Source organism: Paraburkholderia sp. RAU2J (assembly GCF_003634845.1).
GTDB classification, from domain to species: domain Bacteria; phylum Pseudomonadota; class Gammaproteobacteria; order Burkholderiales; family Burkholderiaceae; genus Paraburkholderia; species Paraburkholderia fynbosensis.
This window is the reverse complement of sequence record NZ_RBXG01000002.1, coordinates 1,375,367-1,836,739: the sequence shown is the minus strand read 5'-3', so window position 1 is coordinate 1,836,739 and position 461,373 is coordinate 1,375,367. Positions and strand designations below refer to the sequence as shown.

Sequence of the window (461,373 nt, the reverse complement as noted above, 5' to 3'; positions counted from 1 at the left end):
CCGGGAGGAACACGAATGAACACGTCTTCGCGCAGGAACGGACGCGTCGTCATTCTCGGGATCTACGTCACCGACCTGACGTTTCGCGCCGCCCGCATGCCCGTGATCGGCGAAACGATCGTGGGCACGGCGTTCGCGATGGGACCGGGCGGCAAGGGCTCGAATCAGGCCGTGGCGGCTGCGCGCGCGGGCGCCGAGGTGGTGTTCTGCACCCGCATCGGCAACGACGCGTTCGGTGAGATTGCGCGCGCGACGTGGGCGAGGGAAGGCATCACGGCGCGCGCCTCGGTGATCGACGGCGTGTCCACGGGCGCGGCGCATATTTTCGTGGACGACACCACCGGCATGAACGCGATCATCGTCGCGTCCGGCGCGGCCGGCACCATGAATGCCGCCGATGTCGACGCGATCGAAGCGGACATCGCCGCCGCGAGCGTGTTCGTCACGCAGCTCGAACAGCCGCTCCCCGCCGCGCGCCGCGGGCTCGAAGTGGCGCGCCGCCATGGCGTGATCACCGTGTTCAATCCGGCGCCCGCGATGTCGCTCGACGACGACATCTTCCCGCTGTGCGACTACATTACCCCGAACGAAACCGAAGCCACCGCGCTCACCGGCGTGCCGATCGCGAACGCCGACGACGCGCGCCGGGCCGCCGACGTGCTGCTCGCCAAAGGTGTCGGCGCGGCGATCGTGACGCTCGGCGAGGCCGGCGCGCTGCTGCACTCGGCGACTCGATCGGTCCTCGTGCCGGCCTACCACTGTGGCCGCGTGGTGGAAACCGCGGGTGCCGGCGACGGCTTCACAGGCGGCTTCGCAGCGGCGCTCGCGCGCGGCGACGACGCGATCGCCGCAATGCGATTCGGTTGCGCGCTTGCGGGCATCTCGGTGACGCGTCCGGGCACGGCGCCTTCCATGCCGAAGCTCGATGAAGTCAAGCGCGTATTGAACCAGCCGGCGGACCTGTCCCAGTCATCCTGACCGTTTGCGAAGATTCAAGGAGATCGTCGTCACCATGAAGTCCTTGTTCACCGCTGGAAAACTGTTCGGCGACCGGCAGTTGAATTTTCTGCTGATCGTCAATGTGCTCGTCATGCTGGTCGCGACGTGGCTCTCGCGCGGGCAATTCATCGATATCGACAACCTGCAGTCGATGGGCGGCCAGTTGCCCGAACTCGGCCTGCTCGCACTCGGCATCATGCTGTCGATGGTGTCGGGCAACGGCGGCATCGACCTGTCCGGCGTCGGACTCGCGAACCTCTCAGGCATGGTCGCCGCGCTGGTCGTGCCGCGTTTTCTCAATGGCGACGACTCGCCCGCGCTCTACACGGCACTGTTCTGCGTGATCGTCGTGACGATGGGGCTGCTCGGCGGGCTGCTGAACGGCGTGGTCATCGCGTGGCTGCGGCTCACGCCGATTCTCTGCACACTCGGCACGCAGTTGCTGTTCACGGGCTTTGCGGTGGTGCTCAGCAACGGCGCCTCGGTGCATGTCGACTATGTCGATCCGTTGTCGAATATCGGCAACGGTACCGTGTTTCAGGTGCCGATCGCCTTCTGCATCTTCATCGCGGCGCTCATCGTATTGGGCTGGTTGCTCAAACGCAGCCCGTTCGGCCTGCGTCTCTATCTGATGGGCACGAATCCCAAAGCGGCGTTCTATGCGGGCATTCCGCGCGCGCGGATGCTGATCATCACTTACACGATGTGCGGCGTACTCGCGTCGCTGGCCGGGTTGATCAGCGTGACGCATACGTCCAGCGCGAAATGGGACTACGGCAATTCCTATCTGTTGATCGCGATCCTGATTGCAGTGATGGGCGGCGTGAATCCCGCGGGCGGTCATGGCCGCATCATCTGCGTGTTTTTCGCCGCGACGGTGCTGCAGTTTCTGTCGAGCCTGTTCAATCTGATGGGCGTGTCGCAGTTTTTCGGCGATTGCGCGTGGGGGTTTCTGTTGTTGCTGTCGCTCGCGTTTGCGGGTGGCGAGCGGGTGCGGGCGATCTTCGGCTTCGGCGGCGGCTCGGGCGCTGCCCCGAAACGTTAGTGCGCTATCCGGACGCGCAGCATCACCGAGGTTTCAGTACGCGACGGACAACGAGCCCTGATTGTCCGTGACGGTGGAGTGGGGCGACATCGAACGATAAAGGAGACATCGCATGAAATTGACTCGACTGGGCGCCGCGCTCGCGGCAGGCGCGCTGACGGTAGGCGTGATCGCCGCGGCGCAGGCTGCCACCAACGAGACGATCGTCACGGTCGTCAAGGTGACCGGCATCAACTGGTTCAACCGGATGGACGACGGCGTCAAGCAATTCGCGAAGGACAACCCCGGCGTGACCGCCTATCAGACCGGTCCCGGCCGTGCGGATGCGGCGCAGCAGCTGAAGATCATCGAAGACCTGATCGCCAAGAAGGTCACGGCGATCGCCGTCGTGCCCTACGACCCGCCGACGCTCGAACCCGCGCTGAAGAAAGCGATGGATCGCGGCATCAAGGTGGTGACGCACGAGGCGGACAACGCGAAGAACACTATGGTCGACATCGAGGCATTCGACAACACCGCCTATGGCGCCGGCCTGAACGAACGGCTCGCGTCGTGCATGCACGACGACGGCAAGTGGGCCGTGCTGGTCGGTTCGCTCGGCAGCCGCTCGCAGGTCCAATGGGCCGATGGCGGCATCGGCAACGCCAAGGCCAAGTATCCGAAGATGAACCTGGTCGAACCGAAACTCGAAACCAATAACGACGGCGAGCGCGCTTATGAAGTCGCGAAGGAAGTGCTGCGCAAGCATCCGGACCTGAAGGGCTTCCAGGGTTCGTCCTCGCTCGACGTGATCGGTATCGGCCGGGCGGTCGAAGAAGCCGGCATGCAGGGCAAGATCTGCGTATACGGGACGGGCCTGCCCACGGAAGCGGGCAAATTCCTCGAAAGCGGCGCCGTCGACGGCATCGCGTTCTGGGATCCGAAGCTCGCCGGCATTGCGATGAACAAGGTCGCGCAAATGTTGATCGACGGAAAAACGGTCGAGAACGGCGCCGATCTCGGCATTCCAGGCTACACGAAGGTGACGGTCGCAAAGGGGCCGGGCAAGGGCATCATCGTGCGCGGGCAAGGCTGGGTGAACGTCGACAAGTCGAATTACAAGCAGTATCCGTTCTGATGTGCCACGGCCACGGCGTCCCCTGATCGCTCGGGGGACTTCCTTCGAGGCGTGTCCACCCGGACACGCCTTAACTCACCACTCGCCATCATGAACCAGGACATATCGTCACCGCAGCCGCAAGCCCACGCGTCTCAGCCGTTTCTGCAAGTCGTGGGCGTGCATAAGCGCTTCACCGGCGTGCATGCGTTGCGCGGGGTGAGCCTGTCGTTCGAGCGCGGGCAGATTTACCATCTTCTCGGCGAAAACGGCTGCGGCAAAAGCACCCTCATCAAGATCATTTCCGGCGCGCAACCGCCTGACGAAGGCGAACTGATCATCGAAGGCGTGCGCCACGCGCGTCTTTCCGCACTCGAATCGCTCGCGGCGGGAATCGAGACCGTCTATCAGGACCTCTCGCTGCTGCCCAATATGAACGTGGCGGAGAACGTCGCGCTCACCGCGGAGCTGGCGACGCACGCGGGCCGGCTCGCCCGCACGTTCGACCGGCGCGAGCTGGCGCGCACGGCCGCGCGCGCGCTCGAAGCGGTCGGCCTGCCCGGCGATGCCGGGTTTCAGGCGACGCTCATCGAGCAACTGCCGCTCGCCACGCGGCAACTCGTGGCGATCGCCCGCGCGATCGCCAGCGAGGCGAAGTTCGTCATCATGGACGAGCCCACCACGTCGCTCACGCAAAAGGAAGTCGACAACCTGATCGCCGTCCTCGCCAATCTGCGCGCGCAGGGAGTCACCGTGCTGTTCGTGAGCCACAAGCTCGACGAGTGTTACGCGATCGGCGGTGAAGTGATCGTGCTGCGCGACGGCCAGAAAATGGCGCAAGGGCCCATTGCGCAATTCACCAAAGCGCAGATCAGCGAACTGATGACGGGACGCCATTTGTCGAACGAGCGCTATCGTGAAGGTGCGATTGGGCAGGACGTCGTGCTCGAAGTGCAGGGTTACACGCGCGCCGGCCAGTTCAGCGATGTGTCGTTCGCGCTGCACGGCGGCGAAATTCTCGGCGTCACCGGTCTGCTCGATTCGGGGCGCAACGAACTCGCGCGCGCCCTCGCGGGTGTGGCGCCCGCGCAGTCGGGGCAGGTGAGGCTGGATGGGAAAAGCATCCGCTTGCGCACACCGTCGGATGCGAAAAATCATCGCATCGGCTATGTGCCGGAAGACCGGCTGAACGAGGGGCTCTTTCTCGACAAGCCGATCCGCGACAACGTCATCACCGCGATGATCTCCAGTTTGCGCGACCGCTTCGGCCAGATCGACCGCACGCGCGCGCAAGCACTCGCGCAACAGACGGTGAAAGATCTCCAGATTGCGACGCCCGATATCGACAAGCCAGTGCAGTCGCTCTCGGGCGGCAACCAGCAACGCGTGCTGATCGGCCGCTGGCTTGCGATCGATCCGCATGTGTTGATCCTGCATGGGCCGACTGTCGGCGTCGACGTCGGGTCGAAGGACATCATTTACCGCATCATGCAGCGCCTCTCGCAACGCGGCATCGGCATCATCCTCATCAGCGACGACCTGCCTGAACTGCTGCAGAACTGCGATCGCATTCTGATGATGAAGAAGGGCCGCGTGGCGAGCGAATATCAGGCCGACACGCTGAGCGAAGCCGACCTGTATCACGCGTTGCTTTCAGAAGCCGCATAAAGGACGTTCCTACCCATGAACTCGCGCATCGATTCGCGCATGAAGCAGACCATGACCACGCCGATCATTGTCGAAGTCGCACCCGAGGTCAAGCCGCCCAGCTTGCGGGCGAAGCTCGCGCGCAATCCGGAATGGTTTACCGTCGCGTTGATCGCGGTGACGTGCCTGATTGTCGGTGCGATCAACCCGCGCTTTTTCCAGTTCGCGACGCTATTCGATCTGCTGCATTCGGCCACCACCATGTCGCTGTTCGCGCTCGGCACGCTCGTCGTGCTCGCGTCCGGCGGCATCGATGTCTCGTTCACCGCGATTGCCGCGCTGACGATGTACGGCATCACCAAGGCAGTCTTCGCGTGGTGGCCCGACGCGCCGTTTGCGCTGATCCTCATCGCCGGCGCGTTGGGAGGCGTGGTGCTCGGCATCGTCAACGGCTTGCTGGTGCACCGGCTAAAGGCGCCTTCGCTGATCGTCACGATCGGCACGCAGTATCTGTTTCGCGGGCTGCTGCTGACCTTTATCGGCACGTCGTTCTTCATGAACATTCCGCACAGCATGGATCGCTTCGGCCGTATTCCGCTGTTTTTCTATCACACGAGCGATGGTTTGCGCGCGGTGCTGCCCGTGTCGGTGCTAGCGCTGCTGGCGGCCGCGGTCGTCACATGGTGGCTGCTGAACCGGACGATGATGGGGCGGGGCGTCTATGCGATGGGCGGCAGTCTGGCTATCGCCGAGCGGCTCGGCTACAACCTGCGCGCGATCCATCTGTTCGTGTTCGGCTATACGGGGATGCTCGCGGGCATCGCGGGCATTCTGCATGTGTCGAACAACCGGCTCGCGAATCCGTTCGACCTCGTGGGCTCGGAGCTCGATGTGATCGCCGCGGTCATCCTCGGCGGAGCGCGTATTACGGGCGGGACGGGGACGGTGGCGGGCACGTTGCTCGGTGTGGTGCTCGTCACGCTGATCAACAGCGTGCTGATTCTGGTCGGCGTGCCGAGCACCTGGCAGAAGGTGATTATCGGCGCCTTCATTCTGATCGCGGGCACGCTCTTCGCGTTGCAACGCAAGGGTTGAACGCAGTTGCTGTTCGCAGAGTGACCGCGTGGCGTGCTTCCTTGCACGTCATCGCCCTCCATTGCGCTCCATTGTGCTCCGGAACGCGCGGCAAGCGGGCTTATTTGCGTTTGCGGAGCGTCTGGCCTTTTTCGGTGATGATGGAGTCGAAGTCGTCGACTTGCGAAAAGCGCACGGCTTTGACTACGCCGAACTTGCTCTGGTCCACTACCAGATGACTTTCCACCGCGCTGGCCATGGCCGCCTGCTTGAGCGCGACTTCATGAAAATTCCAGCACGTGACGCCGCGCGCGGTGTCCACACCGCCCGCGGAAATGAAGGCCTTGTTGATCCCCATGCGGCGTAGCATCTCGAGACTTTCTTCACCCGCGAACGAATCCGACGACGGCACGTAGACGCCGCCCAGCAGGATCATTCGCACGTTGGGCTTGCGCCGCAAAATTTCCGCGACGTTCAACGAATAGCACACCACCGTGACATGACGCTCGAGCGGAATCAGCCGGGCAAGCGTGGTCAGTGTGGTGCCGCAATCGATAAAGATCGTTTCATGATCGACGACGAGTCCCGCCGCAATCGCGGAGGCTTCGGCTTTGGCCTGCGCGAAGTGGTCTTTCTCTTCTTCGAGTGAATAGCCGGCGTTGTTCGGTACGTCCGTCGCGCTGAGGATATACCCGCCGAGATACGTGAATTGTTCCGGACTCGCTGCGATGTCGCGCCGGACAGTCATCTCCGACACGCCCAGCAGGCTCGCGGCATCGCGCAAGCGCATCACGTTTTGCCTGGCCAGCGCATCGGCGAGGGCGCGGAGACGATCGGGTTTCAGCATGGTGATCCTGTCGCGCGGTGTGAGGAGCGTTATGTTTTGTTCGATTTGGTGAAAGGATTATAACAAGAGGTGGGGTGTGGGGCGAGTGGCTTGAAGGTGTTCACGGATTTTTGCTGCGGCAGCGCCAAACCTCGGATCTTGCGTCCGGAGCAGGTCAGACCAACCGTCATGCCGCGGTCGATCTGTACCAGTTCGCCCGGACACGCACGGCCCGCCCGAGGCTGATAGACCGCCGCCGGCCTCATCGAGGGAGTCCTTGATGTTCACCGAAGCGCACGACGCGGAGGGTGCGGTGCGCCGCGACCTAGCAAACTTCTATTTCTTCATTATCATCAACTGGTCAAAATTGACGGCGCATTCAGCCTCTGGAGGCGCGCCGTTCCTGGTCATATGGAAATTGTCGTCTCGCAGATCGAACTGCCAGTTCATGATGGAAGGAGGCAAGGTAAGTGGGCGTTGCTCGCACATGTCATGAACCGAGGCCACGGCGTTTATATAGTGAGCCTGTTTCAACATGATGTAGCCTGCGACACTTGCCGCCGCCAGCAAAGAGTTCAGCAGCCCTAGAGCGATTATTGCGTAGAAGATCCGACGGCTATTGGAGAAACCAGCGGCAGCCAGAAGCGGAGCCGCGTAAAGCATGGGAACGTACCGTGCCCACCAGGATTGAGGATGCAGCAGAACGATCACCAGCGTCGTCAGCAAATAGATCTTCACGATGTTCGCGTCCTTCTTTCTTCCGAACATAGCGATCACGCCAAGTACCAGCATCGCCCCAAAGAACGGACCAAATCCGGAGAAGCGTGTATCTGCCGTATGGAGCGCGACGAACGCGGCGCGCAGATGTTCCTTCGACGGTACGAATGTCGGCTCCGCTCCCGCGCAATAAGTACAGTTACTGGGCAGGGAGAAATAGGACAGAACGAGTCTGTGCAACGGATTCATGCTTAGAAAATGCGGGGACGCCTGACGGCTCAAGATATCTAACTTCTCCTTGCCAAGAATCGGATAGAAGACGTGCTTGCCGGCGAGAACATTCTGCATGTAAGGCGAGTAGCCGACGATCAGAACAGCGACGACCGACCAGACTGCAAGTTGCCCGAATACCTTTCGATGACTTCGCAGAAAACCATGCCTGGTTTGCGCGACAAGCGCCGCAGCGAAAATCACCAGTATGGAAATGCCGGCGAACACTGGGCCAGTCATCTTCGAACCAATGAGAAGTACAAGTGACGCGCCTAACTGGACAGCGGAGTACGGTCTTTTCCAGACCGCGAAGAGAAGATTGACTGAGAAGATGGTCCAGCAGTAATAATGCGCCGCATCGACATATAGCGTTGTTATCTGCCCTAACGCGACCGGATTGTAGACGCACACGACCGCCGCGGCGAGCGCGGTTCTACCCGAGTGTCCAGCGCTTCGGAATACCTGCGCTAAGCAAACCAATGTGGGAACGCTAAGCAACAAGGTGAAGGACTTGCCGCTGTTAAAGCGTGTAGTCAGGACGTGGGCGGTGTATGCGAAGAATTCAAACGCCTTCGGGTAGTGCTCCGCCCAGAACATGCCGCTAATTTCGTGCGCTCCGATTACCCCGGTGGTTTGTTGATCCAGCGCAAGGGCCACAGCGCCATGGTAATTCAAACCATCGTAACTGAACTCACGCAGGAATCCATAGGAAACTAACACGACGGCTACAAACGCTATCGCCAGAATCGCCGTGCGCCATTCGGCACGGGATAGGTATCCATAGAACCCGATTGCCAGCAGAATGACCAACCCGAGCAGAGCCCGCAAGAATGGCGTATGGAAGCCCGCGTTGTACAGCACTGCGGCATAAAGCGACGAAGCAAACACGAATACAACGACGTGATCGGAAAATTGGGTCCAACGAATCCGTTCAAAGGCATTTCTCATCGATGTCAACATGAATGGCCTTTTTGCTGTTGAAGGGGACGCCGTACTCTCGCCAACTGAGAGTGTCCTGTGGACCTCCGGTGCAATGAGTGACACCCAGATTCGAGGCCGCTACTGCAAGACGCACTTCTACTGCTCTGTGATCGGCTCTGGAAGCCAGAACCCTGGACAATCAGCAGACTTTCATATTGACGCCGTGCGGCAGAGGAGACTTCCGAAAAACATAGCGTGCGAATCATTGGGAAATCGCACGCTCTGCCACAAGCGGGATTGGTTGAGCCGGGCCTGCAATCCGCAGCAGAAAGCGGCCAGTCAATATCGAATACGCGGCCCTGTCGAGCACAATTGTTCCCACACATTGTGCCGTTTGCGGTCAAAAAATCTGGAACCATGGTAGCGCGCTTTTGTGTCGGACGGGACGCGAATACACAAGAGGACTAAATCCTGTCTCCAGAGAAACGGATCTGCATCGTACGGGCATTAGTTAGCATTGACGCGCATTTTTTTAGGCGAAATCGGTCACGACCTCCGCTCCCTGCGCCACTGAACACCCAAGGGACTTCGCCGTGAAGAATTCGTGTGCTAGGTTGAAGATGACGCGTCGCACCGCATGACCTCGAGGTCGTGCGTCAGGGCTGCTTGCAGCTTGGCGACCGAGGGCGCGCCTGCGCATGGCGTGAAGTTACGTCGGCAACTCCTCGAGGCTACTGATGGCTGGTGCAACTGTCCCCCTTTGCGTCGATCTGGACGGCACACTGACGCACAGCGACGTTTTGATCGAATCGTTCCTTATATTGATCAAACAGAATCCCCTCTACGTTTTCCTTTGCATAATTTGGCTACTGCGCGGCAAGGGGCACTTGAAGGCCGAGATCGCCGCTCGCGTGGCGATCGATGTGTCATTGCTTCCATACAACGCGCGCCTGGTTGATTTCCTAAGGCAGGAACGGTCTCACGGCCGCGATCTCTATCTATGCACCGCCGGTGATCACCGGTACGCCGAGCAGGTCGCTTCGCACTTCGGCTTTTTTAAAGGCGTGATGGCGAGCGATGCGTCGCGCAATCTTTCCGGCTCGCACAAGGCGCAAACCTTGTCCGCCACGTTCGGCATACAAGGTTTCGACTACTGCGGCAATGCACGCGCCGATATACCCGTGTGGACGCTGGCCCGACAAGCGATTGTCGTCGGAAGCAAGAGCATTGAGGCGGCGGCGAGGAAGGTGAATCAGACGACTGTTTTCTTTGAAGAATCGCGCCCGTTCATACGGCTCGCGCTCAAGGAAATGCGGGTTTATCAATGGGTGAAGAATCTGTTGATCTTTTTGCCACTACTTGCTTCCCATCGTTTTACTCAAGTCGATACTCTGGTCGACATGGGAATCGCATTCCTTTCGTTCTGCTTTTGCGCGTCGTCGGTATACCTGTTGAACGATATGCTCGATCTCGATGCGGACAGGCGGCATGTCCGAAAGCGCGATCGTCCGTTTGCGTCAGGTAAGCTGCCTCTTCTAGCAGGCATTATATTGATGCTGGTGCTGCTCTCTGCGTCCGCCAGCCTTGCAATCATGTTAACGCCTGCGTTCCAGCTCGTGCTGACGGGCTACGTGGTGATAACACTCGCCTATTCCTTTCGTCTGAAGCGGATAGTGTTGATCGACGTATTCGTGCTCGCGGCGCTCTATACGGCGCGTATCGTTGCGGGCGGTGCGGCCGGCAATATTGTGCTGTCCGACTGGTTGATCATGTTCTCCCTGATGATTTTCCTTAGTCTGGCGATGGTCAAGCGCTATACGGAACTGGACAAGATCCAGCGAGACGGCAAGACATCGGCAGCAGGGCGAGGCTATCTGGCGGACGACATGAGCATCGTGCGCTCGTTCGGGACGGCGGCGGGCTACGTTGCGGTGCTCGTGCTTGCGCTCTATATGAATTCGAGCGATGTAACCGTGCTGTATCGTCATCCTCACAGGCTTTGGGTTCTATTTTGCCTGCTCCTGTATTGGATCAGCCGCGTCTGGATGATCGCGTTCCGGGGAAAGATGAATGACGACCCGATCGTCTTCGCAATCAAAAATCGGGGGAGCCTGTTGATCATCATGTTGTGCGTCTTGACTGTGATCGCCGCAACGTGAAGGCACATCCGGCGTGGAGGTGCATCATACCGTTACGTTTGAAAAACGACTTTCTAAAAAAGGAGGAATGTCCCTCGTCGCGTATTGAACTATGTCGCAATTGATCACGACGTCGACTTCCGACAGAGAAGCGTTGAATCGCGAGTTCGCAAGATCCCGCTCAGATCAACCGATCCGGCTTTGCCAATGGTGCTCATTTCGTAAGCGCCCGCTTCGAATTGCTTGACGCACTCGCCCCCCCAGAAAGCCCCCCCGAGGCGCCAGTCACCAGTACCCACCTAACACAACTCGGTTTCCGTCGAGGGGTATAGCGATGAGATAGCGCTGAGCCCATAACACGCAATGCGCCATGATGTGGGGCTCAGCCTACTCCGAACTCTTTACGCATTCACGATGAAGCTTGGCGGATGCGCAATAACCGCTCGCTGAATGCACGGTCGGGCTCGCGCGAGATTGCAGAAGTTATGGTCTCCGCGGGTATCGATACGGTGCCCCCCCCGAAAAGAGCATTTCGCGTGATCGACGAACGAAATAAACTAAAGGCCGTTCAAGACGAAGTGCTGAAGTTCTCGGCCGAAAGGGGCAGGCGATAGCTGTCGCCTCGTGCGCGACAAGACCTACGCATCTCGTCGCAGATAACTTACTCGAGATGATTATAAAAGGGTCGAGTCCCATCAAATTAAGCAGGGAAATCCCTTAATCAACCGAAGAAAGCAAGGATGTTCGCGACTCGCAAAAATGGCGGGGAGGATCATGCTTTATGTCTGACATTAGCTAAATTTCCTTTAAGTGTCCGCGTGAAATGGGTATTATTTACGCCGCTGGCGCCTGAAGCACGAATTTTTTGCCCACGGTCTCGACGTACGTTTCTTCGGTGAAACGTTTGCGGCGGTCTCCGCAAGCGGCGTTGAAACATGGCTTGGTTCATGGAGTAGCAAGCCTGACCGGGCAGATTCATAGACCTTGGCGTCGCATGACGCTGGATTTGCAGTGCACGTATCAACGCCGTGCGGGATGGGCCGAAACACGCTGCTGAGGAGTCCTAGTTGATTCGTCCCCGCGTCTGCGGCTTTAATTATTAACAGCGCCACAGAACTGACATTTGGGCTTTTATTGTGGGATTTCTCGACAGCACTATTCTCGGTGAAAAAAAGACATCCACCTATGGATCGTCTAAGGCCTCTGGGTGGAAGCCATCTTATTGGCGCATGCGGAGTGGGGCTGGAAGACAGCAGCAGCAACGAATCCTTGCAGAAGTTACCGAATCAAACGGGTTGCTCGGGCATGCGGTGAAACGTTTGCTGTGCCTGCGACGCGCGAAGTTCAGCGGTCCTCCGATCATCTTCTTTTTGTGGGTGATAAACAAAATAATGGCGCACAAACGAGTGCTCCATTAGTCCGGGATGTATGCCTGTCAAAAAGAATTCGCTTTACCACACGATTATTTCATGTGATTTACAGCACTGCGGTATGTAGACGAAGCAAAAATAATTGCTCGTTTATCAGCACTACTAATTAGCCCGCGGCCGGATTGGCGCGCGTATCTACTTACTCGAAGCGCCATAAATAGATTTTTGGGGTTTCTTTATCGAGAATTTTCTCGACAGTGGAATTATTTGCCATGCTAAAAAAACGACGTCAATTCATCAGCGGCCTTGCGGCTATCGGAGGAAGCTACCTGTTGAGCGCGTGCGGCGGCGGTGGCGGGGACGATAGCGGCAACAGCACTGGATCGGCCGTTGCCGACGCCAAAGCACATGCCGCCGCTTCCGCAAGCGGTACCACCATCCCTTCGGCAAGCTCGATCACCGACAGCTCCGGCGCTGTCTGGACGCTATCGGGTGGCGCGGTATACAGAAACGGCGCGAAAGCCGGGAATACCTCCAACGTAACACTCATCATTTATTACGGCACCACCGTTTATTGCAAGGGCAGCGGCGGCCAGTTCTATTCGTGGAACGGTTCGGGGTGGATAGCATGCCTCGACCCGCGTATGGGAGGCACATCGGCGGAAGGTACCACGCTGCCCGCTTCGCCCTACATTATCGACAGGCTGAACACGGTCTGGACGCTCGTGAATGGCGTGGTTTACCGCAACGGCGCGACTGTGGGCAACACGTATAACGTGTCCTTAGTCCTCTGGTACGGCGGCAAAGTCTGGCTTCGCGGCACGGGCGGCCAGTTCTATGTGAACGTGGACGTGCGCAGCGTGGCAGCCCAATGGCTGCCCGCATCCGACCCGCGCATCGCAGCGGCGCCTGCTGCTGGCATGTTCTACGGTGTCAACGGACACTATGACTACACCTACACACCAACTCAGCTCGTATCGCTCCTCAAGGGCATGGGCTGCACGTCGTATCGCGTGGGGTGCACGAGAGATCAGAACCAGATCAACGCTGTGGTCAAGATCGCGCAGGCTTTCCAGAGTGCTGGCCTCAAGCTGCTCGTTCTGATTAATCAGGGCGTTACAAATGCCAGCGGCCAGCTCTACCCGAACGAAGTCGCAGCCTATCAAGACAACATGGCGGGTGCGAAGAAGGTTGCCGCAGCATTGGCGCCGTATGGCGTGACGATGTACGAATGCGGCAACGAACTAACGCGCCAGAACGCCACTGTCATCGATTTCTCGTACGCAGGTGCGTTGGCCGTGGACTTCAACAACACCAACTGGCCGATCATGCGCGGTGCGATGCGCGGCATGATGGACGGCGTCAAGTCGGTTCAGCCATCGGCCAAATGCGGTATCAACTTCTGCGTGGCGGACATTGGCGCGGCGGACGCGCTGTGGGAAGGGATGCAACCCGACGGCACCAGCGGCCATCAGCCGTTGCGCTGGGACATTACCACGTGGCACAACTACGCGGCCTACGGCGACATCTTCGCCATTGGTAGCGACGGTAAGGGTCCGACGTTCGACCTGCCAACGTATTGCAAGGCCCGCTATGGCGTGCCGTTCATGATCACTGAATGGAACACGGGTCCTTCGGAGACCGAGACCTCCCGCGCGAGCTACATCACGTCGCAACTCAGCGAGTTCTATGCGGCGCGCAAATCGCATAACATCCAGTCGGTGATGTATTACGTGCTCGACAGTGGCGACAACACCTACGGCATCATGAACAACGGCTCGCCGATCAGCCAGCCTTACAGTGCGTTCACTGCTTTCGCGTCCGCCCACCCGGACAATTAAACGCAAGGCAATTGGCGTTTCAATGCTGCTAGCACCAGCTGCAAAACGAACCTGAGCTCTTCGCTCAGCGAAGAGGTCAGGTTCGCATCTCTACGTTCCCCAAGCCCCCAAAACCGCGTTCTTACGTAACGACGCGCGTCACACATTTCCTCTGCTTTCCCGGTGCGCCTGTTGCCACGGGCCGGCATCGTGGCACGGATGTTCATCCGCGGGTCAAGCGTTCAGGCTGCCCCTTCGATCGTACCCTTATTGACCCGGCTCGCGTAGGACCATCGGCGGGACACACGAACACCGCGCCTATCGCAGGCGAATACGGCACCACGTTCCTTGCGTCCTTCGACTGACTTCGCGCGGATGAGCATCTTTGTCGGTCGAGGGCTATCGCTTCTGATCGGATGACGTAAGACCGAGGCTCGCGGGGCAACGCTTCCGATGCTGAGTGGTCGCCTCGCCTTGTCTCGAGAGTAGGAGGCGTGTCCCGTCGCGATACGGGTATCGAGTCAAGAAGCGCTGGCCGGAATCGACTGTTATTCAACGTTTTGCGACTGTATCGCCCCACTTTGCGCCGCAGATGCCTCGTTCATCGAACCGGCGCCTAACATTCATTTTTCTAAATGAACCACTACGATTGGTGTGTGACGAGGCTTGCCCGAGTACCGTCGGCGCAACGCGCGGATATCGAGGCGAAGGCGTGTGACATGCAGAGTTTGCAGGGTAACGTGGACGCCCTGGCATCTCTATCTGGAGCTACAGATGGATATCGATTCCCAAACCATGCCTTCTAGCCAGCCGATCTTTTCGAAAAGAATTTTGGCGAAGCGTGTTAGCACCAGGAAGTTGAGCTACATAGTCGACCGGTTATCGTTTCATAGACTTAATGGGCTCGCGGAGAAGCATCTGCGCGCAAGAGGCCACAAGATGGCCGTATTCGCGAATGAGCATATCGGCGGATTTATCCATGTTTTCGGAGTCTACGAGCAGGAGGAACTTGACGTTCTGTTCAGTTTCCTCGAACCGTTGCATGACGTTTTCCGCGCGGGCATCGGGTTAGACATCGGTGCCAATATCGGAAATCATAGTCTGTACTTCTCGAGAATATTCGATGAGGTGCATTGCTTCGAGCCGGACCCTTCGACTTTTTATTTACTCCAGTTCAATGTCAGTTTCCGGAAGAAAATCGAAGCATTCAACATTGGTCTTGGGGACGAGAAAGGAACATTCAAGTTGTCAGAGGTGCCCGATAACATGGGCGAGTCGGTCATCGTCACGGACCAGATCGAGGCCGATGCCAACGTGAATTGCATCGATGTGCAGGTCGACAGGCTTGATAATCTCGACTACCAGGACAAGAAGCTCTGCTTCATCAAAATGGATGTCGAGGGTTTCGAGCCCAAGGTACTGCGGGGCAGCTTACGCACTATAACAACGCACTGGCCACTGATCGTATTGGAGCAGCATGAAAGTGATTTCGAAGAAGGTGATTCGGAATCGATTTCAATGTTGAGAGATCTGGGATACAAATTTTGTTGGCATCAAAGCGGCACTGTGTCACGAAACACATTTGTCCGCCGCATTTTCAACTTCATGGAAATGTTCGCCGGACGTACGCATAAAGTGGTGACCTCCGATTCCGTTCCACCGGGGAACTATTCGATGCTTATAGCGGTACCTCCGCGCTTCCAAAATCTTCTTCACGTGTGACGAACTGTTGACTTGTCGTTGAACCCCGTCAGGATGAGCCGCACACCGCTTTAATTTGGCGCGTGACGTACGCTACCGATTGAGCCACGCCTCGGCTTTCAATCGGTTCCTGCGCGCGGCGATCGACGAGTGGGATAGGGAAGGCCATGGGACGTCATGCGCCGGAACTCGTCGGGGCAGGGCAGTCGGCACGCTGCACCTCGGTGGCGTCACCGCCGCTTGCGGGCACCGTTGCAGTGAGCCATGGCGGGGCGGTAGCGGACCAAAAAATCAGCCGCTTCGTCATATAGCGAGCTACCTGCAGGAAGAGACAAGTGGATGGCGCGAACGCTGCCGATGGCACGCGCGAGCGTCATGAACTCGTTGCTTCGTCGGCTGGAAGATCACGTAGATTTTCCGCATTGTTCCGTTCACCTGCCACGGTCCTTCGGTATTCGCTTCGAGGAACAACGTATCGGCCGCCGGCAAAGTGGATCGTGTCATCGCCGTCCGGCATGAACGATCCGAAGCCCGCCAGAAAATGCATCACTTCGGCCTGCTTGGCCAAGCCGGCACGATTGAGATGATGATGCTACCTCCAGTGTGCCGGTTCTATCACTGCTCTGCCTCCCCTGCGAGTCCCGCAAACGTTGCACGCGACGAACCCATCACCCGATGCCGGCAGCGACGGCGATACAAGCGTGCCGCCGCGCCGCGCATCGGTTGAACCCGTCGTGGACGAGGAGGTACTGTCCGGCTTTCCATCGCGCCACGCCCCGTGATCAGTTGCAGGGCGAGGCCGCGTAGCGCGGCTACGCAATCACCGAAACGCAAATGCCTGTGGCGAGCGCGATCCTGGGGTCATGGCGATCTAGCGAACCAAGGAGAGCGCGAAACCATTTGAGCTAGTTGGTTCGTGAATTCTTGTTGCTTTTCGATAGAGCATGATTCTTCCACAATAGCCTTACGCGATGCGACGGCGGCAAACAGATTCACGCGATGTAGCCCCCGCCAGGCGCGCCGCGCGCTCATTTGTTTTCATCTGGAGAATTTGCCATGAAGATCGTCGTTATCGGTGGCTCCGGCCTGATCGGCTCGCGTGTGGTCGCCCTACTTGGCGCGGCGGGCCATGAGGCGCTCGCTGCTTCACCGCGTACCGGTGTGAATGCTGTAACGGGCGAGGGCCTGAGCAGCGCGCTCATGGACGCGGACGTCGTCGTAGATGTGGCGAACGCGCCGTCATGGGAGCCGCAGGCGGTGCTCGACTTCTTCCGCACCTCGGCGCGCAACCTCGGCAAGGCCGAAGTGGCAGCAGGGGTGCGCCATCACGTCGCGCTATCAATCGTCGGCTGCGACCGCACGCCGGAGAACGCGTATTTTGTTGCCAAGGTTGCGCAGGAAGAGGGCATTAAAGCGGCGGGCGTGCCGTACACGATCGTGCGCGCGACTCAGTTCATGGAGTTCATCGGCGATATCGCGGATTTCAACACGGACGGCGGCACGGTGCGCATCGGCAACGGCCTGTTTCAGCCAATCGCCGCGGACGATGTCGCGGCGATCCTCACGCAGACCGCGCTTGCTGCGCCGCTGAACGGCACGGTCGACATCGCCGGCCCAGACCGCGCGCCTTTCGCGGAGATCATCACGCGTTATCTGAAATCGATAGGCGACGCGCGCCCGGTGGTGACGGATCGCGAGGCGCGGTACTACGGTGGCCGTGTTGAGGAGCAGTCGCTCGTGCCGCTCGGCGACGCTCGGATCGGCCACCTCAGCCTCGAACAATGGTTCGAACAGGTTAAAAAGCGTTGAGTGACGAGGCAGGACAATGCCTGACCGTATCAAGCAGCCGGTCCAGAGACTGTGACGGCGCGTTCGGCAAACGCTCACGCGATCCGTGCTCGCAATGTTCATGTGCACCTGGCAAGCCGAACTCATCAAAACCGATCGGGCGCAGCCGATGAATCATTCCGCGGATCTGCTGATAGACGAGGCTTGCGCGCTCTTCGGAAGTGCCCGTCAGTGTATGTCCAGCGATGCATGTGCTCGCCGACGCCAAAGGCTGAGCACAGCACCTCGGCGACCATGCTCAGGGCCACCATGCACATGACGTCCCGCCACGCCTAAGGGGGGCGAACCTGGGACGACCGTGGCACGGTTGGACGAATCAATTTCACAGGTCCCTGACTGCAGCGCGATTGCACCGGCTGATATCGAAGCAGTTCTACCGATCGCATCATGCGCTGGTGTACGCACCAAAGGTTCAGGAAGGCTTCCTGAAAGTTTCGGGAGTATTTCCCGCGCTCACGCAAGTGCTTTCGTGCGACGCTTTCAGCCATGGAGTGGCCGCCAGCGCGCCCAATCAGTTTCCGTCGCAACCTTCTGCTCCACGCCGCGCGACAACTCGCCAATAAAAACCAGCAACGACAGACGGGAGACGGCAACGATGACAAGCAAGCTATACAAACCGTTGGGCCTGCAGGAGCTAAAACCCCGGGTCGCATTGCGACTCTCCGTGGCCGCCGTGCTGGCGGCATTGGCGGCAGGTGCATCGGCTCAAACCGAATCTGTTCCTGCCACGCAAACAGAGGGCTCGCCGGAAAGCACCGCTGAAAAGCCGTCGCAGCAAACGACGCAAAACGGGCCGCCGTCGCAGCAGGCAGTCCAGCTTCCCGATATCGTCGTGGTGGGTACGACACCGCTCGTTGGCGTCGGCACGCCGCTGCAACTCGTGCCGGCCAACGTGCAGACGATTCGGGGACGGGATCTCGTCGCGCAGAATTCGCATACGCTGGTTGATTACTTCGCGAACAATCTGCAGAGCTTCGATCTCAACGAGGCGCAGGGCAACCCGTGGCAAGTCGATGTCAACTATCGGGGCTTTACTGCTTCGCCAGTACTAGGCACACCACAAGGGCTATCCGTCTTTCTGGACGGCGTGCGGATCAACGAGCCGTTCGGCGACGTCGTGAACTGGGACCTGATTCCGCAGGCGGCGATCGACACGATCCAGGTGATTCCAGGCTCCAATCCGACCTTCGGCCTGAATACCCTCGGTGGCGCAGTGGCGGTAACGACCAAGAACGGCAAATCGAACCCCGGCGGCGAAGCGGAAGTCCAGCTCGGCTCGTGGGGCCGCAAGCTTGCGCAGATCCAGCAGGGCGGCGTCATCGGCAATACCAATCTCGACTACTACTTCACCGCCAACGCCACCAATGACGACGGCTGGGCCGACCACAACTCGAGCCGTTTGCGCCAGGCGTTCGGCAAGCTGCGCTACATGGATTCGTCAACGACGATCTCCGTGTCGGCTGGCGGCGCAGACAACACGTTGAACGGCAGCCAGACCATTCCGCGATCGTTTCTAAACAATTGGACGCAGGCGTACACGTTTCCGGACACGAATGAAAACCAGCTCGGCTACGTGACCATCAACGGCTCGCACTATTTCACGCCGGACATCCAGTTGAGCGGCAACGCGTACTATCGGCACTACAGGAACGTCAATACGAGCAGCAACGTCAACGACGATTTCGACGTCGATGATCCCGACGAACCGCCGGCTACCAATGCGCAGTCGGATATCGTCACCGATAGTTACGGCGCGAGTTTGCAGCTGACGTTACTGCAGAAACTGTTCGGCAAGAAGAACGAGTTCATCATCGGCGCTGCTGCGGATCTCTCTAACACGCACTTCGCGCAGTCGGCGCAGGACGCTTTTTTCACCGACACGCGCGCAACCGTCGGCGACGGGCCGTTCGTGCAGCAGACCGACGCGAAGACACGCAACGAAAACTACGGTATCTATTTCAGCGATACGTTCTCGTTCAACGACCAATGGTCCATGCTCGTGGCGGGACGCTATAACTGGGCCCGCGCGACGATCGCGGACGAAAGCGGTATTCAGCCGCTGCTCGACAGCCGGCACACGTTCTCACGCTTCAACCCGGCGGTCGGCATCAACTGGAACCCGACTCCATACTTCACCGCGTACGTCACCTATAACGAGGGCATGAGGACGCCGACATCGATCGAGCTTGCCTGCGCGGACCCGGCCGCGCCGTGTTCGCTGCCAAACGACTTCATTGCCGACCCGTCGCTGAAGCCGGTCATATCGAAGACGTTCGAGATCGGAGCGCGCGGCCGTATCGGCAGCAACTCGTCGTGGAGCGCCGCTGCGTTCAGCACGACACTGGATGACGACATCCAGTTCATCAGCAGCGAGGGCGCAGCAAGTACACTCGGCTACTTCCAGAACGTGGGCAAGACGCGCCGGCAGGGATTCGAAATAGCGGGACGTACAAAGTGGGGGCCGCTTGGTGTGAGCGCCAGCTACAGCTACGTGAACGCGACCTACCGTTCGACGTGGACCGAGAGCAGCGGCAGCAATTCGAGCGCCGACGGTGACGGCAACATCACCGTGCATTCCGGCGACCGCATCCCCGGCATTCCACAGAACATGGTCAAACTCCGGCTCGACTATGCCGCCATGGCGCGCTGGAACATCGGCGCCAATCTGACTTACCGCAGCAACATCTTCGCGCGCGGCGACGAGAACAACCAGGATGTGAACGGCACGGTAGCCGGCTACTTCCTGATCGATCTCGACACGACCTTCAACGTGACGAAGCGTTTCCAGGTGTTCGGTTCGATCCAGAACCTGCTGAACAAGCGCTATGCGTCTTTCGCGATTCTCGGGCAGAACTTCTTCAATGGGCCGAACCATACCTTCGATCCGGGCGGAATCAGCAACGAGCAGTTCCTTGGTCTGGGTGCACCGCGCGGCTTCTGGGTGGGACTGCGGTACGCTTGGGATTGACCGGACATTGGCAAGTGCCTGAACGAAGTCACGGCCATGTGAGGCTGCCCGAGGACTCCGACATAAGGTCGAGCTCGCCACAGTCCAAACATGGCGGACCCAGATCGATCTCACGAAGGCTCAGACGGTCGCCGAACCAGCCGCGAGTTCGCGTGATGAAAAGCTCCTGATCATCGGAATTGAAGCGGGCGATCAACGCACTCAACCAGGCGGACGTTTTCTTCGTGATGGATAAAGGCCTCGCGAAGGAGAAGCTGGCCGCGTTGCGAAGGCAGATCGTCGAGCGGTTTATCAGCGGCGACCGCTATCGGACTGTCGAGGAGGCCGGAATCGACCCGGGACTTAAAAAAGGAATCTGCGTGCGGCGGGTTCGGGTCGACCTCGCCGCACTGCGTGACCACACATAGAGCGGGCGATGCGTGAGCCTTAGGCTAAAGCGCGCAGCGTTTTAGCGGCCGCCACCATGTTGGTCAGCGCTGGAATGACTTCTTCCCACTGACGCGTCTTTAGCCCACAGTCTGGATTGACCCACAGGCGCTGTGCAGGAATCCGCTCGGCGGCCTTCTTCATCAGTTGCACGATGTGCTCCTGCGTCGGAATGTTCGGCGAGTGAATGTCGTACACGCCTGGACCAATTTCGTTCGGATAGTTGAAGTTGTCGAAAGCGTCCAGCAGTTCCATGTCTGAGCGCGAGGTCTCGATCGTGATCACGTCGGCGTCCATGTCGGCGATCGACGCGATAATGTCGTTGAACTCCGAGTAGCACATGTGCGTATGGATCTGCGTCTCGTCGTCCACACCGTTTGCGGTGATACGGAAGGATTCCACGGCCCAGTCGAGGTAATCCTTCCACTGCGATCTTCGCAGCGGCAGGCCTTCACGCAATGCAGCCTCGTCGATCTGGATGATACGCACGCCAGCCTTCTCGAGATCGAGCACTTCTTCGCGGATCGCCAGCGCGAGCTGGTAGCACGACACCGAACGCGGCTGGTCGTCGCGCACGAAGGACCAGTTCAGAATCGTGACCGGACCGGTGAGCATGCCCTTCATCGGCTTGTTCGTAAGCGATTGCGCGTACTTGGTCCATTCGACCGTCATCGCCTTCGGGCGGCTGATATCGCCGAACAGGATAGGCGGCTTCACGCAACGTGAGCCGTACGACTGCACCCAGCCGAACTGGCTGAACGCATAGCCGTCGAGCTGTTCGCCGAAGTATTCGACCATGTCGTTACGTTCGGCTTCGCCGTGCACCAGCACGTCGAGCCCCAGAGCTTCCTGCTCACGCACGCTGCGTTCGATTTCGGCCTGCATGGCCGCCTTGTAACCGGCAGCGTCCAGTGCGCCGGCCTTGAACTGGCTGCGTGCATGGCGGATTTCGCCGGTCTGCGGGAACGAACCGATCGTCGTGGTCGGGTAAGCCGGCAGGTTCAGCAGGGCAGCCTGCCTGTCAGCGCGCGCCGGGTAAGCGTTCTTGCGTTGACCGAGTGCCGGATTGATCTTTGCCAGCGCGGCTTTGACTGCCGGGTTATTGACGCGCGGCGAAGCGCGGCGTGCGGCGATGGCGGCACGGTTGGCGGCCAACTCTGCCTTCACCGCATCGCGACCGTGGTTCAGCGCGGCGGCGAGCACCTTCAGTTCATCGAGCTTCTGCAAAGCGAAGGCCAGCCACGAGCGGACTTCCGCATCCAGCTTCTGTTCGCTGTTCAGATCCACTGGTACATGCAGCAACGAGCACGACGGTGCAATCCAGAGGCGATCGCCCAACTTCTTCGCGACGGGTTCGAGCCAGTCGAGTACGCTCGCCAGATCGGTCATCCAGATATTGCGGCCGCTGATCACGCCCAGCGACAGCACGCGATCCTGCGGCAACTGCGCAATCACTGCGTTGACTTCGGCGCGGGCATTGACTGCATCAAGATGCAGCCCCTGCACCGGCAGCTTGCAGGCGAGCGGCAGGTTGTCGAGCAACTGGCCGAAGTAGGTGGCAAGCAACAACTTGACCCTGCCGTTCTCAAGCGCCTCGTAGGCGGCCACATACGCCTGCTGCCATTCAGCCGACAACTCGGTCACCAGAATCGGCTCGTCGATCTGAACCCATTCGACGCCCCGAGCCGCCAACGTGGCGAGCAGTTCCGCATAGACCGGCAGCAGGCGCGGCAGCAGAGCCAGCTTGTCGGAGTCGTCCTTGGCCTTGCCAAGCGCCAGATAGGTCAACGGGCCGACGATCACCGGCTTGGCTTTGACGCCTTGTGCATTGGCCTCGGCCAGTTGTTCCAGCAGGCGCGACGGATCGAGCTTGAACTCGGTGCTGGCGCTGAACTCAGGGACGATGTAGTGATAGTTGGTGTCGAACCACTTGGTCATCTCGCCTGCAGCGACGCCGCCACAGCATGCGCTGTGATCTTCGACGTCCTTGGCCGAGCGGCCGCGCGCGACGCGGAAGTAATTGTCGAGCGCATCGCCGTGAAAGCCATGCACGCGCTCCGGCAGGTTGCCCAAGGTGAAGCTCATGTCGAGCACGTGGTCGTAGAAGGCGAAGTCGCCGACGGCTGCCAGACCGAGGTCCGCCTGATGCGTCCAGTGACGCTGACGCAACTGGGCGCCGAGCGCCTTCAGTTCGTCGAGCGAAGACGCGCCCTTCCAGTACGACTCGAGCGCGAACTTCAGTTCGCGCTTCGCGCCGATACGGGGGAAGCCCAGATTGTGTGTCGTTGCCATCGTGTCGCCTTGATTCGGTCAGTTGCGGATGTGTAAAGCGGGATGCGTGAATCGTATAAAAGGCGTCCTATGAAGTAAAATGGTGTTAATTCAACGAATCATTAGTTTTGTTCATGATCGAGAGAATTCATCTGGCTATCGTCCAGGCGGTGGACAGTCACGGCTCGCTTACCGCCGCGGCGGAAATCCTGTGCGTGACGCAATCCGCGCTCAGCCACTCCATGAAAAAGCTGGAGCAGCAACTCGGCACCGATATCTGGTTGCGCGAGGGGCGCAGCCTGCGATTGACCCAGGCGGGTCAATACCTGCTGGCCGTTGCGAATCGCGTGTTGCCGCAACTGGCTCTGGCCGAAGAACGTCTTGGCCAGTACGCGCAAGGTGAGCGCGGCGCGCTGCGCATCGGTATGGAGTGCCATCCCTGTTACCAGTGGTTGCTCAAGGTGGTTGCGCCGTATCTCGCGCGCTGGCCGGACGTCGACGTCGACGTCAAACAGAAGTTCCAGTTTGGCGGGATCGGCGCGTTGTTCGGCTACGAGATCGATCTGCTCGTCACGCCAGATCCGCTCTATAAGCCGGGTCTGCACTTCGAACCCGTGTTCGACTATGAGCAGGTCCTGGTGGTGAACCGCGAGCATCCGCTCGCCAGCGTCGACTATGTGAAGCCGGCGCAATTGACCCGGGAGGTGTTGATCACTTATCCGGTAGAGACCGACAGACTCGACATCTATAACCAGTTTCTGATGCCGGCAGGTGTCACGCCACGGCGCCACAAGGTGATCGAGACCACCGATATCATGCTGCAGATGGTGGCGAGCGGCAGGGGCGTTTCGGCGCTGCCTCGCTGGCTGGTGGAAGAGTATGCCGGCAAGATGAACGTCGTTCCGGTACGTCTCGGGCAGAAGGGCATCGCCAAACAGATCTTCCTCGGTGCCCGCGAAACGGACTCGGAAATTGACTACCTCAAGGCCTTCATCGAACTGGCGCGCAAACCCAGTCATCGCCGATCAGCAGGGGAGTGAGCGTGGCCAACCCGGATGTTCCCGATAGCGACCAGAAGCCCGCGCACATCGTCGCTGCGCAAGCGAGCCCGTGCGATGAGCTCATCATCCGCACGCAGCCCACCGCGGCCGACCGCCCGTGCCGGCGCAAGCGTCTTGCGCTCACTGCGACTATCCTCGGATCGAGCATGGCGTTTATCGACGGCTCCGTCGTCAATGTCGCGCTGCCCGCCATTCAGAGCGAGCTGCGCGCGAACGTCGGGGCGATGCAGTGGATCGTCAACGCCTACCTGCTCTTTCTCGGGTCCCTCGTGCTGGTGGGCGGATCGATGGGCGACAAGCTCGGCCGCCGCACGGTGTTCATCGCGGGCATCGGGATCTTCACGCTGGCGTCGGCCGCTTGCGGGCTCGCGCCGAGCGCGGGCGCACTGATCGCGGCGCGCGCGATGCAGGGCATCGGCGCTGCGCTCTTCGTACCCAGCAGTCTCGCCATCATCGGCGCCGTCTTCGAAGGAGAAGAGCGCGGACGCGCAATCGGCACGTGGGCGGGCATCGGCGCGATCACGTCGGCGGTGGGTCCGGTGGCGGGCGGCTTGCTCGTCGACGCGTTGTCGTGGCGCGCGATCTTCTTTCTCAATGTCCCGCTTGCAGCGGTGACGATCGCGCTCGCGATTGCGTCGGTGCCGAACAGCCACAAGCCCGATGCGCCTCAACAGCTGGACTGGCCCGGCGCGCTGAGCGCGGCAGCGGGGCTCGCCGCACTCACTTATGGCCTGACCCAGGCGTCGGCGCGCGGGTTCGCGCATCCGCTGGTACTGTGCACGATCGGCGCTGGCGTGCTGGTGCTGGCCGCATTCGTGATGGTCGAAGCGAACAGCCGCGATCCCATGGTACCGCTCGACGTGTTCCGCTCACGCGATTTCACCGGCGCCAACCTCGTCACGCTGCTGCTCTACTTCGGTCTGGGCGGCGTACTGTTTTTCCTTCCGTTCACGCTGATCCGCGCACACGGCTACACCGCGACCGAGGCGGGCGCGGCGCTGCTGCCGATGCCGGTCATCATCGGCTTGTTGTCGCGCTTCACCGGCGGCCTGACGGGCCACTTCGGTTCGCGAGTCCTGTTGAGCGCCGGCCCGGCCGTCGCCGGAATCGGGTTCGTGATGCTGGCGCTGCCGCTGGTACGCGGCAGCTATTGGGCCGAATTCCTCCCTGCGCTGGCCGTACTCGGCCTCGGCATGACCATCACCGTTGCGCCGCTCACGACGACGGTGCTGGGCTCGGTGCCGGCCGACCGTGCAGGCGTCGCCTCCGGCATCAACAATGCGGTTGCACGCGTGGCGAGTCTGCTGGCGGTTGCGGTTCTCGGTATCGTGTTCGTGTGGTCGCACCACGCGGCGCTGTCGGCGCGGCTCGACGAACTGCACGTTCCTCAGGATGCACGCCCGACCGGGCAGTTGCTCGAGCCGGACACGCAAGCCGGGGCGCAGCCGGCGATGCACCAGACGGCCGTGGCGCTGGCGCAAGCCGACGCGATCGCAGACGCGCTGCGCGCTGTCGCGCTGGTGTCCGCCGCATGCGCGTTCGCAGGAGCGGGTCTCGCCCTCGCGACCATCCAGTCGCGTAAGTGATGTGCGCGGCGTCGCCGGCCGCGTCTGCTTGCCGTATCGCGACAGGTCGGGGAAGTGAGCCGATCGGCAGGCAGAAGGCGCGGGAATTCAAGGACCGAAAACCTGCGCCCAAGGTCGGGCTCAGCGTAACGTCACGGCGCGCAGGCGCCCATTGCCTGGCGGGATGAAGCGCCCGATTCAAACAAATGAAATTGAAAAAATCGGTGCGGTGATACCCGGCTTCGGCTGTTTGCGGAACCGGGCGATAAGTGGAAGAGGGGCCACCGACGCGGTCGACTGCTGCACCGCGGATGCGAGAAAGCCTCGGCGTTGGCCGTAGTGAGCCGGCGAAACGTTTCACCAAGCAGTCATTTTTTTCTGGGTGTCGGCAGGTGAATGCCTCCCTCGTCGGCACGACGCGTTCAGGCGTGATGGAGGATACTTGCGTGGCATCAAGTCAACGCATCCTGCCAGGATATTGCATATGAAGACACTTTTTCTACCGACTCTTTGCGCCGCGTTGTTCTCGTTCGGCGGTGCAGCGCACGCGCAGGTCGACCAATCGGAGCCTCAGCTTCTGATCAGGACCGCGACACAACAGATACTCGACGAGGTGCGCACACAAGCGATCGCGCCAGACGATATTCCCCGCATCATGGATATCGTCAACCGGGACATTATCCCGTACACCGATTTTCGCCGCACCACGTCGTTGACGATGGGCCGTTATTGGCGCACGGCTACGCCCGCGCAGCAGCAACAACTGATCGAACAGTTCAAGATGCTCCTGATCCATACCTATTCGGGTGCTATCGGTCAGCTCCGTCCAGACCAACGGATCGACTACCCGCCGATACACTTCGCTCCGACCGATACGGACGTGGTGGTGCGTACGATTGCCATCAGGAACGGCGAACCAGCCGAGATCGACTATCGGCTATACAGCACGCCGCAGGGATGGCGGCTGTATGACCTGAATGTGCTCGGCGTCTGGCTGATTCAGACATATCGGCAGCAGTTCAGCGACAAGATCCGGGAAAGCAGCGTTGACGGTCTGATCCAGTTTCTCGCTGAGCGCAACCAGCAGCTCGCTTCGGGCAAGCAGTAAAGCGACCGCCGGCATGATGGCGTCAATCGCGATGCGGCGGTCGCGTCGGGTTCTTCATCATCGGCTTGTTAATGGCACACGCGCACAGCCGACATGCGGAATCATCGAGCATTTGGGCGTAGCATAGAATAGGGCGCCCGAACCGGCGGGACATGGAGCCGATCCAGGTCCAATGGGAGATGTTCGCCACCCCCTTCTGGCGGCGGCGGTAAGCATGGAATCGCTGGCGTTGCTTCCTCTATCTGGCGGCGCTGAATGCCAGGGCTAACCCACGCACATTCCAGCGCTTCAGGCATAGTCCGAGCGTCCAGCACGCAAAAGGGAGGCGGTATGGAGCGAGAGTTGAAGCTACGAATTCCTGCCGAAGATCTTGAGAAGTTGCGTCACGCACCTCTGCTTGCGCAAGCGGAAGGCGCAGCAGGCGCTCCCACATTGCTGACAAGCACGTATTTCGACACCCCCGAACTTGCTTTCCACTGGTGCCGGGCTTCCCTTCGCGTGCGTTGCATCGGCGACGAGCGGCTCCAGACCTTGAAGCTCGAAGGATCGGCACGGGCGGGCCTGTTCGACAGGGACGAATTCGAGCTGCCGGTCGATAGCGACACGCCCGATCTGAAGCTGCTGCAAGATCAGATACCCGCTGATACCGACTGCGGCAGATTGATTTGTGACGAATCGACTGCCGCCCGCCTGAAGCCCGTATTCGTCACGCGCATCAATCGATCCGTTATTCCACTGCGTTTGCCGTCTGGAGACGAACTCGAAGTGGCGCTCGACGAGGGGATCGTCGAGGCGGACTCGGGCTCGGTTCGAATCGCGGCTGTGGAGTTGGAGTTGAAACAAGGGCAAGCAGAAAGCCTGTACGGCCTGGCGCTTGAACTCCTCGACACCGTGCCCCTGCGCATCGACCATCTCAGCAAGGCCGATCTCGGCTACGAACTGCTCGTAGCGGCCCATAGCGACGCGATAAAGGCGCAGCCGGTGCATCTGGGAAGGCGCGATTCGCTCGAGGATGCATTCTGCAGTATCGCCCACAACTGTCTGGATCAGATCCATGCGAACGAACGTGGCGTAGTGTCTGGCCACGATCCGTCCTGTGTACATCAGATGCGCGTGGGGCTTCGTCGCCTGCGCTCGGCCCTCGATCTGTTTGCGAAAGTGATTCCCGCCTATCCCGGTCTTGACGAAGAGCTGCGCTGGATTGCATCGGAACTCGGTGCTGCACGCGATTGGGAAGTGCTCGCGGGATCGACGCTCCAACAGGCGGCGACAGGCAGGAACGCGGACGAGATCATCCCTGTCCAGCAGGCGTGCGAGCAGATCGCTGTGAGCAACCGGCAGCGCGCGGCCGCCGCGGTCGAGTCGGTTCGCTATACGCGGCTCGTACTTCAGGTCGCGATCTGGTTGAATCGGAAGGGATGGCGAGAGGGGATGTCCGACAAACAACGCGAGGTCATGGCGACACCCGCCGTGCAGTTTGCAGCGGATGTCCTGCGTCGCCGGCACAGGAAACTGATCCAACGCGGCAAGCGGCTTGCCGATCTGGACGATCACCGTCGCCACCGTGCCCGCATTGCAGCGAAGAAAGTCCGTTATGCCACAGAGTTCTTCGCGTCGCTGTGCGCGAGGCGCGCAGTCAGGCATTATGTCGAGGCGTTGACCGCACTCCAGGATGATCTGGGCTGGCGCAACGATGTCGTTGTCGCCGACCAGCTTCTCACATCGATCGCGAGGACGTCGCCCGACGCTGCCACTGGCGCAGCTTTCGCGCGCGGTTATCTCGCTTCCCGCGCTGCCGCCGATCATGAGCCATTGAAGAAGCTGTGGAAACGTTTTAGACGTCTCTCGCCACCGCGTTAAGCAAGCCTTTGGTTCAGGAAAGTCTACTTTCTGAATTTGGCCCGCACCGGCCCATCGTCGGCGCGATCTGGCGGCCGTTGCTACTTTCCAGAGAGACCTCGGTAACCCTCTATGTGATTGACCGCGTGGAGGGCGGGTGGGGGCACGACGACGAAGACGCCGATGTGATCACCTCGCTTCGCATTCACCTGATGGAGACGGGCTATCCCGGAAACGCTCGCTCCGGGCTCGAAGGTCTCACCACTGTCGCGAGTTTCACCTCGACAGTGCGGCGCCGGCGCTGTTCCGGCTGGGTCAAAACCTCAACGGGTTCTACATTGGAGCTAGGCTTAAACATAGGCGGAAGACTACCTTAAAATTTAAGCGTTACCTCGTGGCTGGTTTTCGACGGGGCCGTTCCAGGACCAGCACAGGTCCCTTCGAACCCTCTTGTCAAAATGGGCAAGTGCTTATAAATGGTGAATGGTGCTGATCAGTTCTCCGTAAGCGCACAACGCACAATTTGGTCCACACGTCAGCTAATCTGCGGAATCAAGATACTTCACCATTTTTCGGTCACACTTCCTGCTCCGGCTTTCTAACGGCGGACGGTCCTGTCTGGCCGGCGGCAGGTGCGTCGACAGGGGTCGCGCTCTGCACGATGTGCAATTCGCGGGTGCGCAACGGCAACGAACATTGCGCGTCAGTCAGTGTTTGCCGCACCTGGCGCGCTAGATCCCAGCGCATGTCCCAGAACGCGCCGACGTTCGACCAGACGCGGATATTCAGCACCGCTGTGCTGTCGTCGAAGCGGCTGACCATCACTTGTGGCGCGGGCTCCCTGAGCGCACGTGGGTCGGCTGCCGCAAGGCTGCGCAGTGCCTGCAGTGCACGATCTACATCGTCGCGCATTGATATTTCCACTTCGAGATCGAGCCGGCGCGTCGGATTGCGGCTGTAGTTGCGGATGGAATTGCTCCACAACAGGCTGTTCGGCACATATTCGCAGATGCCATCGGGTTTGGTGAGACGCGTCGTGAACAGGCTGACTGCCTCGACCGTACCCGCGATACTGCCGGCCCCGCCATCGATAAAGTCGCCGACCTTGAACGGCCTTAACAGCAGCAGCATGATGCCGGCCGCGATGTTCTGCATTGTTCCCTGCAGCGCGAGACCGATCGCAAGGCCGGCGGCGCCGAGCACTGCAATGATGCTGGTCGTCTGGATGCCCAATTGTGACAGCGCGCCGATGATCGCGACGATACGAATGCCCCACAGGCAGATGTCGCAGAGGATCGGTCGCAGCGTGGCGTCCATGCGCGATTGACGCGCAAGAAGCCGGGCCAGCGACAGCGAAACGCGGCGGGCCACCCACCATCCGATTATCAGTATCGATGCGGCGGCGCACAGGCCCAGCGAGAAAGTGGCGAGCGCATTCCAGAGGAAGGTCCATCCGTCCGGATTGATTTCGACGAGGAAATTCTGCATAGCCTTGACGCTCCCTTTTTCGACTTTGCTAATCATATAGCCGGCCTGCCTCCGTTCCGGTAGAACGGCTGGCGTAGAGTCAGGGTGCAAACCCACCGGCTTGACGCGCAGGAGGCCGGCGTCAACAAGTTTAGTGGAATCGACCGGCGCTCGAACAACAGTTTGGCCGTGGTCGTCGTGCAAGCTGATCGGATCACCTGTGAGCCGCGGTTACCCAATGATTCCGTACAGCATGGGTCAAATTTGTGCAGTGCTTTTTTCGGGCCAGCGGTTCACAATTCGCAGGCAGTGCGCCTCGTCAATCCATCAATTCCCGACAACTTGAGGAGGAGAAATGGCTAAGGCCTACGCAATGACGCGCCCGGCGTACGATGCAGTCGCGCGCACGCTGCACTGGCTGACCGTCCTGTTGGTCGCTATGCAGTTTGCGATCGGCTGGACGATGCCGGATGTCCACAAAGACACGCAGCCCGTTAACCTGATCGCCTGGCATCTTGGCGTGGGCGCGACGCTCGTCGCCGTGATGGCAATCCGGGTGATCTGGCGATTGACGCATCGGCCCACGCCGGACGAGCTGCCGCCGTTACTCAGGGTCGTCTCCCGCATAACGCATGTTCTGCTCTACGTCGCCCTGGTGCTGGTGCCGCTGCTCGGCTGGATCAACGCGTCCTCGCGCGGCTGGACGGTCCGCTTGCTGGGCGTCGTGCCGTATCCGGCACTGAGCGAACCGGGCTCGGCCTTCGGTCACGAGATGGGGGATGTACACGGCATCCTCGCATGGGTGCTCTTCGCATTGATTGGCCTGCATGTCGTCGCAGCGTTGTTCCACCGTTTTTTTCTGAAAGACCACGTGCTGCAGCGGATGCTGCCCCACACAGGGCCGCGGCGCGATCAGGTTCGAGACCGTTAAGGTATGCCGATGCCCAAGGCTCACAAAGAACCACATCGCATCAAGGCGATTGGCTGGCTGCGCGCCGCAGTGCTTGGCGCAAACGACGGCATTATCTCGACGGCAAGTCTGATAATCGGCGTCGCGTCCGCGCACGCCGAGCACGGCCATCTGGTGCTGACGGGCCTGGCTGGATTGGTAGCCGGCGCGATGTCGATGGCGACGGGCGAATACGTATCGGTCTCGTCGCAGGCGGATACAGAAACAGCGGCGCTCGCCGAAGAGCAAGCGGAGCTCGATGCGGATGACGCGCGCGAGCATCGGGAGTTGGCGGCGATTTACGTGCGACGTGGTCTCGACATGGCGCTTGCCAAACAGGTTGCGCAGGCTCTAATGGCTCATGACGCACTTGGCGCACATGCCCGCGACGAATTGGGTATCTCGGAGACGACCGCGGCAAATCCATTGCAGGCCGCACTGGCTTCGGCCAGCAGTTTTTCGGTGGGAGCCGCTTTGCCGCTCATCGTCACGGCGCTCGCCCCGCAGCAAGGGGTGGCCGTGAGCATCGCGGTGACGGCGCTGGTTTCCCTCGGAATACTTGGGGGACTTGCCGCGCGCGTCGGGGGAGCGAAGGTGGGTCCCGGCATATTACGGGTTACCTTCTGGAGCGCGCTGTCGATGGGTGTGGCATCCGCGGTGGGCGCTATATTCGGCGCGACTTGAGCCGTGAAATTCTTCCGCGATACAGTCACTCGCTTCCGCGGAGGTTTTCATCCGTTCGCTCAGCTCAAATGTTTTCGGAATGTCCAGCGGCCAAAGCCGCCGTTATTACCACGCCCGCTGCCGTTTTGATGGCCTTCCTGAGCTCTGCCGAATTGGATGTCGGACTTTCCTTGAGTGTCAAATGGCTTTGGTCATGAGGGCCGTTGACGCCGGATACAGCGAAGTAAATTCGTCGGCGCGTCTCACCGTGGCAGGCGCGCAGGCAGCTCGGTCACGGCTCTGATTCGTCGCCCGCGATGTCTTCGATGAACTGCGCCAGTCGAGTGGTGTCGGCGTCCGTCCAGCCCTCGGGAGGCATGACGCTGGCCCACCCCTTGATGTACTCCGACGAGTAGTTGTGTCCGAAAACCGGCGGCACGCCGAGTTGGTTGAGCAGATCGCCCATCGCCTGCACGCCGGAGACGATGGGAAACCAATGCATGGCATCAGGCATGTCGAAGCCGCGGGGCCGAGCCATCCACTCCGGTGGCCACCAAAACGCCTTGGCACTCCAGAAGACGGCCGGATCGGCCGGATGCCGGTGTCCAATGCCACTTGATGCGGGTCCCGGTTCAGCCCGGCCGGTCCAGCGGACTCGTAGCGCCGCACCAGCCGGCTGACCTGACGCTCGCATAGCTGCAGCCGTTCAGCCGCCAGTACGATCGTCAGGCGATGCTGGACGACCGCCTCGATGATCTTCACGCGCTCGAGCTCGTGCATGCTGATCGTGATGAATCCACGTCCGTTCATGGTCTGGCTCCGGGCCGGCTGTGATGCAGCAGCATGCGCCACAGCAAACAGCCCGGAGCAGGAAACCGGCATTTCGTATGAGCCAGAACCGGACATTTCTAAAAAGCTCCGACACGCTTTGTCGAGGCCAGATTGAAATGTCGGGGTCTTAGCTAGATACAGATGTCGGGGTTGAGGTCGATTCTGGGTGTTGGGCTAGGGTTGTCTTGCGGTCCTTTTATATCTCTCTGGAGGGGTTTTTAGCACCGAGCCTCCCGGGTTCTGGTGTGTCCCCATGACTGCCGCATTCCAGTCATCGAGCGTCACTTCGCGCTGCTTCTTCGTGCCAGGTAGCCGCGCCTTCGCACGCACGGGTTCACCGCGGTTCGTGCGTGACGGTGAGCCGGAGATCCGGCGGTTGTCGCGCTGCGCCTGGAGCGCCTGAGCGACCTGCAGCGCATGACCAAGACGCTTGTGCTCGACCACCGCGCCCTGGTCGATCTCGGCAAGCTTGTCGTACTGGACACAGGGCAGGGCGACACCATCGGCACGGATCTCGATGCGTCCGTCCGGATACTCCCACACGTCGATATAGCGGTGAATCAGCCTGCGGTTGGCCGGCGTATCGTCAAGCAGCCAGATCACGCGGTCGTTCAGCAGCGTCAGTGAATCCGAGACCTTGCGCAGAACCCGCCAGGTCAGGACCGCGTCGAGATCCTCGTCAGCGCGCACGGGTCGATGCGCATCGAAAGCGCTGCGTGGCGGCTTCGCAAAGCGCGCGTTATAGGCTGCCATGAAGGCGGGCGCATAGGCGTTGGCAGCCTCGATGGTGCTGATGCCGCGCAGCCGGAGCTCCTTGACGAGCCGGTCCTGCAGCGTCAGGTGGGCGCGCTCGACGCGTCCCTTGGCGGGGCTTGAGTTCGCGCAGAACGTGTCGATGTTCAGCTCGTACATCGCCCGGCCGAACTGTGTAACACCTTTACCCGCTGTCTCCGAGCGTCGCTTCACGTAAAAGACGCTGGCCCTGTCACTGTAGAACGCCACCGGCTTGCCATGCTGCTCAAGATACGCGCGCGTCGCCTCAAAGTAGCTGAAGGTCGATTCGGTCGACGTAAAGTGCAGCATCATCAGGCGGCTCGTGGCGTCATCGACGTACACCAGCAGCGTGCAGGCCGGCGCCCGGTCCTCGAACCAGCGATGGTCGCTGCCGTCGATCTGCACCAGCTCACCCAGACAGGCACGCCGCGCACGCGGCTGGTAGATCTTCGGTGGCCGCTGCCGGCGCGGTACCCACAGGCCGGCGTCCATCATCAGGTGCCGCACGGTTTCCTTCGACAGCACCAGCCCATGACATTCGCGCAGCTTCTCGCACGCCAGCGTCGGCCCGAAATCGGCGTAGCGCTCGCGAATGGTGGTCAGGGCCCGCACGGCCAGTCCTTCATCGAGCTTCCGGTTGCCGGGCGACTTGCGCTTGCGTGAAGCCAGTCCCGCCGCGCCCGATTCCCGGTATCGCGTTACCAGCCGCTCGACCTGACGCACGGTCAGACCCAGTCGCCCGGCGGCACGCCCAGGCTTGAGCCCCATGTCCACCACGGCCTGGATCACCTTCAGACGGTCGAGTTCGCGCATGTTCAATGTCACCAGTGCGGCTGGGCTCATGACTGGCTCCTGCGACCACGCTGCAAAATGCCAGCTTGCCAGCCACGGTAAAACACGACATTTGTATCTTGCTAGAACACGACATTCTCATATTGCCGCTACACGTCTTTGGGTGATAATTTATCTTATGTCAAATTATAAAGCCAGATAGCACCCAACTGGAGAACTCAGCATTCCGGTCACGACAAGGTACGCAACCGCAAGCACGGCACAATCCCCTCGTTTATTGCAGCCTTCAACCGAGAAACACCACCGCGCTACTCACATTTCCTGACTGGTCGGCCTGAACAGAATCTCATTCATATCGACATCATCCGGCTGGCTCATGGCGAACACCACGACACGCGCGAACGATTGCGCAGGAATGGCGAACTGCGCGTAGAACTCGCGAATGCCCTTCGCGACGTCGGGTTCCGTCACGCTGCCGGGCAGTTCCGTGGCGACCGCGCCCGGCGAGACAACGGTGGTGCGGATGTTGTAGGGCTTCACTTCCTGTCGCAGTCCCTCGGAAAGCATGCGCACAGCGGCCTTGGTCGCTGCATAGACCGCGCTGCCCGGACGCACCTTGTGGCCCGCCACCGACGACACGTTGACAATGTGGCCGCTCTTCGGCGCTTTCATATGCGGCAGTGCCGCGGCGATGCCGTAAAGCACGCCCTTCAGGTTGACATCGATCATGCGGTCCCAGTCTTCGATCTTGCCGCGCTCGAGCAATGAATGCGGCATGAGACCGGCGTTATTGAGCATCACGTCGACACGGCCATAAGTCTGCACCGCCCTGTCGACCAGGTATTTGACCTGTGCCGCGTCCGTGACATCGGTCGCGACAGCCAGTGCCGCGCCACCGTCGGCGACGATCTCTTCGGCCAGCGCGTTGATCCGGTCGACACGCCGCGCGCCCAGCACGACAATCGCGCCCTGCGATGCGAGCAGGCGTGCTGTGGCTTCGCCCAGTCCGCTGCTTGCGCCTGTGATAACAACTACCTTGTCCTTGATGTTCTGCGTCATGGGTCAGTCACCTTGTCGTGTTGAATCACACTGAGTGCCAAGTCACCTGCTCCCGCCGCTCTCCGTCGGCCGGCTGCTGTGCCGTTCAGAACAGCCGAATCGACCGTGGCTCGCTTGCGAATCACTCATGTTAAAGGTGGCGCGCCGACGGAAAAAGGCCGATCACCTGCATGCCCTTGTGTACGCGATTCATCAATCGCCGTGCGCACGCGTGCAATAACGCCCCACACCCCGACCGCGTTATTCGTGAGACGCGTTGGCCCAATCCCTCACTGCCTGCGCGAACAGTCTGAGCACGGTGGGAGGATGACGATTGGCAGGGTAATAAAGGCACAAGCCCGGAAACGAAGGACTCCATTCGGCCAGCACCCGAACCAGCCGCCCCGCGGCGAGATGTTCTGCGACCAGATGATCGGGCACCCAGGCAATGCCAATGCCGACCAGCGCCGCCTCCACCATCACATTCATATTGCCCAGTGTCATGGGGCCGTCCACGTCGACACTGGCGCCTTTGCCGTGATGTTCGAGGTCCCAGCGATAGAGCGTGCCGCTTTCGAAGCGGAACCGGATGCACCGGTGTTTCGCCAGGTCGTGCGGCGCCTTGGGCGCCTCGTGACGCGCAAAGTACTCGGGGGACGCTACCGCTGCAAATCGCATCTCGGGGCCGAACCTCACGGCGATCATGTCGCGCGGCACATCTTCCTCGACGCGAATACCGGCATCGAAACCATCGGCCACGATATCCACGAGCCGCGTGTCCACGACGAATTCGACGTGAATGTCCGGGTACTTCGCGAGAAACCCCGGTAGTACATGGCGCACGATCGACTTCGCGGCCGACTCGGACGCACTGATGCGGATCGAGCCCGACGGACGGTCACGTGCGGAGGCGACTTCGTTCACCGCATCTTCGAGGTCCGCAATGGCAGGCCCCACGCGCCGCAGCAGTTGCTCGCCGGCTTCGGTCAACGCGACTGAGCGGGTCGTCCGGTTAAAGAGGCGCACGTCGAGTCTTGCTTCGAGACCCCGCATGGCGTGGCTGAGCGCCGAAGGCGACACGCCGAGAGTGCGGGCCGCCGCGCTGAAGCTGCGCTGTTGGGCAATCGCGACGAACGCAGTGAGTTCGGACAGACCGGCACGCAGCATAAGTGAATTTCCTTCATAACCTCATGCAATTCTAGACGTATTGTTGAATGTGGACCAACAGCCTAAGCTGCACCCTATTGATCATCGAGCGATGCTTAGCTGCGCGCCCATGGGTGTGCGCCCCGCTCGTCACCTGTCGAAAGGAGAATGGATATGCAAAAGCGCACATTGGGAAACAGTGGTCTCGAAGTCTCGGCGCTCGGTCTGGGCTGCATGGGTTTGAGCTTTGGCTATGGACCGGCCACCGAGAAATCCGCCGGTATTAAACTGATTCAGTCGGCTTTCGAACAAGGCGTGACGTTCTTCGATACGGCGGAATGCTATGGCCCGTTCGCCAACGAGGAACTGGTCGGCGAGGCCGTCGCGCCGTTTCGCGATCAGGTCGTCATTGCCACCAAGTTCGGCTTTCAGGACGGTGATTCGAAGAAGCCGCTCGACAGCCGGCCCGAACGCATTCGCGCCGTTGCCGAAACGTCGCTGAAGCGTCTGAAGACCGAGCGGATCGACCTGTTCTATCAGCATCGCGTCGATCCGAACGTGCCGCTCGAAGACGTCGCCGGCGCCGTCAAGGATCTGATCGCGCAAGGCAAGGTGAAGCACTTCGGCATGTCCGAAGCGGGCGCGCAATCGATCCGGCGCGCTCACGCCGTGCAACCGGTCGCTGCGCTGCAAAGCGAGTATTCGTTGTGGTGGCGCGAGCCGGAAGAAACGGTGCTGCCCACGTTGAAGGAACTGGGCATCGGCTTCGTTCCGTTCAGCCCGCTCGGCAAGGGCTTCCTGACCGGCGCGATCGATGCGCACACGTCATTCGACGCCACGGACTTCCGCAACGTCGTGCCGCGCTTCTCCGAAGAGAACCGCAAGGCCAATGCGAGCCTCGTCGACGTGCTCGGCCGACTCGCGGCTGACAAGGACGCCACACGCGCGCAGATCGCTCTCGCCTGGCTGCTCGCGCAGAACCCGTGGATCGTGCCGATTCCCGGCACGACCAAGCTGCATCGGCTGGAAGAAAACGTCGGCGCGGCCGCGCTCGAATTGTCGGCTGCCGACCTGTCCGCGATCGAAGCCGCACTGAAGCACATCAAGGTCGTCGGCGATCGTTATCCGGCCCATCTGCAACAGCGCGTCGATCGCTAAACGCGCAGGCTCTCCGCGTCGCCCCCCTGCTCCGCCGCTGCCGCAAGACCATGGCGGCGGAGGAGCGTCATTGGCGCTAAAGAAACGCCGAACCGGATCTCGAGCCATGTCGTCGAACAATCGATCCGCTGCGTCGTCGAGAACGTCTCCCGATTCGGGTCACGCCGCCGACCAGCACGGTCTGCGCATTCTCGCGATCCTGAGCCTGCTGATGGCGTTCGCGTCGATCTCGACGGACCTGTACCTGCCCGCGCTCCCCGCGATGGCGCTTTCGCTGCACGCGGACGCCGGCGCGCTCGAGCTGACCATCTCCGGCTATCTGATCGGCTTCAGTCTCGGGCAACTGTTGTGGGGACCCACTGGCGACCGCTACGGCCGCCGCCTGCCGGTCGCCATCGGCCTCGTCCTCTTCGTCATTGGCTCGGCCGGTTGTGCCTTGTCGACCAGCGCGCCAACGCTGATCGGCTGGCGTGTCGTGCAAGCCGCGGGTGCGTGCGCGAGCGTCGTGCTGGCGCGCGCGATGGTGCGCGATCTGTACACCGGCCACCGCGCGGCCCAGATGATGTCGACGCTAATGACGGTGATGGCGGTCGCACCGCTGCTGGGCCCGAGCGCGGGCGGCCTGATTCTGCACATCGCGTCATGGCGCGCGATTTTCTGGACGCTGGTGGGCATTGGACTGGCGACGCTCGCCGCGCTGCGCGCGCTGCCGGAAACGCTGCCTGCGGCGCGGCGCAATCATGAACGGCTCGGGCGAGCGTTCGCCGCTTACGGTGCATTGTTGAAGCATCGCCGGGTACTCGGCTACGCGGGGACGGGTGGATTTTTCTACGGCGGCCTGTATGCGTATATCGCCGGCACGCCGTTCGCGTACATCACCTATTACCACGTCTCGCCTCAGTTCTATGGTCTGCTGTTCGCCGTCGGTATCGTCGGCATTATGCTGACGAACCAGATCAACGCGAGGGTGGTGCGGCGTTTCGGCAGCGACCGGCTGATGCGGGCCGGCACGCTCGGCGCGGCGATTGCGGGCGTGCTGCTGGCGCTCTGTGCACGGACCGGTTGGGGCGGTCTGCTGGGCCTCGTGATTCCCCTCTTCCTGTTCGTCTCGGCGGCGGGCTTCATCGTCGCCAATGCGATTGCGGGTGCGCTCGCTAGATTCCCCGCACGCGCCGGTGCGATGTCGGCACTCATCGGCGCGAGCCAGTTCGGCACCGGCATCCTCGGATCGGCGCTGGTCGGCTTCCTCGCCGATGGCACGCCGTGGCCGATGGGCGGCGTAATCGCGCTGATGAGCATCGGCAGTCTGCTTTGCGCGCTCGTTCTCGTGCCGCCGCATGTCACTCTAGCCGGCGAAGCAACGGCGGCCAGGTGAGTCATCCGCAGGTTCGTCGATCGGGTTTGCCGCGGCCATTCACTAGCCATTAGCGAGCGAGCATTACCCTGCGGCAAGCACGCGGTGTTCCGTCATCGCCCGCAACTTGAGAATCATCTCCGCCGAGTGCCATAGGTGCCGTCTTATCACCTCGTAGGCGGCGTCAGGATCGCCCGGCAGAATTGCGGCGGCGATATCCTCGTGTTCGGCGAGCGAATTGCCGATCATCTGTTCGACGCCAATGGTCTGGCGCAATTGGATCATGAAGGCCGGCAACTGGTACTTATCGATCAGTTCGCCCAATTGCGGATTGCCGCACACACGCACGATTTCCTGACGGAACGCGCGATTGTCTTAGATGAAGCCCTGGAATGCAGGTTGAACCGCATGCACGCGCCCCTACTCCAGGACCGCGCTGAAACGCTCACGATTGCCATCCAGATTGATTCGCGTGGCGGCCAGTCGCGCCGAAAATCGTTGGTCCCCTTTCAGAGGAGGCGACGAGCGCGTAACGCGTGATACGTCCTTCCGCGCCATCGGCAAAGCCAGTACATACGACTGCCCGCTTCAGGCTTTCACCACCACCTCACATCGGGCTGAGCATCTAGCGCGAGACATCGCCGGCTGCGCCGTCAAAGCGCACGCGCGCGGCATGGATGTCGGAATAACGACGATCGGCCCAATCGATGAGGGCCGCCATCGGGTCCAACAACGATTGGCCCAGCGGCGAAAGGCCATATTCAACGCTCGGCGGCTTGGTCGGAAAGACATCCCGGGTGATCAGTCCGTCGCGCTCCAAGTCGCGCAGGGTCTGGGTGAGCATACGCTTGGAGATGTCGCGCACAGCTCGGTGAAGCTCGCTGAAGCGCTGTGGCCGCGTCGCGAGGGTCATGATCATGAGAATGCTCCATTTGTCCCCGATGCGGTCGAGCACGTCGCGCACCGGGCAGTGCATGGATCCTGCTGACTGGGCGTCGTCCGACTGGTATCGGTTGAAACGCTCGATCGCGCTTACGGCGGGGCTCATACGGGTTCCCTTGACCTTACCTGGTTACAAATAACTGCCTCCTTACGGCGCAGTCGCAAGGTCTATATATTAGACCTCGTCTATGACATAGACCATCAACCGCTAGGAGAGCATGCATGTTTCTGGTTATGGGAATCACAGGAAAAGTCGGCGGCGCAACGGCGAGACATCTGCTAGACCACGGCCAGCAGGTCCGCGCGCTGGTCCGCGACCGAGCTAAGGCCGAAAGTTGGGCGAAGCACGGTGTCGAACTGGTCGATGGCGACTGGAACGATGCGGCCGCCATCGAGCGGGCACTCGACGGCGTCGACGGCGCGTTCGTCATGCTGCCGACCGTTTGGGCCCCCGCACCGGATTTCAAGGGGGCCAAGGGCGTCATCGCGTGCTATGTCGAGGCGCTGACCAAGGCAGCGCCGCCGCGGGTGGTTGCGCTGTCGTCGATGGGTGCGAACAGAACCAGCGAACTGGGAATGATCACCGCCCTGTCGCTGCTGGAACAAGGACTGCGCCACCTGGCGTCGCCAGTCGCTTTCGTGCGCGCCGGCGGGTTCTTCGAGAATTTCCTTTACGGCCTGCACGTCGCCCAAGGCGGCACGCTACCCGTCTACTACAACCCGACGAGTCGGAAGTCGACCATGGTCGCGACCGACGATATCGGCGCCGAGGTGGCGACGCTGCTGACCGGGCCGGCGTGGTCCGGGCATCGCGTCGTGGAGCTTGGCTCGATGGTCTGCGCGGATGAAGTCGCGGCCCAGCTGGGCGAAGTTTTGCAGCGCGACGTCAAGGCCTTTGCCATCCCGCGGGCCGAGTGGTCAGCAGCGTTCGAACAGTTCGGCATTCCGCAGGGCCAGACCGCACCGGCAGAAGCGATGTTCGATGCCGTCAACGCGGGCTGGATGGACCTCGGCGTCGCGGGTACGGAGCACGTCGCCGGCACGACGTCCCCTCGCGACGTCTTTGCGGCGGCCCACAATGCCACAACGGCATGAACAGCGGAGATCGGCCGCCTCGTCGACCAGGCGGCCACACTGCTCCTTGGCAGCATCTCTTCAGAGAAGGAAGAACGAATGTCCAAGATTTCCTGGCGCCAAGTATTACCGTGGGTTCTTGCCGTTTTTTTCGTCGTGGGATCGCTCAGCAACATCGTCGCCCCGCGATCCATCTTTGAGGAATACCTGAAGTGGGGATATCCGCACTGGTTCCATTTCGTGACCGGTTCGCTGGAACTCATGGCCGCCATTCTAAGGGTTGGCCGGGATTCGCAAGAAATCCGCCACATCTCTACCTAAGCCACTCATTTGAATGCGAAATCGATGGCCACTATGTGCAGATCCGGCCCGCGTAGTGCACGTGCGCTAAGCTGTCTGGACTGGCTCCTCCAGTAACATCCTGATTCTATTAATTGTGCGCCGTGACTATTGTGCTTTATATTCTCAATTCTGAAGCTATCCTAGATAGACATAGTGCGTGAGGATAGCCAACAGGCCTAGTCCTATTCCTACGCTGACGAGCGCGTTACGCCAACGGATGTAGCTCAATGCGACCGCGACTAGCGCGACGACCTGGTCAACGATTGGCGCGGCAGAACTACCCGCGACGACGGAATGTGTGACAAGAATAACCATCACGCACATGGGAAGTTCAAGATTAAGCGTCGTCATCCATGGACTGCGAAGGACGGAGCGATGCATCAACAGGGGAAGCGCTCGCAGCAAGATTGTCAGCGCACTCATCACCCCTACGGCTAGCCAGTTGTCAATTGTTTCCATCACTCCCTCGCGCAACCGTTCCATCAAATGCCGACGGAAGTGCCACCGATCGCGTTAGCAGGATGGCTAAAGCAATCCCCAATGAGACGATCAAGGCGTAGTTCGGCAGCATTACCTTGGCGACGAAGTAAGCGCCGATGCCGACGACAGCCGGCACCCAGCGACGCCGGGCCATATACTGCTCCACCGCCAGAATCGTAAACAGTGCCGGTAACGCAAAATCCAAGTTGGGTATCCAGTGCGATACATGCGTGCCAAGCAACACTCCTAGTACCGTGCCACCGACCCAATAGCTGTGGTTAACCAAGCTTACCGCGGTCGCGAGATCACGGCGTGCCTCTTCCGGAATGGTCGTCAGGACAGAATAATTCTCATCAGTAAGCACGGCTACAACGTAGGCACGGCAAACGCGCGCCGTGGGAAAGTAGTCAAGCAGTGGAACCGCATAGAGGATGTGTCTTAGGTTGATCAGCAGTGTGCTCAATGCGACCGTGCCCAAGTCGCTCGCCGAGGTGAGCAACGGAACAGCGGCAAATTGCAGTGCGCCGGCAAAGATGAATATACTCATGGCTATCACGAGCATCGGTGAAAGCCCCGCCTGACAGGCAAGCACACCAAATGCAAAACCGGTGGGAATGTAGCCCATCCCTACCGGCGTCGTTAGCCCAAGGATCACTTCTCGCCTGCTGGTCATGATGTCTCAGGCCCGTTATATGAAAGTGCATCCGACGTCTTGTAAAGCGAAAATGACTTGATCGCCGTCCGAATCGCATCTTCTTGACCAAACAGGCCGACACACACAATGCGGTTCTCACCCGGCGAAGCAGAGAACGTCGCCGCCTGCTGATCGGCTGCACTTGCGCCAAGCATCGAGTCGATAAAGACGTTATGCACGATTCTCGCATCTGCAAGTTGCTGCACGAGCTTTTCCAGTTGGCTTGAGCGTTTCGAACGGAGCACGATCACGGGGTATTCGCTGATGTTGCTGGTTACACCAAACCCTGGACTTCGGTAAGGCAAAGGGTTCCATGTCGAAAAGCCATTGGTGGTAACCATGCCTAGCACTGTGTGCGCAACCGCGTTGAGAATGGTTGTGACTGAGAACTCGGCGTTGACGACAAGCACCGTCTTGCTGGAATTATTGAGGTACTTTATTTTTACTCTCCTGAACTAAGGACCGATTCCTCTGTGTGCGCGCATTCGTTCGCATTCGCGACAGAGTAAGTACATGTAATGCTTTGCAGCCACACAAACTGATGTTCAATCATGCTGTAAATGCCCCAAAGTTCCCGTTGTGCGAAGCCTGGCTTGTCCCCATCGCTTATCGCCAACTGTCGCAGATACAGACTACGCGTCCAGTCACGTGAATTCTGTCCCGCCATGTGAGCCAGATGATGCCAGTCGTGTGCGGGAAGATCTGCCACCATGCAAGCCGCGCGAACCGGGAGATGCAGGACAAACATTTTTGTTGCCCATAGACACACGCGAAAGACACGAGTAAAGATGCTGTCGGAACCCCTTTTTCCTTGACGGGAAGGGAATGGCTCGCCACAAAAGCGCCCCCAGCACCGGCTTCTGTACTCGTTCCAGTTGTCCACCGCTCCCCCGGCGACATTCCACGCGTGTTCAGTGAGAAACTGCAACAGAGCACTGATGTGGTAGAGAACGAACATTGGAAAAAAAACAGCGATGACGTAGACCTTCCAGCCTGCAATCACGATAAATGCAATATGGCCGATCGCTACACACGACGCGAGAAGCGTTTCACCGGGCTTGTTGCGTAAAAACACCGACTCCAGGCGTGCACGCGCAAACACAATGTGGAACACCGGACTCGCGACCGTCATCCAAAGGTGCATCCATAGTTCACCTCTTTCGCGACCGGGGATGAACCCGAGTTTCGCCAGAAAGGCGGCATCGGAATCACGCTCTGTCGTAAAAATGTCAGCGTTGTGATGTTCGAGATGTTCCTTGCGGTACTCGACGCCATTTTGCACGAATATTAATGATGGTAAAACGCATGCATATAGCTTGTTAAGGCGCGGGCTTGCAAAGAGTCGATTGTGGATCGCGTGATGCAGATGGGTGACCTGCATTTTTCTAAGAAGCCCAACCAAAACAAGCCATGACACGATAATAAGCGGTAGTGCGACGATGGTTTCCTTTCCGGCAAGCCAGACAAGGAAACAGACAATAGCAACCGTAGAAGCAAAGGTTATAAGAACATCCAGAACGTTCGGAAGAATAAGACGCGCCTCGTTTACCTCGAGCGGCTTACCCGTTACCCACGTCAGGACAGGTTGTAGGATCCGTGGAAGCACACGCATTGACTCTCTGACGCCACTTTCAAACATGCTATCCATTCCAGACCGGCTATAGGAGGTTATCACGCTTCAGCACCATCGCATGCGAAGAGGCTGAATTGGCTCAAGGTTTCTCTGCCCGAAAACGCAGACGCGTGTAATCGATTGTCCAGCGCCCATCTTTGCCGAGCAGACGCGGTGCCAACTGTCGAGTCACCTCAGCGAGTAGCGGTTCGCATTCGTTTTCGTCTAATACAGTGAGGTATGGACTCCCGAATGTTCTAATCCAGTCACTGACCAGATAGTCAATCACTACTGGCCGATCGAATAGCTCAATGTGCGAGACGATGAGTCCCTCGCCTTCCAGAACCTCCCGATACTCGCCTGCCTCCGGTAGATACCATGGGTCGATTTCTTTGGCGTCGAAGCCGCGACGCGTCAGTGCCTCATGAACGGCCTGCCTGATGTAATACGCGTTTCTCGCGCCGGCGAATTCACCAACAAATCGCCCGCCCGGCTTCAGAGCGCTTGCTACGCCTCGCACTACAGCATCGGCGCGGCGCATCCAATGCATCGCCGCATTGCTGAAGGCGCCATCGAATTCTTGAAAATAATCGAGTTCTTCCGCATTACCAACGCGAACATCGAGACCACGCGCCTGCGCCGCTGTTACCAGCTCGGGGCTGTAGTCAACACCGCTCATCATAGCGCCCGTCGCGGCAATCTTTTCAGTCAGGTAACCATCGCCACAGCCTATGTCGAGGATACGCTCACCGGGTCTAGGGTCTAGTAATTCAACTGCCCGCGCGGCAAGATCACCAACAAATCGGGCGTTGCTTTCATAGAGCGTAGTACTCCACTTTTGGCGTTGCGATGTACCGCGTTCAAAGACTTTCGTGCTCATTACTTTGCCTCGATACGGGTATGAATATCGGCCATCGCTTTTGCTGTCTTACCATCGACGAATGTCCGGTTGAGCATTGTATGGTCAGTGTGCGTCGGACCCGAGTCTGAATCCGGGTGGTATATGACAATACGCATGTTTTCTTCTCCACTTTGAAAGCTATGCGCAACGCCAGGCGGAATCACGAAAGCCGTGCCAGCGCGAAACTCCAGCAGTCCCTGATGTGTATCGCAATGACCGTCACCGGAAAGAATCAGCCCGACCCGTATGGTCGGATGGGTGTGCAACGTTTGCGAAGTCTGAAGTGGCAAATGCAGAAAATTCAGGCAAGGTTCGCCGCGAGTAGGTGGTGAAATCAGTAAGCTACTCGTACAGCCATCGATATAGCGCAGTCGACCAACGTCCTCGATCGGTCCGCCTATCAGCGTTACGCCCTTGTAACCGAGGCTCGTGGCAACTAAGACTTTGGCGTTGCCTCTCAACGACAATGCGCCAGGAAAGCAACCAAATTGCCCGCTCCGTAGCCGATAGACGCTTCCGTCGTGTGAGACATCCACTTCACCGGATTGCACAACGATGAAATGCGTGGAATCTGCGTCGAGTCCCTGCGTATCTCCCGGCGAAATAAGAACTTTAGTTGGGTAATCCGTCTGGCGGTAGTCGAGCGCGACAGCCTCATTCATCGAAAACAACGACATCTTTTCGTTACACGGCGTATGCATATCGACAGCCATAATTGTTTCTCCTCCGATTCATCGGTTTCAAAGGCCCGTTATTTCACCTTAATTTATTTTCAAGATACACCTATCAATCAGATAGGTTGGCGGTTTCAAGGGTGAAGCGCAACAGCGGGATTAATGTTTAGAGCGTTGAGGTTGACTTGCTGATGCGAGGGTCGCGGCGAAGACCTCGAATGGTGAATGGAAGTTGTGAGTTGCACGAGGCCGGCTATTCAGGCTGTCGGCGATGGCGTCGAGTTCGTCCTGACTGTAGACCGAAAGGTCTGTGCCTTTGGGCAGATACTGCCGCAGCAGCCCGTTGGTGTTTTCGCAAGTGCCGCGTTGCCAGGGACTGTGCGGGTCGCAAAAGTACACGTTCACGCCGGTTGCGGCAGAGAGCTCTTTATGGCGCGACATTTCTTTGCCCTGGTCGTAGGTGAAGCTCTGGCGCAGTGGCGCGACAATCGAATTGAGTTTGGCGGAGAAGCCCGCCAGCGCCGAAGCTGCGGTGGCGTCTTCCATCTTTGCGAGCAGCACCAGGCGGCTGGTCCGTTCAACCAGAACGCCTACCGAGGACTGGTTGCCAGCGCCCTTGATGAAGTCGCCTTCCCAGTGTCCGGGCAGCAGCCGGTCCTCGATTTCGGGCGGCCGCACATGAATACTGACCATGTCGGGAATCTGTCCGCGCCGGTCTGTGCCGCGTGTACGCGGTATGCGCGTGCTGTGGCCATGGCGCAGGCAGGCAATGAGCTGGCGGCGCAGTTCGCCGCGCGGCTGGGCGTAGATGGCCGTGTAGATGGTTTCGTGCGAAACCTGCTGGGTCGGGTCAGTCGGATACATACGCTTCAGTGTGCCCGATATCTGCTGGGGTGACCATTTCCACTCCAGCAGGGTGAGAACGATACGCCAGCAGACGCTTTGCAGGCAAAGCTTTGTGGGGCGGCGGCTCGCGGTGCGGCGTGAGGCGCTGAGCGCTTCAGCCGGCACCGATGCGTAGCCTGCGGGAGAGCTGTTTCGCGTCAGTTCACGGCTAACGGTGGCCGGCGAGCGCCCGAGTATGCGGGCCATGGCCCGCATACTCGAACCCTGCAGATGCAGGCTTGCAATGATGAGGCGCTCTTCAGGTTGAAGTTGCTGGTACTGAGTTCTTTCGTGCATCGCAACACCTTATACGGAACGGTGTTGCACTTCAGATTTGAGGCCGCCGTTGTAAAGAGACACCCGCGTGGTAAACATGCGCGGATTTCTTACGGTTCGACGTTGAATCTGGCCGAAATTTGACAAATTTTGAAGTTCACGGCATGTCCGGCGGACCTCTGGTCTGGCGCAAGCTGTATCTTTGTCATTGATCGGCGTAAGGCCCGATGCTTTCGAGAAGCAGCCCTATCGCTAGCCCCTATTATCGATAGGGATGCCTTTTCTGATGGAACTACCTTTTTGCGAAACGCGTAACACGTAACCTTCACGACGCTGTCATCCTGCCGTCTATAATTTTCGGATACCTGATCTTCCGACTTCCCCAACTTTTCCCGACTCCGCGTTCCTGTCTGCGCTGCGCGCGTGGTACGCGGGCGTGCACTCGCGCGAGGCGGTCGAACGCTATTGCCCGCAGGCAATCGGAGACGGCCAGTCTGCGCGTGGCGTGATCGGTCGCATTCGCCGGCAGATCGCTGCTTTTGCGCTCAGGCATTGGTGATTCTCAACGTCATGTTCGCGTGGCTCGTGCAGGCAGGCTATCTTGCCGGCAACCCGCTGTCGCTCTCCCGTCAGCGCGCGCGCCGCGCGAAGCCGCGCGTCACCCGCTATCTTTCGCCGGAGCGATGGCTCGAAGTCAAAAACTGGATTCAGGCCATGCCGAAAGAGACGGATCGCGAGCGTGAGCATGCCGTGCGCGTGCGCTGGCTCTTCACCCTGCTCTATCTGGGCGGTTTGCGCATTACCGAGGTGGCCACCAATACGATGGGCAGTTTTTTCTGCCGTCGAGATGCGAATGGCGTCGATCGCTGGTGGCTCGAGGTGCTGGGCAAAGGCGACAAGGAGCGACTGGTGCCTGCCACGGCGGAAATGATGGCGGAGCTCTCCGCCTATCGCCATCAACAGGGATTGCCGCCGTTGCCTTCACCGCACGAGGACACGCCGCTCGTGCTGCCGATCGGGCAGTCGCGCAAACCGCTGACACGGGCCGCCTTGCACCTCATCGTCAAGCAGGCTTTCAGTGGCGCGGCGCAGGCGCTCCGTGCGCGTGGCGACGAGTACACGCAGCAAGCCGATCAACTCGAACTGGCCTCAGCGCACTGGCTGCGGCATAGCGCGGGATCGAACATGGTGGATCAGCAGGTCGACCTTCGTCTGGTGCGCGACAACCTGGGGCATGCGTCACTCACCACGACCAGCCAGTATCTGCATGCCGACGATGATCGGCGTCACAAGGAGACCGATGAGAAGCATCGGATCGACTGGTAGTGCGCGTGGCAGGTTCTGAACGTATCGGGCTCGTATCCCGATCTCGAAGAACGGCATCAACCGGCGCTCACAAATCCAGCACGACGCCCGCCTCCGCACCACCTTCCGCAGGACGTCCCACACAAACAAGCGCATGCCCAGCTTCGATATCCGCGACGACCTCTCCCTCATACCGAACCCGCCCTGACAACAACCGCGTCGAACACGTCCCGCACGTACCCGACCTGCAATTCGACGGCGCGTCGACACCGTGCGCCTCGGCGAATTCCAACAAGCTGCCGTCGCGCGGCGACCATTGAATCGTGCGCGCCGATTTCGCAAAAGTCACCGGTAACACGCCGGCGCCGCGCGCGATTGACGCTGCCGCCGGCATCTCGCGTTCGATAACCGCGCGCTTGATACTCGCCGGTCCAAACGCCTCAAGTCGGATCCGCTCATCTGCGACATTGAGGCCGCGCAGGCCGTCGTACATGTCGCGCATGAACTGCTCAGGCCCGCACAGATAGAAATCATAGTCATCGAACGGAAGTACGCGCTTGAGTGTGTCGATACTCATACGCCCGGCCGGCACGCCCTGCGTCGATCCATCTCCGGCACTATCGAACAGATGCACTGAAACTGCCGGATAACGCTTCCCGACATCTTGCAAATGACCGCTGAATGGCCGTTCGCCATCGCTACGCGCGCCATGAAAAAAGAACATCCGTTTCGCGCGCGGCTTATCGCCCTCAGGCGAATGCAGTACGTGATGCAGGATCGCCATCATCGGGGTGATGCCGATGCCTGCGGAAACGAGCACGGCGGGCCGCTGACTATCCTCATCGTAGACGAACGTGCCGCCGGGCCGTTTCGCTTCGATCTGGCTACCGACGACGAGGCGATCGTGCAACCAGCTCGATGCAACCCCCTCGCGTTTCACGCTGATCCGATAACGCCGTGCGTCATACGAATCGGAAAGCGTATAGGTGCGCACCAGCGGTACGTTCGGTCCCGTCACCGGCACACGAATCGGCAGAAATTGTCCCGGCTTGAACGGCGGCAACGGCGCACCGTCAATTGATTCAAAGTAAAACGAGCGAATCGACGGCGTTTCTTCGATAACTTCCACAACCTTCAGATTCTGCCAGGCGGAAGTACTCGTGCCTCGCTGACGGATAGCGGCTGCAAACTGCGGAGCGAATTCAACTTCCGACCACCGGAACGGCAATGCACCACGGCTGCGACGTACTGCGTCGATATGAAAACGGACAAGCCGCTCCGCGCCTGCGAAGCCCGCCAGTTCCGCACCGTCCCAGATCACTTCCGCCCGCACCGCGAGATAGAGCAGATCGCCCGTCGCAAAGTCGATGAACAGCAAACCCGCGCGCGGATCATGGAGCAGATTGCCGATCGTGTTGAAGAAGCGATTGCCGCTGTAGTCCGGGGTAGTCAGCGTGGTTGCGTTGTCGACGCGAACAAAGCCAGGCGCACCGCCGCGATGCGACACGTCGACACCACGCGCGAGCCCCGCCCCTTCTTCGAGGTTGGCGCTCGCGATGAAAAACGTATCGGCGCGCATGATCAAGGCACGGTCGGCTTCGCCGAGTTGTGCAGCGACTTCCGGCTCGCAAGGCAACGGCGCACCCAGTTCCACAAAAGTCGGCGTTCTGCTCTGAATGTACTTCGCGCAATTGCCAAAGCTCTGCGTCACCTCGACGAACAGCGTTTCGCCTTCCACCGACCTCACCACACCGTTGACCCGGTTACGCCGCCGCGTCTGCGGCTGCAACCCGAGCCCTCCGATCATCACGCCTGGCTGCCAGTGCCCCGCGAGAGGATCGCCGGGCAGCACGCCTGCGTCGATGCGCAGCGTCTTCGCATCCGGCGACGACACGAAACCCGGCTTGCCCGCCCGCAGCGTCGCCCACGGCTGACCGTTCGCATCGACGCCGCCGAACACCATGAATGGCTGCTCCGCAAAAAATTGTCGATGCTGCTCCGGGATATAGCGCCGAATCCCGCGACGTCCAGCCGATTCGGCCTGGCTAGTCACCCGGGCGCGTTGCTGCGCGGCCACCTCGCCCGCGTGAAACGGCGATGCGTCGACACCCCAGCCATTCAGTGGAACAAAAGTGGACATGGTCGGACTCCAGCCAACAGTCAAGCACAGGTCACGCGGCGACCAGACCCGCTTTCGTCGCCGGCATCGCAATGAAACGCGGCAACGCCTCCACGCGACGCAGCCATGCACGAATGTTCGGATACGCTTGCAGCGACACACCGCCTTCCGGCGCGTGGGCAATGTACGTGTGCGCGGCGATGTCGGCGATCGTCACATGATTGCCCACCGCGAAAGGTTTATCGGCCAGTTCCTGTTCGATCACGTCGAACAGTTTGACGGCGATGTTCTTCGCGGTCTGATGATCATTCGGCGCACCGAATACCGTCACGAGTCGCGCGGCGCAAGGTCCGTACGCAATCTGCCCGGCGGCAAGCGAGAGCCAGCGTTGCACGGCCGCGGCGCCGGGCGGATCGTCCGGCAGCCACGACGCATCGCCGTAACGCTTGGCCAGATAGACGAGAATCGCATTTGAATCGAACAGCGTGAGCTCGCCGTCCTGAATCGTCGGCACCTGGCCGAACGGGTTCAGCGCCAGATATTCCGGCTTGCGGTTATCGCCGGCCTTCATGTTCAGTTCGACGACTTCAAACGGCAGATCGAGCAGTGACAGAAACAGCTTCACCCGATGCCCATGCCCGGACAGCAGCGTCGTATACAGTCGGATAGGTTGGGCAGGTTTGGCAGCAGGCATGTCAGACTCCGGAGTTCGATGAGGTAAGTAGCCAGCATAGGCGCGCGCGGTAGCTCGCGGAAGCCTGATAATCCCGGAAACACATTCAATCGAAGATGGACAATCGACTATGGCCGACGTACGTGACGTGAACCTGAATCGTCTGGCGATCTTCGTCGCGGTCGTCGACGCCGGTTCGCTGACCGCTGCCGCCGCCCGCCTGGGACTCGCCAAAACGATGGTCAGCACGCACATGCAGCGGCTCGAAGCGGAAGTGGGCGCGAGTCTGCTGGTGCGCACGACGCGGCGGCTCGGCGTCACGGAAGCAGGCCGCGCGTTCTACGAAGCGAGCGTGAAGATTCTGCGAGCGGCCGAAGAAGCGCTGAACGCAGTCAGCGGAGAGACGGCGCCAGTTCGCGGCACGTTACGCGTCAGTTCGCCGATCGATTACGGCGCACTGATGGCAGCGCCCGCACTGGTCGAACTACGCCGCGAACATCCGCAACTCGACGTCGAATTGCTGTGCAGCGACCAATACGTGGATTTGATCGCCGACGGTATCGACGTCGCGATTCGCCTAGGCCGGCTCGCGGATTCGAATTACCGGGCAGTGAAGCTTGGCAGTTTCGTCAAATGGATTGTCGCGAGTCCGGCGTTCATCGACACCTGGGGCACACCGCGAACACCGGCCGATCTGGCGGCGCTGCCCTTTTGCGCATTGACGGTGTTGCCGCACCCATTGGCGCTCGAGTTGCGGCGCGACGACGGCACAACGGACAGCGTGCGATGCGAAAATGCGTTTCTGGTCAACACCGCCGACGCGTGCCGCGCAGCGACACTCGCGGGCGGCGGCTTCGGTTTATTGACGGATTTTTCGATCGGCAATGACATCGAGACGGGGCGGCTGATTCGTCTGCTGCCGCACTGGGCAACCGATGCCGCGAATATCCAGGCCGTGTTCCCGCCCACCAGCCATCCCCCGGCGAAAGTGCGCGCATTGATTGAAACGCTGAAGCGACAGCTTGCTGATCCCGCGTAACGCAGTATCAGAACGAATGCCGCATGCCGATCCGCACATCGGCCTGCGTGCTCGAACTCGACGGCGTGAAGCTATAGCCGATCACCGCGTTCACGCCGTCAGATGCACGCAGATAATCGCCAGACAGATAAACGTCGGTGCGTTTGGACAGCAGGTAATGCAGGCCGAGCGAGCCCTGATTCCAGTGATTGCCTTCGAATCGCGTGTGCTGATAGCCACCGTACAACAATAGCGCGGGGGTGAACGTGTACGCGGCGCCGCCTTCGTAGACCTGCATATGCGAGGTCTGCCCGAAGCCCTTGATGGTCGTGTACGTGAAATTGCCGCTGAGCATCACCTTGCCGATCGTGTAGGCCGCGCCGATCGCAAACGCCCCTTGCCGGTCGACCGGAAACGACGACGTGCTATACAGGTCCGTTATCGCGCCGGTCGCCGGATCGACGGAGACGGTGGGCTGGCCGAGGAAGGTATGCACGCCGAGCATCGCGAACGGATCGAACGCATAGATGCCGTACGGGTCGTTCAACTGCGTATAGGCCGCGCCCATGTTGAACGCGTTGTGCTCATAGTGCGCGCCGACACTCCACGCGCTCTTCTCATGGAAATCGCCCGCGGTATTGCCGAACGAGTACATGCCGCCAAACGTCAAGCCGGAGAAATCATTCGAGAGAAACTTGATCGAATTCGGCAGCCGGTCGCCATTCATCCGGTCGAAGTCGCCCTGATGGATCGCATAGCCGCTCGCCCACGCCGAGATGTTGTACAGATAGACGAACTCCTCGGTCATGTCGAGCTGGTTGCCGAGCGACAGCGTGCCCCAGCCGTTCTTCAACCCCACATACGCCTGCCGTCCGAATTGAGCGCCGCCAAACGCCAGTTGACCATTGCCGAGGTGAAAACCCGATTCGAGCACGAACACCGCTTGCAAGCCGCCGCCGAGATCTTCAACGCCCTTGAAGCCGATGCGGTTGCCATATGAAATGCCGTCGTCGAATTTGAACTGGTGGGAGCCGCCCGCGTTGCTCACATAGGTAACGCCCGCGTCCAGAATGCCATACAGCGTGACGCTGCTTTGCGCGTGCACGACAGTTGGCGCGCAGGCGGCGCCGGCCACCATGGCAAGGGCCGACAGACCCAACGCATTTCTGTTCTTCATATGCTTCTCCCCGCTCTTTGTCTATATATTTCACCGGATACAACGACGCATGCCCCGCGCAATCGAGGCACGCGCGGCAATACACGCTTTATCTTTGAACGTTAAATCGGACGAACCAAGAATACGGGTCCAGATTCATGACGATTCGCGCGAAAGCGACATGAATCTGTCGCTCGGCGACTTTAAGATGCGCCGCGAATATCGCCGCTATTTCACGCCTAGCGCAGCTTGCACCGCTTGCAATCCATTCGCGCCATTGACCGTGCGCACACCGTCGAGCCATGACTTCAACAGTTCGGGGTGGCGCTTTAACGCGTCGGTTGCGGCAGCGTCGACACCGGTCTTCTTCTCGTGCACTTCGGTAATCACGCCGTTTTCCAGATCGACATTGAACGTGAGCTGTCTGAACAGACGGCCGAGATTCGGGCATTCACCGGCGTAGCCGCTGCGCGTCACCGTATTGACCGTGGCGCCGCCGTAGTTCGGTCCAAAGTACTTGTCGCCGCCATCGAGATAGCTCAGCTTGAACTTCGTGTTCATCAGGTGCGGCTCCCACGCGAGGAACACGATCCACTTTCTGTCGCGCACCGCGCGTTCAACCTGCGTGAGCATGCCTGTCTCACTCGATTCGACGAGTTGCCAGTTGCCGAGTCCGAATACCTTGTCGCTGACCATCTTCTTGATGTTCTGATTCGCGGGCGCCCCGGGCTCGATGCCATAAATCTTGCTGTCGAATTTGTCCGCATTCTTTGCCAGGTCCGCGAACGAATGGACGCCGGCGGCGGCCACGTAATCGGGCACGGCGAGCGTGAACTTCGCGTCGCTAAGATTCGGATGCACGATGTCGATCGATTTTTCATCTTCGAACGGTTTGACCACCGGCGCCTGCGCCGGCATCCAGTTGCCGAGGAAGACGTCGATCTGCCCTTTTTTCAGCCCCTGATAGGTGATCGGCACCGATAGATTCGCGACGCTCTGTTGGTAGCCGAGCGCCTTCAGCAACACGCTCGTCATCGCATTGGTCGCGTCGATGTCGCTCCATCCGGGCCCTGCCATGTTGACCCGCGTGCACGACTGAGGCTCTGCGGCCGCCGCGAAGCCAACGCTCGCGCACAGCGCCGCCGCACCAAATACCGCCTGTTTTAAGCGCTTTTTCATCATGCTGGCTTCCTGTCGAAAGAAAATGAAGTGATCCTCACCGTGCAACGGCGGGAAAGCGCGCCATCGCTTCGAGCGTGTCGAGATCGATGTGATTGCGCATATAGCGCTGGCTCGCATCGACGAGCGGCTGCCAGTCCCATGACGCGACCGAGCCTTGCGTGGTCGCCGCGAAATGAAAGCGCCGCCGCCGCTGGCTTTGCAGCACCCGCTCGTGCAGCGCCGCGAGATCCCAGCGCCGGGCGACTTCCTCGCGAAACGCCGCAACCAGTGACGCGCATTCGCTTCGCTGGGCGAGGTTCTCTCGCTCCAGCGGGTCGGCCTGCACGTCGTAAATCTGATCCGGATCGGCGGGCGTATGAATGAACTTGAAGCGCCCGCGCCGCACCATCACGATCGGTGCAATGGCGCCTTCCGCCAGATACTCGCCGATTGCCTCGTCGTGAGCGCCGCGCGTGCCGCGCAGATGCGGCACGAGGCTGCGGCCGTCGAGCGAATCGGGCCACACAGCCGGTGCTTCGCCGCGTGCCAACTCGACGAGCGTCGGCAGCAGATCGAGGTGCGACACCGACGCCTGCACGCGATGCGCGTCGAACTGCTGCGGCGCATGCACGATTAGCGGCACGCGGCAGCCGCCTTCGAAGAACGTCATCTTGTACCAGAGGCCGCGCTCGCCGAGCATCTCACCATGGTCGGACGTGACGACGATCACGGTCTCTTTCGCGAGCCCGGACTGTTCGAGTGCGTCGAGAATCGCCCCGAACTGGTCGTCGACGTAGGCAATCGCGCCGTAGTATGCGCGGCGCGCATTGCGGATCTGCTGCTCGGTGGGCGGCGTGAGATCGGTTTCGCACACGTGGCGCAAGCGCTTGGAGTGGGCGTCGGCTTCGTCGAGCGAATCGCGATGCATGGGCATGTCGATCTCATCGTCGCGATACATGTCCCAGTACTTTTGCGCAATCGCATACGGATCGTGCGGATGCGTCAACGAAGCCACCATGCAGAACGGCCGCGTGTCTTTCCCCGCGTGACGTTCACGTGCGATGTCGAACAGCTTCTGGCGAGTGGTGAAGGTGACTTCGTCGTCGAAGTCGAGCTGGTTGGTGCGCACGCAGGGCCCAGCATCGATCACCGAACTCATGTTGTGATACCAGGTGGGGCGCGCCTCGCGGTCGTCCCAGTTGGGCGTCCAGCCGAAATCGGCGGGATAGATGTCGGTGGTGAGCCGTTCTTCGAAACCGTGCAACTGGTCCGCGCCGCAAAAATGCATCTTGCCGGACAGCACGGTGCGATAGCCCTCGGCACGCAGATAATGCGCGAACGTCAGCGTTTGCGACGGAAACTCCGCGGCATTGTCATACGCACCGATCGCGGACGGCAGCTTGCCCGATAGAAACGAAAAGCGCGACGGCGCGCACAGCGGACTCGCGCAGTAGGCCGATTCGAATACGACGCCCTGCTTCGCGAGACGATCGAGATTGGGCGTTTTCGTCAGAGAATGTCCGTATGCGGCCAGCGCGAACGGGGTCATCTGGTCGGCCATTAGAATCAGAATATTCTTTCCGCTTTCAAGCATGGGACGCGCCTCGAATAGAATTGCAGAAGGTTGATGCAGGCGTGGAGTCCAACAGGTGAGCTCAGCACGAGCATCACTATTGCCGGTCAATTCGCCACTGTGAAGACGGCAAATCGTTATGTGCCTATAAGGGGGGCTTATGTCGAGGCAGGATCGCTTGCCGCCAATGCAGGCGTTGACCATGTTCGAATCCGCCGCCCGTCTGGCCAGTTTCAGTGCGGCCGCGCGCGAATTGGGTTCGACGCAGCCGGCAGTCAGCCAGCGCGTCGTGCAACTCGAAGAAGCGCTCGGTGCGCCGCTCTTCGAGCGCGGCCATCGCGGCGTTACCCTCACCGAAGACGGCGTGCGCCTCTTCGAAGCGGTGCGCAGCGCACTCGACACGATCCGCAGTGCGAGCGCCGACATCCGTGCGCGGCGCACGCCGCAAACGCTCACGCTGTCGACCGATTTCGGCTTCGCCACCTACTGGCTGATGCCGCGTCTCTCGCAGTTCAAGGCGCTAATGCCCGACGTCGACGTGAAGATCGTCACGTCGCAGAATGTGTTCGATCCTTCGCACGATCAGGCGGACATCGCGATTGCCTTCGGCGATCAGCACGCGGACTGGACCGCGCGAGGCGCGATCAAGCTCTTCGCCGAACGCGTCACGCCGGTGTGCAGCCCGGCCTTTCGCGCCGCGCATCCGGCATTGCGCGCGCCAGCCGACCTGCCGAGCCTGCCGCTGCTGCATCTGGAGGCGACCCAGCCGGCACGCTGGCTGTCGTGGGCCGACTGGTTCGCCGCACACGGCCTGGACGCACCTGCCGCGCACCGCGGCATCACGTTCAACAGTTTCGCGCTGGTGGCCCATGCGGCGATCATGGGCCAGGGCGTCGCATTGGGCTGGGCACCGCTCATCGACGAACTGCTCGCAACCGGCCAGCTCGTCGAACTGTTCGACACGCCGGTCGTGACCGAACGTGGCTATCTGCTCGTCACGCAACGCGCGGCGACGCCGGCGGTCAACGCGTTTCGCCGGTGGCTGCTCGACGAGTGCGGACTCGACGCGCAATGAGCCTGACGTTCCCGTTCCAGCGGGACGGCGGTTAGCTTCTATCCGCGAGCCCTGCCTGTTTGCTCTACTGCGACGATGGCTGCCGCGCCCCGCGGCGTCGCCCTATCGTTCAAGTGGAGAGCGCATGTCCGCCGATTTCCGTCCCGCTCAACTGGTTCTCACCGTAGCGTGTCCGAGCGCCGCGGGCCAGGTCGCCGCCGTCGTCGGCTTTCTCGACCGGCATCACTGTTATATCGACGAACTGACCGTATTCGACGACGACCTCAGCGAACGCTTCTTCGTACGCTGCGTCTTTCACGGCGTCGCGCACGATGAGGCGCTGCACGTCCCCGCGCTCGAACGCGAGTTCGCCCCGATCGCCGAGCGCTTTCGGATGACATGGGCAATGCACGACGTCGGCACGCGGCCGAAGGTGTTGATCATGGTCTCGAAGCTCGAACACTGTCTCGCCGATCTGCTGTTCCGCTGGCGCATGGGCGAGTTGAAGATGGACATCGTCGGCATCGGCTCGAATCACCGCGATCTCGAACCGCTTGCGCAGCAGCATGGTCTGCCGTTTCACCACCTGCCCATCACCGCCGATACCAAACCGCAGCAGGAAGCGCGTCTGCTCGACCTGTTCGAGACGTCGGGCGCGGAGTTGATGATTCTCGCGCGCTACATGCAGATTTTGTCCGGCGCAACGAGCCGCGCGCTCGCCGCGCGCGCGATCAACATCCATCATTCATTTCTGCCCGGCTTCAAAGGCGCGAAACCTTATCACCAGGCGCACGCGCGCGGCGTCAAACTGATCGGCGCCACGGCACACTTCGTGACCGACGATCTCGACGAAGGCCCGATCATCGAACAGGTGGTTGAGCGTGTCGATCATTCGTATAGCCCGGAGCGGCTGCTCGCCACCGGACGCGACGTCGAATGCATCACGCTTGCCCGGGCCGTCAAGGCGTTTGTCGAGCGGCGGGTGTTCATCAATGGCGATCGGACGGTGGTGTTGCAATAAGGAGAAGTAAACGGAAAACGCCGCTGAAAAGCGGCGTTTTTTTTGAATCACATCCGTGACGGCATCGCCGCTTCAACCAGGCGGCAATGCCTGCATACGGCCCACCGGTTCAATCACTTCACCCAGCTATCCACGCGATCGCCGTGTGCGCCGATCCACGCATCGGCGGCGGCGGTCGGCTTCTCGCCGTTCTGCGTCGCCAGCATCACACTGTCGATCTCGCCCGGCTTCCATTGGAATTTCTTCAGGAATGCCACGACCGTCGGCGCCTTTTTCTCGAGTTCCGGATTCACCACGCTGTCCACGTGCTCCGCTTCACCGAACACCTTCTTCGGATCGTCGAGGAATTTCAGCTTGTACTTCGCGAACATCCAGTGCGGCTTCCAGCCGGTCACGATGATCGGCTTGCTCGCCGCTTCCGAGCGCGCCAGTTCCGCGGTCATTGCGCTGCCCGAGCTCGGCATCAGCTGATAGTCGAGTCCATAGGCCTTGATCGCCTCGCTGGTTTTCTGCATCACGCCCGCACCGGCGTCGATGCCGACGATGCGCGAACCGAACTCCGCCTTCTTCGCTTCGAGATCGCCGACGGTTTTCACATCCGCGTTGTCCGGCACGATCAGGCCGATCTTCGCGTCGTTGAAGTTCGGCCCGAGGTCGACCACCTTCTCCTTGAAGTTGTTCCAGTAAGCACCATGCGTGACCGGCAGCCATGCGGACAGCGTCGCGTCCAGGTCGCCGCGCGCCACGCCCTGCCACATCACGCCGGCTGCGACCGGCACCAATTGCACCTGATAGCCGAGGCGCTTTTCGATCACGCGTGCAGCCACGTTGGAGGTCGCGACGCTATCGTCCCAGCCCTCCACGTAACCGATCTTGATGGTCGGCTTCGTATCGGCCGACACGCTCACGCTGCTGGCCGCCAGCGCCGCGCTCAATGCGCTCGCCACGAATATCTTTCTGATCAGTCTCATCGCCGTTCTCCCGTTTGCCAGTTGCCGTCATACGACCCATTGAGCATTTAGAATCGCCAGCCAGAATTGCCGGGTAGCGTTGTTTTGCGACATCCAGTTGTCCGCATGCGACTTCGAGCGCGTTTGCGCGTGCGTTTCTCGTCTTACTTATCGACGACGAGATCGGTGAGTGGTTTGCTGCAGCACAGCAGCACCATGCCCTGATCGATTTCGCGCTGACGAATCCCGCCGGCGTGTTTCATCGCAACTTCACCAGATACGAGCTTGACCTTGCAGGTGCCACATATGCCTTGCGTGCACGACGCAGGCAGCCGCACGCCCGCCTTCTTCGCCGCATCGAGTACATGCTGGCCACTACCGCATTCGATCTCACGATGGCTTTTGGCAAAGCTCACCTTGAAGCGCGTTTGCGTTTCGACCGGCGCGGGGGCCGGCTCGAAGCCGGCAGCGTCGGCACGCGCCTCGACAAAAGACTCCGCCATTTCAGACGCGCCTGCATGCTGCAACGCATCCGCGACATGCGCGGTAGTCAATTGCGCCGCGACTTCGCCCACCGTTTCGAACGAGAAACTTTCCTCGTGATAGTGGCTGCGATCGAAACCGCCCTCGTCCAGCAGCTTGCGCACCGCCTGCATATACGGCGCGGGCCCGCACGTGAAAACCTCGCGCTCCATAAAGTCCGGTGCAATCAGCTTGAGCAGCGGCAACGTCAGAAAGCCGGTCACACCAGGCCAGTTCGTGCGCGCGCCGACGCGCTCGCATACGAACGCGGTGCGGAAATGCGCCTGATTCGACGCGATCAGATCGAGTTCGCGCGCGAAGATGATGTCGTCCGGCGTGCGGGCGCTATGCACGAACACGATGTCGCTATCCTCGCCGAGCTCGTGATGGGCGCGGCTCATCGACATCAGCGGCGTAATGCCCGACCCTGCCGACAGAAACAGGAACTTGCGCGCAGGATGGCGCGCGCAGGTGAACTCACCGGACGGCCCCAGCACGCGAACCTGCATGCCCGCGTGCAGATTGTCGTGCAGCCAGTTCGACACCTTGCCGCCCGGCACCCGCTTGACCGTGATCGAAATCGTATGCGGCCGCGTCGGCGGCGACGAGATCGTATAGCAGCGATTGACTGCTTCGCCGTCGATCTCCAATTCCAGCGTCAAGAACTGCCCCGGCTCGAACACGAATGCCCGCTCGGACGGCGCGCGGAAGAAAAAGCTCTTCACATCGTGCGTTTCGTCGCGCACCTGGCAGCACACCAGCGTATCGTCGGCATCGCTATTCCAGCGCGCGGGCAGTGCTTCCCAGAAGCGCGGCTGCGTGACCCGGCTCGCGGCGCGGGGAATGGGCGGCTCGGTGCCGGGCTGAAACGTCGCCTGATCGCGCATCATGGTTTTCTCCCGCTCCTGGTTGCGGTGTCGCGCTCAGCGCATGAAGGACACGACTTTTTCGCCGTGCGAAGCCGGCGCGGCGGCACCGGCGTCATCGGTTTGCGGGGCGTCGCCATAAGCCGCGAGACGGCCGATGTACCACTCGCAGAACTTCTCGACGAGGCCCTCGGTGAACGGCGAATACGGCCCCGGTTCATACGCGCTACTGGTTGCGCCGCGCTGCGAGTACTCGACGAGCGCGCGGTCCTGATCGTTGGTCGCACGCCAGACCGCGGTCAGGTTGTCGGCGTCGTAGTCGATGCCTTCGCGCGCGTCCTTGTGTACGAGCCACTTGGTGCGCACCAGCGTTTTGCCGGCCGACAGCGGAATCACCGAGAAAGTGACGATGTGATCGCTCATGAAGTGATGCCACGAATTCGGCTGGGTCCAGAACGACAGGCCGCCCAGATCGGCCTGCTCGAAACCGCCAAGCAGCTTCTTCGATGCGATCTTTGCGTCGAGCGTTTGCGATTCGCCGTCGCGATCGAGCGGCAAACGTTGCGTGCGAAAACCCGTGACCAGATCCGCCAGCCGCTCGATCTCCGCCGACGGCAACTGCATGGCCTCCCATTGCGCGGTACGGCGTGCCACGGTTTCATCGAAAGCGGCCATGCCTTCTTCGTTGGCCGGCGTGCGCTGATAACCGAAGCCGTATTCGTACAGCGAAATCGTCAGCTCCGGATGATTCGCGACGCAGTGATAGCACTCGCGATTGTTCTCCATCGTGAGCTTCCAGTTGCCCTCTTCGACGATGTCGATCTGCGCGGCGATCTTGCAGCCGGCCAGATCGTGCGGCCGCAAATACGGCTCCATCGCGGCGCGCATCACGGCAAAATCGGCGGGCGGCTGCTCGGCGAGGCAAACGAAGATCAGCCCCGCGAGATTCTCGACGTGCACTGCCTTCAGGCTATGCTTGCAGCGGTCGAACTGCTCGCCCATGTGTTCGGCAAACATCAGCTCGCCGTTCAGGCTGTACGTCCAGCTGTGATACGGACACACGATATTGCCGAGCGAGCCTTTGTCGTGATTGCACAGACGCGCGCCGCGATGGCGGCACACGTTGTGAAACGCACGCACCTGCATGTCGTCGTCGCGCACGATCAGAATCGAATCGTGGCCGATCTCCACGGTGATGTAGTCGCCCGGTTCCGGCACGTCGGGTTCGACCGCGACCTGAATCCAGTGCTGGCGGAAAATCGCGTCCATGTCGAGCGCGAAGATGGCTTCGCTCGTATAGAACGGCGCTTCCAGCGTGTAATTCCTCTTGCGGCGTTCGATCATCGCGCGAACGTCTGCCGAAACTTTCATTGTGTGCTCCGTTGCATGTCACGTCTGGCGCCGCGCCAGGCCCTCCTGGACGCATGCTGGCCCGAACCGGAATTCAGTAATCCACAAGTTGATGCTCGCGCAAATACGCGAGGATCACTTGTGCTTTTTCGACGGAACTCCCTTCAATTACGACGCTGCCGCCGCGGCTTTCGGTCGTCGTCGCCGAGAGCATGCGGGCATGGCCCGAGCGCTTTTCGGCGGCGGCGAGGCGCACCGGTTTGGTAGCGGAACAGATGGTCCAGGCGAGGTCGTCGGAATTACCGGCATGCGCATCTGCTGCGGCTGGCGGCACGCTCCGCTCGATCGAGCCTTCGCGCAACCGTGCATACGCGTAAGTCGGCGTGGCACTGGCGAGCGGATGCACCGCGATCAGCGCCGGCAGTCGAACCTCGACGCGCCGGCGCAAACCCTTCGGCATGAATTGCCTGACTTGCGCGCAAGCGTCGCGCACGCCCAGGTCGACGGCGGCGCCGACGAGCGGCATCCCCAATGCGTGCGCAACGCGATACGGCAGCATGCCGCTATCGAACGCGCCTTCCGCGCGCGTGCCGGTCAACACGAGGTCGTAGCCTTGCAGGCGCGCGGCGAGCAGCGTCGCCTCGTCTGCCCGCGCCTGCGCTTGCGCCGGCGCGGCGGCAGTGTCGAGTACCTCGACCGAGCGTGCGCCGAGCGCCAGATACTCCCGCAACGCAGGGCTGGACGGATCGCCCGCATGCAGCACGTCGAGCGTCGCGTCGTGCGCTTGGGCGACCGATAGCGCGATGTTCAGCGCGGCCGCGTCGTTGCGGCTATAGCGCGCGGTGCCGCTGACCGGATGGCGGCCCACCGAAACCAGCACGGCGATCTTCATGCGAGCACTCCTTCAGCGATAGCGGTCGAATTGAGCAAGGTGGCACGCGTGTCCCGCGCGCTACGTGCCGCGGCCGCCGCTTCATTGAGCGCCGCGATGGTTTCGCGCGCATCTGCGATCACCGTCAGATTCGCGCGCTTCGCGATCGGCGCGCTGGCGTCGAGATTCACGGCGATCACGTGCCGGCAATCCTTGATGCCCTGCAGGTGCTGCACGGCGCCGGAAATGCCGAACGCGATATAGACGCTCGCTTCGACGGTCTTGCCGGTCGCGCCAATCTGCTTGTCGCGGGTGAACTTGCCGTCGTCCACGGCGACGCGGCTTGCGCCGATCGCCGCGCCCAACGTGGCGGCCAGCCGTTCGAACGCGGGCACGTCGCTTACGCCGTTGCCCGCCGACACGATGAAATCCGCTTCTTCGAGCGCCAGTTGCGCCGCGTCGATTTCCTCGACGCCGAGATCGCGCACGACACCTTTCGACGCCACAGTGTCATTGTCGAAACGCCACACGATCCGCTCGCCCGCCCCGATGAATGGCAGCTTCGGCTCGACCGCATTCGGCGCGAGGAGCACGACGTCGGGCAACGCGCGTGCGGCAAGCGCCGTATTCGCATGGATATAAGCGGCCACGTGCGCCGCATCGATCTCGACGACGTGCGTGGCGACGCTCGCGTTCGCGGCTGCCGCATAGCGACGGCCGAGATCGCCGTCGCCGGTCGCGTTGTCGGGCAGGAAAATATGCACCGGTGCATAAGCCGCGACGCACGCGGCCAGTGCATTCAATTCGTCGAGCGGCGCGAACGTGCGGCGGTCGAACATCGGTAACACGATCAGTTTGTCGGCGCCGAGCGCGGCGGCGTCCTGCGTGAATTCGCCGAAAACGAGCAGCACGACTTCGGTGCTCGCATCGGCGATCAATGCCGCGCCGGCCAAAGCCTGGCGCGCGTGATCGTCGAGCGCGCCACGGTCGGCGTGCGCGGCCACCAGCAGCACGCGTTGCGGCACGGCCGTGGTGCGGCGCGGCTTCGGCTGTTCGCCATGCGCCGCGAGAGGCACGTTGAATTCCGTCACGCCCGCCACACCGGTTACGCCGAGCGTGATGCGTTTGAGTCCTTGCGCCGTCACCGTGAACGGGCGGCGCGGATCGATTCGTTTGAGCGTGTTCATCGCATTACTCCAGCGCCGCAGCAACCAGTTCGGCGACGTCCAGCACTTCCGGACGCGGCCCCACCACGCCTTCGAGCATCGCCGTGCAATTCGGGCAGCCCACCGCGACAATCTCCGCGCCGGTGGCACGCGCGTCGTCGATGCGGATGTCGGGAATACGCCGCTTACCCGGAATGTCGGTCAACGGCGCGCCACCGCCGCCGCCGCAGCAACGTCCGCGCATGCCGTGACGCTCCATCTCCACGACCTCGATGCCGATGTTCTTCAACAACCGGCGCGGCGCTTCGGTTTCACCGTTATAGCGGCCCAGATAGCACGGGTCGTGATAGGTGATCTTGCGTTGCGCGTACGCGGCGACCGCATGCAGCGAGAGCTTGCCGCTCGCAACCAGTTCGTCGATCAGCGCGGTGTGGTGCTGCACTTCATAGAAGCCGCCCAGCGCGCGATATTCGTTGCGCAAGCTATGCAGCACGTGCGGATCAGCGGTGACGATCCTGCCGAACGAATACTGCGCAAGCGTGCCGATCAGCTTGTGCGCGAGCTGCTGGAACGTCGCTTCGTCGCCGAGACGCCGGGCCGTGTCGCCGGTATCGGTTTCGACGCCGCCCAGCACCGCGTAGTCGATGCCCGCGCGGTTCAGCACCTTGACCAGGGCACGCAGCGTGCGCTGATAGCGCATGTCAAACGCGCCTTCGCCGGCGATCAGCAGAACATCCACACGCCGCCCCGGCTGCGCGACCTGCACCTGCAGATCGACCGCCCAGTCGTAACGCGCGCCGATGTCGTAGCCGTTCGCGCTGCCGGTCTCACGCAGATTCGCGAGCGTGAGCGGCCCCTTGCCCGGCACCATGCCTTCCACCAGCGTCTGATTGCGCCGCATATCGACGATCGCATCGACGTGCTCGATCAGCATCGGGCACTCCTGCACGCAGGCCCGGCAGGTCGTGCAGGACCACAGCGTATCCGCTTCGATCAGGCTCGAAATCAACGGCTTCGTGGGCGCCCCGGCATGCTTGCCGATCGCGATGCCGGGCGTCGGGCTGCCCGCGTAGTCGGCATCGGTGCCGCCGACCATGCCCGTCACCAAGTCCTGAATCAGCTTCTTTGGATTGAGCGGCTGGCCCGCCGCGAACGCGGGACACGCCGCCTCGCACTTGCCGCATTGCACGCACGCGTCGAAACCGAGCAACTGGTTCCAGCGGAATTCGACCGGCTTGCCCACGCCGTATTCCTTCGCATCGAGCAGCGGCACTTTCAGTGCAGTGGGCGGCACGACGTCGTTGTCATTGCGCTCGGCAAAGCGCTCCTGACGCGGATGAAACGCGAGGTGCAGCAGACCGGCAAGCGCATGCTTCATCGGGCCGCCGCGCGCCGCGCCGAACGTCATCGTGAAGGCGCCCGCCGCGATCAGCAGCGCGACGAGCACCGCCAGCGCGCCGGACATGGCCGCCGCCGGCAACGCGATGAAGAGTGCAAGCCCGAGCGCGAACGAGCCGAGCAGCAGCGGCAGCTGATCCCACGGTCCGCGCGAGAGCCGCGCGGGCACCGCCTTCGCGCCATGCCGGCGGCGCCAGACGAATACCGCGCCGACCAGCATCACGAGCGCGGCGACGAAGATCAGTTTGTCGAGCCACGGCGAGTAGATCGCGAGACCGTAGTTGACGAATACCAGCGCCATCGCGGCAATCGCTCCGCCCGCGGTGGCCACATGCGTCCTCGCGATATACGGATCGCGCGCCACCACATGATGCAGATCGACGAAGTAACGTTTGGGAATCGCCAGCAGATTGAACCAGCCGTAAGCGCCGGCTGCGCTCGCGCGGCCTTCGCGCCAGTACGCCGCGCGTTTGGCGAGCGCAAACGCGAGGCCCGCGACCGACAGCCACAGCAGGACGGTGATGACAAACACGGGGCTCATCGTCAGAAATCCTTGCAAAGGCGCAGCGCGTCGTAAATCGCGCCGTGAATGTTGTGCATCGAAATGCAGTCGCCCACACGGAACAGCAGGAAGCGGCCATGCCCAAGTTCTTCGCTGAGCGATGGCTGCGGCTCGGACGCGAACAGCTTGTGCACGTCGACCTGCCCACGGTTCACCGACTCCGGCTTGAGCGCCCAGTAAAGCCGGTCATTCGGCGTGCTGCCGTTTTCGATCACCACCTGATCGACCGCGCGCTCTTCCTGCTCCTCGGTGTACTCGTTGCGGATCACGGCGATCTTCTTGCTGTCCTCCTCGTAGACCTTGTCGAGCCAGTAGTTCGGCGTATGAATCACGCCCTGGGCATAGAGACGCCGGTAGAAGATCGGGAACGTGGTGCCGCCGACATCGTCGGCGACCTTCACGTCCGGCGTCACGATCTCGACGTGCGAGCCACGGCTCGACATGAAATCGGCCACGCCCGCCCCGGCATGCGTGCTGACGCCGTCGTACACGAGCACGTTCCTGCCCGGCTCCACCTTCCCCGAGAGCACGTCCCACGAACTGACCGCGAGGCCTTCGTCGACACCCCACGCCGCCACTTGCGACGTGAACGCCGAGCCACCCGTCGCGAGCACGACGATGTCCGGCTTCTCGGCCATGATGGTTTTCTCGTCGGCCGCGACACCGAGACGCCGCTCGACGCCGAGGCGCTTCGTCTCCATGTCGAACCAGCGCACGATGCCCGCCATCTGCTCGCGCTGCGGCGCTTTCGCGGCCAGCATGATCTGGCCGCCCACGTAATCGTTCTTCTCGAACAGCACCACGTCATGGCCGCGCGACTTCGCGACGCGTGCCGCTTCGAGTCCCGCCGGCCCCGCGCCGACCACGACGACCTTGCGCTTCGGGCCGCGCGTCTTCGCGATCACGTGCGGCATGGTCGCTTCACGCGAGGTTGCGGCGTTCTGCACGCACAGCACGTCGAGGCCGTTGTACTGGCGGTCGATGCAATAGTTCGCGCCGACGCATTGCTTGATTTCGTCCTCGCGGCCATCGCGAATCTTGATGACCATATGCGGATCGGCGATCTGCGCGCGCGTCATGCCGACCAGATCGACCATGCCGCTTGCCAGCAGCCGCTCGGCCTGGCCCGCGTCGCGAATGCTCTGCGCGTGCATCACCGGCACCTTCACGACCGACTTGATGCCGGCCGCGAGATGCACGAACGGCTCGGGCGGCAGCGCCATCGGCGGCATGCAGTTGGCGAGCGTGTTGTGCGTGTCCGCGCCGGAGCCGATCACGCCGAGGTAATCGATCAGGCCGGTTTCGCTCATCGCCTGAGCGATTTCCTTCAGTTGTTCGTGATCGAGCCCGTCTTCATGGAACTCATCGCCGCACATGCGCAGGCCGACGCAGAAGTCCGCGCCCACCGCCGCACGCACCGCCTTCAGCACCTCGGTGCCGAAACGCAGACGGTTTTCGAGCGAGCCGCCCCATTCGTCGGTGCGAAAATTGGTGCGCGGGCTCCAGAACTGATCGATCAGATGCTGGTGCGCCGCCGAAATTTCGACGCCGTCCATGCCCGCATCCTTGACGCGTTTCGCGGCCGCCGCGAAATCGTCGATGATGCGGCGAATCTCCTCCACTTCGATGATCTTCGCGTTGCCGCGATGCACCGGCTCGCGCACGCCCGAAGGCGACATCAGATGCGGCCAGTGCTCGCCGTGAAACGCCGAGCGGCGTCCCATGTGGGTAGCCTGAATCATGATTTTCGCGCCGTGCGTGTGCATCGCTTCGGCGAGCCGTGCGAGCGGATCGATGATCCTGTCGGTCGACAGATTCACCGACTTCCACCAGCCTTGCGGGCTGTCGATCGACACCGGGCTCGACCCGCCGCACACGGCGAGCCCGACGCCGCCCTTCGCCTTCTCTTCGTAGTAGCGGATATAACGGTCGCCGGGCAGGCCGCCCGGTTCCGCATAGACCTCCGCGTGCGCGGTGCTGACGATGCGGTTGCGCAAGGTCAGCTTGTTCAGCGTGAGAGGCTTGAAAAGGTTCGGGTAACGCATCGCGATCGACCTCGGAATGGATAGGCTTGTTGCGCTTTGCCGTGCTGCTGTTGCTGTGTACTGCCGTGTGCTGCGTTCAGGACTTCAGCGGCGACACTTCGAACACGCAGTGCGGGTGCCCTTCCGCCGCGCAGCGCGCTTCTTTCGAATACGAGGGCGGGCCCTTGCGCGCAGCATCGGGCGCGGTGTCGTTGACCCAGTCCATCGCGCCTGCGAACCAGCCGGCGAACATGTAGCAGAGCTTGCCGACCTTCTCCGGCTGCGCAAGCACGAACGACGAGTGATGCAATTCGATGCGCGCACGCGAGCTCGACGGATCGGCCTCGGTAATCGTGAAGATGCCCCAGCCGCGCTGCGACAGACGTTTCAGGTAATGCTCGAATACCGCCATGCCGCTGATGCCGTGCTGTTTGGCTTCCTTGTCGCACCAGAAATAGGCCGACTTGTAGCCCGCTTTGTAGAGAATCTCCGCGTAGGTGTCGAGGCCGAGCGCTTCCTCGACGGCGGTGTGGTTGTTCGTGAAGAAGTGACGCGGCACGTAGAGCATCGGCAGCGCGTCGGTGGTCCAGACGCCGCTGTTCGCGTCGACGTCGATAGGCAGTTGGGGTTGCATGTGGGGGCTCCGCTTATAGGTAGATGATGGCTTGGCAGACCGGCTCAGACCTTCCAGACCTGGCCGAACACCCGCACCCAGTTTTCGCCCATGATCTTCTTGATGCGCGTCTCGCTCCACCCTGCGCGCTCCATCGCTGCGGTCAGATTTGGAAATTCGCCGATCGTGCGAATGCCTTCGGGATTCACGACCTTGCCGAAATTCGTCAACTGGCGATAACGGCCCTTGTCGTGCGTGATCCAGTCGAAGAACTCGGTGCTATAGCCTTGCGTGAAGTCCGTGCCGATGCCCACCTGGTCTTCGCCAATCAGATTCACCACGTAGTCGATCGCCTCGATATAGTCGTCGACGGTCGCATCCGGGCCGCGCTTGAGAAACGGCGCGAACATCGTCACGCCGACGAAACCGCCCGCATCGGCGATCTCTTTCAGCTGCTCGTCGCTCTTGTTGCGCGGATGCTCCTTGAGCCCCGATGGACAGCAATGCGAATAACATACCGGGCGGTTCGATGCGGCAATCGCTTCTGACGACGTCTTGCCGCCCACATGCGAGAGATCGACCATGATGCCGACGCGGTTCATCTCCTGGATCACTTCGCGTCCGTAACCGGACAGGCCGCCATCGCGCTCGTAGCAACCGGTGCCCACGAGGTTCTGTGTGTTGTAGCAAAGCTGCACCACGTTCACGCCGAGATCCTTGAACGCTTCGATATAGCCGAGGTTGTCCTCGAACGCATGCGCGTTCTGGAAGCCGAAGATGATGCCGGTCTTGTTTTCTTTCTTCGCGCGCAAGATGTCGTCCGTGGTGCGCACGAGCGTGAGAATCTCGCCGTACTCGCGAATCTGCTGCTTCATCTCGGCGATGTTGTCGACGGTCTTCTGGAAGCTCTCCCAGACCGATACCGTGCAGTTCACCGCAGTCACGCCGCCTTTTCTCATGTCCTCGAACACCGAGCGCTCGAACTTCGAAATGTTCAGACCGTCGATGATGATGCTGTTCTCGTGCAAAGTACTCATCGTTTGCTCCAGGCGTTCTCAGTAAATGGGGAAGCGCTCGCACAGCGCGAAAATCTCGCGGCGCACGCGTTGTTCGGTGGCGGCGTCGCCTTCGGGATGCTCGCGCAGCGCATCGAGCACGTCGACGATCAGCCGCCCGATGTCGCGAAACTCGCTCACGCCGAAGCCGCGTGTGGTACCCGCCGGCGTGCCGAGGCGAATGCCTGACGTGATCGTCGGCTTCTCGGTGTCGAACGGGATGCCGTTCTTGTTGCAGGTGATGCCCGCGCGCTCCAGCGCCTGTTCGACCTGATTGCCCTTGAGACCCCTGGGCCGCAGATCGACCAGCAGCAGATGGTTATCGGTGCCGCCCGTCACCAGATCGACGCCGCCCGCCTTCAGCACGTCGCCGAGCGCTTGCGCATTCGCGAGCACGTTGTCGATGTAGGTCTTGAAGCCGGGCTCCAGCGCCTCGCCGAACGCGACCGCCTTGCCGGCGATCACGTGCATCAGCGGGCCGCCCTGCAAGCCGGGGAACACCGCCGAGTTGATCTTCTTCGCGATCTCCTCGTCATTCGTCAGCACAAAGCCGCCGCGCGGACCGCGCAAGGTCTTGTGCGTGGTCGAGGTGACCACATGCGCATGTTCGACCGGGTTCGCGTGACGCCCCGCCGCGATCACACCGGCGATATGCGCCATATCGACCATCAGCTTCGCGCCGGCGCCGTCGGCAATCGCACGCAGCCGCGCGAAATCCAGCGCACGCGGATAAGCGGAAAAGCCGGCGATCAGCAAGGTGGGCTTGTGCTGTTGCGCGAGTTCCTCGATCTGCTCGTAATCGATCAGCATCGTGTCGCGATTCACGCCGTATTGCACCGCGTTGAACCACTTGCCCGAGAGTGCCGGCTTCGCGCCGTGGGTCAGATGGCCGCCCGCGTCGAGCGACATGCCGAGCACCGTGTCGCCCGGCCTCGTCAACGCCAGCATCACGGCGCCGTTCGCCTGCGCGCCCGAATGCGGCTGCACGTTGGCATACTTCGCGTCGAACAACTGCTTGATGCGATCGAGCGCCAGTGTCTCGATCACGTCTGCGTATTCGCAACCGCCGTAGTAGCGCCTGCCCGGATACCCTTCCGCATACTTGTTGGTCAGCACCGAGCCTTGCGCTTCGAGGACCGCGCGCGACACGATGTTTTCCGACGCGATCAGTTCGACTTGCGACTGCTGACGCTCGAGTTCTTTCAGTACGGCGCCGCGCACCGCCTTATCGCGCGTGGCCAGCGAGTCTCCGAAAAAAGGATTCGGGTTCGACATGAAAGGTCCGTGGGGTCGTTGACGGAGGGCCGGAAGCGGCGCTTGCGCATTGCCGCCACCGGTCTGCATTGCGTCTATTCTTGACGCTCGGCCAGCGCGCCAATTTACGAATTCAGACGCGTTCTTTGCCTTTTCCGCCATGCGCGTCCTTTTTCCACAAGTCGGCGTGCGCGCGCCGCGAAAAGCCTGTCACTTCCCGGCAACGTCGCCCGGCAAGCGCTTAAGAAATGGGCGGCTTTTGCTGCACTGCGGTTGATCGCCGTGCGCCGTTCGAGTGCAACGGCGTCGATGACGGCGCCGTTGTAGTGCCCATTTGTTTAGCTATCCGAGCTTTCCTGATGCCAACCAAGGGTTTAGCCTGATGGCACGGTAGTTGCACTCGTATTCAAAATTGCATGATCCGCCGCTCCCCCACGGCGACGCGACATTACATAGATTCGAAGGATTCACTCCTCCCATGTCCACCGATCGCACGGCGTCGTTGTCGCACTTCGCATTCATGCCGGTTCCCAACTTCACCATGATCGCGTTCACCAACGCGATCGAAGTGCTGCGCATGGCGAACTACCTGACGGGACAGACGCTTTACCGCTGGTCGATCGTGAGCCCGGAAGGCGGGCCGGTTATCGCGAGCAACGGTCTATCGATCGACACCGGGCCGGTCGAAGGCGTCGGCCAGCCGGATATCGTGTTCGTGGTCGGCGGCATCGACGTGCAGCGCGCCACCACGCCCGCTCACCTGTCCGCCTTGCGCCGCTTCGCGCGCATGGGCAGCGTGCTCGGCAGCCTGTGCACCGGCACTTATGCGCTCGCGCGTGCCGGCTTGCTGGCCGGTTATGCATGCGCGATTCATTGGGAGAACATGTCGGCACTGAAGGAGGAGTTTCCGGATACGCGCTTTCTGAAAGAGCTATTCGTCATCGATCGCGATCGCGTCACCTGCACGGGCGGCGTCGCGCCGCTCGACATGATGCTGAACCTGATCGCGCCGCGTGTGGGCACCGCACGCGTCACGCAGATCGCCGAGCAGTTCATCGTCGAACATGTGCGCGACACCAGCGCGCAACAGAAGATGCCGCTGGTCGCGCGGCTCGGCTCGGCCAACAAGTCGCTGTTCGAAGTGATCTCGCTGATGGAGAACAACATCGAAGAGCCGCTGTCGCGCGAAGAACTCGCGCGTCTTGCGGGCATGTCGCAACGGCAATTGCAGCGGCTATTCCGCGAGCATCTCGGAATGACGCCCACCCATTACTATCTGACGCTGCGTTTGCGGCGCGCGCGCGAGCTGCTGCTGCAAACGGACATGTCGATCATGCATATCACGATGGCTTGCGGCTTCCAGTCTGCCTGCCACTTCTCGAAGAGCTATCGCGATGCGTTCGGCACGGCGCCGACGCGCGAGCGGCGCAAACAGGCGCCTTCGCTGGCCGCGGTGCCGGTGATGGCCGCCTGAAGCATCGGGCGGCGCTACGCATAATCGACTTCACTTTGCATCAGCGCCATTCATCACCGCAAAAACAAACGCGCTGAACGGGAAGCCGCTCAGCGCGTTTGTCGTGATCGTGCTTCAGTGCACGCTTGAGCGTACCCTCAAGCCGCCTTCAACAACCCATGCGGGTCGATCACGAACTTCCTCGGCGCACCGCCATCGAATTGCCGGTAACCATCGGGCGCGTCGTCGAGCGACACCACCGTCACGTTGACGATATCCGCAATCGGCAAACGGTCCCACAAGATCGCCTGCATCAGATTGTGGTTGTACTTCATCACCGGCGTTTGCCCGGTGTGGAACGAATGCGACTTGGCCCAGCCGAGCCCGAAACGGATGCTCAGGCTGCCTTTGCGGGCGGCGGCATCGGCGGCACCCGGGTCGTCGGTCACATACAGGCCCGGAATGCCGATCGCGCCCGCCGCGCGCGTGATTTCCATCAGCGAATTGAGTACCGTGGCCGGCGCCTCCTCGTGCGCGCCGCTGCTGCCGTGGCCGTGCGCCTCGAAGCCGACGCAATCCACCGCGCAATCCACTTCGGGCTTGCCCAGTATCTGCTCGATCTGTTCGCCGAGCGTCGCGTCCTTCGAAAGATCGATGGTCTGAAAGCCCATCTTGCGCGCATGCGCGAGACGCGCCTCGTTCATATCGGCGACGATCGTGCAGGCAGCGCCCAGCAATCTCGCCGACGCCGCCGCGGCCATGCCCACCGGCCCCGCGCCCGCGATATACACCGTCGCGCCGGGCTTCACGCCCGCCATCACCGCGCCGTGATAGCCGGTCGGCAGAATGTCGGACAGACACGTGAGGTCGCGGATTTTCGACATTGCCTGCGCGCGGTCGGGAAACTTCAGCAGATTGAAGTCCGCGTACGGCACCATCACGTACTCGGCCTGGCCGCCGATCCAGCCGCCCATGTCCACGTAACCATACGCGCCGCCCGCCCGCGACGGGTTCACGTTCAGGCACACGCCGGTGTGCTGCGCCTTGCAGGTCGGGCAGCGTCCGCATGCAACGTTGAACGGTACGGACACGAGGTCGCCGATCCTGAGCGTTTCGACGTCGCGGCCTACCTCGATCACCTCGCCGGTAATCTCGTGGCCCAGCACGAGGCCGACTTCGGCGGTCGTGCGGCCCCGCACCATGTGCTGATCGGAGCCGCAAATATTCGTGCTCACCACTTTCAGAATCACGCCGTGGCCGATCGACCGCCCGCGTGGATCGACCATCTTCGGATAGTCGATCGACTGCACTTCCACCTTGCCCTGCCCGAGATACACGACGCCGCGATTGCTGCTCATTGTCCGTCTCCATGTCTTGTGAGCGGCGTGACCGAGTGCGGGTTGTCAGCGCGGCACGCCGTTCAACGAGCGTAGCGTGCACCGGCATCGAGCACATGTATCTCACGCGACACGAGTTTGGCTGGAACCGACAAGCGGGGGAACGCCAGTTTTTATTGATTGACTGTTCAATATAAATAAACTTATCATGCGCCATCGAATCCATGCGGGCAGCTCGCACCTGGGTGCGCTCCCACCTCCAGCACCATGCCCAAACTCGGAATGCGCGAAATCCGCCGCGCGCAGCTCATCGACGCCACCCTGCTCACGATCGACCAGAGCGGCCTCGCGGGCGCGACGCTCGCCTCGGTCGCACAACGCGCGAGCATTTCCACGGGCATCGTCAGCCACTATTTCGGCGACAAGGACGGCCTGCTCGAAGCCACCATGCGTCACGTGCTGCGCGATTTGTGGCAGGCCACCGCGAGCCGTCGGCGGGCGGCAAAGGCGGACCCGCGCGCGAAACTGCGCGCGGTGGTCGCCGCGAATTTCGACGCCGCGCAAACCAGCGGCCCGGTCATGAAAACGTGGCTCGCGTTCTGGTCCGAGAGCATGCACAAGCCGCAGCTGCGGCGGCTGCAATACGTGAACACGCGCCGCCTGAACTCGAATCTGTGCGCGGATTTTTCGAAGGCGCTGCCGCGCGCGGCGGCGCGCCGTGCGGCGAGCGGCCTCGCGGCGCTGATCGACGGCTTGTGGCTGCGCGGCGCGCTGTCGGGCGAACCGTTCGACACCAAGGCGGCGCTACGCGTCGCGAACGACTATATCGACCTGATGCTGGCGGCGCGCAATCAGCCCAGCGGCATTTCCTGAAAGGAGCACGTGATGGCGGTATTCGCAACGCAACGTCTGTACATAGGCGGCGCTTACGTCGATTCAACCAGTGGAGAAACCTTCGACACGCTCGACCCCGCCACCGGCGAGACGCTCGCGAGCGTTGAGCAGGCATCGGCGGCCGATATCGAGCGCGCAGTGCTAACGGCGCAAGCCGGGCAACGCGAGTGGGCCGCGCTCACGGCGATGCAGCGCTCGCGCGTTCTGCGTCGCGCGGTGGACCTGCTGCGCGAGCGCAACGACGAACTTGCGTTGCTCGAAACCCGCGACACCGGCAAGCCGATCGCCGAAACGCGCGCGGTCGATATCGTCACCGGCGCCGACGTGATCGAGTACTACGCGGGACTCGCCACCGCGATCGAAGGCCAGCAGATTCCGCTGCGCCCCTCGTCGTTCGTCTACACGCGCCGCGAGCCGCTCGGTGTGTGCGCGGGCATCGGCGCATGGAACTACCCGATCCAGATCGCGTGCTGGAAGTCGGCACCGGCGCTCGCGGCCGGTAATGCGATGATCTTCAAGCCGAGCGAGATCACGCCGTTGTCGGCATTGAAGCTCGCGGAGATCTACACCGAGGCTGGCGTGCCGGCGGGCGTCTTCAACGTCATCCAAGGCGATGGCCGGGTCGGTGCGATGCTCGCCGCCCATCCCCACATCGAGAAGATTTCGTTTACCGGCGGCGTCGAAACGGGCAAAAAGGTGATGTCGCTCGCCGCGTCGTCGTCGCTGAAAGAAGTGACGATGGAGCTCGGTGGCAAGTCGCCGCTCCTCGTGTTCGACGACGCCGACCTCGAACGCGCCGCCGACATCGCGATGAGCGCCAACTTCTTCAGCGCGGGCCAGGTCTGCACCAACGGCACGCGCGTGTTCGTGCAACGCAGCGTGCTCGACCGGTTCGAAGCGTTGCTGCTCGCGCGGGTCGAACGCATCCGCGTGGGCGCGCCCACTGACGCGGATACGAACTTCGGCCCGCTCGCAAGTGCCGCGCAATTGCAGAAGGTGCTCGGCTATATCGATAGCGGTGTGCAGGAAGGCGCGCGCTTGCTGGCGGGCGGCCGGCGCCTGACCGAAGATCATTTCGGCTGCGGCCAGTATGTCGCGCCGACCGTCTTCACCGGTTGCCACGACGACATGCGCATCGTGCGCGAAGAAATCTTCGGCCCGGTGATGAGCATCCTCGTGTTCGACGACGAGGACGAAGCGATCGCGCGCGCGAACCTTACCTCTTATGGCCTCGCCGCGGGCGTCGTCACCGAGAATCTCTCTCGCGCGCACCGCGTGATTCATCGGCTGGAGGCCGGCATCTGCTGGATCAACACGTGGGGCGAGTCGCCCGCGGAAATGCCGGTGGGCGGCTACAAGCAATCGGGTGTCGGTCGCGAAAACGGCATCACGACGCTCGAACACTACACGCGCATCAAGTCCGTGCAAGTCGAACTCGGCCCCTATCAACCGGTGTTCTAAGGAGTGGCGGCGATGGCCTCGAACGAATACGACTACATCATCGTCGGCGCGGGTTCCGCGGGCAACGTCCTCGCCTCGCGCCTCACCGAAGACGCCGACGTGACCGTGCTGCTGCTCGAAGCAGGCGGCCCCGACTACCGTTTCGATTTCCGCACGCAGATGCCGGCCGCGCTCGCGTATCCGCTGCAAGGACGCCGCTATAACTGGGCATACGAGACGGACCCCGAACCGCACATGAACAACCGGCGCATGGAATGCGGACGCGGCAAGGGGCTCGGCGGCTCGTCGCTGATCAACGGCATGTGCTACATCCGCGGCAATGCGCTCGATTACGACGGCTGGGCCGCGCGGCCTGGTCTCGAGACCTGGACCTATCTGGATTGCCTGCCGTATTTCCGCAAAGCCGAAACCCGCGACATCGGCGCGAACGCGTATCACGGCGGCGACGGGCCGGTACACGTAAGCATCAGCAAGCCGGGCAACAACCCGCTCTTCGCCGCGATGGTCGAGGCCGGTGTGCAGGCGGGCTTTGCGCGCACCGACGATCTGAACGGCTTTCGGCAGGAAGGCTTTGGTCCGATGGATCGCACGGTCACGGCCAACGGCCGGCGCGCGAGCACCGCGCGCGGCTATCTGGATCGCGCGAAAACGCGGCCGAATCTGACGATCGTCACGCATGCGGTAACCGACCGCGTGCTGTTTTCGGGCAAGCGCGCGGTCGGCGTCGCGTATCTGCGTCATGGCACAGCGGCGAACGTGCATGCGCGCCGCGAAGTGCTCGTGTGCAGTGGCGCAATCGGATCGCCGCAACTGCTGCAGCGCTCCGGCGTGGGCCGCTCGACCTGGCTGCGCGAGTTCGACGTGCCGCTCGTGCACGATCTGCCGGGTGTCGGCGAGAATCTTCAGGACCATCTGGAGATGTATATCCAATACGAGTGTAAGGAGCCTGTGTCGCTCTACCCCGCATTGCAGTGGTGGAACCAGCCTGCTATCGGACTCGAATGGATGATCAACGGCACGGGCATCGGCGCAAGCAATCAGTTCGAAGCGGGCGGCTTCATCCGCACGCGCGACGATGATCCGTGGCCGAACCTTCAGTATCACTTCCTGCCGGTCGCCATCAACTACAACGGCTCGAATGCGATCAGGATGCACGGCTTCCAGGCGCACGTCGGCTCGATGCGTTCACCGAGCCGGGGCCGCGTGAAGCTCACCTCGCGCGATCCAAATGCACACCCCAGCATCCTGTTCAACTACATGGCCGATCCGCTCGACTGGCGCGAATTCCGCGACGGCATCCGCATCACGCGTGAAATCATGCGTCAACCGGCGCTCGATCGTTATCGTGGCCGCGAGCTGAATCCTGGTGCCGAACTGAGCACCGACGCGCAACTCGATCAGTTCGTACGGATGCGCGCGGAAACGGCGTTTCATCCGTCGTGCTCGTGCAAGATGGGCTATGACGACATGGCGGTGGTCGACAACGAGGGCCGCGTGCATGGCATCGACGCGCTGCGGGTCGTCGATGCGTCGATCATGCCGCGCATCACGACCGGCAATCTGAACGCGCCGACCATCATGCTGGCCGAGAAGATCGCCGACCGGATTCGCGGGCGGGACGCGTTGGCACGTGTCGATACGCCTTACTTCGTCGCGAATGGCGTGGCTTCGAGAAAGCGTGAGAGCAAACGGTGGAACGACGTTGTAAAGATGTAAAGCGCGCTCAGTGCATGTTCGATCTGAAAGACTGAAGCGCCTTGTCATCGAACTCTTTGTGGAAGGCCACACGGTCGAATCCGTTCTCATCGGTACAGAGTTCGGGCGCGTCCTTACTCAAGACTGCCGAACACGGTGCGAGAAAGGCAAAATGAGCGGCGCCGGGGACGAGATGGTATTCATGGCGGCCATACGAACGCTTTCAACGCGGGGCCGTTAGCGTCGGCCGGCACTTGCACGAACTTAAATCCTGCCGCATGGGAAAGCGTCGTGGATACGCCGAAAAGCACCGCCAGGATCATTGCTCTCATTGGAATTCGCTGTACGATTGGGCGAGTCGCCAGTTTTGCTTGACGGCAAATATAAAGCAACTCCACGAAGGTTGAAGATCCGGACCGCGGTTACGACTGACCTGACCGCCCGTTCAGCGCGTCACAGTTTAGCTACCCGAAAACCCGAGCCCACGCCGCGCGAAGGCGTCGCGCCCGATCTTCGAAGATATATGACGCGGCCAACGTGAGGAGAGCGGAGATCACACCGGTCACGATGTGCTCCACATAGGGGATGCGGTAGTGGCTCCTGTGACCATAAGCGTCGCCTATCGCCGTCAGCAAACCGACGAGCAGCGCATTGCTATATCGGTGCTTATAGAATCGGGCCGCAGGCGTGAAAGTCAGCAAAACCGCCAGCAGCCCGGTCAGCAGACCTGTCTGCAATGCGATCGTCCAGTGGGCGAGGCTCATGACATTGCTCCAGCTGCCGGGCATACAGGTCATGCACGCGCTGGTCGGCTGCCAGAAACGCTGGATAAACAACCGCAGGCGGCGCTTCCATTCGCTTGACACGATCGATGTCCTCGGCAATGCCGACACCGCCGTGCGTTTCCTCTGCGCGGCGTCAAGGCGTTCCGGCGAGCCCGCTTCCGGCTCATGGATCGACGTGCGCACGGGCACCCGATCGCGCTCGGGCGGGAATCTGAGCCTGGTAGCGATATTACTCCGCACCCACTGCATGCGCACCTCAGCCGGCTCTGGTGTTCGGCCTGCGACTCACGATCCGCCAAACCAGTTATAGCCCTGATCGACCCAGTAGCCGCCCGGAAACGTGTTGGTCACGAAAATCTCGATGATGTGCTTGGGATTCTTATAGCCGAGTTTGGTCGGCATTCTGAGCTTCATCGGGTAGCCGTATTTGGCGGGCAATTGCTGACCGTCAAAGGTAAAGGTCAACAGCGTCTGCGGATGCAGCGCCGTTGGCATATCGATGCTTTCGTAGTAGTCGTCAGCGCATTTGAAGCCAACGTATTTCGCCGACGTGTCCGCACCGACACGCTTGAGAAACGCCGCGAACGGCGTGCCGCCCCATCGGCCGATCGCACTCCAGCCTTCCACGCAGATATGCCGCGTGATCTGTTCGGCCTTCGGCAATGCGTCAAGGTCGGCGAGCGTCCAGTCCTTCCTGTCCTGCACGAGGCCGCTTACTTTCAGCCGGAAATCGTCGCCATTTACGTGCGGCACATCGTCGATCCCATAGAACGCATTGAACGGGAACGGACGTGTGATCTCTGCTTCGGTGTAGGTCGGAGCGAGACGGTTCGGGTCGAATAGCCAGCCCTGCACGCGGTCGTTCATTGCCGACACGCGCGATAGAAACGTTTCGACCGATTTATCGTCCGACAGGCTGCATCCGGTCAGCATCGCCAACCCGCCCAGTGTGATGATGCGTTTGCCGAACAGGCGCCGTGACGGCATATCGAGCTCACGCCGCACGTCGATGCTGAGCGACTCGCGATCGACGCCCGATCGCGACGGTTTGAATGGCTTCACAGGAGTAGTCCTCGGTTAGCGGCCACGAATCATCGTGAGCAACGAGCGCGGCACGAGCGCGACCATCGTCAGGTGAATCACGATGAAACCGGCCAGCAGCGCCATCGCGCAGAAGTGAACCACGCGCGCGTTGTCATATCCGCCCATCAGTTCGCGCAGTACCGGAAACTGCACCGACTTCCAGATCGCGAGCCCCGATACGATCAGCACGGCTATGTCGAACATCACGAACAGGTAGGCGAACTTCTGCACTGCGTTGTAGCGGCTCGGGTCCGCATGCGACAGCTGGCCTTTCAAGGCTTCGCGCAGGTCGTGCAGGACCGCGCGAGGCGACAGCGGGAAAAACTTCGACCGGATGCGGCCCGTGACGAGGTTCATCGCCAGATAAAAGAGTGCGTTGAAGAACAGCAGCCACATCGCCGCGAAGTGCCATTGCAACGCGCCGCCGAGCCAGCCGCCGAGCGTGAGGCCGGTCGGGATCGTGAAACCCCGGAACACCGGGGAGGCGTCGTAGATTCGCCAGCCCGACAGTATCATCAGCACCACGGCCAACGCGTTGAGCCAGTGCGCGATGCGTACCCATGCGGGTTGCAGGGTGCGTGTCGCGTCGAGCAACGCACCAGATTGGGGAAGAGCTTTCATTCCGAATCTCCGTGAAGCCTCGAGGCTCAGGTGCGTTCGCCGCAAGATGCCGGGAACGCACCTGTGCGCCTTACTTGCTCATCGCGTCGTCTTTTTTCATTGCGTCGTCTTTTTTCATTGCGTCGTCTTTTTTCATCGCGTCGTGTTTCATCTTGCTGCCGTCCTTCATCATCGAGTCTTTGGACATCGAATCCTTGGCCATCGAGTCCTTGCTCATCGTGTCTTTCGACATCGAATCGTTGGACATGGCGCCGCTCGCCTGGGCGAACACCGAACCACCGCTGACGAGCAAGGCTGCGGCGACTGCTGCGATTGCAATGCGTTTCATGGCAACTCCTGGAGTGTTGTTGGTCGGGCCGCCGTCGCTCATGGCTATAGCCTGTGGCCGGCCCGTGGGTATCAAATAGACTGCTTTGCGGCAACTACCGATGCGTCGTCATCCCGCATCTGTGAGGTAGTTCGCTGCGTGTCCCGGCGCGGTTACAGCACGCGCGAAGTTTTTTCTCTTCAACAGACAAAAAGAACGCATGCGACGCAGTCCTGGCCGCCAACGCCCGAGGCGATGGAATAAAATCCTGTTTCCTGTAACCGACGTCCCCGATGAATCGAACTAACGATATCACCGCAGCGCAGGCAAAAGAGGCCCATCTGCGCGCCCTGTTCCTGCGCGGCCTGGACGGAGACGCCGCTGGCTATCGGCAATTCCTGACGGAACTGGGTGCGCACCTGCGTGGCTTCCTGCGGCGGCGCCTTCACGACAGCACGGCCGATGTCGAGGATCTGGTGCAGGAAATATTGCTGGCGGTTCACAATGGACGGCATACGTATCGCGACGAGCAGCCGCTGACCGCGTGGATTCACGCCATCGCGCGCTACAAGCTGACGGATTACTTTCGGGCGCGCTCGCGCCACGACGCGCTCAACGATCCGCTCGACGATGCATTCGAATTGCTCGCCGCGCCCGATCTCGAACCGGCGCAAGCCCGGCGCGACGTGGGCAAGCTGCTCGAACAGTTGCCCGATCGTCAGCGTCTGCCGATCATGCATGTCAAGCTCGAAGGGTTGTCCGTGACCGAAACCGCGCAGTTGACCGGCTTGTCGGAGTCCGCGGTCAAGATCGGCGTGCATCGTGGACTCAAGGCGTTGGCCGCAAAGATTCGAGGAAGCCGATGAAAACGGATCAATTCATTTCTCTGCTGGCGACCGGTGTCGCGCCGATAGACCGTCACGCGCTCACGAAACGCTTTGCCGTCGCGGTGCTGAGCGGCGCGGCCGGTGCGACGCTGATCATGGCGGTGTTGCTCGGCGTCCGGCGCGACCTCGCCGAAGTCGCGCTCACGCCGATCTTCTGGGCCAAGGTCGCGTTGCCGCTATGTCTGATGCTCGGTTCGCTCTGGATGTCGACACGGCTCGCGCGGCCGGGCGTGCGCACCGGCGCCAGCGGCTGGGTGATCGCCGCGCCGGTCGCAGCGGTGTGGCTGGCCGGGGCGTATGTTTTGATGGGCGCACCGGACGACGGCCGGCTCGCACTCGTGCTCGGAAAAACCTGGCGCGTCTGCCCGTTCAATATCGCGATGCTGTCGGTGCCGGGCTTTATCGCCGTGTTCTGGGCGCTCAAAGGACTGGCGCCGACCCGGCTCGCGCTGACGGGCGCCGCGGGCGGCTTGCTGGCGGGCTCGACCGCGACGCTCGCCTATTGCCTGCATTGCCCGGAGATGGGCATTCCGTTCTGGGGCGCGTGGTATCTGCTGGGGATGCTCGTGCCGACGGTGATCGGTGCGCTGCTCGGCCCGCGGCTGTTGCGCTGGTAGTCGGCGCGGCACACTCCACAAGATTTTCTTTACCCTCGCGCAACTTATCCTCGATTGTCAGCGCGCAGCAAAAGCCGGATAGTGCGATTCGGCCAACCTGCCGGCCGACATCCAGGGAAACGCTGCCAATGAAGTCCAAAACAATCAGTCTTATCGCAAGCACCGTGTTTGCGCTGAGCACGGTGCCATCCGTGAGCCGCGCCGCCGATGCCCCGCTCGAGCGGATCAAGCCCACCGTCGACGCGGCCATTCAACCGCTCATGTCGAAATACCGCATTGCGGGGATGGCGGTCGGCGTGATCGTCGAGGGCAAGCCCTACGTGCTCAACTACGGCGTCGCGTCGACGCAAACCGGCAAGCCGGTCACGCGCGATACCTTGTTCGAACTCGGCTCCATCAGCAAGACATTCACGGCGACGCTCGCGTCTTATGCGGGCTTGAACGGCAAGCTGTCCTTGTCGGACCCGACGGAAAAGTATCTGCCGTCACTGCGCGGCACGCCGTTCGGCAGCGTGAGCCTGCTCAACCTGGGCACGCACACGCCTGGCGGGCTGCCGTTGCAGGTGCCCGACGACATCCACGACAACGACCAGCTGATGCAGTACTTCGCCGCATGGCGGCCCGCCTATGCGCCCGGCACGCAGCGCACGTATGCCAACCCCGGCATCGGCACGCTCGGCCTGATCACGGCGAAGAGCATGGGACAGGATTTCACCGCGCTGGTCCAGCACACTGTGTTTCGCGCGCTCGGCATGACGAGCAGCTACTTCGACGTCCCGAAAGCGAAAATGCCGGACTACGCGCAAGGCTATACGAAGCAGGACGCGCCGATCCGCGTGGCGCCCGGCGTGTTGTCCTCCGAAGCCTATGGCATCAAGTCGACGGCGACTGACATGCTGCGCTTCGTTGCGGCGAACATGGATCTGATCCCGCTCGACAGCACGCTCCAGCGCGCGATCATGGCGACGCACACGGGCTACTTCAAAGCAGGCGTGCTGACGCAGGATCTGATCTGGGAGCAGTATCCGTATCCAGTCGCGCTGAAAACCTTGCAGGAAGGCAATTCATCGGAGATGGTCCTGCATGCGACGCCTGCCGCCGAAATCAGGCCACCGCAGCCGCCGAGACAGGATGTATGGATCAACAAGACCGGTTCAACCAACGGCTTCGGCGCGTATGTCGCGTTCGTTCCGGAAAAGCATCTGGGCATCGTCATGCTCGCGAACCGGAACATCCCGAACGACGCACGCGTGAGCGCCGCTTATCAGATCCTGACGGCGCTCGCGGGCAGCGGGCATTGAAGGCACGCTGAGCGACGAGCGCGGGCGCCGGGCATGCCCTGCCCGGCGCCCGCCGACGCTCACTCCCGCACCGGACTCAACGCCCCATGCGGGTCCGCTTCGACCGCTTCCGACACGAGCGTCTCCAGCGCCAGCCCGCGCGTTTCGATCCCGAGTATCCATACCGCGGCGGCCGCGATCACAAAGCACATCGCGCCGAGCGAAAACACGCCGCCCTGGCCGAACATCGGCAGCACGACGCCGACCACATACGGCCCGATCAGCGACCCTACCCGGCCGATCGCGGACGCGAATCCCGAGCCCGTGGCACGCGCGCCGGTGCCGTAGAGCTCGGGCGTGTACGTATACAGCACCGCCCACATCGCGAACAGGAAAAACTGCATCGCGAGCCCGGCGCAAATCAGCAGCGTCGGCGTTTGCGCATGCAGCGCGGTCTGTCCGTAGACATAGGCCATCACCGCGCTGCCGGCGAGCGACGCGATACAGGTCGGCTTGCGGCCCCAGCGCTCGACGAGCCACGCCGCGCAAATGAAGCCCGGAATCCCGCCCAGCGAAATCAGCACCGTGTACAGCACCGACTTCGTCACCGCAAAACCGGCCTGCTGCATCAGCGCACCGAGCCACGACGTCAGCCCGTAAAACCCGAGCAGCGCGAAGAACCACAGCGTCCACACCATGATCGTGCGGCGCCGGTAGGCAAGGCTCCAGATCTCGCGGAACGCACCGCCGCCCTTCGCCGCGGCCGGTTCCGCGAGCACGGCCGGTGCGCGCAACTGGCTCAGACCCTCCGCGCGCATCACCTTCACTTCGATGTCGGCGAGAATCCGGTCGGCTTCGGCATGGCGTCCGCGATGTTCGAGCCAGCGCGGCGACTCCGGCACCACACGCCGCACGATCAGCACGAACACCGCGGGAATCGCGAGCAGCGCGAACTCGGTGCGCCAGCCGAAGGCCGGCAGCACGAAGTACGACACCACGCCCGAGGCGATGAAGCCGAGCGGCCAGAAGCCGTCCATCAGCGCGATCAACCGTCCGCGCGAGGCGGCCGGCACGAACTCCGACAGTAAGGTCTGCGCGATCGGAAACTCCATCCCCATGCCGACGCCGAGCAGCACGCGATAAAAGATCAGCGCCTCGACGCTCTGCGCGGTCGAACACAGATACGACGCGAGGCCCCACAGGACCATGCTCCACTGAAAGACCGGCCGGCGCCCGAAGCGATCGGCGAGCAGGCCCGCCACCGCCGCGCCGATCACCATGCCGAAGAAGCTCGCGCTGGCGACGAGCCCCGTGGTCGCGGTCGATAACTGGAACTCGCTTTTGATCGAGCCGAGCACGAACGTCATGGTGCCGAGGTCGACGGAATCAAAGAAAAACGCAATCGCGATGATGACGAAGATGGTCCGGTGATAGCCGGAGAACGGCAGTCGTTCGAGCCGGGCAGCGGCGCTCGAGCGTGGCTGAAAAGCGGTAGACATGTCATCCCCTCGTTGATGCGGCGGCAGCCGCGTGAGTGTTCCGGGCAGCGTTTTCAGTAGACGTCGACATAAATCGTCCACATAGAAGAAATGCGTCATCGGAATGGAACGGGGGCGTCGCGTTGGCCGCCCGGCACGCGGGCGCGAAGGACGCAAAAGCGTTAGGAACGCAACCGCGCACGGGCGGCGCCGGCGATGCGCGCGAGCGTGTCCGCACTCAGGCGTGCGGCGATTTTTTCGACGTATTCGTGATGGTGCGTCTGCAGCGGCGCGCCGAGTTGTTGCGCGAGCAGATAACGGATCAGCGCGATGCGCCGGTGCCGCAGCACGATGCTCTGATCGAGCAGCGCGAGCGCGGCAGCGGCGTCGCCTTCATGGCACGCGCGCTCGGTGAGGCGCGCGGTGGCTAGACGCGTCGACGGCATGGCATGGGCGGGAGTCGCACGAGACCGGATGCGCGGCGAGCGATGCGTGCGCGCACCGCTCGCCGCGCGTTACGCCATCAGCGGCTCGGCCGCGTCGAGCATGATTTTGACGAAGTAGTCGGCGAAGCTGCGGCGCACGACGAGCTCGAACCTGTCCGCGCCGGTATGCAGCAATGTCATCGATGCCTTGAAATAGTGGCTCTGCGCGCATTGCCCGTCGCCGAACAGTTTCGGATGCAGGTCGAGCGGGCAGCCGCGCGCCAGCACGTCACGCACGCGCGCGCCGCTGATTTCGAGCACCGTATAACCGCTGCCGACATCCACCGCCGACGCGAACACACCGCTCAACGCGGCGCCGAGTTTCGCCTGCAACGGCGCGGTGCGCACGGCATCGTGCACGGCGGCCGAGCGTACGAGCCACTCGTCCGGGCCGAGCCACAGCATGTCGTAGCCGTTGCCGCGCGCGACCGTGTTCGCCTTCTCGGGCGGCTTGCAACCGATCACGCTCTGCACCGCATTCAGGAATGCCGCGTCGCGCGTGTCGCCACGCACGTTCACAAGTTCCAGAAACGGTCGCTCGCTCAACCTGAAAGCGGCGGATGCCGTGGCCTGATGCTTCTTCAGCAACGCACCCGCGCCCACCAGCGGCGACTCCTGCCATACACCCGTTTGTCCACCCACGGCGCGATCCACGATCGATACCATCCCGCCTGTTTCATTCCACATGTTGACGTGCTCCTTCGCTGTCGTAGAACACCGAACTGGTGACCCTGGCCGCGATCTGCTTGCCGCTCGACAGCGGAATCGTGACCGTTGCGCCGATCTTCTCGAGACCGCCTTTCACGACCGCCATCGCGATCGAGCGCTTCAGGATCGGGCTGTAATAGCTCGACGTGACGTGCCCGAGCATCGGCGCGGTGTCGCCCTGGAACGGCCCGGCGACGATCTGCGAGCCTTCCGGGATCACGAACGACGGATCGTCCGACAGCAGTCCGACCAGTTGCTTGCGCCCCGCCTTCGCGGTGTCCGAGCGCGTCAGCGAACGCTTGCCGAGAAAGTCCTTCGACTTCGCGACGAGCCCGCCCATGCCGAGGTCGTATGGCGTCATCGAGCCGTCCGTATCCTGGCCGACGATGATGTAGCCCTTCTCCGCGCGCAGCACGTGCATCGTTTCGGTGCCGTACGGCGTGATGTCGAATTCCGCGCCCGCGGTCATCAATGCTTCCCATACCGCGCGCCCGACGTTCGCCGGCACGTTCACTTCATACGCGAGTTCGCCCGAGAAGCTGATGCGCATCACGCGCGATGCCGCGCCGGCCACCGTGCCCTCGCGATAACTCATGAACGGAAACGCCGCGTTCGCGAAGTCGATGTCGTGGCAGACCTTTTGCAAGACCTTGCGGCTGTTCGGACCGACCACGGCAAACGTGGCCCAGTGATCCGTGACCGAGGCGAGCCGTACGCGCATGTCTGGCCATTCCGTTTGCAGCCAGCGTTCGAGCCACGTGAGCACGCGCGCCGCGCCGCCGGTGGTGGTCGTCATCATGTAGTGCTGGTCGGCCAGACGCACGGTCACGCCGTCGTCGAAGATCATGCCGTTTTCGTCGAGCATCAGGCCGTAGCGGCACTTGCCGACTTCCAGTTTGCTCCACGGATTCGTATAGACCCAGTTCAGCAGCTTCGCGGCATCGGGGCCCTGAATGTCGATCTTGCCGAGTGTCGACGCGTCGAGTATGCCGACGCTCGTGCGCACCGCGAGCGATTCGCGCGCGACCGCCGCGTGCATGTCCTCGCCTGCCTTCGGGTAGTACCAGGGCCGCTTCCAGTTGCCGACGTCCTCGAACGCCGCGCCGTTTTCGACGTGCCATTCGTGTACGGCCGTCTTGCGCACCGGATCGAGAAACTCGCCCAGCTCGCGGCCCGCAAAGGTGCCGAAGGTGACCGGCGTGTAGTTGGGCCGGAAGGTGGTCGTGCCGGTCTCGGGAATCGTCTTGCCGAGCGCCTGCGCGAGAATCGCCATGCCGTTGATGTTGCCGAGCTTGCCCTGGTCGGTGCCGAACCCCATCGCGGTGTAGCGCTTCACGTGCTCGACGGATTCGAAACCTTCGCGCGCGGCGAGAAAAATATCCGCTGCGGACACGTCGTTCTGGAAGTCGACGAACTGTTTGGGCCCGCGCGTCGCCAGCTCACGGCCGCCGACCAGCCACAGCGGCGCGATCTTCGCCTCGCTCAGCTCGGCCACCTGCAGCGGAGCCGGCCGCGCGACGATGTGACCGGCGGCGCGCGCCGCCTCGACGCCCGCATCGACGGCAAAGCGGATGCCCTGCCCCAGCGTGAAGTCGCCCGCGCACGCGCCAACACTCGTCTCCGCCTGCATCGCCTTGCCGGGCACGAAGCAGGCCTTGTCGTCATGCCAGTGCGCCTTGCCGCCCGACTGCGCGAACAGGTGCAGCACCGGGCTCCAGCCGCCCGACATCGCGAGCAGATCGCATGGCAATGCGCCCTGCTGCGCGCCGACCTGTCCGTTCGAATACGACGCCACGTCGACCGACGCGACGCGCAGCTTGCCGTGCGCCGCCGTGACGACCGCGCCGTTCATCACCTTGATGCCGTGGCGGCGGCCCAGCGCTGGCAACGTCCCCTTCGATTCGCCTGCACGCGGATCGATCACCGTCACCTGCGCGCCGGCCGCCTTCAGGTCGAGCGCGCATTGATAGCCGTCGTCGTTGTTGGTAAACACCACCGCGTTGCGGCCCGGCAGCACCGCATAGCGATGCAGATAGGTCGACACCGCCGACGCCAGCATCACGCCGGGCAGATCGTTGTTGCCGAACACGATCGGCCGTTCATGCGCGCCGGTCGCGAGAATCACGCGTTTCGCGCGGATTTTCCACAGCAGCTCGCGCGTGCCCTTGCGTTGCGATACCGGCAGATGCTCGGTCAGCCGCTGCGTGACCGTCACGAGGTTATGGTCCTGGTAGCCGAACGCGGTGCTGCGGGACAGGATCTTCACCTCGGGCATTTGCCGCAGTTCGTCTTCGACCTTTTGCACCCATTGCAGCGCGGGCTTGCCGTCGATCTCCGCGCGGCACGACAGCAGCGAGCCGCCGAGTTCCGCCTGATCGTCCACCAGCGTCACGCGCGCGCCCGACAATGCCGCCGCGTGCGCCGCCGCGAGACCGGTCGGCCCGCCGCCGACCACCAGCACGTCGCAATGCGCAAAGCACTTGTCGTAGCGATCCACGTCGGTCTGCTCGGGCGCCTTGCCGAGACCGGCCGCGTCGCGGATCGCTTCTTCGTATTTCGGCCAGAATTTGCGCGGCCACATGAAGGTCTTGTAGTAGAAGCCCGCCGGAATGAAGCGCGCGATCTTCTGGTTGATCGCCATGCGGTCTTTCTCGATGCTCGGCTTCGCGTTCACGCTGGTGGCGACGAGTCCCTGATACAGCTCCACTTCGGTCGCGCGCGCATTCGGCACCGTGTAGGCGCCGGTTTCGAGTTGCACGACCGCGTTCGGCTCCTCGACACCCGCGGTCACGATGCCGCGCGGCCGGTGATACTTCCAGCTACGCGCGACGAAGTGCACACCGTTCGCGAGCAGCGCGGAGGCCAGCGTGTCGCCCTGATAGCCCTGATATCTGACGCCGTTGAACGTGAAGCTGAGCGCAATCGCGCGGTTGATGCGCCCGCCGCTGGGCAGTCGGTCTTTCTGGCTCATGATGCTTTGCCCTCTTGTGCTTTGGCGTCGTTGCCATCCATGGCGAGTAGCGGACGCTCGAACGTCTCGTAGCCCTGGATCTCGTAGCTCACCGTGTCGCGCTGCGCCTTGAACCAGCGCCGGCAGCCCTGCGTATGCAGCCATTGCTCGCGATGCACGCCGCGCGGGTTCTTGCGCATGAACAGGTAGTCGCCCCATTCCTTGTCGGTGAGCGTGTCGGTGTCGAGCGGACGGGCGATATCCGCTTCGCCGCCGCAAGAGAATTCGGTTTCGGCGCGGGGACCGCACCACGGGCATTCGATCAGCAACATGTGTGGGGCTCCGTTAGTGAGTTAGTGAGCCACGGCCGCCGCGCCGTGCTCGTCGATAAGATGACCGGTATAGAACCGCTCCAGCGAAAACGGCGCATTCAACGGATGCGGCTCATCCTTTGCGATGGTGTGCGCATAAGCCCAGCCCGAACCCGGCGTCGCCTTGAACCCGCCCGTGCCCCAACCGCAGTTGAAGTAAAGGCCCTTCACGTCGGTCTTGCTGATGATCGGGCACGCGTCCGGCGACACATCCACGATGCCGCCCCACTGGCGATTCATGCGCACGCGCGAGAACACCGGGAACATTTCGACGATCGCTTCGAGCGTGCCTTCGATGATCTGGAAACTGCCGCGCTGCCCGAAACCCGTGTACTGATCGACGCCCGCGCCGATCACCAGATCGCCCTTGTCGGACTGGCTGATGTACGCGTGCACCGCGTTCGACATCACGACCGTATTGACGACCGGCTTGATCGGCTCGGACACGAGCGCCTGCAGCGGATGGCTCTCCAGCGGCAAGCGCACGCCGGCCATGTCGGCGAGCGTCGAGGTATTGCCCGCCGCGACCACGGCGACCTTCTTCGCCTTGATGAAACCCTTCGTGGTATCTACGCCGACCACCTGGCTGCCGTTGCGGCGAATGCCCGTGACCTGGCAGTTCTGCACGATGTCGACGCCCACCTGGTCCGCGCCGCGTGCGAAGCCCCAGGCCACCGCATCGTGCCGGGCCACGCCGCCGCGCCGCTGTATCGATGCGCCGAGCACCGGGTAGCGGCTATTCAGATTGATGGTCGGCTCGATTTCCTTGATCTGCGCAGGCGTGAGGAATTCCGCGTCCACGCCGTTCAGGCGGTTCGCGTTCACGCGGCGCTCGGTGTCGCGCACGTCCTGCAGCGTGTGCGCGAGGTTCATCACGCCACGCTGGCTGAACATCACGTTGTAGTTGAGATCCTGCGAGAGCCCTTCCCACAGCTTCATCGCTTTCTCGTACAGCGCGGCCGATTCGTCCCACAAGTAGTTCGAGCGCACGATGGTCGTATTGCGCGCCGTGTTGCCGCCGCCGATCCAGCCTTTCTCCAGCACGGCGACATTGCGCACGCCGTGTTCTTTCGCGAGGTAATACGCGGTGGCGAGACCATGCCCGCCGCCGCCGACGATCACGACGTCGTATTCACGCTTGGGCTCGGGGCTCTTCCACTGTCGCTCCCAGTTCTCGTGATACGACATCCCGTTGCGCAACAGGCTGAATATCGAATAGCGGCTCATCGTGGGTCCTTGTCAATGCTGTCTTAACTGCTGCCTGGCGTTGCGTAGGCATGCTTCACTGAAACTTCAACACTCGAGCTTCAACACTCGAGCTTCAACACTCGATCACGTTCACGGCCAAGCCGCCGCGCGACGTCTCCTTGTACTTCGTCTTCATATCGGCGCCCGTTTCGCGCATCGTCTTGATCACGTTGTCGAGCGACACGTAGTGCTGGCCATCGCCTTTCATCGCCATGCGCGCGGCGTTGATCGCCTTGATCGCGCCCATCGCGTTGCGCTCGATGCACGGAATCTGCACGAGGCCGCCGACCGGATCGCAGGTCATGCCGAGGTTGTGCTCCATGCCGATCTCGGCGGCGTTCTCCACCTGGGTCGGCGTGCCGCCCATCACGGCGGCGAGCGCGGCGGCGGCCATCGAGCAGGCCACGCCCACTTCGCCCTGGCAGCCCACTTCGGCGCCGGAGATCGACGCGGTTTCCTTATAGATGATGCCGATCGCCGCGGCGGTCAGCAGGAAGTCGACGATGCCTGCGTCGCTCGATGCATGCATGAATTTCACGTAGTAATGCAGGACCGCCGGAAGCACGCCGGCCGCGCCGTTGGTCGGTGCGGTGACGACACGCCCGCCGGCCGCGTTCTCTTCGTTGACGGCCATCGCGTACAGGTTGACCCAGTCGAGCATCGAGAGCGGATCGCGCAGCGACTCCTCCGAGCGCGCCCGCAGTTGCGCGCACAGATCGGCCGCGCGGCGCTTCACGTGCATCGGACCGGGCAACTCGCCGCGCACCTTGCAGCCGCGTTCGACGCAGGCGGCCATCGTGCGCCAGATCGTCAGCAGCCCCTCGCGCACTTCGTGCTCGGGGCGCGCCGCGCATTCGTTGCGCAGCGTCAGCTCGGCGATCGACAAACCGGTCTCGCGGCACACGCGCATCAGGTCGTCGCCGGTACGAAACGGATATGGCACGTCCGCGCCGGCGCGCACGCCATTCACGCGATCGCCTTCGCGATTGACCACGAAGCCGCCGCCGATCGAGTAATACTCTTTCTCCACCAGCAACTGGCCGTTTTCGTCGAATGCCTGAAAACGCATGCCGTTCGGATGCACGATGCTGGAGCCCAGTGCGCCCAAGGTGCCGGGCACGGCCGGCATCAGTTTGCGAAAGAAGCCGAGGTGCTCGCGCTCGTCGAAGGCCACCGGGTGCTTGCCGAGCAGCCTCAATTGCTTCGTCTCGCGGATCGCCTGCAGACGCGGCTCGATCAGGTCCGGGTCGATCAGATCGGGCAGATTGCCTTCGAGCCCGAGCAGCGCGGCCTTATCCGTGCCGTGCCCTTTACCGGTCGCGCCGAGCGAACCGTACAGTTCGACTCTCACGCGGCGCACGAAGCCGAGCAGGTTCGCGTCTTCGATATGCGAAGCGAAGCGGCATGCGGCGATCATCGGCCCGACCGTGTGCGAGCTCGAAGGACCAATGCCGATCTTGAACAGATCGAAGACGCTGACGTTCATGGCGTGCCTTCTACGTTGCGGGCGATGCGCTGCCTCGGTGGAGTAGTTCGTATTGCACCGCAAGGCAACCTGAATCGATAGAATAAAAACGGCATGACAGTGGGATAGTGGCGTCAAGCGGGCCGCCAGCCAAGCACGGCGGCGTATTTGCGATGACTTCTGACGCATTTTCGACAGGCGTCCAGGTTGCGGCTGGCGATGCTGACGTTGCACTGGATGCGCCGCCGGAAGGGTTATGAAAAGCGTCCGACGGTCCCTCGTCAAATGCGGGGAAACCGGCCGGTAAAGCGCCCGCCATCCCCAGTGCTATGCTTGACTCCACCCTTTCCCTTGCCGCCTGCATGCATGAATTCCGCTGAACCGCTTCCCCCTCGTTCGATCGACGGCACGTCGAAGCAGCGCATCCGCTTCGGCATCATCCTGTTGCCCAACTTCACGCTGACCGCGTTCTCGGGTTTCGTCGACCTGTTGCGGCTGTCCGCGGACGAAGGCGATTTCAGCAAACCGGTGCGCTGTTCGTGGAGCGTGCTGGGGGAAACCCTCGCTCCCGTGCGCGCGAGTTGCGGCATCCAGATCACGCCGTGGGAAACCTTCGACAACGCCGAACCGTTCGATTACGTCGTGGTGGTTGGCGGGCTGCTGCATTCGGGGCCGGCCGCGAGCGACGCGACGCTCGCGTTCATTCGCCGTGCCGCCGCCACCGACGCGACGCTGGTCGGCATGTGCACCGGCGTGTTCTCGCTGATGCGCGCGGGCGTGCTCGACGGCCACCGCATCTGCGTGAGCTGGTTTCACTACTGGGATTTCATCGAGCGTTTTCCGTCGGTGAATGAAGAAGCGCTGGTCGCCGATCGGCTGTTCGTGATCGACCGGCGACGCATTACGTGTTCGGGCGGACGCGCGTCGATCGACGTGGCCGCGGCAATCCTGCTACGCCACTTCGAAACCGCCACCGTGCAAAAGGCGCTGCGCATCCTGCTGGTCGACGACCTGCAGAAAGGCAACGCGCCGCAGCCGCATCCGCCGGGGCTCGCGCCCGCCACGCATCCGAAGGTCAAGCGCGCGATCCTGCTGATGGAGCAGCACGTGGGCCGTTCGCTGCCGCTCGACGAACTCGCGCGCAAGCTCGATCTGTCGCCGCGCCAGCTCGAACGGCTTTTCAAGGCGCAAACCGGCAAGGCGCCGCAGGCCTACGCGAAGCAGGTGCGCTTGCGCACCGCCGCGTGGCTGCTGACGAGTTCGGACAAGACCGTCGCCGACATCGCGTCGAGTTGCGGCTTTTCGGACGCTTCGCATCTGGGCCGAGAGTTTCGCAAGCAGTTCGGCTTGCCGCCGGTCATGTACCGTGAACAACGCGGCACGGCGGCGCAAGTTGAAGACGGCTCCGGCTACGACGAAACATTTCCGGGGCGGGCTCAGGCGATTTGATGCGGGGCGTTGGCGGGGCGCACGCACGGTTGCACGTTCGGTGCGTATGGTTCACTCGCGTTGGACGGCATGGCGTTCGCCGTCGCCCTGTCACGTGCTGCGTGCCGCTGCCACGGGCCACCGCCCGCGGCAATGCGAACACTAAAAGCGCTCACTGCCCCGCTATATAAGCCTTCACCGCGGGCAACCCGTCCTTGCCGTCGAACGTCTTCACACCCGCCAGCCACTTGTCCAGCACGCCCGGATTGTCCTTCAGCCACGCGCGCGCGGCCTTGTTCGGATCGGTCCTGTTCATGATCGGCAGCATCACGTGGTTCTCCATGTCGGTCGTGAACTGCAGGTTCGACACCAGTTTGGCGACGTTCGGACAGCGCGTCGAATAATCGTTCGACGTGACCGTCAGCACTTTCGCTTCGCCGTAGTTCGGGCCGAACACCGCGTCGCCGCCGGACAGATAATCGATCTTCATCTGCACGTTCATCGGATGTGGTTCCCAGCCGAGAAACACGATCGGCTTCCTGTCGCGGATCGCGCGGTTCACCTCGACCAGCATGCCCGCCTCGCTCGACTCCACCAGTTTGAACTTGCCGAGCCCGAACTGGTTGCTGTCGATCATCTTCCGGATCTCCGCATTGCCGTCGTTGCCCGGCTCGATCCCATAGATCTTGCCGTCGAGCTTGTCGTAATTCTTCGCGATGTCGGCGAACGTCTTGATGCCCGCCTGATACGTGTAATCGGGCACCGCCAGCGTGTACTTCGCGCCGGTCAGGTTCGGCGGGGTCAGCACGGTGATCTGACCGCCCTTTCTGAACGGCTCGATCATCGGGTCCATGGTCGGCGACCAGTAGCCGAGAAACACGTCGATCTGTTTGCCCTTCACGCCCGCGAAAGTAATCGGCACCGACGCGATCGTTTTGCTCGGCTTGTAGCCGAGTCCTTCGAGCACTGTCGACGCGAGGCCGGTGGTCGCCGCGATATCGGTCCAACCGACATCCGCGAAACGGACGTTGCGGCAGGTGGCGGGTTCCGCGGCAAAGGCAGACGATACAGACAGCGCGCACAACGACGCGGCCCACAGACGTTTCATGGCGTTCCCTCTCCCTCGGATGGTGGATCAAACTGATTGTGTCGATCGACCCGGTTGCACCGGATCGAAGTTTTTTCACGCCGACAGCCGCCGCTCGACACTCGGCGCATGGCCGAATTGCGCGCGGTACGCCTTGCTGAAATGACATGGCGAATGAAAGCCGCACACCGCCGTGACCCGCGCGATCGACGCGTCCGTATTGCGCAGCAGCTCGCGCGCGCGTCGCAGACGCAGCGTCAGGTAGTAATGCGTCGGCGAGACGTTGAGAAACATCTTGAACATGCGCTGCAAATGGCGTTGCGACAGACGCACGAGGCGCGCGAGTTCGTCGAGCGACAACGGCTCCTCGATATTCGCCTCCATCAGCCGCACCACTTCGACCAGCTCGGCGCGCGAGAAGCCGACCCGCGCGTCGACGGGGATGTGCTGATAGTCGGTCGAGCCGCGAATCCGTTCGACGATGAACTGCTCGGACACCTGCGCCGCCACCGCATGGCCCAGACGCATGCCGACCAGCTTGAGCATCAGATCGAGCGGCGCGGTGCCGCCCGTGCAGGTCATCCGGTCGCGGTCGATCACGAACAGCTCGTCGGCAAAGCGCACGTGCGGGTAACTCTTGTGCAACGGCGACATGTCCTCCCAATGCACGGTGGCGCGATACCCGTCGAGCAGGCCCGCGGCCAGCAGCGCGTAGGGCCCCGTGCAGATGCCGCCGAGCGGAATGCCTTGCGTGGCCACCTCGCGCAGCAACGCGATCACCGTTTCGTCGACGTAATCGCGCACGTGCCAGCCGGCACAGACGAACAGCACGTCAGGCATGCCGGCTTCGGCGAGCGTCGTGGTCGGCTTCACCGTGATGCCGTTGCTGGCGCGCGCCGGTTCGCCGTCCGGCGTGATGACCGACCACCGGTAATGCTGCGCGCGGCCCACGTAATTCGCCATGCGCAGCACTTCGACCGCGCTCGTGAAGGCGATCATCGAAAAGTTCGGCAGCGTCAGAAAGCCGACGTGCGCGAGCCCCGCCAACCGCGAATCCGCCTGGGGCTCGGCCGGTGTGAGCGCGTCGCGCTTCATCGGCGGCTCAACCGTGTTGCGCGGCCGGCGCGCGGCGCACTTTCATCACGCTGCGCAAGCCCGACAGCAGCGGCGCGCGCGCCATGCCCGGCGCGCGGCCGAAGCTCTCCGTGATGCGGTCCAGAATGATCGCGAGCATCACCACCGAGAGGCCGCTTTCGAATCCGAGTCCGATATCGAGCCGCTGAATGCTTGCCAGCACGTCGTTGCCGAGACCGCCCGCGCCGACCATCGACGCGATGATCACCATCGACAGAGCCATCATGATGGTCTGGTTCACACCCGTCATGATCGAGGGCAGCGCATTCGGAAACTGCACCTTGTAGAGCAGTTGCCACGGCGTGCAGCCGAACGCCTGGCCCGCTTCGACGATCTCGCGGTTCACGTGCTTGATGCCGAGCGAGGTCAGTCGCACCGCGGGCGGCATCGCGAAGATCACCGTCGACAGAATGCCCGGCACGCGGCCGAGGCCGAACAGCATGGCGGCCGGAATCAGGTAGACGAACGCGGGCATGGTCTGCATCAGGTCGAGCACGGGGCGCACGATCATTTCGACAGTGCGGCTCTTCGCCATCCAGATGCCGAGCGGAATGCCGAGCAGCAGGCTGATCACCGTCGACGACAGCGTGAGGCCGAGCGTGATCACCATCTGGTCCCAGAAGCCGGTGCTGTAGATCAGCAGCATCGCGAGCAGCGTGAACAGCGCGAAACGCCAGCCGACCCGCCACAGGCCAATGCCGACGAAGATCGCCATCAGCGCCCACATCGGCACGGCCTGCAAGCCGTGTTCGACGAGCGCAGCGAAACTCTCGATGACCTTGCCGATCGCGTCGAACGTCTTCGCGTCGTGGTCGAGCAGATAGTGAACGCCGTGATCGACCCAGGCGCCAAGCGGAATGATTTCAGACATGGGAACCTCGATGGCGCGTGAGAACGTTCAACACGTTCGTCTTGTTGACCGAACCACAGTAAGAGCCGTCCGCTTCGACGACCGGCAGGGGCGCGCGGCTCGCCACCACGCGTTCGACTACATCGTCGAGCGGCGTGCTGCGGCGGATGCATTCGATCTGGTTGAGCAGCGGCGACGCGCTGCCGAGCGCATCGCGGCACACGAAGCCGCGAATCTTGCGTTCACTGTCGAGCACGAACGCGTAGTCGGCGCTGCCGTTGAGCGTGGCCGCGACGCTCGACGCATCGATCTGCGGCGAGTGCTGCATGAGCGGCACGGCGTCGGTCTGCATCAGATCGCCCGCGGTCAGGTAGCGGCTCGTGTCGATGCCCTCGAAGAACGCGCGCACGTAGTCGTCGGCGGGATTCGTGATGATTTCCTGCGGCGTGCCGATCTGCACGACCCGGCCGCCTTCCATGATCGCGATGCGGGTGCCGATGCGCATCGCCTCTTCCAGATCGTGCGACACGAACAGGATGGTGCGCTGCTGCTCGCGTTGCAGTTCGAGCAGCACGTTCTGCATTTCCTTGCGCTTGAGCGGGTCGAGCGCGGAAAACGCTTCGTCCATGATCATCAGCGACGGGTTGACCGCGAGCGCCCGCGCGAGTCCGACGCGCTGCTGCATGCCGCCCGAGAGTTGGGCCGGCAGCTTTTCCGCGAACGGCGCGAGGCCGACCTGCTCGAGCACGGTCATCGCGCGCGTTTCGCGTTCCTTGCGGCCGACGCCCGCCACTTCGAGCCCGAACGCGGCGTTGGAGAGCACGGTGCGCTGCGGCATGAGCGCGAACGACTGGAACACCATGCTCATGTCCTTGCGGCGCAGCGCGATGAGTTCCGAACGCGGCACGCTCGCCACGTCGCGGCCGTCGATCAGCACCTTGCCCGCCGTCGGTTCGACCAGCCGATTGATCAGACGGATCAGCGTCGACTTGCCGGAGCCGGAGAGGCCCATGAGCACGAAGATCTCGCCTTCCTTCACGTCGAACGAGACGTTGTGGACGCCGACGATCTGACCGGTGCGCGCAAAGACGTCCTCTTTGGTTGCGCCGGCCGCTAGCATGGCGAGCGCCTCTTTCGGGCTGGAGCCGAACACCTTGCACAGCCCTTCGACCACGACTTTCGGGGAATTCATTGAACGCTCTCCTGTGTCGACTTAGCGCTTTAGCGCCTAGTCCCGTCCCATGCACGAAGTTGCTTGCGTCGCGGACGTCCGTCCGCGCTGTGCATACATAGTTGCCAGAAAAAAGTGCGCGTTGCCGACTATTTGCGACAACCACATGAGGAAATACGACACCTGGTGGGGGGCGCAGGCCGCCTCGTGGTCGCGCAAGGCTTATGGGGTAAGGGTTTGGCCGGTGTTGCCTGGGCTTGGCGGGGATGTCGCGTCAAAGCAGATACGCATGGCGCGGGGAGGCAAATGTGTGGGTGCCGCGAGCGCAGCAGGGGCATGCGGCCGCACACCCATGTGGGTCGATGCGATGCGGCTAATCCGGCGACCGGCCTCGGTGCTGCCGGCGCCGTGTTCCGTTGAGTCGTGAATGCACAGCAACGCTAACTCGCGAGGACTTGCGCACTACGCGCCGTCTTTACGGCGATCGCCGGAGACAGCATTGCATTGTCGAAGGTGCAGCAGCGGGCAGTCGCGCTGTGCCCGGTTTTCACCGTGATCGCGGCCCGCATCGTTGCCGCGCAACGGTAGCGCAAAGCGTAGAGCGCAACGCGTGCGCTCTCGTCAGATCACTGCGACGCATGGGCCGCCCGATACCCCCGCCGCCCAATCGCCAGCGTCAGCACAGCGGACACCGCAAGACTCGCCGCCACGACATAAAGCCCAGCCGCGTACCGGTGAGAGCGTTGATCTCCGAAGACCTCACCGGGGAAACGCTTGAAAGCCTGCGCGAGCGGTTCGACTTCGCCCCGTCCGAAGTGGCGCGACGTGCAGCGGATTTCAGGCTCTGATTAGTCGACCATTTGCCGGCCGCAAGCGAACGCGGTCGGCGCAAGGCATGAAAAGACGCCCGCGCGAGGCGGGCGTTAAAGGAAGGCGGCACCCCTGAGAGAGTCAGATGCCACCCTTCCGGGGAACAACGAATAGACCGCCGGTCAGAACTGCGCGGTCAACTGGAAACCCAAAGTGACCCGGGCAGTCGGAAAGCCCGAAGGTTTGTAGATCGGCGTACCCCGCACGTTTCTTTATTGTGAACGGGCGCTCTCGCTGCTCCGGTTCAGGTCTGTACAACTACCGATGGTTATACGCCAGGTTATAGACCTCTCCAGCTTCTGCGTTCCATTGAACTTTGGCCGGACCTATCTTCCTTACCAGGCATGCGCTGCAAAGGTAAGTTCGCCCGCGATCGAGACCCGGTTCAAGATGCGGTAAAGCGGTGCACTCAGGAACAATCCAACTCCGCAGTGTGTGACCTTTGTCAAGCATCTCAAATCCGGTGTGAGCATTGAACAGGCCTTCCCACGCATCCTTGGAAAATCGCCAGAAATCCCATGGTTCGTAATGAAGTGGCCATGACGGATGCGACTGGATATAGGCAATCCCGCCTAGCTTCAACATTTTGTTCATCTCGATCGCCACCATCCAAGGCATCAGAAGGTGCTCGAATACCGAAATCGAGAAAATCGTATCGAACTGCCCCGTTACGTGTCGGCTAAGATGATGCGCGTCGCCGACAACATCGACGCCCGGCCCAGTGCTGATATCAATCCCCACATAGTCAACGTCCGGGTGAACAAGATGGCGATGACTGTTCCCGCTGCGTGCGCGCGAACCGATTTCAAGCACTCTATCGCCGGGCCTGGATTGCTTCAGCAGCGTTTGCGTCATCGTATTGAAACGGTGGTTTTCCTCCGCTACCAAAGACGCGCCCGGAGACGGGACAATTTCCGTACCGCCGAACAGAAGTGCTATGTCCTGACTCCGCACGGACGGCGGCAGGGCGGTGCAGACCTTGAATCCCCATTTCGCTGCCCCTTCGCCGTACTTTTCCACTACGTCAGGTCGTGGGACGGGCATCGCAGTAGAGACCAGTCGGGTGTCCTTGCATAACACGTGTGGCGCGCCGTATTCGGACCAGCCTTCCACTACCAGTATGCCGTGAAAGATCGAGCATGTATCCAGGTGATAGAGCATCTCTTTTGCATTCCTTTAATGTAGTTCCGCCACAAATTCCAAGTTGGAGCAAGTAATGAATTGGGTGGCTGTCAGTCAGTTAAGCTGCGCGAACAACTGAACCCCTGCATGCGTCGTTCAACGCATGTCATCGGGCCCAAGTCGTCCGAGGCTGCCGGCAAGGCGCAGCCGCGCGGAGCGCCAGTCGGCCAGCGCCTGCACGCGCTGCTGCTGCGCGTTCGCCAGCGCCATCTGCGCGTTAAGCAGTTCGAGAATATTTCCGACGCCCGCCAGATAGCGCCGCTGGGCCGCGGCGAACGATCGCTGTGCGATATCCAGCAGAGCGGCACTTTCCTTGGCCGTGTCGGTTGAGGTCTGAACGGCCTGGTAACTGTTCCAGACTTCAAGCCCGACCTGCTGGCGCACGCCGTCCAGAGCATCCTGCTGCTTCTCCAGCTGAGCCTGCGTCTGGCGGACCTGATACGTGCGGCTGAAGCCTTCGAAAAACGGAATCGTCAACTGCACGCCGACATACCATTCGCGGCCCGTGGCCGGATACTCCGGGATACCCAGTCCTAACGTCGCGGGCTGGTTGTTACGGCTGTACTTCGACACCAGGCTAAGGCTCGGCAGTCCTTCCGCACGCGTCTGGTCTACTTTCGCTGCCGCAGCATCCACCTGGGCCTGCGCAGCCATCACGCTGGGATGCGTGCGCCTCGCGTCCTCCATCAGTTCACCTACCGATTGCGCAAACGCGGCGTCTGGCTGCACACCGTCGGTGACTGCCGGAAGTTCCAATGGAAGGTCGGGCGAGAGGTTCAGAGCTGATGCCAGAGTCCCCACCGCCGTCTGCCACGTGCCCTGTGCCTTGACGCGGTCCAGTACAGCCCGGGTGTATGCGGTCTGCGCCTGCAATGCATCCGAGATTGGGGCAATCCCCTTGTCAACGCGCGTCGACGCAACCTTCGCACTGTCGCCCGCCATATGTTCGACATCGAGCGCCACCTCGAGCGCGCCCGCGGCGGCCTGCGCTGCGTAATAGTCTTTGGCCACCGCCGCGAACAGGCTCTGGAGTGTCGCATTCTGCGCGGACTGTGAGGCGGCCAGCAGCGCCGACACATTCCTGAGCGCTGCGCCGCGTGCGCCGAAGTCGTACAGCGTCCAGTTCAGCGACAGGCTCTCCGCGTGGACCGTTGCAAGCGTCGCGGAACTCAGGTTGGGATGGCCCGTGACTTCGGTCACGGCGTTATCGCGCACGAACTGTCCATTGCCTGTAATGGTCGGCAGATACGCCGCACGGGCAACACCTACGCCTGCCGCCTGAGCCTTGACATCGGCCCATGCCGCGCGCGTCTTCGGGTTGCCACACAGCGCCCGTTCGACGGCTTCACTCAGGAGCAGCGGCCTGGCAGGTGGCCCAAACTGACATCCAGCAATGTCGGGCACGATAGCGCCCGCCGGGGTCGCCGAAATTCCGCCGGCGGTGCGGAGTACGTCGAAGGCACGCGCCGATGGCGACGCGAAAAGCGCTGCCGCACAGGCAATCAATACCATCCGCCTAGCGCTCACGCATGCTCTCCTGCGCGCTTTCCATCAGCGGGCCAAGAAAGTACCCCGCCACGCTGCGCCTGCCGGTCTTGATATCAGCCGTCACCTGCATGCCGGGGGTCAGCGTGATCCACCTGTTTTCCACGCGAATCCTGTTGGTCGCCAGGTGGATACGGACCGCAAACGTCAGGCCGAGCTTTTTGTCCTGCACCGCATCGTTCGACACCGATATCACCGTGCCACCGATAAACCCAAAACGGGTGTACGGGAAAGCTTCGACCTTGACTGCCACCTTCTGGCCGACGTCTACGAAACCGATATCCTTGTTCTCCAGTTGCGCCTCGACTTCCAGAGTGTCGTCCGGCACGATCTCCATCAGTGACTGGGCCGTGGTCACGACACCGCCGAGCGTATGCGTGGCCAGTTGCTGGACGGTCCCGGCCACCGGCGCGGTGAGACTCAGCAATGCCTGGCGCGTTTGTGCCTTGGTCTCGTCATCGCGGCTCTGGGTCGCCTGCTGCGTGTCCTTCTCCAGCTCATCAAGCTGGTCGCGCCTGAATTTGGAAGTGATCGATTCAATCTCCGCGCGCTGTTCCGCAACGCCCGCAGCCAGCTCACGGGCATGGCTCTGCTGAGCGGCCAGTTCATGCTCCTGGCCGAGTGCGGTCTGCTCCTTGTCGAGATAGTCGCTCTGCGCAACGTATTTATCGCCCGCGAGCGACCGGTAGGAGTTGGCCTGCTGGCGCGCGAGCGGCGCCGTGGCCCGGAGCTTCGCGACCTCCTGACGGGTGGAGTCGAGCGCGGCTTCCTGCTTGAGTAGCTCGGCCTGTGCGCTATCTAGCCTGTCCTGATACTCGCGAAACGCGGCTTCGGCAAAGCGCTGTGCTTCGCGCATCCGGTCATCCGGTGCGTCTTCGACCCGTGCGACTAGCGGTGAATGATGGTCATGTTGCGCGGCAAGGAGCGCTGTTGCGCGCGCAACACCCAGTTCGGCATCAAGCTTCGACGACACCGCCTTGTGTGCGTCAGCCGCCGCCTGGGCCGTGTCGAGTTTCACCAGCAACTGGCCCGCTCTGACCTGCTGACCGTCGCGAACCCAAATTTCCCGGATCACCCCTGTCATAGCGGGCTGGATGACTTTGACACGCTCGTTCGGGACAAACTTGCCCTTCGCCGTGACCACGATGTCCAGTCGGCCGACAATGCCAATCAGCAGGATCAGCACCGCCAGGGCAACAATAACGCGCATGGTCCAGCGCGGTGCGGGATGAACGGGTGTCTCAACCAGTTCGAGCTGGGCCGGCAGGAACGCAAGTTCGTGAGCCGCCCGCTCGGGCGAATCAAACTGGTGGCGGATGTCCCATGCACTGCGAAAGACAGCGGCGTAGCGGGCAAACAGGTCGCCCAACGCCTGCAAGCGGACGGAATGCAGGAATTTCATGCGCCACCGTCCTGCAGCGATACCAGGTGAGCGTAGTAACCGCCATGCTGGAGTAATGAGGCGTGATTACCCCGCTCAACGATGCGGCCCCTGTCCATCGAGACAATCTGGTCGGCATGACGGACGGCCGTGAGCCTGTGCGCAATGATGATCACGGTTCGCCCCGCGCACATGGCCTTCATGTTGTTCTGGATGATGCGCTCGGTTTCGAAATCGAGCGCGCTGGTCGCTTCGTCGAACACCAGGATGCGCGGATTGGTGAGCAGCGCACGCGCAATCGCGAGACGCTGCCGCTGGCCGCCCGACAGGTTCGAGCCGTGTTCTCCGACCAGCGTGTCGTAGGCTTCCGGCAATTCGCAGATGAAGTCGTGCGCGCCCGCGAGCTGTGCTGCGTGGATGATTGATGTTAGCGGCGCCCCTGGGTCGGTCAATGCAATGTTGTCGCGGATCGAGCGGTTGAACAGCAGGTTCTCCTGAAGCACCACGCCGATCTGGCGGCGCAGCCAGGCGGGATCGGCAAGCGCCAGATCGATACCATCGATACGTACGGTGCCCTGCTCGGGGACGTAGAGGCGTTGCACCAGTTTCGTCAGTGTGCTTTTGCCAGACCCGGAGCGGCCCACAATACCGATCACCTGACCGGCCCGGATATTGAGGTCAATGCCGTCGAGAACCGGTGGGCCATCCGGACGATAGCGGAATCGGATGTTCTCGAATTTCACGTTGCCTTGGAGTGACGGCAGCGCCTGACGACTTTGTGGCAGTTCGGTCCGTGCGTTCAGAATGTCGCCCAGGCGGCTCATCGAAATGCCGACCTGCTGGAAATCCTGCCAGAGTTGCGCGAGCCGCAGTACTGGCTCACTGACGCGTTGCGACATCATGTTGAAGGCGATCAACTCACCCACCGTGAGCTTGCCGTCGATGACCAGCTTCGCGCCAAAAAACAGCGTCGCCAGCGTCACGAACTTGCCCACAAGCTGGATGGCCTGCTGCCCGAGGTTGCCAAGCGAACTGACGCGAAAGCCCGCGGCAACATAGGCGGCAAGCTGGGTCTCCCAGCGTTTGATGAACTGCGGCTCGACCGCCATCGCCTTGACCGTTTCGATGCCTGACGCGGCCTCGACAAGGAAAGACTGGTTATCGGCCCCGCGTGCGAACTTCTCGTTCAGCCGGATACGCAGTACCGGTATGAGGCCCGCCGAAATCGCGGCGTAGACCGGCAACGAGAGCGCGACAGTCAGCGTGAGCCAGACGCTGTACAGGCACATCACGCCGAGAAAAATGAACGAGAACGTCAGGTCGATGAACGCGGTCAGCGCCTGACCGGTGAGGAAATTGCGGATGTTTTCCAGCTCACGAACCCGCGCGACCGTATCTCCTACTCGCCTTGCACCGAAATAGGCGAGCGGCAGCGTGACGAGGTGCCGGAAAAGACGCGCGCCGAGTTCGACGTCAATCCGGTTCGTCGTGTGCGCGAACACATAGTTGCGCAGCCCGGTTAGCAGAACCTCGAATACCGCACTCACCAGCAGCGCTACACAGACGACGTTCAGCGTGCTGTAGGTCCGGTTGACCAGCACCTTGTCCATCACCACCTGAAACATCAGCGGCGAGACGAGACCAAACAGTTGCAGAACGAACGAGACGGCCAGCACTTCAAGCAGCAGCCGGCGATACCTGACGATAGCCGGAATGAACCATGAGAAGTCGAACTTCGCGAGTTCTCCGGCAAGTGACGCGCGCGAGGTGAACAGCAGCATGCTGCCAGTTGTGCGCGCTGCCAGCGTCTCCAGCGGGACTACCACCGGTGCCGGGGCGTCGGCTTCGAGAATGAACGCGGTCCTGCCGTCGCAGCGCGCGATGATGAAGTGTCTGCCGTTCCTGTCGAATGCGAGCGCGGGTAACGCAGTGCGATCAAGTCGCTCGACGCGCAGGGGAACCTGTCTCGCTTTCAGACCAATTGCGCGGGCGCTGAGTACCAGCGCATCGCTATCGAATTTGAGGTCGCCCCGCGCTGCAGCGTGCCGCAACTGGGCCATGTCCGCAGCGATGCCGTGAAAACGTGCGATGACGATCAGGCAGGCGAGGGCTGGATCGGTTTTCGATTCATCGAGATAGGCATTATCTGGCGCGTTGCTGGAGGGCGAAGCAGACGGTTCAATGAGGTCGGGGGCATTCACAGGCAAGTTATATTTTTAAGCGCTACAGCCGTGTCGCCTGAGCAGCACGAAAGAAAAGAGAATCCATGCCCGCGCAGCGTCCGCAACCAATGTGGATGCGGACGCAGGCGGTGTGTCGAATCAGGCGTTAGTGAAGGTTTGCCGCGAGCGTGGCCTGCTGCGGTTGCAGCGATGCAGCGACCAGCGTCGAACTGGCAGCCGGTTGCACCCCGTACGACGCCATACCGGCGATCAGGTTACTGATCTGCAAGTCCGACAGGCTCGCGGTAGGTGCAGCGGCGTCCTGCGTAGCGTTCGGGTTGAACATGAGGTTCACTCCTGCGATGTCGCCCGTACTGCCGTTCGCCCAGGTGAACGTGCTGTCAACCAGGATCTGGTTACCGTTGTTGTCCTGGTTGACCTGCTCGCCGTTCAGATTGATCGACGTAATGCCGAGCTGATCCAGACTATATAGCTCACCGCTCTGGAATTGCCCGGTGCCTGTGGTATCGACCCACACCTTCAGCGAATTCCACAATGCGTCGTTCGCTGTGAGCGATCCATTACCGGTTCCGTCAACCTGCCGTGCCAGAGCCTGAAGCGCGTCAAAACCGGCGACGAGCTGACTGTCCTGATTCACAACGGTTGTGTTGCCCGCATCGTTCGGGTCGTAGACCAGATAGCCTTCGCCGGCCGTCCCCCAGCCAGTTTGAACCTTCTGGCCATTGTTCCGCATGTCGAACGATGCCGGTGACGAGCTCAACGCAGTGGTTTCGACCTTTCCGCCGTTCAGGTTCAGGACAATCGGGTCGCCCGAGTAACAAAGGATATCGACGTCAAGGGAGGGTCCCGAAGAATCTGGCGTATCGTACCAAGGCATCGAGAGTATCGGGTCCGACCAATCGCCAGGAAATCCAATGCTGCCCGAGGACGAATCATCGTTCAGGCTGTAGTCCGGAAAGTTAATTTGCGTACCTGCGGGCGATGCCGGGTTGAGTGGCCCGTAAGCGCCTGAAGGGGCAGAGCCTGATCCTCGCGTATAGTTTGGATTGTTGGTTTTTACGGAGACATTGCTTCCGTTAACAGTATTGCCGCTGGTGCCAGTAAGATCAATGATCGTATTGTTATTCCCGTAGATCGTATCGCCTGTACCTCGCACCACGATAGTCGCCTGAACTAGAGGATTTGAGCTTTTTAGCGCAGTCGCATCGATGTAATTGCCGCTACCGTAGATGTAGATGGTCTGACCGATATTCTCGGGCCCAAGCACGATCACACTGTTGGTCGCATTAATCGTATTGTTCACGCCGTTGTCGACCACGACTGAATTCGAGCCTGCGGTAATATTGTTCCCGTTGCCATTCATTGCAACGGCGGAATTGGTGCTGGCAGCTATCGAGTTCGAATCGCCGTACACGATACCGCCTGAATTCTGAAAAAACGTGATGCCGTCGCCCGCGCCGTGAAACGTGAGGCCCGTGCCAACCACCGCAAAGCCATTGTTGGCAAACTGGGAGGTCAGGTTGTCGTTGTTGCCGTAGAGCGTCGCCGTGACCCCTGCGGCGGCAGCGGCCACCGCATTGTTATCCCCGTACACGTTGGCGCTTGAGTTCTGGAAAAGCGAAAGTCCATCACCGACGCCGTGAAACGTCAGGTTCGTGCCAACCAGCGCCCAACTGGTATTGGTGAACGTTGAATCGATCCTGTCGTTGTTGCCGTAGAGCGTCGCCGTGACCCCTGCGGCGGCAGCGGCCACCGCATTGTTATCCCCGTACACGTTGGCGCTTGAGTTCTGGAAAAGCGAAAGTCCATCACCGACGCCGTGAAACGTCAGGTTCGTGCCAACCAGCGCCCAACTGGTATTGGTGAACGTTGAATCGATCCTGTCATTGTTGCCGTAGAGTGTTGCGTTAACCCCTGCGGCGGCAGCGGCCACCGAATTGCCATCCCCGTACACGTTGGCGCTCGAGTTCTGGAAAAGCGAAAGTCCATCACCGACGCCGTGAAACGTCAGGTTCGTGCCAACCAGCGCCCAACTGGTATTGATGAACGTTGAATCGATCCTGTCATTGTTGCCGTAGAGTGTTGCGTTAACCCCTGCGGCGGCAGCGGCCACCGCATTGCTATCCCCGTACACGTTGGCGCTCGAGTTCTGGAAAAGCGAAAGTCCATCACCGATGCCGTGAAACGTCAGGTTCGTGCCAACCAGCGCCCAACTGGTATTGATGAACGTTGAATCGATCCTGTCATTGTTGCCGTAGAGCGTTGCGTTAACCCCTGCGGCGGCAGCGGCCACCGAATTGCCATCCCCGTACACGTTGGCGCTCGAGTTCTGGAAAAGCGAAAGTCCATCACCGACGCCGTGAAACGTCAGGTTCGTGCCAGTCACCGCGAATCCGTCATTGGCAATGGCTGAGTTCACAACGTCGTTGTTGCCTAGCAGGGTAACGCCAACGTTGACACCCGATGCAGTCACCGTATTCGAATTCCCGCTAACGACAGACGCCGTATTGGCTTCGGCAATAACCGTGGCATTCGAGACGTTTGCCCTGTCGGCATTGCCCACCAGGTCAACAAAACTTCCAGTGGGAGCCGTTACCTGATTGTTCGTGCCGCTGTCGGTGACAAACGTCGAGGCACTTCCTGCGGTGACGGAATAGCTTCCACCTGTCCCAGCGATGTAGACTTCCGCCACGCGGTTACCGTTCTGGTCCGTGGACTGGTAGCCGTAGCTGCCGTCGCCAAAAAGGCCCAGCGTTGCCGTGCCTGAAGTCGCTTCGGGAATCGTCCAAATGTTCTCACTTGAGTTCGCGGTTTCCAATAACGGGCCGGCCTTCGCAAATGCGCCTTGCTGATACGTGACACCTGATGCAAAGGTGTAGAGCGTGCTGCCATCGCTCTGCGCCAGGACAGCAGTCGGGATGTCTATGCCATAGCCGGTGATTTGCCCTGAGGCGTTGACCTGCGGCACCATCATCCCGCCATTGAACACGGCTTGAACGTTGGTCGTAAAACTGCTCGCGAAACTGCTTTGCTGAGCCGGTGACAGGCTGTTGTAGTAGGTGTTGACGAGGTCTTGAAGCGGCGCAATGGTATTCGCAAACTTGCTGGCGTCGGGCACCGCAACCCCTGTAACGAGGAAGCCGGCGGCGGCTATCGCCAACCCCGCCGCGAGTATCGCCGCTCCTTCCGGTGTCTTTGCCGCCGCCACGCCCAGCCCGCTGCCAATCATGCTGAGTAGCGAGTTGTTTTGGACCTGGGCGTTGGGATTGTTCGCTTGGTCAGCAACAACGCCTATACTTGCAGCGAGGCCAAGCAGTCCAGCTGTGTCACCGATTCCCTTGACAAGTGCAGACGCCTCTGACGAACTGTCGGCGTATTTTTGCAGCAGCTGGACTGTGCTCGCCCCAACTCCTGCTAAGCCAGAAGCACCAGCAATTGCATTTAGAACGCTTAACGTACCTGAGGAAGTCACCGCTCCGTTGATCGAATTGAATGCATCGGTCGTACCTGTGGACGTACCGACTGCTTGCAAAAACAAATCCTCTACTGCCTGTGCAACCGATATTGCTCCAGCCATGCTCATACCCCTAATGAGACGTTGCGTTTAACTGCGGACATGAAATAAACCGACAGAATCCATAAAAAGACAATCACGGCGACCCAAATAAACGAAACTTCATTTATCGCTCTTATTGACGATCCGAGTTCTTCCATTGACCTCTTTGGGGTGAGCAGCAATTTCCCATCAGGAGTTCGTATCAATGTTGGCCAGAAATACCCCTGACCGTTCGCGCGCAGGAAGCCTTCGACATAGACATGTGTGGGCGGATCATCTTGGGGCATGTCCTTTCGGCCGTGAACGGTAGTTCCCCGCTCCATGTTGTAGGTTTGCCCATCGTCAGTCACGAAGGCAATGTACGAGGCCTGTCCGTGCGTCACCTGCAAAAATGCTCCCGTCGCGCGAATAACCGGTACATCCGGCGGAAACGCTCCCGAATAGATGGCAGTCTGTTTTCCCTGGACTAACGGAAATGCAATTGAGGCCGCCAAAGCGCTATGAAGTATGGCCGCCTTCCAGCGCGGATATTTGCCAATAAATTTAGACTTGCCGAGAAATAATATCTTGAAAGCGGGAAGCCAATGCATAGTCTTTTCCTGCGGATAACTCATAAATCCCTCCGATCGGCTGCAATTTAGAAAATTCAGATGGACGGACCTTCGTCTTTGCCAAAAAGATCGTAGTGCTGTCTTCCCGACACAAAACTATTCTCTTTTAATTATGTCCTGAACTTCAGTGGAAATTGCCGCGCTAGTCATTGAATTTCTCCCTTTTTCAGCCTGCGTGCGATTTTTACTACGTTGAAAAACGAGATAATCCAGAGTGGTAACAACGAAATTTGCTGAATAGCAAGCAGGCCACCCCAAATGTCTCTGTGATTTTCCAGTTCTCTTGATAATTCGTCAGGTGCGAGCAAGATCTGGCCGTCGATGGTCGAAATCGAAGTCGGCCAGAAGAACCCCTCGCCATTCTTCAGAATGAACCCTTTGACATGCAGGCGTTGGTCGGGATGCTCAGTTACAAAATCCCGGATAGCGTGAAGGGAGGAGTAATCCTGAAAAACATAACTCTTTCCATCTTCGTCAAGAAATACGGCGTAATCAGGTCTTTTGTATTCTCGCCTAAATTCTATATGCCCATTGCCGCTGATAAGCGGGGTAAGCGGCGGCAAATCCCCTTTGTACGCGCCGGCATAAAGCGCATTAACATACGGAAAGCAAGCTGAAAGAACTATAACTAATCTCAATAAACCGCTTTTCCAACGATAGCCGCTGCCAATTTCCACCGGCGAACCAACTAGCAGGATTGAGAACGCACGATATAGATTTGATGCCCACATGGTTCTTCGATAACTCTGGAAAGGGCTCTCAACATTCAAGCCAAGATCAAGGCAACTTTGTCACGTCAGCATGACTTACCCGCTCCGCACGGAAAGCCACAGGATCGAATAATCGCAGAAGTCATTCATTCGCCCAAGGGGGCCTGACTGCATGAACTGGCCGGAGTGATCTATTCCCGGAGCGCAAATTCGTGAACGTCGGGCCGATTTCTTTCTTGGTGTTCTGCCTGTACCGTTATCGATGCTAGTCCGAGGATACGAGAGTTAGCCGCTGCACTGCCATAGGACTGATCTGAAACTGCCGGCGCGAACATCCGGCGCTATCGGGAACACCGGAAAGCTGATACGGGAAATGGGCGAGCGGGGAAAAGAAGGGCTGGACAGGGACCGGGCCGGAAACGCCCGGTACTGGCGGGGGGAAGTTGCGGGGATTTGACGAGGAAAGCTAAAAAGGCACGATGAAAATCGCGCCTTCTTCAGCAGTGCGACCGGTGTCGCCTGTGGTCAGTGCGGCGCGGTGACGGACTCCGAACCTGCTTTCGTGCGCGTCGGTCGGCGCGGCATGACGCCGACAGCGCTATCCGCCGCATCGCTATCTGAAGCGCTTCGTACAGCATCGGACAGCAGGTTAGCCGCGTCACGGGCCGTGATGCGGCTGTGCGCCACGCCCTTGGCGTCTAGCGCGATGATCTGGAACAGTTCACTATCGCACTCGTTGCTCCGCTGATACGCCTCGCCCGTATCAACCAGCAGTTGCAGCAACGTCCGCTGCTGCGCCCTTTCTTCGTTCGTTATCGCGGGACTCCGGCATACGGACGCCGCGAGCGTAACCAGCTTGTCGAGTTGTTCTCTCTGCTGGTCGCACAGACGGAAAGCCGCGCAGCACCACACCTGGTATTCGTGCCATGCAGGTCAGATTGCTCGCAACCATCGTCAGCTTGAAGTGCTGGTCGACGCGCTTGATGCCGCGATAGACCGTCTGCCGAATCCGTCCGATGGTCTTGCCCCAGCCGAAATGCTCTTCGATCCGTTTGCGGATGATCTGGCTGATCCGGTAGCCCGCATGCCGCGAAGTGCGACCGTCGATTGCGCTGCCGCCCAAACGCTCATCGTTGCGCGCGACATGCGGTGTCACGTTGCGAGCGCGGCAATCGTTCACGAAGTCGCGGGTGTCATACGCCTTGTCGGCGCCGACTGTCTTCGCATGAGCGCCTGGTACGCAATCGAGCAATTGCAACGCGCTGGCCCGCTCGGCGAAACCATCCGCGTGACTGACCACGGCGCCGACCACCAGCCCCGAGCGGTTCTCCATCAGGATGTGCCCGTGGTAGCACAGGATCGCCGGGCTCTTGTGGCTCTTCTTGAACAATCGCGCCTCCGGATCAGTAGTCGACTCGTGCGTGGCATTGCTACGTCGCTCGCCCTTCCAGTCAGTGTCGGCGTTGCGGCCACCGCCGGCTGGCGGACCATCGTCCGGGCCGTCCTTGTGGCGGAAGCTCTTGTGACTGGCCCACGCCTGGATCGGCGTGCCGTCCACCGAGAAATGGTCTCTGGACAGCAAGCCCCGCTTGTCCGCCAGGGTCATGACTTCGGTGAAGAACGCTTCCACGACTTCATGCTCCAGCAACCGGTCGCGGTTCTTCGAGAACACCGAGTGGTCCCACACGGCGTCCTCAATCGCCAGCCCGACGAACCAGCGGAACAGCAGGTTGTAGCGCATCTGCTCCATCAGCATGCGCTCGCTGCGCACCGAGGAGAACACCTGCAACAGCAGTGCCCGCATCAGCTTCTCAGGCGCAATCGAGGCACGGCCAGTGTCCGCGTAGATGACGCTGAACAGCTAGGTCTGCATGGCATCCTTATAGATGCGCCCATCCTTCATGATCAGTTTCAGGTTCGTGTCGGGATCGGCGAGCAGTGCCACATTGTCCAGCGGGTTGCCGTCGACGACCAGCAAATCGGCCCATGCACCCGGCTGCAGCACACCCAGTTTGGCGGGATAGGGGTTGCGCTCGCCGGAGAGCGCAAGCAACTCCCCGTTTCGCCCCGTCACCATCCGCAAAATCTCGGAGCCGTTGTACCAGCGCGTCATATTGCCGATCATCAAACCCTGGCGTGCCGCTACCGCCGGTGAGAAGATCAGGTCGGTCCCGAACGCCACCTTGAGTCCGTGCTTGCGTGCGAGCTTGTACATGTTGTCGGTCCCCACGATGACTTCCCGGAACTTGTCGAGGATCGGTCCCGTTAGCGGCCCGACGTCGTCCTCGTTCACGAATGGCTGCGTACTCAACCATGTCCCGTTCTTCGCCATGATCTCGGCTGTATGATCATCGATCAGATGGCCATGTTCGATGCATTGCGCGCCTGCCGCCACGGCTCGTTTCACGGCTTGTGACGTGTACGCATGAACGGCCACATAGGTCCCCCAGTCGCCGGCTGTTTCGACGGCTGCTCGCAGTTGCTGCTCGGTGAAGGTCAGCATGTCGAGTGGACTGCGCGGCGTGGATACGCCTCCGGCTCCCACGATCTTGATCTGCGTTGCGCCCTGCAGGAACTGCTCGCGCACGCGTAACCGCACCTCGTCCGCCGAATCGGCGATCGCATTCGCGCCAGCCCTTTCCTGCTCACTGACTTCGCCCGTAGTACGAGGGATGGCCGTGAGCGGGCGAAAATCGCCGTGACCGCCTGTCGTCGTGATCATCGCGCCGGACGGATAAATGCGTGGGCCAGGAATCATCCCCGCATCGATAGCCTGCTTCAGCGCGAATGCTGGCCCGCCCACGTCGCGTATCGTCGTGAAGCCGCGCAGCAGCGTACGCTGGGCTTCCGCACTCGCAGCCAGATACACCAGGCCCAGGTCGGCCTGCATGATCGTCTGGATCGGCAGTGAGGCGAGCATGGCATGCCAATGCATCTCGATCAACCCCGGCATGATCACCTTGCCGCCGCAATCGATTGTGCGGCTCGTGCTCGCAGCGGGTGGCTGGCCTTGCCCCATCTGTGAGATGCGGCTTCCTTCGACGACGAGATGCATCCCATCGCGCAGGCCGGCAGACTTGCCGTCGAACAGTCGGAAATTTGTAAACGTGACGGGCTGCGGCGCAGCGGCGGCGGGACTCGAGCCCTGCGCCCGCACGAGTTCCGGGAGTACGGCACTCAGCATGGTCGCTCCCATGCCGATCAGAAATCCTCGTCGCGCGAGGTCGGCGCCGATGCGGCGATTCGCATACTGCGCGAGCGCCTTGTTACAGAAACAGGAATACATTTGGCTTGTTCTGCTGACACCACGGTACTTTCCGGAATCCATATCTCCCCCCATTTGAGTTGAACAGCACGCGCAGAAGCGCTGCTTGCGGCCTTTGAACAGGCAACGGGAACAACCAGCGGACCGTAACGCATTTGTACGGAAGTGTGCCAATTATCCACGCTCGCGCGAAGATGGGATGAGCAAGCGCCTGCGATGAAGAGGACTATTTACATCGCGAGAGAATAGAATTGCTCGGCAGTAGTCGAGGCGACGCCATCATCACGCATCTGTCCCTTGCGGATCATGTGCGCGATTTCGGTGCCGGACAGGATGATGCGCGCGCAGCGGAAATCCTTGAATCCCGTCATCGGTCGGCTTTGAACCACGCCCGGCCTATCTTGCCGGGCGGCGTGCACCGCGCAGTCCGGCGGAGCTGGCGCAGCACAACTGCATCGGCATTCGCCAGGGCGACGACGGCTACGGCCTATGGTGTCTGACGAGCGGGACGCGGCGCGAGCGAGAGAACGGAGACGGTGCGTGTGCGCGGCAATCTCACCACCAACGACGGCGAAATCGCGGTGAAGTGGGCACTGGACGGACTGGGAATTCTGATGCGGGCGGAGTGGGATATCGCGGAGTATCTCGCCGATGGCCGGCTCGTTCATGTGCTGCCCGACTACCGCACACCGGGCGCCGATATCTACGCGGTGTATCCGCAGCAGTTGCAGATGACGGCGCGGGTGAAAGCCTTCGTTGACATGCTGGTCGAGACGCTCGGCGCGCGCTGAACGGACTGCGTCGCGCCGGGCGTCTGCCTGATCGCTTACTGGCTTGCGCCTGCGGCCTTCTTCTCGGCCTGCTGCAACTTGGCCGGATAGTTCGGGTCGTTCGCGGCCGGCTGATAGCCTGCGTCTTCGAGCTTCTTCAACTCGGCGTTCTTCTTCGCGCGGGCCTGCTTGCGTGCCGCCTTGCGCTCGGCTTTGGTCGGCTTTGCCGGCGTCGTGGCCGCATCGGCCGGCGCAACCGACGCGTCGCCAGTGTTCTGTGCCAAGGCGAGCGGAATGCCGCCTGCCACCATGGCGATGACCGAAACGCCAAGCATGATTCGTTTAATGGCAATGCTCTTCATAACGGATATTCCCTCTGGAAAGTTGGCAATAGCATTGAAGGCTGTTTGCGATTTTTCGTTCACGACGGCGAGTCGCACGCGATCTTCGTTCGGTATGGGCTCGCCTGTTAAAGCTTACAGGCAAACGGCGTAATTGCATCTGGCGAATGTCGCGTCGCAGCGTCAGTGCGCAGTTGTCAGATGGGAGAGGAAATGATAGTGGCCAACCTCGGTCAATGAACTTCGCATGCTTTCCTACGCCAGTTCTGCAATGCAGAACTGTAAAAATAGCAGACGGCTCGTGATCCAAACTTGCGGTTCGACTTCTTGCCCTTCATTGCAAGCGCTTATCTAAAAAATACGATTCACAGCGCACGCCAGGTGTTTTCCCTATTTTGGCCTGCATTGCAGACTAACTCCTGATTTCCCCCGTTGACATCGAACGAACGGTCGTGCGAAATTGCGCGTGCATCCTGTCACCAGGCACGCAATCGATGAATGCGCCATAGCGTCGGCCCGACCCGCAATCTGCCAACCCGCAGGCGAGCCGCATCCAACTCAGGCGCGTACCCGCCAGGCCAATATTTCGCATCCCTGATCAGATTGCGAAGGCGCGTTGTCGTCCATCGACATTGCCATGCCCGACAGGTTGCGAAGAAACGCGAAGGTCGCGAGAACCGTGCAGCACCCGCCGCATTCGCCCGTTCAGTCGATTCTAAAAAACAAGGAGACACGTAGCATGCCGGCAAGTCATCGTAATCGGATTGGCGTCATTCTCGGATTGATGAGTGCGTGCGCAGTGGGCTTGCCCCATCGCGCGTATGCGCAAAGCAGCGTCACGCTGTACGGTATCGTCGACGCGTCGCTCCTCTACACCAACAAAACGCTCGACCCGGCAACCGGCCAGAGCGCTGGCCATCAATACTCGTTCACCGACAGCGGCCTGTCCGGATCACGCTTCGGCATGCGCGGCGCCGAAGATCTCGGCGGCGGCATGCGGGCGATCTTTCAGCTGGAAAGCGGCATCAGCGTCGCCACCGGCGCACTCAGCAATTCGAACAGCAACCTGTTCGGCCGCCTCGCCTATGTTGGCGTGGAAAGCCGCTTCGGCACGGTCAAGGCCGGCTTGCAGTTCTCGCCGTTCTTCCTCGCGGTGTACGACTTCGATCCGCGCGATATGGCGTACTTCGGCAGCGGTCTCGTCACCTACCTGAACAATGTCTATGTCACCGGCCTCTTCAACCCCAACGGCATTTCGTACACGTCGCCGGAGATCGCTGGTCTGCAAGCCAGCGCGATGCTGGCGCTCGGCGGCGCGGCCGGCGATTTCCAGGCCGGCCGCCAGTACTCGGCCAGCCTGCGCTATCACCTGGGTGCATTGACCGTCGATGCCGCGCTCTACAGCGGCAATGCCGGCGGCAGCGCGGCGTCGATCCCGGTGCCGAGCGTAGTCGAATTCAACGGCCGAGCGATCGGCGCGAGCTACGTCTTCAACGACCTGACGGTGAAAGCGTCGTACGTGCAGTACAAGGTCGCGGGCTCGTTCAACAGTCGTGTCTATTCAGGCGGCGCGAGCTATCGAATCACGCCGGCGTTGAATGTCGACGCGGGCGTATGGGTCACGCGCGACGCGAATGAATCGTCGAACAACTCGGTGCTGGCGTCGACGGGGCTGACGTATTCGCTGTCGAAGGCGACCATGACCTATGGACAGGTCGGCTTCGTGACCAATCATGGTGGCATGCACAACGGGCTGTCGGTCAACAACGCGCTGAACCTGCCGACGGGCACGACGGCCGGTGTGAATGTCGGCATCCGTCACACGTTCTAACAAGGGCGCGGCGCTCTGCTCGAGACCGACCGCCGTTGACCGATGCGCCGCGTGAGCGGCGCTTCGGTCATGTGTGCGCGCGCTCGCGCCTACGCGTCGGTGGCTACTGGTCGAAGCCCGGATTGCGCCGCGTCAGACGACGCAGCAAACCAGGCCACACCAGATCCGCGCCCTTGCCTTTACTCACTTCGCGCGCCTGCTCCTCCATCGTCGCGATGATCGACTGCGGCACCTCGATCAGCTTGCCGCCTGCCTGCGCGAGAATCTGAATCCGGCATGACGTTTCGAACAGATACATCGCCTGAAATGCTTCGGCAACCGAACGACCGCAGGTCAGCAAGCCATGATTGCGCAACATCATGGAATTGGCGCTGCCGAGGTCGGCGACGAGCGTCGCCTTTTCGGCATCCCGCAACGCGACGCCTTCGTAGTCGTGATACGCGAGGTTCGTCAGCACGAATGCCGATTGCTGCGACAGCGGCAGCAGACCGTCCTGCTGCGCCGCGACGGCCACTCCATACGCGGTATGCGTGTGCAGCACGCAATTCACGTCGGGCCGCGCCTCGTGCACGGCGCTATGAATGACGAAGCCGGCGGGATTCACGTCGAAGGTCGTCGGCATGACCGGGCGCCCCTCGTGGTCCACTTTGACGAGGCTCGACGCGGTGATCTCCTCGAAAAAAAGGCCGTACGGGTTGATCAGAAACTCGTGCTCGTGCCCCGGCACGCGCGCCGAAATATGCGTAAAGACCAGATCGTCCCAACCGAACAGCGCGACCAGTCGATACGCAGCCGCGAGATCGACGCGGATTTGCCATTCTTCTGGCGACACCAGGTGACGAACGCTGGGAATGTCGAGTGCTGGATTCATGAGTGACCTTCATGGGAACAGAGGCGCGGCGTGGGGAGGGCTGACATGTCTGCATTGCAGAATAGTGGCGCGGAGAAATCAATGTCAAGCGGTCCTCCCTGTCTTCACCACCGAGTGTCATGCCACCCCTTTCACGAACCCTCGATCCATACCAGATAGAAGCCACAGCGTGCCGCCCAAGCATTCGTGCATGTTGCATCGATTCTTCGCCAAAAAGGCAAGCCGCCTAAGTGACTTCCCTGAAAAATCTGCAATGCAGAACGATCGAATGCAAAACCCTATTGACGCAAAGCGAACGCTCGTGCCAAATTCCTTTCGCACCACCACCCATCGCGTTCAGAAGTCAGCGTCATCGAGGTGCGTTTTTTCAACCGTTGGCAAGCGTCGTCTGGTTCGAGCAGCGGCGGTTGTCCCGTCCGCAAGTATGGCGGCTCGCGCGGCACTCCCTGAAGCCAAGGGCCATGCTCGCACGATGCGCCTGGCTGGAGGGTGTCAAAGCGTGGATATGTTCTTGCAGCAGGTCCTCAACGGGTTGACGCTCGGCGGCATTTACAGCCTCGTCGCGCTCGGCCTCACGCTGGTCTACGGCATTCTCGCGGTGCCGAACTTCGCGCACGGCGCGTTCTACATGGTCGGCGCATTCGTGTCGTTCTACCTGATGAACCGGCTCGGCCTGAACTACTGGCTCGCGATGCTCGGCGCCGGCCTCGCGGTCGCGCTGCTCGCGATTCTCGCCGAGCGCCTCGTGTTTCATCCGCTGCGCAAGTCCTCCGAACTGCATCCGATGATCGCCGCGATCGGCCTGCTCCTCTTTCTCGAAGCCGGCGCGCAAGCGATCTGGGGCGCCGACTTTCACCGCATGCCGACGCCTTATGCGGGCATCGTCGAACTGGGCGGCGTAAGCGCGCCGTTACAGCGTCTTCTGATCATCGGCGCCGCGTTCGCGCTGGTGGTGCTGCTGCAACTGTTCCTCAGATTCACGGTGATCGGCTCGAGCATCATCGCGATGGCGCAGGATCGCGAAGGCGCGTCGCTGATGGGCATCGACGCGAACAAGGTGACCATGCTCACCTTCGGCATCTCCGGCCTGCTCGCCGCGGTGGCCGCCACCCTCTACGCGCCGATCAACCTGGTTTATCCGGCGATGGGCCAGTTGGTGATCCTGAAGGCCTTCGTGATCATCATTCTCGGCGGCATGGGCAGCGTGCCGGGCGCGATCGTCGGCGGGCTCATCATCGGCATGGCGGAGAGCTTCGGCGCGTTCTATATCTCGACCGACTCCAAGGACATCATCGCGTTCGTGCTGCTGGTGGTGATCCTGTCGGTTCGTCCTCAGGGGCTCTTCACCAGGGAACTGCGCGCGTCATGAACTCACTCATGAAACCATTCGAGGGCAAACGGGGATGGACGCTGCTGTTCGTGCTCGGGCTGCTGTTCCCTTTCGCTGCCATCAACGACTACATGCTCACCGTGATGTCCACCGCGTACGTCTTCGCGCTGGCCACCGTCGGGCTGAATCTGATCACCGGCTACACCGGCCAGTTCAATCTCGCGCACGGCAGCTTCATGGCGGTGGGTGCGTACACGGTCGGCATTCTCACGGTCGATCATCAGGTGCCGTTCTGGCTCGCGTTCGTCGCGGCCGGCGTGGTGGTCGCGGTGCTCGGCGCGCTGATCGGACTCGTGTCGCTGCGCCTGCGCGGCCATTACTTTTCGATCTTCACGCTGTGCGTCGGCTACATCATGTTTCTCGTGATCGAGAAGTGGGATGGTCTCACGCACGGCGTGGCGGACATCATCGGTATTCCGGCGCCTGCGGGTTTCGGCATCGTGTCGTTCGAGAATCCTCGCGCGCTGTACTACCTGGTGTTCGCGTTCCTCGTGCTCGGCGTGTGGCTGATGCATCGCATCGTCGATTCGCTGCTCGGGCGCACCTTCATGGCGATCCGCAACAGCGATGGACTCGCGCAATCGCTCGGCATCAACCTGATGCGCAACAAGGTGTTGGCCTTCGTGCTGTCGGTCGTGTATGCGGGGCTCGCGGGCGGGCTGTATGCGGGCGCCGTGCGCTTTCTGGGCCCGGACCTCGCGGGCGTCGAGCACACGTTCGACATGACCATGTACATGCTGGTGGGCGGTATCGGCACGCTCGCGGGTCCGCTGCTTGGCGCCCTGATCATTCCGTGGCTCACGCAGTATCTGCAGTTTCTGCAGGAGTATCGCTTCGTCGTGTTCGGGCCGATCCTGATTCTGCTGGTGATCTTTTTGCCCAACGGCATCGTCGGTCTGTTTCATGCGAGGCAGCTCCGGCGCACTCCACTGCCCGCGCCAGCCGGTGCGATGGCCGCGCATCGCCCCCAACCCACCGGAGGCGACGGTCATGCTTGAAATCGAATCGCTCAAGAAGCGCTTCGGCGGCCTCGTCGCGGTGGACGACGTCAGCACGCGCATCGAAGCCGGCAAGGTCAACGCGATCATCGGACCGAACGGCGCGGGCAAGACCACCTTCTTCAATCTGATCAGCGGCATGCATCTGCCGACCTCGGGCCGCATCCGCTTCAAGGGCGAGGACGTGACGAAGCTCGGCGCCGACCGAATGGCGCGGCTCGGCGTCGCGCGTACGTTCCAGTCTACCGCGCTGTTCGACCGCGCGAGCGTGCTCGACAACCTGATCGTCGGTCATCGTCTGCGCACGCGCTCGGGCCTGTGGGACGTGCTCACGCATTCGCGGCGTCTGATCCACGAGGAGCGCATGTGCCGCGACAAGGCGCGTGAAGCGCTCGACTTCGTCGGCCTGTCGGCGATCGCGGCGCGCATGGCCGGCGACATTTCGCAGGAAGAACGCAAACGCGCGGCCGTCGCGCTCGCGCTCGCCACCGAGCCGAGCCTGATGCTGCTGGATGAGCCCGCCGGCGGCGTGAATCCCGAAGAAACCGAAGGCCTCGCCGATCTGATCCGCAAGCTCGTGAAACACGGCGTGACGGTGTGCCTCGTCGAACACAAGATGAACATGGTCATGAAGCTCGCGGACCGCATCATGGTGCTGAACTACGGCCGGAAAATCGCCGAAGGCACGCCTGCCGAGATTCGCGCGAACCCGGCCGTGATCGACGCTTACCTGGGGAGCGAGCATGCTGAAGTTTGACCACGTGTCGCTCGACTACGGCAGCTTTCGCGCGCTCGACGGCATCAACCTGCACGCCGACGACGGCGAACTGGTCGTGCTGCTCGGCGCCAACGGCGCCGGTAAAAGCTCGATTTTTCTCGCGACGAGCGGCCTGCGCCGCGCGGCGAGCGGCAGCCTGCGCTTCGGCCCGCGCGAGTTGCTCGGCATGACGCCCGCGCAGATCGTGCGCAGCGGCGTGATTCAGTGTCCCGAGGGACGCAAGCTGTTTCCCGGCATGTCGGTGCTGAAGAACCTCACGCTCGGCGCGTACGTGCATCGCGGCGACAAGGCCGGCAATCAGCGCAATCTCGACCAGGTGTTCACGCTCTTTCCGCTGCTCGCCGAACGCAAGGACCACGCGGCCGGTTCGCTGTCCGGCGGCCAGCAGCAGATGGTCGCGATCGGCCGCGCGATGATGGCGCGGCCCAAGGTGTTGCTGCTCGACGAACCGTCGCTCGGTCTCGCGCCGCTGGTAGTCAAGCAGGTATTCGACGTGATTCAGCAGATCAACCGCGCGGGCACGACCGTTCTGCTCGCCGAACAGAACGCATTCGCCGCGCTGAAGATCGCGCACCGTGCATACGTGATCGAGAACGGGCGCATCGTGCTCGAAGGCGATCACGCGAGCCTGATGAATAACGAAGCGATCCGCCGCGCGTACGTCGGCGGGTGATGCATTCGTTGCATTGCCCGCGCGCGGTCAGCGCCCACGCATTCCAACATTGAAGGAGACACGTATGACGATCAAACGCTTGCGCGGCCGCGCCGCAGTCATGGCGACCGTCGCCACGACCGCATTGATGAGCGCGGGCGCCGCGATGGCGCAGCAGGTGGTGCACATCGGCTTCTCGGGGCCGCTGAGCGGAGGCGCGGCGAAGTACGGCCAGGAAGTGCTCGACGGCATGCAGATGGCCGCCGCCGACGTCAATCAGGCCGGCATCGAGGTGGCCGGCAAGAAGATCAAATTCGAAGTCGTCGCGCTCGATGACAAGTACAACCCCAGCGAAACCGCGATCAACGCGCGGCGTCTCGCGCAAGAACAGCAGGCCGCGGTGGTGCTCGTGCCGCATTCGGGCGGCGGCTTCGCGGTGCAGACCAGCAACGAGCAGCAGAAGCTGCTGTTGCTGTCCTACACAAGCGTTCCGCAGATCAGCGAACGCGGCAACAAACTGACCATACGGATTCCACCCGCCTTCACGTCGTATCTGAATCCGTTCATCAAGTATGAAATGACGACCTACGGCAAGAAGGCCGCGCTGGCCGCGACCGATACCGATTACGGCAAGGTCTGGGTGGCCGCGTTCAAGCCCGCGTGGGAGGCGGCCGGCGGCACGATCGTGGCCGATAACGCGATGTCCTATAACCGCTCGACCGATTTCTATAGCGGCGTGAGCCGCGTGCTCGCGGCCAAACCGGATGTGTTGTTCATCGGCGGGCCCTCGGAGCCGACCGGCCTCGTCGCCCAGCAGGCACGCGAACTGGGCTTCAAGGGCGGCTTCATCGTGATGGATCAGGCCAAGCTCGACGAAGTCGCCAAGGTGACGAGCGGCTATGCGCCGCTGAACGGCTCGATCGGCGTGCTGCCGCTCGCTAATGAGGACACGCCGAACGCGAAGGCCTTTGTCGAACGCTTCCGCAAGAGTCATGGTGGCCGCGACCCGAGCCAGGAAGTGTCGCTGAACTACACGGCGGTCTATGCGACGGCGCTTGCGATGAAAATGGCCGGCACCGTCAGCGACGCCAGCGCGATCCGCAACCAGTTCGACAAGGCTGTGAAGGCGCTGCCGCCGCAAAACAATCCGCAGAGCGTGACCGGCGTCGATGCTCAGGGTGGATTCGTGATCGGTAATCCGCTGGCGGCGGTGGTTCAGGGTGGGCAGTTGAAGTCGGCGGCGTTGAGTTCGCTGACGGCGGCGAAGTGAGGCTCTACTGCTGATGTGCGAGACAGGCGCCGTGTGTGATATGGCGCCTGTCGGTATCTGAAGCCCGAAACGCTGCGGTTCGAAACCTGAAAGACGCGATCAAGGCGTCCAGCGATAAACCACGATGCTGGAGCCGTTGTAGTTGTCTTTCGTGATCACATATTCGCCGGTCGATCTCAGGTACGCCCTGAGGCCGTACATCGAATCCACGTCGTTACCGACATCCACCGTACCCGGGCTCGTGTTGATCAGCGTGGTGTCGAGGCTGCCCGTCGTGAGATTGAAAACGTCGATGTTCGGTACGGTGTGCACGTAGCCGAGAAAGAGATAGTTGCCGGCCGCCGTCATCGACTTGGGAGCGGCGCTCGGGATGTTGATTACCGGGTCCGGCCTCGTGGTGTTGCCCGCGCTCCAGCCGTGATACACCTCGATTCTCGTCTGTATGGCCGTCCAGTCCCAGCTGCCCGCTATGCCCTGCGCAAGGATCATGGTGTCGCTTTCCGGCAGATAGATGATGCGTGTCAGCGGCAGGATGCTGCGCGGCGTGGAGATCGTGATGGCGGGCCCCCAGCTCGGCTTGCCATTGGCATCGAAGCCGGTCAGCGGGTAATGGTAGATGTGGTTCGTCCGGTCCAGACCCGCCCAGACGTCTCCCCGGCTGTCGATGCAGAATCCGCCCGTGACCTGCAGATTCGTATTGAACGCGGGCCCCGGAATCGATGCGTCCGGTATGGCGATGTAACCGTTCGCCGCGTTGAAGTGGAAGAAGTAGAAGATGCCGGGGTTCTGGCCTGACGCCACGAGAATCCGGTTTCCGCCGACCGTGACGAGCTGACCGAAATGCTCGTCGCGCTGGGTGTCGTTCATGTTGAGGCGCGGATCGGACGGATAGGTGAACGGGTCGATCGTGTTCGCGACGAAGGTGCCGCCCGCGGTGCCGGTGTAGATGTGGCTGCCGCCATAGAAGTAGGCGCCGTCGGTGAGCGGGTCCGGCGCGGCGACTCCCTCGAAGTTGAGAGACTGAAGCTTCCACTGCACATTGCCCGCGCTGTCGTAGGCATGCAGGTCGGTGGCGCCGTTGCGGCCCAGGTCCCAGCCGCCGCCCCATGGATTGTCGAGCACGTACAGATTGCCGGCGGCGTCCCTGCCGATGCCCACGACGCGCGTGAAACGCTTGTCACCGACCTGGCCTTTGATGCCGGTGGTCGTGTCGAGGTAACCGCCCTGCACGCCGAACGTGCCGACCTGCGTTGGCGTACCCGCGATGTTGTACAGCTTGATGTTCATGTCGGGGCCTTCATCGCCGACCATCAATTGCCCGGACCATGCATCGAAATAGAGCGCGGAAGGCCGCGAGGCGGTGCCCATCTGAATGGTGTTCAACACATTGCCGGTCGGACCGAATTCGACCACCGTGCCCGCGCTCTTGCGGGCCACCCAGAGATTGCCCCCGCCATCGACGGCGAGTGCGCCGGGACTCGACACGCTGATGTCCCGCTGCCAGACGCCATCGGTCGTGAAGACCCGGACGCGATTGCTGAATATGTCGCTCGCATAGAGGAGCGAGCCCGAGGTCGCGAGTCCGGTGATCACATCGCCGCGGGCAACGGCGTTCCACACGCTGACGGAGATGACGAGGTCGCGTTGGCCCGTCACGCGGTTGTATCGTCCTATCGAGCCCGTACCGGCCGAGGTGCCGAACTGCAAGGGCGTGAAGATCGACGTGGCATTGCCGGTAATGGCACCGCCCTGAAACTCGCTGTTGATTCCGATGGAACCGATGGTCTTGCCGTTCTGGTAGATCGCGACGCCCCCTTCGTTCTCGTCCCACAGCGATGCCGTATAGATGACGCCTTCGGGCGCGACCCACATCGAGCGAGCCGCGTTGCCCACGTGGGCGGCAAGGGTTCCGGCGGTGTTGGCGAGCCAGTCGGTGGTGTATTGCGCCTGAGATGGTGGCGTAATGAGTGCGAGCAGCGTTGTCACGGCGGCCAGGAATGCGGCATGGATTCGTTTATTGATCATGGGTGATGTGTCCTGACGGCAGGGCGTCAGTCACATGGGAGCGCGGGATGGAATGCCGAGTATCCGAGAAAAAAATGCATTAGTCAGACAATAAATATCTGAAAAAAATCAGGCGAAGTGGAAATCGGGAAGGATTGCGTGGCAGAAAGGAGCGCTGGTGGATATGCCCTGCTGTATCGAGTTCGCTATCCCATGGCGGTGGCGCTGCTCGCACGTAACCGCTCAGAAGAACAGGCCCTGGTGCGACAGGAAGTGGTTCAGGAACATGCCGCCCGGATCAAGCTGGCTCCGCCATGTATTGAACCTGGAAAGATTGTCTTGCGGATAGAGTGTCCAACCACAAGTGAACGAGAGGCAAAACGGGGCGATCTCCTGCCCCTTTGTCGTTGCCCTTCGTTCACGAAGCGCTCATGAAAACCGCCCGCCGATTCATCTGCTGGCGCAAGAACCAGTCTTCGTCGTATGGGCGTTCCTTGAAGCGTAAAACGACGCCCCCTCACCCCCTCAACGCCTCCACAACCTGCTCCCGCACCTGCGGCCTTTCGGCAAACGGATCCGTCGGATTGCGCGCCGTCACGATATCCTCCGCACGCGTCTTCACCGCACCCAGCGCATGCGGATGCGAATAGATATAAAACCGCTCCTCACGAATCGCATCGAACACCAGCGCAGCAACTTGCTCAGCGCTGATCTTCCCCGAGCTCACCGCCTTCTCGCTCAACGCGCGCGACACGCGTTGCGACAAGGTCGGCGGCGCATCGTTGGCGAGTTCCGCCGGCCGGTTACGCTGCGCGTGCGCAATCCCCGTCGGTACGAAGTACGGACACAGCACCGAGCACGCCACCTGCCGCGTGACCAGCGAAAGATCCTGATACAGCGACTCCGTCAGCGAAACCACTGCGTGTTTCGACACGTTGTACGGCCCCATCATCGGCGGATTGAGCAGGCCCGCCATCGACGCGGTGTTGACGATGTGTCCGCGATAACCGGCATCGCGTTGCGCGGCCTCCAGCATCAGTGGCGTGAACGCGCGCACGCCGTGAATCACGCCCCACAGATTGACGCCGAGCAGCCATTGCCAGTCGCGCTCGGTGTTCTCCCACACGAGTCCCCCGCTGCCGCCCACGCCCGCATTGTTGAACACCAGATGCACGCCGCCGAACGCGTCGAGCGTGGCGCGCGCGAGCGCATCGACCTCGTCGCCCTTCGCCACATCCACGCGACGCGCGATTGCCTGCGCGCCGGCCGCGCTCACCTCGGCGAAAGTTTCGTCGAGTGCGTCCTGTTGCACGTCGGCCAGCACGAGCCGCATGCCGAGCTTCGTGCCGAGCCTCGCGAACTCACGGCCGAAGCCGGAGCCCGCGCCGGTGATCACCGCGACCTTGTCTGCGAAATTGTCCATGCGTCATCCCATTGCCAGCTGATATTGGTTAATAAGGCGCCTGCACCCAGCCACCTGCCCTAACGCGCAGCAGGATAAAACCGGTCACGCAACTCACGCTTGAGCACCTTGCCGATCGCACTGCGCGGCAAGCTGTCGACAAACCTCAGCGCCGATTTGTGCGGCGACCAGTTCGAGCGCACGCTTGACCTCTGCATCGACGAACAGCAGCCTCGCACCCGAGTTGCCGATCATGCCGACGAGACTCGTCGCGCTCGACGACGGCGCGAGCGGCGCGACCGCCGCCCCCGCGCGCAAGCCGCCGAGAAACGCCACCACGTAGTCAACCGACGCGGCCCCGCACAACGCAATCGCATCGCGCGGCTCGATGCCGTCGCGCTGCAACGCGGCGGCAAACCGGTCGACGCGCGCATCGAGCGCCGCGTAGCTGAGCACTTCGTCTGCGCAGATCAACGCCGGATGCTCGCCGCGCTCCCTACCAAAGCGGCGCAACATGTCGGTGATGCACACGAACGGTTCGTCCTGCAAAGTATCGAGCCATGTCATCGCGCCGCGCCTCCGCCGCCGCTGTCTGCCTTTCCGCCACACGACGTGGCGTTACGCGCGGCGTCCTCTTCCTGCAACACGCGCCATAAAATCTTGCCGCTGCCCGACTTCGGCAACGACGTGACGAACTCGACGATGCGCGGCGCCTTGTACGCCGCCATCTGCTCGCGCGCCCAGTCGATGATCTCCTGCGCGGCAATCTTCCCTGCATGCGCCGCATCGGGCACCACCAGCGCCTTCACGGTCTCGCCGCGCTTCTCGTCCTTGACGCCGATCACGCACACCTCGTGAATTGCCGGATGCCGGTACATCAACGCTTCGACCTCGGCCGGCCAGACCTTGTAGCCGGATGCGTTGATCATCCGTTTGAGGCGGTCGGTCATGAAGAAGTAGCCGTCCTCGTCGATATGCCCGAGGTCGCCGGTACGCAGAAAGCGCTTGCCGTCGAGTTCGATGAAGGCCTCGGCGGTCGCTTGCGGATTGCGCCAGTAGCCACGCATCACCTGCGGCGCGTTGACGACGATCTCGCCGGTCTCCCCTTGCGGCAGTTCCTGCAACGTGACCGGGTCGATCACGCGCGAGTCCACGTCGAACACGGGAATGCCCAGGCACTGCGGTTTCGGACGATGCGGCGGATTGATGTGCGTGCCGGCAATCGTCTCCGACATACCGTAGCCTTCGACGTAATCGAGGCCGGTGAGCGCCTTGAGCTTGCGCGCGATCGCGTCCGGCATCGCCGCGCCGCCGCCGCGCGCGCCGCTCAGGCTCGACAGATCGTATTCGCCCAGCCTCGGGTTCGACAGAAAGTCGACCATCATTGTCGAAATCGACTGCCACGCGGTGACGCGATATTTCTGCATGCATAGCGCGGCCGCGTCGCGATCCCAGCGCGGCAGGACGACGATGGTCGCGCCGGAAAACACCGCGCTGTTCATGCCGCCCTGCATGCCGGTCACGTGAAAGAACGGCAGCACCGAAAGATAAACGCCGTCGGCAGGCGCCGCGAACCACACGCAGCCGCCGAGCAGCGTGCTCATCACGCTGCGATGCGTGTGCATGCAGCCCTTCGGCTTGCCTGTCGTGCCGGACGTGTATGGCATCACGCACAGATCGTCGGCGCCCGTGGTCAGCGGGCCTGGCGCGATGTGGAGATCGAGAACGGCTTGCCATGAAGTCACGCCGTCGACATTGAAGTGTTTGCGCGGCGCCGCGGCGAATTCGGGCACGGCGATCGGCGATGGCCGCTTCAGATAATCGCTATACGTCGCGACGATGACGTGTTCGAGCCCCCGGCCCGGCCCCTTGCCGATCAACGGCTCGACGTTCGCGAACAGGCATTGCGGCGCGATGATCGTGGCCGCGCCGCTGTCCTCGACGTAGTGCGCCAGTTCGGCGCTCATGTTCATCGGATTGACCGGCACGACCACCGCGTTGGCCCGCAGAATGCCGTAGTAAGCGATGATCCATTGCGGGCTGTTCTGCATGTAGAGCAGCACACGGTCGCCCGCTTTCACGTTGCACTCGTGCTGCAAGAAGCCCGCGATGCGCTCGGCCTCGTCCTTGAACTCGGCGAATGACACCGGCGTGTCGTAAAAAACAATAAACGGCTTGTCGGGAAAGCGCGCCGCCGAGACCTCGGCGTTGTAGAAAATGTTGGTCTCGGGCAGCGTCAGATGCAGTGGCACTTGCGGCGGCCAATGCGCGTGATGGCGTTCATTCATGGGCGTCTCCTGCTTGACTGTCGGCGTGCGCTTCACTGTTGCTGCGCGCTTCGTTCGTGTTCGCCGCGCGGCGCGTACGGCTGCGCTCGTGCTTCGGCTGGTGAGCCGGCCAATGCGTCGCGATGCACGGCGCGGCCGGACTTTATGCGTGTCTTCAACCCGCGAGATAACGCCCAAGCTCCATCTTGGCAATCGCATTGCGATGCACCTCGTCCGGGCCGTCGGCAAAACGCAGCGTGCGTGAACTCGCATAGGCACGCGCGAGGCCGAAGTCATCGCCGACCGCGCCGCCGCCGTGCGCCTGCATCGCCCAGTCGATCACCTGGCAGGCCATATTCGGTGCAGCCACCTTGATCATCGCGATCTCCTGGCGCGCGTCCTTGTTGCCGACCGTGTCCATCTTGTGCGCGGCATTGAGCACGAGAAAGCGCGTCTGATCGATCATGATGCGCGCGTTGGCGATCCGTTCGCGCGTCACGCCCTGCTCCGCGATCGGTTTGCCGAACGCGACGCGATCGAGCGAACGTCGGCACATCGCTTCGAGCGCGCGTTCGGCGCGTCCGATCAGACGCATGCAGTGATGGATGCGCCCCGGTCCGAGCCGGCCCTGCGCGATTTCGAAGCCGCGCCCTTCGCCGAGCAGCATGTTGCTCGCGGGTACACGCACGTTCTCGAACGCGATTTCGGCGTGACCGTGCGGCGCGTCGTCGTAGCCGAACACCGGCAGGTGACGCAGCACCTTGACGCCGGGTGTGGCCATCGGCACCAGGATCATCGACTGCTGCTGATGCCGGTTCGGATGATCGGGATTCGACTTGCCCATGAAGATCAGGATCTGACAGCGCGGATCGTTTGCGCCCGAGGTCCACCATTTGCGGCCATTGATCACGTAGTGATCGCCGTCGCGCACGATGCTCGCCTCGATGCTGGTCGCATCCGACGACGCCACCTCCGGCTCCGTCATCGCGAATGCCGAGCGGATCGTGCCGTCGAGCAGCGGCAGCAGCCATTGCTGTTGCTGCTCGACGCTCGCGTAACGCACCAGCGTTTCCATGTTGCCGGTGTCCGGCGCGGAACAGTTGAACGGCTCGGCACCGATGTGCGAGCGCCCCATGATTTCGCACAACGGCGCGTATTCGAGGTTCGTGAGCCCGGCGCCGTATTTCGACTCGGGCAGAAACAGGTTCCACAAACCGGCGGCCTTCGCCTTCTCTTTCAGTTGCTCGATCACCGGCGCCGGTTGCCAGCGATTGCCGGATTCGCGCGCGGCATCCACCTGCGCATCGAAAACGGCTTCGGCCGGATAGACGTACTCGTCCATGAAAGCATTCAGGCGCTTCTGCAAACTCTTGACCTTGTCCGAGTGCTGAAAATCCATGCAGCGTCTCCTGGTTTTATACGTACGCGCAGCGCGCTCGCACGGTCTGGCGAGCGCGCTGCGTTCTGAAACGAAACGGTGTGTCCGTCCCCGGACGATGACTCAGACGATGATCGAGCCGCCGTCCACCGCGAAGTGCTGGCCGGTGATATGCCGCGACGCTTCGCTCGCGAGAAACACGACCGGCCCCTTGAGGTCCTCGCCGCCGCCGAGACGTTGCAACGGCGTGCGCGACACGATCGTGTTTTCGAGCTTGTCGAGCAGTCCCGCCGACATCTTCGACGGGAAAAAGCCCGGGCAGATAGCGTTGACGTTGATGTTGTACTTGCCCCATTCCGCGGCGAGTGCGCGCGTGAAATTGATCGCCGCGGCCTTCGACGTGTTGTACGCAATCGTATTCATGCCCGGCGGCGAAGCTTTGAGTCCCGCCACCGACGCGATGTTGATGATCTTGCCCGCGCGCCGCGGGATCATGCTGCGCTTGCCGACTTCACGCGCGACGAAAAACGGCGCGTTGACGTTCAGGTTCATCACCTTGTGCCACGCTTCATCGGGATAGTCTTCAGCGGGTGCGCCCCACGTCGCGCCGGCGTTGTTCACGAGAATGTCGATGCGGCCATGCAACCCGAGCACTTCATCGACGAGACCGGGGATGCCCTCGAAGCGTTGCAGATCGTTCACCACGGTCAGCACCTCGATGCCGCAGCCGTGCAGATGGGTCTTCGCTTCGGCGAGTTCATCGGCCTTGCGCGCGGTGATCGCAACGCGGCACCCCATCTCGCCGAGCGCTTCGGCCATTTGCAGGCCGAGGCCGCGCGAGCCGCCGGTGATCAACGCAACCTTGCCGTCCAGTTGAAACAGTTCCTTCACAGCCATCGTCTCGCTCCTCCATGTGTTCCGCTATGCAGGTTTGGATTCCATATTTTCTGACCATCATACGTGCCGAAATTCGGCCTGTAAATAAAAGCACGCTCATTCACTTTCGTTATAAACTGACACGCATCGCTGTTGTGCGGATCATCAGGACTTACCCGCATATCGAGCCTTTCGATTGACTTATGCAGATGCGCAAAGCCGCTCTTCTCGCGTGCATCCCGTCGTTGTTCTGCATAGCGGATTATCTTTGGACGAGGTTTCTTTCATGCAAGATGCGTTGATCATCAACACGCGTGATCTGGAATTCCAGCTATTCGAAGTACTCGAGGCCGAGACGCTCACGCGGCGCGCGCGCCATGCCGATCACAGCCGCGAGACCTTCCGCGCGGCGCTCGATACCGCGCATGCCGTGGCCGTCGAAAAATTCGCGACGCACAACCGCCTGCTCGACGAGCATGAACCGCAATTCGATGGTCAACGGGTCACGCTGCCCGGCGAAGTAAAAGACGCGCTCGACGCGCTGCGCGCCACCGGTTTTCTCGCCGCGGGCAAAGACTACGAATGGGGCGGCATGCAGTTGCCGTCCCTGATTGCTTTGGCGTGCCTGTCGCTCTTCAAGAGCGCCAACATCGCCACATCCTCGTACGCGATGCTGACCACTGCGAATGCGAACGTGATCGAACGCTTCGGCAGCGAAGCGCAAAAGCGCAAGTACCTGCAGGCGCTGTTCGAAGGCCGCGCATTCGGCACGATGGCGCTCACCGAACCGCAAGCGGGCTCCAGCCTTTCCGATCTCGCCACCACCGCGACGCCGAACGAAGACGGCACCTATTCGATTCGCGGCAACAAAATTTTCATCTCGGCCGGCGATCACGAATTGAGCGAGAACATCGTTCATCTCGTGCTCGCGCGCATTCCGGGCGGGCCGCCGGGCGTCAAAGGCATCTCGCTGTTCACGGTGCCGAAGTATCACGTCAACGACGACGGCAGCCTCGGCGCGCGCAACGACGTCGCCCTGGCGGGACTGATTCACAAGATGGGTTGGCGCGGCACGACCTCGACGATGCTGTCGTTCGGCGAACACGGCGAATGTATCGGCGAGTTGGTGGGAGAACCGCATCACGGCCTCGCCACCATGTTCCACATGATGAACGAGGCACGCATCGGCGTGGGTCTCGGCGCCGTGATGCTCGGCTATCGCGGCTATCTGGCCTCGCTCGATTACGCGCGCGAGCGGCCGCAAGGACGCCGGCCCGACAACAAGAATCCGCTCGATCCGCAGTTGCCGCTGATCGAACATGCCGATGTGCGCCGCATGCTGCTCGCACAAAAGGCCTATGTGGAAGGCGCATACGCGTTATGCCTGTACGCCGCGCGCCTCGTCGACGAACAGCACACCGGCGAGAGCGAAGCCGCACGCGCCGAAGCGGGCCTGCTGCTCGACCTGCTGACGCCGGTGGTGAAATCGTGGCCGTCGCAGTGGTGTCTGGAAGCGAACAGCCTCGCGATCCAGATTCACGGCGGCTACGGCTATACGCGCGAGTACCCGGTCGAACAGTTCTATCGCGACAACCGGCTGAACATGATTCACGAAGGCACGCACGGCATTCAGGCGATCGACTTGCTGGGCCGTAAAGTCGTGATGAAACAAGGCGCGGCGCTCGCGCTGCTTGGCCATGAAATCCAGCGCACGATCGACGCAGCGCGCACCCACGAGCGCCTGTATGCGCACGCAAACGCGCTCGGCGATGCATGGCGCGATCTGAACGCGACCGTCGAAGCGCTGCTGCCTACACTCGCTCGAGAAACCGAACGCGCGCTCGCCAACGCGAACGCTTTTCTCGAAGCATTCGGCCATATCGTGATTGCGTGGACGTGGCTGAGGCAGGCGATCGTGGCAAGCGCCGCGCTAGCCGGTGCACGCAGCGAAGCGGAGACAGACGCCGACTTCTATCGCGGCAAACTGCACGCGTGCCAGTGGTTCTTCCGTTGGGAGTTGCCGCGCGTCGCGTTGATGCTCGCGACGCTGCGCAGTCTCGACGACACCACGCTCGGCATGGCGCCGCAATGGTTCTAGCCGGAAATGTTCCGGCCGAAAAGACGCTACGGCTCAGTGCGACAGCGCGATTTCGAGTTGCGTGACCACATCGATCAGACGTGGCCGCACTTCTTCCAGCAGAAATTCCTTCGACAGTTTGAACGACGGGCCGCCCACGTTGATCGCCATGATCGGCAATTCGCCGCCCGGCTGAAACGCGCGCGCAATACCGTTCACGTCTTTCTGCCAGTCGCCGAACGACGTCGTGACACCGAGCGTGCGGTAATCGTCGAGCGCTTTCTCGATGCCGCGACGCGTCTTCGGCCACGCGACATGATCGAGTTCGCGCACCTGCTCCATGAAGCTGAGACGATCGTGCTCGGGAATCGCCGCGAGCCACGCGCGCCCAATCGCCGAAGTCGCGACCGGAATGCGCGAGCCGACTTCGAGCGTCAGTGTGAGCGCCACCGAGCCCCGGCAATTTTCCACGTAAATCATCGAGAGCCGGTCGCGCGTGCCGAGCGACACCGTGGCGCCGGAGATGTCGGCCAGCTCCTGCATCACGGGCCGCGCGATCTTGCGCACGTCGAGGCGCGCCAGCATCGCACTGCCGAGCGCGAGCGATGCCGTGCCGAGCCGGTACTTGCCGCTCTCTTTCAGATGGATCAGATAGCCGAGCAGCGTCAGCGTATGAGTGAGGCGCGATACCGTCGACTTCGGCAATCGGCAACGCAATGCCAGTTCCTGGTTGCTCAACGCTTTGTCGCCGGAGCGGAAACACGCCAGCACTTCGAGCCCTCGTGCGAGCGCCGTGACGAAGTGCCGGTCGTCCTTATGCGCCTCGTGCGCGGTGCGGCTTGCGAGGACCGCGGGCGCACGCGCGGCTGAAGCCGTGCTTTGCGCCGCATCGTCGGCGCTCGGGGCCTCGATGGGATGATCGATTGGGCTGTATTGGGTTTTGCTCAAAACGGAACGCGCTCCCGCGAAACGGCTGTATCTGAAGGACTCACCGTGAGCCCCGATCGAGGGTGACCGGGCTGCGAAATTATAGTCTGAAATATGAAGCGCATTTAATGCGGACTGTTGACGAGTCAAGTCCGTGGCCACGGCCGTGTCACGCGAAGCGACACCGGCACCAGTTTTTCCAGCATGAGCACGTGGGCTGGAGTATTGTTTAAGCGCGCCGGGAGCGCGGTAGGGCAATTCCAGAATACAGGTACTCCCCGCGGGTCAGGAGAGGCTCGCCAGCGCGCGGTTTTTTGCATGCAACGAAGCGACATCAACTTATCGAGGATGGAGAAAACATGAAAAAAGTCAATCTTTTGAAGGCGCTCGGTATTGCATTGTGTGTAGCAACCGCGTCCAGCGCCTATGCCCAGGCCAGCGACGCCGCGCCGCCGGCCGCCACTGCGTCGCCCCCGGCCGCCAATACCCAATCGACTCGCCAGATGGACCGCAAGCTGGGCCGTGACGTCCGGCGCGCGCTGGCCAAAACGCCGGGCTTCAACGTCTCGAACGTGTTCGTGCGGGCGCGCGGCGGCGCCGTGACCCTGACAGGATCCGTGCCCCAGGGCCCCCAGATCCAGCAGGCGGAAGATGTGGCGAAGGGTGTTCCTGGCGTGACTTCGGTGACCAACCGGATCACGCTTGGCGTGCGCAGCGGCGGCAGTGGCGGGAGCTGAACGCCCCGAGCCTGACCGGATGACGACGGGCGGCGCCGTCTGCCGCAAACGCCGCACATGGGGCGCTGCCCGTTGTCCTGGTATATGGAATCCTTAGCGTCGGCTCGATGCCAGCCTAGCGTCGAACGAGACCGACCACATAGCGGCACACCTCGTCGCCCGCATTGAAGAACTCGCACTCGAGCGGCGCGCCGAGTTGCAGACAATCCCCCGCTTCGAGCCGGTAAGCCTGACTGCCCTCGCGGAACGTCAACACCCCTTGCGTGACCCAGATCTGCTGATGCTGAAACACGAACGCATCCGACGGATAAGGCACCCTCACGCCCGCCGGCAACTCGATCTCGAGCAGCTCCAGCACGCCGCCCGTAGGCGGTGAAATCCGCCGCCGCGTATAGCCCGTTTCGGGGTCCTGCCAAAGCGCCTGGTCCGCATGACGCACGAGCCGCTCGCCGGTCTGTTCGGCGAGCGCGAGCAAGGTCGACAAGGTCAGCCCGAACGCGCCCGACAAACGCCCGAGCACCGTTGCGGTCGGGCTCGCCTCGCCGCGTTCGATCTTGCTGATCATCGCCTTCGACACGCCCGAGCGCTCCGCCAGCTCGCTCAGCGACCAGTTGCGCGCTTCGCGCTCGGTCTTCACGCGCGCGGAGATGGCTTGGGTCAGATCGATGGAGGCGGATTCGGACATGGAAGGATCGTCGTGGGTGAAGTGAGCACCGCAAAATTATATCGAGGCGCGGCTGCCTGCCATGCGCGTCCTGCCGCTCATTAAAAGTCAAAAGCGATGTCTTGCATAGTGCTTTTTCGTCCACTATATTAAACACGAGCGCGTTAGCCACACGAGCATGGCACCCGCCGCTGGTTCGCCACGCACCACCACTCGAAAGTCCGTCATAAGCATTCGTCCAACTCAGCCGGAAGACATCATGCCGAAGGAAATCGTTCTCAACGCATTTGACATGAACTGCGTCGGTCACATCCAGCAAGGCATGTGGACCCATCCGCGCGATCAGTCCAGCCGCTACACCGACCTTCAATACTGGACCGACTACGCCCGCACGCTGGAAGCGGGTCTGTTCGACGGCATCTTTTTCGCCGACGTCGCGGGCGTCTACGATGTCTACGGCGGCAATCCGCAAGCGGCGATTCGCGGCGCCGTGCAGGTGCCGGTCAACGACCCGACACTGCTGATTCCCGCGATGGCCGCGGTCACGCATCATCTGTCGTTCGGCGTCACGTCGAATCTGTCGGTCGAACAACCGTATCTGTTCGCGCGGCGCATGTCGACGCTCGATCATCTGACGCGCGGCCGGGTCGGCTGGAATATCGTCACCGGTTATCTGGACAGTGCGTCGCGCGCGATCGGGCTCGCCGGACAAATGGCGCACGACGACCGCTACGACCTCGCCGACGAATACATGGAGCTGGTCTACAAACTGTGGGAATGCAGTTGGGAAGACGGCGCGGTGCTGCGTGACAAAGCGCGCGGCGTCTATGCGGACCCGGCGAAAGTGCACGTGATCCACCACCACGGCAAGCAGTATCGCGTCGATGCGATGCATCTGAGCGAGCCGTCGCCGCAGCGCACACCGGTGCTCTATCAGGCCGGCTCGTCGGCGCGCGGCAAACGCTTTGCGGCGGCGCACGCGGAGTGCGTGTTCGTCAACGGCCAGGCGAAGCCCGCGGTGAAAGCGATCGTCGACGACATTCGCGCGCATGCCGTCGCCGGCGGCCGCGAGGCGGACGATATCAAGGTGCTGCTCGGACAAACCGTCATCACGGGCCGCACCGAGCGCGACGCGCTGGAGAAGTACGAGGAGTACCGGCGTTACGTCAGTTCGGAGGCGGCGCTCGTGCATGCGGCGGCGTCGCTCGGTATCGACTTCGCGCGCTACGACCTCGATGAGCCGATCGACACCGGCAAGAGCCAGGCGATCGTGTCGAACGTCGAAGCGATGACGCGCGCCGCCGGGCCGCAATGGACCAAACGCAAGCTGCTCGAACAGATGGTGCTCGGCAGCCGGCAGACGCCGCTCGTCGGTTCGGCCGACCGGATCGCGAGCGAGCTGATCGCGTGGACAGAGGAAACCGGCGTGGACGGTTTCAATCTGTCGCGCACCGTTGCGCCGGAATGCTTCGGGGATTTCATAGACCTGGTGGTGCCGATCCTGCAGGAACGCGGCGCCTACAAGCGCGCGTATCGCGAAGGCACGTTGCGCGAGAAGCTGTTCGGTCATGCGCGCCTGCCGTCGACTCATACGGCGGCACGGTTTCGCTCACCCGCCTGCGCCGTGGCCGCTACCGGCGACGTATCGAACTGATGCCGCCACGGCGCGGTTCACTTTGTGTCATGCGTGCCGCCGCATTCATGACACGCCGATTCATCAGCAGAGGTCCCCATGCTTGACAGGAGCATCTTCCGTGACGCCATGGCCGGACTCGGCACGGCCGTCAACATCATCACGAGCGATGGCGCCGCGGGGCTCGCCGGCTGCACCGCGTCGGCGGTATGCGGCGTGACGGACGAGCCGCCTACCCTGCTCGTCTGCATCAATCGCAGCAGCCGCAACAACGCGGCTTTCCGCAGCAACGGCAAGCTCTGCGTGAACGTGCTGAGCGCCGAACAGCAAACGCTCGCCGCGCACTTCGCGACCAGTGCGCTGCCGATCGCGGAACGCTTCGCCGCCGCGCAATGGGAACGGCTCGTCACCGGTGCCCCGGTGCTGCATGGGGCGCTGGCATCATTGGACTGCGAGATCGAATCGGTAACCGAGGTCGGCACGCACACGGTGTTCTTCTGCGCGGTGAAGGACGCGCGTACGCATGTCGCGGGGGATGCGCTGATTTACTACGGGCGCCGGTATCACCGGGTTGGCGCGCGCTCGGTGCATGCGGCGCATCGGGCCGAGGCCGATGCGGGGGCGGCTGTTCCGGCGCGCTAAGACAGTGCTGATCGAGCCGTGTCAACGCGACTGATCGCGATGGCGCATGCGTAATCTTTCCGGGCCACGACTGAAGGCGGCCATGCCGATTCGCTTTGTCACGCCGCAGGCGTTCCGCGCGGCCTTTTCAGCAAGGCCGTCCGCGTGGCGTCATGCGGCCTGCTCGCTCCTGAATTCGCCCAGCACACCCAAGATGGTTTCCACCGGGTCATGTGTTTTGACTTCGACAATGCTGAGTGTCTGATCAGATGGCAGACGAGGTAAACGTCCAACTTTGATCGCCAGCTTTTTGTCGCACGCACAAAGATAGTTACAGAGATTTTCCCCGGCTGCTTTGGCGGCAGCATATTCGCCCATATTCAGATATGCCGTTTCGACAGCGACCGAAGACGGATAAAACATGGTGAATTTCTCTGGCGTGATCTGGCGTATGGATTGCCAGCACGTATAAAAGCCTTCGACGTAGTACCGGGAAAAACGCGCGAACAAGTCACTGGAAAATTTACCGCGGGCTGCAACAAAAATCGGCGGAGTTGCAAAATAGTAGACGTGGGTGGGCGTCCATCCATCGCCAAGGCCCTTCTGAAGATCCTCTGGCGGATCGAACATATCGTAGGCGAGGCTGGCCGACTTGCCTCCGCCGTCGTTGATATCGGCAACGACCGCTTGCGCATCGTCCTTGCCGCGATGATAAGTGAGACGCACCTCGGCTCCGCCCACCGCCAGGATCTTCGCGCACAATTCACCGAGTCCACGCGATCCGCCTATGACGAGCGCGCGCTGCCCAGCGAACATTTCAGCGTCTGGAATTAGCGCCTTTAGCTCCGCGCAAGTTTTTTGCTTATGCGGCGCGGGACGCAACATCGCTTGAATGACGCCCGTTGCACCATCCGCAACGATATCGACAGACAAACGGCGGAAGCGGTCATCGTAATTGACAACCTTCCAGTCCAATCTTCCTCCGTTCTCCGCAGTGCTGGACGAAGGCGAAAAACTGACAGACAGCCCGGAGTAAATTGAGTGCAATCCGGGACATTCCATTCCTATCAAACGCGTGGTTGCAAGAATGAGGGCGACCTGTCCCAAGGGGACTTTCTGCGTAAGAACAGGGAATCGCTCTCGCACATCCGCCGTGTCCAACTCAAGAGGAATGCTTCCCTGGGCATTGTCTAGCGAAGATTCGCTTCGCTCATGACAGTCCTTCACACCGGGTGACCGGTCTATGAAAGCAATGTCCATCTCATCTGCAGAAAGCTCGACATGAACGGTTGCGCATTCTGCGCCATTGCATTCAAGAACAATTTTTTTATGCTGGTCGTGATCCTGTACCAAACGGAAGAGTACTTCTTCATCGACCCGGACGGGGTTGCGGAATACACACGACACCTTGGCCAGCGCTGTTTTTGGCGTATTCGCCAACCCTTCTTCGATCGCCCATAGCAACAGATGCATGCCATGCACAATGGGACGACCAAATTGCGAGCGCCGGGCTTTTAATGCATCTACATGCACGGGATTGCTGTCGCCCGACAGGAGGGCAAAAGAATTCTGGTCTTCTATCCTGAAACGTCGCGATGCAGGCATGCTAGCACTCCCCGTAATCATCAATCCCTTGATCAGCCGTCCCGCAAACAGGCGCGGCGATGCCGCCGGCCATCCCCTGCGTGACGCCAAGCGCTCACACAGCTCAACCGCGTGACATGCCAAACCAGCGCCGGTTTCGCGTTCGCGGCTCGGTGTGGGTTGCGGGCTCCGTGCGTGTGGTTTCGCGAACCATCAGCCATGCGACGACGGCCGCGGCCACAAGGAAGCAGATCTGGATCGGGTTGACGGGCCCTTGCGCGAGATTGAGGATGCGATTGTCGTTCGCGACGATCAGGTACGCGAGTGCAAGGACGATCAACGGTTTCGATATCACCTGGCCGCCATATTTTTCCGCGTTTCGGAGCAGCGTCAGGAACGTCAGCATGAACAACGGCAGAAGTCCGCCGAAGTGATGCACCCAGACGATCGGCGACGCTGCCGTGAAGCACAGCTGGGCGAGCAGGAACGACGGCAGCGGGGGTTCTTTCCTGGTGCGGAAACTCCACCACAGGCCGATTGCGATCAATACCAGTGCGGAGGCGACCGTTACCTGCTGGACGATTGGTCGATAGTCGGCGAAGTGGTTCTCGAAGAACACCTGGTCATTGCCGTTCTGAAAGAATCGATGCATGACGCCGTTGATCGACGTGTTGCCGAAGTAGGCTTCGCCTCGAGCGCCCATGTAGGCAAGCGCGTGCCGGTAGCCGATGAACTGCTCGAAGCCGTACATCGAGATCGCGAGCAGCGTGGCTGGCACGACGACGCCGAGCCATGCCGCTACGAAACGCATGTCGCGCCGGAACAGTCCCCAGATGAGGAACAGCCCGAACTGCGGCTTGATCAATGCGCAAATGCCCATCAGCACGCCAGCCCATCCACGCTGTCCGCTGGCATAGGCAATACACGCGAAGACCGTCGCGCAGGCTATCCAGGCCTGAATCTGACCCAGATACAGTGTCCAGATCACCGGATAGAAGAACCACGTGGACACGAAGCCGAGCGCCATCAACGCAAGGCGAGAGCGAGCGTCCGTCGTGATCGATTCGAGGCCGAGTTCGCTCGCCATCACGACGGACAGGCGAGCCATGCCCAGCGCGGTGAGCAGGACGATCAGGTGGTTGAACAGGTTGAGATGCCAATAGTCGAGTATATGCAGCTTGTCAAAAAGCTCGAAGAACAGCAGCGACGTCGGCGGATACTGGAATTTTTCGTGCTGCGTAAAGAACACCGCATCGTAAAGATCCTGGCCGGAATGTTGATGAACCTGCAAATAGGCTTTCAGCATGAATTGCCAGGAATCCTTGCCATACCAATCGTGGCCATCGCTGATGACCAGCATCTGGCGCATCGTGGTCAACGTATTCTGAAAGCCGAGACGCGACTGAAGCACGCTCAATACGACCGTGCTGATGACGATAAAGAACAGTGTGGCCAACACTGTTCGCCGCAACGAACCCGTTTGATTCATGGAGACCTCACTCTCATCCATTTTTGGATCATCGAAGTGCCAAGTCCTGCAATTTCCCAGCGCGCTTTCCGACAGAACCGGCAGGCGTCGCGCTCATGCCGAGCGCGCATACAGCCGCAATGCCACTGCCGACCGGCGCGCGCCGCTGCACATTGCGCCCCAGGACGGACTACTGGACCGCGACCTGAGCGTTGATGCCGAGTGTTCGCGCGACCGTGCCCGTCCATACTTCCGCGCCGGCCCGGTTCAGGTGGTTGCGGTCGCCAAAGTACTTCCATGGCAACACAGGAATCAGGTCACCCGTCACATGGAAATTCGGATGCCGTTGCCTGAAGCTGTCGATATAGGCGGTGTAGTTTTTCCGGAAGCCTGCGGGCAGTCCCTTGTAGCTCAGATCACTCATCGGCATCGGGACGAAATTCACCTCGATCCCTTTCTGCGCAAACAGTGTCAGCAAGCGATCGAAGTAGGCGTCAAAGATGGGTCTGCTGCGAAAGCCCGACATTGCGGTCACTTCGAAGCTCAGTTCGGTCGAACCGTCCTCGGTACCGAAGCTGTGATAGCCGCGCTGGCGCTTCACCTCGTCGAGCCATTCGTCGTTGGTATGCTTGCGCTGGTAGACCATCCCCGCCTTCATGCTGCCCGTATAGAACGCCGGAAAATGCGACGCATACAGGAAGTTGGTCAGGCGGTCCTCGATCGATCCCGTCTGCGAGACCGAGTACAGCGATCTGTCATTAAGCGATTCCGAGAGCTTGCGGACTTCCTCCATCTCACTGAAGCTCAGGAAGCTGAACAGCGCCGCACGGGTCCAGTACGAATCGGCCGTGGCGAAGTGATACGGCGAGATCGACAGGATGACCTTGCGCGGCAGGTTTGGGCACTTCAGTATGCGCTGCGCGACATAGTAGGTCTCGACGGGCGTGGCGCCGCCGAGCGCGAGATTGATGGTCGATGGGTCGAGACGCGCCGGTATCAGGCCCGCGACGGCACGCGAGTCGCCGATGATCACGGTCGCGTCCTTGCGACATTCGCTGATCATCTCGTCCTTCGCCACCCACATCGGGTATTCCGGGTCGAGAAACCACATGGGTCCTCGCGCGGCCCACACCCAGGAAGCGCCGACGAGCAGCACGAACACCAGCCCGACTGCACGGAAGAAACTGCCAAACTCCGACGTTTTCACGGCTCACGATCCCTTGCAGTCAGAATTGGAAGTACAGGAACTCGGTTGCGCCGGACAGATGCAGCAGCGCGGCCGCTGCAAGCACGCCGATCGCGACGCCCCATCCCGCTTTCGGCCGCCACTGCAGCGCCGCAGGCAGGCTGGTGCGGACCTTGTCAAGCACGGGCGAATAGCGCGCCATGATCTCGTTCGAGTTGGGCAGCAGCAGCGCAATGGCGAACGCGATCCCGATCTTCACCCAGTTTTTGAAGGCCAGCAGTGACTCGAGTTCGTAAGTGGGTGCGGCCGTCGGATGTTGCAGTCCCAACATGCCCGTGATCAGGTGTATCGCATCGTGCACCGATGCCGCGCGGAACATGATCTGCGCGAGCAGCACGGCAAGATAGGTAATGAGCCACTGCGCCACGACGACGCTTGCCCTGCGCAACCACGGTTGCGGCTCAGCCGGTTGTTTGGGCCCAAAAATCCGCCATGCGTGATTGATCGTCAGGTAGGCCGAATGCAGCAACCCGAATACAAGGAACTGGAATCCCGCACCATGCCAGATGCCGGCGAGGGTCATCGTGAAAAAGAGCGGCAGCGCGACCATCGTCGCAAAACCGGCCGGTGTCGCCGTCGCCTTGCGGGAGACCAGCGCGCCGCGCGCCGCGCGGCGCCGCATGACCCAAAGCGCGATCGGGTTGTAGAGGTACAGGTTGAGGTAACGGGTCAGCGTCATGTGCCAACGCTGCCAGAAATCGATGATGCATGTTGCCTTGTACGGCGAGTTGAAATTAGCCGGGAAGCGGATTCCGAACATGCGCGCAAGCCCGACAGCCATGTCCGAGTAGCCCGAAAAGTCGAAATAGAGCTGCATCGAATAGGCCAGCGCGCCGCACCAGGCGGCTTCAGCCGGCAATGCGTCGCGGAAGCCGAATGCGAACTGGACCGTCTCCGACAGTCCGTCTGCGATGATCAACTTCTTCGCCAGACCGATCGTGAAGATGCTGAGTCCAACAGCGAGGTTCTCCTGGTTCAGGCGATAGGTCTCGCGGTTTTCGAACTGCGGCATCATTTCGCGGTGATGCAGGATCGGCCCGGCGATCAGATGCGGAAAGAACGTGACGAACATCACGTATTCAAGCAGGTTCTTGCCTTTCGCAATGCCGGACTTGCAATCGACGAGATAGCCGATCTGCGTAAATGTGAAAAACGAAATGCCAAGCGGGAGAATCACACTGGTCGTGGACAGATGCGGCACGATGCCGATTTCCGACAGCCAGTCCAGCAGCGGGAACAGATACTTGTAGAAGAACAGCAGCCCGAGGTTTGCCGCGATGCCGCCCGTCAGCGCCGCGAGCTGCATGCGCGGCCGGTTCGCGAGCCGTTGCAGCACAAGCCCGCAGCTGAAGTTGAACGCGATCGAGGCGAGCAGCAGGAACACGAAACTGACGTTCCACCACGCGTAGAAAACAATCGACGTGACGGCGATCCAGGCCGCCGCCGCGCGAACCGCGACGCGAGCGAGCGCGTAGTAGCCGACGACGCTAATCGGCAGGAACGCAAACAGGAAGATATACGAGTTGAATAGCATGTCGGCCGGTCACAGAAGTTTGCGCGTCGTTATTCGAATGTTTATTGCGACTGCTTGCTGCGGATCAGATCGACCAGCTCGCCGACATCCTTCAGACTCTCGATTTCAGCCGTCTGAAACTTGACCTTGAAGCGCATTTCGCAAGCGATGATGATGCTGATGTGATTCAGGGAATCCCATTTGTCGATGTCGTCAGCGGTACTGTCCATTGTCAGGACCAGATCGTCGTCGTCGAAGATCTCGCGGAAGATCTCGGTCACTTTGCCGAGAATGTCGTCAGTGCTAATAGTGTCCGTCATGATCCGGTCCTGATGGGTTCGATGTGTGTCTGGAAAGGCGTGAATTCGGTGGTGACGCATCGCCACGTCGTCCTTTCGTCGTCGTGTTCGGCGATTCGCGTGAAGCCGAGCTTCTGGTAATGCTCCCGGACCATGCCGTTTTTCGCGGTGGCCCGGTATTCCCCGATCAGCGTCCGTGCGCCCACTTCCCTCGCGCGCGCGACCAGCAGATTCATCGTCGCTTGCTCGACCTGTCGACCCAGCACCCTGCAACTCATCAGCCAGGTATCGATGAACAACTCACCACCGCCCGGTTCGCGCGGCCGCGCGATGACGATCCCGATGATGCCGTTGTCGCCGTATCGATCGGTCAGTCGCAACTGCAAGGTCACTATGCCTTTCTCCTGCATTGCGGCGGTCACTTCCGCGTCGGTGTAGCGTCGCGTGGTCAGGTTGAATTGATTGGTCTTGTTGATCAGCTGGGTGATGCGCTGCAGGCCGACGAGATCGAAGGGCTGCCATTCGAGGCGCATCTCCAACGACGCCAAGTACCCCGCCAGATCGGTCGCTGCGGAGCGCAACGATTCGCGCTGCAGATTGCCCTGATACTGCGCGGTACGCTCGCGGTCCTCCGAGGTGATCCCGATGGATTCGAAATAGCCGGCGTCCGCGATACAGCGGCCATAGAGCGCCGGGTCGGCGGGCAGTTCGGGCACTGCAACCATCGGCAACTCACGCCGCACGATATTTCGTTCGAACGGGTTGTCGTCCGCAAACACCAGCGCGTCGAGGCCGATGTTCAGCGCTTGCGCGATACGGCGCAGGTTTGACGCCTTGTCTTCCCAATTGGCGACCAGACAGGCGATGTCGGAGCGATTCAACACCATCTCAGGGTGCTGGTCGAACGGTTCCCACGCGTTGGCTTCATCGTTCTTCGAACAGACGGCCAGGATGATCCCGCGCCGTGACAGGTCCTTCGCGTAGCACTGGAACGACGCGTACGCTTCGCCGAGCGCGCTGCCCTGGCCGATGACTATGCCGGCGAGGCCGTCATCGCCGATCACGCCGCCCCAGAGTGTGTTGTCGAGGTCGAGTACCAGGCATTTGTACGAACGGCCGCGCCGCGCGGCGACGAGCCGTGCGACGAGTTCGCCATAGAACGGCCCGGCGGCCGGCGAGATCTCCTGCTTCGCGCGATGCCACAGCATCGGGTCGTGCCATGCAGTAAGACCATCAACCGCAATTCGCGCATCGAGCGCGAGAATATCGACTCCGTCCTCGTCCGCAGCGGCCCGCATGCGCTGGTTGACCCGCTCGATGAGCGCGCGCATCGAGCCCGGCAGCCGATGCTCGTTGTTGCCAATGAGGGGCAGCGCGATGGGCAGGACAGCCTGCTGGATCACCTGCACGGCGCTCGAGTGCGCCGCCCGCCGCCAAAGCCCGCGCAGCATGTCGATCGTATGCTCGACCAGACTGTCGGCGGCGGCCGCGTCCATCGCGGCGTCGGGTTGGCCGAGCAGCGTGCGTGCGTCGAACGAAAACAGCACCACATTCGCACCGAACGCGTGAAACGCCGACTCGGGTTCGTTGAGCTCCTGCATGTATTGACCGTAGTCGCCCGCATGGACCTCGCACCACATGCCGCGGCGCAGGCATCCAACTCGCAGAGCAGCCACCAGATGATCGGTGGTCGAACCGCTGAACACGGCCAGCCGGACCGGCTCGCCAATGGCTTCCCGCGCAAGCTCCGGGAACGCCTTCCGACATGCGCGGTCAAGACGATTCGTTTGAACAAAATCGAGCCGACTGTTCGCCAGCCTCACGAAGTCATGCCAGCGTGTCTCTTGTGAATGCGCGCCGTTGAGGGAGCCAAGCTGAACGGAAAAATCAGATGATTCCGGTAACCAATGCATACGATGCGGCTCCACGGTTCATATAATCGGACGCGCAAATCAGTCGCAAGACGCGAAGCCTGCGAAGCACGGTATCGCGATAACGCGCCCGGCATATGTTCGTTTGCACACAGAGGTGAGCGAATGTCGGAACCGGTATCGTTCTCAACAAGCTCGAAAGCGCCCCGTTAGTTTTTGATTATCATTTTTGACCGTTCAGGAATGGGAATAACTATCGGCAAATAGCGACATCACCGAGTCGCCACGCCGAATCCGCAAGAAGGTCTCGGCGAGCAGGCTCGCGCTCGAGAGCGGGCGGATCTTCTTGCAGGCCAACGATTCGGGCGAGAGCGGAATCGTGTCGGTGACGACAAGTTCGTCCAGCTCCGACGCCGCGATACGTCCGGCTGCGCCACCCGACAGGACGGGATGAGTCGCGTAGGCAAAAACCCGCTTCGCGCCGCACCGTTTCAACGTCTCGGCGGCCTTGCAAAGCGTGCCGGCTGTGTCGACCATATCGTCCATGATGACGCAGGTACGGTTTTCGACTTCCCCGATGATGTTCATCACTTCAGCGACGTTCGCCTTCGGGCGACGCTTGTCGATGATCGCGAGATCCGTGTTCATCTGCTTGGCGAGCGCGCGCGCACGCACCACGCCCCCCACGTCGGGCGACACGATCAGCAGGTCGTCGTGACTCAGCCTGCGCAGGTCGCCAAGCAAAATGGGGGTTGCATAGATGTTGTCGACGGGGATGTCGAAGAAGCCCTGAATCTGGTCGGCGTGCAGATCCATCGTGATGATCCGCTCAACGCCGGCGATTTCCAGCATGTTCGCCACGACCTTCGCCGAAATCGCCACGCGCGCCGAACGTGGGCGGCGGTCCTGGCGGGCATAGCCGAAGTACGGGATGGCTGCCGTGATCCGGCCGGCGGACGCGCGCTTGAGCGCGTCGACCATGATCATCAGCTCCATCAGGCTGTCATTCGTCGGCGGGCAGGTGGACTGAAGGACGAAGACGTCCTTGCCGCGTACGTTTTCCTGAATCTCGACCTGAATTTCACCGTCGGAAAAGCGGCTGACCATTGCCTTGCCGAGCGGGATTTCGAGGAGTTTGACGACATCCTGCGCAAGCGCGGGATTCGCGTTGCCAGTAAAAACCATAAGACCGTCATTGCTCATGGTGCACCTATGTCAGGTTGGGCCGAACGAAAAGCGGCCGGGTGATCCCGGTCAGGGACGATCGGCTGCCCCGGGTTATCACCATCTGAACTCAAAAACCCTTCGGCCACCGTTATGTATCAAACACACGCGTTTATTTTTCGGCGGGAATGCAGCGCACCGGTTCTGTGCAGTAAGGCGCTCCCGCCTTCGCGCGGCGCTTACGCAGCGCTTACGCAGCGCAGGAGATGTGATCGCATAGCCCTCGGGCTGCGGCGCGCGAGGCGGTGAGGTATTCTTGCCGGTTCCGCAAACTCTATTCCGATCCTGCCCGATGGCCGATTTCCCCTTCGACGCGGTACTCTTCGACTGCGACGGCGTGCTCGTCGACTCCGAACCCATCACCAACCGTGTGCTCACCGACATGCTCGGCGAGCTGGGTTGGCAATTGAGCGTCGAAGAGACGATGCGCATTTTCGTCGGCAAGATGGTCAAGGACGAAGCGCCGCTGATCGAGGCACGCACTGGCTTTGCTATCACCCACGAATGGCTTACGCAGTTTCGCGCACGGCGCAACGCGGCGCTCGACAGCGAACTGCGGGCGATCGACGGCGCCGCCGACGCGGTGCATGCGTTGCATCGCACGCTAAACGGACGCATTGCGGTCGCTTCGGGCGCGGACCGCGTCAAGATCGAATTGCAGCTTTTGAAGGCCGGCATCCTCGATCGTTTCGAAGGTCGCATCTTCAGCGGTCATGAAATGCCGCGCAGCAAGCCGTTTCCCGATGTTTATCTCGCTGCCGCCGCTGGCCTCGGGGTCGATCCGAAGCGTTGCGCGGTGATCGAGGATACGGTCACCGGTGCGACCGCGGGCGTCGCGGCTGGCGCCACCGTGTTCGGTTACTGCCCGTCGCACCTCGGGCACAGCAGCGCGACCGCATTGCATGGCGCGGGGGCGGTGCAGGTGTTCAAGGATATGGCTGAGTTGCCGGGGTTGCTGACGGAGTGGGTTCGCGGCTGATTGACTGGGTTGCCGATTGGGTGGTTTGCCGATCCGGGGCAGGTGTTGGCGGTTCGACGACACTCTGCGGCAAGCGAGTTGGTCGATGGCGGTCAGTTGGCGGGTTCCGTCATGCGGTCAATTCCCGCTTGATCCCAATCGCACGCGGTTTCGCGGTATATGGCATGGCGCGTGCAACTGGAACGCACGAGCGCGACACATAAACGTGCTCGTTGCCCTTCCACCCTTGCCGGAGATCCATCATGACCAGCCTCATTTTTAGCGACCTGTCGCGCTGCGACGAACTCGACCGCGCCGACGCGCAAACCGTGCGCGGCGGCAATGCCTGCTTCAAACGCGAAGAGCCGAACTGGTGTCACCCAGAACCGCCGCGGGTGTATGTCCCGCCGCACTGGAACCCCTGCTCGCCGCCACTACACTATGGCCGCGAGCCGGTTTGTCCGCCGGGCTGCTATCCGCAACCGGTGCATGTCGTGCCGCTGTGATCAGGGCTGTGACTGCGGTTGTAAGTACCGCGGTGCATGCCGCGCTTCGCATCGGCGCGCGCAACGGTGTGAAGCGCTGGGGCCCGGTCTTGCGTGACCGGGCCTCAGCGTGCGTGTCACGCGCTTATTCGAAGGCCGGATCGATCGGGACGCGATAGCCGACCGCGAGCCGATTGGTCTCGTTAGCCATCCCGACGATCGCGAGCAACTCGCCGAACATTTCGTCGGTCATGCCAGCGCGGCGCGCTGCCGTCGTGTGACTCGCGACGCAGTAGCCGCAGTTGTTGGTGACACTGACCGCGACATACAGCAGTTCCTTGACGAGCGGATCGAGCGCGCCCGGCGCCATCACTTCCTTCAGACTGTCCCACGTGCGTGCGAGCGTCGGCGGATGCTGAGCGAGGTACTTCCAGAAGTTGTTGACATCGTCGACCTGGCGGGTCTGCTTGATGTCATCGTAGACGGCTTTCACCTCAGGCGGCGCGTTGGTGTAGTCGACCGGTTGGGACTGGGACATGCGTTCTCCTTTTCCTGGTGTGGGAAAACCTGGTGCACAAACTGCTCACTGCGTACCGACCCACTCCATCCGCACTGATTCGAGTTCGCGCGGCAAACGCGGCGAAAGCGCCGCGCGGCGCGGCAACTCGACGAAGCCGAGACGCCGGTATAGATCGTATGCGCGGGTATTGCTCACCAGTACGTCAAGCACGAGTTGCTGCTTTGCGCGCGTACCGCTCGCCGTGGGTTGGCGCTGCCTTGTCGCTGCGCTCGCACGAATCGCATCGGCGAACAGCGCGCTGAACACGCCAGTACCGCGCAGTCGCTCGTGCGTCGCGCAGTGCGCAATCAAGGTCTGCGCCGACTCCGGCGCCGGCAATTCACTTTCGAGCACCAGGCCGCGCAACAGCATGCGGACCGTCCGGAACACCCCGAAAAACAGCAGCAACAACAGCGCGACATGGGGATCGTCGAACCACGTGTGGCGGCCGTCATGCATCGCGAGCACCGCCACCGGTCGGTCATCCGCGTTCACCGCCACGCGGTGACGTCGATACGAGAAGCGCCCGGACTTCGACGCGAACGCAAATACCAGAAAACTGATGCATGCCTCTGCCGGTTGGCCGAGAAAGAAGCCGAATTCGCGTACGCCCGACGCGAAAATCAGCGGCGCGCACGCGTTGGCATCGTCGATACGCGCCGCGCGGAAGCGTAGCGCGACCGGGTCGCCGGCGCGCGCCGGACCATACGTTAGGTCGCATGTGACGCCCGGCGCCATATTCATCGAAGCCATACTAAACGACATCATGGATTTCCTTGTCTACCCACGCCGATGCGTACTTTTTTCCTGCCACGACCAATACAGCACCATGCCGAAACCGACACAGACCGTGACGTCCAGAGGAATCAAAATATAATTCCCGCGCTGAAGAGCAACCAGAATCGCCGTCGTCGAATAGAGAAACGTAAAGATCTCGCCCGCCAGCAACACTGAATTGATACGCGGTGAGCTGGCGCGATAGCCTTCCTTGCCCTTTGGCGTCCGGTGAAAATCACCGTAGACGCCAAACGATGCACGCACGCCACCAGCGAAGTAGTACCACGCCATCGGCAAAAACATTGCAATGTATCTGTATGTGTCCCATAGGCTTTTTAGCACATTGAACGAGCCTTCCAAGCGGGCGCCCCTGCGCGCGCCGAATGCATTCTCCAGACCCCAGAGCACCACCAGCCCAAAGAAGATCAGCGCGCCCCAACGCATACCTGCGCCGTCGAAATGCATCAAATATGCAAGAGGCAGACTTAGCAGTATCAGGACATAAATTGATGCAAGCAGCGCTGACGAAAACATCGTGGAAATCGCATGCATCCGTTTGATCAACGGCATGCGCTGCGAGAGCATTTGCTTGACGTGCTTGAAGGCGCTGTGGATCAATCCACGTCCCCAGCGCTCTCGCTGAATACGGTACGAGCTCACGGTTTCGGGTAACACCGACATAGACACCACATCGCGCAAATAAGCGTACTTCCACTCGCCAAACTGTGCGCGGTAGCCAAGATCAACGTCTTCGGTCACGGTCGATGCGTTCCAACCTCCTAGCGCATCCACGCACTGCTTGCGCCACACGCAAGAACTGCCGCTGAGCGACGCCATATCGCCGTCTTCACTCAAACCCACCGTGACGTATTGCTGATGGCCCATTTCCATCGCCTGAAAGCGTGTGAGAAACGACACATCGCGATTCTCATAACCGATACCCGTTTGCAGGAAACCCAGTTTCGGATCCTCGAAACAAGGAATGGTTTTAAGCAAAAAATCAGCCGGCGGCACAAAGTCGGCGTCAAAGATCGCAAAAAATTCACCGCCCGACTGCTGAATGCCGTTGACCAGATTGCCCGCCTTGTATCCTTTACGATTGCTACGCTTGACCAGCCGAATGTCGACGCCCCGCGCCTTGTGTTGTTCGGCACGCAACCGGGCAAGTTCGGTCGTGCTGTCAGTCGAATCGTCAAGCACCAGAATTTCGAGCAGCCCCGCTGGATAAGAAAAATTGCAAACAGCATCGATCAACCGTTCGACGACTTCCGATTCGTTGTAGATAGGCAGCAGCACACTCACCGATGGCCAGGAATCGGTCTGTGCGCCGGAAGACGAATGCGCAAGCTCCATCAATTTGCGCTGCTCGACTTTCCGCGAAATCAGGAAGACCCGTAGCTCGAGCAAAACATAAAGCGCAAAATATACGACTACGACGAGGAAAATCGCCTGGCAAAACCAGGAAAGCAACGCAAGCATTGTGATCAGCTCCTCACAGCTTCACGACGGCGCAGATTTCCTCTAACCGATGTGCCCAGGTGTGATGCTCCTGCACGTATTTCGCGCCGGCTTCGGCGCGATCGAGATCGTCCTGCGAAGGACCATGACGCAAACGCCCGAACAGCTCGCGTGTCTCTTCGTAGGTGTTCACGACGTGGCAGAAATCGCGGAAATGACGATCAACGGCTCGACTCGGGTTCGTTACCGCGATCCCGCCACACGCGATAATTTCGAGCAGGCGTCGCGAGAACATTGTTTCGGAACTCGTGACCGAATTGACGTTGATCGATACCGCGTGCGATTTGTAGACATTGGCGGTTTCGTGATGCGCGACTTTCCCGTGCAACCGCATCTGGCTCGTCTTCGGAAAGCGAAACTCGAAATGGCGAGACAGCCGGTCGTGATTGCGGTCGAACACGTTGATCGGCATCTCGTTGTGCTCGCAGAGCTCGAACACCATGTCAAGAAAGCGACGCCGCTCGTTCAGGATGCGCCGGTAATAGCTGCCGGTGAAACAGACTTCATTGCGCGTGAAATTGAAGCCCGTGAAACTGTGAAATGCCGGTTGAAACGGCATGATCAGCGTATTCACGGGTACGTGTGCAGGCACCTGCTGGCGATAGCGTTCGAGGCATTCTTCATCGGTCGTGAAGACGTAGTCGAATGCCTTCGCTACGTCGATGAACGCATCGAAAAAAGGACCGTCATCCTTGTTCCAGAACACAGTGGGAACGCCTGCCTTCCTCGCGAAATCGACCAGACGGAAAATCGCCTTGGGTTTAGTCAGGCGCAGCAGCTTTGGCTGTTTCGCCAGTTCGTAGCGCCAACTGCCGTCCACGCCGTGAAAAGCCGATTCGACCAGCACGAGATCCGGCTTCCAATGGCTGATCACATCCCGGTAATTGCCGGGCGTCATGACGCGAACACGGCATTCCGCGGACAGACAATCGGCGGTGAAATAGTCCGTCACCAGCGCGATTTTGAGTCGGCCGAAGCGCCCCGTTCGCTCGATATCCTCGGCGACCTTTGGGTAATCGTAGACGATTGAACCCAGTTTTCTAATAACCCTGCCGACCATTTCCCTTACCCCGCACTTTTCGGTAGTGCCTTGATGACAAAGTCGCGCCACGATCGCTGCGTGGTCGCGTATTCCTTGGCCCGTTCGCCCAGCGCGGCAAGTGCCGCGCGATCACTCATTGCCGTCTCAATCACGTGCGCAAGATCGGCCGCATCACCGGCATTGAAAAACCAGCCTGCGGGACGCTCGCCCATTTCGTCGCGAAACACCGGCAGGTCCGGTACGATGACCGGCTTGCCCATTGCCATCGCTTCGACGAGTTTGATCGGCGGCACGATTTCGCAGACCTTGAACGGCTTGCGCGGAATACAGACCAGTGCGCAGCGACTCAACGTCTCCTGCGCCTTTTGCGGCGCCATGCGCCCCAGAAAGCGGATCTGTTCCGACAAGCCGAGCCGCTGTACCTGCGATTCGAGCGACTGCCGCGCTTCACCATCACCGATGAGGCTCACGGAAATCCTCACGCCGCGTGCTCGCAGTTGCGCCACGGCATCGATCAGCGTGTCGAGTCCCTCATAGGCCATCAACGAGCCCGCATAGCCGATCGTGTCATGCTCAATTTCACGGGACGCGAGCGACACGAAGCGCTCGGGTTCGACGCAGTTGGGCAGCAGGAACATGCGTTCTTTATCGATGCCCCAGCGCGCGTGTGCGAAGCGACCCAGCTGCTCTGAAATCACGAACAGGCGATCTGCGTGGCGGGCGACGAGGCCTTCGAGTTCGAGGCCTTGCTTGAAGCCTTGGCGTCCCTCGTAGTGCGGCGTGCGCGAAATACGCGTGAGTTCCCACAGGCCGCGCATTTCATACTGAAACGGAATGCCCAATTGGCGCGCCGCCAGCAATGCGGGTAACGCGTTCACATGATTCGAAGCGGCGTGAATGACCGACACGCGATGTTGCTTCGCCCGCTGCGCGACCACCCGCGCCGCCTGCATCGCATACAGCAACACCGGACGATTATTGGCGGGTCCCGCGGAATGCAGATACCGCACTTCGGCAACTTGGGTCTCTCCGCTCACGGCATCGTGCAGGCGGTCGATTCGATCGAACGGATAGCCGGGCCGCGTCATTGCATGCACGCGCCCGCCCGCCGACGTCATTGCGCGAATGACCTCGTGCGTGCGCGTCGTGTAACCGCTCGTGTGATATGGCAATGCGCTCGCGGCCACATATAGAAGCCCCCCGCCATCAGTGTCGAATGACCGCGCGGATGCACGCCGTTTCGCCCTGCGATTCAGCGTGCGGACCGTTAGCCATCGGCTCAATCCCAAGTATGGTTCGCTAACGAACGTTTGCAGAGAATCGAATGCGCTGCTCATACCCGCACGGTCCCTTGCGGCTTGAGTTCCGCGCGCGCGAGATCGACGGTTGCCGACATCTTGATCTTGCCGCGCGCGTGCAAATCGAGAAATTCGGCGGTCGTGATCACATCGTAGTCTTTTGTCAATCGACGCAAGAGCTTGCGATAGCCCTCGACACGCTGATCGTCGCGATAGGTTGCGTAGCCCTTTTCATCCCAGTACAGGAGCGACCACGAATGCAGCAGAAAAATGGAAAACGTCGGGCTCCCGCTGAATGCATCGAGCAGCAATTTGCCCCACCAGGGACGGAAGTGAAAATACGGCGACTCCGGATACGTGAGGCGCGCCCACCATTCGTCCTTGCCCACCTTCGGCAAGATCTTCTTTTCCGTCATCGGGACTTCGATCACGCCGTTCGACCACGCGTACGGCAGATTCGTCGGCTCGCTAAAAATGGCCTGTTTCGCGTGGACGGCGCACATCGAATTGTTGAACGACGCCCGCACGCCCGTGGCTTTGAGGGCGCGTATCGTGGCCGCATTCCAGCGGAACGAACCTGCCCGGTGCGCGAGAACCGGCTTGCCGGTTTGCTCCGAAATGAGATTGCCGAAATGTTTGATGACGAACTCGGCGCGGGCGTCGTCGGTATATTGATTCATATACTGCGGACGGCGCGCGAGTCCATGCTCGGCCCAGAATGAATCAGGCAAATATTCCGGGTGCGTGTGCAGTTGCACGTCCTGACCCACGGAATCGAGCCAGCGCACGACTTCGCGCGTTTCTTCCAGATACGACCACGCGCCGCATTGATCGACGAAATAGACGTGCTTGGCGCCGAACTCGTCGCCGATCTCCGCCATCTCACGAATTCCCGCGGTTCCCCGCTCGTGTACGCCCCACATGAGTCGCTTGACGTGATCGTGCGGCGCGCGTTTGGGCAGCGCTTCGGTATCGACCGTCAACATGGCATAGCGATTCTTTTGCATCTTTCTCAGCTCAATTTCAGCAATGCGCGCCATTGCGCGTCGCTGGCTAACCCAGCGCTCAACGGCAAGACGGTCGCATCACGGTAGCGCCACGCGAGATACGCCTGCTTTCTCTGCTGTAGCGATGGGCCCTCGCCGCTCAATGACGGCACATATTCCACCAGCCAACCCAGCCGGGAATAAAAGGCGAAATCAGCGATATCCGTCACCAGAACCGGTGCCAGATCATCGCCGCCTTGAAGCTTGTTCGACCAGCCTTTGCACGCGGCGCGCAACTGATGACGATCGGCGCCGAGGGCCCAGATCATCACTGTCTTTACATCGGCCGAAACCGGTCTGTGCTTTAGGGTCGGCAGCCACGGATACTGCGTTACTTGCGGCGACATCAGACTTGCCGACGCCAACAGGTGGCGAATGCGCCGCCATACTCGGTCTTGCCATGAGGACGGCGGCTTTTTCCCGAGCAGGTCGTAACGAACGAACAAATCCCATTCGGGTTTGGTGGCGAGCGCCTTCACCTCACGCCGCAATGCTTTGGCTTCCGCAATCACATTCACTGTGTCCGCTCCCGTCTTGCCGCCAAAGCGAGGATCTTTTCCGCGGCGAGCACGGCGCCATTCATCGGAATCGCTGCGCGTTCGGCGGGCGTGGCGTTCAGCGAGCCGAGTAGTTTGCTCACCGCGGTCTCGCGTTCGTCGTCGGTCTCGCACGCCGAGACGACGGCCGGCATGACGTCGGCGACCATGTGCGCTCGACGCACCTGATCGTCGGCGAGTTGCGCATTAGGCACGAGCAGAGCAGGCACGCCCGCCTGCACGAGTTCGCAGCAGGTGTTGTAACCGGCTGCGCCGACAAAGGCGTCGAACGCACGCAAATAGCGCGCGAGCGGATAGACCGTCAGTGGCATCACGCCGGCCGGCAATTCGATGTCGCGCACGGAAATCGGCGCGCGCACCCAGACTACGTTGAAACCCGCGGCCTCGAACTCACGAATCAGACCGTGCGCGATCCCTGCGACGTCCTTCAGATTGCCCGGCCCGAGCGCGAATAAGACAAAGCGGCCGTCTTGTGGCAGATTCAACGCCTCGCGCGCTGTAGCGCGGTCAAGCAACTCATCGTCTTCGAGTACGCACACGGGCGGTACGAGCGCACGCGTGCCGCCGCCTTCGAGCGGCGTCTCGCTTTCTTGCGCGCCCAATTCCCCGGGCTGGATCACGAGATCGAAACGCGACTCGTCCACGGAGACCGTCTTGCCGCCTTCCTTGAGCAAGCCACGGTTCGACCAGACCAGTGCTGGCGAGCCGAAGGTCTCGCACGTCGCCAGAAACCCTTGAAATGGCCAGGTGCCGTCGAAGACGATTACGTCGGGACGTACGCGTTCGAGCATCATGCCGAAACGTACAGCCAGCTCGCTATTCCACGCAAACGTGGAGCTCGACGACCAGTATGGCGAAACGAAGTAATCTGCCTCGAATCCCATCTCTTCGATAAGCTCGATGGCCGACGCCAGGGAAAAGAACACCGGTCGAGCACGGCCGCGCAACCGCCGCGCATATGAAAGACAACGGTTCAGATGGCCCATGCCTGAGCCATTCACGTTGAAGAACAGAATGCGGGGAAGCTGCGAGTCGATTGAGTCGTTGCGAGCCGGTTGCGGATCGTTCATGCGTCGCCGCCGAACAGATCGCGCGTGTATACCTTGTCCGCCACGTCTGTCAGATCGGCCGTCATGCGATTTGCGACGATCACGTCGGCCGAACGCTTGAATTCAGCCAGATCGTTGACCACCGACGAATTGAAGAAGCTCGATTCGTGCATCGCCGGTTCGTAGACGATCACTTCCACGCCCTTCGCCTTGATGCGTTTCATCACACCCTGAATGCTCGACGCGCGGAAATTGTCGGAACCTGCTTTCATCACCAACCGATAAATGCCAACCACCTTAGGGCTACGCTTGAGCACGCTCTCTGCGATGAAATCTTTGCGCGTGCCATTCGATTCGACAATAGCGTGAATCAGATTTTGCGGCACATCGCTGTAATTCGCGAGGAGCTGCTTCGTGTCTTTCGGCAGACAGTAGCCACCGTAGCCGAAGCTCGGATTGTTGTAATGCGAGCCAATGCGCGGGTCGAGACTCACACCCTGAATGATCTGGTTCGTATCGAGGCCGTGCTGCGCTGCGTAGGTGTCGAGTTCGTTGAAATACGCGACGCGCATCGCGAGATACGTATTGGCGAACAGCTTGATCGCCTCGGCCTCGGTGCTGCCGGTGAAGAGTGTCGGAATGTCCTGCTTGAGCGCGCCCTGCTTCAACAAATTGGCGAAGACTTCCGCGCGTTCCGAACACTCGCCGACGACGATCCGCGACGGGTGCAGATTATCGTACAGCGCCTTGCCTTCGCGCAGGAATTCCGGCGAGAAGATCAGGTTTTGCGTGCCCAGCGTTTCGCCCGTGCGTTCGGTGTAGCCGACCGGAATGGTCGATTTGATGACCATGACCGCGTTTGGATTGATCTCCTTTACTTCGCGAACGACGCTTTCAATCGACCGGGTGTTGAAGTAGTTCGTTTCCGGATCGTAGTCGGTCGGCGTGGCGATGATCACGTAGTCGGCGTTCGCGTAGGCTTCGACCTTGTCGAGCGTGGCGCGGAAGTTGAGCGACTTGTGTGCGAGAAATTCCTCAATCTCGGTGTCTTCGATCGGCGATTCCTTGCGGTTGAGCATCGCTACTTTCTCAGGAACGATGTCCAGAGCGATGACCTCGTTATTCTGAGCGAGCAATACAGCGAGAGAAAGGCCGACGTAGCCGGTGCCGGCGATTGCGATTTTCATACGAAAGTCTCTCTAACAATTAGAAGGTTCGAACCATTTTTTCGCATCAAACTGATGCCCGCTTCCGAGTGGTCGTCCCTCCCGAGAAGTTTCGCTTCTTTCAGCCATGAATTCACATTCCCAGACGAAATGATCCTCAACCGTCGCAAGCTCAATATGTGTTTGGTACACAGGCTGCCTACTGTAACTGAATATATCTGGCGCAAACCTGACACCTTCACTCGAACGCTAAACAAACACTGCATCACGCTGGCAGTCGATATTGACTTGAATCACGAATTAGAGTACCGCGATCCGAATTCTCCTCAATCGCGATTAACGCACGTCGGAGCGTTGACAAATCAACCTCGAAATCGTTTCGGTGATACAACTTGTGGGTATTGCTAGTCACTGGCCCACGGACTTCATACCATGACATGCCCCCTAAAGCTGCGAGATCGTAGAAAAACAGGTCATCCCAATGGGCAGGAATCAACGGAAGAATCGTGGTACCGGCTCGAGCGAATGCAATATTTGTCAACGCCGACCCTAATGGGCCTGCTATCACGGTCGCGGACGAAAATAGCTTGATCTGCCCAGCAAAGTCATACTCCGATACACGGATGTACTCGAAGCCATGTTTGCCGAGCAATTCCATGACTGCGGCCTCGTTATGCAGTCTACGATCCGCCGCGTCATGCCGCGTCACGTAAATTCTCCGTTTACTCTCTCGCGCGCCAACTCGTCCCGAGAGTTCCCGAAAACATTCGAATATTGCTGGTGCTTTAGCATCCGTCGCTCCCATCTTCGTTATGTAACGCAGTCTGGGAATTCGAATACCACTATCAGGAAGGGAAACCACCGAGCCGTAGGCTATTCCTGCAAGTTCGAGCGATTGCTCAATTGCAGTCCACATACCGGACGGGCGACCGCCATGCGGCGTAGCAAAACTTTCCGGCATCAGAATATTCGCCGTCGCTGGAATCTCGCTCCTCGCGGCATAAATCCGAGGCAAAATTTCAGCTAGCCAATGCCCATAGTACTGTATGCCATAGCGCGTGGTGCAAATCGCAAAGTCGACGGATGACCTGACGACGCCTACCGTATCAACTTCCCATTCGTCATTGTCGGTAGGACGTAAGCGCCGGTAATGCTGTCGATGCTTCACAACCATCCCAGGAACGGACTCTTTAATGATGCAACCATCCACAATGACGGTTCCGTCCATGAGAACTATAACGTCCGACAGATCTACACAAATGCTCGGATCAATCGAGATTTTCCGATTTTGATACTGCGACTCGAGATAGTTCAACCGGTCGAACTCGAACTCCCCAATGTTCGTGAATCGTACCGCGGAAGGTCGCCAATATTCGACAGAAGGCGCGACCATCTTATAAGCCAGCCCCTTTTCCCTGACAATCTCGTATATACCTTTGATTTGACAGCGCATCAGATCTCTTCCCAAACTCGTTAAATCATCGATTCTTCGCGGAGCGATACCAGACCGCAAAATCAATCATGCGAAGAATGCAACGCCTTTTGTCCTTGAAAGGCTCCCCACACACAGCTTGGATAGACGGTCAAAAGACTGTCGTAGTTATCCCGGACACTAATCCTGCCATGGTCGATCAAACGTCGGATTGTTGCAACATTATCGCTATCGGGAAACCGTTTGACGTAAGGGATAATCCAGCCCATTTGGATCATGTCTCGCTGAATTCCCAGAAAATAAAGCGCTTGCTTACCGCCCTGCTGTGCAGGATCGGTCGGAGCAACGTTCGCTGCCGCGTAAGGTGAAATCAATTTCTCGTCTTGCAATGCATCAAGCCAGAAATGGATAGCTTTATGAATATCACCATTGGGCCCTTTGTAGGCGTAAAGGTCTGTGCCATTCAAAAGTGCAGCTTCCCCGGCAAGCACAAGCAAACCAATGGCATCGTTCTCGTACTTCAATGCGGACTGTCCCCGTTGAGATTCCGCTGGAAAACTTCCATCTGCTCTCATTGTATCAATATAGGCACGGTAAACTTTTTCCACTCCTGTTGTCAACGATGGATCCGAAGTTGCGATACCGACAGCCAATTGGGTGACTGCCGAATTGAGAACCAAGTTCTGGGCAAGTTCGGATTCGCTCTCCTTGCCTGATATATGCGAGTACTCCCCTACGCGACGGCGCATCCAATCGAATACGGTCGTACGATCTTTTAGAGTGATCAGATTATGCCGCCGTAGTATCGACATATAGAGAGCAATGGGCCTTAGTGTGCTGTTGCCCGACAACTCGCCAGTGACGAGAGACGATTGACTTTTCTTGTGTTTGTCGCGCTCAAAACGTAGCGAATCAGTGTCTGCCAGCTTCTCAAGCCAATCAGAAAATTGCTGACAGGCAGTGTGGTCTCCCGTCATACAAGCGGATCCCAAATTCGCCATGGGATAAGCAATTGACACCACTGGCGCAAAAAGCTGCTCAGATCCGAAATTTCGACCAGGCGTCCCTTCTATAACTACCGGAAATAGTTCTGGAAGAATCGTCTCTTTTGGAGGAGTGGACATTGTTGCAAAACAACCCTTTGTCCACTCAGCCTGATTGTGAAACAAATCTTTCGATTCCGCTGCGTTGGCAAACGAAACGCCCGCGATCAGTATAGCGTACAGCAGAAATCTTAAATTCCGCGTCTTCGAAATCATGCGAAGAGAACCAAACATATTATAGTCCAAAAAAATTTTCCGAAGACGATCAAACAAAGTGGTCACTGGTCAAAGAGCTCTTTGGGAACGGCCTTCATAACTCGATTCCCATTTCATCTACTTTAAAGCCTAGGACGGGCCACCACGCGGAAACTCAGCAACAAACACCAAGCAATTCATTCACATGCTTTTCGAATCGAACATGCCAGCTATTTTGCAGCGCGAACTGCAGCATCTCCTCGTCTGCACCTATTTCCTCTGCCAAAACGTCGGAAATATGGCAAAGAAACTCTTCGTGGGAGCCGGCAATACGCACTGACGTTGCATTTCGGTCGACGTTGAAAATTTCGGTGGAAATTACTGGTATTTTCCACGACAAATATACGTACAACTTCAGCGGGTTCATATGTTGTGTCATCTCCAGATTCAAGTGGGGAATGATCCCTACGTCAAATCTGGAAACCCAAGCACCCACTTCCTCATACGGCACGACGCCCGGCAGGCGCACATTCGAGTACCCTTTCAATCGCAGCACGTCCGGATTTGAATGCGTTGAACCAATGAGCACCAGTTGGAAGTCAGGAAAGCGGACCGCGATCTTTTCCAGAAGATCGATATCGATCTTCTTTTCAAGGTTACCGACGAAACCAATAGTTTTCCCTTTCCACAATTTGAAAGCCTCGAACTCTTCGTTATCCTTCGGCTCGACCTTGGGCGGATCTGCATCGCACCCGTTCGGTACAAGACGAATCGAGGGAAAGAACGGTTTCATCGCATCAATCATCGGTTCACAATTGACAAACGCCATGTCGGCCTTTGCCAAGGTTGCTCGATAATTTTCTGTCAATCGTTGATACTCAGCAGCCGAAATGCCTGGCCATGCCCGATGGTCATCCACCACGTCAACGACGACTTTCTTCGGATTGAAATGGTTGATGAGTGAGGGAGCAGAATAGTTTCTCGGATAAATCCAGAAGATCGACTTATCTACAGTCACGTTCTCGCGCTTCAATACATCGCTGACGTACGCAAAGTATTCGTCATCTAATTTGGGCTTCGAAGTATCTGACTCAATGCTCCTGAATTTCCCCGGTGGGTAGACAAAAACATTGAATGAAAGCTTCTGGGAGTCGAATTTTCCAAGCAATTTTTCATACGTTCCTACGTAGATCCAACGATGCTGAGTGGCCTCGCTACGAGATTGTTGGCGCTGAATCAGATCAAACTCCGATATTGGCGCATCGAAGATAACAACTTTACGCACGTCTGGTCGGGACGCGAGATACTTGATTACCATATCGTGCCGGCGACCGTACAGATTGGTATCGTTCTGCTTCCAGAACAACACAATGTCGACTCCCGAACGCTGATGTTCCAACGCCAACACCGGAAGTTTGCCTACCGCGTGGCGCATCACCAGGTCAAATCCGCTCTTCGAAGGCATACTGTCGCTTCTGTCGCGCGACAGCGTTCGTTGAAAGAGTTGTCGTAGCTGGTCAGCTGCGGCCGCATAGCTGTACCTCCTGAGAAATCTCTCGCGAACTTCGTCCTGCCAAGCCTGCACCGTTTCCGCTTTTCCTGCCAAGCGTTCCAGCGCCGTCGGTATGTCTTCCAGACGAACAAGCTCCGCGACTCTATCGTCTACAAGTTGCATCAACGGCTGCGTCTTGCTTACCAATAGCGGTATCCCCATCGCTACCGCATCGATAGCTTTTGCGGGAAGTTGGAACTTCGAAATAGCATGGCCTTCGTCCTGTGGCAGGCACACGATATCAGCCATCGCAAGGATTTCCGGGACAGCATTGAATGGCTGATTCGGCAGGTAAATAATCCTCCCTTCTGCGAGTTGATCAAGCTTCGCATATACGCTCTTATCCGTCGCGTCACCAACCAGCACGAGCCTGAAGTGGGGATCGGCGACTTTGCTCAAAGCTTTCGCAAGCACGTCGATTCCCTTGTGGACCCGTGGTGTTCCAAAAAACATCACTACCTTCGCATCAGTGGGTATCCCATGCCGCTTACGGATCTCGAGCTTGTTGTATTGCGAGGGATCAAATCGGGTCTCATCCCGGACGTGAGGAACGATCGTTCCGCCAAATACCCGCTGTAGAGCGACATTCGACACAAGGATCTCGTCCGCGGCCTTACAAAGACTTTGCGTGTAGCGGGTCCAGATTTCCGCGTAGGGTTCGGTGACGTTTCCTATCTCCGCAGCAGGCAAAGACAGCAAATCATCAGCGCTCAATTCGCCCTGGTTCTTGAAAAATGAAAGTTCGTGGTCGTCCACATCAATAATGAGCGGACAACCCCATTTTTCCTTGATCATCATGCCCAATGCAATAGACGGAAGCCGCGGCTTGCATGCAATGACGATATCGGGCTTGATGCTCGTTGAGATGCGCTCAAGACTCTGATGAAATTCTGGCAGATTAGAGCCCGGTAAAGAAATGACCGGCAGTCTGCCTTTCCGAACCGGTTCCCAAACGTTGCTTCCATATTTGGGGAACTGAAACCCCACGAGTAGCGAGTGTCGGGCGATTCGCTCGACAACCTCAGCGAGCATGTACGACCGTCCCAAGCAGTTGTGCCCCACGTCCCACGTAATAATCAGAACGGTAATCGGCAATTTTCGCTGCGCCGAGGGCGAGACGTAAGTTTGAGCTTTCTCTGCTTTTGTAACAACGGTTTGGGGAGAGAACCCGCGACGGCGCATCAATTCAATGTTGAAATTGATAATGTGCGCGAGTTCCGGCATGGCCTTTATCGCTGCTTGATACGATTGATAAGCCGCCTCGTAGTCAAGCCCAATAAATTCCTTATTCGCCTTCTTCAACGGATTCACTTGACGCACCTTGTATTACTTAGTCAAAGGATTACAGTACAATAAACTCGATGTCGGCCAATATGACTGGACGATCCGGCGTTTGCTGTCGACCTTCATGATCGGGCTGCTCGTTATACTGCAACAGCAGCGTCAATATGTTCTCTTGATCCCAACGCACTCTGTCGATTACGGGTTCGGCCAGGCCCATATCCTGGTCCCATAAAACCTGCACATTGTCGGGATACCATTCGTAGTCAGGAGCCCCAAGCAAAGTGGCAACCATACGCCCATCACTGTGATCCCCTCGCGTAATAACATAAGCGTTGTCCTGCCGGTCGATCACAATCTCGGGACGGCTGATCGGAATTTGCAAAGTTCCAGCCCCTTGCAACACAAATGGAGCAGTCCTTCTCGAGATAATCTGGTGATGCCATTGGTGACCATCGAATCGTAAATGCTGATATTGGGGAACACCATCCGGATCGTCAGCGTAGAAGACGATATGCGGATTGTTTTGACTATCCAGCGCCATACTACTTTGATTGATCAGGTTACTGCCAGGAGAAACTGGGTGAACAGTCTCTGCATTGACCTGAGTAATTGGCAACTGGTACATCCGTCCTTTCGAGGTGAACCAATTCAGTCCGCCATCCGGTGAGCACGCGTATCCAATATTGATATTGTTGATCCTCTGTTCCTCGCCCAAGGTATGGGTTCGCCACACAAAGCTCAGATGCAGACTACCATCGCTTCCAATAACAGGATGATTCCAATACGCATTGCTGGTCCACGGCTTCGACTCGCTACCACTAAGCACAGGAAGAGAAAGATCCGACCAGTTTTCCAGCGCCTCGTCATAGAACTTGAGACGCGCATTTCCTCTGTTATGGCCACCGTCACGATAAAGCAGTGTGAGAGGAAAGCCATGATGAGGACAGTTGAAAGACGGATATGTCACTCGGTCTTCCGCTTTGCCCGTCATAGTCAATTCATCGGTCCAGCCCGAAACATCGTATGGTCGAATGCTGCGCCGATAGCGTAGTTGCGTGGCGTGATGGTCGTAGCACACGTGAAGATGACCGACGCGATCAACACCGAGATTAATGGTGTTATGAGCATCTGACAAATTGTATTTGCCGTCGATATCATACGTTTTTATGCTTTGCGTCGTAAGGTCGCGCTGTACCAGTCGCAGCGTGCATGAATTCACATAGAAAGCTGTGAATTGCCTGCCGTGATGGGTAAGCACGCCGTGGTGACGAAAGATGACAGTGTTAATTGTGTTGCTAGCCCACGCATCGCCTAGTTCGATCTGAGCCAAGCGATTGACGTTGAAAACACGCGCTCTATCATTCGATACTGGACAAGCCGACCCACAATTCAAAGAGCGCTCGATTCTGACTGCCGGCAAACCAAGGTCGTCGTATTGCTGGCTGACGCGTGCCTTCGTCAACAGAAATGAATCGCCTTCCGGGATGCCTGTCGTAATGGCGGATTCGAAATGACCAATTGCGCGAGTGGAGTTACCCCCAATAGCTGCAACACGTCCCAAACTGTTGTGTACGCCGGCTGCGAGGATCTGACAGATTAATTTCTTGCTAGCTCCCCACTCTCGAGCTAACGAGACATATTGTTTGCCCTGAGAAAGGCGCCCGGTCTGAAATCGGGCGGCAGCAGTTAGCAATGCCAACGTTGCGCGATCTGGATGATTTTGTAAATTATTACGATCAAGCTGGGAAAGACCTTCCCAGTCACCAAACTGCCATTGCGTGCGCGCGCGCTCGATCAGATACTCGTCGTATGCAACGACATCCTTCTGACGGTGGACGTCGACCACCGTCAGACTTAGAACATCATGTTGAGTCGGGGTCTGAGTCGAATCGAAAGTGGGAGTCGCTTTCTCGGTCATGCCCGCCACTCTCCAAGGAACATTTCCTTGATCAGGTCTATCTGCGCTTCTGCCTTTGCCATCTCTTCATGCATGAGTTGCTGTCGGGTCGACACTTCAACATCCTTTACCTGCTGGCTCTGAAGTCGTTGCTGCAGCGAGCTGATTTGCTTGAGGTGATCTGCGGCCAGCTTCGCCGTATCGTCATGCCGCCCCTGAAGCAATGCCTTTTCCTGTTCAAGCTTTGCTTTGGCCTGTTTCATGATTTCAATTTCCCGACCCCGATCTGCGGCGAGCCTAGTGATTTCCTCGATCTGCGTCGTAAGCGTTTCAACTTGCTCCTGATAAACGATCACAAGCCTTGACGACTCACCCTCCTTTAGAGCTATTGCGGACTTTTCTTGTTCGAGTTGCTTCTGGGTCCGCGTCAACGCTTCGATCTCCCGCGCGCGATCAGTAGCAAGCCTCGCGACTTCCTCATGCCTCGTGCCAAGACTTGCCTTTTGCTGGCTCAGTTCTGCCTTGGCAAGTTGGAGTGCTTCAACTTGCTCCCGATAAACGATCACAAGCCTTGACGACTCACCCTCCTTTAGAGCTATTGCGGACTTTTCTTGTTCGAGTTGCTTCTGGGTCCGCGTCAACGCTTCGATCTCCCGCGCGCGATCAGTAGCAAGCCTCGCGACTTCCTCATGCCTCGTGCCAAGACTTGCCTTTTGCTGGCTCAGTTCTGCCTTGGCAAGTTTGAGCGCTTCAATTTGCTCTTGAAAAGCGACTGACCGCCTGGACGCCTCATCCTTCTCGCGAGCTAGTAAAGACCTTTCCTGCTCAAGTTGGCTTTTGGTTTGCTTCAGCTTTTCGACTTCCTGAGCACGACTGGCCGCTAGCTCGACAATCTCCGCATAGTCCGCCGCAAGAGTCTGACGTTCCTGCTCAAACAGCGTTTTGACTTGTTTAAGGGCATCGATGTGCTGATCACGCGCGACGAGCAGACCCATGGCATTGTCACGTTGCTCCGCGACAGCCAACGTTTCATATTCAAGCCGTGCATTAACGCCCTTCAGCGCATCTACTTCCCGTTCGGACGAAGCAAGATGAGTAGCCGCCACTTCATATCGCCCACTGATCGCGGCCATCTCGCGTTCGAAATATGCGCACGTTTGGTTGAGCGATTCAATTTCCTGACCACGCACATTGGCAAGCTCAGCGGCAGCATCGCACCGCTGCACTATCGCCGAATTCTCCCGTTTAAGCAGGATGCCAGCCTGTTTCTCAATCTCCAGTTTCCGATTGCATTCCTTGACATGCGCGACAACCTGATCATGCTGCCCTTGTAGAATCAGCTTATCCGCGTTTAACGCTGAGTTAGTTCGCGTCAGGAAATCAATCTCCTTGCGCATATCAGCGACAATTCGCATCTGCTCGTCGCGCGCGATTTCCAACTTTTTAATTCGTCCGCCAATCGCGACGCGTTGCGGAGAACTTCCGACTTGCTTCTTCGCCTCGTCCTGAAGACGAAGACTTGCTTCGCATCTTAGCTGGGTAGCCTGGCGCGCTTCAGAATCACTGAATTGCATATCCGCGGGCAAGAGATCCAGCATAGCTTGCGCTTCGATAACCTCGCCAGCTTCGTGTAGCCTGAAAGCCAGCCACTTCAGCCGATAAGGTTTCGGATCCAGTGTATACGCACGACGCGCTGCTGCCGCCGAGTTTAAGCAATCGACGTGCAGCAAGTGTCGGCCCAAGGCCGTGTAGCCATTGGCACGCATTGCAGGAGGGATCGACTTCTCGTCCATCAGCTTGTCGACTGCGTCGAAGCCGCCGGCCCGATATGCATTCGTCAACGCGACAAATCCTTTCCCGCCTAATGATTTTGGTGGCGTCTGCTTGCTATGGATGCGCCATATTCTTCCTAGTCGGACAGGAAGCGTTACAAATGCTTTGGGTGAGTCAACGCTTTCAATCAGAAGACTACCTAGCTGAGCACTTAACGTGTTCCGTGTTTCAAGCCGATGAAGTTCCTGTTGAACTTTCACCAACGTCATGAGGCGATTGGTCTCGCTCAACGCACCAATCAGGTCGCCATTGTCCTCAAATCCGCCGATCGAAAGCGACGTTTCAGGATCGAGCATCACGCCTTTTTCATGACGCTGATTACGCAGATAGTAGATCTCCAACTGCTCCTGCACCTCATGAAGCTGATGCAGCAACAACTCGTTTTCGTTTTTAAGGCTTTGGATACTCGACTCGGGAGCAGCCGAATCCGTCTGACGAGTCATCATTTTTTCGCGCTCCAGATACCACGTGTGTCGATTAGCTGAGATCCATTGATCTCCGGCCTAACGTTCCTAAATTCAACGTGATCTACCAGCAGAACCAGGATGTTCGCTCGTGAGATCGCTTCGTCGAGGTTCACCAACGGCGCCCGAATCTCCTGCAGCGCAGGCGGGAGGACCTCAAGATTCGGCTCGACAATCAGAACTTTTTCTTCGTAACAACTTGCCAACGTCCGCGCAATCTCAAGCGCTGGACTTTCTCGCAGATCGTCAATATCTGCTTTATAAGTAATGCCAAGACAAGCGATGCGGACGTCTTCAATGCCAAGACCCACGTTGAGAAGTTTTGTGATTGCGTCCGCTACCTTGCTAATGACCCAGCCCGGCTTTGAATCATTAACCGTGCGAGCAGCACGGATCAACTTCGCGTCATCCGGAGCACTATCCACGATAAACCAGGGGTCGACCGCGATACAGTGGCCGCCCACTCCGCACCCTGGTTGTAGAATATTGACTCTTGGGTGTCGGTTCGCGAGTTTAATAAGCTCCCAGACATCGATCCCCTGGGTATCACAGATCATGGAAAGCTCGTTCGCAAAAGCGACGTTGACATCCCGGAAGCTGTTCTCAGCCAGTTTGCACATTTCAGCTGTCCGCACGTCGGTCACGATGCAGTCACCTTGTACGACAAGGCTGTACAGTGCAATCGCGGCTTCCGAGCAGGCAGGCGTCATTCCACCGATAACACGGTCGTTGGAGACGAGCTCGTGCACGATGTGCCCAGGCAAAACCCGTTCAGGACAATGCGCGACGCGAATGTCGGATGCCTCACCTGCTTGATGTGGGAACGTGAGATCAGGACGTATTTCCGCCATTCGGTGGGCCAACGACTCCGTCGTACCAATCGACGACGTCGATTCCAAAATGACCAAATCCCCTTTTTTCAACACGGTCGCAATCGACTTTGCCGCCGATTCGATATAACTCAAATCGGGTTTGCGCTCCGTTGTCAAAGGAGTAGGCACTGCGATCACGAACGCGTCGGCCGGCTCGACACTCGTCGTTGCCCTGAGATAGCCGGCACCCACCACTGCCCGCACAAGGATGTCCAGTTCCGGCTCAACGATATGGATATTTCCGCTATTGATCGTGTCGACTACATGAGACGACACATCTACGCCAATCACGTGCAACTTACGGGAAGCAAATAGCGTGGCAGTAGGTAGTCCAATGTAACCAAGGCCAATTATCGAAATTGTATTTAACATGCACTTCCCGGAATATATAGAGGCTGTTTAACAGCCGCCCTGTCGAAATAAGAATCAGCAGTCGGCGCTGTCATTGCACAGCTCAAGGTGTCGTCAACTATCTGGCGCAGACTCTTCGACGCGCTCTCAGTCCACGTGATCCTGAATGATGCTTTCCATCAGTTTGATCACACCAATCAATGCAAGCGCGATCAACCAGGTAACGAAAATGTTGTAAATTCGCTCCGGCTGCAATGGAAAGCCCGGCTCAGTCGGAGATTGCAATATTGAAACCATCTTCAGCGTACGAGCGGCATCCATTCGCCCCTGCTCCAATGCAGAAAGAGCGGTCTTGTACAAGTCCTGCGCGAAAGTGACCTCCATCTGCAAGCGCTGGAACTGTTCAACGGTGTAATTGAGAGTATTCCTTGACGGGGAAGTCAATTCGGCACGCTTTTGAGCAATTTGCTGTGTCAGAGCATTCACTTTCGCCTTGAGCATCACGACTGTCGGCTGGTTGGCGTTCAGAGTCGCCGGCAAAGAAGCAAGCTGGGTCTGAATGGTCGACTTCTGCTCTTCGAGCTTATCGATCAGTGTGTTAATGCTCTCCACGGTGGCCTGCGGCGCCGATAGTCCTTTCTGGTTCTGAAAATCGATCACTGCCTGAGATGCGTCGAGCAGTTGATTGTGAGCCGACGCCACCTGCTTCGCAAGAAAGTCGACACGCGATTGAGCCAACTGATGCCCAATCGTGTTCATGTGCGCTTCGCCAGCTTGAACCATCAACTCAACGATGGTACGCGCCATCTTTGCATCATAAGCTTGCACTTCAATGCGCAGAACTCCGCTGTAGTCGTCATATTGAACGTCTACTCGAGACAACCAATACTTATAGAACAGCTCTATCGGCGCATTTTTAAACCACATTCGTGAAACAAAATCGCGTTGCCGATCGCTGTAATGCGAACGAAGGTCAAGAGCCTCATCCAACCTTCTCAGCATATCTTCCGACAGAAGATATTCACGCAACAAAAGCTGGTCAGCACTATTAGGACCACCCGCGACAGCAACTGGCAATGCAACGGACGGCCCCTCAATCTGGTCAGTCCTCTGCAAAATTAGCGTTGAATCGGAAACATAGCGGTCGGATGCGACTATCGCCCAATATGGAATCGAAACGATCGCGTACAAAATCACCAGCTTTACCAGCAATTTGAACACTTTGATGGAACGCAGCGTCTTTTTTCCTTTGCCAAGGACATCGCTTAATCGCGTAGCCACGCGTCCATTCTTGCTCGCCAATAGATCGTTCATAAAAAAAGTTTCGTTTTATATGCTTTCAACGCTTCGCCGAGTTCGTCAAACCAATAGGCGAGTCCGTCATTGATCAAGATGCCAGATTGACAAAATTGCCGGAGCGTACTTTCGTCATGGGAAACCATGATTACGCTCGCCTTATCCACCATGCTTCTGAAAGCATCGGCAGCCTTCTTTCTAAATTTCGCATCGCCGGCAGCGGTGACTTCGTCGGAGATGAACACCTCAAAATCGAAGGCCAGCGACAGAGCAAACTGGAGACGCGAGCGCATCCCAGAAGAGTACGTTTCAACCGGCTCATCAAAGGAATCACCTAATTCGGCGAAATCCTCGATGAAAGCGAGTCGGTCTTTAAGCTCATCCTGGTGACCGTGCACACGACAGACAAACTTTGCATTCTGCCGACCTGTCAATGTTCCCTCTAACCCACCGCCGCCCATTGGCCAGGATACGCGGCATCGACGCTCAACTCGTCCTTTGGTCGGAAAATCGATTCCACCGATGATCCGTAGCAAAGTCGATTTGCCTGCACCGTTTGGTCCTATTAGCGCGACACTGCGCCTGGTTGGGATGTTCATGGTGATCCCCCGCAAGATCCACCGTCCGGCCCCATGCTCTGTCATATACCGCTTGCGGACATCTTCGATCAGTATCATCGCATCACCAACTTAGTAGCAAAGCGCTTATACATTGCGAGGCCTATCAGGATAGACCCCAATGCCGAAGCGTAGAGAAATCCAAGACTCACCCCTGCAAGCGTGTGGTAAGTCGGCAAAAATCCTTCTCGAATCAGCTCCAGACCATGAACGACAGGATTGACCAGAAAAAGGTACTGGTAAGGTTCGGGCACGAACAGCGAAATGGGCAGCAGGGCGCCCGAGACATAGTAAAGCGGCAGATAAATGAGCTTAAAAATATGATCCAGCTCGGGCACGAATCTCATCGCGGCCGATGTAATCATTCCAAAACCCAAACCGAATAACCATAAACCCAAAAGGCTCGCAATTATTAGCAGCGGATCTGCGGGCAGCCAAACCGGGTTCAACGCCTCCGGTGTGATTGCATGCCCGGTCCCCATGGCAATCGCAATGATCACGATGGATATGGGTACCATCAGGAAAAGTTCGAGCAGCGCCCTGACAACGGCCACATCGAACGGCTTGACCTGCCGATACGCGAAAAAAGCCCGGTTACTATCTATGCCATGCAGAACCTGAACCCACGTGCGGCGCCAGAGAAGGAATCCAATAAACCCTGCAATGATCCACATATTTATCGCGATTCCACCGACCTGGTGAATTCGAAAAGTTTCCAATCCAAATGCGTGCAGAGAGATATAGATAATTGGCTCTATCAACAGCCACAGCCATGCGGCACGCGCCTCGAACAGCCGATCGAGTGCCTCACGCAGAAAAATTGCCCACCAGACCGATAGCATGATCTGAGCGGGAGTGCGGATCTTTGCTGTCATAGCCCGTTACTGAAGGTCATGAGTAAACGTCACGGTCGGATCGGCCACCATCACGACATACGTCAGAAACTTGCGGAATTCTGCCCCCGGCGAGTTCGATACATACACCACGTCATGATTCTGGATCGGGAAATTCTGCGTGACGAAAAACGCCGCAGGATCGCGCAAGTTGATCTCATACACGACCGGCACTTTGCCGTTGCTCGCCTTGACTGAAGCATCAGTCTGATCCACCAGTTTTGCGTCTTCGAAGCGGAATACGAAGATAGCGCGTGCATCTGCGCGACTGTCGTTGAGACCACCCGAGCGAGCGAGCGCCTGCGCGAGAGAAATCCCCTGCGCCTCAAACGGAATTTCGTCATTCTTGCCCGTCGCGCCGAGCACCGAGAACGTGTGCGGCTGGAACAGCGCCGTCACCACATCGCCCGGCTTGAGGATCACATTCTGCTGCGGATCACGAATCACGGAGTCGAGCGCCATCGTCGCTGTCGTGTCGCCACGCGAAAGCTGTACTGCCATGTGGCTAACCGGCTGTTTCAGACCACCCGCATAGGCAATCGCATCGAGCAGACGTTCACCTTTCGGGGTGATCGGCATCATCGTGCTTGTATTTACTTCACCAACGATAGTGACGTTCGATGCATTGTTCTTGGTCACGCCGACGAGCACCTGCGGCTGATTCGCCTTGCCTTTTAGATGGCTGACGATGCTGGACTCTATCTGTTCACTGGTACGGCCGGCCACGTTCACCCGGCCCGCGAACGGAATGGCGATAGTGCCGTCCGACGCCACCATTTGCGCTGGCAGCGTGACACTATTGGATGCGCCTGCACCAATCGACGGCAATGAGATTGGCGACATCGATCCGAACAACATTGCAGGAGGGGCTTCCCAGATCGTTACTTCGATCACGTCGCCGGGCCCGATCACGTAATTATTGGCCGTCTTGCTTGAGAAAGAGTCGGAGAAGCGGTCAAGCTGCTTTCCGGCGGCCAGCTTTCGTGCGATTGAATCATTTACGTCGACAATCTGGATGCCTTCAACGCGGCCAGCGTCACTCTGCTCCTGAATTTGCTGGCGGCTCGGCCCCGACGTCGGCAGCCACCCTGGAAACGTCCCACACCCCGAAAGCGTTAGCACAGCGGGAAGACAAAGTGCCAAAAGATTTTTCTTCATGAACCGTGAATTCTGGATCTGACGCAGACCTCCCGTCGGACTTGCCGCAAAACACACAACGCATGACTGCAATCAGCCAGCGGTTTGCGCTACGCAAGGCCACGCGGTCGAGCGCGCCGTATAAAAATCATTCCGGAGTATTGCCGAGTAGTTGGTAAATCATGGAATTAATCCACAGCCACGCTGCTCCCGACAATTCAGCAGTCGTGCTTCGCACGTCCGCTGAACGCTCCTGCAATTGTTGTTTCTATTCCGCAAACAGGTCGAATGGATATTGAAATCCTCCACCGGACTTATTTCAAGCGGTTGGCAACGGCCACCCGTTTTTTGGACGCGCCGCATACGTTCACTTCTTTTGCTCCAACCAGGCTAATGCTTATGGTCGACTTTCCATCGCGGCCCCCACCGAGCGTCAATGTCCCGCTTTGTAGCTTTCGTCTCCAAACCCCGCCGACTGCATCAATGAAAATCAGCTTGGACCGCGTGCATTCTAGCCGGATTTCAATGCGTAAAACCTCATTTTCCTCGATCTGTTGAAAATTGAATTGCGTCGATTTTCCAAGCGGACACAGACGCTGCACGGCAACACGCCCAGTTCAACACAACGGCACGGAATTCCTGAAAACCAGGAACAGATTTGATTGCCCTAACGCACTTGGTCGGCGACTGTCTCGACACTGACAACAAAGAGCCAAACCTCGTCCATTTACGCCCAACTAATCCATGATCTACATCGCTGTTGGGTTGCATCCTTGAGCAGGCATCGGCGAAGCAATCCGCACAACGTCATCGCCCCGCCAACCGCGCCACCGCCCCCACCGTCCGACTAATCTGCTCCGCCTCATGCGTCGAACAGATAAAAAACCGTAACCGCGCCGCTTTCTCCTCAACTGCCGGATAAAAAATCGGCTGCACGTTAATGCCTTCCTCGAACAACGCGTTTGCCCACTGCGCGGCCTTCAACGAGCTGCCGGTAATCACCGGCACGACCGCGTAGCCCGCGCTCGTGCCGACATTGAGTCCGGCCGCACGCGCTTCGGCAAGAAACTGGTGCCCGCGTTCTCGCAACCGCGCAACCCGCTCAGGTTGCGCGATCAGTGCTTCAAGCGCCGCAAGCGACGCTTCCGCCAAAGCCGGCGCAAGCCCGACGCTATATAAAAACCCCGGCGCCAGATGACGCAGCATGTCGGCGAGCGGCTGACAACCCGCGATAAAACCACCACATCCCGCCAGCGTCTTGCTCATCGTGCCCATCCACAGATCGACGCGATCCGGGGCCACGCCGCACTGCTCGCGAATACCCCGCCCCGTCGCGCCAAGCACGCCGAGCGAATGCGCTTCATCGACCAGCAAAAACGCGCCGTGCCGCTCCTTAACCTCGCAAAAACGTTCGAGATCGGGGAAATCGCCGTCCATGCTGTACAGCCCTTCGATCGCGATCAGCACGTGACGATACTCGCGACGCACCCGCGTCAGCAGTTCGTCGAGCGCCTGCCAATCGTTGTGCGCAAAACTCAGACGCTTCGCACCACTCAGTTGCGCGCCCTGCACGATACTGTTGTGCGCGAGTGCGTCGTGAACGATCAGATCGCCGGGCCCGAACAGCGCACCGATCACGGTCACGTTGGTCGCATGTCCGCTCACGAACGCGACGCAATCGTCGGTTTCGTAAAACGCCGCAAGCGCGCGTTCGAGTTCGCGGTGCACGGGTCGTTCGCCCGCGACGATGCGGCTCGCCGATGCCGACGTGCCATACCGGTCGATGGCGGCCTTCGCACGCGACGCGATAACGGGATCGCCCGCGAACCCGAGATAGCTGTAGTTCGCGAAGTTCACATACTCGCGGCCGCCTATTTGTGTCGTCGCGCCCGCAATACCGTCATGTACCCGAAAAAACGGCGACTCGACTCGCAGCGTCTCGCCCATTTCGCGCATCAGCTTGACTTGCTGATACTGCGGCATTGCTTCAAAGCGGCTGCGTGCGGAAAGCGTCTGCGCAGCCTGTGCCGCCTGCGCATCGGGCACGCCAGGCGCGTCGATCGCATCCGTAGCACGCTCCAGCTGGCGCTTCAGCGCCTTCGCTGCCAACTGCTGCCGTAGTGTTTCTCCGAGTCCCATGTAATTCGATCGAGCCTATATGTGTGGCGCGGCTTACGCGTGCGCCTCGACCCACTCGTACGCGCCGGGTGTTCCCAGCAACGCGGCGAGCAGCCGGTAGTTCATTTCATGTGTCGGCCGCCGTGCGCTCACGTGGCCCAGCAACGGCGCCCCCGCGAGCGCGAGATCGCCGACCAGATCCAGCACGCGATGCCGGACGAACTCGTCAGGCTGACGCAGTCCGCCGACCACCCGCTTACCCACGATCGCCGCCGTGCATGACAGGCGTGCGCCGCGCAGAATCGGCCAGCCGCGCAGATAACCGACCACGATCGCGGGCACCGCCCATTTGATCTGCCCATACGAGCGCGACGACGCGATTTCGTCGGCGAAAGCGCGCGGCGTGAGCACGCCGTGCCACTCCATGTCGCCGAAACCTTTGAGGTCGTTGTTATGCACGCTGAGCGCATAGTGGTCGGCAGGCTCGACACGCATCTCGCGGCGCGCCTCACCTTCGCCGTCGGCGACGCCCACACTTTTCAGAACGCGCAAAAACAGCTTGGGTTGCCGCATCGCGGTGCGACCGCACGCGCGAATCGCGTCGATCCACGGTTGCGCGCTGCCGTCGAGAATCGGTATCTCTTCGGCGTCGAGCTCGACGATCGCATGGTCGATCTCGCAGGCAAGCAGCGACGCAAGCAGATGCTCGACCGTGCGCACGCCGAGCCCGTCGCTCGCGCGCAGCATCGTGCACAGCGGCTGGCCCCGTCGCCGCGACGGATGCGCGGCGACGGTACCAAGCTCGCGGCCGCCCTTCAAACGCCGGAACACGATCCCATGCCGCTCGCCCGCAACCCGCGCCGACTCAGCCGGAAGAATGCGCACGTTCACGCGCCGCCCGGTATGCAGGCCATGCCCCGACAGTTCGAGCGGCCGCGCGAGCGTGCCTTCGCTCGCCTGCCAGCCCGCGGGAAGCTTTACTCCGCAAACGCCGGCGTCGACTGACATGACTCGTCTCCCTGTTGATCTTGAGTGTGGGCGGCGTTGCCGCGATTGCGTTCGAGCAGCGCGCGCGCCTCGTCTTCGCCGAGCGCATGGCGCGCAGCCAAGGCCGCGACCTCGTCGCTCGCAGCGTTCGCGGTAGCCTGAGCGCCGTTGCCAGCGCTCTCATCGAGCATGTCGACGATCCGCACGGCAAGCGTATGCACGGTGGCGCCTTCGGCGATCGCCATGATCGACAGCTTCACGCCGAACGACTCCTCGACCGCCATGCCGAGTTCCATGCCCATCAGCGAATCCATGCCGAGCTCGAGCACCGAGCAGTCAAGTGCGACGCGCTCCGGCGACATGTGCAGGATGCGCGCGATGTGGCCGCGCAACGCGGTTTCCACCAGCGCGACCGCTTCGGTCTCGGGCAACCCGCGCAACTGTTCGAGCAAGGCGCCGTCTTCGTTCGTCGCTTCGGTGGCGCCCCCACCTTGCAGCGCCATGTAGCGGCGCGCCTGCGCCGCAGGCATGCCCCGCGAGATCGCCGCCCAATCCAGACGCACCACGGCCTCACCGGCCGCACGGCTCGCGAGCACGCGTTCGAGCGCCGTCATCGCTTCGTCGGAGGTGATCGAAGCACCGCCGATGCGCGCCTGCAACGCTTCACGCGTCGCGCTGTTGCGCGCAAGGAAGCCCACGTCCTCGATCGGCCCCCATGCCATGAAGGTCGCAGGCAGCCCGGCCCCGCGCCGATGCGCGACGAGCGCTTCGAGGAAGCTATTGGCCGCCACGTACGCGCCCTGGCCCGGATTGCCGAGACAGGTCGTGGCCGACGAATACAGCACGAAGAAGTCGAGCGCGCAGCGGCGCGTCGCGCGGTGCAGATTCCATGCGCCTGCAACCTTCGGTTCGAGCACGGCGAGCATGCGCGCGTCGTCGAGGTTGCGCAGCAGGCCGTCGTCGATGCGCATCGCCGAGTGCAGCACGCCTTTGAGCGGCGTGCCGCGTGCCTCGATGGTGTCGACCAGACGATCGAGCGCTGCCGGATCGGTCACGTCGCACGACACCACACTCACGCTCACGCCGTGCGCGGCTTGCAAGTGCTCGAGCTCCTGCTGCTTCGCGGCGTCGAGCGCGCCGCCGCGGCTGGCGAGCGTCAGATGCCGCGCGCCGCGCGCGATCATCCAGCGCGCGCTTGCGTAACCGAGACCGCCCGTGCCGCCGACGATCAGATACGCCGCCCGCGGATCGAGGCTCAGCGCGGGCTGCGCGACGCCGCGCGTGGGCGCGGGCGTGCCCGACGCATAGGTGACGAGTACCTTGCCGATCTGGCGCGCCTGCTGCATGTAGCGGAACGCCTCTTCCGCTCGCGCGGCCGGGAACGCGCGATACGGCAGCGGGTGCAGCACGCCGCTCACGAACAGCGCCATCACTTCCTCGAAGAGGCGCGTGGTCAGTTCGGGCAGCACACCCATCAACTGGTCGGCGTCGATGCCGAAATAGCTGATGTTGTTGCGGAACGGCCGCAGGCCGATCTGGCTGTTCTCGTAGAAGTCGCGCTTACCGAGTTCGAGGAAGCGGCCGAACGGACGCAGCGTATCGATGCCGCGCACCATCGCCTCACCCGCGAGCGAGTTGAGCACGATGTCGACGCCCTCGCCGTTGGTACAGGCTCGCACGTCGTCGGCGAACGCGAGGCTGCGCGAGTCGAATACGCGATCGACGCCGAGCAGGCGCACGAACTCGCGCTTCTCGTCGGCACCGGCGGTGGCGAACACCTCCGCGCCGAGATGGCGGGCAATCTGGATCGCCGCGATGCCCACACCACCCGCACCGCCGTGAATCAGCACCCGCTCGCCACGCCGTAGCCGCGCGAGCTCACACAGCGCGTAGTACGCGGTGAAGAACGTGGTGGGAATCGTCGCTGCCGCTTCGAAGGAAATCGCTTCGGGCTTGCGCGCGATCGCGCTCGCCCGCGTCACCACGTGCGTGGCGAACGAAGCCGGCGCGAAGCCGAGCACCGCGTCGCCGGGCGCCCAGCCTTCGACGCCCGCGCCGACCCGCACGATGCGGCCGGACAGTTCCATGCCGATCGTCGCGCCCGCGAAGCCGGTCTCGACCGCCTCGTCGGAGAGCAGGCCCATCGAGTACATGACGTCGCGGAAGTTCAGACCGGTGGCCATCGGCGCGATCTCGACTTCGTCAGCATTCAATTCGCGCGCCGGCAACGCGAACCATTGGAGGTTGCGCAGCGAGCCGGGCATGTCGAACGCCAACACGGCGGGCGCCGGGTCGGCTACTTGTTGCGCGCTGGCTTGATCGCGGGAAGTCAGCCGTTCCGCCGTTTGCGCCGGCAGCATGCGCGGCACATAACGACCCTGCGCGGTGAGCAGCACCTCTTCCTCGCCGTCGTCGTGCGTAAGCGCGTGCGCCAGTTGCGAGACGGCTTCGCTATCCGCGCTCGCCACGTCGATCAAGCGCAGCGCAAGCGACGGATATTCATTTGCCATCACGCGGCCGAGCCCCCACAGGCTCGCCTGCTCCGGCTGCGCCGCGGCGGCCGTGCCTTGCACGAACGGCGCGCCGCCACGTGTGACCACGCACAGGCGCACCTGCGCTGCCACACCGGCTGCGTCCAGTTCGCGCGCGAGCGTGGCGAGCGCGAGCGCGCCGCCGTGTTGCGCGTGCATCACGTCGGCGCCGCTGGCGTCGTCGAGCTGCGTGAGCGGTGCGACGAACACGATCTGCGCTTGCGTGTTGCTGCGTTCGAACCCTGCAACCGCTTCGCGCACGCTCGTCGCTTCGACCTGACAGCCATGACGCGCAAGTTCTTGCGCGAGCGCGGAGCCGAGCGCGTCGCTGCCGGTCTGCACGATCAGCCAGGGCTGTTGCGCGGCCGAACCGGGTTGCGGCTGCCGCACAGCGGCGGCCTTGCGCGCGACCATCAGCGTCGGCACACCCTCGAGATCGAGACCCTGCTCCGTGTGACGCACGACGTTCTGCAGACCAGCGTGCTCGCAAAGCGACTGCCACGCGGCCGGCGCGAGCGCGCCGTAAGTCTCAGCGGACAGCTCGTGACCCGCCGCGCCGAACACGATGTCGGCGAAACGGCTACGGTGCGAGTCGGCGAGTACGACCATGCCGGCCGGCGCGAGCCGTTCGACGATTGCTTGCAGTGTGGCAAGCGGATCGATCTGTTCGCCGAGCATGCGATTGACCACGATCACGTCGAACGGCGCGGCGTCGCGGCAATGGGCGAACAGCGCTTCGTTTTCGCCGAGCACCAGCGTCTGCACGAGGGCGTGCGCTTCCGCGTCGAGCGCGGCGAGCTGCTGGTGCGTGCCCGCGAGCACATGCTCGCATTGCGACGCCGGCATGCCGAGATCGAGCGGCTGCAGCACTTCACCACTCGTCGCGCCGATTTCCAGCACGCGCAGGCGGCGGTTGCGCGGCCACGCTGCCAGCGCCTCCTTCGCGCACGCAGCGAGCATCGCGCGGGCATGCGACCACGTCGGCGACGCGTCGAAAAACTGCTCGACGAGACTGCGCCCCGTCGGCGACAGCAGCGGCCGCGCAGCGGCATCGGATGCTCCGTCGCGCAGCAGGCGCGGCAACGCCGCCCCGACGTGTGCAAGCAGCGTGAGTTCAGCGACGTGCGCCGGCGAACTCGCCAGCACGTCGCGCCACAGCGCGTCGAGCGCGGGCATCGCCGCGCACGCCGCGTCGTCACGCACCAGGCGCTCGCCCTCGAAACGGGCGAAACCGTCTTCCACGACGATCTGCGTCATCCGCGCGAGCATTGGCGCATCGGTGAGCGCGGACAGCGTGGGCTGCGCGAACGCGCCGATCGCATCGAGCGCGTTCAGCGCGTATAGGCCCGCGAGCACGTCCAGCAACGGCAGTGTTTCGGTCAAATGACGCGTCCGTTGCGCGCTGTCCTCGGACGCAGCGAGACGCGCGTTCGCGCGTTCGACGAGCGCCGCCGGCGCGGGCAGCGCTGCGGCTGTAAAGCACTCGGGCAGCGGGCGCGCTTCGAGCGCGTAGGTAAAGCGCGCCGGAGCGGCATGGCGTCGGCCCGTCAGGTCGACACGGCGGAACCGGCAGGCGGAAAGACGCGCGACGATCGCATTGTCGGCGTCGAGGAATTCGAACGACGCGACGATCGAATGCGGGCTGCGGCGCTGCACGCGTGCTAGCACACGGCGCACCGAGTCGCCGCGCAGATAGTCGACGCGGCCGATCTGGACCGGCACGAAGGCTGCGCGCGCGTCGCCGGACGCGACACCGGCCTGACCGAGCACGGCGAAGAGCGGATGAAAACCACTGTCCATCAGCGCGGGATGCAACAGCCAGCCGTCCAGTGTCGACGCGCCGCCAAGCGCTTGCGGCGCGTCCAGATCGGCGAGCGCGTCGTCGCCTTGCACCTGGACGTTGCTCACCCAGCGGAATGCCGGACCGTAGCTCAAACCGATCGCGGTCGTATTTGCGTAGAGGGCATCGCCAGCCGTCGCGGGGCGCGCTTCGAGGCGCGCCAGCACCGACTCGTCGGCCGCGCTCTGCGCGTCTAGCGTATTGCCGCTTTCAAGCAGGCGCCCCGTCACATTGAGATTCCATGGCCCGTCGCTCATGCGCTCTCGCGTCTCGATCGTAAACGACGCCGTGCGCGCGTCGATCACGAAGCGGAACAGCTTCGCGTGCTGCGGCTGGAACACCACCGGCATGCGGATCTCGAGGTTCTCGAGCGCGACGTCAGGGGTGCGGAAGAACACGCGCGCCGCGGCCAGCGCCATTTCCACATAGCCCGCGCCCGGGAACGCCACGCCGCCATCGACCACGTGATCGGCGAGCATCGGCACGCGTTGCGGATCGAGCTGGTTTTCCCACGCGAACGCATGCTCGTGCAGACGGTAGCCGAGCAGCGGATGATCGACGTGGCGATTCACGAGGTTGTAGCCCTCGACGGTGGCCGTCTGCCAGTAGCGTTCGCGCTGCCACGGATAGGTCGGCAGCGCCGCGTGCAAGCCCTGCGACGCCACCGGCACGAAGCGGTCGAGATCGACACGCGCGCCGTGCGCGACCGCCGATAGCGCCGAATGCTCGAGCATCTGCGCACTGTCGTGATGACGCTTGAGCGTGGGCACGACTGCGCCCGCGAGATTGAGACTTGCGAGAGTCTGCTTGACGTAATGGCGCAGAATCGAGTGCGGCGCGATTTCAATGAACATGCGCACGCCCGTCTCGGCAAGACGCGTGAGCGCTTCTCCAAAACGCACCGGCTCGCGGATGTTGCGCCACCAGTAGCCTGCGTCGAGCGCAGTGCCGGAAAGCGTGTCGCCGGTGACGGTCGAGACGTAGCGCTTCGTGCCTTCGCGCGGCGCCAGATCGGCGAGCCCGGCGCGCACCACCGGCTCGATCGCGTCCATGCGGCTGCTGTGGAACGCGTAATCGAGGTCGAGCAACTGGAAGAAGCTGCCGTTCGCGACCAGCGCCGCGCCGATCGCTTCGAGCCCCGCGAGCGAGCCCGCGAGCGTGACGGCTTCGGGGCTGTTGGTGCCGGCCAGTTCGACCGACGCCGCGAGACCGAGGCGTGCAATCAAGTCCCGCGCCTCGGCTTCGCCAATGCCCACGGCGGCCATCCTGCCGGTACCGCGCGTCAGGCCCTGCGCGCTGCTGCGAATGCGGATCACGCGCACGGCTTCGGCCACCGTCAGCGCGCCCGATGCCCACGCGGCCGCGATTTCACCGACGCTATGACCGACCGCGGCATCGAATTCGATGCCGCGCGCTTCGAGTGTGCGCGTGATACCGACCTGGATCGCGAACAACAACGGCTGCGCATTTTCCGTCGCCGCAAGCCATTCGGCGCTCGCGCCAGCGCACAGCACGTCGACTAGCGACTCGCTGCCGTCGGCGCGCCAGAGCGCGTCGACTTCGTCGAGCGCCGCGCGGAACCCGGCGTCTTCCGCGTAGAGTTGCTTGCCCATGCCGGCCCACTGGCAGCCGTTGCCAGCATAGACAAAAGCCACCTTGGTGCCGGTCGCCACGGCCTGGCCGCGTGCGACGTAAGCCGGCAGCACCTGTTCGGACGAGTCCGCGAGCATTTGCAGTGCCGCGCAGCCCGCTTGCAGATCCGGCGGCGCAATGACCACGCGCTGATCGAACCATTCGCGGCGCCGCGCGGCGCTAGCTGCGAGCGCGCTCCAATCGGCGCCATTCTGCAGGCGCGCGTGGTAGCGCGCCGCGAGTGCGGCAAGCGCAGCCTGCGAACGCGCGGTGAGTACGAGCGGCGCCAGTGCCTCGTCCATGGCCGGCGCGCTGGTCGCGACAGGCACCGCGGGCGCGGCTGCGTGCGCCATCTCCGCGAGCACGACGTGAGCATTGGTGCCGCCGAAGCCGAACGAATTGACGCCGATCGTCAGCGGCGCGCCATCGCGGCGCGACAGCGGCGTGAAGCGGTCGACGACACGCAGGCGGCCGCCTTCGAAATCGATCGCGGGATTGGGCGTTTCGAAATGCAGCGAGCGCGGCACCGCGCCGTGCTTCAGGCAGAGGATCGCCTTGAAGAGGCCGGCCATCCCCGAGGCGGTTTCGAGGTGCCCGAGGTTGGTCTTGACCGAGCCGATCAGCAGCGGATCGTCGGCCGGGCGACCGGCCGCGACCGCTTCGATCAGCGCGCGCGCCTCAATCGGGTCGCCGACCGCGGTACCCGTGCCGTGGGCTTCCAGATAGGCAAGCGAACGTGGATCGACGCCCGCGCGGCGGTAGATCGATCGCAGCAGTTCGGCCTGCATGGCCGTCGTCGGCACACTGATGCCGCCATGCGAGTGACCGTTGGAGTTCACGCCCGAACCCGCAATGACAGCGTGAATGGTGTCGCCGTCGGCGAGCGCGCGTTCGAGCGGCTTGAGCAGGACGAAAGCACCACCCTCGGCGCGCACATAGCCGTCGCCGGTCGCATCGAATGCGCGGCAGCGCCCGCGCGGCGACAGCATTGACGCCTTCGAAAAGCTCACGAAGCCGAACGGATGGAGCAGCAGATTGACGCCGCCCGCGAGCGCCATTTCGGTCTCGCCCGACTGCAGTGCCTGCACGGCCTGATGCAGCGCGACGATCGACGACGAGCAGGCGGTGTCCACCGACATGCTCGGTCCGCGCAGATCGAACAAATAGGACACGCGATTGGAGGCAATGCTGAGCGTGTTGCCCGTGGCCGAGTACGGATCGATCCAGTTCAGGTCGTCCATGCTGCGGTTGCCGTAGTCCATACTCGCGGCGCCGACGTACACGCCACAGTCGCGGCCACGCATTTCGGCCGGACGCACGCCGGCGTCCTCGAACGCTTCCCACGCGAGTTCGAGCAGCAGGCGCTGCTGCGGGTCCATCTGGGTTGCCTCGCGCGGCGAAACGCCGAAGAACGCGGCATCGAAACCAGCCACGTCATCAAGCACGCCCGCCGAGAACGTGTAGCTTTTGCCCGGCTCTTTTTTGGACGGGTGCTGGTAGAACCCCGTGCCGAATCGATCGGCTGGCACGGCGGTCACTGCGTCGCGCTCATCGCACAGCAGTTGCCAGAAGTCTTCGGGCCCAGTTACTCCGCCGGGAAAGCGACATGCCATCCCAATAATCGCAATTTTTCTTTCCATCATCATGCCGGCATCTGCTGCAACTTGTTTCGCGAATCGGTATCGACACGGTCTGCGTGCGTCATCGCGCGCTGTATCGTGGAACCTAGGGTCTCGACGCCGACGTCTCGACGCGTGCCGAGGTCGTTCCCGAAATTGCGCCAAATAAAGTAGTCACTGCGAGTCGGTTCCGTTTCGAGCGCATCGAATACGGAAGACATGGCAGGAACGTGATCACCATAAAAACACAGGACTGTCGGCCGCTTGCGCTCGCGCAGATAAGCGGTCAACCTGCCGATCATCGCGTCCGCGTTCTCCACATGCCGAAGGTAGGCGGTCAGATCGCGCCAGCGCACGTCGTCTCCCAGTGTGTGCCGCGATGCGGCTTCTCCTGGGGAGACCGTCTCCAGATGCAAAGGGCCGTGATTCTCCATCGTGATCGCAAACGCAAACACGGGTTTGTCATCACTGGCCTGCAGCAGCGCAATGAGCTTGTCCGCGACCGGAAGATCGCCGACGTATGGCCCCACACGAGACGCACCGTCGAAATGCTCGATGTCCAGAAAACTGTCGAAATGCATGTGGGCGAATGCCCGGCGACGGCCGAAGAAGTTCGCGTAGTACGGGTGCACGGCCACCGTGCGATAGCCGCCGCGGCTGAAATAGCCCGCCAGTGACGCGCACGCCCGGCGCACGAACATATACGGATAAAAGCGCGCGTAACCGAGCTCGGGTGACGTCAAGCCGGTGAGCATCGCGAATTCGCTGCGCATTGTATTTGCGCCCCAGGCCGGCACCGCCAACTCGCCTTGCTCGAACGACTCGCGTCTGGCGCAATCGAAATGCTCATAGGGCGCGCCAGACACGTATTTGCCGAGCCGGCGCGCGTCGAAATACGACTCGCTCTGAACGACGATGACGTCTGGCTGAACATCCGGACGACCGAACGAAAACGGGCTGGTAGCCGTGGCGCGAGTAAAGGCGCGCTGTTGCGCACTGCTCATCCCGTTGATCAGATAGGCGGCGAACGCGGCGAAAAACCCGCATCGGCACTGATCCGAATAGGGCTGCAGCGTGAGCGTCAAGCGACGGGCAAGCGCGATGCACATCGGCAGGCAAATCAACATAACGACGGTCGCGGCAGCTCTGTGCCCTAGTGCAGCGGGCTTTTCGGCAATGAACGCCGCCACCGCTGCCATGATGCCGACAAGCAAGATGGCAAGCTTGCCGGCACCGAGAAACGGCAAATACAGGCGAGGATGCGAGAAGACCTGGCTGAACAGGCTCAGGTCGCTGAAGACTAGCGGTTCGCGCAGTGACGCGTACTTGGCGTTACCGACGACCGCGAGCACGCCAATCAACACCTGCGCGACGCCCGCCGAAAACAACGGCCGCCCCGTCAACGCGAAGCAACCTGCCGTCACGACAGCGAGCGCCGCCAGGTGCAGCATCAGCGCAACTGGCGGTCGACGAAGCGACGATCGCGTGACAGCGATCGCTTCAACGGCAAAGGAGCATGCGACCAGCGCGGCCGCGACTATGAAATCGGGCAACACTTCACATATTCCGACGAGGGATCTGAAACAGGAGACCAAGGATTGCGTCGGCGACGGTCGCTGGCAACAGGCGCAGCAACTTGAGACCGAACGTAAAACTGAAGGGAAAAGCGATTTCCGCGCGGCGGCGGCTCAGGCGCGTCTTGATATACGACGCGGCTTTTTCGGCGCTCCACATGAAGGGTTTGTTGCCAGGAAAAACGTCGCTCATCGCAGTTCGCACGAAACCGGGCATCACGACCGAAATGCCGATATGGTTGCGTGCGAGAACGGGACGCACGGAATCACAGTACGCGACGAGCGCGGCCTTGCTCACGCAATAGGCCGGAGAGATTGCCATCCCTCTCAAGCCGGCGAGCGAGCTGACAATCGCAATCTGGCCGCGCTGCCGCTTGCGCATGCACTCGATGGCAGGCAGCACCGCGTGCAAGGTACCGTAGAGATTGGTGTCGACGACTTCGGCAGTACGAGCGGCGCCTTCCCAGTCATCAGTTGAGCGGAGCGTGCTGGCGACGCCGGCATTGGCGATCAGCAAATCGATCGGGTGTTGCGCGTCGAACTCGAAGATCCACGCCTGGAGCGCAGCCGCATCACGAACATCCATGGTGCCGATTACGATTTCCGCGCCGCGCGCGCGACACTCGTCAGCAACGGCCTCGAGACGTTCGGCATTTCTTCCGATTAAGCCCAGCGTGATACCAGGCGCGCAATACCTTAAGGCCAGCGCGCGACCGAGTCCTGCACTGGCGCCAGTGACAACGACCACACGCGACCCATTTGCGCTCACTCGCCCCTCGATTTCAAGCGATGTTCTTTTTGCATGATCTGTAAATGAAATATCCGTTTTTTGCGGCCGCCGCGCCGAGGATAAACGTGCGGATTGACATTGAAAAAAGATGCGAGAGCAGATCGCCTGACGCTACCGCTAACATCGATTCGCTGATCAAAAGTTTTGAAGCAGTAAAGCAAAGGCTTGCAGCGTCGGCTCCTTCGTCGTCTCGGCTTGAGATGGGAACGAAAATGAAGCGCAACCCCGGCTGTGCCGGGCCAACAGACACCCTGAAAGAGGCGAGATGGCAAGCTGGTAGCGCGCCGGGCGCAATCATACAACAGGAGAATTCTTTCCTGCCATTACAATTGACAATCTTTCGAAAAATCGCGCGTTTGCAACAGATACGAATTGCCAACTGTTACAGCACAAATCACGGCTGTTGCCTTGATGAACGGGCTTTTCCACCGTCGCGCCACTAGTCAAACCGCATACACCTCAACGATCCAGCTTCGAGGGCAGACTCATTCGCAACCCTTTTCTATTGCAAATCATTTGATTATCTGGAAGAGCCGCAAAGATTATCGTCGATGTAATGCCCAATATTTTTGGCCCAAACGTTTGCGCGATCCGATTCACCCGCGACGATGGAAAAATATTTCAATCCTCGATTTTTACCGGCAGACCGATGGGTTACCTGTTCGCGCATCACGATTTCTTCGTGTCGGCAACGCGATGCGGTCACGCCCACAGAAGTAACGAGTTCAACAATCAATATGGCATCAATATGGCGCTCAAGCTGATACCGAGACGCATTCCTCTTTCGACACAAATCTCCTCGTCGACATCAGCAGTAGGGACCCTCACTAAACTAGCGATAGCAGCCCACTGTAATTGCGCATGGCCATTGCGATCAACGTCGCGGACAACGCCGGCAGGACCACGTCCAATACTTTGTACGCATCCCAGTGCCATGGAAACCAGCCGATCGACCAGGTATACGCATGTGTCTCGAAATCAAGCGATTCTTCGACATTCAGGGTTTCGAGCTCACACTCGAGCTTCTTGCGTGACCAATACCAGACGATCACGGCAAGCGCTCCAATTCGAAAGTTGAACAAAAGCCCGATCGGCAGCTGAACCAGCAATCCCTCGAGGCAGTGAGACAGCGACATGCGCCACCTTGCCGCCGCGAACCAGTCAAGCAGAGCAGTCATTGGAGTTCCTCCTTGTACCAACATCCCGCGGTTCCAAATTTCCCTGGCGTCAGTGTAGCCGCGATGCTGACCTCCCTGCCTACTCTTTACTCCACTGCTAGCAGCCGAGCCCGAACTGTCGTTGCCGCCCGCCCCCGATCGGCTTGCCTCGATGCGAGCGTGAATCTCTTTAGCTGCGCGCGTCTCCCATGCGAAAGACAGTCGCCCACCATCAATGCGGCGCCGCCGGGACGCGATCACATCCGCCTGACTCGCGCGCGCGACCAGCGCGAGGATCCGCTCCTCGAGCGGGTCGAGCGATTTCCAGCTAACGTTTGCGTTTCGATCCGGCAATAGGTACTGCTGTCTAATTCGCTTCCAACGAAAAAGCCCCGCAAGACTTCCGTCTTGCGGGGCTTTCCTTCACGCCGAAGCGTTCTACAACTTACCGCGACATCATGTTCATGCTGACGTTATGCATGACCCACAACGTCCCGCCAATCACAATGACAGCGGTCAACGCAGTAAAAGCAAACGCCGTCACATTCCAGCGCTGCTCCGACGACGTATTCATGTGCAGGAAGAACACCAGGTGCACGACGATCTGCACGAGCGCGAGGGCCGCGATCGCGAACAGCGCGTTCTGGCCCGTCAACGTCCCCGTCATCACGAGGCCGAACGCCGCGACAGTCAGAATGACGGACAGCACGAAGCCCGTCATATAGCTGCCGAAGCTGCCGTGGCTTCCACCCGAGTGTGCGTTATGGCTATGGTCCATTTAGATCACGCTCGCAAGATAGACAAAGGTGAAGACGCCGATCCACACGACGTCCAGAAAGTGCCAGAAAAGGCTCAGGCACGTCAGACGGATCATGTCGCGTTCGGTCAGGTCGCGGTGACCCAGCACCTGGACGGCAAGCACGACCATCCAGATCAGGCCGAACGTGACGTGCAGACCGTGCGTGCCGACCAGCGTGAAGAACGACGACAGGAACGCGCTGCGGCTCGGACCCGCGCCTTCGGCGATCAGGTGCGAGAACTCGCGCATTTCCAGCACGAGAAACGCGAGGCCCAACAGGAACGTCACGCCGAGCCAGAAAAGCAATGCGCCCTTGCGGTTCTTGTGCGCGCCCAGCATCGCGAAACCGTACGTGATACTGCTCAGCAGCAGCATCGTCGTTTCCAGCGCCACGCCCGGAATCTCGAACAGATCCTTACCGGTCGGGCCGCCGGCGAACTGGTGGCCCATCACCGCGAACACTGCGAACAGCGACGCGAAGATGATGCAGTCGGTCATCAGGTACAGCCAGAAGCCAAATACCGAATGCGACGGCGGGTGATCGGCGTGATGCGCATCGTGGTGATGCGAGTCAGCCGTAAGCGTGTTGTTTGACATCAATCCACCTCCAACGCGACCGGCGCACCGGCACCGGAGCGTTTCTCTTCAATCGCCGCGACCGTGGCGGCCGGAATGTAAAAGCCTTCGTTCTTCTGCCAGCTGTAGACGATCACAGTAGCGATCGAGCCGACCAGACCGACAATGGCAAGCCACCAGATGTGCCACACAGCGGCAAAACCCAGCACCAGCGAGAACACGGCCACGACCAGACCCGCGGACGTGTTCGACGGCATGTGAATGTCGCGATACACCGGCTTGGGCTGATCCTTGCGCAACTTCATTTCAGCGAATGCATCCAGCTCACGCACGTCCGGAATGATCGCGAAGTTGTACGACGCCGGCGGCGAGCTCGTTGCCCATTCCAGCGTGTGAGCGTCCCACGGATCGCCCGTGACGTCGCGGTTTTGCGGAAGGTTGCGATCGCGCAGGCTGACCACCAGCTGTACCACCTGGCAAGCGATACCGATTGCGATCAGAACCGCACCGACCCACGCGAACATCAGCCACGGATGCCAATCCGGATTGTCGTAGTGATTCAGACGACGCGTCATGCCCATGAAGCCCAGCACGTACAGCGGCGTGAACGCAACCCAGAAACCGATCTGCCAGAACCAGAACGATGCCTTGCCCCACGCCTCATTCAGCTTGAAGCCGAACGCCTTCGGGAACCAGTAGTTGAAACCGGCCAGGTAGCCGAACAGCACGCCACCGATAATCACGTTGTGGAAGTGAGCGATCAGGAACAGGCTGTTGTGCAATACGAAGTCCGCGCCCGGAATCGCCATCATCACGCCGGTCATACCGCCGATCGTAAAGGTGACCATGAAGCCGAGGGTCCACAGAATCGGCGTCGTGAATTGCAGACGGCCCTTGTAGATCGTGAACAGCCAGTTGAACACTTTCACGCCGGTCGGAATGGCAATGACCATCGTCGCGATACCGAAGAACGCGTTGACGTCGGCGCCCGAGCCCATCGTGAAGAAGTGGTGCAGCCACACGAGGAACGACAGCACCATGATCGCGCAGGTCGCCCACACCATCGTCTTGTAGCCGAACAGCGGCTTCTTCGCGAAGGTCGCCACGACTTCCGAGAAAATACCGAACGCCGGCAGGATCAGGATGTACACCTCAGGGTGACCCCATGCCCAGATCAGGTTCAGGTACATCATCGCGTTGCCGCCGGCATCGTTCGTGAAGAAGTGCATGCCGAGGTAACGGTCCAGACCGAGCAGCGCGAGCGTGACGGTCAGGATCGGGAACGCCGCCATGATCAGCACGTTCGTGCACAGCGCGGTCCACGTGAACACCGGCATCTTCATGAACGTCATGCCCGGCGCGCGCATCTTCACGATAGTCACGAAGAAGTTCACCCCCGTCAGCAAGGTGCCGATACCGGAGAGCTGCAGACTCCACAGGTAATAGTCGACCCCGACACCTGGACTGAACTGCAATTCGGACAGTGGAGGATAAGCCAGCCAGCCCGTTTGCGCGAATTCACCGATCACCAGCGAGATGTTGATCAGGATCACGCTGATCGCAGTCATCCAGAAGCTCAACGAGTTGAGGAACGGGAACGCGACATCGCGGGCACCGATCTGCAACGGCACGATGATGTTCATCAGGCCGACCATGAAGGCCATCGCCACGAAGAAAATCATGATGACGCCGTGCGCGGTAAAAACCTGGTCGTAATGGTGCGGCGGCAGGAAGCCTGGCGCGTTATACGACAGCGCTAGCTGGGTACGCATCATGATCGCGTCCGCGAAGCCGCGCAACAGCATGATGAGCGCAACCACGATGTACATCACGCCCAGCTTCTTGTGGTCGACCGACGTGAGCCATTCGGTCCACAGGTAGCGCCACTTGCCAAAATAGGTGATCAGACCCAGAACCAGCGCACCGCCGATGGCAATCCCGGCCGCCGTCACCATGATGATCGGCTCGTGGTACGGGATCGAGTCTAGTGAGAGTTTTCCGAACATGCTTATCCCTTCGGCCCGCAGTTGGCGTCCTTCATGTTGTCCATGACGTTACCGTTGTTGTATCGGGCAATGATGTTGTGAAAGAGCTTCGGATCGACGGACGAGAAGTAGCGCACCGGGTCCTTCTCGCTCGGCGCCGATACCGTGTGGTAGCGGTCCATGCTGAGGTTATCCGACGACGCGCGCACTTTCGCAACCCATGCGTTGAACTCTTCCGGCGACTTGGCGAGCGTACGGAACTTCATGTCCGAGAAGCCCTTGCCGCTGAAGTTGGCCGCGGTACCGGCATAGTCGCCGGCTTCGTCCGCGATCAGATGCAGGCGCGTTTGCATGCCTGCCATCGCGTAGATCTGGCCACCGAGCTGCGGGATGAAGAACGAGTTCATCACCGTATCGGAGGTGATCACGAAGTTCACCGGCGTGCCGACCGGGATCGCGAGTTGGTTCACCGACGCGATACCGAGGTCGGGATAAATGAACAGCCACTTCCAGTCGAGCGCGACGACTTCGACGTTGATCGGCTTGACCTGCGACTCGAGCGGACGGTACGGATCGAGCTCATGCGTGCTCTTCCACGTCAACACGGCCAGGAACAGAATGATCAGCGTCGGAATCGTCCAGACGGCGATTTCGATACCTGTTGAGTGAACCCACTTCGGACGGTATTCAGCGCTGCTATTCGACGCGCGATAACGCCACGCGAACAGCAGCGTGAGGAAGATCACCGGGACGACGACAATAAGCATGGCCCAGGTGGACATCGCGATCAGATCACGTTCCGCCAGTCCCACACTCCCCTTCGGATTCAGGATATCGAGGTTGCTGCAACCCGAGAGCAACAACACGAGGCTGGCGGAAAGGAAACTTAACGACCCTCGTAGAGTCTTTCCTTTCATATCGTTTGCCTCTCTTTTACGACTTCAACGAACGTCATTCGACCGCTCTCCATTAATAAGCGCTCGCATAATAGGGGCGCGTCGATCGGCGATAAACCCTCGATTTCGCAACGATCTATTGCGTCGCACCACAGTGCGACACGTTGCCGCACACCTGTGTGCAAGCGGGGGTTGCAATGCTCTACTGCAAAGCACTGAAAAGTTGACCCATCACAAAAACTCCCCTGCAAATGGCCCTGAAAACGTAGTGCGGCCCGAATGGCCGCTCCGCGCGAGAGGTGCACCGGGGATTTCTGCGAGGCGTGAAGCTGCATATGCGAAGCAGCATCCGCGATTGCGCATGCTGCAACCGCACCACACCTCTTGACATCAGCCCGGCGTGCGGACCGCGGTTGCAACCGGCGCCGGGGCTGCGGCTTGGAGATGCTCGCCACCGTCAGGCGCGGCGTCGTCCGCGGGATGAGCCGAGCGCTCCGACTGAGCGAGCAGCGTGCCGACCGACGGATCGATCGCATCGGTGAACGGCTTCGGGTACAGGCCGATGGCCAGCACCAGCACGGCCATCGCGCCGAGCAGCACGAACTCGCGATTGCCGAGGTCCTTCAGTTTCGCGACGCGCGCGTTGGCGATCGCGCCGAAGATCACGCGCTTGTACATCCACAGCGTGTAGGCGGCGCTAAGCACGAGCGTCGAAGCGGCGATTGCACCGATCCAGAAGTTGAAGCGGATCGCGCCCATCAGCACCATGAATTCGCCGACGAAACCCGACGTGCCCGGCAAACCGATGTTGGCCATCGAGAACAGCATCACGAACGCGGCAAAGCGCGGCATGGTGTTGGCGACGCCGCCGTACTCGGCGATCGACGCGGTCTTCGTGCGGTCGTAGAGCATGCCTGTGCACAGCAGCATCGCGCCGGACACCACGCCGTACGACAGCATCTGCACGATCGCGCCGGCCTGGCCGATGCGGTTGAACACGAACAGGCCGAGCGTCACGAGACCCATGTGCGCAATCGTCGAATAGGCGAGCAGGCGGCGCATGTCGGTTTGTACGAGCGCCAGCAGGCTCGAGTAGATCACCGCGATCAGCGACAGCGTGATCATCATCGGCGCGAAGAAGTGGCTCGCCTGCGGCGCGATCGGCAGCGCGAAACGCAGCAAGCCATAGCCGCCCAGCTTCAGCATGCCGATCATCACTGCGGCGCCGGTCGGGCCGTCAAGGTGGACGTCGGGCAGCCACGTATGCACCGGCCACATCGGCACCTTCACACCGAAGGCGGCGAGGAAGCCGAGGAAGATCAGCATCTGCGGCACCGTGCCGAGTTGCGTTTCACGCCACAGCGCGAGGTCGAAGCTGTGCGTCTGGCTGTACAGGTAGAGCATCGACATCAGCATCATCAGCGAGCCGAGGAACGACACGAAGAAGAACTTCACCGCGGCGTACGAGCGGTTCGAATGCCCCCACGTGCCGATCAGCAGATACAGCGGAATCAGCGTCGCTTCGAACGAGATGAAGAACAGCATGCCGTCCATCGCCGTGAAGACACCCTGCATGAAGCCCGACAGCATCAGGAACGCGCCGAAGTACTGCGCGGTCCGCTCGGTAATCGACTCCCACGACGCCACCACGATGATGATCGTCGTGAGCGCGGTCAGCGCGACGAGCCAAAGCGAAATCCCATCCACGCCCACATGCCAGGCGATATCGAACGTCGGCGACCAGCGGGCGTTCTCGACGAACTGCATCGACGTGACGTCGTTGCGAAAATTCGCGACCAGCGGAATCACCGGCAGGAAGCCTGCGACCGCGCCAGCGAGTGCGAGCCAACGAGTGCGACTACGTGCCGCGTCAGATCCGGCACGCAAAACGACGAGCCCGGCGACAATAGGGATCCAGATGAGAAGGCTAAGAAGAGGCGATGGCATGTGTTCTGTCAAAAACTTGAAGTACAAAACGCCGCATCAACGCCTTCAAAACAGAAAGCATTGACATGGATATGTAAGCTGGATTTCGCTGAAATTGACGTGGAAGCGGTGGCGTCCGCTACACGTTTACCCGCAGCCGAATGACCAAGGGTGGGAGATTACCAAGATAAGAAAACTTTTGCAGCGCAACAATGCTGCAATGCCCTCGGAAATAGATTATTGCCCCACAAGCGCTTGCGAAACGCATAGAAATGTGCACCTGCACAAGCTCGCGCGAACCCAAAGTAAGGGGCGGATTTTATACACAGAAGGTAACAAATTGACAGCAGATTAGCCGCTCTTGCAGAATCGATTCTGAGGGCGGCTCAGGCTGGAACGGATCGTGCTCCTTTTCGGCGCCCGCCGGGCGCCGATTTCGGGCCTTCCGCAAAAATTTCTCCGCGTTTACGAACAAAAAAATTTTCGCTCCGGCACTGTACATCGGCGTCACACTTCATCTGAAAAAGGTGCCTGAATCGAGGCGACGGATTATGTCTGCGCTCGGCCCCGAGCGATGCATCCCGCCTGCGCATAACTTACAGATGCCGAATATACTTCGGCGGTCTGCAGGCGGATCAGCATCCGACGGCGCATACCCAGCTCCCTGCCCGGACACCGCCCTTCGCCCGTCAAACTCTTCGGATCCCGCATGGCGTTTCGTGACGAAGTCGTTCCCGCACTCGAATGCCGCGGGCTGAGCAAGCAGTACGGCACGGGCCGCATCGTCCTCGCACGCCTCGACTTCACACTCGAACCCGCAGAATTCGTCGCGATCATGGGCGACTCCGGGGTGGGAAAATCGACGCTGCTCAATCTGATCGCGGGACTCGACAGCGCGGATAGCGGCGACGTCATCATCGACGGCACGCCTGTCGCGCGGCTGGACGACAACGCGGCGACCCGTCTGCGCCGGCAAAAACTCGGCTTCGTGTTCCAGGCCTTTCACGTGCTGCCGCATCTGACGCTCGCGCAGAACGTCGCACTGCCGCTGCTGCTCAACGAGCTTCCTACTGCCGGCGCGCTCGACATGCTGGCGGCGGTCGGCCTGCACGGCCGCGGCGACGATTTTCCGCGGCAGCTCTCTGGCGGCGAGCTGCAGCGCGTGGCGATTGCGCGGGCACTCGTACATCGTCCGAAGCTGATTCTCGCCGATGAACCAACGGGCAATCTCGACCCCCACACCGCGCACGAGGTGCTCGGGCTGTTCCGCGCGCAAAGCAAGGCGACCGGCGCGGCCACGATCATGGTGACGCACTCGGAAGCCGCGGCGGCGGTGGCCGACCGCATCCTGATTCTGAGCGACGGCGGCCTGCACGCGCCCTCGGCCGGGCACGCGCTTTTCGGCCACGCTTTCTCGCACGAATCCGCGCGTTCTGCCGACGATGCGCGCTGATTTCCGCCCCCCGCTGCGCACGCGGGGACACCGCGTTCTCGCACGCTGGCTGCTGGGCGCCGAATGGCGCAGTCATCGCGGACGCGCGCTGGTTGCCGTCGCGGCGATCGCGCTCGGTGTCGCGCTCGGTTACGCGGTGCAACTGATTAACAGTGCGGCCTTCAACGAATTCTCGGCGGCGGCCCGCAGCCTTTCGGGCGAAGCGGATCTGCAAGTGCGTGGCGCGCAGCCTTTCTTCGATGAGTCGCTCTACCCGCGCCTGTCGAACGAAACCGGAGTCGCGCTAGCGAGCCCGGTGCTCGCCCTCGATGTCAGCGTACCCGGTCAGAGTACGTCGTTGCAGGTGCTCGGCACCGACGTCTTCAAGGCGAGCAGGATCGCGCCCGATCTGACCGGCGTGCCGTCGCCGGACCGCCCGTTCGATACGCTCGCGTCCGATACCGTGTTCCTCTCGTCGGCCGCTCAGCAATGGCTGCACGTCAAAACCGGCGACGACGTGGCGCTGCAAAGCGGTACATCGATCGTGCATTTTCGCGTCGCGGGCGGCCTCGTGAGGACCCGCCCGGGTCAGCGGATCGCGGTGATGGACATCGCCGCCGCGCAGTGGAAGTTCGGCAAGGTGGGCAAGCTGTCGCGCGTCGACGTGCAACTCGAGCGCGGCGTCGATCGACAACGCTTCAAGCGTGATCTGCAGGCGCGGCTTGGTAACCGGTGGGTGGTCGCCGAAGCCCGCGACGCCGAAAGCCGCACCGATCGCCTGTCGCGCGCCTACCGGATCAACATGAATATGCTCGCGCTGGTGGCGCTCTTCACCGGCGCTTTCCTCGTATTTTCAACGCAGGCGCTGGGCGTCGTGCGGCGTCGCGCGCAGTTCGCCATGCTACGCGTGCTCGGACTGACGCGCGCTCAACTGTTGCGGCAGATCCTGCTGGAAGGCGCGCTGCTGGGACTGCTGGGTTCGCTGTCGGGGCTCGCGCTGGGTTATGCGATGGCACGCGGCGCGCTGCATTTTTTCGGCAGTGATCTCGGTGGCGGCTACTTTCCCGGCGTGCAGCCGCAGGTCGGTTTCGAACCGTTGGCCAGCGCGTTGTTTCTCATCCTCGGCATCGCGGTGTCGGTATTAGGCAGCCTCGCGCCCGCGCTGGAGGCGGCGCGCGCGCGGCCGGCGGCGGCGCTCAAGGCAGGCGCGGAGGAAGGCGCGTTGGCCCGGCTCGCCACGCCATGGCCTGCGCTGCTGTGCCTCCTGGCCGCTGCGTTTCTTACGCAATTGCCGCCATGGTTCGATGCGCCGATTGGCGGCTATGTGGCCGTCGCGCTGCTACTGGTCGGCGGGATCGCGCTGATGCCGCGCGTCACCGGGCTGATATTCGGCGCGGCGGCCCGCGCGTATGCGGGACGCCGCCGCGCAGGCGCAGCGAGCACGCTCGCGCTGGCGCGCCTCGCGAATGCGCCGGGCCACGCGTCGATCGCCATGGGCGGCGTGTTGTCGAGCTTCGCGCTGATCGTCGCGATGGCGATCATGGTGGCGAGCTTTCGCGTGTCCGTCGAAGACTGGCTGGTTCATCTGCTTTCCGCCGATCTCTACGTGCGAGTGGCGCGGAACGGCGACACCGGCGGGTTACGCCCCGACGAGCAGAAGCTGCTCGCGAACGTGTCCGGCATCAGGCGCGCCGCGTTTGCCCGCACCTCGCGTCTCACACTCGATCCGGCGCGCCCGGACGTCGCCGTACTCGCGCGCGAAATCGACGCCGCGGAGCCTGGCGCGAATCTGCAGATGACCGGCGCGATATTGCCGCCCTCCGAATTGCGCAGCGGCGAAACACCTGTTTGGGTATCCGAAGCAATGGTTGATCTCTATGGGTACAGACTCGGTCAGCGTGTGAAGTTGCCGCTCGGCGGCGGCGGCCACGTGTTCGTCGTCGCGGGCGTATGGCGCGATTACGTGCGGCAGAGCGGCGCGATCCAGATACGGCTTGCCGACTACCGGCGTCTCACCGAGGATACGGGCGCGACCGATGTTGCCGTTACCGTTCAACCGGGAGTGCGCGTTGACAGCGTGATGGCCGGACTGCGCGCATTGCCCTTCGGCGCGTCGCTGGACCTGTCGCAACCGGGCGAGATTCGCGCGCGTACGCTGGTGATCTTCGATCGGAGTTTTGCGGTCACGTATCTGCTCGAAGCGGTCGCTATCGTGATCGGCCTGTTCGGCGTTGCGGCGACGTTTTCTGCGCAGGCGCTCGCACGGGCCCGTGAGTTCGGCATGCTGCGGCACGTCGGCGTGACACGCGCGCAGATTCTCGCGATCCTCGCGCTCGAAAGCGGCATGCTCACAGTTTGCGGCATCGCGATGGGCTTCGTGCTCGGCTTCGCGATCAGCCTGATTCTCGTGTTCGTTGTCAATCCGCAGTCGTTTCATTGGAGCATGTCGCTCCATGTGCCGTGGGCGGCACTGGGGACGGTCGCGCTAGTCATGCTGGCTTCGTCATGCTCGACGGCGGTGATCGCGGGACGCAGCGCGGTGTCGGTGGATGCGGTGCGCGCGGTGAAGGAGGATTGGTGATGCGGGAGTTGGCGAGTGATTCAGTGCCGGATCTGGTGCGGGATCCGGCGTGTGGGGCGATGCCGGAGGCGGCTACCTGCTTTGATGTAGCCGGAGGGTCCTGCTTCACGTCGCACAGAATTGTGTCTCGAATTATGCCCTGGATTGCGCTCGCCGCACGGGATGTGTCCGCATCTCATGTTATTGAGGCGGCCTCGCCGTGCGAGATGCCGTGCGCAGCGCCGCATTCTTCTCCTTTCGGGACAAATCCGCCGCGATTGCATTCTCGCCTTCGCGGTCTGCTTTGTCTGAGTCTACTCGCCGCATCGTCCGTGTTCGGCGCGCCTGTCGAATTCGCCGCGGTCACGCCCGACCATCCGGTTTCCTTGCCGCAGGACAGCGGCGCTCACCCGGCTTTTCGCACCGAGTGGTGGTACGCGACGGGTTGGCTCACCACGCCCGACAATCAGCCGCTTGGTTTTCAGATCACGTTTTTCCGCTCGGCGACGGATCACGACGCCACCGATCCGAGTACTTTCGCGCCGTCGCAGTTGATCATTGCGCATGCCGCGTTAAGCGATCCAGCACTTGGACACCTGGCGCATGATCAGCGCATCGCGCGTCAAGGCTTCGGACTCGCCTATGCGCAACCGGCCAATACCAACGTCAAGCTCGATGCATGGAAAATCGTTCGCACTACGGAGGGCCGCTACGACGTCACCGCCGACGCTAATGGATTCTCGCTGCATCTCACACTGACGCCGACGCAAGCTCCATTGATCCAGGGTGATCGCGGATATTCGCGCAAAGGTCCACGACCGGAACAGGCGAGCTATTACTACAGCGAGCCGCAACTGCGCGTGACTGGCAGCGTAGTGCGTCCGAATGGGTTGGCGAGTTCGTCGCGCGGGAATACCGCCGTGACGGGCGTGGCGTGGCTGGATCACGAATGGTCGAGTACGCTACTCGACGCCAATGCCGTCGGATGGGATTGGCTGGGGGCGAACTTCGCTGATGGCTCGGCCCTGATGGCATTCAGGATACGCAGTCGCAATGGGCACGCGATATGGGCGCATGCGGCCCTTCGTGACCCTGCTGGCCGGATGACCACGTTCGGCCCTGACCAGGTCGAATTCACACCGGTGCACACTTGGCGCTCTACGCGCACGAACACGCTGTATCCCGTTTCGATGGCCGTCAGAACAGGCACGCTGAGGTGGCGACTGGATCCGCTGATGGACGATCAGGAGCTCGATTCGCGGCAGTCAACGGGCGCGGTGTACTGGGAAGGGGCGGTGAAGGTGAGTCGCGAAGGTGACGGGACGGGGCGGGGCTATCTCGAGCTGACCGGTTACGCGGATGCGCTGCGGATCGGGAAGCGCTGAGGGGCTGGCGTGCCGTCCGGAGCATGTAGTGGTCTAATTTCCTCGGACAGGTCGATAGGGGGACAATCCGGAATCGACGAGGAAAAAGAGCAGGATGACAAGAAGGCGCCGACAATTTGACACCAGCTTCAAGCTGGAAGTGGTACGGATGGTACGGGACCAGGGGTTATCGGTCAGCGAAGTCTGCCGGTCGATGGACCTTGTTGAGACAGCCGTGCGGCGCTGGGTGGCCCAGTACGACGCAGAGCGTGCGGGCGGCCCCGGCGAGGGCAAGCCGTTGACGGCGGAACAGCAGCGCATCCGGCAACTTGAAGCGGAGAACCGGCAATTGCGCGAGGACAATGCGCTGCTAAAAAAAGCGTCGGCCTTCTTTGCCCGGGAACTGAAGTGAGTTACCGCGTGGTAACTCACTTGCAACAGGAGGCCGTATCGGTCAGTCACGCCTGCCGGGTGTTGGAGGTGAGTCGCTCTGGCTACTATGCGCACCAGCGCGCTAAGCCGAGTGCAAAGAGTCTGCAGGAGCGGACCCACGTCAAGGCAGCATTCGTCGCCAGTGGCGCGAGCTATGGCAGCCGCCGTGTGATGCATGCGCTGCGGGAGCATGGGCCGCATATTGGTCGCTACCGGGTGCGGACGCTGATGCGCGAAGCGGGCCTGCGCACGAGCTGGAAGCGCAAGTTCGTCTCGACGACCGACAGCAGGCATACGCTACCTGTCGCGGAGAACGTGCTCGACCGGAAATTTGAGGTCGCCGAGCCCAACCGCGCGTGGGTTTCGGACATCACGTATATCCGCACGGCGCAAGGCTGGCTGTATCTGGCGGTCGTACTGGACCTGTACTCACGCAAGGTGGTCGGCTGGTCCATGGCGCCGACCATGCCGGCCGCACTGGTCATTTCGGCACTGACCATGGCGCTGCAGCAGCGTCGGCCAGCGTCAGGCCTGCTCCTGCATTCGGACCGGGGCAGCCAGTACGCGAGCGATGAATACCAGGCCTTGCTCAAGCAGCATCACGTGGTTTGCAGTATGAGCCGCAAAGGAAATTGCTGGGACAATTCGGTAATGGAGCGGTTCTTCCTGAACCTGAAAATGGAGCGCGTGTGGCAGCGTCAGTACGCCAACCACGATGAAGCACGGCGCGACATCAACCAGTACATCGTCGGTTTTTACAACGCAGTACGCTTGCATTCGACTTTGGGCTATCTGTCGCCCGTTGCCTACGAGGCAAAACCGACAGTAAAAGAACCTATCAGCCTGTCCGAAATAACTTGACCACTACAGCAACGTGCGAAGCGCCTGCCCGGGCCGTTGTCCTCTATTCCGTCCGGTGCCCTGCCGCGCCGTAAACGCAGAAACCCCACCTTTTGGGGGTGGGGTTTCTGTTGCTGCTGGGGAGCCTGACGATTACCTACTTTCACACGGGCAATCCGCACTATCATCGGCGTGGAGTCGTTTCACGGTCCTGTTCGGGATGGGAAGGGGTGGGACCGACTCGCTATGGTCATCAGGCATGACTTGTTGTCGTGTCGCCTCTGGGGGCGGCACAACCAATCGGGAAGAAGTAGTGTCTGGTGATGCTCACCAGAGGAGGCGGGCTGTGTTGTTCGAGGCACAACACTGATCTCAACCTGGGTGTCTGTTGCCCCCTTCGGGGGTGGGATGTCCATAAGTGCCGAAGCACTGACGGTCATCGCAAAACACACCTGTTATAGGATCAAGCCTTACGGGCAATTAGTATCAGTTAGCTTAACGCATTACTGCGCTTATACACCTGACCTATCAACGTCCTGGTCTTGAACGACCCTTCAAGGGGCTCGAAGCCCCGGGGATATCTCATCTTAAGGCGAGTTTCCCGCTTAGATGCTTTCAGCGGTTATCTCTTCCGAACATAGCTACCCGGCGATGCCACTGGCGTGACAACCGGTACACCAGAGGTTCGTCCACTCCGGTCCTCTCGTACTAGGAGCAGCCCCCTTCAAATATCCAGCGCCCACGGCAGATAGGGACCAAACTGTCTCACGACGTTTTAAACCCAGCTCACGTACCTCTTTAAATGGCGAACAGCCATACCCTTGGGACCGGCTACAGCCCCAGGATGAGATGAGCCGACATCGAGGTGCCAAACACCGCCGTCGATATGAACTCTTGGGCGGTATCAGCCTGTTATCCCCAGAGTACCTTTTATCCGTTGAGCGATGGCCCTTCCATACAGAACCACCGGATCACTATGACCTGCTTTCGCACCTGCTCGACTTGTCGGTCTCGCAGTTAAGCACGCTTATGCCATTGCACTATCAGCACGATTTCCGACCGTACCTAGCGTACCTTCGTACTCCTCCGTTACACTTTGGGAGGAGACCGCCCCAGTCAAACTGCCTACCATGCACTGTCCCCGACCCGGATCACGGGCCAAGGTTAGAACCTCAAACAGACCAGGGTGGTATTTCAAGGTCGGCTCCACGCAGACTGGCGTCCACGCTTCACAGCCTCCCACCTATCCTACACAGACCGGTTCAAAGTCCAATGCAAAGCTACAGTAAAGGTTCATGGGGTCTTTCCGTCTAGCCGCGGGGAGATTGCATCATCACAAACACTTCAACTTCGCTGAGTCTCGGGAGGAGACAGTGTGGCCATCGTTACGCCATTCGTGCAGGTCGGAACTTACCCGACAAGGAATTTCGCTACCTTAGGACCGTTATAGTTACGGCCGCCGTTTACCGGGACTTCAATCAGGAGCTTGCACCCCATCATTTAATCTTCCGGCACCGGGCAGGCGTCACACCCTATACGTCCACTTTCGTGTTTGCAGAGTGCTGTGTTTTTATTAAACAGTCGCAGCCACCAGTTTATTGCAACCCCTTCACCCTTCTGGCGCAGGCCAGTCAGGCTACCGGGGCGTACCTTATCCCGAAGTTACGGTACCAATTTGCCGAGTTCCTTCTCCCGAGTTCTCTCAAGCGCCTTAGAATACTCATCTCGCCCACCTGTGTCGGTTTGCGGTACGGTCCTGTTAAACTGAAGCTTAGAGGCTTTTCTTGGAACCACTTCCAGTTGCTTCTTCACCGAAGTGAATGGCCTCACACCCTTGAATTGCGCGCCCGGATTTGCCAAAGCGCCTTCTCCAATGCAAGGACCGGGACTTCCAACACCCGGACAACCTTCCGCGATCCGTCCCCCCATCGCATTTAACAATGGTGCAGGAATATTAACCTGCTTCCCATCAGCTACGCATTTCTGCCTCGCCTTAGGGGCCGACTCACCCTACGCCGATGAACGTTGCGTAGGAAACCTTGGGCTTACGGCGAGGGGGCCTTTCACCCCCTTTATCGCTACTCATGTCAGCATTCGCACTTCCGATACCTCCAGCACACTTTCCAGTGCACCTTCGCAGGCTTACGGAACGCTCTCCTACCATGCACATAAATGTGCATCCGCAGCTTCGGTATATTGCTTAGCCCCGTTACATCTTCCGCGCAGGACGACTCGATCAGTGAGCTATTACGCTTTCTTTAAAGGATGGCTGCTTCTAAGCCAACCTCCTGACTGTTTTAGCCTTCCCACTTCGTTTCCCACTTAGCAATATTTGGGGACCTTAGCTGGCGGTCTGGGTTGTTTCCCTCTTGACACCGGACGTTAGCACCCGATGTCTGTCTCCCGTGATTGCACTCTTCGGTATTCGGAGTTTGCTATGGCGTAGTAATCCGCAATGGACCCCACAACCATGACAGTGCTCTACCCCCGAAGGTGATACACGAGGCACTACCTAAATAGTTTTCGGAGAGAACCAGCTATTTCCAGGTTTGTTTAGCCTTTCACCCCTATCCACAGCTCATCCCCTAACTTTTCAACGTTAGTGGGTTCGGACCTCCAGTACGTGTTACCGCACCTTCATCCTGGCCATGGATAGATCACCTGGTTTCGGGTCTACACCCAGCGACTGAACGCCCTGTTCGGACTCGCTTTCGCTACGCCTGCCCTAATCGGTTAAGCTTGCCACTGAATGTAAGTCGCTGACCCATTATACAAAAGGTACGCCGTCACCCCCTTGCGAAGGCTCCGACTGTTTGTATGCATGCGGTTTCAGGATCTGTTTCACTCCCCTCCCGGGGTTCTTTTCGCCTTTCCCTCACGGTACTGGTTCACTATCGGTCGATCACGAGTATTTAGCCTTGGAGGATGGTCCCCCCATCTTCAGACAGGATTTCACGTGTCCCGCCCTACTTCTCGTACACCCAGTTCTTCCTCGCTGTTTTCGCTTACGGGGCTATCACCCGCTATGGCAGCACTTTCCAGAGCCTTCAGCTAACAGTGAAGATAAAGAGTACAGGCTGGTCCCATTTCGCTCGCCACTACTCTGGGAATCTCGGTTGATTTCTTTTCCTGCGGTTACTTAGATGTTTCAGTTCACCGCGTTCGCTTCGCATGACCTATGGATTCAGTCATGGATACTCCATTCGGAGTGGGTTTCCCCATTCGGACATCTTCGGATCAAAGCTCGTTTGCCAGCTCCCCGAAGCTTTTCGCAGGCTACCGCGTCCTTCATCGCCTGTGATCGCCAAGGCATCCACCACATGCACTTGTTCGCTTGACCCTATAACGGGTGTGTCTTGCGGCCCGCGTTAGCGCTTTAGCGCTTACGCGGGGCTCATCCCCGAAGGGGACAAGGTTCCCGAAGGACTCTCCAGTTCACATTCCGCTACAGGTTGAGTATTCGTGTTGCGCCGTATTCCAAAGCAATCTTTCGATCACTTAAAAAATACATTGATACAATCACAACCCTGATTCACCTACCCGCACACCCATCTCCAGGTGTGCTTTCGTGAATCTCTTTACTACTTCTTCCTGATTGTTAAAGAACGACAGCCGATCGCGCAATCCGTGATTGCGTATCGCTCTGACTGGCTCAATCGCCAATGCTTGTTTCACTACACCGCCAACTCCCGTTAGCGCATGCAGACAAACCAGCATTGAGGATTGGTGGAGGATGACGGGATCGAACCGACGACCCCCTGCTTGCAAAGCAGGTGCTCTCCCAGCTGAGCTAATCCCCCAGTCATGCAGATACCCCAGAGGTTTTTAGCCGGTCAGCTCACCAGACAAGACTTTGGTGGGTCTGGATGGATTCGAACCATCGACCCCCGCCTTATCAAGACGGTGCTCTAACCGGCTGAGCTACAGACCCCTGAGTCTGTCTTTTTCACAGCCGATAAGCGTGAGCGCTCAACACTTCTGACGCGCTTAGCTCGAGAAAGGAGGTGATCCAGCCGCACCTTCCGATACGGCTACCTTGTTACGACTTCACCCCAGTCATGAATCCCACCGTGGTAAGCGCCCTCCTTGCGGTTAGGCTACCTACTTCTGGTGAAACCCACTCCCATGGTGTGACGGGCGGTGTGTACAAGACCCGGGAACGTATTCACCGCGGCATGCTGATCCGCGATTACTAGCGATTCCAGCTTCACGCACCCGAGTTGCAGAGTGCGATCCGGACTACGATCGGTTTTCTGGGATTGGCTCCGCCTCGCGGCTTGGCAACCCTCTGTTCCGACCATTGTATGACGTGTGAAGCCCTACCCATAAGGGCCATGAGGACTTGACGTCATCCCCACCTTCCTCCGGTTTGTCACCGGCAGTCTCCCTGGAGTGCTCTTGCGTAGCAACTAGGGACAAGGGTTGCGCTCGTTGCGGGACTTAACCCAACATCTCACGACACGAGCTGACGACAGCCATGCAGCACCTGTGTTATGGCTCCCTTTCGGGCACCCCGGCCTCTCGGCCAGGTTCCATACATGTCAAGGGTAGGTAAGGTTTTTCGCGTTGCATCGAATTAATCCACATCATCCACCGCTTGTGCGGGTCCCCGTCAATTCCTTTGAGTTTTAATCTTGCGACCGTACTCCCCAGGCGGTCAACTTCACGCGTTAGCTACGTTACCAAGTCAATGAAGACCCGACAACTAGTTGACATCGTTTAGGGCGTGGACTACCAGGGTATCTAATCCTGTTTGCTCCCCACGCTTTCGTGCATGAGCGTCAGTATTGGCCCAGGGGGCTGCCTTCGCCATCGGTATTCCTCCACATCTCTACGCATTTCACTGCTACACGTGGAATTCTACCCCCCTCTGCCATACTCTAGCCCGCCAGTCACAAATGCAGTTCCCAGGTTAAGCCCGGGGATTTCACATCTGTCTTAGCGAACCGCCTGCGCACGCTTTACGCCCAGTAATTCCGATTAACGCTTGCACCCTACGTATTACCGCGGCTGCTGGCACGTAGTTAGCCGGTGCTTATTCTTCCGGTACCGTCATCCCCCCAGGGTATTCGCCCAAAGGATTTCTTTCCGGACAAAAGTGCTTTACAACCCGAAGGCCTTCTTCACACACGCGGCATTGCTGGATCAGGCTTGCGCCCATTGTCCAAAATTCCCCACTGCTGCCTCCCGTAGGAGTCTGGGCCGTGTCTCAGTCCCAGTGTGGCTGGTCGTCCTCTCAGACCAGCTACAGATCGTCGCCTTGGTAGGCCTTTACCCCACCAACTAGCTAATCTGCCATCGGCCGCCCCTTGAGCGCGAGGTCCCGAAAGATCCCCCGCTTTCCTCCGCAGAGCGTATGCGGTATTAATCCGGCTTTCGCCGGGCTATCCCCCACTCCAGGACACGTTCCGATGTATTACTCACCCGTTCGCCACTCGCCACCAGACCGAAGTCCGTGCTGCCGTCCGACTTGCATGTGTAAGGCATGCCGCCAGCGTTCAATCTGAGCCAGGATCAAACTCTTCAGTTCAAACCTGTTACTGTTTTTCGGTCTCTTTCGAAACCGGTCGCTCACTCAACGTACTGACGAAGTGTCCGACCATCTCCCGATGGTCAAACCTTCCTTTCATTACTGTGTGAGACTTGATACTTCCGCTTTTACGGCAGATTCCGCAGAATCCACCGTCGCGTCCCGCATCAAGCGCCCACACTTATCGGCTGTTAATTTTTAAAGATCGATCCGCTCACGCACAGCACCCACTTCAACCACCCGGCACCGCGTCGTTCTGCGTCGCTGCATCCGCAGCAGAGAAACGAGATTATGGAGAACGGCCGCCATGGCGTCAAGCCCCATCGGTGAATTTTCTTCTGGTCAGCAAAGCCACGCCTCCGGGCAAAGTCAAAAATTAGTTAGTTATCCCATTTTATCGAACACCCCGTTCGGAACCGCCGACGCGTAATCGACCGCAATAGCCTCGCACTAAAGTTTTCACTCCCGCCGCCGTCAACCAAGATATCCCGCCACTTAAAATAACCGCCCGACCATGGATAATCCTGTCGAGGAACACGTCGTGGAAAACTCGCCCGCCGCGCTATCTCCGGTGCTTGCCCCGGATGCGGTGCCGGTCGGCACGCCCCTCGCGTGGCCGATCGTCGACAGCGACGGCACACTGCTGTTCGCCAGCGGCACTACCCTCGCGAACACGGACGAGCGCAACTTCCTGTTCGGCCACTTTCACCCGCAGCGCGGTAATTTGCCGGACACGGCTATCCAAGCGCCGCCCACGGCAGCACCCTCCGCGGACTCCGCCGGCGAACTGACGCTAAAGGACATGCACCTCGAAATAGGCGCGTTGATCGGCGTGCGTTCACAACTCGGCAGCGGCGCGCCAATGCATCCATGCCGCATCATCGGTTTCGCGCCGAATCACGCGCTCTTCGTCACGCCGCCGTTGCAGCAAGGCCGCCAGCTATCGCTCGCGCCGGGCGAAAACGTCGAGATCGTCGCCATCGCCAGCCAGGCCGTGTTCCGCTTCGTCTGCACGGTCGAAGCGGTCTGCCGCGCGCCGTTCGACTACGTCGTGCTGTCGAAGCCCGGCGTCGTGCGCCGTCTGCGCGAGCGCAAATCGATCCGCGTTCAGGCGCATCTGGCGGTACGTTTCGGCATCGGCGAAACGGGCGATGCATATGAAGGACTCGGTCTGGCAAAGGGCATCAGCGCGCTCGGCATGTCGTTGAGTGCCTCGTGGACCCTCGGCGCGGTCGGCGAACGGTTGCGTATCGCGTTCCGCCTGAAGTCGGCGGAATTCGATACGCAGATCGAGACCAGCGCCATCATCCGCAACGTGCAGAAAGGCAACGCGCCGGGCGCCCCGTCGAACCACGGGCTCGAGCTGGATCGGCTCGACGCGTCCCAGCAGATGGCGATGAAAGTCTTCGTATTCGACCGGCAGGACGAGGTGCAGTACTGGTCGAACGGCCTGAAATAAGCGTATCGAAGCGGACCCACAGACGCACGCCCCGCTCAGACGCTCAGCCGATCAACTCTTCCGGCCTGACACGCCGCGCTCCCCAGGCATCCGCGAGTGCCTCGCAACGGCCGAGCCGTATCGGCCCCTGCTCGAAATCGACGAATACGACTTCGTCCGCGTCGAGTGGGCGCGTGGGTTCGTCGCGGGTGCGGCCATCGGTGAGAATCCACAGCCAACGCTGCTGGGCGGGCTTCACACGCGCACTCTGCGCGAGCAACTGTGCGGCGCGCCGGATGCCGGACATGAGCGGCGTGCCGCCGCCACCTCCCACCGGCCGGAGCCAGCGCTCGTTCCACCAGCGCGGCACGGCCGGGCCAAAACGCACGTCGGCATCCGTGCCGCCGAAACAGACCAGCGCAGCTTCGGCGCGCGCGGCGCTCGCGCGGTCGAACAGCGCGATCAGCAAGCCCTTCGCGAGCGCGAGACGCTGCCCGGCCAGCATCGAGCCGGAACAATCGAGCACGAAACAATGCAGCACGCCGCCGGGCGGTGCCTCGCGCACGAATTGCAGGTGCTCCGCACGCAGCGGCGCCGCGCGCTTCGCGGCAAGCGTTAGCGGCCAGGCGATGCGCGTACCCGACTTGCCGCGCGGATCGCTCCGCAGATGACTGCGCGAATTCGCACCCACGCCTTGTCGCCATCGAAAACCGCTGCGCGAGTCAGCGGCGGCGCCCTTCCGATGGCTCAGCGTTTTTTTGCGGCAAGCGGTATGACGCCTTTGACTTGCGTGGTCGGGGCCGGCTCGGGCGGCAGGTAGCCCCAGTCGTTCTCGTCGGCGCCGGGAGACGCCGACGCGGCATCCGCACCAGATCCAGCCGGTCGATCCGCATCGCCGCCCGCATCGGCTTGCCGCTGTGCTTCGCTCTCATACGCATCGCCACCTGCCTGCCCATCACGCTGATGACGCCGATGAATCAGCACCGCCCCGGCGACCCGGTCGACATGCTCCGCCGTTACCGCGACCGCCTGCTCCAGCGCGGCCAACGCCCGCGCCGCGCGCAGCATCACGAGATCGGCGCGCAGACCATCCACGGCCGCCTCGATGCACAACGCGCTGACGTGCGCGTGCACGGCATCGTCGAACGCGAGCTGCGGCAGCGCTTCGCGCGCGGCACGAATCCGCTCGACGTACGCCGCCTGCCGCCCCGCATAGCCCGCGCGAAAACCCTGCGGGTCGAGATCGAACGCGAGCCGCGCCTTCACGATCGCCTGACGCATTGGCGGCTCGAAACAGTTCTGCAACTCGACCATCAAGCCGAAGCGGTCGATCAATTGCGGCCGCAGTTCACCCTCTTCGGGATTCATCGTGCCGATCAGCACGAAGCTCGCGTCGTGGCTATGCGAAACGCCATCGCGCTCGACGGTGTTCACGCCGCTCGCCGCGACGTCGAGCAATGCATCGACGAGCGCATCGGGCAGCAGATTGACTTCATCCACATACAGCACGCCGTGGTGCGCTTTCGCGAGCAGGCCCGGCGAGAAGCGCACCGAGCCGTCGCGCAGCACGGTTTCGATATCGAGCGTACCGATCAGACGGTCTTCGCTCGCGCCGAGCGGCAAATTCACCAGTTGCCCTTGCGGCAGCAACTCGGCGAGCGCGCGCGCCGCGGTCGACTTGGCCGTGCCGCGCGGCCCGCTGACCAGCACGCCGCCCAGCCCCGGATCGATCGCGGCCAGCAGCAGCGCCTGCTGCAACGGCGCCTGGCCGATCAACGCGGCAAACGGAAACGCGGGCCGCTGATCAGGCCGCGGATCCCCGGCCGCCTGGTGGCTCACTGCTGGCGTCGCTGCATTCATGTCTGCATTCCTTCGATCTGCTGCTCGCTCGCGAGCAGATGCCCTTCGACTTGCGCACGGTATTCACCCGGCGCCTGCCACAACCCCCGCTGCATCGCTTCGAGCAGACGCTCGCAGACCGAATGCAACGCATGCGGGTTGTGCCGCTGCAAGAACCCGCGGGTATTAGCGTCGTTCAGATAAGCATCGGCGACGAGTGCATATTGATGATCTGCGATCACCCGCGCGGTCGCATCGTAACCGTACAGATAATCGACGGTTGCGGCGATCTCTGCCGCGCCCTTATAGCCGTGGCGTTTCACGCCATCGATCCACTTGGGATTGACCACACGCGAACGAATCACGCGCGCGATTTCCTCATGCAGCGTGCGCACTCGCGGCGCGCTCGGGTTGCTGTGATCGGCGTGATACACGCTCGGCTGAGTGCCAGCCAGATGTCGCACCGCCGCGACCATGCCGCCCTGGAACTGATAGTAGTCGTTCGAATCGAGCAGGTCGTGCTCGCGGTTATCCTGGTTCTGCAGCACCACGTCCAGCGCGGCGAGGCGCGCACCGAACGCATCGCGCGCTGCTTCGCCCGCGTGCTTCTGCGTGTACGCGTAGCCACCCCACGCCTGATACGCGTTCGCGAGATCGGCGTCGGTCTGCCACTGCTGCGAGTCGATCATGTCCTGCAGACCCGCGCCATACGCGCCGGGCCGTGCGCTAAACACGCGCCAGCCGGCGCGCCGGCGCGCCTCGGCAGCGTCCATGCCGCGCGCGATCAGCGCATCGCGCTCGCGCCGCACGCGCGCACGAATCGGATTCAGCGCTTCGGGTTCGTCGAGTTCGGCAACGGTCTGCACGGCGGCGTCGAACAGGTGCATCACGTTCGCAAAGGCGTCGCGGAAAAAGCCGGACACGCGCAACGTGACGTCGATTCGGGGACGGTCGAACGCTTCGATCGGCATGATCTCGAAGTCGGTCACGCGATGGCTGCCCGGCGCCCACTTCGGCCGCACGCCGAGCAGCGCGAGCGCCTGGGCGATGTCGTCGCCGCCGGTGCGCATCGTCGCGGTGCCCCACACCGAGAGTCCGATCGCGCGCGGATAATCGCCCTTGTCCTGCAGATGCCGCTCGAGCAACTGCTGCGCGGATTTCAGTCCGAGCGACCACGCGGCTTGCGTCGGCACCGCGCGCGTGTCGACCGAATAGAAATTGCGGCCGGTGGGCAGCACGTCGGGCCGCCCGCGCGACGGCGAACCGCTCGGCCCCGGCGGCACGAAGCGCCCTTCGAGGCCGCGCTTCAGATGCAGCATTTCCTGTGGACCGCAGGCGTCGAGCCTCGGCAGCACGTCGTCGCGCAAGCGCTCGATGACCTGCTCCGCTTGCGGCAGCGTACCGGCTGGCGTTATCGCGCGTGATATCCCGCCGTGCAACTCGCTCAGATCGCCCCGGTCGCCGCACACGCCGCTCAACATGTCCGCCGCCAGCAACTCGAGCCGTTCGCGCGTGTCGCCGCCATGCCGCCACGGCGCATCGCTCACCTGCTGCAACACATCCGGACGCGGGCCGTCCCACACCGCCGACCAATCCACCGACAGCGGATCGAACAGATGATCTATCCGCAGATCGCGCGCCAATGCGTCGATCAAGCCGGCTTTAGCGCCTTGCCCGTCGCCGACAGGAAAGCGCCCCAACGCCAGCAACGTGTCACGCCGTTGCACGCCGTCGGGCGATTGCCCGAACGTATGCAAGCCATCGCGAATCTGCGCTTCCTTCAGTTCGCACAGCCACGCGTCGACGCGCGTGAGCAGCGCGTCCTCGTCATCCTCGCCGCTCGGCTCCGCGAGACTCAGCTCCTCATGCAGCTTGTGCTCGACGATCGTCGCCAGAATGCTGCGCCGTAGCAGCTTCGAGCGGCGTGGATCGACCATCAGCGCTTCATAGTATTCGTCGACCTGACGCTCAAGATCCTGCAACGGCCCATAACTTTCGGCGCGCGTGAGCGGCGGCATCAGGTGATCGATGATGACCGCCTGGGCGCGCCGCTTGGCCTGGCTGCCCTCGCCCGGATCGTTGACGATGAACGGATACAGATGCGGCATTGGCCCGAGGATCAGATCGGGCCAGCATGCGTTGCTCAACGCGACGCTCTTGCCTGGCAGCCATTCGAGATTGCCGTGCTTGCCGACATGCACGACCGCGTCGATAGCGAACTGGTGACGCAGCCAGAAATAGAACGCGAGGTAGGCATGCGGCGGCACCAGATCGGCGTCGTGATAGCTCGCATAGTCGCCTTGCTCGCGCGAACGCGCAGGCTGGATGCCGACGAACACCTGCCCACACCGCCAGCCCGCGATCATGAAGCGGCCGCGCCGCAGCGTCGGATCCTGCTCGGGCGTGCCCCAGCGCGCATTCAGTGCTTGACGCGCGCCGGCGGGCAGCGCGTTGAAATGTGCGAGATAGTCGTCGAGCGCGAGGCTTTGCAGCGCGGGCCGCAGATCGCGCATCACCGGATCGTTGGTTACGCCTTGCGTGAGCTTCTTCAGCAGCGCATCGCCATCGGCGAGCAATTCGTCCGCGAGACGATAGCCCTCGTCGCGCAGCATCGCCAGCATGCCGACCACCGACGCCGGTGTGTCGAGTCCCACACCATTGCCGATGCGCCCTTCGCTCATCGGATAGTTGGCGAGAATCAGCGCGAGTTTTTTGTCCGCGTTATCGAGTGAACGCAGACGGCACCAGCGCCGGCTCAGTTCGGCGAGAAAGCCCACACGTTCGAGGTCCGGCTGATAACGCACCACGTCGACCTGGGTGTGCACACAGCGATACGCGAGCCCCTTGAAACTGATCGCGCGCGTGATGATGCGCCCGTCCACTTCCGGCAGCGCGATATGCATGGCGATATCGCGCGAATTGAGGCCGTGGTTGTCCTTGAGCCAGTCGTCGCGATTGCCGCCGCTCAAAATCACCTGGAACACCGGCGCGTCGCCGGCCAGCGCGAGCGGCGCGGGGTCGTCGATCGCGGACGCGGCGAAGGCCGTCGTGTTCAACACCAGCGCGACCTCGTGTTGCGCGCATAGCGTCTGCACGACGTCGCGGCTCATCGCATCTTTCAGCGACGTGATCGCGATCGGCAACGGATTGAGGCCCTGCGCTTCGAGCGCGTCGATCAGCGCGTCGAACACCGCCGTGTTGGCCGCCTGCAGATGCGCCTTGTAGAACAGGATCGCCGCGATCGGCGCGCCGGCTTGCCAGCGCGCCTGCCAGTCGGCGACGCTCGGCACGTCGTGCCGCGGATGATAGAGCGCGGCGGCCGGCAACGCGCGCGGCGGCGCAGGCTCGCGCCCCCAGCCGAACGCGCGGTGCGCGATGCAGCGCAAAAACGCCTCGGCGTTTTGCGGCCCGCCTTCACGCAGATAGCGCCAGAGCTGATGACACAGATCGGCGTCGGCGGTGCTGCGCGCGAGCAGGTTCGGATCTTCCTGCAAGTCGCCGGAAAACATCGCGAGCGTCTGCTGTTTGCGCTCCGCCAGCGCGACCACCTGCTCGATGCCGTACGGCCAATACGCTTCGCCGCCCAGGTGATCGACCACCACCACGCGCGCGTGCTGCAGCACATCCTCGAGATAGAAATCGACCGAGGCCGGTTGCCGCAGATACGTGACGTTCGCGAGCCGCACGCTGGGGAAGCCCTCGCCCAGCCGCGGAAACACACTCGCGAGCAGCGACAGCGTGGTGTCGGCGGAACTGAGCACGACGATGTCGGCGGGCTGCTGATCGATACGGATCACGCCCTGCGTATCGTCGACGAAACCGCCCGGCGTCGTGCGCAGCAGATGCATGAGTGCTTACGCCTCGCTGGCCGCGGCGCTCGACGACACGACGCCGAGCGCCGCGTCGAACGCGCGTTGCAACGCGGTCTGGTCGAGATCTTCGCCGATCAGCACGAAGCGGCTTTGCGTCCCTTCGCCGGGCTGCCAGCGTCGATCGAAATAGCTGTCGAAGCGCCGGCCCACCCCCTGGATCACGAGACGCATCCGTGCGCCCGGCAATGCGGCGAAGCCTTTCACGCGGTAAATCGTGTTCGCTTCGACGAGCGCTTGCAGCGCGGCGATCACCGCTTCGCGCGACGGCGCGCTCGCCTGCACCACCACCGAATCGAATTCGTCATGGTGGTGATCGGCATCCTCGGCGGAACCGTGATGATCGTGGCGCAAGTGGATCGTTTCTTCCGATGCCGCTTCGAGACCCAGCAGCGTATGCAGATCGAGCTGGCCCATTTGCGCGCGCACGATCTTCACCTGCGGCGCAATCTCTTCGCGGATCACCGCTTCGAGCGCGCCTTGCTGCGCGTCGTCGAGCAGGTCCGTCTTGTTCAGGATCACGAGGTCGGCCGACGAGAGTTGATCTTCGAACAGTTCGTGCAGCGGCGACTCGTGATCGAGATTCGGATCGGCCTTGCGCTGCGCGTCGACGGCCACGGGATTGTCGGCGAACTGGCCGCTGGCGGCAGCCGGGCCGTCGACGACCGTGACGACCGCATCGACGGTGAAGCTGTTCCTGATCTGCGGCCAGTTGAACGCCTGCACCAGCGGCTTGGGCAACGCGAGACCGGAGGTTTCGATCAGCACGTGATCGATCTGCTCGCGGCGCTCGACGAGCTTTTCCATCACGGGAAAGAACTCTTCCTGCACGGTGCAGCACAGGCAGCCGTTCGCGAGTTCATACAGTTGCCCTTCGGTTTCGACGCCGTTTTCATCGCAACCGACGCCGCAGCCTTTGAGGATTTCGCCGTCGATGCCGAGCTCGCCGAACTCGTTGACGATCACCGCAATGCGCTTGCCGCCCGCATGCTGAAGAATATGCCGCAGCAGCGTGGTCTTGCCGCTGCCGAGAAAACCCGTGACGATGGTGACGGGGATCTTGCGCATTTGAGTTTGCATCGTGTGGTCCATCCGTAGGCGTTGCACGGGGCCGCCGGTACGTTCGCGCGTCTGTCTGCATGGGCCGGCCGAGCGGACACGCACGAGGCGCACGCGCTGCCAAAGCCGGCTCGATCACAACACACGGGGACGAACGGCGGCGTCGCCGCGACAACGGTAAACAGAAAGCGGGTGTGAGGTCAATAACGCGCCGTCGCATCCCCGCGACGGGCATCCTGCGTATTCTGGCCGGTATCCGGGCTGGCGAAAGCGCCGCTTCCCCTTCCCGGACGAGTGATTTCTCGCCCAGTGGTGATATGCCGACGCGGCCTTGCGCGTGGACATCGAAGCCGGCTCCGCAGCGTCGGTCAATCCAGTCGACGCCACTTTTCGCTTACCGTTGCGGGGGCAGCACAGGTTGACCCGGTCCAATGCAGGCGGGCACCCTGTTTCCCGTTTAACTGCATGCGCACGAGCGCGCACACGAGCACCAAAGTGCGTGCGAGTGTAGGCCGGCGGCTCCGCGCCGTCAAGGAAACGCCGGCCGCAAGCGCTTATCGGACGGGGTGCCATGTGCTGTCGTATGCGCGCGTTTGGTGCCCGCACATGCGTTCGCGTGTGCAGTTAAACGGGAAACAGGCAGCGCGTCATGTGCTCAACCTGTGCTGTCCCCGCAACGGGCATTTACGTGAAAACCCCTATCCCTTGGAAGCCTTGTCAGGCAAGGGTTCCAGCCAGATGCGCTGGAGCCCTGCGGGGCGACTACATTGCCGTGGGGAGCGAGTGGGGAAGTTGCGGGATGTTTGCGGAAAGAACCCCGGCCGTCTGGGGGAATTCGTAAAGACCACTTGCCATTGGCGGCGGTTATGAAGCTGGGTCACCAGACACGCGCGAACGTCACAGCGGGCCGGATTCCCAGCGGGAAAGTACATCACTCGTCATCGTCTGCCCGGCGAGGCCAGTTGAGGGACGGCGGACGATTTTCCGGTTTCACAATTACCGGACGCAAGACAACTCCCGGACTCTTCTCGGCTTCGACAACATCGGCATTTACATTTCAGATTCGTCCGACTTCCAAAAAGGGGACGCAGCAGTAGCCTCTTGGATCCATTGTCCAGGAGGAAATTTAGCGAATGCCAACGAATCAAATCAGCGACGCCGTGAGCCTGTGATGCTCAACAGGAATTGTCCACGACGTCGTCTGGCCAGACAGACCGCGCGTCTGTCGAAAAACCGTGCGCTTTTGCTCGGCCTCCTCACGCTACTGTCTGGCGGCGTGCCAACGTATGCGGCAGGCCTGCTGCAACTGGCTGACGACGCATTCTCCAACGACGCCAAACTTGCGAGCGCCGAAGCGGCCTATCGGGCAGGACTTGAAAAGGAACCCGAGGCGCGCGGCGCGCTACTGCCTCATCTTTCCTTTACGGAATCCACATTCAGGAACACCGTCAATGTTCCCGGCCAGCCTGCGGCCGGCTATTCGACGGTCGGGTCAACGCTGTCGCTGAACCAGTCTGTTTTCAAGTGGGACGACTGGCAAATCTATCAGCAAAGCAGGCTATCCGTGATGGCGTCCGGCCTCGCCTTCGCAAGTGCAAAACAGGATGCGACACTTCGTGTGTCGCAGGCATACTTCGACGCGCTGGGCGCTAAGGACACTTTCCTGCTGGCCCAGGAGCATCAGCGTTCAGTCGCTGAACAACTGGCGCTCACACAACGAACATTCTCGCTAGGCGCTGCCACCGTCGTTGACCTTGATGAAGGACAGGCAGCCGCGGACGCTGCCGTGGCTGACCTTGCACATGCACAAGGCGACCTCGCGACCCGATACGCCGCCCTGCAAAAGATAGTGGGGCATCCTGTCGATGGCCTGGACCCACTCAATGACGATGCGGCGTTATCGCTTTCCATATCTCAGCCAATCGAAAACTGGGTGTCGGATGCCGAAACGTCAGGGCTGGACGTCAGACAGCAGCAGATCGCCCTTGAGATTGCACGACGCGAAATCTCGAAGGTCAATGCGGGATTCATGCCGAGCATATCGATTGTCGGCAATGTCAGTCACGGTAACGCGGCATTCATCAACGGACAGACAAACTTCAATACCGGCGCGAACCGGGCAACGTCCGGCGAAGTGGGAATTCAGATCAGCATTCCCCTGTTCGACGGATTCTCCACGACGAGCAGAAAGCGCGAGGCGCTCGCACTGCGCGACAAGGCAGACCACGATCTTGAAGACGCGCGCCGTTCGGCTGCGCTGGATGCGCAACAGGCGTTCTTTGGTGTGCGTGATGGACTGGCGCAGGTTTCCGCGCTTCGCACCGCGCAGCGGTCGGCTGAGACCGCCCTGCGTTCGAATCGCAAGGGCTTCAAGGTGGGTGTGCGGATCAATGCAGATGTCCTGAATGCCGAGGACAAACTGTTCAGCACCCGGCGCGATCTTTCAAAAGCGCGCTACGACACACTGATGCAATTTCTCCATCTCAAGGCAAGCGTGGCCCAGCTCGACGGCACGACGCTCGCGCAACTCGTCGGCAGCAGCGACGGGCAACCCGAGCAGCCAAACAAATAAAAAGACCTTCATGTTTCATGCAATCAAGCGACACGCGTGGTTTGCCGCGCTGTTTGGTGTTGCCAGCAATCTGCTGGTTCTCGCCCCCACGTTGTACCTCTTGCAGGTCTATGACCGCGTGTTGCCAAACCGAAGTCTGGAAACACTCGCCATGCTGATGGCTTTCATGGTCATCGCATTGCTGATGATGCTGGCCGTCGATGTGGTGCGCAGTCGCCTGTTGAGCGACCTCGGCCGGCAGCTTGCTGACCGCCTTGACCGGCTCTCACTGGCCGCGCGAATCGAAGCGCATGCGCGGCGCGTTCAATCGCCCGACATTGCAACGGCGCAGGACGTCGCTGCATTGCGGGCCTTCCTCTCCGGATCAGGGATCACCGCGTTTCTGGATATGCCGTGGCTTGTCGTTTATCTCGTTCTCATGTTCCTGTTTCACTGGTCGCTTGGCCTGATTGCGATTGCGAGCGCGGTGCTGCTTGTGAGCGTGGCGCTACTCAATGACCGGCTGACGAAAAACAGCGTGCGCGCCTACACCGCACATCAGCGCGAGACAGACCAGCTATACACACAGATCAACCGTAACGCGGAAATCGTGACGGCGCTCGGCATGAATACGGCCGTGCTCGATGCGTGGTCGTCGCGTCGGCGCATCGATCTCGACGCGCAGGCGCAAGCGGCCGACACTTCAGCCCTTAGCCGGAACATCAGCAAGACGCTACGTCAGGCGATTCAGGTCGTGATGATGGCGGCCGGTGCATGGCTCGTCATTAACCAGATTGCGACGGGCGGCGTCATGCTCGCCACCACCATCCTGTTAGGCAAGGCGCTCGCGCCAGTCGAGCAGATGCTTGGGAGCTGGAAGCAGTTTATTGAGGTGCGTCAGAGCTGGAAGCGGCTCGACGCGCTCTATCGTCGCCCACCCGTAACGCGACCAGTTGAATTGCCGCGACCTCAGGGACGGCTCACGGTCGAGTCGCTAACGTTCAATAGTCGCGGCGTGGGTGATCCGCGTGGGCGCATGTTACTCAGGGGTATTCATTTCGCGCTGACTCCGGGGCAACTTCTGGTGATCGTCGGTTCAAGCGCGTCTGGAAAGTCAACGCTATTGCGGTTGCTTGCCGGGTTGTGGGCACCACAGTCGGGCACGGTTCGACTTGACGGCGCAGATATCGCGCAGTGGCCGCGTGAATCACTCAGTCGCTTTCTCGGTTACGTGCCTCAGGACGTGGAACTGTTCTCCGGAACGGTTGCAGGCAACATCGCCCGCGACCCCGATCCGGCGAAAGCGGACGCGGGCGCTATCGTTCGTGCGGCGCAGCGGGCGCGCGTTCACGAGTTGATCCTCACCTTGCCAAACGGCTATGAAACGCAGATTGGCGAGGCGGGAGAGACCTTGTCAGGCGGCCAGCGCCAGGCCGTTGCACTCGCCCGCGCGCTCTATGGCGAGCCCCGGCTTGTGCTCCTTGACGAGCCGAATGCCAATCTCGATACGGACGGCGAACGGCTATTGAACAATGCCGTACTGCAACTGAAGCGGGACGGCGTGACGGTCGTCGTGGTGAGTCACCGGCAGACCGTCCTGTCGATTGCCGACCGCGTACTGGTGATACGCGGCGGCCAGATGGAGTGTTTCGGAACGCGCGAGCAGGTTGAAGCGTGGATGCGATCACGAACAAATCCGGTTGGACCACCTGCCGACAAGCCGCAACGCCAGGAGGCTCCGACGTCATGAAACTGGGACCAGCTATCCAGTCCGTTCGCGCCAGACTGACGCACCCTTTTACCAATGTGTGCGACCTTCATCCGTTCGACGATGGCCCGCGCTTGCCGCGCAGGACGATTACGGCTGGTTGCATTGTGCTGGTCGTGGGAGTGGGCGCACTCAGTCTGTGGGCCACGCTCGCGCCGCTATCCGGTGCGGTCGTCGCCGAAGGCGTTGTGCGGGACGATGGTGAACGCAAGACCGTCCTGCATCAGGAAGGCGGCATTATCAAGGCGATCCATGTGAAAGACGGTGATCGCGTCAAGGCTGGCGACCTGCTGATAACGCTGGACAACGTGCGGCCCGGGGCGGAAGTCGCCGCATTGCAGTCGCAACTCGATGAAGATGACGCGAAAGCGGCACGGCTCAACGCAGAACGCGGCCTGAAAAACGCCATCACGTTTCCGGCCCGCTTTACGGAAGACTCATCGAAGCCGGGTATTGCAGAGTTGATGCAGCGAGAAAAGACGCTATTCGACTCCGAGCGCAAGGCGCTGGCAGACCAGCTCGCGCTACTTCAGGAACAGGCGGCACAGACGCGTCAGGAGATTGCCGCCGTCACTGCACTCGTGAACACCAGCGAACAAAGCCTGGGCATTTCAAGGCAGGAATTGCAGGTCAACGAACAGCTACGCAGCGAGGGTTACGTCACCGAGACAAAGATGATGGAATTGCGTCGCGCTGCGGCTGACTATCAGTCGCGTCAACAGTCGGATGCGGCGGAACTGATTCGCGCACGGCAGAAGCAGACCGACCTCGATCTGAAGATTGCCACGTTGCGCAACGACTATGTGAAATCAGCCGATGGACAGTTGAAGGACACCACTGCGAAGATTTTGCAGATTACGGAGCAATTGCGCCCCGCACAGGACACCGATGCACGTACACGCATCACGGCACCGGTAGCCGGCGAGGTCGTGGGGCTTCGGCTGCATACGCTTGGCGCGGCTATCGGTCCACGCGAGCCGATCCTCGATCTGGTGCCAACAGACGCGCCGCTGATTATCGAAGCGAAGATCAAGCCCGACAACGTGCGTGAGATCACCCCGAACAGTCATGCCGATGTGAGGCTGACTGCGTATAACCCGCGTACCTCGCCAGTGCTGGAAGGCACCGTCGCCTATCTTTCCGCCGATTCTCTGAACGACAAAGAAACGCGGCAGCCGTTCTATCTGGCGCACATTGAAATTTCGCCCGATGCGGTGGCCCGTGCAAACCGGATCGCGAAAGAACCGATAGTGCTTGGGCCGGGATTGCATGCGCAGGTGTTTATCAAAACGCGGTCGCGTAGCGCGTTCGATTACCTGTTTGAGCCGGTATGGGATGGTATTCAGAAATCAATGCGGGACTGAAAAATAGAAATATATGAAATACAAAAAAACTGCTTTTTCAATTGTACTTGCCAGCTTACTGGTCGTTGCCTGCATGCACGTGTCGGGCACAAACAGAAAGATTGACCCCAATTCGCCGACATTCGGCAATCTGAATGGTGTGCCGATGGCTGTTCCGGCGAAATACCAGTTCTTCCCCATTGAGTACGAGGGTGATGATATCTGGAATGCCGAATGGCTGAAAAAGAATCGCAATCGCGTCCCGACACCGGACATGAAGATTCGTACTTTTTCATTACTGCTGCATCTCCCGGACTATGCGCCGTTCAATTCCGAAAATGGAGCTAGCTGGCGTCATCAGAAAAACCGTTACGGATTCAATCAGGACTGGATCACGGTTGGCATTACGTGGAATAACAACAGGGGGAAAATACATGAAAAAGGCTGGTTCAAGCATTACATTGACGACATCAGGGAAAGCAATGTCAAATTTTCTTCGGCCACATCTCACTATGAGATTGCACAAAATATTTACGGTCTCCACCATGAAGTGATGGTCGGGGCTTCCTCAAATGATCGCCAATTTTCCTGGCAATCAATGCATAAAGATTTTTACGCTGATATTCAGGGCCAGTCGGCCAAAATTGAATGCGAACAAATGGTCGTTCCGCCCTATGTGCCGACAACCTGCGAACAAACATTCATCATTCCGGAATTGGATTCCTTTGTCGATATAAAGTATAACCCACAGCACCTAAAAGATTGGAGGCAAATGCAAAAACAGGTAACTTCGATTGTAAAAACATTTGAAATCATTAAAAGCAAAACCGAATAAACAAATTAATCACATTTCAAGGAAAGCAGATGCCAAACAGCCTCAGCAAAGACCAGATCGGGTCACTCATCCAAATGGCCAACAATGGAAACCTTGTAGGCGTCTATCAGTACCTTCAGCAGAATGGGTATCAATATGCGGGACTTGCGCTTGGCGTCGTCACGGGGAGCACGGTAAGCGGCGCGGCAGCGCTGGGTTTTCTCAATACATCTGCCCAGATCAATGGTGTTAATCTGACAAGCACCCAACTTACGCAGATCAAAACCGAACTGACCAAGGATTACCTTAATCTTCTGCTTAACCAGGCCGTCAATAACGGCGGGACTACGAATACGGACATTACCTGGCAAGATGCTTGGGCCATCCACAACCAGACTTTCTACAATAATGGGCTCCCGAATGACGTCTGGACCCTGAATACACCATTCAGCGTACTTGACCCCGCTACCAGCCAGCAACTCTGGAATGATCTACTGAAAGATCAGAACGGTAGTTTCATTTCCACGACCGGTTCAATTCTCGAACTTGGGAAGGATATGGAAACCGCCTATTTCAACGCAACCAATCCGTCGGTAAAGGCCCAGATCGGCAACTGGTTTTCGAAGATCACGACCGACAACGTGATCGAAGGGGAAGCCGGGATGTTCTTCAACTCCGTGAAGGGCTTCCTGCTGAACAGTACGGATGGCGTGCAGAACTACACGAACCAAGACGCGCAAAGCATCGCGCAGCAGGCGTATCCGACACTCCAACTGGCGGGCGACGATCCGGATGCTACGGCCGAGGCATTGGCGCAGGCTCAGAAGCAGCAAAACCTGCGATATGAAATCACCAAATACTTCGGCGCAATGCCTGGCCCGCTGCAAATCCTGGACAACGGGACGACGCTGACGATTGCAAACAGCAACATGCAGGTGTCAATTACCGGGGGCCAGACCGTCGTCAGTGTCAAGGACGCATCCGGCAATATTAACGCCGCGGAATACAACCAGAGCGGCGTGCTGGTTGACTCAATGCACATCGGCTCAAACGGGGCTCCGACCGATAATACTGTCTATGACGCATCCGGCCGCGAAACGGAGTACGCGACGTTCGGCACCAATGGCCTGAAGACGCAGGACATCTTTTACGACCCGACCACAGGCCACGCGACAGAGCGGGATGACTACAACGCGGATGGTAGCGCCGTGGCGAACCTGTTCCATGCCGATGGCTCGCAGGACCAGATTTACTACAACGCTGCGGGTCACCAGACGGAACAGGCGAGTTTCGGCACCAACGGCAAGATCACGCAGGACATTCTCTATGACGCCACGACCGGGCACGAGACACAGGAAAGGGACTGGAGCGCGGACGGCAGTTCAGTTGCGCACCTGTACAACAGCAACGGCACGCAGAACGCAATCGCGTACGATGCATCCGGTCGCGAAACGGAATATGCGACGTTCGGCACCAACGGCAAGATCACGCAGGATACCTTCTATGACATCGCGACTGGCCGAGCGACAGAGCGGGATGACTACAACGCGGATGGCAGCGCCGTGGCGAACCTGTTCCATGCCGATGGCTCGCAGGACCAGATTTACTACAACGCTGCGGGTCACCAGACGGAACAGGCGAGTTTCGGCACCAACGGCAAGATCACCCGGGATATCGTCTATGACGCCGCGACTGGCCATGAGACACAGGAAAGCGACTGGAACGCGGACGGTAGCTGGACCACTCACCTGTTAAACGCCAATGGCTCGGAGAACGCAATCGCGTACGATGCCTACGGCCGCGAAACCGAGTACGCAACGTTCGGCACCAACGGCAAGATCACCCAGGATACCTTCTATGACGTCGCGACTGGCCGCGCGACAGAGCGGGATGACTACAACGCGGATGGTAGCGCCGTGGCGAACCTGTTCCATGCCGATGGCTCGCAGGACCAGATTTACTACAACGCCGCGGGTCACCAGACGGAACAGGCGAGTTTCGGCACCAACGGCAAGATCACCCAGGATATTCTCTATGACGCCACGACCGGCCGCGAGACGCAGGAAAGGGACTGGAGCGCGGACGGCAGTTCAGTTGCGCACCTGTACAACAGCAACGGCACGCAGAACGCAATCGCGTACGATGCAGCCGGCCGCGAAACCGAGTACGCAACGTTCGGCACCAACGGCAAGATCACGCAGGATACCTTCTATGACGCTACGACCGGCCGCGCGACAGAGCGGGACGACTACAACGCGGACGGTAGCGGGATCGCGCATATCTTCAACGCGGACGGCACGCAGAATTCCGCCATATTTGATCCGTCTGGACATGTCTCCGAATACGCGACGTTTGCAGCGAACGGCGCGCTGACTTCGGATGCCTTTTTCGACAAGAACGGCCGGGAGACCGAACTAATCGAGTTTTCAGGCAATCAGCAGATTGTCCACCTGTTAAATGCCGACAATTCGCAGACGGCAATTGTCTACAACGGCAATGGTCAGGAAGTCGAATACGCGAGTTTCAATACGAGTGGCCAGAAGACCGATGACTGGTTCTGGGACGGGCCATCGGGCCGGCTGATCGAATACGATCAGTACGGCAGCAACGGCAGCATGACCGCGCATCAGTTCAACGCCAATGGTACGCAGGACGCCATCATCTTCAATGGCAACGGTCAGGAAATGGAGTACGACTCTTACGACACCAACGGCAACCTGACGGGATTCACGCAGTTCACCTATGGCGTGGGCGGCGGTTATAACGCGGTCGCATATGGTCCGACCGGATATGAGACAGGATGGGCCGACTACGGCAGCAATAACATGCTTGTCTCGTCGGGTGGCAATCAGTACAACTTCACCCTGGACGACAGTTACGACAGCGGAAGTGACGACTACGACTTCGGATGGTTTGACGACACGTCTTACTCTAACGAATACGGATTTTACATTTAACCATGATTCTTAGTAATCCGTTGTAAGTAAATTCCTACGTTCGGCCTATTCTGTAGTACGAAGTTCATTGAGAGGGAAAGAAAACAAGGCGCGCTGAAAATCGCGCCTTCTTCAGCGGTGCGACCGGTGTTGCCTGTGGTCAGCGCGGCGCGGTGGCGGATTTTGAACCTGCTTTCGTTCGGGCCGGTCGGCGCGGCACGACGCCGACAGGGCTATCCGCCGCATCGCTATCTGAAGCGCTTCGTACAGCATCGGACAGCAGGTTAGCCGCATCACGGGCCGTGATGCGGCTGTGCGCGACGCCCTTGGCGTCTAGCGCGATGAGTCTGGAACAGTTCACTATCGCACTCGTTGCTCCGCTGATACGCCTCGCCCGGATCAACCAGCAGTTGTAGCAACGTCCGCTGCTGCGCCCTTTCTTCGTTCGTTACCGCGGGGCTCCGGCATACGGACGCCGCAAGCGTAACCAGCTTGTAGAGTTTTTCTCTCTGCTGGTCGCACAGACGGAAAGCCGCGAGCGCGAGCTTTTCGTATTGAAGGGCATCAACGGGCGGGCGCGAGGTGGATTGCGAAGGCTTGCTGGAATCGGTCATGTGCGATTACCTTACTGTCAGCGTTTTCTGGATCGCCCGACACTCGCCTGGTAGGCGGATCGAGTCAAGCAGTTCTCGTGTGATGACGATGCGTTGCATAATGCTGTTCCTTCTGGTCGCTTTCCGGGAGCCCCATGGGGAAACCGTGCGGAAGTCGCGGGGCGTTGCCATACGTTGCATTGCGGTGCTATACGCCGATAACCCTTTGATTTAAAAGGATATACGTTGTTATATGTCACCCATGCGCAGTATGCAAATTACCCCGCAACGGTAAGCGACCTGCGGCGCGCTGTTCGATCAGCCCTGCCGCGCATGCGTTTTTTCGATGCCACTGTCCGGCGAATCCGGCACGGGAAGGCAAAGCGCATGAGGCCGTCAGCCCGGATACCGGCCAGACGCGGAGGCGGCGCACGTCACGCCGCCAGCCGCCGGAATCCGCGAGGGACGGATGTGAAGGCGCTGAAACACGACGTGACGCGTCCGTTCGCGTATTCCGCATGAGCCGTACTCTCGCGGGATTCGCCAAGAACCGGCCGCGTTTTCGCCGAGCCCGAATCTGTCGCACCGCATGATTTCAATCTCCGCCATGGGACGCCGCTGCCGGCTCCCCCCCTTCCCGCCGGTTACGACATGGCGCGCGCCATGCCCGCCGCGATGAGCCGCGCGTGGCTGATCGGCGCGGGCCCCGGCGACGTCGAACTGATGACGCTGAAGGCCACCCGCGCGCTGGCGCAAGCCGACGTGGTGCTGGTCGACGACCTGGTCAATCCCGACGTGCTGCAATTCGCACGCCATGACGCGCTGGTCGTGTACGTGGGCAAACGCGGCGGGCATCCGTCCACGCCGCAAGCCGGCATCGTCGCGCAGATGCTCGGGCACGCGCGGGCCGGACGCAGCGTGGCGCGGCTCAAAGGCGGCGATCCGTTCGTGTTCGGCCGCGGCGGCGAGGAACAGCAGGCGCTGCATGAGGCGGGCATTGAGGTCGAAGTGATCAACGGCATCACGGCGGGGATTGCCGCGCCCGCGGCAATCGGCATCCCGGTCACACATCGCGATTACGCACAGGGCGTCGCGTTCGTCACGGGACACGGCGCGGGCAGCGGCGAGCCGGATTGGGCCGCCCTCGTCGCTACACGGATGACGCTGGTGATTTATATGGGCATGCGGCGCCTGAACGAGATCGCCGCCGCGCTGCTCGCGGCCGGCATGCGCGCCGACACGCCGTGCGCGGCGATCGAGTCGGCTACGCGTCTCGAACAGCGTCACGTGCTGGCGCGGCTCGGCGAATTCGTCGATGCTGTCGCGCATGCGGGGCTTGGCTCGCCAGCAATCGTGGTGATTGGCGGGGTGGCGTCGCTGGCGCTGGCTCGTATGGCGGAGACGGACATGGCTCATGCGGCGGCGGCTGCTCGCAGGGGCGGCTGCGACGCTCAGGGCGATTCTGTTGCTGGCGCCGCTACCGCCGCGGCCTCGACTCCCGGAACGGACCCCCAATGAAAACGCTGAGCGTCGGCATTGGTTGCCGTCTGAACACCTCGCCCGCGCAGATCGAAGCGGCCGTGCGCGCCGCGCTCGGCCCACATGCAATCGATCGGATTCGTGCGATCGCTTCAGTCGACACCAAAGCTGACGAGCCGGGTCTGCTCGAATTCTGTGCGCGTCACGCGCTGCCGTTGCTACTCTTCAGCCGTGAGCAGATCGCGGCAATCACAGTTGCGACACCGTCGGACGCCGTGCGCGAGCATCTCGGCGTGGACGGCGTCTGCGAACCGTGCGCGCTGCTAGCGGCGTCGTGTGAGCCTGCCGCGCTTGTAGCGGCGACTGTGCGTGGCGCACGCGTGGCGCACACCGCATCCGACGTGGGCGCAATACCGCCTGCCGCTCTTGCTACGTCCGCCGCACGTGCCGTCCCAATTGCACCGACTGCTCCCACCGCCCGCCTCCTCGTCTCCAAAACGCACCACGCTGACGTCACAGTGGCAATCGCCACGGCCGCGACCGACGCCAGCGTCGAACCACCCGACCACGCCCCACACCGACAGGACCTTCGATGAAGACCGACCCCGAATCGCATCAACGCATGACCGAGCGCCGACGCGAAGGCCACGAGAAGAAGCAGGCCAATGCGACCGTCGAAAAAGGCCTGTTGATCGTCAACACCGGCACCGGCAAAGGCAAGACGACCGCCGCGTTCGGCATGGCCGTGCGGGTGCTCGGACACGGTATGCGCCTCGGCGTCGTACAGTTCATCAAAGGTGCGCTACATACGTCGGAGCGCGACTTCCTCGGCGCGATCGCGAACTGCGATTTCGTCACGATGGGCGACGGCTACACCTGGAACACGCAGAACCGCGACGCCGACATTGCCACCGCCCGCAAGGGCTGGGACGAAGCGCGCCGGATGATCGAAAGCGGCGACTACCAGATGGTGATCCTCGACGAGCTGAACACTGTGCTGAAGTACGAGTACCTGCCGCTCGACGAAGTACTGTCGGTGCTGAATGCGCGCCCCGCGATGCTGCACGTGGTGGTCACCGGCCGCCACGCACCGGACGCGCTGATCGAGGCCGCCGACCTCGTCACCGAAATGCGCGTCGTCAAGCATCCGTATCGCGAGCAAGGCGTGAAAGCGCAGCGCGGCGTGGAGTTCTGAGCGATGTCCGAGCGGCCCGACGGCACGTCATCAGGAGCGGCCCAACAGGGCGATGCCTGCGCTTCGCGCGGGGCGCCCTCCCAAGGAACGTCTACCGGGGCCTCCGCTCAGGAGACTTACTCCGGAGCGCGCCCGAAGGAGAGTTCGTCGCGCGCCTGCCCCGCACTCTTCATCAGCGCCCCCGCTTCGGGCCAGGGCAAAACCACGATCACTGCCGGTCTCGCGCGCTACCACCAACGCTTGGGACGGCGCGTACGCGTCTTCAAAACCGGCCCGGACTTTCTCGATCCGATGATCCTCGCGCGCGCGAGCGGCGCACCGGTTCTGTCGCTCGATCTGTGGATGGTTGGCGAAGCCGCGTGCCGCAATCTGCTCGCGCAGGCGGCGGCCGAAGCCGATCTGATCCTGATCGAGGGCGTGATGGGTCTGTTCGACGGCACGCCGAGCAGCGCCGATCTCGCAACGGTCTTCGGCGTGCCGGTGCTCGCGGTGATTTCCGCGAAGGCGATGGCGCAGACCTTCGGCGCGGTCGCCTTCGGCCTCGCGCACTTTCGCCCGCAGGTGCCGTTTCATGGCGTGCTCGCGAATCGCGTCGGTTCGGCGCGGCACGCGCAGATGCTCGAAGAGGCATTGCCCGCCGGGCTGCGCTGGTGCGGACATATCGCAGCCAGCGATGAAATCGCATTACCCGACCGCCACCTCGGCCTGCACCAGGCCGCCGAGATCGACGATCTGGACGCGCGTCTGAACTACGCCGCCGACACGCTCGCCCAGACCGCGCTCACCGCCTTGCCGCCGCCGGTCGAGTTCGGCGCGCCGGTGCCGCAAGCGTTGCCGCGTCTGCTCGACGGCAAGCGCATCGCGATTGCCCGCGACGCCGCGTTCTCGTTCATCTATCCGGCCAACGTCGCGCTGCTGGAAGCGCTCGGCGCGCGGCTCGACTACTTCTCGCCGCTCGCCGACGAGGTCTTGCCCGACAACGCCCACGCGCTCTATCTGCCCGGCGGTTACCCGGAACTGCACGCCGCGACGCTCGCCGCCAGCACACGCAGCGCCGCGTCGATCCGCGCGCACGCGGCGGCGGGCAAACCGCTGGTGGCCGAATGCGGCGGCATGCTCTACCTGCTCGAGCGGCTGACCGACACGCACGGCGTCACCACGCCGATGCTCGGCCTGCTGCCCGGCCATGCGACGATGCAAACCCGCTTCACCGCGCTCGGCATGCAGCAGATCGACGGCCTGCATGGGCCGCTGACCGGCCACACGTTTCATTACTCGAAGCTGAGCAGCCCGCTCACGCCACTGCGCTCGGCCACCCCGCCGAACGGCGACGGCTCCGGCGAGGCTATCTATCGCGCGGGCTCGATCGTGGCGACCTACATGCACGCTTACTGGCCCTCCAACCCGGCCTTCACGGCCGCCCTGTTCCATGGCGAAGCCTTTTAGCGACTCCGAGCGCGAAGCCGTCTATCGCGCGATTTACGAACGCCGCGACATGCGCCACTTCGTGCGCGATCCGGTCGATCCCGCCGTGCTCGCGCGTCTGCTCGACGCGGCGCATCACGCGCCGAGCGTCGGCTTCATGCAGCCGTGGCGAATCATGCGGATCACCGATTCCGCGCTGCGCACCGCCTTGCACGCGACGGTCGAAAGCGAACGGCTCGCCACCGCCGACGCGCTCGGCAAGCGCCGCGAAGAGTTCATGAAGCTGAAAGTGGAAGGCATGCTGGAGTGCGGCGAACTGCTGGTGGTCGCGCTGATGGACGGGCGCGAACGCCATATCTTCGGGCGCCGCACGTTACCGGAGATGGATCTGGCATCGGTGGCGTGCGCGATCCAGAACATGTGGCTCGCCGCGCGCGCCGAAGGGCTCGGCATGGGCTGGGTGTCGCTGTTCGACGTCGACGCGGTTCGCACGCTGCTGCACATGCCCGAGGGCGCGCGGCCGGTTGCGATACTGTGCCTCGGTCATGTCGACCAGTTCTACAGCGAGCCGATGCTGGAAACGGAGCGCTGGGCGAGGCGCCTGCCGCTCGCCGATTGCGTGTTCGACAACCGCTGGCCGGAAGCCGACGCGCCGCCGCAATAACGCGCCCGTTACTGCGCCAGCGGCTTCACCGAAATCACGTCCGGCACGCCGCGCGCCTTGTCCTGCCGCAGCTTGACACGCCAGTCGGACGCATCGAACGGAAACTTCGCCAGCGCGCTTTTCACGAGCACCGGCATGGCGTGCAGCGGGTCCGCATCGCGATCGGCGATCACCGCGCGAACCTTGTAGCGCTCTTCGCCGCTCGTGCGCTCGAAAAAGCGCAGCGTCAGCGAATGCCGGTAAGCGGTGCCGCCGAACAGTGCGAACGGCGCGTCGGCTTTGGCGCAGTCGCTCGGCGCGCAATCCTTGCCGCCGACACCGACCGTGGCCGGCCGCGTGTCGTACGCAATCGACAGCAGATAATGCGCGGCGTTGCCCGTCGCGGTGGCGAAGCCGCGTTTGGCCAGTTCGTCGCGCAGCAGCGCCTCGAATTGCGGATGATCGGCGCTGGCATCCTGCGACGGCATGCGCGTGATCGTATAAGTCGGCTCGCCCGGCAGCCACGCCGCCGGATTCGCGCTGTGCACGTCTGCATTCAGCCCCGCGCAACCGCAGAGGCTCGCCGCGGCCAGCGCGGCACACATCAGAGTGGTTGTGTCCATCTTCTCTTTCCGAACGTTGCGTGTTGGTCCGTCATGAACGTGACGTGACGGGTGCGTCGAGCTGCGCGTCGTCGAGCGCCGGCAGCCAGATCGTAAAAGCCGTACCTTCGCCCGGCGCGCTGATCACGTCGACGTCGCCGCCATGGCGCGTCACGACGGTCTTCACGAAGGCCATGCCGAGCCCCGCGCCGCCCACCTCGGGCCGCTCGCTCGCGTGAAAGCGGCGAAAGCGCTCGAACAGCCCCGCCTGCTGCTCCTTCGGAATGCCGTAGCCCTGATCGCGGATCGTGCACGACACGCGCCGCGCCGCGCCCGGCACGATCGCCGGCGTTTCGCTCCCGACGCTGCACACGATGCGCGTATCCGGCGGACTGTACTTGACCGCGTTGTTCAGGATGTTGACGAGCGCGCGCGTCATCAGCGACCGGTCGACGCAGATCCAGTGGCCGTCGTCCTCGTGGCCGCAGCCGGTGTCCGTCTGCAGCGTGATGCGCTTCGCGTGCGCCTGCGGCCAGACTTCGTCGCTCGCGTCGATGATCAGCTCGGTCAGGCTCACCGGTTCGAGCACATAGGCTTGCGATTCGGCGCGCGCCAGTTGCACGAAGTCGTCGGCGAGCGTGAGCGCGCGTTGCGCATAGCGCTCGATGCGCCCCAACAATTCGCGCGCAAGCGTGGGCTCCGTACGGGCGCGCTCGATCTCGACCAGCGCCAGAATCGACGCCTGCGGCGAGCGCATGTCGTGCGACAGCAGCCGCAACGCGTCTTCGCGCTGACGCTCGGCAGCATGCAGCGCCGACACGTCGACGAGACCCGCGATCCAGCCGGTCGGCTCGCCTTGCGCGTTGGTGCAGGTCGCGTAGCGTAGCAGATGGTCGCGCCCGTTGGCGTCGCGCACCTCGACGCCGTGCTCCATCAGCGCGGCGAATTCGCCGCGCGCGGGATCGAGCAGCGCCGGCCAGTGCGCATGCGCGTACTGATTGTGCTCGGCGTCCGAGCTTGCGTCGCCGTCGATCGTCTTGACGAGCGTCAGGCCGTCCAGCACCGCCTGCATGTGCCGACCTTCGGGCAGCGGCGCGCCGAGCCGCGCGAAATGCGCCTTGGCCGCATGGTTCGCGATCAGCACGACGCCGTGCACGTCGCTGACCAGGATCGGCTCGGGCATGCTGTTGAGGCTGTCCCAGACGAAGCGCTTCATGTCCTGCACCCGCTGCGCGGCCTGCGCCATCAGCGCCATGTGCTGCTCCAGCACGTCGCCGCTGAACTCGCGGCCGCGTTGCGGCGTTTGCGGCAAGAGATGAGGCTCGTCGGCGAGGCGCTGCAGTTCTTCGCGCAGATAGGCCATCGTCATTTCAAGTCGCCGCCAGTTCCAGATCGGATACACGACCACCAGGCCGATCATGGCCGGCGCCGGCGACATCCAGAACCGCGCGCCGTACAGCCACCCGGCGCTGGCGGCCGCCGAGAGCAGCACGAGGCCGACCGTCAATAGCAATGAACGACGCGGCGACAGCACCAGAAAGCCGGCCAGCAGCACCGCGAGCGGCAGCAGCGACACCGCGAACACGATCCAGCGCCCGGCCGGCTGGATCTCGCGGCCGGTGAGCAATGTGTCGAGCACGTTCGCGTGGATGTACACACCGGGCAACGGTCCCAGCTCACCGGACACCGGCGTAGCAAAACGGTCGTACAGACCGGACGCGGTCACGCCGATCACCACGATGCGTCCGCGCAACTGGTCGGCCGGTACCTTGCCGGCGAGCACACTCGCGAAGCTCAGCCTCGTGTAGCTCTGCGCGTTCGGGCCGAACGGGATCAGGAAGCGGTCTTCGCCGCCGTCATCGCGGGCAGCCAGGTTCGCGGCCGCACTGACCGGCGCTTGCCGTGGCGACCGCCCACTCAGGTGCACGGTGTCTCGCCCGACCGCATCGGCGAGCGCGACCATCAGTTGCGGCCAGCGCGAGCCGGCGTCCCCCTCGAACTGCGCGACGCTGCGCACGATGCCGTCGCGGTCCACTTCGAAATTGATGTGGCCAAGGCCGGCCGCCGCCTGCGCGAGCGGCGCGACGGGCTCGACCGCCATGCGGCGCCCCGAGGCGTCGGGCGCGGTGAGCAGCACCGGCAGGTAGGTCGGACTCAGCGCGACCGCGTGGGCCAACTGGGCGTCTTCAGGATTGGCCTCGGTGAACAGCACGTCGTAGACCACGGCGGCGGGTTTCGCCCTGGCGATCTGTTCGAGCAGCGCCGCATGGACGCTGCGCGGCCACGGCCAGCGGCCGAGTTGCGCGATGCTCGCGTTGTCGATTTCGACCACGACGATGTCGGCCAGCGAAGGCTGCGCGCGCGCACTGAGAAAGTAGTCGTAGACCAGCAGATCGACGCTCGCGCTCAGCCGGCCGAGCGAAGCAAGCAGAATCACCAGAATGCCGAGGCAACCGACGCTCACCCATTCGATCAGGAAGCGCAGGCCGGCGCGCCTGCCGAGACGGGCACGCGGGTCGACGAGGCTCAGGCGCGTAGGAGTGGTCGGCAAATGAGTGCGGGTGAGGAGCCAGGGACTGGGCCGGCTCGCGGGCCGGCCTCGCCAATCTATCAGCGTCAGCGCGCGATCGTAAACGAGCGCACCGCGCTGCCCGTTTCGTAAAGGCGGCCGTTCTGGAACTGCTCGGCGATGATCGTCCAGTAATAGACGCCGGCCGGCAGATCGCTGACGACGAATTGGCCGCCCGACAGATCGGTACGGTCGACCACCGGCTGACGCAGATCGGGCGTCTTGCCTAGCACGAAGCGAAAACGCGTGTCGACGCGCGCCCGGCTGACGAACCAGCGGAACTCGTAGTCGTGACTGTTGGCACGCGGCCCGGCCGACGCCTCGAGCCCCACCTGACGCCGCTCGAACGCGTACACCTGCGGCAGACCGTCGAGCCCGTTGGCGGCGGTCGCGGCGATCCGCACGAAGTACGTGCCGTCCGGCAGATCGCCGAAGTCCGCATGCGGCGCGCTCACGCGCAGATCGCGGATCAGGTCGAGCTGATCGGCGTCGCGCGCGATCTGCACGCGGTAGCCGACGGCGTGGTCGGCCGGAACGAGATCGAACGCGACCGTCTGGCCGTCCTGCACCCTGGCCGGCTGGACTAGCGCCGGCGCCGGCAGCAGTTCGACCGGACCACCGACCGCGCTGCCCGAACGCGTGACGTTACCGAAGTGCGCCTTCACGAGCTGCTCGGACGCCTGCAGTGCCGCGCCGGGCGGCGGTGCGGCGTCCCGGCCGTTCTGCGCGGCCAGATCGACGCCGACTGCGCCGTCGAACACCGTCACCATGGTGGTCTGCGCGTCGCCGCTGTAGGTCACCTTGAAACGTGTCCCGCGCACGCCCGCCACCACCGACGGCGAACGGATCTGGAAGCGGTCGTCCGGCTTCGTCGCATGCGTGACCTGGCTCTCGACCTCGCCGTGATGCAGATCGAAGACGCGGTCGCCCGCGCCGGTGAGCGTGGTGCGCCGCAGCTTGCCGATGTCGAGTTCGCCATCCTGTGCGACCGTGACGAACGACCCGTCCGGCAACTCCAGCGTGACGAAGCCGTTCGGCCCGGTACGGATGCGGTCGCCTTCGACCAGCGTCGCGTCCGGTCTGAGCGGCGCATAGGGATTCTTGCCGAAGGCGCGCTCGGCCGGACCGCTGGTCGCCACCACGTGAGCCGTCTCCCAATCCTGCTTCAGGCGGTCGGCGGGCAGGCGCAATACGATGCCGGCCGGCATGCGGCGTGGCGCGGGCACGTGATTCAGACGGCTCAGGGTCGCCCAGTCGGCGGTGCGGTCCAGATAACGGTTGGCGATGTCGTACAGCGAGTCGCCTTCGCGCGTCGTGTACCGGACATAAGCCGGCGCCGTGGCCTTGGCGCGCGGATTGAGCGCGCGGGGTCCCGCCGGCCCGGCCGATGCAGACCCGCACCAGCTCATTGCAATCAGGCCGGCCATCAACAGCCAGCCGGCGGCACGACGGCCCGGCACGGGTACGCTGCAGCGTACCGTCGTAGTCAGGGAAAACGTCACGCCTGCCCCGCTTCCGGCGTTTCGTCCGCGGCGGCCGGCGGCTCGTTGGTCTCGATCCGTTCGAGCCGGTAGCCATAACCGTAGATCGGCGTGAGACGATAGCCGCTCTCCGGCCGCAACCCGAGCTTGCTGCGCAGCATCGACACGTGGGTGTCCATCGTGCGCGAAGGGATGTCGGTGGCCTGCTTCCAGATCACGTCGAGGATGTGAGCGCGCGACAGCGGCCGGCTCAGATGCTGGAACAGCAGCAGCGCCAGTTCAAATTCCTTCTGCGTGACGGCGACCGGCGTGCCCCGCACCGTCACGTGCTTGGCAGCCAGATCGAATTCGAATTCGCCGAATACTTCTTTCGTCGCCGCCGGCTTCAGGTAGTAGACACGCCGCAGCAGCGAGCCGACCCGCGCCAGCAATACGGCGGCCGATACCGGCTTGACGAGATAGTCGTCGGCGCCCGTGTTGAGGATCGACGTGATATCGGTTTCGCGGCCACGGCTGGTCATGAACAAAATCGGCAAGCGCTCGGAGAGGCTTTCGCGCACCCAGTGCAGCACCTCTTCTCCCGACATGTCAGGGACGTTCCAGTCGAGCACGAGCAGATCGAAAGTCTGGCGCCGCAACTGCCGCACCAGTTCCCGCCCCGCGCTGTATGCGTGACAGATATGGCCCGCCGCCGACAGCGTTTGGCAAACCAGATCGGCCTGAGCCGAATCGTCATCCAGAACTGCAATTCTCATAAAACCCCGCAACGCGAAATCGTTCTTCGTAACCGGTGGCCAGCTAGCCAGCAGACGACCGGGATGGCGGTGCTCGCACCGGCGATCCGGCTTCCCATTCAATCTCTGGCTCCAGCTTTTCGACTGGCGGTTCTTCCTCGCGCCCGTTTTCAGCATTGCCTCGGCCGGTTCCGACACAACGCTTATAGCGACCGACTTTATCCCACAGATTATTCAGAGCAGATCATCATAATCGAAAACCGCCATGCTTTTTTCGGACGCAGCTCAGCCGCTATCCGTCGCGGTTTCCGATTGAGTGCCGCTTTTACAGGTTTTCTTGAAGTCTCTGCGGCCCCGCCGACTGTGGATCTCGTCCGGGGCCAATCGGCGCTCACATCGGCTGGTCTCGCTCGCGCGCCGATTGGAGCGGTCTGCCTCATTTCAGATTGCTCCGTACTCGCCGCTCACCGATTTAACAATTTTCGAGTGAGTATAAGAATGATCTCAAAATAAATCGTTTAAACATTGTCAACTTGCGACAAAAGGCAAGCGGGAACGGATTGATTGCGGGTATCCGGCCATGGTTGTCAGCTAGGGAGTTTTATCTCAAAAAAGATCGCATTTGGCGACTATGGCGACTACGCCCAGTTTTATTGAGATAGCAGTGCGGCCCAATAAAACCCGGCGTTGAGGTTGAAGTGGCCTGGGTGCGCAAAAAAAGCGGCGTCACCTGACAGAGGCCGACGCCACTCAAAACAGACTACGCCCGCCGAACTACAGCCCTCACTTGCCGGCTTTGAGATGTATCCCGCGACAGTGCGGCCACAGCGCACCCACACGCCCAACGAGGGTCACCTCCCGCCTTCAATCTCCGGCATCGGCGCGAACAGCGCGTCGAGATCGTCATCCGAAAACTTGGCGGCACCCGCCGCGTCTTCAGAGAGGATGCTGTCGGCAAGTCCCGCCTTCTGCTCCTGCAACTCGACGATCTTTTCCTCAATGCTGCCCGCGGCAATCAGCTTGTAGACGAACACCGGCTTGTCCTGCCCCAACCGGTGCGCGCGGTCGGTCGCCTGGTTTTCGGCGGCCGGATTCCACCACGGGTCGTAGTGGATCACCGTGTCGGCGGCAGTGAGGTTCAGGCCGACGCCGCCCGCCTTGAGGCTGATCAGGAACAGCGGCACCTCACCCTGCTGGAACCGTTCGACGGGTGTGATGCGATCGGCCGTGTCGCCGGTCAGGATCACATAGGGAATCGCGGCTTCGTCGAGCGCTTCGGCGATCAGCGACAACATGCCGGTGAACTGCGAAAACAGCAGCACGCGACGGCCTTCCTCGATCAACTCGGGCAGCATCGACAGCAGCAGATCGAGCTTGGCCGAACGCATCGCGCGTGCGCCCTTTTCAACTTTCTCGATTTTTTCCCTGCCCGGCCTGGCGGAATTTCCAGCCGCCTCATCGTCCGCCTGCGCCGCCGCGCCGTTTGCCTTCAACATCCTGACAAGCCGCGGATCGCAACAGACCTGGCGCAGCTTCAGCAACGCATCCAGCACGATGATGTGACTGCGCGCGAGCCCCTGAGCGCTGACCGCGGCGCGCACCTTCTCCTGCATCGCCGTGCGCACCGTTTCATAGAGATCGCGCTGCGCGCCCTCCAGATCGACCGAACACACGATGGTGGTCTTCGCCGGCAACTCCTTCGCGACCTCGTCCTTGCGACGGCGCAGCATGAACGGCCGGATGCGGCGCGCCAGCAGCGCGCGGCGCACATTGTCGCCGTTCTTCTCGATCGGATTGCGCCAGCGCCGCGTGAAGTCTTTTTGAGTGCCGAGGAAACCCGGCAGCAAAAAATCGAACTGCGACCACAACTCGCCGAGATGATTCTCCAGCGGCGTGCCCGTCAGGCACAGCCGATGTCGTGCGCGCAAACCACGGATCGCCTGCGCGGCCTTGGTGGTCGCGTTCTTCACGTATTGCGCCTCGTCGAGAATCAGCTGGTGATACTCATGCTCGGCGAGCACCTTCTGATCGCGCCATAGCAGCGCGTAGGTGGTCAGGATCAATTCGTGTTCGCCGATCTGCTCGAAGCGCTCCTTGCGCTGCGGGCCATTGAGCACCAGCACCTTCAACTCCGGAGCGAAGCGCCGCGCCTCCTCGCGCCAGTTGTGCACGAGCGTGGTCGGCACGACGATCAGCGCGGGGCGGCTCAGACGTCCCGCTTCCTTCTCGGCGAGGATGTGCGCGAGCGTCTGCACAGTCTTGCCGAGCCCCATGTCGTCGGCGAGCACGCCGGCGAGATCCTGTTCGCGCAGAAACTGCATCCAGTTGAGGCCTTGCTGCTGATAAGCGCGCAGCTCCGCCTTCAGACCGCGCGGCACCGGCACTTCGCGCAGGCCCGGGCCCGCTTGCAGACGCCGCGCGAGCTGACGGATCGAAACGTCGCCGCGGAATTGCCAGCGGCCGGTGTCGTTCAACGCCTCCAGCCGGCCGGCGTCGACCGACGGCACGCGCAGCGGCGCGCCTTCGGCGAGCGTGCCGCCGAGCGAGTCGAACAGATCGACGAGCACCCGCACCACCGGCTTCAGACGATCGGCACGCAGGCGCAGCCGCTTGTTTTCCTCCGTCTTCAGTTCGATCGGCTCATGGTCGGCGATGCTGTCGAGCCCACCGTTCAACCAGCGCCGGTCGCGCCGGAACAGATCGGCGAGCAGCGGTTCGAGCCGCACGTTGCGCTCGCCGATGCGGATGCCCATCTCCAGATCGAACCAGCCGTCGCCGGCCTGATGTGCGGTGCCGTCGATCGCATCGATCTCGATCACGTTGTAGCGGAACGCCGGCGCCATCGTCACGCGCCAGCCTTGCCGCACGAGTTCCGGCACGGCATCGTTGACGAACGCGGACCACGCGTCGGCGTCGGGCAGGCCGAGCATCGTGTCGGGCAACAGCCGCGACGTGTAGACCCGGCTGGTCGGGACTTTCTGCAGGCCGGTCTTGCGCAGTTCGAGCAGACGCTTCTTCTCGGCCTCGTAGCGCCGGCGGATATGGATCACGTCGCCGCCCGGCATCGGCACCAGCGTGACGCTGCTGTCGACGTTGATGCTCACGCCGTCGTAGTCGAAGCTCACGCCGGCCAGTTCGACCGCCTGCGGGTTGCGCTGCTCGGCCTTTCTCGCGGACGGCAGCGCGTGGCTGTTGAGCGTGAGCACCGGCACCGGCTCGACGTCGATCACGCGGATCGCGGACGCGTCATGGGTGGGCGGCAGCGGCAAGCCGGGCGCGATCTCGCGCAGCACCGATGCGACGAGCGGCGCTTCGGCCAGCGAGATCGGCGGCATCGCGAGGTAATCGGGCAACTGTTGGAACGGCAGCGACGACTGCACGATGCCCGCTTCGTTCGCGACGCCGTCCACGTACCAGACCGGCTCGGTCGGCAGGACCATCGACGCGCGCGGTTCGGTGCACAGCACGGGCCGCAGCCGCTGGTCGGCGAGCGGCTCCCATTCGATCCGGCCAGGGCGGTCGGCGGCGCGCGACAGCGGCACCGGTCCGGCGCCGCCCGGCGCGGCTTTGAAGTCGAAGAACAGGCGTCCCGTCGCGATCAGCTTCTGCAGCATCTCCGCGCCGTTGGTGCCGCGCAGGATGAATTGGCCGAAGTCCTCGCGCGAGCGGCCGAGCCAGAGACCGCGCAGGATCGACAGGTCTTCGTCGGAGACGAATTTCGGTTGTTTGAGGAGCGCGGCTTCCACGTTGTCCCAGGGTTCGTCGACTTCGACGACCATGCCGTCCGGATTGCAGCGCGCGCGGTACAGCACGACCTCGTGGCGCATATGAAAGTTCGACCAGTTCAGCCGGTACGCAAGCGTCTGGGTGCGCTCGGCGCCGGTTTTTTGCGTGATCGCGTCGGCGGCCTCGGCGCGGGCGCGAAAACGCTCCAGCCAGCTCACCAGTTCGGGGCGCACGCCGGCCGGCCGGGCGAGGTTCCCGAGGGGTTCCGGCGGCTGGCTGCGTGGCGGCTCGCTGTCGTCCGCCCCTTCGTTCGGCTCGATGTCGATGATGTGGTCCATCTCGTCGTGATACTCGAGTTCGGCGAGCAGCAGCGCGGCGACGTGCTTGCAGTCGCGGCCGACCGGGCAGGTGCAGTCGCTTTGCGCCCACGGCGAACCGCCGTCGGTGCGGAATCGCACTCGCGTTCTGTACGGCCGCGGCTGCGTGCCCTGGACGTCGCCGCTGAGCGTGGCGCCCTGCCACTGCACATGGGTGACCGCGCCCACCGAGCGCGCTTTGGCCACGGTCCGATCACCGAGCCATTCCGCAATCCGTTCCCGATCAAAGAAAACTGACGACATCAGCGTCCATTCCTATTCAAGCCGGCCGAGGCAATCGCGCGTGGATCGTGAGGCTCGCCGGAGCGTGCGTCGATGCGGGTGTCGGCGATGTTCCGCGCGGCTGCGATTGCCTGTGATAGCCGGCCATTTTACGCGTTGGAGGGGATTGGCTGTGGGGGGCGGAGTTGGGGCTTGGGGCTTGGGGCTTGGGGCTTGGGGCTTGGGGCTTGGGGCTTGGGGCTTGGGGCTTGGGGCTTGGGGCTTGGGGCTTGGGGCCTCGGGCCTCGGGCTTCGGGCTTCGGGCTTCGGGCTTCGGGCTTCGGGCTTCGGGCTTCGGGCTTCGGGCTTCGGGCTTCGGGCTTCGGGCTTCGGGCTCGCGGCCCACAGCTCACGGCTTCGGACCAGTGGGCGTTCAGACTCCGGCTTCCGGCTCGGAACCGCCGAGGTTCGGAGCGTCACGCCGTGGCCCGGGGCACGCCGGAATCGCCCGGCGAGCCACCCGCTACGCGTAGCGAAGGCCGCATATCAAAGCACCATGCGCGGCGCGCCCAGTATCACCAGCCATCTTCCGGCGGCCCCCTCACATCAGCAGGCCCCAGCCACAAACCACTACCGCCCCCCGCGCGCCATACTCGAAAACACCCCATCCCGCCGGATCAACCCATGAAACAGCGCAGCGGCCAGATGCAGCAACACAGTCGCAAACAGCGCGAACGCCAGCCACGTGTGCAACGCACGCAGCACCGCGAACAACTCGACGTTATGCGGCGCGATCGGCGGCAAATGCAGCGGTCCGTATAGCGTGACCGGATACCCCGCCGCGGACAGCATCGCCCAGCCGATCAACGGCATCACCGCCATCAGCACATACAGCACGAGATGCGAGGCCTTGGCCGCGATGCGCTGCGGCGTCGCCATGTCGGCGGGCAGCGGCGGGCTGCCACGAGTGAGACGCACGCCCACGCGCAGCACCACCAGCAGCAGCAACGCAATGCCGAGCGGCTTGTGGATGGCGATCAGCGTGTTGTGGGCGCGCGAAACGCTCGCCACCATCCCCACGCCGATGAACAGCATTGCGACGATCAACGGCGCCATCGTCCAATGCAGCAGCCGTGCGAGCGGACTGAAATGGGTAGGCGTCGGGCTCATGAGCGGTCTCCGTGGGTCTGTGTTTGATGAACGGCGGGGTGCAGCGTCTCTTCGCGCGTGCGTCGCTGATACGACAGCGCATACGCCGCCGAACGCGCGGCGAGCAACGGATCGTCCGATGGCGCGATGCCCGCCGGCAGGATGGTCGGATCGAAGTTGATGTCGCGGCACGCGCCGTCTTCCTGCGAGCTGGCGCGCTCGAGCACCAGCGTGCCTGCATCGACCTGCTGCCGATCGTTGGGCCATTGCAGCGTGGCGTCGTCGGTGGGGTCGCCCGGTTGCGCGACCGTCAGGATCAGATGCCAGCGCAGCGGCCCCTTCTCAAGACGATCACCGAGATCGGCCTGGAGGAAATTCTTCGCGGCCTTTTGCGCATCGGTGATCGGCGCGTACGGCGTCTCGGGCACCATGGCCCAGCGCACGGCGCGCGTCGTGTTGGAACCGTCGGTGAAACGGAATGCGTTGATGCCATAGTACGCGGCATTCGCGAGACTCGACGAAGGCGGATGCGCCTTCACCCAGTTCTGGAACGGCGCAGTCTCGGGATTGGCCGCGTAGAACGCCTTGAGTTTCGCCGGGTCCGCTTTGCCGGTCGCCGAGTCGGGCCGCGCGGCGAGCAGCTGCTGATAGAACTGCGCGGGCGTGTGCACCGCAAAAACGGGCGTCGAATTCATGCCGGTGCGCCATTGCTCGCCATTCGCCAACTGGAACTCCAACGCGAGGCTGCGCACGGGCGAACTGATGTCCGGCGCGGACGGGTTGCCGCCTGGCACCGCGAAGCGTCCCGTGACCGGCGTGCGCCCCGGTGCAAACACGGCTGCGCGCGACAGCGCCGCGCCGTTGCCGTTGCTGTCGAAATACCCTTCGACGCACAGGCCCTTCGCATGATTGCGCCGGTAGCCCGGATGCGGCTGGCCGGCCACTGTTTCGAACGTATCGATGAAGCGCGATGCGCTCAAACGTGCCGGTGTGAGCCAGCCGGCCGTGTAGGCAAAGCCGCCGGCCAGCGCCAGCACGACCGCGCCGATCGCGGCGAGCCGGCATGGCACGCAGCCAGGCCCGGATTGAGGAACGGGAGGTTGTGTCACGAGGACTCCTTGTCGGATAGATGCACCTACCGGCTAACACGCACGGCGGCGATCTATTCCGCTCGACACCGGCGCGCCCGTTCCAGCCGCGCGCCGGCTGCCGTTACGTCAATTGACGCTGCCTGCCGACGCGCCACCACCGTTCGCCACGCTGCTGGCCGCCGCCGCTTTCGCGGCGAGCGCTTCCTTGCGCTGCTGAACCTGTTGCGCAAAGATCGGATTGACGTCCGGGTACGACGCATCGGTGATGTAGTCGAGGCCGTTCTGCTGCGCCTCGATCAATTCCTGATACACCTCGGCACGTGTCTTGCCTTGCGCAAAAGCGCTCGACGAAGCAGCGAGAACGACGACGGACAAGGCGGCAAATGCGAGCTTCTTCATGATGGACTCCAATGAGTGTTGTGCGGGTTCGCATCAGGGAGAACTACGGCGTGGCGGCTTTTATTCCTGTGTCGACGGCACGAGAAAAACATATCTGGAAAGCGGAATAAAAGCCTGCTCACCGGGGTTTGCACGCACGCTTACTCGCGATTCGACGGCCGCAGGAAAGCAAAGGACGCCGCACCGTTCGCTCATCGCGCGCTTCATGGCATCGAAAAATGACCCACGGCCTGGTGGCGCGGAATAAACCCTCGCCTGCCCGTGTTCGCCCTCGATAGCAGCACTGCGACCACCACCGACACCATGACCTCCACCGACGTCCCTCCCGACTCGCCGCTTTCCGAAGCCGACATCCAGGCCTACGCCGACGGCACCCTGACGCCTGAGCGCGCGGCCTCCCTGCGCGACTATCTCGACAAGGACCCGGTGGAAGCGCGGCGGGTGGCGTTTTACGGCCGGCTGAACGCGCAGATCCAGCAGACCTTCCCCACCGGCGACGAACTCGTGACGCGCCCTGCCGACCGAACGCACCGCGCGTTCGGGCGCGTCAAGCCTGCGGGACGCCGGCGCAAACTGGTCGGCGCATTGGTGGCGCTCGCGCTGACGCTGGCGGCCGCGAGCGGCTGGCTGGCTGCGACCCAGGTATCCGCCCAGGCGCTTAACAACGCCGCCGTGATGGCTTTGGCCGAAACGGCGGCGACGCCGTTTTCCGCGGCGTCGCCGACGCGCGCGAACCCGGCCGCGCCCGAACTCGGCGCGATCGGCCTGCGGCTGGTCGGCCAACGCGTACTGTCGCTTGGCCCGTTGCAGCGCGCCAGCGAGTTCATCTATCTGAACGGCGACAACCAGCCGGTGGTAGTGATATCGACGCTCGCGCTGCTCGCGCCGGCGCAGCCGCAGTGGGCCGCGCGCCGCGTCGGCGAGATCCGGCTGTTGAGCTGGACCGCGCAGCGCCAGCGCTTCGTGGTGGCCGGCGACGCCCACACCCACGGCCTGATGCGCGCCGCCGACGTGATGACCGCGCGATGATGCCGGCAGCGCGCCACAATCTCGCGCACTGAAGGGGAATAGAATGCACTCCCCCGTGTTTGCCATTGGAATGCGCCTGGCAGTCCGCGCGACAGCCGCCGGCCCTACGCCCGATCGACGCCCCTTCATCGGACCCGCGATCGGACTCACCATCGGACTCACCATCGGGATCAAAAATGGATGTGCGTGACGAGTTGATGGAGCATGTGCCGCGCTTGCGGCGCTATGCGCGAGCGCTGATCAACAACCGCGATCTCGCCGACGACCTCGTGCAGGACACGCTCGAACGCGCGCTCGGCCGCACGGGCATGTTTCAGCCCGGCACCGACCTGCGCGCGTGGCTCTTCACGATCATGCACAACGTGTTCGCCAATCAGGCGCGCAAGGCGTCGGCGCGCGCCGTTCACGTGGCCGTCGATGACGACAGCGTCGCCGAGAGCGAATTCGCGGTGCCGTCCGAGCAGGCCCGTTCGCTGGAAATGCGCGACCTCGACTACGCGTTGCAGCGTCTGCCGATGGAGCAGCGCGAAGTCGTGCTGCTGGTCGGTCTCGAGGAAATGAGCTATGCGGACGTGGCGCTCGCGTTGAACATCCCGATCGGCACGGTGATGTCGCGGCTGTCGCGCGGACGCGAGCGGCTGCGGGCATTGATGGCGGGCGCGCAGCCCGGTGCGAAATTACAGGTGGTGCGATGAGCGACCAACAGATGCCGATCGGCGAAGAAGACCTGCACGCGTACGTGGACGGCACGCTGTCCGACGAACGCCGTGCCGAGGTGGAACGCGCGCTCGAACAGAACCCCGAGCTGGCCGCACGCGTCAGCGATTATTTTTCGCTCAACAACATGTTCCATGAGCGCTATGACCGCGTGCTCAGCGAGCCCGTGCCGAAGCGCCTGCAAGCGAGCGCGCCGCGCCGCTCGCGCATTGCCGCCAACTGGCCGCAGTTCGCCGGCATGGCGGCGGCGCTGGTGCTGGGCATCGGCATCGGCTTTGGCACGCACATGGGCCAGGACGCCGTCGGGCCGGTGGCGATGGGCCGCCCGGACACGCGTCCGGTGAGCGCGGACAGCAGCGAAATGTTCGCGCGGCAAGCTGCGCTCGCGCACGTGGTCTACATGCCGGCGATCGACCGGCCGAAAGAGATGAGCGCCGATCACGAACAGGACTTCGTGCAGTGGCTCGCCGAGCGGCTCGGCACCAACGTGCATCCGCCGGTGCTGTCGAAGAGCGGCTTCAACCTGTCGGGCGGCCGCCTGTTGCCCGGCGCCGATGGGCCCACCGCGCAATTCATGTATCGCGGACCGAATGGCGAGCGCGTCACGCTGTGCATCTCGCATCGCAAGGTGAACTCGAACACTACGGCGTTCCAGTTGTATCAGTCCGGGCCGGTGAACGTGTTTTACTGGGTCGACGGCGATTTTGGCTACGCGGTGTCGGGCGGGATCGATCGCAAGCAGTTGCTGCAGCTTTCGCACGACGTGTACTCGCAGTTGACGGGGGCGGCGCCCGGCTGAGGCCGGCGTGCCGTATTATCGGCGAGTTGCTGCCAGCTCGCGATCGATCTCAACGATCTGCTGCTGGAGATACGTGAAGTGCTCGTGTAGCCGCTCGAGAATCGCGACAAGCCGGGGCGGGAGGGAATGGAAGCTGAGGAGTTCTGGAAGTCGCGCACCGTCGGTCTTGCCGACCGGCAGGCTGACACCGAACTCCAGCAGGAAACCATTCATCTGGTTGATCGTCCTCGTTCGATCCCTCGCTATCGATTCACGAACACGGTGTAGCACCGAAAGCGTCTGCTGCGACTCGGTACGATCGCTATCGGGTCGACCGGTTGCGTCGCGGATGGAAAGGATATCGTCGTTGGGCTTGGCTTCGCGAATCCGTTGAAACCTTATTAACGCTCGCTAAACGCCCCCTGGTGCGCGACGAGGGCTGAGCCGAACTCATCTTGAAGGCTCCCAACACCCGGCTTTTTTTCTTCGGTCCCAGCTTCAATTCGGCTTAAGAAGATTTAAGCATTCTGAAGTTCAATAGAGGCATTGACGCCGTACGATTGAAGCTGCGATGCATGGCACGCATCGTCAGGACGACACTTCCCTCAACATCGCAAGACCGGAGAAACACTTGGCAAATCCAACCGAAATCCCATCGGCGCACCGCAGGCAACTGCTCGTTGCAGGCGCGGGTGCAGCCGGCGCGGCGGTCGCGGCGATGGCCGCGCCGGGCGTCGCGATGGCCGCGGCATCTGCCAGTGGCACCACGCACACCGGCAACTCATCCCATTCACATGGAGAGCGTCACATGAACACCGTAACGACCAGGGACGGCACGCGCATTTTTTTCAAGGACTGGGGCAGCGGCAAGCCGGTGGTCTTTTCGCACGGCTGGCCGCTCGACGCCGATGCATGGGATCCCCAGATGCTGTTCCTCGTGCAGAAAGGCTATCGGGTCATTGCGCACGACCGTCGCGGCCACGGACGCTCGGACCAACCGTCCAACGGTAACGACATGGACACCTACGCCGACGATCTGGCCACGGTAATCAACGCGCTCGACCTGAAGGGCGTGATGCTCGTCGGGCACTCCACAGGCGGCGGCGAAATTGCGCATTACATCGGCCGTCACGGCACCTCGCGCGTCTCGAAGGTCGTGCTGATCGGCGCCGTGCCGCCGATCATGGTCAAGACGGAAAGCAATCCGAACGGCTTGCCCATGTCGGTATTCGACGGCATTCGCGAGAGCGTCGCAGGCAACCGGTCGCAGTTCTATAAGGACCTCGCGGTTCCGTTCTTCGGCTTCAATCGCCCGAACGCCAAGATCGAGCAGGGCACGATCGACGAGTTCTGGCGTGAGGGCATGCTCGGTTCGGTCAAGGGCCAGTACGAATGCATCAAACAATTCTCGGAGGTCGACTACACCGAGGATCTGAAGAAAATCGACGTGCCGACGCTGGTTCTCCACGGCGACGACGACCAGATCGTGCCAATCGACGCCTCCGGGCGCCTGTCGGCCAAAATCGTGAAGAACGCCACGCTGAAGGTCTATCCGGGTGCGCCTCACGGCATGTGCACGACCGAAGCCGACAAGGTCAACGCCGACCTGCTGGCCTTTCTGCAGGACTGACGTGATTATGTGAATTCGAGTGCAGTGGCAGGATGAACCGGCCGCGCACTCGATGCGAAAGATGTCGTGCGGCGCTGCGGCCTTGCAGCCAGCGGCTGCCGCACGAGGCGCAATGTCCTTAAAGAAGACCGTTCACACTCAGTGTCGCGATGAGTCCCGGCCGATTGTCGGCGAAGTCGAGCGAGCCGCGATGAAGCGTCGCCACCGCTTTGACCAGTGCGAGTCCCAGGCCCACGCCCGGTGTTCCTCGACTTGCGTCGCCGCGATAAAACCGCTCCGTTACTTTAGGCTTTTCTTCGTCTGGAATACCTGGGCCGTCGTCTGCAACCGAGATTGAAATCATGTCGCCGCGGCGGGCCGCGACCACGTTGGTTTCTCCCCCTTCTCGCGCAAACTTCAGTGCATTGTCGATCAGATTGCCGATGGCCTGCGCCAGCAAGAGCGGATCGGCCACGGCCACCAGTTGACCCGACACCACGAGTGAAAGCGTCACGCCATGCAACTCGGCCACCGGCTGATAAAACTCGACCGCGTCCGAGACGATCGTTTCCAGATCACATGACACAAAGCCCGAGCGTCGCACCCCGGCGTCGATTTCGGCAAGACGCAGCAGCGCATTGAAGATGCTGATCACGCGATCCACATCCGTTAGCGCGACCTCGAACTCGGGCAGGATTGCCTCATCGCCTTGTCGTTTGAGTGTCAACGCCAATGCCTCGAGCCGCGACCGCAATTCGGTAAGCGGCGTGCGCAAATCGTGAGCGATCGCATTCGACACATTGCGCACGCCATGAATCATTTCGATCAGCGCTTCCTCGGCGTGCCTGCGTGTCTTCACTTCCTTCTGCAACTGGATGTTCTGCTCTTCCTGCAGTTTCTGCAGCGCGCGTAGTTTCAGGTGGGTATTCACGCGCGCGGCGACTTCGTCCATCTGCAAAGGCTTGGTGACGTAATCGACCGCGCCGGCGCGAAAGCCCGTGACCTTTTCCTCGGTTCGCGTCAACGACGTCATGAAGATCACCGGAATATCGCGGGTCTTCTCCATTGCCTTCAATCGCCGGCAAGTTTCGAAACCGTCGAGTCCGGGCATCATGACGTCGAGCAGAATCAGATCGGGCTGGGCAAGTTCCGCGCGACGCAACGCTTCCTCGCCGTCACGCGCAATGGCTACCCGAAAATTCTTGCCTTCGAGGCATTCGACCACGAGTCCGAGATTGACCGGCGTATCGTCGACCACCAGAACAATCGGCGCACCGGTTTCGAACGGTTCCGTTGTACTCACGAATCTTGACCCAAATGTTGTTCGATCATGGAAAGCAGGGCCTGCGATTCGTAGCCCGCCGCAAGACGGCGCAACTGCGTCGCAAAGGCTTCGTAGCGGCTATCGAGACCGACGAGATAATCGGCGTGACGGATGATGTCGCGCATCGAACCGAGCAGCGCCAACTGGTGCAGCGTCGTCATTTCATGGCGCGGCGGCACGACCGGCGCGAAGTTCGCGGCAACGTCATCGATGCCGGGCGCGTGGCGCACCTCGCCTTCACAGGCGGCAGTCTGAATCGTCGGACAACACTCCGTGCCCTGCGCCACCACGGAGGCCGGCGCATCGATCTCGAACCAGAACGTGCTGCCCTCGCCGACGGTGCTCTGCACATTGATTTCGCTGCCCATCATGCGCAAGAGTTGACGGCTGATCGCGAGCCCGAGACCTATGCCGCCGTTGCGCCGGGTGAAATCGCCGGCCTGCTCGAACGGCTGAAAGATGGCCTCGATCCTGTCCGGGCTCACACCCACTCCGGTATCCCGCACTTCGAAGCGCAACCGCCCTTCTGAAATCGTTCGAACGATCAACGCGACCTCGCCCTGATCCGTGAACTTGACCGCATTCGCGAGAAGATTCAGCAGCACCTGGCGAAGACGCTTCTCATCGACACGAATGACCTTTGACAGATTCGACGGCACCTCCAAACTGAGGACCAGACGCTTCTGGTCGGCGCGCACGGCCACCATCTCCGCGATAGTGCGGAGAAACGGCCCGACCGACACGTCCGTCACGTTCAGTTCGAGCTTGCCCGCCTCGATTCGCGCAAAATCCAGAATGTCGTCGATCAGCTTGAGCAGATGCTCACCGCTTTGCTCGATGACCCCCAGGCTCGACAGTTGTCGCTCGGTCATGGCCGCGTCCCGGCGCAGGATCTGGGCGTAACCCAGAATGCCGTTCAGCGGCGTGCGCAGTTCATGGCTGATGTTGGCGAGGAACTGATCCTTCGCGCGATTCGCCGTTTCGGCGGCGTCTTTCGCCACGCGCACGGCGTCCTCGAGTGCCTTGCGCACTGAAATATCCTGAAGGATGGCAATCATATGGACCGGCCGGCCGCTCGCGTCGCCTTGCAGTGCCACCGATACACTCACCCATACCCGTGATCCGTCGAGTTTGACCAGCGGCATTTCCTCGGAATAGTGCGAAAGTTCACCCTCGGTCAGCAAACGGCATTTTTCCTCGTTCGTCGCCGCGAATTCTGGATCGGTGATCTGCTGGAAATGCCTGAGCAACAGACTCTCGCGCTGATAGCCCACGATTTCGCACAAGTGTTGATTGACGCGTAGAAAGCGTCCGTCGAGATCGCAGTGCGCGATGCCGACGGCGGCGTTTTCAAACGTGCCTCGAAAGCGCGCTTCGCTGGAGCGAAGCGCCTGCTCCGTGAGTTTCAGCTCCGTGATATCCACGAGGCTGCCCACAAAGCGAATCGGTTTTCCACTCGCATCCCAGCGCGCCATGCCGCGCACCAGAACCCACCGCACGCCGCCATCCCGATGCAGCAAACGGTGCTCCACTTCGAATACATCGACATCCTTCCCGAGATACCGGAGCATGGCTGCTTCGGTGCTCGCGCGGTCCTCGGGGTGCAATACGCTCATGTACGCGTCGTAATCCAGCCTGGCCTGCGTACCCGTGTGGCCGAGCCACTCCAGAATGTTCGAGAAGCGCGCGAAACCTCGGCGGTGATCGCCGTCCGGCATGTCGATTTCCCACACACCCACATTCGATCCGTGCATCGCCATTTCGAGGCGGGCGTTCGTCTCGCGCAGTATGTCGGCTTCTTCAGCCTGACGTCTTTGCGTGACGTCGCGAAACACCAGCACCACGCCGCGGATGTCACCACGCTCGTCGACGATCGGCGAGCCGCTGTCGTCGATCGCGATCTCGCGCCCATCGCGCGCGAGGAGCACCGTGTGGTTCGCCAGCCCGACAAGAGTGCCGGCGCTCAGCACGGCAGCCACCGGGTCTTTGGCCGGCTCACGAGTCGTTTCGTTGATCACGCGAAACACGCCGGCGAGCGGCAGCCCCATCGCGTCGCCCCGCGCCCAGCCCGTCAGCATCTCCGCGACCGGGTTCATGAAGGTAATGCGCGAGTCTCGATCGGTGGCGATTACCGCATCGCCGATGCTCGACAGCGTGACCGCATAGCGTTGTTCGCTCTCTCGCAGCCGGCGTTCCGCGCCGTGCTTGTAGAGCGCCATTTCAACGACTGTGCGCAATTGCGTGTCGTCGAAAGGCTTGAGAACGTAGCCGAAAGGCTCCGTTACCGTTGCGCGCCGGACGGTTTCTTCGTCGGCATAGGCGGTCAGGAAGACGACCGGCAAGTTTAAATTCTCGCGAAGCAGCCGCGCGGTGTCGATGCCGTCGAGTTCGCCTTCCAGCCGCACGTCCATCAGAACGAGATCCGGCGCGGTATCGGCCGCCAACGGAAGTGCGTCTTCGCCGCGCGCCGTCATGCCGACAACGGTATGGCCCGCGCGGCTCATCTGCTGGGCAATATCTCTCGCGACCACCCGGTCGTCTTCGACTACAAGAATGCGTGCGGGCGTCATGATTCGCTCTTATCCACGTCCGTATGCGTTAAAAAGGATGCTGCAGGTGGTGCCGCCCACGTGGCTCAATTCCACGGTGCCGTGCAGCTGATGCGTGAGGTCGTGGACCAGTTGCAGACCCAGCGAGTCCGCTTCGTCCAGCGAAAAATTCGACGTGATCCCAACGCCGTCGTCTGCGACGCTCAGCCTGCAACGCGCTTCGTCGACAAGCCCCAGTTCGACGCGCACGCAGCCGCCGCGTCCGTCCGGAAACGCGTGCTTCAGCGCGTTGGACACCAGCTCGTTGATAATCAGGCCGCAGGATACCGCGCGGTTCATGTCGAGTTGCACGTCGTCGACCTCGACTTGCAGTTCCACGGCCAGCCGGCGCATATCGTGAGCACGCGCGAGATGACCACACAGGTTCTTGACGTGCGTCGCCATCATGATGCGCGCAAAGTTGCCGGCGCGGTACAGGTTCTCGTGCACCAAGGCCATCGACCGCACGCGATTGCGGCTATCCGCGAACAGTTCGGCAACGGAGCTGTCGGTCACGCGCGCCGCCTGCAGATTGAGCAGGCTACTGATCAGTTGCAGATTGTTCTTCACTCGATGATGAACCTCATGCAGCAATGCATCCTTCTCTTCGAGAAGTGCCTCTTTCTCCTCCAGCGACGCGTTCACGAGCGAGATCGCCGCCTGCGAAGCCAACAGTTCAAGTACGGCAATGCGAGGCGGCGTGAACACGCCCGGTGCGAGATCGTTCTCCAGGTACAGCACACCGATCAGCTTTGCCTGCTTCACGAGCGGAAGACTCAGCACGGCTCGAGAGCGGGTCGAGCGCAGATACTCGTCTGTCGCGAACGGATTGGGCAGCGATGCATCGTCGAGCAGCACGCGCTCCTGTGTGCGAATGCTGTCATGCAGAATTGACTCCGGCAGATGGCGCGACGTCACGGCCTCGCGTTGCAAACGCACCTCCACGCTTTCACGGCTCGCCAAGGCCTCCGCTTCGATCCACAATTTTTCCGCGCGAGGCAGAACGAGCAGCGCCCGTCGCGCGCCGGCATGTTCGAGCACGATGGTCATCAGCGTGCGAATCAGCTTGTCGAAGGCGATCTCGCCGGAAATCGCCTGGGATGCCTTGACGACCGTTTCGACATCGAGATGTTCCGCGACGATACTCTTCGCGGGCCCATCGTTCGCCGGTTCATGCACCAGATTCGGATAGTGTCGGTCGAGCGAGCGGACCTTGCCCAACGCCCCCCACCGAAGATACGCAAGCCGCGCGTTGCCGAAATAGACGTAAGCGATGGTCGTAAAATCGCGCGCCAGATAGAACCTCGCCGCAACTTCGAGCGCCAGCGCCTCGATCAAGGGAGACTCGTGATCGCGCGCGAGACGGATTGCGTTTTCGTATTCACGCATCGCCTCGAATTCGCTTCCCCTGATGCGCGCAATCTCACCCGCGACCAGCGCCGAGCGGCAGGCAAAATTGCAGGGAGAGTGAGCGGCCCAGATCGCGAGTTTGGCATGATGCTCGACGAGCGCGCGAAATTGCTCCGCCTGCTCGCCGGACGGTGCGTCGTCATGCCGGCGTGCTCGCGCAAGGGCGGCGTAAAAGTGGTACTCGGCAAGTTCCAGGTGACCGGACGATGTCCACAGCAACGGTTCCGCCTTCGCCGCGGCCGCCATTGCCCCGGTTATATCGCCCGCGAAATAGCGCCCTTGCAGTTTGCGAATCCAGTACCAGCACGCCGCAATCGCCAGACACGGATCGGCTTCGAGATGCTGTTCAAAGGCGGCTTCGTCGAATACTGCGTCGTTGAAGGAATCAAACGACGGCGTCAGGCCGCGCAAGGTTCGAATGAGCTGCAACTGCGAACCGATGATATCGACAATTAAACCGAATTTCGCGGCCTGCACCACCGCCAGCCGCTCCTGGGCTTCGCGCTCGACCTCGGCGAGCGGATCGCCCGCGGCGAGCAGACTCGTCACCAGGCAACAGCTGCTGAAGCCCGTGTACGTGAGATCCCCGCTCTGGCTGGCGGCGTCGAACGCACGGCGCAATAGCGGCAGCCCCTGCCGAATGGGCTGAGTCCACGGCATGACGTGATACGCGAAGCACATGTAGACGCGCGGCCGGAATCGCTGCAGCCCGCGCTGGTCGACCAGCGCGAGGCCAAGCTTGCCGAACTGGTAGCCTGCCATGTAATCGCCGAACACCGGACCGGCGACCATACCGAGGTAGGTGTAACCGATCGAAGAAGCGTCGCAATTGCCATACGCGAGGCTCAAATTCGCCATGCGGCACAACACGAGGCAGACCAGATTTTCGTCGCTAAAGAATGCCGGCGGCAACACCGCGGTGAGCACGTCCAGCGTCGCGCGCCGGTCGCTATCGGTAAGCATCGGCAGATCGATCAGCGATTCGACCGGCAACTCGCCGATTTGCGCAAGGAGCCGGTCATATTCTTCCCGCGCCTGTTCACGCGAAGGATGAGGCTCCCAGTCGATTCCGACATCGCGCAGGTAGTCGAGGCAAATCTGCACAGCCAGGTCGCTCTGATCGAGCGCTGTGAAAAGCGTGACGCGCAGCCATGTCACGGCGGCACGGTCGGCCAGGTTGGCGGCCCGCGTCGACAGACCGGATAGCCGCTCCCTGGCCGCGTCGGTGTCGCCGGTCAGAAACTCGCACTCCGCAAGACTGCCCTCGAGCGCGAACTTGAGAGAATAATGCATCTCCCAGGCCTCGCTGCCGAGCATCGCGCTCCCCACCGACAGATAAGCCGATGCCGACGCATACGCGGACGATGTCTTTGCCCGCCGCCCGGCAATCAGGTTGAATTCCACGACGCGTTCGCGTTCGGACGGATCGTCGATCAGGCTGGCGGCCCGGTTGTACTGATTGACGATCTCGAAGATATTCTGTTCGAGATCCACCGCGCTCGCGTTGGTCACGAACATCCGGGCAATCCGCAGATGGGCGGCCGCGCGCTCGCCCTCGGGAATCAGCGCGTAGGCCGCTTCCTGGACGCGGTCGTGAAGAAACGCATAGCCGTGCTCGCGCCGAAACACGAGGCCGGCTTCCACCGCGTCCGCAAGCGTGCGATGCACGTCCGCCTCGGACTTACCGCTCACGCGCGTGAGCATCGCGGTGGCGGCGCTATTGCCGAAGCACGCAAACTGCTTGAGCGCGGCTTGGGCGGCGGCCGAAACACGTTCGATTTTGCCGATCATTAAATCGACGACGCTCTCAGAGAAACGCGCTTCACGAAGACTCGCGAGGTCCCACGCCCATGTTCGGCGCACGGGATCGAACGCGAGATGATGTGCCTCGGCCAGCGTTTTGAGAAACTGCACCGTGAAGAATGGATTGCCACCGGTCTTCTCGACGACGAATTGCGCGAGCAAAGATACCTCGGCCGGTTCGGCGTGCATGGCCTCGCCGGTCAGACGTGCTACGTCGCCGAGCTGTAGCGGCGCGAGCACGATATCGTGGACGGGTATGCCCGACTCGCGGATCGCAGCGAGTGCACGGGTTAGCGGATGCGCCGGGCCCACCTCGTTGTCCCGATACGCGCCGACGAGCAGCAGATGCTGCAGGCTCGGCGCGGCAACGAGACTCTGGAGCAGACTGATCGTGCCGGCATCGAGCCATTGCAAGTCGTCGAGAAACAGCACGAGCGGATGCCCGGCGCGCGCGAAGGCGCTGATGAAGCGTCCGAACACGCCTTGAAAGCGAATTTGCGCCTCCTGCGCCGGAAGGTCCGGCACGACCGGCTGCGCACCGATGATGGCTTCGACTTCGGGAATCAGGTTGACGATCAATTGTCCGTTCGGACCGACGGCCTCGCGCAAACTCTTGCGCCAGTGCGCAACCTCGGTCTCGCCCCGGCCGAGTATTTCACGCGTCAGACTCTGAAACGCCTGCCCGAGCGTCGCATAGGGAATATCGCGCTTGTACTGATCGAACTTGCCGGCGGCGAAGCGTCCATCGGACGGACCAAGCCGGTTTTGCAGTTCGTTCACCAACGACGATTTGCCGATACCGGAATAGCCTGAAACCAGTATGAACTCAGCCTTACCATCCCGCACCACACGTTCGAATGCGGCATGCAGCGCGGCCGTTTCGTTTTCGCGCCCATACAACCGGTCGGGAACGAGCAGGCGTTCAGGCGAGTCGTGCACGCAAAGCGGAAACGGGTCGATGCGCCCTGTTTGATCCCACGCATCGAGGCAGCGACGCAAATCGCTTTCAAGACCCTGGGCCGTTTGATAACGCTCCTCAACGGCTTTCCCGAGCAGACGCATGACGATCGCGGCCACCTGCGCCGGTACCCCGCTCGCGAGTTCGTTCAACGGAATCGGCGTTCTTGCGACGTGACAATGAATCCACTCGATTGGCGAGTTCGCCCGGTACGGAAACTGTCCCGTCAACATCTCGTAGAACGTGATGCCCAGCGAGTAAAGGTCGGCGCGCGAATCGATCGAACGATTCATCCGGCCGGTCTGTTCCGGTGCGAGGTAGGGCAGCGCGCCCACCGTGATATCAGGCAGCGCGCTGACCGGTTGCTCGCCCGTCACGCGTGACGCGATGCCGAAGCCGGTCAACGCCACGCCGTCCGTCTCCCTATCCACGAGGATGTTGGCCGGCCTGATGTCCTTATGGACCAGACCGCCTTCATGCAGCTTTCCAAGTGCGGCCGCGAGGTTGAGTGCAATCACCAGGAAGCGGCGCAGCGGCAGCGAACCTATTGGCATCGCAAGGAGCGGGATGCCGCCGCGGTCTTCGAGCAGCAACGCGGTACTCCCGCCATGTTCGATCAACGCGTGCGGCCGGGTGACGAACCGGCCGTCGAGCAGGCTGCGGAGTTCATAGGCATGCTCCAGACGCGCCTGACTCTTTGCGGCCGGTTGCGGGGCCGTCAATGTGACGGCCAGCCATGTCTCGGCGCTATCGGGCCGGCTGACGCGGGACAAGACGAACTCGCCGTCGTCGCAGAGCGTTTTGAACGTGAAGCCTGTTAACTCAATCATGCCGCCCTCACCGCCGCCCTCACCCTACTCGTTCGCCGTCAACATATAGCCCGCGTTGCGCACTGTCCTCAGCAAGGAGCGCTCAAAACTGGCATCGATCTTGTGACGCAATTTGCTCACATGAACATCGATCACGTTCGTTTGAGGATCGAAGTGATAGTCCCAGATGTTCTCAAGCAGCATGGTGCGCGTGACGACCTGGTCCGCGTGCCGCATCAAGTATTCGAGCAGCTTGAACTCGCGCGGCTTCAACACGATCAGCCGGCCGGCTCGCGCCACTTTGCGCGAGAGCAGGTCGATCGAAAGATCGCCCACCTTCAGGCTCGTTTCCGCGTAGCTCTCGTGCAGGCGACGCGTCAATGCATCGAGCCGGGCCAACACTTCGCCGAACGCAAACGGCTTGACGACATAGTCGTCGCCTCCCGCCTTCAGCCCGCGAATCCGCTCATCGACGTCGTCCAGCGCGCTCACGATCAGGATAGGTACCCGGTTGCCCGTTGCACGCAAGGCGGCAATGATGCCCAGACCGTCGATTCCGCCGGGCAGCATGCGATCCATGATGATGGCGTCGTAGGACTCGCTCGCGGCGAGAAACATGCCGTTGCGACCGTTGTCCGTGGAATCGACCACATGGCCCGCTTCTACGAGGCCTTTCTTCAGAAATCCGGAAACCCGTTCGTTATCTTCGACAAGCAGGATTTTCATTTAAATCTCATGCCCTCTGGTGAGGCCTGGCCGACCTACGAAGGTCGACACGATAGTCGTTCATGCTTCATTTCCACGTTTGAGTGCGGCTCGAGTCTCTATCGCCGCCATGAGCGCGATGGCCTTGAAGGCCGTTGGCGTCAACTTGCATCGCCATTCAAAGCCCCGTCGGTTCAGCTTTGCTTTTTTCCGACGCATTTCCCGATTATCCGCGAAAAGCGGCACGCCCAATTCGACGGCCCATTAATTTTTTTTAATGTTTTTTGCCGACCGGAACGAATCGATATTCCGTCGGCCAAAAAGCCGCCTGCGGGCCCGAGTCGACGGCCTTGTGGGTTAACTATCGTTAACGATTCCCCCATCGGGGAAATATGGCCCGCCGCATAAGATCGTTTCCACCGAATCGGACATGCCGCCCATCGACATGTCGCGCCCTCGGCCCCGCTCAACCCTATGCGGAACCGTCATGATCAAGATAGGACGACTCGATGTGTCGCTGGAGCTACGGCAGCTTTTCGTGGAAGGCCGGCCGCAGCGTGTCGGCTCGCGTGCATTCGATATTCTCGAAGTACTGATCAAGGCGGACGGCAAGCTGGTGAGCAAAGACGCGCTGTTCCAGAGCGTCTGGCCGGATACGGTGGTCGAGGAAAGCAATCTGCAGGTGCATATTTCAACGCTTCGAAAACTGTTCGGCTACGACAAGGACCTCATCAAGACGATACCCGGACGCGGTTATCGTCTGATCCACTCGCACAACATTGAAGACCAGGCACGGCAGTGCGCGGGCGAACCGGCGAGCGTGGCAAAGAGCATCTCGCCGAGCAATGTCCCGCTTTGCTGCACGCCGCTCATCGGCCGCGAGAAAGCGCTTGAGGACGTAAAAAGCGCGCTCGAGGCAGCGCCGCTCGTGACTTTGGTCGGCACAGGCGGCATCGGCAAGACGCAGTTGGGCCTGGAGGTGGCGCGCGCCCAGACAGCGCGCTTTGCCGAAGTGCGATACGTCAATCTGTCGCTCGTCGAGCGGTCCGGGTCCGTCCTGAGCGCAATGGCGGACGAAATCGTGCCCGAGGGAACGGCAGGCGACGTCACACACGCGGCGCTCGCTGATGCAATCGGCTCCCGCAAGCTGTTGATCGTGCTGGACAATTGCGAGCACGTCATTGACGAAGCGGCCACCGTCTGCGAACAACTGATCCTGGCCAATCCCAACCTGAGCATCCTGGCGACGAGCCGCGAGCCGCTGCGTGCGCGCTTCGAAAAGCTTTATTGGGTTCCGCCACTCGACGCGCCGCATGAAGACGCGGGCCGTGATGAGATTCTCGCGTGCAGCGCGGCACGCATGTTCGTGTCGCGCGTGCGCGCGCGCGACCCGCATTTTCGCACCGATCACGATAGCGTCAAATTGATCGGCACGATCTGCCGGCGCCTCGACGGCGTGCCGCTCGCGCTGGAGTTGGCGGCGGCGCGAGTCACCGCGCTCGGCATTGGCGAACTGGTCGCTCAACTCGACAACCGCTTTCGCGTTCTCACGAGCGGACTTCGCAACGCACCGGCGCGCCAGCAAACGCTGAAGGCGGCGCTCGACTGGAGCTACCAGTTTCTGCGCGTTGAGGAGCGCATCGTGCTGCAGAGAATCAGCGTATTTCGCGGCAGGTTTCAGCTCAGCGCCGCATGCGAAGTCGCCGCGCGCGATAACCTGTCCATTGACGAAGTCACCGAGGCGATCGCCGGTCTCGTCTCGAAGTCGCTGCTGATGTTTGGGCCGAGCGGTTCATGCATGACCTACTATCTGCTCGAGACGACGCGGGCGTATGCTCTGGAAATGCTCGCGGACACCGGCGAGAGCGAGATCACGATGCGCCGGTACGAACACTATCTGCGCACACGCGCCGCTGCGGCCAACGAAACGGACGCGGCGGACAGGCTGGCTTATCCGCCTGCCTATCCGCTTGTTGATCCGCTTGTTGATCCGCTTGTTGATCCGCTTGTTGATCCGCTTGTTGATCCGCTTGTTGATCCGCTTGTTGATCCGCTTGTTGATCCGCTTGTTGATCCGCTCATTGATCCCCTTAGTGAGCACATGAGCATGGCAATAGTCGCCAATACTTCCATCGCGCGGATGTAGTCACAGCGAAAAATATCCCGCGCGATATTTACGCCGTCGGGTGAGTCATCGCGAGGCTATTGCCTGGCATGACCACGGCAATACCGCGTCCATAAGGCCGCTCGCAAGCGGGCGCCGCAGAACATCATTGCGCGACAGCCCGAACTGAAGCCGATCAGGCCGGTCATGCCTACGTCGTAGGGGTTGTCGTACTCGATAAACTGTTTGCCGCCCAACTCCCGCTCTGGCGAGTGTGCCGGCGAGATATCCTGCAACAGTTGTGCTTGCCATGCCTGACTCCTCTTCAGGGAAGACAAAAATCGGCCGGGCGCTGACGAAACTGAACGGCGGGCACAAAGACCGCAGGAACCGCCGCCGCAAAGTAGCGTGGCACGGATGCCTCAAGCCTATAACGCTACGACATCGCCGGGAAAAACCACTGAGTGAATCTGACCGCGAGCGCGGCGCGAGGAAAGTCGCATCGATTGCCGGAAGGCGCTAGCGAATCGCCCGGAATCCAGTATGCTGACGTACCGCCTCCAACCCGCACGTTCGCCATGAACCTCTCTTTTGAAGTCCTGCAGGTGCTCGACGCTATCGATCGAACCGGCACCTTTGCAAGCGCGGCGGAAACGCTGCACAAGGTTCCATCGTCGCTGACCTATCTGGTGCAGAAGCTCGAACTCGATCTCGGCGTCAAGCTGTTCGACCGCAGCGGACGGCGCGCTTTGCTCACGCATGCGGGGCGCGTGGTCGTCGAGGAAGGACGCCGTCTTCTGCAGGCCGCGGAAGACCTCGAATGTAAGGCAAAGAGAATCCAGCACGGCTGGGAGTCCGAACTGCACGTCGCGATCGACGAGATTATCCCTTTCGAATTGCTATGGGAGCATGTCAGCGAGTTCTATAAGCTGAAGCTCGACACGCGCCTGCATCTGTCCAAAGAGGTGCTGGGCGGCTCGTGGGACGCGCTTCTGACGCGCCGGGCGGACCTGATCGTGGGCGCGGCGGGTGAGCCGCCGCCGATTCCCAATCTGATCGCGCACTCGATCGGTTCACTGCGGCATGTGTTCGTCGTGGCGCCGCATCATCCGCTCGCGTCGATACCGGGGCCGCTCACGCAGGACGTCGTCGCGCGCTATCGCGCGGTGGCGATCAGCGATACGTCGCGCAAGCTCGCGCCGCGCACGATCGCGCTCGCCGAGAACCAGGAGGTCATGACGGTTCCGACACTCGAAGCGAAGCTCGCCGCACAGATCAGGGGCCTTGCCGCGGGCACGATTCCGGAATGCCTCGCGGCCGAGCCGTTGAGCCAGGGCGAACTGGTGCAGAAGGAAGTACTCGGCATGCGGCACACCACGCATTTTTATCTTGCGTGGCGCGGCGACGAGGAAGGAAAGGCGTTGCGTTGGTGGGTCGACCAGTTGAACCGTGCGGACCTGATCGACGAGGCGGCGCAACAAAGAATGTTGAACGGGTGAATGCGGCTTAACCGCGTTCGTTGATTTTTGCCTCTGTCGGCAGATCGGAAGCACCCGCCAGCGCGCATGATGCGGCCGCTGCATCGATGGAAGGGCAGGCATGCTCTCCTGCCAAGGCTGCCGTGATCCGCAGCACATGCGTGGCGGCCTTGAAGTCGTCCCAGTCGAGGCCTTCGGTGAGCTTCGAGCAGGCGGAGCGCAATAGCCGCGCTGCTTCGGCGCTGCGTCCTTGCGCGTGCCAAAGCCGGCCCAAGCTGGTCGCTGCCCGCAATTGCAATGAGCGGCAACCTCGCGCCAGTGATTCCTCCAGCGCCGCGCTCAGGCAGGCCTCCGCATCCCGCGCAACCATCCCGGAGGGAGGCGCGCCAGCCTCGTCCATCAGGAGCAACTCGCCATGAATGCGCCTGAGTTCACCGGCATACCACTGGTCACCGGTTTCGTCGCACTGAACGAGCGCTGCCACCACGGCGGCAATGCCCTCTTTCCGTTGACCCGCGCGTCCAAGCGCGAGGCTGTACTGTCCGGCAAGCATTGCGCGCGGCGCACCGAATTCGAGCGACTCCAGTTGGTCCAGCGCGGCGCGGAAAGCGCGCAAGCGCTCCGGTGAGACGTCGTCGATTGAGCGCAGGTATTCGTCGAAACAGCGGCAGCAGGCTTGAGAAACGCTCAAGCCGGCGTGGGCCGATATCTCCTGCAACAACGCTATCGCCTGGGCGGCCCGCTCCCGCTTGTTCGACAACAGCGCAAGCGGAACCAGCGCCTCAGCCAGCACGTAGCATTTGACGATAGCCTGTTGCTGGTTGCACGCGTCCATCACGCTCTCCTCGGCGAGCCTGAGTGCCTGGTCGCGCCAACCCTGCAGCCACAGCACGCGCGCGAGCGTCGCCCGGCCGGCGATACGTTGATCGACGGACTGCCCGAGTGGCAGCCGATGCTGCAAACCGTCACCGTGCTGCAGCAGCTGCTCGAGCGATACGCGGGCCTGCTGGTGATCGCCCGCGTAGTGCGATGCGATGCCCAACAGCCGGTATGCAAGCACCGCACCGGCCGCATCGCCGGTTTCGGAAGCGAGCAGCGCGAAGCGCCTCGCGAACGCCAGCGCATTGCGCGCTGCACCGGACGATTGACTACCGTTCCACATGCCCCACAATGCGCGGGCTTCGAACGCCCGGTCGCCTAGCGCGATTGCCGACGCGAGAATCTCGGACCAGATGCCGAGGGTTTCCCGGTTCGGCCCGTTGACATAGACCAGCGCGGCGCCAAGCGCCGCTTGCAGTTGCATTCGCACGCGCAGGTGACGGGCCGAGCGCGAACTCTGATGAGTCGTCGCCACGGCATCGAGCGCACGCCGCGCCCAGCCGCAGCACTCGTCGACAAGCGATAGTTCGTAGAGCAGAAATACGGCCCTCACGGCGAGTGTCTCGCCGAGTTCTTCGTCGCCTTTTGGCGAGAGCGCCCAGCCCAATGCCGCGCGCACATCGTCCAGAAGCGCGCGCATGCGCTGAGCCCAGCCATCGGAGAAAGCGCTTGCCGGGTCCGAGCGACTCTGCGCTTCGCGCTCCAGCAAGCCCAGGAAGTAACGCGCGTGACGAAGCGTGACGAAGCGCCGCTCGCCGTTGTCCTCAAGCTTCTGCATGGCGTAGACACGCATGGTTTCCAACAGGCGGTAGCTGGCCCTGCCACCCTCCGACCGCGTCACCACCAGCGATTTCTCCACCAGCCCCGACACCGCTGCGATGACATCGAGTTCGCGCAGCGCGTCGTCGCCGGCCACTGCGATCGCCGCTTCCATCGTGAAGCTGTTGACGAAGATGCCGAGGCGGCGCAGCGTCGCGCGCTCGACATCGTCGAGCAATCCGTGACTCCAGTCCAGCGTCGCCTTTAACGTCTGGTGTCGCGGCAGCGCCGTGCGATTGCCACCGGTCAGCATATTGAAGCGGTCGTCGAGATGGCCGGCGAGCGTTTCGATACCGAGGATGGCCGCGCGCGCCGCCGCCAGTTCGATGGCCAGTGGTATGCCGTCGAGCCTGCGGCAGACCATGCCGGTCAGCTGCGTGCTTCTTTCATCGCAAGAGAAACGCGCGTCGATGGCACGCGCGCGCGACAGGAACAGTTCGACCGCGCTGCATTGCAGGACATGCTGACTTGGGTCGTCCTGGGTCGGCACCTCCAGCGAGGCGACCCAGTACAAATGCTCGTTCACCACGCGCAGCGGCTCCCGGCTGGTTGCCAGCACCCGTACCGAAGGACCAGCACCCACGAGCGCTTCAGCAAGCTCAGCGGCCGGGCCGAGTACATGCTCGCAATTGTCGAGCACGAACAGCACGCGCTGCCCGCTGAGCTCATTGCCAATGCGCGCGAGCGTCAGCGGCCCGCAGACCGGATTGACACCGATGCTGGCCGCGAACGCCGCGAGCACGCTGCCCGCGTCCAGCGTGGAGGCGAGCGATACGAGATAGACGCCATCAGGAAAGCGCGCCAGCAAACCGCGCGCGGTTTCCACGGCCAACCGCGTCTTGCCGATGCCGCCCGCGCCGACAAGCGTAACGTGGCGGGCCGAAGCCAGAGCCTGCGCGACATCGTCTATCGCTTTGTCCCGCCCGATCAGCTGCGAGTAACCGGCAGGCAGGTTGTGGGGAACGGCACGGACTTCAGTGACATGGCCCGCTCCGACTTCATGACCGGCCTCTCTGGATGCCGTGTTCGACGCACCGTTCTGCACGAGCCGGTAGCCTCGTCCGGACTCCGTCCGTATCAGCCTGCGGCTTTCGCCGAGCACCTTGCGCAGCGCCGACATATGCACCTGCAGATTGTTCTCCTCGACAATCGCGTTCGGCCACACCTGCTTGAGCAATTCGCTCTTCGACACCAACTCGCCGTTCGCGGCGATCAGCGTCGCCAGCATGTCGAATGCACGACTGCCCAGCCGAACGGGCCTTCCGTCGATAAGGACTTCCCGACGGCCCAGGTCAACCTCGAGTGGACCTATACGAATCATTGCCTAGTATCCCAAGCACAGCGGGTGGAGGAGGAACTGAGGCATAACCGCTCAGCGTTGCGTCCCCGAAGTCTAGAACAACGAGGAAAGCGGATGCGCGGAAAAAACTGAACGTATCGTTCAAAAATCTTGTACTAAGCGCGCACTGCGGGAAGAGCTGGACGAAACGAATGAGCGTGACGAACGAGCGCTGCACCGGCGCGCCATTGCCTAGCCAGACAGGGGTAATCTTTGTATGATGCGTGCGATCACACTGGGTAGTGAACACGCCATGCAGAGAAAAGGACGGATGGTCGACACAGCGTCGGAGAGCGAAGCGCAGGACAACCGGAAAAGCGTCACGCGCCGCCTTGCACCGGAAGTGCGAGAGCGCCAGATCGTCCTGAAGGCCGTCGAGCACTTTGCCACGCATGGTTTTTCCGGCAGCACGCGCGAACTCGCGCGCCAGCTTGGCGTGACACAGCCGCTTCTGTACCGCTATTTCCCAAGCAAGGAAGCCTTGATCGACCGCGTGTACGAAGAAGTCTATCAATGGGACACGCGCTGGGAAAATCTCATCAAGGACCGGTCTGTGCCGATCCAGGAACGGATGGTGCGGTTCTACTCGTCTTACTCCGTCGTGATCCTGCGGCGCGAGTGGATCCGGATTTTCATCTTCGCCGGCTTGACCCGCGAAGGCATCAACTCCAAATATCTGTCGCGGCTGCGCGAACGCGTCTTCCTGCCCGTCATGGCGGAAATCCGCGCAGCCTATGACCTGCCGGCGCCGGCCGGCGCGAAGCAGCGCGAGATCGACCTGGAATTGATCTGGAGTCTGCATGCCAGCATCTTCTATCTCGGCGTGCGGAAATGGATCTACGGATTGCCCGTCAGCGACGACATCGACGACCACATCGCGCGCCAGATCGACGCCTTCCTCAATGGCGTGCCCGCGGCGCTGAAGCACGCGTCGAAAGAATCCGCGAAACCCAAGGCTAAAGCCAGATCCTGATGGGTCCGGCCAGCTTGCCGGCCGCGTATCTCCTTCCTCCATCGCGTCACTCCTCTTTGCGTTGTCCAGCGCGTAGCGCAGGGTAAACACCTGCGTTACGCCGCTTTCTCCTGCTCGCGCATTCACCTACAATTTATCCACCGATCACTTATCGATTGATAAATTGTACAGCAGGAGCGACACATGCCCGTTTCAAAACTTGCTCACTACTCGATCCGCACGACCGACCTCGAGAAATCCTGCCGGTTCTATGAGCGGATTCTCGGTTTTACGCGGGGCTACCGGCCGCCCTTCGATTTTCCCGGCGCATGGCTTTACAAGGGCGGCGACGAGACCGAGTTCGGCACGGTGCACATCATCGGCGTCGATCCGCACAATCCCGCCGGGCTCACCGCCTATCTCGGCGACAAGGCAACGTCGGCCCCCGGAACCGGCACGGTCGATCACATCGCGTTTCTCGCCACAGGTGTCGAAGACATGTGGAAGACCCTGCAGGCGGAAGGCGTCGCCTATCGCGACCGCACCGTGCCGAGCCTCGGTCTGCATCAGGTGTTCATTGAAGACCCGTCCGGCGTGACGATCGAACTGAATTTTCCCGCCGAAGAACTCACCCGTCTGGCCGAGGCGCAGCCGGCCACCGTTCATGCATCCTTTCACGCAGGAGACTAACCGTGGCCCATGCTTTTACACGTCGCAAAGCGATCATCGCAGGCGGCTCGCTGGGAGGTCTGTTTGCCGCCAATTTGCTGGCACGCAACGGCTGGGACGTCGACGTGTTCGAGCGCGTCCCCGACGAACTGGCCGGGCGCGGTGCCGGAATCGTCACGCACCCCGAACTATTCGACGCGATGGCCGCAGCGGGTATCGCATTCGACGACACCATCGGCGTCAAGGTACAGTCGCGCGTGACATTCGCACAGAACGGCGCGGTGCTGTCCGAGCGCCATCTGCCGCAGACGCTCACCGCCTGGGGCAAGATGTACCACGTTCTGCGCGCGGCGCTCCCCGACATTCATTACCATGCCGGCGGCAACGTTGCCTTCGTACAAGACGGTCCCGATCAGGCGATGGTGACGCTTCATGACGGCAGTGTGCTGCACGCGGACCTCGTGGTCGCGGCGGACGGTTTCAAGTCGGCGATACGCGAGCGGTTCTTGCCCGGCGTTCAACTTCAGTATGCCGGTTATGTCGCATGGCGCGGCCTCGTGGACGAAGCGTCGCTCTCGCCGCAAACGCGCGAGGCGTTGTTCGAGAAGTTCGCTTTCTGCCTGCCAGCGCGCGAACAGATTCTTGGCTACCCGGTCGCCGGCCTCGGCAACAGCACGACCCCAGGTGAGCGCCGCTACAACTTTGTCTGGTATCGCGCGACCAGCGAGGATGCGCAGTTGCCGGATCTGCTGACTGATGAATCCGGCAAGCGCTGGGCGGGCGGCATTCCTCCCACCCTGATTCGCCAGAAAGTGCTCGCCGACATGGAAGACGCGGCTCTCACGCTGCTCGCGCCGCAATTCGCCGAAGTCGTGACCAAAGCGGCGCAACCGCTCTTTCAACCCATCTTCGACCTTGAAGTGCCGCAAATGGCGTTCGGCCGGGTCGCCTTGCTCGGGGATGCGGCATTCGTCGCCCGCCCGCACTGCGGCATGGGCGTCACCAAGGCGGCCAGCGATGCGATGGCGCTCGTGCGTGCGCTGCAAAACCATGCCGGTGTTCAGGACGCGCTGGCGGACTACAGCCGCGAGCGCACCCAGGTCGGGGCGGCGATCGTGCAACACGCGCGCCATCTCGGCGCCTACATGCAGGCCCAGTTGAAAGACGACGTCGACCGTGAAATGGCCGAACGCTATCGCACACCCGACGCCGTCATGCGCGAGACCGCGGTACCCGCGCGCTTTTAAATATTCATCGTGCCCGCTGCTGCTCCGCGCAGCCGTTGCGGACCACGGAGCAGCCGCTTCGAAAGGAGACAAAGTGGAACATAGCGCTCCAACCTGTCCGATGAGCGCGCGATACGTCGCAGCCGACTCGCCGCCCCCAGCCAATCCGCTGCTCGACGATCCGCGCTTTCTTGCGCTCGTGCGTACGCGGCGAACTTTCTCCTGGCTCCTCGCGACGCTGATGCTGGCCGTCTATTTCGCGTTCATCCTCACGCTCGCGTTCGCACCGTCGCTGCTCGGCCGGCCGATCGTCTACGGCTATCCCGCCACGTGGGGCATTCCAGTCGGCTTCGGCATGTTCGTCTTTACATTCGCGCTGGTCGCCGTGTATGTCATGCGCGCCAACACCATTCACGACCGCGCCGTGAGTGAACTCCGGCAAGGAGCACGGCGATGAGACGGATTTCAATACCGGGCGCCCTGCCAGGCGGCGTGATGCTGCTCGGCGGCCTGGCAACCTTACCCGCTGCGGCAGCCGCTGCTACCGTCAATGCGGTTCCGGCCCGAGGGCACAACCCGATCGCCATCGGCATGTTCCTGCTGTTCGTCGCGTCGACGCTATTCATCACGCGCTGGGCGGCGAAAAAGAACCACAGCGTGTCCGACCACTACGCGGCAGGCGGCAAGATCACCGCCTTGCAGAACGGCTGGGCCATCGCCGGCGACTATATGTCCGCCGCGTCGCTCCTCGGCATATCCGCACTGGTCTTCACGAGCGGCTATGACGGCCTGATCTACTCGGTCGGCTTTCTCGCGAGCTGGCCGATCATTCTCTTTCTGATCGCCGAACCCTTGCGCAATCTCGGCCGCTACACGCTGGCGGACGTCGTGTCCTATCGATTGCAGCAGCGGCCGATCCGGGCCTTCGCCGCGTCGAGCTCAATCGTGATCGTCCTGTTGTATCTCGTCTCGCAGATGGTCGGCGCCGGCAAGCTCGTCGAATTACTGTTCGGATTCAACTATACGGTGGCGGTCGTGATGGTCGGCGTGCTCATGGTCGTGTACGTGTTCTTCGGTGGCATGCTCGCCACCACATGGATCCAGATCATCAAGGCGGCATTGCTTCTAGCGGGCGCGGCCTTCATGGCGTTCATGGTGCTCGGCCGCTTCGGCTTCGATCTGAATGCCCTCTTCTCGCAAGCGATCCTCGCGCACCCGAAACATGCCGCGATCATGAGCCCGGGTGGCCTCGTATCGGATCCGGTTTCCGCCGTCTCACTCGGTTTGGCGTTGATCTTCGGCACGGCGGGACTGCCGCATATCCTGATGCGATTCTTCACGGTGGGTGATGCGAAAGCGGCGAGGACAAGCATTCTGTACGCCACGGGTATTGTCGGAATCGGCTACGTGCTCATCATCATCATCGGCTTCGGCACGATCGCGCTGGTGGCGACGGACCCGCAATATCACACGGCTTCAGGCGCAGTGATAGGCGGCGTGAATATGGTGGCCATTCATCTCGCGCACGCGGTGGGCGGCAACATGTTTCTCGGGTTTATCTGCGCGGTTGCCTTCTCGACGATACTCGCCGTTGTCGCGGGGCTGACGCTTGCCGGCTCTTCCGCGGTCTCGCATGATCTGTATGCGAACGTGATTCGCCGAGGTGCCGCGACCGACCGTGAAGAAATGCACGTGTCGCGAATCACGACGCTCGTGCTTGGCCTGCTCGCAATTCTGCTGGGCATTGCCTTCGAAAAGCAGAACATCGCCTTCATTGTGAGTCTGACTTTCTCGATTGCGGCCAGCTCGAACTTTCCGGTTCTGCTTCTTTCGATCTACTGGCGCGGCGTGACTACGCGAGGCGCGGTGCTCGGTGGCTCGCTCGGTCTGATCATCGCAGTCGCCTTGACGATTCTCAGCCCGACCGTCTGGGTTCAAGTGCTGGGACATGCGCATGCGATCTATCCGTACGAATACCCGGCGCTGTTCTCGATGGCAGTGGCCTTCGCTGGCGTGTATGTCTTCTCGATCACCGACCACTCGCCGCGCGCCGCACGGGAACGCATGTTGTATGGCAACCAACTCGTCGATTGCGAACTCAGCATCGTGAAGCGCGGATAACACTAAAAATAGATAACGGAGACGAACTCATGGAGTGTATTTGTTGTGTTTCGCCGACACGCCGTCGCCTTCTGGGCACGATGGCCGCGCTCGCCAGCGGTTTGACCTCGGGATTGCCCGCGTCCGCCGTGACGCCTGCCCCGGGCCCAGCCGCAGATATTGCGGGCAAGGTCAGATCGATCGACATCCACGCACACTATTACCCCGAAAGCTACTGCGAACTCGTGGGCACAGAAGGCGGGAAGTTCGGCGGCAAATTCACTTGCGGCGCTAACAGCTTCAGTTTCCAGACGCCGGCAGGCGGCCTCGGACCGTTGCCGCTCAAGTTCATCCGGATCGACGAGCGGCTCGCGGACATGGACGCGTCCGGGGTCGACATGCAGGCGCTTTCGTTGAGCGTGCCGATGGCCTACTGGGCCGACCGCGCCTTCAATGCAAAGCTCGCGAGAACGTGGAATGTGGCGGCATCGGGTGTCCACCAGCGGCATCCGGCACGCTTCGTGGTGCTGGCGACACTGCCGATGCTCAACCCACACGACGCGATCGACGAACTCGAGCGCGCCGCCGAATTGCCGGGCGTCCGCGGCGTGTATATGGGCACTAACATCAACAATCGCGATCTCGACGACCTGCTGTTCGAACCGGTCTTTGCGCGAATCGAGCAACTGGATTTGCCAGTGTTTCTGCATCCACAGCAGACTGTCGGCGGCGCACGGCTGGGCGACTTCTATCTGAGCAACCTGCTCGGTAATCCGTTCGACACCGCGATTGCCGGCTCGCACCTGATACTCGGCGGCGTGATGGATCGCCATCCCCGCTTGCGCATTACGCTGCCACACGCGGGCGGCGCTTTACCGATCCTGATGGGCCGTATCGACGCGGGCTGGACGGTTCGTCCGGAAACGCGAAAACTGGCGCAAAAACCAAGCAGCTATCTGCGCCGCTTCAGCTACGACACGGTCTCGCATTCAGGCCCCGTACTGGACTTTCTGATTCAGAACATCGGCATCGACAGGCTGCTGCTCGGTAGCGACTACTGCTTCGACATGGGTTATGAGCAACCGGTCACGTTTCTCGATCGTCTTGCACTGCCACTGGAGCAAAAGAACCTGATTCTCGGCGGCAATGCGGCGCAACTCCTGCATATCTAGCGCGTTCCATCCTCTCCAACCATGGAGCTCATTTGCTCGACCACAGAAGCAAGAATCATGGCATTGGCATTAGCCGGGGGAGCGGTTCGCACTCTCGGCTTGTAGATCGAATCCTCGCGACGGATGACCGCGCCGCTCACTGCACAGCGCCCTTGCACGCGGGCGCGGCAACTGATCCACACCTGATCGACGTAGCGGCACCGGGTCGCGTCCTGCCAAAGCACGGCAATCGACGTGCCGGAAAGACGCTCGATCACTTCGACCCGAATGTGCGACGACGGCGCATAAGCGGCGTGGCGAGACGCCGGCCGCGCGAGGTATGCCTCGCGCACGCCCTCGCTTCGATATCCAGGCAGAAGCGCATGGATCACGTGGTCCCACACGGACGCCCCAATGTCGTCTATCGTGGCGTTAGTCTTTTCGCACGAAGCACAGCGCGCTTCGTGACGGATGCCGTTCGCACGATGCGTGTGACGTGTAAGCGCGATCACATCTGTTTCCATGTGCCGTTCCTCGCTGGGGTGAAAGGCAAAGCAGGCGCCGACATCATTGCGCGGGTGCTGCTTCGTAATTGACCGGCACCCAGTCATACGCACTGCCATTTTTCCTGATGTGCCCCAATCCGGGAAAAGCGATATGCGCGGCGCCGACGAGATAGTGTTTGTCCGCGGCGAGCTTGAGCGCGTAGCGGCGCGAGCGTCGCGCCGCTACCGCGTCGGAGTCATACTCGACGGACGCCGTGGGGTTGCGCAACTGAATCGCCGCGACATGAATGACGTCACCCCACACGAGCAGATTTTTGGAATTGCTCTCTACGAGATACGCTGCATGGCCCGGCGTATGGCCGGGAAGCACAACGGCGCGAATACCGGGATCGAGTTCGAGGTCCCCGCTGAAGGGCTCGAAGCGGCCGGACGCCACATAGGGAGCAACGGATGCGATTGCCGCATCGAAAAAGGTGCTGAGAAAAGCCGGCGCTTTCGTTTTGTTCGCCGGATTCAGCCAATAGTCCGCTTCGGCCTGGCTGGTCCGCACAACCGCATTCGGAAACACCATCGCACCGTTGGCGACGATGCCGCCAACATGGTCCTTATGCAGATGAGTGAGCAATACCTCGTCGATCTGCCCGGGCTGATAGCCCGCGGCGCGCAGATTGGCCAGCAGGCGTCCGCAGCAGTCGCCGTAGAGCACGCCCGCGCCAGTGTCGATAAGAATCAGCTTCGAACCGGTATTGATCAGAAAGGCGTTGATCGATCCTTGAACCGGCGCCTGCAAGAAATCGCGCGCGAGGTCACGTTCGACTTCAGCCTTCGGCACGCCTTCAATCACCGTGTCGATCGGAAACGGATGCGTGCCGTCGAGCAATGCGGTCACTTCGAACTGACCGACCATCATCCGATAAAAACCTGGGCCCTGCGTTTTGATCTGCGGCGCTGCGGCAAGCGCAGTGTTCATCCTCACCCCCGCCACGACGCTCAATATCACGATGCACCACGCACCGATATTCATGGATAATCCGCGCCGAATCAGTGTCATTACTCCGTTCCTTGTGGTTGACTCCAGTCATGGAAAAGCATACGACGGGACGTTCGAAATCGTTGCTAATTTTTATTAATAGTCCTGAGCCAACGCGGTGATCAATGGCCGGCTGCAAGCACGACTGCTGATGCAGCGCTAAAGTGCGATATCGCAAGAGTCAGAAACTTGGAACGGCTCATTGGACGGACACGACACCACGAACATGAAAATAGCCATTGCCGGCGGTTCAATAGCAGGACTCGCATGCGCGCTGACGCTGACGTGTACGGGTCACGACGTGCACGTCTACGAGCGCGCCACGACGCCGCTTCGCGGTCGCGGCGGCGGCGTCGTGGTGTTGCGGCAGATGCTGCGGTTTCTCGAACAGCACGGCCATCGGGTCCGCGCCATGTTGTCGGTACCCACGCACCGCCGCCGCTGGATCGATCGGGACGGCAACGTGATTCGCGACGACCCCGAATTGCTGCCGTTTTCTTCCTGGGACGCCGTCTATCGGTCGCTATGCAGCATGCTGCCGCCCGCCGCGATTCTCTACGGGCGCACCGTCGCGAGCGTCGCCGAAGATGCCGACGGCGTCGATATCCACTTCGAAGACGGCGCGCCACCGGTTCGCGCCGACATCCTGATCGCCGCGGACGGCACCGGTTCGCGGCTTCGCTCGATGCTGTTTGCCGATAGCGCTTCGTCGTATGCGGGCTACATCGCGTGGCGCGGCGTAGTGGATGAAAGCACGTTCAACCGCGCCGACATCGCGGATCTGGTCGAGAACATGACGCTCTTCCGCGCGGCAGGCGAACTGTTCATGACGTTCCTGATTCCGTCGCTGGACGGCTCCCTCGAACCCGGCACGCGCCGCTTCAATTGGCTCTGGTACAGGAACGAAACCGATGCGGCGTCGATCGGGGCATTTCTCACCGGCCTCGACGGTCAGCGTCATCACGCGTCGGTGGCGCCCGGTGAACTGTCGGAGCGATCGCTGGCGCACCTGCATCAGGCGGCGCTGGAGCGCCTTCCACGCATGTTGTCGCAACTGGTGGCCGCAACCGAAGCCCCCTTCCTGCAGGCGATCTCCGATGCGCTGAGCCCGTCGTTCGCCAAAGGCCGCATCGCGTTGGTCGGCGACGCCGCATGCACGCTGCGGCCCCACACCGGCTCGGGTACGTCGAAAGCCGCCGATGACGCCGTGAGCCTCGCGCAAGCGCTCGCGCAGCCGGGTCCGGATGTCGTGCGGATACTCGGAGAGTGGGCCACGAATCGACGTGCTGTCGTCGAGCCCCTACTTCTCAAGGGACCGCGGCTCGCCCAATCGTTCGGCCTCGGTTCGCCATGATGCACGCACCGCCATCGCAGCAGGTACCTTCGCGCGAGGCGTTGAGCATGCACTCCATGTCCGACATCGGACTGAAATAGTCGACGTCCATAATCGCCGATTATCGGCACGCCTTCGTCATCGTTCGATTCCGCCAGTCATGTCGTCGATGCGAAAATAAACGCGTTTGTTCGCCCCTGAAAAACTAAAAGCTAAACAAAAATTAATTTTTGACATCGATCATTTTCGAGATAATCGTGCATCCCGCCGATTATCACCATCTCCTGATCTTGGCAACGCGAACCGGCAAGCGGCTGTAGCGAGATGAACAGAGGTGACGGATCATGCTTGACCATTCAAATGCCTTCACTGCGACGGCATCCCGGCACAAGGACTCGCTGGGATGCGTTTCGAATCAGCTGCACAAAGATCTTGAACTCGATACGGGCGAATTCGCGTTTTATCGTAAATGCCGGCGTCGCGAACAAACCAGCGAGGTAGCGACGCCCGCCTCGGATCGCGGGTTCCTGATCGGTGTTTCGCTGACGGCCGGCCATCGTAGGCGAATCATCTCGGGCAGCCGCTCGGCATTGCACGACTTCGAGAAGGACTCGGTCTACATTCGCAACTTCGAAGAGGACTACCGCGCGGACTTGCACGGCACATTCGATTTCGTGCTGGTAGAGTTCTCGCGCGCCTTTATCACGAACACCTGCTACGAGCGCAGTGGGTCCGCCATCGCGGGCTTCTCATCGCTGCCGGGCCGCAAAGACCCGATCTTCGGCCATCTGGCACAGGTATTGGCGCTCACGCTCGACAGCCCGGATAACGTCAGTCCGCTCTTCGTCGAGCAACTGGGCGTGACCATCGGCACGCATCTGATCGACCAGTATGGCAACGCGCCGGTTCAATCGAACAGGAAGAGCCGGCGGTTGTCGAGCCTGCATGAAACGCGCGCCAAAGAGATGCTCCTCGCGAAGGCACAAGAGAGCGTTTCGCTCGAGGAAATCGCGAGCGCGTGCAATCTGTCGCGCAGCTACTTCATCCGCGCATTTCGCGAGACCACGGATCGCACGCCGCATCAATGGCTGTTGGAGCAGCGCATCGATCGCGCCCGGGATCTGCTGCGGCATTCCAACGCGTCGTTGTCGGAAATCGCGATTGCATGCGGCTTCTCGGATCAAAGCCACTTCACGCGCACCTTCTCGCAACTGGTCGGCATGCCCCCGGGTACCTGGCGCCGCCACGCGCGCAACTGAATCGCGTCGCTTCCAAGATCTGCTGCAAAGTGTTTGATCACACATGAGCCAAACCGGCCGTGGCATGCGCTGCCCGCGGCACCGGACTTTCCTACAAAGCATCGCACTAACGTGCAAGACGCGCGGCCCTCGCCGCGGTATGTTCGGTCATGCCCGACTCCGGCATCCGCGAATGCTTTCCTACCTTGGCATTCTTTCGTATCCCCGTACCTGACTCATTCTGAATCGGACAACGCGATGATCGAAATCGGCAACTTTCTAATCGATCTGGAAATGCGCACTTTGCGGAAAAACGGCGAAGTCGTGCATGTCGGATCCCGCGCGTTCGACATTCTTGCCGTGGTCGCTTCCGCCGGCGGGCGCCTCGTCACGAAAGACGAGCTGATGAATACAGTCTGGCCCGACACCGTTGTCGAAGAAAACAATGTGCAGGTGCATCTCTCTGCGCTGCGAAAGATACTCGGCCCTGACCGCGATCTGATTCTTACTGTACCGGGCCGCGGTTATCAGCTTCTCCGGCGACAGAAGAGTCCCGCTTTCAACGAACCCGGTTCGCAGGCGGCCGGCGGACGTGGTCTGCCGGCGTCCAGGTCCGCGCTGCTGGGGCGTGACGCCTCGCTCGGCGTGATCCGTGCGATGCTGGCGCAAACGCATGTGCTCACGCTGGTTGGCGCCGGCGGCATCGGCAAAACAAGTCTCGCCATCGAAGCGGCTCGCCATGCCTCGCCCGACTTTGTCGAGCCCGTCTGTTTCGTCGAACTGGCCGCGTTGAGCACGCCAGAGGCGGTGCTTGGCGCCATCTCCGAAAGCCTGGGGATAAACCTGTCCGGCCCGCATCCCGACGTTGCGCAGGTGACGTCAGCGCTTGGCCGCAGACGCAAGCTGCTGGTGCTCGACAACGCAGAGCATCTCATCTGCGCCGTGGCGCAAATCGTCGATGCACTGGTACTCGGCAACGATATGCTGCGCATACTGGTCACGAGCAGAGAACCGCTTCGCATCATGCCCGAGATGGTGTTCAAAGTTGACCCGCTGGGCGTGCCGCTGCCGCATTCCAGCGATGTGGAGATTCTGCGATGTTCCGCGGTGAGCCTCTTTCTGCAGCGTGCCAATTCGCTGCGAGAAACCGCGTGCGCCGACAGCGCGGAAATCCGGCTCGTCGGCGAAATTTGCCGCCGGTTGGACGGCATTCCGCTGGCGATCGAACTCGCGGCCGCCCGCGTCGTGGCACTCGGCGTCGATGGCGTCTATCGCCGGCTCGACGACCGCATGGCCATTCTCGCGGGCGGTTACCGGACCGCGCTGCCGCGTCACCAGACCTTGCGCGCGACGTTCGACTGGAGCTTCGCCATACTCGACCCGGCCACTCAGTCGCTCTTCCGGCGTCTCGCGATCTTCGGCGGCAGCTTTACTTTCGAGACGATGTGCGCGGTCGCGTGCGACGACGAGCACTCGGTGGCGAGCGCGATCAGCGGCATCACCGAGTTGGTAGCGAAGTCACTGGTCAACGTGGAGTTCGAGGGGCCGGTGGCGAAATACCGCCTATCCGAATCGACCCGCGCGTATGCCACGGAAAAACTGCAGGCCGAAGGCGAGTTGCAGGAAATGACCTCGCGCAATGCGCGCTATCTCTCGTCGATCTTTCAGGCGCAAACGGGCGACGCATTACGCGGTGACGACGGCAATCAGCCCAACCTCCAACGGACGCTCGACGACGCGCGCGTTGCCTTCGACTGGGCCTTCTCTCCCGATGGAGATCCGCGAGTCGGTGTCGAACTCGCGTCGAACTGGTCAGTGCGCTGCTCCGTTCAGGCCTGATCGAGGAGTGCTGCACGCGCGCCGCACTAGCCGCCGAGGCGCTCGACCACCTGCCCCCGGGATCGGTGGACGCCGCACGCGAAATGCGCGTGCGCGCCTTCTTGACGCGCAAGGTCGGCCGGAAGAAGCCGCTGAACTGCTGATTCCGCTAGCGGACGAACTGGAAAGCGCTTCCTGCACGTCCGCCATGCAGGCACTGCGCGACCTGCTCGCGCACCTGCGCACGCACCATGGCCCGCGGCGCTCATCGACCGCCGGCGGACGCGCGAACCGTGCCGCCGGCGCATTGCTTTATGACTGAATGAACGCCAGCAGATCGGCATTCACGCGGTCCGCGTGCGTCGTGCACAGACCATGCGAGGCGCCTTCGTAAATCTTCAGTTGCGCGTTCGGCATGAGTTTCGCCGAGTGCATGCCGGAAATCTCGAGCGGCACCATCTGGTCGTCATCGCCCTGCACCACGAGTGCCGGCACCGTGACCTGCTTGAGGTCGCCGGTGAAATCCGTTTCCGAGAATGCCTTGATGCAATCGTACGAGGCTTTGATCGAGCCTTGCATTCCAGCCAGCCAGAACGCGTCGATCGTGCCTTGCGACACCTGGGCATCCGGACGATTGAAGCCATAGAGCGGCAACGCCACATCCTTGAAGAACTGCGAGCGGTTATTGCGCACGCCCTCGCGCATGCCGTCGAATATCGACATCGGCAGGCCAGCCGGATTCGCTTCCGTCTTCAGCAGGAACGGCGGCGCCGAAGCGATCAGCACGGCCTTGGCGACACGCTTCACGCCATGGCGAGCGATATAGCGCACCACTTCGCCGCCCCCCATCGAATGGCCGACCATCACGACATCGTTCAGATCGAGCTTGTCGATCAGACCGGCAAGATCGTCCGCAAAGGTGTTCATGTCGTTGCCGTTCCACGGCTGCGACGAACGTCCATGACCGCGGCGGTCATGCGCAATCACGCGATAGCCGCGCTCCGCGAGAAACACCATCTGCGCGTCCCACGCATCCGCGTTGAGCGGCCACCCATGAGAGAAGAGAACCGGTTGGCCCGCGCCCCAATCCTTGTAATAGATGTGCGTGCCGTCCCGGGTCGTGAAAGATGCCATTGCGATTGCTCCGGTTCGATGTGGTTAGGCGACATGCACCGTTGTGCCATGCGTTATACGAGTACGCAGGTGAAAGGACCGATAGGCTTACGCGGCTACCGCCGTCAACCGGCTCAGGTACGCATGGATCTGACTCACCACCGCAGCGCCGTCGCCCACGGCTGCTGCCACGCGCTTCGCGGACTCCGAGCGCACGTCGCCGACCGCGAACATGCCTGGCACGCTGGTTTCGAGTGGATAGCGCGTACCCGCTTCCGGCGCGCTTCGTTCGCTGCGCGCGAATCCGGTGACGACAAACCCGCGGTTATCGAGCTCCACGCCGCTCGAGTTGAGCCAATCTGTCTTCGGGTCCGCGCCGATAAAAAGAAACAGATGGCGCGTGGCGATCACCTCATCGGTCTGCTCGTCATCCTTATGGATATGAATCTGAGTCAGTCCGGCTTCATCGCCTTCGAGCGTGCTTAGCGCGCAGCGTGTGCACAGCGTGACGTTGGGTAGCGAGTTGATGCGGTCGATCAGGTATTTAGACATGCTCGCGTTCAGGTCTTTGCCGCGAATCAGCACGCGGATGCTGCGGGCAAAATTCGCCAGAAAAACGACCGCCTGTCCCGCGGAGTTGCCGCCGCCCATCAGCACGATATCCTGCCCCCTCACCAGCTTGGCTTCGATCGTCGATGCCCAGTAGTAAGTGCCGCGCCCTTCGAAGCGCTGGAAATCCGGCACCGTTGGCTTTCGATAGGCGGCGCCGCTCGCCACAACGACGGTTCGCGCGCTGATGCGCTGACCGTCGAGCAGCGACAGCAGGAAGATGCCACCTTGCCGCTGTACGTCCATGACCTTGCCGGGAATCGCCAGGTGCGCGCCGAACTTCAACGCCTGTTGGAACGCTCGCGCCGCGAGTGCCTGGCCGGAAATGCCGGTGGGAAAACCGAGGTAGTTCTCGATCCGGGAACTGGCGCCAGCCTGTCCGCCTGGTGCGCGCTGGTCGAACACCGCGACTGACAAACCTTCCGTGGCGGCATAGACGGACGCAGCCAGCCCGGCCGGGCCGGCGCCGACGATCGCGACGTCGTAGACATGCGACTGCTCGAAGGTCGGCACGAGTCCGAGGCATGAAGCGAGCTGCGCCTCGTCAGGCGCACGCAGCACATAACCGTTCGGGCAGAACACCAGCGGGAAATCGGCCGGACCGGTGGTCATGCCGCCCAGCAGCGTCATCGCCTCGGGATCGCTGCGCGCGTCGATCACCGTGGCCGGGTACGCATTGCGGCGCAGGAACCCTTGCAGTCTGACGAGCCGCGCGTCGTCGCCATTGCCGACGATGATCGGGCCAAGCCCCTGCTCGATCAGTCCGAGCCGCCGCAATATCAACGCGCGCATGATGTGCTCGCCCAGTTGCGCATCGGCAACGATCAGCGCGCGCAGGCGGTCCGGTTCGATCACGAGCGTCTCCACATCCGTCAACGCGATACCGTCGATCAGCGCGGGCTTGCCGGATAGTTGCGCCATCTCCGCCATGAAGTGCCCGTCTTCATGCTCGGTGACGAGCGTCGAGCGTCCGAAGCTGTCACGCGAATAGATGCGCACACGCCCATGCAGCAGCACGAACAGGCCCAGAGCAACCTGTCCGGTCTCGAAGATCAGTTCGCCCGCCTTGAACGGCATCGGCCGTGCGAAGCGTCGTAGGCTTTGAATCTCCGCCGCGGACAGACGTGGAAACATCTGATGCTGACGGTACTCCAGCGAGGAATAAGGAATCTCGAGTTCCGACAGCGCCACAGCGTCGGAAGATGAATCCGGTGTGCTCATAACATGGCCCCTTCTGGCACATCATTGTGATGACGGGTTGCAGATAATGCGTCTACCAGCCGAATTTGAGTTCGGCGCCTACATAGTCGGCATTGCGGGCGCCCAGCTCGCGCAGCGACGGCCCGACCTGGAAATGCACGGCTTCCAGCGCCGCGGCGAGATTGGCGGTGACGGCCCAATCGGCGCGCAACTGCGTATAGAAACCTGTCCAGGGGCTGCCGTGCCCGGCCGTCCCCGGCACGACCGCCGAGCCTTGCTGGTACACCGCGTCCGCAGTGGTCTGGCGCCACTGGAGGCCCACGCCCGCGAGCAGGGTCAGCTTGCTGTTCGGTTTGACGATGAGCGTCGGCTTGACGTGAACCAGGTTCGAGTAGCCGGTATAGCCGGCCAGCGCGAAGTAGTAGCCGTTCGGAAAGAGCGGATTGAAGGTGCCGACGCGGCCGTCTCCCGGATGGCTGTCACCCGAGGCGGCATCCACCTGAACACCGATGCGCGGCGTCCAGGGCGCCGAAGCCAGCGTGTAGCCGGCCAGCGACCCCACCGCCCACGCACCGATCGTTTTGCTGCCGACATGGCCCAACTGATACATGCCCTCGACGTCCCAATCGATGTGACCGATCGTGCCGGCATAGCGCGCGTCGAATACGTCGCGATGCTCATCGCCAGCGGCATCGAGAAACCGCGCATTGCTGCGGTTATAGCGCGAGTAATACGCGGACAGATCGCCGGGGCCGACACCTTTACGCTCCACGCGCACACCGCTGAACGTCAGATTGCGATTGGAAACGTCGTCGAAAGCCGAGTTGTCGCGATACTGAACCGGCTGCGTCGCGTAGGCGATCCAGCGCCAAGGACCGGTCTCATAGTCGGCCCAGATGGCGTCGAACGCCTGACGCACGTTCGGGCCGTCGCGAACGGAGATGAAGCGCTGCAAGTCGAACGCCATCTCCTGCCGCCCGACGCGGAATTTCACGGTGCCGGGGCCGAGCGGCTCGGTGATCGCGATGAACGCCTGGCGCAGGTCCAGCGGGTTCTTGTCGACGGGCGTGACTATGTCCTTGCCGTAGGGGCGCGCGTCTTCGAACTGCGTGAATATCTGCACGTGCGGGCCGAGGCGCACATCCGCGTGGACTTCCAGCCGCTGCAGCAGGTAAGTGTCGCCATGCGCCGCGCCGAGGCCGAAAAGCGGCGCGTCGTTGGTTTCCAGACGCTCGCGCAACACCATGCCCAGCGAAATATACGCATCGGGATTGCCGAACAGCGGAATGTACTTGAGTGAATCGAAAGGTTTTTTCGGCACGCACGGATTGGCCAATGCGGACCAGTTCTCCTGCCAGCGGTTGAACAGGATCGCGGGCCGCGCGCACGACGTACTCGTGGCGGCCGACGTCGCGGCACTGCCGGTCGTCGCGGTATCGTCGGCGCCGCCTAGCGCGGTGTCCGCCGCCGCAGCGGGCAGCGCCGCCGCCAACCCGGTACTGAGCAGCAAGGCGCGAACTGCGTAGAGCGAAGCATGACGCCGCGCTCGCTGGCGTGCGTTGCGTGACTTCAACGGCGTCATGACGCGCGCTTCACTGGCCATCATGCACTTCGGCGATGTACCCGCCCGGGAACTCGAGCATGGCGGTCTTGCCCGGCCCGTTGCCGTATGCCGGGTAAAGCACCTTCGCGCCGGCCGCTTGCGCGCGCTCGATCGTCTGCGCCAGATCGGCGACACCGTAGCCGGTCGTTTCACGTCCGAACGGGAACGGCAGCTTGCCGTCCGTCACGAACACAATCATGCGGCCGAAGCCCGAATCGATGCGGATCTCGCGGATCGTCTCGCCCGGCCGGCCGATCACGCCGGCGTCCGCACGCGGGTTGTCCGACACCACTTTGCCGTGCGAGAAGTGCAGCCAGCGGCGCACGAAATTGTTGGCTTCGTAGCGCGACACGTACACGCGGTTATCCGGCACGCTCTGCAGCGGCGCGTAGTTGGGCGCCTTGGTGTGCCAGTAAAGCTGCATCGTCAGGCCGCCCGGCCATTGAATCACCGCGTCCTTGCCGATCGGGTCGTCGAACGAATCGACGAGGACATCGGCGCCGGCCGCACGCGCTGCCTTGACCGCCTGATCGATATCGGTGACCAGATAACCGGTTCGCTCGTTGCCGAACGGATACGGAATCGGCGTTTCGAAGCCGAACACCGACAGCATGCCGACCGGCGTTTGCACGTACTGCGAGGCGGTCTTGCTCGGCGTGGGCGTCACCGTGAACACGGCGCGCGGGGACGCCTTGCCGCCGAACGTCGCAAGGAAGCTGTTGACGAACGCGTCGAGGTCCGCCGAGGCGACATACACGTGAGTCGTGTCGTACTGCGGGCCCACGGACACGTCGGGGTGTTTCATCAGCGCGGCCTTGACGGCCGGCACTTCCGGCGGCCCCGCATCGGCGAATGCGGATGAAACGGGCGCCAACCCGATCAGCAGCGCCGCGGACAGCAGCGCGACAGGACGGAACAGATGAGACAGCTTGAACATTTGATTACCCAATAGTGTTAGCGACGTTTAAACGATCGACCTCTAATCGAGGTGGCCACAGGGTGTGTTGTTTGCGAAGCGCGTGAGCCGCAACCTGGCGACTCACATCGCTCCCCTGCGCATCCAGGCCAAAATCAAAAGAACGACGACGGGCAACGCAATGGCGATGAACGACAGGTTCACGAAGGCGAGCGCGCCGAGAATCGCCCCTCCTGCGAAGCCGGACATCGCCGCCAGCGTCCATTGGAGCCGCTCGCGAACCTGCTGCCCATGCCGGCCTCGCGTGCCCCGGTGAATCAACTCGATCACGTCCAGCACGATCTGCGTGACATTGCCGGTCATTACCGTGTTCGGCAGCCCGGTGACCTGCAACAGCCTGCCGCGCGCATTCTGAACACCCATTGCCATGGTTCCCAATACGCCGCACACGAGCACCATCGCGGCAGTCGCATTCGTGATCGGCCGCGCCAGCATGCCTGTCACGAGGAAAGCAAGCAGCAGCGCCGCCTGAAGCAGGTACAACGCGCTCGCCGCCTGCGCCGCGTGACTGCGTTCCAGAATCTTGAAGAGCACGCTACTCATCGCGATCCCGACAATGAACGACGGAAAGGCCAGCAACTTCAGCAGCACACCCTGGCCAACCCCGGCCACATCCGCGCCGATCAGCACAAAGTTGCCTGTGACATGCGCGGTGAACAGCCCAAACAGCGCAATAAAGCCCACTGTGTCCACGTAGCCGGCAATCAGCGCGAGAATCGTGTCTTCGTGGCGATTCACAGGCTATGCCCTACTCTGCAAGAAAAAGTGGCTCGCGACATCAACCGCCCTCCTTCGTCGCGCCGGACACTACCGGCTTTTGCGCAGTGCCGCCTTCGAGCGGCTGCGCAACCTGGACCGTCGGGGTCTGCGCGAAAAACTGCGCTTTGACAACCGGTATGGCGTGCTCGCCCAGCACCATGCCAAGCAAACCGGCCAGCGCAATCAACGGCGGCGCCGGCGACTGCACCTTGAGTAGCCAATAGAGAAGCCCCACGCCGAAGCCAACTCCGAGTGAAATGATGTAACCCATGCTGTCCTTCCTTTGAATAACAACCTGTCAATTTGGCCAGTCACATCCCAGCACCAGTCCGCAGAAATTCAGACGGCGATAGTTCGGATCCCACCGGTCCAGCACATCGGCATTCACCGTCCCGAATGTCGTGGCAGGACGATGCTCCATGCCGCGCGCGTACGCTTCAATCAGCTTCTTCTTGAAGCCCGATTCGCGGGGATAGGCCTGCACGATTTCGTCCCGCTGCTGCGCGGTAAATTCGTCGTAGCGGGCACCCCGAACATCCATCTGCACGCCGGCGCTGAGCATCGCGATCAAGGGCGACATGTGTTCCGGAATGCCCGGTGTCGTGTGCAATGCGAGCGCCGCCCAGACTTCTTCGATCCGCTGATCGGCGACGGCGTACTGTTGCAGGAAATCGCGCGCCGCATTCGCGCTGTCCACCTCGAACCGGTATGGCGAGTCTTGATACTTCGCGTTCAGCCCGGCGTTGTGAAACATCGCGCTGACATACAGCAGGTCGGCGTCGAAGGCCCAATTCTCGCGATACCCGGTTAGCGCACCAAACAGAAATGTCCTGAGCGCGTGGTGAAACATCAACTCGGACTCCGTGCCTCGCGTCAGATCAGTCGCCGCCCGGGCCATGGCTCCGTCAGGAATATCAACGCCGGCAATGGTTTTCTTCATGTCAACTCCGTGTCAGACATCCCTGCTCCGGCGCGCCTCCACATGCATGCCGGCCTGGCCTCGCAGTCGGGCAGCGGGCCCGTTCGAAGTCTTTGGCAGATCCTGTGCACGGCAGCGTAACGAATGAAACCCATAAAGGCTTTGGCAAATTCTTAAAAAGACTTAAGCGACACGACGGTTATGCGAAATACGTCAAAGCGCCAGTTCATGGAAGCGCTTCACGCCATCGCGAATCCATTGCAGTAACCCGCCCGCGCTCTCGTCCACGTTGACGGGCGACGCCAGCAGCATCTCCTCGCTGGCGTGGTGTTCCGATAGCAACCGGCACATTTCCTTCGCCACTTCGGGACGCCGCGCGAGAACCGGCGTCAGCGCGCTCTTGTCCAGCCGGAAGACGGTGGCGCGCGTCAGTGCGCGCACGACGACAGCCGTCCTGACGCCGGCGAGGATGCCCGACTGGCCGATCGAATCACCCGGCGCGAGCCTGCGCAATTCGATCTCGCCGCCGTCTTTCGACACGATCGCTTTCGCGACGCCTCGCGCCAGAATATGAAGCTCATGCCCGCTCTCGTCCGCAGCCGTGTAGATGATCTCGGCGATGTCGAACTCATGCCTGGTCAATTGCCCGGCCAGTTCCGCTATCTCGTCATCTTCGAGCGTCCGGAAGATCAGTACGTTGCGCAGCAAACTCTGTCTCTCGTCCACTCCGGCAATAACAGGTTCGGGCACCGACAACGGCCGCAACACGACACCGCGTGACTGCAGATGTCGATGCGCAAGATCGAACAGTTCATTGCGCACGGCGATCTTCTTGCCCAGTTCGCCGACGTAGCAGACGATCTCGTACTCGATGGCGTCGTTGGTCGCGCGGCGCACGCTCACGATCGGCTGGGGTTCGCCCAGCACGTCACTGGCGCTCCTCGCGGCATTCGACAGCGCCTCCAGCACGAGCGCGGGCCGGACCGACGGTTCGACCGGCAGCATCACGCTGATGCCGTGCGTATGCATCGGCTGGTTCGCGTTGACGATATTGGTGCGCGCCGCCACGCTGTTGGGAATCACGACGATATTGCCCTGACCGTTCAGCAGACTGGTCGCGCGCCAGTTGCTCTCGACCACTTTCCCTTCCACGTCGCCGACCGTGACCCAGTCGCCGAGGCGAAATGGCTGCGTGGCGTTCAGCACCACGCCGGAAAATACGTCGTTGAGCGTGCTCTGAATCGCGAGGCCGAGCACGACCGCCAGCGCCCCCGAGGTCGCGAGCAATCCGCGCACCGGCAGTTGCAACACGAAGGCAATCGCACCGACCGCCGCCGCCAGAAACACGAGCGCGCCGAACACGTCCTGAAACAGCCGCTCCTTGTGCCAGGACTCGGGCAGCACGGTGCGATCCAGCACGATCGTCACAAGACGCGCGCCCTGCAGCCACCACACCACTTCCAGCACCTGCGCGAGCAGATGGCGCAGCGGTTCGTCCGGCCAGGGCGCAGCGCGCAGAGGGTTCATGCCCGAGCTGAACAGCACGTAGGTCGACAGGCCGAACATCAGCGCACGCAAGGCAAGACGCCCCTGCTCGCTTTTGCTGTCCATGAAGCGCCAGACGAGGAAGTCGAGAACCAGAATGCCTAGCCCATACAGCACACCGTCGGTCAAGGTTGGCATGATGATTCTCGCTTGCCTCGTGACATGAACGCGCGGAGGTTAGAACGCGAAACAGCTACATCCCAGCGCACCCCAGAAGCCGTTCGAATCGCTGACCGGCACGTTTTTGCGCCATGCCCAGCCGTGCGCATGCGCATGTACGCCGCACAGATTCACGCAGCCGTCCACGCAGGCCACCGCGGTAGGCTTGTAACGGCTGTAGCCGCCGAACTCCGCAACCGGCGACCACGACGGGCTAACCGGCAGATCAGGCGGAGCGAGCGGCGCGAATTCATCTGCCGCATACACGACCTTGCCGCCCACCACCGTCATCACGGATTCGAGGAACTTGATGTGGCTCTCGTCGACCGTGAAGTAGTCGTCGCTCAGCACCGCGAAGTCCGCGAACTGACCCGGCACCAGCGCGCCCTTGCGTTCTTCCTCGTTCGAGAACCATGCGCTACCCACCGTATAGCGGCGCAATGCCTCCATGCGCTCAAGCTTGTTCTCGCTCGAATACATCGACGTGCCGCCCACCGTCTTGCCTGACACCATCCAGTAGAGCGACACGAACGGATTGAAACTCGCGACGCGCGTCGCGTCGGTGCCCGCGCCGACCGGTAGGCCCGCGTCGAGCATGTGACGGATCGGCGGCGTGCGCTTGACAGCTTCTTCACCGTATTGCTGAATGAAGTACTCGCCCTGATAAGCCATGCGGTGCTGAATCGCGATGCCGCCGCCGAGCGCGCGCACGCGGTCGATATTCTTCTGCGTGATGGTCTCGCAGTGGTCGAAGAACCAGCGCAGCCCGTTGAACGGAATGTCGGCATTCACGCGCTCGAATACATTCAGGAAGCGCTCGATCGATTCGTTGTAGGTCGCATGCAGACGGAACGGCCAGCGGTTCGCCACCAGCAACCTAACGACGGCTTCGAGTTCGGCTTCGAGCGTGTCCGGCAAATCGGGCCGCGGCTCCAGGAAATCCTCGAAGTCGGCGGCGGAGAACACCAGCATTTCTCCCGCGCCGTTGACGCGCAGGAAATCGTCACCCTCGCCGGGCTTCGTCATCTTCACCCACTTCGCGAAGTCTTCGATTTCCTTCTTCGCGTTTTGTGTGAACAGGTTGTAGGCGATACGCACCGTCAGTTCATTGTGCTTCGCCAGGTCCATGATGATGGCGTAGTCGTCCGGATAAGCCTGGTAGCCGCCGCCCGCGTCGATTGCGCTCGTCACGCCGAGCCGGTTCAGTTCGCGCATAAAGTGGCGCGTGGAATTGCGCTGATCGTCCGGCGCGAGCTTCGGACCTTTGGCGAGCGTCGCGTACAGGAGCCCTGCATTCGGCCTGGCGATGAGCATGCCCGTCGGATTGCCGCGTTTGTCGCGCTGGATCTCGCCGCCGGGAGGATTGGGCGTGTCTTTTGTGTAGCCGACCGCGCGTAGCGCCGCCGCATTCAACAAGGCGCTGTCGTACAGATGCAGGATGAACACCGGCGTGTCCGGCGCGATCGCGTTGATTTCTTCGAGCGTCGGGGCACGACGCTCGGCAAACTGGAATTCGTTCCAGCCGCCCACCACGCGTACCCATTGCGGCGCGGGCGTGCGGGCCACCTGCTTGCGCAGCATCTCGAGCGCATCCGCCAGCGACGGTACGCCGTCCCAGCGCAACTCCATGTTGAAGTTCAGGCCGCCGCGAATGATGTGCAGATGCGAGTCGTTCAGACCGGGAATGACCGTGCGGCCTTTGAGGTCGACCTGCCGGGTGGCGTCGTTCATGTGACGCATCACGGCATCGCGCGAACCCGCGGCGATGATGCGGCCGTTCGCCACGGCGACCGAGTCGGCGAAAGAACGCTTATCGTCCTGCGTGGCAATCTTGCCGTTGAAAAAGACAACTTCGGCCGGTGTCGGCGGGGAAGTGTTGGAAGTCATGGCGATCCTCATTAGGAGCGCTCCGGTTGGCACGCGCGGAGCTAGTCATGGACAGCGGCCGCTCGTCGCGCTTCGCATCCATGAGGTATTCAGAAGCAGAGTGCAGCCCACATGCGGAATTCGGGACCCAGATCTTCCGCCCTCGAATTCCGCGCGATGTGTTTGATGCGCTGGTTACTTCACCTTAGCCGGCACCGCCGCCAGGATTTCGTGCTGCTGAGCCGTACGCTGAGCCGCCTTGTGCACCATCGTGTACGCGTAGTCCACGCCCATTCCGTACGCGCCGGAGTGTTCCTTGGCGATCTTCATGACCGCGTCGTAGGTCTCCTTGTGCGCCCAGTCGCGTTGCCATTCGAGCAGCACCTGTTGCCACGTGACCGGCACCACGCCGGCTTGAATCATCCGTTGCATCGCGAAGTCGTGAGCTTCCTTCGAGGTGCCGCCCGACGCGTCGGCGACCATGTAGATTTCGTAGTCGCCTTCGTCCATCGCGCACAGCGAGAACGTGTTGTTGCAGACTTCAGTCCAGAGACCCGCCACGACGACCTTCTTGCGGCCGGCGGCAGCGAGCGAGTCACGGACCTTCTGGTCGTCCCACGAATTCATCGACGTGCGTTCGAGTACTTTGTGATCCGGGAACACGTCCAACAGTTCGGGGTACGTATAGCCCGAGAAGCTTTCCGTTTCCACCGACGTGATCGTGGTCGGAATGTTGAACACCTTCGCCGCCTTCGCGAGACCGACCACATTGTTTTTCAGCGCCTGGCGGTCCATCGACTGGACACCGAAAGCCATTTGCGGCTGCTGGTCGATAAAAATGATCTGCGAGTTTGCAGGTGTCAGGACTTCGAGTTTCGGATTTGCCATGGCTTTGTGCATCCTAAAGGTCTGGTTAACATGGGAGAACATGCCGCACTCGCTTGAAGTGCGAGAAAAACTGAGGCCCAGTCTATCGACGGGTTTTCCCAGAGTCCTTGTCGAAATCCTTAATCGTTCTTAAAAAATAACAATCAGGAAATTCGCGGCACAGCGCATGGCGAATGGCGAATGGCCATTCAGAACATTTCATATTTTCTGCAGGACTTTATGTGTGCGACGTTTCTACACTTCAGGTGCCGGATTCGGAAACACCCGTTTCACCGGCTGACACCTCAAAAGGAAAAGCCATGAAAGACGAACTGAAAGCAGCAGCACATCGCGCGGCGCCGCTAAAAACACCGAGTCGCCTGACCGAAGACGCGACACGTGACATCGCCGCCGCGTTGACCACACTGCTTGCCGACGTGTTCGCGATCTATCTGAAGACGAAAAATTTCCATTGGCACATGTCGGGCCCGTACTTCCGCGACTATCACCTGCTGCTCGACGACCAGTCCGGGCAGATCTTCGCGACCACCGATCCGATCGCGGAACGCGCGCGCAAGCTCGGCGGCCGGACGCTGCACTCGACCGGCCAGATCACGAAGCTGCAGCGCATTCTCGACAACGATGCGGAGTTCGTGACGCCAGCCGACATGCTCGCCGAGTTGCGTGAGGACAATCTGGCGCTATCCGGCTACATGCGCGAGACACATTCCCTATGCGACGAATACGGCGATGTCGCCACGGCGAGCCTGCTCGAAAACTGGATCGACGAAGCGGAGCAACGCGTGTGGTTCCTGTTCGAATCCGGGCGGAATGCGTAAATCGTGTGAATAGGCGGACGCTAGTGAGGCGTGGGACGTGGACGCGTCGCCGTTCAACCTTCGAGCGCGGCGTGAAGCCGCGCTTCGAGAAACTGAATGAGCGCGTGCACTTTTCTGGAGTGACGGCGATTGGGCAGATACGCTGCATAGACGACTGCATCGCGTTGATGAGGACTCGCTTCGAAGTTCTCGAACAGGCGCATCAGGCGGCCCGCGCGAATCTCGGCGCCGACGTGCCATTCGGGCAACAACGCAATGCCGCGTCCCGCCATCACGGCCTCGAGCAGGACATCGAGACTGTTCGACAACAGATGACCGCGCACCTCGACGCGCTGCTCCACACCTTCGCGCCGGAAAGTCCAGACCTGGCGGGTGCGATAGCCGCCGCCGTAAGCGAAGCGAAGACACTCGTGCGCATCGAGTGCCTGTGGTGTCCGAGGCGTGCCGCTTCGTTCGAGGTAGTCGTGGCTGGCGACGACGTAGCGCGGATTGTCGGCGAGCTTTCTGACGATCAGATTGGCGTCCCGATCCTGCAGGCCGATCCGGATCGCGACGTCGATCCGCTCGAGCGCAAGATCGACGAAGTGATCCGCGACGACAACGTCGAGAAATACACGCGGATTGTCGGAGAGGAAAGCCGCGAGGTGCGGCGCGAGCCGCAAGCGGCTGTAGGTTGACGGCACCGAGATTCTGAGCGAGCCGACTGGCGACGCGCCGCTGTCGAAAACGCTCTCGTCCGCCTCGGCCAGATCGTCGAGCACCTTGCCGACCTGTTCGACGTACGCAATGCCGGCGTCCGTGAGACTGACCTTTCTGGGCGTACGGGTCAGCAGCGCGGTCCCCAAAGAGGCCTCGAGCGCGTCCATCAGCCGCGTGACCGAGGAGGTGGCCACGCCGAGACGTTGTGCGGCCTTTGAAAAGCCGCCAGCGTCAGCCACTTCCAGCAACGTTTTTATGGCAAGGAACTTGTCCATGTTCGGTCTCCGCGACATTGAAGCTGCAAAAATGGTTGCGGTATACGCAACGCGGGGTTGCATTTTACCCCAATTCACTGAGTTTCACGCAACGTATAAGCTGCATCCGTTGCCTAGCGAGGATGCAAACATGAAAGCCATTCAGGTCGAGGTCTATTACGACTTTATTTGTCCGTGGTGCTGGATCGGCCAACGGAATCTTGCCGCGGCGCTCGCGGAATCCGGCGTCGGCGCGGCTGTTTCGATTCGCTATGTGCCGTTCGAATTGAATCCTTCCATGCCGGTCGAAGGCATGGACCGGCGCGCCTATCGAACCCGCAAGTTCGGCAGTTGGGCGCGCTCGCAAGTCATGGACGTGCAGGTGACGGCCGCTGGCCTGACGGCAGGCGCGTCGTTCGACTATGACAAGGTGCAGCGCACGCCGAATACGCGTCTCGCGCATCGTCTGATGCAGTTTGCTCAGGACCGCAATGAACCGCGCACGACTGCCGCGCTTTATCAAGCCATTTACGCTGCCTATTTTTCCGAAGGCCGCGACATCGGTTCGCTCGACACGCTCGTCGCGATCGCAGCCGAACAGACGCTCGATGGGCACGAGGTTCGCGCGTATCTGCTCTCCGCTGCTGGCAATCCGGAGATCGACGCAGCGCGCGAGCACGCGCACCAGTTCGGCATTCAGGCCGTGCCGACCATGGTGATCGACGGCAAGGCGATCAGCGGCGCGCAGCCGCCCGTCGTTTTTGCGAATGCGCTGCGCGCGGCGGACCAAAGGAGTGCGGCATGAGAGCGCTCGAAAAACCGCGTGCCGTCGTGATCGGCGGCTCGCTCGGCGGACTGTTCTCGGCCACCGCCTTGCGCGCAGCCGGCTGGCAGGTCGACGTGTTCGAGACCTCACAGAATCAGCTCGAAAGCCGCGGTGGCGGCATCGTTCTTCAGCCTGATGTGCTGGACGCACTCCGGTTCGCCGGCGTCGTGCTGACCGATCCGCCCGGCGTGATGTCAGGTGAGCGCATTTACCTGGACCGCGACGACAATCGCGTCGAACAACTGTATATGCCGCAGATGCAGACCTCGTGGAGCCTGCTGTACCGCGCCATGAAAAATGCGCTGCCCGCGGATTGCCTGCACGCGGGCGAGACCTTTGTCGATTTCCGCATGGAAGGCGAGCAGATCGTCGCGCTGTTCGAGAGCGGCCGCAGCGAGCAGGCAGATTTGCTGATCGGTGCCGACGGCATACGTTCGACGCTCAGACGGCGGCTGCTGCCCGAGGTCGTGCCCGCCTACGCGGGCTATGTCGCGTGGCGCGGACTCGTCGAGGAACCGGATTTGCCGTTGCGTGCAGCGAACATGCTGCGTGACCGCTTTACTTTTCAGCAAGGCGATGGGCACTCGGCGCTCGCCTATCTGATTCCGGGCGAACACGACTCGACCGTGCCCGGCGAACGCCGCTGGAACTGGGTGTGGTATCGCAAATACAGCCGCGAACGGCTCGACGAATTGCTGGTGGACCGCCACGGCGCGGCGCGCGCGTTTTCGTTGCCACCAGGCGCGACCAAGCGCGCCGACATCGACCAGTTGCGCGATGACGCGCAGGCGCTGCTCGCGCCGACGTTTCGCGCGCTCGTCGATAGCACCGACGATCCGTTCATGCAGCCGATCGTCGACCTGCGCTCGCCGAAGATGGTGTTCGGTCGCGCGGTGCTGCTCGGCGACGCCGCATCGGTTCCGCGTCCGCATACGGCGGGCAGCACTGCGAAGGCCGCGGCCAATGCCCATGCTTTGGCGCTGGCGTTGTCATCGACATGGCAGAACGGCGCAACGATCGATTCAACCCTCAAGCGCTGGGAGAACCAGCAATTGCAACGCGGCCGGCTGATGACCGATCTGGGCATTTCGCTCGGCGGCCGGCTGATGAACATCGCCCGCTGAGCCCACATTTTTCGGTTTTTTCTTTTTAGGGAGTTGCAATGTCAACCCAGCCATCCATCACGGCGGTCGGCGCCGGCCAGGTCAAGCTGACACGCGGGCTGATCGCGCTGTTCGCATTCTGCTGCGGCGCGATCGTCGCCAACCTGTACTACGCGCAGCCGATCACCGAATTGATCGCGCCGGACATTCATATGTCCGGCGGTACAGCCAGTCTGATCGTTTCGCTGACGCAAATCGGCTATGCGTTCGGCCTGTTCTTCCTCGTGCCATTGGGCGACCTGCTGGAAAACCGCAAGCTGATGATCATTACCGCGCTGGTCTCGATTGCGAGTCTCGGCGCGGCAACGGTCGCGCATCAGCCGGGCTGGTTCCTCGCGATTTCCTTGCTGATCGGTTTCAGTTCGGTCGCCGTGCAGATTCTGATCCCGCTCGCCGCGCATCTCGCACCCGACGAGTCGCGCGGCAAGGTGGTCGGCACCATCATGAGCGGCCTGCTGCTCGGCATTCTGCTGTCGCGCCCGATCTCCAGCGTGGTGGCCGGCCACTTCGGCTGGCGCGTGGTGTTCGGTGCCGCGGCTGTGCTGATGGCTATCGTGACCAGCGTGCTCGCGCTGACCATTCCGCGCCGCCAGCCGAGTCACCAGGCCACTTACTTCGAACTGATCGGCTCGCTCGGCCATCTGGTCCGCACGATGCCGGTGCTACGCCACCGCTCGCTGTATCAGGCGCTGATGTTCGCTTCGTTCAGCCTGTTCTGGACCGCGATCCCCATCGAGCTGACCCGGCAGTTCGGGCTCTCGCAAACCGCCATCGGCATCTTCGCGCTGGTCGGGGCAATCGGCGCAACCTCCGCGCCGGTGGCGGGACGTCTGGCCGACGCAGGACATACGGTGCGCGCGACGCTGATTGCACTGGTGGTGGGCGCGCTCGCTTACACGCCCGCGTTGATCCATCCGGCCTGGGGCGTGATCGGGCTCGTCGCGACCGGCATCGTTCTCGATTTCGCCGTGCAGATGAATATGGTGCTGGGTCAGCGTGAAATCTACGCGCTGCATGCGGCAAGCAGAAACCGCCTGAACGCGTTGTATATGACCAGCATCTTCGTCGGCGGTGCGTTCGGCTCGGCGCTCGCCAGCCCGCTCTACGAACACGGTGGCTGGACGTTGGTCGCGAGCGTCGCGACGGCCTTTCCGCTCATTGCACTGATCCACTATCTCGCGATCGGCCGTCCGCACGCCGCACGCATGACATGAGGGCATCTGAGGCAAACCAGGCGGCATGCCGCCCGGATTAACAAGATTTCAGCCTGGTTTCAGGATTTCCCGTGACGGGAGCGATACGCTAGCCGGCATCGTCACGCACCTGAACGACGTTCAATCGTTTTGAAAAGGAATCACCATGTCGTCTCTTTCCCCTTTGCTCAACGGCTACGACCTGCCTGGATTGCGCTTGCCGAACCGCGTCGTGATGGCGCCCATGACACGTTCGCGCGCACCGTTGCGCGGCCGTCCGACGGAAATGATGGCGCAATACTATGCGCAGCGCGCGTCGGCGGGGCTGATCATTACCGAGGCGACTAATGTGAGTCCGGCCTCGGCGGCATTCGAGCTTACGCCGGGCATTATCACGGCCGAGCAGATCGAGGGCTGGCGCCACGTCACGAGCCAGGTGCATGCAGCCGGCGGCCGCATGTTCATGCAGTTGTGGCATGGCGGGCGCGTCGGTTCGTTCGCACTGCTCGATGGCGAGGCGCCGCTCTCGCCCTCCGGCGTGAATGACGATCTCGAACAGTTGCAGGTGTGGGCGCAATTGCAGAACGGCCAGTACACCAGGATCCACGCCACGCCGTCGCGCGCCATGTCGCTCGACGAGGTGAAGCTCGCAATCGGCGCGTTCAGACAAGGCGCGGCCAACGCGATGGCCGCCGGCTTCGACGGCGTCGAAGTCCACGCGGCGAACGGCTACTTGCCGCATCAATTCCTGTCACCGACCACCAATACCCGCGACGACCGCTACGGTGGCTCGCTTGCAAACCGCGCCAACTTCCTGCGCGACATTCTCACGGAGATCGGCTCGGTGGTTTCGCTGGACCGGGTCGGCGTACGCGTCTCGCCGTATGCGCAGTACAACAATGTGCGCGATGCGGATGCCGACAACACTTACGACTACGTCGGCAAGATGCTCGACGAGTTCGGCGTCGCCTACGTTCACGCGGCAGACACGAACGCCTGGAGCGGCGCACCGGATCTGCCGCGCATCATCGAGCGTATGCGCAAGGCGTTCTCCGGCACGCTGATGGTCAACGGCGGCATTGCCATCGACCAGGCCGACCAACTGATCCGCGACGGCCAGGCGGATCTGGTCGCGTTCGCGCGCGCCTATATCGCCAACCCCGACCTCGTCGAGCGCATTGCGACTCGCGCGGCGCTCGCCACGCCCAAGCCGGCCGGCTGGTACGGCGGCGACGACGCCGGCTATATCGACTACCCGTTCGACGGCCGCTCCGGCCAGAACGCACAAGCCGTATAAGCAGGCGCCGTGCAGGCATGACGCATCTCCCGGCCGCGCGCACAGCCTGTGCGTGCGGATTCTTCGATTCATGATTTCAGTGACAGGTACGTGATGACGCACAAGTCTAGACTGTTGGCGGCGGGCAGCGTGATCGTCGCGGCCGTGCTGACCGGCGCTCTGCTGTTGATGTGGAAGCCCGCCATCGCCCCGGTCAGTCCTCCGGCGCCCGCGTCGTTCGACACGCAGACCAAGCTCGCAGGCGCGCGCGTCGTGGCGCTCGGCGACTGCATTGTCTGTCACACCGCGAAGGGCGGCAAACCGTTCGCCGGCGGCCTGCCGCTTGCCACGCCGTTCGGCACCATTTACGCGACCAACATCACGCCCGATGTCGAAACGGGCATCGGCAGCTGGTCGCTCGAAGCATTCACGCGAGCCGTGCGTTACGGCGTGGCCCGCGACGGGCACCTGTTGTACCCCGCGTTTCCGTACGTTCACTTTACGCATATGTCCGATCGTGACATTGCCGCAGCCTACGCATACCTGATGACGCGCGAGCCGGTCAACGCGACCACGCCCGCGAACGAGCTGATCTTTCCGCTGAACTTCCGGCCTCTGCTGGCCTTCTGGAACGTGTTGTTCCTGCATCCCGGCGAGCAGGTGGCAGGCGCGTCGAAAGACGCCGAGTGGAACCGCGGCAAGCTGCTGGTGGATGGCCTCGGGCACTGCGCGTCGTGTCATTCGCCGCTCAATATGATCGGCGGCGAACAGTCGGCCCACGCATTCGACGGCGGTATCGTCGACGGCTGGGAAGCGCCCGCGCTCAATGCGCTCGGCGCGGCGCCGAAGCCGTGGACCCAGGAACAGCTCGTGACCTATCTGCGCAGCGGCCGCGCCAGCGAACACGGCGCGGCGGCCGGCCCGATGCTGCCCGTCACGCGCGACCTCGCTACCGTGCCTGAAGAGGACGTGCAGGCCATCGCCACCTACCTCCTGTCGATTCAGAAGCCGCAGCCGGCCGTCGCCGGTGTGTCGACCAACGCGGCAGCGCAAGGCGAGAAGTCACCGGAGGCCCAGCGCGGCGCACTGCTGTTCGCGGCATCGTGCGCGCAGTGCCACGGTCCCGCCGCGCCGATGCAATCGATCGGCGAGCGCCCCACGCTGGCGTTCAGCACCGCCGTCAATGCAACGACACCCCGCAACGCCGCCCAGATGATTCTCAGCGGCAATGGCTGGCACGGTGAGGACCGCTTGAACTACATGCCGTCCTTCAGCGAAATCTACAGTGACCAGCAGATCGCCGACCTGGTGTCCTATATCCGCGCGGCCTATTCGCAGCGCGGCGAGTGGAAGGACGTCGAGGACATGGTCGTCAAGGTCAGAAAGGAGAACAACGCGCGATGATCAACCTTACCGTCAATGGCGTGCAGCACGCGCTGGATATCGACCCGTCGACGCCACTGCTTTACGCACTGCGCAATGACCTGCACCTGCACGGCGCGAAGTTCGGCTGCGGTCTTGGACAATGCGGCGCGTGCACGGTGATCGTGGGCGACAAGGCTGCATTTTCCTGCCTGATTCCCGTGTCGTCGATCGGCAGCCGCCCCGTGCGCACGATCGAAAGTCTCGGCACAGTCGAGCATCCCGGCCCGCTGCAGAAGTCCTTCATCGAACATCAGGCCGCGCAGTGCGGCTATTGCATCGCCGGCATGATCATGCGCGCCCAGGCCCTGCTCGAGCGCAACCCGCGCCCGACCGAGAATGAACTGCGCGAACACATGGAGCCGAATCTTTGCCGTTGCGGCACCCACATGCGCATCCTCGCCGCGATCCGCGAAGTGGCGCACCTGCCCGTACCAAACGCTACGCCCACCCCGCCTCAAGGCGCGGCGACCCACGGAGGCACGCAATGAGCGTCAAAGAAGACGATATCAACGAGGGACGCCGCCGCTTCATGATGTCCGGCGCGCTGGTGGTGAGCTTCAGCCTGCTCCCCGGCGTCAAGGCAAGCGCCGAGGTGGTGATCGCTGACGAAGGCGCTGCGGTACATGTGGCCAAGGCGACCGAGACGCTCGCGGGCAGCCTGAAGACCAATCCGTTTCTCGATGCATGGATCAAGATCGATCCAGCGGGCAAGGTGACCGTCTACACGGGCAAGGTGGAATTAGGCACCGGGGTGCGCACCGCGCTGCTGCAGATCGCAGCCGAGGAGCTGAACATGGCGCCCTCGCTGATCACGTTTTTGACCGCCGATACGGGCGCCTCGCCGGACGAGGGACTCACGGCGGGCAGCCATACCATCGCCGACAGCGGCAGCGCCTTGCTGAACGCCTCTGCCCAGGTGCGCGGCCTGCTCGTCGATGCGGCGGCCAAACACTTCGGTGTCGAGAGCAGCGTGCTGACCGTTCGGGACGCCCTCATCAAGGCACCCGACGGCCGCACGATGACTTACGGTCAGGCGGTCGGCGCGGTGGATCTCCATCGCATGGCGACGCCGGTGTCGCCGTTGAAAGACCCGGCCAGATTCGTGACGATCGGCACGTTATTGCCGCGCCTGGATATCCCAGGCAAGGTGACGGGCGGCCCGAGCTATGTGCAGGACATGTCGATGCCGGGCATGCTGCATGCGCGAGTGGTGCTCCCGCCAGTCTATGCTGCGAAGCTGCTGAAGACCAATACGCCCGACATTCTGAAGATGCCGGGCGTCGTCAAGGTGATCAGGGACGGCAGCATGCTGGCGGTGGTAGCCAAAGGCGAATGGCAAGCAGTGCAGGCGCAGCGCGCGCTGGCCGCGGGAAGTCAGTGGAGCGCCGGACGCACATTGCCCGACCCAGCTGCAGTACACCGCGATCTGAAGACGATTTCCACGCAACACATCGAGATCGCGAATACGCACAATGCGGACGGCACACCCGTCAAAACGCTGAGCGCGAAGTACACCAAGCATTACATGCTGCACGGTTCGATCGGCCCGTCCTGCTCAGTCGCGCAGTTCAAGGACGGCACCATGACGGTCTGGACGCACTCGCAAGGCGTCTATCCGCTGCGCGATGCGCTCGCCGAAATGCTGTCCCTGCCGAAAGAGAATGTGCGCTGCGTTCATGTCGAAGGATCGGGCTGCTATGGGCACAACGGCGCGGACGACGTAGCATCTCACGCCGCCTTGATCGCCCGCGAGATGGCGGGTCAACCGGTTCGTGTGCAATGGATGCGCGAACAGGAACATACCTGGGATCACTTCACACCGGCAATGGTCACCGAAGTGAGCGCGTCGCTCGACGCGAGCGGCAGCATCGTCAACTGGGACTACGCGCTGTGGAGCAGCTCGCACAACGAGCGGATCGTCAACGCGGGCCGGCTCCTTCCCGCGCAAATGCTGGAGAAACCGTTCGTGCCGGCGCCGTCGGTGCCGATGATGCAGCCCGAAGGCGGCGGCGACCGCAACGCGATTCCGCTGTACGCGTTCCCCAACATGCATGTGATGAACAACTTCTCGCCGACCATGCCGTTGCAAACGTCGGCGATGCGCTCGCTCGGTGCGCACATGAACGTCTTCACGATCGAGACGTTCATGGACGAGTTGGCCGCCGCTGCCGGTGCCGACCCCGTCGCGTTCCGGCTCAAGCATATGCAGGATCCGCGCGCCCGCGACGTGATCCGGCTCGCGGCCGAGAAATTCGGCTGGCCGCGCGCGCCGCGCAAGGCCAATCACGGCGTCGGCTTTGCGTTTGGCAAGTACAAGAACCTGATGTCGTATCTGGCGATGGCCGTGGAGATATCCGTGGTGCCCGAGACGGGCCAGGTGATTCTCGAACACGCCGAAGTCGCGGTCGACGCGGGGCAGATCGTCACCCCCGACGGCATCCGCAACCAGATCGAAGGCGGCGTGATTCAATCCGCAAGTTGGACACTCTATGAAGAATTGCAGTTCGACAGATCTCGAATCCGCAGCTTCGACTGGAGCAGCTATCCGATCCTGCGGTATTCTGCCGTACCGCGCAGTTTGAACGTGCATCTGATCAATCGGCCAGGTGCGCCCTTTCTCGGCGCTGGAGAAGCGTCGATGGGGCCGACCGCCGGCGCGCTCGGCAACGCGTTGTTCGACGCGACCGGAAAGCGCTTGCGCGACATGCCGCTGGGTGGCGATAGCCTGCGCCGGCTGATCGACGTATAGAGAATCCGCACGGCGCCGCCAGCAGTGGATGAGTCTGCCTTGCGGACATAAACCCATGACGTTTCTACAAGGAGCACGCCAGTGATCATCGATCTATCGGGCAAGACCGCCATTGTGAGCGCATCCACCGGGGGCATCGGCCTCGCGATCGCGACTGGGATCGCAACGGCCGGCGCGAACACCATTGTCAATGGACGCAAACAGGAAGCGGTGGACCGCGCCATCGACGCCATTCTCAAGACCGCTCCCATGGCGAAGCTACGCGGTTTTGCCGGCGACCTCAGCACACCCGAGGGCTGCGACGCGCTGACGAAAACCATACCGCAGGCGGACATCCTCGTGAACAACCTGGGCGTGTACGGCCCCGGCGACGTTTTCACGACCACCGACGTCGACTGGGAGCGCTATTTCCAGGTCAACGTGATGTCCGGCGTAAGGCTGACGCGCGGCTACCTCAAGGGGATGATCGAACGCAAATGGGGGCGCGTTGTGTTCATCTCGTCGGAGTCGGCACTGAACATTCCTCCGGATATGCTCGCGTACGGCTTCTCGAAGACCGCGCAATTGAGCATCGCGCGCGGCATCGCCAAGCAGGCTGCCGGCACGGGCGTGACGGTGAACGCCGTGCTGCCGGGACCCACCTTGTCGGACGGCTTTCGCGCGATGGTGGAAGAGACGGCGAAGGCACAAGGCAAAACGGTCGAACAGGTCGGCATCGATTTCGTGCGTGCGCACCGCCGCAGTTCGATCATCCAGCGGCCGGCAACCACGGAGGAAATCGCGAACATGGTCGTGTACGTGTGCTCGCCGCAGGCTTCGGCGACCACTGGCGCGGCACTGCGGGTGGACGGCGGCGTGGTGGATACGATTGCGTGACCGGTCGACGGGTACGCACGGCGTTAATGGAATGGACGCCCCCACCCAACGGCATGAATATGCCAACGTGGAGAGTGCTACGTCAACCACCTGAACTGAACGGGAGCGCCAACGCCCTTCGAGGCCGCCGAAATGCTGGCGCCAGTTGTAGATCGTCTGCTCGCTGATCCCATGCTTCTTTGCGACCTCCGCGACCGGTGCCTTGTCTGCCTGGCGATCCTGCGTATAAAACCCTTTATCGCTACTTTACTCAGCGTATGTTGCTGAGTAATTGATTCATGCAATCGTGCGCGTAAGTGCCTCCATGCCTGGAAGCGTGGCGATCAGATCACTCTCTCGGGTCGGTCGCATCGCGACGATGCGAGAAACACCGGCGTTCACCCGAATGCCAACCGAACTATTCGTTCTCGTCGAAGTAATGCCCGAACTTGAGCTGCTTCGTACGGATATAACGCTCGTTTTCCTCGCGCATCGGAATCGCCAGCGCGACCCGCTCGGACACCGGAATGCCGTGCTTCGACAGCGTGTCGAACTTCTCCGGATTGTTGCTCATCAAGCGCACCGACGTGACTTTCAACGTGCGCAGAATGCCCGCGGCTGAATCGTATTCCCGCGAATCGTCCGGCAAGCCGAGGTCGAGATTGGCCTCGACGGTGTCGCGCCCCTGCTCCTGCAGCGCATACGCGCGAATCTTGTTCGACAGGCCGATACCGCGCCCTTCATGGCCGCGCAGATACAGCAGCACGCCGCAGCCTTCGGCCGCGATGTAGCGCAGCGCGAGGTCGAGCTGCTCGCCGCAATCACAACGATACGAGCCGAGCACGTCGCCCGTGAGGCACTCGGAATGCAGGCGCGTCAACACGGACGACTGATTGGCGACCTCGCCCATCACGAGCGCGAGATGTTCGGCACCGCTTTCGCACACGCGAAACACGTACGAGGTGAACGTGCCGTAGCGCGTGGGAAGCGTGGCAGTGGCGTCGAGAACGACGCATTCGCCGTTGATGGCGCCGTCTGCTGCGGGCGATGGATCGTGAGACGTGAGCATGGCGTTGGACAGTATTGCTGACATGAACCCGATCAAACCGGGGATAAGGGTTGGACTGGGAGTTTACCGCTAATCCGCACGGCGCACCCGGATGTCCGCGCACGGTGCAAGGCGCGCGGCCAAACATGGGCGGCGCCGCCGCTACCCGAATTGAACGCGCAACGCGCCCCAGGTATTCCCGGAGTACCGCGCCGCCGCGTCGCGCCTATACTGAAATGGCCTGTCCCTCACGACAGCGCGCCGCACCGGCGTGCTGCACTGCGAAACGGAGCCGCTCCATGACAAGCGTTGCCCAGCTGCTTAAAACGAAACCGAACAACACCGGTGTCATCACGATCGGCGCCGACGATTCCGTCTACGAGGCGATCCGGTTGATGGCCGAAAAAGGCATCGGCGCACTGGTCGTGACGGACGGCGACAGCATCGCCGGGATCATCACGGAGCGTGACTACGCGCGCAAGGTGGTGCTGATGGATCGCTCGTCGAAGGCCACACCGGTGCGTGACATCATGAGCAAGGCGGTGCGTTTCGTGCGCCCCGACCAGACCACCGAAGACTGCATGGCCCTGATGACCGAGCGCCGCATGCGCCACCTGCCGGTGATCGAGAATGACCGGCTGGTCGGTATGGTGTCGATTGGCGACCTGGTGAAGAACATCATCGCCGAGCAGCAGTTCACCATTCAGCAGCTCGAGTTCTATATTCACGGCGAACGACCCTGATGCGCGCCGCATGCTCAATGCCGCGCGACTGGCCACACGACGCCGACTCCCCGTTGCGTAAAACGACGCAAAAAAAGCCCAATCGTTGAAACGGTTGGGCGAAGCTACCTTGCGGCAGCGGAGGTTCTTTGAACTGGGAAACGTGCCACGCGCGCGTCGGTGCCAATGGGTGCGCGCGGCGCTGCATGCGTGGATCGCGAGGCAACTGAATCACTTCGCGATGGCGTGCGGACCGTCAATCTCAACAGCGCACACGCCGCTGGGACGTCAAATGGCTTGGCCGTGGCAGCGAGGCAGCGAGGCAGCTGCGATCGCGCCTGCCCCGCTTCGTCCGGCTACCGGCCGGGCATGCCGGCCAGCTCTTGAACGCGGCTGCCTGGCCTTAGTTGCCGAAATACACCGACTTCGCACCGCTCGTCGGCTGGAGCGTGCCGCCCGCTTGCGACGAGCCGCTCATCGGCGCACCGTAACCACTCGTGTCGGCGACCGGCTGCGTCTGCGCGACGGCCGGGTTCTCAGCCTGTACACGGCGTTCGGCAGCCTGAATGTTGGCCGGGTAGTTCGTGTCGTTGGTCGTGGCGGGGTTGTAGCCTGCGCGCTCCAACTGGATCAATTCGTTGCGAACATCCGCGCGGGTCACGGGTTGTTGGCTCGACTGAGCGAACGAAACGACGGGGGCGGCAAGAACGGCTGCAATGGCGACTGCCTTGATGAGCGATTTCATGATGACTACCTCCAGACTTGTTTTATTTGCATCGCTTGCCACACCATGTGAGAAGCGAGTGAATTCAGTCTAGTCACCAGATCGCCAAGGGAAAACCCTTAATTTAGAGATACATAATTGCTAGATTCGCAAAAAAGCGTCGAAATGTACTGCGCGATGCGATTTAAATTTCCGCATTACGGCAATAATTGTCCGGGCCGTAATCGATGCGTCCGACGTTTCAAAATAACGTCTGATCTGAGCAGTTTTCGCCACAGTGCGTCGCGTCATCAGTCGAATTGACGCGCGTCTTTCATGCGTCGGAGTGTGGCATCAGAAGCAGCTTTCGCGGACCACTCACGAACGCACTGCCCGCTTCGAAAAATCGCAGCGGCCTATGCATCTCGCGTGACAAGCCAATGCGCGTCGTCACGCCGACGGGCGTCTCGCCTGTCTCGATCACGCCGATCCACAGACCGCTTCCGGTACACAGATCGCGGCCATCGAACGACTGGCCGATGCCGAGCGCCATCGTGAGCCGGCCCGGACCACGCGCGAGATCGCGCAGTGGCACGCCGGGACGCCGCGCTTCCATCAGTGGCAGGCCTTCGAGCGGCTCGATCGCACGAAACAGGATGCCGGCGCCGACCTCGGCCTCTTCCGCCGACATGTTGAGCATGTACGACAGACCGTAGGTCAGCCGCACGTAGGCGTGGCCGGGTGCGAGAAACATCGCGCCGTTATGCGGACGCCGGCCGATAAACGCATGACTGGTCGAATCGCCGACCGGATAGGCCTCCGTTTCGACGATTCGCCCGCTGAGACGCCCTTGCGGCAGATCATGGACGAGATATTTGCCGATCATGAAGCGCGCCAGTTCAATCGTATCGACCGGAAGATCGGCACGCTGTAATGGCCGGATAGGCAGCAGCTCATTTCGCATGCATTCGATTCCTCATTTTGAATCAGGCGGCATAACCAGCATTCAAGAGTTCGCAAGGCGCGATTACTGCATCTTTCCCATTGGTTGGGATAGAACCACTTCGAATAGAAAAGAATAACGAAATCGCGAGCCAAACAGCCTGCGTAATCAGCGATACAACGCCCTCAAACTGTTTCCATCAACCGAATCGTTGTAGCAAAGCCTCATTTCGGGATAGCCCGCGTTCAACATGGCACTAATTGCTGTATCGTTCTCTCCGGCCTGTTACACAGCCTTTGGTGGCGTGGACGCGCTTGTCTCGGTCCGCCAAAATCGGCATACAGATTGAAAGCTTCCGCAGGACCTGCAGTTCGGTTCCATTCAGATTTGATTCCGATTCACTCGTTGGTGTAGCAAATGGTCCCCGTCCGGGGACTGCGTACTTATGACAATAGGAGAAAGTCGAATGAAAGCATTTCCGGCAATCAAGGTGATCGGCGGCGCGCTGATCGTTCTGGCGTCCATCAATGCCTACGCGCAAACGGCCGATGCCGCGTCCCCCGCGTCTGCAGCGCCGACCGCCAAGCAGACGAAACAGGCTAATCGCGCGCTGCAACGCAAAGTCCGCAGCACGCTGGCCAAGACGAAAGGCCTGAGCGTCTCGAACATCACCGTGCGCGCGCGCGGCGGCGACGTGACGCTGGCCGGTTCGGTGCCGGAAGCAGCGCAACTCGACATCGCCACGAATGCCGCGAAGTCGGTGGCTGGCGTGACGTCGGTGAAGAACGCGCTGACGATCCGTGCTGAAGGACAATAAGCAGATCGATCTGCTGTAAAGCAACAAGCGGGCGCCGGTGTCACTTCGCATGATATTGGCCCCGCGCCCGGCTCGAACCCCTGTTCGTCCGTACCGCGCAGGTGCGGTTCGCCCGGCGCCCGTGTCTTGCGGCGCAGCCGCTGCGCACGCGACATCCCCAGCACGCGATCCTGCGTAACGAAATCCTGCTACAAGAGAGAAGTCGCCGTTTGCGCGCTGACAGCCGACCCTTGGGCAACGCGGCGAGCTTCCGTCATGGGTTGACACTGTTTGATACAAGTTCAAATGGTCGGATCGAATTATCCTTTATAATTTAATACGTTAGCGCGCATTATTGATCCATTGGTTTAGCCTTGCCCCAGCTTTGCCAGCTTCGATTCCGGGCGACGTGGATCGCCCGGCCACGAACACGCATGACAGGACGCCCGAATGACCAAGCCCTCTACCGTTTTGCCTCGCTGGACCATTGCCGCGCCGTTCGCCGCGTGGATCGTGCTCGGCGCCGCGTATGCGATGCCGGGCAACGGGCTGCTGCTCGCGCTGGTGGGCGTGGCACTGTGCGTAGCGGTTTTCACCGCGGTCCATCACGCGGAAGTGGTCGCGCATCGCGTCGGCGAGCCGTTCGGCACCCTGGTGCTGGCGGTGGCCGTCACTGTGATCGAGGTGGCGCTGATCGTTTCGGTGATGCTGACCTCCGGCCCCGAGAAAGCCGGTCTGGCGCGCGACACGGTGTTCGCTGCGGTGATGATCGTGTGCAACGGCATCGTCGGCCTGTGTCTGCTGGTGGGCGGTATCCGCCATCTGGAGCAGGATTTCCAGAGCCGTGGCGCGGCCGCCGCGCTGGCGGTGCTCGCGTCGCTGTCCGTGCTGACGCTGGTCATGCCGAACTTCACGACGACCAACGTCGGCCCGATCCTGTCGTCGTCGCAACTGGCGTTCGCCGGGATCTCGTCGCTGGTGCTGTATTGCGTGTTCGTATTCGTGCAAACCGTGCGTCACCGCGATTACTTCCTCGCCGGCGTGCCCGACGAAGACGTCCATGCCGCGCCGCCGAGCGTCGGCCTCGCGCTGGTGAGCGGCGCTCTGCTGCTGGTGTGCCTCGTCGGCGTGGTGCTGCTGGCGAAGGTGCTGTCCCCGGTCGTCGAGACCGCGGTGCAGAACGCGGGGGCGCCGCCGGCCGTGGTGGGTATCATCATCGCCGCGCTGGTGCTCCTGCCCGAAGGACTCGCCGCCGTGCGCGCAGCGCGCGCCGACCGCTTGCAGAACAGCCTGAATCTCGCGCTCGGCTCGGCGCTGGCGAGTATCGGGCTGACCATTCCGACTGTCGCCGGCGTGTTTCTGTACACCGGTCAGCCGCTCGTGCTCGGCATCAACGGCAAGGAAACCGTGCTGCTCGCGCTGACCCTGGTGGTCGGCACCCTCACGCTGAGCACCGGCCGCACGACGATTCTGCAAGGCGCCGTGCACCTGTCGCTGTTCGCGGCGTATCTGTTCCTGTCGTTCGCCCCCTGAGGCGGCGACAGGCGGGCGGCGGCCGCTGTGCCGGCCGCCGCCTACTCTTCCCAATGCGCGGCGATCCAGTCGCGGAACAGATTCAGCTTCTGCTGATGCGCTACTGAATCCGGATAAACGAAGTAATAACGCCAGCCGGTCTTGAGCACCATCTCGAAGGGACGCACGAGGCGCCGCGCGGCGACATCCTCGTCGATCAGCGCGAGATCGCTGATCGCAACCCCGAAGCCTTGCAAGGCGGCGTTGGTCGCCATGTCGAGCGTATCGAAACTGGGGCCGTGTTCGGCGTCGACCACCTGGGCATTCGCGTCATCCGCGTCGGCTATCTTCGCGAGCCACATCTTCCAGTCGCGGTGATCGCGGGTCGGATGCAGCAGCGTGTGCCGCGCGAGATCGGCCACCTGCGCGAGCGGCTTGTCCTTGAGCAGGTCGGGCGCGCAGACCGGCGTCAGACGCTCCTCGAACAACGGCACCGCCTGCACGTCCGCACCGGGCGACGACGCGTAGATGATCGCAGCGTCGAACGGCTCGCTCTGGAAGTCGACCGCGTGCTGCCAGGTCGTGGTGATCTGCACGTGCAGATCGGGGTACTCGCCCTGGAAGCGCATGATCTTCGGCAGCATCCAGCGCATCACGCAGGTCGGCACCTTCAGCGCGAGATCGGTGCGCTGCCGCGTGAGGCGCAGCGAAATCTCCTCGATGCGGGCAAAGCTCTCCTTCACGGCCGGCAGCAGCATTTCGCCTTCGGCGGTCAGCGTCAGGCCTTTCGCGTGGCGTTTGAAGAGCGGAAACTTGTAGTAGTCCTCGAGCGCGATGATCTGCCGGCTGACCGCGCCTTGCGTCAGGCACAGGTGGTCGGCGGCGCGGGTGAAGCTGCGATGGCGCGCGACGGTTTCGAAAATCTGCAACGCGTTGAGCGGCGGAAGACGTCGCATCGTGATATCCGGAATCAGAAAAAGTCATTGCTCGGGCGTCGCGTCGCGGCGTGTGGGTCTGCCCGTCCAGCCCACAGGATACGCGATCGGCACTCGCTACACGAGAGACCGGCAGGCAAACCGGCATGCGTTCGATGCATGGCGCGGGCGGCTGCGCGAGAGCTTCGGCGCTGTCTGCACCGCCACGGGGCAATGCGCGGGATCACTCGCACCAGAACCGAGCTTTCCTCATACCTCGGCGCGAACCGAGGCAGCGCGCAAAACATGGACGTTAACCCGCATGCGCCGCTGTCGTGGCGCCGCCAGCGGTTGGGCCGATATCCGCACCACCATCACGTAAGTGCCCCCGCATGAGCTTACGTCATACCGCCCATGCGCATATTTCGTTTGGCGAGGGATTTTGGCAAACCTAGAGTGCATCCACACACGACACACGGCGCATCAGGCAGGCAACGTGTGCCGCCGAGTGCGCAAACGGGCAACGCCAACGAGCGGCGCTCCAAATGGCAGCGGTCACAGCGACTATCACCAGCAACAGGCGTTCATCACAGGAGACCGCCATGCAAGAGATCAAACGGGCCAGAAGGCAGGTCATCAAAACGATCGGCGCGGCGCTGGCGGCGTCCACATTGCCGATGCCGTTCGTCAACCTGCGCGCCCAGGAGCAGAACTTCAGCGGCAAGACGCTGCGCCTGCTGACCTGGTCGGACGACACCGGCGCAGCCGCGCTGCGCAACATCGCCGCCAGCTTCACGGCCAAGACCGGCGCCAAAGTGATCGCCGATCGCGCCGACGGCACCTCCGGCATGGTCGCCAAAGTCAAGGCCGCGGGCGAGCGCCCCACTTACGACGTCATCACGCTGGCCGGCGTCGGCGCGGCGGGGCTCGGCGACGCCGGCCTGCTGATGAAGCCCGATCTCGACAAGCTGCCGAACCTCAAGGAAGTCGCGCCGCAATATCGCACCGGCGCGAACGGCTTCGGCGTCGGCTATCTGCTGTGGTCGGACGGGCTGATCTACAACACGGCGACGGTCAAGACCGCGCCCACCTCGTATGAAGCGCTGTGGGACCCGAAGTACGCCGGCCGCATTTTCCTGCCGCCGCCCGAATGGGCCGAAGCGGTGGACCTCGCGATCATCGCCGCGAAGATGAACGGCGGCTCGCAGCAGAACATCGAGCCGGGCTTCAAAAAGCTCATGCTGCTGAAAGACCGCGTGATGACGCTCGGCGAGAACCCGAACCAGGTGGCCGATCTGTTCCGCACCGGCTCGCTCGACATTGGCGGCATCTATTCGCCGGCCTTTTTCCCCGACCAGATCCGCAAGCCCGAGTACAAGATGGGCGTGACCTACGGGATGAAGGAAGGCTTCGCCACGCAGCTGATGTTCACGGTGATCCCGAAATCGCATCCGGGCGACAGCGACCTGATCCACGCGTTCATCAATCATTCTCTCGACGCGGGCGTGCAAGGCCGCATGGCCGCCGACGTGCTGAACGGCCCGGTCAATTCGAAGGCGGTGATTCCCGCCGCGAGCCGCGCGTTCGTGCCGAGCCCGCAGCAGATCGCCGAGAAAGCCGTGCTGCACGACGACAAGGCGCTCGCCGTGGTGCAGCCGGCGTGGATCAAGCGCTACACCGAAATCTTTTCGGCATGACTGCGATGCTCGCGCGCTTTTCGCGGCGTGCTTCGGCGGCATCGGGGCCGGCTTTGGCGGCGACGCCGGGCGCCGGCTTCAGCGGTCCCGAGCAACCCGCCGCTACCGCCATGGCGAAGGCGCGGCCGTGGCTGCTGCTCACGCCGATCCTGCTGTTTCTCGCGTTGCTCGGCGCGGCCGCGCTGGTTGTGTTACGCATGAGCTTCGGCACGCCGGGCCACGAATGGCGCGGCTTCACGCTGCAAAACTACGCGGACCTGCTCGACGGCTATTTCCTGAAATCGCTGTGGCTCACCTTGCGGCTCGCGTTCCAAAGCATGCTCTGCGCGGTCGCCCTGGCAATTCCCGTCGCGCTGGCCATGGCGCGCACGAAGTCGCGGCTCGCGCGCCGGTTGCTGCTCGCCGGCGTGCTGCTGCCGCTGCTCGTCAATCTGCTGCTGCAAGGCTATGGCTGGCTGATCATTCTCGGGCCGGCGGGTCTGCTCAATCACGCGCTGCTCGCGAGCGGCCTCGTCGAGCGTCCGGTGATGTGGCTGTATCGCGAACATGGCGTGTTGCTCGGCCTGATCCAGACCGCGTTTCCGCTTGCCGTGCTGCCGCTCTCTAGCGCGATGCGCGCGGTCTCGATCTCCTATGAGGAAGCCGCCGCGACGCTCGGCGCGACGCGCTGGCAGACGCTGCGTCATGTGCTCTTGCCGCTGGCGATGCCCGGCCTCGTGTCGGGCGCGCTGCTGGTGTTCGCCTACAACGCGAGCGCGTTCGCAGTGCCGCTGCTGCTCGGCGGACGGCGCGTGCCGATGCTCGCCGTGCTGGTCCACGACCAGGTCGCGCCGTTGCTCAACTGGCCGGCGGCGTCCGCCTCGGGCGTCGTGCTGATGATCGCCACGCTCGCGGTGATGGCGCTGTCGCAGCGCCTCGTGCGGCGCACCCAGCGTCTCTCAGGGGAGTCCCACGCATGAGCACGCCGCTGCCCACTCCGCGTTTTGCGTTCCTGCCGCGTCTGCCGGACACGATGCCCGGCCAGCTCGGCCGCGCCACCGCCCTGCTCGCCGCGCTCGTGCTGTTTCTCGCCGCGCTGCCGATCCTCACGATGATCACGATGTCGTTCAGCGCGGCCGACACGCTCGAATTTCCGCCGCACGCGTTCGGCCTGCACTGGTATCGCGCCGCGTGGCACAGCTTCGTGTCGCCGGATGCGAGCGACTCGCTGTCGATGGGCGCGGCGCTGAGCACGAGTCTCGTCGTCGCGCTCTCGACGATGCTGATCGCCACGCTCGTCTCGGTGCCGGCCGCCTACGCGCTGAGCCGCTACCGCTTTCGCGGCAAGCCCGCGGTCGAACAGCTGGTGGCGCTGCCGCTCGTCTATCCGCTGGTGATGCTCGGGCTGTCGCTGCTGCTGGTGTTCAACGTGCTGCCGGTCGAACTCGGCGTGTTCCGGCTGATCATCGCGCATGTGATTCTGGCGCTGCCGTTCACCGTAAAAAATTGCGCGGCGTCGGTCGCGTCGATCGGCCCGGAGTTCGAAGAGGCCGCCTGCGTGATGGGCGCAAGCCCCGGCCGCGCGCTCGTCGACGTGATCCTGCCGCTGATGCGCCCCGGCATTCTCGCCGGCATGCTGTTCGCGTTCATCGTCTCGTTCAACGAGTTCACGGTGACCTTCTTCCTGTACGGCATCGATACGATGACGCTGCCGGTGTGGCTCTACAGCCGCACGGTGTCGTCGCTCGATCCGACCGTGTTCTGTTTCGCCGTCGTCATCGTCGCGATCGACTTCGCGCTGATCTGGCTGCTCGAAAAGCTGATCGGCGACGAAGGGGTCGCACTGTGAACGCACGCCCGACGTCACTTTGCTGGAGCCTCCGATGACCCATCTGACCTTGCAGGCCGTGACCCGCCGCTTCGGCGCGGCGCACGCCGTCGACAACGTCGATCTGAGCGTGCCCGACGGCAAGCTGGTGTGCTTTCTCGGCCCGTCCGGTTGCGGCAAGACCACGCTGCTGCGGATGATCGCCGGCCTCGAAACGCCGAGTTCGGGCAGCATCCAGTTCGCCGGCCGCGACATCACGCGTCTGGCGGCCAACCAGCGCGACTTCGGCATGGTGTTCCAGTCGCTCGCGCTGTTTCCGCACATGACGGTCGCGCAGAACGTCGCGTATCCGCTGAAGCTGCGCAAGACGGCGAAGGATCAGCAGACGCGCCGCGTCGCCGAACTGCTGGAGCTGATCCAGCTGCCGCATATGGCGAACCGGCCGGTCACGCAACTCTCGGGCGGCCAGCGCCAGCGCGTGGCGATTGCGCGCGCGATCGCCTCGCAGCCGAAACTGCTGCTGCTCGACGAGCCGCTCTCCGCGCTCGACGCGAAGCTGCGCGAGGCGATGCAGGTCGAAATCCGCCTGCTCCAGCAGCGCCTCGGCATCACGACGATCATGGTCACGCACGACCAGCGCGAAGCGATGACGATGGCCGATGAAATCGTCGTGATGGAAAAAGGCCGCATCGCGCAGGTCGGCAAGCCGCTCGACATCTATCGCGAGCCGGTCAGCGAGTTCGTGGCCGACTTCATCGGGCTCGGCAATATCCTGCCGGTCTCGTACGATGGCGCCGGCAGCGTGCGCCTGCCGGGCGGCCGGCGCATCGCGCTCGCACCGGGCGCGCGCGTGCCGGAGTCCGGCGCCGGCTTGCGGTTGCTGATCCGGCCTGAAGACATCTGCGTGAAGACCACGTCGGCAGCCGACGACGTCTCCCCGAACCGGCTCGCCGGCACCGTCACGTTCATTCGCGACGTGGGTGCGTCGCTCGAAGCGACCATCGACTGCGCGGGCTTCACGCTGACCGCCGCGACCACGCCGCGCGAAACACCGGGGCTCGCGCCCGGCCTGCCGGTGTTCGCGGAATTGCCACCGCACGCGTGCAAGCTGATCGCCGCGCACTGAGTACACACGCGCCGGGCCGCTTGCCGCCGCCCATTCCAACACCAACGCATCACACGCTTTCGACAGAGGACACATCATGAACCAGCGCCCCGTTGCCCGCTCGACTACCCGCCGCGTGTTCGCCACGCTCGCCGCGACGCTCGCCTTCACCGCCGCCGGCGCGCTGTGCGCGTTGCCGTCGGCCGCGCATGCCGACGCCCTCGACAACATCGCGAAGTCGGGCACGGTGCGCATCGGCGTGTTCGAGGACTATCCGCCGTTCGGCTCGATCGGTCCGGACATGAAGCCGATGGGCTATGACATCGACGTCGCGAACCTGATCGGCAAGACGCTCAACGCCAAGGTCGAACTCGTGCAGGTGACCGGCGACAACCGCATGGCCTACCTCGCCGACCACAAGGCCGACATGCTGCTGTCGGTCGGCCAGACGCCCGAGCGCGAAAAGGTGATCGACTTCTCGCAACCGTACGCGCCGTACTACCTCGCGGTGTTCGGCCCGAAGGCGCTGCCGGTGAAGAGCGCCGCCGACCTCGCGGGCAAATCAATCTCGGTCGCGCGCGGCACGCTCGAAGACCTGAGCGTGACGAAGATCGCGCCGCCCAGCGCCAACATCAAACGTTTCGACGATCCGAACGGCGCAATTTCGGCGTTTCTTTCTGGTCAGGTACAGTTGATGGTGGTCGGCAACGACGTGGGCGCGACGATTCTCGCGCGTCACCCGGCGAACGATCCGGAGCAGAAGTTCTCGCTGTTCAGCTCGCCGGATCACGTCGGCCTGAACAAGAACGAGCCGCGTCTGAAGCAGAAAGTCGACGAGACGATTGCCAAGGCGCGCAAGGACGGCACGATGAACGCGATTTCGCAGAAATGGCTGCGCGCGCCGCTGCCCGCCGACCTCTAAACCATTTGCGCGGAGTTTCGACCTCACGATGAGCGCCACCTCATGACCTATGCGTTCGATTTCAGCGGCTTCGACCTCTATGCGGGGATGCTCGTGCGCGGCGCCGCCGTCACCTTGGGGCTCACCGCCGTCTCCACCGTGCTCGGCGGCCTCGTCGGGATCGGCGGGGCGAGCATCGCGGTGGCCGGGCCGAAGTGGGCGCGCTGGCTGGTGGCGAGCTATGTCGAACTGATCCGCAATACGCCGTTCATCGTGCAGTTGTTCTTCGTGTTTTTCGGCTTGCCGAGTCTCGGCATTCACATCGACGAAATCCAGGCCGCGATTCTGGCGATGACCGTCAACCTCGGCGCGTACGCAATCGAGATCGTGCGCGCCGGCATCGATTCGATTCCGCGCGGCCAGGTGCAGGCGGCCGAGGCGCTCGGCCTGCACGGACGGCAGGTGTTCCGCCATGTGGTGCTGCCGCAGGCGATCGCCAACGTGTTCCCCGCGCTGCTGAGCCAGGTGCTGATCGTGATGCTCGGCTCGGCGGTGGTGTCGCAGATCTCGGTGCCCGATCTGACCTACGCGGCCAACTTCATCCAGTCGCGCAACTTCCGCTCGTTCGAGAGCTACGTGATCATCACCGCGGTCTATCTGCTGATGTCGATCGCGTTGCGGCAACTCATCAACCGCTTTGGACGCGGCCTGTTCGCGGGCCGCACCGCGCGCGGCAACGACACTGCGCCGCCTAGCTGGCGCAGCCGCCTGATGTGGCGCGGCGCCCGCACCCTGCCGACGGAGCGCTGATCATGATCGAATTCACGCTGTGGGACATTGCCCGCAATCTGTTGCTCGCCGCCCGCTGGACGGTCTTGCTGTCGTTGATCGCGTTCGTCGGCGGCGGCGTGGTCGGGCTGCTGTTGCTCGCGATGCGCGTGTCGCCGATCGCATGGCTGCGCCGCATCGTCGTGCTGTACGTGGAAGTGTTTCAGGGCACGCCACTGCTGATGCAGTTGTTTCTCGCGTTCTTCGGCTTGCCTTTGCTCGGCGTCGATGTATCGCCCTGGGTCGCGGCGACCGTCACGTTGACGCTTTACACGAGCGCGTATCTGGTCGACATCTGGCGCGGCTGCGTCGAAGCGGTGCCGCGCGGCCAGTGGGCCGCGGGCGCGAGTCTCGGCATGACGTTCAGCCAGCAGTTGCGCTATATCGTGTGGCCGCAGGCGCGCAAGATCGCCGTCGCGCCGACGGTGGGTTTTCTCGTGCAGGTGGTGAAGAGCACCGCGCTCGCGTCGATCATCGGCTTCACCGAACTGACCAAGACCGGCACCATGATCACCAACGCCGCATTCCGCCCATTCCCGATCTACGGCATGGTCGCGATGATTTACTTCGCGATGTGCTTCCCGTTGACGTGGTACGCACGCGTGCTCGAAAAGCGGCAGAAGATCGGGCAGCAACGCTGACACTGGCGGTGCGCCCCGCGAGTCCCGCGCCGCGCCAATAGAAAAGCGGCAACCGTGCAAACCACGGTTGCCGCTTTTTTTTGTCGATTGCGGCGGGTATCGCCCCCGCCGCACCGAAGCTTAACGCGCCGCTTGCGTCGACTTGCGCAGCTTCGCCACTTCGGCCGCGCTCACCGCCGGCGCATCGTTGTTCCAGCCGGCCCGCACGAAGGTCAGCACGTCGGCGATCTGCTGGTCGTTGAGCACCGGCGCGAACTTCGGCATCGGGAACGGCGCGGGCACGCCGCCGATCACGAGATCGCCCGTGCCGTTCAACGTGACGTTGATCAGCGACGACGCGTCCTTCTCCAGCACGTTCGGATTGCCGGCCAACGGCGCCATCATCGGCGCGAAGCCGCGTCCGTCGGCGCCGTGACAGTGCATGCAATACGCCGTATAGACGCGCGCGCCGGCATCGTTCGCGGGACGGTTCAACGACACCTTCGTCTTCTGCGGATCATACGCATACGGCACGGCACCGCTGCCGCCCGCCGGCGGTAGCGACTTCAGGTAGGTCGTCATCGCGGCGATGTCGGCGTCGGTCATATGCTGCGTGCTGTTGTTGATCACGCTGGTCATCGAACCGAACGCCGACGCGTGGCGATTCGCGCCGGTCTTCAGGAACGCGTGCACGTCCTCATCGTTCCAGCGGCCGAGCCCTACATTGTGCTCGCCGCTCAGGTTCGACGCGAACCAGCCGTCGAGCAGGCCGCCGGTCAAGAACGCGCTGCCGCTTTCATCGAGCGCCTTCTCCTGAAACGCGATGCCGCGCGGCGTATGGCATGAGCCGCAGTGCCCGAGGCCTTGAATCAGGTACGCGCCGCGATTCCATGCCGCGTCCTTGCCCGGCTTGTCCTGATAGGCGCCCTTCTCGAGGAACGCCATGTTCCAGAACTTCAGCGGCCAGCGCATGTTCAAGGGCCATTTGATGTCGGCCTCGCGGTTCGCCTGCTGCACCGGCGTAACGCCGCTCATGAAGAACGTGTAGAGCGCCTTCATGTCCTCGTCGTTGATCTTCGCGTAGGACGGATACGGCATTGCCGGGTACAGGTTGTGACCGTCCTTCGCGACGCCTTCGCGCATCGCCCGCGTAAAGTCCTCCAGCGTATAGCCGCCGATACCGGTCTGCGGATCGGGCGTGATGTTGGTGGTGTAGATCTGCCCCATCGGCGTCGTCATCGGCAAGCCGCCCGCGAACGGCTTGCCCTTCGGGGCCGTGTGACAGGCCACGCAATCGCCGATCTTCGCGAGATAGGCGCCGCGTTGCAGCAGTGCCGGGTCCGCCGCATGCGCGGGCGTGGGCGCGGCCGCATGAGCCGGCGCTTGCGCGATGAACGGCAGCGCCACGCACAGCGCCGCGCTGAAACCCTTCAGTGTGTTTTTCATGGTCGGGCTCCGGTCAGGCGGTTTGCAATTGGCTGCCGACCGGCAATTGCCGCAGCCGCTTGCCGGTGGCCGCGAAAATCGCATTGGTCAACGCGGGCGCGAGCGCCGCCGTACCAGGTTCGCCGATGCCGCCGGGCGCCTCGCTGCTTTTCACGATATGCACGTCGATCGGCGGCGTCTGGTCGATGCGCAGCATCCGGTAGTCCGTGAAGTTGTTCTGCTCGACGCGGCCGTCCTTGATCGTGATCTCGCTGTAGAGCGCCGCCGTGATGCCGAAGATGATGCCGCCCTGCACCTGTGCTTCGATCGTGTTCGGATTGACCACCATCCCGCAATCGACCGCGCACACGACGCGCTTGACCGCGACTTCGCCCTGATCGACCGCGACGTCGACGACGATTGCAAAGAAGCTGCCGAACGCGTGCATTACCGACACGCCACGTCCTTGCCCCTTCGGCAGCGCGCTGCCCCAGCCCGCCGCCTGGGTGGCGACGTTGAGCACGTTCAACGCGCGCGGTGTTTTGCCCAGCAGGTCCTGACGGTACTTGACCGGATCGATCTTCGCCTGCGCGGCGAGTTCGTCGATGAAGCTCTCCACCACGAACGTGCCGCGCGTCGGCCCCACGCCACGCCAGAACGCGGTGGGCACCGCGTGCGGTTCCTGGCGCACGTAGTCAACCAGCTGATTCGGCAGGTCGTACGGCAGGTCCGCCGCCACTTCGACCGCGTCCGGGTCCAGCCCGTTCTTGAACGCGGGCGGCGCAAACCGCGCCATGATCGACGAACCGACGATGCGGTGCTGCCACGCGACCGGCTTGCCGTTCGCGTCGAGCCCGGCCGAGATCTTGTCGTAGTAGTACGGCCGGTACATGTCGTGCTGGATGTCTTCCTCGCGCGTCCACAGCACCTTCACCGGCGTCGAGACCTGCTTGCCGACCTTGACCGCCTGCGTGACCATGTCGAACTCGAGCCGCCGCCCGAAGCCGCCGCCGATCAGATGGTTGTGCACGACGATCTTGTCGGCGGGCAGGCCGGTGACCGCGACCGCCGCGTCCACCACGCGCGTCGGCACCTGCGAGCCGAGCCAGACATCGCAGCCGTCGGCGCGCACGTGCACGGTGCAGTTGATCGGCTCCATCGTCGCGTGCGCGAGGAACGGTTGTTGATACACGGCATCGACGCGCGACTTGGCGTTGGAGAACGCCTGGCCGACGTCGCCCTCTTTACGCGCGACCGCGCCGTTGCGTTGCGATGCGTCGGCGAGATCGCCGACGATCTGCTTCATCGAAAGGTTCGCGCCCGCGCCTTCGTTCCACTTGATGTCGAGCGCCTGCACTCCGCGCCGCGCCGCCCAGGTGTGATCGCCGATCACCGCCACCGCGTTGTCGATCTTGACGACCTGCCGCACGCCGGGGATTTTCTTTGCGTTAGTGTCGTCGACGCTCGCCAGCGTGCCGCCGAACACCGGACAGTTCGCGATCGCCGCGTAGACCATGTCCGGCACGCGCACGTCCAGCCCGAACAGCGCGGTGCCGTCCACCTTCTCCGGCGAATCGAGGCGCTTCACCGGCGTGCCGATCAGCTTGAAATCCTTCGGCTCTTTCAGCGGTACGTTCTGCGGCGCGGGCAGTTTGGCCGCGGCCTCCACGAGCTGGCCATAGCCGATGCTGCGATTGCTGGCCGCATGGATCACCAGGCCGCCCTGCGCGTGGCAGCTCGCCGGCTCGACCTGCCATTGCTGCGCGGCCGCGTCGATCAGCATGATGCGCGCGGTCGCGCCGGCGCGGCGCATCGGCTCCCACGCAAAGCGGATCGAGGTCGAACCGCCGGTGAGCTGGCCGCCGAGCAGCGGGTCCATGAAGAGCTTTTCGTTGGGCGGCGCGTGATCGAGCGTGACCGCATCGAGCGGCACTTCGAGTTCTTCGGCGATCAGCATCGGGATCGACGTATAAACGCCCTGGCCCATCTCGACCTTCGGAATCACGAGCGTGACCTTGCCTGCTGTATCGATCTGGATGAATGCGTTCGGCGCGAACACGCCGCTTTGCGGCGTTTCGACCGCATCGCCGCCGACCACCGATTTACCGGCCTTCTGATCCTGGCTCGCGGCCGGCATGCTGAAGCCGAGCAGCAGGCCACCTCCGGCCGCCGCGCCGACCGTCACGCCGAATTTCAGAAACGTGCGGCGCGACATTCCGCTAGCACCACTTTGCGAGGGCCCCGCGCCATTCTGTGCATCGAGCAATCCCTGGGACATGTCACACTCCCTTTGCGGCTTGCTTGATCGCCGCGCGGATGCGGTTGTACGTCCCACAGCGGCAGATGTTGCCGGCCATCGCGGCGTCGATATCCGCGTCGGTGGGATTGGGGTTGCTCGCGAGCAGCGAAGCCGCCGACATCACCTGCCCCGACTGACAGTAGCCGCATTGCACGACGTCCAGTTGCCGCCATGCCTGTTGCACCTTCTGCCCCGCGGGTGTGCTGCCGACCGCTTCGATCGTGACCACTTTGCGCTCGCCGACCGCCGCCGCCGGGAACACGCACGAGCGCACCGCAACGCCGTCGAGATGCACGGTGCATGCGCCGCACTGGGCGATGCCGCAACCGAACTTGGTGCCGGTCAGGCCGACGAGATCGCGCAGGACCCACAGCAAGGGCATGTCGGGTGGCGCGTCGACGGTATGGGTTTGACCGTTGATGTTGAACGTTGTCATGTGCGGCTCCGGGGTGGGGTTTATTGTTTGCGAGGCTATTTAGACAGAGACGGCGAACCAAAACGCAAAGAATTGTCGTGGTTATTCGACGAACCAAACTAATACTCGATGCGACTCGCCTGGCAATCGGCCTGCGGATGCAAGCGGCAGATGATGCGGCGCGCATGCGCCGGAACGGACCGGCAAATTGTAGCCGTGTAAAAAGAAATTCGCCGTGTACCCGGGGCGGGCTGCGCTGCGGCAAGCGGCCTTGCCCGCGCAGAATGCGAGCTTGAAACGGGCGCCGAATCGATGCGGTAGTATCGGCGCATTCACGCGAGCGCACGCGTATTGCATGAACTCGCGATGCGCCGGTCAATCAACGGCGGGCGATTTTGTTAGCATGAGCCGATTGCCGGCTCGATCCGGCCAGACCCTCCGAAGGAGCAGCACAATGAACGACCAGCAATGCACTCAATTCCTCTCGGACATTCGCCGACCCCTTCTCTCGCTGCACAAGGCCATTCTCGATCACGAACGCGCGGCGTATGAAAAGGAATTCGGCCCGGTGACGCCCGCGGCCTTTCTGCAGGTGCTCATCAACGGCTCGGGGTTTCGGTGGCTCACGCCGCTGTCGACGGTCATTGCAAGCGTCGACGAAATTCTCGACGACAAGGAAGCCGACGCCACCGACCGGCTCGCCGCCGCTGAAGCGGTGACCGGCCTGTTCTCGCCCGATCAGCCGAACAACCAGTTCCTGCCGCGCTACCTGCCGCTGTTGCAGGCCGATCCGGCGATCCTGCATCACCATGGCCAGGTATCGCAACTGTTGCGCAGCGTTCAGGCGAAGTAAGAGACACGAGGCTGCAGCACGGCGGCGCATCATATCGACTCGACTCGATTCGCGTGATCGCGCCGCAGCCTCCCGAATCTCCTCACCGTTGAAAAACGGCCTTTCGAACAGCACAACGCTGTCCACTCGAATGCCGCCTGCGCTCGCAGCCGATCGATTACCTCGCGCACCGATCGCAGACCTCAAAAATACCCCTTGTTTCAAGCCCATTTCTGCCCGAATCGTAAGAGTGCGGGTTGCAAAAGACGCTGACTCATTGTTCAAACACTGCCGCAAGCGCATCGTCTGCGAATTTGCCTGGTTTTGCTGAACAAAACGAAGGTGAGCTTCTGCGGGACCCACCCCCTGCCGCCTACGAAAAGGCGCGCTGCACGTTCGACGTTCCCCTGCTAAGGTAAGCAGACCTTCTTTGCGACGCTCATCGGCATGCAAACCTGGCCACTCCCCGAAAGCTATACGTTCCGCGATCAAACCGTGCGCTACGGCGTCACCGGCAACGGTCCGCCGCTGGTGCTCGTTCACGGCACGCCGTTCTCTTCGTATGTGTGGCATCGCATCGCCGCGCATCTCGCGCCCATGCGCACGGTCCACTACTATGACCTGCTCGGCTACGGACAATCGGAGCAGCGCGACGCACAGGACGTGTCGCTCGGCATCCAGAACGTGTTGCTCGCGGAACTGCTCGCGCATTGGAAGCTCGAGATGCCGGACGTCGTCGCGCATGATTTCGGTGGCGCGACTTCGCTACGTGCGCATCTGCTGAACGGCTGCGAGTACCGCAGTCTCACGCTGATCGATCCGGTCGCGGTTACGCCATGGGGTTCGCCGTTCGTGCGGCACGTGCGCGAACACGGCGACGCGTTCGCCGGACTGCCGCCTTATATTCACGAAGCGGTGGTGAAAGCGTATGTGCGCGGTGCGATCGCCCGCGAGATCCCGGACGATGAACTCGCGCCTTATGTGACGCCGTGGCTCGGCGCCACGGGACAAGCGGCCTTCTACAGGCAGATCGCGCAGATGGACCAGCGCTATACCGACGAAGTCGAAGCGCGTTACGCGCAGCTGCGTTGTCCGGTGCAGATTCTGTGGGGCGAGAAAGACCAGTGGATACCGCTCGAACGCGGCAAACAGTTGGCCGCCGCGATTCCGTGCGCGCGCTTTCAGGCGGTGCCGAACGCCGGCCATCTGATGCAGGAGGACGCGCCGGAGGCGATCGTCGCCGCGGCGCTGCGCTGGTTCGTCTGACGGCGCGCGAGCGGTCCGCGCCCGTCAGCCGCGACCTTGTGGAAGATACGGCAGCGGATCGATCGGCTTGCCGTCGTGGCGCAACTCGAAACCGACGGACACGCGCGAGTTGTTTTCGTCGCCCATCTCCGCGATCTGCTGTCCTTGCCGAACGATGTCGCCGATCTTGACCAGCAGCTTGCGGTTATGCGAGTACGCGGTCAGAAAGTCCTTGTTGTGCTGGACGATGATCAGGCTGCCGTAGCTGTTCAACCCGGTGCCGGCGTACATCACGCGGCCGTCGGCGGCGGCGCGCACCGGATCGCCCGGCTTGCCGCCGATCTCGATACCGCGCGTTTCGCCGGGCTGGAATGCCTCGACCACGCGGCCGCCCGCTGGCCACGCCAGCGCGACCCCGTTCGCGTGCCGCGCGGTTTGCTGCATGACTTCGCGCGCCTGTTCGGGGGTCGGCGAACCTGCGGCGGGCGAGTTCGTAGTGGACTGCGCCGAGCCCGCCGCCGCTGCTTGCTGCGCCGCCGCCGAAGCCGAAGCCGAAGCCGCAGCCGAAGCCGCAGCCGCCGCTGCGGAGCCCGGCGCGGAACCCGCGGCAGCTTTCGCAGCCAACGCCGCCTTCGCATTGGCCGCATTCGCGGCATTCACCGCCCGCACCGTTTCCGGCGACGCGACATGCAGCACCTGCCCCAGCTTCAGCCGCGACGACGCCTTCAATCCGTTCCACGTTTGCAACTGTTTGACGCTGCAGTGATGATGCTGCGCGATGCGCGACAGCGTATCGCCACGCTTGACCCGATAGACGAGCGGCGGCGATTTTTTGAGCGACACGCCCTCATCGGTGCCCGTCGCGACAGGCGTGCCCGCCGACGCGGCATTGGAAGCCGACGCGGCTACCAATGCCGGCACGCCGGACGCAGCCACCGGGCTCACCGCCACGCCGTTCTGCGCGTCCTGCTGCCCCACATTCGCACAACCACTCACTGCCAGCGCGACCCACACGCCGGCCAGGCTGGCCATCATCGTTCTGTCGAAACGTCTCGTCATCTCTGTTCGACTCCTGCCTTATTCATGAGCGGGCCCGATGCCGCCATGTCATCTGCCAATGGGCGCGGTCTTACGCCGCGCAGCCTGCTTCGCGACACGGCGAGGCCGCCTCGTGCGACGCTCATCCTGTGCCCTGCCGACCAATCCACCTTGACGCTGACCGGAACGGCCTGAGTCCGGTGTCTCACGGAACAGCCGGTCCCCAGCGCGAAGGCCCAGATTGCTGATCAAAATTCCAGCGGAATTGTAAAGGGCGCTTTAACGAAAACGCCTCGTCACGAACACTCTGATACAAACATTACTCACGTATTTCCGGGACGCGTTTGCACCCGCCGTGGCGTGTACCAAGGCGTGCTCTTTCGAGCACACGGCGGCATCGCGTCCGCGGTTGTCGGCGACTGATTGCACGAGGGTGTGCGCGGACTGAACACGTCCGATTTGCCCCGCTCGCGGGAATGTCCACCGGAGTAAGCATCGCAAGACGAGGCAATCGCGCCATCGCGCGTCGTGTCCCGTGATCGGACAATCACCTTTTCTTTAACGGCAGCTCGCCGCCGGAACTTGAATCGACATGTGTCGCAATGGCGCGCGGCGCGCGGAAATGCGTCCGCGAGGGAAAGGCGGCCGTCAACATCGACAAGCTCGCCTGACTTCGATGACCCAACGTGGGCGCTAGCTGTAGTACTGCCCCGCGTACTTCACATACCCCACCGGATGATGTGTGAAGTGCAGCACCGGCAGCACGGGATTCGAATTGTCGGCGGTCGGATAAGCGCTGGCTTCGGAGATGTATTCGCCTTGCGCCTCGATCGGCTGCCCGGCCTGGAGGCCGGGGATTTCCTGCGCCAGTCCCTCGTTGTCGCCGAAACGCACGGCGACGAAGACCTCCGTGCCCACCAGGTTCTGCGTCCCGCCCTCGAACTTCAGCACCTTGTCGATCCTGATGACGAGGTGCTGGTGATTGGCGCCGTGGTGATTGTCCGGGCTGTCGAACACCTTGGCGATCGTGCCTTGCACGCACGCGAGCGGCGCGCCCAGCGAATGCACATAACGATGATGCGGAAGTATCTGTGTCGCGCGATTGCTCATGAAGTCTCCATGCAAAAATAAGTGGGCTTGCCTACGGCAAACGAAACACGCGGCTGCCGGGCGGCGACAGCGCGATACCGTTTGAGCGAGCCGTGCCGTGCGAGTTCATTGCGCGGGACCATGGCGCGAAACCGGCAGCGCACTCGCCGGTGCAAACGCGAGCAAACAAACCGCACGCCTTAGAGGGGTCGGGGGAAGCGATTTCAGGAAAGCGTCCGATATGGCGAGGCAAGCCGAAGAAAATACTCCTACGGCTCTTTTGAAGTGCGCGCTGTTCGATTAAGGCGCGAGCGCATCGCGCAATGAAACCCCGCGATGAATCACCGCAGCGGCCTGCCTAGAATTTATGCCGGATCGCCGCGCGCACCACGACCTGCTTCGACGTCGACGAAGGCGACTGGGTGCCGGGGATGAACGCGTAGTCGAGAATCGAAAAGGTCTGGTCGCCCGTGACCTGCTGATACTCGCCCTGAATATAGACGTCGGTGCGTTTGGACAGGTTGTAATCCGCCATCAGGCCGAACGAGTGAATGCGCGGCTTCACGCCGCCGTTCGACGCGTCGTAGGTCTCCATCGTGTACACGTACTGCGCGCCGACGAACAGCATCGGCGAAATCTGATACTTGCCGTTCACCTCGAAGTTCTGATACTTCAGCGAGTTCAGCAGCACGCCCGGCGGCACGAGCGGCGTGGTGCCGAGATAGCCGTTGCCGGTCGGATTCAGATAGTTCGAGTTGGTGTAGACGAAGCCCGCCGTCGCCGAACCGAAGGTGTAGGTAATGCCGCCGCCGAACACGCGCATGCGGGCCGCGATGAAACCGGCGTCGTTCGCGGTGATCGCACCGTTCGCGCCATTGCCCGGATTGTCGGCCTGCAGATACGCCGCAGCCACCAGCAAGCCGGCATACGCATACTGCCCGCCGATGCTGTACGCCCGATTGTTCGCGAAGCCGGTGTCGTTGCTGAAACTGTAGGTGCCGCCGAACTGGAAGCCGGAGATCGACGGGCTGGCGTACTTGACCGTGTTGTCGAGACGGAACGTGTTGTCGGTGTTGTCGTTATCGAGCGGGTGCGAGAACAGCGTGCCCGCCCAGTTGCCGTTGGCGGTGGTCTGAGCCAGATAGTCGACCACTGAATCGTACTGGCGGCCGAAGGTCAGTGTGCCATACGGCGCCGAACTCAAGCCGACGTAGGCCTGCCGCCCGAACATCCGGCCGCCCTGCGCGAGCCGCCCGGAATTCAGGTCGAAACCGTTCTCGATCTGGAACACCGCTTTGAGGCCGCCGCCGAGTTCCTCGGCGCCTTTCAGGCCCCAGCGGCTGCCTTGCGCGAAACCGCTCGCCAGTTCGTAGACGTGGCCACGGCCGACATTGTTGGTGTAGTTGATGCCCTCGTCGATCACGCCATACAGCGTGACGCTGGTCTGTGCGTCGGCGGACGCGGCAAAAACGGCGGACACAGCGGCAGAGACAGCCAGCGCGAACACTTGCTTGTTCATGATGATCTCCCTGCACTCGAGTAATCGGACAACTCGATCCGGCCGCTTCTTCTGCTGGCGCTTCCGGGCACTTCGACAGTGCTGCTCACGACCCCGCCGCGCTTTTGGGAAATCCTCACACGCCGTTTGCGGGCCGTCCATTGGGGGTCGCTTCGATCTCTTGAAATGTTGCGAAATCTCCACTGTGTGCGGCAACCACTTTTTTCCCGGCTCCCGTTCAGGTAGGCGGCACAGCACGGTCCGCACGAATTCGACGATGCTTCGCCGCACTCGCGCCGTGCGCCCTGCGCTGCGGCTTTGTCATGGAAAGAAATATAATGGGCGGTTTTGGCCCCGGCGCAGCGGAACTCCGCGCCGTCCTCCGGGGTCTTTTTAATGCCCCCTGACACCACGCCTTGCGAGGCCGGTCGAACGCGGCGACGTGGGTCACGACGTGAGCACGACGTGAGCACGACGTGAGCACGATGTGAGCGCGATGTGAAGCACGACATGGGTCGAATCCCGCCGCAGCACTGAATCAATCCAATTCCAAAGCCTTGTGAGACGCCTGCCGCGCTGTGTCAGCGCGCCGTCGCACGGGGCTGCTTTTGGCGCAACCAATGCAACCTTCATCCTCACGCCTGATCGAGCTGGACTTTTTCCGCGGCCTGGTCCTGCTGATCATCGTCGTCGACCACATCGGCGGCAGCATCCTGTCGCGCTTTACGCTGCACGCGTACGCGTTGTGCGATGCCGCCGAAGTCTTCGTGTTCCTCGGCGGCTTCGCTACCGCAACGGCCTACGTGGCGCTCGCCGAACGGCGCAACGAGACGATCGCGCGCAGCCGCTTCCTGCGGCGCTCGCTCGAAATCTATCGCGCGTTCCTCATCACCGCGGGGTTGATGCTGCTGGTCAGCGCGGTGTTGAGCGCGTTCAACATCGACGGACCGAATCTCGCCACCACCGATCTCGACGATCTGATCGCGGCGCCCGTCGGCGCGCTGCGCGACATCCTGCTGTTCCGCCGCCAGCCCTATCTGGCTTCAGTGCTGCCGATGTACGCGTTCTTCGCGCTGCTGGTGCCGATGATCCTGCCGCTCGCGCGCAGCAAACCGTGGCTGCTGCTGGCCGGCAGCGTCGCACTGTGGGCCGGCGCGCCGGCGATCGACGCCTACCTGCCCGCCGCGCCGGACATGCACTGGGACTTCAACCCGTTCGCGTGGCAGTTGCTGTTCGTGCTCGGCGTGCTCGCGCGATGCCAGCCGGTTTATCAGCGTGTCAGTGCGCACCGCCTCAGCTGGATCGTCAGCCTGAGTGCGTTCGCGGTGGTGGCCGGCGCGGCCTATTTCAAGCTCTTCATCCATCACGGATCGCTCGACGCGAGCCTCAAGCAGAATCTGTCCTGGCTGCGGGCGGGCAACTTCCTCGCCATCGCCTGGGTCGTCGCCAATCTGATCGAGCTCGGCTGGGCGAAGAAGCTCGCGCAGTGGTTGCCGTGGGTCGGCGTGATCGGGCGCAAGGGGCTGCTGTGCTTCATCGCCGGTGCGGTGATCTCGCTCGTGGTCGACTCGGTGCTGTACGCGGCGACCGACGGCTATCTGAACTACCCCCTCGGCCTGCTCGCCGATGTGGTCGCGGTCGGCGCCCTCTTCGCCGTCGCGTTGGGCGTGGCGCCGCTCAAGCGCTTCGTCGGACGCTTTGTCGGACGCTTTGTCGGCGCGCCCGGGACGTCGTCCTGAGAGGTGCGTGCGGGGCAAGCCGGTGGCGCGCCTCTTCCGCTTCCTGCCTGCATCGCCTACGCTCAAATCGGGCTCAACTCGGGCTCAACTCGGGCTCAAATTCGGCTCAAACCGGTCTCAACTTCGCCGCCGATGCTGATAGCATGACGGCCGCGCGCAAGCTGCGCGCCGGCTTCCCACCCTCACATGCGTCCACTCCTACACCTCGCACTCGCCCTGCTATCCATCGCCGCCAGCATGCCGGCGTCCGCCAGCACCGTCGTCAGCCGCAGCTTTTATGCAGAAGCGCTCGGCCGCGACTGGAGCTACACGGTCTATCTGCCGAGCGGCTATCGTCAGGACGCCGCGCGCATGCCCGTGCTCTATCTCCTGCACGGCAACAACGGCGACGCCAACGACTGGCTCACCCAGGGCCACCTGCAAAGCGCCGCCGATACCCTGATCGCGCGCAAGGAGATCCCGCCGGTCGTCATCGTGATGCCGCAAGGCGGCACCGACTGGTACGTCGATCGCAAGGAAAAGATGGAAAGCGCGTTTTTCGGCGATCTGCTGCCCGAGATAGAAACGCATTACGCGGTGTCGACGCAGCGTGGCGGGCGGGCGATCGGCGGGGTGTCGATGGGCGGCTTCGGCGCGCTGCGCTACGCGCTGACGCAGCCGGAACTGTTCTGCGGCGCGCTGCTGCTGAGCCCCGCGATCTACGCGAACGAGCCGCCGCGCGCATCGGCTGCGCGCCGGGTCGGCGTGTTTGGCGAGCGGCAGTTCGATCCTGAAATCTGGCACGAACTCAACTATCCAGCGCAGTGGGAGCGCTACATGAGCCGGCCGTATCGCCTGCCGATGTTCATCGCCGCCGGCGACGACGACCTCGCGATCCAGGCCGACGCGTCCTCGCTATACACGCGTCTGCGGCTGGCGGGCAATCCGGCGGCGCTGCGCATCATCGACGGCGGCCACACGTGGGAAGTCTGGAGCGCGCTGCTGCCGGCCGCGTTGAAATACGCACTCGGCTGCATGAAGCCGCCGGCGGTCGAGCATCCGTCGAATCAGCGGCCGTGAGCGGGGCCGGGGGGCGCGAAAACCCGGCCCTACCGCACCAGATCGGTCCAGAACACCATCAGCACCGTCATCAGCGCCGGCCCGATGAAGATGCCGAGCAGCCCGAACGTCTCCGCCCCGCCGAGAATGCCGAACAGCACGAGCAGGAACGGCAGGCGTGTCGAATTGCCGATCAGCACGGGCCGCACGAAGTGCTCGGCGACGAACACCACGATCGAGCCGAACACGACCAGCCCCATGGCCGCGGCCACCGAGCCCTGCGCGAGCAGCCACAGCGCCGCGAGGCCGAACGTGATCGGCGCGCAGAACGGCAGCATCGCGGCGATCGCGGTAATCAAGCCGAGCAGCGCGACATGCGGCAAGCCGGTCACGAAATAGGCGACACCCAGCAACACGCCCTCCCCGAGTCCGACCACGACCAGCCCCGACACCGTGCCGCGCACCGCGGCGGCCATCCGTTGCAGAAGCTCGGCGCCGTCGTCGCCGAAGCCGCGCCGCACGCCCCGGATCAGCGCGCCGGACAGGCGCGGCCCCGCCTGGAAAATCACGAACAGCGTCACCAGCATGAAGCCGAACACCGCCACCGCATGGAGCGCACGCACGCCGAAGCGGCGGCCGAGCATCATCACCGTGGGGTTGTGCAGGCCCTTCATCGCTGCCGAATCACCCAGCGGCTGCGCGAGGTTGGCCTGCCACCACGCGGAAATCTGCTGCGCGCCGAACGGCAAACGCGCGATGAAGTCCGGCAGCGCGATGCCGTTTTCCCGCGCGCTCCTGAACCATTCGTTCAGGTCGTGCGCCTCACGCAGCGCCTGAGCGATGCCGATGCCGACCGGCAGCACCACCAGCAGCGCAATCGCCAGCGTGAGCGCCGCGGCGATCAGCGTGGTGCGGCCCGTGAACCAGCGGATGCCCTCGACCTTGCGCAACAGCGGCCACAGCGCGATCGCGACCACCCCGGCCCACGCGACCACCACGATGAAGTCGCGCACGACCCACACCGCCAGCAGCACCAGTCCGATGTACAGGGCGAGCGAGGCCGCCTTCTGCTTTTTCAGGCGATCCGGCGGCACCGGGTGATCGGACGAGGTGTCGGGCGGGGGTGAAATCATAGGGATTCTCATTTGATATGTGCGCGCGAGCCGACCGGAAAAAACCAAACCCGCTACACTGACAGCGGCCGGTCGGCGGCTCATCGAAGAGCCCTATCTTAAAGGAAGCAGCGGCGCCCTCTGCGGGCAGCACCTTCGTCGCGCTCCAGTCAACACTCCGTTGCAAAAACTCACACTATTAAAAATTCACATAATAACGGCGTGTAACGTCCGTCTTTTCGGGCGATCGTAAATGTCAAGCGGCATTGTTGCTATTTGGAGAACACTGTTTCAACCGCGGCACAATGGCTATCCGGCGCGCACGGGACTACATTCGGCACACCACAATACGGAGCCGATGATGATGACCTTAGAGTCCATCCCCCTTGACGGTACCAATGGCGTACGCATCGAAATTCTCGAGCGCTCCGACACGACGCTGGTGATCCGCTGGGTAGAACCGGGGCGATGTCATTACGGCGAGCAACGCTGGCGGCGCAGGTCGGCGCATACCTCGGGCACCTGCGCGGTATCGCGGCGCAAGATCCGCCGCGGCGACGCGGTGTTCAAACCCGCCGAACGGCCCGCGCCGTCGAATGCTTCCGCGATGATCTGTGCCGAAATCCTCTGCGCGCTGGCGGAAGCCTGACGCTTCGAGCCGCCGCCGCTGCGCTGTCACCCTGCCGTCACCCTTCCTGCCTGGTTCTGTGCCGGCGTCGCGCGCATCGCGCCGATACGCCCGGCAAACCGCCCTTCGCGCGGCAGGATGCACGGGCGCCCTTTGCCCACGCGCGCTACGCCGCGCGCCGAACACCTCCGATTGCGGCCCTTCGCCACGTGCGCTAAGGTGGACCTCATTGCGACAAGTCAGCCGCCGGCTTCCTGCGCGACGGTAAAAGTGACCCCGCATTTCCACCCACCGCGCCGCGCCCGCTGCGGCGCCGTTTGAGGGCCTACCATGGCAGAAGACACGCCGGACACCCGCGCGGCTCTAGCGCTCCCCGTTCCCCTCGTCGCTCCGCAACAATTCTCCGTCGACGTTCTGCTCGAAAAATACGCGAAAAGCGATGAACAATCGGCCGACGACGTGTTCAAACGCGTCGCCCGCGGCGTCGCTGAGGCCGAGCCGCCGGCGCTGCGCGAATCGGTCGAGGCGCTGTTCGTCGACAATCTGCGGCACGGCGCGCTCGGCGCGGGCCGCATCATGAGCGCGGCGGGCACCGGCATCGCCGCCACGCTGATCAACTGCTTCGTGCAGCCGGTCGGCGACGCGATCCAGGGCGTCGACGAGCAGGGCCTGCCCGGCATCTACGTCGCACTGCTGCAAGCGGCCGAAACCATGCGCCGCGGCGGCGGCGTCGGCTACAACTTCTCCGCGATCCGGCCCAAGGGTGCGCGCGTTCACACCACGAGTTCGTCGGCGTCCGGGCCATGCAGTTATATGGACGTGTTCGACGCGTCGTGCCGCACGGTCGAAAGCGCGGGTTCGCGACGCGGCGCGCAAATGGCCGTGCTCGATTGCAGCCACCCCGATCTGCTCGAATTCATCGAGGCCAAGCATTCGAAGGGCCGTTGGAACAACTTCAACGTGTCGGTCGGCGTCACCGATGAATTCATGCACGCCGTCGAAGAAGATCAGCCCTGGCAACTTGTGCATCGGGCCGAGCCGTCGCCGACGCTGCGCGCGGCCGGCGACGTGCGGCAACGCGAAGACGGTCAATGGGTCTATAGCGAACGCCCGGCCCGCGAGATCTGGGATCGCATCATGCGCTCCACGTACGACGTCGCGGAACCCGGCATCGTGTTCATCTCGCGCATGAACGAGGACAACAATCTGCGCGCCGTCGAAACCATCCGCGCGACCAATCCATGCGGCGAACAACCGCTGCCGGCATACGGCTGCTGCAATCTCGGACCGTTGAACCTGACGCGCTTCGTGATCGATCCGTTCGCGCAGATGAAAGGCGGCAAGCCTTCTTTCGACTGGGACGGCCTCGCGCGGCGCACCCGCACGCAAGTGCGTTTTCTCGACAACGTGCTCGACGTCACGCTGTGGCCGCTGCCGCAGCAATACGACGAGTCGCGCGCGAAGCGGCGTATCGGCGTCGGCTTCACCGGCCTCGGCGACACCCTCGTGATGCTCGGCTTGCGCTACGACTCGCAGGAAGGCCGCTTCTTCGCGGTGCGCATCGCGCAGCTGATGCGCGACGAGGCGTATCGCGCGTCGGTGGAACTGGCGAAAGAGCGCGGCGCGTTTCCGCTATTCGACGCCGAGCGCTACCTGGAAGCCGGCACCTTCGCGTCGCGCCTGCCCGACGATATCAAGCAGGCGATCCGCCGCGACGGCATCCGCAACAGCCATCTGCTGTCGATCGCACCGACCGGCACCGTGAGCCTCGCGTTCGCGGACAACGCGTCGAACGGCATCGAGCCGGCCTTCTCGTGGACCTACACGCGCATGAAGGTGATGGCCGATGGCGGGCGCGAATCGTTCGACGTCGAGGACTACGCGTACCGGCTCTATCGCGAACTCGGCGGCGACGTGAAGAACCTGCCGGAGTATTTCGTCAGCGCGCTGCAGATGTCGGCGCGCGACCACCTCGACATGATGGCGGCCGTGCAGCCTTACGTGGACACGTCGATCTCGAAGACGGTCAACGTGCCCGCCGATTATCCGTTCGAAGCGTTCGAAAGCCTCTACTTCGACGCGTGGAAAAACGGCCTCAAGGGCCTCGCTACGTATCGCCCGAACGAGACGCTCGGCGCGGTGCTCAGCGTGAGCCCGCCGCAAGCGGACGACACGCTCGCCGAGAACGATCTCGATCCGTTGCGTATCGCGATCGATCATCGGCCCAAAGGCGAGTTGCCGGCGATCATCGAGAAGGTCGAATATCTGACCCAGGCCGGCAAGAAGTCGCTCTACGTGGCGGCGTCGTTCATCGAGGTGACCGGGCGTCTGGGCGGTGAGGACGTGACGATCGAGCGGCCGATCGAATTCTTCATCCCCACCGGCCAGCGCGACGAATCGCAGCAATGGATCACAGCGACGATGCGCTCGCTGTCGCTCGCCGCGCGCGGCGGGTTCGTCGCGCGCAACCTGCAGGATATGCGCAAGGTCTCGTGGGATCGCGGACAGGTCCGGCTCGGCGACGTGCAACGGCTCGACGGGCATCGCGCGCCGCGCTGGCACGATTCGGAGGTGGCCGCACTCGCGTTTGCGATCCAGCAGATTCTGCATCGGCGGGGCTTTCTCGATGCCGAGGGCAATCAGGTCCCGTCGCGCATGCTGGCGCGTCTGCCGCGCGGGCAGATGAAAGCGGAGACGGCGTTGTCGGCGGACTTCGGGCTGCGCCCGCCGCCCGCTGACGCCAGTGCCGATGCCGACGTGTTGGCACAGCCCGGCGGCGCGCAGGGACTGCACACGATGCTCGGGCGCAAGTGCGGGTCGTGCGGTGCGAATGCGGTGATTCGCAAGGACGGGTGTGATTTCTGTACGGCGTGTGGTGAAATTGGCGCGTGCGGGTAAAGCGGTGGACGTTGATTGAGCGCGCCGGCCGGCGCGCTCAGCCGTCAATCCACCAAGCGGGCGACAGGATCGCCTTGCTCGATCGATCCGGTCACCCTTTCATCCCGCTTCGCAACCGCGCCACCCTGCGAAGCCGCGTTTCAGCCGACTCTCGCGTAATAAAGATTTTGCGGATGCTTCGCTTCGGCGAAGAAGAACCAGCGTTCCGCGACGAGGCCCGCGTATTGCACGAGACAGGCCGCCGCAAGCAAGCCAAGCGACACGCCGATCGAATCCAGCCGCGCGCCGAGCGCCATCAACACGACCGGCACGACGAACGCCGTGACGAGAAAGCCCCACTTGATGCCGCGCAGCGTCCCCGCCGACTTGCCGTGAAAGAACTCGCGCAGATTGAACGCGCCGGCCGTGAAGCCGCGCGACACCTGCACGAGCTTCGGGTTGCGGATACCGGTCGCGCTCTGCACGGTCGACTTCGGCCGCAAACGCGCATTGCGCACCAGCGACGCCGAGCGGCTCGCGCAGCCCGCGAGCGTCAGCACGCACGCGCAGACGGCGAGCGCCACGGTCAACGCGGGCGCGCACCACGCGCTCAGCGCCGTGGCCAGCGTGAAGCCCGACGCGCAGCCGAGCAGCACGAAGTTGACCAGCGTGAGCGGCGTCGCCCATTCCTGCAGGAAGCGCAGGCACGCGTAGATCATCGCGGTGCAGACGAACAGCGTCGCGCTCGCCAGCACGCCGAGCCAGCCCAGCGCGAGCGACCACGGCGAGGCGAACCAGTGCGCGACGCCGTAGAAAAACGCGCAGGCGAGGAACGCAGGCAGGCACAGACATTCACGCGAGAGCCACGAGGTTCGCCACATCGCGATCGCCCGCCATGCGCGCTCGGGATGACCGAGATGGAAGAACGACGCGATCAGCCCGAGCCCGCCCAGGACCACCGACACCGCCGCGCCGATGACATAGAACGCAGCCGTGGGGGGCGCGACGAAACCCAGTTGCGCCGCGCTCTCCACGCCGACGAGCGCGATGAGCAAGCCTTGGGCCGCGCCGCTTAAAGTGGTGAGGAACACTACGGAGAATGCCGGATTCATCGTGAGGTCCTGGGTGGGTTCCGTTAAATGCGCGTTTAGATGCGCGTCGCCATCGACGCGAGATGCAGTTCGCCGCGCTGCAGTTGCGCGTCGAGCGAAGCGGGCGCGAGAGCCGCGTCGGTGGCAGACGAGCCGGACGCTTTGCACGAGCACGCGTCGCTGCCGCAGTTCGACGCCGCAGTGGGCACACGCGGCAGATAATGATTCGCGGGCCGGGTGTTCCACTCGGGCATCAGCTGATAGCCGCCACGCTCCTCGATCGCTTTCGACACCACCGACTGCGGATCGTGAATGTCGCCAAAGAGCCGCGCCGAAGTCGGGCACGCGAGCACACAGGCCGGCTGCCGATCGCGTTCGCTGAGATTTTCATCGTGAATGCGATCCACGCACAACGTGCACTTGGTCATCTCCTTGCGCGCTTCGTCGAGTTCGCGCGCGCCGTACGGGCACGCCCATGCGCAATACTTGCAGCCGATGCAGAGGTCGAAATCGACCAGCACCAGACCGTCTTCCTTGCGCTTGTAGCTCGCCCCGGTCGGACAGACCGGCACGCACGGCGGGTCCTCGCAATGCAGACACGATTTTGGAAAATGGATCGTCTCCGCATTCGGGAAACTGCCGGCTTCGAAACTCTGCACGCGGTTGAAGAAGGTGCCGGACGGGTCCGCGTCGTACGGGTTCAGGTCGGCGAGACTGCCCGATTCGCCCGACGTGTTCCACTCCTTGCAACTCGTCACGCACGCCTGGCATCCCACGCACACGTTCAGATCGATCACCAACGCCATCTGGGTCATCTAAAGCTCCTTGCCGCTGCCGGCGAGACGATGCTTGCGCCGACCTTGTTCCTGTCGCTGACCGTGGTGCGGCGTGACTTGGGCCGCTACTTCCGGCGGTTCGCACCCCGCAGCCGCGCCGCGAACTCGCCTCGTCCCGCGAAGTAGGTTTGCACGATCCGCGAGACCACGCCGTTCGAACCCGGCAGCGCGGGCATCGCGTCGAATTGCGGCAACGTGTGCCGCGCATCGGCTTCAGCTGGATAAATCCGCACGCGTACGTCGTACCACGCGGCCTGGCCAGTCACCGGATCGGAGTTCGACAGCCGTGAGTCCGCTGCGTCGCGAACGGGCAGTTCGTCGGTGATCAGGTGATTGAGCAGGAAGCCGCGCCGCGCTTCGTTCGCGCCCGGGCCGAGATTCCATGCGCCCGCCGCTTTGCCGATCGCGTTCCACGTCCACACGGTGCCGGGCTCGACAGTCTCGCTGAAGCGCGCCATGCAGCGCACGCGGCCCCATTGCGATTCCGCGTAAATCCAGCCGCCATCCTCGATGCCGTTTTCGGCGGCCATCAGTGGATTCATGTAGAGATAGTTCTCCCCATGAATCTGCCGCAGCCATGCGTTCTGCGAGTCCCACGAATGGTACATCGCCATCGGCCGCTGCGTCACGGCAGCGAGCGGGAAGCGCGCGAGATCGGTCGCCGCGCTTTCGAGCGGCGCGTACCAGAACGGCAGCGGATCGAAATACTTTTCGACTCGCGCGCGCAGATGATCCGGCGGCTGCCTGCCGCGCGTACGCCCTTGCGCGGCGAGCCTGAACTTCTGCATCACGTCGGAGTACAGCTGGATCAGGATCGGCTCGTTGAATTTGCGCAAGCCATGCTTGACCGCCCAGTCGAGATACGGGCCATTGCAGTTGCGCATGTACTGCAGCGTCTCGGGCAATCGGTAATGGAACACGCAATTGTTCTTCGCGTACTGTTCCCATTGCTTTGGATTCGGTTCGCCCACCAGCGCCTTGTCGCCATCCTTGCCGCGCCAGCCGATCAGAAAGCCGACGCCGGAGTCCGGCGCGGTCGTGTGATTGACGATGAAGTCGGGATAGTCGCGAAAGCGCCGCGCGCCGTCGGCGGTGGTGAACGCAGGAAACTTCAGCCGCGACGCGAGTTCGATCAGCACTTCCTGGAACGGCTTGCACTCGCCCGTCGGCGGCACGACCGGCACGCGCACCGAATCCACCGGGCCGTCGAATTCGGAGATCGGCCTGTCGAGCATCGACATCGCGTCGTGCCGTTCGAGGTAGGTCGTGTCCGGCAGGATCAGATCGGCGAACGCCGTCATCTCCGACTGGAACGCGTCGCACACCACGAGAAACGGAATCTTGTACTCGCCGTTAGCGTGCCTGTCGGCGAGCATCTCACGTACTTTCATCGTGTTCATCGACGAATTCCACGCCATGTTGGCCATGAAAATCATCAGCGTGTCGATCGGATACGGGTCGCCGCGCCACGCGTTGGTGATCACGCTGTGCATCACGCCATGCACGGCGAGCGGATATTCCCACGAGAACGCCTTGTCGATGCGCACCGGGCCGCCGTGTTCGTCGATGAACAGATCTTCGGGCGCGGCGGGCCAGCCGAGCGGGCCGCTCGCGAGCGGCGTGTTCGGCTTGACGGCGTCGGGACTGTTCGGCGGTTTGGCCGAGGGCGGCACCGCGCGCGGAAACGGCGACTTGTGGCGAAAGCCGCCCGGACTGTCGATCGTGCCGAGCAGCGACATCAGCACGGCGAGCGCGCGGATCGACTGGAAGCCGTTGGAGTGCGCGGCGAGCCCGCGCATCGCGTGAAAAGCCACCGGATTGCCTGTGACCGTTTCGTGCGTTTCGCCCCATGCATCGGTCCAGCGGATCGGCAATGTGATGCGATGCTCGCGGCTCGTCTGGATCATTTCGCCCGCGAGACGGCGAATCGTGTCCGCCGCGATGCCGGTGATGTCGGCGGCCCACTCGGGCGTGCAGCTGGCCACGCGCTCGCGCAGCAATGCGAACGACGGCGTGACCGGCGTGCCGTCGTCGAGCGTGTAGCGGCCGTCGAGCGCGGGCGTCACGCCGGAAGCATGATGAGGCACCGCGCGTCCGGCTTCGGCATCCCACCACACATGATTCTGCGGAAACAGCGGATTGCCGGCCGGTCTCTCCCGATCACGCACGAACAGGCCGAAGTTTTCGCTGGCCTCGTCGAGATCGACGAGTTCCGCCGCGTTCGTATAGCGGCGCACGAACTCGTGATCCCACGCGTCGGCGGCGATCAGTTCGTGCAGGAACGCCATGAAGAGCGCACCATCGGTGCCGGGTTTGATGGGCACCCACTCGTCGGCGATCGCCGCATAGCCGGTGCGGATCGGATTGATCGCGATGAAGCGGCCGCCCGCGCGCTTGAACTTCGAGATCGCGATCTTCAGTGGATTCGAGTGATGGTCTTCGGCGGTGCCGATCATGAAGAACAGTTTCGCGCTGTCCAGATCCGGGCCGCCGAATTCCCAGAACGAGCCGCCTATCGTGTAGATCATGCCCGCCGCCATGTTGGCCGAGCAGAAACCGCCATGCGCGGCGTAGTTGGGCGTGCCGAACTGCTTCGCGAAGAGGCCTGTCAGCGCCTGCATCTGGTCACGGCCTGTGAAGAGCGCGAACTTCTTCGGATCGGTCGCGCGGATCGCGGCGAGGCGCTTTTCAAGCACGTCGAAGGCGACCTCCCACGATACCGGCTCGAACTGTGCACTGCCCCGCTGCGCACCAGCCTTGCGCATCAACGGCTGGGTCAGGCGCGCGGGCGAGTACTGCTTCATGATGCCCGAGGCGCCCTTCGCGCAGATCACCCCCTGATTGAGTGGATGCTCCGGATTGCCGTCGATGTAACGCACCTCACCGTCACGCAGATGCACGCGAATGCCGCAGCGGCACGCGCACATGTAGCAGGTGGTGGTCTTGATGTCGAGCCGTTCGTTCTGCGTGCGGGCGTGGTGTTCCATGTGGAATCTCCGTCGCTGCTGCGGGTGTGTCGAAGCGGGAGGGTGCAATAACGACCATCCTATTCGCCCTGGCGTCAGAAGGGAAATCGCGATTCGCGACGGAAACTATCCGCGCCGCCGATAGTTTCCGTCGAGCTTTCAGTGGGACGCTGTGTCAACCACGGGCTGACTGGCCATGCGCGCTCAATCGCGTCCCTGCAGTTGCGCGATCAGCGCGTCCGGAATCTCCACACCCTCCTGCTGCGCCGTCCTCGCGAGGCTTTCGCGCCGATAACCCGGCAAGCGCACATCGTCGTCCTCGAGCATCATCGCGATCAACGCTTCCACGCGCGACAGATAAGCGTCGTCACCGGCGAGCGCGCCCGGATCGATCGCCCAGAACAGATGGCCGATGCGCGAGCGCTCACCTTCCTCGGTCAGGAACGAGCCCGCTTCATAACCGAAGTTCGCGCCGGTGAGCGCCGCCGCCAGCAACTCGACGACCAGCGCGAGCATCGCGCCTTTCGCGCCGCCAAACGGCAACATCATGCCGTCGAGCGCAGCGCGCGCGTCGGTGGTCGGCAAGCCGTCGCGGGTGGTCGCCCAGCCTTCGGGAATCGGCTTGCCGTCGCGCGCGGCGATCGCGATCTTGCCGCGCGCGATCTGCGACAGCGCGAGGTCGATCACCAGCGGCTCGCCGTTGCGACGCGGGAACACCGCCGCGATCGGATTGGTGCCGAACAGCGCGCGCCGGCCGCCCCATGCCGGCATCGCCCCCGGCGAGTTGCTGAACGCGAGCGCGACCATGCCTGCTTCGCCGAGCGCGGCGAGATGAGCCGCGCCCACGCCGAAGTGATGGCTGCGCTTCACGCCCGCCACCGCGCTGCCGAATTGCCGCGCGCGTTCGATCAGCGTCGACACCGCGAGATCGCAGGCCGGATACGCGAGACCGTCCGCGGCGTCGATCAGCACGCTCGCGCCGCGATCCGCGACGATGGCCGCTTGCGCGGCGGGATCGACGCGGCCGTTGCGCAACTGCGCACAATACATCGGCAGGCGCGACACGCCGTGGGACGACAAGCCGCGCAGGTCGGCATAGACCAGCGCGCGCGCCGTCGAGTCAGCCGTTGCCGGCAACGCGCCGGCGTGGCGCAGTGAGCCGACGGCAAGCTCGGCGAGCGCGTCGGGAAGCAGTCGGGCCATCGATCATTCCTCTGGTTCAGTGGGTTCAGGGGGGCGTCAGTCCGACATGGCCCCTGGCATCGCGTTCGCGTCGGCGACCGGGTCGGTGTCGGGTGATGGGTTCGTCAACGCGGCGGCCACCCGGTCGGCGACAAGCGAACTCACGCGCTCGTTGGCCTGCCTCGTCAAGCCGGCAATATGCGGCGTGAGAATCAGGTTTGGCGCATCGGCGAGCGGCGAGCCGCGCCGCAACGGTTCGTCCTCGAAGACGTCGAGCGCGGCGCCCGCCAGGCGCCCTTCACGCAGCGCCGCAGCGAGCGCGTGTTCGTCGAGCGTGCCGCCGCGCGCCGTGTTGATCACGATTGCGCCGTGCCTGAGGCGCGCGATGCGCCCGCTATCGAGCAGATGGCGCGTCGCCTCGCACAGCGGCACGTGCAGCGTGACGACATCGGCGAGCGCAAGCGCATCGTCGAGCGCCATGGCGCGTGCGCCGGTGCTGCGCCAGCACGGCGCGGCGGCGGGCTGCTGCGGATCGTAGCCGACTACCGTCATGCCGAGCCCGCGCGCCAGCCCGGCGACCCGCTGGCCAATGCCGCCGAAGCCGATTACCGCCAACACGCTGCCGAAGGCTTCCCGTCCGCTCGACAAAGCCTCGCGCGGCCATGTGCCCGCCGCGACCTCGGCGCTGTGCAGATACGCACCGCGCAGCAACACGAGCGCGGCAGCGATCACGTATTCGGCGACGGCTTGCGCGTTCGCGCCGGTCGCCGGAAACACGGCCACGTTGCGAGCCGCGCAGGCGGCGAGATCCAGATTGTCGAGGCCGACGCCGAGCCGTCCGACCACGCTGAGGCTCGCGCCGGCATCGAGCAGCGCCGCCGTGACCTGGGTGCGGTTTCGCACGATCAGCGCGTGCGCGTCGGCCAGTTCGGCGGCAAGCCGCCCGGGCGCTTCGAACAGCGTGGGATCGAAGCGCACGTCGAAGCGTTGCCGCAGCGTGTCGATTGCCGCTTCGTCCATGAACTCGCTGATAACGATCTTCTTCGCGACGGTCGTCATTTAGCTGCCCTTCCCCGCCGCGAGGCGGCTGGTTTCGTCGAGAGCCGGGTGCGCCGGTTGCGGCTTCGGCTGCGGTTGCCGCGGCATCTGAACTTGCGCCTGCACTTCACGCGGCGCGGCGAGGAAATTGCGTGCCGCCCGCGCATCGAATGCGCCTTCCCAGCGCGCGACCACCAGCGTCGCCACCACGTTGCCGATCATGTTGGTCAGCGCGCGGACTTCGTTGAGCACGCGGTCGACGCCGAGAATCAGCGTGATGCCCGCCACCGGAATGATGTTGTGGGTCGACAGCGTGGCAGTCAGCGCGACCAGCGCCGCGCCCGCCACCCCCGCGCCGCCTTTGGACGTCAGCATCAGGATCGCCAGCAGCCCGATCTGTTGCAGCAGCGTCAGGTGCGTGTTGGTGGCCTGCGCGATGAAGAGCGAGGTCATCGTCAGATAGATCGCCGCGCCGTCGAGGTTGAACGAATAGCCGGTGGGCAGCACAAGGCCGACGATCGCGCGCGGGCAGCCCATGCGTTCGAGCTTTTCCATCAGACGCGGCAGCACGGATTCCGTGGTGGACGTGCCGAGTACGATCAGCAGTTCCTCGCGGAAGTAGCGCAGAAGCGGCCACAGCCCCACGCCGGCCCAGCGCGCGGCCGCGCCGAGCACGATCGCGATGAACAGGATGCTGGTGATGTAGAAGCACAGGATCAGCAGGCCGAGTTGCTGCAACGTGCCGATGCCGTACTTGCCCACCGTGAACGCAATCGCGCCGAACGCACCGAGCGGCGCGAGCCGCATGATCATCTCGACGATGCGCATGAGCGTGTCGCCGAACTGCTCGATGCCGCGCATCAGCAAGCGGCTGCGTTGCGACATGATCGACAGCGCAATGCCGAACAGCACCGAGAACAGCAGCACCTGCAGCAGATCGCCACGAGCGAACGCGCCCACCACCGAGTTCGGCACGATCATGTCGATGAAGCCCGACGAGCTCACGTGCGCGTCCGCCACGTAATGCGACATCGCGTGGGTATCGAGCGAAGCGGGATCGATGTTGAGTCCTTCGCCCGGGCGCAGCACGTTCGCGACGACGAGGCCGAGCACGAGCGCGATGGTGGTCACGACCTCGAAGTACAGCAGCGTCTTGAAGCCGACGCGGCCGACCTGCTTCAGGCTTTCCATGCGCGCGATGCCCACCGACACGGTGCAGAAGATCACGAGCGTGATCAGCATCTTGATGAGGCGAATGAACGTATCGCCAAGCGGTTTCATTTCCACGCCGAACTTAGGCCAGAAATAACCGACGAGAATACCGGCGGCAAGCCCGATCAGGACCTGCACGTAGAGATGTTTGAGCACGCGCAAGATGGTGTCTCCTCCACTCGCTGCTGCCAGATGTCGAGCCGGCGCCGCTGCCGCCTGAAATGCCGGCACGGGCGGGCGTCGCGGCCAGTCTCCGTGCCGGCGTGCGCCGGGATGTGAGGTCCGCTCCGTTCGTGGCTGGCGGGCTCGCCTGCTGATCCTGCAAAGCGAGACTACCAGATGAACGCAGCGGCCAGAGCGCCGCGATCAGGCGCTTTCGAACAGACGCGTCAGCACGAACTCGCGATGACCGAGCGCTTCCGCCGCGGTGAAGCGGCCGTTGATCGTGGCCATCATGCATGTGAGCAGCTTGTCGCCGCTCTGGTCGAGATTCTGCTCGCGCTGCAGGATGCCGGTCACGTCCACGTCGATATGCTCGCCCATGGTGCGGACCGTGCGCGGATTCGCGCAGATCTTGATGACCGGCACGATCGGATTGCCGATCACGTTGCCCTGCCCGGTCGGGAAGAAATGCACCGCGAAGCCCGATGCCGCGCACAGCGTCACCATTTCGGCGGCCGCCGACGACGAGTCCATGAACCACAGCCCCGCATGCGTCGGCTCCTCGGCTTTGTCCAGCACACCGTCCACCATGCACTTCTTGCCGATCTTCTGGATGTTGCCGAGCGCCTTCTCTTCGATCGTGGTCAGGCCGCCCGCGATGTTGCCCTTGGTCGGCTGCGACTCGGACAGGTCATCCGTTTTCCAGCGGTTGATCATCTCCTGATAGCGATCGAACATGAACTGGAAGCGCTCGCGCACGCCGTCGTTCGCGCAGCGCGCGGCGACGATCTGCTCGCCGCCGGTCAGCTCAGAGGTCTCGCCGAACACGAGCGTGGTGCCGAGGCCATACAGTTTGTCGAACGCATTGCCGACGGTCGGATTCGCGCCGCAGCCCGACGTGGTGTCCGACTCGCCGCATTTGGTCGACACCCAGAGATCCGAGATCGAACATTCTTCGCGATCGAGCGCGGTCGCGTACTGCACCATTTCTTTCGCCGCCTTCGACGCCCGCATGATCGTGTCGTGATCGCCGTGCAGTTCGATGCCGAAGCCCATCACCGGCTTGCCCGTTTTCGCAATGCCGTCGACCACGCGCTTGGTCCAGCCTTCCTCGATGCCGATCACGATCACCGCCGCGACGTTCGGATTGCTGCCCGCGCCGATCAGCGTGCGGAAGTGCAGATCCAGATCGGCGCCGAACTGCAGCCGCCCATACGGATGCGGCAGTGCCATGGTGCCCTTGATGTTGTGTTCGACCGCTTGCGCCGCGGCGTTCGACAGATCGTCGACCGGCAGGATGATCACGTGGTTGCGTACGCCCACGCGGCCGTTGTCGCGACGATAGCCGCGGAAAGTCGTATCCAGGTCAATCACGCTCATGGTGTCTCTCTCGTTCGGGTTGGTGCGGCTCGATTCCGCGAAGTGATAGTGCTCGCAGCGTGGTGCGGCAACGCCGCTTACCAGCGCTTCGTCTTGATGTTGTGCACGTGCGCGTGCTCGCCGGCCTTGATCGGCGCCACCACCTTGCCGATGTCCACGCCGTACTTGAACACCGTATCGCCCACGGCCATGTCCCTGAGCGCCACCTTGTGACCGATCGGAATGTCCTGCTTCGCCGGGAAGCTGACGATCTCGTCGTCGTCCATGATCCATGCGTTGAGTTGCGTGCCCGCCATGATGCCCTCGACGACCGCCACGCCGACTGTGTCCTTCGCTTCGTGCAAAACGATGTGGATCGTCTTGCGTTCGGGCGACGCACCCGCTGCCGGGGTGCTGTTGATGTCTGCCGTGGGATTGCTCATTAGCGTCTCCGTTCGTGTGATGAATGCGGTGGGGTGCCGCCGGGGCAACGCGCTCGAAACGCGCTGGGGTGAAATCGATAGTAGGCGGCGACTCGGCAGATGTCAACTAGGTCATCTATATGTGTTAGAGGAGTATTTTCCACTATTGCCGCGCCGCTCGAGGCTGTGAGGCCCGTACTAGAGCGGCTGCGCGCCGATCCTTCGAGAGCGCCGCGCGATCTCGCGTTTCCCCGAGTTTGATTTCGCCTACATCATCGCCTAGACTGCACACTCATACAGATGACCTAAATAACACCGATCATCTCGATGCGGCGCGAGGCGCTTCCCGAGGCATCGGAAAAAAGCCGAACGCATGCCGGCGCCCTGTGCGGGCAAAACGTCACGCCGCGCACCACCGGCCACTGGAGACACGCATGATGCTTGCCCCACTCTTCACGGCGCTCACGCTATTCGCGCCAGCGCCGCATTCCCCGTCATTCGTTCAGGCGCGCGCGCCCACGCTCACGCCCTAGCGGCCCTACCCCTGCTCGCCCCGCTTTCGTCCGATCTTCCCCACCCGCGCCGCAACGGCGCTCCACCAACATAGGGTGTGCCAGCCATGAACGTGCAGAGACTGTTTCGAACGATCGGCGTGAGTTGCGTCCTGTCGGCCATGCTCGCCGCCGGTGCCGCGCAAGCCGAACTGAGCGAGGTGAAGATCGCGCGGCAATACGGCGTGAGCTACCTGCCGCTGATGATCATGCAAGATCAGAAGCTGTTCGAGAAACACGCGGCGCAGGAGGGCATCAAGGATCTGAAGGTGTCGTGGGTCGAGTTCGCAGGCGGCAACGTGATGAACGACTCGCTGCTCTCCAACTCGTTGCAGATCGCCTCGGGCGGCGTCGCACCGCTCGTGCTGCTGTGGTCGCGCACCGCCGGCACGCCGGTCGAGGTCAAGGCGCTCGCCGCGATCAATTCGATGCCGCTGCTGCTCAATACGACCAACGTGAAAGTAAAGACGCTGAAGGACTTCACCGGCCAGGACAAGATCGCGTTGCCGGCGGCCAAGGTGTCGATTCAGGCAATCACGTTGCAGATGGCCGCCGAAAAAGCATTCGGCGCGGGCAACCAGGGGCAGCTCGACAAATACACCGTGTCGCTCTCGCATCCCGATGCGCAGCAGGCGCTGATGTCCGGCAACAGCGAGGTCACCGCGCATTTCGGTTCGCCGCCTTTCCAGGAGCAGGAGTTGCAGAAGCAGAACGTGCATACCGTGCTCAATTCGTACGACGTGCTCGGCGGCAAGTCGAGTTTCAATCTGGTCTGGTGTACGACGCGCTTCTATCAGGAGAACCCGAAACTCACGAAGGCCTTCATGGACGCGCTGAATGAATCGCAGGCGTGGATCAATCACGACAAGCATGCGGCCGCGGTCGCCTACCTGCGGATCTCGAAGGAAAAGAGCAGCGTCGAGGAAGTGGAAAAAATGATCACGTCGCCCAACGTGTCGTTCACCACGGTCCCGCAGAACACGATCAAATACGCCGACTTCATGGCGCGCACCGGTCTGATCAAAAAGAAGCCTGCTTCGTGGAAGGACATGTTCTTCCCCACCGCTCAATCCCTGCAAGGAAGCTGACATGCGCGCCGCGACTCAAGCCACGCCTTATCCCGACACCGCGCCACTGCTCGCCGTGCGCGGCGTGACGCTGCAATACAAGACCCCGAAAACGCTCGTGATGGCGACCTACCGCGTCGACTTCGAAGTGTTCAAGAGCGATCGCTTCGTGCTGCTGGGGCCGTCTGGTTGCGGCAAGTCGACCTTGCTGAAGAGCGTCGGCGGCTATCTCGCGCCGAGCGAAGGCACGATTTCGCTCAAGGGCAAGACGGTCACGCGGCCGGGCCCCGACCGGATGATGGTTTTCCAGGAATTCGACCAGCTATTGCCGTGGAAAACGGTGCGGCAGAACGTGATGTTCGCGCTGCAGGCCTCGCATCGGCTGCACGGCAAGGAGATCGAAGAGCGCGCGATGCATTACATCGAGAAGGTCAATCTCGCGTCGTTCGCCGACAGCTATCCGCATACGCTCTCGGGCGGCATGAAGCAGCGCGTCGCGATTGCCCGCGGCATGGCGATGGAGCCCGACATCCTGTTGATGGACGAACCATTCGCCGCACTCGACGCGCTCACGCGCCGCAAGATGCAGGACGAACTGCTCGCGCTGTGGGAGGAAACGCGCTTCACGGTGCTGTTCGTCACGCATTCGATTCCGGAGGCCATCAAGGTCGGCAGCCGGATTCTGCTGCTGTCGCCGCACCCGGGCCAGGTGAAGGCCGAACTGGAAACGGCGAGCACGCCGCAAGAGGCTATTGCGCTCGAAAAGCGCATCCAGCACATGCTGTTCGAAGACGAGATCGAGAGGGCGGAAAATGTCTGACATGCTTACCCATGACGGTTCCGGTCAGCGCGACGCGCGTGCTGTCGTGCGACGCTCCGAGGTGGTCCGCGAGCCGGCGCAAACGCGCGAGTTCAGCGTCGTCGAAAAGCCGCTGTCGCCGTTCGAGCGGCTCTACAACCAGGCGTGGATACGCAAGCTGATCATCCTGCTGCTGCTCGCGGGCGTGTGGGAAATCTATGGCCGCGTGCTCAACAATCCACTGCTTTTTCCGACGTTCAGCGCGACCATCGAGGCGTTCTTCAAGAGCATTGCGAGCGGCGAGTTGCCGGGCAAGGCGTGGGCGTCGATCCATGTGCTGCTGATCGGCTACGCATGCGGGATCGTGCTCGCGGCCCTGCTCACGGCGGCGGCGATCACCTCGCGCATTGGCACCGATTTTCTCGAGACGATGACCTCGATGCTCAATCCGCTGCCGGCCATCGCGCTGCTGCCGCTCGCGCTGATCTGGTTCGGCCTCGGCAACGGCAGCCTGATCTTCGTGCTGGTGCATTCGGTGACGTGGTCGGTCGCATTGAATACGCACTCGGGGTTTCTGTCGGTGAGCAATACGCTGAAGATGGTCGGGCGCAACTACGGTCTGCGCGGCGGCCGCTACGTGTGGCAGATTCTCGTGCCCGCCGCGTTTCCGAGCATCCTGACCGGGTTGAAGATCGGCTGGGCCTTCGCGTGGCGCACGTTGATCGCGGCGGAACTGGTGTTCGGCGTGAGTTCGGGTTCGGGTGGTCTCGGCTGGTTCATCTACGAGAACAAGAACCTGCTCGACATCGCCAATGTGTTTGCCGGACTGTTCACGGTGATCCTGATCGGACTCGCAGTCGAAAACCTGATTTTCCGCGTGCTTGAGCGTCATACGGTGCAGCGCTGGGGCATGCAGTGAACGTGACCTGACGAACGCACCGAACCGGGGCCGCTTTGAGCGCAATCCGCTATTTCGTGACGTTTCTGTCGGTGGCGCGGCACGGTTCGTTCGCGGCCGCCGCTGAGGAAGTGTGTCTCACGCAGGCCGCGGTCGGCTTGCAGATGCGCTCGCTCGAACGCGATCTCGACCTCGTGCTGTTCGATCGCGCGGCGCGTTCGGTGTCGCTCAGCGCGCAGGGCCGCGCGGTGCTGCCGCTCGCGGAAACGCTGGTGGCCAACTACCGGCAGATTCTCGCGACCGGCGACGCCGGCGAACTGTCGGGCACGGTGCGCGTGGGCGCGCTGGTGTCGTCGCTGATGGGCGCGTTCGCCGACGCGATGCTCAAGCTCAAGCAGCGCTATGCGCGGCTCGATCTGAAGCTGTTCACGGGGTTGTCGAGCGACTTCGCCGCGCGTGTGGAAAGCGGCGAACTGGATGCGGCGATCGTCGCGCAGTCGCCGTCCGCGTTGCCGGCCGCGCTCAAATGGACCATGCTGTACAGCGAGCCGATGGTGTTCATCTCACCGGCGGGCGCACCGCACGCGTCGATCGACGCGCTGCTCGAAGAACCCTTTATCCGCTTCGACCGTCACACGTGGACCGGCGTGCTGGTCGACAATGCGCTGCGCCAGCTCGGCACGGCGCGCAACGAAATCATGGAGTTGAATTCGATCGAAGCGATCACGGAGATGGTGCGGCGCGGCTTCGGCGTGTCGATCGTGCCGCTGCTCGCCAACGCGAACTGGACCCGCGAGTCGGGGCTGCACGTGACGCCTTTGCCCGAGCGGGTGACGCCACGCCGGGTCGGCCTGCTGGAGCGGCGCGAACATGCGCGCGAGGCGTTCACGGACGCGGTCAAACGTCACTTCATCGACACCGCCGAGCTTTCCTCTTCGAGCAACGACTCGCCCGGCCGAACCCGCGTGAACTGAACGCGCTGGCGGCTCGCGGCGAAGCGCTCACCTTCGAGACGCAGGCACATGTATTCGGAAGTGTCCAGATCGCCCGCTTCCGGAAAGTCCTCGCGATAATGCGCGCCGCGCGAGTTCTCACGCAGCAGCGCGGATTCGGTGATTGCGCGGCTCACGAGGATCAGGTTGCGCAGATTCATCCAGTCGTGCCACGACAGATTGAAGCGCAAGTCGCGGCCGTCGACGCCGGTCTGTTCGAGCTGCGTCTCCAGTTCGCCGAGCTGGCGGCGGGCGCGTTCGAGCCCCTCGGCGTCGCGCAGAATGCCGACGTCGTTCCACATCACCTCGGCGAGCGCGTCGCGGATCGCTTCCAGGTCGCCCGGCGGCTGGTGCAATGGACGCGTGCAACGCGCCATGGCCGCGTTGAGCGCGTCCGTGTCGGCGGTGGCGAAATAGCCGTGGCGCGGCACCCAGGCCGCCAGCGTGTCGCCCGCAATGCCGCCGAACACCGTCGAATTCGCCACGCCATTGCCGCCCAGCCGGTTCGCGCCATGCACGCCGCCGGCATCCTCGCCGGCGACGAACAGGCCCGGCAGCGTAGTCGCGCACTGCGCGTCGAATACGACGCCGCCCATCATGTAGTGCGCGGTCGGCACCACTTCGACGAGGCCCCCCGCCAGATCGAAACCGCAATCGGCGCAGCGCTCGACCATGCCCTTGAACTTCTGACGCACGCTGTCCGCGCCGAGGTGATGCATCTGCAGATAGACGCCGCCGTTCGGCGTCGCGTGCCCGGCGCGCAATTCGCGGAAGATGCTGCGCGACACCACATCGCGGGTCGCGCGTTCCGCGCGCGGATCGTACGTCTGCATGAAGCGCTCGCCCGCGCCGCTCAGCAGATAGCCGCCCGCGCCGCGCAAACCCTCTTCCAGCACGGTGCCGGTCATACGCGTGCCCGCGCCCGCGAGCAATCCGGTCGGATGAAACTGCACCATCTCCATGTCGCGCAGCGTGAGGCCGGCGCGCAGCGCCATCGCCATGCCGTCGCAGCTCTTGTCGCCGCTCGGCGTGTGATAGCGATACATGGTCGGGCCGCCGCCGGTCGCGAGCAGCACCGCGCGCGTGCGCACGAACACGAATTCGCCGCTGCGCATGTCGATCATCAGCACGCCGGCGAGCGTCGCGCCATCGCGGCTGCGGATGAACTCCACCGCGCGATGGTCTTCGAGCCGCTCGATGCCGCGCGCCCACACCTGCTCCGCGAGCCGGTTGATGATCTCGATGCCGGTCTGGTCGCCCTTGTGCACGGTGCGGTCGAACGTCTGTCCGGCGAACGCTTTCTGCCGCACCGAGCCGTCCGGATTGCGGTCGAAGAAGCAGCCCAGTTCGTTTTCGAGTTCACGAATCCGTTCGAGCGCGCCCGTCACCAGCATCCACGCGAGGTCCTGATTCGAAAGCCACTTGCCGCCTTCGATCGTGTCCATGAAGTGGCGCTCGACCGAATCGCCCGGCGCGAGCGCGACGTTGTAGCCGCCCTGCACCATGCGCGTACAGCCGCATTTGCCCAGCAGCCCTTTGACGGCAATCGTGATGCGCAAGTGCGGCGCCGCGGCCTGCGCGTGCAAGGCGGCGAACAGACCCGCACCGCCGCTGCCCAGAATGAGGATGTCGGTATCGAACTGTTTCATTGCGATGCGCTCTCCGATGCCTCAAGCGCGAATGCCGAGCGACGCGAGCACCGCGTCGCGCTGCGTGCGCGTGTTCTGTTGAACGGCGCTGTAAAGGCTGCCGCCGTGACTGTCCATCGCGACCAGCAGCGGCCCGAAGTGATGAATGCGCAAACGCCACAGCGACTCCGGGTTGAGATCGTCGAGATCGACGTCTTCGATCTGCTCGATCCACGTGGTTTCGAGCGCCGCCGTGCCGCCGACGATCGCGAGGTACACGCCGCCGAACTGCGCGAACGCCGCGCTCGACGCCGCGCCGAGCCCGCCTTTGCCGATCACCGCGCGCACGCCGTAGGTCTGCATCAGCGGCGCGGTGAAGCGCTCCATGCGCATTGACGTCGTCGTGCCGATGCACACCGGCTCGTAGCCGGCCGGATGCTGCGGCGAGACGTCGACGCGCCGCACGTTCGGCGCGGTATGGATCACCGCATGGCCGCGCAGATCGAAGCGCGTGGCGCGGCCGTGATCGAACATGTGAATCTGGGTGGCGTCGCGAATGCCGAACAGCGTGCGGTTCAGCGTGACCGTGTCGCCTATGCGCAGCGCGCGGATCTGCGCTTCGCTCGCTGGCATGTCGAGCGTGTGATGCGTGCCATTCGTCGGTGCGCTCACCGGTGCGCTCACCGGTGCGCTCAACGGCGTGCTCATGGACGTTTCAGTAGCCATACTCGACTCCCTGCGCGCTCAGCGTGGCGCGCGCGCGTCGCGCCGAATGACACTGCATGTTCACCGCGACCGGGTTCATCGTGATGTGCGTCGCCGCCAGTTCGACGTGTACCGCGAACGCGGTGGCATCGCCGCCGAGGCCCTGCGGCCCGACGCCCAGCTGATTGACCGCCGCCGACATCTGCCGCTCCAGCGCCGCGCCGTGCTCGTCGTCGCAGTGCGTGCCGAGCGGCCGCGTGGCCGCCCGCTTCGCCAGCGCGACGCACAGGTCCGAGGTGCCGCCGACGCCCACGCCGACGATCGTCGGCGGACAGGTCTTGCCGCCCGCCTCGACCACGCAGTCGATCACGAAGCGCCGGATTGCATCCACCCCTTCGGCCGGAATCGCCATGCGCAGAAACGAGTTGTTCTCCGAGCCGCTGCCTTTCGGGATCATTTCGATCGACAGCGTGCCCGGCGTCGCGTCGAAATCGATGTGGATCACGGGCACCCCGACGCCGCACGAATTCTGCTCGTTGTGGCGCGTGAGCGGATGCACGACCGACGAGCGCAGCGGATGCTCATGCGTGGCGCGCGCACAGCCGCTGCGGATCGCCGCCTTCAGGCGCAAGCCGTCGAAGCGCACACCCTCACCGAGCGTGACGTTGTAGATCGGCAGGCCGGTGTCCTGACACAGCAGATTGTCGGCTTGCTCGGCCACCACGATGTTCTGCCGCATCGTGCCGAGCACGCGGCGCGCGGTGTCGTTGCGCTCGCTGGCTTCGAGCTTCGCAATGCCGTCCTTCACGTCCGGCGGCAACTGCTTGAGCGAACGGATATACAAGGTGCTGGCGATCTCCTCGATCAAGCCGTAGTCGACGGTGAAGTCCGTCATGTCCTGTGTCCTTGCCATCGTGGTCGTTTCCATTGAAGCCTCTTCAAACGCGCGGGTTCACAATGTCAGCGAAAGCGCAAATGCCATCCCGATCACGAACGCGCCGCCCGCGGTCAGCGCGATCAGATCCTTGCGCAAGCCGCTCCACGGCCGGAACTCGATCAGCAGCAGCCGCACCCCGCCGATCAGATGCGCGGCGAGCAGCGTGACCAGCCCCCACTCCGCGAACACGAAGCCCGGCGCGCGCGTGACGGCGAGGAACGATTCGAAACGCGCGGCGCCGTTCAGCGCGGTGCCGAGCGCCCAGAAATGCGCGGGCAGGAAGAACGCCAGCGCAAGACCGGACAGGCGGTGCACGAGAAAAGCCCACCACGCGGGATGATTGCGCGCGCGGAAATCGAGCCTGCGGCCCGGCGTGGCGGCGCGTGGATGGGCGGTTTGGGCGGTACGGGTGGTGGAGTTCATGCCGCCACGCCCGCGATCAATCCATAGACCGCACGCAAGCCCGCCAGCGCCAGCCCGACGCCGATCAGCAGGCTCGCGCGCGCGGCCCAGACGCCGCGCCAGTTCAACCACTCGTCGGCGATACGGCGCAGGCCCACTGGAACGTGCAGCGCCGCGGCGATCACGAAGATCGCGTAAAACAGGCCCCATGCGACATTGCCATGCAGACGCGCGATCACGTCCACCGCGCGCAGTCCGCCATGCACGACCCAGATCATCGTCGCCAGATGAATCGCGACGCACAGCGTCAGCACCATCGCGGACAGGCGTTGCAGCGACCATGCGTCGAAGGTCCGGTTCATCGCCCGCCTCCTGTTGGCCGCGTTCGCCCCGCGCGTTTGAGGCCGGCGATGCTCGCCGTGGGCGCCAGCGCTTTCGGGCAGCGTTCCGTGCACGAGCCGAGGGTGTGGCACGAGTGGCAGCCGGCGTCGGTGGCGACCGCGTCGTGGCGGGCGCCCTGTTGCACGTCGCGCACGTCGTTGACGAGCGTCCACGCGCGATTGAGGGCAGCCGGCCCGAGATAGTCCGGTTTCCAGCCGACCACGTCGCAGCTGGCATAGCAGACGCCGCAGCCGATGCACTCGATGCCCGCATCCGCGGCCTGCCGTTCGGGCGACGCGGGATCGACCAGTTCGAGCGGTGCGGAGCGATCACGATTGCCCGCGAAATAGCCCTTCGCTTCGCGCCATTTGTCGAAAAACCGCGTCATGTCGACCGCCAGATCCTTGACGATCGGCAGATGGTTCAGCGGCGCGATTTCGAGCACGTCGCCGGGGCGCCGCAGCACCTGCGCGACGTGCGTGCGGCAGGTCCAGCGCGCGCGGCCGTTGACGGTCATCGCGCAGGAACCGCACATGCCGACGCGGCACGCGAAACGGTAGGACAGCGTGGCATCGATACTGCGCTGGATGTGCGTGACGACGTCCAGCACGGTCTGGCTCGCGCGGCGCGGCACCTCGAACGGCTCGAAGGCACCGTCTTCGGCTCCGCGCCAGACGCGCACGCCCAGCATGTCGCTGACGGATGGCTGCATAGGGTGATGGTCCGATAGTCCTATGGTTCTGTGGGAACGACTGCTGACCATCAGGTTAGGCCCACGTGCGCGTGCGTGAAAAGCCAGTAATTCTTGGCGTGAGGACAAGGGATTCTTGGGCAACCGGAAGGGCCGAAGCAATGTCGCGACGAACCGACAGAATCTATCTCATCTAGATGTGCTAGATGACTTTGTCGTTTAAAATCGGGGCGGGTCCAACTTCAGCGAGCGGCGTCGCGCGACTCGCGCATTGCAGAGGTTTTCATGAGCACGCTCGCCATCAATCCGCCCGCCCTCGGCGGCACGCGGTACAAGGAAGTCAAAAGCGCGATCCTCGCCGCGCTCTCGGCCGGCGAATGGAAAGGCGGCGAATGCATTCCTTCGGAAAAGCGCCTCGCCGAACGCTTCGGCGTGTCCATCGGCACGCTGCGCAAGGCAATCGACGAACTCTGCGCGGAAAACATCCTGATCCGTCATCAGGGGCTCGGCACCTTCGTGTCGATGCACCAGCGCGACCGGCATTTTTTCCGCTTCTTCCGCATCGTGCGGCGCGACGGCGACAAGGCCTATCCGGTCGTCACGCTGATCGACTTCAGGAAGGCGCGGGCGTCGCGTGAAGTGGCGGCCGCGCTCGGCATCGAGACCGGCGCGCGCGTGTTCCAGTTCGTCAACGGCCTCGCGCTGCATGGCAAGACGGTGCTGATCGAACACATCACCGTGCCGGAAGCGCACTTTCCGGGCCTCACCGAAACGAAGCTGCGCAACCGGCCGAACACGCTGTACAACTTCTATCAGGACGTATTCGGCATCAACGTGGTCGAGACCGATGAACGCGTGAGCGTCGCGCTCGCGAACGACATCGAGAGCGAGCAACTCGGTGTCGAGGTCAGTGCGCCTTTGCTGGAAATCCGCCGGATCGCCTATTCGTATCACCGCAACGCGGTCGAGTTGCGAGTGTCGCGGCTCAACACGGCGGAGTACGAGTACATCGGCGCGCGGCCTGGGCGGGATGAAGAGAAGTAGGCGAAGGGTGGACGGCAGCGCGCCCGCACCGTGCGCGCTGCCCCGTACATCATGCGTCGGTCAGATCGGCGTCAACACCGGCTCGCCCGCGAAATGGCGTTTCGCATTGCTCAGGAAGTGGTCGACCGAGGCGGTAATCGCCTCCGGCGAACGGCCACCCACATGCGGTGTGAGCACCACGTTGCGCAATGTCAGCAAGGCCTCGGGCGGCTGCGGCTCGCCTTCGTAGACGTCGAGCCCCGCGCCGGCAATCGTCCCCGAGGAAAGCGCGCGCGCCAACGTGGCCGTATCCACCACACTGCCGCGCGACACATTGACGACGAAGCCCTGCGGACCGAGCGCCTCCAGCACGCTTGCATCGATCAGGTGCCGCGTGCCCGCTCCACCGGGCGTCGCCACCACCAGCAAATCGCACCATTGCGCGAGTGCCTGCACGCTGTCGAAGTAACGCAGCGGCGAGCCTTCACGCGGCTGACGATTGTGATAGCCGATCTCCATGTCGAATCCCGCGCCTCGGCGCGCGACCTTCTCGCCGATATTGCCGAGGCCGACGATCCCCAAACGCTTATGCGACACGTTTGGTTGCAGAGGCAGCGTATCGCGCCAGACGCCCTTGCGGGTGGCCTGATCGAGTTGCGGCACGTCGCGCACGACCGCGAGCAGCAATGCGAACGCATGATCGGCCACGCAATGATCGTTGGTGCCCGCGCCGTTGACGAGCACGATGCCGCGCGCACGGGCGTGGTCGACGGCGAGGTTTTCGTAGCCGGCGCCCAAGGCGCTGACCAGTTCGAGCTGCGGCATCCGGTCGATCGCCGCGGCGCTCAGGCCGATCGTGCCGTTGGTCAGCACGGCGCGGATCGTCTCGCCGTGCGCGGCGATCGCGGCGTCGTGCTGCCCGGTATCGGGCACATAGACAACGTCGAACACGGCTTCGATATTGGCGCGGCTTGCATCGTTCAAGTGGATCAGAATCAGCAGGGATGGCTTCATGACGGCGTGATGGTTGACGACGTGGTGGGTAAAATCCATGGCCGTCGAGTGTAGCAAGGCTCGGAAATGCGTGCTGCGGACATGGGCCTGTTTGTGCTTGCTCTTACCGTTCGTTCCTTACCGCCCCTCGCATCACGCGCGCAGCGCCTCAAGTCCCCTGGCCGCCCGGCCGTTATCCTGTTGGACAGAGTTGCGCAAAACGATGCGCCGCTGGCCTTTCTTTTCAGCCGATGCCGAACCCGTCTTGAAATAGCCGCAACTTCGATCCCGAGACCCTCATGCTCGATAGTGTCCCGCGCGGCTCCGCGCCCGCACAAAGCGCCCCGAAGGAAGCGTCCTTGGAGAACAACCCGACGGCAGCCTCCCTGGGCGACGATTCCGAAATGTTCGGGCTTGCGCCCGTCTCGCTCTGGCTCGAAGACTTCAGCGGCGTGCACACGCTGTTCGATACATGGCGGGCCGCAGGCGTGACCGATCTGCGCGCACATTTCGCCGACGATCCAGGGCGGGTTGCCGAATGCGCGCATAGCATCCGCGTGATCAAGGTCAACCAGAAGACGCTCGAGCAGTTCGAAGCCGCGGATTTCGACGCGCTGACCAGCAATCTCGCGTCGGTGTTCCGCGACGACATGCTCAAGACCCACCTGGAAGAACTTTGCCAGTTGTGGGAGGGCCACGCGCAGTTCACGAGCCAGACCGTCAACTACACGCTCGGCGGGCGCCGCCTCGACGTGCTGCTCAAGGGCGCCGTGTTGCCCGGTCACGAGGCGCGCTGGGACCGCGTGCTGGTGTCGGTCGAGGACATCACCGAGCTCGAAGGCGCGCGCCGGCGCGTGACGCTTGCCGAGCAGTACGTGCGCGGCCTCTTCGAGCATTCGCCGGTGTCGTTATGGGTGGAGGATTTCAGCGCGGTCAAGCGTCTGCTCGACGGTGCGCGGGCGGCCGGCATCGCCGATTTTCGCGTGTTCACCGACGTGCATCCCGAGTTTGTCGAACGCTGCATGCAGGAGATTCACGTGCTCGACGTGAACCAGCACACGCTCGACATGTTCGCCGCGAAGGACAAGCAGACCCTGCTCGCGCATCTGCCCGACGTGTTCCGCGACGACATGCGCCCGCATTTCCGCGAGCAGTTGATCGATCTGTGGGACGACAAACTGTTCCAGCAACGCGAGGTGCTCAACTATTCGCTCGACGGCAGCGAGGTGCACGTGCACCTGCAATTCTCGGTGCTGCCGGGCCACGAGCAGAACTGGGACCAGGTGCTGGTCGCGCTCACGGACATCACGGCGCGCAAGAAGGCCGAAGCCTATCTGGAGTTCCTCGGCAAGCACGACGTGCTGACCAAGCTGCGCAACCGCTCCTTCTACGTGGACGAACTGAACCGGCTCGAACGCAAGGGTCCGTGGCCGGTGACGATCATCATGGCCGATCTGAACGGCCTCAAACGCGTGAACGACCAGCTCGGCCACGCCGCCGGCGACGCGCTGCTAAGGCGCGCAGGCGAAGTGCTCGCGAAGGCCATGGAGTCGCCGTTTCACGCGGCGCGCATCGGCGGCGACGAGTTCGCGATCCTGATGCCGGATACCGACGAGCGCGGCGGCGCGGCGATGATCGATGCGATCCGCCAACTCGTGGAGATGAACAACCAGTTCTATCCGGGCTCGCCGCTGAGCTTCTCGATGGGCGCGGCGACCTGCCAGCGTGGCGACCGGCTCGAATCGGGCGTGCAGCGCGCCGACCTGCTGATGTACGAGGAAAAGCGCGCGCACTATGCAAGCCAGCCGGCTGCGAATGCGGCCAGTGGTGGTTAGCGCCGGTGGTTAAGAGCCGGCGTTTGAACCCTTGGCGGCGTTCAGACGCGGCGTGGCGACGTGACGGCAAGATGGGTCTGCGGCGATGTCGGCGATCCTGTCCGCGGCTTTCTCAGCACATGGGAAGCTCGACACGCCGCCCGGTCACCCCGGCAACTTCGCCGCCAGCACGTCCACCTTGTTGATGCTCGGCGGCGACGCGAGCAACTCGCCCGCCTGGGCCATCAGCGCGGCCGCCACCTTGCCGTTCAGATGCGCGTCACGGCCGGCTTCGTCAGGAAAGGCGTCGAAAATGCCAAAGCTGGACGGTCCCAGCTTCAGAGCGAACCACGCGGTGGTGGCCGGCTCCTGTTCGACGAGCGGCAGGCCGCCGAGCAGAAACGCCTCGACTTCCTTTTCCTTGCCGGGCTTGGCTTCGAGATGAACGTACAGAGCGAGTTTGACCATGACACGACTCCTGAGGTGAGACGCAGGCAATGAAATCGCTTTGCGAACGTGCGCAAAGCGCGCTGAAGCAGGGCTCGAATGTTTCGCTATCCGATCAGTGAGTATAGGCCGGGCCGCGCGAGTGCAGGGCCGAGGCGAACAACGCGGGAGCGCGCGTCCGGGTGAGAGCATGCGCATCGCGCACGCCGGTCATCAGATGGAGCGCAGGACGAACGCGAGCAAGCCGCACCGAACGTGCCCGAACCGCGTCAACGAGGAGCGACACCCATGCTGTCCCACGTATTCGTCGGCATTACCGATTTCGAGCGCGCTTTCGATTTTTATCAGGCGCTGATGGACACGCTAGGCCTGCGACTGAAGTTCCGCGAGACAGAGCGGGGCTGGGCAGGCTGGACGCCGGCCGATGCGCCGCGTCCGTTGTTCCTGATCGGCACACCCTACGACGGCCGCCCTGCCGCAGCCGGCAATGGCCAGATGATCGCCCTGCTCGCCGCCGATCGCCCGACGGTCGATCGCGCCCATGCCGTCGCGCTCGCGCACGGCGGCGCCTGCGAAGGGCCGCCGGGTTTGCGGCCGCACTATCACGCGAACTACTACGGTGCCTACTTCCGCGATCCCGAAGGCAACAAGCTATGCGTCTGCTGCCATGACCCGGAAGCGCCTGGCCCGTCAACGGTTGCGCAAGCTGGCAACTAGACGGCCGGAAAGCGCAACTCGAAGCGCACCACGCCCGGCGCTGGACACCCCGCGCGCGCGGTACCGCCATGCAGATGCATGATCGCCTTGACGATCGCGAGCCCCAAGCCGTTCGATTCGGTGAACGCGCTGCGCGCCGCATCCGCGCGATAAAAGCGATCGAATAGACGGTCCAGTTGCGCCTCGGGAATCGGCTCGCCCTCGTTTTCGACCACCACGGTGGCGCCCGCTTCGTCCTGCGTGCCGCGCAAGCGCACGACCGTGTCGCTTGCGCCGTAGCGCACCGCATTGACGACCAGATTGTGGATCGCCCGGCGCCACAGCAGCGGATTGACCGAGGCCACGCCTTTCGCGTCGACTTCGAAGCGCATGCCGCGTTCGTCGGCGGGACCTTCGAAATAGTCTGCGATCCTGACGAGTTCCGCGCGCAGATCGACCGGCTCGCGTTCGACGGACAGCGCCGCATGATCCGCATGCGCGAGAAACAGGATGTTCTCCGCGATATGGCTCAAACGGTTCAACTCTTCGAGATTCGATTCGAGCAACTGCTGATATTCGTCGGGCTCGCGCGGCTTGGCGAGCGTCACCTGCGTCTGGCCGATCAGCGCGCCAATGGGCGTGCGAATCTCGTGCGCCAGGTCGGCGGAAAACTGTGACAGGCGTTGATAGCCATCGGCGAGACGATCGAGCATCGCATTGAATGCGTGCGTGAGCTGCCGCAATTCGACCGGCGCGGCGTCGCTGTCGAGCCGCACGGACAGGCTCGCCGGGCTGATCTGCGCAGCCCGCGCGGCAATCGCGCGAACCGGGCGCAGCGCGCGGCGCAGCACGTACCAGGCGAGCAGCGTGGCGGCCAGCATGCCGCTCAGCGTCGCGAGCAAGATGCGATTGCGGTAGGCGGCGAGCATCTGCACTTCCTGGGTCATCGGGTGCCCGGCGATCACTTCGACGTCGGCGCCGTCCTCGCGCGCTCTCGCGGTGGCGATCGCCCAGTGCACCGGCACGCCGTTCGGCAAGCGCGTCTGATGGATGTCGGCGAAACCCGGCAGGCTGTCCACCGCGCCGGCCGGCAGCGCGGGCACCGCGACCTTCGCAGGGTTCACGTCGACGAACGGCGCTTCGCCGGGACGGCGAAACAGCAGCACGTCCTGCTCCGCGCCGAGCATGGTCTCGAACAGCAGCGGCCGGCTCTTCAGTTCGCTGACCGAATACAGGTCATGCACGATCCGGCTGAAATGTTCGACGCGGCCGTTGAGCACGACGTCGGCGCGGCGTTGCAGCGACACTTGCGCGGAGTGATAGAAATACGCGCCGAGCGTGCCGATCACGAGGCACGCGATCAACGCGAACAGCACCGTGGTGCGCGCCGTCAACGAGCGCTCGGTCCAGAGTTTCATGCGCCGTCGCCAAAAGTGTAGCCGATGCTGCGCACCGTGTGGATCAGCTTCTTCTCGAATGGATGATCGATCTTGGCGCGCAGCCGTTTGATCGCGACATCGACGACGTTGGTGTCGCTGTCGAAGTTCATGTCCCACACTTCCGAGGCGATCTGCGAGCGCGACAAGGCTTCGCCCTGGCGGCGCACCAGCAGATGCAGCAGCATGAATTCCTTGTTGGTGAGCGGAATGTCGATGCCTTCGCGCGTCACTTTGCGGCGCAGCACGTCGAGCTTGAGATCGGCGACTTCGAACACGTCGCTCTCGCGGATCACGCCACGGCGTAACAGCGTGCGAATGCGCAGCACCAGCTCGGTGAAGGAAAACGGCTTGACGAGATAATCGTCCGCGCCCAGTTCGAGACCGCGTATGCGGTCGCTGACGTGATCGCGCGCAGTCAGAAAGATCACCGGCAGATCGCGCCGCGCGCGCAGCGCACGCATGATTTCCCAGCCGTCGATGCCGGGTAGCATCACGTCGAGCACCACGAGGTCGTACGCGTGTTCGAGCGCCATGTGCAGGCCGTCCGTGCCGGTGCGCGCGAGATCGACCGCATAGCCGCTCTCGCGCAAGCCTTTCTTCAGATAGTCGCCGGTTTTCGGATCGTCTTCGATGACGAGAATGCTCATGGTGCTCGGTGCTCCAACTCGGGCTATGGCTCGCGGCCCGGCTCAGGCCTTGACCTGGATCGTGATGCAGGCCGCGATTCCAGCGGTAACTCAACAGCGCTCTGCCGGGTGCGCAAACAACAGCACGCCGGACATGCCTGACGCGGCCATTCTACGTGGCGGCGGCATGCCGTTCATGACGTTTTTGTCATCTGTGCGTCACGCTCGCGAGCCGATTCACGGCTAATCTGGCGGAACCGTTCACCCCCCTGGAGCAGACTCATGAAGATCGTTTCGGCGCATGCACTGCGCGCATTCGTCGCCCCCGCCCTCGTCGCCGCCGCATTCCTTGCGACCGCGAGCGCGGCTCGAGCCCAAAACGCGGCGCCCACCGGCGTGCGCGGCACGGTGACGTCGCTCTCGGGCGATCTGCTCAAGGTCCATACGCGCGACGGCAAGGACGTCGACGTGAAGCTCGCGGCAGATACGCCGATTCGCGGCGTCACGCTTGCCAACGTCAACGACATCAAGCCGGACAGCTATGTCGGCACTGCCGCGATTCCACAAGCCGACGGCACGCTGAAAGCGCTCGAAGTCCACGTGTTTCCGGCCAGCATGCGCGGTTCGGGCGAGGGCCATCGTCCGTGGGATCTCGGTTCGAACAGCACGATGACCAACGGCACGGTCGGCTCGCTCGTGGTCAGCAATGGCCGCACGATCACCGTGAAGTACAAGGACGGCGAAAAGAAAATCGTGATTCCGCAAGACGTGCCTATCGTCAGCCTGCAACCGGGCGACCGCTCGCTGCTGGTGCCTGGCGCCAAGGTCGTGCTATTCGCGCACAAGGAAGCGGACGGCTCGATGGCGGCGAACTTCATCTCGGTCGGCGAACACGGCGTAACGCCGCCGATGTAAGGGCGCGGCGCAGGCTTTCATCGATCACCCAGGCAGCCGCGCTCTTTCACGACGCGGCTTTCCAGTTCCCGTTCGCGTTGTCCTCTTCGCTCATGTCCGAATCGCAAGCGCGCCTGATCGTTCACCCCCTCGTCGTCCGCGTGACGCACTGGATCAATGCGTTCGCGATGGTCTGCATGGTGATGAGCGGCTGCGCGATTTACAACGCGTCGCCCTTCTTCCCGTTCACATTTCCGGCGTGGGCGACCGTCGGCGGATGGCTGGGCGGCTCGATCGCCTGGCACTTCGCGGCGATGTGGCTGCTGTGCGCGAACGGGCTGCTGTATCTGGCGTACGGCATGGGTCGCGGGCATTTTCGCCGCAAGCTGCTGCCGGTTTATCCTCGCGAGGTCGTGCATGACGCGGCGTTGGCGCTGCGCTTCAAACTGCCGCACGATACCGGCAAATACAACGCGGTGCAGCGCGCGCTCTATCTGTTCGTGCTGTGCCTCGGCGTGCTGCTGGTCGCGTCGGGACTGTCGATCTGGAAGCCGGTGCAATTCTCCTGGCTGACCGCGCTCTTCGGCGGCTTCGATTTCGCGCGACGCGTGCATTTCATCGCAATGGCGGGCGTGGTCGGCTTCGTCGTCGTGCATCTGGCGCTGGTGCTGCTGGTGCCGCGCACGTTGTTGCCGATGCTGAACGGACGCGCGCGTCGCGCCCACGGTACTGCGCATGAAAGGACTCAGGCATGAGCGCATCCAAACCTACCCGCGCTACCCGCGCCACCGACGCCACCGACGCCACCGACGCCACCGACACCCGGCCAGCGCGGCTCGTTCTCGCCGATCATCAGCCGCAAATCGAGCGGCTGCAACGGCGGCTGTTTCTGCGCTCGTCGCTGTCGATCGGCGCGCTCGCGATGCTCTCGGGCTGCAACATGCAGGACAACGATTCCGTCGACAAGGTGCTGTGGGCGATGTCGCGCTGGAACGATCGCGTCCAGGCGTGGCTGTTCGACCGTAACAAGCTTGCGCCGACGTATTCGGCCCGCGAGATCACCGATCCGTTTCCCTTCAACGCGTTCTACCCGGAGTTCGACGCGCCGGATATCGACGGTTCGACGTATCGGCTGGAAGTGTCGGGACTCGTCGCGGACAAGCGCACCTGGAATCTCGATCAGTTGCGCGCGTTGCCGCAAGCTTCGCAGATCACGCGTCATATCTGCATCGAAGGATGGAGCGCGATCGGGCAATGGCGCGGTGTGCCGTTTCGCACGTTCCTCGAACGTATCGGCGCCGATCTGAATGCGCGCTATGTCGGCTTCAAATGCGCGGACCGCTATTACTCGAGCCTCGACATGGCGACGGCGCTGCATCCGCAAACGCAATTGACGCTCGATTTCGGCAACGCGCCGCTGCCGGCCAAATATGGCTACCCGCTGAAGCTGCGCGTGCCGACCAAGCTCGGCTTCAAGAACCCCAAGCATATCGCGGCGATCTTCGTGACCAACACGAATCCCGGCGGCTATTGGGAGGACCAGGGGTACAACTGGTTCAGCGGCTTATAAGCGAGCGCGCCCGCACCACTACCCTGATGCGGCTAAACGGCGGTGACGTAGCGCGCGACCGGCTTCAGCACGCGCGGCGGCGGCGCATCGTAGACGGTGCGCATGCGTTTGACTTCGTCGACCGGACTCAGGCCGAACAGGCGCTTGAACTCGCGGCTGAATTGCGACGCGCTCTCGTAACCCACGCGCGCTGCCGCTGCGCCCGCATTCAAACCATCCTGCACCATCAGCAAACGCGCGTGATGCAAACGTGTGGTCTTCACGTATTGCATCGGCGAGGTCGCCGTCACGGCTTTGAACTGCGCATGAAACACCGCGAGACTCATGCCTGCTTCGGAGGCGAGCATATCGACGTCGAGTTGTCCGTGGTAGTCCGCATGAATGCGGCGCAGTGCCTTTGCAATGCGACCGAAATGATTCTGATGCGTGAGCGCCGCGCGAATCGCGTCGCCCTGCTCGCCGGTCAACACGCGATAACAGATTTCTCGCACCACGCCGGGCGCGAGAATGCGCGCGTCGAGCGGCGAGGCCAGGGCGTCCATCAGACGCTGCACCGCATTGCACAGCGCCGGGTCGAGCGGCGTCGAATAGATGCCGACCGGTTCGTTCTGCGCGGCGCCCTGTGTTTCGTTCAGCGCCATCAACAACTCGGCGACCATGGTCAGATCGACCCGAATCGAAATCGCGAGAAACGGCTTTTCCGCACTCGCCTCGGTCTCGCATTCGAACGGCAGCGGCACCGACAGCACGAGGTACTGCTGCGCGTCGTACTGGAACACCTGATCGCCGAGAAAGCCGCGCTTGCGCCCTTGACAAACAATCACGATGCTCGGCTCATACATGACCGGCATGCGCGGCATGGGGCTGTTCGCGCGCATCAGGTTGACGCCTTCCAGACTCGAACGCGTGATGCCCGGATTGGGCGCGAGCACCTCGAACAAATCGACCACGCGCTGTTGCGCGGGATCGGCCAAGACGGGTTCAGCAGAACGGGTTGACATGACGGTATAGTGATGAGCAAGAGAATAATGCTTGAAATTTAGCATCAAACAGCCTATCGCGCTTCTCGCCAGGAGTTTTAGGCAAATCTTCAAGACATTCAGGTATTCCCGCACTCGCGCTCGGATCCTATGATGGGAACCCTGCCGGATCATCCTTTTTCGCGCCGTGCCGGGCCTGGTTGCCAATTCAATGCTTCGGCGGATTCGTCAACCACTGCCGGCGCTGTGATCCCGGTCTCTTGTCAGGGTTAGCCGCATCGGCAACACGCGTTGCCTATCGCCGGCGCCTTGTGCCATCACCCTCTTTGCTGGAGCTACCCATGAGCACGACTTATGCCTATGCAGCGACCGCCGCTACCGCGCCGCTCGCCCCGTTCGAAATCCAGCGCCGCGAACTGCGCGCCCATGACGTGCAGATGGAAGTCCTGTTTTGCGGCGTGTGCCACTCGGACTTGCATCAGGCGCGCAATGAATGGCAGAACACGGTGTTTCCGGTGGTGCCGGGCCACGAGATCGTCGGCCGCGTGACGGCGGTGGGTCCGGACGTGACGAAGTACAAGGCGGGCGACCTGGTCGGCGTCGGCTGTCTGGTCGATTCGTGCCGCACGTGCGCGAGTTGCGAGGAGGGTCTCGAACAGTATTGCGAAAACGGTTTTGTCGGCACGTATAACGGAGTGGACCGAGTCGACGGCCAGATCACGTACGGTGGCTACTCCACGCAACTCGTGGTGGACGAAGCATTTACGCTGCGCGTGCCGGAGAATCTCGACCCGGCGGGCGTCGCACCGCTGATGTGCGCGGGCATCACGACGTATTCGCCGCTGCGCACGTGGGGCGCCGGTCCTGGCAAGAAGGTCGGGGTTGTCGGCCTCGGCGGCCTGGGCCACATGGGCGTGAAGCTGGCGCGCGCGATGGGCGCACATGTCGTGCTGTTCACGACGTCCCCGTCGAAGATCGAAGACGCGAAGCGGCTGGGCGCGCATGAGGTGGTGATTTCGAAGAATCCGGAAGAGATGGAAGCGCATGCGAACAGCTTCGATCTGATTGTGAATACGGTGGCTGCGCCACACGATCTGAATCCGTTTTTGAATCTGCTCAAGCGGGACGGGACGATGACGCTGGTCGGCGCACCGGAGCACGATCACCCGTCGCCGCAGGTGTTCAACCTGATCATGAAGCGCCGCCGTCTGGCGGGGTCGTTGATTGGGGGGATTGCGGAGACGCAGGAGATGCTGGACTTCTGCGGGGAGCATGGGATTACTTCGGATATTGAATTGATTCCGATGCAGCAGATCAATGAGGCTTATGAGCGGATGCTGAAGAGTGATGTTAAGTATCGGTTTGTGATTGATCTGGATTCGTTGCGGAAGTAAGTGTTTTTTGCCCGCGCAGCGGTTGGTTTTTGCGCCTGCGGCGCGGGCTTTTGTTGGAACCAGTTTTTGTTGTTTTGCCTGCTCGGCGTTTTGGTTGTGCTAGTCGGGTGTTGGCCTTTCCTTGAATTCACGGTGGTCTATTAGCGTTGCCCCTGTGCGGGGCGGCACTTACTTTCTTTGCCGCCGCAAAGAAAGTAAGCAAAGAAAGCGGCTTCAAACCGCTAACTCTTAGGTGGGGCCCCTGGCTTGGAGGGGGCGGTGGTGCATCTGGAATCCGTGCACTCGCACATTCCACCCCGGTGACAAGGCAGTCATTCTTCCGGCGGCGCTACGCGCGCCGCAGCGGTACTTCACTGAATCTTTGGAGTATTCGGCGCCTCGTCGAAGCGGGTCGACACCTTTTCGCCACCAGGAGAATCACCCACGGGTTTCCCTGGCATACCCGTCCGCGACGCACGCAGTGCGGAGTGGGAGCGAATGATGGCTTTGTCACTTGCGCGGAATGCGCGAGCGCCCCGATTCCAGATGCACCACTGCCCCCTCCAAGCCAGGGGCCCCACCTAAGAGTTAGCGGTTTGAAGCCGCTTTCTTTGCTTACTTTCTTTGCGGCGGCAAAGAAAGTAAGTGCCGCCCCGCACAGGGGCAACGCTAATAGACCACCGTGAATTCAAGGAAAGGCCAACACCCGAATAGCACACCCAAAGCGCCGGGCAGGCAAAAAAACACCCTAAACCCTCGACTGGAGTCTGCACCGTGATTGACAGAATAACTGCAATGCGCACATTCATCCGAATCGTGGACACCAACAGTTTCACCCGCGCAGCGGAATCACTAAACATCCCCCGCGCGACGGCGACCACCATCGTCCAGAATCTGGAAGCGCTGCTGGGCACGGCACTCCTCGCCCGCACGACGCGGCGCCTGAGCGTCACCCCCGAAGGCGCCGCCTACTACGAGCGCTGCGCGCAAATCCTCGCCGACATCGACGAAATGGAAGCCAGCATCCGCCACGCAACCGACAACCTGACAGGTCGTCTGCGCATCGAAATGCCCGGCGCCGTGGCTAGCGCCATCGTCCTCCCGGCACTGGACGACTTTCACACCCGCTACCCCAATCTCGATCTGGCGATCGGCGTGAGCAACCGCACGGTCGATCTGATCTCCGAAGCGATCGACTGCAGCATCCAGCTCGGCGAATTGCCAGACTCGAATCTGGTCGCGCGCCAGCTCGGCACGCTCGAACACGTAACCTGCGCGAGTCCAGCCTATCTGGCCCGTTACGGCACGCCCGTCTCGCTCGACGATCTGCGCGGACACGTCGCCGTGAATTGCATGTCGCCGCACAACGGCCGCGAAGTGGATTTCGATTTCGAGGTGGACGGCGAGGCGCTAAACGTCAAGGTCAACGGCTTCGTCAAGCTCAGCGACGAGCAGGCGTATCTCACCTGCGGACTGCAAGGGCTCGGTCTGATCCAGCCCGCGCGGATCGCCGCCCAGCCCTACCTCGATTCGGGCCTGCTGCGCGAAGTCCTGCCGCAATGGAAGCCTGTGCCGATGCCGGTCTCGGTCGCCTATATGAAGAATCGCCGCGTGTCGCCGCGTGTGCGGGCCTTCGTCGACTGGCTCGCGGAGTTGTTCGAGAAGACCGAGCACGTCGACCAGGATCTCTCGCGTGTGCGTCAGTTGTTGCGCGGCCTGCATCCCGCCTGAGGCGGGTGACAGCCAGGCGCGCGCAGCGCGAATGGGCGCGTTCAGTTCGATAGCGTGACCGGCACCGGCCGCGTCAGCAGATCGACATAGAAATTGAAGAAGCTCGGATTGTCGAAGCGTTTGACGATCGTCATCTTCTGCAAACCAGGTGGCGGCGAACTCGTATAACCCGTTGCCTTGCCGTCATTGGCGCCGAAGCTCGTATCCACGTCCACCCACTCGTCCACCGTTTGCGTCGCGAACGAAGGATGCATCAGATACGCGAGCGTCAACGTGTCCCAGATGTTCGTCGTGTAGTCCGGGTTCGTCTCGAAGCCGTTCTTGCCGTCGAAACCATAGCCATTCAAGGTCTTGAACAGTTGCGTGATGATGGTCTGCTTCGTCGGATTATGCGCGACGCGGTCGTACAGCGTCTTGTCCATCTTCACAGTGTTCGTCACGTCGAGCGGCACCACCACCTGTTTGACCGGCAGATGCAGCACGGCTTTTGCCGCTTCCGGATCGAACCACCAGTCGAACTCGGCGCTCGGCGTGGTGTTGCCCGGCACGTCGACCGCGCCGCCCATGTAAATGATCTGCTTGATCAACGGCACGATCTCGGGATGCTGGCGAGTGGCGAGTGCGATGTTGGTCAGCGGGCCGATCGCGAGGATCGTCACCTCGCCGGGATACTGCTTCACCGAATCGACGATGAAATCGACCGCGCTCTTGCTCTGCACCTGGGTATGGGTCGCGAAACCGTCCGGTGGTGCGACGAGGGTTGGCGCATTCACTCATGCGCGAGCCCGATAGAAGAGATGCGCCGCCAGAACGGCGACGCGTACTGCCTGATGGGATTAACCGCTGGCGAGCCTGCGGCGATGAATCCGAACATGCAGGGCCTTTACCCGGACCCGGCAGCCCTCAACCACATACAGGCGCTACAACGACGCTTCAAAGAACGTTGCAGCGCCCGCCTTCCTGGAAGCGTCGATTTACTGCGACTCTTCCGCCCACACGGCATTCTCACGCGCCATCAGCGCTGTCGATGCCGCCGGCCCGAACGTGCCCGCCGTATAACCGCGCGGTTTGTCGCCCGACTTGGCCCAGCCAGCCAGAATCGGCTCGGCCCACGCCCATGCGGCCTCGAGTTCGTCGCGCCGCATGAAGTGCGTGAGGCGCCCGCGGATCACGTCGATCAGCAACCGCTCGTACGCTTCCGCGCGGCGCTCGGTGAAGGCCTGCTGCAAATCCAGATTCAGATTCACCGGCAGCATGTGCATGCCGCTACCCGGCTCCTTCGCGAGCATCTGCAACTGGATGGACTCTTCCGGCTGCAACTGGATGACGAGACGGTTGCCGTAGTTGCGTCCACCGCTCGGAATGATCGAGAACGGCAGTTCGGAGAACTCGATGACGATCTCCGATACCTTTTTCTGCATCCGCTTGCCAGTGCGCAGGAAAAACGGCACGTTGGCCCAGCGCCAGTTGTTGATATGCGCGCGCAACGCGACGAACGTTTCGGCGCGGCTGCCCGCCGGCACGTTGTCTTCTTCCTGATAGCCCTTGACCGCCTCGCCGTCCACCGCGCCCGCGGTGTACTGGCCGCGTACGGTATCGCGGGCGATGTCCTCGGGCGTCATCGGACGCAGCGAGCGCAGCACCTTGAGTTTTTCGTCGCGGACCGCGTCCGGGTCGAGTGACACCGGCGGCTCCATCGCGACGATGCACAGCAGTTGCAGCAGGTGGTTCTGCACCATGTCGCGCAGTGCGCCGGTCTTGTCATAAAAGCCCGCGCGGCTGCCCACGCCGACCGTTTCCGCGACCGTGATCTGCACGCTCTTGATGTACGGCGCCTGCCACAGCGGCCCGAATATCGCATTACCGAAGCGCAGCACCATCAGGTTCTGCACGGTTTCCTTGCCGAGGTAGTGGTCGATCCGGTAGATCTGCGCTTCGCTGAAATGCTTGCCGACCGCCGTGTTGATCTCCTGCGCGGACGCCAGATCGTGGCCCAGCGGCTTTTCGAGCACCACGCGCGACTTGTCGTCGACGAGCCCCGCCGACGACAGGTGATCGCAGATATGCACGAACAGATCCGGCGACGTCGCGAGATAGAACACGCGGCGCACGCCCTCGCGCGACGCTTCTTTCAGACGCTGATAGTCCTCGGCCGAATCGACGTCCATCCGCACGTACTCGAACAGCGCGAGGAATTTATCCCAGGCGGCGGCGTCGAACGCCTTCTTTTCGATGAAGGGCTTGGCCTTCAGCTCCATGAATTCATTGATGTACTCGTCGCGCGACCAGGGCTTGCGGCCGATCGTGACAATGCGGGTGTCCGGCGGCAGATTGCAGTGCAGATGCGCCATGTACAGCGCGGGCAGCAGCTTGCGAAACGACAGGTCGCCGGTGCCGCCGAAGATGATCATGTCGAGCGGCAGGTCGGGTGTGGCTGAAGCGTGTTGGGTCGTCATAGCGCGGTCGCAGCGTCGTGATGGAGGAGGCGTCGGTCAAGGGGCGGAAAAGCGTGGGCGAGACGCCCGCGCCGGCGAACCGGCGCTTTTTTCCGGCAAACGCCTATGGTGCAACTTTTTGGGATTGTTTGCACGGCAACATCTGCCTCAGGTTGGCGCAAGATGCCAAGCCGATGTGGCAGAGGACTGTTTTCTATGGTTTTTGTGCGGGTGGAGGTGGGTTGATTGGGGGAGCCTTTCGTGCGGTTTTCGTTGTGTGTTGTTCGGAGGCGGGGGCTTTCTTGCGGGTCTGGCCGCGCCCTTTGCGCCAATTCGGCTGCGTGCATCGTCCGCAAGTCCTCCTGATGGGCCTTCGTACAAGGCTCACCCGCCAGGAAGCTCTCACCCCTGCTCTACACGCCCGGCGTGAGAGCTTCGCTTCCTGATCCAGCCGTTTCTCCGACCCTTCAGCGGCCTGATAACGCCTCGCGCGCGACCCGGCACGCCGCCAGATCCCACGCCGCGCAGCCGACGCTTTTGAAAACCACCGGCTTGTCCGGTGACACCCGCACCGCACGCTCCAGCACCGCGGCAATCCCGCCGACGGTCGCCCAATCCACGTCGGCCTGGATGAAGTCGCCGGCCTCGTGTTTCGCGCCGGCCGGATCGTCGACGAAAAGCGCACTGGCAGCGATGGTGCGCGCGCCGATCTCAACCATTTCCGGCGTGAACGCCCCGACCCCGATCACGAGCCGCCCGGCACGCGCCGCTTCGTCATAGACCGGCTGCTTGCTGGTGGTCAGCGCGATCACCACCTCGACCGACTCGGGAATCGCCGCGCCGGTGAGCGGCTGCAGGTCATGCGCGCTGCCGCGATGCGCGGCGCAAAACGCTTCGGCTCGCGCGGGCGCACTGCCCTTCACGAACACACGCGCGTCGGGAAACAGCTCGCCGATTGCCTGCAGGTGGTTGAGCGCCTGCGTGCCCGTGCCGATCAGCAGGAATTCGCGCGGCGCGCTCGTGGCGAAGGTCTCGGCGCCCAGCATCGACATCGCCGCGGTACGGCGGCCGGTCACGGTCGGGCCGTCGAGGATGAACAGCGTTTCACCGGTGTCGGCGTCGAAGGCCATGACCTGGCCGTGGATCGTCGGCAGATTGCGCGGCCCGTTGCTCGCGCACACGTTGACCAGCTTGTGGATCGCGAGATCAGGCGCGGTGGCCGGCATCGACAGCATGATGCCGCCCGCGTTGAGCGGCACCACGAGCCGCTCGGGACTCGCAATGCGCTGCTGCGCGTAATCGATGCTCGCGCGCCTGAGCGCGTCGACGAGCGCCGCATACGGAATCAGCCGCGCGGTCGCGGCGGCATCGAAAATCTGCGTGGTCGGGCGGGTCATGAGCAGTCGTTCCAATCCTTGGTGAAGGGTTGAGGCCGGTTTCAGGCGGGATGCATGGACGAGTCGTCGTCGGCTAGCGGGACGCGTTCGCGCCGTGACGCCAAGACGTCGCCGTAACCGACCGTGGCGACATTGACCAGTCACGCCGAAAATGCCCGCGGCCTCGCGTTTGAGTGGGTATTGAGTTTGGCGATAAGGCGATGCAGAGGGACGCGGTCGGTCCGGGACGAAGCACGGCGAGCGGACGCAGCGCACGCGGCAACCGCATCTCGAACACGCTATGGACATGCCGCGCTCGACACCCTCCTTCAGGCCATATCAAAGCCAGCGCGCTAAGCCCTTCGCAGGATGTCCAACCCGCGACATCCTTCCGCCGTCACTGCGACGCGCCCTTACCCCCGGCTTTCTTGCCGCCCTTGAACATCGCGCGGCACGCCGGGCTGAGTTCGTTGATGTGCTGCTTCATGCAGGCGGTGATCTTGTCTTCATTGGGAATATCGGCTGCGCAGAAATGCATCGCGTCGCCACGGCAGGCCTTGCTCTGTTCGTCGCGACTTGCGGCATTCGCCGAGGTGACGGCGCCCAGGGCGACAAGGCTGGCGACAAGCAGGCAGTAGGTTCGTTTCATGGCAGCTCCGATCTCGCAAAGGTCGACGAGAATCATTAGCAGAAAACGGGCCCGATCACGGCGCGAGGTGGCCTCGCGAGTTCCATGGCCTGGCGGACGACCAGCCGGCCACCCAACCCGGGCGACTCACACCCGCCCTCACCAGGCCCCTAACGCGCGGCCCGGCCAAGCGTCATCCCGCGCCCCGCATAGAACCGCTTCATCGTCTCGAACGGCAGATACACATCGGCCTGATACGGCGCGATACCCGAAGGGTTGTGGAACCATACGCCGCCCCGATCGCGTCCGTGCAGCAGGATCAGATGACCGCCCCGTCGCTGATTCGGCCGGTCGGGATAGCGGATCTCGGGGCTCACGGAAACGATCGCCAGCGTATCGGCGTTCATTCGCGCGGCGACCTCCTCGAGCGGCGCCTGCGGCAGCACCTCGACCTGAATGCCGAATGCGTCGCCCGCCCACCCGGCAAACGGCCGGTAGATCAGCCCGTCGACGCCGCCGCCCTCGCGCACCCGGTACACGCCATGCCGCAAGGCGTCGTCGAGCAGCGCGGCGCGCGGCGCGTGCCCGATACGCCAGTAGTCGAGCGCGGATTCGAGGCACGCCAGGCCGCACAGGCGTTTGGCCCAGAAACGGTAGCGCTGCGGATCGGCGAAACCGCTACGCTGCCAATGCGGATCGTCGCACGGGTCGCCCCGCTGTTCGACGATGTGCGCAACCCATTCGGGGCTGCCCCATTGCGTGTAGTACGGCACGTTGGCGTGGCGCAGAGTCGGTTCGTGTTCATTCATCGGTCGGGTGCAAGGTTGCGGGCGTTTACAGCATGCTGCGGGGGCGCTGCATCGTGCCGTCGAAGAAACGTTGCAATCGGAACGCCGACAGATCGAGCGAGGCCGCGCCGCCGTCGTTCATCTCGGCGAGCAGCTTGCCGACGATCGGCCCCATCGCGAATCCGTGCCCGCAAAAACCGGTGGCGATCGTCAGGCCGGGCGCCTGCGACGGAGCATCGATCACCGGAATGCCGTCGGGCAGCACGTCGATCAGACCGGCCCACGACTCGACCACCTGCGCGTCTCTCAACGCCGGGAACAACGCGCGCAGTTTTTTCAACGCGCGAGGCGCGTGGCCGAGGTTCGGCTGCGGCTGCGGATCGCGCGGATGCAGCACGCGCTCGCTCTGCGGCACGCCGCCCGGCAGGCGCTCGCGCAGATCGCGCAGACAGGCGCCGTTCAGATGGAAGCTGAACTTCGCGCGCTGCTTCCACAATTCGGGCAAAAACCACTTGAGCGCGCGGAAATGGCCGAGCGTCATGTCGACATCGACCTGCATGTCGTCGGCCAGATTGATCGCGCCGTTCGCGCGCTGGCGCACGCCGAGGCCGTGCCCCCAGAACGTGGATGCAGTGATGCGCGGCAGCGGGTTGGTGCGCATGCAGGTGCCGCGCACCGCCTGCTGAGGCAATTCGAGGCCAAGCGTGTCGAGCAACCGCCAGCTGCTCGCGCCCGCCACGCAGATGAACCGCGAGGTGCGCACCGTGCCGCGCTCCGTGACCACGCCGGCAATCGCGCCGCCCGCGCGTTCGACGCCGAGCACGCCGCAGCCTTCGAAAAACAGCGCGCCGGCTTCGGCGGCCCGCGCCGCGAAGGCGGCTGCGGCGCGGCGCGGTTCGGCCTGGCCGTCGCTCGGCGTATAGAGGCCGCCGAGCGCGGGGCCGTGCATGCCGGTCACGACCGTGTCGAGCTGCCTGCGATCGAGGGTGCGCGTGTCGAGTCCGTACTGACGCGCCACGTCCATCCATTGCTGGAACGAAGCCCAATCCTCTTCATCCGACGCAACATAAAGGCAGCCGCCTTGCCGCCATTCCAGATCGAAATTCAGCTCGCGTTCGAGTTCTTTCCACAGCGGGATGCTCGCCATCATCAGCGGCACTTCGGCGGCTTCGCGGCCCTGCTGGCGCACGAAACCCCATGCGCGCGACGATTGCTGCCCGGCGATCCGCGATTTGTCGAGCACCACCACCGACAATCCGCGCTGCGCCAGATAGTAGGCAGCCGCGCAGCCCATGATGCCGGCGCCCGCGATCACGACGTCGGCATGGCTCGGGAACGGTTGGTCGGCAGAGGTGAAGTTCGAGTGCAGCGGGTAAGTCGTGGTCATCGGGCAGGCGGGTGTTAAGTGTGGGCGTCATCTTCGCAGGCAGACGGAGTGTCCGCAATGCCGTCGCGCCGCCGCCGGTGTGGCGTACGCACAGAAGCCTGGGCGCAAGCGCGGTGAGCCGGACAGTCCGCGCGATGCAGCACCATTTATTCGTCTCACAGATATTTACATATTATTCGTCTAGCAGATATTCGGGACAATATTCGCTAGGGGAATATTTGACAAATATTCGTTTGACGCATAAATTGCATTTATCCGTCTCACAGATAATCCGTATGTTCCACCTCATCGCCACGCCGGATCAGATGGGCCAGCTGCTCGCCGCCAGCCGGCGGCAAGCCGGCCTCACCCAAGCTGAGGCCGCAGCGCGGCTCGGCATCAGCCAGAGCCGTATTTCGGCGCTGGAAACCGATGCCGGCGCGCTGACGCTCACACAATTGCTCGCGCTTTGCGGCGTCTACGGCCTGCAATTGCAGCTGCGCGACAAGAGCCAGCCAGTGCCCGAGCAAGCGCCGATCGTCGAGTGGTGACCATGGCCCGGCAAACGCACTCACGGGCGCTGTCGGTCTGGGCCAACGGCGAGCGCGTCGGTGTCTGGCGCCTGCCCGCGCGCGGCCCCATGGAGTTCGCCTACGATCCCGCGTGGGCCGCGTCGCCCGCCGGCCGGCCGTTGTCGCTGTCGCTGCCATTCACGCCGGGCAACATGGCGCAAAAAGGGCATCGGGTGCTCAACTACTTCGACAATCTGCTGCCCGACAGCGACGCGATCAGAAAGCGCATCGCCCAACGCTACCAGACCGAAACGCTCGATGCGTTCGACCTGTTGCAAGCCATCGGCCGCGACTGTGTGGGCGCCGTCCAGTTGCTCGCCGAAGATGACGCGCCGACCGGCGTCGAGCGCATCGAGGGCACGCCGCTCACGCACGGCGAGATCGAGGCCACGCTGGCGCGCACGGTCGGCAATCCGGCGCCCGGCGCGCCCGACGACATCGACGACTTCCGCATCTCGCTCGCCGGCGCACAGGAAAAAACCGCGCTGCTATGGCACGACGGCAAATGGCAGCGCCCGCACGGTGCCACCCCCACCACGCATATTTTCAAACTGCCGCTCGGCCTCGTCGGTAACAAGCTCGCCGATCTCAGCACCTCGGTGGAAAACGAGTGGCTGTGTCTGCGGATTCTGCGCGCCTACGGCCTGCCGGTCGCGAACGCGGAGATCATGACGTTCGGCAAGCAGCGGGTTCTGAGCGTCGAGCGGTTCGACCGGCAACTGCATTCGAGCGGGCAATGGCTGCTGCGTCTGCCGCAGGAAGACTTCTGCCAGGTGTACGGCGTGCCGTCGCATCGCAAATACGAAAACGAAGGCGGCCCCGGCGTGCTCGATCTCGCGCGGATTCTGCAGCAATCGGTGCAAGCGCGGCAGGACATCGAAACCTTGCTGGCGAGCCAGATTCTGTTCTGGATGCTCGCGGCGCCCGACGGCCACGCGAAAAACTTCAGCATCCGCCTGCTGGCGGGCGGCCAGTTCCGCATGACGCCGCTTTACGACGTGATGTCGATCTGGCCGGTGGAGGGCAACGGCCCGAACCAGTGGTCATGGTTCAAGGCGAGACTCGCGATGGGGATGTGGTCGCGCAGCAAACACGATGCGTTTCGCGACGTGCAACGACGCCACTTCAACACGATGGCGCTCAGATGCTCTCACGGCGCGGACGCCGAGCCGCTGATCCAGCGGCTGATCGCGCAGACGCCCGAGGTGATCGCGCGGGTGTCGGCGGAATTGCCCGAGCGCTTTCCTGGCAAGGTCGCCGAGCGGATTTTCAAAGGACTGAAAAACTCCGCGGCGAAACTTGAAAAAATGCCGGCGGCGTAGCGGGCGACGGCCTCCCCGTTGGCACGCCGCACCGGCGTTCAACCGATCGCCGCGGCGCAACGCCGCCGCCCATCCCGCGCGCCGGCATCTACTCCCACGCATTTTCTGCGATACGGCACTGTTTCCTCGGTAGAATACATTTATGCCGAATAGATAAAAATTGCCCAAATGCCGATTTAGCCGTCGCACTGACGAGTTCGACGGTGGTCTTACGAAATACCTATCGCGACAAATTTTTACGGTACATTTGCGGTCCCCCGCATAGCCGGTCAATGCGCACCGAATGTGCAGGGTCGCACTGCGCCTGTCGTATCGCACCCAGTACTCTTTAAGACGGCGGATTCTTACGCAGTATGCCCAACGAAACACACTCACCTGACTCCATCGCAGTCGCCGAGCGCGTGCGCGAGTTGATGAGCCGGCATGGCATCGGCAAGCGCCAGCAGACCACGGAGCTTTGCCGCATCCTCGATCTGAGTTTTTCCCAGGGACATCGCAAGCTGCGCGGCAACAGCCCGTGGACCCTGTCGCAGATCAAGAAAGTCGCCGAGGTGTTCGGCGAGCCCGCCGCACAGTTGTTCGGCGCGCAATCGCTCGATCCGGGCATGGTCGGCGCGATCGCCCAGGAAGCCGTGTTCTGCATCGGCGCGATCGAACTGGCGTGCACCGCGTGGGTCGGCGCCGCGCTCGAACCGGGCAGCCGCCCGGAATTCGTTGCGTATTCGAAGCTCGGCCAATGGCGCGTCGCGCGCCACGACGGCACGCTCTATCAAAGCGCGTACGAGGTCCACAAGATCGAGATCTATCCGCGCCGCGCCGAGACCGACAAGCCGACCATCGCCGTGGTCGACGACGATCAGGCCAGCGCCGACAATCTGCGCGACTATCTCGAGCGCAGCGGGTTCGCGGCGGTGGCGATCTACGGGCTCACGGCCTTCGTCGAACAATTGCAAACCCAGGTGTTCGACGGCGTCGTGATCGACTGGCTGTTCGGCACGCAAACCTCGGCGGCCGCGATCCGCGCGGTGCGCGCGTCGGAAAATCCGGACGCGCCGGTCTTCGTGCTGACGGGCGAATTGCTGACCGGCAAGGCCAGCGAATCCGAGATCAGCCAGGTCATCCGCGATTACGACGTCGCGTGCTACGAAAAGCCCGCGCGCATGGCGATTCTCGTCGCCGACCTGTCCAAGCGGCTGAACCGTCCGTAACAGCGGCACGCACGCGGGTGAAAACCGTGCCGTCTGGCGGCTGAAGGGGTGCGCTCAGCTTGATGCCCGCTTTCGCTGCCGCGCCGCGCACCGGCACATCGTGTGCCGTACCCCGTCCGTCACACCGCATGCCGCGCAGCCAACGCCCGCTGCAACGCGCGGCGCAAATCCTCGTAATGGACCGGCTTTAACAACGCCTCGAAGAACGGCTGCGCGGCACGCCCGTCCCCCGTCTCCGGCGCATACGCGCTGACCACGATCACCGGCGCCTCCGACGACGGCCCGCCGCGTCGCGCGAAGTCCGCTAGAAAGGTGTACCCATCGCGCTCCGGCATATGCAGGTCGAGCAGCACCACGTCGCAGCGGTGTGTGGCGAGCCAGGCAAGCGCGTCGTCGGCATTGGCGAGCGCATGCGCATCGAAATTCATATGCACGACCATTTCGCTGAGCGACTCGCGAATCAGCCGGTTGTCATCGACGATCAGCACGCACGGCCGCGCGCCGCCCGGCGGGGTCTGCGCGGCCACGGCCGGCGCGGCGGCCGCGACCGAGGTGGTCGGAATCGTCACGGTGAAACTCGTGCCCTCGCCGACCGTGCTCGCCACGTCGACCGTGCCGCCGAACAGTTTCACCAGCCCCTGCACGATGGTCAGCCCCATGCCCGCGCCTTCGAAGCGGCGCGTGCGCGACGCGTCCAGTTGCGTGAACTCCTGGAAGATCAGTGGAATCTGCGCCTGCGACACACCCGGCCCGGTATCGCTGACGACGAAGATCAGCACCCCCGGCTGCTGCCGCAACTGCACGCGCACCGTGCCGGTCTCGGTGTAGCGGATCGCGTTGGTGACGAGGTTGTTGACGATCTGGCGAATCCGGTGCGGGTCGGAATCGACCAGACCGCTCACCCCGCTCACCCCGCTCGCCTCGCTTTCGAGCTTCAGACCGCGCGCGGCGGCCGACATCGTGTGCTCGTCGATGATCGACGCCAGCAGTTCGCGCGGCTCGAAATGCTCGTGACGCAACTCGAGCTTGCCGGCGCCGAGGCGCGCGTAGTCGGTCAGGTCCTTCATCTGCGCTTCCAGATGACGTGCCGCGGTTTCGAGCCGCTGGATCACCTTGCGGTCGGCCTCGGAGTGATAGTTGAACCCCAGCAATTCGATCGACGACACGATCGCATGCAACGGCGTGCGCAGCTCGTGGCTAATCATGCCGAGAAACGCGTCCTTCGCGAGACTCGCCTCGCGCGCCGCGCGGCTCGCCTGGTGTTCGGCGGCGAGCGCCGCATGCTGCTGCAGCATCAGCCGGGTGCGGCGCCGGCCATTGAGCACCAGCAACAGCGTCGCCGCCGCCGACAGCAACAGCAGCAGCAGGCCACCCGCGAACAGCATGCGCCGCTTGTCGATGAAGTCGCGGTTCAGCGCCTCGCGATCGGCGACGTCGGCGAACCGCCGGCTCAGCGCGAGATCGTTGACCTGGTTCCAGTGCTCGCGCATCTGCGCAACGATCCCATTGGCGCGCTTGCGGTCCTGCGGCAACGCTTCGACCGCGGGTTGAATGTCGCCGAGCAGACGATCGAGCGACTGGATTTCGTCGAGCTGCCGTTGCAGCAACGCGAGTTGCGAGGTGAGCCGGCGCGTCGAGCCGGCCATCACATGCAGCTTCGATTGCAGCAACTGGAAACGCAGCATCAGCCGCTCATAGTCGTCGTCGACGCCCGACTGGTAGAGCAGCAACTGGTTCTCGAAGCGCGCGTACGCGATCTGCAACTGCGCGGCGTCCCAGTAGAAACCGTCGTAGGTGCCGGTCCACTGCCCGGTGGCGCGCGGGTTCAGCAAATTCGCGTACAGCAGATAGCCGATCGCGCCGACCGGCGCAGCGAGCGCGGTCAGCCAGATCAGCACGTAGAGAACACGGCGCCACGAACGGCGCACTATTTGACGATGAGGGCCTTGATCTGCCATACGAATTTCGAATCGCCCAACGCGCCCGTGATTTCAGTGGGGTAAGCGTCGCGCGGATAGATAAGGAACAGCGGCCCGAAGTCGCTGATCTTCAGGCGCTGCCCGTTCATGCTGTACGCAACCACGACGCCATAGCGATTGGCATCCGACACCGGCACGGTGTACGTGTAGTCGTCGAACGTCTGGAACTCGAGCTGCGTGCCATACGCTCCGACGGTTTTCAGAATATCCGCGAGCAGCGGTCCTGTGAAGGTGGAGCGCGGCGTCCACGTGGTCGAGGTCGTGATCGAATGGACCGGCAGTGCGAGCAGCTGGGCCTCGGTGAAATGATAGGTGTGGTGTGACGCATCGGTGGTCTTGCCGATCTTGCCCTGCACATCGAGCATTAACGGCGCCGCCGTCTGGGCCTGCGCCGCCCATGCGGCAAGCGCGAAGATCAAGCCTGTCGCCCAGCGCGCGCGCGCGGGCGCGCTTCTTTTTTTATGCAGCGTTGCAATCACGGTTGGTCACCTGCGTTCTTATCTGTTGTCTTTTGCCTGCGGGCGGCGCGGCGCTATGCCGACGCGATCCTTCGCCGCCCCTGCCCGTTCTTCATCCGGCCCAGCCTCGCTCTGGCGATATCCACGCCGACGATGCGTCGTCACCCTGAGGCGCGATCTTTGAACCGCATGCATAATATCGCCAAAATTCTTTGCCTCACAAAACGAGGACGCGCCACTGCGGCGAGGCGCGCGCCCCGCAGACACTCGCCCTACGCGCCGCGACGCCACGAGAGTTATGAACAAGCCGGTTTTGCCTCTGACGTACGAACAACTCGATCACTGGATCGAATCGCTGCAACCTGCGCTGCTCGCGGAACGCTTCACGATGGCGATCGGCATTCTGCGCGGCGGCGCGCCCCTCGCGCTGATGGTGTCACATGCGGTCGGCACACCGGTGGCGTTCCTGCGCTACGACCGCCAGTCGCGCGTAGTCGCGTGGGATTCGACGCTGCCGATGCCGCCCGCGGGCGCGAAAGTGCTGCTGTGCGAAGACATCGCGGGACGGGGCTTCACGCTCACCGATTGCATCGCATTCCTGCGCGAGCAGGGGCTCGACGTCAGAACGCTGACCGGCGCGGTGGACGACCTGAGCCGCACGCAACCCGACTACGCGATCGATGCGCGCGGCTACTTTGCGTTGTTCCCTTGGGAGCGTCAGGCTTACACCGAGCGTTATCGCGAGGACTGGGAGCGCGTCGAAGCCGGCGCCGCGCCGGCGATGGCCGACGATCACGAGTACACGACGTACGCGATCGACCTCGACGGCATTCTGCTGCCCGACGTGCCGCTCGCCCGCTATGACGACGACCTCGCCGCCGCGCTCGTCGAGCGCGATGCGCTGCTGCCGTTCGAGGTGCTGCCCGGCATCGATCTGCAACGGGTTCGCACGATCATCACGGGCCGTCCCGAGATGGATCGCGCGCGCACCGAGGCGTGGCTCGCGCGGCACGGCTTCGGTCATATGCAACTGGTGATGCGCAGCCCCGGCACGCACGACGAAAGTCCCGCCGGCGCGGCTGCCCACAAGGCCGGCGCGGCGTTGCGCGGCGGCGTCACGCATTTCGTCGAGAGCGATCCGGTGCAGGCGCTGCTGATCGCCCAGCAAGCACCGCTGTTGCGCGTGATCTGGTGGGATGCGCTCTCGCGCACCGGCATGCTGGTGGGTGCGCGTGCGTGGAGTTGATTAAACGGTGGCGCGGCGCACGAAGCGCGCCGCCCGGCCGCTAAGCCTCCCTAACCTCCCGGCTCTCCTTCCCATCGCGCAGCCGCAGATGACGCGCGGCCCGCTGCGACGCGACGACGATCAGCTTCATCGTCGCGCGCGTGGCGCCGACAAACAGCTTGCGGGCGATACGCTCGTCGAAGGTCTCGAAGTCGACCTCGGTGAAAATCACGCACGGCGCCGCCTGCCCCTTGAAGCGATAGATCGACTCGAACAGCACGTCACCTTCGCGATACTCCGGGTTGCCGAACAGATCGTACTTGCCGGTGAAACTGCGCAGCCGATGCGGGCCGAGATGATCCAGCGCGGTCATCGCCGAGCCCTCGCGGCCGCGGAACGACAGCACCACGATGTCCTGCTTGCGAAATCCCAGCGACAACGCCTGCGTGATCGCGCGCTTGGTGGCCTCGATGCCGGCCTGCGCGTGCGCGTCGTCGTAGACGGAGAGCGAAATATCGGAGCCGTCGAACGGACTGCCCGAGGTCAGCGCCGCGGCGAGCGGCACCGACGCGCCGACCACGTCGCGCACATAGTCGAGAATGTCGCGCGGGCTGCGATAGTTGGTGGTTTCCTTCAGTGTGGTCCAACCGGGTAACGCGACCGGCTCGCGCATGTACAGATTCTGCAGCGGATCTTCGAGCCACCACCACGCGGCGCCGGGACGCAACATCCGCTCGAGCGCGGCGACCCAGGGCTGCTGAAAGTCCTGCCCTTCGTCGACGATCAGCACGTCGAATTGCCAGCGCGGCTCGATCGGCGTCTCGGCGAACATCGTCTCCAGTTGCTCGAACACGTGGCCGGACTGGAAATCCGGCTCGCAGCCCGCGTCGCGCGCGATCCAGTCGCACAACTGGTGATAGTTCGCGACCTTCGCCTCGGGCGGCGCAACCCGCCCGATGTGGTCCGCCAGCGGCCGGTTGAAGCACACGTATAAAGGCCGCTGGCCGAGCGCCACGGCGTCCTTCATCACCTGCACCGCGAGTTGCGTCTTGCCGGAGCCGGCCGTGCCGATCACGCGCAGCCGGAACGGCGAGAATTCGAGCCGCCGCGCCCACGTCGCGAGCCCGCCCGCGAGGCGCGTGACGAGCGTGCCCGCCTGGCCGACCAGCGCGCTCGCGTCCGGCGTGAGCGCGAGTTCGTCGGCGAGAAAGTGATGGATCTTCGATGCGCACGCAAGGCGCGGCTCGTCGGCCGGCAACGCTTCGCGGATCACCGCCGCGAGCCGATCCTTACGCGTCGCGTCGACGATGCGCGCCGGATTCACCCCGGCAATCGCCGCATCCTTGACGATGTGGTCGGGACAGTACAGCAGTTCCTCGACGAAGTAGGTGCCCGCGCCGAACGCCGCGGTGAAGCGCCGGTGCAAACCTTCGATGGTATGCGCGAGCGCGATCGCTACATTGCGCTCGGTTTGCAGATAGACCTTGACGAGCCCCTTCGGCGTTTCACGCAGGAAGCCCGTTTTCTGTTCGACGATCATCACGCGCCCGGCCGGGCTGACGATCACGAAGTCGGCCTCGCCGAACACCGAGAAGTTCTGGTTCAGACGCGTCCAGTGGACGCCGTGATAGACCGTATAGTCGGCGGGCAGCGCCTCCTCCAGCAACGCGAGCGTTTCGCGTTCGCGGGCCGCTGCGCCGGTGGCGGCGAGGCTCTTCCAGTCGTCGGGGACAATGCGGGCCATGCGGTGCCTCGTCGTAGTCAGGTGCGGTCATTGTACGCAACGGGCAACGCGCCGGCGGCTTCGTCAGCGGCGCTGCGCGGCGCGCAATCCGCACGCATCGTGTATCGTTGGGGCTTGAACGCCGCGCACCGCGCGGCTTGCCAACTGTAAGAAAAAGGATTGACCGGATGATTACGATCTGGGGACGGGCCAATTCGGTCAACGTCCAAAAAGTCTTGTGGTGTTGCGACGAACTGGTGCTGCCGTACGAACGCATCGACGCCGGCCTGGCATTCGGCCGTAACAACGAGCCCGACTATCTCGCGATGAATCCCACCGGCAAAGTGCCGACCCTGGTCGACGACGACTTCGTGCTGTGGGAATCCAACTCCATCCTGCGCTACCTCGTGCTGCAATACGGCGAGGCGAGCCTGCTCTACCCGTCCGAGCCGAAACAGCGCGCGAGTATCGACCGCTGGCTAGACTGGTCGCTGTCCACCTTGCAGCCCGCCGAGCGCCCGGTGTTCTGGACCCTCGTGCGCACGCCGGAGGCACAACGGAATACCGCCCAACTCGCCGCCGATATCAACGCGGTCAGCCTGCTGTGGCGCATGCTGGACGCGCATCTGCAAGGGCGCTTTTTTCTCGAAGGCGAGAAGTTCACGCTGGCCGATATCGTGATCGGCGCCTACGCGAAACGCTGGTTCGGCCTGGACGGCGTGGAGCGCTCGCCGCTGCCGAATCTGGAGCGCTGGTATTCGCGCATTGCGACCCGCTCGGGTTTCAAGAAGTACGTCGACTTTCCGTTGACTTGAGCCGGTGGGCCGGCGCTTGTTCCGCTTATCCGGCCCGTTGCGCCGCCTATCGCGCTTGCCACGCTGTACCGCGCTCGCAGGCCGTGCCTGCGCCCAGCAGCCGGTGTCAGCACTCGCGCCAACGTCTTGGCCCGCCACTCCGCACCGCCACCGTGGCGGCGAGACACGTCGCCGCCTACGGCGAGCCCCGCGGACCTTTATAATCGACGCATGAAGACCGCCAAGCCCGCCGCAACCGCCGACCAGGCCACCCTCGCCCGCTCCGCTCATGCTCATGAGCCGGCGCACGCCCATTCGCAGGAAGCGGCGCTGACGCTCGCGGATGAATATTGCCGCGAGCGGGGCGAAAAACTCACGCCGATTCGCCGCAAGGTGCTTGAACTGTTGCTGAACTCGGGGCGCGCTACCAAAGCCTATTCGCTGCTCGACGAGATGCGCCAGATCCATCCCGGCTCGGCGCCGCCCACGGTGTACCGGGCCCTGGATTTTCTGCTGTCTGCCGGGCTCGTGCATCGGATCGAATCGATCAATGCGTTCACCGTCTGCCACGATCTGACGCAGTGCCAGCACGGCATCCTCGTGGTCTGCCAGCAATGCGGCAGCGTCACCGAGTTGCATCAGCCGAAGCTGCGCCAGGCGCTGGTCGCGCAGATCCAGGACGCGGGTTATCGGCTCGCGAGCGATGAAATCGAATTGAAGGGATTATGCGCCGCCTGTCAGGCAGCCGAAGCGTCGGGCGCGAGTGCCTCGATGCCCGTCGCCGCCGCGAAATAACGGCGTGCCCGGCGGCCCGCTTCACGGGCCGCGCGATGCGCTGCCTGGTCGCGCAAACGCCTTGGTTCCGGCGCTTCAACCTCGCAAGGTCGCATGCGAACTCGCGGCCTGCCTGCTGCGCAACACACGGGCCGCGAAGCAACTACAGAGCTTGACCACCCGGCAAATCAACCCGCCGCGCGGGCGTCGATCGCGTCGCGCAGCAGCGTCACCAGTTCCTCCGGCAACGCAGGCTTGGTCATGAAATGCTGAAAGCCTTCGCCGATACTGCGCAAGCGGTAGGCGTCGTCAGTGTGACCGGTGAGCGCCACCGCGACCGACGGCGAGTGATCGCTGCGAATTTCGTGGTCGCGCAGCCGCTGGATCAGATAGAAGCCATCCATGGCCGGCAGGTCGAGATCGCAGACGACAGCGTCGGGTGACAACCTCAGCGCCGCTTCGACACCTTCCTCCGCATCCGCTACCGCGCAGACTATGGCGCCTTCTGCTTCGAGTAACAAGGTCAGCGATTCCCGGCTATCCGGGTCGTCTTCTACGAGCACGATCGTGGCCTGATCGAGTCTCAATGCTCCGTTCATTTTCTGTTGTTGCTCTAAAAAACCGGTTAGGCCGTCAGACGTGGCCAATGTTTCGTTCTGTTGCTTGCCGCCGGTTTGCGCGGCTGCGAAAGTGCTGTTCATGGTTCCGACTCGAATTCATGCAACGAGTTGCAAACAGGGCCAAGATTGTCGGTCATGGCCCAAGCGCGACCCGCCCACAGTAACGCGCTAAAACTGCACGCCGATGAAAAAACGGCTTTCGGCCTTCGCGCTGACAGACCGATGCCGACATCCGATTCGCCACGGCAGCGCGTGCAGACCCCATTTGCACCGCCCTTCCCGCCAGACGTCTTTTCCGAAATCCGTATTTTTTGCGGCGCCGGCGAGCCGTTCGACTCGCACGGCGCTCACATCCACCTCCCTGGTAGCACGTGGCGTGCCGCGTCCGCGTCGAGCGTGCATGGCACTGCCTGTTCGCCGCTGACATCATGCTCACGCGATGTCCGCACGGGCCGGCCGTCTGGGGAGCCGCAGCGCTATCATCGTGAGCGCGAAGGCCGCGTCGGCGCCTTCGCCATCACCAGTGGCGCGCCATGCAGCATGCGTTTGCCGACTACCCCGCTCCTTGACCTGAGGCCACCCCACACCATGTCCGATCTCGACTCTGCGACGCTCGACGCACTCCGCCATGTCAGCACTGCCACACTGACCACACAGTTGTTCAAGCGCGGATTGCGCAATACGTTCATGCAAGGAGTCGCGCCGCTCGCTTCGCACAGCGGCGCGAATCTGGTCGGGCCGGCGTTCACGCTGCGCAACATTCCGTCGCGCGAGGACATCGACGTGCTCGAACTGTTCGCGGACCCCGAGTACGCACAGCGCAAATGCGTCGAAACGATTCCGGCCGGTCACGTGCTCGTGCAGGATTGCCGCGGCGAGCGCGGCAGCGCGTCGTTCGGTTCGATTCTTTCGCTACGTTTGCAGGTGCGCGGCGTGGCGGGCATGGTGTCCGACGGCCCGGTGCGCGACAGCGCGACGATCGCCGCGCTCGGCATGCCGGTGTTCTGCGCGGGCGCGAGCGCGCCGCCGAATCTGATTCGCCATCATGCGGTGGATATCAATGTGCCGATCGGCTGCGGCGGCGTCGCCGTGTTTCCCGGCGATGTGATCGTCGGCGATGCGGACGGCGTGGTGGTGATTCCACGCAAGATGGCCGCGGAGATCGCGCCAGCTGCCGTCGCGCAGGAGCAGTTCGAAACGTTTCTCACGGAGCGGATTCGCGAAGGCGCGGCGTTGCCGGGCACCTATCCGCCAAACGAAACGACCAAGGCGGCCTTTGAAGAATGGGAAAAGAAAGGTCAAGCCTGACGCAGCGAGTCGCGTGGGTCGGTCGTGGCACGTTGCGGCTGCGGGGTCGCCGCAGCGTTGTCTGACCGGTGGGCGAGTGGGCCGGTCTGCGCGCATTTCAAAACGCGCCGGGCGTCAGCCCGCTTTCCTCGGACCTATCCCGTGAAGCAGCAACGCGACCGCGTGCCGCGCGATCTCTTCGCCGCCGATGTTGCGTCGCAAAGGGTCGTTGCGCCACAACTTCAGCGTGGCTAGCGGCAGAAGCGTCAACCCCATCAGCGAGACGAACACCAAGGCGGGTTCCAGTCCCGCGTTAAGACGGCCTTCTTTCTGCCAGCGCGCGATGGCCGCCAGCGACGCCTTCTGATGCGCGTTGCCGAAGCGCTCATGAATGCGCTGGCGCAGCAGGCCGCCATCGCTGATCACTTCGCGCACCCACAGCGACGGAAACCACGGATGCTCGCTCGCCACCAGCACGAGCCGCTGTGTGAGCTGCGTGATCGCGGCAACGGGATCGTCGGGATTCTCCTGAAACGGCATGCCGAGCTCCGCGCGCAACGGCCCGAAGCGCTCCTCGACCAGTACGTCGAGCAACTGTTCGCGCGTCTTGAAGTAGTAATGCATCATCGCCGGCGTAAATCCCGCCTCGCGGGCGATCTCGCCGAGCGTGGTGTCGACGATGCCCTGCCGCGCGAACAGCGTCAGCGCGGCGTCGAGCAGACGGCTGCGTTGCTCTGTTCCCCGTGCGGCGCCCGTCGGCCTGCCAGGGCGGCGGGCGGGCGCGGCGGTTGCGGCGGTCGCGGCGCGTGTCGAGTCTTCCGACGCGGCTTTCACAGCGCGCTTGGGCACCTTGCCCGCCTTGATGGCGGCCGTGTCACGCGGCGATTTTTTCGCCGCACGGTCATCTGCTGGAATCCTTGCCATTGCATTCAATTTGACGAGTGACGCGATGTCGCATATATTAATCTCTGAATTAATTAATTTCAATGCCCCGGTGCCATGAAACAATCGACCACAACTCAACCCGTCGAGCGTATGAAGCCGTACGCGCAGCCCGGCTTGCACCCGGACTCGCGGGCCGACTCGCCAGTCGCCGCCCACCCGCCTATCCGCCTGCTGTTCCCGGCGCTGCTGCTGGTCATGCTGCTCGCCGCGCTCGATCAGACGATCGTCTCGACCGCATTGCCGACCATCGTCGGCGAACTCGGCGGGCTCAACAACCTGTCCTGGGTCGTGACCGCCTACCTGCTCAGCTCGACCATCGTCGTGCCGCTGTACGGCAAGTTCGGCGACCTGTTCGGCCGCAAGATCGTGTTGCAGACGGCGATCATCGTGTTCCTGGTCGGCTCCGCCCTGTGCGGCCTCGCGCAGAACATGACCCAGCTGATCGTGCTGCGCGCACTGCAAGGGCTCGGCGGCGGCGGCCTGTTGGTCGTGACGATGGCCGCGATCGCCGACGTGATTCCGCCGGCCGAGCGCGGCCGCTATCAGGGCGTGTTCGGCGGCGTGTTCGGTCTTGCGACCGTGATTGGGCCGCTGCTCGGCGGCTTTCTCGTCGAGCACCTCACCTGGCGCTGGATTTTCTACATCAACCTGCCGCTCGGCATCATGTCGCTCGTCGTGATCGGCGCGGTGTTCAAGCCGCACGTTCGTCACGTGAAGCACACCATCGACTACATGGGCGCCGCGTTTCTGGCCGGCGCGCTCACCTGCATCATCCTGTTCACGAGCCAGGGCGGCACGATCCTGCCGTGGTCGTCGCCGCAACTGTGGTTCACGCTCGGCATGGGGCTCGTGGCCATCTGGGGTTTCATCCACGAAGAACGCAGCGCGGTCGAACCGATCATGCCACTCCAACTCTTCAAACAACGCACGTTTTTGCTGAGCAGCCTGATCGGCTTCATCATCGGCGTGTCGCTGTTCGGCTCGGTGACGTTCATCCCACTCTATTTGCAGGTCGTCAAAGGTTCGACGCCGACGGCGGCGGGCATGCAGATGCTGCCGATGATGGGTGGCCTGTTCGTGATGTCGATGGTGACGGGCCGCGTGATCAGCAAGATCGGCAAGTACCGCCTATTCCCGATCATGGGCACCGCTCTCGTGGCGATCGCGATGATGCTGCTCTCGCGTCTGCAGATCGACACGCCGATTCATGTGATGTATCTCTACATGGGCGTTCTCGGTTGCGGTCTCGGCATGGTGATGCAGGTGCTGATTCTCGCCGTGCAGAACGCCGTCGAGTTCAAACACGTGGGTGTGGCCACTTCCGGCGCGACGCTGTTCCGTTCGATCGGCGGTTCGATCGGCGTGGCCGGCTTCGGTGCGGTGTTCTCGAACGGACTCGCCGCCCGCCTCGAAAAGCTCATTCCACCCGACACGGAACTGCCGCATGCGTTGGGACCCGCCGCGATCCACCAGTTGCCGGACGCGTTGCGCAACGACTATCTGCATGCGTTCGCCGGTGCGTTGCACACGGTGTATCTCGCGGCCGCCTGCGTCGTGGTGCTGGCTTTCGCGCTCGCGTGGCTGCTGAAGGATCATCCGCTGCGCAAGAATTGATTGCCGCCGGCGTGTCTTTCGGTGCTTGATGCAAGCGCTTATATGACGGGATCGGGACGAGGTCGAGCGCTACGCGCATCGACCTCGTTTTCATATTCGTCGCCATGCTGTCGCGTTGCGCAAGCGCCGCAATTCATGCGCGCGTGCAGTGGTCTTGAAACACTGGAAAAACGCACACGTCCAGCCGTTCTTGCAGTATCCGCACTGTTTCGTCGTACCTGGCAATGTGCGGTAGCGCACACAAGATAGGTGCCAACGGTGATTGACGTTATGAGCGAAACACCACATATTGGAAGCATGGGTAGTGCAAGCGCGGCTTGCGTTTCCTGACTCTCCGGCGCATGTGGATCGTGATTCCGCGGACAAGGCTCCAGCCTCAACACGATCCGGAGCATGCCGTAATGGCATCGTTTTCCACAGGCGGGTCCACGGCATGTCCACCCAGACGGCACTCGGCCATAGTTTTCCAACACCCTGCAAACGCTGTGGCGGTGCACTGTACCGGCAGGTCGACTATTGTCCATATTGCGGCGCGGTACATCCACTCGAAGAGAGCTCATACCGACGCACGCCGTTCGCAGCCAGCCGGACCGGCGCGAGCGATCAGGCCCGTCAGAAATTCCACGACGCGCAGGCTTCGTCGGGTGACACCGCGACGGTCCACGCTATGCGTCCCGACGAGGCCGCCCCACCCGCGGCCACACCTCGTACCGCGCCAGCGTCAACGCACGTGCCTCTCCCGCCGTATGACGACAACAGCTATCCGCCGCGTGAAGGAGGACTCACGTTTCGCCACGCGCTGATTGCGATTGCCGTCCTTGTCGTCATCGGCCTGGCGTTTGTCGCTTTTGCGCTATTTAGCGCCGGCAGTGATTCGGAAGACACGAATGGCGATCAGACCACCCCCACTGCTCGGGACGCCAGAATGGCGACCGGTACGATCGCGCCATTCGTACCGGCTCAATCGACTCCCCCTGCCGCCGCAGCCAGGCCTTCTGCACCGGCCAACGTGGCAAAGATAACGCCACCCGCTCCCGCAACGCCTGTCGCGCCACCGGTCGTCGCGCCACCAGTCGCTGCGGCAACCGTCGTCGCACCACCCGCCGTCCTGCCGCCTGTTGCCGCGCCGCCCGTCGCCGCGACGCCTGCCAGACCTGCTCCACAGTTCCGCGATGTCACGCCAGCCCTGCAAGCGGCGCGGCTCGCGTTTCGCGCCAACGACCTGTCCGCCGCGCAAGCCGCACTCGGTGCCGCGCTGGCGATGCAACCGGGCAACAGCGCCGCGCAGGACCTGGCGTCTGAATTGCGGCCCCTGACCGCGCGCCGCGACGCCGCATTGCAAGCCGCGCAAACATGCATCGCGCAGCAGTCGTGGCCCTGCGCGCGCGCGCATGCCAACGAGGCGCTCACGCTCGACACCGGCAACGAAACAGCCAAGGGCATCCTCGCGCGCGTGATTCGGGAGACCGGCTGGGCGCCGCTTAACCCGCACGCTGCAACCGCCACACCGGCGCAAGGCAAACCGCTCGCGCAGCCACAGGCCGCCGCGGCAACGCAACAGGGTCAACGGCAAACACCGTTGCCGCAAGGCGTGCCGGCAACCGGCGAGTTGTCCGCGGCAGCGCCGCGCGCCGGCACCGCAGGAACGACAAATGGCGTCGACGCGCGCGAGCGCGCCATCAAGGATTCCGGTTGGCGCCGGGCACCGTCGAACGGCGGACAATCGTCAACCAGCACGCCAACCGGCCAGTGAAATTGGTTTGGATACCGAATCACATAGCAGATATCCGCTCAGAGCGCACACATTAATGCGTGCGCTCTGAGCGGCAACAGACGGACGCGGCCATCGAGGCGCGTCGAACATGACATGGCAACCGGCTCTCTTGCGCTTCACGCGCACTGACGCGCGAGGCTGTACAACCTGACCGATAGGTGAATAGACCATGCTGAAGAGACTTCTCGCGGGATGGCTGGGGCTGGCGCTGATCCTGGTATGTTCACTCGCTGGCGCAGAACCGGCGCACTACAAGATCGTCACCGGGCCCGAGCGCGGCACCTATATCCAGATCGGCCAGGATCTGTCGAAATGGGTCGCTCAACCGGTCGGCATCGACCTCGACGTGGTGGCGTCGAAGGGCTCCGCGGAGAACGTGCAGCGCATGCGCTTCGAGCCCGGCGTCAAACTCGCGCTGGTGCAGTCCGATGTGTACCAGGCCTACATCGACATGGCGAACGCGGGCAACTCCGACGCGGGCACGACGATCCGGCCGCTGCGGCTCATCATGCCGCTCTACGACGAGGAAATTAACGTCGTGGTGCGCGCAGATTCGCCGCTGAAAACCCTCGCCGACATCAAGGACAAGACCATCAGCGTCGGCTTGCTGGGCAGCGGCACGGCCCAAACGGCCACGACGCTCTACCACTTGATGTTCGGCCAGCCGATTCCCGCACAGAACGTCCAGCACCTGAGCAACGAGGACGCGCTCGCCGCGCTGATTGTGAAGAAGGTGGACGTCGCGATCATCGTGGTCGGGCAGCCGGCCAAGCTGTTCAACGACATGAACCCGGAGCTGCTGCAACAGATCCGCCTCTTGCGGGTCGATCCCGCCGCGCCCGAAACCGCGCGCGCCAGGCAGACCTACTTCCCCACCACGATCCGCACGGCCAGCTACCCGACCTGGTTGAAGGAAGACGTCCCCGCGCTGACCGTCAAGGCCTTTCTCGTCACTTACGACTATGGCCTGCGCGATACCGTCGGCAATCTGAACCGCTTCGCCGACTCGCTATGCGCGAATTTCGACACACTGCAGGAGCACGGCCATCCCAAATGGAAGCAGGTGAAGCTCGAATTGCCGCCCCTCGTGCGCGGCTGGAAATATTACGGGCCGGTCGAAAAGCATCTGCGCGCGTGCCTGACGAACAGGAGCGCCGCGATGAACGCGGCCGCCACGCAAGCGGCGCAGAAACCTCGCTCGACCTGCACGGATCAGGAGCGCCTGCTTCTTTTGTGCAAATAGCTTCGCCCGAAGGGCGAATAGCTTCGCGGGATGCGCGCGTTCAGGCGCGCTCCCGCTCCCTTCCTCCTGTCACGGCCGACGCTTCCATCGCCCGTTGCAACGCCTCGTACACTTTCGGGCGATTGCATTGCGAGACGTTAAAGCGCAGAAAGCCCGCCGCCGATTGCGACGCGCTGAACACGTTGCCCGGTGCGAACACGACGTTGTCGGCGAGCGCATGACGCGCGACGTCGGCGGCATCGAGCGAATCCGGCAAACGGGCCCACACGAAGATGCCGCCGCGCGGCCGGGTCCAGATATCGAGGCCCGCATAGCCGAGCCGCCTGACGGTCTCGCCCATCGCGTCGGCGAGCTTCGCGCGCATCGACTCCAGATGCCGTCGGTAGGTGCCGCCCACCAGCATGCGATGCACGACGCTCGCCGCGAGCTGGCCGTTGCCGAACGTCGTCGCCAGCTTCAGGTCGATCAGCGGCTCGATCCATTCGGCGCGCGCGGCGACGTAGCCGCAGCGCACCGCCGCGGACAGGGTCTTCGAAAAACTGCCGATCGACACCACCCGCGCGAGCCCGTCGAACGCCGCAAGACGCGGCGCGGGTTCGTCCTCGAGGTCGGCGAAGATATCGTCCTCGACGATCAGCAGATCGTGCTCACCCGCGAGCTTCAACAGCCGATGCGCGACAGCCGGCGCGAGCGTCGCGCCGGTGGGATTGTGGATCGCAGAGTTGGTTACATAGAGCCGCGGACGGTGCTCGATCAGTGCCCGTTCGAACGCCGCCAGATCGGGCCCGCAAGGCGTGTACGGCACGCTCACGATGCGGGCGCGATGGGCGCGCAGCAAGGCCTGAAAGTTGAAATAGCACGGATCGTCGATCAGCACGGTGTCGCCCGGTTCGAGCAGGAAGCGGCACACCAGATCGAGCGCGTGTGTGCCGCCGTCGGTCAGCACGATCTGCTCGGGCGGCGCATCCACGCCGTGCTGCGAGAGCCGCCACGCGAGTTGCTGGCGCAGCGCGGGCAGACCGGCCGGGCATGCGTAGTCGGCGAGCACGGACTGCGGATCGCGCGCCACCGCGCGTAGCGCGCGGCGCACGCCGTCTTCCGGCAGCCACGCGGCCGGCACCCAGCCGCAGCCAGGTTTCAGCACCTTCGGCCCCGCCTCCAGCGACTGCCGCGTGAGCCACAGCGGATCGACCTCGCGATCCAGACGCGGCCCGAGATCGGCGAGCGCGAACGGCGGCGCATGGCCCGACACGAAAAATCCGGAGCCTCGCCGCGCGACGATCACGCCTTGCGCGACCAGCCTGTCGTAGGCTTCCACGACGGTCGACTTCGATACCCCGAGTGTCTCGGTCATCGCGCGGATAGAGGCCACGCGCGCGCCCGGCATCAGCGAGCGGCTCGCGATGCGCTCGCGCAAACTGTCCATCACCGCGCCGACACGCGTGCCCGACGCGCCCCGGCTGCTCTCACGTTCCACCATCTGTACTGCTCCATGTTCGGTACAGTTTGTACGAATTGTACTGATCTGTAGCTTACCTTTTTCGGCGGAAAGCGGGATCCTATGCGTTCTATTTCGTGGGCATATGGACTCTTCCGATGGACAAGACGACGAACGGCTGGCTCAGTGGTCTCGCAGGCGTACTGATTTTCAGCGGCTCGCTGCCCGCCACGCGGCTTGCCGTGCAAGGCCTCGACCCGGTGTTTCTGACCGTCGCCCGCGCGACGATCGCCGGCACGCTCGGGCTGTTGCTGTTGCTGGTGTTTCGTGAGACGCGCCCCGCGCGCCGCGATCTGCTTCCGCTCGTCGTGGTCGCACTCGGCGTCGTGGTCGGCTTTCCGCTGCTGACGGCGCTCGCGCTGCGCCACGTCAGTGCCGCGCACGCGGTCGTGTTCGTCGGCCTGCTGCCGCTCGCCACCGCGATCTTCGCCGTGCTGCGCGGCGGGGAGCGTCCGCAACCGGCGTTCTGGCTGTTCTCGGCGCTCGGCAGCAGCGCGGTGGTCGCGTTCGCGATGCGCCACGGCATCGACGCATCGCCCATCGGCGATGCGCTCATGCTGGGCGCCATCGTCGTATGCGGCCTGGGCTATGCCGAAGGCGCGCGTCTGTCGCGGCATCTCGGCGGCTGGCAGGTGATTTCGTGGGCGCTGGTGCTGTCGCTGCCGCTGATGCTGCCGCTCGCCTGGTGGACCCGGCCCGCTTCGTTCGAGGGTGTCAGCCACGCCGCGTTCTGGGGACTCGCGTATGTGTCGCTTTTCAGCATGCTGATCGGTTTCGTGTTCTGGTATCGCGGGCTCGCGCTTGGCGGTATCGCAGCGGTCGGCCAGTTGCAACTTCTCCAGCCGTTCTTCGGGCTGCTGCTGGCCGGGCTGCTGCTGCACGAACAGGTGCCCCCCGCGATGATTCTGGTCACGGTCGTAGTGGTGGCGTGCGTCGCGGGTGCGCGGCGTTTCTCGCGAGCCGCGCCGGTGCGGCCGGCGGTTTGAACCGCGGGTCGGTTAGGGCCGCAGTCGTGACGGCGCTCACGGTCACGGCCGTGGCCCCTCCTTTTCAGGATCGAACGAAGCGAACCGCCGGTTGAATATGTCATCATCCCGATGATCGATCCACCACCGAGCCGCGACTCACGATGCCGACCGCCTTCGCTCAAACCGTCGAAGCCCGCTTTGCCGAACTCACGCCGACTTCCAAACGCGTCGCCAGCTACATGCTGGCGAACCTCGACCGGCTCGGCCTCGAAACCGCCGATCAGATCGCCCAGCAAGCCGGCACGAGCGGCATTTCGGTCGGCCGCTTTCTGCGCAGCGTCGGCTACCAGAACCTCGACGACCTGAAGCGCGAATTGCGCGGCGCGCAGGAGCGTCCATGGCTCATCACCGACCGGCTCGACGCGTTCCGCCGAAGCGGCAGCCAAAGCAGCCCAGGCGGGCAAAGCGAATTAACCGGCCAGGCCCCGCCCGACGCCGCCGCTGCCAGCGCGCATCATGCCGCGCTTGCCCATTCGCTCGAACTCGAGATCGGCGCGATCCAGCATGTCTACCAGCTCGCGCAAACGCCTGTGTTCGCTCGCGTCGCGGAGCGCATTTCGAACGCCGACGCTGTGTACATCCTCGGCATTCAATCCACGCGCGGCATCAGCAACGCGTTCTACAGCTACCTCGAATACATTCGGCCGCGCGTGTTCTATTCCGATGGCCTGTCCGGTTCATACGTCGATTCGCTGAACTCGGAATTCGAGTCGCCGTATCTGGTCGTCACCGACACCCGCGCTTATTCGAAGGTCGCGCGCCGCTATTGCGAAGCCGCCAGCCGCCGCGGCCTGCCGTTCGCGCTCGTCACCGATATTTACTGTCCGTGGGCGCGCGATTTCGACGGCGATCTGTTGCAGGTGAAGACCGATGTCGGCCAGTTCTGGGACTCGCTCGCGCCGCTCACCTGCCTGTTCAATCTGCTGATTTCGGCGATCGTAGAACGGCTCGGCGCGGGAATCGACGAACGTGTGGCCCGCAACCGTCAACTGCAAAGCGAATTCGATCAGTTCGATCTGTGAGGCGCGCGCGTTGCCCCGACCGGCAACAATAAGAGCGAATTCAGAGCGAATTCGCCGTGCGTTTGCCGCGATCCCCCACCACTCCCCCACCACATATCGCGCCGATTTTTGACCTGCTTCAAATCGGCGAGCACGGCGAGCATAGTAAGCGTTTCAGCGCTTTTACCGGCTACGACAGGAACACGTATGAGCACGACCCGCACGGCACCATCACGATCACCGTCGACGGACACACGCAGCGCCCCGTCGATCCGCGACGCCACCGAAGCCGATCTCCCCGCGATTCAGGCGATCTACGCACATCACGTTCTGAGCGGCGTCGCGTCGTTCGAAGAAACCCCGCCTTCCGTCGATGACCTGCGCACGCGGCTCGCATCCGTGCGCGCTCACGGGCTGCCGTACATGGTCGCCGAGATCGACGGCGAGGTCGCGGGCTATTGCTACGCGACACCGTACCGGCCGCGCGCCGCGTATCGCAACACCATCGAAGATTCGATCTACGTGAGCGACGCCTATCGCGGGCGCGGCCTCGGACGCGTGTTGCTGCAGGCGCTGATCGAACGCTGCGAAAGCGGACCGTGGCGCCAGATGGTCGCCGTGATCGCCGATAACGGCAGCGGCGGTTCATTGTCGCTGCACACACAGTTGGGCTTCGAACTGACCGGCACGTTGAAGGCCGTGGGCTTCAAGCACGGCCGCTGGATCGACACGACGCTGATGCAACGCACGCTGGGACGCGGCGACTCCACGATGCCTGATGATGCAACGAAAGAGACCGCCGGCGGAGCAATCAGCCGACGCGACTGAAGCACGCGCTGCTAGCGCGCAAGGCAGCCGCGTCAAAATCGCCGCATGCTCAAGAAGCCGCCTCCCGTTACGCCCGCGCCTGCCGGTTCCCCCAAACCGGCGAGCGCCACGCCGCGCAACGAATACATCGTCGACGAACTCGCGCGCGTCACCGACACCACCGTGCGCAACGTGTGCGCCTATCAGGACCGCGGCCTACTCGCGCCGCCGGAGAAGCGCGGCCGCGTCGGCGTGTATGACGACACGCACGTGTCGCGTCTCAAGCTGATCAATCACCTGCTCGCGCGCGGCTACACGCTCGCGAACATCCAGGACTTGATCATGGCGGTCGATGAAGGCCACGACCTGCGCTCCATCCTCGGTCTCGAAACCGCAATCGGCGGATGCTGGTCGCGCGAGCGGCCTGCTCGAACGCGACGGCCTCTCGTTCGTGCTATCGCTCGGCCTGAAGGGCTGGCTCGGGGCGTACGAACGCAGCGAAATCGATGCGGGCCACTGGGTCATTCTGCGTGAGCCCGCGCGCATCGCGGCCTGCATCGAAGGCTTCGTCAGCCGCGATCGAACGGAACATGTCGGCCCGGTCGCGGCGCCGCTCAACGCGCGCGCGGCAGGCGCGTGAATAGCGTCGGATAGTCGATCACGAGGCCGTCCTGGTCCACCTGCATGGTCGCGGTGAAGTTGCGGAAGATACCTTCGTAGCGATACTCGCGATTCAGGCCGACGCACGAATACGCCTGCTCGACGCGCGTGACCTGCAGATCCGGCGTCGAGATATAGGCGACCGAAATCGGTTGACGCTCGCCTTCGGCCAGTTGCAACCGGCGGATCGGCAGCGTGTTGGTGAACGGCGTGGCCGCGATATCGATGTCGATACAGCCTTCGATCCCGCTCAATACGAGGCCATGACCGTCGCGCCAATGGCCCGCGCCGTCGCCGTACAGTTCCAGTTCGCCACCGCCGACGATCTTCAGCCACGCATGGCGCGTGCGCCATTGCGCGTCGCAGCGCACCGTGTAGTGCAGCCCGTACGCGCGGCCGTAGCGCTGGCCGACCACCACGCTCTCCACCGCGAAGCCGTCATCGTGTACGTCGAACGTCAGATGTTCGATGCCGTGTCCCTCTTCCGAGGCCCACCGTAGTTCACGCATCAGCCTATCTCCTCGCGAAAGCGGCGCGGCCTGCGCGCCGGGCTCATATCGTAGCGCGAATGCCGGCTAGCGGGTCACCGACGAGTGTTCGTCGGGCACATGTGCGGCCCGCCAAATAGCCACTATCAACGCGCGACGATGCCCGCGTGCGCACAGCTGGCCTATGCTCGCGGTTCGCAGTAGCCAGCGCCGGCTCGCTTCGTTGCGGCCGAACCTGCGTGCGCGAGCCGTGCTCACCTTGCAAGCTCGCGCGGGGAGCGTCATCGACATTGCGACATTCCGACATTCAATCGAACCACCGTCAATCCATGCACGCCGCCGCGACCGACGCGCCCTCCGCCTTGCGCACGCTGTTGCGCAGTGTCGGCCAGATCGTGCTGCAACCAAATGCGTTCACGGGCGCGTGCCTCATCGCCGCGTGGTGGGTGGCCGGGCCGCGCCTTGCGTGCGCGGCGCTGATGGGCGCGGTCGCGGCCAACGTGAGCGCCATGCTGGCCGGCTATCACGACGACGACACCCGCGCCGGACTGCACGGCTTCAACGGCGCGCTGGCAGGACTCGCCGCCTTCAGCTTCATCCGCGACGCCGCGACTGCAACCGCCGTCGCGATTCTCGCCGCGACGGCCACTGCGTGGCTCGCGGGACCGTGGTCGCGCTGGCTGCGCGCGCGTGGACTGCGTTGCCTGTCGAGCCCGTTTCTGATCGTGACATGGTGCTGGCTGCCTATGATCACGAGCGGCGCGCAGCCTGTGAGCCCGGCCTCGTTGCATCCGCCAGGCTTCGCCCAATGGAGTGGCGGCGTACTCGCCAGCTTCGCGCAAACCGGCTTTGCGTCGGGCGCATTAGCGGGTTCGCTGGCGTTGACCGGAATCGCCGCGGCATCGCGCCGGCATGCACTATCGGCGCTAGGGGGTGCGACACTCGCGAGCACCGCGCATCTTCTGCTCGGCGCAACCCCACACTCGTTCGACGCCGGCCTGTTAGGATTCAACGGCGCGCTCACCGCACTTGCGCTCGTCGATAGCGGTGTCGTGCCAATGCTCGGCGGCGTGGCCGTTTCGATCGTGCTGCAAGCCGCGGCCGCCCGCTTCGGCTGGCCGGCGATGACCGCGCCCTTCGTACTCGCGACGTGGTGCGTGCAATGGCTCAGGCATCGCGGCACGCGCGGCGCTGCCGCAGACGAATCGGTGGAATGTACTGAAAGCGCTCAACCGGTCACGACGCCGGTCACTCGCACGAATTGACAGGCGGCGGCCGCATTGCGCGCAGGTCGGCACGCGCCGACGACAAGCGGCGTTGCACCGACACGAGGCAACCTCAGGAGACAGTCATGTCGTTCACCCACACCCCGACCGGCCACGTGGCCGACTCCGGCCCGCTTTCCGACGCGGAACGCCAGACCCGCATCGACCTGGCCGCCGCCTATCGCCTCGCGGCACTCAACGGCTGGGACGATCTGATCTACACGCATATCTCGGCGAGCGTGCCGGACGAACCCGGCCACTTCCTGATCAACCCGTTCGGTCTCGCGTTCGACGAAGTGCGCGCGTCGAACCTCGTGAAGATCGATATTGCCGGCAACATCGTGGGCACCAGCGAATACGCCGTGAACGCAACCGGCTTCGCGCTGCACGCCGCCGTCCACGCGGCGCGCGCCGACGCGTTCTGCGTCATGCATCTGCACAACACGGCGGGAGTCGCGGTTTCCGCGCAACCGGCCGGCCTGCTGCCCGCCTCGCAACACGCGCTGCGGTTTTACGGCCAGCTCGCGTACCACGACTACGAAGGCCTCGCGTTCACACCGGCCGAAGGCGAGCGTCTCGTCGCGAATCTCGCCGACAAGCCCGCCATGCTGCTGCGCAATCACGGCACACTGACGGCCGGACGCACGGTCGCCGAAGCCTACGTGCTGATGGCCACGCTGCTGAAGGCCTGTGAGATTCAACTGCAGGCGCAGGCCTGCGGCACGGCGCTCGTCATCCCGGACGACGCGCTCGCCGCACGCACGGCGGCACAACTGTATGACGGCGGCGCAATCGAAGGCGCGCTCGAATGGCCTGCGCTGCTGCGCAAACTCGACCGGCTCGATCGCAGCTATCGCGACTGAAACCGCGCCACGCTCATCTCAATCTCATTGCTCAACGGAGTCATGCCATGCCCACGTTTCACATCGAACTCTTCGAAGGCCGCTCGCTGGAACAGAAACGCCAGTTTGTCGAAGCGATCACCAAAGCGACTTGCGACTCGCTCGGCGTCGAACCGAATTCGGTGGACATCATCCTCACCGACGTGAAGCGCGAAAACTGGGCAACCGGGGGACGTTTGTGGGCAGACGCCGAATAGCGGCATTAGAGACGTTCTTGCGGCCGAACGCGCTGGCGGGACCAACGCGCGCGAGGCCGAAAAGGCCCCGCACCGCCGAAAAGTTACGCGCATTGCGCGCGTAACTGTTGTTGTTCAACAACGCGTTTCTTCAACGCGTTGCCGTGGCGGCCTGAAAAACGCCGCCACTACCACCCGATCAGAACTTGTGGATGATGCCCATGCCGACGGCAACCTGGCTGCGCGACGACGACGGCGAAGGGTTCTGACCGTCGCCGATGCTTGCCGTTGCGTCGATGATCGTGCGGCCGTTGCCTGCAAGCGTCTGGCCGTTAGCACGCTGATACGCTTCCAGCGCATACAGGCCGGTACGCTTGGACAGGCTGTAGTACTGCGACAGGTTGAACTGGTTGTAGCTAGCCGTGTTCGAAATGCCATTCGACGACGTCGCACGGGTGTAGCTATAGCCAGCGGCCAGGTCCAGCGCCGTGATCGGCTTCCAGTGCAACACTGCGCCGCCCGTATTCCAGATTTGCGTGTCGTGGAAGAACGAGTTCGTACCCGCAGCGTATTGAACGTTCGAGTAAGCGAACGAAACGTCCCACTGCGAGTTGAACGCCCAGCCGCCCGTCACTGCAATACGCTGCTGCTTGGCTGCCGTCTGGAAGCCGTTGTTGATAGCCGAGTTGGCCGGCGCCGCCGGGCTGGAGCTGGAGTTGATCGTCGTGGAGTTAGCACCCCAGAGGCCGCCGCTCGACGCCCCGTTGTCGATACGCTGGATACCTGCAGCGATACCGAACGGCCCGTTCAGGTACTGGACCGCCGCGCTCCAGGTCTGACCGGCGCTGAAGCTGCCCGGCGTGCCGCCCAGCGAGTACGAACCGCTGACCGTCAGGCCGCGCATGCTCGGCGACGTATAGACCAGCGAGTTGTTGACGCGATACACCGTATCCAGCGAGTCGATATCGCCCGGGTGTGCGCCGTATGCACCGGTCAGCCACGTGGTCGGGCTGTACGGCGACAGCAGCGTGTAGTACGACGTGTACTGGCGACCAGCCGTCAGCGTACCGAACGTGCCATTCGTCACGCCCACCCATGCCTGACGGTTGAACGCCAGACCCGACACGCTTTGTGCGCCGGTTGCGCTGTTAAAGCCTTGCTCCAACTGGAAAATCGCCTTCGTACCGCCACCCAGATCTTCCGCGCCCTTCAGGCCGAAACGGCTGCCAGCCCAGATGCCGTTGATCATCTTGACTTGCGAGTGGCCGCCCGGGGACGGTCGCGCGGAGGCTGCGCCTGATGTCGGGCTCAGCGTCGTCGAGCTGTTCTGATAGCCGATACCCGTATCGACGATACCGTACAGCGTCACGTTGCTTTGTGCATGCGCGCCGAGGGCGACCAACCCGATGGCCGAACCAACCAGTGCCTTTTTCATTTCTACTCCTGTTAAAAATTCTATTTTTTTGCGGCCTTGTGCGAGCGCCGCTGAGTGTGGGTTTATACGTTTTTTGAATCAGAACACCGGGTGTCCGTTAATCAGACTTGGCAACCACGTCGAGAACCACGGCACATACGTCACGATGTTGATCGCGCTGAAGATAGCCAGGTAATACGGCCACGCCACCTTAGTGGTTTCCCCGATCGACACATTGCCAATTGCACACCCAATGAATTGCACCGAACCGATCGGCGGGTGCACGAGACCCAATGCGCAGTTCAGCAGAATCATGATGCCGAACTGCACGGGTCCCACGCCGTTGTGCATCGCCATCGGCAGGAACAGCGGCGTCGTGATCAGGATGTGCGCCGCCATGTCGACGAACGTGCCGAGAAAAACCTGGATCACGTTGATGTACAGCAACATCAGCCAGGGCAGCGTCGTCGCGCCGTCGAGCATGCGTTCGATCGCGTCCGGAATCTCCAGGAAGGCCATCTGGAACCGCAGCATGTTCGACACGCCGATCAGCAGCAGCACCACGCCCGTCGTCTTGGCCGCTTTCGACAGTGCATGACCCAGCTTGCTCAGCGTCATCGTGCGGTACACGACGAGCGTCAGGATCAGCGAGTACGCCACGGCAATCGCCGCCGCTTCCGTCGCGGTGGCGATGCCGCGCGCCACGCAGAACAGAATGATCGCAATGACCATCAGACCCGGCACCGCGCCGATGAACGTACGCGCCACCGCCATCCAGCCCGGGAAGCGCTGCACGCCGGTCGAGCCGTCGGGACGGCGCGGATAGCCGAACTTGACCGCTTGCCAGTACGCGGCGATCAGCACGAGGCCCATCACCCACAACACCGGCAGCAACCCGGAGAACAGCAGATCGCCGATCGACACGCCGCTCATCTTCACGCCGTTCAAGGTGCCGGTAATGCCCTGCGCCGCGAACGCGTAGATGATCATATTGGTCGAGGTGGGCATCAGCGCGCCTGCCAGCGACGAGTGCGTCGTGACGTTGACCGCATACGCCGCGCTGTAGCCTTCGCGCTTCATCAGCGGGATCACCACGCCGCCCATGGCGGACGTGTCCGCCGTCGGCGAACCCGACACGCCGCCGAACAGCGTGCACGCGACCACGTTGGCCATGCCCAGGCCGCCGCGGAAATGCCCCACCGTGGCCTGCGCGAACCGCAGGATCCGGTCCGCGATGCCACCGTGCAACATCAACTCGCCGGAGAAGATGAAGAACGGGACCGCGAGGAACGAGAACGCGTTCATGCCCGAGATCATCGACTGCATGGCGGTGGCCGCCGGCAGCCCCTCATACAGATACGTCAGGACGCACGAGAGTCCCAACGCGAACGACACAGGAACCCCAAGAAAGAGGAAGACGAGAAAACTGATCGAAAGAAGGGCGAGTTCCATGATTGTTCTATTTGTGTTTCTTTTCGAAGAGAGCCAGCAGATGCTCGAACGAGAACAGTGCGATGCAGATGCTGGCAACGACCGGAATGCAGTACCGCAGTGCTTCTGGCAAACCGAGAATCGGAATCCGGTCTTCCCTCGTGGTGATCGCCATCTCCAGACAACCGAAGAAAACCGCGACGGCAAACGCGATCAGGCAAACATGCTGAATCCCCGTTGCAATCGTGCGGCCTTTCTCCGACAACTTGTTGACCAATGAGTCGAGGCCGATATGGCCGCGTTCGCGCACCTTGAGCGCGGCGCCGAACATGGCGATCACGATTACCAGCAGCAGCGCGATGGGCTCGACGAAATCGGGTGCGTCGCTAAAGACATAGCGCATCACGACGCTATAAATCACCAGCAGACACAGCGCGGCCAGACTTGCCGAGGCCACGACAGTCAGCACGCGAAAGAGAAAATCATTTGGGCGTTTCAAGAAACTCATTGACCCCGTCCTTGCTCACGACAGATCTGTCTTTAATATTTGCATCTGTGTTCGATTGCGCCGGCTCAGCACGCCGCGCGCGGCGGAAAAGCCCGCAGAACTTCCTGCAAGCTGTTTCCGCCGCTATCGCCGCCCGACCGGCACGCGAACCTTATTTGATTGCCTGGATCTCGTCGACGAGCTGCTTCATCTGCGGGGTCTTTTCATACTTCGCCCACACCGGCTGCATGGCCTTCACGAAAGCCGCACGGTCGACCTGCGACGAAGCGACGATCGTCGCGCCACCCTTGGTGACCGTCTTGCTCGCATCGGCTTCGCGCGCGGTCCACAGCTTCTGGTAGTAAGGCACCGAATCAGCCGCGGCCTTCTTGATGATCTGCTGTTGTTGCGGCGTCAGCGTGTCCCAGACCTTCTTCGAGAACACGAGCACTTCCGGCGTCATCGAATGCTGGGTTTCGGAAAACACCGGCGCGACTTCGAAGTGCTTGGTTTCTTCGTACGACGGGATGTTGTTTTCCGCGGCATCCACCAGACCCGTCTTCAGGCCCGTGTACACCTCGGCGAACGGCATCGGCGTGGGCGTGCCGCCCATCGCGCGGATTTCGTCGACCATCAGATCGGACGGCTGCACGCGCACCTTCAGGCCCTTCATGTCGGCCGGCGAATGGATCGCCTTCTTCGTGTAGATCGAACGCGCGCCGCTCTCGTAGAACGTCAGCGCGATCATGCCCTTCGCCGAGAAGGCGTCGAGAATCTTCTGGCCTTCCGGGCCGTACATCACTTTGCGGAAATGGTCGATGTCGCGGAACAGGAACGGCAGCGACGGGATCATCGATTCAGGAACGATTTCGTTGAACGCGGCACCGTTGGCGCGCGCCATGTCGAGCGCGCCGATGCGCACCTGATCGATCGTGTCGTTTTCGGAACCCAGCGCGCTGTTGCCGAAGACCTTCACGGAATCCTTGCCGCCGGTCGCCTTGCTGATTTCCTCGCCCATGTACTTCACGGCCATGTTGGTCGGGTACGTATCGCCATGCACGTCTGAAACGCGGAACGTGCGCGCTTCTGCCGACGCGGCGCTGAACGCCAGCGCCGCGGCTGCGACGATCATCGACACACGGGAAGAGACAAACTTCTTGTTCATCGTGACATTCCTTGAAAAATAGACCATCCAATCGATTGCGGATGCGACATGGTTTGCTGCGTCTCCTGGCTCGACACTCACCGCCCCTTGCGGGTAGCGAGCGGGTTGCCGTACTGGTCTGCGCAACATCCCCGGCACAGATACCCAGCACTCCTGTCAGACAACTTGCTTCTTTTACTTCGATTACTTCGGCGCGACTCACGTGTGCGGAAACGTGTACGGAACCGCCTTGCCATCCCCTTGCTATCCCAATATTCAAGAAAGGAATCTGTTTGGGCTTATACGTTGTACGACGACATACGAAGTCTATAAAACACGTTTTGAGTTGTACAGACGGTATTTACCCGCAGCATTGACAGGCTCGGTACGGATGACCTACTGGGGCCCCGGGCGAGAGGCCGTGCTAGCGAGAGGAGAAATGGGGAGGGAAGGACGGGCGCTGGGACGCCCGGCTTTTTGTTCAGAAATCCGCGCCGAACCGTGGTCTCTACGCCACATTGTTGTACGACGAGTGATGATCAGAGGGAAGTTGGATGACTGACGCCGGGCAGAATCGCGTGCCGGCGCCAGTTTTCGCGCAGGTTCAGCTTACAGTTCGCCCGCAAATTCAGGCTCGGGCAGCCCGGTGACGCCGGGACGCACGGCGAACACATGACCGTCGTGCTCGCTCGCGCCGGCTCCCGGATGAATCGAGGTCACGAATAGCGTGTCCAGCTTGCTGCCGCCGAACGCGCACATGGCTGGCTTGGTCGGCGGCACGGGCACCTGACGGTCGAGCTTACCCTCCGGCGTGAAGCGCAGCAGCAGCCCCGCGTCGTTCGCGCAGATCCAGTAGCAGCCGTCTGCATCCACCGCCGCGCCGTCGGGGCGGCCCGCATGGTGATGCAGATCGGCGAACACGCGCCGGTTGCGCGGCTCGCCCGACTCGATGTCGTAATCAAACGCCCAGATCAGCCGGTGCAGCGGATGCGAGTCGGACAGATACATGGTCTTGCCGTCCGGCGACCAGCCGAGGCCGTTCTGCGTGATCAGCGAATCGACGACCGGCGCGGACAGCACCCCGTTCACGTCGAACCGATACAGCGCGCCGGCCGGATTGGCCGCCGCCATGTCCATCACCATCGTGCCGGACCAGAAGCGGCCCTGGCGGTCGCAACGGCCGTCGTTAAAGCGCATGCCGTCGGCGCCGAATTCCGGCGCGGCGAGCTTGCGCACCGATGCCGCGACCGGTTCGCTGCCGCAAGCCTGCGCCGCCTCGGGCAACGTCACCGCGAAGAGCCCCGTCTCGCAGCCGGCCAGCACCGTGCCGCGACGGTCGAATGCGATACAGGCGACCTTCTCAGGCAACAGCCATTCGGCGCGCCGGCCCGAATCGACCTGCAGCCGCACGATCTTCTGCGCCGGGATGTCCACCCAGTAAAGCGCCTGCTCCGCCGCGCGCCACACCGGGCTTTCGCCCACCGAGGCGCGCCCTGCCGCGTCGAGCCGCTCGACGGGCGCATTCATCGTGACGCTCACCGTTTCGGCTCCATCGGGCCCGCCAGCACGAACGGGCCGCCCTGGAAGCGCTGGGTCGGATCGTCGAACTGCGTGTCCGGGGCGCTGGCCGGGAACAGATGCTCGAATTGCGCCGAGCTGTCCTGCGCACGGAAGCCGAGGAACGCGGCCTTCTTGTTGTCCACCCACGAGATGCGGTTGTCCGACACACCATAGATGACCGCGTGGCCGACGCGGTTCGTGAACAGCGAGCAGCGCACCAGTTCGATGAAGTCGCGATAGCTCAGATACGTGACGAGCATGCGCGGGTTGCGCGGCTGCTCGAACGACGAGCCGATCCGCAGACACACCGTCTCCAGACCGAAGCGGTCGAAGTAGTAGCGCGACAGCGATTCGCCGAAGCACTTGGTCACGCCGTACAGGGTGTCGGGGCGCAGCGGCGCGTCGGTATCGACCACCGAGGTCACCGGATGGAAGCCCACCGCATGGTTCGAGCTCGCATAGATGATGCGCTTCAGGCCCTGCTTCTGCGCCGCCGAGTACAGGTTGTACAGACCGCGGATATTGGCTTCGAGCAGATCTTCGAACGGCGCTTCGACGGAAATGCCGCCGAGATGGACCACCGCGTCCACGCCTTCGAGCAGCGCGTGCACCGCTGCTGCGTCGGCGAGGTCGACGACGGACGCTTCTTCATGGTCCGCCACTTCGCCGAGCGGCGCGATGTCGGACACGCGCACGACGTCGGCCCACGCGGCGAGCGCGCCGCGCAATTGCTTGCCGAGGTTGCCGGCGGCGCCCGTCAGGAGCAGACGGTGGAAAGGTTTCTGTGCCGGGGAGCGGTCAAGGTTCGAGTCGGTCATGTCTTTCTGTTGATGGGATTGCGATCGGGTCAGCCTGGAGGCGCAAACACGCCGCGCCGCCGGAAATCAGGTCACCGGCGCCGGGTTGAACAGCGTCAACGCGTTGTGCAGCTTGAGCTTTTCGGCGCAGGTCTCTTTGCGCCCGCTGGCGACGTCGAGCATCAGGCGGAACAGTTCCCAGCCCACATCTTCGATCGTCGCCGCGCCGGTCGCGATCGTGCCGGCGTTGACGTCCATCAGGTCATGCCAGCGGCGCGCGAGGTCCGAGCGCGTCGCGACCTTGATCACGGGCACTTCCGCGAGGCTGTACGGGGTGCCGCGGCCGGTGGTGAAGACGTGCAGGTTGATGCCCGCGGCGACCTGCAGCGTGCCGCAGATGAAATCGCTCGCGGGTGTGGCGGCGTAGATCAGCCCTTTCTGACGAACCTTCTCGCCGGGCGACAACACGCCGGAGATCGCCGAGTTGCCCGACTTGATGATCGAGCCCATCGCCTTTTCGACGATGTTCGACAGGCCGCCCTTCTTGTTGCCGGGCGTGGTGTTGGCGCTGCGGTCCGCGCCGCCGCGTTTGAGGTAATCGTCATACCACTGCATTTCGCGGATGATCGCCGCGGCGACGTCCGCGTTGGCCGCGCGCGCCGTCAACTGATCGACGCCGTCGCGCACTTCGGTGACTTCGGAGAACATCACGGTCGCGCCGGCCCGCACCAGCAGGTCGGTCGCGAAGCCTACGGCCGGGTTCGCCGTCAGGCCGGAGAACGCGTCGCTGCCGCCGCATTGCACGCCGATCACGAGATCGGAGGCGGGGCAGGTTTCGCGGCGGCGGTTGTTCAGGCGCTTCAGATGACCGTCGGCCATGCGCATGATCGAGTCGATCATCGACTGGAAGCCGACGTGCGATTCGTCCTGCAACACCACCACGTCGCCATTCGCTTCAGCTTCGACATCGCCGATGTCCGCGACTTCGGCGACATTCGCAGCCGCCGCGATCGGAATCGTGCCGGGCGGCATCAGGCGCTCGGGCTGCAGCTTCTCGCAGCCGAGGCTGACCATCATCACCTCGCCGCCGAAATTCGGGTTCAGCGCGATGTTGCGCACGGTGCGGATCGGCACCATCGCATCGGGCGCGTCGATCGCAACGCCGCAGCCGTAGGTGTGGCCGAGGCTCACCACGTCGTCGACATTTGGGTAGTTCGGCAGCAGTTCGGCCTTGATGCGCGTGACCGCATGCTGGACCACATCGGCCACGCATTGCACGGTAGTCGTGATCGCGAGGATGTTGCGCGAGCCGACCGAGCCGTCCGCGTTGCGGTAGCCCTCGAACGTATAGCCCTCGAGCGCCGGCATCTCCGGCGCCTTGATCGTGGCGATCGGCAAATCTTCGAGTCCCGGCGGGCTCGGCATGCGGATCACGTGTTCGTTGATCCAGCTGCCCTTGGGCAGTGCCTTGAGCGCGTAGCCGATCACCACGTTATAGCGTATGACCTCGTCGCCCTCGGCCAGATCGGCGAGCGCGACCTTGTGCCCTTGCGGCACGCGCTCGCGCAGCGTCAGCCCATCGGGGAAAACGGCGCCCTCACCCAGGCCGCCGTCGTTGACGACGATCGCGACATTGTCGTTGGGGTGAACGCGAATGTAGAGCGGAGATTGTTCCATTGCATCGATCCTTATGGCGCTTTTGGCACGATCGCCTGCTACGCCAGCTATTCATACGTCATCCTACAACATGAAAGTTTGCGTGGACGTTCCGTATTTACCCTATAGCGTGCATTATGCCGTGAAAACCCCGTTGAGTTACCCGTTTTCTTGTTGTACGATGACGTATAAGAAATCTCCATTTCGACTGAACGACTACCCATCGACTCAAAACTGGCACCTGGATATTCATCATGACGACACCGCAGGAACTCAAGCAGATCGTTTCGGAAGGCCTTCTCTCCTTCCCCGTTACCGACTTTGACGCACAAGGCGAATTCCGCGCCGACACGTACGCAGAACGCCTCGAATGGCTCGCGCCGTACGGCGCATCGGCACTGTTCGTCGCCGGCGGCACGGGCGAATTCTTCTCGCTGACGCATAAGGACTACTCGAACGTGGTGCGCACCGCAGCCGAAGTCTGCAAAGGCAAGGTACCGATCCTGGCCGGTGCCGGTGGCCCGACGCGCGTCGCGATCGACTACGCGAAGGAAGCCGAGCGCCATGGCGCGAACGGCATTCTGCTGATGCCGCATTACCTGACGGAAGCTTGCCAGGAAGGCATCGCGGCGCACGCGGAAGAAGTCTGCAAGGCCGTGCCGAACATGGGCGTGATCATTTACAACCGTGCGAACTCGAAGCTCAACGCCGACATGCTCGAAGGCCTGGCGGAACGCTGCCCGAACCTGATCGGCTTCAAGGACGGCGTGGGCGAGATCGAAAACATGGTGACGATTCGCCGCCGTCTGGGCGAGCGCTTCTCGTACCTCGGCGGCCTGCCGACCGCTGAAGTCTACGCCGCGGCCTACAAGGCGCTCGGCGTGCCGGTGTACTCGTCGGCGGTGTTCAACTTCATTCCGAAGACCGCGATGGACTTCTACCGCGCGATCGCCGCTGACGACCACGCAACGGTCGGCAAGCTGATCGACGAATTCTTCCTGCCGTACCTGAAGATCCGCAACCGTCGCGCAGGCTACGCGGTCAGCATCGTCAAGGCTGGCGCGAAGCTGGTCGGCCACGACGCAGGCCCGGTCCGCGCACCGCTGACCGACCTGACCGAAGAAGAAATGGCGCAACTCGACGCGCTGATCAAGAAGCTCGGACCGCAGTAATGCAGTTGGCGTAACAGTGGAATAGAGATCCGGCGGCCGTGTGGACACGGCCGCGTGAACGGCTTTTAACCACGAGCGCCCGGGACGGCAACGTCGCCGGGCGTTTTTGTACCGCGGCACCACGGCACCGGCTTCGCGCGACACCTCAGGCGTACCCGTGCCGCCCGGCCTTCCGTAGCCGGACCGATTGGCCGGCATCACGACGGCTGGTTACACCAAACCCCCAGGGAGCCCTGCTCCCCTGCAAAAAATTCAGGAGATGACCATGGAGATGAGCCGCACGGCGAATCCCGCCGACGCCACCACGCGTACCAAAGTGCGCTATGCGATCCTGCTGCTGATCTTTCTGATCACCACGCTCAATTACGCAGACCGCGCGACGCTCTCGGTGACCGGCTCCGCGATGCGCACCGAGTTCGGCTTCGACGCGATCCGCATGGGCTACATTTTCTCCGCGTTCAGTTGGGCGTACGTGCTCTCGCAACTGCCGGCCGGCTGGCTGCTGGACCGCTTCGGCGCACGGCGCGTGTACGCGGCGAGCATCTTCCTGTGGTCGCTCTTCACCCTGCTGCAAAGTTCGATCGGTCTGCTCGGCAGCGCGGGCGCCGCTGTCGTCGCGCTGTTCGCGCTGCGTTTCGCGATGGGCGCGGCGGAATCGCCGGCGTTCCCGGCCAACGCGAAAGTGGTGGCCAGCTGGTTCCCGACCAACGAACGCGGCACTGCCTCGGCCATTTTCAACGCGGCGCAATACTTCGCCGCGGTGGTGTTCACGCCGCTGATGGCGTGGCTCACCCACGCGTTCGGCTGGCAGGCCGTTTATGTCGTGATGGGTGCGCTCGGGCTCGCGCTCGCCCTCACCTGGCTGAAGGTGATGAAGAACCCCGCGGACCACCCGCGCGTGTCGCGCGCCGAATTGGAGTACATCCAGCAAGGCGGCGGTGTCGTGACCGGGCACAAGAAAACAACGCGCGCCGACAGGATCGAACATACCGGCGGCTGGTCACTCGTGCGTCAACTGCTCGGCACCCGCATGCTGCTCGGCGTCTATCTGGCGCAGTACTGCATCAACGTGCTGACGTACTTCTTCCTGACCTGGTTTCCGATCTACCTCGTGCAGGCGCGCGGCATGACGATCCTGCACGCGGGACTCGTGGCGTCGCTGCCGGCGATCTGCGGCTTCTCGGGTGGCGTGCTCGGCGGCGTGCTGTCGGACGGCTTGATCCGGCGCGGCCACTCGCTGACGGTGGCGCGCAAGGTGCCCATCGTCGGCGGCATGCTGCTGTCGGTGAGCATCATCGGCTGCAACTATGTGTCGACCGACTGGATCGTGGTCGCGCTGATGTCGCTCGCGTTCTTCGGCAAAGGCATCGGCGCGCTCGGCTGGGCGGTGGTCGCCGATACCTCGCCGAAGGAAGCGCTCGGCCTGTCGGGCGCGATCTTCAACATGTTCGGCAACGTTGCGGGCATCGTCACGCCGATCGTGATCGGCTACCTCGTCGCGCGCACCGGCTCGTTCAACGGCGCGCTGGTGTTCGTCGGTGCGAACGCGCTGCTCACGGTGTTCAGCTACCTCGTGATCGTCAAGGACATCAAGCGCGTCGAACTGCGCGAGGCCTAACCCCGCGCCAGCGGTTATCGTACTTCCGGGCGCCTCGCGCGAGCACCACGGCTGCTTCGCGAGGCGCTTTCGGCACGCGTCGACGCCCCTCGGGCGCCGGCGCTGAAAATGAACCGGCGTTTTTATAAGCAGTCGTCAGACGACGGTATAATGAACCTGCAGAGCGTATCTGCAACTATCTGATTCAAGGGGCGTTCTCGATGGCTACTCCACTGGCATCCGCGGCACCGCCACGACGCGCTCGCAATCTTGCCGAGTTCGTCGTGAACTACGTCACCGAGCAGATCGCGACTAACGCGCTCAAGCCCGGCGACAAACTGCCGACCGAATCACAGCTGATGGTCACGCTGAGCGTGAGCCGCACCGTGATCCGCGAAGCAATTTCACGTCTGCAGGCAGGCAAGATCATCGAGACGCGGCACGGTATCGGCAGTTTCGTGCTGGAGCCGCAGCGCGAAAAGCTGGGCATCGACATGGTGCCGGCCACCACGCTGCGCGACGTGCTGTCCATTCTCGAGCTGCGTATCAGCCTCGAGACGGAGTGCGCCGGTCTCGCCGCGCAACGCGCGAAGACGGACGACCTCGCGCGCATGCGCGCCGCGCTCGATGCGATCGAAGCGACTCGCCACAACGGGCTCGATAGCGTCGACGCCGACCTGCAGTTTCATATCTCGGTCGCGCGCGCCACGGGTAACCGCTATTTCGTCGACATCCTCACGCAAATGGGCAGCGCGCTGATTCCGCGCAACCGGCTCGACTCGGCCGGCATTGCGCGCGCGGAACCGGACGCGTATCTGTCGCTCGTCAACCTCGAACACGAAAGCATTCTCGAAGCGATCTCGCGGCACGATGCGGAAGGCGCGCGCGCGGCAATGCGCATGCATCTGTCGAATAGCCGTGAACGGTTGCGGCGCGCGAACGAGGTGAGCGAGGCGAACAGCTGATCTACCAGGCTGCGCGCAAAGGAAAAATGGCCGGGATGTCCCGGCCATTTTTTTATCCTGCTTCGCTTTTATCTCACGCTCGCGGCCCGCTCACTTGCAGGCCACGAGAGCGAGGTCAATCTTTAGCCGCGCGTGATTTCGCCGTCGCGACGACGCCACAGGTCGAGCGGATTGCCGTCGGCCAGCGCCTGCGGCAGCAGATCCGCCGGGAAGTCCTGGTAGCAGACCGGGCGCAGGAAGCGCTCGATCGACGTCGTGCCGACCGACGTCGCGCGGCTGTCCGACGTCGCCGGGAACGGGCCGCCGTGCACCATCGCGTGCGACACCTCGACGCCCGTCGGGTAACCGTTGACCAGTATCCGCCCTGCCTTGCGCTCGAGAATCGGCACCAGCTTCTTCGCGGCGGCGATGTCGGCGCTGTCCATCTGCAGCGTCGCGGTCAGCTGGCCGGCGAAGTGCTCGGCCACCTTCAGCATTTCCTGCTCGTCCTTGCAACGCACGATGGTCGACACCGGGCCGAACACTTCGTCTTCCAGCGCCGGGTTGGCGAGGAAAGTCTGCGCATCGGTCACGAACAGCGCCGCGCGAGCCTGCGTCGGGCCGCTTGCGTCGACACCGCGCGCCACTGCCTCGACGCCCCTGGTCGCCGCCAGCTTGCTTTCGCCGTCCTGATAAGCGGCGTGAATGCCCGCGGTCAGCATGGTTTGAGCCGGCTTGCCGCTCAGTGCTTCCGACGCCGTCGCGACGAAGCCCTTCAGCGCGTCGCTGTCGAGAACGATCGCGAGACCCGGGTTGGTACAGAACTGACCCGCGCCGAGCACGAGCGAATCGACGAAACCGCGCGCGATGCTGTCGCCGCGTTGCGCCAGCGCGTTCGGCAGAATGAACACGGGGTTGATGCTGCTCATCTCCGCGTAGACCGGAATCGGCTCGGCACGCGCCGCGGCGACGCGCATCAGCGACGTGCCGCCCGCGCGCGAGCCGGTGAAGCCGACCGCCTTGATCGCCGGATGCGCGACCAGCGCTTCACCGACCAGATTGCCCGCGCCGACGATCATCGAGAACACGCCTTCAGGCAGGTCCATTTCCTGCGCGACGCGCTGGATCACACGGCCGACCATTTCCGACGTGCCGAGGTGTGCGCGGTGCGCCTTCACGACGACCGGGCAACCGGCCGCGAGCGCTGCCGCCGTATCGCCGCCCGCCACCGAGAACGCGAGGGGGAAGTTGCTGGCGCCGAACACCGCGACCGGGCCGAGCGCGATCTTCTGCATACGCAGATCCGAGCGCGGCAGCGGCTTGCGCTCCGGCAGCGGCGAGTCGAGCGTCGCGGCGAGCCATTGGCCGGCGCGCACGACTTGTGCGAACAGCTTGAGCTGGCCGGTGGTACGGCCGCGCTCGCCTTCGAGACGCGCCTTCGGCAGACCCGACTCCTGGTGCGCGCGCTCGATCAGCGCATCGCCCAGCGCCGTGATGCCGTCGGCGATGCGCTCGAGAAACTCGGCGCGCACCGTCAGCGGCAACGCCCGGTACGGGTCGAACGCCTGTTGCGCCAGTTCGCACGCGCGCTCAACCTGAGCGACGCCGCCGCTGCCGAAAACCGGCTCGGCGATCTCGGACCCCGTGGCGGGATTGACCGCGTGCAATGGTTGTTCCTCGCCGCGCACTGCCTGGCGGCCGATCAGCATTTCGCCGGTAATAGACATTTTCGCTTTCCTTAAGTGAAGGCCTTAGATATAAGTCATCCTACAACATGAGAGGCCTACCGCGCAACCTGAAACGCCTGTCCGGCGGGGAATTCGGGTTTACGTGGCGGTTACAACCCATGGGGTCAATGCTACTCTGAGAGCAAGACATACGACGACTTATAACACCTCGCATAGCCGTCGTCGGACTCGCCCGATCCATTGCCGTTCGAGGAGATACCCATGCCGTCTGTCACGCCCTACGAGGCCTTACCCAATCGCTTCCGGCGCGCGGTTTGCGCCGGTGAAACCCAGATCGGCTGCTGGGCGTCGCTCGCCAGTCCGGTCGTCACGGAACTGCTGGGCGGCATCGGTTTCGACTGGATGCTGCTCGACGCCGAGCACGCGCCCAACGACGTGCTCACGCTGATCCCCCAGCTGATGTCGCTCAAGGACAGCGCCAGCGCGCCGGTTGTGCGGCCGCCGGCCAACGACAGCGTGTTCATCAAGCGGCTGCTGGACAGCGGCTTCTCCAACTTCCTCGTGCCCTTCATCGAAAGTGCCGACGACGCGGCCCGCGCGGTCGCCGCGACGCGCTATCCGCCCCAGGGCATTCGCGGCGTGTCGATGAGCCATCGCGGCAACCGTTATGCGGCCGTGCCCGACTACTTCGACATCGCCAACGACAACGTCTGCGTGATCGTACAGATCGAGAGCCGCAAGGCCGTCGACGCGATCGACGAGATCCTCGCGGTGGACGGCGTCGACGCGGTGTTCGTCGGCCCGTCCGACCTCGCGGCCGGCTACGGCCGCCTCGGCAACGCCAGCCATCCGGACGTGCAACAGGCGATCGCGCACGTTTTCGAGCGCGCGCAGGCGGCCGGCAAATCGAGCGGCATTCTCGCACCGGTGCAGGCCGACGCGGAACGCTATCTGTCGCTGGGCTGCCGCATCATTGCGGTGTGCGCGGACATGGGCATGTTGAAAAACGCCGCACAGACGGTTCAGAAACACTTCATGCAGAAACCGGCGGGCCAGGCCTGAACCCCGGCGCCAAGCCAGACACGGGCAGCGGCACGGCCGCCATGACATCTTCGGAGCATTCCATGCAAAAAGCAGGCTTTATCGGACTCGGCATCATGGGCAAGCCCATGGCCGCCAACCTTCTCAAGAATGGCGTCGCGCTGGCCGCGTTCACGCGCAGCGGTGTGCCCGACGAACTCACCCAGGCTGGCGCGATCGCGTGCGACAGCCCCGCCGCGGTCGCCGCGCAGGCCGACGTGATCTTCATCATGGTGCCGGACACGCCGGACGTCGAACGCGTGCTGTTCGGCGACGAGGGCGTGGCCAGCGCCTTGCGCGCGGGACAAACGGTGGTCGACATGAGCTCGATCTCGCCGATGGCCACCCGCGAATTCGCCGCGCGCGTGCGCGAGCGCGGCGCGGACTATCTGGACGCGCCGGTGTCGGGCGGCGAGGTCGGCGCCAAGGCCGGCTCGCTGACCATCATGGTGGGCGGCGAAACCGCGACCTTCGACAGCGTCAAGCCGCTCTTCGACATGATGGGCAAGAACGTCACGCTGATCGGCGCGGTCGGCGCGGGTCAGGTGTGCAAGGTGGCCAATCAGGTGATCGTCGCCGCAACGATCGAAGCGGTCGGCGAGGCGCTGCTGCTCGCGTCGAAGGCCGGCGTCGATCCTGCGCGCGTGCGCGAAGCGCTGATGGGTGGCTTCGCGTCGTCGCGCATTCTCGAAGTGCACGGCGAGCGCATGACCAAACGCAGCTTCGATCCGGGCTTCCGCATCGAACTGCATCAGAAGGACCTGAACCTCGCGCTGTCGACCGCGCAGGCGCTCGGCGTATCGCTGCCGAACACCGCCACCTGCCAGGCGCTGTTCAATGCGTGCGTCGCGCATGGCGGCAAGGCGTGGGACCACTCCGCGATGGTGCGCGCGCTCGAAGTGCTCGCCAATCACGAAATCGGCCAACAGCCCGCTTAATACCGCACGTTCCTGCGCGCCGTTCCGTCGGCTCCATGCAGATGGCGCCGTGGAACGGCGGGCGCTCACCCTCGTGCGTGTGAGTCCATGGCCGTTGTCGTCCGCTCTTTACAAATGTTAAGGATCACTACCGGTCGTGATTCTTGCTGTGGCAAAACGATACCGGCGACGGTCGTCCCCATCATCACCCACGACTACTGACAACGCCCGCAAAGGGCAAGGAGACATCCATGACAACCCGGCATAAAAATAACGGCCAACGGAACGCATCGAGAAACCGCCAGCAGTGCGAACCGCACTCGCCCGCACGCCGCGCATTCATCGTGCTGGCTGGCACGTCCGCGGGCGCGACCCTGCTCGGCGGCCTGTCCGCTTGCGGCAGCTCCATCAACGATTCGCCCGCCACGCCAGGCGCACCGCCCGTGGTGCAGGACCCGATCTGGGGCTCGTCGGGCGCGGCTACGCAGATCATCGCGTCGTTGCAAGGCATCAACCAGTCGATGTTCCCCGCGCGCGACTATCTGGTCACCCAGTACGGCGCGCAGCCCTGCTCCGTGATCGCCGCGAGCAATCCGTACACGGGCTCGGCATCGCTCACGAGCCCCGGCTCGGAACAGACCAACGCCGCCAGTTCGTTCGATTCCCGGCCCGCGTTTCTCGCCGCGATCCAGGCCTGCAACGCAGCCGGCGGTGGTCGCGTGGTCGTGCCGGCGGGCACGTGGTATTGCGCAGGCCCGATCGTCCTGCTCAGCAATGTGAACTTCCACCTGAGCGCGAACTGCACGATCTACTTCAGCCCGAATCCCGCCGACTACGCGAAGGACGGCCCGGTGAACTGCGGCGCCAACGGCAACCTGTTTTATAGCCGCTGGCAGGCAAACGATTGCCTCAACTACGGCTCGCCGGTTTACGCGCGCAACCAGACCAACATCGCACTGACCGGTGAAGACGCCACCTCGGTGCTCAACGGCCAGGCGATGACGCCGTTCGCCGGCACCGGCAACACCGCCACCTGCTGGTGGACCTTTAAAGGATCGAACGGCGCGTACGGGTGCGTGAACTCGACGACGCCGTCGCAAGTGTCGATCAATTCGAACAACGTCGATCTGCGCACCGCGGTGCCGGGCATTTCCGACGCGCTCTATGCGCAGCTCACGAGCCCCACCACGCCGTGGCAAGAGGACGCGAACTACTTGCCCGCGCTGTCGGAGGCGGGCGTGCCGATCGAGAAGCGGATCTTCGGCATCGGGCACTACCTGCGTCCGTGCATGGTCGAATTCCTCGGCTGCACCAACGTGCTGATGGAGAACTACACGACCAACAACACACCGTTCTGGCAGCATCATCCGACCGATTGCAAGAACGTCGTGATCCGCGGCGTGACGACCAACAGCGTCGGCCCGAACAACGACGGCTTCGATCCGGATGCGTGCGACAACGTGCTGTGCGATGGCGTGACCTTCAACACCGGCGACGATTGCATCGCGATCAAATCCGGCAAGGATCTCGACACGCAGTACGGCCCCGCGCAAAACCACGTGATCCAGAACTGCACGATGAATAGCGGCCACGGCGGCATCACGCTCGGCAGCGAAATGGGTGGCGGCGTGCAGAACATCTACGCACGCAATCTGCGGATGCTCAACCAGAACTGGGCGACCAATCCGCTGAACATCGCGATTCGCATCAAGACGAACATGAATCGCGGCGGCTTCGTGAAGAACTTCTACGTCGATACGGTCACGCTGCCCAACGGCGTCGCGCTGAAAGGCTCGGGCTACGGCAGCGCGTTGCTGGCCGGCAGTCCGATCAACGGCACGGTGCCGCTCGGCGTGGTCACGGCGACGGCGGCCAATCCGTCGGCGGCGCAAGGCGGCCTGATCACGTTCGATTGCGACTACCAGCCCGCCAACGACGCGATCCGCACCCGTCCGGCGGTCGTGCAGAACGTCAACATCTCGAACGTGCAGGCGAGCAACGTGACACTCAACGGCGTAACGGGTTCGTGCTTTCAGGCGATCGTCGCGCAAGGGCCGGTCGCGTTCGACTACAACGGCTCGACACCGGCGCCGACGGTGCCGGCGATCACCGGCGTCACGATCTCGAACTGCAACCTGGGCACGGCGGTCTGCGCGGGACCGGCCAGCGCGAGCACGCCGGGCCCGATTTACGCGTACAACGTCAACGGCATTGCGTTGAACAACGTGGTGATCGGCTCGACGACCTACAACACGACGGTGGTCGATCAGCGGTAAAAGCGTGAATGTCGCGGGGTGAGCGCGCGCGGATATCGTTTGCTCTTTGCCCCGCGCGCTGACGCGACGATCGGCTGCTCGCACGGCCACTCGTTCACGCCTTCAGCCCGCGAAGCCGCAACACAACAGACAGGCAAAAAAAAAGCCGCTCCGAAGAGCGGCTTTTTTACACGCAAGCGGGCGCGAAGCCCGCCGCGAAATCAGTCTTCCAGCAGCGACAGGTCGCGCACCGCACCCTTGTCAGCCGACATCACCAGCTTCGCATACGCCTTCAGTGCAGCCGACACCTTGCGCGGACGCGGCTTGGCGGGCTTCCACCCCTTTGCGTTCTGCGCTTCGCGGCGGCTCGCCAGTTCCTCGTCGGACAGCAGCACGTTGATCGTACGGTTCGGAATGTCGATGCGGATCTTGTCGCCATCGCGCACGAGGCCGATCGCGCCGCCCGCCGCCGCTTCCGGCGAGCAGTGGCCGATCGACAGGCCCGACGTGCCGCCCGAGAAGCGGCCATCTGTCAGCAGCGCACAGGCTTTGCCGAGACCCTGCGACTTGATGTAGCTCGTCGGATAGAGCATTTCCTGCATGCCCGGGCCACCCTTCGGACCTTCGTAACGCACGATCACGACATCACCGGCCTTGACCTTGCCGGCGAGGATGTTCTCCACCGCCTCGTCCTGCGATTCGGTCACGTGAGCCGAGCCCTCGAACACGAGGATGCTCTCGTCGACGCCCGCGGTCTTCACCACGCAGCCGTCGAGCGCGATGTTGCCCGTCAGCACCGCAAGGCCGCCTTCCTTCGAGAACGCATGCTCGTACGAGCGGATGCAGCCCTCGGCGCGATCGAGATCGAGACTCGGCCAGCGCGTGTTCTGGCTGAACGCGACCTGGGTCGGCACGCCGGCCGGGCCCGCCATGTAGAAGGTACGGACCGCGTCGTCCTGAGTGCGGACGATGTCCCACTGATCCAACGCGTCCTTCAGCGTTGCCGCATGCACCGTCGGCACGTCGGTGTGCAGCTTGCCGGCGCGGTCCAGCTCGCCGAGGATGGCCATGATGCCGCCCGCGCGATGCACGTCTTCGATGTGGTACTTGTTAGTGTTCGGCGCCACCTTGCACAACTGCGGCACGATGCGCGACAGGCGGTCGATGTCGGTCATGGTGAAGTCGATGTCCGCTTCGCGCGCGATCGCCAGCAGGTGCAGGATCGTGTTGGTCGAGCCGCCCATCGCGATATCGAGCGTCATCGCGTTTTCGAATGCCTTGAAGCCCACCGCGCGCGGCAGAATGCTCGCCTCTTCCTGCTCGTAGTACTGGCGGGCCAGTTCGACGATGCGGCGGCCGGCGCGCTTGAAGAGCTGCTCGCGGTCCGCGTGCGTGGCGACCACCGTGCCGTTGCCCGGCAGCGAGAGGCCCAGCGCTTCGGTCAGGCAGTTCATCGAGTTGGCCGTGAACATGCCCGAGCACGAACCGCAGGTCGGGCAGGCAGAGCGTTCCACCTCGGCCACGTCGGCGTCGGAATAGGCCTTGTCGGCGGCGATCACCATCGCGTCCACGAGGTCGAGCTTCTTGAACTCGATGGTGCCGGTTTTCGGATTGGCGAGGCGCGTCTTGCCGGCTTCCATCGGGCCGCCGGACACGAAGATCACCGGAATGTTCAGGCGCATCGCGGCCATCAGCATGCCGGGGGTGATCTTGTCGCAGTTGGAGATGCACACCATCGCATCGGCGCAATGCGCATTGACCATGTACTCCACCGAATCCGCGATGATGTCGCGGCTCGGCAGCGAATACAGCATGCCGTCGTGGCCCATCGCGATGCCGTCATCGACCGCGATGGTATTGAATTCCTTGGCTACGCCGCCGGCGGCTTCGATTTCGCGTGCGACGAGCTGACCCAGGTCCTTCAGGTGCACATGGCCGGGCACGAACTGGGTGAACGAATTGACCACCGCAATGATCGGCTTCGAGAAGTCTTCGTCTTTCATGCCGGTGGCACGCCACAGGGAGCGCGCCCCCGCCATGTTGCGGCCGGCGGTGGAGGTTTTGGAACGGTATGCGGGCATCGTGGTTGTTGGAGAAATATCGCTGAAAAGAAGCGGGCCAAGGGAATAGAGGCCCCTCGCGCGCCCGTGCGAACAACCTTGTGAGCCGTGCTCCGGGCAAAACTCGGCAATTATCCCACAGCACTAGATGCTGTGCGGCTCAAGCGTGCCGCGCGGCCCCGCGTATGCGGCGTCGGTTGACGCGTGCGCGTGACGGATCGGATGGCTTTTTGATGACCTGTTTCGTTTTCCTCGCGCCAATGCATACGACGCGCCGCGCCGTGCGTCCGGAAAGAAGCGCCGCGTTGCCACAGCCGCGTGAAGCTCGCACGCCGCGCCCGAAAAAAAACGGCGCCTCAGTGAAGAAGGCGCCGTTGCTGCATGACCTGTCAAGCTGGATATTCCGCCGAATCACACCGGCGGAACTCGCCATCACTTACTTGGCGGCGACCACGCCACCGGCGCCGGACCAGCGCGGCTCGGGCGCCTTGTCGCTGCTTTTCGCGAGCAGGCACACCACGGCGGCGGCGATCAGATCGAACACGGCCAGCACGACGAACAGCGGGCTGTAACCGATCTGCGTGACCAGCACGCCGAACAGCATCGTGAACGCCGCGGCGCCCAGATAGCCCGCCATGCCGCCCATGCCGGTCGCGGTCGCGACTTCGTTCTTGCCGAACATGTCGGACGTGATCGCGTACAAGGCGCCGGACAAGGTCTGATGCGCAAAGCCACCGACGCACAGCAGCGCCACCGCCATATACGGACTTTGCACCAGCCCGACACACGCCGGTCCGATCATGCACAGCGCGCCGACGACGAACACCATCTTGCGCGACGTGAACAGCGACACCTTCGCGTACTTATGGAACAGCGGGCTCAGATAGCCGCCGAGCACGCAGCCGATATCGGCGGCGAGGAACGGCATCCATGCGAACATCGCGACTTCCTTCAGGTTCATGTGACGCTCGGTCATCATGTACAGCGGAATCCACGCGTTGAAGGTCTGCCACGCCGGTTCCGACAGAATGCGCGGAATGCCGATCGCCCAGAAATCGCGGCTGCCCAGCATCGCGCGCCAGTTGCGCTTGGGTGCGCCGGCCTCGGAGTGCTTCGCTTCCTGGCCGCTCAGAATGTAGTCGCGCTCGGTGGCGCTCAGCATCTTCTGCTTGCGCGGATGTTTGTACATCACCATCCACACCGCGCTCCACACCATGCCCGCCACGCCGACGATCACGAACGCCAGTTGCCACTGTCCGCGCAACAGCGCCCAGACCACCAGCGGCGGCGCCAGCAACGCGCCGATCGACGAGCCGATGTTGAACCAGCCGATCGCCACCGACCGCTCTTTCGCCGGGAACCATTCGCTGGTCGCTTTCACGCCGGCCGGAATGCCCGCCGCTTCAGCGAGGCCGAGCAGGCCGCGGAAGAACGCGAGACTGCGCCAGCCCGTCGCCCACGCGGCGGCGGCACAGGCCAGCGACCAGGCGAGCGCGAACGCCGCGAAGCCGAGCTTGGTGCCGACCGTGTCGAGCACGAAGCCCGCGACCGGCTGCATGAACGCATAGCAAAGCTGCCACGCGACGACCACGTGAGCGTACTGCTCGGTGGTGATGTGGAGGTCTTTCATCAGCGTCGGCGCGGCGACCGACAGCGTATTGCGCGCGAGGTAATTGATGATGAGCCCGGCCGCGACCAGGCTGACCATCCACCAGCGGATGCCCTTGACTTTCATGACTGCGTCTCCTCGTGATGCCAGGCCAGTCAGACCGGCCGTGCCGCCGTGGCGGCCGAAGCGTCCGGGCCGCCGTCTTCGCGCGAATAATCGATGCCGACAAAGGCGCCGCCCTGGAAGCGTTGGCCAAAAGCGTCGAGCGGATTCGGGCGCGCCAGAATTTCAGCGGCGTAGTCCTCGGCGTTCTGGGTCGGCTGATAGCCGAAACGCGCGGCGCCGCTGTTGTCCCACCAGCTGCGCGTATTGGCCGACACGCCCCAGATGGTCAGGAAGCCGACGTTTTCGGCCTCGACGCAGCGGTCGAGGAAGTGCATCAGATCGCGATGGCCGAACCACGTGCTCAGGTGACGCGGCTCGGTCGGGCGTTCGACGCAACTGCCGATGCGCACGCACACGCTTTCGATGCCGTGCTTGTCCCAATACATTCTGGCGAGCGCTTCGCCCCACACCTTGCTCAGGCCGTAGAAACCGTCCGGGCGCAGTTCGCAGTCGAGGCTGAGCTTTTCGGTGACCGGATACATGCCGATCGCGTGATTCGAGCTGGCGAACACGATGCGCTTCACGCCGTGACGGCGCGCGCCTTCGTACACCTCCACCAGACCGCGCAGATTGTTCTCGATGATTTCCGGCAGCGGCCGCTCGACGCTCGTGCCGGCGAAGTGGATCAACACGTCCACGCCTTCGAGCAGACGATCGACGACCGCCGGATCGCGCAGGTCGCCGTGCATCACGTCCTCGCCTTCGACGAGGGGTGTCAGGGCCTTCGAGCCTGCTGCCGAACGCAGCGGCGTGCCGCGCGCAATCATGGCGGCGCGTACGACGGCGCCGAGCTGGCCGCCGGCGCCACTCAGGGCAATCTTTTTCATAGGGGTTCCTTTCCTGCGTGGACTGCGCCGCGCGCGATCGAACTTGGGGGCAGCTAGCGGTGCAGCGCCGGTAATGCCGCCTGCATAACGCACGCTAGTTGTACGATAACGTACTATCAACGATGCCCGAGCGGATTTCAACCAGGCATTTACCCCTAGTCTGGCCCACTATCGAAACGCCTTTCCTTGATAAACAAGCAACTAGCCCCGTTCAATTTATAAGACGTCGTATAACACCGGCTAAACTTTTTTCTTTCGATGCCGTAATTCGCGGCACGCGCACCGAACCGCCGGCGCAGCCGCGCGCAAGCACGCGTAGACTTGCCCCTTGTGCATCAGCGAATCACCGCGCCGCCGCCGTCACGTTATCGACGCGGCCTTCGAGCCTGCATCATTTCAGCGCCGCACGTCACCATGCCCAACGCCCACTCCACCGTGCAATCCGTCGCCGTGCCGGTCGAATCCGCGGTCACGCGTCTGTACCACGCGCCGGATCTCGCCGACGCGTACGCGGTCCGCCTACCCGACAACGCCATCGACAATCCGGAATTGCTGGCGCGCTTTGTTTTCGCGCATCAGGCGGGATGGGTCGGCAGGTTGATGGAGCTGCGCGATGCGCTGGTCGCGCGCTTCGGACTCAAGACGTCGAAGCAGTTGCGCGCGCAAGCGGCGGGCCGCTCGCGGGAGCATGTGGACATCTTCAGGATCTACACGCGCAGCGCGCACGAAATCATCCTCGGCGAGAACGACAGTCATCTGGACTTCCGGGTGTCGGTGCTGCAGCAAACCCGTGAGACGCGGGACGGCCGTTCGCGCTATCTGGTACTGTCCACGGTCGTGCATTGCCACAATGGGCTCGGGCGCTTCTATATTCTCGCGATCGCGCCGTTCCACCGGATGGTGGTGCGCTCGGCATTGCGGCGAGCGGCGCGGATGGGCTGGCCGACTGCGTGAGGGAGGTTGGAAGTTGAGGCTTTCGCGGCGCGGCGCGCCGCTCATCACGCGCCCGCGCCGCCTCTTCTCACGCACTCGCGTGCGTCACCGCATCATCACGCGCCGATGAACTCCAGCAGATCGGCATTCACCTTGTCCGCCTCGACGGTGCACATGCCGTGCTGGCCGCCCGCATAGACCTTGAGCGTCGCGTCCTTCACGATCTTCGCGGTCTGGCGGCCCGCTGCATCGATCGGCACGATCTGGTCGTCGTCGCCATGCAGCACCAGCGTCGGCACGTCGATCTTCTTCAGATCCTCCGTGTAGTCGACTTCGGAGAACTGCTTGATGCAGTCGTACAGGCCTTTGATCGAGCCAGCCATCCCCTGCGCCCAGAACGAGTCGATCACCCCTTGCGACACCTTCGCGTTCGGCCGGTTGTAGCCGTAGAACGGCAGCGCCAGGTCCTTGAAAAACTGCGAGCGGTCATCGACCACGCCCTTGCGGATTCCGTCGAACACGTCGATCGGCGTGCCGTTCGGATTGTTGTCGGTCTTCAGCATCAGCGGCGGCACCGCGCCGATCAGCACGGCCTTCGCGACGCGCTGCGTGCCATGCCGGCCGATGTAGTGCGCGACTTCCCCGCCACCGGTCGAATGGCCGACGAGCGTCGCGTCCTTCAGGTCGAGGTGTTCGATCAGCGCGGCGAGATCGTCGGCATAGGTATCCATGTCGTTGCCTTCCCACGGCTGCTCCGAGCGGCCGTGCCCGCGACGGTCGTGCGCGATCACCCGAAAGCCCTTGCTGCCGAGAAACAGCATCTGCGCGTCCCATGCATCCGCGGTCAACGGCCAGCCGTGCGAGAACACGACCGGGCGACCCTTGCCCCAGTCCTTGTAGAAAATTGCGGTACCGTCTTTCGTCTTGATCGTGCTCATCTGTTGACTCCTGGTGGATGAAGTCTGCCGTCGCCGGCAGGTGGATGAAGCCTGCTGTGAAACCATGACGCGGCGCATGACAGGACGCCCTTTCTGCACGGCCTGCCCTGCACTGGCTGTTCATGACGGATTCGCGACACGCACCGCGGGTTCGCTCGCGGCGTGTCAACGTGACTGTTCGAAACGGATAACGGGAATGACGACTTGATGGCTACGCGGCGCGCGTGTCGCTCGAGCGTGCGCTTGCTCGATAACGCCGACAACCGGCTGTTTGCATGGTAGAGGCAAACCGATTCATTGGCTAGCCGATGAACCGGTGGAAGTCGGTTCCGGCTAGGCTGATTGTCGGTTGAAAACGGGTCGGGGCCGGTCGTGATGCGCCGTTTGCGGGGCGAGTTGTGCGGGGGTTGCCCGCACTGACTGCGGCCGTTGCGCCCGAGCCGCACGTACGCAGTGTCGCGGGTGGGAAACCGGGCGATCGAACGGTCGGCAGACCGGCATTCGCCGCAACCCCCGCCCCAACGCCGACAACCTATTCCACCTGCTCCTGCTGCTCCTGCACTTCGATCGCCTGCTTCACACGCAGCAATTGCGCGGCATGCGCCTGCTGATCTTTCTGGATGCGCTCGGTCGGCCCCACCACCGACAGCCCGTACCACTCGCCCCCGAGTCTCACCGCCACCGCAATCGCCGACAGCTCCGGCGCACTCTCGCCAAGATTCGCGCACCAGCCCTGTGCCCGCGCCGCCGCCGCTTGCGCGACGAGCGCGGGCAGATCAGCCACCGTCGCCGCCGTAAAACGTTCGAACCACAGCTGCGCACCGAGCGCCTGCTGCGCGCCCGCGTCCAGTTCGCCGAAAATCGCCTTGCCGATCGAGTTCGCATACAAGGGCCGCAACTCGCCGGGTGCCCGCGAGTAGCGAATCGCCTTGGTCGACTCCACGACGTCGAGATACACCACGTCGGTGCCTTGAATCTTGCCGAGCACCGCGGTCTCGCCGCTCGCGTCGCGCAACTCGATGAGGCGCGGATGCACGATCTCGACCACCGGATCGACCGCATTGATCGCGCTGGCGAGCATCTGCAAGCGCCGCGTCGGATAGTAGCCGCCGCGCTTCCTCACCTCGACCAGATAGCCGCGGCTCACCAGCGTGCGCGCCAGCGCGAGACAGCTCGACACCGGCACGTTCAGCAACCGCGCGAGTTCGGTAAGCGGCAGCGGCCGTTGCTCGGCGGCGAACAATTCGAACAGATCCAGCGTGCGGGCAACGAGTTTGACATCCATGGCGGTCGGGAGATACGTCAATACGACTTCGGCAGGCCCAGCACTTTCTCCGCGATGAAACACAGAATCATCTGCGGACTCACGGGCGCGAGCCTCGGAATCATACACTCCCGCAAATACCGTTCGACGTGATATTCCTTCGCGTAGCCCATCCCGCCGAGCGTGGCGATCGCGGTCTGGCACGACTGGAACGCGGCTTCCGCGGCGAGGTATTTGGCGGCGTTGGCTTCGGCGCCGCACGGCTTGCCGGCGTCGTACAGCGAGGCCGCCTTGAACACCATCAGGTTGGCCGCTTCGAGCTGCATCCACGCCTGCGCGAGCGGATGCTGGATCGCCTGGTTCTGGCCGATCGGCCGGCCGAACACGATGCGCTCGCTCGCGTACTGCGTCGCGCGCCGCAACGCCGCCTGGCCGAGACCGACCGCTTCGGCGGCAATCAGGATCCGCTCCGGATTCAGCCCGTGCAGCAGATAGCGGAAACCCGCGCCTTCGTCGCCGATGCGGTCTTCGAGCGGCACGCGCAGATCGTCGATGAACAGCATGTTCGAATCGACCGCCTTGCGGCCCATCTTCTCGATCTCGCGCACTTCCACGCGCTCGCGATCGAGGTCGGTATAGAACAGCGTGAGACCGTCGGTCGGCTTGGCGCATTGCTCCAAAGGCGTGGTGCGCGCGATGATCAGCATTTTGTTCGCGACCTGCGCGGTCGAGATCCAGATCTTGCGGCCGCTCAGCACGTAGTGGTCGCCGTCGCGCATAGCCTGGGTTTTCAGATGCGTGGTGTCGAGACCGGCGTCGGGTTCGGTCACCGCGAAGCAGGCCTTGTCGCGGCCTTCGATCAGCGGCGGCAGAAAGCGCCGCTTCTGCGCGTCGTTGCCGAACACCTGCACCGGGTTTAGACCGAAGATGTTCATATGCACCGCCGACGCGCCCGACAACCCGGCGCCCGAGCCGCTGATCGTGCGCATCATCAGCGCGGCTTCGGTCATGCCGAGCCCCGCGCCGCCATACTCCGGCGACATCGCGATGCCAAGCCAGCCCGCCTCGGCCAACGTGCGGTGGAAGTCGTGCGGAAAACCGCCTTCGCGATCTTTCGCAAGCCAGTACTCGTCGTCGTAACGTTCACAGAGTTTTTCGATGGCGGCCTGGATCGACTGCTGGTCGTCGGTGAATTCGAAGTTCATGGCAATGTCCTGTGGAATATCTGCGCGTCACGAAGCGCGCTCGGCATGCTCGGCGCACACGGCGCGCGACGCTGCGCGCTCATAACGGAAATACGCTGACCAGCACCGCGGTAAAAACCATGATGACGGTGGCGGCGAAAAGAAACGGAATCGTGAACTTCTGATGCTCGGCGAGTTCGACGCCGGTCAGCCCGACGATCAGAAACGTCGCGGGCGTCAGCGGGCTGACCGGAAAGCCGGTCGTCATCTGCCCGAGCAAGGCGGCTTGCGCCATCTGGATCGGCGGCACGCCGAGCAGCTTGCCGCTTTCCGCGAGAACCGGCAGGATGCCGAAATAAAACGAGTCGGGATCGAACAACAAGCTGAGCGGCATCGACACGAGCCCGAGCACGAACGGCATGTGGCGCGCATGCTCGACCGGCACGTGCTGCACCATGACCTGCGCCATCGCCGTGAGCATGCCGGTGCCCGACATGATGCCGGTGAACGCGCCCGCCGCGAGCAGCACGCTCGCCATCATCAGCGCGGCCTTCGCGTGCGCGTCGATGCGCTCGCGCTGCTGCCTGACGTCCGGATAGTTGATGATCAGCGCCGCGACCGTGCCGAGCATGAACATCACGATCGGATCGACGATGCCCCACACCAGCGTGACCAGCACGACCAGCGTCAAGAGAATGTTGATCCAGAAACGGCCGGGGCGCCGCAACGCCTGCTCCGCCGCGCTCAACTCGCGCGGCGTCACCGCGACCGACGCGGCACTCGCGCGATCGAGGCCGAGACGCTTCTCTTCACGCTTGCCGAGCATGTACGCCGTGCCGAACACGAAGATCAGGCCGACGATCTGCACCGGAATCATCGGATAGAAGATCACCGTGCCGGGAATGTGCAGCGCGGCCGACGCGCGCAGCATCGGCCCCACCCACGGCAGAAAATTCACGCCCGCAGCCATCGAGGTGACGCAAGCGAGAATCCGCTTGTCGATGCCGAGACGCGTGTACAGCGGCAACATCGCCGGTAGCGTCACGAGGAAGGTCACCGCGCCGGAGCCGTCGAGATGAATCAGCAGCGCGAGCAAGGCCGAGCCCATCACGATGCGTGTCGGATGACAGCCGACCACCCGCAGCACGCCATTGATGATCGGATCGAGCATGCCCGCATCCGTGAGGATGCCGAAGAATAGAATCGCAAATACGAACATGCCCGCCACCGGGCCGATATTCTGCACCCCGTGCACGATGTACTTGCCCGTCGTGAGCCCGAAGCCCGCCACGAGCGCGGCCACGATCGGCACGACGATCAACGCGACGAGCGGCGACAGGCGCTTCGTGATGATCAGCCCGAACAGCGCGACGATCGCGACCGTGCCGATCAGCGCGAGCATTGGAAGGCTCCTTGTATGCGGCCGATTCCGTCATCGGCGGGTGCTGCGGAAGTTGCCGGCGAGCGCCGTCCTGCATGATTCATGCACATGCTGTCTCCTTCGCGGCATGGGGCCGCGCTGTGTTGTAGCGAGAGGGAAAGCCGGTGAAGCGCAAGCCGCCCCAGGCAGATTCAAACCGACGGCGGCGTCAGCCGTCCGCCGGCGGCGTGCCGAAGACCTGCCCGGCGTGCTCGTTCAGCGCGGGCGGCACACTGCGATAGGTGGCAGGCGTACGGCTTAGCTTGATCGGCGACGCAATGCCTTTGTAGGAGCCCAACTCGACCCGCATCGCGCGATGCGCCGTGTGCGGATGCTCCAGCGCCGCGCCGAGGCCGAGCACCGGTGCGCACGGCACGCCGCGCCGGATCAGCGTATCGGCGAGCAGTTCGCCCTCCCATTCGGCAAAGCGCGCCTCCAGCTCCGCGCGCAATTCGCGGCGATGCGCGCTGCGCTCCCGGTTGCTCGCGAAACGCGCATCGGCGGGCAGAGACGGTGCGTCGATCACCGCGCACAGTTGCGCGAACTGCGCGTTGTTGCCGACCGCCAGAAAAATATCGACGCTGCCGGTGTGGAACATGTCGTACGGCGTGATGTTCGGATGCGCGTTGCCGCTGCGTTGCGGCTCGTTGCCCGAGTAGAACCAGTTCGGCGTATGCGGATGCAGGATCGACAAGGCGCTATCGAACAGCGTCGATTCGACGAACTGGCCGCGTCCGCTCGTCTGACGTTCGCGCAGCGCCATCAGAATGCCGAGCGCCGCGTTCAGTCCCGTGACGAGGTCGACGATCGGCACGCCGATGCGCAACGGCGCGCCGCCCGCTTCGCCGTTCACGCTCATCAGCCCGGTGAGGGCCTGCACCGCCGCGTCGTAGCCTGGCAATGCGCCGAGCGGCCCGTCCGCGCCGAAACCCGACACGCGGCAATGCACGAGCCGGGGAAAACGCGCCTGCAACGCGTCGTAGCCGAGTCCCCAGCGCTCCAGTGTGCCGATCTTGAAGTTTTCGACCAGCACGTCGGCAGTGTCGAGCAGATGCAGCAGCTTCGCGCGTTCACTTTCCTGCGTCAGATCGAGCGCCACACCCCGCTTGTTGCGGTTCACGCCGAGGAAGTACGACGCCGTGTCGCCGTCGAACGGCGGACCCCAGGTGCGGGTTTCGTCGCCGTTGGGCGGCTCGACCTTAATGACGTCCGCGCCGTGGTCGGCGAGGATCTGCGTGCAATACGGACCGCCCAGCACGCGTGACAGATCGACGATGCGAAGGCCCGCGAGCGAACCTGGCGTGAGATTGAGCAAGGCTTGTCTCCTGTTGGCCGCCTCAGGGAGTAGCGGCCTTTAATTCCTGTGTGTGAATAAAACTTTATGCTCAGGAAATATCGAAGTCAAGCGGGTCGCGGGCAAACACCAGGGCCGAGACCCACGCGCAAAGGCGGGGGGGTGCATTGCTGCGGCGCGGTCTATTGACGCAGTTGCGGTGCGCACGCGCAGAATTCGCGCTCGAAGACAATCAGGAAAACTTGATATCCATCAACGGCTTGCCGTCAGAAAACACAAAATCAGCCTAAAACAAGGCGGTTTTTTGACGCACGTCGCGGCGCAGCAAAATTGTGCCCGATCTCCTACTCTTGCGCCATCTGCCAGCCGCAGTGCGCACCGACACCGGTCGACGCGCGTAGTCCGCTCCCGCGGCCATCACGCACAACACGCTCATGAACTCCGCAATATCGGCATTCGATCTCGCCCGCATTCAATTCGCGTTCACCGTCTCTTTTCACATCGTGTTTCCGGCGCTCAGCATCGGCCTCGCCAGTTTCATCGCCGTCCTCGAATGGCGCTGGCTGAAGACCGGCAAGGCGTACTACAAAGATCTTTGCCTGTTCTGGTCGAAGATCTTCGCAGTGGCCTTCGGCATGGGCGTCGTCTCCGGCGTCGTGATGAGCTATCAGTTCGGCACCAACTGGTCGGGCTTCTCCAGTTTCGCGGGCCCCGTCACCGGGCCGTTGCTGATGTACGAGGTGATGACCGCGTTCTTTCTCGAAGCGGGCTTCCTCGGCATCATGCTGTTCGGCTGGCAGCGCGTGAGTCCGCGCGCGCACTTCGGCGCCACGCTGATGGTCGCCATCGGCACGCTGATCTCGACCTTCTGGATTCTCGCTTCCAATAGCTGGATGCAAACGCCGCAAGGTTTCGAAGTCGTGAACGGGCACGTCGTGCCGCTCGACTGGTTCAAGATCATCTTCAATCCGTCGTTCCCGTACCGGCTCGCGCATATGGCGCTCGCGGCGTTTATCGTCGCGGGGCTGGTGGTGGCGGCCGTGGGCGCATGGCATCTGCTGCGCGGACGGCGCGATCCGGCCGTGAAGAAGATGTTCTCGATGGCGCTGTGGCTGCTGTTGATTCTCACGCCGATCCAGGCATTCGTCGGCGATCAGCACGGTCTGAACACGCGCGAATATCAGCCGGCGAAGATCGCCGCGATCGAAGGTCTGTGGGACACCGAAATTGGCGGCACCGCGCTGAACCTGTTCGGCATTCCCGATATGAAGGCGGAGACCACACGCTACGCGGTGTCGATTCCGCACCTGGGCAGCCTGATCCTCACGCATAGCTGGGACGGCGAGATTCGCGGCCTCAAGGAATTCCCGCCGCAGGATCGTCCGAACTCGACGGTGGTGTTCTGGAGCTTTCGCATCATGGCCGGCCTTGGCGTTCTGATGATCGTGATGTCGTTCGCCGCCTGGGTGCTGCGCCGCCGCGGACGTCTGTTCGAATCGAAGTGGTTCCAGCGCTTTGCCGTCGCGATGGGTCCGACCGGGTTCATCACGCTGCTGGCCGGCTGGGTCACCACCGAAGCGGGCCGCCAGCCGTGGGTCGTGTACGGCGTGATGCGCACCTCGCAGGCCGTGTCGCCGCTGACCGCGCAGCAGGTGGGCATCTCGTTGATGGCCTTCGTGGTCGTCTACTTCCTCGTGTTCGGCACTGGCATCTACTACATGCTCAAGCTGATGCGCTCGGGCCCGGCATTGCCGGGACACACGCCGCACGGCGTGCCGCGCCACGCGCCGAATCACACCGCGCGCCGCCCGCTGTCCGCCGCCGACCAGATGATCGACGCCGCGTAGCCTCCACCCTCACCCCAACCACTTGCGAGAAAGAAAATGGATGTAACCGTCGTGTGGGCCGCGATCATCGCGCTGGGCCTTTTCATGTACGTCGTGCTGGACGGCTTCGATCTGGGTATCGGCATCGTGTTCCCGTTCTTCCCCGACGAGAAGGAACGCAACCTGATGATGAACACCGTCGCGCCGGTGTGGGACGGCAACGAGACCTGGCTCGTGCTCGGCGGCGCCGCGCTGTTCGCGGTGTTTCCGGTGGTGTATTCGACCGTGCTGTCCGCACTGTATCTGCCGCTGATCTTCATGCTGGTGTGTCTGATCTTTCGCGGCGTGTCGTTCGAGATTCGCGCCAAGGCCAATCGCACGAAGCACCTGTGGGACCTCGCGTTTATCGGCGGCTCGGCGGGCGCGACGTTCTTCCAGGGCATCGTGCTGGGCGCGTTCCTGCAAGGCATTCCGGTGATCGACGGCGGCTATGCCGGCGACGCGTTCGGCTGGCTCACGCCGTTCAGCCTGCTCACGGGCCTCGGGCTCGTCGTCACGTATGCATTGCTCGGCTGCTGCTGGCTGGTGGCGAAGACCGAAGGCGATCTGCAACGACGGCTGCATCGCGTGGTATGGCCGCTCACGCTGATGCTGCTCGGCTTCATCGCGATGGTCAGCCTGTGGACGCCGCTGCAGGACCCGACGATCGCGCAGCGCTGGTTCCACGACAACCTTTTCTACCGCCTGTTGCCGGTGCCGTTCCTCGTCGCGGTCTGCGCGTTCCTGATGCATCGCGCGGTGCGTGCGCGACATCACAACACTCCGTTTATGCTCGCGCTGCTGCTCGTGCTGCTCGGCTACGCGGGGCTGCTGGTGAGCCTGTGGCCGTATGCGATTCCGTCGAGCATGACGCTGTGGGAAGCGGCCGCGCCGCGCGCGAGCCAGACCTTCACGCTGGTCGGCGCGGCGGTGATTCTGCCGATCATCATCGCCTATACGACGATGGGTTACTGGGTATTCCGAGGCAAGGTGCGCCATGACGACCAACATCACTATCACTAACCACAACGGCTCGAACGGCACGCCGGCCGGCTCCCCGCCGCGGCGGCGCAAACTGCCCGGCTGGTTGTGGTTCATCGCGCTGTGGTGCTTCGGCGTGGCCTCGGCGATGTCGCTCGGTTTCGCCTTCAAACTGCTGATGAATGCGACGTTATTTGCTGTCAAATAGACGCGGCCGGCACGCACTTTCATCCTCCGCGCATAACCTGTTCGATCTTGCGCGGAGAGATTCAAAAAAAGGCTCACGCGGCTCGTCTACGTAGCAAGCCGGAACCTATGCGCGGGAGACCTGCCTTACACATCACGTGACGCATCGAACCAGCCGGCGAGTACCCATAGCGCGCCTCCAGCGCGGCCAGCCGGAAGGCGCGCCGCGCCACCGATCGGCGCAGGAAACGCGGGGTAGCCGGCCATGATGCGGTTCACGAGGACAGAAGTAAAACGAGACCCCACAACGGTGGTAGTCCACAACGGGCAGGCCCGACTCGCGGAGACATCATGAAGTTTCTTGTGGCCGACGACCATGAACTGATCCGGCAAGGCGTCAAGGGCATGCTGCGCGGTTTCGATCCGGACGCCCAGTTCGATGAAGCCGATAGCTGGGAAACCCTCGCCACCGCCGCGCGGCCCGACGCCGATCACGATCTGGCGATCGTCGATCTGCACATGCCGGGCATGACCGGCGCGTCGTCGCTTGAGGTGCTGTTGAAGGCAAACCCGGCGCTACCGGTGGTCGTGCTGTCCGCCGAGGAATCGCCGGACGAAATGCGCGCGGTGCTGGCTGCCGGCGCGCTCGGCTTCGTGCCGAAGCGGCAGCCCGCGAGCGTGATGCTCAAGGCGATCGAACTCGTGCTGTCGGGTGGCGCTTACGTGCCGATGGAAGCGCTCAGTCTGCTCGGCTCGCGTGATGCGCAGGGGGCGGTGGCGGGCGCCGGTTCGGCTGCGCAATCCGCTGCACAAGCGGCGGCCGGTCAGGGCGGCGCCACGCTGACCGAGCCGATCACCCAGGTGCCGGCGTTGCAGCCGCATCAGCAGCATCTGCTGGAAAACTTGTCGCCACGTCAGCAGGACATCATGCGGCTCGTGCATCGCGGCTGGACCAACAAGATGATCGCTCGCGACCTGGGAGTCGCCGAGGGGACGGTCAAGGTGCATCTGTCGGTGATTTTCCGGGCGCTCGGCGTGCACAACCGGTCGACCGCGATTGCGGTGATCAACGGCTGGCTGGAGGCGGGGAAGACTTTGTAGGCCCGGGCTCGCCCACCCTGCCGTCCCTACTTCTGCGGTTCGCTCCCGGAGCGCGTCTGCGAGCCGCCGGCCGCGCCGCGCGATGAACCCGCCGCATCCCCTGCGGCGTCACGCGCCACGTCCGCCTCGCCACCCGCCCCGCCCTCGCGCGACGCAGGCGTCGCCAGCGCCCGCCCCCGATCGAGCTCCGCCTGCTGCCACAGCATTTCCAGCGTGCGCCGCAAACGCGCGGGCGTCACCGGCTTATGCAGCACCGGAATGCCCTGCAACGCGAGCGCCGCCAATTCCGCCGAGGCCATGTCGCCGGTAATCAGCAGGGTCACCACGTTCTCGTGCCCCGCGCGCGCGAGCACACCGCGCACCGCCGTCAGCGCCTGCGCGCCGGTGCGGTGATGCGCGAGCTGGTAATCGCACAACACCGCGTCCGGCACGAAGCCGCTGGTGAGTGCCGCGAGCGCCTCGGCCTCGTCGCGCGCGCCGAGCACGTCGCAACCCCAGCGCCCCAGCAAGCTCGCGAGGCCTTCGAGGATCGACGGTTCATCGTCGATACACAGCACACGCCGCCCTTGCGCCGACGGACCACCCGCCACCGCTTGGTTCAGGCTCGCGACGATGCCGCCGGCGTCGCCCGCCTGCACCGGAAAGCGGAACACGGACCCGCGTCCGGGCGCCGAACGCAGTTGCAACTCGCCGCCGAGCATCCCGACCAGTCGCTTCACCGTCGGTAGGCCAAGACCGTGGCCCTGGCGCGCGTCGCGCTGTGGATTGGCGACCTGATAGAACTCTTCGAATATGCGCTCGTGCTCGTCGGCCGGAATGCCGATACCCGAATCGCGCACTTCGATATAGCCGCCCGTGTGCCGCCCTGCGCGGCGAAAGCCGAGCCAGATCGCGCCTTCCTCGGTATAACGCACCGCGTTCGACAGCAGATTGCTCAGCACGCGCTCGAGCAGCACCGGGTCGTCGTGGACGACCATCGTGGTCGGCGCGATGCGCAGCGCGAGCCCTTTCGCCGCAGCCTGCGGGCGGTACTGGCTACCCACCCGCTCGAACAGTTCGGAGAGCCGGAAGTGCAGGCGGATCACCTGGGTCACGCCGCTTTCGAGCCGCGCGAGATCGAGCACTTGATTGAAGAGCTGATTCAAGGCCTCGACGTTGTAGACGATGTGCTCAGCGGTTTTCGCGTGCTGCGCGGGCGTGGCGGTGCTGTCGTCGAGCGACGCCGCCAGCAGGCCGATTGCGTGCAGCGGCTGGCGCAGATCGTGGCTCGCGGCCGCGAAAAAGCGCGTCTTCGCCAGGCTCGCTTCTTCGGCGACGTGTTTCTGCGCCGCCAGCGATTCCGCCAGATACTGCTGATCGACCCGCGCCTGCACGACCTGGCGAAACAGCTTGCGATAGCTCATCGCGTAGACGTTGATCGCGCAGAAAAAAAACGCGAGGACGATCGCGAGTATCGTGCGGTCGAACGTATGCGAGCCGAAGTGCAGCACGATCGACGGAAACAGCAGGAACGGAATCGCGGTCGAGAAGTTCAGCAGGTCGAATCCGTTCGACATGAACACGCCGGCCGCCAGCGTCACGAGCAGGACGGTGTGCAGCAGCGGCAAATCGCTCTGCGGGACCTGGAACGCGAACCACACCGCGAGGCCGGGCGCGCTGTACAGCAACACGCCGCGCAATGCGTGCAGATAGATCCAGTCGCGTGGCGAGAAAAACTGCGGATAACGTTGATTGAGAATCCACAGCGCGAGGCCGCCGCAATTGGCCGCCGCATAAAAACTGAAACACGCGACGAACAGCGGCGGCGACGGAATTCTCGGCCAATAGATCGCCACCAGCACCGCGATCGAAAACCAATGCGAAAAGAAGGCGATCGGGTCTTGCGCATACAGCACGCGCACCAGGTCTTCGTCGATGGCACGCTGGATCGGGTCGGCCCGCATTGCGCGGTCTCCTTGTCGGGCACGGCAACTTCGGTGAAGGGGCGCGCAAGCCCTGCGCCGTGGGTAGCCGCAGCGGTACAGCCCGGGCGTGGCGCGCCGCAGGCGCGCTGCGGGCACGGCAGGGTCATGCAACGCCGTACGGCGGTTGCGCGGGGCGATTTTCCGCTGCTGCGGAGCGCCCTCTCATCAGACGAATGGCGCGTTTCTCGTCAGAAGGTTTACCCGGCAGTTTACCCATCAGCTACCACTTAATCCATATAGGCGAAGCGGTTGCCGCGAACCATACTGGACTCACGTTCCAGCGCGGCTTCTACGCTCCACCCTTTACCCGCCGGCCCGCAGCCAAGGCTCACCGCGCTCCTCGCCTTATCCCTGACGGAGGTTTTCATGGGCGCAGTTCCGAGCTACGAGTTCGTCCGCAATCTCGACGATGCGATCCTGCCGGATCTATGGCGCCGGCGCACCCGCCTGTCCGCGGACGAAATGGTGTCGATGGTCGAGCTGGTCAAGCGGGCGCTGCGCACCTATCACCCGCTGGAATTGCAGGCGCTCGGCGAGGACAAGGAAGAACTCGTTGCGCAGTTCATCTACGCGAAAGTACTGCGGCTCGCGCCGGGCCACACCGAGACCCATGCCTGCGCCGACAGCGCGCCGTCGAACGGCTACGCCGTGTGCGCGTATTTCCGCCGCTATCTGATCGACTGTCTGCGCAGCGCGGGCCATCAACGCAACGTGTCGATGGAAAGCGAAGGCATGGCGCAGGAAATCGATCTGCGCGCCCATGCGCTCGAAGACCCGGTGGAAAGCGTGCTGCTGCAATACGGCCTCGACGAACAGCGCGTGCGGCTCGCCGCGCGCGAGTTCATCGATGGTCTCGACGAGCCCGAGCGCATCGTGCTGGCTGGCAGCCTCGGCTGGTGCTCGGAAGGCAAAGGCGGCCTGTCGGCGGTCGCGGCTCAGCATCGGGTGCCCTCCTATCACTATCGCGCCGTCAAACTCGGCGTCACGATGAAAAAGACGGCTGGCGCGGAGGATTTTTCCAATACCAAGATCGGCCGCTGGCTCACCGACGTGCTGGGGATCGCCATCGACATCGACAATCGCGCGGTCATTCTGCTCGCACTGAACCTGCTCGCCGCCGAATCGAGCGACAGCGAAATGAATAAAGTGGCCGCCTAAAAGAGACGAAATGGGCGGCGTTGGCAGCACGCGACGCGCCCTTAACATCGCGCATTGCGCACGCCACGCTTTTTTTGTCACCCGGCACCATCTACGATAAAAAAGCCGCAGCCGCGCACCGTCTTCCTTCCGAAGTCCGGCGTCCCCTTCCCGGCATTCGATTCCAGACGAGGTGGTCCTGATGAACCGCTTATCGAGCGCGCCGACGGCGCTGAAAGATCATTACGACGTGGTCGTGGTGGGCTCCGGCTACGGCGGCGCGATTGCCGCGAGCCGCATGGCGCGCGCCGGCCGCAGCGTGTGCGTGCTCGAACGCGGGCGCGAATTCATGGCCGGTGAATTTCCGCGCACGCCGTTTCAGGGCGCCGCGCAGATCCAGTACAACACCGCCGCCGCGCAAATCGGCTCGCCACTCGCGCTGCTCGAAGTGCACGTCAACGAAGACGTGAACGCGGTGGTGGGCTGCGGTCTGGGCGGCACCTCGCTGATCAACGCGAACGTCGCGCTCGAAGCCGACCCGCGCCTGTGGGACGATCCGCGCTGGCCTGCCGCGCTGCGCGCCGACAAGACGGGCCGCGATCACGGCTATGCATTGGCCCGCGCAATGCTGCAACCGTCGGCGGTGCCCGCCACATTTCCCACGCTGCCTAAATTGCAGGCGCTCGAGAAATCGGCGCAGGCACTCGGCATGGCTGACCGCTTCAGCCGCCCGCCGATCACCGTCACCTTCACAACAGGGGCGAATGCCGCGGGCGTCGATCAGAAAGCTTGCGTGGGCTGCGGCGATTGCAATTCGGGTTGCAACTACGAAGCGAAGAACTCGACGCACATGAACTATCTGCCCGATGCGGCCGCGCACGGCGCGCAGATCTTCACGGGTGCCGCGGTGCATGCGGTGACGCGCGCGGCCGGCTCGCAGCGATGGAAGGTCGGCTTCCAGCTCGTGGCGCTCGGACGCGAAAGCTACGACGCGCCCGATCTGTTCGTGAGCGCCGACATCGTCATCGTGGCAGCCGGCACGATCGGTTCGACGGCGCTGCTGCTGCGCTCGCGCAAGGAAGGCTTGAGCGGCTCGGACATGCTCGGCTGGCACTTCACCGGCAACGGTGACGTGCTCGCCTTCGCCTACAACACCGACGATCCGATCAATGGCGTCGGCTGGGATTCGCACGAAGAAGGCGAGATTGCGCCGGTGGGGCCGACCATCACAGGCCTGATCGACAATCGCAACACCGCGAACGTGAAAGACGGCTACGTGATCGAGGAAGGCTCGCTCGCCGGGCCGGTCGGCGCGGCGCTCGTCGGCATGCTCGGCGCGGCTGCGCCGCTCGAAGGCGTGGACGTGGGCGGACCGCGCTCGCTGCATGAGCGGCTTGCCTACGACGCGCGCGTGATCGAGAGCCTGCTGCGCGGGCCGTATCACGGCGCGCTCCACCACACGCAAAGCTATCTGGTGATGGCGCACGACGACGAAAGCGGCCAGATCCGCATCGATGACAGAGGCCGCGCGCGCATCGCGTGGGAGAACGCGGGCCGCCAGCCGATCTTTCAAACGATCGAAGCCGCGCTGAAACAGGCAACCGTGCCGCTCAGCGGCAAGTACCTGCGCAATCCGATCTCCACCGAGATCGTCGGCAAGCGGACCGTTACCGTGCATCCGCTCGGCGGCTGCGGCATGGGCGAGGATGCCGAACGCGGGGTGGTCGATCACATGGGCCGCGTGTTCAGCGGCGCGGCGGGCGACGCGGTGCATGATGGCCTGTACGTGATGGACGGCGCAGTGATGCCGATGTCGCTTGGCGTCAATCCGCTGCTGACCATTTCCGCGCTAGCCGAACGCAATTGCGCACTGCTCGCGGCCGCGCACGGCTGGTCGATCGACTATCAGTCCAGGGGCAGCGCCGCGACGCCACCCGCCGAAAAAATCGGCCTGCGCTTCACGGAAACGATGGTCGGCACGTACACGCCGGTCGGCCCCGGCCTCACAGGCGGCGCCGCCACGAGTCCGATCGAGTTCACGCTGACGGTCGAATCGGACGACCTCGCCGATATGCTTGGCAATCCGCAGCATCTCGCCCGCACCGCCGGCACGCTGACCTGCGCCGCGCTCTCAGCACAACCGATGACGATCACGAACGGCACGTTCAACCTGTTCGTCGTCGATAGTTCGGACGTGGACGAGCTCGACATGAACTACCGCATGACGCTCAATGCCGTCGACGGAAAAACGTACTACCTCACCGGCCAGAAGATCATCACGCGCACGTCGCCAGTCAATCTGTGGGAGCAGACCAACACCCTCTATGCGGAGCTTCGCGACGCGCCACAAGCCGATGCGCCAGTGATCGGCAAAGCCGCGCTGATCATCACGCCCGAGAACTTCCTCAAGCAGCAACGCACGCTCGAAGTGACCCATACGCCCGATCTGGAGACCCGTCTCGAATGGACGCTGAAGTTCGGTAAGTTCTTCGCGGGCGTGCTGTTCACCGAATACGGCGGTGTGGCCGCACCGTTGCAATACTTCGACGCGAAGACGACGCCGCGCCTGAAGCGGGCGCTGCGCGCGCCGGCGCCGCAAATCTTCTTCTTCGATACACCCGACGGCACGACGCTGCGGCTCACGCGCTACGTCGACCCTGCGCGCAAAACAGCGCGACCGGTGCTGCTGATTCACGGCTCGGGCGTGTCGAGCCGCATCTATTCGACCGATCTGATCGCGACCAACATGGTCGAGTACCTTTGCGCGGCCGGCTACGACGTGTGGCTCGTCGATCTGCGCCTCAGCATCGAGATGCCGAGCGTGCTCGCGCCGACCAACGTCGACAAGGTGGCTCGTGAGGATATCCCCGCCGCGGTCGCGAAGATCCGCGAACTGACCGGCGCGCAGCAGATACAGGCGGTCGGCCATTGCCTCGGCGGCCTCGCGTTGAGCATGTCGTTGCTGTCTGGACTCGAAGGGGTGCGCTCGGCCGTTATCTCGCAGGTGTCGACGCATCCGGTGCCGGGCACGTTGCAGAAGATCAAGGCCGGCCTGCATATCCCCGCCATCATGCAGTATCTGAAGGTGCGCGATCTCACCGCGTACACGCGGGACGACACATGGCCCGAGAACCTGCTCGACGAAGCGCTACGGCTTTACCCGATCGATCACGACGAGGGCTGCGGCAACCCGATCTGCCATCGCGCGACCTTCCTGTACGGCCTGCTCTACGAGCATGAAAAACTCAACGAGACACTGCATGCGAATCTGCAGGAATTGCTCGGCGTGCATGACGTCGAGGTCTTCAAACATCTGGCGACGATGGTGCGCGCGGGCAAAGTCGTCGATGTCGACGGCAACGATGTCTACCTCACGGGAACCGGCGGCATGAAGGGGCTCGCGGGCATGCGCCTGCCGATCGGCTTCATCCACGGCGACAGAAACGAAACCTATCTGCCGCAAAGCACTGAACTGACTTTCGACATGCTCGTGAAGCACTTCCCCGAGCAGCCCTACGAGCGCCACCTGATTCCGGGTTATGGGCACATCGACTGTATCTTCGGCAAGAACGCGTCGGTGGATGTTTATCCGGTGATTGCGCGGTATCTCGACGCGCATTGACGGCGTTCGGGCGAAGCGCCGTTCGCCGCATCAACCCAGCCTGTTCCGATGAAAATCTTCTTACTGTCCATGTTGACCGCCGGGCTGCTAGGCAGCGCGGTCGCCACGCATTGACACGCATTGACGATTCACGCGGCGCGTGTCGGGCAGCCTCGGGCGTGCCCGGAACGCGCCGTGCGCTCTCCTGTACCTCTCGTCAACAACGCCCCCGCGCTCAGAACAGCTTCCCCGGATTGAGAATGCCATGCGGGTCCAGCGCCCGCTTGATCGCGGCCATCGCCGCCAACTCCGCCGGCGACCGCGAGATCGGCAGAAATTCGCGCTTGAGCAAACCGATGCCGTGTTCCGCCGACACCGAGCCATGCAACGGCCCGAGCATCTCATAGACGAACGCGTAAACCGCATGATGATCGACACCAGCAATCGAATGGCCGTCGACGGTCACATGCAGGTTCGAATCGCCGATATGCCCGAAGAAATACGACGCGTTGCCTGGCCAGCGTCGCTCGAGCGCCGCGCGGCAACGCTCGACGAACGCGCCAATCTCGCCGATCGGCAAGCTCACGTCGAAGTTGATCGCGTCGAGGCGCACCGGAAACTCCGCGGTGCATTCGCGAATCGCCCACAGCGCGCGCGCGTCGGCCACCGATTGCGCGATCACCGCATCGCGGATCGCGCCCGCATCGAGCGCTTCGGTCAATGCGGCAGAGAAGCGTTCACCGTCGTCGCTCGCATCGAAGCTCGCGTGTTCGATCAGCGCGTAGAGCGGATGCGCGTCGGCGAATGGAGAACGGGCGCCGGTCAGCTTCACGCCGAAGTCGTAGAAGTCCGGCCACATGATCTCGAACGCGCCGATGTCGTTGCCGAAGCGAGTCGACAAACGGCGCAGCAGATTCACGGCGGCGTCGTAATGGTCGAGTGCGACGAGCGCCGTATGACGCGCCGCGCGCTGTGGATGCAGCCGCAACACCGCGCGCGTCATCACGCCGAGCGTGCCTTCCGAGCCGATGAACCAGTGCTTCAGGTCGTAGCCCGTGTTGTTCTTGACCATCTTGCCGAGCGACGTCAGCACGTCGCCATTGGCCAGCACGACTTCGAGACCGAGCACCTGATCGCGCGCGGTGCCCGACTGGATCACGCGATTGCCGCCCGCGTTGGTCGCGAGATTGCCGCCGATCTGGCATGAGCCGCGTGCGCCGAGATCGAGTGCGAGTTCGAAGCCGGCGTCGGCGGCGGCTTCCTGCGCGGCCTGCAACGTGGTGCCGGCGCGCACGGTCAGCGTGGCCGATGCGGTGTCGATCTCTTCAATGCCGCTCAAACGTTCGAGCGACAGCGCGATATCCGTGGCGCGCGCAATCGCGCCGCCCGCGAGGCCGGTCATGCCGCCTTGCGGTACCACTGGCTGGTGCGCCGCGTGACAGATGGCGAGCGCGCGCGAGACCTCGTCGGTGGTGCGCGGCAATAGCAGCGCAGCGGGACGCGTCGGGTCGTGACGCGTCCAGTCGGTCAGCGCGCGTTCGCCGATCTGTTCGCCGACGCGCACCGAGTCGTCGCCCAATGCGGTGCGCAGTGCGTCGAGAGTCTGCGCGAGCGGCGCGGCGCCGTGAGTGTCTTCATGCGTTGTGCCAAGCGTGCTGCCATGATCTGTCATGCAGGGGTTCCTTGCGTTCCTTGAACAGCGTGTTTCTTCCGATAGCCCATCGAATCGTTGATGCGCCCGAGGATATAGTCGCCTGCGGCGACCGGCTGATACTTGAGTTCGGCGTCGCTCGCGCCAAGCTCGCGCGGATCGACTGTCGCGCCGTAGGTCGGATCATAGAACGTCGCGATCGAATAGCGCTCGCGCCCCGATGCATTGATCACGCGATGCAGTGTGGAGCGAAAGCGGTCGTTGGTCCAGCGCGCAAGCAGATCGCCGACGTTCACGACGAAGCTGCCTTCAACCGGCGGCGCCTCCACCCATGTGTCGTTGGCGATCTCGCGCACCTGCAGGCCACCCACCTGATCCTGCCATAGCAACGTGATGCAGCCATAGTCGGTATGCGGCGCGACCCCGAACTGATCTTCGTCCGACTGAGGAGGCTGCGGCGGATAGTAGACCATCTGCGTGCGCTGCATCCGTTTCGTATAACGCGGCGCGAAGAAATTTTCGTCGACGCCAAGGCTCACCGCCACTGCGCGCAGCAGATCGGCGCCGCACGCCGCTACCGCTTCATAGTAGCCATACAGTGCGGGACGTAGCTCCGGCATGAAGTCCGGCCAGTTGTTCGGCCCGCGCAGCGCCTGGCCCGCGAGCACGTCGGGATCGTCTTCGGGCAATTCCAGGCCGATGCTGAAGAACTCCTTGTAGTCGGGCCGCTTCGCCTGATACATGGTGGCATCGCCGAGCGCGTTGAAGCCGCGATGCCGATGATTGACGGCCGCGCGCCGCTTGGTCTCCGGTGAAAACGCGAAGAACCGGCACGCCGCGGCGGCGGCGGCGTCGATCGACGCTTGCGGCACGCCGTGATTGACGATGTAGAAGAAGCCGATCGTCGTACACGCTTCACGGATTTGCGCCGCGACTCGCTGCAAGGCCTGCGAGTCGCCCGCGCGCACGCCGGCGAAATCGATGATCGGAATGCGGGTGACGGGCATCGCGTTGCTCCCTGAAGGCCGGTTGAATCGACTGACGAAACACGCGCACGAAGCGCCGCGCGGGAAGCCCGCCAAAGCATTCGCGCGCCCACTGCATTGCCGTTGTATATACCGCCAAAAGCGTACCCGCAAGCTGCATTTCAGCCCTTCATATCAGGGCTTTTCTCTAGCCGAACGTTTATTTATTTTGCGCGAAAAACGCGGTATATACTGCCTCGCATGACTCGCGCCGAATCCCGACGAACGCACCGCTTTCGCGCGACACCGCTTTGCCAACCGGAGAATCCCATGAGTATCCTTGCAGGCTGGAAGTGTCGTCTGGTCATGGTCGCGTTGTGCGCGGCAAGCGTCGCCGCCCACGCGGAAGACCAGCTCGCCAAAGTGAAGAAAGCCGGCGAACTGGTGGTCGGCACCGAGATGCAGTTCGCGCCGTTCGACTTCCTCGAAAACGGTCAGCAAGCGGGTTTCAACAAGGACCTGTTCGCCGAGGTCGGCAAGGAAATGGGCGTGAAGGTCCGCTTCATCGACCTGCCCTGGCCGAGCGTGCTGCCGGGTCTCGAAGCGGGCAAATTCGACATGGTAGGCGGCCCGTTGACGGTCACGAAGGCGCGCATGGAACGCTACACGTACACGCTGCCGGTCGCGGACGCCACCGACGCGCTGCTCAAACGCGCGAACGATTCATCGCTCAAGCAATCGGCGGATATCGCGGGCAAGACTGTCGGCGCGGGCAACGGTTCGGCGCAGCTCGATCAATTGAAGGCCTACGCGGCCACCTTGCCGAAGCCGCCTGAAATCCGCGAATACGTCGACAACAATCAGGCTTACGCCGATCTCGCCGCCGGCCGCATCGCGGCGGTCGCGAACTCGATGACCAATATCGCGTACGTGGCCAAGCAGCGCCCGGAGACGTTCGCCGTCGTGCAGCCGCCGTTCGGCGCGAAGGTGTACTTCGCTTACGCGTTGCGCAAGGACGCGGACAGCAAGCCGCTCGCCGACGCGTTCAACGCCGCGCTCGTGAAGATGCACAACGACGGGCGCCTCGCGGCCTTGCAGAAGAAATGGTTCGGCGTCGCGATGGACGCGCCGACCACGATGCCCGTTCCGAACTATTGATCACCTCACGCGGCGTTTGACGCACACGGTGCGCCGCGACGCGTCGCATCGCCCTCCATCGTTCCAGCGAGTGCTCCGCCTATGTTCAGCACGACCGTCTTCGTTCAGGGCTTGCCGTTGCTGCTGCACGCGGCGCTCGCCACCATCGGCATTTCGCTGACGGGGCTCGTGATCGGCTTCTTCGTCGCGATCGGCGTGTGCGCGGCTCGGCTCTCGCCGAAGCGCGCGGCGCGCATGGTCGGCGGCGCTTACGTGTTCTTCTTTCGCGGCGTGCCGATGCTCGTGCAGTTGCTGCTCGTGTACTATTTGCTGCCGTTCGCGGGCATCAACGTATCGCCGGTCGTCGCGGCGATCAGCGCGGTGTCGCTATGTTCCGCGTCATATATCGCCGAGATTTTGCGCGGCGGTTTTCTCAGCATTCCACCAGGTCATCTCGAAGCCGCACGCATGCTCGGGCTCTCGCCGTTCGACATGCTGCGGCGCATCCTCGTGCCGCAGGCATTCCGTCTCACGCTGCCGTCGCTCGTCAATGAAATGGTGCTGCTGATCAAGGCTTCGTCGTTGATCTCGGTGGTCGGCGTGGCCGAGTTGACGCGCACCGCGCAGAACATCGCCGCCAGCACGTACCGGCCACTGGAAGCGTATCTCGCGGCGGGGCTGATCTACTTTGTGATCTGCGGTGCGCTCGCGCTCGTCGCGCATACCGCCGAATATCGTTTGCAGCACGCCTGATTTCGCCCCTACGCCACCCACGCCATGCAAACGCTCGACCCCACCGTCATCACGCACAACCTGCAGCCGATCGCGGCGGGTCTCGCGACGACGCTCGGCACCTGGGCCGCGGGCGTCACGATCGGCCTTGTCATCGGGTTTGTGATCGCCGTGCTGCAACTGTTCTGCGGACGCTGGGTGCGCGGCGCCCTGCGCATCTATATCGAACTGTTTCGCGGCACGCCGTTTCTCGTGCAACTGTTTCTGCTGTACTACGGCGGCCCGTCAATCGGCCTCACGCTCGAACCGATGACAGCCGGGGTGCTGGGCCTCGGCTTCTACGGCAGCGCGTATTTTGCCGAAGCATTCCGCTCCGGCTTCCAGTCCGTGCCGCCGGGACATCTCGAAGCGGCGTCCTGTCTCGGCCTCACGCGCTGGCAAGCCGTGCTGCGCATCCAGGTGCCGCAAATGCTGGTGCTGATCGTGCCGGCGCTGACCAATCTGATCATCGTGCTGAGCAAGGAGACCGCGGTGCTGTCCATCGTCACCGTGCCCGAGTTGACCTTCGTGCTGACCGGCATCGGCTCGGCTACCTTTGCTTTCGTCGAAACGCTGCTGGTGCTGTGCGTGTGCTACCTCGCGCTGGTCGAGCTGACCTCGCGCGCGGGCATGTGGGCCGAAACCCGCATCGCACGCTTCATCGCATGAAACCGGAGCCCTTATGAACGCCATCGCCGACATGCCCTCCTCCGCGTCCGCCGCCGGTGTTGCCACGGTGCCCGGCGCACCGCTGATCGAAGTGCGCGATCTGCGCAAACGCTTCGGCGACGTCGAGGTGCTGCGCGGCGTCGATCTGCAGATCGCGCGCTCCGAAGTGGTGTGCATCATCGGCCCGTCGGGCTCCGGCAAGAGCACGCTGTTGCGCTGCCTCGCCGCACTCGAAACTTACGATCAGGGCGACGTGCGCATCGAAGGCGAACTGCTCGGCTATAGCGAGCGCAACGGCAAGCGGGTGCGCGCATCGCAGGGCGAAATCAATCGCGTGCGGCGCAACGTCGGCATGGTGTTTCAGCAGTTCAATCTGTGGCCGCACATGAGCGCGCTCGGCAATGTGATGGAGGCCTTGCTGCGCGTGCGGCATCTGTCACGCGACGAAGCGCGCCGCCGCGCCAGCGCGATGCTCGACACGGTGGGCCTCGCGCACAAGGGCGACGCGTATCCGGCGAAGCTCTCGGGCGGCCAGCAGCAACGGGTGGCGATAGCGCGAGCGCTCGCGATGGAGCCGCACATCATGCTGTTCGACGAGCCGACCTCGGCGCTCGATCCGGAGCTGGTCGGCGAAGTGCTGCAAGTGATGAAACAGCTCGCGCGCGACGGCATGACGATGGCGGTCGTCACGCACGAAATGGGGTTTGCCGCACAAGTCGCGGACAAGGTCATGTTCATCGACCAGGGCCGCATCGCCGTGCAAGGCAAACCGCGTGACGTGTTCCACGATGCCGGGCAGCCGCGTCTGCGGCAATTTCTGCAAAACTACTTCGATCGCAACGCGTTCTGGACGCGCGAAGCCGACGACGCGCCGCCGCTATGAACCCGCGCCGCCTTCCACCCGTGCCCACGCCCGCCTCACACAACCGCTAGCGAGCGCCGCCGATGACCTCCACGGTTCGCAGCAAGGCTCACGACAAACCGCTTGCCGCGGCGGCGCTGAAAACCGCGCGCGCCGCCGACGAGATACCAGCCGCGCGCTACGAACAGGTCAAGCACCACATCCGCCAGATCATCGAATCGGGCGCGCGCCAGGCGGGCGACCGTTTGCCATCGGAACTGGATCTCGTCGCCACGCTCGGCGTGTCGCGTATGACGGTCAATCGCGCGCTGCGCGAACTGGCCGACGCGGGGCTCGTCACGCGTGTCTCGGGCGTCGGCACCTTCGTCGCGCAAAGCAAGCCGCAATCCACGCTGTTGATGATCGCGCATATCGGCGACGAGATTCGCTCGCGTGGACACGAATACCGCTGCGATACGGTGCTGTCGCAACGCGAGACGGCGTCGGTGAGCGTGTCGAACGCATTGGGACTCGCGCCTGGCGCCTCGGTGTTTCACGTGACCTGTGTGCATCGGGAGAACGGCCTGCCCGTGCAGTTGGAAGACCGCTATGTGAATCCGGCAATCGCGCCGGACTTTCTGCAACAGGATTTCTCGGCGCTCAGGCCGTCGGAGTATCTGCTCGAAATCGTGCCCGCGCACGACGTCGAGCATGTCGTCGACGCGGCGCTGCCGACGCGCGCCGAAGCCGAGCTGCTGGAAATTCGCGTGGAAGAGCCCTGCCTCACGCTGATGCGCCGCACGTGGACAAGCGGCGTGGCGGTGACGTTCGCGCGCTTCGTGCATCCGGGCTCGCGTTATCGGCTGGGTTGCCGCTTTTCGCCGGACATGTCGCAGCGCCAGGGCTGACGCCCCTCGCGCTGCCGCCGTGATGCCTTGTTATGAAACCGCGCTAGACGTTCCCCGCCAGATGAAAGCGCGACGCCGGATGCCATAAGCGCACCGACGTCGCCACGTCGTCGCCGACCCACGTGCGACGCCAGAGCTGCAAGCACGGCTCGCCGATATCCATCGCCAGATGCCGGCGCACATGGGCGTCGGGCTTCTGCGCGTAGATGCGAAACTCCGCGCGCTGGATCGGCGCGAGCCGGACCATGTAGTGATTCGGCGTTTCGACCGTGAAGTCCTGCTGCAAATACTCGGGGAATACTTGCGGATTGACGTAGCGGTCCTCGTACTGGATCGGCTCGCCTTCCTCGCTGTGCACGATGCACGAGTGAAACGCCGGGCCGCTCGCGAGTCCGAGCGCTTCGAGCGCCTGCGGATCGTCGCTTGGTTCGAGCGTGAGCACGCGCGCCGCGTGACGATGGCCGCGCGCGGCGATTTCGTCGGCGATATTGCGGATTTCCAGCACCGTCGATTCATAACGCTGCGGCGCGACGAACGTGCCGGAGCCTTGCACGCGCGTGAGCACGCGCTCGGCGGTCAGCTCGCGCAGCGCGCGCGACACCGTCATGCGCGCAACGCCGAACTCCTTGACCAGCTCCATTTCGGATGGGATCAGCCCGTTTGGCTTCCAGTCGCCTTCGCTGATGCGTTTGATCACGTAGCGCTTGATCTGCTCATAGGCTGGCATCGCCCTGACCGGCATCTCGCGGTGGCGCTCGCCGTGGTTCTGCGTCTGGGCGCCCGGCGCGGCGGGTGCGTTCGGTGCGGTTTGCGCGTTTGTCGTTGTGTTCACTCCGACCTCGTGGGTAGTACGCGGTGGTACAGGGTTGTGCACCGAAGCCGGTTCGCCGGCGGGTCAGCCCGCTCACCGGCATTGTTGTCCATCATGCCATGTGGGCGGCGGCGTGCCCGTCATTGACCGCGGCGCTCGCGGCTGCACGGACGTTGCCCGCGGCCGCCAGATTCGTCACCGGCACGCGCGCGAACTGCTGCGCACCGTCGACGGAGGTGGCCGGCCGAGGCCCAATGCTACCAGGGTTCGGCAACGGCGGCGGCGCCTCGTCGGCGATCATCCGGAACGCGACGCTCATGTCGTCGGCGAGCGGGCGGTCGTCGCGATAGGTCGGCACGACGCACCGCACGCGTTGCCGCAGCGCTTCGGTATGCGGCGCGCGCGGCGCGTCGATACTTTGCAGATCGTAGGCTTGCGCCGCCGCCAGCAATTCGATCGCGACGATGCGCCCGGCGTTGTCGATGATTTCCAGTGCCTTGAGCGCGGCGGGCGTGGCGTGGCACAGGTGATCCTCCTGCAGGCCCGACGTGATGCCGCCGTCGAGGCTCGCGGGCATCGCGAGGCGTCGGTTTTGCGCAACCAGCGAGGCCGCCGTGTACTGCGCGATCATGAAGCCCGAACAGGTGCCGCCCGGCTCCGCGAGAAACGCCGGCAAGCCGCTGACGAGCGGATTGACGAGACGGTCGAGGCGCCGCTCGGCCATCGCGGCGACCTGGGCGATCGCGGTGGCGAGGCTGTCCATGGCCAGCGCGATCGACGCGCCCACCGCATGCGCCTGCGAATAGACACGCGGCGCGTCCGGCGTGCCGGCGACGATCGGGTTGTCGGTGATCGATGCGAGTTCGCGATTGACCACGTCGGCGGTTGCGGTCAGCACGTCGCGCGCGGCGCCGTGCACGTGTGGGATGGTCCGCATGCTCAGCGGGTCTTGCGTACGTTGACCGGCCACCGTTGCGAGAATGCCGCTGTCGGCGAGCGTGATGCGCATCCGTTCGCCGACCAGATTGAGGCCGGCGGAAATGCGCAGCGCGAGCGAGTCTTCGTCGAAGGCCGCGAGCTGCCCGCGCAGATTCTCGAAGCTCATCGCGGCGACCATGTCGGTCCAGTCGAGCAGACGTGCGGCGCGCGCCATCGCCAGCGCCGCGAGGCCGGTGACGCACGGCGTGCCGTTGATCAGGCTCAGCCCTTCCTTCGCTTCGAGCACGAGCGGCTCGAGCCCGAGCATTTGCAAAGCGTCGCGCCCCTTGAGCCGCTCGCCGCGATAACGGACATGTCCCTCACCGATACAGACCAGTGCGATATGCGCCATGTGACTCAGATAGCCCACCGAGCCGAAGGCGGGCACCTCGGGCAAGCAATCGGCGTTGAGCAAGGCCACCAGTTGCTCCGCGACTTCGAGGCGAATCCCCGAATGCCCGTGCGCGAAGTTGTTGACGGCCGCGGCCATGATCGCGCGCGTCTCGGCGGACCCGAGCGGCGCGCCGACGCCGACCGCGTGGCTCATCAGAATGTTGCGCGAGAGCGTGCGCTGCTCGGCCGGCGACACGATCACGTCGCACAGCGCGCCCACGCCGGTATTCACGCCATACGCGCGAATCCCGCGCGCGACGATCTGCTCGACGAGAACACGCGCCGCCATCATGCGCGCGCGGGCATCGCCGCAAAGCTCGAGCGGCTCGCCGGCGGCGACTGCCGCCACCTGAGACCAGTCGAGAGGACGTTCGGAACGGATCACGGCCATGATAGTGCTCTGCTCGGTCAATTACCTGGTGATACTGATCAGTGGGTGCTGCGGTCCTGATGACTCGACACGAATTGCCGGAAGCGCTCGGACTTGCATTCAACGAACACTTCGTCCGGCGTGCCGTCCGCTTCCACTTGCCCCTGGTGCAGGAACATCACGCGGTTCGACACATGACGCGCGAAACCCATCTCGTGCGTGACGACCAGCATCGTGCGGCCTTCTTCGGCGAGCGAGCGCATCACGCGCAGCACTTCGCCCACCAGTTCGGGGTCGAGCGCCGAAGTGGGTTCGTCGAACAACATCACCTTCGGATGCATCGCGAGCGCGCGTGCAATTGCGACGCGCTGCTGCTGACCACCCGACAGATGCGCCGGGTAGTGCCCGCGCTTTTCCGCGAGGCCGACTTTCGCGAGCAAGGCCTCGGCCTCTTCGACGGACTCGGCGCGGCTGCGCTTTTGCACACGCATCGGCCCTTCGATCAGATTCTCCAGCACCGTCATGTGCGACCAGAGATTGAAATTCTGGAACACCATGCCGAGTTGCGAGCGCACGCGGTCCACCTGGCGGCGGTCGCTCGGTTGCAGCTTGCCGTCGCCGCGGCGTTTCATCTTCAGTTCCTCGCCAGCGAGCGCGACCGAACCGTCGTCGGGCGTTTCGAGCAGGTTCAGGCAGCGCAGGAACGTGCTCTTGCCCGAGCCGCTCGCGCCGAGAATCGAGATCACGTCGCCCTGGTGCGCATCGAGCGAAATGCCCTTGAGCACGTGATGCTCGCCAAACGATTTATGAATGTTCTTGACCGACAGTGCGACGGGTGCCATAGCGTTCATGGAATTCTCCAGGTTCAATCCAGATTCAAGCCAGACGGTCCGGTCATTCAGGACGTGGCGCGGCGCGTTTCAGTGGTGCCCGAGACCGGACGGCTTGTTGTGCGCTGCGCGGGCGCCGCGCGCAAATGGCGTGACAGACGCGTTTCGAGCAGCCCAAGCGCACGCACGATCACGAAGTTCAGAAACAGATAGATCAGCGCCGCGCAGATGAACACTTCAGTCGTGCGATAGCTCTGCTGGATGATCTGTTGCGCGACGCCGGTCACCTCCCACACTGTGACGAGGCTCGCGAGCGCGGTCGACTTGACGAGCAGCACGGCTTCGGTCGAATACGCGGGCAGACACTGGCGCAACGCAATCGGACCGATCACACGGCGCAGCAGCGCGAAGCCCGACAGGCCGATCGCATGGCCCGCCTCGATCTGCCCGACCGGCACGGCCATCAGGCCGCCGCGAATGATCTCGGCGGTGTATCCGGCCGTACACAGCGCGAGCGATAAAACCGCGCACAGGTATGGCTCGCGCAATACCGGCCACAGGAAGCTCTCGCGAATCACGCCGAACTGGCCCATGCCGTAGTAGACGAGGAACATCTGGATCAATAGCGGCGAGCCGCGAAACACGAGGATATAAGCGCGTGCGAAGCGGTTCGGCAACCAGTGCGGCGAGACGCGCATCGTCACGATCACGAGCGACAGCAGGCCGCCGAGTATCAGCGAGCAGAAGAACAGCCCGAGCGTGGTCGGCACCGCGGCGATCAGTTGCTTGAGCGTGTCGAGCAGAAAGTCGAAATCGAAATGCATGGTGGCCGCTCCCGTCAGTTGCGCGCGAAGTTGCGCTTGAAGGACCGGCCCACACGCGCCTCGGCGTGGTTGAAGACCCGGTTCGAGATGCTGGTCATCAGCAGATACAGCGCGCCGCCCACTACGAAGAACGTGAAGTACTGATGCGTGGAGCCGGCCGCCACCTGACTCGTGCGCAGCAGCTCCGCGAGCCCCGTCACGGAGATCAGCGCCGAATCCTTCAGGCTCAGCTGCCAGACGTTGCCGATGCCCGGCAGCGCAAAGCGCAGGACCTGCGGAATCAGAATGCGGCGCGCCATCGTCAGCGTCGGCATGCCGATCGAACGCGCGGCTTCGAGTTCGCCGCGCGACACGGCCAGCACCGCCGCGCGATACACCTCGGCCTGATACGCGCCCGAAATCATGCCGACCGCCAGTGCGCCGACCACGAACGGCGGCACGCCGACGAAACCTTCCGCGCCGAACCACTGGCCGACGGTGGTCACGAGCGTCGAGCCGCCGAAATAGAACAGATAGATCACGAGCAGTTCGGGCACGCCGCGAAACACCGTCGTGTAGATATCGCCGATCACGCGCAGCGTGCGAAAGCGCGACAGCTTGGCCGCCGCCACCAGCGCGCCGAGCACGGCGCCTACCGCGAGCGCGGCCAGCGTGAGCGCGACCGTCATCAACGCCGCGAGCAGCAGCACGCCGCCCCAGCCTTCCGGCCCGAAGCCGAGCATTTCTATCAGAGCCATTCCCTACTCCTCGTCCATGACCGCGGATCGAACCAGCCGGCATGCGCACGCTCGTTGCGCGCGCCGCCTCTACCGAGCGCTCAACGCATCAAGGCGTGACGTCGGTCTTGAACCACTTTTCGGAAAGCTTCTTGACGGTGCCGTCGGCGAGCGCTGCACCGATCGCGGTGTCGAACTTCGCCTTCAGATCGGCGTCCTGCTTGCGGAATGCGAGCCCTTCGCCCGGCCCCCAGATCGGGCCGCCGATCTTCGGTCCGGCCATCGTGATCGACGCCGTTTCCTTCTTGTCGATGTTGGCGGCGTAGTAGGTCACGTCGTCGAACGAAGCGTCGATGCGGCCGTTGGCCAGATCCAGATCGCGTTCAGGCGAGGTCTTGTAGACGCGAATGCTGGCGACGTCCTTGAAACCGTCGTTGATGAATTTGGTGTAGACCGTGCCCGACTGGATGCCGATGGTCTTGCCCTTCAACTGCTTGCGCAGCGCGTCGATGGCCGGCTGGTCGGCCTTCGGGTCGCCCGAGAGCTTGACGATGGCGGCGCTCGGCGCAGCCTTCGGCAAGATCTTCGCGTCGGCCACGGCGAACGTGGCAGGCGTCGCGGCGTAGGGCCGCGAGAACGCGATGATCTTTTCACGCTCCGGCGTGATCGAGATCGCATCCATCAGGACGTCGAACTTTCCGGCTTGCAGACCGGGAATCATGCCGTCCCAATCCTGCGCGACGAGGTTGCATTGCAGCTTGGCGCGCTCGCACAGATTGGCGACCAGTTCGGGCTCGAAGCCGCCCAGCTTGCCGCCAGGCAAGGTCAGATTCCACGGCGCGTAGCCGCCTTCCAGCGCGATCGTCACCGTCTTCCAGTCTTTGGCCTGCACCGGGGCCGCGAAAATCGCCACGGCGCCGAGAACGGCGCCCATCAATGCGTTTGCTGCCGTTCTGCGCTTCACTTTCACGTCGAAACTCCTTTGATTGAGGAAAACCGTCGAGCTGGGTGTCTTAGCTTTTTTAGTTGGCGTTGATTTGTATAGACAAGCTTGCACGAGTCAAAAAGCGCCTGCAAGTGGATTCAATGGAAATTGCCGGAATCATCGGGCAAACCCCTACTCCACGCCGTGCGATAAGGCTCTACAGGGAGTTGTTAGTGGCCGGACGTCGCATGATGAAGCTGCCGCGTGCATGACGCGCAAATCATTTTGTCTAGACAGGTCGCGCGCGAAGATGAATTCGCACTACCAGATGAACGGCACGAAGCGATAACGCACGCGCGCCATGTACTCGCTGTAACCCTCGAGTTGCTCCGCGAGGACGCGCTCCTCGCGCACCGCGCGCCAACCAATGCCAAACACCATCACGGGCACGAACGCGAGTCCCCACCATGACCCGAGCAGCAACGGTGTACCGACGAGCAGCAGCAGCGCGGCGCAATACATCGGATGCCGGATGTGCGCGTAGGGGCCGGTGTCGATCACCTTATGGCCGCGGCTTGCCTGGATTTTGACGACCGGCGCGGCATAGCTGTTGGCCTCGAACACGAAGCGGCACATGAAGAGGCTAAGGAACACGCAGAGCGAACCGAGACTGACCAGCCAGACAGGCAGCGGTGCGGACCATTGGAAGCGCATCGCGTCGAATCCCATCGCGATGAGCCAGGCGCACCACGCCAGCGCGACGCCGATCATGAAGAAACGGTCCCAGCGGCTTTGCTGTGCCTGCACGAACGGTGCGAGACGTTCAGCGAGAAGGCCCGGATCATGGCGCGCGAGCCACAGGCCGATCCACAGACTCAATGCGCCCAGTTCGATCAGATACCACCAGGCGGCCGGCCACGCGAAGCTGCCTGCCGCGCCGAACAGCAGCGCGCCCATCGCCGCCAGCCAGACCACCGTTTGCAGGACGAGGCGCTTGATCATGGCGGCGGCCGTTGCACGTTTAACGCTACACCTTACGCGCTTTGCGCCGGCGTGCGCACGCGTTCGAACACCTCGGCGATGTCGATGTCGCCGGTGTCCAGACCGAAGCGCTCGCGCAGGCATATGGCGAGTTCGTCGGCGCTGACCAGTTGCCGCTCGCTAATCATCTGCCCGCTACCAGCGCGCTCGTTCAGCTGATCGTTGAACAGCGTGAGACGGGCTTCCGGCAACACGCGGCACACGATCAGGTTGCTCGCGAAAATCGAATCGGGCGACGTCGACGTGTACCAGTTCGAGGTTTCGTAATCGATCCACTCCACCGGCTGCAAGTCGAAGCGATAGACGCGCGCCCAGCTTTCGTCGTGCGCTTGCACTTCGAGATACAGCGCGTCGCGCGATGCGTCGGCGAGGCGGAACGTGCCGAGCGGCGTCTGCTGCGCGAGACCCGTGCTTAACCGCAGCGGCGCGCTCAGCGTGACGCTGCCGAAGCCGACGTCGGCGATCCATGCGTCGGTTCCAATGTCGATGCGCAGCACCATGTGCGTGCGAGGTGGAACCGCGTCGGACTCGCGCCCCCACAATACGCGCCCGAGCAGCGGCGTGACCTTGAAACCCAGTTGCATCAGCACGTTGGCGAACAGCGCGTTCTGTTCGAAGCAATAACCGCCGCGCCGTGCGGTGACGAGTTTGCTCTCGACCGATTCGAGGTCCAGCTTCACCGGCCGCCGCGTGAGCGGGTTCAGATTCTCGAACGGGATCGCTGCGGGATGCAGCCTGTGAATCGTCTGAAGGACTTCCAGCGTGGCCGCGCGCGGGCCTTCGTAGCCGATGCGGGCGAAGTAGTGTTGCAGATTGACGGCGTATGACATCGGCGTGGTCCGGTAGGTTTTGGAGCTGGACGCTGACGGACCTGCACACGTGTGCCCGGTGCGCGATCCGGCGGTTTCGGGACAAGATCATAGCCGCATTTGCCGCGCTTGCTTGCCGCTTGCCCGATGCGCCGCCTCGCCGCTTTTCCGTCACCGCGTCGGGCGCCGTCCTACTGCATGAGCGGCGCCCGGCGCGCGTACCGCCTGCTACTGGATACCCTTCAATGCCGACGTCGCGATCGACGGCACGGTAATGCCGTGGCCCGACGCGAACTGCACCGCCGAATTCAGCGTGGACATCAGCGACTGCAACTGGCCCGGCGCCGATTGTGCGATGTACGACGCACTCTGCGCCGTCTGCGGATTCAGCCCCGACTGCAACAGCGAAGACGGGCTCATCTGACCGATGCTGCCGAGTCCCGACTGCAGGCTCGAATACTGGCTCACGCCCTTGCCGAGCGATGACAGGCCGTCCGTGAACGCCTGCTTGTCGACCGGCGCCGCCGACGCGCTGCCGCTCGCATGACTCGCGAACGCATCCGTCAGCTTCTGCGAGAGCGACTGTTGCGTGTTGCCCACCTGCGTCAATTGACTGACCGACGGCGTTCCGCCGCTCAGCAGACCCGCGGCCTGCTGCGCCTGCCCTGCGGCGCTGCTCATGCCCATCGCCGAGGCGAGGCTCGACTGGCCGCTCAGCACCTGCTGGTTCGCGCCCACATAGGTTTGCAGCAACTGCGACATGCCGCCTTCGGCAGCCGGCGCGGCGCCCGCCGAACTATTGCCGCCGCCAAGACCGAACTGCTTCAGATTCAGTTGCGCGCTTGCAACGCCGCTCCCAAGCAAACTGCCGCCGACCAGCATCGACATCAAAAGAATGCGGGTTTTCATCTCTTTCTCCTTAATATGTTGGGCTTCGGGTTGATCGTGCGCTTCGACACGTCACTCGCGAGTGCGTTCGCTCTGACCACGCCCATACGATTCAATTACGTTTTCATTGGGTTCAAATTACGTACAAATATCAATTAGTTGCAGTACGTAACGTACAAAATTACATGTCAGCGATATTGATGAGAATCGTTCTCGTTTAAATCAACGCCTGCAATACGCGTGAGTACGATTCGCGTCATCTGCTGCACGGCGTCGCGGGCTGTTACGGCGAATCGCGGGCTGGCGACATCGCTGCTCCGTGATGAATCAATCAGTCGAACAACGCCAATAAGGATTTCGATGAAGTTCGCCAACCTCCGCGGCCCCGCCGCTCAGGCACGTCCAGTTCGCGACGGCGCGGCGCGCGCCAGCGCAACTTATCGTCCGCGCTTGCCTTCGATGCGGCGCGTGGCCCTCTGCACCGCATTCGCCTGGGCATCGATGACGACCTCTGCCGCGATGGCCGAAGCCAGTCCCGATGCCGCACCGGAAGCCCCCGAAGCCGATCTGAAGATCAAGGCCACCGAGACGAGCCCGTGGACCGGCTTCTGGAACCGCGAGCAGATGCTCGGCGACATCGGCGGCCTGCGCCCCTGGCTCGGCAAGTACGGCGTGACATTCACGCTCACCGAGACCAGCGAAGTGCTCGCCAATCTGCGCGGCGGCCTCGCGCGCGGCGCGGACTACGACGGTCTGACGACCGCCACCGTGCAGATGGATACGCAAAAAGCGTTCGGCCTGCCCGGCGGCCTCTTCAACGTCAGCGCGTTGCAGATTCACGGCGCCAACCTGAGCGCCAACAAGCTCGGCACACTGAATACGGCAAGCGGCATCGAAGCCGAGGACACTACCCGCCTGTGGGAGTTGTGGTATCAGCAGTCGTTTCTGAACAAGCGTGTCGACGTGAAGATCGGTCAGCAAAGTATCGACCAGGAATTCATCACCAGCCAGTACTCGGCGCTGTTCCTGAACACGATGTTCGGCTGGCCCGCCCTGCCCTCGTACAACATGCCGTCCGGCGGTCCTGCGTATCCGCTGGCGGGCCTCGGCGTGCGCGTGCGCGGCCAGATCACGCCTTCGTTGACGGCGTTGGCCGGGGTATTCTCCGGCGACCCGCTCGGCAACAACCCGGACAACCTGAGCGGCACCAACTTCAATCTGCACAACGGCACGTTGTGGATCGGCGAGTTGCAATACGCGATCAACCAGCCGGCCGACGGCGAAGTGGTCGGCACCGGCAGCAAGGCATTGCCGGGCACCTACAAGATCGGCGTCTGGTACAACAACAACAGCTTCGCGGACCAGCGCTACGACAATAACGGCTTGTCGCTGGCGAATCCCGCATCGACCGGCGTGCCCGCGAATCATCGCGGCAACTACAGCATCTACGCCGTAGCCGACCAGATGGTTTGGCGTCCTGATCCTGACAAGCCGCGCAGTCTCGGTGTGTTCGCGCGCGTGATGGGCGGCCCCGGCGACCGCAACCTGGTGAGCATCGCGGCCAACCTCGGGGTCGTGCTGAAAGCACCGTTCGCCGGCCGCGACGACGATAGCGCCGGCCTCGCGCTCACCTACATCAAGGTCGGCAATCACGTGCACGGAATCGATGAGGATTTCCGAGCCTTCACCAACGGGCCCTACGGCGTGCGCACCAGCGAAACCACGCTCGAGGCGACCTATCAGTATCAGGTCAATCCGTGGTGGCAACTGCAAGCCGACGCGCAATACACGTTCAATGCCGGCGCCGGCCAGAATCCGAACGACCCGACGCAGCCGCTGCGCAACACGTTCGTCGTCGGCGTGCGGACCAACATCAATTTCTGATGCGGTTCGCGGCCGCCTTCGCGACGGCCCCGGTTGCGTATGCCGAGCCGCAAGGTTTCCTCGCAACCTTCAAGCACCACACGACGCTGATCAACACCGTGCCCGACAACGGTGACCAAAACCCGTACGCGGTAGTGGTCGCGCCGGTCACGGCGGGCACCGTCAAGCAAGGCGACGTGCTGGTCGGCAACTTCAACAACTCGACCAATCTGCAACGCACCGGCAGCACGATCATCAACTATCGTCCGGACGCCAAACAGATGTCGGTGTTCGCCGCGGTGCCGCGCGATCTGAAGGAATGCCCCCGGCTCGCGGTGGATGGGAAGGTGACCGCTTATCTGCGGGGTTAGGGCCGGTCTGATTGCAGATGGCCCCCGTCGCACAGTTCACCTACACACCCGCCCCACGCGCGGGCGCCCGCAACGACAGATCCTGCACCATCTGCGCAGCCAGATAATCGCAGGTCGGCCGGTCCGATTTGGCGCTGCGCGCCACCACGATTTCCAATGGCGCGATCTTCGGCAAGCCTTGCGCTTCGCCAAGAATCGCGAGCCGCGCCGGCACGCTGCAACGCGTGAGTGCGATCACCGACAACCCCGCATCCACGGTCGCTACGAGACCCATCAGGCTCGCGCTGCTGAACGCCGCCCGATAGCGGATCCGCGCGCCATCCAGCGCGGCCAGTGTGTGCTGGCGCGCGACACAACCGGGCTCGTAGAGTCCCACCGGCAACGGCGACGCCGCCAGCACCGGCGTATCCACCGATGCCCCCACCCACACCATCGGCTCGCTGCGCACGAATTCGCCACGCAACTTGCGGTCGCGCGTGACGAACGCGAGATCGATCTTGTTATCGGCCAGCATCGGCGCGAGCGACGTACTTTGCGCGCAGACGATCTCGATCTCCACATGCGGATACAGGTTCGAGAAACGCCGCAACACCGGCGACAGCAGCGACGAGACGTAATCGTCCGGCGCGCCGAGCACCACGCGCCCCGTCACCTCGGGCCGCACGATCGCCGACCAGGCTTCCTCATGCAGCGCGAGCACGCGCCGCGCGTATTCGAGCAGCGTATTGCCGGGCCGCGTGAGCGACAGATTGCGCGTATTGCGCGCGAACAGCGTGGTGCCGAGCATGGTTTCGAGCCGCTTGATCTGCATGCTGACAGCCGCCTGCGAGCGATGCACGGTGGTCGCCGCCTTCGTGAAGCTGCCCGTCTCCACCACCGCGACGAAGCTGCGCAACAAATCGACGTCGAATTCGGGGTGCATGATTTATCAATCCGGCTGATGGAATTACTCAATTTAATTCGTTTGTCGGTGCCACGCAAGCCGCGCAATACTCGGGATATCACGTCTCGGAGCCGCTTCGCATGTCCCTCACCCAACGTCAACAAGGCGCGATCACCCTCGCGAGCGGCGGCCTGCTGATGGGCACGCTAGGCGTCTTCGTCGAGGAGGCGCGGCTCGGCGCGCTGACGCTCGTGTTCTTTCGCTGCCTGTTCGGCTTTATGTCGCTTGCCGCGTATTGCGCGTGGAAGGGCTTTTTCACGCGATCCCATTTCACACGCCGCACCGTTGCGCTCGCGTTGCTCTCGGGCGTGCTGATGGTCACACAGTGGGTCGGCTTCTTCGACGCGATCCATCGCACCAGCATTGCCGTGGCGACGGTCGTGTTTCACGTGCAGCCGTTCTGGGTCGTGCTGATCGGCGCAGCGCTGTTCAACGAGCGGCTCGGCATGGATCGGCTCGGCTGGATCGCGACCGCCTTCGTCGGGCTCGTGCTCGCCTCGGGCGTCGCGGCCACGGAGAATCTGCAGGGCCATTCGGCTTATCTGATCGGGATCGGCGAGGCGCTGGTCGGGTCGCTGCTGTATGCGAGCGTCACGCTGATTGCCAAGGGGCTCGGCAATCTGCGGCCGCATCTGCTGACGCTCGCGCAATGCGCGGTCGGCGTGGTATGTCTGCCGTTCATCGCGCCGCTCACCGCGGTGCATATCGGCCCGATGCAGTGGTTCTGGCTGGTCGGCATGGGGGTGCTGCATACGGGCTTGGCCTATGTGCTGATCTACGGCGCACTGCCCAGGCTAAGCACGCCGGTGATCGCGGTGCTGCTGTTCGTCTACCCGCTCACCGCGATCGTGGTGGATGCGGTGGTGTACGGCCGGGCGCTGTCGCTGCCGCAACTCGCAGGCATGGCGCTGATCGTGGTGGCGAGCCTCGGCGTCAATTTGGGCTGGCCGCTGCTGTCGCTGCTGCGGCCTCGTGCACAGGCGCGGCGGCACGCGGATTGAGATCCTGTCTCACTGCGGAAAAAAGTGGCGCCAGACCTCGTGGCTTCATCCGGATAACGAATCGATTCCCAAAAAGAGAGAGGGACTCAGACAACTCCGTGCTGAATCCACTCACGTAGGCTGGCCTGCACAATGCGTGCTGAAGGCCTATTCACGCTACCCGGCCAACCTCACTGCGGCAACACCTCCCCCTTCGTCTCCGGCGCGAACGGAATCACGAAGAGACCAATCACAAACGCGAGCGCCGTCAACGCGACCGGCACGCCGAGTGTATGCATGCGCAGCACCGCGGCACCGAGCAGAAAGTTGACCCCTGCGCCAACAAACCGCCCGAACGACGTACAGAACGCGAACGCGGTGGCCCGCACGCGGGTTTCGAACTGCTCCGGCAGCCACAAACTGAACAACGCGAAATTGCCGCCGAAAAAGCCCAGCACGCAAAGCCACGCGATGAACGGCGCGAGCCCGTTCGGCAGATAGAACGCCCAGCCGAAACTGCCGGCGATCGACACCGCCATGCCGGCGAAGTAAATCGCCAGTGTCTTCTTGCGGCCGATGCGCTCGGCGAGCGGCGGCAGCGCGAGACAGCCGATGATCGTCGCGATGGACAAAAGCCCCGTCGCCACCGACGCCATCCTGATCGAATCGGCCTTCGCCATGCCGGCGCGGGTCGCCAGCTGAATCACTGCGGACGGCTCGTACACCGCACCCGCCCACAAGCCGATGATCGCGATCGTCAACAGGATGCACGCCACCCAGGTCCGGCGCCGATAGGCCGGCCCGAGGATTTCACGCAGCGGTTTGCTCCGCACGGCGTTGGCTTCGGCCTTCTGCCACTTCTCCGGCTCTTTCACGCGCAGCAGAATCAGAATCGCGACCACTACCGGCACGGCGCCGGTGAGGAACATCGCGCGCCAGCCGAAGTGCACGCCGATCGTGTAGTTGAGCGCCGCCGCGAGAAAGAAGCCCGCGTAGTAGCCCGTTTGCAAATAACCCGCGCCCATCTTGCGGCGATCCTCCGGCCACGCTTCGGCCACATAGGTGCCCGCCAGCGCCCACTCGCCGCCAATGCCGACGCCTGCAATGAAGCGATAAATGCCGAGTTCCCACACGTTCGAAGACGTCGCGGCGAGCCCCGTGAAAATCGCGAACGTGAAGATGGTGCCGGCCAGCACCTTGGTGCGCCCAAAGCGATCGGCGAGCGGCCCCCAGATGAACGACAGCCCCCACCCCACCAGGAACAGCGCAAACAGGATCGAGCCGGCGAGACCCACATTTGCCGGCGTGGCCGCAAAGCCGGAGCGCGGCAACAGCTCGGTCAAAGCCGGCGTCAACACAAGCGCGTAGATGAACGAGTCCATCCCGTCGAGCGTCCAGCCGGCCCATGCTCCCCAGAAACCTACGATCTGCGAACGATTGAGCGGCGTGCGGCGCCGCGCGACCGGTGTACTGTCGGTCACTGAATTCATCATGCTCCTCCGGCCCTACGATGGGCGTACGTAATCGGAACTACCGGGAACGACGACATGGAATGGCGCGCGCAGGTGGATTGAGACGGCCACCCTCGTACGACGGAAGCGTGGCCCGCGGGGTCGGCCCGGCAAAGAACTTTCCGGGTTTGTCCGCGTGTAAAGCGCGTCTTTTTATATATAATATTTGATACTATGAGCGAAGCAACAGATGGTTTTCCCCTGGACGCCCCGGCACGCAGTCCGCTTTTACCCGCAGCGGCGCCGCGCGAGAGCACTTCGCGTGTGATCGCGGAGGCCCTGCGCGCGGCAATCGTCGACGGCACGCTGGCGCCTGGCGCGCCGCTGCGCCAGGACGCGATCGCGCGGCACTTCTCGGTCAGCGCGATTCCGGTGCGCGAGGCGCTGCGCCAGATCGAAACCGAAGGCTGGGTGAGAGCCGCGGTGCATAAAGGCGTGACAGTCGCGCCGTTGTCGGCGGACGAGGCACGCGAGATCTACGAGATCCGCTCGGCCCTGGAGAGCCTCGCGATCGGCCTTGCAATTCCGAACCACAGCGCCGCGACGCTGCGCGAAGCCGCAAACCTGTGCCGCGCCGCCGAACGCGAGCCCGAGCCGTCGCTGTACGTCGCGCGCAATGCCGCGTTTCACATGAGCCTGTATGCGCCCGCCGGGCGTCCGCAACTCGCGGACATGATCGGCATGCTGCATCGGCGCGGCGAACGGTATCTGCGTCTGAAGTTCGGCTTGCCTGCGTACAAAGGCGAGTCCGACAATGAGCACGCGGCGCTGCTCGACGCCGTGCAGCGCCGCGACATCGCCATGGCCCAGTCGCTCGTCGTCGCGCATCTGCTCGGTACCGGCGAGCTGCTCCATCGTTTTCTGACCGAACGCGCGCAGGCGGAAGCCGCGCTTGCGAATCAACCGAAGCCGCGCGGCAGACGCCCGCGCACCACCACCGGGAGTTGACCGAGCCGATGAACCGCCCCGCCGAAGCCACTGCGTCACTACCCTCCGCCCGTTCATGGACCACGCGCCGCGACGAGAAGAACCGTCGCCTCGCGGCCATCGCTCCGTGGCTCGAAGACGGCGTCCTGCCGACCCACCGCATCGTCGATGCGCTCGAAACGCTGATCCAGCCCGGCGACCGCGTCGCGCTCGAAGGCGACAACCAGAAGCAGGCCGACTTTCTGTCCCGCTCGTTCGCCAAGGTCGATCCGCAAAAGCTGCATGACGTGCATCTGCTGATTTCGAGCATCAGTCGTCCTGAGCATCTGACGCTGTTCGAGCGCGGCATCGCGCACAAGGTCGACTTTTCGTTTGCCGGGCCGCAGAGTTTGCGGGTCGCGCAACTGCTCGAAGACGGCCAGTTGGAAATCGGCGCGATCTACACGTACGTCGAACTGTACGCGCGCATGTTCGTCGATCTGACGCCGCACGTCGCGCTGCTGTGCGCGGAAAAGGCCGACCGCCACGGCAATCTGTACACCGGCCCGAATACCGAGGACACGCCGACCATCGCCGAGGCCGCCGCGTTCCGGCACGGCATCGTGATCGTGCAGGTCAACGAGATCGTCGACGAATTGCCGCGCGTCGACATCCCGGGCTCATGGGTCGACGTGATCGTGCAGGCGGACCGGCCATTCGCCGTCGAGCCGCTCTTCACGCGCGATCCGCGCCACATCGGCGATCTGCAGGTGCTCACCGCGATGATGGTGATTCGCGGCATCTACGAGCCGTATGGGGTGACCTCGCTGAATCACGGCATCGGCTTCGATACCGCGGCGATCGAATTGCTGCTGCCTACTTACGGCGAATCGCTCGGGCTGAAGGGCAAGATCTGCCGCAACTGGACGCTCAACCCACATCCCACGATGATTCCCGCGATCGAATCGGGCTGGGTCGACAGCATTCATTGCTTCGGCAGCGAGGTCGGCATGGAGGCCTATATCGAGGCGCGTCCCGACGTGTTCTTCACCGGCAACGACGGCAGCCTGCGCTCGAATCGCGTACTGTGCCAACTGGCCGGGCAGTACGCAGTCGATCTGTTCATCGGCTCGACTTTGCAGATCGACGCCGACGCGAATTCGTCGACCGTCACGCGTGGACGTCTCGCCGGCTTCGGCGGTGCGCCGAACATGGGCCACGATCCACGCGGCCGGCGTCATTCGAGCGAAGCATGGCTCAAGCTGCTGAAGGACCAAGGCCCGGTGTCGCGCGGCCAGAAGCTGGTCGTGCAAACGGCCGAGACGTACAAGAAAGGCGGCGAACCGACTTTCGTCGATGAACTCGACGCGGTCGCGGTCGGCGCGAAAAGCGGCATGCCGGTTGCGCCGGTGATGATCTACGGTGACGACGTGAGCCACGTCGTCACCGAGGAAGGCATCGCACATCTGCACAAGGCCGAGGGCGTCGACGAGCGGCGCGCGGCAATCGCCGCCGTGGCCGGCGTCACGCCGATCGGCTTGCGCGCCAAGCCTGAAAAGACCGCCGAGCTGCGCCGGCGCGGCATCGTCGCGTATCCGGAAGATCTCGGCATCCGGCGCGGTGAAGCCAAGCGCTCGCTGCTGGCCGCACGCAGCATCGACGATCTGGTGACGTGGTCGGGCGGTCTGTATGCGCCGCCGGCGCGCTTCAGGAGCTGGTGACGATGGCGCCCGCTGCCTGGCTCAAGCGTGCGCAGGTGCGGTCGTCCGCGCTGGAGGGCGACGCGCAATTGCCCCGCGCGGGTGCCCATGCCACGCCCGCCGATTCGCGCCGCGCCGCGCCGTCCGACGCGCAACTGGCCCACTATGCGATCACCGCGCTGATCGAAGAAGCGCAACTCACGCCCAAGCCCGCGCTGGTCGACCAGCGCGGCAGCGGCGCGCATCGCGACCTCGATCTCGCGACGATGCTGTGTTCCGCACAGGCACTCGAACCGACCTTCGCGGCGCTCGCGCGCACAGCGCGCCGCCGTGGCGAACCGTCGGCGCTGCTGCGCACCGAACTCGCGCAGACCGGCCGCGCCGGCGAGCAGGACATGTTGCGGGCCACCGGCGGCAGCAATGCACATCGCGGCGCGATCTGGATCGTCGGCTTGCTGGTGGCGGGGTCAGCGATGGACGCCTGCGCGGTTTCACCAGCGAGTACTTTCGCGGCTGCGTCCGATCGCCGGTCGACCGCCGGTCATACTGAGCATCCAGACGCATCGCAAATCTGCACGCGTTCCGCGCAAATCGCCTGTTTCCCGGACCGCTTCGCCGCGCCCTCCGACAGTCACGGCGAACGCGCAAGACAGCGCTACCAGGTCGGCGGCGCACGCCGCGAAGCGCAAGACGGTTTCCCGCACGTGATCGACGTCGGCTTGCCCGCGCTGCTCGCGGCGCGTGCCAAAGGCATCGAGGAAAACGCCGCGCGCGTCGATGCATTGCTCGCGATCATGGCCTCGCTCGACGACACCTGCCTGCTGCATCGCGCCGGCTTGCCCGGCCTGCACGCCGGACAGCACGGCGCGCGCCGCGTGCTGCAAGCCGGCGGCAGTTCGACGCCCGCGGGCCGCGCCGCGCTCGCCGCGCTCGAACACGAATTGCTGTCGCTCAACGCCTCGCCCGGCGGCGCAGCCGATCTGCTCGCCGCCACCCTCTTTCTCGACATGCTGGCGCACCACCACGCCGGCCGGAGCCCAGACCCATGGAACATCTGACCTTCGACTATCCGGCGCAACGCGCCGTCACGACCCGCGCGCATGTCGGCGTGGTGGGTTCGGGCGATCTGGAAGTGCTGCTCTCGCCCACCGATCCCAGCGGCTCGCTCGCCGCGCATGTGGTCGTGCGCACCAGCGTCGACGGCTACAGCCACATCTGGAAAAGCGTGCTCGACCGCTTCTTCACCCGCTACGGCGGCGCTGCGCAAATCGAAATCAACGACTTCGGCGCGACGCCCGGCGTGGTCGCGTTGCGGCTCGCGGAAGCAGTCGAAGCCGCCGAAGAAGGAGACGACGCATGAACACGAGTGCAAGCACGCATTCCGCGCCGCTGTTGCGCGACAGTTTCATCGAACTGCCTGCGCGTGAACGCGCGCGCTCGCTGCTGGACGCGGGCAGCTTCCGCGAATTGCTCGGCCCGTTCGACAGGATCGAGTCGCCGTGGCTGCCGCTGCAAGGCGTGGTCTGCCAGGCCGACGACGGCTGCGTGATCGCGCGCGGCACGATCGACGGGGAGCCCGCCGTCATCGCTGCGATCGAGTCCGCGTTCCAGGGCGGCAGCATCGGCGAAGTGTCGGGCAGCAAGATCGCCGCGACGCTCGAAATGGCGCTGCGCGACTGCGAACGCGGCAAGCTCGTGCGTCCTGTCGTGCTGTTCGAAACCGGCGGCGTGCGGCTGCAGGAAGCGAATCTGGGTCTCGCGGTGATCGCGGAGATTCAGGCGGCGATCGTCGCGTTGCGCCGGCACGTGCCGGTGGTCGGCGTGATCGCGGGGATGGTCGGCTGCTTCGGCGGCATGTCGCTCGCGGCGGCGCTGTGCTCGTATCTGATCGTGACGAAGCAGGGGCGGCTCGGCATGAACGGCCCCGAGGTGATCGAGCAGGAAGCCGGCATCGACGAACTCGATGCGAGCGATCGCCGTCGCGTGTGGCAACTGATCGGCGGCGAGCAGCGCACGGCGAGCGCGCTCGCCGATCAACTGGTCGACGACGATGCCGATGCGCTGCGCGCCGCCGTGCATGCGGCGTTCAAGCAAGGCGTGCCGGCCGCGCATCGCAGCGAACAGGTCGACGTGTTTCTGAACCGGCTCGCGCAGATCGACCCGGCCAGCGTCACACCGCAGAGCATGCGTGGCGTGTACACCCCCCACGTTCAGCACGTCGCGCGCAAGGAGCAAGCATGAGCGACATTCAATTGAGCCGCGGCGCGCGCTGGTTCCTTTCACTCGCCGGCGAACCGTCCGGTCAGGCGCCGGTATGGAGCGGTGATGCGCCGCTCGGCCGCGAGACGGCGCGCTTCATCACGGTCGTGCCCGATCCCGCAAACCGCTTCCCGCGCGCAACCGACAACGTGGTCGGCCTCGAACAGGGCTGGCAGCTTGCGCGCGCCGTGCGCGAAACCATCGCACTGGACGATGCGGGCGACACGCGCCGGCCGATCGTCGCGATCGTCGATGTGAAGAGCCAGGCGTATGGCTATCGCGAGGAAATGCTCGGCCTCCATCTCGCCTGCGCGGCCGCCATCGATGCGTATGCGTCGGCGCGCGACGCGGGTCATCCGGTGGTCGCGCTGATCGTCGGGCCGGCGATGTCGGGCGCGTTCCTCGCGCACGGCTATCAGGCCAACCGCATCGTCGCGCTCGACGCGCCCGGCACGATGGTCCACGCAATGGGCAAGGAAGCGGCCGCGCGCGTCACGCGCCGCACGGTCGAAGCACTCGATGCGCTCGGCGAAACCATCGTGCCGATGTCGTATTCGATGGCGTCGTTTGCGAAGCTCGGGCTGCTCGATCAACTGATCGAAGGCGTCGATGCGGATGCGCCGGATGCAGAACAGATCGAACGTGTGCGTCAGGTGTTGTGCGAGCAGGTTCGCAGCGCACGCGACGGTGGCCGCACGCTCGCGCATCGGCTGGAATCGGCGGCGGCGCAGAAGAATCGCGCGGCGTCGATCGAGGTGCGGCGGCGGCTTGCGCAACAATGGGATGCCGTGTGATGCGAGTTTGCGCGGCGCCGCCGTTCGTTGCTGAACACGCGTTGCCGTGCGATGCGCGGCGGCGTCCGCACGACTTGCTGTGTCTGCGGCAACTGCAGGTGTTCGATGACGAGCCGGCGTGGGTTCGTGACGCGTTCGAGTGCGCGCCGTATGCAGTCGTCAGACGCGCGCCGGCGCCAGAAGGCTTGGTGGCGATCGGCTTGCGCGGTGTCGAACGGGCGCAGCGTTATGGCACGTGGGCGCGTGCGGCCGATGTCGTGACTGTGGTCTCGCCGGAGAGCTTGCGGCAAACCGGGCCGCTGACCGGTCGCGATACGTTGCCTCCTTTCGCTGCCCTCGCCTTTTTGCAAAACGGCTCGGGCGGTCCATTGGCGGGTTTTGTCTGGGGGCCGACGGGCAGCGCCGGTTTTGAACTGGCCACGCGTGCAACGGCAGTGAGCGAATCGAGCGATCTCGATCTGCTGATTCGCACGCCCGAACCGCTCGCGCGAGACGGCGCCCGCGCGTTGCTCGATCAACTGCAGGCGCTTGCGGAACGCATCGGCATCCGTGTCGACGCGCAACTCGAAACGCCAGCGGGTGGTGTCGCCCTCGCCGAGTGGGCTGCCGGCAAAGCGCGCGTGATGGTGCGCCATGCAAGCGGTCCGCAATTGATTGCCGATCCGTGGGCACAAGCCATCACTCGCACAACTCGAAGCGGTGTCGTCTGATGCTTGCGCTGCTTTTCCCCGGCCAGGGCGCGCAGACCGATGGCTTCCTGCACAGCCTGCCGCAGCATCGCGCAGTGCGTGACACACTCGAAGAAGCCTCGCAAGTACTCGGCCTCGATGTGTTGACCCTGGACACGCCGGACGCGCTCGGTTCAACCGTTGCCGTGCAGGTCGGCTTGACGATCGCGGGCGTGGCCGTGACGCGCGCGTTAGCTGACGAACAACTCGCGCCGGAGATCAGCGCGGGGCTGTCGGTCGGTGCGTATGCGGCAGCGGTGAGTTGCGGCGCATTGCAGTTCGCTGACGCGTTGAAAATGGTGCGGCGGCGTGCCGAACTGATGGAAGCGGCATATCCGTCCGGATATAGCCTCGCGGCGATATCGGGTTTGACTGAGCATCAACTGGAAACACTCGCCGCGCGGCATGCGGATGAGAACCGGCAACACGTCTATATCGGCAATGTGAATGCCCCGCGCCAGATCGTCATGGCGGGCGCAAACGATGCGCTGGATGCGTTCATCGTCCGCGCGCTGGCCGCGGGTGCGCGTAAAGCGACGCGGCTCGCGGTGAGCGTGCCGTCGCATTGCGAGTTGCTCGCGCAGGCGAGCGACGAACTGCTCGCCTACGTGAGCCAGGTCCCTTTTCAAGCGCCGCGCAGCACGTATATCGGCAATCGCGGCGGCCGACCGTTGTATACGGCCGACGCGATCCGTGATGATCTCGCCACCAACATGCGCTACACCGTGCGCTGGTTCGACGCACTCACCGCAATGCAGGAAATGGGTGCGCGCGTGCTGATCGAGGCGCCGCCGGGGCAGGTATTGACCGACATTATGCGCGAGCATTTTCCGGATGCCGCAGCGCTTGCGGCCAGCGGTCTTTCGTTCGACAGACTGGTGGCGACGGCCCGGCGGCGGTTGGAGACTGGCTAACGAGGCCGTGAACCGTGATGTGGTGCGCATCCGCTTTGTGCACCAGCGGCAGCTTTTCCACCTTCAGCCCTCTGCACGGGCCGACGCTGCCCGAAACCAGGGGCAGGCAACTCAGCGCCTGAGTCAGGCCGCCGCGTGCGCAGCCCCGCCTCACGCCTGCTCCGGCGCTCCCCGCCCAAGCACCTGCGAATCCGACGCCGTCGCCGACGCTTCGCCATGCGCGTGTCCATGCCCATGCCCCGGCGTCGTGACCGCGGCGGTGCCACCGGGCCGCCGCACCGACTTCGCGTGCCGCTCGATCAACCGTTGCAGCAGACAGAACGCGCACAACAGCGCACCGATCACGATACGGGTCCACCACGAGCTGAGCGTGCCATCGAACGTGATCAGCGTCTGGATCGTGCCGAGAATGCCGACGCCGAACAGCGAGCCGATCACATAACCCACGCCGCCCGTCAGCAAGGTCCCGCCGATCACGGTCGCCGCAATCGCGTCGAGTTCCATGCCCTGCCCCTGCAAGCCATAGCCCGACAACACATAGAACGTGAACACCGCGCCGCCCAGCGCGGAGCAGAAACCGCTCAGCGCATACACACCGATCCTCGTATGCGCGACCGGCAGACCCATCAGCAGCGCCGACCGCGGATTGCCGCCCACCGCATACACATTGCGGCCAAAGCGCGTGAAATGCGCGACAAAGATCGCGGCCAGCAGCGTCACCATCGCAATCAGCACGTTCGCCGTGACCGAGCCGATGCCGATGTCGAGACGAAACGCCGAGATCTTCTGGAACGTCGGATCGGTGATCGTGATCGATTGCGTCGTGATCAGAAAACACAGGCCGCGTGCGAAGAACATACCGGCCAGTGTCACGATGAATGCCTGCAGACGGAAGAAATGAATCAGCGCGCCCTGCACCGCGCCGAACACGGTGCCCATCAGCAGCACGATCGGGATGATCACCCACACCGACAGATGCATGTGTTCGGACAGCACCGCCTCGACGATGGTCGTCAGCGCGACGACCGAGCCCACCGACAGATCGATGCCGCCCGACACGATCACGAACGTCATGCCGATCGCGACGATCAGCAGGAATGCGTTGTCGACCAGCAGATCGAGCAGTACCTGCCACGAGAAGAAACCGGTGTACATCACCGAGCCAAAGCCGAACAGCGCGCAGAACAACAGGATCGTGACGGCGATCGGCAACGTGCGCGGATCGACGACATGCGCCAGGGCATCGAGAAGTCGTTTCATCGTGCCACCCCGCGTTGCTTGAAGATCGACGCGCCGAACGAGATCGCGAGAGCACGCGCCGCTGGCGACTGGATCACGCTGACCGCGAGCACCACGGCTGCCTTGACGACGAGCGTCGCCTCAGGCGGCACGCCGATCGAATAGGTCGTGTACGTCAGCGTCTGAATGATCAGCGCGCCCAGCACCGTTCCTGCAAAACTGAAGCGGCCGCCGAGCAGCGACGTGCCGCCGAGCGTCACCGCGAGAATCGCGTCGAGTTCGAGCAGCAGGCCCGCATTGTTGCCGTCGGCGCTGCGCACATTCGAGCTGATCAGGATGCCCGCCATCGACGCGGTCAAGCCCGAGAAGCCGTACACCGCGAACACGAGCGCCTTGGAGCGCAAGCCGACCAGACGCGTCGCCACCGGATTGACGCCGATCGCGCGAATGAAGAGCCCGAGCGCCGTGCCTTCGACGAGCGCCGCGGTCGCCAGCACCACCACCGTGGCGATCCACACCGAACACGGCACGCCGAGCCAGTAGCCGCCGCCGACGAACAGATAGCCGGGCGCGCCGATCGGAATGATCTGCCCGGCCGTCAGCAACTGCGCGATGCCCCGGCCCGCGACCATCAGGATCAACGTGGCGATGATCGGTTGCATACCGACAAAGGACACCAGCACGCCGTTCCACATGCCGCTCAACACGCCGACGATCAACGCCGCCACCAGCGCCTGCGCGACGAGCCCAGCGCTCGGTACGGGCTGCGTCGCGAGAATCGTGGCCGCGGCAGCACCGGCGATCGCCACCACCGCGCCGACCGAAATGTCGATGCCGCGCGTCGCGATGACCAGCGTCATGCCGATCGCGACGAGCACGAGCGGCGCGGCGCGATTGAGCACGTCGATCGGCGCGCCGAACAGATGGCCGTCGAGCATGCGCAGCGACAGGAAATGCGGATTCACCCACAGATTCAGGCCGCACAGCAACGCGAGCGTGACGCACGGCCAGATCAACGGACGTTCGACGCCGTCGCGCGCGAACCAGTTCGATAGCTTCATTCGCCGCTCCCCGCGATGAGTCGATAGATGTTGTCTTCGGTCGACGCCTTGCCGGCGACTTCGGCGATCTTGCGGCGGTCGCGCAGCACCGCGACGCGATGGCTCACGCGCAGCACCTCGCCGATCTCCGACGAAATGAACAGGATGCTCAGACCGTTCGCGCACAGCGCCAGCAGGCGGTCCATGATGTCGAACTTGGCGGCGACGTCGATGCCGCGCGTAGGTTCGTCGAGAATCAGCAGCTTGGGGTCGGTGGCGAGCCAGCGCGCGAGCAGCGCCTTCTGCTGGTTGCCGCCGGACAGCAGGCCAATCGGCTGTTCGGCGTCCGAGGCCTTGATGCCGAGCCGCTCGATCCACAGATCGGCCAGTTCACGCGCGCGCTGCCGGCTGATCTTGCGCCACCAGCCGCGCCGCGCCTGCAAGGCGAGCAGGATGTTCTCGCGGATCGACAGTTCGGCGACGATGCCCTCTTTCTTGCGGTCTTCCGCGCAATA

364 protein-coding genes, 2 tRNA genes, 3 rRNA genes, 16 pseudogenes and 2 riboswitches (1 of these 387 running past the window's edge) are annotated in these 461,373 nt (G+C 62.7%); of the genes and pseudogenes, 161 read left to right on the top strand and 224 right to left on the bottom strand.

What is annotated here, in order from left to right:
- Nucleotides 1–15 precede the first annotated feature (15 nt).
- The 5 genes from rbsK to B0G69_RS25600 all read left to right on the top strand — a co-directional run bounded on the left by rbsK (nt 16) and on the right by B0G69_RS25600 (nt 5,882).
- Nucleotides 16–978 (top strand): ribokinase, encoded by a 963-nt coding sequence (gene rbsK, locus B0G69_RS25620; RefSeq protein WP_121322188.1) that lies wholly within the window; start codon nt 16–18, stop codon nt 976–978.
- Nucleotides 979–1,012: 34 nt separating this feature from the next.
- Entirely contained in the window at nt 1,013–2,044 is a 1,032-nt protein-coding gene (locus B0G69_RS25615) for an ABC transporter permease (protein ID WP_121322186.1), read from the top strand.
- Nucleotides 2,045–2,156: 112 nt separating this feature from the next.
- Complete coding sequence (locus B0G69_RS25610) at nt 2,157–3,161, top strand: autoinducer 2 ABC transporter substrate-binding protein (RefSeq protein WP_121322184.1); 1,005 nt, start codon at nt 2,157–2,159, stop codon at nt 3,159–3,161.
- A gap of 90 nt (nt 3,162–3,251) precedes the next feature.
- Nucleotides 3,252–4,808 carry a sugar ABC transporter ATP-binding protein gene (locus tag B0G69_RS25605; RefSeq protein WP_121322182.1) on the top strand — a complete coding sequence of 519 codons (1,557 nt, stop codon included), beginning with the start codon at nt 3,252–3,254 and terminating at the stop codon, nt 4,806–4,808.
- Nucleotides 4,809–4,823: 15 nt separating this feature from the next.
- Nucleotides 4,824–5,882 (top strand): ABC transporter permease, encoded by a 1,059-nt coding sequence (locus B0G69_RS25600; RefSeq protein WP_121322180.1) that lies wholly within the window; start codon nt 4,824–4,826, stop codon nt 5,880–5,882.
- Nucleotides 5,883–5,982: 100 nt separating this feature from the next.
- On the opposite strand, the gene B0G69_RS25595 is transcribed toward B0G69_RS25600, so the two are convergent.
- Together B0G69_RS25595 and B0G69_RS25590 are read right to left on the bottom strand one after the other, a co-directional pair.
- Nucleotides 5,983–6,708, bottom strand: coding sequence for a DeoR/GlpR family DNA-binding transcription regulator (locus tag B0G69_RS25595; protein WP_121322178.1), 726 nt, complete (start codon nt 6,706–6,708; stop codon nt 5,983–5,985).
- Between the two features lie 315 nt (nt 6,709–7,023).
- Nucleotides 7,024–8,634: a hypothetical protein gene (locus B0G69_RS25590; RefSeq protein ID WP_121322176.1), complete on the bottom strand. Its 1,611-nt coding sequence runs from the start codon at nt 8,632–8,634 to the stop codon at nt 7,024–7,026.
- Between the two features lie 698 nt (nt 8,635–9,332).
- Between B0G69_RS25590 and B0G69_RS25585 the strand changes: the two genes are divergently transcribed.
- The 3 genes from B0G69_RS25585 (at nt 9,333) to B0G69_RS25575 (ending at nt 15,645) form a co-directional block, all read left to right on the top strand.
- Entirely contained in the window at nt 9,333–10,754 is a 1,422-nt protein-coding gene (locus B0G69_RS25585; protein ID WP_121322174.1) for a UbiA family prenyltransferase, read from the top strand.
- 1,621 nt (nt 10,755–12,375) lie between these two features.
- Nucleotides 12,376–13,944, top strand: a complete 1,569-nt coding sequence (locus B0G69_RS25580) for a hypothetical protein (RefSeq protein WP_121322172.1) — start codon at nt 12,376–12,378, stop codon at nt 13,942–13,944.
- 753 nt (nt 13,945–14,697) lie between these two features.
- Nucleotides 14,698–15,645 carry an FkbM family methyltransferase gene (locus tag B0G69_RS25575; protein WP_121322170.1) on the top strand — a complete coding sequence of 316 codons (948 nt, stop codon included), beginning with the start codon at nt 14,698–14,700 and terminating at the stop codon, nt 15,643–15,645.
- Nucleotides 15,646–16,023: 378 nt separating this feature from the next.
- On the opposite strand, the pseudogene B0G69_RS25570 reads toward B0G69_RS25575, so the two are convergent.
- Nucleotides 16,024–16,186: pseudogene (locus B0G69_RS25570) on the bottom strand (cupin domain-containing protein); the annotation flags it as partial.
- A gap of 494 nt (nt 16,187–16,680) precedes the next feature.
- Here B0G69_RS25570 and B0G69_RS25565 point away from each other — a divergent pair.
- On the top strand, nt 16,681–17,433 hold the full coding sequence (locus tag B0G69_RS25565) for an SDR family oxidoreductase (RefSeq protein ID WP_121322168.1): 753 nt from the start codon (nt 16,681–16,683) through the stop codon (nt 17,431–17,433).
- 58 nt (nt 17,434–17,491) lie between these two features.
- On the opposite strand, the pseudogene B0G69_RS42080 reads toward B0G69_RS25565, so the two are convergent.
- A pseudogene (locus tag B0G69_RS42080) lies at nt 17,492–17,626 on the bottom strand (two-component sensor histidine kinase); the annotation flags it as partial.
- A gap of 441 nt (nt 17,627–18,067) precedes the next feature.
- On the opposite strand from B0G69_RS42080, the gene B0G69_RS25555 reads away from it, so the two are divergent.
- Nucleotides 18,068–20,440 (top strand): TonB-dependent receptor, encoded by a 2,373-nt coding sequence (locus tag B0G69_RS25555; protein WP_121322166.1) that lies wholly within the window; start codon nt 18,068–18,070, stop codon nt 20,438–20,440.
- 179 nt (nt 20,441–20,619) lie between these two features.
- Nucleotides 20,620–20,847, top strand: a complete 228-nt coding sequence (locus B0G69_RS42075) for a hypothetical protein (protein WP_241991464.1) — start codon at nt 20,620–20,622, stop codon at nt 20,845–20,847.
- 19 nt (nt 20,848–20,866) lie between these two features.
- Here the strand turns inward: B0G69_RS42075 and metE are convergent, their stop codons facing one another.
- Nucleotides 20,867–23,158, bottom strand: coding sequence for a 5-methyltetrahydropteroyltriglutamate--homocysteine S-methyltransferase (metE, locus tag B0G69_RS25545; RefSeq protein ID WP_121322164.1), 2,292 nt, complete (start codon nt 23,156–23,158; stop codon nt 20,867–20,869).
- Between the two features lie 113 nt (nt 23,159–23,271).
- Here metE and B0G69_RS25540 point away from each other — a divergent pair, with 113 nt between their 5' ends.
- The 4 genes from B0G69_RS25540 to B0G69_RS25525 all read left to right on the top strand — a co-directional run bounded on the left by B0G69_RS25540 (nt 23,272) and on the right by B0G69_RS25525 (nt 28,731).
- Complete coding sequence (locus B0G69_RS25540; protein WP_121323878.1) at nt 23,272–24,177, top strand: LysR family transcriptional regulator; 906 nt, start codon at nt 23,272–23,274, stop codon at nt 24,175–24,177.
- Between the two features lie 2 nt (nt 24,178–24,179).
- Complete coding sequence (locus tag B0G69_RS25535) at nt 24,180–25,784, top strand: MFS transporter (protein WP_121323877.1); 1,605 nt, start codon at nt 24,180–24,182, stop codon at nt 25,782–25,784.
- A gap of 463 nt (nt 25,785–26,247) precedes the next feature.
- Nucleotides 26,248–26,871, top strand: coding sequence for an ABC transporter substrate-binding protein (locus B0G69_RS25530; protein ID WP_121322162.1), 624 nt, complete (start codon nt 26,248–26,250; stop codon nt 26,869–26,871).
- 330 nt (nt 26,872–27,201) lie between these two features.
- Nucleotides 27,202–28,731, top strand: coding sequence for a CYTH and CHAD domain-containing protein (locus tag B0G69_RS25525; protein ID WP_121322160.1), 1,530 nt, complete (start codon nt 27,202–27,204; stop codon nt 28,729–28,731).
- A 182-nt stretch (nt 28,732–28,913) separates the two neighbouring features.
- Here the strand turns inward: B0G69_RS25525 and B0G69_RS42070 are convergent.
- Nucleotides 28,914–29,068: pseudogene (locus B0G69_RS42070) on the bottom strand (IS3 family transposase); the annotation flags it as partial.
- Nucleotides 29,069–29,286: 218 nt separating this feature from the next.
- On the bottom strand, nt 29,287–30,198 hold the full coding sequence (locus B0G69_RS25520) for a mechanosensitive ion channel domain-containing protein (protein ID WP_121323876.1): 912 nt from the start codon (nt 30,196–30,198) through the stop codon (nt 29,287–29,289).
- 334 nt (nt 30,199–30,532) lie between these two features.
- Here B0G69_RS25520 and B0G69_RS25515 point away from each other — a divergent pair, with 334 nt between their 5' ends.
- Entirely contained in the window at nt 30,533–31,108 is a 576-nt protein-coding gene (locus tag B0G69_RS25515) for a cytochrome b (RefSeq protein ID WP_121322158.1), read from the top strand.
- Nucleotides 31,109–31,117: 9 nt separating this feature from the next.
- Complete coding sequence (locus B0G69_RS25510; RefSeq protein ID WP_121323875.1) at nt 31,118–31,810, top strand: VIT family protein; 693 nt, start codon at nt 31,118–31,120, stop codon at nt 31,808–31,810.
- Nucleotides 31,811–32,081: 271 nt separating this feature from the next.
- On the opposite strand, the gene B0G69_RS25505 is transcribed toward B0G69_RS25510, so the two are convergent.
- The 5 genes and pseudogenes from B0G69_RS25505 to B0G69_RS25485 all read right to left on the bottom strand — a co-directional run bounded on the left by B0G69_RS25505 (nt 32,082) and on the right by B0G69_RS25485 (nt 36,391).
- On the bottom strand, nt 32,082–32,483 hold the full coding sequence (locus B0G69_RS25505) for an alpha/beta-hydrolase family protein (RefSeq protein WP_241991463.1): 402 nt from the start codon (nt 32,481–32,483) through the stop codon (nt 32,082–32,084).
- Nucleotides 32,429–32,569: pseudogene (locus tag B0G69_RS42065) on the bottom strand (helix-turn-helix domain-containing protein); the annotation flags it as partial. The gene B0G69_RS25505 and the pseudogene B0G69_RS42065, both read right to left, overlap by 55 nt.
- A 225-nt stretch (nt 32,570–32,794) precedes the next feature.
- A complete protein-coding gene (locus B0G69_RS25495; RefSeq protein ID WP_121322156.1) occupies nt 32,795–34,237 on the bottom strand; it encodes an ISNCY family transposase in 1,443 nt (480 codons plus the stop codon).
- A gap of 261 nt (nt 34,238–34,498) precedes the next feature.
- Complete coding sequence (locus B0G69_RS25490) at nt 34,499–35,245, bottom strand: SDR family oxidoreductase (RefSeq protein WP_121322153.1); 747 nt, start codon at nt 35,243–35,245, stop codon at nt 34,499–34,501.
- Between the two features lie 240 nt (nt 35,246–35,485).
- The gene (locus B0G69_RS25485; RefSeq protein ID WP_121322151.1) at nt 35,486–36,391 is read right to left on the bottom strand and encodes a LysR family transcriptional regulator; all 906 of its coding nucleotides are present in this window, start codon (nt 36,389–36,391) and stop codon (nt 35,486–35,488) included.
- A 153-nt stretch (nt 36,392–36,544) separates the two neighbouring features.
- Here B0G69_RS25485 and B0G69_RS25480 point away from each other — a divergent pair, with 153 nt between their 5' ends.
- Together B0G69_RS25480 and B0G69_RS25475 are read left to right on the top strand one after the other, a co-directional pair.
- Nucleotides 36,545–37,528, top strand: a complete 984-nt coding sequence (locus tag B0G69_RS25480; protein ID WP_121322149.1) for an aldo/keto reductase — start codon at nt 36,545–36,547, stop codon at nt 37,526–37,528.
- 106 nt (nt 37,529–37,634) lie between these two features.
- A complete protein-coding gene (locus tag B0G69_RS25475; protein WP_121322147.1) occupies nt 37,635–38,903 on the top strand; it encodes a multidrug effflux MFS transporter in 1,269 nt (422 codons plus the stop codon).
- A 63-nt stretch (nt 38,904–38,966) separates the two neighbouring features.
- Here the strand turns inward: B0G69_RS25475 and B0G69_RS25470 are convergent.
- Nucleotides 38,967–39,242, bottom strand: a pseudogene (locus B0G69_RS25470) (FCD domain-containing protein); the annotation flags it as partial.
- A 265-nt stretch (nt 39,243–39,507) separates the two neighbouring features.
- The gene (locus B0G69_RS25465) at nt 39,508–39,930 is read right to left on the bottom strand and encodes a helix-turn-helix domain-containing protein (protein ID WP_121322143.1); all 423 of its coding nucleotides are present in this window, start codon (nt 39,928–39,930) and stop codon (nt 39,508–39,510) included.
- A 116-nt stretch (nt 39,931–40,046) separates the two neighbouring features.
- Here B0G69_RS25465 and B0G69_RS25460 point away from each other — a divergent pair, with 116 nt between their 5' ends.
- Nucleotides 40,047–40,919, top strand: coding sequence for an NmrA family NAD(P)-binding protein (locus B0G69_RS25460; protein WP_121322141.1), 873 nt, complete (start codon nt 40,047–40,049; stop codon nt 40,917–40,919).
- A gap of 78 nt (nt 40,920–40,997) precedes the next feature.
- Nucleotides 40,998–41,219 carry a DoxX family protein gene (locus tag B0G69_RS25455; protein WP_241991461.1) on the top strand — a complete coding sequence of 74 codons (222 nt, stop codon included), beginning with the start codon at nt 40,998–41,000 and terminating at the stop codon, nt 41,217–41,219.
- Nucleotides 41,220–41,375: 156 nt separating this feature from the next.
- Here B0G69_RS25455 and B0G69_RS25450 read toward each other — a convergent pair whose 3' ends face one another.
- The 7 genes from B0G69_RS25450 to B0G69_RS25420 all read right to left on the bottom strand — a co-directional run bounded on the left by B0G69_RS25450 (nt 41,376) and on the right by B0G69_RS25420 (nt 46,783).
- Complete coding sequence (locus B0G69_RS25450; protein WP_121322139.1) at nt 41,376–41,699, bottom strand: AzlD domain-containing protein; 324 nt, start codon at nt 41,697–41,699, stop codon at nt 41,376–41,378.
- A complete protein-coding gene (locus B0G69_RS25445) occupies nt 41,686–42,393 on the bottom strand; it encodes an AzlC family ABC transporter permease (RefSeq protein ID WP_121322137.1) in 708 nt (235 codons plus the stop codon). Before B0G69_RS25445 ends, B0G69_RS25450 begins: the two co-directional genes overlap by 14 nt.
- Nucleotides 42,390–42,824: a DUF2000 domain-containing protein gene (locus B0G69_RS25440; RefSeq protein WP_241991460.1), complete on the bottom strand. Its 435-nt coding sequence runs from the start codon at nt 42,822–42,824 to the stop codon at nt 42,390–42,392. The genes B0G69_RS25445 and B0G69_RS25440 overlap by 4 nt, the downstream gene beginning before the upstream one ends.
- A 32-nt stretch (nt 42,825–42,856) precedes the next feature.
- Nucleotides 42,857–44,053 (bottom strand): fatty acid desaturase, encoded by a 1,197-nt coding sequence (locus B0G69_RS25435; RefSeq protein WP_158608974.1) that lies wholly within the window; start codon nt 44,051–44,053, stop codon nt 42,857–42,859.
- Nucleotides 44,054–44,126: 73 nt separating this feature from the next.
- Nucleotides 44,127–44,906 carry a class I SAM-dependent methyltransferase gene (locus B0G69_RS25430; protein WP_121322132.1) on the bottom strand — a complete coding sequence of 260 codons (780 nt, stop codon included), beginning with the start codon at nt 44,904–44,906 and terminating at the stop codon, nt 44,127–44,129.
- Entirely contained in the window at nt 44,906–45,640 is a 735-nt protein-coding gene (locus tag B0G69_RS25425) for a cupin domain-containing protein (RefSeq protein WP_121322130.1), read from the bottom strand. The genes B0G69_RS25430 and B0G69_RS25425 overlap by 1 nt, the downstream gene beginning before the upstream one ends.
- Nucleotides 45,641–45,760: 120 nt before the next feature.
- Nucleotides 45,761–46,783 carry an IS30 family transposase gene (locus tag B0G69_RS25420; RefSeq protein ID WP_121322128.1) on the bottom strand — a complete coding sequence of 341 codons (1,023 nt, stop codon included), beginning with the start codon at nt 46,781–46,783 and terminating at the stop codon, nt 45,761–45,763.
- A 525-nt stretch (nt 46,784–47,308) separates the two neighbouring features.
- Here B0G69_RS25420 and B0G69_RS25415 point away from each other — a divergent pair.
- Nucleotides 47,309–48,088, top strand: a pseudogene (locus B0G69_RS25415) (tyrosine-type recombinase/integrase); the annotation flags it as partial.
- Nucleotides 48,089–48,155: 67 nt separating this feature from the next.
- On the opposite strand, the gene B0G69_RS25410 reads toward B0G69_RS25415, so the two are convergent.
- Both B0G69_RS25410 and B0G69_RS25405 read right to left on the bottom strand, forming a co-directional pair.
- Nucleotides 48,156–50,207 (bottom strand): pyridoxamine 5'-phosphate oxidase family protein, encoded by a 2,052-nt coding sequence (locus B0G69_RS25410; protein ID WP_121322125.1) that lies wholly within the window; start codon nt 50,205–50,207, stop codon nt 48,156–48,158.
- Nucleotides 50,208–50,238: 31 nt separating this feature from the next.
- On the bottom strand, nt 50,239–50,880 hold the full coding sequence (locus B0G69_RS25405; protein ID WP_121322123.1) for a glutathione S-transferase: 642 nt from the start codon (nt 50,878–50,880) through the stop codon (nt 50,239–50,241).
- A 109-nt stretch (nt 50,881–50,989) separates the two neighbouring features.
- Between B0G69_RS25405 and B0G69_RS25400 the strand changes: the two genes are divergently transcribed.
- Nucleotides 50,990–51,898 (top strand): LysR family transcriptional regulator, encoded by a 909-nt coding sequence (locus B0G69_RS25400; protein ID WP_121322121.1) that lies wholly within the window; start codon nt 50,990–50,992, stop codon nt 51,896–51,898.
- Between the two features lie 7 nt (nt 51,899–51,905).
- Here B0G69_RS25400 and B0G69_RS25395 read toward each other — a convergent pair whose 3' ends face one another.
- The 3 genes from B0G69_RS25395 to betC form a co-directional block, all read right to left on the bottom strand.
- Entirely contained in the window at nt 51,906–53,015 is a 1,110-nt protein-coding gene (locus tag B0G69_RS25395; protein WP_241991551.1) for a porin, read from the bottom strand.
- Nucleotides 53,016–53,261: 246 nt separating this feature from the next.
- Nucleotides 53,262–54,212 carry a choline ABC transporter substrate-binding protein gene (locus B0G69_RS25390; RefSeq protein ID WP_121323873.1) on the bottom strand — a complete coding sequence of 317 codons (951 nt, stop codon included), beginning with the start codon at nt 54,210–54,212 and terminating at the stop codon, nt 53,262–53,264.
- A gap of 37 nt (nt 54,213–54,249) precedes the next feature.
- A complete protein-coding gene (gene betC, locus B0G69_RS25385; RefSeq protein ID WP_121322117.1) occupies nt 54,250–55,788 on the bottom strand; it encodes a choline-sulfatase in 1,539 nt (512 codons plus the stop codon).
- A gap of 139 nt (nt 55,789–55,927) precedes the next feature.
- Here betC and B0G69_RS25380 point away from each other — a divergent pair, with 139 nt between their 5' ends.
- Nucleotides 55,928–56,842 (top strand): LysR family transcriptional regulator, encoded by a 915-nt coding sequence (locus tag B0G69_RS25380; protein WP_121322115.1) that lies wholly within the window; start codon nt 55,928–55,930, stop codon nt 56,840–56,842.
- 124 nt (nt 56,843–56,966) lie between these two features.
- Nucleotides 56,967–57,842 carry a formyltetrahydrofolate deformylase gene (gene purU / locus B0G69_RS25375; RefSeq protein WP_121322113.1) on the top strand — a complete coding sequence of 292 codons (876 nt, stop codon included), beginning with the start codon at nt 56,967–56,969 and terminating at the stop codon, nt 57,840–57,842.
- Between the two features lie 113 nt (nt 57,843–57,955).
- Here the strand turns inward: purU and B0G69_RS25370 are convergent, their stop codons facing one another.
- The 10 genes from B0G69_RS25370 to B0G69_RS25325 form a co-directional block, all read right to left on the bottom strand.
- Nucleotides 57,956–58,813: a glycine betaine ABC transporter substrate-binding protein gene (locus B0G69_RS25370; protein ID WP_121322111.1), complete on the bottom strand. Its 858-nt coding sequence runs from the start codon at nt 58,811–58,813 to the stop codon at nt 57,956–57,958.
- Nucleotides 58,814–58,956: 143 nt separating this feature from the next.
- Nucleotides 58,957–60,204, bottom strand: a complete 1,248-nt coding sequence (locus tag B0G69_RS25365) for a hybrid-cluster NAD(P)-dependent oxidoreductase (protein ID WP_121322109.1) — start codon at nt 60,202–60,204, stop codon at nt 58,957–58,959.
- 33 nt (nt 60,205–60,237) lie between these two features.
- The gene (locus B0G69_RS25360; protein ID WP_121322107.1) at nt 60,238–61,551 is read right to left on the bottom strand and encodes an aromatic ring-hydroxylating dioxygenase subunit alpha; all 1,314 of its coding nucleotides are present in this window, start codon (nt 61,549–61,551) and stop codon (nt 60,238–60,240) included.
- A 73-nt stretch (nt 61,552–61,624) separates the two neighbouring features.
- On the bottom strand, nt 61,625–62,422 hold the full coding sequence (locus B0G69_RS25355; protein WP_121322105.1) for an electron transfer flavoprotein subunit beta/FixA family protein: 798 nt from the start codon (nt 62,420–62,422) through the stop codon (nt 61,625–61,627).
- Nucleotides 62,419–63,588, bottom strand: coding sequence for an electron transfer flavoprotein subunit alpha/FixB family protein (locus B0G69_RS25350; RefSeq protein WP_121322103.1), 1,170 nt, complete (start codon nt 63,586–63,588; stop codon nt 62,419–62,421). Before B0G69_RS25350 ends, B0G69_RS25355 begins: the two co-directional genes overlap by 4 nt.
- Nucleotides 63,589–63,592: 4 nt before the next feature.
- The gene (locus B0G69_RS25345) at nt 63,593–65,506 is read right to left on the bottom strand and encodes a (Fe-S)-binding protein (protein WP_121322101.1); all 1,914 of its coding nucleotides are present in this window, start codon (nt 65,504–65,506) and stop codon (nt 63,593–63,595) included.
- A gap of 2 nt (nt 65,507–65,508) precedes the next feature.
- Nucleotides 65,509–67,572 (bottom strand): NADH:flavin oxidoreductase, encoded by a 2,064-nt coding sequence (locus B0G69_RS25340; RefSeq protein ID WP_121322099.1) that lies wholly within the window; start codon nt 67,570–67,572, stop codon nt 65,509–65,511.
- 76 nt (nt 67,573–67,648) lie between these two features.
- Nucleotides 67,649–68,185 (bottom strand): DUF5943 domain-containing protein, encoded by a 537-nt coding sequence (locus B0G69_RS25335; protein ID WP_121322097.1) that lies wholly within the window; start codon nt 68,183–68,185, stop codon nt 67,649–67,651.
- A 44-nt stretch (nt 68,186–68,229) separates the two neighbouring features.
- A complete protein-coding gene (locus B0G69_RS25330) occupies nt 68,230–69,201 on the bottom strand; it encodes a dipeptidase (protein ID WP_121322095.1) in 972 nt (323 codons plus the stop codon).
- Between the two features lie 18 nt (nt 69,202–69,219).
- Complete coding sequence (locus B0G69_RS25325) at nt 69,220–70,494, bottom strand: serine hydroxymethyltransferase (protein WP_121322093.1); 1,275 nt, start codon at nt 70,492–70,494, stop codon at nt 69,220–69,222.
- 457 nt (nt 70,495–70,951) lie between these two features.
- Here B0G69_RS25325 and B0G69_RS25320 point away from each other — a divergent pair, with 457 nt between their 5' ends.
- Nucleotides 70,952–71,947 carry a GlxA family transcriptional regulator gene (locus B0G69_RS25320; protein WP_121322091.1) on the top strand — a complete coding sequence of 332 codons (996 nt, stop codon included), beginning with the start codon at nt 70,952–70,954 and terminating at the stop codon, nt 71,945–71,947.
- Nucleotides 71,948–72,084: 137 nt separating this feature from the next.
- Here the strand turns inward: B0G69_RS25320 and fdhA are convergent, their stop codons facing one another.
- Nucleotides 72,085–73,284 carry a formaldehyde dehydrogenase, glutathione-independent gene (fdhA, locus tag B0G69_RS25315; protein WP_121322089.1) on the bottom strand — a complete coding sequence of 400 codons (1,200 nt, stop codon included), beginning with the start codon at nt 73,282–73,284 and terminating at the stop codon, nt 72,085–72,087.
- 246 nt (nt 73,285–73,530) lie between these two features.
- Here fdhA and betI point away from each other — a divergent pair, with 246 nt between their 5' ends.
- From betI to betA, 3 genes are read left to right on the top strand one after another with little or no spacing between them, the layout of a single operon-like run.
- On the top strand, nt 73,531–74,136 hold the full coding sequence (gene betI, locus B0G69_RS25310; RefSeq protein ID WP_121322087.1) for a transcriptional regulator BetI: 606 nt from the start codon (nt 73,531–73,533) through the stop codon (nt 74,134–74,136).
- Between the two features lie 12 nt (nt 74,137–74,148).
- Entirely contained in the window at nt 74,149–75,618 is a 1,470-nt protein-coding gene (gene betB, locus B0G69_RS25305; RefSeq protein ID WP_121322086.1) for a betaine-aldehyde dehydrogenase, read from the top strand.
- 12 nt (nt 75,619–75,630) lie between these two features.
- Nucleotides 75,631–77,334: a choline dehydrogenase gene (betA, locus tag B0G69_RS25300; RefSeq protein ID WP_121322085.1), complete on the top strand. Its 1,704-nt coding sequence runs from the start codon at nt 75,631–75,633 to the stop codon at nt 77,332–77,334.
- Nucleotides 77,335–77,777: 443 nt separating this feature from the next.
- On the opposite strand, the gene B0G69_RS25295 is transcribed toward betA, so the two are convergent.
- The 4 genes from B0G69_RS25295 to B0G69_RS25280 all read right to left on the bottom strand — a co-directional run bounded on the left by B0G69_RS25295 (nt 77,778) and on the right by B0G69_RS25280 (nt 80,130).
- Nucleotides 77,778–78,179, bottom strand: a complete 402-nt coding sequence (locus B0G69_RS25295) for a hypothetical protein (protein WP_121323872.1) — start codon at nt 78,177–78,179, stop codon at nt 77,778–77,780.
- A 204-nt stretch (nt 78,180–78,383) separates the two neighbouring features.
- Nucleotides 78,384–79,160, bottom strand: a complete 777-nt coding sequence (locus B0G69_RS25290) for a molybdopterin-dependent oxidoreductase (RefSeq protein ID WP_121322084.1) — start codon at nt 79,158–79,160, stop codon at nt 78,384–78,386.
- Between the two features lie 15 nt (nt 79,161–79,175).
- On the bottom strand, nt 79,176–79,802 hold the full coding sequence (locus tag B0G69_RS25285) for a cytochrome b/b6 domain-containing protein (protein WP_121322082.1): 627 nt from the start codon (nt 79,800–79,802) through the stop codon (nt 79,176–79,178).
- A gap of 70 nt (nt 79,803–79,872) precedes the next feature.
- Nucleotides 79,873–80,130 carry a pentapeptide MXKDX repeat protein gene (locus tag B0G69_RS25280; protein ID WP_121322080.1) on the bottom strand — a complete coding sequence of 86 codons (258 nt, stop codon included), beginning with the start codon at nt 80,128–80,130 and terminating at the stop codon, nt 79,873–79,875.
- Between the two features lie 272 nt (nt 80,131–80,402).
- Here B0G69_RS25280 and B0G69_RS25275 point away from each other — a divergent pair, with 272 nt between their 5' ends.
- From B0G69_RS25275 to ampC, 3 genes are all read left to right on the top strand, one after another.
- Nucleotides 80,403–80,975 carry a sigma-70 family RNA polymerase sigma factor gene (locus B0G69_RS25275; protein ID WP_121322078.1) on the top strand — a complete coding sequence of 191 codons (573 nt, stop codon included), beginning with the start codon at nt 80,403–80,405 and terminating at the stop codon, nt 80,973–80,975.
- A complete protein-coding gene (locus tag B0G69_RS25270) occupies nt 80,972–81,613 on the top strand; it encodes a DUF1109 domain-containing protein (RefSeq protein ID WP_121322076.1) in 642 nt (213 codons plus the stop codon). The genes B0G69_RS25275 and B0G69_RS25270 overlap by 4 nt, the downstream gene beginning before the upstream one ends.
- Before the next feature lie 128 nt (nt 81,614–81,741).
- A complete protein-coding gene (ampC, locus tag B0G69_RS25265) occupies nt 81,742–82,914 on the top strand; it encodes a class C beta-lactamase (protein ID WP_121322074.1) in 1,173 nt (390 codons plus the stop codon).
- Nucleotides 82,915–82,973: 59 nt separating this feature from the next.
- On the opposite strand, the gene B0G69_RS25260 is transcribed toward ampC, so the two are convergent.
- The 7 genes from B0G69_RS25260 to B0G69_RS25230 form a co-directional block, all read right to left on the bottom strand.
- Nucleotides 82,974–84,392 carry an MFS transporter gene (locus B0G69_RS25260; RefSeq protein ID WP_121322072.1) on the bottom strand — a complete coding sequence of 473 codons (1,419 nt, stop codon included), beginning with the start codon at nt 84,390–84,392 and terminating at the stop codon, nt 82,974–82,976.
- Nucleotides 84,393–84,553: 161 nt separating this feature from the next.
- Complete coding sequence (locus B0G69_RS25255) at nt 84,554–84,817, bottom strand: hypothetical protein (RefSeq protein WP_121322070.1); 264 nt, start codon at nt 84,815–84,817, stop codon at nt 84,554–84,556.
- Nucleotides 84,818–84,886: 69 nt separating this feature from the next.
- On the bottom strand, nt 84,887–85,543 hold the full coding sequence (locus B0G69_RS25250) for a sarcosine oxidase subunit gamma (protein WP_121322068.1): 657 nt from the start codon (nt 85,541–85,543) through the stop codon (nt 84,887–84,889).
- Entirely contained in the window at nt 85,533–88,535 is a 3,003-nt protein-coding gene (locus B0G69_RS25245) for a sarcosine oxidase subunit alpha family protein (protein WP_121322066.1), read from the bottom strand. Before B0G69_RS25245 ends, B0G69_RS25250 begins: the two co-directional genes overlap by 11 nt.
- Entirely contained in the window at nt 88,532–88,846 is a 315-nt protein-coding gene (locus B0G69_RS25240; RefSeq protein WP_121322064.1) for a sarcosine oxidase subunit delta, read from the bottom strand. Before B0G69_RS25240 ends, B0G69_RS25245 begins: the two co-directional genes overlap by 4 nt.
- Nucleotides 88,847–88,867: 21 nt before the next feature.
- Complete coding sequence (locus tag B0G69_RS25235) at nt 88,868–90,112, bottom strand: sarcosine oxidase subunit beta family protein (protein WP_121322062.1); 1,245 nt, start codon at nt 90,110–90,112, stop codon at nt 88,868–88,870.
- Between the two features lie 94 nt (nt 90,113–90,206).
- The gene (locus B0G69_RS25230; RefSeq protein ID WP_121322060.1) at nt 90,207–91,619 is read right to left on the bottom strand and encodes an L-serine ammonia-lyase; all 1,413 of its coding nucleotides are present in this window, start codon (nt 91,617–91,619) and stop codon (nt 90,207–90,209) included.
- 345 nt (nt 91,620–91,964) lie between these two features.
- Between B0G69_RS25230 and B0G69_RS25225 the strand changes: the two genes are divergently transcribed.
- Nucleotides 91,965–93,047, top strand: coding sequence for a GlxA family transcriptional regulator (locus B0G69_RS25225; protein WP_121322058.1), 1,083 nt, complete (start codon nt 91,965–91,967; stop codon nt 93,045–93,047).
- A gap of 151 nt (nt 93,048–93,198) precedes the next feature.
- Here the strand turns inward: B0G69_RS25225 and B0G69_RS25220 are convergent, their stop codons facing one another.
- From B0G69_RS25220 to B0G69_RS25150, 14 genes and pseudogenes are all read right to left on the bottom strand, one after another.
- Nucleotides 93,199–94,134 carry a choline ABC transporter substrate-binding protein gene (locus B0G69_RS25220; RefSeq protein WP_121322056.1) on the bottom strand — a complete coding sequence of 312 codons (936 nt, stop codon included), beginning with the start codon at nt 94,132–94,134 and terminating at the stop codon, nt 93,199–93,201.
- A gap of 75 nt (nt 94,135–94,209) precedes the next feature.
- Entirely contained in the window at nt 94,210–95,208 is a 999-nt protein-coding gene (locus B0G69_RS25215; protein WP_121322054.1) for a GlxA family transcriptional regulator, read from the bottom strand.
- Nucleotides 95,209–95,215: 7 nt separating this feature from the next.
- Complete coding sequence (gene choW, locus B0G69_RS25210) at nt 95,216–96,118, bottom strand: choline ABC transporter permease subunit (protein ID WP_121322052.1); 903 nt, start codon at nt 96,116–96,118, stop codon at nt 95,216–95,218.
- The gene (locus B0G69_RS25205; protein ID WP_121322049.1) at nt 96,111–97,289 is read right to left on the bottom strand and encodes a glycine betaine/L-proline ABC transporter ATP-binding protein; all 1,179 of its coding nucleotides are present in this window, start codon (nt 97,287–97,289) and stop codon (nt 96,111–96,113) included. Before B0G69_RS25205 ends, choW begins: the two co-directional genes overlap by 8 nt.
- Before the next feature lie 1,107 nt (nt 97,290–98,396).
- A complete protein-coding gene (locus tag B0G69_RS25195; protein WP_121322047.1) occupies nt 98,397–99,299 on the bottom strand; it encodes a methyltransferase domain-containing protein in 903 nt (300 codons plus the stop codon).
- Nucleotides 99,300–99,416: 117 nt separating this feature from the next.
- A complete protein-coding gene (locus B0G69_RS25190) occupies nt 99,417–100,847 on the bottom strand; it encodes a TolC family protein (protein WP_347232514.1) in 1,431 nt (476 codons plus the stop codon).
- Complete coding sequence (locus tag B0G69_RS25185; protein WP_121322043.1) at nt 100,837–102,267, bottom strand: HlyD family type I secretion periplasmic adaptor subunit; 1,431 nt, start codon at nt 102,265–102,267, stop codon at nt 100,837–100,839. Before B0G69_RS25185 ends, B0G69_RS25190 begins: the two co-directional genes overlap by 11 nt.
- Nucleotides 102,264–104,447: a type I secretion system permease/ATPase gene (locus B0G69_RS25180; RefSeq protein ID WP_277873562.1), complete on the bottom strand. Its 2,184-nt coding sequence runs from the start codon at nt 104,445–104,447 to the stop codon at nt 102,264–102,266. The genes B0G69_RS25185 and B0G69_RS25180 overlap by 4 nt, the downstream gene beginning before the upstream one ends.
- 127 nt (nt 104,448–104,574) lie before the next feature.
- Nucleotides 104,575–108,006 carry a hypothetical protein gene (locus B0G69_RS25175; RefSeq protein WP_147440771.1) on the bottom strand — a complete coding sequence of 1,144 codons (3,432 nt, stop codon included), beginning with the start codon at nt 108,004–108,006 and terminating at the stop codon, nt 104,575–104,577.
- Nucleotides 108,007–108,008: 2 nt separating this feature from the next.
- Nucleotides 108,009–108,599: a hypothetical protein gene (locus B0G69_RS25170; RefSeq protein ID WP_121322039.1), complete on the bottom strand. Its 591-nt coding sequence runs from the start codon at nt 108,597–108,599 to the stop codon at nt 108,009–108,011.
- Nucleotides 108,600–108,742: 143 nt separating this feature from the next.
- On the bottom strand, nt 108,743–109,327 hold the full coding sequence (locus B0G69_RS40720; protein WP_147440770.1) for a hypothetical protein: 585 nt from the start codon (nt 109,325–109,327) through the stop codon (nt 108,743–108,745).
- Between the two features lie 600 nt (nt 109,328–109,927).
- Nucleotides 109,928–110,206: pseudogene (locus tag B0G69_RS42060) on the bottom strand (hypothetical protein); the annotation flags it as partial.
- 16 nt (nt 110,207–110,222) lie between these two features.
- Nucleotides 110,223–112,259 (bottom strand): annotated as a pseudogene (locus B0G69_RS42815) (IS5 family transposase); the annotation flags it as partial.
- Nucleotides 112,260–112,801: 542 nt separating this feature from the next.
- Nucleotides 112,802–112,948: pseudogene (locus tag B0G69_RS25150) on the bottom strand (IS6 family transposase); the annotation flags it as partial.
- A 14-nt stretch (nt 112,949–112,962) separates the two neighbouring features.
- Here B0G69_RS25150 and B0G69_RS25145 point away from each other — a divergent pair.
- A pseudogene (locus B0G69_RS25145) lies at nt 112,963–113,362 on the top strand (LysR substrate-binding domain-containing protein); the annotation flags it as partial.
- A gap of 35 nt (nt 113,363–113,397) precedes the next feature.
- Here B0G69_RS25145 and B0G69_RS25140 read toward each other — a convergent pair.
- Nucleotides 113,398–113,703, bottom strand: a complete 306-nt coding sequence (locus tag B0G69_RS25140) for a hypothetical protein (protein WP_175165173.1) — start codon at nt 113,701–113,703, stop codon at nt 113,398–113,400.
- A gap of 763 nt (nt 113,704–114,466) precedes the next feature.
- Here B0G69_RS25140 and B0G69_RS25135 point away from each other — a divergent pair.
- Nucleotides 114,467–115,513, top strand: coding sequence for a porin (locus B0G69_RS25135; protein WP_121323869.1), 1,047 nt, complete (start codon nt 114,467–114,469; stop codon nt 115,511–115,513).
- A gap of 103 nt (nt 115,514–115,616) precedes the next feature.
- Here B0G69_RS25135 and B0G69_RS25130 read toward each other — a convergent pair whose 3' ends face one another.
- Nucleotides 115,617–116,384 carry a class II aldolase/adducin family protein gene (locus tag B0G69_RS25130; RefSeq protein ID WP_121322033.1) on the bottom strand — a complete coding sequence of 256 codons (768 nt, stop codon included), beginning with the start codon at nt 116,382–116,384 and terminating at the stop codon, nt 115,617–115,619.
- Between the two features lie 499 nt (nt 116,385–116,883).
- Between B0G69_RS25130 and B0G69_RS25125 the strand changes: the two genes are divergently transcribed.
- The 5 genes from B0G69_RS25125 (at nt 116,884) to B0G69_RS25105 (ending at nt 121,472) form a co-directional block, all read left to right on the top strand.
- On the top strand, nt 116,884–117,753 hold the full coding sequence (locus B0G69_RS25125) for a branched-chain amino acid ABC transporter permease (protein ID WP_121322031.1): 870 nt from the start codon (nt 116,884–116,886) through the stop codon (nt 117,751–117,753).
- Between the two features lie 8 nt (nt 117,754–117,761).
- Nucleotides 117,762–118,772, top strand: a complete 1,011-nt coding sequence (locus B0G69_RS25120; protein WP_121322029.1) for a branched-chain amino acid ABC transporter permease — start codon at nt 117,762–117,764, stop codon at nt 118,770–118,772.
- Nucleotides 118,765–119,529, top strand: a complete 765-nt coding sequence (locus B0G69_RS25115; protein ID WP_121322027.1) for an ABC transporter ATP-binding protein — start codon at nt 118,765–118,767, stop codon at nt 119,527–119,529. Before B0G69_RS25120 ends, B0G69_RS25115 begins: the two co-directional genes overlap by 8 nt.
- On the top strand, nt 119,516–120,223 hold the full coding sequence (locus tag B0G69_RS25110; protein ID WP_121322025.1) for an ABC transporter ATP-binding protein: 708 nt from the start codon (nt 119,516–119,518) through the stop codon (nt 120,221–120,223). Before B0G69_RS25115 ends, B0G69_RS25110 begins: the two co-directional genes overlap by 14 nt.
- A 64-nt stretch (nt 120,224–120,287) precedes the next feature.
- Nucleotides 120,288–121,472 (top strand): ABC transporter substrate-binding protein, encoded by a 1,185-nt coding sequence (locus tag B0G69_RS25105; protein ID WP_121322023.1) that lies wholly within the window; start codon nt 120,288–120,290, stop codon nt 121,470–121,472.
- A 99-nt stretch (nt 121,473–121,571) separates the two neighbouring features.
- Here B0G69_RS25105 and B0G69_RS25100 read toward each other — a convergent pair whose 3' ends face one another.
- The 6 genes from B0G69_RS25100 to B0G69_RS25075 all read right to left on the bottom strand — a co-directional run bounded on the left by B0G69_RS25100 (nt 121,572) and on the right by B0G69_RS25075 (nt 129,420).
- Nucleotides 121,572–123,497, bottom strand: a complete 1,926-nt coding sequence (locus tag B0G69_RS25100; RefSeq protein WP_121322020.1) for an SMP-30/gluconolactonase/LRE family protein — start codon at nt 123,495–123,497, stop codon at nt 121,572–121,574.
- 496 nt (nt 123,498–123,993) lie between these two features.
- Nucleotides 123,994–124,899 (bottom strand): SDR family oxidoreductase, encoded by a 906-nt coding sequence (locus tag B0G69_RS25095; RefSeq protein WP_121322018.1) that lies wholly within the window; start codon nt 124,897–124,899, stop codon nt 123,994–123,996.
- Between the two features lie 93 nt (nt 124,900–124,992).
- Complete coding sequence (locus tag B0G69_RS25090) at nt 124,993–125,445, bottom strand: AMP-binding protein (RefSeq protein ID WP_121322016.1); 453 nt, start codon at nt 125,443–125,445, stop codon at nt 124,993–124,995.
- Nucleotides 125,442–127,166 (bottom strand): long-chain fatty acid--CoA ligase, encoded by a 1,725-nt coding sequence (locus tag B0G69_RS25085; RefSeq protein ID WP_121322015.1) that lies wholly within the window; start codon nt 127,164–127,166, stop codon nt 125,442–125,444. Before B0G69_RS25085 ends, B0G69_RS25090 begins: the two co-directional genes overlap by 4 nt.
- A 154-nt stretch (nt 127,167–127,320) precedes the next feature.
- Nucleotides 127,321–128,544: an acyl-CoA dehydrogenase family protein gene (locus tag B0G69_RS25080; protein WP_121322013.1), complete on the bottom strand. Its 1,224-nt coding sequence runs from the start codon at nt 128,542–128,544 to the stop codon at nt 127,321–127,323.
- Between the two features lie 102 nt (nt 128,545–128,646).
- Nucleotides 128,647–129,420, bottom strand: a complete 774-nt coding sequence (locus tag B0G69_RS25075) for an SDR family oxidoreductase (protein WP_121322011.1) — start codon at nt 129,418–129,420, stop codon at nt 128,647–128,649.
- A 265-nt stretch (nt 129,421–129,685) separates the two neighbouring features.
- Here B0G69_RS25075 and B0G69_RS25070 point away from each other — a divergent pair, with 265 nt between their 5' ends.
- Nucleotides 129,686–131,497 (top strand): acyl-CoA dehydrogenase, encoded by a 1,812-nt coding sequence (locus B0G69_RS25070; protein WP_121322009.1) that lies wholly within the window; start codon nt 129,686–129,688, stop codon nt 131,495–131,497.
- Between the two features lie 33 nt (nt 131,498–131,530).
- On the opposite strand, the gene B0G69_RS25065 is transcribed toward B0G69_RS25070, so the two are convergent.
- Nucleotides 131,531–132,424 carry an IclR family transcriptional regulator gene (locus B0G69_RS25065; RefSeq protein ID WP_241991458.1) on the bottom strand — a complete coding sequence of 298 codons (894 nt, stop codon included), beginning with the start codon at nt 132,422–132,424 and terminating at the stop codon, nt 131,531–131,533.
- Between the two features lie 338 nt (nt 132,425–132,762).
- Here B0G69_RS25065 and B0G69_RS25060 point away from each other — a divergent pair, with 338 nt between their 5' ends.
- On the top strand, nt 132,763–133,140 hold the full coding sequence (locus tag B0G69_RS25060; protein ID WP_121322007.1) for a BON domain-containing protein: 378 nt from the start codon (nt 132,763–132,765) through the stop codon (nt 133,138–133,140).
- 115 nt (nt 133,141–133,255) lie between these two features.
- Here the strand turns inward: B0G69_RS25060 and B0G69_RS25055 are convergent, their stop codons facing one another.
- Nucleotides 133,256–133,825: an XRE family transcriptional regulator gene (locus B0G69_RS25055; RefSeq protein ID WP_121322005.1), complete on the bottom strand. Its 570-nt coding sequence runs from the start codon at nt 133,823–133,825 to the stop codon at nt 133,256–133,258.
- 238 nt (nt 133,826–134,063) lie between these two features.
- Between B0G69_RS25055 and B0G69_RS25050 the strand changes: the two genes are divergently transcribed.
- Complete coding sequence (locus B0G69_RS25050) at nt 134,064–135,458, top strand: LLM class flavin-dependent oxidoreductase (protein WP_121322003.1); 1,395 nt, start codon at nt 134,064–134,066, stop codon at nt 135,456–135,458.
- Nucleotides 135,459–135,536: 78 nt separating this feature from the next.
- Complete coding sequence (locus B0G69_RS25045; protein ID WP_121322001.1) at nt 135,537–136,079, top strand: flavin reductase; 543 nt, start codon at nt 135,537–135,539, stop codon at nt 136,077–136,079.
- Between the two features lie 150 nt (nt 136,080–136,229).
- Here the strand turns inward: B0G69_RS25045 and B0G69_RS25040 are convergent, their stop codons facing one another.
- From B0G69_RS25040 to B0G69_RS25010, 7 genes are all read right to left on the bottom strand, one after another.
- The gene (locus B0G69_RS25040) at nt 136,230–137,663 is read right to left on the bottom strand and encodes a MaoC/PaaZ C-terminal domain-containing protein (protein ID WP_158608973.1); all 1,434 of its coding nucleotides are present in this window, start codon (nt 137,661–137,663) and stop codon (nt 136,230–136,232) included.
- A 103-nt stretch (nt 137,664–137,766) separates the two neighbouring features.
- Nucleotides 137,767–139,131, bottom strand: coding sequence for a glycosyltransferase family 87 protein (locus B0G69_RS25035; protein ID WP_158608972.1), 1,365 nt, complete (start codon nt 139,129–139,131; stop codon nt 137,767–137,769).
- A gap of 169 nt (nt 139,132–139,300) precedes the next feature.
- On the bottom strand, nt 139,301–140,317 hold the full coding sequence (locus tag B0G69_RS25030; RefSeq protein WP_121321995.1) for a hypothetical protein: 1,017 nt from the start codon (nt 140,315–140,317) through the stop codon (nt 139,301–139,303).
- A gap of 19 nt (nt 140,318–140,336) precedes the next feature.
- On the bottom strand, nt 140,337–141,890 hold the full coding sequence (locus tag B0G69_RS25025) for an MBOAT family O-acyltransferase (RefSeq protein ID WP_121321993.1): 1,554 nt from the start codon (nt 141,888–141,890) through the stop codon (nt 140,337–140,339).
- A gap of 41 nt (nt 141,891–141,931) precedes the next feature.
- Nucleotides 141,932–142,189 carry an acyl carrier protein gene (locus B0G69_RS25020; RefSeq protein ID WP_174772039.1) on the bottom strand — a complete coding sequence of 86 codons (258 nt, stop codon included), beginning with the start codon at nt 142,187–142,189 and terminating at the stop codon, nt 141,932–141,934.
- Nucleotides 142,186–143,808: an HAD-IIIC family phosphatase gene (locus B0G69_RS25015; protein ID WP_158608971.1), complete on the bottom strand. Its 1,623-nt coding sequence runs from the start codon at nt 143,806–143,808 to the stop codon at nt 142,186–142,188. The genes B0G69_RS25020 and B0G69_RS25015 overlap by 4 nt, the downstream gene beginning before the upstream one ends.
- 468 nt (nt 143,809–144,276) lie before the next feature.
- Nucleotides 144,277–145,242: a ribose-phosphate pyrophosphokinase gene (locus tag B0G69_RS25010; protein WP_121321989.1), complete on the bottom strand. Its 966-nt coding sequence runs from the start codon at nt 145,240–145,242 to the stop codon at nt 144,277–144,279.
- Nucleotides 145,243–145,555: 313 nt separating this feature from the next.
- Here B0G69_RS25010 and B0G69_RS25005 point away from each other — a divergent pair, with 313 nt between their 5' ends.
- Both B0G69_RS25005 and B0G69_RS25000 read left to right on the top strand, forming a co-directional pair.
- The gene (locus B0G69_RS25005) at nt 145,556–146,242 is read left to right on the top strand and encodes an HAD family phosphatase (protein WP_121321987.1); all 687 of its coding nucleotides are present in this window, start codon (nt 145,556–145,558) and stop codon (nt 146,240–146,242) included.
- A gap of 242 nt (nt 146,243–146,484) precedes the next feature.
- Nucleotides 146,485–146,727, top strand: coding sequence for a hypothetical protein (locus B0G69_RS25000; RefSeq protein ID WP_121321985.1), 243 nt, complete (start codon nt 146,485–146,487; stop codon nt 146,725–146,727).
- A gap of 124 nt (nt 146,728–146,851) precedes the next feature.
- On the opposite strand, the gene B0G69_RS24995 is transcribed toward B0G69_RS25000, so the two are convergent.
- From B0G69_RS24995 to B0G69_RS24880, 24 genes are all read right to left on the bottom strand, one after another.
- Nucleotides 146,852–147,244 carry a carboxymuconolactone decarboxylase family protein gene (locus B0G69_RS24995; RefSeq protein WP_121321983.1) on the bottom strand — a complete coding sequence of 131 codons (393 nt, stop codon included), beginning with the start codon at nt 147,242–147,244 and terminating at the stop codon, nt 146,852–146,854.
- A gap of 45 nt (nt 147,245–147,289) precedes the next feature.
- Entirely contained in the window at nt 147,290–148,003 is a 714-nt protein-coding gene (locus B0G69_RS24990) for an N-acetyltransferase (RefSeq protein WP_121323866.1), read from the bottom strand.
- Nucleotides 148,004–148,045: 42 nt separating this feature from the next.
- Nucleotides 148,046–149,521, bottom strand: a complete 1,476-nt coding sequence (locus B0G69_RS24985) for a glycosyltransferase (protein WP_121321981.1) — start codon at nt 149,519–149,521, stop codon at nt 148,046–148,048.
- 13 nt (nt 149,522–149,534) lie between these two features.
- On the bottom strand, nt 149,535–150,620 hold the full coding sequence (locus B0G69_RS24980; protein ID WP_121321979.1) for a glycosyltransferase: 1,086 nt from the start codon (nt 150,618–150,620) through the stop codon (nt 149,535–149,537).
- Nucleotides 150,621–150,625: 5 nt separating this feature from the next.
- On the bottom strand, nt 150,626–151,774 hold the full coding sequence (locus B0G69_RS24975) for a glycosyltransferase (RefSeq protein ID WP_241991457.1): 1,149 nt from the start codon (nt 151,772–151,774) through the stop codon (nt 150,626–150,628).
- A gap of 161 nt (nt 151,775–151,935) precedes the next feature.
- The gene (locus B0G69_RS24970; RefSeq protein WP_241991456.1) at nt 151,936–152,907 is read right to left on the bottom strand and encodes a polysaccharide deacetylase; all 972 of its coding nucleotides are present in this window, start codon (nt 152,905–152,907) and stop codon (nt 151,936–151,938) included.
- A 5-nt stretch (nt 152,908–152,912) separates the two neighbouring features.
- A complete protein-coding gene (locus B0G69_RS24965) occupies nt 152,913–153,464 on the bottom strand; it encodes a hypothetical protein (RefSeq protein ID WP_121321975.1) in 552 nt (183 codons plus the stop codon).
- Nucleotides 153,461–154,573 carry a glycosyltransferase gene (locus tag B0G69_RS24960; protein WP_121321973.1) on the bottom strand — a complete coding sequence of 371 codons (1,113 nt, stop codon included), beginning with the start codon at nt 154,571–154,573 and terminating at the stop codon, nt 153,461–153,463. The genes B0G69_RS24965 and B0G69_RS24960 overlap by 4 nt, the downstream gene beginning before the upstream one ends.
- Complete coding sequence (locus B0G69_RS24955; protein ID WP_121321971.1) at nt 154,570–155,739, bottom strand: nucleotide sugar dehydrogenase; 1,170 nt, start codon at nt 155,737–155,739, stop codon at nt 154,570–154,572. The genes B0G69_RS24960 and B0G69_RS24955 overlap by 4 nt, the downstream gene beginning before the upstream one ends.
- Before the next feature lie 244 nt (nt 155,740–155,983).
- Complete coding sequence (locus tag B0G69_RS24950) at nt 155,984–157,171, bottom strand: glycosyltransferase family 61 protein (RefSeq protein WP_121321969.1); 1,188 nt, start codon at nt 157,169–157,171, stop codon at nt 155,984–155,986.
- Nucleotides 157,172–157,233: 62 nt separating this feature from the next.
- Nucleotides 157,234–158,427: an alginate lyase family protein gene (locus tag B0G69_RS24945; RefSeq protein WP_147440768.1), complete on the bottom strand. Its 1,194-nt coding sequence runs from the start codon at nt 158,425–158,427 to the stop codon at nt 157,234–157,236.
- 136 nt (nt 158,428–158,563) lie between these two features.
- Complete coding sequence (locus B0G69_RS24940) at nt 158,564–161,251, bottom strand: glycosyltransferase (RefSeq protein WP_147440767.1); 2,688 nt, start codon at nt 161,249–161,251, stop codon at nt 158,564–158,566.
- 31 nt (nt 161,252–161,282) lie between these two features.
- Nucleotides 161,283–163,142, bottom strand: a complete 1,860-nt coding sequence (locus B0G69_RS24935) for a BNR repeat-containing protein (protein WP_121321964.1) — start codon at nt 163,140–163,142, stop codon at nt 161,283–161,285.
- Complete coding sequence (locus B0G69_RS24930; protein WP_121321962.1) at nt 163,139–165,400, bottom strand: hypothetical protein; 2,262 nt, start codon at nt 165,398–165,400, stop codon at nt 163,139–163,141. The genes B0G69_RS24935 and B0G69_RS24930 overlap by 4 nt, the downstream gene beginning before the upstream one ends.
- Nucleotides 165,397–166,662: a UDP-N-acetyl-D-mannosamine dehydrogenase gene (gene wecC / locus B0G69_RS24925; RefSeq protein ID WP_121321959.1), complete on the bottom strand. Its 1,266-nt coding sequence runs from the start codon at nt 166,660–166,662 to the stop codon at nt 165,397–165,399. The genes B0G69_RS24930 and wecC overlap by 4 nt, the downstream gene beginning before the upstream one ends.
- Before the next feature lie 126 nt (nt 166,663–166,788).
- A complete protein-coding gene (locus B0G69_RS24920) occupies nt 166,789–167,955 on the bottom strand; it encodes a chain-length determining protein (protein ID WP_121321957.1) in 1,167 nt (388 codons plus the stop codon).
- Nucleotides 167,952–168,614, bottom strand: coding sequence for an ABC transporter ATP-binding protein (locus tag B0G69_RS24915; RefSeq protein ID WP_121321955.1), 663 nt, complete (start codon nt 168,612–168,614; stop codon nt 167,952–167,954). The genes B0G69_RS24920 and B0G69_RS24915 overlap by 4 nt, the downstream gene beginning before the upstream one ends.
- Complete coding sequence (locus B0G69_RS24910; protein ID WP_121321953.1) at nt 168,611–169,429, bottom strand: ABC transporter permease; 819 nt, start codon at nt 169,427–169,429, stop codon at nt 168,611–168,613. Before B0G69_RS24910 ends, B0G69_RS24915 begins: the two co-directional genes overlap by 4 nt.
- Nucleotides 169,430–169,435: 6 nt before the next feature.
- Nucleotides 169,436–170,605 carry a polysaccharide biosynthesis/export family protein gene (locus B0G69_RS24905; protein WP_121321951.1) on the bottom strand — a complete coding sequence of 390 codons (1,170 nt, stop codon included), beginning with the start codon at nt 170,603–170,605 and terminating at the stop codon, nt 169,436–169,438.
- Nucleotides 170,606–171,391: 786 nt separating this feature from the next.
- On the bottom strand, nt 171,392–172,723 hold the full coding sequence (locus B0G69_RS24900) for an aminotransferase class I/II-fold pyridoxal phosphate-dependent enzyme (protein ID WP_121321949.1): 1,332 nt from the start codon (nt 172,721–172,723) through the stop codon (nt 171,392–171,394).
- A 33-nt stretch (nt 172,724–172,756) separates the two neighbouring features.
- A complete protein-coding gene (locus tag B0G69_RS24895) occupies nt 172,757–173,710 on the bottom strand; it encodes a UDP-3-O-acyl N-acetylglycosamine deacetylase (protein WP_121321947.1) in 954 nt (317 codons plus the stop codon).
- Nucleotides 173,680–181,332 (bottom strand): type I polyketide synthase, encoded by a 7,653-nt coding sequence (locus tag B0G69_RS24890; RefSeq protein ID WP_121321945.1) that lies wholly within the window; start codon nt 181,330–181,332, stop codon nt 173,680–173,682. Before B0G69_RS24890 ends, B0G69_RS24895 begins: the two co-directional genes overlap by 31 nt.
- A gap of 2 nt (nt 181,333–181,334) precedes the next feature.
- Nucleotides 181,335–182,762 carry an LTA synthase family protein gene (locus B0G69_RS24885; protein ID WP_121323864.1) on the bottom strand — a complete coding sequence of 476 codons (1,428 nt, stop codon included), beginning with the start codon at nt 182,760–182,762 and terminating at the stop codon, nt 181,335–181,337.
- A 106-nt stretch (nt 182,763–182,868) separates the two neighbouring features.
- Nucleotides 182,869–183,654, bottom strand: coding sequence for an SDR family NAD(P)-dependent oxidoreductase (locus B0G69_RS24880; protein WP_121321942.1), 786 nt, complete (start codon nt 183,652–183,654; stop codon nt 182,869–182,871).
- Between the two features lie 44 nt (nt 183,655–183,698).
- Between B0G69_RS24880 and B0G69_RS40715 the strand changes: the two genes are divergently transcribed.
- Complete coding sequence (locus B0G69_RS40715) at nt 183,699–184,118, top strand: hypothetical protein (protein ID WP_147440766.1); 420 nt, start codon at nt 183,699–183,701, stop codon at nt 184,116–184,118.
- A 384-nt stretch (nt 184,119–184,502) separates the two neighbouring features.
- On the opposite strand, the gene B0G69_RS24875 is transcribed toward B0G69_RS40715, so the two are convergent.
- The 6 genes from B0G69_RS24875 to B0G69_RS24850 form a co-directional block, all read right to left on the bottom strand.
- The gene (locus tag B0G69_RS24875; RefSeq protein ID WP_121321940.1) at nt 184,503–184,853 is read right to left on the bottom strand and encodes a hypothetical protein; all 351 of its coding nucleotides are present in this window, start codon (nt 184,851–184,853) and stop codon (nt 184,503–184,505) included.
- A 424-nt stretch (nt 184,854–185,277) separates the two neighbouring features.
- On the bottom strand, nt 185,278–185,610 hold the full coding sequence (gene cyoD, locus B0G69_RS24870; RefSeq protein WP_121321938.1) for a cytochrome o ubiquinol oxidase subunit IV: 333 nt from the start codon (nt 185,608–185,610) through the stop codon (nt 185,278–185,280).
- Nucleotides 185,611–186,228, bottom strand: coding sequence for a cytochrome o ubiquinol oxidase subunit III (cyoC, locus tag B0G69_RS24865; protein WP_121321936.1), 618 nt, complete (start codon nt 186,226–186,228; stop codon nt 185,611–185,613).
- Nucleotides 186,228–188,213, bottom strand: a complete 1,986-nt coding sequence (gene cyoB, locus B0G69_RS24860) for a cytochrome o ubiquinol oxidase subunit I (protein ID WP_121321934.1) — start codon at nt 188,211–188,213, stop codon at nt 186,228–186,230. The genes cyoC and cyoB overlap by 1 nt, the downstream gene beginning before the upstream one ends.
- Before the next feature lie 2 nt (nt 188,214–188,215).
- Nucleotides 188,216–189,109, bottom strand: a complete 894-nt coding sequence (gene cyoA / locus B0G69_RS24855; protein ID WP_121321932.1) for a ubiquinol oxidase subunit II — start codon at nt 189,107–189,109, stop codon at nt 188,216–188,218.
- Between the two features lie 369 nt (nt 189,110–189,478).
- Nucleotides 189,479–191,035, bottom strand: coding sequence for an NADH-quinone oxidoreductase subunit M (locus B0G69_RS24850; RefSeq protein ID WP_121323863.1), 1,557 nt, complete (start codon nt 191,033–191,035; stop codon nt 189,479–189,481).
- Between the two features lie 688 nt (nt 191,036–191,723).
- Here B0G69_RS24850 and B0G69_RS24845 point away from each other — a divergent pair.
- From B0G69_RS24845 to B0G69_RS24830, 4 genes are all read left to right on the top strand, one after another.
- On the top strand, nt 191,724–192,467 hold the full coding sequence (locus B0G69_RS24845; protein WP_121321930.1) for an ABC transporter ATP-binding protein: 744 nt from the start codon (nt 191,724–191,726) through the stop codon (nt 192,465–192,467).
- Nucleotides 192,457–195,027, top strand: coding sequence for an ABC transporter permease (locus B0G69_RS24840; RefSeq protein WP_121321928.1), 2,571 nt, complete (start codon nt 192,457–192,459; stop codon nt 195,025–195,027). The genes B0G69_RS24845 and B0G69_RS24840 overlap by 11 nt, the downstream gene beginning before the upstream one ends.
- 206 nt (nt 195,028–195,233) lie before the next feature.
- Complete coding sequence (locus tag B0G69_RS24835) at nt 195,234–196,391, top strand: carotenoid 1,2-hydratase (RefSeq protein ID WP_121321926.1); 1,158 nt, start codon at nt 195,234–195,236, stop codon at nt 196,389–196,391.
- Nucleotides 196,392–196,485: 94 nt separating this feature from the next.
- A protein-coding gene (locus B0G69_RS24830) for an IS3 family transposase (protein WP_199731329.1) occupies nt 196,486–197,663 on the top strand; the annotation gives its coding sequence in 2 pieces (ribosomal slippage) (nt 196,486–196,753 and nt 196,753–197,663; 1,179 coding nt in all).
- A 123-nt stretch (nt 197,664–197,786) separates the two neighbouring features.
- Here the strand turns inward: B0G69_RS24830 and rrf are convergent.
- The 5 genes from rrf to B0G69_RS24805 all read right to left on the bottom strand — a co-directional run bounded on the left by rrf (nt 197,787) and on the right by B0G69_RS24805 (nt 203,172).
- Nucleotides 197,787–197,900, bottom strand: a 5S ribosomal RNA gene (rrf, locus tag B0G69_RS24825).
- A gap of 201 nt (nt 197,901–198,101) precedes the next feature.
- Nucleotides 198,102–200,982, bottom strand: a 23S ribosomal RNA gene (locus B0G69_RS24820).
- 384 nt (nt 200,983–201,366) lie between these two features.
- Nucleotides 201,367–201,442 (bottom strand) — tRNA-Ala (locus tag B0G69_RS24815).
- Between the two features lie 54 nt (nt 201,443–201,496).
- A tRNA-Ile gene (locus tag B0G69_RS24810) sits at nt 201,497–201,573 on the bottom strand.
- A 66-nt stretch (nt 201,574–201,639) separates the two neighbouring features.
- Nucleotides 201,640–203,172, bottom strand: a 16S ribosomal RNA gene (locus tag B0G69_RS24805).
- The 16S, 23S and 5S rRNA genes sit together here with 2 tRNA genes alongside, the layout of an rRNA operon.
- 514 nt (nt 203,173–203,686) lie before the next feature.
- On the opposite strand from B0G69_RS24805, the gene B0G69_RS24800 reads away from it, so the two are divergent.
- A complete protein-coding gene (locus B0G69_RS24800) occupies nt 203,687–204,631 on the top strand; it encodes a flagellar brake protein (protein ID WP_121321924.1) in 945 nt (314 codons plus the stop codon).
- A gap of 43 nt (nt 204,632–204,674) precedes the next feature.
- On the opposite strand, the gene B0G69_RS24795 is transcribed toward B0G69_RS24800, so the two are convergent.
- Genes B0G69_RS24795 through cobW form a run of 4 tightly spaced genes read right to left on the bottom strand, consistent with a single transcriptional unit; the run spans nt 204,675 to nt 211,398 of the window.
- The gene (locus tag B0G69_RS24795; RefSeq protein ID WP_241991455.1) at nt 204,675–205,301 is read right to left on the bottom strand and encodes a VWA domain-containing protein; all 627 of its coding nucleotides are present in this window, start codon (nt 205,299–205,301) and stop codon (nt 204,675–204,677) included.
- 56 nt (nt 205,302–205,357) lie between these two features.
- Complete coding sequence (locus tag B0G69_RS24790) at nt 205,358–206,470, bottom strand: ATP-binding protein (protein WP_121321922.1); 1,113 nt, start codon at nt 206,468–206,470, stop codon at nt 205,358–205,360.
- On the bottom strand, nt 206,467–210,297 hold the full coding sequence (gene cobN / locus B0G69_RS24785) for a cobaltochelatase subunit CobN (protein WP_121321920.1): 3,831 nt from the start codon (nt 210,295–210,297) through the stop codon (nt 206,467–206,469). The genes B0G69_RS24790 and cobN overlap by 4 nt, the downstream gene beginning before the upstream one ends.
- Before the next feature lie 6 nt (nt 210,298–210,303).
- The gene (gene cobW / locus B0G69_RS24780) at nt 210,304–211,398 is read right to left on the bottom strand and encodes a cobalamin biosynthesis protein CobW (protein ID WP_277873561.1); all 1,095 of its coding nucleotides are present in this window, start codon (nt 211,396–211,398) and stop codon (nt 210,304–210,306) included.
- A gap of 208 nt (nt 211,399–211,606) precedes the next feature.
- Nucleotides 211,607–211,887, bottom strand: a riboswitch (cobalamin riboswitch).
- A 661-nt stretch (nt 211,888–212,548) separates the two neighbouring features.
- On the opposite strand from cobW, the gene B0G69_RS24775 reads away from it, so the two are divergent.
- From B0G69_RS24775 to B0G69_RS24750, 5 genes are read left to right on the top strand one after another with little or no spacing between them, the layout of a single operon-like run.
- A complete protein-coding gene (locus B0G69_RS24775; protein WP_121321916.1) occupies nt 212,549–213,949 on the top strand; it encodes a TolC family outer membrane protein in 1,401 nt (466 codons plus the stop codon).
- Nucleotides 213,950–213,959: 10 nt separating this feature from the next.
- A complete protein-coding gene (locus B0G69_RS24770; protein ID WP_121321914.1) occupies nt 213,960–215,678 on the top strand; it encodes a type I secretion system permease/ATPase in 1,719 nt (572 codons plus the stop codon).
- Complete coding sequence (locus B0G69_RS24765) at nt 215,603–217,060, top strand: HlyD family type I secretion periplasmic adaptor subunit (protein WP_241991454.1); 1,458 nt, start codon at nt 215,603–215,605, stop codon at nt 217,058–217,060. The genes B0G69_RS24770 and B0G69_RS24765 overlap by 76 nt, the downstream gene beginning before the upstream one ends.
- Nucleotides 217,061–217,073: 13 nt before the next feature.
- The gene (locus B0G69_RS24760) at nt 217,074–217,874 is read left to right on the top strand and encodes a hypothetical protein (protein ID WP_121321911.1); all 801 of its coding nucleotides are present in this window, start codon (nt 217,074–217,076) and stop codon (nt 217,872–217,874) included.
- Between the two features lie 29 nt (nt 217,875–217,903).
- Nucleotides 217,904–220,810: a hypothetical protein gene (locus B0G69_RS24750; RefSeq protein ID WP_147440765.1), complete on the top strand. Its 2,907-nt coding sequence runs from the start codon at nt 217,904–217,906 to the stop codon at nt 220,808–220,810.
- Between the two features lie 139 nt (nt 220,811–220,949).
- Here B0G69_RS24750 and B0G69_RS24745 read toward each other — a convergent pair.
- Nucleotides 220,950–221,403, bottom strand: a pseudogene (locus B0G69_RS24745) (hypothetical protein).
- Nucleotides 221,404–221,568: 165 nt separating this feature from the next.
- A riboswitch (cobalamin riboswitch) is annotated at nt 221,569–221,814 on the top strand.
- A gap of 243 nt (nt 221,815–222,057) precedes the next feature.
- On the opposite strand from B0G69_RS24745, the gene cobA reads away from it, so the two are divergent.
- The 5 genes from cobA to bluB are packed head-to-tail and all read left to right on the top strand — an operon-like array spanning nt 222,058 to nt 226,145.
- Nucleotides 222,058–222,900, top strand: a complete 843-nt coding sequence (gene cobA, locus B0G69_RS24740; RefSeq protein ID WP_241991549.1) for a uroporphyrinogen-III C-methyltransferase — start codon at nt 222,058–222,060, stop codon at nt 222,898–222,900.
- On the top strand, nt 222,897–223,457 hold the full coding sequence (locus tag B0G69_RS24735) for a cobalamin biosynthesis protein (RefSeq protein WP_121321905.1): 561 nt from the start codon (nt 222,897–222,899) through the stop codon (nt 223,455–223,457). The genes cobA and B0G69_RS24735 overlap by 4 nt, the downstream gene beginning before the upstream one ends.
- Nucleotides 223,454–224,056 carry a cob(I)yrinic acid a,c-diamide adenosyltransferase gene (cobO, locus tag B0G69_RS24730; protein ID WP_121321903.1) on the top strand — a complete coding sequence of 201 codons (603 nt, stop codon included), beginning with the start codon at nt 223,454–223,456 and terminating at the stop codon, nt 224,054–224,056. The genes B0G69_RS24735 and cobO overlap by 4 nt, the downstream gene beginning before the upstream one ends.
- 3 nt (nt 224,057–224,059) lie before the next feature.
- Nucleotides 224,060–225,502 (top strand): cobyrinate a,c-diamide synthase, encoded by a 1,443-nt coding sequence (locus B0G69_RS24725; RefSeq protein ID WP_121321901.1) that lies wholly within the window; start codon nt 224,060–224,062, stop codon nt 225,500–225,502.
- On the top strand, nt 225,486–226,145 hold the full coding sequence (gene bluB / locus B0G69_RS24720) for a 5,6-dimethylbenzimidazole synthase (RefSeq protein ID WP_121321899.1): 660 nt from the start codon (nt 225,486–225,488) through the stop codon (nt 226,143–226,145). Before B0G69_RS24725 ends, bluB begins: the two co-directional genes overlap by 17 nt.
- Before the next feature lie 8 nt (nt 226,146–226,153).
- Here the strand turns inward: bluB and B0G69_RS24715 are convergent, their stop codons facing one another.
- From B0G69_RS24715 to B0G69_RS24675, 8 genes are all read right to left on the bottom strand, one after another.
- Nucleotides 226,154–226,747, bottom strand: coding sequence for a DUF4136 domain-containing protein (locus B0G69_RS24715; RefSeq protein ID WP_121321897.1), 594 nt, complete (start codon nt 226,745–226,747; stop codon nt 226,154–226,156).
- Nucleotides 226,748–226,778: 31 nt separating this feature from the next.
- A complete protein-coding gene (locus tag B0G69_RS24710) occupies nt 226,779–229,277 on the bottom strand; it encodes a CHASE2 domain-containing protein (RefSeq protein ID WP_121321895.1) in 2,499 nt (832 codons plus the stop codon).
- 65 nt (nt 229,278–229,342) lie between these two features.
- Nucleotides 229,343–230,704, bottom strand: coding sequence for a FecR domain-containing protein (locus B0G69_RS24705; RefSeq protein ID WP_241991548.1), 1,362 nt, complete (start codon nt 230,702–230,704; stop codon nt 229,343–229,345).
- Nucleotides 230,705–230,793: 89 nt separating this feature from the next.
- Nucleotides 230,794–231,531, bottom strand: a complete 738-nt coding sequence (locus B0G69_RS24700; protein WP_121321893.1) for a response regulator transcription factor — start codon at nt 231,529–231,531, stop codon at nt 230,794–230,796.
- A gap of 830 nt (nt 231,532–232,361) precedes the next feature.
- Nucleotides 232,362–235,856 (bottom strand): DEAD/DEAH box helicase, encoded by a 3,495-nt coding sequence (locus B0G69_RS24695; RefSeq protein ID WP_121321891.1) that lies wholly within the window; start codon nt 235,854–235,856, stop codon nt 232,362–232,364.
- Between the two features lie 588 nt (nt 235,857–236,444).
- Entirely contained in the window at nt 236,445–236,984 is a 540-nt protein-coding gene (locus B0G69_RS24685) for a cytochrome b (protein ID WP_121321887.1), read from the bottom strand.
- A complete protein-coding gene (locus B0G69_RS24680; protein ID WP_121321885.1) occupies nt 236,981–238,072 on the bottom strand; it encodes a catalase family peroxidase in 1,092 nt (363 codons plus the stop codon). The genes B0G69_RS24685 and B0G69_RS24680 overlap by 4 nt, the downstream gene beginning before the upstream one ends.
- A 108-nt stretch (nt 238,073–238,180) precedes the next feature.
- Nucleotides 238,181–238,453, bottom strand: coding sequence for a DUF4148 domain-containing protein (locus B0G69_RS24675; RefSeq protein WP_121321883.1), 273 nt, complete (start codon nt 238,451–238,453; stop codon nt 238,181–238,183).
- 303 nt (nt 238,454–238,756) lie between these two features.
- On the opposite strand from B0G69_RS24675, the gene B0G69_RS24670 reads away from it, so the two are divergent.
- The 3 genes from B0G69_RS24670 to B0G69_RS24660 all read left to right on the top strand — a co-directional run bounded on the left by B0G69_RS24670 (nt 238,757) and on the right by B0G69_RS24660 (nt 240,998).
- Nucleotides 238,757–239,482: a transcriptional regulator gene (locus B0G69_RS24670; protein WP_121323860.1), complete on the top strand. Its 726-nt coding sequence runs from the start codon at nt 238,757–238,759 to the stop codon at nt 239,480–239,482.
- Nucleotides 239,483–239,658: 176 nt separating this feature from the next.
- On the top strand, nt 239,659–240,177 hold the full coding sequence (locus B0G69_RS24665; RefSeq protein ID WP_121321881.1) for a sigma-70 family RNA polymerase sigma factor: 519 nt from the start codon (nt 239,659–239,661) through the stop codon (nt 240,175–240,177).
- Complete coding sequence (locus tag B0G69_RS24660; protein WP_121321879.1) at nt 240,174–240,998, top strand: anti-sigma factor; 825 nt, start codon at nt 240,174–240,176, stop codon at nt 240,996–240,998. Before B0G69_RS24665 ends, B0G69_RS24660 begins: the two co-directional genes overlap by 4 nt.
- A 14-nt stretch (nt 240,999–241,012) precedes the next feature.
- Here B0G69_RS24660 and B0G69_RS24655 read toward each other — a convergent pair.
- Nucleotides 241,013–241,301 (bottom strand): annotated as a pseudogene (locus B0G69_RS24655) (IS110 family transposase); the annotation flags it as partial.
- A 484-nt stretch (nt 241,302–241,785) separates the two neighbouring features.
- Here B0G69_RS24655 and B0G69_RS24650 point away from each other — a divergent pair.
- Nucleotides 241,786–242,607, top strand: coding sequence for an alpha/beta hydrolase (locus tag B0G69_RS24650; protein ID WP_121323859.1), 822 nt, complete (start codon nt 241,786–241,788; stop codon nt 242,605–242,607).
- Nucleotides 242,608–242,725: 118 nt separating this feature from the next.
- Here B0G69_RS24650 and B0G69_RS24645 read toward each other — a convergent pair whose 3' ends face one another.
- From B0G69_RS24645 to B0G69_RS24630, 4 genes are read right to left on the bottom strand one after another with little or no spacing between them, the layout of a single operon-like run.
- Nucleotides 242,726–243,889, bottom strand: coding sequence for a hybrid sensor histidine kinase/response regulator (locus B0G69_RS24645; RefSeq protein WP_121321877.1), 1,164 nt, complete (start codon nt 243,887–243,889; stop codon nt 242,726–242,728).
- Nucleotides 243,886–246,480: a PAS domain S-box protein gene (locus tag B0G69_RS24640; RefSeq protein ID WP_121321875.1), complete on the bottom strand. Its 2,595-nt coding sequence runs from the start codon at nt 246,478–246,480 to the stop codon at nt 243,886–243,888. The genes B0G69_RS24645 and B0G69_RS24640 overlap by 4 nt, the downstream gene beginning before the upstream one ends.
- A gap of 9 nt (nt 246,481–246,489) precedes the next feature.
- Nucleotides 246,490–251,499 (bottom strand): AAA family ATPase, encoded by a 5,010-nt coding sequence (locus B0G69_RS24635; protein ID WP_121321873.1) that lies wholly within the window; start codon nt 251,497–251,499, stop codon nt 246,490–246,492.
- A 24-nt stretch (nt 251,500–251,523) separates the two neighbouring features.
- Nucleotides 251,524–252,204, bottom strand: coding sequence for a response regulator transcription factor (locus B0G69_RS24630; RefSeq protein WP_121321871.1), 681 nt, complete (start codon nt 252,202–252,204; stop codon nt 251,524–251,526).
- 466 nt (nt 252,205–252,670) lie between these two features.
- Between B0G69_RS24630 and B0G69_RS24625 the strand changes: the two genes are divergently transcribed.
- On the top strand, nt 252,671–254,329 hold the full coding sequence (locus tag B0G69_RS24625; RefSeq protein WP_158608970.1) for a winged helix-turn-helix domain-containing protein: 1,659 nt from the start codon (nt 252,671–252,673) through the stop codon (nt 254,327–254,329).
- A 536-nt stretch (nt 254,330–254,865) separates the two neighbouring features.
- Nucleotides 254,866–255,786, top strand: a complete 921-nt coding sequence (locus B0G69_RS24615; protein WP_121321865.1) for a LysR family transcriptional regulator — start codon at nt 254,866–254,868, stop codon at nt 255,784–255,786.
- A gap of 7 nt (nt 255,787–255,793) precedes the next feature.
- Here the strand turns inward: B0G69_RS24615 and B0G69_RS24610 are convergent, their stop codons facing one another.
- The gene (locus B0G69_RS24610) at nt 255,794–258,784 is read right to left on the bottom strand and encodes a winged helix-turn-helix domain-containing protein (protein ID WP_121321863.1); all 2,991 of its coding nucleotides are present in this window, start codon (nt 258,782–258,784) and stop codon (nt 255,794–255,796) included.
- A gap of 289 nt (nt 258,785–259,073) precedes the next feature.
- Here B0G69_RS24610 and B0G69_RS24605 point away from each other — a divergent pair, with 289 nt between their 5' ends.
- The 6 genes from B0G69_RS24605 to B0G69_RS24580 all read left to right on the top strand — a co-directional run bounded on the left by B0G69_RS24605 (nt 259,074) and on the right by B0G69_RS24580 (nt 264,921).
- A complete protein-coding gene (locus B0G69_RS24605) occupies nt 259,074–259,775 on the top strand; it encodes a TetR/AcrR family transcriptional regulator (protein WP_121321861.1) in 702 nt (233 codons plus the stop codon).
- Between the two features lie 183 nt (nt 259,776–259,958).
- Nucleotides 259,959–260,444, top strand: coding sequence for a VOC family protein (locus B0G69_RS24600; RefSeq protein ID WP_121321859.1), 486 nt, complete (start codon nt 259,959–259,961; stop codon nt 260,442–260,444).
- 2 nt (nt 260,445–260,446) lie between these two features.
- Complete coding sequence (locus B0G69_RS24595; RefSeq protein ID WP_121321857.1) at nt 260,447–261,670, top strand: FAD binding domain-containing protein; 1,224 nt, start codon at nt 260,447–260,449, stop codon at nt 261,668–261,670.
- Between the two features lie 73 nt (nt 261,671–261,743).
- Nucleotides 261,744–262,106, top strand: a complete 363-nt coding sequence (locus tag B0G69_RS24590) for a DUF485 domain-containing protein (protein WP_347232512.1) — start codon at nt 261,744–261,746, stop codon at nt 262,104–262,106.
- 38 nt (nt 262,107–262,144) lie between these two features.
- Nucleotides 262,145–263,770, top strand: a complete 1,626-nt coding sequence (gene actP / locus B0G69_RS24585; RefSeq protein ID WP_121321853.1) for a cation/acetate symporter ActP — start codon at nt 262,145–262,147, stop codon at nt 263,768–263,770.
- 29 nt (nt 263,771–263,799) lie between these two features.
- Nucleotides 263,800–264,921 carry an amidohydrolase family protein gene (locus tag B0G69_RS24580; protein ID WP_121321851.1) on the top strand — a complete coding sequence of 374 codons (1,122 nt, stop codon included), beginning with the start codon at nt 263,800–263,802 and terminating at the stop codon, nt 264,919–264,921.
- Here B0G69_RS24580 and B0G69_RS24575 read toward each other — a convergent pair.
- Nucleotides 264,918–265,511, bottom strand: coding sequence for a DUF3331 domain-containing protein (locus B0G69_RS24575; protein ID WP_241991453.1), 594 nt, complete (start codon nt 265,509–265,511; stop codon nt 264,918–264,920). The genes B0G69_RS24580 and B0G69_RS24575 overlap by 4 nt on opposite strands.
- Complete coding sequence (locus tag B0G69_RS24570; protein ID WP_121321847.1) at nt 265,468–266,457, bottom strand: MBL fold metallo-hydrolase; 990 nt, start codon at nt 266,455–266,457, stop codon at nt 265,468–265,470. Before B0G69_RS24570 ends, B0G69_RS24575 begins: the two co-directional genes overlap by 44 nt.
- Nucleotides 266,458–266,662: 205 nt before the next feature.
- Between B0G69_RS24570 and B0G69_RS24565 the strand changes: the two genes are divergently transcribed.
- The 3 genes from B0G69_RS24565 (at nt 266,663) to B0G69_RS24555 (ending at nt 270,846) form a co-directional block, all read left to right on the top strand.
- Nucleotides 266,663–267,790, top strand: coding sequence for an FAD-dependent monooxygenase (locus B0G69_RS24565; RefSeq protein ID WP_121323858.1), 1,128 nt, complete (start codon nt 266,663–266,665; stop codon nt 267,788–267,790).
- Nucleotides 267,791–268,113: 323 nt separating this feature from the next.
- Nucleotides 268,114–269,028, top strand: coding sequence for an AraC family transcriptional regulator (locus B0G69_RS24560; RefSeq protein ID WP_121321845.1), 915 nt, complete (start codon nt 268,114–268,116; stop codon nt 269,026–269,028).
- Between the two features lie 237 nt (nt 269,029–269,265).
- Complete coding sequence (locus B0G69_RS24555) at nt 269,266–270,846, top strand: winged helix-turn-helix domain-containing protein (RefSeq protein WP_347232511.1); 1,581 nt, start codon at nt 269,266–269,268, stop codon at nt 270,844–270,846.
- Nucleotides 270,847–271,137: 291 nt separating this feature from the next.
- Here the strand turns inward: B0G69_RS24555 and B0G69_RS24550 are convergent, their stop codons facing one another.
- From B0G69_RS24550 to B0G69_RS24505, 10 genes are all read right to left on the bottom strand, one after another.
- On the bottom strand, nt 271,138–271,959 hold the full coding sequence (locus tag B0G69_RS24550) for an alpha/beta hydrolase (protein WP_121321843.1): 822 nt from the start codon (nt 271,957–271,959) through the stop codon (nt 271,138–271,140).
- Between the two features lie 87 nt (nt 271,960–272,046).
- Entirely contained in the window at nt 272,047–273,768 is a 1,722-nt protein-coding gene (locus tag B0G69_RS24545) for an FAD-dependent oxidoreductase (protein ID WP_121321841.1), read from the bottom strand.
- A gap of 52 nt (nt 273,769–273,820) precedes the next feature.
- The gene (locus B0G69_RS24540; RefSeq protein WP_121321839.1) at nt 273,821–275,350 is read right to left on the bottom strand and encodes an alginate export family protein; all 1,530 of its coding nucleotides are present in this window, start codon (nt 275,348–275,350) and stop codon (nt 273,821–273,823) included.
- Nucleotides 275,340–276,287, bottom strand: coding sequence for a glyoxalase (locus tag B0G69_RS24535; RefSeq protein WP_121321837.1), 948 nt, complete (start codon nt 276,285–276,287; stop codon nt 275,340–275,342). Before B0G69_RS24535 ends, B0G69_RS24540 begins: the two co-directional genes overlap by 11 nt.
- Nucleotides 276,288–276,389: 102 nt before the next feature.
- Nucleotides 276,390–277,064 (bottom strand): YoaK family protein, encoded by a 675-nt coding sequence (locus B0G69_RS24530; protein WP_121321836.1) that lies wholly within the window; start codon nt 277,062–277,064, stop codon nt 276,390–276,392.
- Between the two features lie 40 nt (nt 277,065–277,104).
- The gene (locus B0G69_RS24525) at nt 277,105–277,356 is read right to left on the bottom strand and encodes a DUF1427 family protein (RefSeq protein ID WP_121321834.1); all 252 of its coding nucleotides are present in this window, start codon (nt 277,354–277,356) and stop codon (nt 277,105–277,107) included.
- A 27-nt stretch (nt 277,357–277,383) separates the two neighbouring features.
- On the bottom strand, nt 277,384–278,025 hold the full coding sequence (locus B0G69_RS24520; protein ID WP_121321832.1) for a phosphohydrolase: 642 nt from the start codon (nt 278,023–278,025) through the stop codon (nt 277,384–277,386).
- A gap of 192 nt (nt 278,026–278,217) precedes the next feature.
- Nucleotides 278,218–279,687 carry a mechanosensitive ion channel family protein gene (locus B0G69_RS24515; protein ID WP_121321831.1) on the bottom strand — a complete coding sequence of 490 codons (1,470 nt, stop codon included), beginning with the start codon at nt 279,685–279,687 and terminating at the stop codon, nt 278,218–278,220.
- 39 nt (nt 279,688–279,726) lie between these two features.
- Complete coding sequence (locus B0G69_RS24510; RefSeq protein WP_121321829.1) at nt 279,727–281,595, bottom strand: amidohydrolase; 1,869 nt, start codon at nt 281,593–281,595, stop codon at nt 279,727–279,729.
- 174 nt (nt 281,596–281,769) lie between these two features.
- Complete coding sequence (locus tag B0G69_RS24505) at nt 281,770–282,462, bottom strand: hydrolase (protein WP_121321827.1); 693 nt, start codon at nt 282,460–282,462, stop codon at nt 281,770–281,772.
- A gap of 299 nt (nt 282,463–282,761) precedes the next feature.
- On the opposite strand from B0G69_RS24505, the gene B0G69_RS24500 reads away from it, so the two are divergent.
- Complete coding sequence (locus tag B0G69_RS24500) at nt 282,762–283,280, top strand: DNA starvation/stationary phase protection protein (protein ID WP_121321825.1); 519 nt, start codon at nt 282,762–282,764, stop codon at nt 283,278–283,280.
- A 53-nt stretch (nt 283,281–283,333) separates the two neighbouring features.
- Here the strand turns inward: B0G69_RS24500 and B0G69_RS24495 are convergent, their stop codons facing one another.
- Complete coding sequence (locus B0G69_RS24495) at nt 283,334–284,254, bottom strand: LysR family transcriptional regulator (protein ID WP_199731328.1); 921 nt, start codon at nt 284,252–284,254, stop codon at nt 283,334–283,336.
- A 130-nt stretch (nt 284,255–284,384) separates the two neighbouring features.
- On the opposite strand from B0G69_RS24495, the gene B0G69_RS24490 reads away from it, so the two are divergent.
- From B0G69_RS24490 to B0G69_RS24455, 8 genes are all read left to right on the top strand, one after another.
- A complete protein-coding gene (locus B0G69_RS24490) occupies nt 284,385–285,038 on the top strand; it encodes a DsbA family oxidoreductase (protein WP_121321821.1) in 654 nt (217 codons plus the stop codon).
- Nucleotides 285,035–286,183, top strand: coding sequence for an FAD binding domain-containing protein (locus B0G69_RS24485; RefSeq protein ID WP_121321819.1), 1,149 nt, complete (start codon nt 285,035–285,037; stop codon nt 286,181–286,183). The genes B0G69_RS24490 and B0G69_RS24485 overlap by 4 nt, the downstream gene beginning before the upstream one ends.
- A 38-nt stretch (nt 286,184–286,221) precedes the next feature.
- Entirely contained in the window at nt 286,222–287,436 is a 1,215-nt protein-coding gene (locus B0G69_RS24480; protein ID WP_121321817.1) for an MFS transporter, read from the top strand.
- A 145-nt stretch (nt 287,437–287,581) separates the two neighbouring features.
- Nucleotides 287,582–288,712, top strand: coding sequence for an alkene reductase (locus B0G69_RS24475; RefSeq protein WP_121321815.1), 1,131 nt, complete (start codon nt 287,582–287,584; stop codon nt 288,710–288,712).
- A 93-nt stretch (nt 288,713–288,805) separates the two neighbouring features.
- Nucleotides 288,806–290,095: a c-type cytochrome gene (locus B0G69_RS24470; RefSeq protein ID WP_121321812.1), complete on the top strand. Its 1,290-nt coding sequence runs from the start codon at nt 288,806–288,808 to the stop codon at nt 290,093–290,095.
- A complete protein-coding gene (locus B0G69_RS24465) occupies nt 290,092–290,604 on the top strand; it encodes a (2Fe-2S)-binding protein (protein ID WP_121321810.1) in 513 nt (170 codons plus the stop codon). The genes B0G69_RS24470 and B0G69_RS24465 overlap by 4 nt, the downstream gene beginning before the upstream one ends.
- The gene (locus B0G69_RS24460; RefSeq protein WP_121321808.1) at nt 290,601–292,865 is read left to right on the top strand and encodes a molybdopterin cofactor-binding domain-containing protein; all 2,265 of its coding nucleotides are present in this window, start codon (nt 290,601–290,603) and stop codon (nt 292,863–292,865) included. Before B0G69_RS24465 ends, B0G69_RS24460 begins: the two co-directional genes overlap by 4 nt.
- Nucleotides 292,866–292,946: 81 nt before the next feature.
- On the top strand, nt 292,947–293,741 hold the full coding sequence (locus tag B0G69_RS24455) for an SDR family oxidoreductase (protein WP_121321806.1): 795 nt from the start codon (nt 292,947–292,949) through the stop codon (nt 293,739–293,741).
- A gap of 117 nt (nt 293,742–293,858) precedes the next feature.
- Here the strand turns inward: B0G69_RS24455 and B0G69_RS24450 are convergent.
- Both B0G69_RS24450 and ribA read right to left on the bottom strand, forming a co-directional pair.
- Nucleotides 293,859–293,957: pseudogene (locus tag B0G69_RS24450) on the bottom strand (helix-turn-helix domain-containing protein); the annotation flags it as partial.
- Between the two features lie 181 nt (nt 293,958–294,138).
- The gene (ribA, locus tag B0G69_RS24445) at nt 294,139–294,789 is read right to left on the bottom strand and encodes a GTP cyclohydrolase II (protein ID WP_121321804.1); all 651 of its coding nucleotides are present in this window, start codon (nt 294,787–294,789) and stop codon (nt 294,139–294,141) included.
- Between the two features lie 278 nt (nt 294,790–295,067).
- On the opposite strand from ribA, the gene B0G69_RS24440 reads away from it, so the two are divergent.
- Nucleotides 295,068–295,511 carry a CBS domain-containing protein gene (locus B0G69_RS24440; protein ID WP_121321802.1) on the top strand — a complete coding sequence of 148 codons (444 nt, stop codon included), beginning with the start codon at nt 295,068–295,070 and terminating at the stop codon, nt 295,509–295,511.
- A 382-nt stretch (nt 295,512–295,893) separates the two neighbouring features.
- Here the strand turns inward: B0G69_RS24440 and B0G69_RS24435 are convergent, their stop codons facing one another.
- Together B0G69_RS24435 and B0G69_RS24430 are read right to left on the bottom strand one after the other, a co-directional pair.
- The gene (locus tag B0G69_RS24435) at nt 295,894–296,235 is read right to left on the bottom strand and encodes a DUF4148 domain-containing protein (protein WP_121321800.1); all 342 of its coding nucleotides are present in this window, start codon (nt 296,233–296,235) and stop codon (nt 295,894–295,896) included.
- Between the two features lie 292 nt (nt 296,236–296,527).
- Complete coding sequence (locus B0G69_RS24430) at nt 296,528–297,157, bottom strand: DNA-3-methyladenine glycosylase (RefSeq protein WP_121321798.1); 630 nt, start codon at nt 297,155–297,157, stop codon at nt 296,528–296,530.
- Nucleotides 297,158–297,602: 445 nt separating this feature from the next.
- On the opposite strand from B0G69_RS24430, the gene B0G69_RS24425 reads away from it, so the two are divergent.
- Together B0G69_RS24425 and B0G69_RS24420 are read left to right on the top strand one after the other, a co-directional pair.
- The gene (locus tag B0G69_RS24425; protein WP_121321796.1) at nt 297,603–297,953 is read left to right on the top strand and encodes a BON domain-containing protein; all 351 of its coding nucleotides are present in this window, start codon (nt 297,603–297,605) and stop codon (nt 297,951–297,953) included.
- A gap of 429 nt (nt 297,954–298,382) precedes the next feature.
- Nucleotides 298,383–299,465 (top strand): ionic transporter y4hA, encoded by a 1,083-nt coding sequence (locus B0G69_RS24420; protein WP_121321794.1) that lies wholly within the window; start codon nt 298,383–298,385, stop codon nt 299,463–299,465.
- A 41-nt stretch (nt 299,466–299,506) separates the two neighbouring features.
- On the opposite strand, the gene B0G69_RS24415 is transcribed toward B0G69_RS24420, so the two are convergent.
- Nucleotides 299,507–300,400: a LysR substrate-binding domain-containing protein gene (locus B0G69_RS24415; protein ID WP_121321792.1), complete on the bottom strand. Its 894-nt coding sequence runs from the start codon at nt 300,398–300,400 to the stop codon at nt 299,507–299,509.
- Nucleotides 300,401–300,960: 560 nt separating this feature from the next.
- Between B0G69_RS24415 and B0G69_RS24410 the strand changes: the two genes are divergently transcribed.
- The 7 genes from B0G69_RS24410 to B0G69_RS24380 all read left to right on the top strand — a co-directional run bounded on the left by B0G69_RS24410 (nt 300,961) and on the right by B0G69_RS24380 (nt 307,337).
- Entirely contained in the window at nt 300,961–302,055 is a 1,095-nt protein-coding gene (locus B0G69_RS24410) for an extracellular solute-binding protein (RefSeq protein ID WP_121321790.1), read from the top strand.
- Nucleotides 302,052–303,014 carry an ABC transporter permease gene (locus B0G69_RS24405; protein ID WP_121321788.1) on the top strand — a complete coding sequence of 321 codons (963 nt, stop codon included), beginning with the start codon at nt 302,052–302,054 and terminating at the stop codon, nt 303,012–303,014. The genes B0G69_RS24410 and B0G69_RS24405 overlap by 4 nt, the downstream gene beginning before the upstream one ends.
- Nucleotides 303,011–303,883 carry an ABC transporter permease gene (locus B0G69_RS24400; protein ID WP_121321785.1) on the top strand — a complete coding sequence of 291 codons (873 nt, stop codon included), beginning with the start codon at nt 303,011–303,013 and terminating at the stop codon, nt 303,881–303,883. Before B0G69_RS24405 ends, B0G69_RS24400 begins: the two co-directional genes overlap by 4 nt.
- 34 nt (nt 303,884–303,917) lie before the next feature.
- Nucleotides 303,918–304,988, top strand: a complete 1,071-nt coding sequence (locus tag B0G69_RS24395) for an ABC transporter ATP-binding protein (protein WP_121321783.1) — start codon at nt 303,918–303,920, stop codon at nt 304,986–304,988.
- A gap of 76 nt (nt 304,989–305,064) precedes the next feature.
- Complete coding sequence (locus tag B0G69_RS24390; RefSeq protein WP_121321781.1) at nt 305,065–305,889, top strand: transporter substrate-binding domain-containing protein; 825 nt, start codon at nt 305,065–305,067, stop codon at nt 305,887–305,889.
- Between the two features lie 42 nt (nt 305,890–305,931).
- The gene (locus B0G69_RS24385; protein WP_121321779.1) at nt 305,932–306,678 is read left to right on the top strand and encodes an amino acid ABC transporter permease; all 747 of its coding nucleotides are present in this window, start codon (nt 305,932–305,934) and stop codon (nt 306,676–306,678) included.
- Nucleotides 306,679–306,680: 2 nt separating this feature from the next.
- Nucleotides 306,681–307,337, top strand: a complete 657-nt coding sequence (locus B0G69_RS24380) for an amino acid ABC transporter permease (RefSeq protein WP_121321777.1) — start codon at nt 306,681–306,683, stop codon at nt 307,335–307,337.
- A 120-nt stretch (nt 307,338–307,457) separates the two neighbouring features.
- Here B0G69_RS24380 and B0G69_RS24375 read toward each other — a convergent pair whose 3' ends face one another.
- Genes B0G69_RS24375 through B0G69_RS24365 form a run of 3 tightly spaced genes read right to left on the bottom strand, consistent with a single transcriptional unit; the run spans nt 307,458 to nt 311,476 of the window.
- Nucleotides 307,458–308,762, bottom strand: coding sequence for a cytochrome c (locus B0G69_RS24375; protein WP_121321775.1), 1,305 nt, complete (start codon nt 308,760–308,762; stop codon nt 307,458–307,460).
- A gap of 13 nt (nt 308,763–308,775) precedes the next feature.
- The gene (locus tag B0G69_RS24370; protein ID WP_121321773.1) at nt 308,776–311,019 is read right to left on the bottom strand and encodes a xanthine dehydrogenase family protein molybdopterin-binding subunit; all 2,244 of its coding nucleotides are present in this window, start codon (nt 311,017–311,019) and stop codon (nt 308,776–308,778) included.
- A 1-nt stretch (nt 311,020) separates the two neighbouring features.
- Complete coding sequence (locus tag B0G69_RS24365; RefSeq protein ID WP_121321771.1) at nt 311,021–311,476, bottom strand: (2Fe-2S)-binding protein; 456 nt, start codon at nt 311,474–311,476, stop codon at nt 311,021–311,023.
- 433 nt (nt 311,477–311,909) lie between these two features.
- Here B0G69_RS24365 and B0G69_RS24360 point away from each other — a divergent pair, with 433 nt between their 5' ends.
- Together B0G69_RS24360 and B0G69_RS24355 are read left to right on the top strand one after the other, a co-directional pair.
- On the top strand, nt 311,910–312,308 hold the full coding sequence (locus B0G69_RS24360; protein ID WP_121321769.1) for a hypothetical protein: 399 nt from the start codon (nt 311,910–311,912) through the stop codon (nt 312,306–312,308).
- A 426-nt stretch (nt 312,309–312,734) separates the two neighbouring features.
- A complete protein-coding gene (locus tag B0G69_RS24355; RefSeq protein WP_121321767.1) occupies nt 312,735–313,553 on the top strand; it encodes an alpha/beta hydrolase in 819 nt (272 codons plus the stop codon).
- 24 nt (nt 313,554–313,577) lie between these two features.
- Here B0G69_RS24355 and B0G69_RS24350 read toward each other — a convergent pair whose 3' ends face one another.
- The 3 genes from B0G69_RS24350 to B0G69_RS24340 form a co-directional block, all read right to left on the bottom strand.
- Nucleotides 313,578–314,591, bottom strand: a complete 1,014-nt coding sequence (locus tag B0G69_RS24350) for a peptidoglycan DD-metalloendopeptidase family protein (protein ID WP_121321765.1) — start codon at nt 314,589–314,591, stop codon at nt 313,578–313,580.
- A gap of 672 nt (nt 314,592–315,263) precedes the next feature.
- Entirely contained in the window at nt 315,264–315,680 is a 417-nt protein-coding gene (locus B0G69_RS24345) for a hypothetical protein (protein ID WP_121321763.1), read from the bottom strand.
- A gap of 337 nt (nt 315,681–316,017) precedes the next feature.
- On the bottom strand, nt 316,018–317,178 hold the full coding sequence (locus B0G69_RS24340) for a porin (protein WP_121321761.1): 1,161 nt from the start codon (nt 317,176–317,178) through the stop codon (nt 316,018–316,020).
- A 599-nt stretch (nt 317,179–317,777) separates the two neighbouring features.
- Here B0G69_RS24340 and B0G69_RS24335 point away from each other — a divergent pair.
- Nucleotides 317,778–318,896, top strand: coding sequence for an OpgC domain-containing protein (locus tag B0G69_RS24335; protein ID WP_121321759.1), 1,119 nt, complete (start codon nt 317,778–317,780; stop codon nt 318,894–318,896).
- 186 nt (nt 318,897–319,082) lie between these two features.
- On the top strand, nt 319,083–319,955 hold the full coding sequence (locus B0G69_RS24330) for an alpha/beta hydrolase-fold protein (protein ID WP_121321757.1): 873 nt from the start codon (nt 319,083–319,085) through the stop codon (nt 319,953–319,955).
- Between the two features lie 29 nt (nt 319,956–319,984).
- On the opposite strand, the gene B0G69_RS24325 is transcribed toward B0G69_RS24330, so the two are convergent.
- Nucleotides 319,985–321,067 (bottom strand): AI-2E family transporter, encoded by a 1,083-nt coding sequence (locus B0G69_RS24325; protein ID WP_121321755.1) that lies wholly within the window; start codon nt 321,065–321,067, stop codon nt 319,985–319,987.
- A gap of 343 nt (nt 321,068–321,410) precedes the next feature.
- Here B0G69_RS24325 and B0G69_RS24320 point away from each other — a divergent pair, with 343 nt between their 5' ends.
- Nucleotides 321,411–321,695, top strand: a complete 285-nt coding sequence (locus tag B0G69_RS24320; protein WP_121323857.1) for a DUF3331 domain-containing protein — start codon at nt 321,411–321,413, stop codon at nt 321,693–321,695.
- A 309-nt stretch (nt 321,696–322,004) separates the two neighbouring features.
- On the top strand, nt 322,005–324,572 hold the full coding sequence (locus tag B0G69_RS24315) for an adenosylcobalamin-dependent ribonucleoside-diphosphate reductase (RefSeq protein ID WP_121321753.1): 2,568 nt from the start codon (nt 322,005–322,007) through the stop codon (nt 324,570–324,572).
- A 140-nt stretch (nt 324,573–324,712) separates the two neighbouring features.
- Here B0G69_RS24315 and B0G69_RS24310 read toward each other — a convergent pair whose 3' ends face one another.
- From B0G69_RS24310 to B0G69_RS24275, 8 genes are all read right to left on the bottom strand, one after another.
- Nucleotides 324,713–325,663 (bottom strand): DmsC/YnfH family molybdoenzyme membrane anchor subunit, encoded by a 951-nt coding sequence (locus tag B0G69_RS24310; protein WP_121321750.1) that lies wholly within the window; start codon nt 325,661–325,663, stop codon nt 324,713–324,715.
- Between the two features lie 35 nt (nt 325,664–325,698).
- On the bottom strand, nt 325,699–326,457 hold the full coding sequence (locus tag B0G69_RS24305) for a 4Fe-4S dicluster domain-containing protein (protein WP_121321748.1): 759 nt from the start codon (nt 326,455–326,457) through the stop codon (nt 325,699–325,701).
- 86 nt (nt 326,458–326,543) lie between these two features.
- Nucleotides 326,544–329,465: a molybdopterin-dependent oxidoreductase gene (locus B0G69_RS24300; protein ID WP_121321746.1), complete on the bottom strand. Its 2,922-nt coding sequence runs from the start codon at nt 329,463–329,465 to the stop codon at nt 326,544–326,546.
- A 183-nt stretch (nt 329,466–329,648) separates the two neighbouring features.
- On the bottom strand, nt 329,649–330,647 hold the full coding sequence (locus B0G69_RS24295; protein ID WP_121321744.1) for an Ldh family oxidoreductase: 999 nt from the start codon (nt 330,645–330,647) through the stop codon (nt 329,649–329,651).
- Between the two features lie 36 nt (nt 330,648–330,683).
- Nucleotides 330,684–331,685 (bottom strand): hydroxyacid dehydrogenase, encoded by a 1,002-nt coding sequence (locus B0G69_RS24290; protein ID WP_121321742.1) that lies wholly within the window; start codon nt 331,683–331,685, stop codon nt 330,684–330,686.
- A complete protein-coding gene (gene dctA, locus B0G69_RS24285) occupies nt 331,686–333,032 on the bottom strand; it encodes a C4-dicarboxylate transporter DctA (protein WP_241991547.1) in 1,347 nt (448 codons plus the stop codon).
- A 210-nt stretch (nt 333,033–333,242) separates the two neighbouring features.
- A complete protein-coding gene (locus B0G69_RS24280; RefSeq protein ID WP_121321738.1) occupies nt 333,243–334,418 on the bottom strand; it encodes a UxaA family hydrolase in 1,176 nt (391 codons plus the stop codon).
- Nucleotides 334,419–334,495: 77 nt separating this feature from the next.
- Complete coding sequence (locus tag B0G69_RS24275) at nt 334,496–334,840, bottom strand: UxaA family hydrolase (RefSeq protein ID WP_241991452.1); 345 nt, start codon at nt 334,838–334,840, stop codon at nt 334,496–334,498.
- 598 nt (nt 334,841–335,438) lie between these two features.
- Between B0G69_RS24275 and B0G69_RS24270 the strand changes: the two genes are divergently transcribed.
- Genes B0G69_RS24270 through B0G69_RS24255 form a run of 4 tightly spaced genes read left to right on the top strand, consistent with a single transcriptional unit; the run spans nt 335,439 to nt 339,108 of the window.
- Complete coding sequence (locus B0G69_RS24270) at nt 335,439–336,458, top strand: ABC transporter substrate-binding protein (RefSeq protein WP_121321736.1); 1,020 nt, start codon at nt 335,439–335,441, stop codon at nt 336,456–336,458.
- A 1-nt stretch (nt 336,459) separates the two neighbouring features.
- A complete protein-coding gene (locus B0G69_RS24265) occupies nt 336,460–337,257 on the top strand; it encodes an ABC transporter ATP-binding protein (RefSeq protein WP_121321734.1) in 798 nt (265 codons plus the stop codon).
- Nucleotides 337,250–338,155, top strand: coding sequence for an ABC transporter permease (locus B0G69_RS24260; RefSeq protein ID WP_121321733.1), 906 nt, complete (start codon nt 337,250–337,252; stop codon nt 338,153–338,155). Before B0G69_RS24265 ends, B0G69_RS24260 begins: the two co-directional genes overlap by 8 nt.
- Nucleotides 338,156–338,190: 35 nt before the next feature.
- Nucleotides 338,191–339,108: a LysR substrate-binding domain-containing protein gene (locus tag B0G69_RS24255; RefSeq protein WP_121321731.1), complete on the top strand. Its 918-nt coding sequence runs from the start codon at nt 338,191–338,193 to the stop codon at nt 339,106–339,108.
- Here B0G69_RS24255 and B0G69_RS24250 read toward each other — a convergent pair.
- Genes B0G69_RS24250 through B0G69_RS24225 form a run of 6 tightly spaced genes read right to left on the bottom strand, consistent with a single transcriptional unit; the run spans nt 339,039 to nt 343,891 of the window.
- Entirely contained in the window at nt 339,039–340,775 is a 1,737-nt protein-coding gene (locus tag B0G69_RS24250) for an FAD-binding protein (RefSeq protein WP_199731327.1), read from the bottom strand. The two genes, B0G69_RS24255 and B0G69_RS24250, sit on opposite strands and share 70 nt — an antisense overlap.
- A gap of 21 nt (nt 340,776–340,796) precedes the next feature.
- Nucleotides 340,797–341,462, bottom strand: coding sequence for a fumarate hydratase C-terminal domain-containing protein (locus tag B0G69_RS24245; protein WP_158609005.1), 666 nt, complete (start codon nt 341,460–341,462; stop codon nt 340,797–340,799).
- 7 nt (nt 341,463–341,469) lie between these two features.
- A complete protein-coding gene (locus B0G69_RS24240; protein WP_121321727.1) occupies nt 341,470–342,354 on the bottom strand; it encodes a fumarate hydratase in 885 nt (294 codons plus the stop codon).
- Between the two features lie 57 nt (nt 342,355–342,411).
- On the bottom strand, nt 342,412–342,819 hold the full coding sequence (sdhC, locus tag B0G69_RS24235) for a succinate dehydrogenase, cytochrome b556 subunit (protein ID WP_121321725.1): 408 nt from the start codon (nt 342,817–342,819) through the stop codon (nt 342,412–342,414).
- Nucleotides 342,816–343,160: a succinate dehydrogenase gene (locus B0G69_RS24230; protein WP_121321723.1), complete on the bottom strand. Its 345-nt coding sequence runs from the start codon at nt 343,158–343,160 to the stop codon at nt 342,816–342,818. Before B0G69_RS24230 ends, sdhC begins: the two co-directional genes overlap by 4 nt.
- Nucleotides 343,157–343,891, bottom strand: coding sequence for a succinate dehydrogenase/fumarate reductase iron-sulfur subunit (locus B0G69_RS24225; protein WP_121321721.1), 735 nt, complete (start codon nt 343,889–343,891; stop codon nt 343,157–343,159). The genes B0G69_RS24230 and B0G69_RS24225 overlap by 4 nt, the downstream gene beginning before the upstream one ends.
- 264 nt (nt 343,892–344,155) lie before the next feature.
- On the opposite strand from B0G69_RS24225, the gene B0G69_RS24220 reads away from it, so the two are divergent.
- Nucleotides 344,156–344,914, top strand: coding sequence for a GntR family transcriptional regulator (locus B0G69_RS24220; protein ID WP_121321719.1), 759 nt, complete (start codon nt 344,156–344,158; stop codon nt 344,912–344,914).
- A 60-nt stretch (nt 344,915–344,974) separates the two neighbouring features.
- On the opposite strand, the gene B0G69_RS24215 is transcribed toward B0G69_RS24220, so the two are convergent.
- Nucleotides 344,975–345,907: a 2-hydroxyacid dehydrogenase gene (locus B0G69_RS24215; protein WP_121323854.1), complete on the bottom strand. Its 933-nt coding sequence runs from the start codon at nt 345,905–345,907 to the stop codon at nt 344,975–344,977.
- Nucleotides 345,908–346,185: 278 nt separating this feature from the next.
- Between B0G69_RS24215 and B0G69_RS24210 the strand changes: the two genes are divergently transcribed.
- A complete protein-coding gene (locus B0G69_RS24210) occupies nt 346,186–347,721 on the top strand; it encodes a sensor domain-containing diguanylate cyclase (protein WP_121321717.1) in 1,536 nt (511 codons plus the stop codon).
- A gap of 144 nt (nt 347,722–347,865) precedes the next feature.
- Here B0G69_RS24210 and B0G69_RS24205 read toward each other — a convergent pair whose 3' ends face one another.
- Complete coding sequence (locus B0G69_RS24205) at nt 347,866–348,168, bottom strand: antibiotic biosynthesis monooxygenase (protein WP_121321715.1); 303 nt, start codon at nt 348,166–348,168, stop codon at nt 347,866–347,868.
- 267 nt (nt 348,169–348,435) lie between these two features.
- On the opposite strand from B0G69_RS24205, the gene B0G69_RS24200 reads away from it, so the two are divergent.
- Nucleotides 348,436–348,864 (top strand): VOC family protein, encoded by a 429-nt coding sequence (locus B0G69_RS24200; RefSeq protein ID WP_121321712.1) that lies wholly within the window; start codon nt 348,436–348,438, stop codon nt 348,862–348,864.
- Here the strand turns inward: B0G69_RS24200 and B0G69_RS24195 are convergent.
- Together B0G69_RS24195 and B0G69_RS24190 are read right to left on the bottom strand one after the other, a co-directional pair.
- Nucleotides 348,861–350,261 (bottom strand): heavy metal sensor histidine kinase, encoded by a 1,401-nt coding sequence (locus B0G69_RS24195; protein WP_121321709.1) that lies wholly within the window; start codon nt 350,259–350,261, stop codon nt 348,861–348,863. The two genes, B0G69_RS24200 and B0G69_RS24195, sit on opposite strands and share 4 nt — an antisense overlap.
- Entirely contained in the window at nt 350,258–350,929 is a 672-nt protein-coding gene (locus tag B0G69_RS24190) for a heavy metal response regulator transcription factor (protein WP_121321707.1), read from the bottom strand. Before B0G69_RS24190 ends, B0G69_RS24195 begins: the two co-directional genes overlap by 4 nt.
- A gap of 261 nt (nt 350,930–351,190) precedes the next feature.
- Between B0G69_RS24190 and B0G69_RS24180 the strand changes: the two genes are divergently transcribed.
- The 3 genes from B0G69_RS24180 (at nt 351,191) to B0G69_RS24170 (ending at nt 353,372) form a co-directional block, all read left to right on the top strand.
- Nucleotides 351,191–351,823 carry a hypothetical protein gene (locus B0G69_RS24180; RefSeq protein ID WP_121321703.1) on the top strand — a complete coding sequence of 211 codons (633 nt, stop codon included), beginning with the start codon at nt 351,191–351,193 and terminating at the stop codon, nt 351,821–351,823.
- 92 nt (nt 351,824–351,915) lie between these two features.
- Nucleotides 351,916–352,557, top strand: coding sequence for a cytochrome b/b6 domain-containing protein (locus tag B0G69_RS24175; RefSeq protein WP_121321701.1), 642 nt, complete (start codon nt 351,916–351,918; stop codon nt 352,555–352,557).
- Nucleotides 352,554–353,372, top strand: coding sequence for a molybdopterin-dependent oxidoreductase (locus B0G69_RS24170; protein WP_121321699.1), 819 nt, complete (start codon nt 352,554–352,556; stop codon nt 353,370–353,372). The genes B0G69_RS24175 and B0G69_RS24170 overlap by 4 nt, the downstream gene beginning before the upstream one ends.
- 32 nt (nt 353,373–353,404) lie before the next feature.
- On the opposite strand, the gene B0G69_RS24165 is transcribed toward B0G69_RS24170, so the two are convergent.
- Entirely contained in the window at nt 353,405–354,373 is a 969-nt protein-coding gene (locus B0G69_RS24165; RefSeq protein WP_121323853.1) for an AraC family transcriptional regulator, read from the bottom strand.
- Between the two features lie 320 nt (nt 354,374–354,693).
- On the opposite strand from B0G69_RS24165, the gene B0G69_RS24160 reads away from it, so the two are divergent.
- Both B0G69_RS24160 and B0G69_RS24150 read left to right on the top strand, forming a co-directional pair.
- Nucleotides 354,694–355,746, top strand: a complete 1,053-nt coding sequence (locus tag B0G69_RS24160) for an NAD(P)-dependent alcohol dehydrogenase (RefSeq protein WP_121321697.1) — start codon at nt 354,694–354,696, stop codon at nt 355,744–355,746.
- 753 nt (nt 355,747–356,499) lie between these two features.
- Nucleotides 356,500–357,456: a LysR family transcriptional regulator gene (locus tag B0G69_RS24150; protein WP_147440763.1), complete on the top strand. Its 957-nt coding sequence runs from the start codon at nt 356,500–356,502 to the stop codon at nt 357,454–357,456.
- A 41-nt stretch (nt 357,457–357,497) separates the two neighbouring features.
- Here the strand turns inward: B0G69_RS24150 and B0G69_RS24145 are convergent.
- The 6 genes and pseudogenes from B0G69_RS24145 to B0G69_RS24120 form a co-directional block, all read right to left on the bottom strand.
- Nucleotides 357,498–358,214: pseudogene (locus B0G69_RS24145) on the bottom strand (nucleoside hydrolase); the annotation flags it as partial.
- A gap of 216 nt (nt 358,215–358,430) precedes the next feature.
- Nucleotides 358,431–359,912, bottom strand: a complete 1,482-nt coding sequence (gene zwf / locus B0G69_RS24140) for a glucose-6-phosphate dehydrogenase (RefSeq protein ID WP_121321691.1) — start codon at nt 359,910–359,912, stop codon at nt 358,431–358,433.
- 446 nt (nt 359,913–360,358) lie between these two features.
- The gene (lhpI, locus tag B0G69_RS24135) at nt 360,359–361,288 is read right to left on the bottom strand and encodes a bifunctional Delta(1)-pyrroline-2-carboxylate/Delta(1)-piperideine-2-carboxylate reductase (RefSeq protein WP_121321689.1); all 930 of its coding nucleotides are present in this window, start codon (nt 361,286–361,288) and stop codon (nt 360,359–360,361) included.
- Between the two features lie 376 nt (nt 361,289–361,664).
- Entirely contained in the window at nt 361,665–361,916 is a 252-nt protein-coding gene (locus tag B0G69_RS24130) for a hypothetical protein (RefSeq protein WP_121323852.1), read from the bottom strand.
- Nucleotides 361,917–362,065: 149 nt separating this feature from the next.
- On the bottom strand, nt 362,066–362,704 hold the full coding sequence (locus B0G69_RS24125) for a C39 family peptidase (RefSeq protein WP_121321687.1): 639 nt from the start codon (nt 362,702–362,704) through the stop codon (nt 362,066–362,068).
- A gap of 25 nt (nt 362,705–362,729) precedes the next feature.
- Complete coding sequence (locus tag B0G69_RS24120) at nt 362,730–364,070, bottom strand: FAD-binding oxidoreductase (RefSeq protein ID WP_121321684.1); 1,341 nt, start codon at nt 364,068–364,070, stop codon at nt 362,730–362,732.
- A gap of 275 nt (nt 364,071–364,345) precedes the next feature.
- On the opposite strand from B0G69_RS24120, the gene B0G69_RS24115 reads away from it, so the two are divergent.
- The 3 genes from B0G69_RS24115 to B0G69_RS24105 all read left to right on the top strand — a co-directional run bounded on the left by B0G69_RS24115 (nt 364,346) and on the right by B0G69_RS24105 (nt 367,151).
- Entirely contained in the window at nt 364,346–364,600 is a 255-nt protein-coding gene (locus B0G69_RS24115) for a helix-turn-helix transcriptional regulator (protein WP_121321682.1), read from the top strand.
- A gap of 2 nt (nt 364,601–364,602) precedes the next feature.
- Complete coding sequence (locus B0G69_RS24110) at nt 364,603–365,943, top strand: type II toxin-antitoxin system HipA family toxin (protein WP_121321680.1); 1,341 nt, start codon at nt 364,603–364,605, stop codon at nt 365,941–365,943.
- Nucleotides 365,944–366,296: 353 nt separating this feature from the next.
- On the top strand, nt 366,297–367,151 hold the full coding sequence (locus B0G69_RS24105) for a helix-turn-helix domain-containing protein (RefSeq protein ID WP_121321678.1): 855 nt from the start codon (nt 366,297–366,299) through the stop codon (nt 367,149–367,151).
- Between the two features lie 119 nt (nt 367,152–367,270).
- Here B0G69_RS24105 and B0G69_RS24100 read toward each other — a convergent pair whose 3' ends face one another.
- Both B0G69_RS24100 and B0G69_RS24095 read right to left on the bottom strand, forming a co-directional pair.
- On the bottom strand, nt 367,271–369,109 hold the full coding sequence (locus tag B0G69_RS24100; protein ID WP_121321676.1) for an ATP-binding protein: 1,839 nt from the start codon (nt 369,107–369,109) through the stop codon (nt 367,271–367,273).
- Nucleotides 369,079–369,495, bottom strand: coding sequence for a molybdopterin-dependent oxidoreductase (locus tag B0G69_RS24095; RefSeq protein ID WP_121323851.1), 417 nt, complete (start codon nt 369,493–369,495; stop codon nt 369,079–369,081). The genes B0G69_RS24100 and B0G69_RS24095 overlap by 31 nt, the downstream gene beginning before the upstream one ends.
- Before the next feature lie 391 nt (nt 369,496–369,886).
- On the opposite strand from B0G69_RS24095, the gene B0G69_RS24090 reads away from it, so the two are divergent.
- Nucleotides 369,887–370,834, top strand: a complete 948-nt coding sequence (locus B0G69_RS24090) for a phosphoribosyltransferase (protein WP_121321674.1) — start codon at nt 369,887–369,889, stop codon at nt 370,832–370,834.
- Between the two features lie 40 nt (nt 370,835–370,874).
- Here the strand turns inward: B0G69_RS24090 and B0G69_RS24085 are convergent, their stop codons facing one another.
- Entirely contained in the window at nt 370,875–372,557 is a 1,683-nt protein-coding gene (locus B0G69_RS24085; RefSeq protein ID WP_121321672.1) for an ATP-binding domain-containing protein, read from the bottom strand.
- 167 nt (nt 372,558–372,724) lie between these two features.
- On the opposite strand from B0G69_RS24085, the gene B0G69_RS24080 reads away from it, so the two are divergent.
- Together B0G69_RS24080 and B0G69_RS24075 are read left to right on the top strand one after the other, a co-directional pair.
- Nucleotides 372,725–373,351, top strand: a complete 627-nt coding sequence (locus tag B0G69_RS24080; RefSeq protein ID WP_121321670.1) for a glutathione S-transferase family protein — start codon at nt 372,725–372,727, stop codon at nt 373,349–373,351.
- 210 nt (nt 373,352–373,561) lie between these two features.
- On the top strand, nt 373,562–374,125 hold the full coding sequence (locus B0G69_RS24075; protein ID WP_121321668.1) for a Fur family transcriptional regulator: 564 nt from the start codon (nt 373,562–373,564) through the stop codon (nt 374,123–374,125).
- 167 nt (nt 374,126–374,292) lie between these two features.
- Here the strand turns inward: B0G69_RS24075 and B0G69_RS24070 are convergent, their stop codons facing one another.
- Nucleotides 374,293–374,805, bottom strand: a complete 513-nt coding sequence (locus B0G69_RS24070; protein ID WP_121321666.1) for a response regulator — start codon at nt 374,803–374,805, stop codon at nt 374,293–374,295.
- 507 nt (nt 374,806–375,312) lie between these two features.
- On the opposite strand from B0G69_RS24070, the gene B0G69_RS24060 reads away from it, so the two are divergent.
- Nucleotides 375,313–376,032: a ribonuclease activity regulator RraA gene (locus tag B0G69_RS24060; protein ID WP_121321662.1), complete on the top strand. Its 720-nt coding sequence runs from the start codon at nt 375,313–375,315 to the stop codon at nt 376,030–376,032.
- A 114-nt stretch (nt 376,033–376,146) separates the two neighbouring features.
- Here the strand turns inward: B0G69_RS24060 and B0G69_RS24055 are convergent, their stop codons facing one another.
- Nucleotides 376,147–376,935, bottom strand: coding sequence for a TetR/AcrR family transcriptional regulator (locus B0G69_RS24055; RefSeq protein WP_121321660.1), 789 nt, complete (start codon nt 376,933–376,935; stop codon nt 376,147–376,149).
- A 75-nt stretch (nt 376,936–377,010) separates the two neighbouring features.
- Here B0G69_RS24055 and B0G69_RS24050 point away from each other — a divergent pair, with 75 nt between their 5' ends.
- From B0G69_RS24050 to B0G69_RS24040, 3 genes are all read left to right on the top strand, one after another.
- On the top strand, nt 377,011–378,570 hold the full coding sequence (locus B0G69_RS24050; RefSeq protein ID WP_121321658.1) for an MDR family MFS transporter: 1,560 nt from the start codon (nt 377,011–377,013) through the stop codon (nt 378,568–378,570).
- A gap of 433 nt (nt 378,571–379,003) precedes the next feature.
- Nucleotides 379,004–380,323, top strand: coding sequence for a hypothetical protein (locus B0G69_RS42810; RefSeq protein ID WP_121321656.1), 1,320 nt, complete (start codon nt 379,004–379,006; stop codon nt 380,321–380,323).
- A 190-nt stretch (nt 380,324–380,513) separates the two neighbouring features.
- A complete protein-coding gene (locus tag B0G69_RS24040; RefSeq protein ID WP_121321654.1) occupies nt 380,514–381,587 on the top strand; it encodes a TAXI family TRAP transporter solute-binding subunit in 1,074 nt (357 codons plus the stop codon).
- 40 nt (nt 381,588–381,627) lie between these two features.
- On the opposite strand, the gene B0G69_RS24035 is transcribed toward B0G69_RS24040, so the two are convergent.
- The gene (locus B0G69_RS24035) at nt 381,628–383,067 is read right to left on the bottom strand and encodes a PLP-dependent aminotransferase family protein (protein ID WP_121321652.1); all 1,440 of its coding nucleotides are present in this window, start codon (nt 383,065–383,067) and stop codon (nt 381,628–381,630) included.
- Between the two features lie 116 nt (nt 383,068–383,183).
- Between B0G69_RS24035 and B0G69_RS24030 the strand changes: the two genes are divergently transcribed.
- From B0G69_RS24030 to B0G69_RS43005, 5 genes and pseudogenes are all read left to right on the top strand, one after another.
- Nucleotides 383,184–384,071, top strand: coding sequence for a DMT family transporter (locus B0G69_RS24030; protein ID WP_121321650.1), 888 nt, complete (start codon nt 383,184–383,186; stop codon nt 384,069–384,071).
- Between the two features lie 143 nt (nt 384,072–384,214).
- Nucleotides 384,215–385,135, top strand: a complete 921-nt coding sequence (locus B0G69_RS24025) for a MurR/RpiR family transcriptional regulator (protein WP_121321648.1) — start codon at nt 384,215–384,217, stop codon at nt 385,133–385,135.
- Nucleotides 385,136–385,321: 186 nt separating this feature from the next.
- Entirely contained in the window at nt 385,322–385,942 is a 621-nt protein-coding gene (locus tag B0G69_RS24020) for a GNAT family N-acetyltransferase (RefSeq protein ID WP_121321646.1), read from the top strand.
- 45 nt (nt 385,943–385,987) lie between these two features.
- A pseudogene (locus B0G69_RS24015) lies at nt 385,988–386,341 on the top strand (MerR family transcriptional regulator); the annotation flags it as partial.
- Nucleotides 386,274–386,561, top strand: coding sequence for a hypothetical protein (locus B0G69_RS43005; RefSeq protein ID WP_347232532.1), 288 nt, complete (start codon nt 386,274–386,276; stop codon nt 386,559–386,561). The pseudogene B0G69_RS24015 and the gene B0G69_RS43005, both read left to right, overlap by 68 nt.
- On the opposite strand, the gene B0G69_RS24005 is transcribed toward B0G69_RS43005, so the two are convergent.
- The gene (locus B0G69_RS24005) at nt 386,536–387,090 is read right to left on the bottom strand and encodes a putative glycolipid-binding domain-containing protein (RefSeq protein ID WP_121321644.1); all 555 of its coding nucleotides are present in this window, start codon (nt 387,088–387,090) and stop codon (nt 386,536–386,538) included. The genes B0G69_RS43005 and B0G69_RS24005 overlap by 26 nt on opposite strands.
- 308 nt (nt 387,091–387,398) lie before the next feature.
- On the opposite strand from B0G69_RS24005, the gene B0G69_RS24000 reads away from it, so the two are divergent.
- The 3 genes from B0G69_RS24000 (at nt 387,399) to B0G69_RS42805 (ending at nt 389,433) form a co-directional block, all read left to right on the top strand.
- Nucleotides 387,399–388,334, top strand: coding sequence for an urea transporter (locus B0G69_RS24000; protein WP_121321642.1), 936 nt, complete (start codon nt 387,399–387,401; stop codon nt 388,332–388,334).
- Between the two features lie 86 nt (nt 388,335–388,420).
- On the top strand, nt 388,421–389,197 hold the full coding sequence (locus B0G69_RS23995) for a class II aldolase/adducin family protein (protein WP_121321640.1): 777 nt from the start codon (nt 388,421–388,423) through the stop codon (nt 389,195–389,197).
- Entirely contained in the window at nt 389,143–389,433 is a 291-nt protein-coding gene (locus tag B0G69_RS42805; protein WP_277873560.1) for a 4-oxalocrotonate tautomerase, read from the top strand. The genes B0G69_RS23995 and B0G69_RS42805 overlap by 55 nt, the downstream gene beginning before the upstream one ends.
- 178 nt (nt 389,434–389,611) lie before the next feature.
- On the opposite strand, the gene B0G69_RS23985 is transcribed toward B0G69_RS42805, so the two are convergent.
- From B0G69_RS23985 to garD, 7 genes are all read right to left on the bottom strand, one after another.
- Nucleotides 389,612–390,847 carry a porin gene (locus tag B0G69_RS23985; RefSeq protein WP_121321636.1) on the bottom strand — a complete coding sequence of 412 codons (1,236 nt, stop codon included), beginning with the start codon at nt 390,845–390,847 and terminating at the stop codon, nt 389,612–389,614.
- Nucleotides 390,848–390,925: 78 nt separating this feature from the next.
- The gene (locus B0G69_RS23980; RefSeq protein WP_121321634.1) at nt 390,926–392,278 is read right to left on the bottom strand and encodes a TRAP transporter large permease; all 1,353 of its coding nucleotides are present in this window, start codon (nt 392,276–392,278) and stop codon (nt 390,926–390,928) included.
- A 7-nt stretch (nt 392,279–392,285) separates the two neighbouring features.
- Complete coding sequence (locus B0G69_RS23975; RefSeq protein ID WP_121321632.1) at nt 392,286–392,765, bottom strand: TRAP transporter small permease; 480 nt, start codon at nt 392,763–392,765, stop codon at nt 392,286–392,288.
- 151 nt (nt 392,766–392,916) lie between these two features.
- Entirely contained in the window at nt 392,917–393,909 is a 993-nt protein-coding gene (locus B0G69_RS23970) for a TRAP transporter substrate-binding protein (RefSeq protein WP_121321630.1), read from the bottom strand.
- A gap of 588 nt (nt 393,910–394,497) precedes the next feature.
- Complete coding sequence (locus B0G69_RS23965) at nt 394,498–395,415, bottom strand: SMP-30/gluconolactonase/LRE family protein (protein ID WP_121323850.1); 918 nt, start codon at nt 395,413–395,415, stop codon at nt 394,498–394,500.
- Between the two features lie 8 nt (nt 395,416–395,423).
- Nucleotides 395,424–396,266 carry an NAD(P)-dependent oxidoreductase gene (locus B0G69_RS23960; RefSeq protein WP_121321628.1) on the bottom strand — a complete coding sequence of 281 codons (843 nt, stop codon included), beginning with the start codon at nt 396,264–396,266 and terminating at the stop codon, nt 395,424–395,426.
- A 66-nt stretch (nt 396,267–396,332) separates the two neighbouring features.
- Nucleotides 396,333–397,922 carry a galactarate dehydratase gene (gene garD / locus B0G69_RS23955; protein WP_121321626.1) on the bottom strand — a complete coding sequence of 530 codons (1,590 nt, stop codon included), beginning with the start codon at nt 397,920–397,922 and terminating at the stop codon, nt 396,333–396,335.
- 233 nt (nt 397,923–398,155) lie between these two features.
- On the opposite strand from garD, the gene kdgD reads away from it, so the two are divergent.
- The 3 genes from kdgD (at nt 398,156) to B0G69_RS23940 (ending at nt 401,635) form a co-directional block, all read left to right on the top strand.
- The gene (gene kdgD, locus B0G69_RS23950; protein ID WP_121321624.1) at nt 398,156–399,073 is read left to right on the top strand and encodes a 5-dehydro-4-deoxyglucarate dehydratase; all 918 of its coding nucleotides are present in this window, start codon (nt 398,156–398,158) and stop codon (nt 399,071–399,073) included.
- Nucleotides 399,074–399,314: 241 nt separating this feature from the next.
- On the top strand, nt 399,315–400,691 hold the full coding sequence (locus B0G69_RS23945) for an MFS transporter (RefSeq protein WP_347232530.1): 1,377 nt from the start codon (nt 399,315–399,317) through the stop codon (nt 400,689–400,691).
- A gap of 200 nt (nt 400,692–400,891) precedes the next feature.
- Nucleotides 400,892–401,635: a FadR/GntR family transcriptional regulator gene (locus B0G69_RS23940; RefSeq protein ID WP_121321620.1), complete on the top strand. Its 744-nt coding sequence runs from the start codon at nt 400,892–400,894 to the stop codon at nt 401,633–401,635.
- Between the two features lie 122 nt (nt 401,636–401,757).
- On the opposite strand, the gene B0G69_RS23935 is transcribed toward B0G69_RS23940, so the two are convergent.
- Nucleotides 401,758–403,341, bottom strand: coding sequence for an aldehyde dehydrogenase (NADP(+)) (locus B0G69_RS23935; protein ID WP_121321618.1), 1,584 nt, complete (start codon nt 403,339–403,341; stop codon nt 401,758–401,760).
- Between the two features lie 222 nt (nt 403,342–403,563).
- Here B0G69_RS23935 and garL point away from each other — a divergent pair, with 222 nt between their 5' ends.
- The 3 genes from garL (at nt 403,564) to B0G69_RS23920 (ending at nt 407,575) form a co-directional block, all read left to right on the top strand.
- Nucleotides 403,564–404,364, top strand: a complete 801-nt coding sequence (garL, locus tag B0G69_RS23930) for a 2-dehydro-3-deoxyglucarate aldolase (RefSeq protein ID WP_121321616.1) — start codon at nt 403,564–403,566, stop codon at nt 404,362–404,364.
- A 41-nt stretch (nt 404,365–404,405) separates the two neighbouring features.
- Complete coding sequence (locus tag B0G69_RS23925) at nt 404,406–405,320, top strand: 2-hydroxy-3-oxopropionate reductase (RefSeq protein WP_121321614.1); 915 nt, start codon at nt 404,406–404,408, stop codon at nt 405,318–405,320.
- A gap of 230 nt (nt 405,321–405,550) precedes the next feature.
- Nucleotides 405,551–407,575 carry a glycoside hydrolase family 28 protein gene (locus tag B0G69_RS23920; protein WP_121321612.1) on the top strand — a complete coding sequence of 675 codons (2,025 nt, stop codon included), beginning with the start codon at nt 405,551–405,553 and terminating at the stop codon, nt 407,573–407,575.
- Nucleotides 407,576–407,775: 200 nt separating this feature from the next.
- Here the strand turns inward: B0G69_RS23920 and ilvD are convergent, their stop codons facing one another.
- The 3 genes from ilvD to B0G69_RS23905 form a co-directional block, all read right to left on the bottom strand.
- Nucleotides 407,776–409,635, bottom strand: a complete 1,860-nt coding sequence (gene ilvD / locus B0G69_RS23915) for a dihydroxy-acid dehydratase (protein WP_121321610.1) — start codon at nt 409,633–409,635, stop codon at nt 407,776–407,778.
- Between the two features lie 415 nt (nt 409,636–410,050).
- Complete coding sequence (locus B0G69_RS23910) at nt 410,051–411,349, bottom strand: MFS transporter (protein WP_121321608.1); 1,299 nt, start codon at nt 411,347–411,349, stop codon at nt 410,051–410,053.
- 29 nt (nt 411,350–411,378) lie between these two features.
- A complete protein-coding gene (locus B0G69_RS23905; protein WP_121321606.1) occupies nt 411,379–412,215 on the bottom strand; it encodes an NAD(P)-dependent oxidoreductase in 837 nt (278 codons plus the stop codon).
- A gap of 414 nt (nt 412,216–412,629) precedes the next feature.
- Between B0G69_RS23905 and B0G69_RS23900 the strand changes: the two genes are divergently transcribed.
- Entirely contained in the window at nt 412,630–413,169 is a 540-nt protein-coding gene (locus B0G69_RS23900; RefSeq protein ID WP_121321604.1) for a DUF2867 domain-containing protein, read from the top strand.
- A gap of 95 nt (nt 413,170–413,264) precedes the next feature.
- Here the strand turns inward: B0G69_RS23900 and B0G69_RS23895 are convergent, their stop codons facing one another.
- The 5 genes from B0G69_RS23895 to B0G69_RS23875 form a co-directional block, all read right to left on the bottom strand.
- Entirely contained in the window at nt 413,265–414,086 is an 822-nt protein-coding gene (locus B0G69_RS23895; RefSeq protein WP_121321602.1) for an alpha/beta hydrolase, read from the bottom strand.
- A gap of 532 nt (nt 414,087–414,618) precedes the next feature.
- The gene (locus B0G69_RS23890) at nt 414,619–415,371 is read right to left on the bottom strand and encodes an IclR family transcriptional regulator (protein WP_121323849.1); all 753 of its coding nucleotides are present in this window, start codon (nt 415,369–415,371) and stop codon (nt 414,619–414,621) included.
- 17 nt (nt 415,372–415,388) lie between these two features.
- Nucleotides 415,389–416,555, bottom strand: a complete 1,167-nt coding sequence (locus tag B0G69_RS23885; protein ID WP_121321600.1) for an acyl-CoA dehydrogenase family protein — start codon at nt 416,553–416,555, stop codon at nt 415,389–415,391.
- Between the two features lie 79 nt (nt 416,556–416,634).
- Nucleotides 416,635–417,936: a citrate:proton symporter gene (locus tag B0G69_RS23880; RefSeq protein ID WP_121321598.1), complete on the bottom strand. Its 1,302-nt coding sequence runs from the start codon at nt 417,934–417,936 to the stop codon at nt 416,635–416,637.
- Between the two features lie 187 nt (nt 417,937–418,123).
- Complete coding sequence (locus tag B0G69_RS23875; protein WP_121321596.1) at nt 418,124–419,269, bottom strand: CoA transferase; 1,146 nt, start codon at nt 419,267–419,269, stop codon at nt 418,124–418,126.
- A 413-nt stretch (nt 419,270–419,682) separates the two neighbouring features.
- Here B0G69_RS23875 and B0G69_RS23870 point away from each other — a divergent pair, with 413 nt between their 5' ends.
- The 4 genes from B0G69_RS23870 to B0G69_RS23855 all read left to right on the top strand — a co-directional run bounded on the left by B0G69_RS23870 (nt 419,683) and on the right by B0G69_RS23855 (nt 423,381).
- Complete coding sequence (locus B0G69_RS23870; protein WP_121321594.1) at nt 419,683–421,095, top strand: cytochrome ubiquinol oxidase subunit I; 1,413 nt, start codon at nt 419,683–419,685, stop codon at nt 421,093–421,095.
- 36 nt (nt 421,096–421,131) lie between these two features.
- Nucleotides 421,132–422,136: a cytochrome d ubiquinol oxidase subunit II gene (gene cydB, locus B0G69_RS23865; RefSeq protein ID WP_121321592.1), complete on the top strand. Its 1,005-nt coding sequence runs from the start codon at nt 421,132–421,134 to the stop codon at nt 422,134–422,136.
- Complete coding sequence (locus B0G69_RS23860) at nt 422,111–422,302, top strand: hypothetical protein (RefSeq protein WP_121321590.1); 192 nt, start codon at nt 422,111–422,113, stop codon at nt 422,300–422,302. The genes cydB and B0G69_RS23860 overlap by 26 nt, the downstream gene beginning before the upstream one ends.
- 329 nt (nt 422,303–422,631) lie before the next feature.
- A complete protein-coding gene (locus B0G69_RS23855) occupies nt 422,632–423,381 on the top strand; it encodes a response regulator transcription factor (RefSeq protein WP_121321588.1) in 750 nt (249 codons plus the stop codon).
- Nucleotides 423,382–423,407: 26 nt separating this feature from the next.
- Here B0G69_RS23855 and B0G69_RS23850 read toward each other — a convergent pair whose 3' ends face one another.
- Both B0G69_RS23850 and B0G69_RS41090 read right to left on the bottom strand, forming a co-directional pair.
- The gene (locus B0G69_RS23850) at nt 423,408–425,324 is read right to left on the bottom strand and encodes a hybrid sensor histidine kinase/response regulator (RefSeq protein WP_121321586.1); all 1,917 of its coding nucleotides are present in this window, start codon (nt 425,322–425,324) and stop codon (nt 423,408–423,410) included.
- Nucleotides 425,325–425,572: 248 nt separating this feature from the next.
- A complete protein-coding gene (locus tag B0G69_RS41090) occupies nt 425,573–425,713 on the bottom strand; it encodes a hypothetical protein (RefSeq protein ID WP_158608969.1) in 141 nt (46 codons plus the stop codon).
- Here B0G69_RS41090 and B0G69_RS23845 point away from each other — a divergent pair.
- Nucleotides 425,712–426,503, top strand: coding sequence for a hypothetical protein (locus B0G69_RS23845; RefSeq protein WP_121321584.1), 792 nt, complete (start codon nt 425,712–425,714; stop codon nt 426,501–426,503). The two genes, B0G69_RS41090 and B0G69_RS23845, sit on opposite strands and share 2 nt — an antisense overlap.
- Before the next feature lie 181 nt (nt 426,504–426,684).
- Nucleotides 426,685–430,104, top strand: a complete 3,420-nt coding sequence (locus B0G69_RS23840) for an alpha/beta fold hydrolase (RefSeq protein ID WP_121321582.1) — start codon at nt 426,685–426,687, stop codon at nt 430,102–430,104.
- 214 nt (nt 430,105–430,318) lie between these two features.
- Here the strand turns inward: B0G69_RS23840 and B0G69_RS23835 are convergent, their stop codons facing one another.
- Nucleotides 430,319–431,755 (bottom strand): FAD-binding oxidoreductase, encoded by a 1,437-nt coding sequence (locus B0G69_RS23835; RefSeq protein ID WP_199731325.1) that lies wholly within the window; start codon nt 431,753–431,755, stop codon nt 430,319–430,321.
- Nucleotides 431,752–432,741 carry a 2-oxoglutarate and iron-dependent oxygenase domain-containing protein gene (locus tag B0G69_RS23830; RefSeq protein WP_121321580.1) on the bottom strand — a complete coding sequence of 330 codons (990 nt, stop codon included), beginning with the start codon at nt 432,739–432,741 and terminating at the stop codon, nt 431,752–431,754. Before B0G69_RS23830 ends, B0G69_RS23835 begins: the two co-directional genes overlap by 4 nt.
- A 288-nt stretch (nt 432,742–433,029) precedes the next feature.
- Here B0G69_RS23830 and B0G69_RS23825 point away from each other — a divergent pair, with 288 nt between their 5' ends.
- The 5 genes from B0G69_RS23825 (at nt 433,030) to hutC (B0G69_RS23805) (ending at nt 437,025) form a co-directional block, all read left to right on the top strand.
- Nucleotides 433,030–433,857 (top strand): transporter substrate-binding domain-containing protein, encoded by an 828-nt coding sequence (locus B0G69_RS23825; RefSeq protein ID WP_121321578.1) that lies wholly within the window; start codon nt 433,030–433,032, stop codon nt 433,855–433,857.
- An 81-nt stretch (nt 433,858–433,938) separates the two neighbouring features.
- Nucleotides 433,939–434,589, top strand: coding sequence for an amino acid ABC transporter permease (locus B0G69_RS23820; protein ID WP_121321576.1), 651 nt, complete (start codon nt 433,939–433,941; stop codon nt 434,587–434,589).
- Between the two features lie 24 nt (nt 434,590–434,613).
- Nucleotides 434,614–435,276, top strand: coding sequence for an amino acid ABC transporter permease (locus tag B0G69_RS23815; RefSeq protein WP_121321574.1), 663 nt, complete (start codon nt 434,614–434,616; stop codon nt 435,274–435,276).
- Between the two features lie 13 nt (nt 435,277–435,289).
- Nucleotides 435,290–436,159 carry an amino acid ABC transporter ATP-binding protein gene (locus tag B0G69_RS23810; protein ID WP_121321572.1) on the top strand — a complete coding sequence of 290 codons (870 nt, stop codon included), beginning with the start codon at nt 435,290–435,292 and terminating at the stop codon, nt 436,157–436,159.
- Between the two features lie 62 nt (nt 436,160–436,221).
- On the top strand, nt 436,222–437,025 hold the full coding sequence (gene hutC, locus B0G69_RS23805) for a histidine utilization repressor (RefSeq protein ID WP_121321570.1): 804 nt from the start codon (nt 436,222–436,224) through the stop codon (nt 437,023–437,025).
- A 43-nt stretch (nt 437,026–437,068) separates the two neighbouring features.
- Here hutC (B0G69_RS23805) and hutC (B0G69_RS23800) read toward each other — a convergent pair whose 3' ends face one another.
- The 9 genes from hutC (B0G69_RS23800) to B0G69_RS23760 form a co-directional block, all read right to left on the bottom strand.
- Nucleotides 437,069–437,857: a histidine utilization repressor gene (gene hutC / locus B0G69_RS23800; protein ID WP_121321568.1), complete on the bottom strand. Its 789-nt coding sequence runs from the start codon at nt 437,855–437,857 to the stop codon at nt 437,069–437,071.
- 91 nt (nt 437,858–437,948) lie between these two features.
- Nucleotides 437,949–439,598: a histidine ammonia-lyase gene (gene hutH, locus B0G69_RS23795; RefSeq protein WP_121321566.1), complete on the bottom strand. Its 1,650-nt coding sequence runs from the start codon at nt 439,596–439,598 to the stop codon at nt 437,949–437,951.
- A 38-nt stretch (nt 439,599–439,636) separates the two neighbouring features.
- Nucleotides 439,637–440,428: an ATP-binding cassette domain-containing protein gene (locus tag B0G69_RS23790; protein ID WP_121321564.1), complete on the bottom strand. Its 792-nt coding sequence runs from the start codon at nt 440,426–440,428 to the stop codon at nt 439,637–439,639.
- Nucleotides 440,429–440,475: 47 nt separating this feature from the next.
- Nucleotides 440,476–441,231 carry an ABC transporter permease subunit gene (locus tag B0G69_RS23785; protein WP_121321562.1) on the bottom strand — a complete coding sequence of 252 codons (756 nt, stop codon included), beginning with the start codon at nt 441,229–441,231 and terminating at the stop codon, nt 440,476–440,478.
- A gap of 14 nt (nt 441,232–441,245) precedes the next feature.
- The gene (locus tag B0G69_RS23780) at nt 441,246–441,968 is read right to left on the bottom strand and encodes an ABC transporter permease subunit (protein WP_121321560.1); all 723 of its coding nucleotides are present in this window, start codon (nt 441,966–441,968) and stop codon (nt 441,246–441,248) included.
- 88 nt (nt 441,969–442,056) lie between these two features.
- Nucleotides 442,057–442,881: a transporter substrate-binding domain-containing protein gene (locus B0G69_RS23775; protein ID WP_241991546.1), complete on the bottom strand. Its 825-nt coding sequence runs from the start codon at nt 442,879–442,881 to the stop codon at nt 442,057–442,059.
- A 312-nt stretch (nt 442,882–443,193) separates the two neighbouring features.
- Nucleotides 443,194–443,874, bottom strand: a complete 681-nt coding sequence (locus B0G69_RS23770; protein WP_121321556.1) for an isoprenylcysteine carboxylmethyltransferase family protein — start codon at nt 443,872–443,874, stop codon at nt 443,194–443,196.
- Nucleotides 443,875–443,906: 32 nt separating this feature from the next.
- Nucleotides 443,907–444,743 (bottom strand): arylamine N-acetyltransferase, encoded by an 837-nt coding sequence (locus B0G69_RS23765; protein WP_121321554.1) that lies wholly within the window; start codon nt 444,741–444,743, stop codon nt 443,907–443,909.
- Nucleotides 444,744–444,950: 207 nt separating this feature from the next.
- On the bottom strand, nt 444,951–445,631 hold the full coding sequence (locus B0G69_RS23760) for a hypothetical protein (RefSeq protein WP_121321552.1): 681 nt from the start codon (nt 445,629–445,631) through the stop codon (nt 444,951–444,953).
- A gap of 339 nt (nt 445,632–445,970) precedes the next feature.
- Between B0G69_RS23760 and B0G69_RS23755 the strand changes: the two genes are divergently transcribed.
- Nucleotides 445,971–447,494, top strand: a complete 1,524-nt coding sequence (locus B0G69_RS23755; RefSeq protein ID WP_121321550.1) for a carbohydrate porin — start codon at nt 445,971–445,973, stop codon at nt 447,492–447,494.
- A pseudogene (locus B0G69_RS23750) lies at nt 447,494–447,799 on the top strand (hypothetical protein); the annotation flags it as partial. The gene B0G69_RS23755 and the pseudogene B0G69_RS23750, both read left to right, overlap by 1 nt.
- Before the next feature lie 85 nt (nt 447,800–447,884).
- On the opposite strand, the gene B0G69_RS23745 reads toward B0G69_RS23750, so the two are convergent.
- Nucleotides 447,885–448,766 (bottom strand): LysR family transcriptional regulator, encoded by an 882-nt coding sequence (locus B0G69_RS23745; protein WP_121321548.1) that lies wholly within the window; start codon nt 448,764–448,766, stop codon nt 447,885–447,887.
- 101 nt (nt 448,767–448,867) lie between these two features.
- Between B0G69_RS23745 and B0G69_RS23740 the strand changes: the two genes are divergently transcribed.
- Nucleotides 448,868–449,788, top strand: a complete 921-nt coding sequence (locus B0G69_RS23740) for a DMT family transporter (RefSeq protein ID WP_121321546.1) — start codon at nt 448,868–448,870, stop codon at nt 449,786–449,788.
- Nucleotides 449,789–449,958: 170 nt separating this feature from the next.
- Here B0G69_RS23740 and B0G69_RS23735 read toward each other — a convergent pair whose 3' ends face one another.
- Nucleotides 449,959–451,257 carry an MFS transporter gene (locus B0G69_RS23735; RefSeq protein ID WP_199731396.1) on the bottom strand — a complete coding sequence of 433 codons (1,299 nt, stop codon included), beginning with the start codon at nt 451,255–451,257 and terminating at the stop codon, nt 449,959–449,961.
- A gap of 195 nt (nt 451,258–451,452) precedes the next feature.
- On the opposite strand from B0G69_RS23735, the gene B0G69_RS23730 reads away from it, so the two are divergent.
- The 8 genes from B0G69_RS23730 to mdcH are packed head-to-tail and all read left to right on the top strand — an operon-like array spanning nt 451,453 to nt 458,579.
- Nucleotides 451,453–452,226 carry a GntR family transcriptional regulator gene (locus B0G69_RS23730; protein WP_121321542.1) on the top strand — a complete coding sequence of 258 codons (774 nt, stop codon included), beginning with the start codon at nt 451,453–451,455 and terminating at the stop codon, nt 452,224–452,226.
- Between the two features lie 8 nt (nt 452,227–452,234).
- The gene (gene mdcA, locus B0G69_RS23725) at nt 452,235–453,905 is read left to right on the top strand and encodes a malonate decarboxylase subunit alpha (RefSeq protein WP_121321540.1); all 1,671 of its coding nucleotides are present in this window, start codon (nt 452,235–452,237) and stop codon (nt 453,903–453,905) included.
- Between the two features lie 2 nt (nt 453,906–453,907).
- Nucleotides 453,908–454,942: a triphosphoribosyl-dephospho-CoA synthase gene (locus tag B0G69_RS23720; RefSeq protein ID WP_121321538.1), complete on the top strand. Its 1,035-nt coding sequence runs from the start codon at nt 453,908–453,910 to the stop codon at nt 454,940–454,942.
- A complete protein-coding gene (locus B0G69_RS23715) occupies nt 454,930–455,244 on the top strand; it encodes a malonate decarboxylase subunit delta (RefSeq protein WP_121321536.1) in 315 nt (104 codons plus the stop codon). Before B0G69_RS23720 ends, B0G69_RS23715 begins: the two co-directional genes overlap by 13 nt.
- Nucleotides 455,241–456,125, top strand: coding sequence for a biotin-independent malonate decarboxylase subunit beta (locus B0G69_RS23710; protein ID WP_121321534.1), 885 nt, complete (start codon nt 455,241–455,243; stop codon nt 456,123–456,125). The genes B0G69_RS23715 and B0G69_RS23710 overlap by 4 nt, the downstream gene beginning before the upstream one ends.
- Nucleotides 456,122–456,937, top strand: coding sequence for a biotin-independent malonate decarboxylase subunit gamma (gene mdcE, locus B0G69_RS23705; protein ID WP_121321531.1), 816 nt, complete (start codon nt 456,122–456,124; stop codon nt 456,935–456,937). Before B0G69_RS23710 ends, mdcE begins: the two co-directional genes overlap by 4 nt.
- The gene (locus B0G69_RS23700) at nt 456,937–457,647 is read left to right on the top strand and encodes a malonate decarboxylase holo-ACP synthase (protein ID WP_121323847.1); all 711 of its coding nucleotides are present in this window, start codon (nt 456,937–456,939) and stop codon (nt 457,645–457,647) included. The genes mdcE and B0G69_RS23700 overlap by 1 nt, the downstream gene beginning before the upstream one ends.
- The gene (mdcH, locus tag B0G69_RS23695) at nt 457,647–458,579 is read left to right on the top strand and encodes a malonate decarboxylase subunit epsilon (protein ID WP_121321529.1); all 933 of its coding nucleotides are present in this window, start codon (nt 457,647–457,649) and stop codon (nt 458,577–458,579) included. Before B0G69_RS23700 ends, mdcH begins: the two co-directional genes overlap by 1 nt.
- Before the next feature lie 150 nt (nt 458,580–458,729).
- Here the strand turns inward: mdcH and yjfF are convergent, their stop codons facing one another.
- The 3 genes in view from yjfF to B0G69_RS23680 are tightly spaced (each overlapping or abutting the next) and all read right to left on the bottom strand, a layout consistent with a single transcriptional unit that may run on beyond the window.
- A complete protein-coding gene (gene yjfF, locus B0G69_RS23690) occupies nt 458,730–459,839 on the bottom strand; it encodes a galactofuranose ABC transporter, permease protein YjfF (protein ID WP_121321526.1) in 1,110 nt (369 codons plus the stop codon).
- The gene (locus B0G69_RS23685; RefSeq protein ID WP_121321524.1) at nt 459,836–460,879 is read right to left on the bottom strand and encodes an ABC transporter permease; all 1,044 of its coding nucleotides are present in this window, start codon (nt 460,877–460,879) and stop codon (nt 459,836–459,838) included. Before B0G69_RS23685 ends, yjfF begins: the two co-directional genes overlap by 4 nt.
- Nucleotides 460,876–461,373, bottom strand: partial view of a sugar ABC transporter ATP-binding protein gene (locus B0G69_RS23680; protein ID WP_121321522.1) — the 3' end only. It continues 1,128 nt past the right edge of the window; only the last 498 of its 1,626 coding nucleotides appear in the window; its start codon lies off the right edge, out of view; it ends in the stop codon at nt 460,876–460,878. Before B0G69_RS23680 ends, B0G69_RS23685 begins: the two co-directional genes overlap by 4 nt.

What these genes read in the sequence shown, in the direction of transcription:
- rbsK (WP_121322188.1), top strand. Translation starts at nt 16, where the DNA reads ATGAACACGTCTTCGCGCAGGAACGGACGCGTCGTCATTCTCGGGATC.
- B0G69_RS25615 (WP_121322186.1), top strand. Translation starts at nt 1,013, where the DNA reads ATGAAGTCCTTGTTCACCGCTGGAAAACTGTTCGGCGACCGGCAGTTG.
- B0G69_RS25610 (WP_121322184.1), top strand. Translation starts at nt 2,157, where the DNA reads ATGAAATTGACTCGACTGGGCGCCGCGCTCGCGGCAGGCGCGCTGACG.
- B0G69_RS25605 (WP_121322182.1), top strand. Translation starts at nt 3,252, where the DNA reads ATGAACCAGGACATATCGTCACCGCAGCCGCAAGCCCACGCGTCTCAG.
- B0G69_RS25600 (WP_121322180.1), top strand. Translation starts at nt 4,824, where the DNA reads ATGAACTCGCGCATCGATTCGCGCATGAAGCAGACCATGACCACGCCG.
- B0G69_RS25595 (WP_121322178.1), bottom strand. Translation starts at nt 6,708, where the DNA reads ATGCTGAAACCCGATCGTCTCCGCGCCCTCGCCGATGCGCTGGCCAGG.
- B0G69_RS25590 (WP_121322176.1), bottom strand. Translation starts at nt 8,634, where the DNA reads ATGTTGACATCGATGAGAAATGCCTTTGAACGGATTCGTTGGACCCAA.
- B0G69_RS25585 (WP_121322174.1), top strand. Translation starts at nt 9,333, where the DNA reads ATGGCTGGTGCAACTGTCCCCCTTTGCGTCGATCTGGACGGCACACTG.
- B0G69_RS25580 (WP_121322172.1), top strand. Translation starts at nt 12,376, where the DNA reads ATGCTAAAAAAACGACGTCAATTCATCAGCGGCCTTGCGGCTATCGGA.
- B0G69_RS25575 (WP_121322170.1), top strand. Translation starts at nt 14,698, where the DNA reads ATGGATATCGATTCCCAAACCATGCCTTCTAGCCAGCCGATCTTTTCG.
- B0G69_RS25565 (WP_121322168.1), top strand. Translation starts at nt 16,681, where the DNA reads ATGAAGATCGTCGTTATCGGTGGCTCCGGCCTGATCGGCTCGCGTGTG.
- B0G69_RS25555 (WP_121322166.1), top strand. Translation starts at nt 18,068, where the DNA reads ATGACAAGCAAGCTATACAAACCGTTGGGCCTGCAGGAGCTAAAACCC.
- metE (WP_121322164.1), bottom strand. Translation starts at nt 23,158, where the DNA reads ATGGCAACGACACACAATCTGGGCTTCCCCCGTATCGGCGCGAAGCGC.
- B0G69_RS25540 (WP_121323878.1), top strand. Translation starts at nt 23,272, where the DNA reads ATGATCGAGAGAATTCATCTGGCTATCGTCCAGGCGGTGGACAGTCAC.
- B0G69_RS25530 (WP_121322162.1), top strand. Translation starts at nt 26,248, where the DNA reads ATGAAGACACTTTTTCTACCGACTCTTTGCGCCGCGTTGTTCTCGTTC.
- B0G69_RS25525 (WP_121322160.1), top strand. Translation starts at nt 27,202, where the DNA reads ATGGAGCGAGAGTTGAAGCTACGAATTCCTGCCGAAGATCTTGAGAAG.
- B0G69_RS25520 (WP_121323876.1), bottom strand. Translation starts at nt 30,198, where the DNA reads ATGCAGAATTTCCTCGTCGAAATCAATCCGGACGGATGGACCTTCCTC.
- B0G69_RS25515 (WP_121322158.1), top strand. Translation starts at nt 30,533, where the DNA reads ATGGCTAAGGCCTACGCAATGACGCGCCCGGCGTACGATGCAGTCGCG.
- B0G69_RS25510 (WP_121323875.1), top strand. Translation starts at nt 31,118, where the DNA reads ATGCCCAAGGCTCACAAAGAACCACATCGCATCAAGGCGATTGGCTGG.
- B0G69_RS25505 (WP_241991463.1), bottom strand. Translation starts at nt 32,483, where the DNA reads ATGCGAGCGTCAGGTCAGCCGGCTGGTGCGGCGCTACGAGTCCGCTGG.
- B0G69_RS25495 (WP_121322156.1), bottom strand. Translation starts at nt 34,237, where the DNA reads ATGAGCCCAGCCGCACTGGTGACATTGAACATGCGCGAACTCGACCGT.
- B0G69_RS25490 (WP_121322153.1), bottom strand. Translation starts at nt 35,245, where the DNA reads ATGACGCAGAACATCAAGGACAAGGTAGTTGTTATCACAGGCGCAAGC.
- B0G69_RS25485 (WP_121322151.1), bottom strand. Translation starts at nt 36,391, where the DNA reads ATGCTGCGTGCCGGTCTGTCCGAACTCACTGCGTTCGTCGCGATTGCC.
- B0G69_RS25480 (WP_121322149.1), top strand. Translation starts at nt 36,545, where the DNA reads ATGCAAAAGCGCACATTGGGAAACAGTGGTCTCGAAGTCTCGGCGCTC.
- B0G69_RS25475 (WP_121322147.1), top strand. Translation starts at nt 37,635, where the DNA reads ATGTCGTCGAACAATCGATCCGCTGCGTCGTCGAGAACGTCTCCCGAT.
- B0G69_RS25465 (WP_121322143.1), bottom strand. Translation starts at nt 39,930, where the DNA reads ATGAGCCCCGCCGTAAGCGCGATCGAGCGTTTCAACCGATACCAGTCG.
- B0G69_RS25460 (WP_121322141.1), top strand. Translation starts at nt 40,047, where the DNA reads ATGTTTCTGGTTATGGGAATCACAGGAAAAGTCGGCGGCGCAACGGCG.
- B0G69_RS25455 (WP_241991461.1), top strand. Translation starts at nt 40,998, where the DNA reads ATGTCCAAGATTTCCTGGCGCCAAGTATTACCGTGGGTTCTTGCCGTT.
- B0G69_RS25450 (WP_121322139.1), bottom strand. Translation starts at nt 41,699, where the DNA reads ATGGAAACAATTGACAACTGGCTAGCCGTAGGGGTGATGAGTGCGCTG.
- B0G69_RS25445 (WP_121322137.1), bottom strand. Translation starts at nt 42,393, where the DNA reads ATGACCAGCAGGCGAGAAGTGATCCTTGGGCTAACGACGCCGGTAGGG.
- B0G69_RS25435 (WP_158608974.1), bottom strand. Translation starts at nt 44,053, where the DNA reads ATGTTTGAAAGTGGCGTCAGAGAGTCAATGCGTGTGCTTCCACGGATC.
- B0G69_RS25430 (WP_121322132.1), bottom strand. Translation starts at nt 44,906, where the DNA reads ATGAGCACGAAAGTCTTTGAACGCGGTACATCGCAACGCCAAAAGTGG.
- B0G69_RS25425 (WP_121322130.1), bottom strand. Translation starts at nt 45,640, where the DNA reads ATGGCTGTCGATATGCATACGCCGTGTAACGAAAAGATGTCGTTGTTT.
- B0G69_RS25420 (WP_121322128.1), bottom strand. Translation starts at nt 46,783, where the DNA reads ATGCACGAAAGAACTCAGTACCAGCAACTTCAACCTGAAGAGCGCCTC.
- B0G69_RS25410 (WP_121322125.1), bottom strand. Translation starts at nt 50,207, where the DNA reads ATGTCCACTTTTGTTCCACTGAATGGCTGGGGTGTCGACGCATCGCCG.
- B0G69_RS25405 (WP_121322123.1), bottom strand. Translation starts at nt 50,880, where the DNA reads ATGCCTGCTGCCAAACCTGCCCAACCTATCCGACTGTATACGACGCTG.
- B0G69_RS25400 (WP_121322121.1), top strand. Translation starts at nt 50,990, where the DNA reads ATGGCCGACGTACGTGACGTGAACCTGAATCGTCTGGCGATCTTCGTC.
- B0G69_RS25395 (WP_241991551.1), bottom strand. Translation starts at nt 53,015, where the DNA reads ATGGTGGCCGGCGCCGCCTGCGCGCCAACTGTCGTGCACGCGCAAAGC.
- B0G69_RS25390 (WP_121323873.1), bottom strand. Translation starts at nt 54,212, where the DNA reads ATGAAAAAGCGCTTAAAACAGGCGGTATTTGGTGCGGCGGCGCTGTGC.
- betC (WP_121322117.1), bottom strand. Translation starts at nt 55,788, where the DNA reads ATGCTTGAAAGCGGAAAGAATATTCTGATTCTAATGGCCGACCAGATG.
- B0G69_RS25380 (WP_121322115.1), top strand. Translation starts at nt 55,928, where the DNA reads ATGTCGAGGCAGGATCGCTTGCCGCCAATGCAGGCGTTGACCATGTTC.
- purU (WP_121322113.1), top strand. Translation starts at nt 56,967, where the DNA reads ATGTCCGCCGATTTCCGTCCCGCTCAACTGGTTCTCACCGTAGCGTGT.
- B0G69_RS25370 (WP_121322111.1), bottom strand. Translation starts at nt 58,813, where the DNA reads ATGAGACTGATCAGAAAGATATTCGTGGCGAGCGCATTGAGCGCGGCG.
- B0G69_RS25365 (WP_121322109.1), bottom strand. Translation starts at nt 60,204, where the DNA reads ATGATGCGCGATCAGGCGACGTTTCAGCCCGGCACCGAGCCGCCCATT.
- B0G69_RS25360 (WP_121322107.1), bottom strand. Translation starts at nt 61,551, where the DNA reads ATGAAAGTTTCGGCAGACGTTCGCGCGATGATCGAACGCCGCAAGAGG.
- B0G69_RS25355 (WP_121322105.1), bottom strand. Translation starts at nt 62,422, where the DNA reads ATGAAGATCGCCGTGCTGGTTTCGGTGGGCCGCCATCCGGTCAGCGGC.
- B0G69_RS25350 (WP_121322103.1), bottom strand. Translation starts at nt 63,588, where the DNA reads ATGAACACGCTCAAACGAATCGATCCGCGCCGCCCGTTCACGGTGACG.
- B0G69_RS25345 (WP_121322101.1), bottom strand. Translation starts at nt 65,506, where the DNA reads ATGAGCCCCGTGTTTGTCATCACCGTCCTGCTGTGGCTGTCGGTCGCG.
- B0G69_RS25340 (WP_121322099.1), bottom strand. Translation starts at nt 67,572, where the DNA reads ATGCGTTACCCGAACCTTTTCAAGCCTCTCACGCTGAACAAGCTGACC.
- B0G69_RS25335 (WP_121322097.1), bottom strand. Translation starts at nt 68,185, where the DNA reads ATGCAACCCCAACTGCCTATCGACGTCGACGCGAACAGCGGCGTCTGG.
- B0G69_RS25330 (WP_121322095.1), bottom strand. Translation starts at nt 69,201, where the DNA reads ATGAGTACTTTGCACGAGAACAGCATCATCATCGACGGTCTGAACATT.
- B0G69_RS25325 (WP_121322093.1), bottom strand. Translation starts at nt 70,494, where the DNA reads ATGTCGAACCCGAATCCTTTTTTCGGAGACTCGCTGGCCACGCGCGAT.
- B0G69_RS25320 (WP_121322091.1), top strand. Translation starts at nt 70,952, where the DNA reads ATGTCCACCGATCGCACGGCGTCGTTGTCGCACTTCGCATTCATGCCG.
- fdhA (WP_121322089.1), bottom strand. Translation starts at nt 73,284, where the DNA reads ATGAGCAGCAATCGCGGCGTCGTGTATCTCGGGCAGGGCAAGGTGGAA.
- betI (WP_121322087.1), top strand. Translation starts at nt 73,531, where the DNA reads ATGCCCAAACTCGGAATGCGCGAAATCCGCCGCGCGCAGCTCATCGAC.
- betB (WP_121322086.1), top strand. Translation starts at nt 74,149, where the DNA reads ATGGCGGTATTCGCAACGCAACGTCTGTACATAGGCGGCGCTTACGTC.
- betA (WP_121322085.1), top strand. Translation starts at nt 75,631, where the DNA reads ATGGCCTCGAACGAATACGACTACATCATCGTCGGCGCGGGTTCCGCG.
- B0G69_RS25285 (WP_121322082.1), bottom strand. Translation starts at nt 79,802, where the DNA reads ATGAAAGCTCTTCCCCAATCTGGTGCGTTGCTCGACGCGACACGCACC.
- B0G69_RS25280 (WP_121322080.1), bottom strand. Translation starts at nt 80,130, where the DNA reads ATGAAACGCATTGCAATCGCAGCAGTCGCCGCAGCCTTGCTCGTCAGC.
- B0G69_RS25275 (WP_121322078.1), top strand. Translation starts at nt 80,403, where the DNA reads ATGAATCGAACTAACGATATCACCGCAGCGCAGGCAAAAGAGGCCCAT.
- B0G69_RS25270 (WP_121322076.1), top strand. Translation starts at nt 80,972, where the DNA reads ATGAAAACGGATCAATTCATTTCTCTGCTGGCGACCGGTGTCGCGCCG.
- ampC (WP_121322074.1), top strand. Translation starts at nt 81,742, where the DNA reads ATGAAGTCCAAAACAATCAGTCTTATCGCAAGCACCGTGTTTGCGCTG.
- B0G69_RS25260 (WP_121322072.1), bottom strand. Translation starts at nt 84,392, where the DNA reads ATGTCTACCGCTTTTCAGCCACGCTCGAGCGCCGCTGCCCGGCTCGAA.
- B0G69_RS25255 (WP_121322070.1), bottom strand. Translation starts at nt 84,817, where the DNA reads ATGCCGTCGACGCGTCTAGCCACCGCGCGCCTCACCGAGCGCGCGTGC.
- B0G69_RS25250 (WP_121322068.1), bottom strand. Translation starts at nt 85,543, where the DNA reads ATGTGGAATGAAACAGGCGGGATGGTATCGATCGTGGATCGCGCCGTG.
- B0G69_RS25245 (WP_121322066.1), bottom strand. Translation starts at nt 88,535, where the DNA reads ATGAGCCAGAAAGACCGACTGCCCAGCGGCGGGCGCATCAACCGCGCG.
- B0G69_RS25240 (WP_121322064.1), bottom strand. Translation starts at nt 88,846, where the DNA reads ATGTTGCTGATCGAATGCCCGTGGTGCGGTCCCCGCGCCGAAACCGAA.
- B0G69_RS25235 (WP_121322062.1), bottom strand. Translation starts at nt 90,112, where the DNA reads ATGAGCCGCTATTCGATATTCAGCCTGTTGCGCAACGGGATGTCGTAT.
- B0G69_RS25230 (WP_121322060.1), bottom strand. Translation starts at nt 91,619, where the DNA reads ATGAACGTCAGCGTCTTCGATCTGTTCAAGATCGGCATTGGTCCTTCG.
- B0G69_RS25225 (WP_121322058.1), top strand. Translation starts at nt 91,965, where the DNA reads ATGAATTCCGCTGAACCGCTTCCCCCTCGTTCGATCGACGGCACGTCG.
- B0G69_RS25220 (WP_121322056.1), bottom strand. Translation starts at nt 94,134, where the DNA reads ATGAAACGTCTGTGGGCCGCGTCGTTGTGCGCGCTGTCTGTATCGTCT.
- B0G69_RS25215 (WP_121322054.1), bottom strand. Translation starts at nt 95,208, where the DNA reads ATGAAGCGCGACGCGCTCACACCGGCCGAGCCCCAGGCGGATTCGCGG.
- choW (WP_121322052.1), bottom strand. Translation starts at nt 96,118, where the DNA reads ATGTCTGAAATCATTCCGCTTGGCGCCTGGGTCGATCACGGCGTTCAC.
- B0G69_RS25205 (WP_121322049.1), bottom strand. Translation starts at nt 97,289, where the DNA reads ATGAATTCCCCGAAAGTCGTGGTCGAAGGGCTGTGCAAGGTGTTCGGC.
- B0G69_RS25195 (WP_121322047.1), bottom strand. Translation starts at nt 99,299, where the DNA reads ATGCTCTATCACCTGGATACATGCTCGATCTTTCACGGCATACTGGTA.
- B0G69_RS25185 (WP_121322043.1), bottom strand. Translation starts at nt 102,267, where the DNA reads ATGAAATTCCTGCATTCCGTCCGCTTGCAGGCGTTGGGCGACCTGTTT.
- B0G69_RS25175 (WP_147440771.1), bottom strand. Translation starts at nt 108,006, where the DNA reads ATGGCTGGAGCAATATCGGTTGCACAGGCAGTAGAGGATTTGTTTTTG.
- B0G69_RS25170 (WP_121322039.1), bottom strand. Translation starts at nt 108,599, where the DNA reads ATGAGTTATCCGCAGGAAAAGACTATGCATTGGCTTCCCGCTTTCAAG.
- B0G69_RS40720 (WP_147440770.1), bottom strand. Translation starts at nt 109,327, where the DNA reads ATGTGGGCATCAAATCTATATCGTGCGTTCTCAATCCTGCTAGTTGGT.
- B0G69_RS25140 (WP_175165173.1), bottom strand. Translation starts at nt 113,703, where the DNA reads ATGAAGAGCATTGCCATTAAACGAATCATGCTTGGCGTTTCGGTCATC.
- B0G69_RS25135 (WP_121323869.1), top strand. Translation starts at nt 114,467, where the DNA reads ATGAGTGCGTGCGCAGTGGGCTTGCCCCATCGCGCGTATGCGCAAAGC.
- B0G69_RS25130 (WP_121322033.1), bottom strand. Translation starts at nt 116,384, where the DNA reads ATGAATCCAGCACTCGACATTCCCAGCGTTCGTCACCTGGTGTCGCCA.
- B0G69_RS25120 (WP_121322029.1), top strand. Translation starts at nt 117,762, where the DNA reads ATGAAACCATTCGAGGGCAAACGGGGATGGACGCTGCTGTTCGTGCTC.
- B0G69_RS25115 (WP_121322027.1), top strand. Translation starts at nt 118,765, where the DNA reads ATGCTTGAAATCGAATCGCTCAAGAAGCGCTTCGGCGGCCTCGTCGCG.
- B0G69_RS25110 (WP_121322025.1), top strand. Translation starts at nt 119,516, where the DNA reads ATGCTGAAGTTTGACCACGTGTCGCTCGACTACGGCAGCTTTCGCGCG.
- B0G69_RS25105 (WP_121322023.1), top strand. Translation starts at nt 120,288, where the DNA reads ATGACGATCAAACGCTTGCGCGGCCGCGCCGCAGTCATGGCGACCGTC.
- B0G69_RS25100 (WP_121322020.1), bottom strand. Translation starts at nt 123,497, where the DNA reads ATGATCAATAAACGAATCCATGCCGCATTCCTGGCCGCCGTGACAACG.
- B0G69_RS25095 (WP_121322018.1), bottom strand. Translation starts at nt 124,899, where the DNA reads ATGGACAATTTCGCAGACAAGGTCGCGGTGATCACCGGCGCGGGCTCC.
- B0G69_RS25090 (WP_121322016.1), bottom strand. Translation starts at nt 125,445, where the DNA reads ATGACATGGCTCGATACTTTGCAGGACGAACCGTTCGTGTGCATCACC.
- B0G69_RS25085 (WP_121322015.1), bottom strand. Translation starts at nt 127,166, where the DNA reads ATGAATGAACGCCATCACGCGCATTGGCCGCCGCAAGTGCCACTGCAT.
- B0G69_RS25080 (WP_121322013.1), bottom strand. Translation starts at nt 128,544, where the DNA reads ATGGATTTTCAGCACTCGGACAAGGTCAAGAGTTTGCAGAAGCGCCTG.
- B0G69_RS25075 (WP_121322011.1), bottom strand. Translation starts at nt 129,420, where the DNA reads ATGGCTGTGAAGGAACTGTTTCAACTGGACGGCAAGGTTGCGTTGATC.
- B0G69_RS25070 (WP_121322009.1), top strand. Translation starts at nt 129,686, where the DNA reads ATGCAAGATGCGTTGATCATCAACACGCGTGATCTGGAATTCCAGCTA.
- B0G69_RS25060 (WP_121322007.1), top strand. Translation starts at nt 132,763, where the DNA reads ATGAAAAAAGTCAATCTTTTGAAGGCGCTCGGTATTGCATTGTGTGTA.
- B0G69_RS25055 (WP_121322005.1), bottom strand. Translation starts at nt 133,825, where the DNA reads ATGTCCGAATCCGCCTCCATCGATCTGACCCAAGCCATCTCCGCGCGC.
- B0G69_RS25050 (WP_121322003.1), top strand. Translation starts at nt 134,064, where the DNA reads ATGCCGAAGGAAATCGTTCTCAACGCATTTGACATGAACTGCGTCGGT.
- B0G69_RS25045 (WP_121322001.1), top strand. Translation starts at nt 135,537, where the DNA reads ATGCTTGACAGGAGCATCTTCCGTGACGCCATGGCCGGACTCGGCACG.
- B0G69_RS25040 (WP_158608973.1), bottom strand. Translation starts at nt 137,663, where the DNA reads ATGCCTGCATCGCGACGTTTCAGGATAGAAGACCAGAATTCTTTTGCC.
- B0G69_RS25035 (WP_158608972.1), bottom strand. Translation starts at nt 139,131, where the DNA reads ATGAATCAAACGGGTTCGTTGCGGCGAACAGTGTTGGCCACACTGTTC.
- B0G69_RS25025 (WP_121321993.1), bottom strand. Translation starts at nt 141,890, where the DNA reads ATGCTATTCAACTCGTATATCTTCCTGTTTGCGTTCCTGCCGATTAGC.
- B0G69_RS25020 (WP_174772039.1), bottom strand. Translation starts at nt 142,189, where the DNA reads ATGACGGACACTATTAGCACTGACGACATTCTCGGCAAAGTGACCGAG.
- B0G69_RS25015 (WP_158608971.1), bottom strand. Translation starts at nt 143,808, where the DNA reads ATGTGGTGCGAGGTCCATGCGGGCGACTACGGTCAATACATGCAGGAG.
- B0G69_RS25010 (WP_121321989.1), bottom strand. Translation starts at nt 145,242, where the DNA reads ATGAGCAATGACGGTCTTATGGTTTTTACTGGCAACGCGAATCCCGCG.
- B0G69_RS25005 (WP_121321987.1), top strand. Translation starts at nt 145,556, where the DNA reads ATGGCCGATTTCCCCTTCGACGCGGTACTCTTCGACTGCGACGGCGTG.
- B0G69_RS25000 (WP_121321985.1), top strand. Translation starts at nt 146,485, where the DNA reads ATGACCAGCCTCATTTTTAGCGACCTGTCGCGCTGCGACGAACTCGAC.
- B0G69_RS24995 (WP_121321983.1), bottom strand. Translation starts at nt 147,244, where the DNA reads ATGTCCCAGTCCCAACCGGTCGACTACACCAACGCGCCGCCTGAGGTG.
- B0G69_RS24990 (WP_121323866.1), bottom strand. Translation starts at nt 148,003, where the DNA reads ATGGCGCCGGGCGTCACATGCGACCTAACGTATGGTCCGGCGCGCGCC.
- B0G69_RS24985 (WP_121321981.1), bottom strand. Translation starts at nt 149,521, where the DNA reads ATGCTTGCGTTGCTTTCCTGGTTTTGCCAGGCGATTTTCCTCGTCGTA.
- B0G69_RS24980 (WP_121321979.1), bottom strand. Translation starts at nt 150,620, where the DNA reads ATGGTCGGCAGGGTTATTAGAAAACTGGGTTCAATCGTCTACGATTAC.
- B0G69_RS24970 (WP_241991456.1), bottom strand. Translation starts at nt 152,907, where the DNA reads ATGCAAAAGAATCGCTATGCCATGTTGACGGTCGATACCGAAGCGCTG.
- B0G69_RS24960 (WP_121321973.1), bottom strand. Translation starts at nt 154,573, where the DNA reads ATGAACGATCCGCAACCGGCTCGCAACGACTCAATCGACTCGCAGCTT.
- B0G69_RS24955 (WP_121321971.1), bottom strand. Translation starts at nt 155,739, where the DNA reads ATGAAAATCGCAATCGCCGGCACCGGCTACGTCGGCCTTTCTCTCGCT.
- B0G69_RS24950 (WP_121321969.1), bottom strand. Translation starts at nt 157,171, where the DNA reads ATGCGCTGTCAAATCAAAGGTATATACGAGATTGTCAGGGAAAAGGGG.
- B0G69_RS24945 (WP_147440768.1), bottom strand. Translation starts at nt 158,427, where the DNA reads ATGTTTGGTTCTCTTCGCATGATTTCGAAGACGCGGAATTTAAGATTT.
- B0G69_RS24935 (WP_121321964.1), bottom strand. Translation starts at nt 163,142, where the DNA reads ATGACCGAGAAAGCGACTCCCACTTTCGATTCGACTCAGACCCCGACT.
- B0G69_RS24930 (WP_121321962.1), bottom strand. Translation starts at nt 165,400, where the DNA reads ATGATGACTCGTCAGACGGATTCGGCTGCTCCCGAGTCGAGTATCCAA.
- wecC (WP_121321959.1), bottom strand. Translation starts at nt 166,662, where the DNA reads ATGTTAAATACAATTTCGATAATTGGCCTTGGTTACATTGGACTACCT.
- B0G69_RS24920 (WP_121321957.1), bottom strand. Translation starts at nt 167,955, where the DNA reads ATGAACGATCTATTGGCGAGCAAGAATGGACGCGTGGCTACGCGATTA.
- B0G69_RS24915 (WP_121321955.1), bottom strand. Translation starts at nt 168,614, where the DNA reads ATGATACTGATCGAAGATGTCCGCAAGCGGTATATGACAGAGCATGGG.
- B0G69_RS24910 (WP_121321953.1), bottom strand. Translation starts at nt 169,429, where the DNA reads ATGACAGCAAAGATCCGCACTCCCGCTCAGATCATGCTATCGGTCTGG.
- B0G69_RS24905 (WP_121321951.1), bottom strand. Translation starts at nt 170,605, where the DNA reads ATGAAGAAAAATCTTTTGGCACTTTGTCTTCCCGCTGTGCTAACGCTT.
- B0G69_RS24900 (WP_121321949.1), bottom strand. Translation starts at nt 172,723, where the DNA reads ATGGGACTCGGAGAAACACTACGGCAGCAGTTGGCAGCGAAGGCGCTG.
- B0G69_RS24895 (WP_121321947.1), bottom strand. Translation starts at nt 173,710, where the DNA reads ATGTCAGTCGACGCCGGCGTTTGCGGAGTAAAGCTTCCCGCGGGCTGG.
- B0G69_RS24890 (WP_121321945.1), bottom strand. Translation starts at nt 181,332, where the DNA reads ATGGAAAGAAAAATTGCGATTATTGGGATGGCATGTCGCTTTCCCGGC.
- B0G69_RS24885 (WP_121323864.1), bottom strand. Translation starts at nt 182,762, where the DNA reads ATGCTGCACCTGGCGGCGCTCGCTGTCGTGACGGCAGGTTGCTTCGCG.
- B0G69_RS40715 (WP_147440766.1), top strand. Translation starts at nt 183,699, where the DNA reads ATGAAATATCCGTTTTTTGCGGCCGCCGCGCCGAGGATAAACGTGCGG.
- B0G69_RS24875 (WP_121321940.1), bottom strand. Translation starts at nt 184,853, where the DNA reads ATGACTGCTCTGCTTGACTGGTTCGCGGCGGCAAGGTGGCGCATGTCG.
- cyoD (WP_121321938.1), bottom strand. Translation starts at nt 185,610, where the DNA reads ATGGACCATAGCCATAACGCACACTCGGGTGGAAGCCACGGCAGCTTC.
- cyoC (WP_121321936.1), bottom strand. Translation starts at nt 186,228, where the DNA reads ATGTCAAACAACACGCTTACGGCTGACTCGCATCACCACGATGCGCAT.
- cyoB (WP_121321934.1), bottom strand. Translation starts at nt 188,213, where the DNA reads ATGTTCGGAAAACTCTCACTAGACTCGATCCCGTACCACGAGCCGATC.
- cyoA (WP_121321932.1), bottom strand. Translation starts at nt 189,109, where the DNA reads ATGAAAGGAAAGACTCTACGAGGGTCGTTAAGTTTCCTTTCCGCCAGC.
- B0G69_RS24850 (WP_121323863.1), bottom strand. Translation starts at nt 191,035, where the DNA reads ATGCCATCGCCTCTTCTTAGCCTTCTCATCTGGATCCCTATTGTCGCC.
- B0G69_RS24845 (WP_121321930.1), top strand. Translation starts at nt 191,724, where the DNA reads ATGGCGTTTCGTGACGAAGTCGTTCCCGCACTCGAATGCCGCGGGCTG.
- B0G69_RS24840 (WP_121321928.1), top strand. Translation starts at nt 192,457, where the DNA reads ATGCGCGCTGATTTCCGCCCCCCGCTGCGCACGCGGGGACACCGCGTT.
- B0G69_RS24835 (WP_121321926.1), top strand. Translation starts at nt 195,234, where the DNA reads ATGCCGTGCGCAGCGCCGCATTCTTCTCCTTTCGGGACAAATCCGCCG.
- B0G69_RS24800 (WP_121321924.1), top strand. Translation starts at nt 203,687, where the DNA reads ATGGATAATCCTGTCGAGGAACACGTCGTGGAAAACTCGCCCGCCGCG.
- B0G69_RS24790 (WP_121321922.1), bottom strand. Translation starts at nt 206,470, where the DNA reads ATGAATGCAGCGACGCCAGCAGTGAGCCACCAGGCGGCCGGGGATCCG.
- cobN (WP_121321920.1), bottom strand. Translation starts at nt 210,297, where the DNA reads ATGCATCTGCTGCGCACGACGCCGGGCGGTTTCGTCGACGATACGCAG.
- cobW (WP_277873561.1), bottom strand. Translation starts at nt 211,398, where the DNA reads ATGCAAACTCAAATGCGCAAGATCCCCGTCACCATCGTCACGGGTTTT.
- B0G69_RS24775 (WP_121321916.1), top strand. Translation starts at nt 212,549, where the DNA reads ATGCTCAACAGGAATTGTCCACGACGTCGTCTGGCCAGACAGACCGCG.
- B0G69_RS24770 (WP_121321914.1), top strand. Translation starts at nt 213,960, where the DNA reads ATGTTTCATGCAATCAAGCGACACGCGTGGTTTGCCGCGCTGTTTGGT.
- B0G69_RS24760 (WP_121321911.1), top strand. Translation starts at nt 217,074, where the DNA reads ATGAAATACAAAAAAACTGCTTTTTCAATTGTACTTGCCAGCTTACTG.
- B0G69_RS24750 (WP_147440765.1), top strand. Translation starts at nt 217,904, where the DNA reads ATGCCAAACAGCCTCAGCAAAGACCAGATCGGGTCACTCATCCAAATG.
- cobA (WP_241991549.1), top strand. Translation starts at nt 222,058, where the DNA reads ATGAGCCGCGCGTGGCTGATCGGCGCGGGCCCCGGCGACGTCGAACTG.
- B0G69_RS24735 (WP_121321905.1), top strand. Translation starts at nt 222,897, where the DNA reads ATGAAAACGCTGAGCGTCGGCATTGGTTGCCGTCTGAACACCTCGCCC.
- cobO (WP_121321903.1), top strand. Translation starts at nt 223,454, where the DNA reads ATGAAGACCGACCCCGAATCGCATCAACGCATGACCGAGCGCCGACGC.
- B0G69_RS24725 (WP_121321901.1), top strand. Translation starts at nt 224,060, where the DNA reads ATGTCCGAGCGGCCCGACGGCACGTCATCAGGAGCGGCCCAACAGGGC.
- bluB (WP_121321899.1), top strand. Translation starts at nt 225,486, where the DNA reads ATGGCGAAGCCTTTTAGCGACTCCGAGCGCGAAGCCGTCTATCGCGCG.
- B0G69_RS24715 (WP_121321897.1), bottom strand. Translation starts at nt 226,747, where the DNA reads ATGGACACAACCACTCTGATGTGTGCCGCGCTGGCCGCGGCGAGCCTC.
- B0G69_RS24705 (WP_241991548.1), bottom strand. Translation starts at nt 230,704, where the DNA reads ATGAGCTGGTGCGGGTCTGCATCGGCCGGGCCGGCGGGACCCCGCGCG.
- B0G69_RS24700 (WP_121321893.1), bottom strand. Translation starts at nt 231,531, where the DNA reads ATGAGAATTGCAGTTCTGGATGACGATTCGGCTCAGGCCGATCTGGTT.
- B0G69_RS24695 (WP_121321891.1), bottom strand. Translation starts at nt 235,856, where the DNA reads ATGTCGTCAGTTTTCTTTGATCGGGAACGGATTGCGGAATGGCTCGGT.
- B0G69_RS24685 (WP_121321887.1), bottom strand. Translation starts at nt 236,984, where the DNA reads ATGAGCCCGACGCCTACCCATTTCAGTCCGCTCGCACGGCTGCTGCAT.
- B0G69_RS24675 (WP_121321883.1), bottom strand. Translation starts at nt 238,453, where the DNA reads ATGAAGAAGCTCGCATTTGCCGCCTTGTCCGTCGTCGTTCTCGCTGCT.
- B0G69_RS24670 (WP_121323860.1), top strand. Translation starts at nt 238,757, where the DNA reads ATGACCTCCACCGACGTCCCTCCCGACTCGCCGCTTTCCGAAGCCGAC.
- B0G69_RS24665 (WP_121321881.1), top strand. Translation starts at nt 239,659, where the DNA reads ATGGATGTGCGTGACGAGTTGATGGAGCATGTGCCGCGCTTGCGGCGC.
- B0G69_RS24660 (WP_121321879.1), top strand. Translation starts at nt 240,174, where the DNA reads ATGAGCGACCAACAGATGCCGATCGGCGAAGAAGACCTGCACGCGTAC.
- B0G69_RS24650 (WP_121323859.1), top strand. Translation starts at nt 241,786, where the DNA reads ATGAACACCGTAACGACCAGGGACGGCACGCGCATTTTTTTCAAGGAC.
- B0G69_RS24640 (WP_121321875.1), bottom strand. Translation starts at nt 246,480, where the DNA reads ATGACGCCCGCACGCATTCTTGTAGTCGAAGACGACCGGGTGGTCGCG.
- B0G69_RS24635 (WP_121321873.1), bottom strand. Translation starts at nt 251,499, where the DNA reads ATGATTGAGTTAACAGGCTTCACGTTCAAAACGCTCTGCGACGACGGC.
- B0G69_RS24630 (WP_121321871.1), bottom strand. Translation starts at nt 252,204, where the DNA reads ATGAAAATCCTGCTTGTCGAAGATAACGAACGGGTTTCCGGATTTCTG.
- B0G69_RS24625 (WP_158608970.1), top strand. Translation starts at nt 252,671, where the DNA reads ATGATCAAGATAGGACGACTCGATGTGTCGCTGGAGCTACGGCAGCTT.
- B0G69_RS24615 (WP_121321865.1), top strand. Translation starts at nt 254,866, where the DNA reads ATGAACCTCTCTTTTGAAGTCCTGCAGGTGCTCGACGCTATCGATCGA.
- B0G69_RS24610 (WP_121321863.1), bottom strand. Translation starts at nt 258,784, where the DNA reads ATGATTCGTATAGGTCCACTCGAGGTTGACCTGGGCCGTCGGGAAGTC.
- B0G69_RS24605 (WP_121321861.1), top strand. Translation starts at nt 259,074, where the DNA reads ATGGTCGACACAGCGTCGGAGAGCGAAGCGCAGGACAACCGGAAAAGC.
- B0G69_RS24600 (WP_121321859.1), top strand. Translation starts at nt 259,959, where the DNA reads ATGCCCGTTTCAAAACTTGCTCACTACTCGATCCGCACGACCGACCTC.
- actP (WP_121321853.1), top strand. Translation starts at nt 262,145, where the DNA reads ATGCTGCTCGGCGGCCTGGCAACCTTACCCGCTGCGGCAGCCGCTGCT.
- B0G69_RS24580 (WP_121321851.1), top strand. Translation starts at nt 263,800, where the DNA reads ATGGAGTGTATTTGTTGTGTTTCGCCGACACGCCGTCGCCTTCTGGGC.
- B0G69_RS24575 (WP_241991453.1), bottom strand. Translation starts at nt 265,511, where the DNA reads ATGACTGGGTGCCGGTCAATTACGAAGCAGCACCCGCGCAATGATGTC.
- B0G69_RS24570 (WP_121321847.1), bottom strand. Translation starts at nt 266,457, where the DNA reads ATGACACTGATTCGGCGCGGATTATCCATGAATATCGGTGCGTGGTGC.
- B0G69_RS24565 (WP_121323858.1), top strand. Translation starts at nt 266,663, where the DNA reads ATGAAAATAGCCATTGCCGGCGGTTCAATAGCAGGACTCGCATGCGCG.
- B0G69_RS24560 (WP_121321845.1), top strand. Translation starts at nt 268,114, where the DNA reads ATGCTTGACCATTCAAATGCCTTCACTGCGACGGCATCCCGGCACAAG.
- B0G69_RS24555 (WP_347232511.1), top strand. Translation starts at nt 269,266, where the DNA reads ATGATCGAAATCGGCAACTTTCTAATCGATCTGGAAATGCGCACTTTG.
- B0G69_RS24550 (WP_121321843.1), bottom strand. Translation starts at nt 271,959, where the DNA reads ATGGCATCTTTCACGACCCGGGACGGCACGCACATCTATTACAAGGAT.
- B0G69_RS24545 (WP_121321841.1), bottom strand. Translation starts at nt 273,768, where the DNA reads ATGAGCACACCGGATTCATCTTCCGACGCTGTGGCGCTGTCGGAACTC.
- B0G69_RS24540 (WP_121321839.1), bottom strand. Translation starts at nt 275,350, where the DNA reads ATGGCCAGTGAAGCGCGCGTCATGACGCCGTTGAAGTCACGCAACGCA.
- B0G69_RS24535 (WP_121321837.1), bottom strand. Translation starts at nt 276,287, where the DNA reads ATGTTCAAGCTGTCTCATCTGTTCCGTCCTGTCGCGCTGCTGTCCGCG.
- B0G69_RS24525 (WP_121321834.1), bottom strand. Translation starts at nt 277,356, where the DNA reads ATGGGTTACATCATTTCACTCGGAGTTGGCTTCGGCGTGGGGCTTCTC.
- B0G69_RS24520 (WP_121321832.1), bottom strand. Translation starts at nt 278,025, where the DNA reads ATGAAGAAAACCATTGCCGGCGTTGATATTCCTGACGGAGCCATGGCC.
- B0G69_RS24515 (WP_121321831.1), bottom strand. Translation starts at nt 279,687, where the DNA reads ATGCCAACCTTGACCGACGGTGTGCTGTATGGGCTAGGCATTCTGGTT.
- B0G69_RS24510 (WP_121321829.1), bottom strand. Translation starts at nt 281,595, where the DNA reads ATGACTTCCAACACTTCCCCGCCGACACCGGCCGAAGTTGTCTTTTTC.
- B0G69_RS24505 (WP_121321827.1), bottom strand. Translation starts at nt 282,462, where the DNA reads ATGGCAAATCCGAAACTCGAAGTCCTGACACCTGCAAACTCGCAGATC.
- B0G69_RS24500 (WP_121321825.1), top strand. Translation starts at nt 282,762, where the DNA reads ATGAAAGACGAACTGAAAGCAGCAGCACATCGCGCGGCGCCGCTAAAA.
- B0G69_RS24495 (WP_199731328.1), bottom strand. Translation starts at nt 284,254, where the DNA reads ATGGACAAGTTCCTTGCCATAAAAACGTTGCTGGAAGTGGCTGACGCT.
- B0G69_RS24490 (WP_121321821.1), top strand. Translation starts at nt 284,385, where the DNA reads ATGAAAGCCATTCAGGTCGAGGTCTATTACGACTTTATTTGTCCGTGG.
- B0G69_RS24485 (WP_121321819.1), top strand. Translation starts at nt 285,035, where the DNA reads ATGAGAGCGCTCGAAAAACCGCGTGCCGTCGTGATCGGCGGCTCGCTC.
- B0G69_RS24480 (WP_121321817.1), top strand. Translation starts at nt 286,222, where the DNA reads ATGTCAACCCAGCCATCCATCACGGCGGTCGGCGCCGGCCAGGTCAAG.
- B0G69_RS24475 (WP_121321815.1), top strand. Translation starts at nt 287,582, where the DNA reads ATGTCGTCTCTTTCCCCTTTGCTCAACGGCTACGACCTGCCTGGATTG.
- B0G69_RS24470 (WP_121321812.1), top strand. Translation starts at nt 288,806, where the DNA reads ATGACGCACAAGTCTAGACTGTTGGCGGCGGGCAGCGTGATCGTCGCG.
- B0G69_RS24465 (WP_121321810.1), top strand. Translation starts at nt 290,092, where the DNA reads ATGATCAACCTTACCGTCAATGGCGTGCAGCACGCGCTGGATATCGAC.
- B0G69_RS24460 (WP_121321808.1), top strand. Translation starts at nt 290,601, where the DNA reads ATGAGCGTCAAAGAAGACGATATCAACGAGGGACGCCGCCGCTTCATG.
- ribA (WP_121321804.1), bottom strand. Translation starts at nt 294,789, where the DNA reads ATGCTCACGTCTCACGATCCATCGCCCGCAGCAGACGGCGCCATCAAC.
- B0G69_RS24440 (WP_121321802.1), top strand. Translation starts at nt 295,068, where the DNA reads ATGACAAGCGTTGCCCAGCTGCTTAAAACGAAACCGAACAACACCGGT.
- B0G69_RS24435 (WP_121321800.1), bottom strand. Translation starts at nt 296,235, where the DNA reads ATGAAATCGCTCATCAAGGCAGTCGCCATTGCAGCCGTTCTTGCCGCC.
- B0G69_RS24430 (WP_121321798.1), bottom strand. Translation starts at nt 297,157, where the DNA reads ATGCGAAATGAGCTGCTGCCTATCCGGCCATTACAGCGTGCCGATCTT.
- B0G69_RS24425 (WP_121321796.1), top strand. Translation starts at nt 297,603, where the DNA reads ATGAAAGCATTTCCGGCAATCAAGGTGATCGGCGGCGCGCTGATCGTT.
- B0G69_RS24420 (WP_121321794.1), top strand. Translation starts at nt 298,383, where the DNA reads ATGACCAAGCCCTCTACCGTTTTGCCTCGCTGGACCATTGCCGCGCCG.
- B0G69_RS24415 (WP_121321792.1), bottom strand. Translation starts at nt 300,400, where the DNA reads ATGCGACGTCTTCCGCCGCTCAACGCGTTGCAGATTTTCGAAACCGTC.
- B0G69_RS24410 (WP_121321790.1), top strand. Translation starts at nt 300,961, where the DNA reads ATGCAAGAGATCAAACGGGCCAGAAGGCAGGTCATCAAAACGATCGGC.
- B0G69_RS24405 (WP_121321788.1), top strand. Translation starts at nt 302,052, where the DNA reads ATGACTGCGATGCTCGCGCGCTTTTCGCGGCGTGCTTCGGCGGCATCG.
- B0G69_RS24400 (WP_121321785.1), top strand. Translation starts at nt 303,011, where the DNA reads ATGAGCACGCCGCTGCCCACTCCGCGTTTTGCGTTCCTGCCGCGTCTG.
- B0G69_RS24395 (WP_121321783.1), top strand. Translation starts at nt 303,918, where the DNA reads ATGACCCATCTGACCTTGCAGGCCGTGACCCGCCGCTTCGGCGCGGCG.
- B0G69_RS24390 (WP_121321781.1), top strand. Translation starts at nt 305,065, where the DNA reads ATGAACCAGCGCCCCGTTGCCCGCTCGACTACCCGCCGCGTGTTCGCC.
- B0G69_RS24385 (WP_121321779.1), top strand. Translation starts at nt 305,932, where the DNA reads ATGACCTATGCGTTCGATTTCAGCGGCTTCGACCTCTATGCGGGGATG.
- B0G69_RS24380 (WP_121321777.1), top strand. Translation starts at nt 306,681, where the DNA reads ATGATCGAATTCACGCTGTGGGACATTGCCCGCAATCTGTTGCTCGCC.
- B0G69_RS24375 (WP_121321775.1), bottom strand. Translation starts at nt 308,762, where the DNA reads ATGAAAAACACACTGAAGGGTTTCAGCGCGGCGCTGTGCGTGGCGCTG.
- B0G69_RS24370 (WP_121321773.1), bottom strand. Translation starts at nt 311,019, where the DNA reads ATGTCCCAGGGATTGCTCGATGCACAGAATGGCGCGGGGCCCTCGCAA.
- B0G69_RS24365 (WP_121321771.1), bottom strand. Translation starts at nt 311,476, where the DNA reads ATGACAACGTTCAACATCAACGGTCAAACCCATACCGTCGACGCGCCA.
- B0G69_RS24360 (WP_121321769.1), top strand. Translation starts at nt 311,910, where the DNA reads ATGAACGACCAGCAATGCACTCAATTCCTCTCGGACATTCGCCGACCC.
- B0G69_RS24355 (WP_121321767.1), top strand. Translation starts at nt 312,735, where the DNA reads ATGCAAACCTGGCCACTCCCCGAAAGCTATACGTTCCGCGATCAAACC.
- B0G69_RS24350 (WP_121321765.1), bottom strand. Translation starts at nt 314,591, where the DNA reads ATGACGAGACGTTTCGACAGAACGATGATGGCCAGCCTGGCCGGCGTG.
- B0G69_RS24345 (WP_121321763.1), bottom strand. Translation starts at nt 315,680, where the DNA reads ATGAGCAATCGCGCGACACAGATACTTCCGCATCATCGTTATGTGCAT.
- B0G69_RS24340 (WP_121321761.1), bottom strand. Translation starts at nt 317,178, where the DNA reads ATGAACAAGCAAGTGTTCGCGCTGGCTGTCTCTGCCGCTGTGTCCGCC.
- B0G69_RS24335 (WP_121321759.1), top strand. Translation starts at nt 317,778, where the DNA reads ATGCAACCTTCATCCTCACGCCTGATCGAGCTGGACTTTTTCCGCGGC.
- B0G69_RS24330 (WP_121321757.1), top strand. Translation starts at nt 319,083, where the DNA reads ATGCGTCCACTCCTACACCTCGCACTCGCCCTGCTATCCATCGCCGCC.
- B0G69_RS24325 (WP_121321755.1), bottom strand. Translation starts at nt 321,067, where the DNA reads ATGATTTCACCCCCGCCCGACACCTCGTCCGATCACCCGGTGCCGCCG.
- B0G69_RS24320 (WP_121323857.1), top strand. Translation starts at nt 321,411, where the DNA reads ATGACCTTAGAGTCCATCCCCCTTGACGGTACCAATGGCGTACGCATC.
- B0G69_RS24315 (WP_121321753.1), top strand. Translation starts at nt 322,005, where the DNA reads ATGGCAGAAGACACGCCGGACACCCGCGCGGCTCTAGCGCTCCCCGTT.
- B0G69_RS24310 (WP_121321750.1), bottom strand. Translation starts at nt 325,663, where the DNA reads ATGAATCCGGCATTCTCCGTAGTGTTCCTCACCACTTTAAGCGGCGCG.
- B0G69_RS24305 (WP_121321748.1), bottom strand. Translation starts at nt 326,457, where the DNA reads ATGACCCAGATGGCGTTGGTGATCGATCTGAACGTGTGCGTGGGATGC.
- B0G69_RS24300 (WP_121321746.1), bottom strand. Translation starts at nt 329,465, where the DNA reads ATGGAACACCACGCCCGCACGCAGAACGAACGGCTCGACATCAAGACC.
- B0G69_RS24295 (WP_121321744.1), bottom strand. Translation starts at nt 330,647, where the DNA reads ATGGCCCGACTGCTTCCCGACGCGCTCGCCGAGCTTGCCGTCGGCTCA.
- B0G69_RS24290 (WP_121321742.1), bottom strand. Translation starts at nt 331,685, where the DNA reads ATGACGACCGTCGCGAAGAAGATCGTTATCAGCGAGTTCATGGACGAA.
- B0G69_RS24280 (WP_121321738.1), bottom strand. Translation starts at nt 334,418, where the DNA reads ATGAGCGTGATTGACCTGGATACGACTTTCCGCGGCTATCGTCGCGAC.
- B0G69_RS24275 (WP_241991452.1), bottom strand. Translation starts at nt 334,840, where the DNA reads ATGAGCAATCCCACGGCAGACATCAACAGCACCCCGGCAGCGGGTGCG.
- B0G69_RS24270 (WP_121321736.1), top strand. Translation starts at nt 335,439, where the DNA reads ATGAACGTGCAGAGACTGTTTCGAACGATCGGCGTGAGTTGCGTCCTG.
- B0G69_RS24265 (WP_121321734.1), top strand. Translation starts at nt 336,460, where the DNA reads ATGCGCGCCGCGACTCAAGCCACGCCTTATCCCGACACCGCGCCACTG.
- B0G69_RS24260 (WP_121321733.1), top strand. Translation starts at nt 337,250, where the DNA reads ATGTCTGACATGCTTACCCATGACGGTTCCGGTCAGCGCGACGCGCGT.
- B0G69_RS24250 (WP_199731327.1), bottom strand. Translation starts at nt 340,775, where the DNA reads ATGAAACAGTTCGATACCGACATCCTCATTCTGGGCAGCGGCGGTGCG.
- B0G69_RS24245 (WP_158609005.1), bottom strand. Translation starts at nt 341,462, where the DNA reads ATGAGCACGCCGTTGAGCGCACCGGTGAGCGCACCGGTGAGCGCACCG.
- B0G69_RS24240 (WP_121321727.1), bottom strand. Translation starts at nt 342,354, where the DNA reads ATGACGGACTTCACCGTCGACTACGGCTTGATCGAGGAGATCGCCAGC.
- sdhC (WP_121321725.1), bottom strand. Translation starts at nt 342,819, where the DNA reads ATGAACTCCACCACCCGTACCGCCCAAACCGCCCATCCACGCGCCGCC.
- B0G69_RS24230 (WP_121321723.1), bottom strand. Translation starts at nt 343,160, where the DNA reads ATGAACCGGACCTTCGACGCATGGTCGCTGCAACGCCTGTCCGCGATG.
- B0G69_RS24225 (WP_121321721.1), bottom strand. Translation starts at nt 343,891, where the DNA reads ATGCAGCCATCCGTCAGCGACATGCTGGGCGTGCGCGTCTGGCGCGGA.
- B0G69_RS24220 (WP_121321719.1), top strand. Translation starts at nt 344,156, where the DNA reads ATGAGCACGCTCGCCATCAATCCGCCCGCCCTCGGCGGCACGCGGTAC.
- B0G69_RS24215 (WP_121323854.1), bottom strand. Translation starts at nt 345,907, where the DNA reads ATGAAGCCATCCCTGCTGATTCTGATCCACTTGAACGATGCAAGCCGC.
- B0G69_RS24210 (WP_121321717.1), top strand. Translation starts at nt 346,186, where the DNA reads ATGCTCGATAGTGTCCCGCGCGGCTCCGCGCCCGCACAAAGCGCCCCG.
- B0G69_RS24205 (WP_121321715.1), bottom strand. Translation starts at nt 348,168, where the DNA reads ATGGTCAAACTCGCTCTGTACGTTCATCTCGAAGCCAAGCCCGGCAAG.
- B0G69_RS24200 (WP_121321712.1), top strand. Translation starts at nt 348,436, where the DNA reads ATGCTGTCCCACGTATTCGTCGGCATTACCGATTTCGAGCGCGCTTTC.
- B0G69_RS24195 (WP_121321709.1), bottom strand. Translation starts at nt 350,261, where the DNA reads ATGAAACTCTGGACCGAGCGCTCGTTGACGGCGCGCACCACGGTGCTG.
- B0G69_RS24190 (WP_121321707.1), bottom strand. Translation starts at nt 350,929, where the DNA reads ATGAGCATTCTCGTCATCGAAGACGATCCGAAAACCGGCGACTATCTG.
- B0G69_RS24180 (WP_121321703.1), top strand. Translation starts at nt 351,191, where the DNA reads ATGAAGATCGTTTCGGCGCATGCACTGCGCGCATTCGTCGCCCCCGCC.
- B0G69_RS24175 (WP_121321701.1), top strand. Translation starts at nt 351,916, where the DNA reads ATGTCCGAATCGCAAGCGCGCCTGATCGTTCACCCCCTCGTCGTCCGC.
- B0G69_RS24170 (WP_121321699.1), top strand. Translation starts at nt 352,554, where the DNA reads ATGAGCGCATCCAAACCTACCCGCGCTACCCGCGCCACCGACGCCACC.
- B0G69_RS24165 (WP_121323853.1), bottom strand. Translation starts at nt 354,373, where the DNA reads ATGTCAACCCGTTCTGCTGAACCCGTCTTGGCCGATCCCGCGCAACAG.
- B0G69_RS24160 (WP_121321697.1), top strand. Translation starts at nt 354,694, where the DNA reads ATGAGCACGACTTATGCCTATGCAGCGACCGCCGCTACCGCGCCGCTC.
- zwf (WP_121321691.1), bottom strand. Translation starts at nt 359,912, where the DNA reads ATGACGACCCAACACGCTTCAGCCACACCCGACCTGCCGCTCGACATG.
- lhpI (WP_121321689.1), bottom strand. Translation starts at nt 361,288, where the DNA reads ATGACCCGCCCGACCACGCAGATTTTCGATGCCGCCGCGACCGCGCGG.
- B0G69_RS24130 (WP_121323852.1), bottom strand. Translation starts at nt 361,916, where the DNA reads ATGAAACGAACCTACTGCCTGCTTGTCGCCAGCCTTGTCGCCCTGGGC.
- B0G69_RS24125 (WP_121321687.1), bottom strand. Translation starts at nt 362,704, where the DNA reads ATGAATGAACACGAACCGACTCTGCGCCACGCCAACGTGCCGTACTAC.
- B0G69_RS24120 (WP_121321684.1), bottom strand. Translation starts at nt 364,070, where the DNA reads ATGACCACGACTTACCCGCTGCACTCGAACTTCACCTCTGCCGACCAA.
- B0G69_RS24115 (WP_121321682.1), top strand. Translation starts at nt 364,346, where the DNA reads ATGTTCCACCTCATCGCCACGCCGGATCAGATGGGCCAGCTGCTCGCC.
- B0G69_RS24110 (WP_121321680.1), top strand. Translation starts at nt 364,603, where the DNA reads ATGGCCCGGCAAACGCACTCACGGGCGCTGTCGGTCTGGGCCAACGGC.
- B0G69_RS24105 (WP_121321678.1), top strand. Translation starts at nt 366,297, where the DNA reads ATGCCCAACGAAACACACTCACCTGACTCCATCGCAGTCGCCGAGCGC.
- B0G69_RS24100 (WP_121321676.1), bottom strand. Translation starts at nt 369,109, where the DNA reads ATGGCAGATCAAGGCCCTCATCGTCAAATAGTGCGCCGTTCGTGGCGC.
- B0G69_RS24095 (WP_121323851.1), bottom strand. Translation starts at nt 369,495, where the DNA reads ATGCTCGATGTGCAGGGCAAGATCGGCAAGACCACCGATGCGTCACAC.
- B0G69_RS24090 (WP_121321674.1), top strand. Translation starts at nt 369,887, where the DNA reads ATGAACAAGCCGGTTTTGCCTCTGACGTACGAACAACTCGATCACTGG.
- B0G69_RS24085 (WP_121321672.1), bottom strand. Translation starts at nt 372,557, where the DNA reads ATGGCCCGCATTGTCCCCGACGACTGGAAGAGCCTCGCCGCCACCGGC.
- B0G69_RS24080 (WP_121321670.1), top strand. Translation starts at nt 372,725, where the DNA reads ATGATTACGATCTGGGGACGGGCCAATTCGGTCAACGTCCAAAAAGTC.
- B0G69_RS24075 (WP_121321668.1), top strand. Translation starts at nt 373,562, where the DNA reads ATGAAGACCGCCAAGCCCGCCGCAACCGCCGACCAGGCCACCCTCGCC.
- B0G69_RS24070 (WP_121321666.1), bottom strand. Translation starts at nt 374,805, where the DNA reads ATGAACAGCACTTTCGCAGCCGCGCAAACCGGCGGCAAGCAACAGAAC.
- B0G69_RS24060 (WP_121321662.1), top strand. Translation starts at nt 375,313, where the DNA reads ATGTCCGATCTCGACTCTGCGACGCTCGACGCACTCCGCCATGTCAGC.
- B0G69_RS24055 (WP_121321660.1), bottom strand. Translation starts at nt 376,935, where the DNA reads ATGGCAAGGATTCCAGCAGATGACCGTGCGGCGAAAAAATCGCCGCGT.
- B0G69_RS24050 (WP_121321658.1), top strand. Translation starts at nt 377,011, where the DNA reads ATGAAACAATCGACCACAACTCAACCCGTCGAGCGTATGAAGCCGTAC.
- B0G69_RS42810 (WP_121321656.1), top strand. Translation starts at nt 379,004, where the DNA reads ATGTCCACCCAGACGGCACTCGGCCATAGTTTTCCAACACCCTGCAAA.
- B0G69_RS24040 (WP_121321654.1), top strand. Translation starts at nt 380,514, where the DNA reads ATGCTGAAGAGACTTCTCGCGGGATGGCTGGGGCTGGCGCTGATCCTG.
- B0G69_RS24035 (WP_121321652.1), bottom strand. Translation starts at nt 383,067, where the DNA reads ATGGTGGAACGTGAGAGCAGCCGGGGCGCGTCGGGCACGCGTGTCGGC.
- B0G69_RS24030 (WP_121321650.1), top strand. Translation starts at nt 383,184, where the DNA reads ATGGACAAGACGACGAACGGCTGGCTCAGTGGTCTCGCAGGCGTACTG.
- B0G69_RS24025 (WP_121321648.1), top strand. Translation starts at nt 384,215, where the DNA reads ATGCCGACCGCCTTCGCTCAAACCGTCGAAGCCCGCTTTGCCGAACTC.
- B0G69_RS24020 (WP_121321646.1), top strand. Translation starts at nt 385,322, where the DNA reads ATGAGCACGACCCGCACGGCACCATCACGATCACCGTCGACGGACACA.
- B0G69_RS43005 (WP_347232532.1), top strand. Translation starts at nt 386,274, where the DNA reads ATGAAGGCCACGACCTGCGCTCCATCCTCGGTCTCGAAACCGCAATCG.
- B0G69_RS24005 (WP_121321644.1), bottom strand. Translation starts at nt 387,090, where the DNA reads ATGCGTGAACTACGGTGGGCCTCGGAAGAGGGACACGGCATCGAACAT.
- B0G69_RS24000 (WP_121321642.1), top strand. Translation starts at nt 387,399, where the DNA reads ATGCACGCCGCCGCGACCGACGCGCCCTCCGCCTTGCGCACGCTGTTG.
- B0G69_RS23995 (WP_121321640.1), top strand. Translation starts at nt 388,421, where the DNA reads ATGTCGTTCACCCACACCCCGACCGGCCACGTGGCCGACTCCGGCCCG.
- B0G69_RS42805 (WP_277873560.1), top strand. Translation starts at nt 389,143, where the DNA reads ATGGCCTGCGCTGCTGCGCAAACTCGACCGGCTCGATCGCAGCTATCG.
- B0G69_RS23985 (WP_121321636.1), bottom strand. Translation starts at nt 390,847, where the DNA reads ATGAAAAAGGCACTGGTTGGTTCGGCCATCGGGTTGGTCGCCCTCGGC.
- B0G69_RS23980 (WP_121321634.1), bottom strand. Translation starts at nt 392,278, where the DNA reads ATGGAACTCGCCCTTCTTTCGATCAGTTTTCTCGTCTTCCTCTTTCTT.
- B0G69_RS23975 (WP_121321632.1), bottom strand. Translation starts at nt 392,765, where the DNA reads ATGAGTTTCTTGAAACGCCCAAATGATTTTCTCTTTCGCGTGCTGACT.
- B0G69_RS23970 (WP_121321630.1), bottom strand. Translation starts at nt 393,909, where the DNA reads ATGAACAAGAAGTTTGTCTCTTCCCGTGTGTCGATGATCGTCGCAGCC.
- B0G69_RS23965 (WP_121323850.1), bottom strand. Translation starts at nt 395,415, where the DNA reads ATGAATGCGCCCGTCGAGCGGCTCGACGCGGCAGGGCGCGCCTCGGTG.
- B0G69_RS23960 (WP_121321628.1), bottom strand. Translation starts at nt 396,266, where the DNA reads ATGACCGACTCGAACCTTGACCGCTCCCCGGCACAGAAACCTTTCCAC.
- garD (WP_121321626.1), bottom strand. Translation starts at nt 397,922, where the DNA reads ATGGAACAATCTCCGCTCTACATTCGCGTTCACCCCAACGACAATGTC.
- kdgD (WP_121321624.1), top strand. Translation starts at nt 398,156, where the DNA reads ATGACGACACCGCAGGAACTCAAGCAGATCGTTTCGGAAGGCCTTCTC.
- B0G69_RS23940 (WP_121321620.1), top strand. Translation starts at nt 400,892, where the DNA reads ATGGCTACTCCACTGGCATCCGCGGCACCGCCACGACGCGCTCGCAAT.
- B0G69_RS23935 (WP_121321618.1), bottom strand. Translation starts at nt 403,341, where the DNA reads ATGTCTATTACCGGCGAAATGCTGATCGGCCGCCAGGCAGTGCGCGGC.
- garL (WP_121321616.1), top strand. Translation starts at nt 403,564, where the DNA reads ATGCCGTCTGTCACGCCCTACGAGGCCTTACCCAATCGCTTCCGGCGC.
- B0G69_RS23925 (WP_121321614.1), top strand. Translation starts at nt 404,406, where the DNA reads ATGACATCTTCGGAGCATTCCATGCAAAAAGCAGGCTTTATCGGACTC.
- B0G69_RS23920 (WP_121321612.1), top strand. Translation starts at nt 405,551, where the DNA reads ATGACAACCCGGCATAAAAATAACGGCCAACGGAACGCATCGAGAAAC.
- ilvD (WP_121321610.1), bottom strand. Translation starts at nt 409,635, where the DNA reads ATGCCCGCATACCGTTCCAAAACCTCCACCGCCGGCCGCAACATGGCG.
- B0G69_RS23910 (WP_121321608.1), bottom strand. Translation starts at nt 411,349, where the DNA reads ATGAAAGTCAAGGGCATCCGCTGGTGGATGGTCAGCCTGGTCGCGGCC.
- B0G69_RS23905 (WP_121321606.1), bottom strand. Translation starts at nt 412,215, where the DNA reads ATGAAAAAGATTGCCCTGAGTGGCGCCGGCGGCCAGCTCGGCGCCGTC.
- B0G69_RS23900 (WP_121321604.1), top strand. Translation starts at nt 412,630, where the DNA reads ATGCCCAACGCCCACTCCACCGTGCAATCCGTCGCCGTGCCGGTCGAA.
- B0G69_RS23895 (WP_121321602.1), bottom strand. Translation starts at nt 414,086, where the DNA reads ATGAGCACGATCAAGACGAAAGACGGTACCGCAATTTTCTACAAGGAC.
- B0G69_RS23890 (WP_121323849.1), bottom strand. Translation starts at nt 415,371, where the DNA reads ATGGATGTCAAACTCGTTGCCCGCACGCTGGATCTGTTCGAATTGTTC.
- B0G69_RS23885 (WP_121321600.1), bottom strand. Translation starts at nt 416,555, where the DNA reads ATGAACTTCGAATTCACCGACGACCAGCAGTCGATCCAGGCCGCCATC.
- B0G69_RS23880 (WP_121321598.1), bottom strand. Translation starts at nt 417,936, where the DNA reads ATGCTCGCGCTGATCGGCACGGTCGCGATCGTCGCGCTGTTCGGGCTG.
- B0G69_RS23870 (WP_121321594.1), top strand. Translation starts at nt 419,683, where the DNA reads ATGAACTCCGCAATATCGGCATTCGATCTCGCCCGCATTCAATTCGCG.
- cydB (WP_121321592.1), top strand. Translation starts at nt 421,132, where the DNA reads ATGGATGTAACCGTCGTGTGGGCCGCGATCATCGCGCTGGGCCTTTTC.
- B0G69_RS23860 (WP_121321590.1), top strand. Translation starts at nt 422,111, where the DNA reads ATGACGACCAACATCACTATCACTAACCACAACGGCTCGAACGGCACG.
- B0G69_RS23855 (WP_121321588.1), top strand. Translation starts at nt 422,632, where the DNA reads ATGAAGTTTCTTGTGGCCGACGACCATGAACTGATCCGGCAAGGCGTC.
- B0G69_RS23850 (WP_121321586.1), bottom strand. Translation starts at nt 425,324, where the DNA reads ATGCGGGCCGACCCGATCCAGCGTGCCATCGACGAAGACCTGGTGCGC.
- B0G69_RS23845 (WP_121321584.1), top strand. Translation starts at nt 425,712, where the DNA reads ATGGGCGCAGTTCCGAGCTACGAGTTCGTCCGCAATCTCGACGATGCG.
- B0G69_RS41090 (WP_158608969.1), bottom strand. Translation starts at nt 425,713, where the DNA reads ATGAAAACCTCCGTCAGGGATAAGGCGAGGAGCGCGGTGAGCCTTGGC.
- B0G69_RS23840 (WP_121321582.1), top strand. Translation starts at nt 426,685, where the DNA reads ATGAACCGCTTATCGAGCGCGCCGACGGCGCTGAAAGATCATTACGAC.
- B0G69_RS23835 (WP_199731325.1), bottom strand. Translation starts at nt 431,755, where the DNA reads ATGACAGATCATGGCAGCACGCTTGGCACAACGCATGAAGACACTCAC.
- B0G69_RS23830 (WP_121321580.1), bottom strand. Translation starts at nt 432,741, where the DNA reads ATGCCCGTCACCCGCATTCCGATCATCGATTTCGCCGGCGTGCGCGCG.
- B0G69_RS23825 (WP_121321578.1), top strand. Translation starts at nt 433,030, where the DNA reads ATGAGTATCCTTGCAGGCTGGAAGTGTCGTCTGGTCATGGTCGCGTTG.
- B0G69_RS23820 (WP_121321576.1), top strand. Translation starts at nt 433,939, where the DNA reads ATGTTCAGCACGACCGTCTTCGTTCAGGGCTTGCCGTTGCTGCTGCAC.
- B0G69_RS23815 (WP_121321574.1), top strand. Translation starts at nt 434,614, where the DNA reads ATGCAAACGCTCGACCCCACCGTCATCACGCACAACCTGCAGCCGATC.
- B0G69_RS23810 (WP_121321572.1), top strand. Translation starts at nt 435,290, where the DNA reads ATGAACGCCATCGCCGACATGCCCTCCTCCGCGTCCGCCGCCGGTGTT.
- hutC (WP_121321570.1), top strand. Translation starts at nt 436,222, where the DNA reads ATGACCTCCACGGTTCGCAGCAAGGCTCACGACAAACCGCTTGCCGCG.
- hutH (WP_121321566.1), bottom strand. Translation starts at nt 439,598, where the DNA reads ATGGCCGTGATCCGTTCCGAACGTCCTCTCGACTGGTCTCAGGTGGCG.
- B0G69_RS23790 (WP_121321564.1), bottom strand. Translation starts at nt 440,428, where the DNA reads ATGAACGCTATGGCACCCGTCGCACTGTCGGTCAAGAACATTCATAAA.
- B0G69_RS23785 (WP_121321562.1), bottom strand. Translation starts at nt 441,231, where the DNA reads ATGCATTTCGATTTCGACTTTCTGCTCGACACGCTCAAGCAACTGATC.
- B0G69_RS23780 (WP_121321560.1), bottom strand. Translation starts at nt 441,968, where the DNA reads ATGGCTCTGATAGAAATGCTCGGCTTCGGGCCGGAAGGCTGGGGCGGC.
- B0G69_RS23775 (WP_241991546.1), bottom strand. Translation starts at nt 442,881, where the DNA reads ATGGGCGCCGTTCTCGGCGCCGTGGCGATTTTCGCGGCCCCGGTGCAG.
- B0G69_RS23770 (WP_121321556.1), bottom strand. Translation starts at nt 443,874, where the DNA reads ATGATCAAGCGCCTCGTCCTGCAAACGGTGGTCTGGCTGGCGGCGATG.
- B0G69_RS23765 (WP_121321554.1), bottom strand. Translation starts at nt 444,743, where the DNA reads ATGTCATACGCCGTCAATCTGCAACACTACTTCGCCCGCATCGGCTAC.
- B0G69_RS23760 (WP_121321552.1), bottom strand. Translation starts at nt 445,631, where the DNA reads ATGAAAACCCGCATTCTTTTGATGTCGATGCTGGTCGGCGGCAGTTTG.
- B0G69_RS23755 (WP_121321550.1), top strand. Translation starts at nt 445,971, where the DNA reads ATGAAGTTCGCCAACCTCCGCGGCCCCGCCGCTCAGGCACGTCCAGTT.
- B0G69_RS23745 (WP_121321548.1), bottom strand. Translation starts at nt 448,766, where the DNA reads ATGCACCCCGAATTCGACGTCGATTTGTTGCGCAGCTTCGTCGCGGTG.
- B0G69_RS23740 (WP_121321546.1), top strand. Translation starts at nt 448,868, where the DNA reads ATGTCCCTCACCCAACGTCAACAAGGCGCGATCACCCTCGCGAGCGGC.
- B0G69_RS23735 (WP_199731396.1), bottom strand. Translation starts at nt 451,257, where the DNA reads ATGAATTCAGTGACCGACAGTACACCGGTCGCGCGGCGCCGCACGCCG.
- B0G69_RS23730 (WP_121321542.1), top strand. Translation starts at nt 451,453, where the DNA reads ATGAGCGAAGCAACAGATGGTTTTCCCCTGGACGCCCCGGCACGCAGT.
- mdcA (WP_121321540.1), top strand. Translation starts at nt 452,235, where the DNA reads ATGAACCGCCCCGCCGAAGCCACTGCGTCACTACCCTCCGCCCGTTCA.
- B0G69_RS23720 (WP_121321538.1), top strand. Translation starts at nt 453,908, where the DNA reads ATGGCGCCCGCTGCCTGGCTCAAGCGTGCGCAGGTGCGGTCGTCCGCG.
- B0G69_RS23715 (WP_121321536.1), top strand. Translation starts at nt 454,930, where the DNA reads ATGGAACATCTGACCTTCGACTATCCGGCGCAACGCGCCGTCACGACC.
- B0G69_RS23710 (WP_121321534.1), top strand. Translation starts at nt 455,241, where the DNA reads ATGAACACGAGTGCAAGCACGCATTCCGCGCCGCTGTTGCGCGACAGT.
- mdcE (WP_121321531.1), top strand. Translation starts at nt 456,122, where the DNA reads ATGAGCGACATTCAATTGAGCCGCGGCGCGCGCTGGTTCCTTTCACTC.
- B0G69_RS23700 (WP_121323847.1), top strand. Translation starts at nt 456,937, where the DNA reads ATGCGAGTTTGCGCGGCGCCGCCGTTCGTTGCTGAACACGCGTTGCCG.
- mdcH (WP_121321529.1), top strand. Translation starts at nt 457,647, where the DNA reads ATGCTTGCGCTGCTTTTCCCCGGCCAGGGCGCGCAGACCGATGGCTTC.
- yjfF (WP_121321526.1), bottom strand. Translation starts at nt 459,839, where the DNA reads ATGAAACGACTTCTCGATGCCCTGGCGCATGTCGTCGATCCGCGCACG.
- B0G69_RS23685 (WP_121321524.1), bottom strand. Translation starts at nt 460,879, where the DNA reads ATGAAGCTATCGAACTGGTTCGCGCGCGACGGCGTCGAACGTCCGTTG.